The organism is Streptomyces sp. NBC_00285 (assembly GCF_036174265.1).
GTDB lineage: Bacteria > Actinomycetota > Actinomycetes > Streptomycetales > Streptomycetaceae > Streptomyces.
Genome location: NZ_CP108055.1, coordinates 454,528 through 911,803, shown reverse-complemented (window position 1 = coordinate 911,803; position 457,276 = coordinate 454,528). Strand labels below are relative to the sequence as shown.

Genomic DNA, 457,276 nt, shown 5'->3' with positions numbered 1-457,276 from the left:
CAGCCGTACCGTCGCCCATGTGCACAGCGCGAGCAGGGCGACGAACAGGACGATCACCCCGGCCACCGCGAGCACCTCGCCGGTGCGGCCGAACGTCTCCTTGAGCCAGTCCGTCGCGTTGCCCAGCATGATCCAGTCGAAGACCAGGTCGAACGGCCTGGCCAGGGTCTGGTAGAAGCCCATGTCCATGAACTTCAGGACCGCGAACAGTCCGAGGAACAGCCCCGAGCCGACCGCCGCGATCCGGCCTGTTTTCGGCGGCAGTACGAGGAGGACGGCCACGAGGACGATCGCCTCGACGGGGAGACGGAAGAACGACTGCAGGTTCATGTGGTCGAGCCGGTTGGGAAAGAGCAGCACGAGCAGCACCAGCAGACCGGCCAGCACGCTCGCGGCGACGGACATCCCGCGCGCCGTACGGGGGTAGCGGCGACGCCAGCCGAACCAACCGGGGCGCGGGGAGCCGGGCGGGTCCGGTGGGCCGGTCTCGTCACCGGCCTCGGAGATCACCGCGTCCTCGGTGGACTCGGTGGACTCGGCAGACCGGGTCTCCTCCGTGGCCTCCCCTGTCACGCCGTCCCCCGTCGCACCCCCACCTTCCGCTTCGGCCTCGTCCTGAGCGGTGTCCGGCAGTTGACGAGAGCGAGTGAAGAGTGACACCCGGTGGTCCTTCCGTGCGGTCTTGCGGTGGCGTGCGGTCCTGCCACGACGGCATGACGAACAGGGCCCGCTGGCCGAGCCTTCCACCACCACTACGTTCGCACGTCACGTCCCGTTCAGTTGCACGAGGTCGCAAGTAGAGCGTCACTCGTCGGCCGACACCGCCACTTTCTGCGCCCACCGGTAGTCCGCCTTGCCGCTCGGCGACCTGCGGATGGACTCTGCGAGCACCAGCTGGCGCGGGACCTTGTATCCCGCGAGCCGTGGGCGGCAGTGCGTCTGGAGATCGTCCAGGGACATCCGGGCCGCGCCCTCACGCAACTGCACCACCGCCGCCACATGGTGCCCCCACTTCACGTCCGGCACCCCCGCCACGAGCGCGTCGTACACGTCCGGATGTGCCTTGAGGGCCTGTTCGACCTCCTCCGGGTACACCTTCTCGCCGCCCGTGTTGATGCACTGCGAGCCCCGTCCGAGGACGGTGACGACGCCCTCCTCGTCGACGGTGGCCATGTCGCCGAGCAGTACCCACCGCTGACCGTCCTTCTCGAAGAAGGTCTCGGCGGTTTTCCGCGGGTCGTTGTAGTAGCCGAGCGGGACGTGCCCGCACTGCGCGACCCGCCCCACCTCACCCGCGGCAACGGGTTCACGGGTGGCCGGATCGACGACCTGGGTACGGGAGTTGACCCGGACGCGGAAGCCGCGTTCTGGCCCGGAATCGTCCGTCGCCGTGCCGTTGAAGCCGGACTCGGAGGAACCGAAGTTGTTGAGCAGCATGGCGTTCGGGACGAGCGCCCGGAACTGCCTGCTCACCGTGTCCGACATGATCGCGCCCGACGAGGACACGCTGAACACCGACGACATGTCGGTGCCCTTCATCGGGCCGTCCAGCGCGTCGATGAGGGGCCGCAGCATCGCGTCGCCCACCAGCGACATGGCGTTGACCCGCTCCGCCTCGATGGTCCGCAGCACCTCCACGGGCTCGAACTTGCGGTGCAGCACGACCCGCTGGCCGAAGTTGAAGCCGATGAGCGCCGTCAGTGTGGAGGTGCCGTGCATCAGCGGGGGAGTGGGGAAGAAGGTGATGCCCGAGCCGCCCGCGGCGACCCGCTCGGAGAGCTCCCCGGGCCGCTTGACCGGCTCGCCCGTCGGCGCGCCGCCGCCCAACCCCGAGAAGAACAGGTCTTCCTGACGCCACATCACGCCCTTGGGCATCCCCGTGGTGCCGCCGGTGTAGATGATGAACTGGTCGTCGGCCGAGCGCGCCGGGAACCCGCGCTCCGCCGATCCGGCGGCCTGTGCGTCGGCGAAGTCCACCGCCGGTGGCCCACTGGCCTCCGGGTCCCCGACCCGCACCAGGTGCCGCAGCCGCTGCGCGCGTGGCAGCGCGGCCGCGACCCGGCCGGAGAACTCCGTGTCGAAGACGAGCCCGACCAGATCGGCGTCCCGGTAGAGATAGACCAACTCGTCTTCTACGTATCGGTAGTTGACGTTCACGGGGACGATCCGTGCCTTCATGCAGCCCAGCAGCGTCTGTACGTACTCCACACCGTTGTACAGGTGCAGCCCGACGTGCTCGCCGGCCTGGATCCCGCTGTCCAGCAGATGGTGTCCGATGCGATTGGCCGCGGCGTCCAGTTCCGCGTACGTCAGCCGACGCTCCGCACCCGTACCGGGAATGTCGAGGTACGCGAGCGCCTCACGATCCGGCACCACGTCGACGACCGACTCGAACAGGTCGGCAAGGTTGTACTCCACCGTTCCTCCTGTGCTGGCGCGGTCCGGCTCCATGTGGCGGTTCGCCGTCATCAGAGCAAAGGGCGGCGTGACTGGGAAGGGTTCGCGCGAAGAAATCTGACTGACTGTCAGAAAACCCTTGAAGTGCTTCGGCGCCTACTGCAACCTGTTCTCGTTCTGGCAGAGGGGAGACGGGCTATGGGTGGGACCGAACACCTCGACATCCAGCGCGAGGGCGCCACACTGGTGCTCACGCTCAACAGGCCGGAGGCGAAGAACGCGCTCTCGTTGCCGATGCTGGTCGGCCTCTATGACGGCTGGGTGGAGGCGGACGCGGACGACTCGATCCGTTCGATCGTCTTCACCGGCGCCGGCGACTCGTTCTGCGCCGGCATGGACCTCAAGGCCCTCGCGGGCAAGGACACCGGAGGCGAACAGTACCGGGACCGGCTGACCGCCGACCCGGACCTGCACTGGAAGGCGATGCTGCGCCACCACCGGCCCCGCAAGCCGGTGATCGCGGCGGTCGAGGGCTACTGCGTGGCAGGCGGCACGGAGATGCTCCAGGGCACCGACATCCGGGTCGCCGGCGAGTCCGCGACCTTCGGACTCTTCGAGGTCAAGCGCGGCCTCTTCCCGATCGGCGGTTCCACGGTCCGCCTGCAGCGTCAGATCCCGCGGACCCACGCACTGGAGATGCTGCTCACCGGCCGCCCGTACACCGCACGGGAGGCCGCGGGCATCGGCCTGATCGGGCACGTCGTCCCCGACGGCACCGCGCTCGCCAAGGCCCTGGAGATCGCCGAACTCGTCAACGCCTGCGGCCCGTTGGCCGTCGAGGCGGTCAAGGCCTCGGTGTACGAGACGGCCCAGATGACCGAGACCGAAGGGCTCGCCGCCGAACTCGAGCGGGGCTGGCCGGTCTTCGCCACCGCCGACGCGAAGGAGGGTGCCCGCGCGTTCGCGGAGAAGCGTCCGCCCGTCTACAAGCGTGCGTAGCGCTGCGCCGGCCTCGGCCGTTCGGAGCCCGCGGGCCGTGTGCGGCCGGTCGCGCCCACGCGGCGGAGCCGCACATGTCACCGCCCCGCGCCCCTGAAGGGGCGCTCCTGCGCACGCCGACCCCGAAGGAGGCAGGCCCCCGATGTCCGCAGTCCTCAAGGCCCCGCTCGTCGTCGAATTCCCCTTCACCCGCTCCCTCGGCCCCGTCCAGAGCGCCTTCCTCACCGCCCTGCGTCACCGTGTCGTGCTCGGCGTGAAGACCCGTGACGGCCGCACCCTGGTCCCACCCGTCGAGTACGATCCCGTCACCGCCGAGGAGATCAGCGAACTCGTGCATGTCGGCATCACCGGCACCGTCACCACCTGGGCGTGGAACCACGAACCCCGCCGCGGCCAGCCGCTGGACACACCCTTCGCCTGGGTCCTGGTCAAGCTCGACGGCGCCGACACCGCCCTGCTGCACGCCCTCGATGCCCCAGGCCCGGACGCCGTCCGCACCGGCATGCGCGTCCGCATCCGCTGGGCCGAGGAACCCACCGGTGCCATCACCGACATCGCCTGCTTCGAGCCGTACGACGGAGACGAATCCACCGTCACCGTCCACGCCGGCGAGTTCGAGGACCCGGTGACCGGCATCGTCGCCCAGGCCCGCCTCGACTACACCTACTCACCGGGCCGCGCCCAGACCGCCTACATCAAGGCCCTCGCCGAACACCGGGCCGTCGGCGAGCGCTGCCCTTCCTGCCAGAAGGTGTACGTCCCGCCGAGGGGTGCGTGCCCCACATGTGGCGTGGCCACATCGGAACAGGTGGAAGTGGGGCCGGGCGGCACGGTCACCACGTTCTGCATCGTCAACATCAAGGCGAAGAACCTCGACATCGAGGTGCCGTACGTCTATGCCCACATTGCCCTCGACGGCGCCGACCTCGCCCTGCACGGCCGGATCGGAGGCATCCCCTACGACCAGGTGCGCATGGGTCTCAGGGTCGAGCCGGTGTGGAACGAGGGCGGCAGTTACCCGGACCACTACCGGCCGACCGGCGAACCCGACGCGGACTACGAGACGTACAAGGAGCTCCTGTGACCAGCGAAGCAGCCCCGGGGCCCCGCGACATCGCCGTGGTGGCCTTCGCCCAGTCCGACACCCTGCGCACCACCTCGGACGTCTCCGAGGTGGAGATGCTCATGCCGGTCCTGCACGACGTCCGCGCGCAGACCGGCCTCAAGACCGCCGACATCGGCTTCACCTGCTCCGGTTCCTGCGACTACCTCGCGGGGCGTGCCTTCTCCTTCACCCTCGCCCTCGACGGCGTGGGTGCCTGGCCGCCGATCTCCGAGTCGCACGTCGAGATGGACGGGGCCTGGGCCCTGTACGAGGCGTGGACCAAGCTGCTGTCCGGGGACGCCGACACCGCGCTCGTGTACTCCTACGGCAAGTCGTCGCCCGGCTCCCTGCGCGATGTGCTCACCCGCCAGCTCGACCCGTACTACGTCGCCCCCCTGTGGCCCGACTCCGTCGCCCTCGCCGCCCTCCAGGCCCAGGCACTCATCGACGCGGGCGACACGGACGAGCCCGAACTGGCGGCGATCGGCGCCCGCAGCCGTGCGACCGACAACCCGCATGCCCAGCTCAAGGGCCCGGTTCCGCACGGCGACTACCTCGTACGGCCCCTCCGTACCGGCGACTGCCCGCCCATCGGCGACGGGGCCGCCGCCGTGATCCTCGCGGCGGGGGAGCGGGCCAGGCAGCTGTGCGCACGCCCCGCCTGGATCCGCGGGATCGACCACCGCATCGAGGCGCACTCGCTCGGTGTCCGCGACCTCACCGACTCGCCGTCCGCCCGCCTGGCCGCCGAGAAGGCGGGCGCCTTCGAACGGCCCGTGGACACCGCCGAGTTGCACGCGCCGTTCACCTCCCAGGAAGTCGTCCTGCGCAAGGCCCTCAGGCTCGGCGACGAGGTCCTCGTCAACCCGTCCGGCGGGGCCCTCGCGGCCAACCCGATGATGGCTGCGGGTCTCGCTCGCATCGGCGAGGCCGCCGCCCGTATCCACCGGGGCGAGTCCGACCGGGCACTCGCCCACGCCACCTCCGGGCCCTGTCTGCAGCAGAACCTGGTCGCCGTACTCGAAGGGGATCCCCGATGAGCAAGGAGCCCGTGGCCGTCGTAGGAATCGGCCAGACCAAGCACGTCGCGGCGCGCCGGGACGTGTCGATCGCGGGGCTCGTCCGGGAGGCGGCCCGACGGGCGCTCGACGACGCCGAGCTGACCTGGGCGGACGTGGACGCCGTGGTGATCGGCAAGGCGCCCGACTTCTTCGAGGGCGTCATGATGCCGGAGCTGTACCTGGCCGACGCGCTCGGCGCGGTGGGCAAACCGATGCTGCGCGTGCACACGGCGGGCAGCGTCGGCGGGTCCACGGCGCTGGTCGCCGCGAACCTGGTGGCCTCCCGGGCACACGCCACGGTGCTCACCCTCGCCTTCGAGAAGCAGTCCGAGTCCAACGCCATGTGGGGCTTGTCCCTTCCCATCCCCTTCCAGCAACCCCTGCTGGCCGGTGCGGGCGGTTTCTTCGCGCCGCACGTGCGCGCGTACATGCGGCGCACCGGCGCCCCCGACACCGTCGGCTCGCTGGTGGCGTACAAGGACCGCCGCAACGCGCTCAAGAACCCGTACGCGCATCTGCACGAGCACGACATCACTCTGGAGAAGGTCCAGGCCTCACCCATGCTCTGGGACCCGATCCGCTACTCGGAGACCTGCCCGTCCTCCGACGGCGCCTGCGCGATGGTGCTCACCGACCGGGCCGGTGCCTCACGCGCGCCCAGGCCCCCGGCCTGGATGCTGGGCGGGGCAATGCGCAGCGAGCCCACCCTCTTCGCCGGCAAGGACGCGGTGTCGCCGCAGGCCGGCAAGGACTGCGCGGCCGACGTGTACCGGCAGGCCGGGATCTCCGACCCACGCCGGGACATCGACGCCGTCGAGATGTACGTGCCGTTCTCCTGGTACGAGCCCATGTGGCTGGAGAACCTCGGATTCGCCGACGAGGGCGAGGGCTGGAAGCTGACCGAGGCCGGGGTCACCGAGCTGGACGGTGACCTGCCCGTCAACATGTCGGGCGGTGTCCTGTCCACCAACCCGATCGGGGCCTCCGGCATGATCCGCTTCGCGGAGGCCGCACTCCAGGCCCGCGGACAGGCCGGGGAACACCAGGTGGACGGTGCCCGCAGGGTGCTCGGGCACGCCTATGGCGGCGGATCCCAGTTCTTCTCCATGTGGCTCGTGGGGTCTGAACCCCCGGATGCGTGAAATGCCTGCGGAAAGGTCCCCCTCACGTGGCCTGTCGGCAGCCGAAGTGGATCGCTAGGCTGGCCGCGGACGACGCAATCGGGAGGAGCACGGACGTGGCCGAGACCACCATCCAGCAGCAGCCGCTCATGGGCTGGGACAAGCCGGAGCTGGACCTGAGCAACGCCGATTGGCACTCGAGCAGCCGCGGTCGGGGGGATGTCCAGATCGCCTTTGTCGAGGGGTTCATCGCGATGCGCAACAGTGGCCGCCCGGAAAGCCCTTCCTTGATCTTCACCCCGGCGGAGTGGGGCGCGTTCGTGTCAGGGGCGCGGGAAGGGGAGTTCGACCTCACCTGAGAGTGGGCACACGGGGGTGTGCCGCCCGGGACACCACACCCGCCGCGGCCCACCTCCTGCCGGGGCCAGTCACGCCTCGACGACGCCGAACCCGCCGTACTCCGGCAGCCGTTGCCCCGGTGAAGGATCTCCCGCTCCGGCCGGCGACCGCCGCGCGCTTGCCATGCCCCGCTCTGCGTGCGCCACTTCGTGAAGGATCATTCGCGACAGCAGTCGTGCGAGCCGCCCCGCTGCACCTGGGGCCGGAACGGTACGGCATCGCGAACGGCACAGGGCGCAAGGGGAGGGGCCGTGACGTCGAAGGCGGCCAGGCGGCGGTTCAAGAAGGCCGAACGGCTGCGGGCGTTCCGCGGGACACAGCGGAACCGGCGGCCGAAGCAGCGGGGCGAGAAGGTGCGCACGGCCCTCGCGGCCCTGGTGGGAACCGTGTTCGGTGTGGTGCTGACCGGCTACGCGGGCCTGATGCTCGCAGGTGCCGTCGGACTGTCCGGGACCTCGGATTATCTGCATGTCGACTCGTGCGCGGTGGTGCGGCCCGACCACAACAAGCCGGTCACGCAATGCCGAGGCCAACTGCTGTCCCCCGGCGGCCGGTTGATCGACCCCGACGCGGTCATCCAGGCCGACGCCCGTATCGGATCCACTATCGCCGTACGCGACCAGCCACTCGTCGGCCTGGAGACACTGGGCTTCAGAGCCGTCTCCGGCTGGGCGACCCTGACGGTGACGGGCCTGTTGGTCCTGGCCCTCGGGATGATCGCGGGGTTCACCCTGTGCGGCTCGTCCCTCGCCTCGGAAACCGGTGCGCGGACGCTGCTCGTACTCACCGGGGTGATCGCCGTCGGCGGGCTGGCCTACGGGCTCGCCGTGCTGTACGAACACGTCTTCCAGTGAAGGTCCCGAGTGGGCCGACAGGGGTCCGCCCGGCACTGCGGAGGCGTACGCTGAGCTGCCTGTAGGTCACGGTGCGCGCCCGCTCCCCGCGCGGGTCCGCCATCGTGACAGGGGGTGCGCCATGGTGCAGCGCAGTGCGCGCAGCAGAAAGACTCTCCTGGAGCGGGAGAGTGAACTCACCGCCGTCGACGAGGCGTTGGGTGAGCTCACCGGGCTGCGTACGGACGGCGCCGAGCCCCGCACGGGCCCACGCGGCGCCCTGCTCGCCGTCGTCGGCCGGGCCGGCATCGGCAAGACGACCCTGCTCGCCGAGGTCCGTCGCCGTGCCGCCGCACGGGGCTGCACCGTGCTGGCCGCCCGCGGCGGCGAGCAGGAGCAGCGCGTCGCCTTCCATGTGGCCCGGCAACTTCTGCAGCCGCAGTTCGCCGGAGCGGCCGAAGTCGATCTCCGCGCACAGCTGGGCAGTTGGTACGACATCGTCGGTCCCGCACTCGGCTTGTGCGCCCCCACCGACGGAGCGCCGCCCGATCCGCAGGGCCTGCGCGACGGACTCGACTGGGTGCTCACCCATCTCGCCGTCCTGCGCGCCCCCATGGTGCTGGTGCTGGACGACGCCCACTGGGCCGACCCCGAATCGCTGAGCTGGCTGGCCGCGTTCGCACCCCGGGCCGAGCAACTCCCGATCCTGGTCGTCGTCGCCTACCGGCCTGACGAACTCCCCGACCACGCCGAATCGTTCAGGGCCCTGCCCGGCCGGGCAGGCGGACGCCCGCTCGACCTGGAACCGTTCAGCGCACTCGCCGTCGCCCGTCTCATGCGGGAGGCGCTCGGCGCGCACGCCGACGACGCGTTCTGCCGGGAGTGCTGGGCCGTCACCGCGGGCAACCCCTTCGAGACGGTCGAGCTGGCCGCCAAGGTGCGCGACCGCGGGTTCGCCCCGACCGAGGGCGCGGCACACCTGCTGCGTGATCTCGCAGCCGCGGTCAAGGGCAGCGGACTGATCGCACGCATGGAGCGTCTGGGCACCTCGACCGTCCGCTTCGCCTGGGCCTGCGCGGTCCTCGGCACCGAGATCCATCCGCTGCTCGCTGCCGCCGTCGCCGGGCTCGGCCACGAGGAGGCCGCCGACGCGGCCGACGCCCTGCGCGGCGCGCGCGTCCTCACCGGTGTGGAGTCCTTGGAGTTCGTCCACCCGCTCATCGCGACCGCCGTGTACCGGGCCATCCCGGCCGGTTTTCGTGTCGCCCTGCACGGCCAGGCAGCCTGGTGCGTGGTCAACGACGGCCGTGGCTCCGCCGCTGCCGCCCGCCACCTCCTGGAGACCCACCCCGACAGCGACCCCTGGGTCGTCCAGCAACTGCGCGCCGCCGCCGCCGAGACCCTGCGCTCCGGCGCGCCCGACGCCGCCCGCAGCTATCTCGCCCGCGCCCTGCGCGAGCCCCCGGCCTCCGAGGACCGGGCCGCCGTCCTGTACGAACTGGGCAGCGCCTCCCTGCTCACCGAACCGGCCACCACGGTCAACCACCTGCGTGCCGCCCTCGACGAACCCATCGCCGCACCCGAACTGCGCCACCGCATCGTGTACCGGCTCTCACAGGTCCTCGCCCACAGCGACCGTCTCGCCGAAGCAGTCGACACCCTCGCCCGGGAGATCAGGGTCACCGCGGACGCCCGCGTCAAGCTGCGCATGGTCGCCGAGCAGTTCATGTGGGACGCCTTCCGCGCCGACGAACCCGACCACCCCTCGCGCTCCCGCCGCCTCACCAAACTCGCCGACCGCCTCACCGGCCGCGACCTCACCGAGCGGTACATCATCGGCCTGCGCACCTGGGACGCCGTCCTGCGCGGCGAACCCGCGCACGTCGCCCTGCACCACGCAGAGCGCGCCCTCGCCGGGGGCCTGGGCTGGGCCGAGCCCGACGGCGGGTTCGAGGTGCCCGTCCTGGTCGCCCTCGCGTTCATGTACGCCGACCGCCCCGGCCGTACCGAGGAACTCTTCGCCGCCGGGATCGCCGACTTCGAACGGCAGGGCTGGAGAGGCGCCCACCTCTCCTTCGCCTACACCCTCCTCGCGTACGTCCGCTTCCGCCGCGGCCGCCTCGCCGAGGCCGAGGACTTCGTCCGCGCGGGGCTGCGTCTGGCCGAGCGTGTAGGTCCGGGCACCCCGGCCCACTGGTACGCCGTGGGTATCCTCATCGAGGTCCTGCTCGCCCGCGGCCGTCTCGCCGAGGCCGCCCGGACCGCCGAGGACTACTCCTTCGGCGCCCCCTTCCCGGCCGCCGTGGTCTTCCCCGACGCCCAGACCGTGTACGGCGAGCTGCTGCTGGCCCGTGGCCTGCCGAAGGAGGCGGCCGCCGAGCTGGCCGCCGCCGGCAGGCGCCTGGAACGGCGCGGCATGCGCAACCCCGCCTGGTGCCCCTGGCAGCTCCACCTGGCCCGGGCCGAAAGCCACGACGCCCCGGAGCGCGCCGTCGCCACCGCCCTCGAAGCGGTCGCCCGCGCCCGCCAGTTCGGCGCCGCCTCCGCCGTCGGCCAGGCGCTGCGGCTGGCCGCGGAGGTCTCCTCCGGGTCGGCCCGAGTGAAGCTCCTGGAGGAGTCCGTCACCCACCTGGAGCGCTCCCCGGCCGCATACGAGCTCGCCTGCGCGCTGGTGGCCCTCGGCACCGAACTGCGCCGCGCGGGCCGCGCCCGTGAGGCCGCGGAACACCTCTACCGGGGCCTCGACACGGCAGTACAGTGCGGCGCCGACGGTCTGATCGACACCGCCCGCGACGAACTGGCCGCCGCCGGCCTGCGCCCCCGCCGTCTGCACAGCACGGAGACGGACACCCTCACGGCGCGCGAGCGTACGGCGGCGGACCTGACCGCGCAGGGGCGCACAGAGACGGAGACGGCGAAGGAGATGCAGGTGGACGAGGCGACAGTGGTGCGCCTGCTGTCCGCGGTCTACCGCAAACTGGGAACGGACAGGACCGGCCTGAAGGACGTGGCCGATCCCGTCTGAGAGGCGCGGGGCCGCGTCGATCCGGCCTGCGGGGCGAGGTGCTGCTATGGCCGTGAGAGCGATCAACGCCCGCTCACCCGCGGTGGCCCGACCACCTGCGCGCCCCGTTACCATGGGCACATGTCGTTCCTCCGCCGTCGTGCCACTCCCGCCGGGCCAGACTTCGACGTACTGGCCATGGATCCGGGTGACTGGCCCGGCAACCTCGGCGCCGGGCTCCTGCCCGCCCCCGACGGCACCTGCCAGGGCGTCTTCCTGCGCTACGACCTTTTCGGCGGCCGCGGCCCCGCGATGATCATCGGCAACCTCCCCGAGGGCTCCCCGGCCCGCGAGGTCCCCGAGGGTCAGGTCCCCTTCGAGGTGGCCCAGCTGCTGATCGCTCTGGAGAACGACGAGGAGGTGACCGTCGTCAGCGGCGAGGACATGCCCGTGATGCAGGGCGACAACCTCCTGATCGTACGGCGCCTCAAGCTCTCCGAGAGCCGGATCGCCTGCGTCCAGTTCGACCGCAGCGACAACGTCCTGGTGACCATCGCCGCCTGGGACCGCCCCATTACGGACGACCTCTACGCCCTTCTCAAGCCCCTGCCGGCGGAGCTGTTCCAGCAGAGCTGAACCGCCCGGGGCGGACGGGACGCCATCGAGGCGCTGCCGCTGCCCGGCGCGAACTCGCTTTGCGCCACACGTTGTTGGCAGTCGAGCCGACGCAGCCGTGTGCCGACCGGTCAGGTGGCGGCCTCACCCGTGACGAGTGGGGCCGCCACCTGACCGGAGTCCCCTACCGGGGAGCTGTCCCGGTCAGCGCCGGACCGAGGGCGCCACGTCGACGTCCGCCGCCCGCACGAACGCCACCCGGTGGCCGTACTGGATCTCGTAGTACAGATCCTTCCCGACCACGACCCGGTGCGAGTCGGTAGTGAACGTCACCGCGTAGTAGTACTCGCCCGGCACCCTGGCGCCGACCACGTACCTCTGGTCCTTGAGCACCTTGTACGGCAGCGGCGACACCGCCTGCGCGGGCACCCCCGTCGGATACGCGGAGGCCTCGGGGTAGGCGCGGCCGTACACCGGGACGCTGTCGCGTCCTTCCTTCGGTGTCACGACGAGGCCGGAGGCGTTGACCGCGGCCGGGCTCTTCCTCGGGTTCTTGAACCAGGCCTTCTGCCCCAGGTACCAGATCGCCGTCCAGTCACCGGTACGGTCGGCGACCGCGTACTGCTGCCCGGTGGAGACCCGCGACGACAGGTCGTTGACGCCGATCGTGGGGGCCTTGCCGAGACCGATGTCCGAGATGAGGGGGGCGTTCTCGTCGGGCGCCGAGTAGAGCCGCACCTCGCTCGAACCGTGGGACGCGCAGGGCACGCCCTTGGTGACGCAGCCCGTGTACTGCGGCTGGTTGGCCGCATAGTCGGGCCGGATCGTCACCAGGCCTCCCCACCGGCCGGCGGTCGCCTTGAACGGGTGGCCCAGCAACTCGAAGTAGTGCCGCCAGTCCCAGTACGGGCCGGGGTCCGTGTGCATGCCCGCGATGGTCGACGTCGTCGTGCCCGGCACGGTGTCGTGACCGAGGATGTGCTGCCGGTCCAGCGGGATGCGGTACTTCGCGGAGAGGTACTTCACCAGCCGCGCCGAGGACCGGTACATGGCCTCCGTGTACCAGGCATCCGGATTCGCCAGGAAGCCCTCGTGCTCCAGACCGATCGACTTGGCGTTGATGTACCAGTTGCCCGCGTGCCAGGCCACGTCCTTCGCCTTCACGTGCTGGGCGATGTGACCGTCGGTCGAGCGCAGGGTGTAGTTCCACGACACATAGGTCGGGTCCTGCACCAGGTTGAGGACCCCCTCCCAGGAGCCCTCCGTGTCATGGATGACGATGTACTTGATGCTCTGGGAGGCCGGGCGGTCGCCCACGTCGTGGTTGCCGTAGTCGTGGTCCCCGAACTCCTTGTACGGCGCCGGGATCCACTCGCAGGACACGGACTTCGGGCACTCGGTGCTGCCGCTGCCCAGCGTGCGCAGGCCGGCCCGGTCGAGCTGGGCGGTGTCGGGGGCGAGCTTCGGCTGGGCGGCCAGGGCGATTCTCTGGCCGGCGTCGGTGGTGCGCTCCTCGCCGGTGCGGAGCACGTCGTAGACGTCGTTCGCGTACGCCGCCGCCGTCGCGGTGTCGTCCGCGCCGGAGAAACGGGCCACCGCGCCGTACCAGTCCGCCGGGTCCTGGGTCAGCGGCTCGCCCAGCTCCTTCTGGGCGGCGGCCAGCAGCGCGGCACCGCCGGCGACGTTCGCCGCGGGGTCGGCGCGCAGTTCCCCGGCGCTCAGACCGGTCAGGTCGGCTGCCTTCGGCAGGGTCTCCAGCCGGGCCGGGAGATCGGTGGACGCCGGAATCCTCGTCTCGGGGAGCAGGGCCGCGCGGGCGCTGTCACCGCGGGCGTCCTCCGTGCCCTCGCTGTGGTGCGGTGCCGAGGTCAGTGCGGTACGGGCATCGGTGAGGTGCATCGGACCGTAGCCGCCGGTGACGCTCGGCGCCCCGGCGTGGGCATCCCAGCGGGACTGGAGATAGGAGACGCCGAGCAGGACGCTCTGCGGGACGTGGTACTCGGCGGCGGCCGAGGCGAAGGCCCGCTGGAGGCCCGCAGAGGAGCCCGCGGACGCGGACGGGCCCGCCTCGGACGGGGCGGCGCCGAGCAGGGGCAGCAGCAGCGCCGCGCCTGCCAGCGTCCCGACCACTCTCCTGGCGGGTCCGGGGGCTCTGTTGGGGTCGGTCGTGGATCCTCGCAATGCAGCCTCCTGGGACGGTCCGGCTCGATGAGCCGTACGGGGCCGGGCGTGCGTCAGTGCTACCGGCTTGCCGACGATCCGTCAATCATGCCCAGGGGCAGGCGATTTCCCATGTCAATGAGGGTTGGCGGGAGTTTCGTGGCGGAAGCTTCCAGGCCTGCGGGGCGTCAGTGGTGTACACCAATGTCCCGCCCCGCAGCCGAAGGTCCGCGGTGCGCCGTTCCACCGGGCGCCCCGCGGACCTCCGTCCCCGTCAGCGAGTGCCGACCGCCGCACGCACGGCCCGGCGGGCCAGCTGGCAGTCGTCGTGCAGCCGCCTCAGCAGCAGCCGCTGTTCCTCGCCGGACGGCGCGGCACCCGGGTGGGCCGGGCCCGGTGCCACCGGGGTCGAGTCGTGCATCGAACGCTGCACGGCCATCTCGTAGGTGCGGATCTCACGGGTCAGGACGAGCATCAGGTTCACCAGGAACGCGTCCCGCGAGGCGGGGCCCGCGGTCTGGGCGATCTGGCTGATCTGACGGCGGGCCACCGGGGCGTCGCCGAGCACCGACCACAGCGTCGCCAGGTCGTACCCCGGCAGATACCAGCCCGCGTGCTCCCAGTCCACCAGCACTGGACCGGCCGGTGAGAGCAGGATGTTCGAGAGCAGAGCGTCGCCGTGGCAGAACTGACCCATGCCCTGCCGACCCGCCGAGTGCGCGATGCCGTGCAGCAGCTTCTGCAGGTCGCCCATGTCCCGGTCGGTCAGCAGACCCAGTTCGTGGTAGCGGGAGATCCGGGCGGCGTAGTCGAGAGGGGCGTTGAAGGTGCCCGCCGGCGGACGCCAGGCGTTGAGCCTGCACACCGCGCCCAGCGCGGCCCGGATGTCCGCACGCGGCGGAGCCTCCGACGGATGCCGGTGCAGCGCCGCCACCCGGCCGGGCATCCGCTCGATGACCAGGGTGCAGTTCTCCGGATCCGCCGCGATCAGCCGCGGTACGCGCACCGGAGGCCGGTGCCGGACGAACGAGCGGTAGGCGGCTATCTCGTGCCGGATCCGCTCCGTCCATGCGGGGGAGTGGTCGAGTAAACACTTGGCGACGGCCGTGCTGCGTCCCGTCGTGCCGACCAGGAGCACGGAGCGGCCGCTGCGGCGCAGCACCTGCACCGGGGCGAACTCCGGGCAGATCCGGTGCACCGACGCGATCGCCGTGCGCAGCTGGGCGCCCTGGGGGCCGGACAAGTCGAGTCTCCCGCTGAGCGGTTGGGTGCCGAGCCCCGGAAGTCGCCGTGCCCTGCCCGTACCCGGTACGGGGGCCGTCGGCCGCGCGGGGTCGAGATAGGGGCCGCCGCCTGCCGGACGGAGGTGCGGCGACCGGGGCGGGGCGGACACGGAGGACGATGCTGTGTACATGGGAGAGACAGATCCCTTCGTGTGCCTGCTGTGCCTGGAGAAGCAGTGCGCCGCCCGACCCGGTCGCCCGGCTGCATCCTGGGGAATGCGTCCGCCTTGTCAGGACGGCGACCGGGTCGGGGTGGCGCGTTCCTACCTGACACCAGATGTGCAGTGGCACACCATCTGGCGCACCCTGGCGAACCCTGGCGAATAGTCCCGGAGCAACTGACACGGGGCTACTGTCAACTCAGCCGAGAACCTGGGGGCTTGACGTGAGCGGACAACCCAACACCCGACTTTCGGACCTGTTCGGCCTGGCCGGCTGGTCCAAGGGTGAACTCGCGAGGCTGGTCAACCGGCAGGCGGCGGCCATGGGCCACCCCCAGCTCTCGACCGACACCTCCCGGGTGCGGCGTTGGATCGACATGGGAGAGATCCCACGCGATCCGGTGCCTCGGGTGTTGGCGGCTCTGTTCACCGAGCGTCTCGGCCGTGTCGTGACCATGGAGGACCTCGGTCTGGTGCGGCACGGGCGTACGGGGAAACGGCAGGGCGACGGGAGTGCTGAACATCCCGACGGCGTGCCGTGGGCGCCCGAGCGGACCGCCGCGGTCCTCACCGAATTCACGGGAATGGACCTCATGCTCAACCGACGCGGCTTGGTGGGTGCGGGCGTCGCACTCACCGCGGGATCCGCACTCAGCAGCGCCATGCACGACTGGCTGCACACCGACCCGGCCCTCACCGCCGATGCCCCCCGGTTCGACGACCCCCTGCGCGCCGACCCCGCTGGGTTCGACCGTTACGAGGCCGCCCCCATCGGATCACAGGAGATCGAGGAACTGGAGCGCTCGGTCGAGGTTTTCCGGGCCTGGGACGCGGCCCGCGGCGGCGGCCTTCAGCGCAAGGCGGTCGTGGGCCAGCTCAACGAGGTGGGCGGCATGCTCGCCTACCGGCACCCCGACCATCTCCAGCGGCGTCTGTGGGGCGTCGCCGCCAACCTGGCCGTCCTCGCGGGCTGGATGTCGCACGACGTCGGCCTCGAACCCACGGCGCAGAAGTACTTCGTCATCGCCGCCCATGCCGCGCGAGAGGGCGGTGACCGGCCCCGCGCCGGCGAGGCGCTCTCCCGGGCGGCCCGCCAGATGGTGCACCTGGGCCGGCCCGACGACGCACTCGACCTGATGAAGCTCGCCCGCTCCGGCTCCGGCGAGGAGGTGCTGCCCCGCACCAGGGCGATGCTCTACACCATCGAGGCCTGGGCGCAGGCCTCGATGGGCAAGGGCCAGGCCATGCGCCGCACCCTCGGACAGGCGGAGGACCTCTTCGTCTCCGACCGGAGCGACGTCCCGTCGCCGAGCTGGATGCAGACCTTCAAGGAGGAGGACCTGTACGGCATGCAGGCCCTGGCTTACCGCACCCTGGCGGAGCACGAGCCCGGGGCCGCCGTGCACGCCCAGCACTACGCGGAGAAGGCCCTCGCCCTGCGGGTCGACGGCCGTCAGCGGTCGAAGATCTTCGACTTCCTGTCGATGGCCTCGGCCTGCTTCATCGCCGACGACCCCGAACAGGCGGACCGGTACGCGCGGTTGGCGCTGATCTCGATGGGCTCCAACTCCTCCCATCGCACCTGGGACCGGCTGCGCCAGATGTACCGGCTCACCGCCGAGTTCTCCGGCTACCCGAAGATCAACGAGCTGCGCGAGGAGATCAGGCTGGCGCTGCCGAAGCCGAAGGGAAGGGGCGGCAACAGCGCACGGACGTGAGCCAGGTGAGTACGGGCACAGCGTGCCCGTGCCGAGACAGGTCTCGTGTCGGTGCGGGGCTTCGCGGAGCCCGCTCCTGCGCTGCCGTATCCCTCTAAGAGGGCACCTTGGCGATGAGCACGCACGCGCCGTCCGGGCGTTCCGTCTCACCGAACTCCTCCACGACTGTCCGCACACAGTCGTGGGCGGTGCGCGCCCCGCCGAAACGGGGGGCCAGGTCCAGGAGTCGGCGCACCGCAGCGGCGTCGCTGTGCCCGGGCACCAGTCCGTCCGTGTACAGCAGGAGCAGGTCGCCCGGTTCGAGGGTCTGCTCGGCCTGCGCGTAGACGGCTCCGGAGGTGGCGCCGAGGAGTACGCCGGCGGGGGAGTCCAGCCTGCGGCCCGTCCCGCCCCGGAACAGCAGCGGGGCGGGGTGCCCGGCCTGCGCCCAGACCAGGGTGCGGGTCTCGGGCCGGTAGCGGCAGCAAACGGCGCTGCCGAGGGCCGGCTGCACGGTGGCGTCGAGCAACTGGTTGAGCAGGGCCATCAGTTGGCCGGGCTGGGTGCCGGCCATCGCCATGCCGCGGACGGCGCCCAGCAGGGTCGCCATTCCCGAGGCCACGGCGACTCCGTGCCCGGTGAGGTCGCCGACGCTGAGGAGGGTCTCGCCGTCGGCCAGTTCGAGGGCGTCGTACCAGTGGCCACCGATCAGCGCGCTCGTCGACGACGGCAGATGGTGGGCGGCAAGGCCGAGGGTCTCGGGGCCCTGGTGCGGGAGCCGCAGGGAGCCGCGCCACGGCGGCAGCACAGCCTCCTGCAGCTCGACGGCGAGCCGGTGTTCGCTCTGCGCGCGCTGCCTGTGACGTTGTAACGAGTCACGGGTCTCGCCCACCACCCGCTCGCTGCGGCGCAGTTCGCTGACGTCCCGCAGCACGGCCCACATCGAGGCGGTGCTGCCGTCGGGGGCGAGCACGGGCTCGCCCATCATGTGGACGGTGCGCACCTCGCCGTCCGGGCGTACGACACGGAACTCGCCGTCCATGCGCTGGGCGTCGACGAGGCAGCCCGTGACCATGGCCGTCAGCCTCGGCCGGTCCTCGTCGAGCACCAGGGAGGGGAGTTCATCGAGGGTGAGCGGGGGAGCGGTGCGGTCGCGGCCCAGGATCTGGTACAGCTCCCCGGACCAACTCGCCTCGTCCGTCAGCAGGTTCCACTCGGCGCTGCCGACCCGGCTGAGCAACGAGCCGCGCCGGGGAGCGGGCGGCGCGGCTCGCGCGACGGGCTCAGCCGTTGACGGCACGAGTGGCGGGCCGTCCCGCAGCTGGGCCAAGTGCCCGTCCAGGTCGCTCAGTTGATGGAGCGCGAGGTCGTACAGTGCGCGCTGCCAGCGCTCCTGAGGGTCCGAAACGTCACCGGGTGCGTCACGTCGCACGGCGTCCACGTTGCCCTTGAGCCGTCGCGCCTGCGATATGAGCGCGTCGACCGAGCCGCGTCCTGGAGGCGGGGCGGCGGGGCGGTCCGCGGAGAGGTGGGGCGACATGACGCACTCCGATGCGGGGACGGTTCGGCCAAGGCGGGACGGAGGGACCGTTACGACTGTGGCACAGGCCGCGACGCGCTGTAAGGGATTTGGCAGCACACGATACGGTGGTGCTTCTGGCATATGCCACAGTCTTCGCGGAGCGGTCGTACCGGGCATGTCGTCTACGGCGATCGATATCTCAAGTCGTAGGCGGTGTACGCGACTTGGCGGGTTGTCGGGATGGTTGGCCCGGTGTTCATTTATGTGTTCGACGGTCCTGTGTTCTAAGGAGTCTGGCATAGCCGGATCGGGCCGTGCCAGGGGGCGTGGATCGCGGTCGGGGCGGTAAGGGATGGGGTCATGGCGACCGGCGTGGTGGCGGATATTGCGCGGGTTCGTGACCATTGAAGGAGGAGGGTGGTCGCCTCTGTGACGCAGGTCACACAAATTCACCCCCGCTCCGGCGTAATGCAAACGGCACCTGCGAGGTCGTACCTACACATCGGCACAACCGGCCGACCTCTCGTCCGCAGTGGAGACCGATCATGGACACGACCTTCGAGCAGCCGGCCCGCGCCCGTCTGATCACCGCGGAGAACCAGGAACTGCCTGTCCCTGCCACCCTGCGCTACAGCTCCACCGACCCGCTGGCCGTGTGCGTCGACTTCCCGCCCGAAGTCTCCCTGGACGGGCGGGGGGTGACCTGGACCTTCGCCCGAGCCCTGCTGGAGCAGGGGCTGAGCGGCCCGGCGGGCGGCGGCGACGTGCACCTGTGGCCGTACGGTCGGGCCACCACGGTCGTGGAGTTCCACTCGCCCTTCGGCCTCGCCCTCCTCCAGTTCGACACGCCCGCCCTGCGCCGTTTCCTGCTGGGGACCTACGCCGTGGTCGGCGCCGGCGAGGAGGACCTCGAAGAGGCCGTCGAGCAGGGGCTCAGCGCACTCTTCGGAAGTGTCTGAGCGGCGGCCGAGCGGTCGGGTGGCCGAGAGCCGGGGCGGCGTACGGCGCCCCGGTGTTCGCCGTGCCGTCAGTACCGCAGGATCCCCGCGATGCCGTCGGCACCGCCGAGGGTGCCGTCCGGTACGAAGCGGACGTCGGCGCCGGTCTCCAGGCACTGTTCGACGATCTCGTCCACGATGTCCTCGCGGGCGTCGAGGTCGCCGCTGTCGGCCGGCATCAGATGGTCGCCGCCGCCGTCGCGCACGGTCACCCGGTAGTTCTCCTCGACGGCCAGCAGTCGCAGTCGGCCCTCCCGGGCGCTCTGCCAGATCTCGTCGACGCCGGCCGCGAACGCCCGCCGCCCGCGCGCCGATTCGAGCTCCCGGGCCACGGCTTCGGTGCTCTTGCGGGCCTCCTCCGCGACCAGCGGCCGGACCGTCTGCCACACCGCGTCCGGGGTGCCGTGGGCGAGCCCGCCGTGCGGGACGTGCACCGCGTTCCTGGTGGCACCGCCGACATCGTCCAGCGCCGACAGTGCGGCCGTCTCACCGGTGACGTACAGCGGGCGCGGATCCTCGTGCAGGAGCCTGCCCAGCGCGGAGTCGGCCTCACGCAGGAAGTGCCGGGTGCCCTCGTCCCGGAAGGTGCTCGGCAGATCGCCGATCCGCTCCTGGCGCTCGGCGTCGAAGTTCTCACGGCTCCTGGTCAGCGGGAAGCCGCCGCCGCGGTGCTCGGAGACCCGGTCGACGCCGCCGTTCCACAGCGTGATGTGGTCGGCGGAGACCGACAGCACCCAGAACGGCCGCTCCGAGGCCTGCGCGGAGACGAGGTTGCGGGTGAGGAAGGTGTCCGAGAGCACCACCCGCTCCGGCACTTCGCGGGCCAGCGACCACACCTGGTGCTCGCCCGGCGCGGCGAAGATCACCAGTCCGTCCTCGACGTGTGCCAGGTCGATCTCGGCGAGGGCCTGGTCGAGCTGCCGGGAGACGTCGACGCGCCGCTCCCGGGGGACGGCCGGGTCGGCTTCGAGCTGCTTCTTGGCCTCGGCCACCACATTGCGCAGCCGGACCGGATCCTGGGAGTTCTCGGGTTCACGGCGGTGCGTCGGCGTCAGTACGGACACCGCCGGATAGGTGCGCGGGCGGCGCAGTTCGGAGAGGGTCGCAGTGCTGAGTGCGTGCTCCATAGGAGCACGATAGAACTGATTCACCGATCAGGCATTTGCGGCAACTTGATCGGGCGTTCGGAGTACTTCGTCGGTGACGTGATGATCTCAGGACGAAGATCGACACGGAGACCGCGGCCCCGCGACGCTGCCTCGCCCGTTCGCCCAGGAGTCCGGCGTGGTCCTCACCCTGCGACAGCGACACCCGGACCGGCACACCGTTGGGCAGGGCCGGTGCCGAGGTCGTCACCATCGTCGGAGCCGCACCGGGGCGCGGCCGGGGTGGCGGCCACGGCATGACCTGCCCGATCGTGCGGAACCCGGCCCGGTCGACTTCTGACGGTGCAGTCTCACACCGGCCGCGGTTCGAGTACGGCGATCGAACCCTGGGCCACCGCGCACAGGGTCTCGGCGCCGTCCGCGTCCACGGTGCTCAGGTCGCAGCGGCACACCACGCGGGTGCGGCCGGCCCGTACGACCCGGGCGCGGGCCCGCAGGACTTCGCCGTGAGCCGGGCGCAGGAAGTCGATGGAGAAACCGGCGGTGGCCACCGCGGAGCCGGCCGCGGAGCCCGCGGCGAAGGACAGCGCGTTGTCCGCCGCGTAGCCGAGCACCCCGCCGTGCACCGCGCCGTGCTGCTGGAGGAGTTCGCCGCGGATGTCGAACTCGAGCGTGGCCGCGCCCTCCTCGAAGGCCGTCAGCCGGGCGCCGACCAGGGTGCTGAAGGGCTGTGCCGCCAGGACCTTCCGGGCGAGCTCCAAGTCCAGGGTCCGAGTCATCCCCACACCTCATTTCACTAGTGAAGTGAGACTGGCGTGAACCTGTCCCGTCTGTCAACATCGGCCCATGCCCGACCCCGACGACCAGCGCCTCTACTTCCTGCTCCAGCGGGCCGCGCACCGCCTGCGCACCACCGCGGACCGGCGCTGCCTGGACGCCGCCGGAGTCACCACGGCCCAGCTCGGCGCCCTGTTCGCCGTGCACGACGAGCCCGGCATCACCCAGCAGCGGCTCGCCCGCACCCTCGGGCTGCGGGACTCCGCCGTGACGGGACTGGTCGGGCGGCTGACCGCGGCCGGCCTCGTCGCCAAGGAGACACATCCGAACGAACACCGGGCCGTGGTGCTGGAGTTGACCGACGCCGGGACCGACGCCCTGCGGGCCGCCCGGCCGGAGATCGACCGCTTCAACGCCGAACTGCGGGCGATGCTGGGCGACGACGGCTTCACCGCGGCGGCCGCGGCCGTGCACCGGCTGGCGTACTGGGAGGGTTAGCGCCCGGTTCACCGGCCGCTGTCAGTCGTCCCCTTCGGGCCCGCAGGAACTGCCGTTCGGCGGCAGACTGCCGTAGAGCAGGAAGTCGTCGACCTTGCGGTGCACGCACTTGGAGGAGGCGTAACCGGTGTGTCCCTCGCCCTTGTTGTCGAGGACCACGGCCGAGTCACCGAGACGCTTCGCGGTCTCCACGGTCCACCGGTACGGCGTCGCCGGGTCCCCGCGCGTGCCCACGAGAAGCATCTTCGGAGTGCGGACGTCGCGCACCTTCTCGCGGATGTAGTCGGTGCCCTTCGGGCGGCCGTAGCACATCAGGTACTCGGTGAGCCGGTAGCGGCCGAAGACCGGGGACGCCTGCTCGTACGAGGCCCGCAGCCTGGCCAGGTCCTTGCCGATCCGGTCGGCGCCGGGGCGGTCGGGGTCGTCCGCGCAGTTCACCGCCATCAGGGCCGCCACGAGGTTGTCGAGCGGCACGTCCTCCACGTCCGCGAGGGGGTTGTCCGTCGGGTCGCCGGAGGGTGCGCCGGTGCTGCGGGCGGCCGAACGCGTACCGGCGAGGAACCCGGACCCGCCGCCCGCGAAGCCGAGGACGCCCGTCGTGTCGCCCTGCTCCACCAGTTCGGCGAGCGCCCGCTCCAGCGAGGGCCACAGGTCCTCGCTGTAGAGAGCCTGCCCGATGGCGCCCACGAGATCCTGGCCGGTGAAGTCGGGGCCGAACCCCGTCGGCACCGGATCCTCGTCCAGCGAGGCGACGAGTCGTATGACCTGTTCCAGGGCGCCACGCGCGTCGGTGCCGAACGGACAGGCGATGTCCTTCACGCACCAGTCGACGAAGTCCTCCAGTGCCGTCTGCTGTCCGGCGGCGCCCGCCACTCCCTGCTGGGCCAGCGGCTCGGTGAGCGTGTCGACGCCGTCGAGCACCATCCGGCCCACCTTCCCGGGGAACTGGGCCGCGTACACCGCGCCCAGCCGGGTGCCGTAGGAGAACCCGAGGTAGTTGAGCTTCTTGTCGCCCAGGGCCTGGCGCATGATGTCCAGGTCGCGCGAGGCGTTCACCGTGCCGATGTGGGGCAGCACGGGCCCGGAGTGCTTGGCGCACTGGTCGGCCGCCTTCCGCAACCGCCCCAGTACGGTCCGCGGGCTGTCGGTGAGTGCCGTCTCGTCGTCCGTCGCCTCCAGCGCCTCGTCGGTGCCCTCCCCGCAGCTGACCGGGGAGGACCGGCCCACGCCGCGCGGATCGAAGGACACCACGTCGTACTCGTCCGTGAGCCCCATGAACTCGCCGCCTGCGGCCGCGAGTCCGGGTACGCCCGCGCCGCCAGGACCGCCGAAGTTCAGCAGCACCGAGCCCCGCTTGTGCCTGGTCGTCGCCCGGTAGCGGGCGAGCGCCAGGTCGAGGGTGCCCGCGCGGGGCTTCGCGTAGTCGAGGGGGACGGTGACCTTCGCGCACTGCAGGTCGTCGGGGGCCTCCATGCCCACACACTTCGACCAGCTGATCCTCTGCCGGTAGAAGCGCGACAGGTCGGGCCCCGAGCCGTTCGCGGCCATCGCGGGAAGTCCGGCGCCGAGCAGGGCGAGCCCCATGGCTCCGGAGAGGGCGCATTGCCCCCTCGACAGCTTGGCCGGCATGGATGCCTCCAGGGACGCCCCTCGCGGACCGGTTCACCGGCGCCCTCGATCACGATAGGCGGCCCCCTGACGGCACGCCTGCGCACGAGCGGGATCACGGAACGTGCCCTACTCTTTGCCCGCTCGATGCCGATGAGTCTGTTTTGCCGCAAGTTCGACAACCATGTCGCTCGATGGGGTGAAAGGCCGATTAGCCATAACTCCGATGGTTCGCCTGCGTTTTATGCGGTGCGGGCGAGTGCCCGCGTCGATGTCTGGAAGGCAGGGAACCCATGAGAAGGGTTAACCGGAACAGCGTCCTCGCCGTCGCCGCCGCGTCCGGGGCGATGGCCGTGACGATGCCGGTGTCCGCCGCGTTCGCGGTCGGTGGCGGCAGTACGGCGGACGGGGCCGCGGCAGGTTCGCCCGGGGTGATCTCCGGCAACACCGTTCAGCTTCCGGTGCACGTTCCGGTGAACGTGTGCGGGAACACCGTGGACGTGGTGGGGCTCCTCAATCCCGCCGTGGGCAACACCTGCGTCAACGAGGACTCAGGCGGCCACGGCCGGGCGGCTGCCGGTGACGCGCGCACGCGCGGCGACGCGTCGGCGCATGGTGGGCCGGCGCGCGGCGGGTCGAGCGCCGAGGGCGACGGGACGGACTCCCCGGGCCTGCTCGCCGGCAACGGGGTGCGGCTCCCGGTCCACGTGCCCCTCAATGTCAGCGGAAACTCGGTGAACGCGGTCGGTGTCGGCAATCCGTCCGTCGGCAACGACGCCGTGAACACCTCCGGGGACCTCCCCGATGTGCCCGGCACCCCCGACCGCCCGACGAACCCCACGCCCGGCACCCCGCCGAAGCACGGCCCTGGCCCGGAACAGGTCACGTCCCCCGCGCCGGACATCGGGCCCGCCCTCGCCCGCACGGGCGCGGACCCCGTCCTGCCCGCCGCGTTGGGCAGTGCCGCGCTGGTTCTCGGCGGTGCAGCGGTCTACCGCCGCTTCCGCCCACGAGGAACGCGCTGACGGACACCGGAAGGCTCTCCCGGACGCCGGCCGGTGGGGCCTGCGCCTTACGGTGCCCGCATCCCGGGAGACCCGATGTCAGCGCTGGTGGAACCGGTGGTGCAACTGCCTTACGGCGTCCGTCAACTCGGGCACCGGGCCGTCCACGATCACCCCGGGAGCGATCTCGCCGACCGGCAGGGCCCGTACCGGTGGCGCCGGGACACCCAACTCCTTCAGCCACTCAGTCAGTTGCTCGGACGAGGCGACGTACACGATCCGTCCGAGACCCACCCAGGCATGCGCGGCCGCGCACATCGGACAGTGCTCGCCGGAGGTGTACACCGTCGCCGCCGCCCGTTCCGGAGGCGTCATGTGGGCCGCTGACCAGCGGGCCAGCTCGAACTCGGGATGCCGGGTGCGGTCGCCGGAGGCCACGCGGTTGTGGTCCTCGGCGAGGATCTCACCGCCCGCGTCCACCAGGACGGAACCGAACGGTTCGTCCCCGGCCTCCAGCGCCTCGGTCGCCAGCTCCACGCAGCGGCGCAGATACGGCAGTTCGGTGTCCTTTACGACCATGGGGTTCGGCCCTCCTCGCGACGAGCCTAGGCGTTCCGCCTGGAGTGCCGAGCTGTGCCGGCAGCTGTCTGCGCCGTCGCCGAGCTCTCGCGTCGCGCGGGGAACGCGTCCCGGCGGGCGACCGTGACCACGCTCAGGGCGAGCACGAGCAGCGGCAGGGCGATCCAGGGCAGCGCCCCGGCGCCCATGTCCTCCAGGACGACGCCGCCGGTCAGCGAGCCCGCGGCGATCCCCGCGTTGTACACCGTGGTCTGCAACGACGTGGCCACGTCCGCCCGCTCCGGGCCCGAGGCGTCGACCAATGCCGTCTGGATGAGCGTCGGCGCACCCCCGAAGGCGAGCCCCCAGAGGCCGACCGAGATCAGCAGGATCCCGGGCACCTCGGCGGCCAGGCCCAGCGCGAGCATCACGGCCGCGCACAGCCCCAGTGCGCCGAGCAGCGCCGCCCGCAGACGGCCGTCCACCAGGACTCCCGTGATCCAGATCCCCACCACCGTCGCCGCCCCGAACACCAGCAGCACCAGTCCCGTACGGCCGAACCCGGCGTGCGCCGCGAACGGGGCCACGTACGTGTACATCACCTGGTGCCCCACCAGCAGGAACAGTGTGACGGACAGGACGGCCGGGATCCCCGGCAGCGCGGCGACCCGGACGAGCGGAACGCGTGCCTCCGGCGCCTCACCGGGGAAGGCGGGCACCTGCCACCGCACCCAGCCCACCAGCAGCACCGCGAGCCCCGCCAGTACTCCGAACGCCGCCCGCCAGCCCACCGCCCCGGCCAGCACGGTCCCGGCCGGGACGCCCAGGGACAGCGCGAGGGTGATCCCGGCGAGCACGATGGCGATCGCCCGGCCGCGCCGCTCGGCGGGCACCATCCGTGCCGCGTACCCGGCGAGCATCGCCCAGAGCGTCCCGCCCATGCCCCCGGCCACCAGTCGCGCCCCGAACGTCAGCGCGTACGACGAGGACAGCGCCACCACCGCGTTGCTCAGCGCGAAGCCGGACAGGGCGCCGACGAGCACCGTCCGGCGCGGCAGCCCGCGCAGCAACGCGGTGAGGGGTATCGCGGCAGCGAAGGACGCTCCCGCGTAGCCGGTGACGAGGAAGCCCACCCGGGCCTCGGAGACCCCCAGCGCCGGAGCCATCCGGGGCAACAGTCCCGCGGGCAGCAGTTCGGTCAGCACGGCGGTGAAGGCAGCCGTCGACAGGGCGAGGAGGGCGGACCACGGCAGTGGCGCGGGCGTGGGCACGGCTGTGCCCTCGGTCAGGGAAGTGGTGGACATGGGACCATGCTCGGACCTTCACATCAGTGTGAAGGCAAGGGCGACCCGGGAGCGCGTCATGAGGATCGGTGAACTGTCCCACCGCACCGCAGTCCCCACCAGGCTGCTGCGCTACTACGAGGAGCAGGACCTCCTGCACCCCGAGAGGAACCACAACGGGTACCGCGACTACGGCGAGGCGGCGGTCCGGGACGTCCAGCAGATCCGCGGGCTGCTGGACTCGGGCCTGACCACCGAGATGATCCGCGCGATTCTGCCGTACCTGTCCGGGCCGGAGGAGATCTTGCTGTCACCTGAGCACCTGACACCCAGCACAGCCGCCCTCCTGGAGGCCCACGTCGACCGTATCCAGAGCAGGATCGACTGCCTGGCCCGCAACCGCGACCGGCTCAGCGCCTACCTGGCGGCGGTGCGCGCGGAGTCCGGACGGCCGTAAACGCCATTGCCGCGGAGACGTCCGGGTGATGGAGTGAGCGCATGGATCATGTTGCGGTACTCGCTCTGTACGACCGGGACATGCGCGAAGGCGCACAAGCGGACGGTCCCGGTGCCCGTGTCGAGCGCGTCGGCGGGGTGGTCCGCCATATCGGTGCCGAGCACGGCTGGAACGGCGTCGTCTGGTCCGACCTCGACGAGACGAGCGCCGACAAGGCCGTCGCCGAGCAGATCGCGTACTACACGAACCTCGGCCGTGAGTTCGAGTGGAAGCTGTACGGCCATGATCTGCCCATCGATCTGGGGCAGCGGCTCAGGGCGGCCGGGTTCACCCCGGAGCCCGAGGAGACCCTGATGATCGCCGAGGTCGCCGGACTCACCCTGGACGCCGGGGCACCCGAGGGGATCCGCTTTCTTCCGGTCACCGACCGGGCGGCCGTCGACATGGTGGCGGACGTGCACGAGAAGGCGTTCGGCACCGACAGCACCCGGTTGCGGCACCAGCTGCTCGCCCGGCTGCAGGACGACCCCGACACCGTCGTCGCGGTGGTCGCCCTCGCCGGAGACGTGCCGGTCAGCGCGGCCCGCATGGAACTCGTGCCCGGCACCCGCTTCGCCGGCCTGTGGGGCGGCGGCACCGTCGAGGCCTGGCGAGGCCGCGGCATCTACCGTGCCCTGGTCGCGCACCGCGCCCGCGCGGCCGTGGAGCGCGGTTACCGCTACCTCCAGGTCGACGCGATGCCCGCGAGCCGTCCCATCCTGGAACGCCTCGGCTTCGAACCGCTGACGATCACGCAGCCGTACGTGTACCGGCCGTAGAGCTCGGCGGCCGGTCTGGCGCATTCCGGTCGCCCGATCCGTCGCACCCGGTGATCACAGGTCGAGCTGGTACTCCACGGCCGTGTGCGTCGGTACGTATCCGAGGGCGTCGTTGACTGCGCGCATCGGCGCGTTGCCGTCCGCGGTGTCGGTGCGCAACCCGGCGAGCTCCGGGTGCCGTTCACGGGCGTGGCGGATGGCCGCGGCCTTCATCCAGCGGGCCAGGCCGCGGCCGCGGTGCCCGGGCAGTACGGCGGTGCCGTAGTGCTGTCCGTCGCCCGAGCCGTCGCCGGGGAAGACCAGTTCGGAGAATCCGGCCACGCTGCCGTCCGCCTCGTCCACGGCTGCCACGGTGTGCAGCAGCTCACCCCGCCGGGCGACCGCCTCGGCCGCCGCGACCACCCGGTCCAGGTCCCAGACGACCGTGCCGAAGTCCGTGCCGTCCATCGGCATGTCGTCCATCGCGCGCCGCGAGTCGGCGAACGACCGCGCCAACTGCGGTGGCACGGTGCCCTCCCACTCGGTCAACCGGTAGCCGGGGTGCGGCAGTTCGACCATGGCGTCGAGGGCGGCGGGATCGAGGTCGGCCAGCGGGAGCCGGGCGTGGACGAGGGTCAGCACCTGCCGGAAGCCCCGCGCGGCCAGGAACAGGTCGGCGGGGGAGCCCTGTTCGGCCTGGGCGATCACCGACCGTCGGCGCTCCGCCTTCGCCGCGTCCACGGCGGCCTCCAGGAGCCGGGTCCCGACGCCCTGCCGCCGCTCGGCGCCGTGCACGGCGAGCTCCAGTTCGGCCAGGTGCTCCTGGCCCTGCTTGGTGAACAGGCGCAGGAAGGCGGACCCGAGCGGTATGCCGTCGTCCCCGGAGGCCAGCCAGGCAAGGCGGCGGCTGGAGACGGAGGGGCCGGGATCGGCGAGCGGGGTGATGTGGAAGGACAAGCGGGTCTCCGTCATGGGGAGGTGGGTCGGCAGGTGGTTGCAGCCTGCCGTCGCGCTCCGACGCCCGCAACGGGATTTGGGGCCGCGGCCTCAACGCGCGACGGTGCGCCGGAAACTCCGGCGCACCGCCCTCTTCGCCCCTCCCGGGGTCGAGCTGTCTCCCGTAAGGCCGTCAGCGACGTGACTTCGCCCGGTCCAGTGCCGCCACGCCTATCGCAGCGAGGCCGATCTGGATGAGCCACTCGACCCAATCGATGCCCTTGGTGTCGGCCACGTCGAAGGCACTGGCGATCGCCGCACCGATGAGCGCGGCCACGATGCCGACCGCGATGGTCCACAGGATCCCGATCCGCTGACGGCCGGGGACCACCAGCCGACCCAGGACACCGATGATGATGCCGATCACGATGGCACTGATGATGCCCGAGATCTCCATCTCCGCCCCTTCTTCGTTGAGCTCCGATGGAGTGCTTCTGCCCGCTGGAGGCCGGGACAGTCCGGCTCTTGTCTGCAGCCTCGGTCAACACCCGGTCAATCCTCGGCGGGTGGACCGGATCGTTCTGTTCAGCCTTCTCGGTGTCATGTACCGTTCAAACTGGTCGTGTATCTATGCGCGTAGTTCCCGTCCTCGCATCACCCTTCCCCAACTCCTCACGGAGGTATGCCGGATGCTCGGATCTACCGGTCCCCGCTACAGACTCGGCGCGGTACTCGCCGGACTCACCCTGGCCGCCACGGGAGTCGCCGTGCAGTCCGCCGCGACTCCCGCGGCCGCGGCCACCACTCACCGTGTCCTGTTCGACAACGCCCACGCCGAGACGGCCGGCAACGCCGACTGGATCATCTCCACCAGCCAGCCCGACCCCACCGGGCAGAACGCCTCGCCCTCCAAGGAGACCGACTGGACCGGGGCGTTGTCCTCCTGGGGCGTCGCCCTCCAGAAGACCGGCTCCTACAGCCTCAAGACCTCGACCAGCGCCCTGACCTACGGCGGCACCGCGGCCACCGACCTCTCCAACTTCGACACCCTGGTCCTGCCCGAGCCCAACACGCTGTTCACGACCGCCGAGAAGACCGCGATCATGACGTTCGTGAAGAACGGCGGCGGGCTGTTCATGATCTCCGACCACACCGGCGCCGACCGCAACAACGACGGCGAGGACGCGGTCGAGATCCTCAACGACCTGATGACCAACAACAGCGTCGACTCCACCGACCCGTTCGGCTTCTCCATCGACTCGCTCAGCATCAGCTCCGACTACCCGAGCGCGATCAGCGACAGCAGCAACCCGGTGCTGCACGGCTCCTTCGGTGCCGTCACCAAGAGCCTCATCGCCAGCGGCACCACGGCCACCCTCAAGCCCGCCGACAACTCCGGTGTCAAGGGCCTGCTCTACCGCACCGGTTACTCCGGCAACACCGGCGCCTTCTTCGCCACCAGCACCTTCGGCAGCGGCAAGGTCGCCTTCTGGGGCGACAGTTCGCCCATCGACGACGGCACCGGCCAGTCCGGCAACACCCTCTACGACGGCTGGAACGACACCGGCGCCACCAACGCCGCCCTCGCCCTCAACGCCACCGAGTGGCTTGCCGGCGGGAGCGGCGGCGGCGATGACGGCGGCGGCGGTTCCACCTGCACCGCCGCACAGCTCCTCGGCAACAACGGCTTCGAGTCCGGCAGTTCGACCTGGACCGCGACCAGCGGCGTGATCACCAACTCCAGCAGCGAGTCCGCCCGCACCGGCTCCTACTACGCCTGGCTGGACGGCTACGGCTCCGCGCGCACCGACACCCTGTCCCAGCCGGTGACCGTGCCGTCCGGGTGCACCACGGCCACGCTCAGCTTCTACCTGCACGTCGACACCGCCGAGACCACCACCAGCACGGCCTACGACACCCTCAAGGTGCAGGTACTCGACAGTTCGGGCACGGTGCTGGGCACCCTGGCGACGTACTCGAACCTCAACGCGGCCACCGGCTACACCCAGCGCAGCTTCAGCCTGGCGAGCTACGCCGGGCAGACCGTCACCCTCAAGTTCACCGGCACGGAGGGCTCCACCCTCCAGACGTCGTTCGTCATCGACGACACGGCACTGAACGTCAGCTGATCCGCACCGGGACCCACCCGGCCGCGGCCTTCACCCCGTCCGCGATGTCGAACACCGCGCCCGTCGGCCACCACGCGCAGCGTGCCCGGCGGGCGCACGGTCGTCCGGCGTCCGTGCCTCGCGGTTTCTGCTCGACCTCGGAGCCGAATTCCCTTCCGGCCCCCTCGTCGGTCGCGGTGAGCGGCACCCGTACGATCCGGACGTCGGTCCCCCGGCACCCGCCGGAACATGTCCGCCGACTTCTCCCGGACGCTCAGGGTGTCGGCATGGACGAGGCGCGTAGTCGCCCCGCACGGCGGCCAGTTGGCGGCCTCGGCGCGGATCGCCTTCGGGCGCCGGATGCGCCTGCTCGATGAAGTCCCCGTCGACCTCGGCGTGAGCGGTCCGCGCTCGTCCTGCGACTCAGGCCTGTCCGCCGATGAGTAGTGCCTGCGCCTGATCCATACGGAGGTGGTGGCAGCCCAAGTCCTCGCTGCGCCAATGAGTTTCAGGCGCGCAGCTGCCACGTCCGCAGGACGGCCTCCCGGTGCCGCGAAGCCCTCCTGACCGGCGGCTCGTCCGTGGGCCGGAAGCCACACGACCGGGCGACCGCCTCGCTCGCCGCGTTGGCGGCGTCGATGCACAGCACCACACGCCGGGGCCGGATCTCCCGGACCGTGTACTCGGCCGTGAGCCGTACCGCCCTCGCGGCCAGGCCCTGCCCCCGGTGGGCGGAGCCGACACCGTAGGCGAGCTCCAGGTCCCGCTCGTCCGAACCGCTGCGGAACAGCAGGACTTCGCCCCGGGGAAGGACACCGTCGGTGGTGATGGCCAACTGGACCTTGCGCCCCTCGGCCTGTCCCTCCCGCGCACCGGCGAGGTAGCGGCGCGCCGCGTCCAGGTCGAACGGCGAGGCCACCGGGGTCCAACGGGCCATCTCGGGATCGTCGTAGAGCGCCACCAGGCCGGCGAGGTCGGTGTCCGCCCACGCGCGGAGCCGGACGCCGTAGCCTTCGAGGCGTGCGGGCGGGACGAGGGTGAGGGTTCCGTCGATGTCCATGGGGCGATCCTGCCCCGGGGGAGGTGGTCACGTGACGGAGAGGGTGCTCGGCGGCGGCGCGGTCAACGAAGTCGTCCGGATCGGAGCGATCGTGCGGCGCACACCGACGGGGCGGACCGCCTTCGTGGGGGAGCTGCTCGCGCTGTTCGAGAGCGACGGACGGCAGATCGCGCCCCGGTTCCTCGGCACGGACGAACACGGCCGGGAGATCTTCCGCTACATCGAGGGGCAGGCCGCCCTGCTCGCGCACGAGCGTGCCGCTGCCTGTACCGACGAAACGCTGGTGGAGGTCGCCCGACTCGTGCGCGCCTTCCACGACCTGACACACGGAACCCCCCTCGCCGGTGACCAGGACGTCGTCTGCCACAACGACCTCGCGCCGAAGAACACCGTGTACACGGTGGGCGACGACGGGTGGCGGCCCGTGGCCTTCATCGACTGGGACCTGGCAGCGCCGGGCGCGCGGATCCACGACGTCGCCCATGTGTGCTGGCAGTACCTCGGCCTGGGGCCGCACATCACCGATGTACCGCAGGCCGCTCGCCGCATCCGGCTGATCTGCGACGCCTACGGTCTCGACGGCCGCGACGAACTGCTTGACACCGTGCTGTGGTGGCAGGGCCGGTGCTGGAGGGGGATCGAGGCGGGGGCGCTGCGGGGGGAGCCGGCCATGGTCGGACTGCGTGAGCAGGGGGCCGTCGACGAGGTGCGGGCCGCGTGGACGTGGGTCGCCGCGTGGCGGCAGGAGCTGGGCGCCTTCCTGGACTGACCGGGCGGCCACGGCGAGCGTCCCGGCCGCCTCGTGACCACCTGGGCCGCGCCCGAGGACGAGGGGCGTGAAGGCAGGTGCTCCCGGGTCACCTTCGACATCCGGCCGCACGCCGACATCGTGCGCCTCACCGTCACCCATGAGGACCTCGCCGACGGGGGCGAGTTCGCCGACGCCTCGGCCGGTGGCCCGCGGTGCTGTCCCATCTCAAGTCCGTGCTGAAGACCGGCGCTCCGCTGCCGCAGGAGCCCTGGCTGGTACCGAACCGCTGACCCCGCGCGAAGGCCGGTCCGCGCGCGGTGGACCGGCCTTCATGTCTCCGGGTCGAGGGTTCTCCTACGGCTTGGGGGTGCTCTTCGCCGCCGTGGCGGTGCACATCAGCCCCAGGACCAGGGCGAGGGCGCCGATGATGATGTTGTTCAGTGCCACACCGGCGTCGGGGCTTTCGCCGACGACCCAGGGGGCGACGATCATCCAGATCCCGACTGCGCAGAAGGCCCAGCTGAGGCCGTACATGCGCTCCGGTGTCTGGGTGAACCCGAGGGCCAGCAGGCCGATCGCTATGCCCACGATGAGGTTGTGGGTCACGAGGGCGGGCTGGCTCGTCGTGTAGTGGAGTATCCAGGGGGACACCGCGCAGTACAGACCGAGCAGGAACACCGGTCCGTCCACGAGTGCCACATCGCGACCGCCGAGCATGCGGGCGTAGCGTTCCCGCATTTCTGAAGCATCAGGGTGGCTGGTTATGTCACCTCTGGTGGGCGAGACGTTGGCCATGATTCGTCTCCTTTGACCTACAGGCCTGACCGCGTCTGGTGCGGTTTGCGGTAAGCGCCGCCTCTGTACAGTGTGCTCTTATTTTCCCCTTATGTGTAGCGGAGCAGAAGTCCGCCCCCTGGAGAGCGCCGACTCCCTCCAGGGGACGGAAGGGAGCACGGGCTCCCACGGTGCGAGGGGTAGCACCGCTTTCCTTGCTTCCCTTGCCGGCGGCCTCATGGATGCGCTCCGGGCGCGATTTCTCCTGCGTTTCTTCATGCGATGTCCCACGCGATCTCTCATGCGGCTGCGGAACGATCAACGCAGCGTTTCTGCGTCGAAAGCGACTTCGAGGCCGCGTCGCAGTCTGTACAGGCCGCGCCGCGCATGGCTCTTGACCGTACCCAGTGGCCACCCCGTGCGCTCCGCGATCTGGATCTGGCTCAGATCCTCGTAGAACGTCAGGCGCAGCACCCGCTGCTGGGCGGAGGGGAGTTTGGCCAGTTCGGCGCCCACTACGACCTGGTCCAGTGCCGCATCCGTCAGGTCGTCGGTGTGTTCGGTGAGCGCGAGACGGGCGCCCGCCGAGGCGACCAGGTCGGACCGGCGGGTCCGCGCGATCAGGGCATCGGCGATCTTGCGCCGGGTGATGCCCACGATCCACCCGGTGAGAGTGCCGCGCTCGGGCCGGTAACCCCGCCGTCCGCGCCACACGCCGATGAAGACCTGCTGGGTGACGTCCTCGGCCTCCTTCGCATCGCCGAGCGAGCGCCGGGCCAGCGTGTGCACGAGCGGCGACCAGCGGCGGTATGCGGCTGCCAGGCACGCCTCGTCCCCGGCCGACAGGCCCCGCGCCAACTCCGCTTCGGTAGGCGGGTCTTCGGGCGCGGACCACCCGCACACCCCGGCGGCCGCGTCCGACGGCACGGCCGGGAGGGTGCTCGACTGCGCGTTCATGGCGGCGGCTCCTCGCGATGGACGGCCACGATGGACGGCTCCGACGGACGGGCGGTCCGGCGGATGCCCGGCTCCGGCGCGGGCCGGAGCGTGTGACGTGCCGCCATGGTCCGAGCCCCGGGGCAAGGTCATCAACTTGCATCGGTTCTGCGTCGTATAGTCGGCCCATGCGTGACAATCCGGACGGCGAGGACAGAGAGAAACGGTCGGAGACGGCCTCCAGTGACCTCGCGACGAACCTCACCACCGGTGCCCTGGCCCGTCGCCTCGGAGTGTCGCCCACCACGCTGCGCTCCTGGGACCGCCGCTACGGCATCGGCCCCGCCGTCCGCGCCGACGGCCGGCACCGCAGATGGACCCCGAGGGACGTCGCCGTACTGGAGACGATGTGCCGGCTCACGTCCGCGGGGGTACCGCCCGCCGAGGCGGCGCGCGCCGCGAAGGAGTCGGATTCCCCGCAACCGGCAGGCGCCCCGGAACCGTCGGCCCCCCGCGCCCGGTCCCGGGCGGCGGGCATGCTCCCCCTGGGCGACGTGCGCCAGGAGTGCCGCGGTCTCGCCCGAGCCGCCGTACGACTCGACGCGCCCGCCGTGGAGGAGCAGTTGGCCACGGCCGTCGCGACCCACGGCCTCACCGTCGCCTGGCAGGAGGTGATGGTGCCCACACTGCACGCGGTGGGCCGCAAGTGGGCCTCGTCCGGGGACCGTTACGTCGAGGTCGAACACCTGCTGTCCTGGCACATGTCCACCGCGCTGCGCCGCTGCACCCGCCCGCAGAGCCGCCACGGCGAGGCCACCGGCCCCGGCCCGGTGGTGCTGGCGGGTGTCCCCGGCGAGCAGCACACGCTGGCGCTGGAGGCCCTCAACGCCGGGTTGGGCGAACGGCGCCTGCCCACCCGGATGTTCGGGGCCGCCGTACCCGCCGAGGCGCTGATGGCCGCGGTGGACCGGCTCGGCCCGGCCGTCGTCGTCCTGTGGGCGCAGGCCCGCTCCTCGGCCGACCTGCCGCTGGCCCGGCATGTGGCGACCGCCCAGTGGGGGGTGAAGGGTGCGCGCCGGAGGCCCTTGGTGATGCTGGGCGGACCCGGGTGGCTCGGCCGCCCGAGTCAGACGATGCTGCGGCCGACCACCCTCAAGGACGCCCTGGACACCCTGGCCTGTCTGTACACCGCCGAGCCGCCCGAGTAGTCCCGGTCACCGGCGTGAGGCGCGCCGCCCGAGCCGGGCGGCCTCAGTCGCGGCCGCGGGCCCGCTTGAAGCGGGCGAGCCCTTCGGACAGTTCCACGATCGGATCCGGGTAGTCGACGGCGCCCCGGTCCGTGCCCCGAACCTTCCACGGCTCGTGCACCGACGCCCCCTCCAGCACATCCAGTTCGGGCACCCAGCGGCGGACGTAGGCGCCGTCGGGGTCGTACCGCTTGGCCTGGGTGACCGGGTTCAGGACCCGGTTGGGCCGGGAGTCGGTGCCGGTGCCCGCCATCCACTGCCAGTTGAGCTGGTTGTTGGCCACGTCGCCGTCGACCAACAGGTCCAGGAAGTGCCGGGCACCCACGCGCCAGTCCACGTACAGCGTCTTGGCCAGGAAGCTCGCCGTCAGCAGCCGGCCACGGTTGTGCATCCACCCCTCGTGCCGCAGCTGGCGCATCGCCGCGTCGACGACCGGGTAGCCGGTGCGGCCCTCCCGCCACGCCTCGACGTCGGCGCGCGCGGCCCGCTCGGAGCGCCAACTGTCGTGCTGGGTGCGGTAGTCGACGCTTGCCACGGCGGGGCGGGCCGCGAGTACCTGCCGGTGGAAGTCGCGCCACGCGAGCTGCCGTACGAAGGCCTCGGCGCCCGGACCGCCCACCCGGCGCGCCCGGTGGACGAGTTCGACGGGGGAGAGGGTGCCGAAGTGCAGGTGCGGGGAGAGCCGGGAGGTCGCGTCACCGGCCAGGTCGTCATGACGGTCCTCGTACGCGGCCACACCGCCGCGCAGCCAGGCAGTGAACCGTCTGCGGCCCTCTGCCTCGCCGCCCTCGGCGAGGCCTGCCGACAGCCCGGACAGGCCGGTGCGGGACGGCAGTGGTTCGGATCCGACGCCCTCGGGGACCCGCAGGGTCCGCGGGGCCGCGAGCGGGTCCCGCAGCCGCTCCTGCGACCAGTGCCGGAAGTAGGGGGTGAAGACGGCGAAGTGGTCCGAGGAGCCCGGCACCACCGCGCCGGGAGCGACCGCCGTGGTCACCGTGTCGTGCACGTGCAGGCGTACGCCCTCCCCCTCCAGGGCCCGCCGCAGCCGCTCCTCCCGCCGGTGCGCGTGGGCGCTGCCGTCGGACGCCATGTGCACCTCGTCGGCGTCCGCCTCGGCGGCGACCTTGCACACCTGGTCGACGAGATCGCCGTGGCGCACGACCAGGCGGCCGCCCCGCTCGCGCAGACCGGCGTCGAGATCGCGCAGACAGTCCGCGAGGAACGCCAGCCGGTTCGGCACGGCGAACCCGACCCCGTCCACGGCCCGGTCCCGCACGAACAGCGGGACGACCTGCTCGGTGCCGTCGAGAGCCGCGGTGAGCGGTGGATGATCGTGCAGGCGCAGGTCGCAGGTGAACAGGACGACCGAGATGCTCATGAGACGTACTCCGGGAAGTGGGGCGGACCGGCGGGTGGTCCGGGTGATCCGGTGGTGATCGGTTTCCCGTTCCGGCGACCGGCCGGGTGACGGGCGGGAGGCTCAGGCAACGGGAGCGCGATCCGGTGTGGGCGCGGGCGTGCTCGCCGCGGCCCGCGCGATGTTGCGGGCCATGCCGCCGAACACGATCGCGTGGAAGGGGGACACACTCCACCAGTAGGCGTGGCCCAGCAGACCGCGTGGATGGAACAGGGCGCGCTGGAGGTAGCGGGTACGGCCGTCATCGCCGGTGCTCGCCCTCATCTCCAGCCAGGCCAGTCCCGGAAGGCGCATCTCGGCCCGCAGCCGCAGCAGCCGGCCGGGTTCGATCTCCTCGACCCGCCAGAAGTCCAGCGAGTCACCGACCCGCAGCCGCGCCGCGTCCCGGCGCCCCCGGCGCAGCCCGACCCCGCCCGCGAGCCGGTCCAGCCGGCCCCGTACCGCCCACGCGAGCGGGAAGGAGTACCAGCCGTTCTCGCCGCCGATGCCCTCGATGACCCGCCACAACGCCCCGGGCGAGGCGTCGACTTCGAGCTCCCGGTGATCGCTGTAGAGGCTTCCGCCGGCCCAGTCGGGGTCGGTGGGCAGCGGGTCGCTGGGGGCGCCGGGTACCGACGCGGACGACCACCGGGTGGTGACCCGCGCTTCCCGCACGCGTTGCAGAGCCAGTCGTACGGCGTCGTCGAACCCGATCGGTCCGCCGGGTGTTCCGGGGAGGTAGCGGGCGATGTCGTGTTCGTGGCACACCACCTCGTGCCGCAGTGATTCGGTGAGCGGTCGCGCGAGGGACGCCGGCACCGGCGTCACCAGCCCCACCCAGTGGCTGGAGAGCCCGGGGGTGAGGACCGGCAGCGGCAGGACGACCCGGCGCGGCAGTCCGGCGACCGCCGCGTACCTGAGCATCATCTGCCGGTACGTCAGCACCTCGGGTCCGCCGACGTCGAAGGCCCGGCTGACGTCCGGCGGCATACGGGCGCCGGCGGCGAGGGCCCCGAGCACGTCGCGGACCGCCACGGGCTGGATGCGGGTGTGCACCCAGCTGGGCGTGACCATCACGGGGAGGCGTTCGGTCAGGTACCGCAGCATCTCGAAGGAAGCTGATCCCGAGCCGATGACCACAGCCGCCCGCAGCACGGTGGTCGGCACACCGGAGGCCAGCAGGATGCGGGCCACCTCGGCGCGGGAGCGCAGATGCGGGGAGAGCGCCTCCTCGGGCACGCCCGCCGGGGTGAGTCCGCTGAGGTGGACGATCCGGCGCACGCCCGCGGCCCTGGCCCGCTCGGCGAAGATCCGCGCGGCCCTGCGGTCGGTGGCCTCGAAGTCCTTGCCGGAGCTCATCGCGTGCACCAGGTAGTACGCCACGTCCACACCGTCCAGGGCGCGGGCCACGGCCCCGGCGTCGGTCACGTCGCCGCCCACCACCTCGGTGCGGTCGGCCCACGGATGGTCGCGCAGCCGGTCGGGGGAGCGGGCCAGACAGCGCACCCGGTGTCCGGCGGTAAGGAGCTCGGGGACGAGCCGGCCGCCGATGTACCCCGTGGCGCCGGTCACCAGGCAGTGCAGTCCCTCTCGTGTGTCGTCGTGCTCCATCGGCCCTCGGTCCCTCGACTCGGTGCCCCCTTCCTGATCACTTCCGTGCGGTGGTGCGGTTCGGATGCGCCGAGCTGGCGACAGGCGAAACAGACGAAAGGGCGAGCGTGCGGACATGGTCACGCCGGTCGGGGGAAGCCGCACTGACACGAGAGGGAACGGTTCGAGTCGTAGATCGATGCTGGAGGGGTCGGCCACTATGGGCGCGAAGGTGTTGGAGCGGTTTCCTGCGGGATCTCCTCGCGGATCATGGCCGGCGGAGGAGTACGCGGCGGAGCGCCGCGCCAAGGGTGAGCCCGCGACCGTCGTCATGGATCTGAAGGCGGACGCGTTCCTCGTGGTCGTCCCGGGGCGCGACGAGGACTGACACCCGGTGGTGTCCCTTTCGGTGCGAGGCGCGAATACGTGCCTGTTCACGGCGCGTTAAGGGTTTCTCCGCCACACGTTTGTGAGATCAGCGGTCCGCCATACGAGACCGACCGGGTTTCCCTTGACGCCTCTCGCCGACGGCTGTCACGATCGATGCCATGAACACGCGACTGGACCTCACGCGGCGACGCCATGTCGACCTCGCGCGCGTTTCCAGCGCCTCCTGTTGCGCCGCGGCCTGATCAACCCTTCCGGATCCGCCGCGTTTTCCTCTTTCCCCGCCTGAATTCAGCGTGCCCGCGCGTCTGTTGACCGCAGCCCTGAATTCGGCGTGCTCGGAAACATTCCGCAACAGGAGTTCCGCATGCCCGCGCCCGTGAAATTCGCCTACTGGGTCCCCAACGTCAGCGGAGGCCTCGTCACCAGCAAGATCGAGCAGCGTACCGACTGGGGGTACGACTACAACCGCGAACTCGCCGTCCTCGCCGAGAACAACGGCTTCGAGTACGCCCTCAGCCAGGTCCGCTACATGGCCAGCTACGGCGCCGAGTACCAGCACGAGTCGACCAGCTTCAGCCTCGCCCTGCTGCTCGCCACGGAGCGGCTCAAGGTCATCGCCGCCGTCCACCCGGGTCTGTGGCACCCCGGTGTCCTCGCCAAGCTCGGCGCCACGGCCGACCATCTGTCCAAGGGCCGCTTCGCCGTGAACGTCGTATCGGGGTGGTTCAAGGGCGAGTTCACCGCCCTCGGCGAGCCCTGGCTGGAGCACGACGAACGGTACCGCCGCTCCGAGGAGTTCATCACCGCCCTGCGCAGCATCTGGACCGAGGACCACGCCGAACTCGCCGGTGACTTCTACCGGTTGCGTGACTTCTCCCTCAAGCCCAAGCCTCTCAACACCGTGGAGCGACCGCACCCGGAGATCTTCCAGGGCGGCAATTCCAGCGCCGCCCGTGCCATGGCCGGCCGGGTCTCCGACTGGTACTTCTCCAACGGCAAGGACTTCGACGGGGTCGTCGAGCAGCTCAACGACGTCCGCAAGTCCGCCGCCGAAGTCGGGCGCACCGCACCGAAGTTCGGCCTGAACGGCTTCCTCATCGCCCGGGACACCGAGGCCGAGGCCCGCGAGACCCTCCGGGAGATCGTCGCCGAGGCCGACAGCGAGGCCGTCGAGGGGTTCGGCGCGGCCGTGAAACAGGCGGGCCAGTCCACCGCCGACAAGAAGGGCATGTGGCAGGACTCCTCCTTCGAGGACCTCGTCCAGTACAACGACGGCTTCCGCACCGGTCTGATCGGCACGCCCGAGCAGATCGCCGAGCGCATCGTGGCGTACCGGAAACTCGGCGTCGACCTGCTCCTCCTCGGCTTCCTGCACTACCACGAGGAAGTCGAGTACTTCGGCAGGCGGGTGCTGCCGCTGGTGCGCGAGCTGGAGGCCCAGCTCCCGGACACCGAGCCCCTGCCCGTCTCCGCCCACGCCTGAGCCCCCTGCGAGAGAGGTCATCCGTATGAGCACCGTCACGCCCACCCACTGGCAGACCCTCCCCATCCCGGGGACCGCGCAGGACTGGATCGCCCGCGCCGCCGAGGCCGCCGCCGTCCTCGCCACCGACGCCGCCGAGCGCGACCGCGCCGGCGCCACCCCCTACGCCGAGATCCAGCTCCTCAAGGACGCCGGCCTCGTCACCCTGCTGGGTCCCACGGAGCACGGCGGCGGAGGCCAGGACTGGCCCACCGCCTACCGTGTCGTCCGCGAGATCGCCAAGGCCGACGGCTCCATCGGCCAGCTCCTCGGCTACCACTACCTGTGGTTCTGGGCCGCCCGGCTGGTAGGCACCCGGGAACAGTGGGAGCACGTCGAGGCCGAGGCGTCCCGAAACCGCTGGTTCTTCGGCGGCGCGGTCAACCCCCGCGACAAGGACGTCGTCGTGACCGAGGACGGCGACGACCTCGTCTACACCGGCCGCAAGACCTTCTCCACCGGCAGCAAGGTCTCCGACGTCACCGTCCTCGAAGGCGTCCTGGAAGGCACCGACCAGCATGTCTTCGCCATCGTGCCCTCCGACTCCGAGGGCCTGACCTTCCACGACGACTGGGACAACATCGGCCAGCGCCTCACCGAGAGCGGCGGCGTCACCCTCGACGGCGTCCGCACCCCCTGGTCCTCGGCGGCGGGATACGTCGACAAGCAGTTCCAGCCGCGCGTCTACAACACCCTCAACGTCCCCACCATCCAGCTGGTCTTCGTCAACTTCTACCTGGGCATCGCCGGCGGCGCGCTGGAGACGGCAGTCACCTACACCCGCGAGAAGTCCCGTTCCTGGCTGCACGGCGGCCATGAGCGCGCGGTCGACGAGCCGTACGTCATCGACGTCTACGGCGACCTCACCGCCAAGCTCTGGGCGGCCGAGGCACTCGCCGACGCCGTTGCCGCCGAGGGTCAGGAACTGCACGACGACCCCGACGCAGTGACGGAGAAGGCGCGCGGCGACTTCGAGGTCCGGGTGGCCGCCGTCAAGGCCCGCGCCACCGACGTGGCCCTGGAGATTTCGAACCGGATCTTCGAGGTCACCGGCGCCCGGTCCACCGCAGCCTCCGAGGGCCTGGACCGGTTCTGGCGCAACGTCCGCACCCACACCCTCCACGACCCCGTCGCCTACAAGCGGCGCGAGGTCGGCCGCTGGGTGCTCGAAGGCGAACTGCCCGAACCCACCTGGTACTCCTGACCGCTTCCCCAGGGGTGTCCCCTTCGCACGAAGGGGGCACCCCGCCTCCCCGAAAGAGGACCGCATGGCCACCGTCCTGTCCGTCTCCGGCAGCCCCTCCGCCTCCTCCCGCACCAACCGTCTGCTGCGTCACCTCGACGGGCGCCTGACCGCGCAGGGCCACGAGGTGATCCCGCTCGACGTCCGCACCATCCCCGCCGAGGCACTGCTCGGCGCGGACTTCAGGCATCCGGCGATCATCGAGGCGACCGAGCTGTTCGCACGCGCCGACGGGGTCGTCGTCGGCACCCCCGTCTACAAGGCGTCGTACTCCGGAGTCCTCAAGGCCCTCCTGGACCTGCTCCCGCAGTACGCCCTCACCGGCAAGACCGTGCTGCCGCTGGCCACCGGCGGCTCCACCGCCCATGTCCTGGCCATCGACTACGCGCTCCGCCCGGTCCTCAGCTCCATGGGCGCGGCCCACATCGTGCAGGGCTGGTTCACCCTCGACAAGGACATCACCGTGCGGGAGGACGGCTCGCTGACCGTCGCACCTGCCGCGACCGAAGCGCTCACCCAGGTGGTGGACCAGTTCTCGACCGCGCTGGGCCGGCGGCCGCTGCTGGCGGCGGCGGGCTGAGCGCGGTGACCACACCCGCCCCGGCGGCCACGCCGGGCCACGCGCCCACCCATGTGATCGCCGACGACGCGGAGGCGCTCGCGGTCGCCGCGTCCCTGGCCGCGGAGTTCCGCGCGGGCGCCGCCGTCCGGGACGCCGAACGCAGGCTGCCCCGCCGGGAGTTGGACCGCCTCTCGGCCTCCGGGCTGCTCGCCGTCACCGTCCCCGCCGAGCACGGCGGGGCGGACGTGAGCGCCTCGACGCTCGCGGAGGTCTTCCGACTCCTCGCCTCCGCCGACGGAAGCCTCTCCCAGATCCCGCAGAGCCACTTCGCCTACGTGAACGTGATCCGCCGTCAGGGCACCGACGAACAGCGGAAGTTCTTCTTCGCGGAGCTGCTCGCCGGCCGCCGCTTCGGCAACGCGCAGTCCGAGGCCGGCACCAAGCACGTCCAGGACATCCGCACCCGCCTGCACCCGCGGCCGGACGGCTCGTACCGCCTGGACGGCGTCAAGCACTACTCCACCGGCGCCCTGTTCGCCCACTGGATCCCGGTGCTGGCCCGCACCGACGACGACAAACTGCACGTCGCCTACGTGCCCAGCGACGCCCCCGGCCTCACGGTGATCGACGACTGGGACGGACTCGGCCAGCGCACCACGGCCAGTGGCACCGTCCGCCTCGAAGGCATCGAGGTCCCGGCCGACCGGGTCCTGCCCCACCACCTCACCTTCGAGGGCCCCCAACTCCACGGAGCGGTAGCGCAGTTGCTGCACGCCGCCATCGACGCCGGAATCGCCGGGGGAGCGCTCGCCGCGGCGGTCGAGTTCGTCCGGACGAACAGCCGGCCGTGGTTCGAGAGCGGTGTCGGGACGGCTGCCGAGGACCCGTTGCTGATCCAGCGCTTCGGTGAACTCGCCCTCCAGGTCAGGGCGTCCGAGGCGTTGCTGCGCGAGGCCGCCCGCACGGTCGACGCGGCGCAGGCCGCTCTCACCGACGACTCCGCGGCCGAGGCCTCCATCGCCGTGGCCGCCGCCAAGGTGCAGGCGGCCCAGGCGGCGGTGGAGGTGGCGAGCGCGCTCTTCGAGGTGTCCGGCACCCGATCGGCACTCAACTCCCTGAACCTGCACCGGCATTGGCGTGACGCCCGCACCCACACCCTGCACGATCCGACCCGCTGGAAGATCCAGCACATCGGGCGGTACGTGCTCAACGGCACCCGGCCGCCCCGGCACGGCCTGCTCTGATCGGAGACCCCACGTGTCCCTCACCTTCCACTGGTTCCTGCCCACCAACGGCGACAGCCGCCACGTCGTCGGAGGTGGCCACGGCACGCCCGCCACCGTCTCCGGACGGGACCGGCCACCGACGGTCGCCTACCTGAGCCAGATCGGCCGCGCGGCCGAGGACCTGGGCTTCGTCGGGGCGCTCACTCCCACCGGCGCCTGGTGCGAGGACGCGTGGCTGACCACCGCGATGGTCAGCCAGAACACCGAGCGCCTGAAGTTCCTGGTCGCCTTCCGGCCCGGTTTCGTCTCGCCGACCCTCGCCGCGCAGATGGCGTCCACCTTCCAGCGCCAGTCCGGAGGGCGACTGCTGCTCAACGTGGTCACCGGCGGGGAGAGCCACGAGCAGCGGGCCTACGGGGATTTCCTCGACAAGGACGCCCGCTACCGCCGTACCGGAGAATTCCTCGAGATCGTACGGGGGTTGTGGGCGGGCAAGACCGTCGATCTGCACGGTGAGCACCTCCATGTCGAGGACGCGAAACTCGCCCGGGTGCCCGACCCGGTGCCCGAGGTGTACTTCGGCGGGTCGTCGCCGATCGCCGGGGAGGTCGCCGCCAAGTACGTCGACGTGTATCTCACCTGGGGCGAACCGCCCGCCCAGGTCGCCGCGAAGATCGCCCGGATCCGGGAGCTCGCGGCGAAGGAGGGCCGCACCCTGCGCTTCGGGATCCGACTGCACGTCATCACCCGCGACACCTCCGAGCAGGCCTGGGCGGAGGCGGACCGGCTGCTCAAGGGCTTCGACCCGGAGACCGTGAAGTCGGTGCAGGCCGGACTCGCCCGCAGTGAGTCCGAGGGGCAGCAGCGGATGCTCGCCCTGCACGGCGGCGGCGACCGCGGCGGGCTGGAGATCCACCCCAACCTGTGGGCCGGCATCGGCCTGGTGCGCGGCGGTGCGGGCACTGCGCTGGTCGGCAGCCACGACGAGGTCGCCGAGCGGATCAAGGAGTACCACGCCCTCGGCATCGACGAGTTCGTGCTCTCGGGCTACCCGCACCTGGAGGAGGCCTACTGGTTCGGCGAGGGCGTCCTACCCCGCCTCGCCGCACAGGGCCTGTGGCAGCACCCGGCCGGCCGGCAGGCAGTGACCTCGGCGCAGGTGCCGTTCGCGAGCTAGCGCGGAGAGCCGCGTACGCCCACGGGCTCCCTGCCGAAAGGAACATCCCGTGGGCGACGGGCGGCGATCCGCCTCTCCGACTAGCTCTCCGACAGCGAGTCGAGATGCGCGCGCCGCACCTCGGTCGTCTGCCCCTGCACGAGGAGGAACATCCCCTCGCGGAACAGCCGTTGGGCCGTACCGTCGAGGCCCATGGCCCGGCCGCCGCCGGCCACGACAGCCGCGGTCGTGGCGGCGCGCATGAGGTCGTACGACCGGCTCTTGAGCGCCAGCCGTTCGGCGACGCGCTCATGCGGGACAGGGTGCTCGGCGAGGTCGTACACCTGGCGACGCACCTCGTCGAGGCGCCACCGCAGGGCCGCCGAAGTCGTCAACTCCCCGGCCTCCTCGACGACCCTGAGTGCCGCGTACGCCACGCCGAAAACGGCGGGGGAGGCGTTGGTGGCACGGGGCCGGTCAACCAGCGCGAACTTCTCCTGCGACGTGCGCAGTACCACCGACTCCTCGGGCAGCCGCAGTCCGTCCAGCTCCAGGGACACCGTCCGGGCCGCGGACAGCGCCGCGAGCCGCATCGGCGGCGAGGCCCGCAGGCCCGGCTGCTCACGCGCCTCGGCGAACGCGAACACCACCTCGTCCGCCTCGGTCACCCCGGCCAGCAGCATCACGTCGTTCAGCCCCCAGCCGGTGTACCAGGGCACCGTTGCTTTGAGCCTCATCAGCTCTCAGCCTTCCGGGCATTTCTGCCCGGAAGGTCCGTGACGGTGTCACCAAAGGGTGAGTGCTTCGGTGTCCTGACGACGGTCTCCCGTTTCTGTCTGTCGCTGGTGCGGCAGGGTTACGCCACCTGCCCGCTCCGTCCCCACCGTGAGGCGGGGGCGGGTGGTGCGGGTCTTGCGGTCGGCTCCACGGGGCTTCGACACCTTGGCGGTGTCCTGGTCTCCGGCCACTCCGGTACCAGTCATACAGGCCGCCGCGAGTGCGGCGAGGTTGAGTGCGGCGTTGTCGTCCCGGTCGATGACCAGGTGGCAGGCGTCGCATTCGTAGGTCCGGATGTGCAGCGGCAGCTTGGCTTTCACTGTGCCGCACCCGGAGCAGGTCTTGGAGGAGGGGAACCAGCGGTCGGCCGCGATGATGCGGGTGCCGTGGCGCTGGCGGGTCTTGCAGGCGAGCCGGCGGCGGATCTCACCGAACCCGGCGTCGGCGATGTGCCGGGCCAGGCGCCGGTTCTTCACCATGCCGGCCACGTTGAGGTCTTCGACCACGACCGTGCCGTACTCGGCCGCGACCGTGGTGGTGAGCTTGTGCAGGGCGTCCTCGCGGAGGTTCGCGACCTGGTGGTGCACGCGGTTGCGGGCGGTGTTGGCCTTCTCCCACCTGCGGGACGGCTTTTGTCCGGTGCGGCGGTCCGGGCCCCGGCGGCGGGAGACGACGCGAGAGGTCCGGCGCAGCTGCTTGAGCGCGGTGCTCAGGTGTCGGGGGTTGGGCACCTGGCGGATTTCCCCGGTGCTGTCGGCCATGACGGCCAGGGTCTTGATGCCGAGGTCGATGCCGACTGCGACGCCGGGGCGGGTGACGCGGATCAGGTCGCGCTTGACCTCCACCTGGAACGAGACGAACCAGCGCCCGCGTTCGTGCCGGACGGTCACGGACAGGATGCGGGCCGTCCCGGTCTGCACATGGCCGAGGAGTTTCGCGGTCGGTTCGTGGACGCGGATCGTGCCGAGGCGGGGCAGTGTCACATGACGGCCGCCGGTCTCGATACGGATCGTGCCGGTGGTGAACCGGCAGGACAGGCGGGCCTTCCGCTTCGACTTGAAGCGGGGCATCCCGACCTGCTTGCCCTTGCCCTTGCGCTTGCCCTGCTTGGACTTGGCGTAGTTGTCGAACGCCGCCGCGGCGTTGGCCAGGCCGGTGGAGTACGCCTCCTTGGAGTTCTCCTCCCACCAGGAGCAGAACCGCGGATCGGTGTGCTTGGCCTCGTTGAACTGCTTGCGGAGCGACGGGAGCGACCACGGCCGCCAGTCGGTGAGCTCCGCCTCGGGGATGCCGTACGTCTCCTCGGCCTTGCGCTGCCACCACGACGCCTCGACCCAGCCCACAGCCCAGTTGTATGCGGCCCTGGCCGCACCGCAGTGCGAGCGCAACGCGGCTTCCTGGACGGTGTTCGGGTCCAGGGCGAACCGGTAGGCCTGCACCACGAAACCGGGCTGTGCCTGGAACTTCTTCATTCGGCGGCCTCGCCGGTCGCGGCGGCGATTGCGCGGGCGGCGCGGTTCTTCGCCGCGCGCTGTCCGTACAGGCGGGCGCACATCGAGGTCAGGACTTCGGTGATGTCCCGCACCAGGTCATCGGCGGTCTCGGCGGGATCGAGGACGACCAGGCGCCGGCCGGACGCCGACAGTGCGGCGTCCAGGTACTCGACGCCGAACCGGGCGAGGCGGTCACGGTGCTCGACGACGATCACGGCCGTGGCCGGGTCGGCGAGAAGCCGGTGCAGCTTGCGGCGACGCCCGTTCAGCCCCGATCCGACCTCGGTTACGACCTCGGCGACGGCCAGGCCCTGCCGGTTCGCACCAGCCACGACGCGAGCCACCTGCCGGTCCAGGTCGGCTTTCTGGTCGGCCGACGATACGCGGCAGTACGCCACCACGCGTCCGGACGGCTGGACAGCAGGCTCGTCGACCAGCCAAGTCCCGGATGGCGCCTGGCGGACCGGGACGGGCATCTTCCCGCCCTTCACCCACCGCCAGGCCGTCTGGTAGCTCACGCCCTGCTGACGCGCCCACTCCGAAAGCTTCACCAGACCAAGATACGTGAAATAGACGACTTGAGATGACGATGAATGAATAGAAAATCTGTAGCAGCTGCCAGCCCTCCCGTCGAAGCGCAGGCCGCTCCGCTCGACCGTCACCCGCACCGGCACCCGGGGAAACGCACGGACGTGCGCGAACGCGATGCCCGCCAGGAGCTCGCCGGACGCCAGCGGCCCGAGCAGCCGCTCCCGCACCGGCAGAGCGGACTGCGTGAGGAGCCTGACCGGCGAGTGGTGCTGGGTCTGCACGAACCACGTCGAACAGCACGCCCCGGCCAGGATCTCCTGGACCTCCCGTGCCACCGCGTCGGGGGCGCCCGCACCGCCGTACTCCTTCGGCGCGCTCACCCCGAGCAGGCCCGACCGCTTGACCGCCTCGATGTGACTCGCGGGCACTCCCTCCTGGTCGACCCCGGCCGCGTGCGGGGCGAGGAGGCCGTCGGCGAGGGTGCGGGCGGTGGCGAGGAGCGGGTGCGCTGGGGTGGTCATGAGGAAGATTCTCCTGATGCCGTCGCGCGTCACGGCGGTGTCCTCGCCGAAGGCGGCCGAGGCCTTACCGGATGGCCGCCATCCAGGCCGCCAAACAGGCCGTCCACAGCGACACGCCCACCGGCCGGACGCAGGTGCACCGGCTGTATGGCCGGCTCATGGCCTTCGCCCCGAGCCCAGTCGTGGCTCTCAACCGGGCGGTCGCCGAGACCGACGGGCCGACCTGCCGCCGTCTCGGTCGCGACACCGGGGCCGCACAGGTGGACGGCCGTCGGGCTCACCGGGAACCCGGCGGACCGCGCCTGTCTGCGACGCCGGCGCGACTCGTTCGCCGGATGAGCGTTCCGTTGCCGAGGGGGTGACGGAAAGTGGTCGTAGGCGGCGCGGAATTTATCCGGACCGCAAAAGGTTGGTATATACATCTGACTGTCGATATTCAGGCCGCAAGGCCCGCGCACCCCCAGCGAGGCACCGTGAACCAGCCCCTGTCCGAGCAGCCCGCCGACGTCGTGGCCCGGCTGCGCGCCACCTTCCGCACCGGCCGCACCAAGCCCGTCGAGTGGCGCACCACCCAGCTGCGCCGCCTGCGCGAGATGCTTACGGAGAACGGCACGGAGCTGGCCGCCGCCCTCCACACCGACCTGGGCAAGAGCTCCACCGAGGCCTTCCGCACCGAGATCGACTTCGTTATCCGCGAGGTCGACCACACCCTCGACCACCTCGCCGACTGGCTGCGCCCCGAATCAGCCCCCGTCCCCGCGCACCTCGGCACCGACGCCACCGCCTGGACGCAGTACGACCCGCTCGGTGTCGTCCTCGTCATCGCCCCGTGGAACTACCCGGCCCAGCTGCTGCTCGCCCCCCTGGCCGGCGCCCTCGCCGCCGGCAACGCGGTGGTCGTCAAGCCCAGCGAGATGGCCCCGGCCACCTCCGCCACGCTGGCCCGGCTGCTGCCCGCGTACCTGGACACAGAGTCCGTCGCGGTCGTCGAGGGCGGCATCCCGGAGACCACGGCCCTGCTCGCCGAGCCCTTCGACCACATCTTCTACACCGGGAACGGCGCCGTCGGCCGTATCGTCCTGCGCGCCGCCGCCGAGCACCTCACGCCCGTCACCCTCGAACTGGGCGGCAAGTCCCCGGCGTTCGTCGACCGCGACGCCGACCTCACCGTCGTCGCCGACCGGCTCGTCCGCGGGAAGTTCATCAACGCGGGCCAGACCTGCGTCGCCCCCGACTACGTCCTGACCGACCCGGACACCTCGGCCGCCCTGGAGCCGCTCCTCGCAAGCGCCGTCGAGAAGCTGTTCGGCAGCGACCCCGCCGACTCCGGCGACTTCGGCCGCATCGTCAACGAGCGGCACTTCGACCGTCTCACCGGCCTGCTCGACTCGGGACGCACGGTCGTCGGCGGCGCGAGCGACCGTACGACCAAGTACATCGCGCCCACCGTCCTCGCCGACGTGGCGCCCGAGGCGCCGGTCATGCAGGAGGAGATCTTCGGCCCCATCCTGCCGATCGTCACCGTCCCCGGCCTCGACGAGGCCATCGACTTCATCAACGACCGGGACAAGCCCCTCGCGCTGTACGTCTTCACCGACTCCGACACGACCCGGGGCCGCATCGCCGACGAGACCTCCTCCGGCGGCCTCGGCTACGGCCTGCCCCTCGCCCATCTCACCGTCTCCGACCTGCCGTTCGGCGGGGTCGGGGCGAGCGGCATGGGCAACTACCACGGTCGGTACTCCATCGAGACGTTCAGCCACCGCAAGGCGATCCTGGCCAAGCCGCTCGGCTAGGACACCCGCCTGCCGAACAGGTCGGCCGCGTTGTCGTGGCACACGGCCCGCAGCCACTCCTGGCCCAGCTCCAGCCGTTCCAGGGCCTGGAGCTGGTGCAGGTACGGGTAGGGGATGTTGGGGAAGTCGGAGCCGAGCAGGATGCGGTCGCCGAGCGCGGACAGACGGGGCAGGGCGCGGCCCGGGAACGGTATGAACGCCTCGGTGAAGTCGGTGAACGCCATCGTCGTGTCCAGCCGCACCTCGTCGTACCGCTCGGCGAGGTCGAGGAACTCCTCGTACTCGGACATGCCCATGTGCGCGACGATCAGCCGCAGCCTCGGGTGCCGTGCCAGGACCTGCGCGACGGGCCCGGGGCCCGTGTGCTTGCCGGGCGCGGGCCCCGAGCCGCAGTGGATCACCACGGGGGTGCCGGCCTCGGCGAGCACCCCCCACGCCTCCTGGAGACGTTCGTCGGCCGGGTCGTAGGCTCCGACCTGGACGTGGGCCTTGAACACGCGTGCGCCCGCTTCGACGGCCTCGCGGACGTACGCCGCGACATCCGGCTCGGGGTAGAGCGTGGCGGTGTGCAGACAGTCGGGGGTGCGGCGGGCGAAGTCGGCCGCCCAACCGTTCAGCCACCTGGCCATGCCGGGCTTGTGCGGGTACAGCATCGCGGTGAAGGCTCGGACGCCGAACTCCCGCAGCAGGGCCGTTCTCTGCGCCTCTTCCTGCCGGTATGTGATCGGCCATCCCGCCCCGCCGAGCAGCGGCCCGTTGGTGTCGAAGTACTCCCACACCTTGTGCAGCACACGCTCGGGCATGAAATGGGTGTGGACGTCGATCAGCCCCGGCAGACCGAGCCGCTCCCAGAAACGCCGGACCTCGCCGGCCTCCTCACCGACGGATGCCGTGCCGTGATCATTCATGCCGCCCACGATCCGCCCCGGGGAGCAGCGAAGCGACCCCTTCCGAGGGGGCTTGCTGAGGGATCCGTCACAGCGGAGCGGCCCGGGGAGACATTGGGCCATCCGCGCGAGTTCCCCGCCGGGGGCGCCGGCCTGCGCACGGGCTCTTCTAGTCTCGATGCCGGAAGCAGCGTGCCGCACCGGCCGCGCGGAGAGACGGGGGAACGCACCGGATGTACGACTGGGCGATGCCGACGCCACGGGCAGCCTCGATCGCGGCCCGTCGGGGGGACGGCTTCGTCGCCACCCCCTTCTCCGAACACTGCGTGGAACTCGTCGACTCCGGACACCACGTGTTCCTCGGTATCAGCCCCGGCAACGGGTACTTCTCCGAGGACCGGCTCGTGGCACTGCTGCGCTGGGCCGCCGCCCGCTTCACCCGTGTCGAGATCGCCCACCCCGGCACCGACACCGTCGCCTGCACCTACCTCGGCCGCGGATACGAACCCCGGCACGCCCGGGCCCGCGCCCACCGGGACGTACGCCAGACGGCCAACCGCGTCTCCCGGGCCGTGGACAGCGCGCGCATCGACCCGGCCCGGCTCCGGGTCGCCGAGTTCGCCGACTTCTACGACCTCCCCGCCTACCGCGCCGCCCGCGAGCGCCTCGCCCGAGCGCACGACGAGCAGCCCGCGTTCCACACCACCTGCATGCGTATGGTCACCGCTGTCCTGCGCACCACGATGCCCGCCGACTGGACCCCGACCACCGACCAACTGGCTGCGGGCGCCGAGTACTTGGACAGCGAACTTCCGTTCCTCCTCGACACCCCGGCCATCCTCGGGGTACCGGCGTCCGTCTTCGCCTACCGTGCCACCCCGGCCCTCGCGGGCTTCCTCTACGGCCCGGACGCGCTGCTCCCGGCGGCGCAGACGCAGGGATTCGTCACGGTGGAGCCGCTCCCGGCCACGCCGTGAGTCGGACCGGTCGGTGTCGGCGGGCGGGGGAGTGGCCCGTCCACTGTGGGGGCAGCCGCGTGCAGAGCGCGCACGTCGTCGTGAGTTCCGGGCCGCCGGCAGGACGGTGCCCCGAACCCGATGCTCACAGGCCGCCGGGCGTGGCCGGAGGGGCTGATCGGTGCGGCATCCGGCAAGCTCGACGACTGACAGCACGTCCGCACCCCCGCACCCGCCGCAGCAGCAAGCAGCAGAGAGAGATGACCTCATGACCGACAAGCTCACCGTGAGCGTCCTGGGCACCGGCATCATGGGTGCCGCGATGGCCCGCAACCTCGTCCGCGCCGGACACACCGTCCGTGCCTGGAACCGCAGCGCGGCCAAGGCGCAGCCGCTGGCCGCGGACGGCGTGGAGATCGCCGACAGCCCCGCCGAGGCCGTCCGGGGCGCCGATGTCGTCCTGACCATGCTCTACGACGGTCCCGCTGCCCTGGACGTCATGCGGCAGGCCGCCGAGGCCCTGCGTCCGGGCGCCGCATGGGTGCAGTCGACCACTGCCGGTGTCGAGGCGATCGCCGACCTGGCCGCCTTCGCCCGCGCCCATGAACTGGTGTTCTTCGACGCGCCCGTTCTGGGCACCCGCCAGCCCGCCGAGGCCGGTCAGCTGCTGGTCCTCGCCGCCGGACCGACCGTCGGCCGGGACGCCGTGACCCCGGTTCTCGACGCGGTCGGCGCGCGCACCGTGTGGACGGGCGAGGACGGCGGCGAGGGCAGCGCGACCCGGCTGAAACTGGTCGCCAACAGCTGGGTGCTCGCGGTGACCAACGCGGCCGGGGAGGTACTCGCCCTGGCGAAGGCTCTCGACGTGGACCCGCAGAGCTTCTTCGACGCCATCGACGGCGGCCCGCTCGACATGGGCTATCTGCGCGCGAAGTCCGCCATGGTCCTCGAAGGCCGTTTGTCACCGGCCCAGTTCGCGGTGTCCACCGCCGCCAAGGACGCCCGTCTGATCGTCGAGGCCGGCGAGCGCGGCGGCGTCCGCCTGGATGTGGCCGCGGCGAGCGCCGAACGCTTCGAGCGCGCCGCCGCCCAGGGCCACGGCGACGAGGACATGGCGGCCGCCTACTTCGCGAGCTTCGACGAGAACGCCTGACACCGAGACCGCAATGCCTCACACCCGGGAGGATCACTTCGTGTCGAGCAGCGTCCGTGCCGGCGCCCGGATCGAGATCGAGCGCCGGTACGGCCGGGGCGCGGCGAAGGACGGCAACCGGGCCTCCGGGTGAGGAAGCGACCGGGGCGAGGGCGCGACGGCCGACCGGTCGGTCGGCGCCCGCAGCCGGATCTTCGCCCCGGTGAAAGCAGGCACCCCCTGAGGGGCTTGTCGGCTCAGGTGCTGCTGCTCAGCGGGTGGCTGAAGCCCTGCCCGGAGATGAGGCGGGCGCCCTCGGCGAGTTCCGTGGCGAAGCGTTCGACGGCCTCGTAGGGGAAGCGGTGGCTGGGGCCGCTGAGCGAGAGGGAGGCGACGACCTGGCCGGTGCGGCCGGTGACCGGCACCGCCACGGCGGTGAGCCCCTCGTCCCACTCGCTGCTGCTGACGGCGTAACCCCGTTCCGACGCCTCCGCGGCCTGGGTCCGCAGCCGCTCGGCGTGGGGTTCGCCCTGGGGTGAGGCGACGGCGACCCGGCGCAGGAGTGTGTCGGAGGCGTCGCGCAGCAGGATCTTCGAGGAGGCCCCGGCCCACAGGGGCTGCTCGTCACCGACGTCCACGACATGGCGCAGCGGGTGCGGGCTCTCCTCGTGGGCCACGCAGATGCGGTGGACGCCCCGGGCGACGAAGAGGTTGACGGTCTCGCCGAGCCGGTCCGCGAGGTCGCGCATCACCTTGCGGGTCTCCTGGGGGACCTCCCACTGACTGCGGGCGAGATGGGCCCAGCGCCACAGTGCGGGCCCCGCGGTGTAGCCGGACGGGTGCGAGCCCAGCAGTCCGGTCTCCTCCAGGGTCTGCACCAGGCGCAGCGCGGTCGTCTTCGCGAGCCCGGTGGCCTCGGTGATCTCCCGCAGGGTGACCACGGGCCGGTCCTCGCTGAGCAGGGCGAGGATGTCGAAGGCCCGCCGCACACTGCGCACACCCTCTCCCCCCGCTCGCGTCTGTTCCTCGCCCACCCGCTGCCTCCCCGCTGCGTCCGCCTCGGTTCTCCGGAGCGGCAGTCGTCCATGATGCCTCGACCGTAGTCCGCTGTGTGGACCACGGGGCACCGCGGCACCGGGAGGAGTGTTTGTGCCCGTAATGCCCCTCTGTGGGGTTTTTTTAATGCGCGCGGTGGATCTGCGCTGCGGAGATCCGGCCACCCGAGGGAACCGATGGCGGCGACTCTGTGGCCCCTCTTGCTCGCGGACGCCCTTGTCCGGGCAGCCCATGCCTCCTAGGCTGACCGCACAGCGGATCAAGTAAACCACCTAGCGGTCCAGAGTTGGCGTCCCAGGGAGCGAGCATGCGCAAGTCCATCGCCACCGTCTGCCTCAGCGGCACCCTCACGGAGAAGCTGACGGCCGCCTCACGGGCCGGCTTCGACGGCGTGGAGATCTTCGAGAACGACCTCCTCGCGAGCCCCCTCACCCCAGAGGAGATCGCCGCGCGCACGGCCGACCTGGGTCTGGGCATCGACCTGTACCAGCCGATGCGGGACATCGAGGCGGTACCGGAGGAGGTCTTCGCCCGCAACCTGCGGCGCGCCCGGCACAAGTTCGACCTGATGCGCAGGCTCGGCGCCGACACCGTCCTCGTCTGCTCCAGTGTTGCCCCGCAGGCGGTCGACGACGACGCCCTCGCCGCGGAGCAGCTGAGCGGACTCGCCGACCTGGCCCAGGAGTTCGGCATTCGGGTGGCGTACGAGGCGTTGGCGTGGGGGCGGCACGTCAACACCTACGACCACGCCTGGCGGATCGTCGAGGCCGCCGACCATGTGGCCCTCGGCACCTGTCTGGACAGCTTCCACATCCTGTCCCGGGGCGCTGAACCCGAGGACCTCAAGGGCATCGCGGCGATACCCGGTGACAAGATCTTCTTTCTCCAGCTCGCCGACGCCCCGTTGATGGCCATGGACGTCCTCCAGTGGAGCCGCCACTACCGCTGCTTCCCCGGTCAGGGCGGCTTCGACGTCGCAGGGTTCCTCCGGCACGTCCTGAACACGGGATACGTGGGGCCCCTGTCCCTGGAGGTCTTCAACGACGTCTTCCGCCAGGCCGACGCGGGCCGCACCGCCCTGGACGGACTGCGCTCCCTGCTCGCCCTGGAGGAGAACGCCGGAGTCTCCCCGCTGCCGGCCCCCGTGATCCCCTCCGGCGTCGCCTTCGCCGAACTCGCCACCAGCGACCCCGAACCCGTCGGTGAGCTCCTCACGGCAGTCGGCTTCCACCGCACGGCCCGCCACCACGGCAAGCCGGTCGACCTGTGGGAGCAGGGCGAGGCCCGTGTCCTGGTCAACTCGGGCGCTGTCGGCCGTCGTAGCGACACCGCCCTGTCCGCCGTAGGCCTGGAGACGGCGGATCCGGCGGCCTCGGCGCGCCGCGCGGAGGCGCTGCTCGCCCCCGCCCTGCCCAGGCGCCGCACCGCTCAGGACGTCCCGCTGGAGTCGATCGCAGCCCCGGACGGCACCGAGGTCCTCTTCTGCGCCACCGGCCGGCCCGAACTCCCCAGCTGGACCGACGACTTCACGTACACGGCGGCGAGCGGTCCCGCCGACGTCACGGCCATCGACCACCTCGCGCTCACCCAGCCGTGGCACCACTTCGACGAGTCGGTGCTCTTCCACCGCACCGTGCTGGGTCTCAGCCCGCACGACACCGTCGAACTGGCCGACCCCTACGGCCTCTTCCGCAGCCGCGCCCTGTCCGCCTTCTCCGACGGGCCCCGGCTGGTCCTCAACCTCGCACCCGCGCCCGAGGAGGGCGGCGAGACCCCGGCCCGGCATGTGGCGTTCGCCGTCGACGACCTCGTCGCCGCGGTGCGCCGCTTCCGGGCGGCGGGAGCAGGGCTGCTGCGTGTTCCGGCGAACTACTACGACGACCTGGAGGCGCGGTTCACCTTCGCGGAGGGCGAGTTGGAGACCTACCGGGAGCTCGGCATCCTTTACGACCGGGACGAGCGGGGCGGCGAGTTCCGCCACTGCTACACCGACACGGTCGGCCACGTCTTCTTCGAGTTCGTGCAGCGCTCCGGCGGCTACTCGGGGTTCGGCGCGGCCAACGCGCCCATCCGGCTGGCGGCGCAGCGGAGGTGACCCGACGGGGCGGCGCCGGGTTACAGTCGTGCCGGGGCGTGGGAAACGGCTGCGGAAGCGCGCCGGTGGTGTGTCATCATCCGCCGATGACCTCCGAAATGATCACCGCGGACGCGGCAGGCACCTGGACACTCGGCGATCTCACCGTCAACCGCATCGGCTTCGGCGCCATGCGTCTGACAGGCAGCGCGGCCTTCCATCTCGGGACCCCGAGCGACCGGCAACGGTCGATCGCTGTGCTGCGCAGGGCGATCGAGCTCGGTGTCGACCACATCGACACGGCCGCGTTCTACTTCTCCTCGCTGCGCTCCGCCAACGAGATCATCAACAGCGCGCTGTCCCCGTACCCCGACGACCTCGTCATCGCCGCGAAGGTCGGGCCCTTCCGGGACTACGCGGGTGAGTGGGGCACCTTGGCCCGACCGGAAGACCTGCGCGGTCACGTCGAGGAGAACCTCCGTCAGCTCGGCCGCGACCATCTCGACCTGGTGTACCTCCGCCGGATGCGCCAGGACTCGGTCGCCGAGCACTTCGGGGCTCTCGCCGAACTGCGCGACAAGGGCCTGATCCGGCACCTCGGCATCTCCGACGTCGAGCCCCGCCATCTCGCCGAGGCGCAGGCCATCGCGCCGGTGGTGTCCGTGCAGAACCGTTTCGGGCTCGACTCCCGCAATCCGGTCACCGACGAGATGGTGCGGATCTGCGGTGAACAGGGCATCGCCTTCGTGCCGTTCTTCGCGATCGCCGGGGACGCCGGAGCCAAGGGCGCCACCACCGCCCACGACGAGGCGGTGCTCACCATCGCGCGGGCGCACGGCGCGACTCCCGCCCAGATCCGGCTCGCCTGGACCCTCGCCCAGGGCCCGCACGTCCTCGCCATCCCCGGCACCGGCAACCCCGACCACCTCGCCGAGAACATCGCGGCGGGCGCGCTCCGGCTCACCGACGACGAGCTGCACGCGCTCAACTCGCTGCATCAGAAATCCGGTTGAGGGGTCACACGGCCCACACCCCGTCCTTCATGACGTGCCGCCCGCGCATCTCGTGGATGCCGTTGAGGGCCTGCACGGCGTGCGGGCGCACCTGGAAGAAGGCGTAGGACGTGCTGTCTGCGCGCGGATCCCAGCCCGTCTTCGCCATGAAGGCGTCGATCGCGGCGGCCGGCACGTCCTGCCCGCCGTAGGCCCGTACGTCGCCGTCGATGAGCACGACGTCCTGGGTGTCCCCGAACGCCAGGCGGGTGCGTCCGCCGTCGCGCAGATTACGGCCGGTCGGGTTGGTGATCCGGGTCGACAGCCACACGGACTCGCCGTCCCAGACGAACCACAGCGCGACCAGACACGGCAGCCCGTCGGCGTCCGCCGAGGCGACCCAGATGTCCGTCTCCCGCTCCAGACGGGCCAGTACGTCGCGCTTGCGCAGGTCGAGGGTGCGGCTCTCGCTGATCGTCATGACCGGGACGCTACCGGCGGCCCCGCTCCGGCGCCTCGGTCCGAGGCCCTACGGCCCCGGACCGAGACACCGGGGCAGGGGATGCCCGAACTCTGTCGCCGGATCATGTCGGCATCACGGGGTCCGGCCCTCAGGAAGGGGCCCGCCGAGTTGCCGTACCCCGCGGCCGGCTGAGGCGAACGACAGGCCCGCAGACCTTGATCGCGAGCGGTCGCCGGCGGGGAACGCCGGAGCTCGTCCGGCGCCGCAGCCGATGCGGGTTCCCGGACTGGCGCCCCGCACGTTTTACGTATAACCTCTCCCGTCAACCACCTGTCCCGAGAGGTTCCGATGAGACGCGTCGCCCTGGTCACCCTCGTCGTCGACGACTACGACGAGGCGATCCGCTTCTACACCGAAGCCCTCGGCTTCCGGCTGGTCGAGGACGCGCCCCGTCCCGACGGCTCCCGCTGGGTCGTCGTGCGGCCGGACGCCCGCGAGGGCGGCACCGACCTGCTGCTCGCCCGCGCCAAGGACGAGGACCAGCAGGGCCGGGTGGGGAACCAGACCGGCGGGCGCGTCGGCTTCTTCCTGCACACCGACGACTTCGCCCGCGACCACGCCCGGATGCTCGCCGCGGGCGTGACCTTCCTGGAAGAGCCGCGCCATGAGCCCTACGGCTCGGTGGCCGTCTTCCAGGACCTGTACGGAAACCGCTGGGACCTGCTCCAGCCCGCCGCCTGACCCTCCCGCCGCCCTGTTCGAAGAAAGACCCCGCCATGACCGCTACGCGCGTAGACGCCGATCTGATCCGCCGCCTCCCCAAGGCCGTCCTGCACGACCACCTCGACGGCGGCCTGCGCCCCGCCACCGTGATCGAGCTTGCGCGGGAGGTCGGCCACACCCTGCCCACCACCGACCCGGACGAGCTCGCCGCCTGGTACTTCGAGGCCGCGAACTCCGGCGACCTGGTGCGCTACATAGCCACCTTCGAGCACACCCTCGCCGTCATGCAGACCCGTGAGGGCCTGCTGCGCACGGCCGAGGAGTACGTCCTCGACCTGGCCGCCGACGGAGTCGTGTACGGCGAGGTGCGCTACGCCCCCGAGCTGAACACCAACGGCGGACTGACCATGGCCGAGGTGGTCGAGACCGTCCAGGAGGGGCTCGCCGCCGGAATGGCCAGGGCCGCCGCCGCGGGCACCCCGGTACGGGTCGGCACCCTGCTGTGCGGGATGCGGATGTTCGACCGGGTGCGCGAGGCCGCCGACCTCGCGGTCGCCTTCCGGGACGCCGGTGTCGTCGGCTTCGACATCGCCGGCGCCGAGGACGGTTTCCCGCCCGCCGACCACCTCGCTGCCTTCGAGCAACTGCGCCGCGAGAGCGTGCCGTTCACCATCCACGCCGGCGAGGCCCACGGCCTGCCCAGCATCCACCAGGCCCTGCAGGTGTGCGGTGCCCAGCGCATCGGCCACGGTGTGCGGATCACCGAGGACATCGTCGAGGGCAAGCTGGGCCGGCTCGCGGGCTGGGTCCGGGACCGCCGGATCGCCCTGGAGATGTGCCCGACGTCCAACCTGCAGACCGGCGCGGCCACCTCGATCGCCGGGCACCCCATCACGGCCCTGAAGGACCTGGGCTTCCGGGTCACCCTCAACACCGACAACCGGCTGGTCTCGGGCACGACCATGACCCGGGAGATGTCCCTGCTGGTCGACGAGGCGGGCTGGACCGTCGAGGACCTGCGCACCGTCACGGTGAACGCGCTCAAGAGCGCCTTCCTCCCGTTCGACGAGCGCAGGGCCCTCATCGAGGACGTCGTGCTGCCGGGCTACGCCCTCTGAACCAGCCCCCGCAGATAGGAGGCCTGTCCGGCGTGCTGGAGATCGTCGGACAGGACGCTGACCAGCCGTACGCCCAGCGTGACCGGCGGATCCCACCTCTCGTCCACGACCCGCTCCAGGTCCTCGGCGGCCAGGCCGCGCAGGGCTTGCAGACTCTGGGCGTGTACGGCGTCGTAGTAGCCGGTCAGCAGGTCGGCCGAGTCGACCCGCACCAGGGCGACCTGCGCGGACGTGTGGCCGTAGCCGATGTCGCGGGGTTCGAGGTCGAGGCCGAAGCGCTTCTCCCAGTCCTGCGTCAGCCAGACCTGGTCGAGGCCGAAGGCGCCGGCCACGTGGTCGTCCTGGACGCGGGTGAGGTGCCAGACCAGCCAGGCGACGGAGTTGGTGTCGGTGCCGGGGCGATGGTGGAGGTCGTCCGGGGTCAGGCCCTCGACGGCGGCGTGGACCTCTTCCCGGATGCGGCTGAAACCGTCGATGAGGATGTCCTTTGCATGCATGACGTCCACCCTCGCGCATCGCGCCGCCTCGCGCGCCGGAAATTCTCCTCCCGCGTCACGCGCCGGGATTCCGGCTTCCGTGTCACACGCCAGAACCCCGGCCCCGCGTCGTGCGCCGAGCGTCCAGATCCCGTGTCACGCGTCGGCGACCCAGCTCCCGTGGAAGCCCAGCGGCACCCGCCCCGGCAGATGGATCCGGGCGACCGGCTCGGCGGTGAAGTCCTGGGCGGAGAGGATGACCAGGTCCGAGGCGCCGCGATCGGGGTTGTGGACGTACGCGATCGCGTACCCGTCGTCCTCGGCGGCCGTCGCGTCGCAGGGGTCGGACGGCACGAACACGGCCTCGCTCGCCGCCGCGCCCCGGGGCAGCCGGTGTACCTGTGAGGTGCCGCGCAGCAGGTCGTGCTTGATGAGAGCGTTGCTGAACGCCCGGTCGGGCGGCGGGTTGCCGTCGACCGCCTGATAGGCCACCGCCATCTCCGCGGACGCCGCCGAGTAGCCGTAGCGGTGCCGGCGGGACACCAGCGCCTCGTTGACGCGCGGGAACTCCTGCGGGCGGTCGTCCAGGGTCCGGGTCCGCACCCGGCCGTGGCGCAGGTCGACCGTCCAGCGGTCCAGCCGGGGGGTGCCCGCCCCGTAAGGCCCTCCCGAACCGTTGCCGGCCACCAGGAAGGGCGCGTCGAAGTTGGTCATGTCGATGACCAGGTTCGGGCCCTCCTCGTACGCGTTGAGGGTGTGCGAGTAGTACACCGGGTCGACCTCGAACCAGCGGACCGCACCCCCCGCCCGAGGCAGCACACCGACCCGTGCCGGATGCCGGTCGTTCCAGACGTAGGGCACGATGTCGCCGCGCTCGGCGCCCGCCGGGTCGAAGGTGACCGGCATGTCGAGGATCACCACGTGGTTCTCGGTGAGCGCGAAGTCGTGGATCATCGGCGCGTCCGCCACCGGGATCCGGGTACTGCGCGAGACACGGCCCGTCGGGTCCACGACCAGGTGCCGGACGTGGTCCCAGGTCGGGTAGTAGGCGATCGCGTGCAGCTCGCCGGCGTGCGCGTCGAACTTGGTGTGCGCGGTGAACGCGCCCTCCAGGGTGCCCCGGAAGTCGTACGTGCCCACGGTGTTCAGCTCGTCGTCGAGCTCGTACGGCAGCGGCCCGCTCTCCTGCAGCGCCAGGATGCGCCCGCGATAGGGGATCACATGGGTGTTGCACGGGAAGTCGTCCGGCGGCACCGGGCCCGGATACGGCTCGCCGAGCTTCTTCGCCACCTGGGAGGAGCGCACCCAGCGGTTGCGGTACCACTCGGCGCGGCCCTCGCGCAGCCGCACCCCGTGCACCATGCCGTCGCCCAGCATCCAGTGGTGGGCGCGTGGATCCTCCAGGCCCAGCACGTTGGGACCGGTGCGCAGGTAGCGGCCGTTCAGCTCGCGGGGGACCCGTCCGGTGACCGGCAGGTCGAAGGCCGTCAACTCCTCGGTGACCGGCTTGAAGGCGCCCTCCAGGAACGGGAAGTGACGCGTCGGTGTCGAGCGCGGTGCCGCCGAGGCCGGTGCCGCGACCGCTCCGGTGCCGGCCAGTCCGCCCGCGGCCGCGACCGCCGCCGCGCCGCGCAGTACGTTCCGTCGTGTGGGTTTCGTCATCTTCCCTACTCCTGACCGCAGTTGTGCTTCGGGTACGGTCAAGAGTCTGTGGCGTGAGACGGCCGCGGTCAGGAGTGGTGGACCCCGTCCGGGGGGTGGTGTCACACCCCCTGTTTTCCGCGGCGGCCAGGGTCCTAGTCCTCCAGAAGGGCCATCAGCGCCCGCGCCGCCGGACTCGTGGCCTGCGGGGGCGGCAGCAGGGCGACCGTCTCGTACACGGTCTCGCCGGTGCCCTTGACGGGCAGGGCCGTCAGCGACGACCGCTTGTGCCGGAAGTGCTGCGGAACGACGGCCACCCCGAGGTTCTCGTCCACGAGGTCCAGGAGGCTGTGCACGTCGTTGACCTCCAGTGCGACGTTGCGGCGCAGGCCCGCGGCGGCGAACGCGGCGTCGGTGGTCCGGCGCGGGCCCCAGTCCGGATGGAAGTCGACGAAGACCTCACCGGCCAGATCCTCCGGCGTCACGGCCGCACCCGCGTCCGCGAGCCGGTGGCTGGGATGGCAGAGCACGGTCATGGGCTCGCTCGACAGCGGCACGACCCGCAACTGGTCGGTGTCCTCCTGTGCCGCCCGGACGGCGAACGCCAGGTCCAGGCGCCCGGCCGCGACCTCCTCCGCGAGCGCGGCCGACCCCGCCTGGCGCAGACAGATCTCGACGTCCGGATGCTGCCGCCGGAACGCGGCCAGCAGCCCCGCCACGTGCAGCCCGGCGATGCACTGCTCGGACCCGATCGCGAGCATCCCGCGCAGCACCCCCTGCACCGCGGCCACCGCCTCGTGCGCCGACCGCACCTGGGCGAGGATCCGCTGGGCCTCACCGAGCAGCGCACGGCCAGCCGGGGTGAGCGTCACCCGGCGGGTGGTCCGCACGAACAGCGGGGTCTGGAGCTCCCGCTCCAGCGACCTGATGGACGCGGACAGGCCCGACTGGGACACGAGCAGCCGCTCGGCGGCCCGGGTGAAGTGCTGGTCCTCGGCGACCGCGACGAAGTGCTGGAGATGGCGCAGTTCCATGATTGAGAAGCCTAGCCGCTGAATTCCATCGGATTCTTCTGTTGGACCAATGCCCCCAGGTCGCGCGAGAGTGGACACACAATCTCAGGTGACCTCGGTTCGCAGCCGGCCGTGGTTTTTCAGGACAACCGTGCCAACCCCTCTGGAGTCGCGTTGTACACCGCACACCCCGACCGCTACGCGGACATGCCTTACCGGCGCACCGGCCGCAGCGGCCTGAAGCTCCCCGCGATCTCGCTCGGCCTGTGGCACAACTTCGGACCGGCGGACCGCACCGTCGAGACCCAGCGGGCCATCCTGCGCCGTGCCTTCGACCTCGGCGTCACCCACTTCGACCTCGCCAACAACTACGGGCCGCCGCCCGGCGCCGCCGAGTCCGCCTTCGGCGAGGCCCTGCAGGCAGACCTCGCGTCCTACCGGGACGAGCTGATCATCTCCACCAAGGCCGGCTATCTGATGTGGCCCGGCCCGTACGGCGAGTGGGGTTCCCGCAAGTACCTGTTGTCCTCGCTGGACCAGAGCCTCACCCGGATGGGCCTGGACTACGTCGACATCTTCTACTCGCACCGCCCCGACCCGGAGACTCCCCTGGAGGAGACGATGGGCGCCCTGCACACCGCGGTCCAGCAGGGCAAGGCGCTCTACGTCGGCATCTCGAACTACTCGGCCGAGCAGACCCGAGAGGCCGCCCGCATCCTCGGTGAGCTGGGCACCCCGCTCCTCATCCACCAGCCGCGCTACTCGATGCTGGACCGTCGCCCCGAGGACGGCGGCCTCCTGGACGCGCTGGACGAGCTCCAGGTCGGCTCCATCGTCTTCTCACCGCTGGAGCAGGGCCTGCTCACCGGCCGCTACCTCGACGGCATCCCCGAGGACTCCCGCGCGGCGAGCGACAGCCCCTTCCTGAACTCGGACGCGGTCACCGCGGACCTGGTCCAGCGGCTGCGCGAGCTCAACGACATCGCCAAGGGCCGCGGCCAGACCCTTGCCCAGATGGCCCTGGCCTGGGTGCTGCGCGGCGGCCGCGTCACCTCCGCCCTGGTCGGCGCGAGCAGCCCGAAGCAGATCGAGGACAGCGTCGGCACGATCGCCAACCTGGACTTCGACGCCGACGAACTGGCGAGGATCGAAGCGATCGTCAAGGCGTGACGGGCGGAGGTGCGAGCGGCACCGACGGCTGAGCGGACCGGGCACCGGCTTCAGGGCGGTGCCCGGCCCCGTTGACCCTGGCGCCCCCATGGCCACAGGGTGATAGGTGTCCACCGCACCCTCACCCCCCGTGGGAGAGCTGCCGTATGGCCCACTTGTCCGAGCACCTGCGCCAGGCCACCCCCGTCGTCGTCGAACGCGGCGAGGGAGTCCATCTGTTCGGTGCCGACGGCCGCCGCTACCTCGACTTCACCGCGGGAATCGGTGTCACCAGCACCGGACACTGCCACCCCCAGGTCGTGGCGGCAGCGCAGGAACAGGTCGCCACCCTGATCCACGGCCAGTACACGACGGTCATGCACCGCCCGCTGCAACGCCTGACCGAACGACTCGGCGAGGTCCTGCCGCAAGGCCTGGACAGCCTGTTCTTCGCGAACTCCGGCAGCGAGGCGGTCGAGGCCGCACTCCGGCTGGCCCGCCAGGCCACCGGCCGCCCCAACGTCGTCGTGTGCCACGGCGGCTTCCACGGCCGTACCGTCGCCGCCGCCTCGATGACCACCTCCGGCACCAAGGTCCGCACCGGGTTCGGCCCGCTCATGGGCGGGGTCGTCATCACCCCCTTCCCGCACGCCTTCCACTACGGCTGGGACGAGGAGACGGCGACCCGGTTCGCGCTGCGCGAGTTCGACCAGCTGCTCCAGACCGTCTCCGACCCCGACGACACCGCCGCGATCATCGTCGAACCGGTCCTCGGGGAGGGCGGCTACGTCCCCGCCAACACGGCCTTCCTGCAAGGGCTGCGCGAGCGCGCCGACCGGCACGGCATGCTGCTGATCCTCGACGAGATCCAGACCGGCGTCGGCCGCACCGGCCGATTCTGGGGCCACGAGCACTTCGACGTCCGTGCCGACGTCCTCATCACCGCCAAGGGCCTGGCCAGCGGCTTCCCGCTGTCCGGCATCGCCGCGTCATCCGAGCTGATGCACCGCGCGAGGCCCGGTTCGCAAGGCGGCACCTACGGCGGCAACGCCGTCGCCTGCGCGGCCGCCCTCGCCACCCTCGACGTCGTCGAGAGGGAGGGCCTGGTCGCCAACGCCGCTGCCATGGGTGCCCGGCTGCGCACCGGCCTGGAGGAGGTCGCCGCGAAGACCCCGGCGATCGGGGACGTCCGGGGCCTCGGGCTGATGCTGGCGAGCGAGTTCGTCACGGAGACCGGTGAGCCCGACGCCGCGACGGCGTCCCGGGTGCTGGGGGCGGCCGTGGAGGAGGGGCTGCTCCTGCTGCCCTGCGGGCCCTGGGGCAACGTCGTGCGCATGATCCCACCACTGATCGTCGACGCGGCCGGGATCGACGAGGGGCTGCGTGCCTGGTCGGTGGCGGTCGCCGCGGCTACCACGACCGGAGGCACCCCCTCGTGACGAAGGTCGTCGACTCGGTCCCCAAACAGCTCTTCATCCAGGGGAACTGGGAGGACGCCGCCGAAGGCGCCCGCTTCCCCGTGGACGACCCCGCGACAGGCGAGCGGCTGTGCGAGGTCGCCGACGCCTCACCCGGCGACGGACAGCGCGCCCTCGACGCCGCAGTCGCGGCGCAGAACACCTGGGAGGCCACCGCGCCCCGGGAACGCAGCGACATCCTGCGTCGCGCGCACGAGATCCTCCTGGACCGGCGCGAGGACCTCGCCCTCCTGATGACCCTGGAGATGGGCAAACCACTCGCGGAGGCACGCGGCGAGGTCGCCTACGCGGCCGAGTTCTTCCGCTGGTTCTCCGAGGAGGCCGTACGCATCGACGGCGGCCTGACCCGCACCCCCGACGGAGCCAACCGGATCCTGGTCATGCGCCAGCCGGTCGGCCCCTGTCTGCTGATCACCCCGTGGAACTTCCCGCTCGCCATGGGCACCCGCAAGATCGGCCCCGCGGTCGCGGCCGGCTGCACGATGGTCCTCAAGCCCGCCCCGCAGACCCCGCTCTCCAGCCTCGCCCTCGCCGCCGTCCTCAAGGAGGCAGGACTGCCGGACGGTGTGCTCAACGTCGTCACCACCACCGACGCCGCCGCAGTGATCGAGCCGCTGCTGCGCGGCGGGCGGGTGCGCAAGCTGTCCTTCACGGGGTCCACGCAGGTGGGACGGCTACTGCTCGCCCAGTGCGCCGACACGGTCGTGCGGACGTCGATGGAGCTGGGCGGGAACGCGCCCTTCATCGTGTTCGAGGACGCCGACCTTGAGCGGGCGGTCGAGGGGGCGATGGTCGCCAAGATGCGGAACATGGGTGAGGCGTGCACCGCCGCGAACCGCTTCTTCGTCCACCGGTCGGTCGCCGACACGTTCGCCACGCGGCTCGCCGAGCGGATGGCCGGGCTCGCGGTCGGCCCCGGCACCGAACCCGCCAGCCAGGTCGGCCCGTTGATCGACGCCGCCGGGCGTGCCAAGGCCGACGGCCTGGTCCAGGACGCCGTCCGGCGCGGAGCCCAGGTGATCACCGGGGGCGAAGTCCCGGACGGGCCGGGCCACTTCTACCCGCCGACCGTGATCACCGGGGTCAGCCCCGAGTCGCGGCTGATGCGGGCGGAGATCTTCGGACCGGTCGCCGCCGTCCTCACCTTCGACACCGAGGACGAGGCCGTCGACGCCGCCAACGACACCGAATGGGGCCTGGTCGGCTATCTGTTCACCCGGGATCTCGACCGCGCCCTGCGGGTGGGGGAGCGGCTGGAGACCGGCATGGTCGGCATCAACACCGGCCTGGTCTCCAACCCGGCCGCCCCCTTCGGCGGCGTCAAGCAGTCCGGCCTCGGCCGCGAGGGCGGCCGCGTCGGCATCGACGAGTTCCTGGAGTACAAGTACCTCGCCATTCCCGTCGTGGAGGCGTGAGCGTTCCTCGTGGGAGCCGGACCGGCGGGCACAGGTCCGGCTGCCCTTCGCCGGGTGCCTGCTGCGGACCGCGGTCAATCGCGCGTCCATCCTTGCCGGTCGTGGTCATGATGTCCTGCCTCGTCGGTGGCTTCTCCTCGGAGACCACCGACGAGGGGAAAACCCGTCGCGGGCGACCTCACCGGCCGTCGGGGATTCGGTCCAGGAATCCGAGGACGGTCCTGATCCGACCGTCCTCGTCCAGCGTGATCACGTCGGATCCGGCGACGGGCGCCGAACGGTCGGCCTCGCTCACCAGCTCCCAGGAGAACCGCGCGGTGTCGTGGTGCCCCTCGACCGCGCCGGTGAGCCGGAAGGCAAATCCGGGGAACTGTTCGTGGGCCGCCGCGATCACCGCGCCGATCTGCTCGTGGCCGCTCACGTCGGCGAGGGGGTCGGTGTATCCGCCGCCCACGGCCCAGGCGGCCGCCACGGCTTTGGCGCGTGCTTCCGGCTCCCGTGCGTTCCAGGCTTCGAAGTACCGGGCTACGGCATTCTCGTAACGGTCCGTGTTCGCGGACATGGGCGATCAGCCTCCATCGAGGTCGTCTGTGCTGGTGGGACCTGGTGACACCACCTTGCCCGCGCGGCCCGGAACCGTCGATTACATCTCGGGTAATGACGTTTGAGTGTGTACCCGTCAGATTTCGGCCAGGAGGGGCGCCGAATATGCCAGGAGACTGGCCAAAAAGATGTGGTGACAGTGTTTCAGTAGTGAACATACTCGTCTGACAGGGCCTTCACATCGAGCGAGGTGCCCGTCACGTACAGCAGCGAGAGTCGCGAAACGCATAGGAGCCGCACGGAAAGCGAGACCCTGCCCATAGGGGAACGGCAAGCGGGGGAGTGGATCGTGCACGACGAATTCCTGTGTCATGTCACGGGGTACGGCACCTGCGACGGGCGGCGTATCGGCGTGCCTCTCGGAACCTATCGCGCACCCACCCTCGCCCTGGCTCTGTGGTGGTTACGCGACCGGGCCCTGTGGATCGCCGACCGACTGGACCCGCAGCCCGAGGCCGAGCACTTCCCGGCCGGAGCCCTCGCCCCGGTCGGCGGCACGGTGCTCGACGTGCCCGCCGTCATGCGGGCCTGGTGTGCCGACCTCGACCAACAGGATCTGGTCGCCGACGAGTTGGCGGCCGGGCGGCTGATCCGGATCGCCGTCAACGACGACACCACGGAGTACGAACTGCTCGCCGAGTCCGTGGACGCGGTGCGCATGCACCGGACGGCCTCCACGCTCTTCACGCCCGTCGCCTGAGAGCATCGTCCACCGCTCGACACCGCCACCGGGCGCCCAATGGGGTGAATCGGTAGAATTCAGGCATGGCGGAGCGGCCGATCGCACCGACGGCGCCCGAGCTCGTCCTGGAGACCGACACCGGCTCCACGGTGATGAGCCCGGGCCACGACTACCATGTCGGGCGCGACCCGCTGAGCGACATCGTCATCGACGACGCCCGGGTCTCCTGGCACCACGCGGTGCTGCGACCCGAGGCCGACCACTGGACCCTCGAGGACGAGAACAGCACCAACGGCACCTACGCCGACGGCCGCCGCGTCCACGAGTGGGACGTCGGCCCCGGAAGTGTGATCCACTTCGGCAGCCTTGCCGACGGCCCCTGCGCGGTCCTGCTGGGCGTGCCCGCCCCCGAGCGCCCCTCGGCCGTCTCGATGCCGGGCCTGACCGGCACCTTCCGCCGGCCCACCGCCGTACGCCCGTTGCCCACCCGCACGGTCCGCATCGGCCGCGCCGACGACAACGACCTCGTCATCGACGACCTGGTCGTCTCCCGCCACCACGCCGAGCTGCGCGCTCTGCCCGACGGGACGTACGAGATCGCCGACCTCGGCAGCCACAACGGCACCTACCTCAACGGCCGGCCCGTCAGCGGCGCCCCGATCGGCCCCGGTGACATCGTCGGCATCGGCCACTCGGCGTTCTGCCTGGTCGGCGACACGCTCCAGGAGTACGTCGACACCGGCGAGGTCTCCCTCGACGTCCAGGACCTCACGGTCGCCGTCGACCACGGCCGCAAGACCCTGCTCGACCACGTGTCCTTCCCGGTGGGGGAGAAGTGCCTGCTCGCGGTCGTCGGCCCGAGCGGCGCCGGAAAGTCCACGCTCCTCAACGCCCTCACCGGCCAGCGCCCCGCCGACCACGGCACCGTCCTCTACGACGGCCGCGACCTCTACCGCGACTACGCCGAACTGCGTCAGCGTATCGGCCTGGTCCCGCAGGACGACATCCTGCACGCCCAGCTGACCGTCCGCAGCGCCCTGACCTACGCCGCCGAACTGCGCTTCCCGCAGGACACCGCCAAGTCCGAGCGCCGGGACCGGGTCGACGAGGTCATGCGCGAACTGGGCCTGGAACAGCGCGCGGCGCAGCCCGTGCACAGCCTGTCCGGCGGACAGCGCAAGCGGGTGAGCGTCGCCCTGGAGCTGCTGACCAAGCCGTCCCTGCTCTTCCTGGACGAACCGACCTCCGGACTGGACCCCGGCATGGACCGCTCGGTGATGCACATGCTGCGCGGCCTCGCCGACGACGGCCGCACAGTCATCGTCGTCACCCACAGCGTCCTGAGCCTCGACGTCTGCGACCGCCTCCTCGTCCTCGCCCCCGGCGGCAGGATCGCCTACTACGGGCCACCCGAGGACGCCCTCGCCTACTTCGGCTTCGAGCAGTGGCCCGAGGCCTTCGAGGCCTTCGAACGGGACCAGGACCGGGACTGGGCCGGCGACTTCCGTCTCTCGTCCTTCCAGCACCAGTACGTCGCCGAGGCCACCGCACAGCCCCGCATACCCCGCTCCGAGCCGGTCATCATCGCGCCTCCGCCCAGGCCCCGCAGCCGCGGCGCCCAGCTCGGCACCCTGATCCGCCGCTACACCGCGGCCCTCGGCGCCGACCGCACCTTCCTCGCCATCATGATCGCCCTGCCCTTCGTCATGGGAGCCATGGCCCGGGCCCTCGCGGGCAGCCGGCTCACCCAGGAAACCGCGATGAACGCCCTGCTCATCCTGTGCGTCGGCGGCGTCCTCACCGGCGCCGCCAACGCCGTGCGCGAACTCGTGAAGGAACGGGTCATCTACCAGCGGGAGCGAGCGGTCGGCCTGTCCAGATCGGCGTACCTGATGTCGAAGGTGGTCGTTTTGGGCACGATCACGGTCGTGCAGGCGGTGGTTCTCACCCTGGTGGCCCTCCTGGGCGTCGACCTCAACGCCCCGGGCGGCGAAGGCGTGCTGCTGCCGCCCCTCGCCGAGATCACGATCGCCGTGGCCCTGCTGGCGTTCACGGCCATGATGCTCGGCCTGCTGGTGTCCGCGCTGGTGCGCAAGGAAGAGGTGACGATGCCGCTGCTCGTGCTGCTGGCCATCGTCCAGGTCGTCTTCTGCGGCGCCCTGCTGAAGCTCGACGGCGTGCCAGGGCTGGAACAGCTGTCCTGGCTGGTGCCCTCACGGTGGGCGCTCGGCGCGATGGCCGGCACCGTCGGCCTCGCCCGGCTCGTGCCCGGCGACCTCACGGGCGACCCGCTGTTCAAGCACGCGGCAGGCGTGTGGCTGCTGAACATCGGCATGCTCGTCGTCCTGTCCGTGCTCTTCGGCTACGTCGTCTCCCGGCTGCTGCGCCGCCACGAACCCGCGGTCATGCGGAAGTAGGCGCCGATGACGAATCCCGGCTTCCGGCCCACGCATGTCGTCCCCGGGCACGGCATGCCCGCCTGGGAGGCCCCCGACCCCGCCCGGCCCACCGTCCCCCTGGACCCGCTGCTGCCCGTCCAGCTCATGGAGCGGCGCGGCGACTGGGCGTACGTCCTGTGCGCCAACGGCTGGTCGGCGTGGGTCGACGGCCGGCACCTGGTCGACGTCCCGCAGGACCCGCCCGCCCCCGAGGGCCCGCTCACCCGCACCGCGGACCCGCGCCCGCTGCTGGCCCGCGCCGACGAGACCCTCGCCCGCTACCGGGCCGCCGTCGAGGAGTTGGCCGGCGGGGGCCTCGACGGAGAGGCCTTCCGCGGCCGCACGCGGGGACTGCGGATCGGGGTCGTCGTCGACGGGGAGCACGTGTGGCTGTACGACGCCCCGCACGGCCGCTGGGTGTACGCGGACGGGACTCGCCTGAACACCTACGTCACCGACGACGGGCCCCGCGCCGGCACCGAGGCCCCCGGGCACGCCCCCACCCAGGTGGTGACCCCGGATGGCACATGAGACAGGGCTCTTCTCCGGCCGTCCCTCCGAACTGGTCGGCAGACAGGTCGCGAGTTACCGCATCGAGCGCGAGATCGGCCGCGGCGGCATGGCCGTCGTCTACCGCGCCCGGGACCTGCGCCTGGACCGCACGGTGGCCCTGAAACTGCTGGCCCCCGAACTCGTCCGCAACGACACCTTCCGCAACCGCTTCAGCCACGAGTCCCGGGTGGCCGCCGCGATCGACCATCCGCACATCGTCCCCGTCTTCGAGGCGGGCGAGACGGACGGCGTCCTGTACATCGCCATGCGCTACGTCTCCGGCAGCGATCTGCGCCATCTCCTGGACCGGCAGGGACCGTTGGCACTCCCGACCGCCCTGCGGATCGCCGCCCAGATCGCCTCGGCGCTCGACGCGGCCCACGAACACGGACTGGTCCACCGGGATGTGAAGCCCGGCAACATCCTGGTCGCCCGCGGCACCGACAGCGACCATCCCGAGCACACCTACCTCACCGACTTCGGCCTGACGAAGAAGTCCCTGTCACTGACCGGGTTCACGACGGTCGGCCAGTTCGTCGGCACTCTCGACTACGTGGCCCCCGAGCAGATCTCGGGCCGCCCGGTCGACGGCCGCTGCGACGTCTACGGCTTCGCCTGCGTGGTCTACGAGACCTTGGCGGGCCACCCGCCCTTCCGCCGGGACGACGACATGGCCCTGCTCTGGGCCCACCAGTACGACCCCCCGCCCCCGCTCTCCGAGTCCCGGCCCGAGTTCGGCCGGCGACTCGACCCCGTGTTCGCGAAGGCGCTGGCCAAGAGCCCCGACGACCGCCACGACTCCTGCCTCGCCTTCGTCGCGGCCCTCCGTGCGGCGGCGACGGGCGGTCACGCGCCGACGGAGGTCGCCCTGAGAGCCGTAGAAGCAGAACCGGAGGAGAGCCGGCCGAAGTCCCCGCCCCGTTGGGCCGAGCCGGTCGTCAGGGGGCGTTAGGGCCCTGGCCCAGGCCGTTCAGCGGCACCCTGCACGCCACTACCCTGCGGTGGCTGATGCGCCAGCCGGCCGTGCCGACACGGATCACCGTGTCCTCGTAGGTGACCGAGCCGCACGAGCCGTTCGCCATGACGCCCAGCCCCTTGGACCGGGCCCGCACCCGGCCCTCGGACACCTCCTCGACCACCACGTTCGTGACGTGGTGCGCGACCGGGTTGCCCGCGCCCAGTGCGAGCGCCGCCTCCGTCAGCGCGGCGAGCCCGACGACCTCGCCCCGGCCGAAGTCGGACAGGTCGTGGACGACGTCCGCGGTGAAGACCTCGTCCAGCAGGTCCAGCTTCCCGGCGTCCACCAGATGGCCGTGCAGTGCGACCAACTCGGTGACGGCCAGGCGGTCTTCGAGTGCCAACGGCATGCGGAACCCTTTCGTAGGCTCAGGGCACCCTGCCACGCACCCGCTCACACGTCAGCCGGTTTGAACTCCCCTTTGCGGCGGACCGGCAAGGCGAGCAGCGCGCCGAGGAAGCCGGTGACCAGGCCCCAGAGCGCGCCGAGTCCGACGGCGGCCCACAGTTCCGGCTCGAGGAAGAGCTTGCCGCCCAGGCCGCCGCCGAGGTCGCCGATCCCGAGAACCGAAAGGCCGTAGTGGGCGGAGATCCGCCCGACCAGGCAGATCATCAGCACCGTGAGAGCGAGGGCGACCGCCAGATGGACGGCGTGCTGCCAGACGCGGACACGGGCGGGGGAGCGGGCCGCCATCAGGAACGCCACGGACAGCAGCAGGACCGCGTCGACGACCACCAGCCACCACACCCGGCCGTCGTGTTCGGCGAGTGTGTGCAGATTCAGCGCGGTGGTGTCCTTGGAGCGCAGCACCTCGTCCAGGACGTGCGGCATGGGCAGGCCGAAGGGCCCCTCGACGCGGCCGTTCCAGGTGGCGCCGAGGCCCAGGGTCAGGGTGAGCCAGACCAGGTTCGGCAGGCCCAGCAGGATCACCGCGAGCGTCTGCGGGGCGTGCCCCCGCGTCACGGCGACGACCAGGGCGACGAGTGCACCGAGCACGACGTACCCGAGCAGCAGGACGACCATGGCGTGCGCGGCCGGACGCACCGACTGCTGGAAGGGGAGCAGCCGGCCGGGGAGCGGAGCCCGGCGCGACACCAACAGGGCCAGGACCAGCACACCGGCCAGCCACAGCAGGCCGAACAGCACGGTCCGCGGCACGTCCGTGGTGAAGCCGACCTCGGGGGAGGCGCCGAAGAGGTCGCCCAGGTCGCTCAGCGTGTCGTCGCCCAGAGAGACCTTGAACGTCTGGCGGGCCGCAAAGGCCAGCGCGAGGAGTACGAGCAGCCACACCACGGCGATCCTGGCCGCCCAGCCGGCAAGCTCCCGGCCCCCGGCGACCGCCCGGTGCCGCAACGGCCGCAGGAAACCCGCGCCGAGCACCAGGGCACCGGTGAGCGTGACGGAGAGGGGGATCACGGTGAGGCGGGCCTTGCTGTCGGCGAGCGCTCCCGCACTTCCCGACAGCTTGATCGTGCCGCCGACGGCTGTGACGACGGTCGCCGTGACGACCCGGGCAAACGCGTGGTCGGGGAGGTCGGAGGCGCCCGCGGCCCACAGTCCGAGCGCGGCGACCAGACCCATGGCCAGCAGTGCGCCCAGAACCGTGGAGCCGGCCCGCATCCAGCCGTGCCGAGCGATGACTGCCTGGTCAAAGGGGGGTCGCGGACTCACCCTGCCACGCTAATCAGCCCCGGGACAGCTCGCCTGCCGGGAGGTCCGTCCGCGTCCGCTTGCGGTCGGCACCGGACAGGAGCAGACAATAGGTGTGGTAGCGGAAAATGCGGTCTTTTCGGGGCCCACGCAACACGTGCCGCAGGGATCCCGCACCGGGAGGAAGAGCTCGTGAGCGTCGAACCACCGTCATCAGGACGCCCCACAGGACCGCCCTCCGGCCCGCTGTCCGGGCCCTCACAGCCGCCTTCGGGCCCGCCCTCGCAGCCTCCGGGCACCGGCGGCGGGGCAACCCCGCCCGAACCCGGCCGCCCCTGGTGGAGATCGGCGCCCAGGATCGCGATGATCGCCACCGCGGTGGTCGCCGCAGTGGTCCTCGCGGTCGTCTTCACCCGCTCCGGGGGCGGGTCGAAATCGGCGAGCGGCAACGGCGAGGTCTTCCTCCAGTCCGCCGCCAAGACGGGCCCCGACCCCTTCACCGAGTCGACGGCGAAGGACAGCTCGGCCCCACCGGTCGCCGCCTCCCCGACCGGCTCCGACGAGTCCGCGAACGCCGTACGAGGGGTGGACGGCGCCGCTCCCGGCCTCTACGGCGGCACCCGCAACGTCTCCAGCTGCGACGTCGAGAAGCAGATCAAGGCCCTCCGGGCGGCCCCCGCCAAGAACACGGCCTTCGCCTCCGTCGCCGGCGTCCAGCCGTCAGAGGTCCCGGTCTATCTGCGCTCGCTCACACCCGTCCAGCTGCGCATGGACACCCGCGTCACCAACCACGGCTACCGCGACGGCGACGCCACCAGCTACCAGGCCGTTCTCCAGACCGGCACCGCGGTCCTCGTCGACGACCACGGAGTGCCCCGCACGCGCTGCGCCTGCGGCAACCCGCTGACCCCGCCGGTCGCCCAGCAGGCCACGCCGAAGCGCGCCGGCGACACCTGGTCGTCGTACCAGCCCTCGAACGTGGTCGTGGTCGCGCCCTCCACGACGATCATCAACATCTTCGTGATCTACGATCCCGACCGCCACGACTGGATCGCCCGGCACCGTGGCGACACCGGCCACAAGGACCACAAGACCGACCCGCCGGTCCGTCCCTCCCCGTCGGTGAGCACGTCGACACCCACACCCCCGACGACGCCGAGCGCACCGACCTCCCCGAGTTCCCCGGCGCCCTGCGTCTCCACGTCGGCCGGAACCACAGGAACCCCGACCGGTACACCCTCGGGATCGGCGAGCCCGAGCCCGTGTCCACCGACCTCGACCGCCCCGTCCTCGCCGGCCCCGGGCCTCCTGCCCCCCTCCTCGGTGCCACCCAGCAGCGCCTCCTCGGGTGACGAGCCCGCGTCCCCCGACTCCTCGCAGCCGCAGGCACCCCTCGCCTCCGACACCACGCCCGGGGCGACCCGCTCGGCCTCCCTGTACAGCGAGCCGGTGATGTAGGGCTTTTGTGAGGAATCTCCGGGACCGACGGGTGTGACGTGTCTCCGGGACTGCGACGCGAGACTCGGGGTACGAGCACTGATGCAGCAGCGTCCGGCCAGTCCGGCTTCCGAGAGAGACACGCATGATCGATCACCTGGACGGGGCAGTGATACCGACTGGCTTCGACGTGCCCGTGGAACCGCTACGCCAGGCGGCGCACTACACAGGCGAGCCGGGATGTATCGCAGAGGCGCGGTCGTTCGCCGCGGATTTCCTTGGCAGGCTCAGAAACGAGTGGTGCGCCGCGATCGGTGACCGTACCGCGCACGAGGTGCTCCTCGTCGTGAGCGAACTCGTCACCAACGCCGATCGGCACAGCAACGGGCCGTACATCCTTGAGCTGGAAGGCTCCGACGTCGCCGTGGCCGTCACGGTCTACGACAGCAGCGCCGCCCTGCCCCGCAGGTTCCCGCGGGATCCTGAACGCGTCGGCCGGCACGGTCTGGAGATCGTGCACGTCCTGGCACGGGAGGTGGCGGCGGAACGCGTGCCGGTGGGCAAGCGGGTACGTGCCGTGGTGGGGTTCGACGCCGAGGAGTGAGCCGGCCCGGTCGCACAGCGGGTGCCGCCCTGGGACGGCACCCGCTTTCCGTGTGTGCGCTGAAGCGCCCTTGTGCCGCGTTCGGGTCAGGCGCAGCCCAGCTCGCCCAGCATGCCCTCGCGCAACCGCATGATGATGCGCTTGATCAGCCGGGACACATGCATCTGCGAGCAGCCGAGACGCTCACCGATCTCCGACTGGGTGGCCTCCTCCACGAACCGCATGTGGATGATCTCGCGGTCGCGGTCGCTGAGCTCGGCCATCAGCGGGGCGAGCGACTGGAAGTCCTCGACGAGCCGCAGTCCCTCTTCCTCGACGCCGATGAAGTCGGCGAGCACCGCTTCACCGCCCTCGGGGCCGTCGCCGGTCAGGGCGGCGTCCAGGGACGAGGAGTTGTAGCCGTTGGAGGCGATCTGCCCCTCGACGACCTCGCTCTCGGTGATGTTCATCAGGGTGGCGAGTTCGGCGACCGACGGGTCGCGGTCCAGGCGGCTGGCGAGTTCCTCACGCGCCTTGGCCAGCTCGACGCGCAGCTCCTGGAGGCGGCGGGGGACGTGCACCGCCCAGGTGGTGTCGCGGAAGAACCGCTTGATCTCGCCGACGATGTAAGGAAGCGCGAAGGAGGTGAACTCGACCTCGCGCGACACCTCGAACCGGTCGATCGCCTTGATCAGGCCGATCATGCCGGTCTGGACGATGTCCTCCATGTCGTCGCCGCGGCCCCGGAACCTTCCGGCCGCGAACCGCACGAGCGACATGTTCATCTCGATGAGGGTGTTGCGCGCGTACTGGTACTCGTGCGTGCCCTCCTCGAGTTCTGTCAGGCGGCGGAAGAACTGGCGAGAGAGCTGCCTTGCGTCCCGAGGCGCGACGGACCGCGGTTCCGCGACTCCCGGCAGCGGTGTCCCACCGGTCCTGGTTCCGCTTGCGAGCTCGGTGGCTGCTGCCTCCGAGCGGTTCACGGCGGTGACGGCGGTATGCATTGCCTCTCCCACGTAAGTCACGGCTCGACGTCTGCCTCTTCGGCCTGGGTTGTCTCGGGTGCTGCAAATGATGCGCGGTCTGCCGGGTACCCGGAACGCGCTGACATATGCGTCCCCGGCCACCGGCCGACCGATCAGCCCGCAGCTCCCTCACCCTTCGCATACCCGGAGTGTGACGACGCATGTCCGTGACGTTCGCCGACGGCGCAAAATCGCTGGTCCCGGCGGCGGCGAGCTCATGGAGGTGACGCCTGGCGACCCGGCCGTCACGGTGAGGCCCGATTCGGATTCCCAGGACAGCGCACAAAGCCTTCGTGGCGGGCGCGGACGCGTGCCCGATGGCCGGAACACAAGAGGAGCACGTCGATGCCCCCGGCGGCGCTCGAAGTTCGCGGCGTCAGGGCGAACCCCGGACGACGGTCCGCTTCGGCCCGGTAGAAGTGGCCGGATACCACCCTTCGCGGTGGCCCGAGCCCGGCTGAAGAAGTCCACGGGCCGAGCCGCATCCCGGACTCTCACCTCTCCCGGCGACGATTCACCCAGGGCGGAACGCCGACCCCTTCCCAGTTCGGCCTCGGAACCTAGGCTGGGACGGTGAGCAACGAAGCGTTGAACCAAGCCCGCGTGATCCCTCTGCGCCCGCAGTCCGCGCGCCCGAGGACCGCCCGCCCGGTGTCCGAACGCCCCGCCACGACACCGCCGCGTCCCGTCGCACCGCGCAGTCCCGCCGCCACGGAGACGAGGGAGCCCCTGTGGCGTGACCTCGTCGGAGACGTCCTGCGCCGCGAGCGCCTCGCCCAGGAGCGCACGCTCAAGGACGTGTCCGACGCGGCCAGGATCTCGATGCCCTACCTCTCCGAGGTGGAGCGCGGCCGCAAGGAGGCCTCCTCGGAGGTCCTCGCGGCCGCCGCCCACGCCCTGGGCCTGGGCCTCGGCGACCTGCTCTCCCTCGCTCAGAGCGAGCTGACCCGGCACTCCGCCCGCAGCCGCGGCACGGCGCCGGGATCGTCGTACGACGGGATGTGCCTGGCCGCCTGACGCGGGACCGGCGCCTCAGACCCGTACGAGGCGCCGGCTCACCACCTCGTCGGCCAGCCCGTACGCCACCGCTTCCTCGGCGGTGAACACCTTGTCGCGGTCCATGTCGGTGCGCAGGGTCCCGGTGTCCTGGTGGGTGTGCCGGGCCAGCACCTCCTCCACCTGGGAGCGGATCCGGACCATCTCCTTGGCCTGGAGGGCGAGGTCCGAGACCATGCCCCGGCTGCCGCCGCTGGCGGGCTGGCCGAGCAGCACGCGCGCGTGCTCGAGGACGGACCGCCGCCCGGGATCCCCTCCGGCCAGCAGTACGGCGGCCGTGGAGGCCGCCTGCCCGACGCAGAACGTCGAGATCGGCGACTGGACGTAGCTCATCGTGTCGTAGATCGCCATCAGCGAGGTGAACGAGCCGCCGGGCGAGTTGATGTAGACGGCGATCTCGTTCTCCGGAGCCGACGACTCCAGGTGCAGGAGCTGCGCGATGACGACGTTGGCGACGCCGTCGTCGATCTCGGTGCCGAGGAAGATGATCCGCTCCGCCAGCAGCCGGCTGAACACGTCGTAGGACCGTTCGCCCTGCGGGGTCCGCTCGATGACGTTCGGAATCGTGTACGTCCCCATGTCAGAGTCCCATCCGTCGCTTCGAGGCGGCCGGGCGGACGTCCGCGAGGGACTCCACGACCTGGTCCACCATGCCGTACTCCCTGGCCTCCTCCGCCGTGAACCAGCGGTCGCGGTCGCCGTCCCGGGAGATGGTCTCCGGGCTCTGGCCGGTGTGCTCGGCGGTGATCCGCTCGATGGTCCGCTTGGTGTGGTCCAGGTTCTGTGCCTGGATCTCGATGTCCGCGGTGGTGCCGCCGATGCCCGCCGACGGCTGGTGCATCATGATCCGCGCGTTGGGCAGCGAGAAGCGTTTGCCGGCCGTGCCCACGCTGAGCAGGAACTGCCCCATGCTCGCGGCGAAGCCCATGGCGAGCGTCGACACGTCGTTGGGGATGAGCTGCATGGTGTCGTAGATCGCCAGACCCGCGTGCACCGAGCCGCCGGGGCTGTTGACGTAGAGGCTGATGTCGGTGCGCGGGTCCTCCGCGGACAGGATCAGCAGCTGGGAGCAGACCCGGTTGGCGGAGACCTCGTCGACCTGGGTGCCCAGCAGCACGATGCGCTGGGCGAGGAGCTGGGCGGCGAGCTGGTCGTCGAAGCGGGTGGGAGGGGTGTCGCCCTCCTCGGCCCTGATGGAAGTCATGGGCGGTCCTCGTGGTCGTAGGGGTGCTGTCGACTCCACTGTTGACCTCGGACGATGCCCCGATGCTGATTCTCTGCCGGTGGCAGATTCGCCACCGGCAGAGTGCGGGCCCACCGGTGTGCTCAGCCTTTCTCGCGCAGCTGCCGGAAGAACGCCCGCACGTCGTCCACCAGCAGGTCAGGCTCCTCCATCGCCGCGAAGTGTCCGCCCCGGGCGAGCTCGGTCCAGCGCACGAGGTTCTCGGTGCGCTCGGCCTTGTGGCGGAGCGGGAGCTGGATCTCCGCGGGGAACAGGGCGAGGGCGGTCGGCGCGGTCGAGGGCTCGGTGGGCCGGGCCGCCCGCCCGCTCGAGGCGTGGGCCCGCTCGTAGTAGATCCGGGCGGCCGAGCCGGCGGTCCCGGTCAGCCAGTACAGCATCACGTTGGTCAGCATCCGGTCCCGGTCCACGGCCTCCTCCGGCAGTTCCGTGGAGTCCGTCCACGCCTGGAACTTCTCGACGATCCAGGCCAGTTGGCCGACCGGCGAGTCGGTGAGCGCGTAGGCGAGGGTCTGCGGACGGGTGGAGTGCAGGACGGCGTAGCCGGTGCCCTCACGCGACCAGTCGCTCCACCGGCGCCATGATTCGAGGGTGCGCTCCCGTTCCCCCGGGCCGAGCGGGGCGAGTTCCTCCTCGGTCGGTTCGTGGGTCGCCTGCGCACCCGGCAGCAGATTGAGGTGGACGCCGATGACCCGCTCGGGGTGGGCGCGGCCCAGCTCCCGGGAGATCGCCGAGCCCCAGTCGCCGCCCTGCGCGCCGAACCGCTCGTAGCCGAGTCGCGTCATCAGCTCGGCCCACGCGTCGGCGATGCGGCCCGCCTCCCAGCCGGTGTCCGCGGGCGGACCGGACAGCCCGAAGCCGGGAATGCTCGGTAGGACGACATGGAAGGCGTCGGCCCGGTCACCGCCGTGGGCCACGGGATCGGTCAACGGGCCCACCACATCCAGGAACTCGACGATCGAGCCCGGCCAGCCGTGAGTGACGACCAGCGGGGTGGCGTCCGGCTCCGGGGAGCGGACATGGGCGAAGTGGATGGTCGTCCCGTCGATGACGGTCGTGAACTGCGGCCACTCGTTGAGCCAGGCCTCGGCCGCGCGCCAGTCGTAGGAGTGCCGCCAGTGGTCGGCGAGTTCGCGCAGATAGCCGGCCGGTACGCCGTACGCCCACCCGGTGGCCGAGAGGTCGTCGGGCCACCGGGTGCGGTCGAGCCGGTCGTGGAGGTCGTCCAGGTCGCTCTGCGCGATGTCGAGGCGGAAGGGCTGGACGAGGTCCGTGCGCGGTGACGTCATGCCGGGATGCTAGTTCGGGTGGGTGTGTCGGCCACCTGGATTACTTCCCCGGCGACCGATGAGTTTCGTGGCGAGGATCGGTCGACATGGATGACGGGCGTTCCCACGAGGGGCGTTCGCACGACCCGGGAGGTACGCATGGCCACCGAAGGTTTCACCACTTGTCTCTGGTTCGACGGCCAGGCCGAGGAGGCCGCCCACCACTACGTGTCCATCTTCAAGAACTCCAGCATCGGTGCGGTCGCGCGGTACCCGGAGGGCGCACCCCAGGCCGCCGGTTCCGTGATGACCGTCGAGTTCACGGCCAACGGCCACAGGTTCCTCGCGCTGAACGGCGGCCCTCTGTTCAAGTTCACCGAGGCGGCCTCCTTCATGGTGTTCTGCGAGAACCAGGAGGAGATCGACTACTACTGGGCCAAACTCACCGAGGGTGGCGAGCCCGGCCCCTGCGGCTGGCTGAAGGACAGGTTCGGAGTGTCCTGGCAGGTTGTCCCGGACCGGCTCCAGGCCATGATCACAGACTCGGACCCGGCGAAGGCGGCCCGCGTGACCGCGGCGTTCATGGCGATGCACAAGTTCGACATCGCCGCGCTGGACAGGGCCTACGCGGGCGAGTGAGGGCACCTTGAGTACTTCTGAGGGCGGCTCAGGACGACCCGACCACCCGCGAGATCTCCTGGGCCATCCGCAGGATGCCGGGGGAGCGGACCGGACAGGGCTTCGGCGTGGGTGTCGTGGGCGCCAGACAGAAGTGCAGGTAGTCCTTGTCGATGTGCATGGCCGTGCGGTCGCGGTCCGGCTGGGTGCAGTAGTCCGGGTGCTCGTGCTCGTAGGCGGTGCACGGCAGGTACTGCGCCCAGGTGTAGCGGGAGCCGGCCGGGGCCACCGCGGCACCGGCGTCGGCGACGACGTCGCCCGAGGCGGCCGCCTGCGCCTCGTACAGCTCGTTCACGCGCCGGACCCGGTCGGGGGTCATCGGGTCCGGGCCCTGCGCCACCCACACGATCCGTGGGCGCCGTTCGCCGCCCGCCGCCGCGATCTGCTCGGTCAGCCTTCGCAGGTCCGCCCGGTATCTGCTGAAGTACTTCCGCGGCGCGGCGGCATGGCTGATCCCGTCCATGCACCAGGTGTATCCCCACGCGTTGCCCCAGAACTGGAGCACCACGACGTCCGGGTGCAGCGCCCGGACCAGCGCGGCGGCCTTGTCCCGGTCGGGCACCAGCGACTTCTTGCCGGTGCCCTCCAGGTAGTCGCACGGAGTGGTGCCCGAGTAGGGCGCGCTCGTGTACGTCGCCCGCAGGCTCCGGCGCAGCTCCTGGCCGAGGACCTGCTGCGCCTCCGTGGCGATCGAGTCGCCGAGATACAGCACGCGCGGGGCGACGACCGCGGCAGAGGTCCTCGGCGAGGGCTGCGCCCGCTGATGTGTGGTGGCCGCCCGGGAGACGTCCGGAGCGGGCGGTGGCACCTCGGGCCCGTCCGAGGGGTCCGAGCAGGCCCCGAGCAGCAGAAGTCCTGTCAGCACCCCCACGATCCACGCCCTCCGCATGCGTGACTCCCGCCCCGGTCGCCGAAAAACGGTTCCCCAGGCAAGCACAACCCGGCACCGGGGGGAAGACACGCACCGGGTTCAGTCGCCGCAGGGACTTTCCAGGAACTCCGTCAGGTCGGTCGGCAGCAGCGGTTTGGCCAGATTGGCGTCGAAGCCGGCCGAAGGCGGGGGAACGTTCTCCGTGGTGTGCAGCGCGGACACCCGGCGGCTGCTGAGGGCGCACGGCACGCTGGACGTGCTCAACGCGACGACTCCGGGGGAGGGGACCACGAGCGGGTCGCCCGTGCGCTGAGACCGGCCCCTAGCGGAACCGCCGGTTCGACGCGCGGTCGGGCGCACCCGTGGTTAGCGTGAGGAGCGGACCCACCACCGATTCGGGAAGGGCCACGATCATGGCCGTACAACCTGAGGGAACCCCCTGCTGGGCCGACGCGATGTTCAGCGACGTCGAGGGAGCCAAGAGCTTCTACGGCGACGTCCTGGGCTGGACCTTCGGCGAGTCGTCGTCGGAGTACGGCAACTACACGCAGGCCTACGCGGACGGCAAGGCCGTCGCCGCCGTCGTACCGCCGATGCCCGGCCAGGAGGGCCACTCGCAGTGGTGCCTGTACCTCGCGTCGCCGGACGCCGCCGCCACCGCCACCAGGATCCGTGAACACGGCGGCGAAGTGCTCATGGAACCCATGCAGGTCGGCGACTTCGGCACGATGTGCCTGGGCCGCGACCCGAGCGGCGTCGTCTTCGGCGTCTGGCAGGGCGGCACCCACGAAGGCTTCGAGGCACCGCCCGAGCAGCCCGGGGCGTTCTGCTGGGCCGAGATCTACACCCGCGAGCCCGAGAAGTCCGACACGTTCTTCCCCGCCGTCTTCGGTTACAGCAGCCGGCAGATCCAGGACGACGCCATGGACTTCCGGATGTTCAACCTCGGCGACAACACCGTCCTCGGCCGGATGAGGATGATGGACGACTTCCCGCCCGAGGTGCCGGCGTACATCAACGTCTACTTCACCGTCGACAACTGCGACGACGCCGTCGCCCGCGCCACCAAGCTCGGCGCCATCCTGCGCTTCGGACCCATGGACTCACCCTTCGGCCGGTTCGCCGCCCTGAGCGACCCGCAGGGCGCGAGCTTCTCGGTGATCGACGTCACCACGACCCAGGGCGAACTGCCCCAGGTCACCGACGTGCCCTGAGCGACACGTCGAGCACAGATCCCCGTGCTCGGACGGGGGGGCGGGTCCCGGCCACCGGCTACCTGACCTGTCCGGCGACACGCCCGCTGTCTCCGCGCCGGAGTGATCCCGGTTCAGGTCGGGGCACCCGTCGGCTCATGGCATGATCGGGCGCATGCGTGAACGATTGGTGGCCGCGTGCGACGGGGCTTCGAAGGGAAATCCGGGACCCGCGGCCTGGGCCTGGGTCGTCGCCGACGAGACGGAGACGCCGGACCGCTGGGAGGCGGGGCCGCTCGGCAAGGCCACCAACAACGTCGCCGAACTCACCGCGCTGGAGCGGCTGTTGAGCGCCGTCGAACCGGATGTGCCGCTGGAGATCCGGATGGACTCGCAGTACGCGATGAAGGCCGTCACCACCTGGCTGCCCGGCTGGAAGCGCAACGGCTGGAAGACCTCCGCGGGCAAGCCGGTCGCCAACCAGGACCTCGTGGTCCGGATCGACGAACTGCTCGACGGGCGCTCCGTCGAGTTCCGATACGTCCCCGCCCACCAGGTCGACGGCGACAGGCTCAACGACTTCGCCGACCGCGCGGCCAGCCAGGCGGCGATCGTCCAGGAACCCGCGAGCAGCGCCCTCGGCTCCCCGGTGCCGCCACCGTCGCCGGACACCCCCAAAGCCGACCGCCCCGCCCGGGCCAAGTCGCCCAAGCGGAGCGGTGGTTCGTCCTCCCGCACGATCAAGGCCAAGTTCCCCGGCCGGTGCATGTGCGGACGCCCCTACGCGGCGGGCGAGCCCATCGCCAAGAACGCCCAGGGCTGGGGACACCCGGAGTGCCGTACGGAAGAGGCCGGTTAGCCCGCTGCGGATGCGGGCCGACGGCCCGTGAAGGTCAGATGACCGCCCCGCGCCACTCGCCGGTCTCCCGGCCGCGCTCCTCGATGAACGTCTTGAAGCGCTCCAGGTCGCCCTTGGTCTGCCGCTTCACGAACCCGAGCTTGTCGCCGACCTTCTCGGTGATGCTGTCCGGATGGAAGTCCATCTGCAGCATCACCTTGGTGTGGTCCTCGTCGAGCCGGTGGAAGGTGACCGCGCCGGCCTGCTGAGTCTCGCCGGCGATCGTGGTCCAGGCGACCCGCTCGTCCGGGATCTGCTCGGTGATCTCCGCGTCGAACTCCCTGTGGACTCCGTTGACGCTGGTCACCCAGTGCGTGAGTGTGGCGGTGCGCTGCTCGATGCGCTCCACCCCGCTCATGAACTCCGGGAAAGTCTCGAACTGCGTCCACTGGTTGTAGGCGGTGTGCACCGGCACGCCGACCTCGATGGATTCCTCGACCTGCGACATGGATGAATCCCTCCTTCGCGCCCTCGGTGTGTCCGGCGCGGGTACCGCACGACCTGCGGGGCAAACCGCCGCAAGGCAGCGGCGCGTGCGGCGGGGCGCGAGGTGGGCGCCGGGCCGTAGTGGCTGACCAGGCCGACCCAGCTGCCGTCGGGGGTGGTGGCCTTCGGCGGTCGCCTGCGGTGCGGCCGGTGAGCTCCGGCATGCGATGTGCATCCTGAGTTGACGACTCGCATGCGTGTCGGCCCCGGCGAGAGCGGGAGAAATCACCCGCGGCAGGTCGGCTGCGATCCGGACAATTACCTACATGCCATACAGAGTCGAACGAAGATGACCTTGCTGTGGCAAGAGCCCTCCGGTCCCCGGACGGAGGAATTCGTTCCCGTGGTGACCGTGGGTCCGGTGCTCCTTTGCGGGTGAACGCGCAGGCAGAGGGCCACCTTGCCCACAGGAAGCAACGCGATCCGCAGCAGGGGGCCACCCTCCCGGACTGCTACTCTGCGCTGCCAATTGACCGCTCTGAGTAATCCCTAGGGGTGCGCGTGAAGGTCGCCTGCATCGGCGGCGGGCCCGCCGGCCTGTATCTCTCCATCCTGCTGAAACGGCAGGACCCGTCCCACGACATCACTGTCCACGAGCGCGACCTGGAGGGTTCGACCTACGGCTGGGGCGTCACCTACTGGCGCGGACTGCTCGACAAACTCCACGAACACGACCCCGAGTCGGCCCGCGCCGTCGAGGAGGCCTCGGTCACCTGGAACGAGGGCGAAGCCCGGGTACGTGACCTGGTCACCCGGCGCCCCAGCGACGAGGGCTTCGGCATCGGCCGTCACCGCCTGCTGGAGATCCTCGCCGCGCGGGCCCGCGCCCTGGGCGTACAGCTGGAGTTCGAGCACGAGATCACCGGCGACAACGTCCCCGAGGCCGACCTCGTCGTGGCCGGTGACGGCGTGCACAGCGCCCTGCGCACCCGGCACGCCGACCACTTCGGCGCCGAGACCAAGATGGGCCGCAACCGCTACATCTGGCTCGGCACCAGCAAGGTCTTCGACTCCTTCACCTTCGCCTTCGCCGAGACCGACCACGGCTGGATCTGGTGCTACGGCTACGCCTTCAGCCCCGAACGCAGCACCTGCGTCGTCGAATGCGCGCCGGAGACCTGGACCGGCCTCGGCCTGGACCGGGCCGACGAGGCCGACGGGATGGCCCTGCTGGAGAAGCTGTTCGCCGACATCCTCGACGGCCACCCGCTGATCGGCCGCTCCACCGGCTCGGGCGGCGCCCAGTGGCTCAGCTTCCGTACCCTGACCAACCAGACCTGGCAGCGGGACAACGTCGTCCTGCTCGGCGATGCGGCCCACACCACCCACTACTCCGTCGGCGCCGGCACCACCCTCGCCCTGGAGGACGCCATCGCCCTCGCCGACGCCCTGCGCGAGCCCCCGTCGCTGCCGCAGGCACTCGCCCGCTACGAGCGGCAGCGCAGGTCGGAACTGCTCTCCATTCAGAGCGCGGCCCGCTACAGCGCCCAGTGGTACGAGAACCTGCCGCGCTACATCGGCCTCCCGCCGGAGCAGATGTTCGCCCTGCTCGGCCAGCGGCACTCGCCACTGCTGCCCTACGTCCCACCGCAGCTGTACTACCGGATCGACAAGGCCGCCGGGCAGCTGGAGGCGCTGCGCAGGCTCAAGCGCTGGCTCGGCCCCAAGGTCGCGCGGACCGTGCACGCGCGCGAGCTGTCCGTACGGGCCTCGGATGCACGCGCTTCGGACGCCCGCACCTCGGACGCCCGCAAGTAGTCCACCGTTCGGAATCAGTATTGGGTGAATGGCGATTCACCGATAGAGTGAATTGCCATTCACCCACGAATTCCGGAGCGTCGATGGACCAGCAGGGCCCCATATCCCCGCCGCGCGGAGCGAGTCTGCGGAAGCGGCTCACCGTGCCGGTCCTGGCGATGTGCGGCGTCCTCATGGCCGTCATGCAGACCGTGGTCGTCCCCCTGCTTCCGGACCTGCCCCGGCTGACGCATTCCTCGGCCGCCGCCGTGTCCTGGATGGTCACCGCGACCCTGCTGGCCGGAGCCGTCCTCACCCCGGTGCTCGGCCGGGCCGGCGACATGTACGGCAAGCGCAAGGTCCTGACCGGAGCCCTCGCCCTGATGACGGTCGGCTCGGTGATGTGCGCCCTCTCGTCCGACATCACCGTACTCATCGCGGCCCGGGCCCTTCAGGGTGCCGCCGCCGCCGTCGTGCCGTTGTCGATCAGCATCCTGCGCGACGAACTGCCGCCCGAGCGCCGGGGTTCCGCGGTCGCGATGATGAGCTCCACGGTCGGCATCGGCGCCGCCCTGGGCCTGCCGCTGGCCGCGATGGTCGTCCAGTACGCCGACTGGCACACCATGTTCTGGCTCACCAGCGGGCTCGGCGCGCTCGGTGTCGCGGCCGTGTCGTGGGCGGTCCGCGAGTCGCCCGTGCGGCAGCCCGGCCGCTTCGACATCGCAGGCGCCCTGGGGCTGGCCGTCGGACTGATCAGCCTGCTGCTCGGGGTCTCCCAGGGCGGACAGTGGGGCTGGGCCGGCACCCGGGTCCTGGCGCTGTTCCTCACGTCCGTCGTGGTCCTCGCCCTGTGGTGGTGGCGCCAACTGCGCACCGAACAGCCGCTGGTCGACCTGCGGCTCGTCACCCGGCCCCGGGTGGGTCTGTCGCACGTGGCCGCCCTGCTCACCGGCTTCGCCTTCTACGCCAACTCCCTGGTGACGGCCCAGCTGGTGCAGGCTCCGAAGGAGACCGGCTACGGGCTCGGCCTGTCGATCGTGGCCACCGGCCTGTGCCTGCTGCCCGGCGGCGTCACCATGCTGCTGTTCTCGCCCCTCTCCGCACGGATCTCCGCGACCCGCGGTCCGCGCATCACCCTCGCCCTCGGCGCCGCGGTCATCGCATGCGGCTACGCGGTACGCATCGCGGACAGCCGGGACCTGTGGATGATCATCCTGGGCGCCACTGTGGTGGCCACCGGTACCACCCTGGCCTACTCGGCCCTGCCCACCCTGATCCTGCGAGCCGTCCCCGCCGAGCAGACGGCCTCCGCCAACGGCGTCAACGTCCTGATGCGCACCATCGGCCAGGCCGTCTCCAGCGCGGCGGTCGCGGCAGTGCTCGTCCACCATGCCGGCCCGCTCGGCGGTGTCGCGGTGCCCACCCTGCACGGCTACCTGCTGGCCTTCGCCATGGCGGGTACGGTCGCTCTGGCGGCCTGCGCGGCGGCCCTGACCATTCCCGCAGACTCCGCGCCCGAGAAGCCCCGCCGGGCCAAGGACACCACCAGGGAAGCGCGGGACGAGGCGATGGAGGGAATATGAGGGCCGTGAGCACCACACCCACCACCACCACCACACCCACTCGCCGGGACGCCGAGACGACCAAGGCCGCCATCCTGAGGGCGGCACGCTACCTCCTGGCCCGCACCCCCCACGTCGACATCACCCTCAAGGCGGTCGCCGAACGCGCCGGAGTCAGCCCGCCGTTGATCGTGAAGTACTTCGGCAACAAGGACGCCCTGCTCGCCCGTGTCATGTCCTTCGAGTCCGACGCGGCCGACCTCCTCGACGCCCCTTTGGCGGACCTGGGCCGCCACATGGTCCGTCACGTCCTCACGGGCCAGATCGAACGCGGTGCCGACCCTCTCCTGAGGATCGCCTTCGCCCCGGTTCAGGGCGAACACGGCGACATCCTGCGCGTCAACTTCCGCACCCAGGTGGTCGAACGCCTCGCGGAGCGCCTCCAGGGTGCCGACGCCGGCCTGCGGGCCGAACTGGCTGTGGGCACCCTGCTCGGGCTGGGCGTGATGTACGGCATCGCCCGGGGCGCCGACCTGAGGGCGACGGCGGTGGAGGACGTGGTGAACCGCTACGCCCCCACGGTCCAGGCCCACTTGACGCCTTAGGGCCCTAACGGAACAGACGGTCCAGAAAGGCGTTGCCGAAGACGCCGTGCGGATCGAGCCGGTCCAGCACCCCGGCCGCCTGCCCCCACACCGCCTCACCGAACGACCCGGGAACCGTCGTCCCCAGCACCTCGTCGTCGTCCCAGGCGGCGGCGTCCGTGTAGGCCCACCCCTTGGACCACTCGACGCGGGTCCCGTCGTAGCCGTCGAAGAGGAACTGCTCGATCTCCCGCAGGAAGGCCTCCGCGTGCGGCGTGCCCGGCAGCGTCAGGATGTCCAGCCAAACCGCCGTGTCCCGCTCGGGACGGGCCGGATCCGCCCGCAGGGCCGACAGCAGCGGAGCCCGTGCACCCGCCACCTCCACCTCGGCCGGATCGTCGAGCCCGGTCACCCGGATCTCGACGGTCCCGTTGACCGGGAAGCGCCCCTGCGCGGCGTACGCGGTCAGGCGTTGACGGTAGAAGTCCGTGAACTCGGCGAGTACGCGCTGCACTTGATCCCGCTCGGTCAGTACCGCGTACCCGTTCGCGGTCACCCGCAGGGTCGTCGGCCTGATGTACAGCAGCGTGTTCTTGGACGGCCCCCAGATGTCCGCCGACAGCGTCGCCGTGAGCCCCACCGTCGCCACGTCGAGCTGTGCGTTCCCGAGCACCGGCGCCAGGTACCAGGCCGCGTCCGACACCATCCGCCCGGCCAGGTCCGCCACCAGGGTCGGCACGTTGTCGGAGAAGGGATAGTTGTACGGCGAGGTGACCCGCCGTGAGGTCAGCGGCCTGGTCGGCGCCACGCTCCACACCTTCAGCCAGGGGAACTCCGTGAAGGCGAACCAGATCGCCTCGACCCGCCCCGCCTCCTCCAGGAAGCTCGCGAAGGTCCGCCCGTCCCCACCGGGCGCGGCGAACAGCTCGGCCGCCGGGATGTCGACGCGGCTCACGCACCGCACCTTGCTGTCGGCACCCACCCTCAGTACGACCTCGGTGACGAAGGCGCGCCCCAGATGGGTGAGCAGCGCGGCACTGTCGGCCTCGGCACGGCTGAACTCCCGCAGTGCGTACGCCCCGCTGTCCTCGTCCCACACCACCGCCGTCAGCGCCATGATGCGATTGCTCAGCGAGCCGTACGTCTGCCCCGGCAGCCGTTTCTCCCCGTCGGCGGGGACGGCGGTGCCGTGTGCGTCGACCGCCAGCGCCCCGCCCAGGGTGAGGTCGCCGGGTGCGGGCGCGGCGGTGACCCCGAGCCCGTGTTCCTCCAGCCGGGTGAGCAGGGCCTCCAGCGTGACGCCGGTGCCGGCGCGCACCGCCGAGGCGGAGTCCAGGGACAGCCCGGTGAGGTGGGAGGCGGTGTCGACGAGGAGGACGGGTGCGTCCGAGTCCGTGCCCTCGGTGACGGTCAGGGGCGACCAGCCGTGCGAGGAGCCACGGGCGCGGACCCGCCAGCCGTGCCGCCAGGCCCAGTTGACGATCTCGACCACCTGGTCCGGATCTCTCGGCGCGCAGGCCCACAGCCCGTCGGCGGTGATCTCACCCGCCCAGTTCCGGTAGGCCGAGCGGTGGAGGGGAACGTCGGCCGGGAAGCCGGGCAGCTCCTCGGCGCCCGCCGCCGGATCGGCGGGCAGCAGAATCGGTGCGGCGGCCAGGGCGGCGGCACTCATGAGGAAGCCGCGACGGGACCAGGACAAGTCGTCCTGCGGGTGGTTGCTCACGGAACGATCAGTCACGGGGTCACGCTAGGCGCCTGTTGACACGTGCATGCCCCATGCCGAAACGTGTCACCCATGTGAGTGAACAAATCCCCGACGGCGGCCCGGAGCGACCGGTTCCGCGCAGGTCGGCGGCGGATGACAGACTGACGCCATGGACGAGCGCACTTTCGGCAGGTCTCAGCAGCACGCATCCGTCGTCGGACTCGGCACCTGGCAGCTGGGGGCCGACTGGGGAGACGTCGACGACAAGGAAGCCCTCTCGGTACTGGAGGCGGCGGCCGAGTCGGGGGTCACCTTCTTCGACACGGCCGACGTGTACGGCGACGGACGCAGCGAGCAGACCATCGCCACGTTCCTGCGGAGCAGGCCCGACCTTCATGTGCTGGTCGCGACGAAGATGGGCCGCCGCGTCGACCAGATCCCGGAGAACTACGTACTCGACAACTTCCGCGCCTGGAACGACCGTTCGCGCCGCAACCTCGGCGTGGACCGCGTCGATCTGGTCCAGTTGCACTGTCCGCCGACGCCCGTCTACTCCACGGACGAGGTGTTCGACGCCCTGGACACCCTGGTCGAGGAGGAGCGCATCGCCCACTACGGCGTCAGCGTGGAGACCTGCGAGGAGGCACTGACCGCGATCGCCCGGCCGGGCGTGGCGAGCGTGCAGATCATCCTCAACGCCTTCCGGATGAAGCCGCTGCGCGAGGTGCTCCCCGCCGCCCGGGAAGCGGGCGTCGGCATCATCGCCCGCGTCCCGCTTGCCTCGGGCCTGCTGTCCGGCAAGTACACCAAGGACACCGTCTTCCCGGAGAACGACCACCGCGCCTACAACCGGCACGGCGAGTCCTTCGACGTCGGTGAGACCTTCTCCGGCGTCGACTACGCGACCGGCGTGGAAGCCGCGGCCGAGTTCTCCGCCCTCGCCCCCGAGGGCTGCACCCCGGCCCAGCTCGCCCTGCGCTGGATCATCGAGCAGCCCGGCGTCACCACCGTCATCCCCGGCGCCCGCTCACCCGAGCAGGCCCGCGCCAACGCGGCCGCCGGGAAGCTGCCGCCGCTGTCCGGCGAGACCCTCTCGGCGATCCGCGACCTCTACGACCGCCGGATCAAGGACCAGGTCGAGAACCGCTGGTGAGTCCGCGGGGCTCCGGGAGCGGCACAGGGCCGCCCCGGAGCCCTTCTGTTTGAACGATCAGACACCGGTTACACGGACCGCATGGTCGAGACGGTGAGACGAACGGGCCGCGACGAGACTGAGGACGAGCGCGCGGACCGCATGTGGGGCGAACTCATCCAGGAGGTCCGCGTCGCGCAGACAGGCGTGCAGATCCTGTTCGGCTTCCTGCTCACCGTGGTGTTCACACCGAAGTACGCCGGTCTGGCCCACGCGGACCAGGTGATCTACATCGTGACCGTCGTCCTCGGCGCCTGCGCGACCGGCGCCCTCATCGGGCCGGTGTCCCTGCACCGCCTGGTGTCGGGCCGGCGTATCAAGTCGCAGGCCGTGCAGTGGGCCTCCCGGCTGACCTTCGTGGGCCTCGTCCTGCTTCTGGCGACGATGACGGCCGCCCTGCTGCTGGTCCTGCGGGTGGCGACCCACGACGACTGGGTGCCCTGGCTCGTCACGGGAGTCGTCGGCTGGTACCTGCTGTGCTGGTTCGTGCTGCCGCTGTGGACCCGGCGCCGCTATACGACGCGGTGAGGCCCGGCTCGTCCAGCTGCCGGTCGTGCAGGCGTGAGAGCACCAGGACCGAGACCGTGGCGCCGATCAGCGCGCAGAACATGTCCCACTGGGTGTCCCACACGTCCCCCTGCGTGGCCAGGAAGGCGTCCGCCGCCTGACCGCCGATCACCGCGGCCGCCCACTCCAGCATCTCGAAGACGGCGCTGAAGGCCAGACACGCGCACACCGTCAGCGGTGCCAGCCAGCGGCTGCCCCGCAGCGGTGACGTACGGCTGAGCAGCTCCCGCACCAGGACCGCCGGTACGAAGCCCTGCATGAGGTGGCCGAAACGGTCGTACGGATTGCGGTCGAGACCGAAGGTGTCGCGCACCCAGTCACCGAGCGGCACCTGCGCGTAGGTGTAGTGACCGCCCACCATGAGCACGAGCGAGTGGAGTGCCAGCAGACAGCACAGCAGGTCGGTCAGGGGGAAGCGGCGCCAGGTGAGCACGATCAGCGGCAGCCCGACCAGGATCCACACCGTCTCAAGGAACCAGGTGGTGCGATCACGCGGGCCCCATGCGGACAGGGCCAGCGCGGCGACCACGGCACAGGCGAGCAGGACGGGCAGGGGCCGTCGCACAGCGGTCATGAGGTGCTCCTCGTCGTAGGAGTCCTCATCGTCGGGCAGGGGGCCGACCGCGACATGAGTACGGCTACTCACCGCTCCTGCGTATCGGTCCCCGGCCGCCCCCGTACGTAGGTCAGCCGCCGGCGATGACGGAGGCCAGGAAGTCGTCGACGCTGACCTCCTCCTGCCCCGGCGGGACGATCTCACGCGTCTCGCGCAGGAAGGAGGCCAGCGCCGGAGCCCAGGCGAAGACCACGGCGTGCTGGCGGCCCCCGTCGGAGCGGGCGTCGCCGAAGAACTCCATGCGCAGTTCCTCCCAGACGCCGGTCGAGACGGGGTTCAGGCGCACGTCCCCGACCCCGACCGGACCGCACATCCCCTCGGCGAGCATCTCCCGGTCCAGCCGCCACCGCGCCAGCACCCGGCCGTCATGGCTGAACACGGCGGTGACGGCGAACGGGTCCGCAGCGTCGTACCCCAGGTGGGCGAGGACGGGGCAACGGCCCGTGCCGCCGGTCTGGAGTTGCACGACGAGAGTCTTGTGCGCGGTCTTGTGGACGAAGGAGTTCACCTGGAGGCCTCCGGGAAGCACGATGTAGAGCCCTCTAGTACCCCTCCCACGCCCAAGATGCTCAGCCTTCCGGGTGATTCCCCTTCGCGCCGCGCAAAGCGGTCAGGCACGAGGCGATGGCCTGCTGGAGTTCCTCGAGGCGCTGGAGCATGTCGTCCTCGTAGAAGTCCTGCGCGTCGTCGAAGGTCAGCTCCTCGAACGCCCTCGTGGCCTTCTGGAGGCTGCTGTAGAACTTCGTCCGCCGCTCCTGGACCCGGAGTTCGGGATCGGCCTCCACGGCTTCGGCGACGAGGGACTTCATGGTGTCGAACGCCTCGGCCGCCCACTCGCCGGTGTCCTCGTCCTCCTCCAGCTCGTCGAGGAGCGAAAGGTGCCGCTCTGCCTCCTGGCGCAGGTCCACGGGCGCGTCGATGGTCTGCCCGGCCGGGGTCTTGACCTGGCCGGACTCGGCGATCTGGCGGACGTATCCGATCCGGTCGGCCGCCCTGCTCTCGGTGGCCACGGCCTTTTTCAGGTCGTCCGTGCGCACGACGTCCCGGGCCAGTTCGGCCTGGAGTTCCGGGTCCTCCTTGATCCGGTCGAGCAGGGCGCTGCGCGCGGCCCGCGCGGTGGAGGGGTCGGCGAGGATCGCGGCACGCAGCGCGGTCGGGTTCTCGGCCACCTCCAGGGCCTTGGTGGGGCGGATGCCCTCGGCCTCGGCGGCCTCGGTGATCGCCGCGCCGCGCTCGGAGCCGGCGCTGCTGCGGGAGACGTAGTAGCCGAGCCACACGTCCGCGTCCGGCAGTTCCACGTCCTGGCCCGGTGCCAGCGCCTCGAAGTGCGGGACCATGCCGTCGTCGGCGGCCCGGTCCCACGCCTTGTAGTAGCGCATGACGCGCTCGGGCGAGCAGCCGGCGAGCTCGGCGAACTCCTTCGCGGAGACCTTCGGCGTCTGGTCCGCGCTCTGGCCGCCGGGCCGCACACTGCGCGCCACCATCAGGCCGAAGGCCCAGCCGCCGGTCCGGGCGTAGACACCGAACTCGCGGGCGTCGCGGGCGACGAGGTCGTTCAGGGGCGCGGGTGACGGCGCCGCCGGCGTCTCGGCCGACGTTTCCGTGGACGTTTCGGCCGATGTCTCGGACGGGTCGATCGCTAGGGTCACGGGTGCTTCTCCTGGGCAGGTTCGTCGGGGCCGCACGATGTGCGGTTCGGAAGCCTATGGCACCCTCGGGTGCCGCCCGGGCAGCGTGGCCCGCTCAGTCCAGCGCGTCGCGCAGCGCGGGCAGCAGTGTCTTCGCCGACCAGTCGAGGAACTCCGGCTGCGAGTCGCCGCCGATCTGCACCAGGGCGATCTCGGTGAAGCCCGCCTCCGCGTACGGCCGTACGGCCTCGACGAAGGCGTCCGGGTCGTCGCCGCACGGGATGGACGCGGCGACGTCGTCGGGGGTGACGAACTGGGTGGCCGCCTCGAACGCGTCCGGGTGCGGGAGCTCGGAGTTGACCTTCCAGCCGCCGCCGAACCAGCGGAACTGGGAGTGCGCCCGCTTGACGGCCGTCTCCCGGTCGGCGTCGTAGCAGACGGGCAGCTGTCCCACGCGCGGCTTGCCCTCGCCCCCGTGCCGGTCGAACGCCTCGAGCAGCCCCGCTTTGGGCTCCGTGGCGATGACGAGGTCGGCGAGCCGGCCTGCGAGCTTGCAGGACTGCTCGCCGGAGACGGCCAGGCCGATCTGCGGCGGTTCGTCCGGCAGGTCCCACAGCCGGGCCGACTCCACGTCGAAGTGGGTCCCGCGGTGGTTCACGTGACCGCCCTCGAAGAGTGCGCGGATGATCTCCATCGCTTCTTCCAGCATCTCGTGCCGCACGTCGGCCGACGGCCAGCCGCCGCCCACCACATGCTCGTTGAGGTTCTCGCCCGAGCCGAGCCCCAGCCGGAACCGGCCCTCGGAGAGCAGCTGCATCGTGGCCGCCTTCTGCGCCACCACCGCCGGGTGGTAGCGGAAGCTCGGACACGTCACATAGGTCATCAGCGGAATGCGGGAGGTCGCCTGCGCGGCCGCTCCGAGCACGCTCCACGCGTACGGCGAGTGTCCCTGCGACCGCAGCCAGGGGAAGTAGTGGTCCGAGGTCACCGAGAAGTCGTAGCCCGCCTCCTCGGCCTGCACCACATGCCCGACGAGCTCACGCGGGCCGGCCTGCTCGGTCATCATCGTGTATCCGATATGCACCATGGAGCCCGGGTCCCCGGTGACCGGAGGGGAAAACAGGTCTTTCAAAGCCCTCTCGATCAAGGCCCGTGAAGGAGGGAGGATGCCCCCATGAGTTCCCTGCCCACGAGCACCCCCGCAGCCCAGGGCGTCGACGCCGCCGGTGTCCAGGCCTTCCTCGACGCCCTCGAATCCGACCCGGGGATCGAGCCGCACAGCCTGATGCTGCTGCGCCACGGCCAGGTCGTGGCCTCCGGCTGGTGGGCGCCGTACGCCGTCGAGCGCCCGCAGCTCCTCTACTCGCTCAGCAAGAGCTTCACGGCGACGGCCGCCGGGTTCGCCGTCGCCGAGGGGCTGATCCGGCTGGACGACCCGGTGATCTCGTACTTCCCGGAGTTCGACGCCGATGTCACCGACCCGCGCAGCCGCGCGATGCTCGTACGGCATGTGGCGTCGATGGCCAGTGGTCATCTGGAGGAGACGCTGGACCGGGCGCGCGCCCAGGATCCCGGCGAGCTCGTCCGCGGCTTCCTGCTGGTGCCGCCGGAGCGGGACCCGGGCACCGTCTTCGCCTACAACCAGCCCGCCACCTACACGCTCGGCGCGATCGTCCAGCGCGTCACCGGCCGGAAGCTCACGGAGTACCTGCGGCCCCGGCTGTTCGACCCGCTCGGTATCGGTCAGGTGGGGTGGATCCACGACCGGCGGGGCCGTGAGCTGGGCTTCAGCGGACTGCACGCCACCACCGACGCCATCGCCCGGCTCGGTCTGCTGTATCTGCGGGGAGGCATGTGGGAGGGCGAGCGGCTGCTGCCCGAGTCATGGGTGGCCGAGGCGACACGGGTCCAGATCTCGCCCGGGGCACCCGCGGAGGGCGGCTGGACGGACTGGCAGCAGGGCTACGGCTTCCAGTTCTGGATGTCCCGGCACGGTTACCGCGGGGACGGGGCGTACGGGCAGTTCTGCGTGGTCCTGCCCGAGCAGGACGCGGTGCTCGCGATCACCTCGGAGACCGTGGACATGCAGAGGGTCCTGGAACTGGCCTGGGTACACCTGCTCCCCGCCTTCGCGGCCGGCCCGCTGCCCGGACACGAGGCGGCGGACGCGGCCCTCGCCGACCGTCTGACGCACCTCGCGCTGCCGCCCGCCGACGGCAAGGCCGACCCGGCGGGCCGTGCAGAGGAAGGGGAGACCTGCTTCGCTCCCCACGGCGGTTCCTGCACCGACCAGCCGACCCTCACCGCGGTCGAGGTGGGCCCGGGGGGCCGCGTCACCCTGGTCGACGACGGCGACCGGCTGGAGCTGGGGCTCGGAGCGGGGGAGGCGGGCTGGACGGTCGTCGACGAGCCCGTGCCCGTCGCGGTCAGCGGTGGCTGGACCGACGAGGAGACACTCGCCGTCGATGTGGCGTTCCTGGAGACTCCCCACCACCTGCTGGTGACGTGCTCGCTCGCGGACCGGACGTTCACCGCGCGCTGGCGTACCCAGCCCCTGCACGCCGGACCGCTGCGGCGGATGCGGGCGCCGCGCTCCGCTTGAGGTAACGCTCAGTTCGAGGGCACGCGGAGGGTGCTCAGGAAGGTGTCCAGCGCCTTCTGGTTCGCGGCGTCGCTCCAGTCGGCCGCCGGGGTCGTCCAGCGCAGGGAGTAGCCGCGGCCGTCGCCGATGAGGAAACCGCGGCCGAAGGTGCGCACCCGGGTGCCGTCGACCTGCTCGATCCACTGCATGTCGGCGGCCTTGTGGCCCTGGTAGGTCGTCGCGCGGATGTCACCGAGGCGCTCGAAGCCCGGGTGGTCCTTGAGGTCCGGCTCCACGTCGTCACGCCACACGGCCACCGGGTCCGTGCCCACGGCCTTGCTGAAGGTGATGGCGAGCGTGCGCGGGTCGCCGGAGGCGCCGAACGTGACGCGGTAGGCCAGGTCTTCCTGGCGCTGGGTGCCCAGCGGCTTCCAGCCCTTGGGGAGAGCGATCGAGAAACCTTCGGGGGAGTGGTAGACGCTGTATCCGGGCGGCAGGCCCGTGCCCGCGGTGGGGGCGGTCGTCCTGGTCGGGGTGGGTGTGGGTGTGGCGGTTGGGCTCGCGCTCTCGTCGGTGCGGCTGCCGGGCGCGGTGGCCGACGGGGACGGTGACGTCGTTGTCGTGGGAGCGGACACCGACACGGAGGCGGATGCGGAGGGGGCGGGCGCCTCACCGGTCGTCGTGCTGTCGGTGCCGGGCAGCGCGTTGGTGACCGTGAGGACAGTGGCGGCCACCGCGACGACGGCCAGGGCGGTCCCCGCGACGAGGAGGCGGCTGCTGCGGCCGGGGGCCACGCCGTGCAGGGCGCCCGGACGGGACCTGGGCTCCTCCGGGGGGATCCCGTCGGGGTCCTCACTGACGACGCGCAGGAGGGCGGCGCGCACGGACGCGCGGGTCAGCCGCTCCTGGGAGCTTTTGCGCAGCAGCCCCTGCACGGTCTGCGTGAGCGGTCCGGCGCGCACCGGTGCCCGCAGCGGCAACCGGTCCACTCCCTTGAGGGTGGCCGCGGGACGGTCGCGGTCACGGAAGGGGGGCCGGCCTTCGACCATCGTGTAGAGGATCGCGCCGAGCGCCCACAGGTCGGCGGCCGGCCCGATGCGCTCGTCGCGGGCCTGCTCGGGTGAGGCGTACGACGGCGCCGAGACCCTTGGCGCGAGCGTGGCGCCGGCCAGACCGAAGCCGGTGACGACGACGGGGCCCTGGCTGCGCACGAACACCTGGCCCGGGCTGAGCTCACCGTGGGTGATGCCCTCGCCGTGCGCCGCCTCCAGCACCTCCAGCAGTTCCAGGCCGATGCGTGCCGCCCGCACATGGTCGAACGTTCCCTGCTGGGCGAGGAGTTCGCCCAGCAGGACGCCGTCGACGGGCTCGCTGACGGTCCACAGCGAGCCTTCCTGCGCGACGGCGTCGACGACCGGGGCGATCCGGCCGGGGGCGAGCACCCGCATGGTCTTGGACATCCGCACGACGCCCACAGCGGTGCGCTGCGAGGCATCCTCGTCCGTGTCGGCCGGAAGTCCGATCTCGGTGAGCAGGCAGGGGCGTTCCGCCGAGACGTCCTCGCCGTACCAGCACGTCCGGTTGGTCTCACGATGCAGGACGTCCAGTGGCCGGTACCTTCCTGCGACCAACTCGTGTGTGGAGACGTGCGCCTTGACCATGCTCATCCCTCGCCGAAACCATGGGTCTCACCTTTCCCAGTGGTACGGCGGGTGCGGCGGGGTATGTTCAATCAAACCCCCAACCGATGGAATCCCCTTTCCGGCCGTTCACTTTCTGACTCACAAGTCAGAAGAACGGCCAGGTGGGGGATCGAAGTCGAGCATCTCCCTCAGCGCAGCCCGAACCGCTCGGTCCACGCCATGACTTCGGTGGTGGTCGTGTTGCCGCCGCACACCACGAGGCCCAGCCGGCAGCCGTCCCCGATCCGCTCCAGCACCCTCCGGGCGGCGGGCACGAGACAGCCGGCCGCCGGCTCGCCCCACACCTTGGCGTGGTCGGCGAGGTCGAGACAGCCCCGCACGGCCTCCCGGTCCGGGACCACGAGGACCTCGGTCACCAGAGCCGCCACGTGGTCGTACGTGAGCCGCGAGACGGACGGGGCGCTCAGCGTGGACACGATGGAGGACAGCGCGACCGGCACCGGCCCGCCCGCCGTCAGGGCCCGGGACATGGCCTCGGCGCCCTCGGTCTCCACGCCCCACACCCGGACACCCGGACGACGCGCCCGCAGCGCCGCCGCGACCCCGGCGATCAGCCCGCCGCCCCCGACACTGACGAGAACGTCGGTGAGGTCGCCCGCGTCCTCGGCGAACTCCAGTCCCACCGTGCCCTGCCCGGCGATCACCACCGGGTCGTCGAACGGGTGGACCAGCGTGAGTCCTTCGTCCCGCATCCGGTTGACCAGTGAGAACGCGCCGTCCATGTCGTCCGTCAGCCGAAGCGCCGCACCGGCCGCCGCCACGATCTCCACGGACCGGGCCGGTGCCGAACGCGGCATGACCACCGTCGCCTTGATGTCGAGGGCCGCGGCCATGTGGGCGAGGGCGATCCCGTGGTTGCCGCCGCTCACGGCCACGACACCCGCCGCCCGCTCCGCCTCGCTCAGCGAGAGCAGCTTGGCCGTCGCCCCGCGGGCCTTGAAGGATCCGGTGCGCTGGAGCTGTTCGAGCTTGACGGTGACGGGAGCACCGAGCAGCGAGGACAGACCGGGGCTCGGCAGGGTCGGCGTGCGTACGACGTGTCCGGCGATCCGCTCGGCCTGCCGCTCGATGTCCGTGATCCCGATCAAGGCGGTCGTCCTTCCGACGGAGAGAGGTCGTCTCGCACCCTGTCCCCACGGGCGGCGCAGGTCAACTCGGCCTCAGAGGTCGCGTCGCAGGAGGTAGTCCAGCAGCGGCCGCAGCTCGTGTGCCGGCTCGGCGAACGCGAGGTGACGGCGGGCCTCGGCGAGGGCGGCCGATCTGCCGCCGCACTCCTCGATCAGGTCCGCCGTCTCGGAGAGCGGCCCGTCCGACTCCAGCAACCGTGCCAGCCGTGCGGCCGCGGGTGTCGGTGAGTCGAGCGCTGCCAGTATCGGGAACGTCTTCTTGCGTTCCCGCAGGTCGCTGTGCACGGGCTTCCCGGTGACCTGGGGGTCGCCCCAGATGCCCAGGACGTCGTCGACGATCTGGAACGCGATCCCCAGGTGTCGCCCGGTCCGGTCCAGGGCGGCCACCGTGGCCGGGGGCGCCCCGCCGAGCAGGGCGCCCAGCGCCGCCGCGCAGCCCAGCAGCGCCCCGGTCTTGTGCTCGGCCATGGTCCGGTACTCGTCCGGCCGTACCCGCTCCGGTCCCCTCCAGGGACGCGTGGCGAACAGCAGGTCGTCCGCCTGTCCGTGCACCAGGTCGGACAACGCCACGGACAGGCGACGCACGGCGCCGGATCCGGCGCCGGCCAGGGTCCCGACGGCCAGGGCGAACAGGCCGTCGCCCGCGAGGACCGCGGGGCCGGTGCCGTACGCCTTCCACACCGAGGGGCGGCCACGCCGGGCCGCGTCGCCGTCCATGATGTCGTCGTGGAGCAGGGAGAACACGTGCACCAGCTCCACCGCGACCGCCGCGGGCACCCCGGCCCGTCCAGGCGCACCGGACACCTCGGCGCCCAGGACGGCGAGCGCCTGCCGCACCCCCTTGCCGCCGGACGCGGCGGCCGGGGCACCGCCGACCTCGCACCAGCCCATCGAGTACGCGGCCATCTCCGCCACCCAGGGATGCAGCCCGTCGACCGCTTCCCGCAGCGCCGGATCCACCAACTCGCGGCACCGGGCGAGGACATCGGGACCAACGACCGTCGTCACCGTGCCGACTCCGTCCGCGCGCAGAACTCCTCCTGGGCCAGCGCCACCATCTCCCGCGCGTGCCGCAGTCCGGTCCGCTCCAACGTGCGGGCCAGATCGTCCAGTTCGGCCGCGGTCTCGGCCCGGTCGCGGCCCAGCCGGGCCAGGGACTTGGCGAGGCCCAGCCGGGCCAGCGCCTCCCCGCGGGGTTCGCTCATGGCGCGGAACTCAGCGAGCGCCTGCTCGTAGAGCTCGCGGGCCTCGGGGTAGCGACCGGCGCGGTAGTAGACGTTGCCGCGCATCTTGTGGTTGTAGGCCAGCGCGCTGGAGAGGTTCATCGCCCGGCAGGTCGTCTCCGCCTCGGACAGCAGGGCGAGGGCCCGGGCGGTGTCGCCGTCGCGTACGGAGGCGAGGTCGGCGAGTCCGCGCAGCGCCCAGGCGTGACCGCGTCGGTCGTCGGCGCCGGCGGCGATTGACGCGGCCTCCTCGAACATGGCGAACGCGGTGTCGTAGGCCCCGGTGTTGCGGTGCATCTGCGCGATTCCTGACAGCGCCCACACCGTGTGCCGTGCCTCGCCGCGTCGTCGCGCCTCGGCCAGCAGCTGCTCGTGCAGTCGCCCCACGGCCTCGTAGTCGCCCTGGATGCGGCCGGTCTCGGCAAGACCCGCCAGTGAGTAGCCACGGACGACGACGTCGCCGCCCTGCTCGCCCAGCTCGGCGGCGAGCCCCAACAGCCGCCGGGCCAAGGCGAAGCCGCCGCGCTGGCGGGCCAGCGTGCCACCGCTCCACAGTGCCCAGGCCATCGCCGCGGTGTCCCCGGCCTGCCGGGCGGACCGGTAGCTCGCCTTCCAGGCCCGGTCCGCGTCGCCGACCCGGCCGAGCCGGCGCTGCGCCTCGGCGACGGCGAGCCCGGAGCGGGCCGCCTCACCGTGCCGACCCGCCCGCTCGGCCGCGCGCAACTGCTCGGTGCCGGCGGCCAGTACGTCGTCCAGTGAGGAGTTCACGGAGAGCGCGGTGAGGGCGCCCTGGTACTCCGGGGCGAATGCCTTGCCGTACATGCATGCCTTTCCGTCCGTATACACTGCATCTATACATGCTGCGTATACATGGTGTGCATAGTGCCTTGAAAATGAGCCCCGGCCGGGGCCGGGGCATCATCTGTTGCCGGTCAAGACGTGGACGGAGCCGCAGGGGTTGCCTGTGAGGCGCAGATCACTGCGCGGGGCCTCAGTGCTGCTGGGCCTTCTGCGGGGTCGCCTCACTCGGACGGACGACGACAAATCCGGACCCCTGGAGCATCAGCTGCACCGCCTCACCCGAACCGCCGCGCAGCATCGACCCGATGGACTGCGAACGGTGCAGCGAGGTCGCGAGGCCCGCGGTCCAGCCGACCACCGCGTCCGTGTCGACGAACACCGGGGACTGGGCGGACACCGGGATCACCAGCGGGTTGCCCTCGCAGACCAGCCCGAGCCTGCCGTGTCCCGTGAAGACGCTGTTGAACAGACCACCGCCGGCGATACCCGCGCCCTTCACGGTCGCGATCCGGTACGCCAACGAGGCGTCGAAACACAGGACGTTGCGCCCGTTGACCGTGAACTCGTCGCCCGGTTCCACGTCGACGACGAAACAGTTCTGGGCCTCGTGCGCGAACCAGGCCTCCCCCTGACCGCGCACCGCCATCAGCGGCAGGCCCTCACCGGTGACGGCCCGCTTGAGCATGCCGCCGACGCCCTGGCCCTTGCGCTCGAACTGGAGATTGCCCCGGTAGGCGACCATCGCCCCCTGGCGCGCGTGCATCTCGCCGCTCACCGTGTACCGGATGCACTTGGAATTCTCGACCGTCATGCCCGGCGCTGTGGCGGGCTGGACCATGTGCTCGCTGGAAAAGAGATCACCCTTCATGGAGGCATCCTGGCCCGGAGGGATCCCCTCCGCCAAGATCGCGGACCGGCTGTCGTGTCCGGGGCCGCGCTCGTTCACCACTGAGGACTGCTCAGGCACCGAACAGCTGGGTCCAGTACGTGCCCGCCGGACCGCCGCCCGCGAAGCCGATGCCGATGTGGGTGAAGGCCGGTTTGAGGATGTTGGCGCGGTGGCCGGGACTGTTCATCCAGCCCTCGACGACCTCGGCGGCGGAGCGCTGGCCGCACGCGATGTTCTCCCCGATCGAACGGCGGGTGGAGCCCGCGGCGGCGGCCCGGTCCCAGGGCTGGGTGCCCTCCGGCGAGGTGTGGGAGTAGAAGGCGCGGACGGCCATGTCCGCGCTGTACGCCTGCGCGGCGCGAGCGAGGAGGGGGTCGACGGCGAGCGGCGGCAGACCTGCCCCGGTGCGCTCACGGTTGGTGAGGGCGACGACCTCGTCGGTGATCCTGGCCAGGCCGGCGGGCGTGAGGGGCCTCGCCCACAGCGCCGTCCAGTACATCTCGCCGGAGCGGCCTCCGCCGACGTACGCCATGCCGGCTTCGGTGACGGCCGGGTCCTGCAGGATCCGCCGGGGCTGCTCGGTGCGCAGGCAGTACTCGACGAACTCGGCCGGGTCGCGCGGTCCGGAGACGAGGTGCTCGCCGACCGTGATGTAGGCGTACCCGGTGGCGGTGACCCGCTGGAAGACGGAGACGCCGTCGGGGCCCTCGACGCCGAGGCGGCCGGCGGCGGCCATGGCCCGGGCATGAACGCGGGCCGCTTCGGTGAGGCGGGGATCGTGGGACACCGGAGGTGAACCGGCCTGGGCGCGCGCCGAGTTGACCAGGGTGAGGAAGGCGGCGAGGTCGGCGGAGGGTACCGAAGCCGTGGGGGAGCGCGGGCCGGAAGTCGGCGGACGGGGCCCGCCCGACCCCGCGGGGAAAGCCGGGACAGCGGCCGGCCGTGCCCCCGGTGCCGTGAACGGCGAGGGCGGCGCCGCAGCCGCCGGCGTGTCGTCGACCACGTCCACCCCGAAGTCCCGCGCCAGACCCGCCAGTCCGTCCGCATACCCCTGCCCCAGTGCCCGCAGCTTCCAGCCGTCGCCCCGCCGGTAGATCTCCGCGAGCAGCAGCACGGTCTCCTGCCGTGGCCGCGGTGGTGCGAACCGGGCGAGCGGACGGCCCCCCGCACCGGTGACCTGGAGGACCGGGGGAGGCAGCCGGCCCAGGGGAGTGGCGGGGTCGGCCGGACTCACGACCACCGTGACGCGCACGGCCCCCGCGCGCAGCCGCCGGGGATCGACGGTGAGCGTGTCGCCGGAGAGCCGGGTGCCGGGAGCGGACGGCTGGTTGTAGAACACGAAGTCGGCGTCGCCCCCGACCCTGCCGCCCTCGTCCAGGACGAGGGCGGACACGTCGAAGGGGCCGGGAACCCGCACGGTGACAGCCCCGTCGGGCAGGGGCAGATTGCCTCCGGTGACCATCTCGCTCATCGTGCCGCCCTGGTGTCGTCGTCCACTGGCAGGAACGCGCACCAGGTCACACGGGTTCCCGGCCCCGGCGCCGGACTCAGTCCAGCGACAGCGCCGGCGCCACGTCCTCGTGCCGCTCCACCGTCGCCCTGCCGCGCGGAGCCCTGGTCGCCTTGCCGCAGAACGCGGAGTCCAGGGTGCGCAGCATGGTGTTGAGGACCGTGCCGTTGTTGGACGTGTTGGCGACCGCGGCGAGAGCGCGCTTGCCGTCCTTCGAGGCGAACGCGTACGTGTAGAAGCCCTGCACGGCACCTGTGTGGCCGTACACCGAGACACCGCACGACAGATCGCGACGGCGCAGCCCGAGGCCGTACGCCTGACCGGTGCCCGACGGCAGCCAGCGCTCCATCTGCGCCAGTTGCGCGGCCGAGGTCAGCCGGCCGCCCAGCAGGGCGGACAGGAACGTGTTGAGGTCCCGGGTGCTGGAGATGAGCGCGCCCGCGCTCTGCGCCCACGACACGGTCTGCTCCGTGGCGTCGACGAGCGGGGCGCCCGACCGGTCCTGGGTGAGGTAGCCACGGGCGTGAGCGCCGGGGATTTTCATGCCCGGATGCACGTAAAGCGTGTCGCGCAGCTTCAGCGGTTCGATGATCCGGTTCTGGTACTCGGTCCGCACCGGGTTCCCGGTCAGCTTCTCGATCAGCATCCCGGCGACGACGAAGTTGGTGTTGGAGTACGAGTACGCCGCACCCGGCGCGCTCGTGCGCGGTCGCCGCAGCGAGCGGTTCACCAGCTCCGTGGGGGTGAAGACCTTCTTGCGGACCGCCTCGAACCCCGGGACCGACTGGGCGAACATGTCGTTCGTGTAGTCGTACAGACCACTGCGGTGGCCGAGCACGTGCCGGACCGTGATCCGGTCGTCCGGCAGCAGTCCCGGCAGGTAGCGGTCGACCGGCGCGTCGAGCTTCAGCTTCTTCTCGTCGACCAGCTGGAGCAGGACCACGGAGGTGAAGATCTTGGTCACGCTGCCGATGCGGAACCGGTCGGCGTCGTCCATCGCCCGCCCCGTCGTCCGGTCGGCGACACCTACGGCGGCCCGCAGCACCGTGCCCCGGTCGTCGATCCGGGCCATCGCACCCGGCGCGCCGTCCCGCAGCGCCGACCGCAACACACTGCGCACACCTGCCAGATCCGCGTCGGGCCCCCGGGGTGCGGCATGGACGGGAGTCGCGACGAGGGACAGCAGAACCGCCCCCGCCAACGTGCCACCGAGCACTCCTGCTGATGTCATCCGGCTCTTCTCTCCTCGACTGGCCACAGCAATGGCACAGCCAATCCTGCTTCTTTTATTGACGACGGAAAAGAACCCCTCTAAGTTCGCGGCCATGCGCCAGACCTCTCGCGCCGAGACCTTCCCCGTCAACACACCCGCCGCCTCACAGGTGTTCACCACCGTCCTGTCCCAGGGCCCGCTCCCCCGTCTGGAGGTGGCCCGGCGTGTCGGACTGTCACCGGCCGCCGTCACCAAGGCGGTCCGTCCGCTCATCGAGGCCGGATACCTCGTCGAGGGCGCCGACGACGAGGCCCGCCCGGCCCTCGGGCGGCCCGCGAACCTCGTACGCGTCGACGGCGGGCGGGCCCTGTTCATCGGCGTCAAGGTCACCGGCGACGAGATCATCGCGGTCCTCACCGATCTGTGCTGCCGCATCCGCACAGCCCGGCACCTGCCCCTGCCCGACCGCGACCCGAAGACGGTGCTCGCGAGCATCACGGAACTCGTCCAGCGGCTCCTGGCCGAGACGGACGGCTCCACGGCCGCGGTCCTGGGCCTCGGCATCGCCGTCTCCGGCGACGTCGACCGGGGCGAGGGCGCCGTCCGCTACTCGCCCTTCCTGGAGTGGCGCGACGTCCCGCTCGCCGAACTCGCCGCCATGACCACCGGGTTGCCGGTCACCGTCGACAACGACGTACGCGCCCTGACGGTCGCCGAGCAGTGGTTCGGGGCCGGTGTGGGACTGTCCGACTTCGCCGTCGTGACCGTCGGCGCCGGCATCGGATGCGGGCTGGTGGTGCACGGCCGGGTGGTCGCCGGGGCGCACGGAGTGGCGGGCGAGATCGGGCACGTGACCGTCGACCCGGCCGGTCCGCTCTGCCACTGCGGCAACCGCGGCTGCGTCGAGGCGATAGCGGGGGAGGCCGCGATCGTCCGGCAGATCCGCGAGGCCACCGGCGCCGAACTCACCGGCCCCGAGCAGGCCCTGGCCCTGGCCCGGGAAGGCGTCCCCGGAGCCCGGGACGTGTTCGCACGCGCGGGCGAGGCGATCGGCCGGGGCATCGCCACCGTCGCCAACCTCCTCGGCCCCGAACGCGTGATCATCTCCGGCGAGGGACTCGCCGCCTACGACCTGTTCGCCGAACAGATCCGCGACGCCTTCGTCGCGGCCGCCTTCGGCTCAGCCGCCCGGTGCGACGTCCGCACCCGCCCCCTGCCCTTCGAGGAGTGGGCGCGCGGCGCCGCCGCCACCGCCATCCAGTCCTTCATCACCTCGGACACGAGCCGATAAGAATCCCCACCCCATTGGAGGCCCGACCCATGCGGTCATCCTCGTACTTCGCCATGCCCGCGAGAGCCCTGCTGGTGCTCGCCCTCACCACGGTCGCCGTCCCCACGGCCCACGCCGCCGACACCCCCGCTCCCGCCCTCGCCGCCAAGCCCTACATGGGCTGGAGCAGTTGGAGCATGCAGTCGTCCAAGTACCCGGGTCTCAACCCGGACGGCGACTACAGCTACCTCACCGAGGTCAACGTCCTGAAGCAGACCGACGCCCTGGCCGCCAAGCTGAAGAAGTACGGCTACGAGTACGTCAACATTGACGCCGGCTGGTGGATGGACAAGACCTGGAAGTCCGGGTTCGACCAGTACGGCCGCCAGAAGCCCGACCCGGTCCGCTTCCCCAGCGGCATGAAAGCCGTCGCCGACCGCATCCACGCCAAGGGCCTCAAGGCCGGCATCTACCTCCCGGCCGGCCTGGAGAAGGCGGCCTACGGCGACGGGAGGACACCGGTCCGGAACGCCGCAGGCTGCACCACCGCCGACATCGTCTACGGCGACCTGCGCACCACCAACGGTTGGGACAGTTCGTACAAGCTCGACTTCTCCAAGCCGTGCACGGCCAAGTACATAGACTCCCAGGCCCAGTTGATCGCCGACTGGGGCTATGACTTCCTCAAGCTCGACGGCGTCGGCCCCGGCTCGGGCAAGAGCGGCGACCAGTACGACAACGTTGCCGACGTGGCCGCCTGGAACAAGGCGATCGCCGCGACCGGCCGCCCGATCCACCTCGAAGTGTCCTGGTCCCTCGACATCGGGCACGCCGCCGACTGGAAGAAGTACTCCCAGGGCTGGCGCATCGACACCGACGTCGAGTGCTACTGCAACACCCTCGTCAGCTGGGAGAACTCCGTCGACGACCGCTGGGACGACACCCCCGCCTGGACCCGGCACGCCGGACCCGGCGGCTGGAACGACCTCGACTCCCTCGACGTCGGCAACGGCGCCATGGACGGCCTCACCAAGGCCGAGCGGCAGAGCTACGCCACCCTGTGGGCCATAGCCAAGTCCCCCCTCTACACCGGCGACGACCTCACCCGCCTCGACTCCTACGGCCTCGCCCTGCTGACCAACCGCGAGGTCATCGCCCTCGACCAGGGCCCCAACCCGCCCGCACACCCCGTCACCCCGTCCGACCCCCAGCAGGTCTGGGCCGCGAAGAACCCCGACGGCACCTACACCGTCGCCCTGTTCAACCTGGCCGACGCCCCGGCCGCCGTCACCGCCGACTGGTCCACCCTCGGCTTCACCGGCAACGCGTCCGTCCGGGACCTGTGGAACCACGAGAACCTCGGCACCCACAGGAACAAGGTGACCCAGGCCCTGCCCGCCCACGGCTCCCATCTGTTCACGGTCACCCCGCACGGCACCGCACTCACCTTCACCGGCTACGAGGCCGAGTCCTCCGCGAACACCCTCGGCGGCAACGCCTCCGTCGCCGACTGCCCCGCCTGCTCCGACGGAAAGAAGGTCGGCAACTTGTACCTCGGAGGCTCTCTGACCTTCCGTGACGTCGTCGTCGCCAAGGCCGGCACCTACCAGATCAAGATCTCCTACATCAGCGGTGACGCCCGCTCGGTGGACATCTCGGCCAACGGCGGCGGCACCACCCGGCACAAGCTCCCCGCCACCGGCGACTGGGGGACCGTGTCGAGCGTGTACGTACCCGTGACGCTCAAGGCCGGCACCAACACCATCACCTTCGACAGCGGCACCGGCTACGCACCGGACATCGACCGGATCGACATACCGAAGTCCTGACCGAGCCACCAGGAGCCGCCATGACCCCCCACCCGTCCCGACGCAGCGTCCTCGCCGTCACCGCCGCGACAGGCGCCCTCACCGCCATGCCCGACGCCTGGGCCGCCTCCGGCTCCCTCGCGGGAGCGGACGCGCGCGGCGGCTTCGTCGTCGACCTACGCTGGCGGGATGGGAAACCGACCGAAGCACGGATCCGGAGCGTCGGCGGCCGTACCACGACGGTCGCGCACGCCGGAAGCGCCCGCACGGTGACACTGAAGCCGGGTGCCACCGTCACCCTGAAGGGCTTCGACCGATGAGGCGCCGGACAGCCCGCAGGACCCGGCTGATCGCCGTCACAGTCGTGGCCGCCGTGTGCCAGGCCACGCCCGCACCGGCCGCCGTCGGCCCGCCCGACGGGGTGATCACCTGGGGCGCGAGCGCCTACCGCATCGGCGAGTCGGTCGCCGACCGCGGCTACCGCATGGTCGTGCACACCAGCGTCGGCGGCCGGGACCCGCGCATCCGGCTCTCCAACGCCTTCGGGGACCGGCCGGTGACCTTCGACAGCGTCTACGCCGGGCTCCAGCTCAAGGGCGCCCAACTGGCGCGCGGCTCCAACCGGCGGCTCACCTTCGACGGCTCGTCCTCCGTCACCCTGGAGCCGGGCTCCACCGTGTACAGCGACCCGGTGCCCGGCCCGCTGGCCGCCGGGTCGAACCTGGTCGTCAGCCTGCACACCCCGGACGCGGCCGGCCCGGTCACCGGGCACTCGATGGCCCTGCAGACGTCGTACGCCACACAGGGCGACCACACCGCCGAGGAAAGCGGTGCCAACTGGCCCGACACCGTCGGATCGTGGTTCTACCTCGACAACGTCTCGGTGCGCACGGCCGCCGCCACCGGTTCCGTGATCGCGCTCGGCGACTCCATCACCGACGGCTGGCAGTCCACCGGCGACCTCAACCGCCGCTGGCCCGACTACCTGGCCCGCCGCCTCCAGAAGGCGCACATCACGGTCAAGGGCGTGGCCGACGAGGGGATCTCCGGCAACAAGGTGCTGGCCGACGGCGCCGGGCCGAGCGCCCTGAACCGGCTGGACCGGGACGTGCTCTCCCAGCCAGGCGTGCACACCGTCTTCCTCTTCGAGGGAGTCAACGACCTCAAGGCCCACTCCGGCGTCACCGCACAGGACCTGATCCACGGATACGGCGAGATCGTCGACCGGGCCCACGACGCCGGCAGGTGCGTGGTCGTCTCCACCATCGCCCCCTTCAAGGGCTGGCCGGAATGGGACCCGGCCGCCGAGACCGTACGCCAGGAGGTCAACACCTACATCAGGACCCACAGCGACGAGTTCGACGCGGTCACCGACTTCGACCACATCCTCCGCAGCCCCTACGACCACGAACGGATGCTCCCCTTCTTCGACGGCGGGGACCACATCCACCCCAACGACAAGGGAATGCAGGCCATGGCGGACGCCGTCGACGTGAACAGCCTCGACTGCGCACGCAACTGACAGTCTGTCAGCCGTCGGGTGCCGTCTCCGGGGCGATCAGCCCCTTGCGGTAGGCGACGGCCACGGCTTCGGTACGGCTCGCCGCGCCGAGCTTGGCGAGGATGTTGGAGACGTGCACGCTCGCCGTCTTGCCGGTGATGAACAGTTCCTCGCCGATCTGACGGTTGCTGCGCCCCCGGGAAAGCAGTCGCAGCACGTCCTGCTCGCGGGCCGTGAGCAGCGACGCGGGGGCAGGGGCGTCGGCCGGCCGGATGCGTCGGATCAGCTCGTCCGCCTGCTCAAGCAGCACCTTGGCGCCGAGCCCGGCCAACACCTCGCGAGCGCCGCGGGCCTCCGCGGCCGCCTCCTCGCGCCGGTCGGCCGCGAGGAGGGCCTCGGCGTACCGCAGCCGGCAGCGCGCCGGTTCGTACACGTCACCGAAGTCGAACGCGGCGACCGCCCTGGCCCACGCCTGCACGTCCGGCCCGGACACGGCCCGCGTCCACTCCGCCTCGGCCCGGGCCAGCCACGCCTGTCCCTCCGGGCCCTGCGGTATCCCGCCCTCGCCGTGCACGGCGGCGCTCCGTGCCAGCTCCACCAGCTCGGTCGCGGTCCCGGCCCAGCGGGCCGCCCCGGGCTCGTCCCCTTTAAGACGCAGGTCGGCGGAACGGTCGGCAACCGCGGACAGCGCGAGGGTGGCCAGCCGGACGGTGACGTGGGGAGGCGTGCCCGCCTCGTCGGTGAGGGCCGCCACGGTGGACCGCATATGTGCCACGGCAGCCTCCGCATCACCCTGCAGCGCCGCCGCGTCGGTCAGCGCGATGCCCGCGACGAGCGTGGCCATCCAGTCGAACGGCCCCTCCAACAGCACCCGGGCCCGGTCGACGGCCCTGAAGTCCCCCCGCGCGAGAGCCACGTACAGTGCGGGCGCCACCGTGTACCCGCCCGCCGCGGGCAGCACCTCGACGTCGGCGTCCGCCGCCCGGACGCAGTCGTCCCAGCGGCCGAGCGTGTACAGGAGCAGCAGCCGGAGGTAGCGCATCTCCATCGGATACGGCGACGACAGCAGCCCGGCGCGGCGGGCCCGGTCCAGGCCTTCGGTGAGCCAGGGCAGACACTCGTCGAGGTGCCCGGACTCGAAGGAGCCGACGGCGAGATTGAACAGCGCACGCATCTCCACCGGAGTGTTCCCCGCGCTCCGGGCCAGGTCCCGGGCCTGACGCAACCGCTCCCGGCCCGCCACCGTGCGACGGCCGCCGCCTTCGAGAATGGCGAGCGAGATCAGCAGATCAGCCTGGGCGTCCGGCACATCGAGCTGTTCCGCGGTGGCCAGGGCCTGCCGGGCGACCCGCAGCGCGATCTCGTTCTCCGAGACATGCCGGGCCGCCAGCACATGCGTCGCCGCGGCCCACACCCAGGTACGCGACGGGGGATCGGCGGGGATCATGGCCAATGCCTCGCGGCTGTAGGCGAAGGCCGCGGTGAGGTTGTCGACGCTCATCAGTGTCCCGGCGAGCGTGTACCGCACCTGGGCGGCGAGTTCGGGGTCCGTTTCCTGGCCGACACCGGCGAGCGCGGCACGCGTCAGCGAGACCGCCCGGTGCAGCTCCCCGGTGTGCGCGGCGGCAGCCGAGGCCCGCAGCATCAGCCGGACCCGGTCGAGGCCCTCACCCACGGGCCGCGCGGACGGTTCCACCGCCGACCACAGGTCGAGGGCCGCCTCCAGATGCCGTAGCTCCTCGGCGGGCGCTCCCACCAGGTGTGCGTGGTCCGCGGCCTCCAGCGAGGCGGCGAGCGCGGGGGCCAGGTCATGGCTCTCCCGGTAGTGATGGGCCCGCTCCGCGGCGCTCTCGGGCCGACGTCCCGCTCCGTCGAGGAGCCGGGCGAACGCTCCGTGCAGCCGTGACCGCTCGCCCGGCAGCAGATCGGCGTACACGGCCTCCCGGGCGAGGGCGTGCCGGAACGCGTACGTGCCACCGTCACCCGATACCAGCAACTGCCGCCCGATGGCCTCCCGCAGCGCCGTCTCCAACTCGTCCTCGGGCAGCCGTACGGCATCGCGCAACAGGTCGTGCTCGACGCGCCGCCCGGCCACCGCGGCGGTGCGCAGTACCTGCTGAGCGGTGTCGGACAGCTGCTCGAACCGGATCAGCAGCACGTCCGCGAGTCCGCTGGGCACTCCGCCGCCCCCGCTGCCCGTGGCGGCGAGCAGTTCCTCGGCGTAGAAGGCGTTGCCCTCCGCCCGCTCGACGATCCGCCGCAAGGTGGTGTCCGGCAACGGCCCCTCGCGCAGGGCCCGCACCAGCCGGGCGACCTCGCCGTCGGCCAGCGGCCGCAGCTCCAGCCGCTCGACGGCGGGCAGCCGCACGAGCTCGGCGAGCAGCGGACGCAACGGATGACGCCGGTGCAGGTCGTCCGCGCGGTACGAGGCGAGTACGGCCAGCCGGTGCGTGGGCGCCCCGCCCGCCGAGCGCTGCAGGATCCCCCGGCTCAGCAGAAACCGCAGCAGATCCCGCGACGACTGATCGGCCCAGTGCAGGTCCTCCAGGACGAGCAGGAGGGGCGCGATGTCCGCGAGGTCGGCGAGCAGCCCGGCGATCTCCTCGAACAGCCGGAGCCGGCCACCGGAGTCCCCGGGGGACCCGGCTCCCAGCAACCGCTCCACCGCCGGACGGGAGGAGACGACGTCGGTGAACCGCGGATCGGCGGCCAGCACCCCCAGCACCTCGGTGAACGGCAGATAGGGCAGCCCGACGTCGCCGAGGTCGACGCAGTGCCCGGTGAGCACGGTCATCCCACTGCGGGCAGCCTTGCCTGTCACCTCGTTCAGGACCCGGGTCTTGCCCACTCCGGCGTCCCCGGCGACGAGCACGGCCCGGGCCTCCCCGCCCCGGGCCCGCTCCAGCACGCCGGAAAGCCGGGCAACCTCGTCTTCTCGCCCGATGAACGGCGCACTGATGGAGATCTGCGACACGACTACATCCTGGCACTTGCCACTGACAGGGAAGGCGGAGGAGTCACCCCGAGGTCATCCGCGCAGAGTCCGCGCCCAGTCCGCAGGCACCCTGCCCGCCGGTCCCGGCGCGGGCTGCTCCACCGGATGACTCACCGGAGGCGCCAGCTCGGGCCCCGCCTCGAACATCTCGCTGGTCTCGAAGTTCCAGAACCACTCCTCACCCGGTTCGAAACTCTGCACCAGAGGATGGCCCGCCTCACGGAAATGCCCGGTCGCGTGCTGCCCGGGAGAGGAGTCGCAACACCCCACGTGCCCGCACTCCGCGCACCGCCGCAGATGGAACCACCACCCGCCCGCCGCGTTGCACTCCACGCAGCCCTCCCCGCTGGGTGCCACGCTCGGGTCGATCCCCTTGATGTCGGTCACTCGGGCTCCTCGGTCGTGTCGTTGTCCGCGGCGGTGAGCGGAAGCAGCACCTGGAATCGCGTGTCCCCGGGCGACGACTCCACCTGAAGCGATCCGTGGTGCTTGTTGACCACGATCCGCCAGGAGATGTCGAGCCCGAGCCCCGTCCCCTCGCCGACCGGCTTGGTGGTGAAGAACGGATCGAAGATACGCCCGCGGATGTCGGCCGGCACGCCGGGCCCGGTGTCCCGGAACTCCACCAGCAGCCGGTCGTGTTCGAGGGCGGTCCGGACGGTCAACGTGCCTTCCCCGCCCACACCGTTGACGGCCCCCACCGCGTTGTCGATCAGGTTCGTCCAGACCTGGTTGAGCTCGGCGGGATAGGCCGGGATCCTCGGCAGCGTCCGGTCGTAGTCCTTGACCACCTTGATCTGCGGCCCGATCTTCCCGGACAGCATCAGCAGCGTGCTGTCGAGGAGTTCGTGCACGTCGGCCACCTGGTAGGGCGCCCGGTCCAGCTGCGAGTACTGCTTGGCCGCGTCGACGAGATGGGAGATCCGGTTCGTGGAGTCGTTGATCTCGTCCATCAACAGCTCGGTCTCGACGGTGTAGTTGAGCCAGCCGATCGCGTTCGGCAGGATCTCCTCGCCCACGGTCGCCGCGACCTGGTCGAGCCAGTCCACATCGAGGCCGCCCTGTACGAAGGTGGGCGCGATCCGCCAGCCCTCCTGGATGCCGTGGTCGTCGAGCCAGTCACTGAGGGTGTCCTCCCGGTCGGACGCCTCCAGAGGGCTCAACACGGGTGCCTTGGTGACGCGTTCGGCGGTGCGCTCCTGGATGTCGATGAGGTTCGCCATGACCTCGGGGGAGTAGGAACCCTGGGCGATGATGCCGAGCTTGTGCCGCATCTTGCCGACCCGCTCCCGCAGCGTCGCCGTGGCCCGCACGGCCGCCGCGGCGGGATTGTTGAGCTCGTGCGTCAGCCCTGCCGACAACGAGCCCAGCGCCAGCAGCCGTTCGCGCTGCCCGATGGCCCGCTGGGTGTTCTTCGAACCGAGGAAGAGCCCTTCCAGCAGATGGACCGCCATCGGGAACCACTCCTGCATGAACGCCGAGAACTTCTCGGCGGGCAGTACGAAGAACCGCGAGGTCTCCGTGACCCGCATGGAGTTGTTGTAGGTCTGCTGCACCCGGTCCCCGAGGTAGGCCTGCATGGAGCCCGAGTACACCCCTTTCTGGGAGGTGCGGCTGATCTCCACGTCGTCGCCGCCCACCCGGCGCGAGAGCACGACGGTGCCCTCGATCATCACGTAGAAGCAGGTGGCGGGTTCACCCTCGGTGTACACCGGGCCGGGCTCGAACCTCTCCACCCGGCCCGCGGCGCACAACTGACCCAGCTGTTCGGGGGTGAGCTTCTCGAACAGGAACAGCGCCCCGATCTCCCCGGGACTGCACGGCATCAACTGCCCGCTCATGACTGCTCCAGATAGCGGTGGACGAGCATCACGGCCATGGCTCCCTCTCCGACGGCGGACGCGACCCGCTTCGCGGACTCGGCGCGCGCGTCGCCCGCGACGAACACGCCCGGAATGTTGGTCTCCAGGTGGTACGGCGGCCGGTCCAGCTCCCAGTCCGCCGGCGGTCGCCCGTCGGCGGTGAGATCGGGCCCGGCCAGGATGAACCCGCGCTCGTCCCGCAGCACCGTGCCGTCCAGCCAGCCGGTCAGCGGGGCCGCGCCGATGAACACGAACATCCACTGCGCGTCGACGAGTTCGGTCTCCCCGGTCTCGGTGTCGCGCAGGGTGAGCTGCTCCAGGTGGTCGGAGCCGTGCGCGGACTCCACGACGGTGCGCGCGCGTACCGAGATGTTGGGAGCCTCCTCGATCTGCTGGATCAGGTAGTGCGACATCGACGCGTTGAGGTCGGGACCGCGCACCAGCAGGGTCACCGACTTGGCGCCCCGGGACAGGTACATGGCCGCCTGCCCGGCCGAGTTGGCACCGCCGACGATGTACACGTCCTGCCCCTGGCAGGCGGCCGCCTCGGTCAGCGCCGAGCCGTAGAACACCCCGCAGCCGGTCAGGTCCGTGCAGCCGGGCGCCTCCAGCTGCCGGTACGACACACCGGTCGCCAGGATCACGCTGTGCGCGGCCACCGCGGAGCCGTCCGAGAAGCGCACGGTGCGGGCGGCGCCGTTGACCTCCAGGCCCGCCACCTCACGGGCGGTGAGGATCTCCGCGCCGAACTTCGTCGCCTGCCGCCGGGCCCGGTCGGTGAGCTGACCGCCCGACACGCCGTCGGGGAAGCCCAGGTAGTTCTCGATGCGTGAGCTCTGTCCGGCCTGTCCGCCGGTCGCCGACCGTTCCACGAGGACGGTCCGCAGCCCCTCCGAGGCCCCGTACACCGCGGCTCCGAGCCCGGCGGGCCCGCCGCCGATGACGACGAGGTCGTAGAAGTCGGCGGTCGGCGTGGTGGCCAGGCCCACGTGGGCGGCCAGATCCGGCGCCTCCGGCTCGACCAGGGGTGTGCCGTCCGCGGTGATCACCACCGGCAGCCGCTGCCCGTCCTGGCCCGCGGCGGCCAGCAGCCGCTGTCCCTCGGGCTCGTCCGTCGAGTACCAGCGGTAGGGCACCTGGTTGCGGGCCAGGAACTCACGTATGTCCGAGGAGCGCGCCGACCAGCGGTGTCCGATCACCTTGGTGGCGGGCACGGGCCGGAAGTCGCTGCACCGCCACGCCTGAAGGAGGTCGTCCAGGACGGGGTACAGCTTCTCCTCGGGCGGGTCCCACGGCTTGAGGAGATAGTGGTCCAGATCGACGACGTTGATCGCGTCGATCGCCGCGTTGGTGTCCGCGTACGCCGTCAGCAGCACGCGGCGGGCCCCCGGGTACACGTCCAGGGCCTGCTCGAGGAACTCGATGCCGTTCATCTGAGGCATGCGGTAGTCGGCCAGGATCACGGCCACGAGGTCACCGCGCAGCTTCAGCTCCCGCAGCGCCTCCAGCGCGGACTCACCGGACTCGGCGCGCACGATCCGGTACGACTCGCCGTAGCGTCGCCGCAGATCGCGGGCGACGGCGCGGGATACCCCCGGGTCGTCGTCCACGGTCAGGATGACGGTCCGCGCTGATTCGGCGGCCTGTGCCATACGTCTCCCACCCCGAGCGGTCGGCTTCGGAGCACGGTGTCGCCGTCGTCACCGGCCCGGTCCACGCCATCGTATGTTCGATCGACCCGCTGTGCGCAGCTATGGCTGACCCTGCCGGTGGCAGGCTCGGCGCTGCCGGTGGCGTGGTGAAGACTGGGCCCCACCGACGTGACCGTGAACAGGGAGGCCACCGCATGACGCGCCCGATCACCGCAGGCATCGACGGAACCGAGGAGAGCCTCGCGGCACTCGGTTGGGCAGCCCGGGAGGCGGTCCGGCGAGGGACCGCGCTACGGGTGGTGCACGCGTGGCGGTTCGAGTCGTACGAGGGGATCGACGCGGGGGACCGGGACACCCAGGCCGGCTGGGCGGGGGACGCCACGACCGAGGCCGTGCGGGCCGTCGTCGGGCGGCATCCGGAACTCGACGTGTCGACCGACGTCCTGGAGGGCGGCAGCGTCGACGTGCTCGTCGCCGCGGCGGCCGACGCCGAACTGCTGGTGCTGGGCTCCCGTGGGCACGGGCCCGTCGTGGGCTTCCTGCTGGGCTCGGTGGGCCAGCAGGTGATCGCCGAGTCGAGCCGCCCCGTCGTCCTGGTCCGCTCCGGTGACCAGGCCACCGCCGAGGCCGCGGGCCGCGAGATCGTCGTGGGCCAGGAGGGCGACGCGCAGGACAGCGCCGCCGCCCTGCGGTTCGCCTTCGAGACGGCGGCGGCCCGGGGTGCCACGGTGCGCGCCGTACGGGCCTGGACGCTGCCGCCGGTGTTCGCCTACAGCCCCGGCTCGCTCAAGCTCCTCGACGAGGCCGGGGGACTGGAGCCGTACGAGAAGAAGGCCCTCGCGTCGGCGCTGCGGCCGTGGCGGGAGCACTTCCCGGACGTCCCGGTCGTCGAGCACGTGGAGATGGGCAGCGCGGGGCAGGTGCTGCTGTCGGTGACCGCGCGGGCCCAGTTGATGGTCGTCGGCCGCCGGGCCCGCCGTACCGCGGTGGGCGCCCGGATCGGTTCGGTCGCCCATGGTGTGCTGCACCACGCGGACTGCCCGGTGGCCGTGGTGCCGCACGTCTGAGTCAGTCCGCGGTGGCGGGGGTGGGCTGGAGCGTCTCCCGTGCCTTGGGGAGGATGTTGTTGATGTACTCCTCGACGGCTGTGTCCAGCCCGATGTCGTGCTGGGCCCGCTCCGACAGGTACCAGCGGTGCTCCAGCAGCTCGTGGTAGATCTCGGCCGCGTCCATCGAGCCGCGCAGTTCGAGCGGTACGGCCCGCACGGTGGGACGGAAGACGTCGCGTACCCACCGGTGCGCGAGGACCTCGGGACGGGCGCCGAGGGGGTCGCCCGGGGCGTAGTCGTCCTGGGTGGCCATCCAGCTCTCCAGGTCGCTCAGTAGCCGCCGGGCCTGGTTCTCCTCGGTGTCAAGACCCGTCAGGCGCAGCAGTTGGCGCTGGTGGTGGCCGGCGTCCACGACCTTCGGCACGAAGGTGACGGTGTCGCCGTTGGCCGCGTGCTCGATCTGCATCTCGGCCACGTCGAAGCCGAGCTCGTTCAGACGCCGGATCCGGCGCTCGATGAAGTGGTACTTGCCCGCCGGATACACGGACCTGCGGGTCAGCTCCTCCCACAGGCTCGCGTAGCGCGAGCAGATCTCCATGCCGAACTCGATCGCGTCCACGGAGGGGTGCAGTGCCCCGGACGCCTCCAGGTCGAGCAGCTCGCCGCTGATGTTGACGCGGGCAAGATCGAGGTCGTAGTCTCGCTGTCCGTTGCTGAGCTGCGCATGCAGGTCGCCGGTCTCCGCGTCCACCAGGTAGGCCGCGTAGGCGCCCGCGTCGCGCCGGAACAGGGTGTTGGACAGGGAGCAGTCGCCCCAGGCGAACCCGGCCAGGTGCAGGCGGACCAGCAGGACGGCCAGCGCGTCCATCAGGCGGTGCATGGTGGCGGGCCGCATGGTCGTCTCGAACATCGAGCGGTACGGCATCGAGCCGCCCAGGTGCCGGGTGATGAGCACCGGCTCCAGGGGGGCGTCGCCGCTGTCGGTGCGCCCGGTGACCACGGCCAACGGGTCGACCGCGGGGATCCCGAGCCGGTCCAGGTCGCGCAGCAGTTCGTACTCGCGCAGCGCCGGGCGTTCGGCCAGTTCCTTCACGGCGATGACCTCGTCGCCGGCCCGGGCGTAGCGCACCACGTGGCGGGAGATGCCGCGCGGCAGCGGCACCAGGACCTCGTCCGGCCACTCCTCCAGCGGCAGGTGCCACGGCAGTTCCAGCAGGAGCGCGGGATGCTCCGGGTTCGTCGCGCTGATCTGCAGTGCCATGGCTGATCTGTCCTTGTCTCGCCGGTGATCGTCACCTCACCTTAGAGCGCGCGGTCCCTGGCCTGAAGGGCCGCCTCACGGACCGGACCGCGGTGTGCGGGACCGTGGCCGGGCAGCATCAGCTCGCCGTCCAGTTCCGCGTACACGTCCAGGGAGGCCACGGCCCGGGCGCGCTCGTGGTGGAACATGTCGGGCAACAACTGAGGCCCCTTGACCCGCGAGGTGGGGTGACCGCTCACCAGGCCGTCGCCGGAGATCACCACCCCGCGCTCGGGGAGGTGGAAGGCGCAGTGACCGTCGGTGTGGCCCGGTGTGTGCACGGGCACGGGTCGGCCCGGCAGATCGAGGGCGCCCTCCGCCGGGAACGGCTGCGGGGAGGCCACCGGCACATGGGCCGTGCCGCCCGAGCGGATCGCGTGCACCGCCCACGGCAGCACCCCGGGCCGCCAGCCGTTCTTCAGGACCGTCCCCACGGTCACCTGGTGCAGGAACTCCCGCCGGGCGTGCGGTACTTCGGCCTCGTGCAGATACACCGGCGTGCCGTAGCTGCCGCGCAAGTACTCGGCGGAGCCGAGGTGGTCGTTGTGGGCGTGCGTGATGAGTACGGCCGTGACCGCCTCCGGTGAACTGCCCACCTCCGCAAGGGAGGCGAGCACCTGCTCGCGGTCGCCCGGGTAGCCGGTGTCGACCAGCGTGGCGGAGTTCCCCTCGGTCAGGATCACCCAGTTGGTGTTGCTGCCGGTCACCAGATAGGTGCCGTCCGCGACTTGCTGCACGCCCGCGCTCATGATCGCCCCGCCCGATGAGTCCCTGCCCCGACGGCACCCAGCAAAGCAGACGCTCAGGCGAACCGGATTGGCGGGTACCGGTCCTCCAGCCGTCAACTTCCGTGGGACGAGGCTGCCTCCGGCGCCGTCCGCCGGAGGCAGCCCCCGCGCGCGGCCGAAGCAGCCGCCTCTCTGCCTCAGCGCACGCCGTGCGGGCGGAACTGGACGCTGATGCGCGGTCCCGTCGCGCGCGTGGTCTTCGGTACGGCGTGCTCCCAGGTGCGCTGGCAGGAGCCGCCCATCACGATCAGGTCGCCGTGTCCCAGCGGCCGCCGGACCGTGTCCAGGCCGCCGCGGACCGGGCGCAGCAGCAGATCCCGGGGTGCGCCCACGGAGAGGATGGCGACCATCGTGTCCTCCCGGGCGCCCCGCCCGCTCCGGTCGCCGTGCCAGGCGACGCTGTCCCGGCCGTCCCGGTAGTGGCACAGGCCGGCTGTGGCGAACGGCTCACCCAGCTCGTCGGCGTAGTGCGCGGTGAGCGCCTCACGGGCCTCGGTGAGTACGGGATGGGGCAGTGCGTCGTCCGCGCCGTAGAAGGCGAGCAGGCGCGGTACGTCGACGACCTGGTCGTACATCGTGCGGCGTTCCGCCCGCCACGGCACTTCGGAGGCCAGCTGTTCGAAGAGGGCGTCACAGCCGCCGAGCCATCCGGGCAGTACGTCGATCCAGGCGCCGAGACCGAGCACGGTCCGGCGGATCCCGTCGAGGGGGCCGAGCCGGAGCTGGTCGCTCTGGTCGAAGAGGGAGCCCTGGAGGTGCGCGGTCATGGTTCCAGCGTACCCCTGATTCGAATATCTGTTCCCATTAAATCCTCTCGCACGTTCGACTCTTTCGATACATCGCCGTATCGGATACATTCGCGTATCGAACGGAGGGTCGACATGGTGGAGGGCACGGTGGTGGAGGACACGACCAGGCGTGTGACCAGGCGACGGGTCCGCACGCGCGCCAATCTCCTCGACGCGGCCTTCGCGGTCTTCGCCGCCAAGGGCTTCGGGCGCGTGTCGATCGAAGAGGTCTGCGAGGCCGCCGGCTACACCCGGGGCGCCTTCTACTCGAACTTCGACAGCCTCGACGAACTCTTCTTCGCCCTCTACCAGCAGCGCGCCGACCTCATCGCGGAGCAGGTCTCCGGGGCCCTCGCCCTGGACGGCCCCGGCCTCGACGTGACGGCCGCCGCCGACCGGGTCACCGAGGTACTCCTCCTCGACCGGAACTGGCTCCTGGTCAAGACCGACTTCCTGGTGCACGCCGCCCGTGCGCCCGAGGTCGCCCGGACCCTGCTCGAACACCGGGCGCGGCTCAGGCGGGCGATCGCCGACCGGCTGGCACGCGCGCGTGGGCACGCCGAACTGCCCGCCGTACTGGTCGACGTCGAAGGTGCCGCCCACGCCGTGGTCGCCGCCTACGACGGGGTCACCGTCCAACTGCTGCTGGACGCGGACGTGGAGCGGGCCCGCGTCTGGCTCAAGCAACTGCTCACCGCGCTGCTCACCGACGGCAGCGACACCACCGTATGAGGGAAAGGACGGTCGCCATGGACGCCGACGTCATCGTCGTCGGAGCCGGGCTCGCGGGCCTGGTCGCCGCGCACGAGCTCACCAGCCGCGGCAAAAGGGTCGCACTGGTCGACCAGGAGAACGCCGCCAACCTCGGCGGCCAGGCGTTCTGGTCCTTCGGCGGGCTCTTCATCGTCGACTCCCCGGAACAGCGGCGCCTCGGCATCAAGGACTCCTTCGACCTCGCCTGGAACGACTGGCAGGGCAGCGCCAAGTTCGACCGCGTCGACGACGAGGACTCCTGGGCGGTGCGCTGGGCGCGCGCCTACGTCGAGTTCGCGGCGGGGGAGAAGCGGTCCTGGCTGGAAGGGCACGGGATCAAGTTCCTGCCCACCGTCGGCTGGGCCGAGCGCGGCGACCTCACCGCCCACGGACACGGCAACTCCGTACCCCGTTTCCACGTCGCCTGGGGCACCGGCACCGGAGTCGTCGAGCCCTTCGTCGGCTACGCCAAGCAGGCGGCGCGCGACGGACTGCTGACCTTCCACCACCGCCACCAGGTCGACGAACTGGTCGTCGAGGAGGGCACCGCCCGCGGCGTGCGGGGCACCGTCCTCGCCGAGGACACCTCCGCGCGCGGGGTCGCCTCCAACCGTGACCGCGTCGGCGACTTCGAACTCACCGCCCGGGCCGTCGTCGTCACCACCGGCGGCATCGGCGCCAACCACGACATCGTCCGCCGCTACTGGCCCGAGCGGCTCGGCACCCCGCCCGCCGAGATGGTCACCGGCGTCCCCGCCTACGTCGACGGACGGATGCTCGACATCAGCGCGTCCGCCGGCGTCCGCCTGGTCAACCGCGACCGCATGTGGCACTACACCGAGGGCATCCAGAACTGGGACCCGATCTGGCCCGGCCACGGCATCCGCATCCTCCCCGGCCCCTCCTCGATGTGGTTCGACGCCCTGGGCCGGCGACTGCCCGAACCCTGCCTGCCCGGCTACGACACCCTCAGCACCCTCGAGTACCTGCGCACCACCGAGGACATCGCGGAGCACGACCACTCCTGGTTCATCCTCACCCAGAAGATCATCGAGAAGGAGTTCGCGCTCTCGGGCTCCGAGCAGAACCCCGACATCACCGCCAAGGACCGCGCGGGCTTCCTCAAGGAGCGGATCCTCGGCAAGGGCGCGCCGGGACCGGTCGACGCGTTCCTGCGCAAGGGCGCGGACTTCGTCACCGCCCCCAACCTGGAGCAGCTCGTCGAGAAGATGAACGGGCTCACCGACAAGGCACTCCTGGACGCCGACTCGGTCCGCCGTCAGATCGAGGCCCGCGACCTGCAGATCGCCAACTCCTACAGCAAGGACGCCCAGGTACAGGGCATCCGCAATGCCCGCCGCTACATCGGCGACCGCCTCGGCCGGGTCGCCACCCCGCACCGCATCCTCGACCCCGCCGCCGGCCCCCTGATCGGCGTCAAGCTGCACACCCTGACCCGCAAGACCCTCGGCGGCATCCAGACCGACCTCGACTCCCGCGCCCTGGGAACCGACGGCAAGCCCCTCGACGGCCTGTACGCGGCGGGCGAGGTCGCCGGATTCGGCGGTGGCGGTGTCCACGGCTACAACGCGCTGGAGGGCACCTTCCTCGGCGGCTGCCTCTTCTCGGGGCGCGCGGCCGGCCGGGCGGCGGCCGAACAGGTCGGCTAGGACACCGGCGGGCTAGGCCTCCAACAGGCGTACCAGGACGGTGGCGTGGCTCTGCTCCGGCGTCTTCGACGCGGTCAGCAGGGTCACGTCGCCCTCGTCCACCAACTCCCGGAGGCGGTCGAGCGGTCCGGCGGCCCCGGGATCGGCCAGCTCCGCCCCGTACCGCTCGGCGAACTCCTCGTACGAGCCCTCGCCCGCGTGGTACCAGCGGCGCAGCGCGGTCGACGGAGTCAGTGCCTTCGGCCACTCGTCCACCCGGGCCGCGTCCTTGGACAGGCCGCGCGGCCACAGCCGGTCGACCAGGACGCGCACCCCGTCCCCGGGCTCGGGCGGGTCGTAGACACGGCGGACGCGAACGCTCACGGGCGGCCTCTCCGACAAAGGGGGTGATTGTACCCGGGAGCGTACTGCGCGGGGCGGCTCGACTTGACCTGATCAAGGGTGAGTTGCGGGAGGGTCCGCCTTTAGTGTGAAGCCCTTGCCCGCCCCTCACCTTTAGGAGTGCACGTGCCGAAGGCCGTCAGACGCACTTTCGTCCTCGCCACCACCCCGGTCGCCCTCGTGGCGCTGCTCGGGGCCGCCGCGCCCGCGTCGACGGGCTCGTCCGGAGCCGGCGACCCCTACTTCCCGCTCGCCGGCAACGGCGGGTACCACGTCGGCCACTACGACCTGACCCTGCGGTACGACCCGGGCAGCGGTCACCTCGACGGCAGGGCGGTCCTCACGGCCCGCGCCACCCAGCGCCTCAGCAGCTTCGATCTCGACTTCAAGGGACTGACCGTCACCGGCCTGACGGTCGATCACGCCAAGGCCGCCTTCCGCCGCAGTGGACAGGAACTGGTCGTCACCCCGAAGCGCGCCCTGCGCAAGGGGGAACGATTCACCGTCACCGTCGCCTACAAGGGCAAGCCCCGCCCCGTCAGCGACCCGGACGACTCGCTCGACGGCTGGATCCCCACCGACGACGGAGCCTTCGTCGCCGGTGAACCGCAGGGCGCCATGACCTGGTTCCCGGCGAACAACCACCCCACGGACAAGTCGTCGTACGACTTCACGATCACCGTGCCCAAGGGGCGCACCGCGGTCGCCAACGGTGTTCTGCTCTCCGAGCGGACCGCGCACGCGAAGACCACGTTCCGCTGGCGCCAGAGTGAGCCCATGGCCGCCTACCTGGCCACGGCGACCGTCGGAAAGTTCAAGGTGCAGCAGTTCACCACCCGGGACGGCATCCGGGTCTACAACGCCGTCGACCCGCGCGAGGCCGCCGCCGCGGCCCCCGTCCTGAAGAAGCTGCCCTCCGTGCTGGAGTGGGAGAGCAAGCTCTTCGGGCCGTACCCGTTCCGGGCCGCCGGATCGATCGTGGACCACGCCCCGAACGTCGGCTACGCGCTGGAGACCCAGAGCCGCCCGGTCTACGACCGGGCACCCGACCTCAGCACCCTCGTCCACGAGAACGCCCACCAGTGGTTCGGCGACTCCGTCTCCCTGACCTCCTGGAAGGACATCTGGCTCAACGAGGGCTTCGCGACCTACACGGAGTGGCTCTACGCCGAACAGCACGGCGGCGACAGCGCCCAGAAGACCTTCAACGGCCTCTACGCCAAGCCCGCGAGCGACGGGCTGTGGGAGTTCCCGCCGGGAGACCCCGGCAGCGGCGCCAACATCTTCGGCACTCCCGTCTACGACCGCGGCGCCATGACCCTGCACGTCCTGCGCACGACGGTCGGCGACGCGGCGTTCTTCCGGATCCTGCGTGCCTGGGCGGCCGAGCACCGCGACGGCCACGGGACCACCGCGCAGTTCGAGCGGCTTGCGGAACGGGTTTCGGGGAAGAAGCTGGACAGCCTGTTCCGGACCTGGCTCTACACGCAGGGCAAGCCGAACCGGCCGTAGAACCTGACCAGTTCCTTACAAGTGTGGGCCACAGTCATTCCATGATCACACGCAGAGCCCACGTGACCCTGCTCGCCGCATCCCTGCTTCTGACGGGATGCGGCGGCGGGGCCATGGCCAGTACGGCGGGCACGGCCACGCCGCCCGGAAAGACTCCGGCGACCGCTCCCTCCCCGGAGATCTCCGTCGAGGCCGCGCCCCGGCAGATACCTGGCCTCGGACCGAAGACGTGGGCCGAGGTGCCCGCCGACGCGCGGCAGGCGGTGGTGGTCACCGGGCGGGACCGTGACTCCTCGGCATCCACCGTGGTCCTGTACGAGCGCACCGCGGCCGGCTGGCAGGCCGGGGCGAGTTGGCCCGCGCACAACGCCCTCAGGGGCTGGAGCGACCACCACCTGGCGGGCGACCTGCGCTCACCGATCGGCGTCTACACGCTCACCGACGCCGGGGGACTGCTGAAGAACCCCGGCACCAGACTGTCCTACGACCGCGGCCCCGGCTTCACCTCACCCGGCACGGGCTTCGAGGGCGAACCGCTGGCCGGGTCCTTCGACTACGTGATCGCCATCAACTACAACCGGCGGCCCGGCACTTCACCCCTGGACTGGACACGCCCCCTCGGCGCGGGCCGCGGCGGCGGGATATGGCTGCACGTCGACCACGGCGGGCCCACGCACGGCTGTGTGAGCGTCGACGAGGAACACATGAAGGCCCTGCTCCGCGCCCTGGACCCGGATCTGCGTCCCGTGGTCGTCATGGGCGACGCCACCTCGCTGGCCCGCTGAAGCGCCTAGGATCCGCCAGGTGTGCGCACATGTGCTGGTTGCCGAGGACGACGAGATGCAGGCCGAACTCATCCGGCGTTCCCTGCTGGCGGAAGGACACACCGCCACCGTGGTCCACGACGGGCGGGCCGCCCTCGATGCGGCCCGGCGGCTCGCCCCCGACCTCGTCGTCCTCGACCTGATGCTTCCGGTCATCGACGGCTTCGGGGTGTGCCGGGTGCTGCGGCAGGACGACGACAGCTCCTGCATCCCCGTCGTGATGCTCACCGCGCGCTCGGCCGAGAACGACGTACTGCTGGGCCTGGAGCTGGGCGCCGACGACTACATGACCAAGCCGTACAGCCCGCGCGAACTGATGGCGCGCATCCGGACCGTGCTGCGGCGCAGCGGCCGAGGCGCGCTCGGGGACCGGCGCGAGGATCCCGTCATACGCGCCGGCGGCCTGGCGGTCGATCCCGTACGGCACGAAGTGCGCTGCGAGGGCACTCCGGTGGAGTGCACGCCGGCCGAGTTCGAGATCCTCCTGGCCATGGCCGCCGAGCCGGAACGGGTCTTCTCGCGCCGCCAGTTGCTGGAGGTCACCCGGGGCACCGACCGGGCGTCCACCGAACGGGCCGTGGACGTGCACATCATGAATCTGCGCCGCAAGACCGAGGCCGACCCGCGCCGACCGGTCCGGCTGCTGACCGTGTTCGGCGTCGGCTACAAGCTCAGCGGCGGCCGCGGATGAGCGCTCGCATCCCCCTGCACAAGCGGCTGCTGGTGCGGCTGCTGATCACGTCGGGACTCATCGCCGTGTGCTCGGTGGCCGCGACCGCCTGGCTGGCCGTGGCGACCACCACCCAGGCCCTGCGCGAGGAACAGGGGCAGGCGCTCGCCGACGACATGGAGGTCCTCGCCGAGCTCAGCGGCTATGCGGCGACCCATCCCGACTGGACGGGAGCGACCGCCACCGTACGGCGGTTGTCCGCGAAGACCGGCCGGCGCATCGCTCTGACCACCCCCGACCGCAGGACCATCGCCGACTCCGCACCGCGCGGCACCTCGCTGCCGCCCACCGCAGCCGCCACCGTCGACCCACTGCACACAGACACCTACAGCGAACGCGGTGCCCAGATCAGTGGCACCGATCCGCGAGTGGTCGGCCCCTACCGGCTCACGAGGACCGAACGCGCCAAGATCGACGTCATCGTGCGCAAACGCCAGTTGTGCTTCGCCCAGAACGGCATCCAGACCACCGTCGTGCACACCCCCAGCGGCCGCCCGGTCCTCACCGAACCGGACAGCACCGTGCAGCCCTCCTACGTGCCCGAGGCCTGCGGCGACGGGCTGCTCAACTCGCCGACCCGGACGGAGGAGAAGGCCTTGGGCGCACTCCACGCAGGAGCGCGCGCCTGCCTCACCCGCAAGGGCCTGTCCGGCGACACACCCCTGAGCCTCGGCGGCTATGACCTCCGGTCCCCGTCGCTGTCGCCCGTGTACGGCAAACCGAGTGCGAAGCAGACGCGCGAGGCCCAGACCTGCGTCGACGAAGCGCGTCACGCCCAACTCGACCCGTACGTGGCACCGGTGGCCGAACTCTTCCTGGGCACCGGGGACACACCGGCCGTGCTGTTCGACATGTCCCCGGCCAACAAGGCCAAGGTCGTCGGCACCGCCGGACTCGTGCTCGCCGTCACCGTGATCGTGACCGCGCTGGTCGCCACCCGGCTCGTCCGGCCGCTGCGCGCCCTCACCGCGGCTGCCCAGCAGCCACCGGAACTCCACACGCGTGTGCCCGTCACCACCCGGGACGAGACCGGCATCCTCGCCGCCGCCTTCAACGACCTGGCCGAACGCCGCGAACGCCTCGAAACCCAGCGCAGGGCGATGGTCAGCGACATCGCCCACGAACTGCGCAGCCCGCTCACCAACATCCGCGGCTGGCTGGAGGTCACCCGGGACGGCCTCGTCGACCCCGACCCCGCCCTGCTCGGGTCCCTGCACGAGGAGGCCCTCGTCCTGCAACGCGTCATCGACGACCTCCAGGACCTCGCGGACGCCGACGCGGGCACCCTGCGCCTGCACCGGGAGCCCGTCCGCTGCGACGAACTCCTCCAGCAGGTCGCCGCGGCCCACCGGATCGCCGCCGACGCGGCCGGGGTCGGGCTGCGCACCGACGTCGACGGCCTGCCCTGGCTGGACGCCGACCCGGTCCGGATGCGGCAGGTGCTCGGCAACCTCGTCTCCAACGCGGTACGCCACACCCCCGCCGGCGGCACCGTCACCCTGTCCGCCCACCCGGACGGCGACGACGTCGTCCTGGAGGTCTCCGACACCGGCTCAGGCATCGCACCCGACGACCTGCCGCACGTATTCGACCGGTTCTGGCGCGCGGAGAAGTCCCGCAGCCGCCGCACCGGCGGCAGCGGCCTGGGCCTCCCCATCGTCCGCCACCTGGTCGCCGCCCACGGCGGAACGGTCGCAGCCGACAGCGAGCCGGGCAGCGGGAGCGTCTTCAGCCTGCGGCTGCCCGGCGGCCCGACACCGTAGGGGCCGGGGGCCGGACAACGAGCCGCTCCTCTTCGACGTGCGGCCGAGGTGCTGGCTGGACCCCCCGGGTGATCGAGGCGCCGCGGGCCGCGGCGGACCGGCCAGAAAACGCCTGGGGTCCGCCGCGGCCCGCGGCCGCTGAACGGGTCCGGTCAGCCGGACCTTCTCCGCGCGGCCGCGCGCCGGGCCAGCGCACGGCGCTCCGCTTCACTGGTGCCGCCCCAGACGCCGATACCCTGCCCGGTGTCGAGAGCCCACTGCAGACACTGCTCCTGGGAGGGGCAGCGCCGGCAGACGGACTTGGCCTGCTGCGTCTGTACGAGTGCGGGGCCGGTGGTGCCGATCGGGAAGAACAGGTCGGGGTCCTCGCTGCGGCATTCGGCATGGTCTCGCCAGTTGTCCATCAAAGTCACCTGCGATCGAGTCGTACGTGCCCTCGTGGAAGCCTTACCGGCTTTCGGGTCACCTGTCGATACGCGATGAAACAACCGGGCCCCGTGGGACACCCCCGTTCACTGCTCGCGGATGCCCCACGGGGAGCCGTACGCGGTCAGCAGATCCAGGAAGGGGCGGGCCGGGAAGGCCTCCGGGCCAAGGACGCCGGTGCCTGACCAGGCGCCCGTGGCGAGGAGTTCGAGGGCGACGACAGGGTTCACCGCGGTCTGCCACACCACCGCCTGACAGCCGTACTCCGCCATGGACCACTGGTTGTCGACCACGTGGTAGAGGTACACCTCGCGCGGTGCCCCGTCCTTGACGCCCTTGACCCAGGTGCCCGCACAGGTCTTGCCGTGCATCCGCTCGCCCAGCGTCGCCGGATCGGGCAGACAGGCTGCCACGACGTCCCGGGGTGAGACCGCGACCGGCCCGGTGGCGCTCGGCACGGTCACCTGGTCGGTGCGGTCCAGGCCCAGCAGATGCAGTGTCCTGAGCGTCTCGATGAACTCGCGGCCCAGTCCGTACTTGAAGGTGACGCGGCGCGCGCCCACCCAGCGGGGGACGAGCAGCACCTCCTCGTGCTCCACGTTCACGCATTCGACGGGACCGATGCCCTCCGGAAAGTCGAAGACCTCCGGCTCGCTGAAGGGCTCCGTGGTGAACCAGCCGCGGTCGGCCTCGTAGACCACGGGAGGGTTCAGGCACTCCTCGATGGTGGTCCAGATGCTGAAGGAGGGGGCGAAGTCGTAGCCGTCGACGGTGAGGTCGGCACCGTCGCGGACACCGATCTCCTCGATCTCGTCGAACAGTTCGTCGGCCGCGTACCGGGCGAAGACGTCCGACAGACCCGGCTCCACACCCATGCCGACGACGGCCAGCGCGCCCGCCTTCTCCCACTCCTCGGCCTGCGTGAACTGCTCGTCGCCCAGCTTCACCCCGCACTGCTCGTACGGCCGCTCGGGGTGCGGCCGCGACAGGGACATCGCCATGTCGACATACGTCGCCCCGGCGGAGCGCGCCGCCCGGAACAGCGGCATCACGAAGCGCGGGTCGGTGGCGTTGAGGAGCACGTCGCAGGAGTGCCGCTCCAGCAAGGCGGTTACGGCCGACTCGTCACTCGCGTCCACGCGCTCGGCGCGGAACCGGTCGCCCAGCTCGCCGCCGAGCGCGGTCACCGCGGCTTCGGCGCGGCCCGGGTCGTAGTCGGCGACGATCATGGTGTCGAAGAACGGCCGCCGGGCGGCGATCCGGGTGATGGCGGTGCCGACGCCTCCGGCGCCCACGAGCACTACACGCATGACACACACTCCCTCACGGGCCGAAGGCCGCGGATGTGCGGGGGCCCCTGGCGGAGATACAACGCCGTGTCCTCGTTTAAGGTCAATGGCGTTGGCATAAGGAGGCTCAGGATGCCGAAGCCCGTGGTTCGCGAGGAGAACCGCCGTCGGCGCAGACCCACCAGGAACGGCACCGTGCTGTCGGAGGGGCTGATCGTCGAGACCGCCCTGCGCATGCTCCGCGAACACGGCAGTACCGGCCTGACCGCCCGCCGCCTGGGTCTGGCGCTGGACGCCGACCCGAGCACGCTCTACCGCTACTTCCGCGGCATGGACGAGCTGACCCTGGCCATCGGCGACGCCCTGATCGGACAGGCGCTGCGGGGCTGGGAGCCGACGGGGCAATGGCGTCCCGACCTGCGCTCCATGGGCCTGCGTATCCACGCCGCGTACGTGGCCCACCCCCAGGCCGCGCTGCTGACGACGAGCAGGGTCACCGGCCGGGCGAACGAACTGGCCGCGGACGAGGCGGTCCTGGACGTCCTGCGTACGGCGGGCCTGCCGCTTGCGGACACGGTCCGGGTCTACCACGCCTTCATCGACCAGACCCTGGCCTTCGCGGCCCTGGACGCGGCGTCCCTGGCCCTGCCGAGCGAGGCGCTGGACGCGGACGAGGGCAGATGGCAGTCGACGTACGCCCGCCTGCCCACCGACCGCTACCCGCGTATCGCGGAGGCGGCACCCCTGCTGGCGAGACGCATGATCACCAGCGCATACCCGACAGCCCTGGACATGCTCCTGGACAGCGTGGCGAGGCAGATGGACAGCGCCTCGTAGGCGGTGTGAGCTGTATCGGCCTGTGGCGCACGGGTGCGACTCGCCGCGACGACAACGAGGGCACGGGACGTCACGGCGAGGCGCAGGCTCAGGCGCGCAGTGCTGCTTCCGCGGCCAGGACCACCGCCTCCGCCACCGCGGCGAGCGCCGGCGAATCCAGCTTCCACTGCTGCCAGTACAACGGGACATCGACGGGACGGTCCGGCGCCAGCGAGATCAACCGCCCCGCCCGCAGCAGCGAATCCGCCTGGGCTTCCGGCACCATCCCCCACCCCAGTCCCAGCGCGACCGCCTCCACGAACCCCTCCGACGTCGGCACGGCATGCCGCCCCCGGCTCGCCCCGCCGCGGCCCAGCGTGCGCAGGAACCCGTCCTGGATGTCGTCGCTCCGGTCGAAGGTCACCACCGGAGCCTCGGCCAGCGATTCCCGGAGCGGCCCGTCGAGATACCGCGTGACGAACTCCGGACTCGCCGCCGCGAGATACCGCATCCGCCCCAGCACCCGCACGGAACACCCCGCCACCGCATCCGGTGACGACGTCACCGCCGCCATCACCAGCCCCTCCCGCAACAGCTCCGCGGTGTGCGTCTCGTCCTCCCGCCGCAGCTCGAAACAGAGCCGCTCGCGGCCCGGGACGCGCGTGAGGGCCTTAAGGAACCAGGTCGCCAGGGAGTCCGCGTTCACCGCGACGGAGACCCGCGTCCCCTCCCCCTCGCCCGGCATCCCCAGTTCGGCCAGTGCGTCCCGCTCCAGCCGGGCCAGCTGCCGGGCGAACCGCACCACCACCTCGCCCGACTCGGTCGGCCGCACCGGCTTCGTGCGCACCAGCAGCACCCGCCCCGTGCGCTGCTCGAGCGCCTTCACCCGCTGGCTCACCGCGGACGGCGTCACGTGCATGGCCGCCGCCGCGGCGTCGAACGTCCCCTCGTCGACAACCGCGAGCAGAGTCCGTACCTGATCCAGAGGCAGTTCGGTCATCATCACGAAAACTAATGATACGTAAGAATCTTTAGCTGTACGGGCAGTGATCGTCTCCGTACCGTCGAAGCCATGCAAGCCTCACTGTCCGCCGCTGCCGCGGGTTTCGGCACCGGCCTCTCGCTCATCGTCGCCATTGGCGCCCAGAACGCCTTCGTCCTGCGCCAGGGGATCCGCCGCGACGCGGTTCTCGCCGTCGTCGCCATCTGCGCCCTGTCCGACGCCCTGCTCATCGCCCTCGGTGTCGGTGGGGTCGGCGCGGTGGTGGTGGCCTGGCCGGGCGCTCTGACCCTGGTCGGCTGGATCGGCGGTGGATTCCTGCTCTGCTACGGCGTGCTGGCCGCCCGGCGCGTGTTCCGGCCGGGCGTGGCGGGTCTACGGGCCGAGGGCGAGGCGGTGGGCTCCCGGAAGCGGGCGGTGCTGACCTGTCTGGCGATGACCTGGCTCAACCCGCACGTCTATCTCGACACCGTGTTCCTCCTCGGCTCGGTCGCCGCCGACCGCGGTCCGCTGCGCTGGACCTTCGGGCTCGGCGCGGTGCTCGCGAGTCTGTGCTGGTTCGCCGCGCTCGGCTTCGGCGCCCGGCTGCTGAGCCGCTTCCTGGCCAGGCCGGCCGCCTGGCGGGCCCTCGACGGACTGGTCGCCGTCATGATGATCACCCTCGGCGCAGCGCTTGTGGCCGGGGCATGAAGACTCCGCGCGCACGGTCCACACGCTGAGATACCGCGTCCCGAACTCCTGGACGGTGCTGCCATAGTGAACCCTGGATCCGTTAGATGTAACGAGCAACCAGGAAGCGCGTGGACACCGGCGAGAGCAGCACCGAACCCCAGGCACCGGCCGCGGACGAGGCGCCGACACCACGGCGCGGCTGGCGGCGCTGGGCCATGGACACCCGCCCGCTGCGCATCCCGGCCTACCGTCGGCTGTGGAGCTCGACGATCGTCACGGCCGTCGGCAGCCAGCTCACCGCCGTCGCCGTGCCCAAGCAGATCTACGACATCACCGGCTCCTCGGCCTGGGTCGGCGCCGCCAGCATGGCGGGACTGCTGCCGCTCATCGTGTTCGCGCTGTGGGGCGGCGCGGTCGCCGACACCATGGACCGCCGCAAGCTGCTCCTGATCACCAACACCGGCATCGCTGTCACCTCCGTCCTGTTCTGGCTCCAGGCCGTCACCGGGCTCGACTCGGTGGCGGTGCTCATGCTTCTGCTCGCGGTGCAGCAGGCGTTCTGGGGCCTGAACGCCCCCGCCCGCAACGCGTCCATCGCCCGCCTGGTCCCCGAGGACCAGCTGCCCGCGGCCAACGCGCTCGGCTCGACCGTGATGCAGACCGGCCAGGTGGTCGGGCCGCTGCTCGCCGGTGTCCTGATCCCGGTGATCGGCCTTCCGGAGCTGTATCTCATCGACGCCCTGGCGCTGTGCGCCACGGTCTGGGCGGTGTACCGGCTGCCCTCCCTGCCGCCGCTCGCCGCCGCGGTGGCGCGTCGGGCAGGTGTGCGCGAGATCGCGGAGGGCTTCCGGTACATCTCCGCGCACAAGGTGCTGCTGCTGTCCTTCCTCGCCGACATCATCGCGATGGTCTTCGGCATGCCCCGGGCTCTGTTCCCGCAGCTCGCCTCGGAGACCTATGCGCCGTACGGGGAGGGGCTCGCCCTGGGCCTGCTGTTCGCCGCCATCCCGATCGGCGCGGTGGTCGGCGGGCTGTTGTCCGGCACCTTCTCCCGGGCTCGTCGGCACGGCTGGATGGTCATCGGTGCGGTCGTCGCCTGGGGTGTGGCCATCACCGGCTTCGGGCTGAGCGGCAGTCTGTGGCTCGCCGTGGTGTTCCTCGCGGTGGCCGGGGTCGCCGACATGGTCTCGATGGTCTTCCGCGGGGCGATCCTGCTCTCCGCGGCCACCGACGAGATGCGCGGCCGGATGCAGGGCGTCTTCACCGTCGTCGTCGCCGGCGGACCCCGCCTCGCCGACGTCCTGCACGGCACCGCCGGCTCGGTCTTCGGTGCCCGCACCGCGGTCGCCGGCGGCGGACTCCTCGTCGTCGCCGCCATGCTGGGCCTGGCCTTCACGGTGCCGTCGCTGCGCCGCTACCGGATCTGAGGTCCGGGGCCGGCCCGTCGCCGCGCGGTCCGGCGCGTGTGTCGCGGAGGGATGCCTTTGCCTGGCGCGCCGTCGGCGCCGAGGTCTTGGGTGTCGCAGACGTGCCGGGTCCGCCCGTCGCCGCGCGGTCCGGCGCGTGTGTCGCGGAGGCGTGCCCTCGGTGGCGTGAACGGATCGGGCTCCGGGCCGCCGACCGCGTGCCGGCTGCGGCCTCCGGCGCCTCGAAGCGCTGCCCGCCCGCTCCGACAAGGCACGGTTCCTCCCCGCCCGGCCCCGCCCGGCCCAGCCCGGCCGGGCGAGTCCGTCTGCCGGGCCCCTACAGAACGCCTCGCCGGTGTGAGCCGTACTGATCCATGAGCTTGCCCCGTGTCGTCTCCAGCCGGTGGGCGAGGATCTCGGCGACCGTGCGGACCAGGATCATCCCGAGATGCTGTTCCTCCTCGCACAGCCGGAGCACCGCCGCGGCGTCGAACTCGTAGGCACGCACGGGGCTGAAGGCTTCCGCGCCGAAGTCCCACCGGTACGGCGGGAACAGCCAGGACCAGCCGAGCAGATCGCCCGAGCCGAGCCCGGCGACGGTGACCCGTTGCTGGGTGGTCACCTGCTGGGTCAGGGTGACCGCTCCGGAGCGGATCACCCAGAAACGGTCAGCCGTGCCGCCTGCCTCGAAGATGCGGAAGTCCTCGGGGAAGGAGACCTCCTTGGCGAGCGTCATCAGGCTCTGGCGCTGCGGCTGCGGCAGCGCGGTCAGCAGTTTGGTCGCTTTGGTCATGAGGCGGGGCTCCTCGCCGGCGATGGATTCCGGTGTTGTGCCTACGCCCATTTCAGCGGCTGTCGCCGTTCGGGGCACCTCGACGAACGGAGGGATCTGCCCACGGCATGAAAAAGCCCTGGCTGGACGGGGGAGACCAGCCAGGGCAGTCAGAGGTGGTGTCCGGAGGACGGTCTGTCGACCCCGCCACCACGTATGAATGAACCGTAAACCACCCATGGCGATTGTGCGCACTCAAATCCCGGGTGAGTGACCGGTTTCACTCGGCGGACTCGTTTACGACCCTGATCGTCTTCAACTCCGCGTCGCCCAGCACCTCGCGCACCGCGGGGTCGGCCCCGCGGGCCTGTTTGTGGCCCGGTGGTGCGAAGGACAGCCGTCCCCGGCGGTGATAGCCGGCCAGGGCGTCCAGAACCGGTGCTTGGGTGTGATCGACAGCCGTGGGCCCCGGGTGCCCGCCCCGGGCGTCCGTCCATCCGGTACGGATCGGACGGAGCGGGCTCAGCGGCTGCCAGGCCGCAATACCTCGTCCAGCACCCTGGTCACCGCCTCGTAGGCCAGAGTGCGCACGGCGGCGTCCTGGGCGGCCGCCGGATCGGTGGGCCGCATCTCGTCGCCCCGGGCCCGCCAGGACCGCTCCTCCTGGGCAGCGCAGTCCCGGGCGCGCCGGATGCGGCGCAGCAGTTCGTCTGAGTCCACGACATCCGTCATGAGGTTCGCCTACCCAGGGATCGCGATCGAATGGCTGGGCACGCCGTCAGGAACGGGGAGGTTTGGCAGGGAGGGAAGAGGTCAGCCGAGTAAGAGGCCCACGTTGAGCGCACACCGTACAGCAGCGGTCACCGTGCCCATGGGCGGGCCCGCCCGGCTGTTGCTTCACCGACCAGAGAACCAGTCTCCATCGATCAGGAGCTACGTCATGTGCGACGAGCACAGGACCGAAGCCGCCCCCGAAACCTCCGTCGCGGACCGGCACCCACGGACTCGGCCATGCAGGCCGGCCGAGGCGCGCCGGGCAGTGGAACGAGCCGTGTCCGAACGCTGCCGCGCCACGCACACCCCGTTCAAGCCGCAGGCCCTGTCGGATGCGCTGCTCGTCACCTCGGAACTCACCACCAACGCGATCCTGCACGGCGGCGGCATCACCGACTTCCACGTCGTCGTCGAGGGCCGGGGCGTATGCGTCTCGGTCAGCGACCGCAGCGCCGCACTGCCGGTCGCAAAGGACCACACCGACCCGCACGGCAGGTGTCGGCCCGGTGGCCACGGCTGGCCCATCATCTGCCGGCTGGCCCGGGACGTCCGGGTGACCGACCTGCCCTCGGGCGGCAAGCAGATCACCGCCGTGGTGCCTCTGAGCTGATCCGCAGCGCTGTCCAGGACGCCGGAAGTGCAGTGTCCGCAGCGGTGTTTGGACCCCCTACGGCAGGGCAGACGCAATTTCGTGCTTCGGACCGGAGGCGCGCCAGCGGGAGCGGTATCGCTGCTGGGGCCCCTTTTCGGCGGTCCCGCTGCGTCCCTCCCGCGGTCAGTCCCTGAACCCGTTCTTCAGGAGCGAATCCGCATGCTCACCGACACGTCGACCACCCGTTCGACCACCCACGACCGTCCTGCCGGCTCGACCAGGCGGCGCCACGACGACGCCCCTGACACCATGGCCCTGTTCGCCCGGCTCACCGGGCTGCCCGACGGTCCCGAGCGCGATGTTCTGCGCGACGAACTCGTCACCGCCTGGCTGCCCATGGCCCACCGCATCGCGGGCCGGTTCCGCGACCGCGGCGAGTCCCTCGAGGACTTGCGACAGGTCGCCGCACTCGGGCTCGTGAAGGCCATCGACCGTTTCGAACCGGAACGGGGAGCCTTCGAGAGCTACGCCGTGCCCACCATCACCGGAGAGGTCAAGCGACACTTCCGCGACCGCATGTGGGCCCTGAGGGTGCCCCGCCGGGTGCAGGAACTGCGCAACAAGGTGCGGGTGGCCCGGCGCGAGCTCACCCAGAACCCCGGCTCCCCCGAACCGTCGCCCGCCGACCTCGCCGCCCACACCGGGCTGACCGAGGAAGAGGTCACCACCGGCCTGGAGGCCCTCGAAAGCTTCAGCACGCTGTCCCTGGACGCCGAGCTCTCGGCCGGCGACGACGGCTACAGCCTCGCGGACACCCTCGGCGGCCCCGACTCGTCGTACGACACCGTGATCGACCGCGAGTCCGCCAAGGAGGGCCTGCGTCGGCTGCCCGAGCGCGAGCGCGCCATTCTCTACATGCGGTTCTTCGAGGACATGACACAGAGCCGCATCGCCGATCAGCTCGGCATCTCCCAGATGCATGTCTCCCGGCTCATCAGCCGCAGCTGCGCTCGCGTGCGTGACGAGGCGATGGCGGACCGGTCGAGGCGCCACACCGCCGACGGGCAGTCGGCGGCCGGAGCGTACGAGGAGTGAACCAGATGCTGATACCCGACCCCACGTTCCTGCGCCGCCTCGTCGACGAGTACGAGGAACTGCGGGCCGAGCAGGCCACGACGGCGGCCGATCCGAGCCAGCGGGCGAGGGACCTCGCTTACACGCTCTGTGTGTCGACCGGCACCCGGGACGTCCGGGTGGCCCTGGAAACCGCCCACCGTCTGCTCGCGGCCATGCCCGAGCGCGCGCGACTGGGCGACTGACCGCATGCCGCACGAACACCCGTCACCCGGGCATCCGGATTCCAGGAGGTCGACATGAACACGAGCTCCATGGCTCAGACCGGCCGGTCCAACGCCGGCCGCGCGGCACGCGGCTCCGTCACGGAAGGTGCCGCCCGCGCCGGTTTCACCGCCCGCGGTGTGATCTATCTACTGGTCGGCGTGCTGGCGCTGCAGATCGCCTTCGGCGAGGGCGAGCACCAGGCCGACCGCGGAGGCGCTCTCGCCGCGGTCGCCGACAAGCCCTTCGGTTCCGTCATCCTGTGGGCACTGGGCATCGGGCTCGTCGGAATGGCCCTGTGGCGGCTGTCGGAGGTCCTGTTCGGCGCCGTCGGACCTGACGGCCGCAAGGCGGGAAAACGAGCGCTGTCAGCGGTCCGCTGCGTCTTCTACTCGTTCGTCGCCTACTCCGTACTGTCCTTTGCCGTCGGCACCGGCAGCGGTGGATCGAGCGACAAGCAGTCCAAGGACATCACCGCACGGGCCCTCGGGGTGACCGGCGGACAGTGGCTGGTGGGCGCCGCCGGCGTCGGTGTCGCGGCAGCCGGTGTCTGGATCGCCGTGCAGGCGGTGCGCCGGTCCTTCCACGACAAGCTGAAGCTTGCCGAGATGGGCCCGCGGATCAGGAAGCTCGTCGACGTGACGGGGGTGGGCGGCGGAGTGGCGCGCGGCGCGGTGTTCGCCGCGGCGGGTGTTTCTGCCGTCCGCGCCGCAGTCGACTACGAGCCCAAGAAGGTGAAGGGGCTCGACGACACGCTCCGCTCGTTCTCCGACACCCCGCTGGGGCCGTGGCTGCTCGTCTGTGTCGCCGCGGGGTTCGTGTTGTTCGGGGTGTTCTCGTTCGCGATGGCACGCTGGCGGCGGGTCTGACCGGCCGGACGCGGGGAACCCGAAGGGCATGAACCAACCCGAGCTTCCGCCCGACGGTAGGCCCGTGGACGTCTACCTGGACCTGCTACGCATCCGCATGGCCTCGAAGGACTACGAGCTGCTGCTCAGCGTGGTCCGTCCGGTCCTGCAGGCGATCGACGAACATCAACTGCCCGCCCTGGACTTCGCCCTGGAGGACGCCCAGGAGGACGGGCTGCCCCAGGAGATCCGAGACGAGGCCGCCCTGGTCATCGCCACCGCTGTCACCGGCCGCCTGGACAACAAGGTGGTCGAGCTGCACGTCGACGACACCGGCCCCGTCCGGGTGGTCACCGACGCGGACACCGCGGCCGATCCGGAGCGCCTCGGCGAGATCGCCGACTACATCCGTGAGCGCCGGCAGACCGACGAGGAACTGCGCGGCATCGCAGAGGTCAGCAACCTGCCCACGGATCTCTGAGCGCCGTGCCCTATCGTTTCGGCGCTGCGACCGGCACGTTCAGCGGCCGGGCCAGACCCACCAGGGTCTCGTCCAGCCGCTGGACGTGCCGCAGCACGCGGTCGGTGACCCGGCCGTAGCGCGCGATGCCGGGGACGTCGGTGTCCAGGAGGGACGCGATGCTCGGCCCGGTCTCGACCTCGGCGGTGGAGCGCTCGTCGGCGACATGCGCCGCGATCGCCCTGATGTTGTCCCCGATGCGCCGGCCGGCCCGGCGCAGCCGGGGATCCGCCGCGATCGAGGGATGCGTGGGCAGCAGCTCGGCCGTGGCCGCCAGCGAGCGCGCGTGGTACGCGCAGGTCTCCAGCAGCGCCACGACATAGCGTGCCGTGTCGCGCCGGGCCCGCAGCGGCGTGATCGGGTGCGTGAGCGGCTTGGTGGCCGCCCGCAGGTCGGCCAGCGACTGGTCCAGGTCGCGCGCCTGGTCGAGCAGGTCGACGGGGGAACCGCCGCTGAGCTGGTCCACAGCGGCCTCGGTGACCTCGTCGAGCCGCTCCAGGACGGTGACGAGCAGTTCGTTCGTACGGCGGTCCGTGCGCACCGGCAGGACGAACGCCGCCGCGATCACCCCGCAGGCCGCGCCGAGCGCGGTCTCCTCGACGCGCAGCAACAGCACCGAGAGGCTGTAGGTGTGCAGCAGGGTGTAGAGCAGGCCCAGTGCGGCGGTGACGAAGAACGACATGAGTGTGTAGGACAGCGGCGCGGTGTAGAACATCGCGAACACCAGCACCAGCACCAGGGCGAACGCCGTCCAGGTGTGCTGCCCCACCGCCCCCGCCAGCACGATCCCGGCCAGCACGCCGAGGACGGTGCCCACCAGCCGGCGGTAGCCCTTGACCAGGATCTCGCCCGTGGACGCGGTGTTGATGAAGACGATCCAGCAGGTCAGCACCGCCCAGTACCAGCGCTGGCTGGACAGGAACTCGCCGCCGACGATGGCGAGCGAGGACCCCACGGCGACCTGCACCGCGGCCCGGGTCGTGGGCCGCCTGAGCCCGCTGAGCTCCTCCTGCGCCTCGGCTTCCTCCTCACCGGCGTCGATGACGGCGTCCTCGGCGTCCAGTTCCTCGCGTGAGCGGGCCGTCGCGGGGGAGTCGTCCGACTCGTCCTGCGGCCCGTCCAGGGCGATCCTGAGGCCCAGCACCGCACGGGCGGCCTCGCCGATGCCCCGCAGGACGTCCTGGACCGCGGGCGGCGCGGGCGGCAGGTTCTCCTCCTCGCGGTAGCCGAGGAGCCGGTTGCGGACCTGCGACACGGCGGTACCGGTCCGGGCGGCGACGGGGCGCAGTACCAGCAGCCGTAGCGCCTCGAGATCGCGGCGCACCATGCCCATCGCCTCGTCCCGGCCGGGCATCCGACCCGCCCGCGGTGCGGGCGCACCCGGCAGGTGCAGCGTCAGCGTGTCCGCCCGCTCGGCGCTGCGGGCCGTCAGGAGCAGCAGGCCGAGCCGCTCGGCGGCGATCTCGGCGTCCGCGATCCGCCGCTGCACGAGCCGCGCGGTGCCCGCGTCGGAGGTGCCCTCCTCCAGCCGTCCCTGGATCATCAGCGCCGTCTCGTGCAGCCGCGCTGTCCCCTCGCGTACGTCCGACAGCGCCTCGTCGATCTCCCCGGGCCCGGCGTCCAGCAGCTGCAGCTGGGCGGACACCAGTTGGGCCAGCCGGGCCCGGAAGGCCTCTCGCAGGCGTTCGAGGAGGCCCGCGGGAGTCTCCGGTACGAGCAGGAAGCGGGCAGCCGCACTGCACGAGAAGGCGACGCCGAGGACGCCGTACAGCTCGGGCAGGCCGGAGACGGTGGCGCCGACGAACAGGGACACGAAGTAGACCTGGAAGCCGATCAGGCCGAGCGCGGTGCCCCGGTCGCCGAAGCGGCGCCCGTAGACGGCACAGAAGATCAGCACGACGAAGAAGAGGTCACCCGCCAGGACACGGGAGCTCAGCAGGGCGCCGAGCGACATGGAGGCCAGCGCCACCGGGAGGCCCAGGGCGAGCGTCACGGCCTGCGGGCGGCGCTGCTTCTCGCGGATGGCGAAGGTCGCGACCATCGCCGCGATCGCGCCCGCCACCAGATGCGGGACGCTCATCCCCAGCAGAGCGAGCACGACGAGTGTGAGCGCGATCGCGCCCACCGTGCGCAGGCCGGCGGCCAGCCGCAGCAGCCCGGGGTCGGACGCCGCGACCCGATCGCGCAGCCTTGCTGTGTTCACTCCGCCGTACTCACTCCCGTGTCACGTCATGATCCGTTTCCAGCATGGCACGGCGGAGTGACATCACTTCCCTCCGGTCTCCGCGAGCGTGTGGGCGACCAGGGCATTGGCGCGGATGAGGTCCTGCCACTCGGGGATCGGGCGGCCGTACTTCTTCTCGATCGAGGGGAAGTAGCTCGCGGGGCCCTTCACGGTCTCGGCCATGGTGGTGTCCTTTCGCAGGGGCGCTGTGCCGTCCCTCCTGTGACCGTCGACCGGCCGGAAACCGATCGACGATCCTCAGTGGCGTGCGTCACCTCTACTGGTCCAGCTGCTTCGTCCCCTCGACCTGTGCCTTGACCTGTTCCGGCGTCAGATACGCGTCCGTGTACTCGAAGTCCTTCAACTTGGCGGGCTTGCGGGCCTGGAAACCGGTCCGGACGAAGTCGTCCCCCGCGATCGCGTTGAGCAGCCAGTTGGTCATCACGCGCGTCTTGGCGACGTTGGTGCGTAGCGCCGACCAGTGGTAGCCGCGGGCGACGGCCTGAGCGGGCACGCCGCGCAGTTCGATGCCCAGCGGCTTGGACACGGCGTCCTTGCCGCCCAGGTCGACCACGAGACCGAGGTCCTTGTGGACGTACGGCGCGAGCGTGCCGCCCCGCAGCGTGGCGATGACGTTGTCGGCCACGTGCCTGCCCTGCCGCATCGCGTGCTGTGCGGTGGGCGGGCAGATCGCGTCCTGCTGCTCCTTGGCCTTGTCGGGCACCGCGGCGGCGTCGCCGAGCGCGAAGACCCCGTCGTGGCCCGGGAGGTTCATCTCGGCGGCGACCGCGAGCCGGCCCCGGACCGTCTCCGCGCCGAGCGTGGCGATGAGCGGGCTCGCCACCACTCCGGCGGTCCAGATCAGCGTGCGGGTGGGAACGACCCGCCCGTCGGTGAAGGTGACCTCCTCCGGCCCCGCCTTCGCGATGGAGACGCCCAGCGAGATGTCGATACCGCGCTTGCGCAGAACCTCCTGGGCGCTGCTGCCCAGCTTGTCGCCGAGTTCGGGCATCAGCTTCGGGGCGATGTCGATCAGGTGCCACTTGATGAGCGCCGGGTCGAGACGCGGATAGCGCTTGACGGCGGCGTGGGTGAGCTTCTGCAGACAGGCCGCGGTCTCGGTACCGGCGTAACCGCCGCCGACGACCACGAACTGGAGCCGTGAGGCGCGCTCCGCCTCGTCCTGGCTGGCGTCGGCGAGGTCCAGCTGGGAGATGACGTGGTCGCGGACGTAGGCGGCTTCCGCGAGGCTCTTCATGCCGAACGCGTGGTCGGTGAGGCCGGGGATGTCGAAGGTACGGGTGACGCTGCCGGGAGCCAGCACGATGTAGTCGTACGGCTCGTTGACGATCTCGTCGGTGATGGTGCGGATCACGCACACCTTGGACTTGACGTCCACGCCGATCGCGCCGCCCGGAATGATCCGGGTGCGGTACTTCTTGCTGCGGCGCAGGGAAACGGCGATCGACTGCGGCGTCAGCACGCCGGAGGCGACCTGGGGCAGCAACGGGAGGTAGAGCTGGTAGGCGAACGGCGTCACCAGGGTGACGTCGGCTTCGTCCGGGGAGAGCTTCCGCTCCAGTCGGCGAACGCACTCGACACCGGCGAAGCCGGCGCCAACCACCAGGATCCTGGGTCGTGTCACGGTTTTCATCCCTTTCTGCGGCTCCAGGCGGTCTGCCTCGAACGTCCTTCGTCTGCCCGCGGGGGCGTGACGAAACGCGTCGAGGACCACCATGCCCGCCCTGGCCTGAAAGTGCACCGGGAGAAAGGTGAAGGAGGTGCACGGACCGGACGTCAGGACACCGCATGTCAGGGGGCCGTTGCCGAATGCGCGTGCGACAGAAGGGTAATTGGTGCTGTGGGCCCGGACGCAGCGGACCGCCGGGACCCGCACAGCGCTCGAACAGGAAAGGAGCAGCGTGACCACCGACAGAATCTGGTCGTACGCGCAGGACAGCGGATACGTCGAGGGACAGGACCTGGAGGGCTTCAGCGTCGTCGCGAGCGACGGCACGATCGGACGGGTGGGCCGGCAGGCCGCTCCGCACGGGATGGGCCACCTCGTCGTCGACACGGGTGTGTGGGTCTTCGGCAGGAGCGTTCTGGTACCGGTGGGCGTGGTCATCGGCATCGACACCGAAGGCCGGCGGGTCACGCTGGCCTGCACCGGATCCGAGGTGAAGGCGGCACCCCGCTTCGGGACCGACAGCGAGACCAGGGACCGCGAGTACCTCTCGGCGGTCGGTGCCTACTATCTGCGGCTCGCGGCCACGGCCTGACCGGCCCCGGGGCAGGTCACCACGGAAGAAAGACGTGCACGTCCTTGCCGCGCTCGTCCGTCACCACGCTGACCTGGTCGCACAGCGCGTGGATCAGGTGCCAGCCGATGCCCCCGCCACCGGTGCGGGGATCGAAGGAGCGGGGTGCGGGCGGCGTCGTGCTGGTGTCGCGCACGGTCACATGCACGCCGTCGAAGGTCCGGCGCATGCGCAGGGCGAAGGGGCCGGGGGCGTACTGGACGGCGTTGGCGGCGAGTTCGGTGACGACCAGCAGGATGTCGTCCCAGTGCTCGGGGCTCGAAGGAGGCACGCTCTCGCCCAGGTTGTACAGGAATTCCTCGGCAGCGAGCCGCGCACCCGTCACACCTTGCGGTTCGCCCGCGAAACGGGTGGTGCGGCTCGGAATCGCCTCGGAAGTCAGTGTCTCGTCCCTACGCGGCTCGGTTGCCCGGCCGCTCTCGCGGCCCGGCGTCAAACACGGCTGTCTGTCTCGTTCTCTCTGTGTCGCCACTGAGCCGTGTTCCCGATGGCGCGCCGCCCAATCGTCCTGACCTCACCGAACGTGGCCCGCGCGCGACCGGTCACCTGAACACGTCGTCCGAGTCGTCCCAGCTCAGCAGGTCGTCCGCCGGGTAGCGCCGCGCGCCGGCCGAGCGTGCCTGGTACATCGCGTCGATCTCCAACGCGTACCGGCGCACGATCTCGTCCCGACGCAGCTTCATCGACGGCGTCAGCAGACCGTTGGCCAGGTCGAAGGGCTCCGACAGCACCCGGAACACCCGGATCGACTCCGAGCGCGAGACCATGCTGTTGGCGGCGGCCACGGCCCGCCCGATCTCCTCCCGCAGCGCGTTCTCCTCCCTGGCCTCCCGGGCCGAGAGGTCCTGTTGCGCCACCAGCACCCGGCGCCAGTGGGCCAGATACACCGGGTCCAGGGTGAGCAGGGCGCCCACACACGGCCGGTTGTCGCCCACCACCACCGCCTGGTGGATGAGCGGATGCATCCTCAGCCGGTGCTCCAGGGCGGACGGCGCCACGCTCTTGCCGCTGGTGGTGACAAGGATGTCCTTCTTGCGGCCGGTGATCGTCAGATAGCCGTCGGCGTCCAGCTGCCCGAGGTCCCCGGTGGCCAGCCAGCCGCCGTACAGCGAGGCCCGGGTGGCGGCCTCGTCGTTGACGTAGCCCTGGAAGACCGACGGCCCGCGCACCAGGATCTCCCCGTCGTCCGCCACCCGCAGGTCCACACCCGGCAGGGGCCGGCCGACGGTGCCGGACTTCTCCCGGCCCAGCGGCTGCATGGTGATCCCGCCGCTGGTCTCCGTGAGGCCGTATCCGTCGTGCACATAGAGTCCGATGCCCTCGTAGAACAGGGAGAGTTCACGGTTGAGGGTCGAGCCGCCCGACGTGGCACGGCGGGCCCGGCCGCCCATCGCTGCTCGCAGTCTGCGGTACACCGTCCGCTCGTACAGGGCGTGCTGGAGGCGCAGGTCGAGACCAGGACCGGGGCCCTCGCCCAGGCGCTGCCGCTCGCAGGCCAGGGCGAAGTTGCGTGCCGTGTCGGCGGCCCGCTCGAACAGGGCGCCGCGGCCCGCCTGTTGGGCGGTGCGCAGGAAGTTCTTGTAGATCTTCTCGAAGAGCGAGGGGACGGCGTAGAAGTACGTGGGGCGGAAGGACTGCAGGGACGCCGCCAGTGTCTCCTCGCTGAGGTCGGGCTCGTGGGCCATGAGCACACCGCCCCGGATGCACACGCCCTGGATCATGAGGCCGTACACATGGGAGAAGGGCAGGAAGGCGAGGACGGACGGCTGTTGTCCCGGCGACGAAGCGGTGTGGCCCCAGCCCTCCAGGAGAGTGTCGCAGGGGCTCGCGAGGCCGCGGTGACTGAGCGCGCAGCCCAACGGGCGTCCCGTGGTGCCGGAGGTGTAGGCGACGACCGCGGTGGAGTCCGGCAGCACGATGCGGCGCAGCGACTCGACCGTGGCGAGAGGGATCGTCTCGCCCAGCTCCGTCAGGTCCTCCAGCGCGGCCGCGTCCAGCTGCCAGACGTGCCGCAGCCGGGGCAGCGAGGCGCAGACCGAGCCGACCGTCATCACGGCCTGTTCGTCCTCCACCACCACGGCCACACAGCCGGCGTCCCGCAGGATCCACTCGACCTGCTCGCGCGACGACGTCGGATAGATCGGCACGACCTCGGCGCCGAGCGCCCACAGCGCGTAGCTGAGGACCGTCCACTCGTAACGGGTGCGCGCCATGATCGCCACGCGGTGGCCGGGGGAGATCCCGGAGGCCACCATCCCCTTGGCGAGGTCCAGGACCTCGTCCCGCAGTTCCACGGCCGTGACCTCCTGCCAGCCGGCCGAGGAGCCCTCGGGACGGCGGGCGAGCACCGGCAACGTGGGATCGAGCTCCGCCCGCTCGAAGACGCTGTCCGCCAGACCACCACTGAAGCGCGAGAGGGTCCGGGGAGCGAGGGCGAAGTCGCGCATGCGCTGCTCCTGACGTGTACGGGCTGTGACGGTGCCGATGAGCTCGGTCATCGGCGGTGCTCGAATCTAGTGCAGGTCGGACCGGACGGTAACCTGATTACGGAAGTAGGCGGTCAACGGTGATCCTGCTGTGATCGGGGGACTCGGAACGCATGAGTCGTGCGACCCCCGATCCCGAACCCGAGCGCACCAGTGGCCGAAGGCCCAAGCACGTCCGTCCAGTACGAGGGCCTCCGGCCGGCACCCACCGGACGCCGCTCCTCAACGGGCAGACGGTGCCGGTCGCGGCACTACGTCTGGGTCAGGCGCACGCACTCGGTGACCACGTCGCGCAGACTCCCGGTGCGCTCCAGCAACTCCCGCTGTACCCGGGCGCCGTTGCCGTACCGCAGCAGTCGGTCGCAGGCCTCGTGGGCCATGTCCAGGTCGCCGCTCTCGGTGAGGGCGTCCCCGATGTACTCGAGCAGGGCCCGGACCACCGTCTCCGCGGGCATGCGGTGCATCGTCGCGGGGTGCAGCAGCTCCTCCGACAGGCCGGAGCGGGCGGCCCGCCAGGCCGCCAGCCGCAGCAGGCTCACGCTGTGCGTCACCGGCTCCCGCTCCGCCTGCCACTCGCGGGCGGCGGTCTCCACCAGGCCTCGGGCGAGGGTCGCCAGAAGCACGGGGGTGTCCGCGTGCAGACAGACGTCCGAGACCCGGATCTCCACCGTCGGGTAGGTCCGTGACAGCCGGGCATCGAAATAGATCATCCCCTCGTCGAGGATGACGCCGGTCGCCACCATGCTCGCGACCCGTCGGTGATAGCGCTCCGCGGAGCGGAAGGGTTCGGTAGGGCCGGCCGAGGGCCAGCGCTGCCACACTCGGCTGCGGTAACTGCTGTAGCCGGTGTCCGTGCCCTGCCAGAACGGCGAGTTGGCGCTCAGCGCGGCCAGCACGGTCAGCCACGGCTGGATCCGGTCGACGACGGCGACGGCCTCTTCGTCGGATTCGACGGACACATGGACGTGACAGCCCATGACGAGCTGCTCCTGGGTGGCGATGCCGTATTGCTCCGCCATCCACTGGTAGCGGCGCCCGACGCCGACGGAGGGGCTGACGGGCAATGGCGAGGAGGCCAGGGCGGCGACGGCGCAGCCGCTCTCGCCGGCCAGCCGGGCGGCCTCCTTGCGGCAGCGCACGATCTCCGCGCGGAGTTCGTCCATGCCCGACTGCGGGTGGGTGGCGAACTCCAGCATCTGGTTGTGCAGTTCCTCCTCGAAGACGTCCTGGTCCGGCTCGCGCTGCGCGGCCCGCGCGAGTACGGCCGCGGACAGCGCCTGCGGTTCGCCGGTCTCCGGGTCGACCAGGAGGAGTTCCTCCTCCACTCCGACGGTGCGCACGTGATGCAGCCTTTCTGTGGCCCTCGGCGACAACGAGGATGCTCGGTCGAGATCGAGGGTGCTCGATCGTGTACGACCCCGACTGCCCCGTACGGACCGGTCGGACACCTCGAAGTCGCCGGGCGGCCTCAGCCGGGCACCGGGACCAGCCACACCGTCGCGAGGGGCGGCAGGGTGAGCCGCAGTTCTCCGTTCTCCGCCTTGACCGGGTCACGTCGTGAGAGGTCGCCGCCGCCGTACTGCGCGCGGTCGGTGTTGAGGGACTCCTGCCAGAGGGGAAAGCCGTCGGGAACCGTGAGGCGGTAGTCGTCGCGGACCACGGGGGAGAGGTGGGAGACCGCCAGCAGGGGGTTGCCCGCCGCGTCGAACCTCAGGAAGGCGAAGACGTTGTCCTCGGCCGCGTCGCCCACGATCCACTGGAACCCGGCGGGGTCCGTGTCGCGCTGCCACAGCGCCGGGGTGTGGCGGTAGACGACGTTCAGGTCGCGGACCAGGTCGCGGACGCCGCGGTGGTCGGCCTCTGCCCCGTAGGCGGGGTCGAGGAGCCACCAGTCCGGTCCGTGGGCTTCGGACCACTCCGCTCCCTGGGCGAACTCCTGTCCCATGAAGAGGAGTTGCTTGCCTGGGTGGGCCCACATGAAGGCCAGATACGCGCGATGGTTGGCCCGCTGCTGCCACCAGTCGCCCGGCATCTTGGACACCAGGGCCTGCTTGCCGTGGACGACCTCGTCGTGGGAGATGGGCAGGATGTAGTTCTCGCTGTACGCGTAGACCATCGAGAACGTCATCTCGTGGTGGTGGTACTTGCGGTGCACCGGCTCATGGCTGATGTAGCCGAGGGAGTCGTGCATCCAGCCCATGTTCCACTTCAGGCCGAAACCCAGGCCCCCGCTGTCCGTCGGCCGGGTCACACCCTCCCAGGCCGTGGACTCCTCGGCGATCGTGACGACACCCGGCGCCCGGCGGTACACGGTGGCGTTCATCTCCTGGAGGAAGGCCACCGCGTCGAGGTCCTCCCGGCCGCCGAACACGTTCGGGGACCACTGGCCGGAGTCGCGCGAGTAGTCGAGGTAGAGCATGGAGGCGACGGCGTCGACCCGCAGCCCGTCCACATGGAACTCCTGGCACCAGTACACGGCGTTGGCGACCAGGAAGTTGCGCACCTCGACGCGTCCGAGATCGAATTCGTACGTTCCCCAGTCCGGGTGCTCGGCACGCCGCTGGTCTCCCGGCTCGTACAGCGGTTCCCCGTCGAAGCGGGCCAGCGCCCAGTCGTCCTTGGGGAAGTGAGCGGGCACCCAGTCCATGATCACGCCGATGCCTGCCTGGTGGAGGGCGTCGACCAGGTACTTGAAGTCGTCCTGGGTGCCGAGGCGGGCCGTGGGTGCGTAGAAGCCGGTGACCTGGTAGCCCCAGGAGCCGCCGAAGGGGTGCTCGGCGACCGGCATCAGCTCGACGTGGGTGAAGCCCAGGTCCTTGACATACGCGGGCAGCTCCTCGGCGAGCTGACGATACGTCAGGCCCTTGCGCCAGGAGGGCAGATGGATCTCGTAGACGGAGAACGGGGCCTCGTGCACGGGGACTTCGCCACGCCGTGCCATCCACTCCCGGTCGCCCCATTCGTAGTGGGAGGTGGTCACCACCGACGCGGTCGCGGGCGGTACCTCGGTGCCGCGTGCCATCGGGTCGGACTTCAGGAACCGGTCGCCGCAGCGCGAGGTAATCTCGAACTTGTAGCGCGCGCCCTCGCCGATGCCCGGCAGGAACAGTTCCCACACCCCGGACGAACCGAGCGAGCGCATCGGGAAGGCCTGGCCGTCCCAGAAGGTGAACTCCCCGGCGACCCGGACCCCTTGGGCGTTCGGCGCCCACACCGTGAACCGGGTGCCGGTCACCCCCTCGTGGGTCATCGGCTCGGCGCCGAGCGCCTTCCACAACTGCTCGTGGCGTCCCTCGTGGATGAGATGGAGGTCGCCCTCGCCGAGTGCGGGCAGGAAGCGGTACGGGTCGTGCACCTCCTGCTCCCCGTCCGGGTACGACACCAGCAGCGTGTAGGCGGGGATCGCGTCGAGGGGGAGCAGCCCGGAGAAGAGGCCGTCGCCCTCCGAGGCCAGCCGTCTGCGCTCGCCGTCGACGACGACGCTCACCGCGCGGGCGAACGGGCGCAGTGCCCGGAAGGCGATCCCGCCCGTGACCGGGTGGGCGCCGAGCAGCGCGTGCGGGTCGTGATGGGCACCGGCCAGCAGCCGGGACCGCTCGGCGGGGTCGAGCGGAGGGGCCGTGTCGCACCGGGCGGGTCCGGACGGCTCGGGCAGCGAAGTGTCGCGCAGGGCCACGGGTCAGTCTCCTCTCACGGCAAGGCGTTCGATCGCCGCCATCGGCACGGGCAGCCAGTCGGGGCGGTGCCGTGCCTCGTACAGGACCTCGTAGACGGCCCGGTCGGTCTCGTAGGCGCGCAGCAGACCGTGCTTCTTGCGCGGATCCCAGCCTGCGAGGGCGGCGTAGCCCCCGCAGAAGGCCTCACGGCAGCGGCGCGCCCACTCCGGGCGCCAGGGCCGGCGCTGCCGGGCCGCGTAGTCGAAGGAGCGCAGCATGCCGGCGATGTCCCGAACCGGGGACTGGGCGGTCCGGCGTTCGGCGAGCGGGCGGGAGGGTTCGCCCTCGAAGTCGATGACGAACCACTCGCGGCCCGCCCGCAGCACCTGCCCCAGATGGAGATCGCCGTGCACGCGCTGCTCGGGCGGGCCGGCATCGCAGGTGGCCAGGGCGCCGAACGCGTTCCGCAGTCCGGGCACGAACGGTCGCAGTGCCGGCACGCTGTGCGCGGCGGAGTCCAGGCGGTCGGCCATCGCGGCCGCCGTGCGGCCGTTGTCGCCGTGGGTGCCGCAGGGGAAGGCGGCGGCCAGCGAGAGGTGGACCTCGGCCATCGCCCGCCCCAGTTCGTGCGCCTGCACGGTGAAGTCGTCACCGGAGGCCAGCGCGTGCAGGGCCAGCGCCCAGCCGTCGGACGCGTCCCGCAGATACGGCTGCAGGACACCGAGCGTCGCCTCCTGCGGATGCGTGGTCCGCCACCAGGCCACGGGCGCGGGCACCCGGCGGCAGCCCTGCCCGGCCAGCGCGACCGGCACCTCCAGATCGGGATTGACTCCGGGCTGGATGCGGCGAAACACCTTCAGGATGAACCCGTCGCCGTACACCAGCGAGGAGTTCGACTGCTCGGCGTCCAGCAGCCGCGGCGGCAGCCCGGCGGGCACCGGCACCGACGGGTCGCACTCGAAGCGCAGGGGGCCGGCCGTGCCCGGCTGCCTCAGCCGCTCCAGCAGCAGCTGCGCCGAGCGCGGGTCGTGCAGGGCGTCGTAGACCGTGAGGCCGGCCAGTGGGCCCTGTTCCGCGCGGCCGATGAGAGCGCGCCCGAGACGCGGCGAGAGGTGCTTGCGTACACCGAGGAGCAGTTGGTAGCAGTCGCCGTCCGGGGCGCTGCCGCCGGGATCGGTGTGGACCAGCAGATGCAGACACCCCGGGAACAACTCGGTCATCGACAGCAGACCGAGTTCGCTCACGGGCCGGTCCTTGCCCGCGAACCAGCGCTGCCGCGGCAGCCACTGGCGCAGCAGTCCGCCGAGCGAGGCCATGAGATCGGTCCCGAGCGCGGGTCTGGGGCTGAGGGATACGGTCTTCGGCATGGTGACGCGTCCTTTCGTCGGCACGCTCAAAGGCGTCGGCCGATGCGGGATGCGACTCGGGTGAGCCGGAACCAGTAGAAGCCGTGCCCGCCGAGGGTGAGCAGGTACGGCAGCTCACCGACCGCCGGGAAGCGGACCCCGCCGAACAGCTCGACCGGGTGCAGGCCGTCGAACTCACGGAGGTCCAGTTCCGTCGGCTGGGCGAACCGGGAGAAGTTGTGCACGCACAGGACCAGGTCGTCCTCGTACTCCCTCAGGAACGCGAGCACCGCGGGGTTGGAGGACGGCAGTTCGGTGAAGGTCCCGAGCCCGAAGGCCGGGTTCTGCTTGCGGATCTCGATCATCCGGCGGGTCCAGTGCAGCAGCGAGGAGGGCGACGCCATCGACGCCTCGACGTTGGTGACCTGGTGCCCGTACACCGGGTCCATGATGATCGGCAGGTTGAGTCGCCCCGGATCGGCCGTGGAGAAGCCCGCGTTACGGTCCGGTGTCCACTGCATGGGGGTGCGTACGGCGTCGCGGTCGCCGAGCCAGATGTTGTCGCCCATGCCGATCTCGTCGCCGTAGTAGAGGATCGGCGAGCCGGGCAGGGACAGGAGCAGGGCGGTGAAGAGCTCGATCTGGTTGCGGTCGTTGTCGAGCAGGGGGGCCAGCCGCCGGCGGATGCCGATGTTGGCGCGCATCCGCGGGTCCTTGGCGTATTCGGCCCACATGTAGTCGCGTTCCTCGTCGCTGACCATTTCGAGGGTGAGCTCGTCGTGGTTGCGCAGGAAGATGCCCCACTGGCAGTTGGAGGGGATCGCCGGGGTCTTGGCGAGGATCTCCGAGACGGGGTAGCGCGATTCGCGGCGGACGGCCATGAAGATGCGGGGCATGACGGGGAAGTGGAAGGCCATGTGGCATTCGTCGCCGCCGGACTCGTAGTCGCCGAAGTAGTCGACGACGTCCTCCGGCCACTGGTTCGCCTCCGCCAGCAGCACGGTGTCCGGATACATCGCGTCGATCTCCTTGCGGACCCGCTTCAGGAACGCGTGACTGGCGGGCAGGTTCTCGCAGTTGGTGCCCTCTGCCGCGTACAGGTAGGGGACGGCGTCGAGGCGGAAGCCGTCGATACCCAGGTCCAGCCAGAAGCGCAGGGCGGCCAGGATCTCCTCCTGGACGGCCGGGTTCTCGTAGTTGAGGTCCGGCTGGTGGGAGAAGAAGCGGTGGAAGTAGTACTGGCCGCGGACCGGGTCGTGGCTCCAGTTGGAGGCCTCGGTGTCGACGAAGATGATCCGTGCGTCCTGGTACTGCTTGTCGTCGTCGGCCCACATGTAGTAGTCGCCGTAGGGTCCGTCGGGGTTGGCGCGGGACTCCTGGAACCACGGGTGCTGGTCGCTGGTGTGGTTCATGACGAAGTCGATGATCACGCGCATGCCGCGCTGATGGGCGGCGTCGACGAACTCCACGAAGTCGGCGAGGTCACCGAACTCCGGCAGCACGGCGGTGTAGTCGGAGACGTCGTAGCCGCCGTCGCGCAGCGGTGACTTGAAGAACGGCGGCAGCCACAGGCAGTCGACACCGAGCCACTGCAGATAGTCCAGCTTGGCGGTCAGGCCCCTGAGGTCGCCGACCCCGTCGCCGTTGCTGTCCTGAAAGGAACGGACCAGGACCTCGTAGAAGACGGCTCGTTTGAACCAGTCGGGGTCGCGGTCCCTGGCCGGGGTGTCCTCGAAGGTGTCGTGGACGGGCTCGTTGACAGTCACGCTCTGGACTCTCCGATCTGCGGTGTCGGCCTGCGGACCTGGAACACGTGCGCGGGAGCCCGGCCGGGCTCCAGGCGCACATAGTTGCTTCCGCTCCAGTGGTAGGTCCGACCCGTCAGTTCGTCGTGCACGGACAGGGACTCGTGCCAGTCCAGACCGAGTTGCGGCATGTCCAACGAGACCGTCGCCTCCTGGGTGTGGTGCGGGTCGAGGTTCACGACCACCAGAACCGTGTCGTCGCCCGTGCGCTTGCTGTAGGCGATGACCGCGTCGTTGTCGGTCGGGTGGAAGCGGATGTTCCGCACGCGTTGGAGCGCGGGGTGGCGTCGCCTGATGGTGTTGAGCTGGGTGATGAGGGGGGCGAGGGAGTCGTCGCTGTCCCAGTCGCGGGTCTTGAGCTGGTACTTCTCGGAGTCGAGGTATTCCTCGCCGCCCGCGCGCAGCGGGGTGTTCTCGGCGAGTTCGTAGCCGGAGTAGATGCCCCAGGTCGGTGAGAGGGTCGCGGCCAGTACCGCGCGCAGCGCGAACGCGGGCCGGCCGCCGTGCTGCAGGTGCCCGGGCAGGATGTCGGGGGTGTTGGCGAAGAAGTTCGGCCGCATGTAGGAGGCCGCCTCACCCGACAGCTCGGTGAGGTACTCGGTGAGTTCTTCCTTGGTGGTGCGCCAGGTGAAGTAGGTGTAGGACTGCTGGAAGCCGATCTGCGCCAGCGTGTGCATCATCGCCGGCCTGGTGAACGCCTCCGCCAGGAAGATCACGTCGGGACCGGTGGCGTTGATGTCGGCGATCACGCGTTCCCAGAAGACGACCGGCTTGGTGTGCGGGTTGTCCACCCGGAAGATCCGCACCCCGTGGTCCATCCAGTGCCGCAGCACCCGCACGGTCTCGGCGACCAGCCCGTCCAGATCGGGGTCGAAGGCGATCGGATAGATGTCCTGGTACTTCTTCGGCGGGTTCTCCGCATAGGCGATGGTGCCGTCGGCGCGGTGGTGGAACCACTCCGGGTGCTTGTGCACCCACGGATGGTCCGGGGAGCACTGCAGGGCGAAGTCCAGCGCGATCTCCAGGCCCTGCTCGTTCGCCTGCCGGACGAACCGGTCGAAGTCCTCGATCGTGCCCAGGTCCGGGTGGACCGCGTCGTGGCCGCCCTCCGGCGAACCGATCGCCCACGGCACCCCGACATCCTCGGGACCCGCGGACAGGGTGTTGTTGCGGCCCTTGCGGAACGTGGTGCCGATCGGGTGGATCGGCGGCAGATAGACCACGTCGAAGCCCATCGCGGCGATCGCCGGCAGCCGCCTGGCCGCCGTACGGAACGTGCCGTGCGGCTGCTCGGGCGTGCCCTCGGACCGAGGGAAGAACTCGTACCACGAGCCGAACAACGCCCGCTCCCGCTCCACCAGCAGCGGCAACGTCTCCGACGCCGTGATCAACTCCCGCAACGGATACCGCGCCAGCACCGCGTCGACCGCAGGGGTCAGCGCCCCCGCCAGACGGGTGGCGACCGGCAGCGAGTCGTCGGCGAGCGTCTTCGCCGCGGCCAGCAGCACCACGCGCTGCGGGCCCTCCGGGACGCCCGCCGCCGCATGGGCGTACAGCTCGGCGCCCTCCTCCAGGACCAGACCCGTGTCGAGGCCGGCCGGCACCTTGATGCGGGCGGTGTGCCGCCAGGTGCTCACCGGATCGCTCCAGGCCTCGACGCGGTACGTCCAGTGCCCCTCGACGTCCGGAGTGACCTCGGCGCCCCAGCGGTCGGTGCCCGGCGCCTGCTCCCGCATCGGGGTCCACGGGCTGTGCCTGCCCTCGGGGTCGGTGAGGACGACGTTCGCGGCGACCGCGTCGTGGCCTTCGCGGAACACCGTGGCGGTGACCTCGAAGGTCTCTCCCACGACCGCTTTCGCCGGGCGCCTGCCGGACTCGACGGCAGGGCGGACGTCCCGTACCGGGATACGGCCGATGACCGGGGTGGAACTCATGCTCTCGCCTCCGTCGTGCTCGAGGCCGGGCGCTGAGGGCGCCCGGCCGGGGGTCGAAGCTGCGCCGGAAGGGTGTTACCTCCCCGCGGGGGAACGTTCTGCGGCTCGCGGTGGTCCCCGTCTGGCGGCGGCGTCCGAACGCGGGAGGTCACTCTGCTCCTGGAGATACGTCACCACGCTGCTGCGCAGATAGCGCTCGGCCGCGTCGGCGGCCTCGCGGGCGCAGCGCTTGCCCATCAGGACGCACAAGGTGTAGCCCGCGTCCTCGAAGATGCTCCTGACGGTGCGGTCGGCGGGGGAGGCCAGCATCACGCGCTCCTGGGCGCGATACCGCCGCAGTTGCCGGGCGACCTCAACTTTGGCCGGTAGCAGCATGGCGCCGTTCACCTTTCGTGCTCGACAGGATTCGAGAGAGATCCTCACTCATGGTGCATGCACGGACACCCTGCGTCTTGTTGGTGCTTCAACTACCTCGGTGGTCGCTCGTGTTGCACGAATGGCGTAGCACTCGCACTCTGGAGTCACTCTGAAGCGATCAACGCTCACGCTCCGTTGTTCGGGGCCAGGCCTCGAACAACGCAGGCCGGAAGGAGCGGGAGCTTCGCCGTGAGGAGCGACGATGAAGACCGCAGTGCCCTGCTACTACCACCTCGACGTGGAGGTCAGCCCGGAACGGGTCGGGCAGGTCAGGCGCATCCTGGCCGCCCACCTACGGCTCTGGGACCTGGAGACCCTGGTCGAGCCCGTCTGTCGTGGTGCCGTCCTGCTGCTGAAGGCCATCGACGAGCACGCGACGGACAAGAACACCTCGATCGAACTGTGGTGGAACGGCCAGCACCTGATCACCGCCGTCGCCGAGAACGACTGCGACCTGCGCCCGGACCTGGATCTCCGTGCGTGCCTCGGACGCATCGCCGCGATGAGCGACGGCTGGGGATGCTGTGCCACGGAGACCGGCAGCAAGGTCATCTGGTTCTCGCAGCGGGCCCGTTCGGGTGAGCGGGTGCCACGAGTGCCGACGGTTCCAGCGCCCGACCTGAGGGAGGTGCTTCAGGTGCCGCGCGCGATGCCGGTCGCGGCCCTGGCCGTCGGTGCCGCCGACGGCGGGAGCTGAGCGTGCCGGCATCCGGGAAGAAGCCGTCCAGGCGGCGCAAGGGGGTGCCCGCGTGGAGTGGGCGCCCCTACCCGCTGGGCGCCTCCTTCGACGGCGAGGGCACCAACTTCGCGCTGTTCAGCGAGGTCGCCGAGCATGTCGAGCTGGTGCTGGTCGACGAGAAGGGCACCCACGACGGCGTCCCGCTGACCGAGGCCGACGGATTCGTGTGGCACGGCTACCTGCCGGGGGTCGGGCCGGGGCAGCGGTACGGCTATCGGGTGCACGGGCCCTGGCAGCCCGAGCTCGGCCACCGGTGCGATCCGGCGAAGCTGCTCCTCGACCCGTACGCCAAAGCGGTGGACGGCTGCACGGACAACGACCCCTCGCTCCGCACCCCCGAGGCCGACAGCGCCGGGCACACCATGCTCGGCGTGGTCACCGACCCGGCCTTCGACTGGGGGGAGGACCGGCCACCCGGACGGCCGTACGCCGACAGCGTGATCTACGAGGCGCACGTCCGGGGCCTCACTCGCACCCACCCGGGCGTCCCGCCCGAGCTGCGGGGCACCTACGCCGGTCTCGCCCATCCCGCCGTGATCGACCATCTGACCTCGCTCGGCGTGACCGCTGTGGAGCTGATGCCGGTGCACCAGTTCGTGCAGGACGGGGTGCTCCAGGACCGCGGCCTCGCCAACTACTGGGGCTACAACACGATCGGCTTCTTCGCACCCCACAACGACTACGCCGCCCACGGCAGCCGCGGGCAGCAGGTCACCGAGTTCAAGGCCATGGTGAAGGCGCTGCACGCGGCCGGCCTCGAAGTCATCCTCGACGTGGTCTACAACCACACGGCCGAGGGCAACGAGAAGGGCCCCACGCTCTCCTTCCGGGGCATCGACAACGCCTCCTACTACCGGCTGGTGGACGGCGACTGGGGGCACTACTACGACACCACGGGCACCGGGAACAGCCTGCTGATGCGGCACCCCTACGTCCTGCAGCTGATCATGGACTCGCTGCGGTACTGGGTCACGGAGATGCACGTCGACGGTTTCCGTTTCGACCTCGCGGCCACATTGGCCCGGCAGTTCCACGAGGTGGACCGGCTGTCGGCGTTCTTCGACCTCATCCAGCAGGACCCGGTGATCAGCCGCGTCAAGCTGATCGCCGAGCCGTGGGACGTGGGTGAGGGCGGCTACCAGGTCGGCAACTTCCCTCCCCTGTGGTCGGAGTGGAACGGCAAGTACCGGGACGCGGTACGGGACTTCTGGCGCGCCGAGCCGCACACGCTCGGCGAGTTCGCGTCCCGGCTGACGGGCTCCTCCGACCTGTACCAGCACAGCCGGCGCCGTCCGCGCGCCAGCGTCAACTTCGTGACCGCGCACGACGGTTTCACTTTGCGCGACCTCGTCTCGTACAACGACAAGCGCAACGAGGCCAACGGGGAGGGCGGCCGCGACGGCGAGTCCGCCAACCGGTCCTGGAACTGCGGGGCCGAGGGAGACACCGACGACCCGGCCGTGCTCGACCTGCGCGCCCGCCAGCAGCGCAACTTCCTGGCCACCCTGCTGCTCTCGCAGGGCATTCCGATGCTCTGCCACGGCGACGAACTAGGCCGCACCCAGCGCGGCAACAACAACGCCTACTGCCAGGACAACGACATCTCCTGGATCGACTGGAGCCTGACCGGGGAGCAGCGTGAACTCGCCCGGTTCACCGGGCAGGTGATCGCCCTGCGTGCCGCGCACCCCGTCCTGCGCAGGCGCCGCTTCTTCCGCGGCGAGACCGTGACCCACGCGGGGCAGCCCCTGCCCGACCTGGTCTGGCTGCTGCCGGACGCCGGCGAGATGGCCGAGGCGGACTGGCAGCGCTCCGACGCGCACTCGGTCGGCGTCTTCCTCAACGGCGATGCCATCGCCGAACCCGACCCGCGCGGGCGCCGGGTGGTCGACGACTCGTTCCTGCTTCTGCTGAACGGCTACTGGGAACCCGTCGAGTTCCGGCTGCCGGACCGCACCTACGGCGAACGCTGGACGACTCGGCTCGACACGGCCGAGCCGCAGGGCGCCGACGAGTCCGAGCACAAGGCCGGCACCACGATGACCGTCGAGGCGCGCAGTCTGGTCCTGCTGTCCCGTCCCTCTCACGAGGCCGGGTGAGGGGCGGCCCCAGGATTCAGCCCCAGGACCGCGTCCCCGGGCTCAGCGCGCGCGGCGCGAGGTCACCGTGAACCGGGCGCCGTCGGGGTCGTGGAGGACGGCCTCGTCGTCGTTCTGCGACAGCACGCTGCCGCCGTGGGCTTCCGCGGCTTTGGCGCAGGCCGCCACGTCCGTCACCGCGAAGTGGACCTGCCAGTGCGGCCGGATCGTGGGATCGGGGGCCGATCCCAGCGCCCCCGACTCGATGCGGGCCACGATGTCGCCCCCGCTGCGCAGCACCACTTCGCCGCCCTCGTAGTGGACCTCGCAGCAGCCGGGGCGTTCCGTGGCCCAGTCGAGGACCTCCCCGTAGAAGATAGCGGCGTCGAAAGCGTCGCGCGTGTGCAGCCGGACGAAGGCCGGCTGGGCGTGGCGCCACACCTCCCAGCCGGCGAAGAGCTCGCCCTCCCAGACGCCGAAGGTCGCCCCGTCACGGTCGGACAGCAGGGCCGCCCGGCCGGGCGGGAAGGACAGCGGGCCGACCGCCAGGGTGCCGCCGCGCTCCTGCACCCGGGCCGCGGCCTCGTCGGCGCTGGGCACCGCGAAGTACGGCGTCCAGGCCACCGCCATCTGCCACATCGACGCAACCGCCGCGATACCGGCGACCGGCGTACCGTCCACCAGCGCGACCCGGAAGCGTTCGCCCAGCTCGACCGACTGCCACTCCCACCCGAGGACAGCCCCGTAGAAGCTCTCCGTGGCCTGCTGGTCGCGGCTGGTCAGGCTCACCCAGCACGGGGCGCCGAAGACATGGTGCGTGGAGACGGCGTCGGCGGTCGCGGTGGGTCGTCTCGGGGTGTGGTTCATGGCAGTCGTGTCCTGCTCTCGTCGGCCGGCGGCCACCGGGGGCGTTTCACCAGTGTCCGTCCGGAACCGCTGGGGGCGCCTGCCGAGTACCCCGGGTATGACGCCGAAACGGTGGCTCTCGCGACCTGCGGTCAGGTGGCGCGGACCCGCCCGAGTGACAGGATGGAGGGGTGTCAGCCGCACCGAACGAGCCCGCCGACGAGTCGCAGCGGGTCTTCGAGCTTCAGGAGCAGGTCGACCAGATGAAGGAGGCCATCGCCTCCCACGCTGTCGTGGACCAGGCCATCGGCATGGTCGTCGCACTGGGCAGAGTCACTCCGGACCTGGGCTGGGAAGTGCTGAAAGACGTCTCCCAGCACACCAACATCAAGCTGCGCAACGTCTCGGAACTGATCCTCATCTGGGGACGCACGGGAGAGATGCCTCCCGAGGTCCGGGCCCGACTCGAAGAGGCCCTCGACCGCCACGGCCCGACGCAGATCCCGGGGGCACCGTCGGAGTGACGGCGCCCGCGGGGCTCAGCCGGCGTCGGTCAGGACCTCCTCGCGCAGCTGGGCGAAGCACGTGCTGAGCAGCCGGGAGACATGCATCTGCGAGATGCCGAGCGTTTCGGCGATGCCGCTCTGTGTCATGCCGCGGAAGAAACGCAGGTACAGGATGGTCCGCTCGCGCTCCGGAAGGGCTTCCAGAGCGGGTCTGGCGGCCACGCGGTCGACGATCACGTCGTAGCCGGGGTCAGGGCCGCCGAGCGCGTCGGCCAGGGCGTAGCCGTCGGTGCCCGGCATCTCGGCCTCCAGCGACAGCGCCGAGAAGCACTCCAGGGCCTCCGCGCCAGTGCGCACCTCGTCCTCGGTCAGCTGTGCCCGCTCGGCGATCTCGGCGATCGTGGGGGCCCGGCCGGAGATGGTCTGGGAGAGCTCCTTCGAGGCCTGCCGGACCCGGTTGCGCAGATCCTGCACCCGGCGCGGTACGTGCAGCGTCCACATGTGGTCGCGGAAGTGCCGTTTGATCTCACCGGTCACGGTCGGCACCGCGTACGCCTCGAAGGCGCTGCCCCGTGCCGGGTCGTAGTGGTCGACAGCCTTGACGAGGCCGAGGGCGGCCACCTGGTAGAGGTCCTCGAGGGATTCCCCGCGGCCCCGGAACCGGACGGCGATGCGCTCGGCCATGGGGAGCCACAGCTCGATCAGCTCGTCCCGCAGCGCCTTGCGCGCCGGGCCGTCGGGCAGCCGTGCCAGGCGCTCGAAGGCCTCATTCGTGTCGGGGGCGTCGTCGTGGGGATGAGACTTCGTTCTGGTGGCGACCGGCATGTCGCGCACCTCCCTGAGCGGGTGCCGGGTGGACAGACACCGTGGGAGGAGAACGCCTTCGCGGAGACATCCGGGACCCGCTCGGCGGACTCCCACGGACGTGCCTCCTGTCCGAAGCACTTCCTTGCGAATTCCCGCTTTCGAGTGAAATAAAACAGAAAGTACCGGTAGGTCGTTGATGCCCCTGCAGGGGTCCTGCTTGACCTGCCCTTGGTCGAGATAACTCTTATGCAGAGGTAATCTGGCCGTGTGGACGAACAGACCCTCCCGGAAGAGCTGGCCGACGCACTGGTCGGCGTCCAGCGGCTGCTCAGGCGCAGACTGCGCGCCGGACTGACCGCACCGCGGCTGCGCGGCGCCGAGGTCGAGCTGCTGCGCCTTGTCGAGTCGCGGCCGGGAATCGGCGTCTCCGACGCCGCCAAGGAGCTGTACCTCGCCGGAAACTCCGTGTCGACCCTGGTCAACCAGCTGGTCAGGGGGGGACACCTGATCCGTGAGACAGACCCCGCCGACCGGCGCGCCGCCCGTCTGCTGCTCACCGACAAGGCCGAGACGCGACTGCGTGACTGGAAGCAGCGCCGGATCGCACTCGTCGGACGGCAGGTCGCCCGGCTCGACGAGGCCGACCAGGAGGCCCTGCGTGCCGCACTCCCGGCGCTGCGCGCGCTCGCCGTCAATCTGCACGAGGAGGCCGAGGAGTCATGACACCGCACGCCGACGAAGCCGTGAGCTGCACGGGGCTCGCTTACACCTTCGGTGAGACGACGGCCGTGGACGGACTGGACCTGACCGTCGAACAGGGCGAGGTCTTCGGACTGCTCGGCCCCAACGGCGCCGGCAAGACCACCGCCATCCGCTGCATCACCACCCTGCTCCCCGTCCCGGCGGGCATGGTCCGGGTCTTCGGCCGTGACACCGCCCAGGACGCGATGGCTGTACGGCGTCTGCTCGGTTACGTCCCGCAGCAGCTGTCCGCCGACGCCAACCTGACCGGTCGGGAGAACGTCGCCCTGTTCGCCCGCGTCTTCGACGTGGCCCGAAAGGAACGCGCCGAACGCGTCGGTCAGGCCCTCGCCGCGGTCGACCTCACCGACGCTGCCGACCGGCTCGCGGGCACCTACTCCGGCGGCATGGTCCGCCGGCTGGAGCTCGCCCAGGCCCTGGTCAGCGCGCCGCGGCTGCTGATCCTCGACGAACCGACCATCGGCCTCGACCCGATCGCCCGCACCGGCGTGTGGGAGCACATCAACGCCGTACGCGAGGCGACCGGCATGACCGTCCTGGTGACCACCCACTACATGGACGAGGCCGACCAGTACTGCGACCGCGTCGGTCTGATGCACCGGGGCCGCATCCGCGCCCTCGGTACCTCCGCCGAGCTCAGACGCGGACTCGCCGAGAGCCGCGGCACAGACGCCCTGCCGAGCCTGGAGGACGTCTTCCGTGACGTCGCCGGCAGCGGACTCGAGGACGAGGGAGGGGATTTCCGCGATGTCCGAAGCACCCGCCGCACCGCCAACCGTGTCGGCTGACCCGAGCGCCATCCATCTGCTGCTCCGCCCGCCGGAGCCCCGCGCGGGCTGGCGCGTGCTGCCCGCCCGGGTCGTGGCGATGTGCGCCGTCGAACTCCAGAAGCTGCGGCACGACCGCACCGAGCTCTACACCCGCGCGGTCCAGCCCGCCCTGTGGCTGCTGATCTTCGGCCAGACCTTCACCCGCATGAGGGCGATCCCCACCGGCGGCATCCCCTACATCGACTACCTGGCGCCCGGCATCATCGCCCAGTCCGCGATGTTCATCGCGATCTTCTACGGCATCCAGATCATCTGGGAGCGCGACGCGGGCATCCTCAACAAGCTCCTGGTCACTCCGACCCCGCGCTCGGCACTGACCACCGGCAAGGCCTTCGCGGCCGGGGTGAAGTCGCTGATCCAGGCCGTCGTCGTCATCCTCATCGCCGCCCTGCTCGGCGTGTCCCTGACCTGGAACCCGCTCAAACTCCTCGGAGTCGGGGCGATCGTGATCCTCGGCTCGGCGTTCTTCTCCTGCCTGTCGATGACCATCGCCGGCATCGTGCTCAGCAGGGACCGCCTGATGGGCATCGGACAGGCCATCACCATGCCGCTCTTCTTCGGCTCCAACGCCCTGTACCCGCTGTCGATCATGCCGGGCTGGCTCCGGACGATCAGCAAGGTGAACCCCCTCAGCTACGAAGTCGACGCCCTGCGCGGCCTCCTCCTGGGCACGCCCGCCCATCTGGCGCTCGACTTCGGGGTGCTGGCGGTGGCCGCCGCGCTCGGCATCACCGCGGCCTCCTCGCTCCTCGGCCGGCTGGCCCGTTGATCATGCGCGGGGAACGTGATGTGCGGCACGCCCGGGGAAGGGTTTTTCCGGCCACCCGGGGGATTCTTCCTGCGCACGGCTTGATCAGCGATCAAAGGGGGTGAAGTACCTGGCCACAGCGCATTCTGCTCATTTGACAGTGCATTGAGCACACAGATAGGAAGCAGCTCTCTGAGGTCGATGAGGTGCACTGTGTACGAGCCGAACGTGGTCGGGGACTGGCTGGAGTACGACGAGCATGCCGGTCTGCGTGTCCGCGTCCACCGTCTGGAGGCGGCCGAGCCGCCGCGTGGACGCGACGACGCCGCTGAAGGTCTCACCTACTTCAGCGTCCGGGTGACCGTCGAGAACCGCGGCGAGCGGCATCCCACCGTCCACCTGGAGGACGGCCAGATCGACGTGCGGATCGGTTCCGAGGGCGAGAGCGCCTTCATCGACTGGCGCAACTCGCAGTTCGTCGAGGGCTTCGACGTCTATCCGCTGCGCCGCGTCACCGCCGTGCTGTTCGCGGCGGGACCGGAGGCGAGCCTGAACCAGATCGACGTGCAGATCCAGCTGCGGGTCGACGACGAGTGGGCCGACCGGCGGCTGTGGGCGGGCGGCATCGGCCTCGACGAGGGAACCGCTCACCCCGGCGTGGGACGCGAGGGCCTGGCCTGCCAGGTGAGCAACTTCCTGCGGGACCAGGCCGAAGAGGGCACTGCCTGATCCCGCGCCCGCTTCAGTGCGGGATGCCGTCGATGATCTCGCGGGCCCCCTGGCGCAGCAGCGCCACGGCGACCGAGGTGCCCAACGTGGCCGGGTCGAGCCGGCCCGCCCACTCGTGGGCGTTCAGCCGGGTCTTGCCGTCCGGGGTGAACACGCAGGCCCGCAGGGAGAGTTCGCCGCCGAGGTCCATGCGCGCGTACCCGGCGATCGGGCTGTTGCAGTGACCCTGAAGGACATGCAGGAACATGCGCTCCGCGGTCGCCTCCCGGAACGTGTCCGGGTCGCCCAGCGCGCTGACCGCGTCGATCAGCTCGGAGTCGCCCTCCCTGCACTGAAGGGCGAGGATGCCCGCGCCGATCGGGGGCATCATCGTCTCGGGGGAGAGGATCTCGCTGATCACGTCCTGGCGGCCGATGCGTTCCAGCCCGGACACCGCGAGCAGCAGCGCGTCCGCCTCACCGGCCGCCAGCTTCGCGAGGCGCCTGTTGGCGTTGCCGCGGAACGGCACGCACTCCAGGTGCGGATGGGTCGCGGCCAGCTGGGCCACCCGGCGCACCGAGGAGGTGCCGATGCGGGTGCCGTCCGGCAGCTCGTCCAGGGTGAGTCCGCCCGGGTGGATGAGGGCGTCACGGATGTCGTCCCGCTTCAGGAACGCCGCGAACGTCGTGCCCGCCGGGAGCGGCCGGTCGGCGGGTACGTCCTTCACGCAGTGCACCGCGAGATCCGCCTCGCCGGCCAGCAGCGCGGCGTCGACCTCCTTGGTGAACGCGCCCTTGCCCTCGACCGCGGACAGGTCGCCCATCCACTTGTCACCGGTCGTCTTCACCGGCACGACCTCGGTACGCACACCGGGATACAGGGCGGTCAACTCGCCGCGGACACGCTCCACTTGGGCCAGCGCCATCGGCGAGTCACGGGAGACGACGCGAATCAGTTCCGGGAGGGACATGCGGGACACGATAGACCCTGCGGCGGGCCGGTGTTTGACGCTCAGGGAGCAACGGGTAGGAAGTAACGCTCCTTCTGCTCGACGCGTGCGCTGGTCCGGTCGTCATCGGCAGCCCGGCTCCGGGGCGTCCATCGCTTTCGCTTTGAACGGCCGCCTGCGCGGTACGGCGCTGAACGGCCACACCAGCACCACGAGCGCCCCCACCGTGAACAGCCCGCCGGCCAGGAACGCGCCACGCGTCCCGGCCAGGGGCACCAGCCCGCCCCCGAGCAGGGCACCGGCGGCCACGCCCACGTTGAACGCCGCCGAGTTGGCCGCCAGGGCCGTCTCGGTGCGCCCCGGGGCGACACGCAGCACCTGACTCTGCGTCGCCATGAACGTCGGCGCCACCGAGGCCCCCAACAGCATGAGCAGCCCCACGGTCGCCGCCTGGCTCCTCCCGGCCACGCACAGCCCGACCAGGGCCACGGCCTGCCCCGCCACCGGCACGGTCAGCGTCGCCCGCGGAAAGCGGTCCAGCAGGGGCCCCGCCACCGCGACCCCGGCCAGCGCCGCCGCCCCGAACGCCAGCAGTACGGCGCTCACCGCGTCCCGGCCGAACCCGCTCACGTCGTCCAGGAAGGCGACGACGTACGTGAATCCGGTGAACGCCCCCGTCACCGACAGCGCGGTGGTGGCGAGCACGACCGCGAACCGGCGCCGGTCGGGGGCGGCACCGTACGCCCCGTGGCTCTCCCCCGGAGGGGAGGTCGGCAGGAGGACGGCCACCGCGACCAGGGAGACGACGGCGAGCGCCCCGAGCACCGCGAACGGCATCCGCCAGCCGCTGTGCCCACCGAGCCAGGTCCCCGCCGGCACTCCCGCCACCGTGGCCAGCGAACCCCCGACCGAGAGCAGTCCGATGATCCGGCCCCGCCGCTCGGCCGCGAAGAGTCCGACCGCGGCCGGCCCCATCACCGCCCAGAACAGCGCCTGCGCCATCGCGGTCGCCACCCGGGCTGCCAGCAGCAGGCCGTACGACACGGCGGCGAGCGCGGAGATCCAGCACGCCGCCGCGAGCACCACGAGCAGGCCGGTCATCAGATGCCGGCGCGGCACGGACCGGGTGACGTGGGCCAGTGGCAGCGAAGCGACGGCCACCGTCAGTCCGTAGCCGCTGACCAGCGCGCCCACCGCCGTGAGGGAGACCCGCAGATCGTCCGCCATCAGGGGCAGAAGGCCCACCGGGAGGTTCTCGGCGGTGTTGAACGTGAACGCCGCCAGCATCAGCGCCGCGACGACGACGGCCCTGCGCCAGGGGGTCGGACGTGCGCTGTCCATTCAAGTACCTTCCGGGGCAGGGGAGTCGAGGACGGCAAGCGTGCGGCGCCGACGACGGCGGTTCCACTCTTTCGGTCCAGGACGAATCACCGACCGCCGCCAGGGAGCCCGACGTGCCGCTGACCCTGCTTCTTGGGAACGACGACCTCAGACGGTGCCGTTTCGCCGTCTCCCCGCTGTGCCAGACCCACGAGGCGCTGCGCATGCTGCGCCGGTCCGCCCGGCACGGCTACCACCGGGACTGGCTGCGCCGCGCGGCGCCCACCGTGGCGGGGCTCGACCTGACCCCGCTGTGGCTGTTCATCCCTGCGGTCGGCGGGTACACCCCCGACTTCCTGGGGCCGCCGCCCGAGGACCCCTATCCCCGCTTCGAGGACGAGCTGGCCCGCGTCCGCGCCATCGACCCCGCCCTGGCCCACGCGGAGATGGCCCGCTCGCTCGCCTGCACACCGGGGCTCGCCGAGTCGCCGCGCGGGCGGGCCGCCCTGGACGACCCGGCCGCGACCGTACGGCGTCTCGCCGACCTGACCGAACAGGCCTGGCACGTACTGGTCGCACCGGACTGGGCACGCCACCGTGCCGTTCTTGAGGCCGACATCGCCCACCGGTCCCGGCAGGTCGCCGACGCCGGACTCGACGCGCTGTTCACCGGACTGCATCCGGACGTCGACTGGACCGACGGCACCCTCACCCTTCCCGTCCGCGGGGACATGACGGACGCCCAACTGGCCGACGGGCGGGGCGTGCTGCTCATGCCGAGTGTGTTCGTCTGGCCGGACGTGGTGAGCGGCTTCGCCCGGCCCTGGCAGCCGACGGTCATCTATCCCGCCCGCGGCATGGGCGCACTGCGCACCGACGGGGTACCGCGTCCGCCGGAGGCGCTCGCCCGGCTGCTGGGGCGCCAGCGCGCCGCGGTCCTGGCCGGGATCGGGGAGCCGGCCTCGACCACCGACCTGGCCCGCCGCCACGGCCTCGCCCCGTCGACGGTCTCCGCCCATCTGTCGGTCCTGCGCGAGGCGGGCCTGCTCGGCGCGCGGCGGCAGGGCCTTCACGTGCTGTACGAGCGGACGGCGCTGGGCGACGCGGTGGTGACCGGCGCCCGGGCGAGCTCCTAGGAGGCGAGCGGCTCGCTGAGTTCGACCGCGCGCAGGGCGGCCGCGAGGGCCTGCTCGTCACCGACGTCCAGGGCCGTGTCGGTCAGTTTGATGACGTGTTCGTCGCCGTGGGCCAGCGCCCGCTGCAGGACTTCCTCGGGCGACAGGCGGACGGGCGGGACGTGGGCGACGGGTTCCGCGGGCGCGTACATCGCGGTGACCGCCGCCGACGCGGTCCAGGCCGCGCGCAGGCTGGGCGCCCACTGGTCCCGGGGGAGCGAGTCCAGGGCCCGCAGTACGGCGTTGGGGGCCGTCGCCGCGTGGACGAGCATGGTGGGCTCGCCATGGCCGTGGGTGGCGTAGCGGTGGGTCGCGGCGCGGACGAGTTCGGTGAGCCGCTCCCTCGCGGTGTCCGGGTCGGTGACCTCGTCCGCCCAGACGGGCAGTCCCCGCACGGCGGCCAGGCGGTTCCGGAACCCCAGGTGCCCCGGCTCGATCGCGGGTACGGCGTCCAGGGCCGCCGTCGCGGTCCTCGCACCCGGCAGCGCCACGAGAGAGGTCACCGGCTGGTGCCGCGCGGCCCAGTAGCCCAGAGCGTGAGCCAGTTCGGTGACCCGGGGCGCGTTCTCCTCGGCGGCCACGGCGCGGACGGCGTGGCCGACCCGTATGACCGTGTGGGTGGCGCCGCCGTACAGACCGGGCAGCAGGCGCGGCCACCATTGGGCGAGGACGTCCTTCCAGGGGCGTTCGGCGAGCGTGCGGGAGAAATGGTCGGTCCAGTCCGCGACCCGGCGCGGATCCCCCAGTGCCGAGAGCCAGTTGTCGTCCGTGACGGGGGCCGTGCGGTCGGGGAAGTCCTCCAGCCGGTCCCGGTAGAGGTCCAGCCAGCGGTGCACCGAGTCCGACTGCCCGTGCGCGGCGAGCGCCTCGACGACCATGGGGGCGTGATTGGACAGCCAGCCCTCTCGTTCCGGGCCGGACGCGTGGACGCGGTCCAGCGCCTCTTCGAGGTGCCCGCCGGTGTCGCTCGGAACGGGCCGGTCGCTGATGTCCTTCGGTTCGGTGGCGTCTCTCGTGTCCATGCACGGGACGCTATGCCGCACACCGGCGGGGCTGGATCGGGCGCGGGGCGGAGGCCGTGCGGACCTGAGTCCTAGGTCCCGCGCCCGATCGTCAGGCCGGGGTCAGGCGTTGGGGTCGAAGCTGATCCCCGACGGCTTCGCCGACGTCAGGTGGTTGGCGAAGTTGGCGTCCTTGAGGCCGAAGTTGGCGCTGCCGAAGTCGTACGCGCTCAGCTTGTCGCGCAGCCCGGCCGGGTAGCCGTTCCAGCCGACCAGCGGCGGGTACTGCCAGGTGCCCTTGGCGTTCTCCGGCGGCTCGTCGCCCGAGTTGGCCAGGCGGAAGCAGTGCGTGCTGATGCCGTCCTTGTGGTAGACGATCTTCGCGTGCGTGCCGTCGAAGCGGACGCCGGACGCCGCGCTCACCGTGAACGAACCGTGGTTGGACGTCGAGACGTACTGGACCGCGCCGTTCTGCACCCAGATCACGACGTGCTCCCAGTCGTGGCGGTGCCCGCCGATGCTGCTGTTGGCCACGGCCTGGTCCTTCTCGAAGTACAGGCCGTACAGGTAGGCGCACCAGCCGTTGTTGCACTTGTAGCGCGAGTACGTGTTGGTGTTGTCGAGGTCCGAGGCGTCATGGCAGTCGCCGCTGAGTGAACCCGTCGGGTTGAGGCCGCCGTTGATCGTGCCGTCGGGGCCGATGGCCGGGGACGAGTAGCAGCCGTCGGTGTCGTAGTCGAAGGCCGGCTGGTAGGTGTACTCGGCGCTCTCGGCGTTGGCGGGCAGCGCCTTGGGCGGAGCGGCGAACGCGACGGAGGGGAAGGCCACCACGAGCGCGGCGGCGCCGGCCAGGCCGGTGAAAAGCCTCGCGCGGTGCTTCTTGAACGACGGTGACGCCACTGCGTCCTCCTCGGGTCCGGGCGCAGCCCAACGGCTGGGGGTTACTGGGGAGTTCAGCTTCCCTGCTTTTCATGTACGCGCCAAGAGGCTGAACACATCGCTCCGGTTACGGCTCGCCCAACATCCGGATCATGGACGTGCGTCGGGGAGGTCGGCGGCGGACTCCTCCGGCGCGAGATCCGGTCGCAGCCGCAGCCAGGACGGCTGACGCAGCAACCCCGCCCGGGTACGGGTGCTGTAGCGGACCTCGCCGACCAGCCGGGGCAGCACCCAGCGCGCACCGTGGACCGGCGGGGCGGGATCGAAGGGGCACACGTGTGTCGCGGCGGTGGCCAGCAGCGCGGCGAGTTCGGTCCGCTCCGGCTCGCTCCAGCCGGTGCCCACACTCCCGACGTACCGCAGCCGTCCCGCGGCCCGCTGTCCCACCAGCACCGCGCCCGGCAGACCCGTGAGGCGTCCCTTGCCGGGCAGCCAGCCGCCCACGATGACGTCCTCGCTGCGCATGTTGCGAATCTTGACCCAGGCCCGGGAACGCACCCCCGGCTCGTACACCGAGTCCAGCCGCTTGCAGACCAAGCCCTCCAGACCGTGCTCACGCGTGGCACGCAGCGCCTGCTCGCCGTGACCGACGAGGGCGGCGGGCGTCGACCAGTGGGGCCCGGTCAGGCCCAGCGCCTCCAGCCGTGCGCGCCGCTGCACGTAGGGCAGGGGCAGGAGGGACCGGCGCCCCAGGTGCATCACGTCGAACAGCACGAGATGGACAGGGACCTGGGCCGCCCGGCGCGCGGCCCTCCCCGGGGCGTGGGCCAGCCCCATCCGCGACTGCAGCAACTGGAAGTCCGCGCGCCCCTGTTCGTCCAGTGCCAGGACCTCCCCGTCGAGCACGGCCGCCGTCGAGCCGAGGACACCGCCCAGCGGCCGCAGTTCGGGATAGGCGGCGGTGATCTCCTCCCCCGACCGGGCACGCAGCACCACGGAGCCGTCCCCGCCGAGACGGACCACCACCCGCTGGCCGTCCTGTTTGGTCTCGTACGCCCACCGCGCGTCCTGCGACGCGGGCGGCAGGGTGCCGGGTGTGGCCAGCATGGGCGGGATCGTCGGGAGGGTCACGGGTGAGTTGTCGACGCGAGCACCGACCGTCACGCGCCCCGCGCGCCGGTTTCCCCTGAACGGGCGCTGTCCGAGGAGCTGTCAGGCGGCGACGAGGGCGGGGAGGCGGGCCTTCGGGAGTCCGTCACGTGTCCTGGTACAAGGTGGACGACGGTGCCGTCCGGGTCCCGCAGGGACCGGGGGTTCGAGGATCCGGACGCCCTGTGCGGCAAGGCGTGCGTCCACTCCGGCGGAGTCGGGTCAGCGTTCCTCGGGCGGCAGCGCCTGGACCAGCCCCGACTGGTAGGCCATGACGACGAGCTGGGCGCGGTCCCGGGCACCGAGCTTCGTCATCGCACGGTGGACGTGGGTGCGGACCGTCAGAGGGCTGACGAAGAGCTTCTCCGCGATGCCGTCGTTGGAGTGGCCTTCCGCCACCCAGGCCATCACCTCGCGTTCCCGGGTGGTGAGGCCGGTCAGGTCGTCGGCGGCGGCGAGCCGGGTGCCCAGCCCCGGGGCCGAGAGGAAGCGGGTGATCAGGGTGCGGGTGGCGCCGGGGGAGAGCAGGGAGTCGCCGGCCGCCACGGTCCGGATGCCGTCGAGCAGAACCTCGGCGGTGACGTCCTTGCCGAGGAACCCGCTGGCCCCGGCCCGCAGCGACTGCGCGACGTACTCGTCGATCTCGAACGTGGTCAGGATCAGCACCCGCGTGTCGGACAGCGCGGTGTCCGCGCAGATCACCGACGTCGCGGCCAGGCCGTCGGTCCCCGGCATGCGGATGTCCATCAGGATCACGTCGGGCCGGTGGATGCGCGCCAGATCGACCGCCGCGGCGCCGTCGGCGGCTTCCGCGACCACCTCCATGTCGTCGCAGGAGTCGATGAGGATCCGGAAGGTGGCCCGCAGCAGGGCCTGGTCGTCGGCGAGCAGTACGCGGATGGTCATGGGGTCCGTTTCTGACGTTCCGTGACGGCGGGGGACTGGGGGAGCCGAGGGTGACCCGCCACGTCCGGCCGGTCGAGGCCGGGGCGGCTCGCGCCGCCGGAGGGGAACGCGGGGGACCGCGGTGCGGACGTCATGGCGACGACCGCACGGACAGGGTCGTCGGCGTGGCGCCGCAACGGGATGCTCATCCGCTCTCCGGTCGTGTCCTCGAACCATGGTCGCCGATGCCCGCCGGGTGCTGCCGCCGCGAGTGGTCCGGGCGGATGAGCGGCACGCCCCACGACGGCGGTCCGGGCGGCTCCCAGTCTTCCCCGGTCCGGGCCGGCGCGTCGTCGTACCTCCGCCGACAAGCGCACTACTGAGAACGCAGTACGCGCCGGGAGCCGTGTCCTCCCTGGGCAGGACACGCATGCCTGACGGCCGCCCGGACGGCGGCCGTCAGGCGGGCAATGTCAGCGCCCCGACGGCATCCCGGCCGACCTCTCCGCGGCTACCGGTGCCGAGATCTCCGACGGGACCGCCGCGCGCGGGCGCGGGATGAAGGAGGCGAGGGCGAAGGCGAGGAGCGCGGCACCCGCGCCGACCGCCATGACGGTCTTGAAGCCGTTCTCGGACGGCAGCGCGTAGCCGCCGAGGTCGATGGTCATCTGGGCCAGGACCACACCGGCGATGGCGCTCGCGCAGGACGTACCGATGGAACGCATCAGGGTGTTGAGGCTGTTCGCGGCCGCCGTCTCCGAGGCGGGCACGGCGCCCATGATGAGCGCGGGCATCGAACCGTACGTGAATCCGATGCCGGCACCGATGACGCAGGAGACCAGCACCAGGTGCCACACCTGGGACATCAGCACGATATTGATGCCGTACCCGCAGGCCACGATCAGTGCGCCGATCATCAGCGTCACCTTCGGGCCCTTGGCCTTGGAGACCATGGCGGAGACCGGGGCCAGAGCCATCATCACCAGTCCGGAGGGAGCCATCACCAGGCCGGCGGTCAGCAGGGGCCGACCCAGGCCGTAGCCGGTCTGCGTGGGCAGCTGGAGCAGCTGCGGCAGGACCAGAGACATCGCGAACATCGAGAAGCCGATCGCGATCGACGCGAGGTTGGTGAACAGCACCTGGCGACGTGCGGTGGTGCGCAGGTCCACCAGCGGCTGGGTGGTGCGCAGTTCGAAGAAGCCCCAGGCCAGCAGGACGATCACGGCCGCGGCGAACAGGCCGAGCGTGGTGCCGCTGGTCCAGCCCCAGTCGGCGCCCTTGGAGACGGCCAGCAGGAGGGAGACCAGGCCCACGGCCATCCCGACCGCGCCGACCGCGTCGAAGCGGCCGCCGGTGCGCACCCGGGACTCCGGCACGAACGCCAGGACGAGGACGAGGGCGATCGCACCCATTCCGGCCGAGCTCCAGAACAGGAAGTGCCAGTCGAAGTTGTCCGCGATCAGCGCGGCCGTCGGCAGCCCGAGGGCACCGCCGACCCCGAGGGAGGCGCTCATCAGCGCGGTCGCCCCGGCCAGACGCTCCGCGGGCAGTTCGTCGCGCATGATGCTGATGCCGAGCGGGATGACACCGGAGGACAGGCCCTGCAGGGCGCGGCCGACGATCATCGGGACCAAGGCGTCGCTGAGTGCGCAGACGACCGATCCGGCCACCAGCATCACGACGCTGACCAGCAGCATCCGGCGCTTGCCGAACATGTCGCCGAGACGGCCGACCATGGGGGTGGCCACGGCTGCCGCGAGCAGCGTCGCCGTGACCGCCCAGGCGGTGTCCGAGGCCGGGGCGTCGAGCAGCTTGGGCAGTTCCGGCACGATCGGGATGACCAGGGTCTGCATCAGCGACACCACGATGCCGGCGAAGGCCAGGACCGCCACCACCGCGTTGGGCCGGGGCGGGGTCACCACGGCACCCGCGTCGGCGGATCCGGTGGGAGCGTCGGACATGAATGAGCCTCCATGGCAGGGCAGGGGGCCGACAACTCGGCCGAAGTTAAGTCAGGTGCTTGACTTAGCTTACGGGGCCCGGCTGTCCTGTCCGTGCACTGATCGCCGGAGCCGAGGAGGACCTGTGTCCTGGAGTGAGCGCCACTCCCCGGCGTGTCCAGCGCGCTGCGGGTCGGCGCCGGAGCCCGGTCCTGCCTGCGTCGGGCGCTCGCTCGCGCGGTGCTGCGCACCGTCCTGGACGTGCTGTTGCGTAGGCTTTCGGCACTGGAGCCCGCCGCACCGCCGGCGGACCTCGGGCGGCTCGGGGGACTGGCCGTCGGAGGGCTCGGCGAAGTCCCGGTGCGGTGGTGAGCATGGCGGGCAGGACGGTACGCGAGGAACAGGTCAGTGCGACCCGGGAGTTGATCCTGACCGCGGCGGAGCGGCTCTTTGCCGAACGTGGCGTCCTCGCGGTGTCCAACCGTCAGGTCGGCGAGGCCGCGGGGCAGGGCAACAACACCGCCGTCGGATACCACTTCGGCACCAAGGCCGACCTGGTCCGGGCGATCGCCCGCAAGCACCACGTCCGCATCGAGGAGATCCGCGCCAGGCTGCTGGACAGGGCGGGCGACTCCACGGACGTACGCGACTGGGTGGACTGTCTGGTCCGGCCCGTGCCCGAACATCTCGCGGCGCTGGGCAGTCCCACCTGGTTCGCCCGGTTCTGCGCCCAGGTCATGACCGACCCGGTCCTCCAGCAGATCATGGTCGAGGAGTCGATGGCCTCGCCGTCGCTCCGGCGGATCGTCGACGGCCTGCACCGGTGCCTGCCCGAGTTGCCTGCCGACGTCCGTGCCGAGCGGTCCGAGATGGCCCGTCATCTGATCGTGCACATGGCCGCGGACCGTGAACGGGCCCTCGCCGAGAACACCCCGACCCCCCGAGCCACCTGGCACGACGCCGCCACCGGTCTCGGTGATGTCGTGGTCGCCATGTGGACGGCTCCGGTCACGCCCACCCGATGAAGGGCTCCCGTAGGCACCGCAAGGGCTGTTGCTTGAGTTAGGCAAGGGAGCGCTAAGGTGGGAGAGCGTGCCCCCTCACGAACGGTCTTGTGCCATCGCTTGTTCTTCGCAGGGAGTCCCGGCCTTCAGGGCCGGGTGGGAATGCGATCCTCGGTCTGGAGGCGCGTAGTGCCGGAGATCCCTGCTCCTCGGGGTGACGGTCGGTCAGGCTGGGCGTTTCTGGTTCTCGATGTAGTCCTTGACGATGCTCAGGGGTGCGCCGCCGCAGGACCCCGCAAAGTAGGACGGGGACCAGAACACGGATCCGGTGCCGATCTGGTTGATCCGGCTGGTGTACTCCGCGCGCAGATATCGGGAGCTGACGCCCTTGAGGGAGTTGACGAGCTTGGACAGGGCGATTTTCGGCGGGTAGTGCACGAGCAGGTGGACGTGATCGCCTTCGCCGTTGAACTCCCGGATTTCCGCGCCGAAGCTCTCGCACACGTCCCGCATGATCGCTTCGCAGCGCGTCAGCATGTCGTCGTTGAAGATCTCACGCCGGTATTTAGTGACGAACACCAAGTGGGCGTGGAGGTTGTAGATGACGTGGTTACCCCGTCTGATATCGGGATCTGGTTCCCAGCGCGGTGACATGCGCCAAGTATATTAGGATCGAGTGGACTTGACCGGAGGGGGCGGGCTGGATGATCCGTGCGTACAAGTTCCTCATGCGGCCCACCGTCCGCCAGGAGCAGGCGCTGGTCGAGATGCTGCGGGATCACTGCTCTGTCTACAACGGGGCGTTGCAGGAACGCCGTGACGCCTGGCGGCATGCCTCCAAGACCACCGTCAGGTACGGGATGCAGTCCGCGCAGCTCAAGGAGATCCGGGCGTTCGACCCGGAGCGTCAGGGCCGCTGGTCATTCAGTTCGCAGCAGGCAACCCTGCGCCGTCTCGACAAGGCGTTCGCCGCGTTCTTCCGCCGGGTCACGTCCGGCGACACCCCGGGATATCCGCGTTTTCGCGGGGTGAACTGGTTTGACACGGTGGACTTCCCCAAGGACGGGGACGGCTGCCGGTGGGATTCCGCCCCGCACGACCGGGTCACCCGGGTCCGCTTCCAGGGCGTCGGGCATGTGAAGGTCAACCAGCACCGCCCGGTGGTGGGCAAGGTCAAGACCGTGTCGGTAAAGCGCGAGGGGCGAAAGTGGTTCGTCGTACTGACCGCTGAGCAGGACCAGCCCGAACCCCTGCCCGCGACCGGCTCCGTGGTCGGCATCGATCTGGGCATCGCGAACTTCCTCGCCGACTCCAACGGCGATTTCGTACCCAACCCGCGCCACGGCCGCCGTGCAGCCGCGAAACTCCAGGCAGCGCAGCAGGCCCTGTCCCGGTTCCCCCGCTGCAAGGTGAAGGACCGGACCGTCAACCACCAGCGCGCGGTGGACAAGGTTGCCCAGCTGCACGGCAAGGTGCGTCGCCAGCGGCTCGACCACGCACACAAGACGGCGCTCGGCCTGGTCCGCGCACACGACGTCATCGCGCACGAAGACCTCAAGATCCGCAACATGAGCAAGGCCCCCGCACCGAAACCCGACCCCGACCAGCCGGGCACCTTCCTGCCCAACGGGGCCGCCACGAAGGCCGGGCTCAACAAGTCGATCGCCGATGCCGGATGGGGGGTGTTCCTGACGATCCTGCACGCCAAGGCTGAAAGCGCCGGACGGGAAGTGATCGCCGTTAATCCCCGCAACACCTCCCGCACCTGCCCCGAATGCGGGCACACCGCGAAGGAGAATCGGCCCACACAGGAAAAGTTCCACTGCGTCTCGTGCGGCCACACCGCCCACGCCGACACCGTGGCAGCCACCAACGTATTACGGGCCGGGCTGGTCCGTCGCAATGCCAACCCGGCGTAACGAGAAGCCCCCGGCTTCAGGCGAGGGAGGAGTCACGTACGGCAGCTCCAGTGAGAGACCGGCACTCGCCCGCGGTGCCGGCCAGCGCCTCCTGGTCATCGCGGGCGACTCGGAGGTGGCGGAACTCCTCTGTGCCACGCTGGAGTTGGCGGGCTACCGGGTGGTCGGGGCGGCGACCGCCGCCGACGGCCTGGCGCGCCTGGCCCGTGAACGGTTCGATCTGGTGGTCGTCGACGTGGCACTGCCGGACGTGGCGGGACTGGGCCGTACCCGGCCCGCCCTGGTCCGCCGTCCGCCCGTCCTTCTGCTGGTCGACTACGAGTCGCTGGCCCAGATCGTGCCCGAACTCGGCCTGGGGGAACGGGACTACGTCACCAAGCCGTTCCGGGTGGCCGACCTCCTGGCCAGGGTGCAGGTCCTGCTGCGCGGCACGGGAGCGGGACCCGCCCGGGGCGGCGGGCTGTGCTACCGCGAACTCGTCCTGGACGACAGTCTGTGCGAGGCCCGGCGTGGACCGCGCTCCCTCGACCTGACGCCCGCCGAATACCGGCTTCTGCGCCATCTCCTGGTCAACGCCCACCGAGTGCTGTCCAAGGAGCAGATCGGCCGGTACGTCTGGGGCGACCACCGCGGCGACAACGCGATCGAACAGCTCGTCTCCCGGCTGCGGCGCAAGGTGGACCGGGACGCACCCGAACTCATCCACACCCGCCGCGGCTTCGGCTACTGGCTGGGACGCGCCGACGTCGAGACCTGAGGTTCACCGCAGACGGGACGGCGTGGGGGTCGGTGCGTCCGCAGCGGGCGGATCGTCGTGGGGCACCAGCAACTCCCCGAGGGCACCCAGCAGTTGACGGTGCTGTGATCTGGGTCACGTCAGCTTCCCGTCAGGTTGTTGAGGGGATGGCGTCAGCCCTGTCTGTTTGCATGCGCTCATCGAGGCCTCGACCACTTCGCCCCGGCACTCCGCCTCGTCCGGCGGAGCCCCCACCACCGAGGAGAACCATGGCCGTCACTCCGGCCGGTCCCGCGCATGACATGACGGACACCGCCCCCGAGTTCCCCATGTCCCGCGCCGCCCGCTGCCCCTTCGACCCGCCGCCCGCCCTCAGGGAACTCCAGGAGAAGGGGCCCTTGGCGAAGGTCCGCCTGTGGGACGGCAGCGAGCCGTGGCTGGTGACCCGCTACGCCGAGCAGCGGGCGATCCTGGCCGATCCCCGGGTCAGCGCCGACACCGACCGGCCCGGCTATCCGTCCAAGGCCAGTTCCGAGGCCGGTGAGGGCAAGCTCAGCTTCATCATGATGGACGACCCCGAACACGCCCGGCTGCGCCGGATGGTCACGGCACCGTTCGCCATCAAGAGGATCGAAGCCCTCCGGCCCGCCGTGCAGCGGATCGTGGACGGACTGATCGACGACCTGCTGGCCGGCCCCCAGCCCGCCGACCTCGTCGAGGCGTTCGCGCTCCCCCTGCCCTCACTGGTGATCTGCGAACTGCTCGGCGTGCCCTACGACGACCACGCGCTGTTCCAGGAGAACACCAGGACGATGGTCCGCACGACCGCGACTCCCGAGGCGCGCAGCGCGGCCACCCGGGAGATCGCCGGCTATCTGTCGGGCCAACTCGCCGAGCGGTTCACCGAGCCCCGGGACGACCTCCTCACCGGCATCGCCGGACGTGTCACCGCCGGCGAGCTGACGCACGGCCAGGCCGTGGAGATGGCGCTGCTCCTGCTGATCGCGGGACACGAGACCACCGCGAACATGATCGCGCTCGGTACCGCGGCCCTCCTCGAACACCCCGACCAGCTCGCCCTGTTGCGCGACACGGACGACCCCGCACTGATCGCCTCCGCGGTCGAGGAACTGCTGCGCTACCTCCACATCACCCACCAGGGGCGCCGCCGCGCGGTCACCGAGGACATCGAGATCGCCGGGCAGGTCATCAAGGCCGGCGAGGGCGTCATCATGGTCAACGAGACCGGCAACCGCGACCCCCGGGTCTTCGACGACCCCGACCGCCTCGACATCACCCGCGACGCCCGCCGCCACGTCGCCTTCGGCTTCGGCGTCCACCAGTGCCTGGGCCAGCCCCTCGCCCGTATGGAACTCCAGGTCGTCTACGGCACCCTCTACCGGCGCATCCCCACCCTGAAGTTCGCCCGCGCCCTGGAGGACGTGAAGTTCAAGCACGACGCGTTCATCTACGGCATCCACGAACTGCCGGTGACCTGGTGACGGCCTGCCGTCCCGGGTACGAACGACAACCACGAGAGAGGTAGGGGATCCCGTGAAGGTGGAGCTGGAAGCCGACAAGTGCGTCGCCTCGGGGCAGTGCGTGGTCGCCGCCATGGACGTGTTCGACCAGGACGACGACGGCATCGCGGTCCTCCTGACGGAGGAGGTCGGCGACGACCGCCTCGACGACGTGAAGGAAGCCATCGCGGTCTGTCCGGCCGCCGCCATCCGGCTGGCCCGGCCGTGAGGCGGATCGTCGTCGTCGGAGCCTCGGCCGCCGGGCTCGCCGCGGCCGAGACACTGCGCCGCGAAGGACACGACGGGACGATCACCCTCATCGGCGACGAGCCCGAACCCCCCTACGACCGGCCCCCGTTGTCCAAGCAGATCCTGGCCGCGGAGTGGCAGCCCGACCGGCTCGCCCTGCGTGTTCCGGCCGACCTGGCCGCGCTCGACCTCGACCTGCGGCTCGGTGTCGCGGCGACGGGCCTCGACCTCGTCGCCCGCACGGTGCGGTTGGCCGACGGCTGCGAGGTGCCGTACGACGGACTGGTCATCGCCACCGGCGTGCGGCCGCGCCGGCTGCCCGGGGAGGGAGCCCACGTGCTGCGCACCCTCGACGACGCCCTCATGCTGCGGGAGCAGTTGAAGCCGGGCCTGCGACTGGTCGTGGTGGGCGCAGGGTTCCTCGGCGCGGAGGCCGCGGCGGTGGCCCGGCGTCTGGGCGCGCAGGTGACTCTCCTGGAACCCGCCGCCGTGCCACTGGCGCACGCGGTCGGCGTCGAGGTCGGGCAGATGCTGGCCCGTGCCCATGTCGACCAGGGCGTCGAACTGCGCTGTGGAGTCACCGTGACGGAGGTGACCGAGGACGGTGTGCGGCTCGCCGACGGAGAGGTCGTCGAGGCGGACGAGGTGCTCGTGGCCATCGGCTCGCTGCCCAACACCGAGTGGCTCGGCGGCAGCGGGCTCGCAGTGGGCGACGGCGTGGTGTGCGACGCGTACTGCGAGGCCGCGGAGAACGTGTACGCGGCCGGTGACGTGGCCCGTTGGTACAACCCGCTGTTCGGGGCGTCGATGCGGATCGAGCACCGTACCAACGCGGCCGAGCAGGGTATGGCCGCCGCCCGCAACCTGCTCGCCGCCCCGGAGGCGCGCAAGCCGTTCGCGCCGGTCCCCTACTTCTGGTCCGACCAGTACGACATGAAGGTCCAGGCGTACGGGTTCCTGCGCGGACACGACGAGGTCGCCGTCGTGGAGGGTGACGTGGCGGAACGCCGGTTCGTCGCCGTGTACCGCACGGGGGGCCGGGTCGGCGGTGCCCTCGCGGTGGGCATGCCGCCCAAGGCGATCCGCGGGTGGCGCCAGGCCGTCGTGACCGGCGCGGCCTGGCACGAGACCGTGCGGACCGACATCCCGGTGGTCGAGGCCTGAGTATCGCCGAGGGGGCGTCGACGGCCACGGCTGTCGGCGCCCCTTTCCGTGATCGTGGGAGAGGGCCCGTCGTCGTACGTCCGCAGTACCCGCGCTCAACATCCGCCGTAGATTACTTGAGTTACGCAACAAGATGGTAACCTGGTGAGTATGTCCTCACAGCCGCTCCCCGACGTCCCCGCGTCCCCGGACGTCACCGAGATCGAGCGGGCGCTCACCCGGATCACCTACCTGAGCACCCGTGCCCGTCAGCACGACCGGCTGATGGCGCTGGCCGAGGTGCCGCTGGACCGCGCCGCCGTGGCCCTGCTGCGGCAGGTCGCCGACACCGAGCCGATGCGTCCGGGGGAGCTGGCCAATCGCCTGGGAGTGGAGGCCTCCCACGTCACACGCACGGTCCAGCAGCTCCAGAAGTCGGGCTACGTCACCCGCGTCCCCGATCCCGAGGACCGGCGCGCCCAGCGCATCCAGCTCACCGGGACCGGCCAGGAGGCCATCGACCGCATCCGTGACGCCGGTGCCCGGGGCATGCAGCTGGCGCTGTCCGACTGGTCGCCCGAGGAACTGCGGCAGCTCGCCGGACTCTTCCACCGCATGGTCGACGACTTCCTCTCGCACGCCGTCGACGACAGCGAGGAGCCGACACCAGCCGGGACTGCCTGAGAGTCGGGTCGCAGGCGACCGACCTCGGCCAAGCCCCTTTCAGGCCGCCGGGGTCAGACGGCTCAGCCCGCCGGGAGGCGAGAGGCGCGCGTCGGCCGCGCGGATGGAGAGGCGGGTTCGCGTAGTCCCCTGAGCAGCAGGCCGCCCAGTGCAGGCGACCGACCTCGGCCAAGACCCTTTCAGGCCGCCGGGGCCAGACGGCTCAGCCCGCCGGGAGGCGAGGGGCGCGCGTCGGCCGCGCGGACGGAGCGGTGGGTTCGCGAAGTCCCCGCAGCAGCACGCCGCCCAGCGCCGGCAGGACCACCAGGGGGACGAGCGCGGTGCGCAGGGACGTGGTGTCGGCCAGTGCCCCCAGCGTCGGCGCAGCCAGTCCGCCGACGCTCACCGTCAGGCCCAGCGTGACCCCGCTCGCCGTGCCCACCCGCCGGGGCAGGTAGTCCTGACCGAGGGTGACGTGCAGAGAGAACGGCACATACAGGCCGGCCGAGGTCAGGGCGACGAACAGATACACCGCTGGACCCGGAACGAGCACCACTGCGGCCACGGCGAACACCGTCAGCATGTAGGCCCGCCGCACCACCGCGAGGCGCCCGTAGCGGTCGGCGAGCCGGCCCCCGGCGACCGTCCCCACGGCACCGCCCGCGTACAGCACACACAGCGCCGCCGTACCGGCCAGGTCCCCGCCGCCGGTGCGCTCACGGACGTACAGCGAGACGAAGGCGCTCAGCCCGACGAACACGACCGAGCGGCAGACCACCGCGCCCGAGAGCCGCAGGAACGACGGCCAGTCGTCGTCGCCGGTGCTGTTGAACGCAAGGTCCGCCGCCGGGTGTTCCCCCGAGGCGCGCATCGCGGCCGCGCACAGGGCCGCCCCCGCCACGGCCGGAACGGCCAGCAGGGGAGAGGCGGCCAGGCCGCCCGTGGCGATCACGGCGGCGACCAGCAGCGGAGCGAGGGCGAAACCGACGTTGCCGCCGAGTGAGAACCACCCCATCCCACGGTTGCCGGCGGGCGCGACGGCGCGGGCGGCCCTGGCGGCCTCCGGATGGTAGGCGGCGACCCCGATCCCGGTCACGGCGACCGCCGCCAGGGTGAGCGGGTAGGAGCCGAACACCCCGCTGAGCGCGACACCCGCACCGGCGGTCAGAGAGCTCAGCGGCAGCAGCCACGGCATCGCCCACCGGTCGGTGAGCGCGCCGAACAGGGGCTGGACGACCGACGACAGCAGGGACGCGGCAAGGACGACGCCCGACGCGGCGGCATAGGAGTAGGCACGCTCGGCGACGAAGAACGGCACCAGGGCGGCCACGGCCCCCTGATACACGTCCACGCAGGCGTGCCCCAGGGACATCAGCGTGAGGGAACGGTTCCTGGACACGAAACGAGCCTCGCGCGGACAGCGGCCGTCCCGCTTTCGATAATCTGCCCAGTCATGTCGAACATCCGCCACACGCCGATGGCGCCCACCCGCGCCCAGCACCTGGCCGCCGGAGAACGCATCGACGCCCACCGCCACGACGACCACCAGATCGTCTACGCCGGCTCCGGCGTTCTCGCGGTCACCACCGACGCCGGCACCTGGTTCGCGCCCGGCACCCGCGCGATCTGGGTCCCCGCCGGCACCGTCCACGCCCACCGCGCCCACGGTCACCTCGACCTGCATCTGGTCGGGCTGCCCGCCGACGACAACCCGCTCGGCCTGGACGCCCCCACCGTCCTGGCCGTGAGCCCGCTCCTGCGCGAGCTGATCCTCGCCCACACCCGCGATCCCGGCGACGGCAGTCCAGAACGCCAGCGCCTCCTCGCCGTACTGCGCGACCAACTGCGCGCCTCTCCGCAGCAGCCCCTGCGCCTGCCCACCCCGGCCGACCCGCGTCTGGTCGCGGTCTGCGCACTCGTCCACGCCGCTCCCGCCGACCCGCGCACCCTGGCCACCCTCGGCGCCGCCACCGGAGCCTCGCAGCGCACCCTCAGCCGCCTCTTCCGCTCCGAGTTCGGCATGACCTTCCCGCAGTGGCGCACCCAGTCACGCCTCTACCACGCCCTGCGCATGCTCGCCGACGACGTCCCGGTCACGACCGTCGCCCATCGCTGCGGCTGGTCGTCCGCGAGCGCCTTCATCGACGTGTTCCGCCGCTCCTTCGGCTACACCCCGGGCGCCCACAACCGCCGTTCCCCGGTAGTGCCTTCAGGACGGGGGCAGGCCCCTGTCCGACCTGTATGTACCGTCCAGTAATGTGCGCGGCAGCCCCCCGAAGGAGGAACCGTGTCACGGTCCCCACGCTCACCCCTGCTGCTCGCCGGCCTGCTGGCCACCGCGGGCGTCGCCCACTTCGCCTCACCGCGTTCCTTCGACGCGACCATCCCGCAGGCACTGCCGGGCAGGCCCCGGACCTGGACGTACGCCAGCGGCGCCGTGGAACTCGCGCTCGCCGGCGGTCTGGCGTTGCCGCGGACCAGGCGGACCGCCGCCCTGGCCACGGCCGCCTTCTTCGTGGGGGTGTTCCCCGCCAACGTCAAGATGGCCGTCGACTGGCGTCACCGCCCCGCGCCCCTGAAGGCGGCGGCCCTCGGACGGCTGCCGCTGCAACTCCCGCTCGTGCTGTGGGCACGCAGCATCGCTAAGAACACGGAGGGCCAGGCATGAGCAAGGCGATAGAGACCGGCGACACCATCGAGGACTTCGAGCTCCCGGACGAGACCGGCACCCACCGCCGCCTCTCCGAACTGCTCACCGACGGCCCGGTCGTGCTCTTCTTCTACCCCGCCGCCCTGACCGCCGGCTGCACCGCGGAGGCCTGCCACTTCCGTGACCTCGCCGCCGAGTTCGCCGCCGTCGGCGCACAGCCCGTGGGTATCAGCGGCGACACCGTCGAGCGCCAGCAGGAGTTCACCGGCCGCCACTCCCTCGGCATGCCCCTGCTGTCCGACGCCGACGGCGCCGTACGAGAGCTGTTCGGCGTCAAGCGCGGCTTCTCCCTCGCCCCCACCAAGCGGGTCACCTTCGTCATCGCCGAGGACCGCAAGGTACTGGACGTCGTCCGCAGCGAACTGCGCATGAACACCCACGCCGACCGCGCTCTCGACGCCCTGCGCGCCCACCGGAAGTGACGGGCGGGGGCCAGTTGCCCCGTTTCGGTTGATGCGGTCCGGCAAAGGGACCATCCTGGACCATATGGAGCACGTCTCCGCTACGGCGGTCACCGATGCCGCAGGCACTGTGACGGGGTGGAGCGAGGGTGCCCGGCGGCTGACGGGACACACGGCCGAGGAGGTCGTGGGGCGGGCGGCGCGGGAACTGCTCGCCGAGGACCCGCCGGGACCGGCCGTGGCGGCGCTGAAGGGCACCGTCGTACTGCGCCGCAGCGACGGGTCCCCGCTCACGCTCACCCTCGACGCGTGTCCCTTCCTGGGCGGCGACGGCACACCGGCCGGGTACGTGATCACCGCCCGGCCGCCCGGCGACGGCGAACCGACACTGGCCGGGAAGGCCTTCCAACAGGCATCCATGTCCATGTCGGTCTTCGACCCCCGGCAGAACTACCTGCGCCTCAACGACGCGGCCTGCCGGGGCATGGGGGTGCCGGAGGACGCGTTGCTGGGCCGCTACTTCCCGGACACCGTCGAGGACGCCGAGCACAGCCGGGGCTTCCTGGCCCATCTGCGCCAGGTGGCAGAGACGGGCATGCCGGTCCGCTACGAGAGCTTCACGGGAGCCCCTTCGAGCAACAGGGAGCACGCCTGGAGCTTCGACATGTGGCCCGTGCGTGACGACGACACCGGGGAGCTGACCGGGGTCGCCCTCGCGGGATTCGACAGCAGCGATCAGCACCGGGCCCGACAGCGACTGGCGCTGCTGAACGAGGCCGCGGCCAGCATCGGCTCCACCCTGGACGTGGTGCGCACGGCCGAGGAGCTCATCGAACTCATCGTCCCGCGGTACGCCGACTTCGCCAGCGTCGACCTTCTCCAATGGGTCCTCGGCGCCGACGAGCCGCCGACCGTGCTGGAGGGCGACATCGTCCTGCGCCGTGTCGCCCACGGCTCCGCCTTCGAAGGCACCCCGGAGGCCGCCGTCCACCTGGGCGAGACGGACATCTACCCGGCCTTCTCCCCGCCCGCACGGGCACTGCGACAGGGCCGGGCGGCCGTCAGCCAGGCCGGCGAGCCCGACTTCATGCGCTGGGTCGCCGAACGCAACGCCCGCGCCCCCGCCGGCCGCTCCTACCGCAAGGGCGTCCACTCCATGCTCGCGGTGCCGCTCAGGGCCCGGGGCACCACCCTGGGTGTCGTGGTCGCCGTCCGTATCGCGCATCCCGACGACTACGGCGGCGACGACGCCACGGTCGGCGAGGAACTCGCCAGCCGCGCCGCCGTCTGCATCGACAACGCCCGCCGCTTCGCCCGCGAGCGCACCACCGCCCTGGCCCTCCAGAACAGCCTCCTGCCGCGCAGCCTGCCCGGACAGGCGGCGGTCGAGGTCGCCCACCGCTATCTGCCCTGCGGCTCCCTGGCCGGCATCGGCGGCGACTGGTTCGACGTCATCCCGCTCTCCGGCAGCCGCGTCGCCCTCGTGGTCGGCGACGTCGTGGGCCACGGCATCCCCTCCTCGGCCACCATGGGCCGCCTGTGCACGGCCGTGCGCACCCTCGCCGACGTCGACCTGCCACCCGACGAACTCCTCACCCACCTCGACGACCTGGTCACCCATCTCGCATCAGCCGACCGCCCCGACCAGGGGGGCGAGGTCGCCGAACTCGGCGCCACCTGCCTCTACGCCGTCTACGACCCGGTCTCCCGCCTGCTCACCGCGGCCGCCGCCGGACATCCACCGCCCGCCGTCGTCATGCCCGACGGCACCGTGCGGCTCGTCCCCCTGAGCGCGGGACCCCCGCTCGGAGTCGGGGGCCTGCCCTTCGAGGCCACGGAAATCGAACTGCCCGAGGGCGCCGTCATCGCCCTCTACACCGACGGACTCATCGAGGACCGGGACCGCGACGTCGATCACGCCACCGACGAACTGTGCCGCGCGCTGACCGTGAGGACCGACACCCTCGACGACCTGTGCGACACGGTCCTGAAGGCCGTACTCCCCGAGGAGCCCGGCGACGACGTGGCCCTGCTGCTGGCCCGTACCCGAGCCCTCGGCGCCGACCGGGTCGCCACCTGGGACGTCGAGCCGGACCCCGCGCACGTCGCCGCCACCCGGCAGGCCGCCACCGAGCAACTCGCCGTCTGGGGACTGGAGGAGGCCTCCTTCGTCACCGAACTCGTCGTCAGCGAACTCGTCACCAACGCCATCCGCTACGGCGAACCGCCCATCAGACTCCGGCTGATCCGTGATCGCACCCTCATCTGCGAGGTCTCCGACGGCAGTTCCACCTCACCCCACCTGCGGCGCGCCCACGCCTTCGACGAGGGCGGCCGCGGGCTGCTGCTGGTCGCCCAGCTCACCCAGCGGTGGGGGAGCCGGCAGACCGACAGCGGCAAGACGATCTGGGCGGAACAGTCGCTGGAACCACCGGAGTTCTGAGCACCGCGGTCACTGGAAGGAGCAGCCGGGGTTCGGCACGTCCTCCGAGTACGGCGAGCCGTGCGGCAGGACGTACAGCACCTCCAGGACCAACGGCGTGTCTCCCTCGTTGCGGCCGAGGTGGACGTCGCCCGGGCCACCCGGCTCACGCACGACCGTGCCCTGCGGATAGACGCCGTCACTGGCGCAGTCGGCGTGGTAGTGGCTGAGCGTTCCCTGCTTGACGTATCCGTAGACGGGGCCGTCGTGGTAGTGCCAGCCGGTTGCCTGACCCGGCGGAACGGTGATCTCCCTGAGGACGTAGTCGGTGTCGCCCACGGTCTTCAGAGCGATCAGCGTGCCGACCACACCGGGGCCGGGCGGGGTCGCCTGGGCGGTGCCGCCGGTGAGGACGGAAGCGGTGAGGACCGCGCCGGACACAGCGGTACGGAGGGCGATGCGCATACGGATGGTCTCCTGGCTCGAGTGCGTGAGTGCTGACGTGTCGCAGTGGACGTCAGAGTGAACATAGAGGCAGGGAAGGGGAGTTGGGGCCGAATTCGGTGGACCGCGCGTGTCCCGGTCGCCCAAGATGTCGAGGCCGGGCGGCGATGACATCGCCACCCGCCGCGGACGTGACACCCTCCGGCAGCGGCGTCCACCATGGAGGGATGGCACGACTCAAGGACATCGTCTTCGACTGTGCTCGCCCCGCGGCCACGGCCCGCTTCTGGGCCGCCGCCCTGGACGACTACGCCGTCGCCCCCTACGACGCCACGGAACTCGCCCGCCTGCGCTCCCTCGGGATCAGCAGCACCGAGGACGACCCGACCGTGCTGGTCGAGTCGGCGGACGGCGGACCTCGGATGTGGTTCCAACTCGTGCCGGAAGGCAAGAGCGTGAAGAACCGTGTGCACCTGGACCTGCTCACCGCGGACCCGGAGGCGGAGATCGGGCGCCTCACCGCCCTCGGCGCGATGGTCGGTGCCCGGCATCCGCACCACATCGTCCTGACCGATCCCGAGGGAAACGAGTTCTGTCTGGTCCCGACGGACGGATGACCGCGGGGGCTCGAAACCCCTCCCGGGGATCAGAACTCCCCGTGCACCTCCGGATCGCCGCCCGGACGCCGGTGCACCCCGGTCACCCATCGCCGCCACCTCCGCCTCGGTCAGCTCGAAGCCGAAGACGTCGAGGTGCGCGCGTTGGCGGTCCCGGTTGCCGGACTTCGGGATGGGCAGGGCGCCGAGCTGGATGTGCCGGCGCAGGATCGCCTGGCCGGGTGTGACACCGTGCGCCGTGGCGACAGCGGCCACGGCCGGGTCGTTCAGGAGGTCACCGTGCGAGGGCGTGGGCCGTGCCGCCCTCCGCGGCCAGCGCGGCGGCGATCCTTTGGTGGGCCTGTCGACGGTCCTCGTCCGACAGGGGTGGCAGGAGCTCCTCCCAGACCGACAGGAAGGTTCCCCGCAGCTGCGTCAGCCCGGCCGGCCGGGCGAGCAGCCAGAAGTGGAGGTGGGCGGCTCCGTCGCCCCAGCGGTTGACGTGGACGCGAGCGACGCCGTCGAGGGCGAGCACCGCCCGTTCCGCCCGCTGGAGGCGGGGGCCGAGTTCGGCCGCACGCTCGGCGGGCAGGTCGGTCAGGTCGTAGTGGCCGCGCGGCTGCAGTATGACGACCGCCGGCAGCCGGGACTCGGTGCCGACCGCGTCCAGTCGCCAGTGGTCGTCCGCCCACAGTGCCTCCTCCACCGGCTTGTTGCAGGTGCGGCAGCTGTCCGGGCCGTCCTCGCCCTGGCGCCCGGGCTCGGGGAGGACGGGTGGCTGGATCCGCTTGACCCGGAAGTCCCCTTCGAAGGGGAAGGTGTCCCAGTCCGTCACCGAGTCGGCCGGCAGGGGCAGCCGTTCGCCGGTCTGCAGGCGCCGAACGAAGGCGCTGGGTTCGTGGGGAGTTGAGGAAGCGGTCACGATGGGCAGTCAAGCATGGGTGACGCGCCCCGCGGGGAGGGGACCGTCACTCCTGGACAGACACAGGCGCGGCGATCGACGGAGCAGCCATGACGACGGACAAGGGCACGGCGAAGCGGGACGCGGGCATCGAGGTGAACCCGGTCGCCGGGCACATCGGAGCGGAGATCACCGGGGTCGACCTGGCCGACGACCTGGACGACTCGGTGGTCGCCGCGATCCGGGCCGCTGTGCTGCGCTGGAAGGTGGTGTTCTTCCGCGGGCAGAAGCTGGACCACACCGGGCACGTGGCCTTCGCCCGCCGGTTCGGTGAGCCGATCGTGCTGCGCAAGCGCGGCGGCGCCTCGCCCGTGGACTTCCCGGAGGTCGAGACGACCGCCGACCGGCTGGAACTGGGCGGGAAGTTCGGCATGGAGCACGAGGAGTGGCTGCAACGCCGACGGCACACCCTGCTGCGCGGCTGGCACTGCGACCACGGCGCCCGCGTCGACCCGCCGGCCGCGACGATCCTGCGCGCCGAGACCGTACCGCCGTACGGCGGGGACACCACCTGGTCCAACCTCGCGGCCGCCTACGCCGGACTGTCCGGTGCGGTGCGGGAGTTCATCGACGGCCTGCGCGTGGAGCACCGGCTCGGTGTGGGCTACCAGCCCCGGCCCGGTGACGACGCCTATGTCCGGCACCTCCTGGACCACCAGGTCGCCTCGCTGCACCCGCTGGTGCGCGTCCACCCCGAGACGGGGGAGCGGATCCTCTTCGTCAACGGCTACTACGTCGAGCAGATCGCCGACCTCTCCCGTGCCGAGAGCCGGGCGATCCTCGACATGCTCCTCGAACAGGCGGTACGGCCCGAGTACACGGTCCGCTTCCGCTGGGAGCCGGACAGCGTGGCCTTCTGGGACAACCGGGCCACCATTCATCTGGCCCCCGGCGACAACGCCCACCTCGGCTTCCCCAGGATCATGCACCGGGTGATGCTGGCGGGTGACGTCCCGGTGGGGGCGGACGGCAAGCCGTCGGAGCCGATCACGGGGACCGAGGTGGGGCGCTGGTGACCCGGCAGGGCCGGGGCGCCGTGCGGGGAACCGGCCGGGTCGGATCCCCCTGGGGAAGACGCTCCGGGAGTCCCGTGGGTGCCGGGGGCAGCTGAGGCCGATCCGGTTCGCCCGCCCATCTGGTTCCGATCGTCGGGCCGGGAAGCCGCGCCCCCCGGCCCGTCGAGTCAGGCGGCGGGCTGCCAGCCCAGCGCCGGCCCCAGCCTCGTCGCGATGTCGGTGAGGATCTGCACATAGTCCTCGTGCTCGAAGGAGAACGGCAGCGCGAACGCCACCTCGTCCACCTCACGGAACGCGGCGTGCGCGCGCAGCTGTTCGGCGATCTCCGCAGAGGTGCCGACGATGTCCGGTGCGAACATCAGCCGCGCCGGACCCTGCGGGGAAGCGGTACGAGGGGTGCGCTTCGCCGCGTACTCCTCGTACTTCGTACGCTGCTGCGGCGACGCCGAGTCGGTGGGGATGACGACGAGCCCCTGGGACACGCGGGCGTCCTCGCCGTCCGGGTGGGCGGCGCGGAAGGCGCGGATGTGCGAGTGCTGGATCCCGGCGAAGTCGTACGGCCCGTCGGCGGCCTCCGCCTTGACGACGCTGCTGGTCAGGAAGTTCATGCCATGCTCACCGGCCCAGCGTGCCGAGCCCAGACTGCCGCCGCCGTACCACAGACGTCGGCCGAGACCGGGGGAGTGCGGCTGCACCCGGTCGGAGAAGACCTCGAACCCCTGCATTCCGCTGAAGTCGCTGGCCGGCTTGCCGCGTACGAGGTCCAGCAGTCGCCGCACCCGCTCGTAGGAGAAGTCCTCGGCGTCGGCCGTGTCCGGGTACAGCGCTTCCTTGACCCCGTCGAAGTGCATCGGTGGGCCCACACTCACCCCCGGATTCACCCTGCCGCCGGACAGGATGTCCACGGTCGCCAGGTCCTCGGCCAGTCGCAGCGGGTTCTCCCAGCCGAGCGGGATGACCGCGGTGCCGAGCTCGATGCGGCTGGTGCGCTGCGAGGCCGCCGCCATGACGGCGACGGGGGACGAGATGCCGTACTGGAGATGGCGGTGGCGCAGCCACGCGCTGTCGAAGCCCAGCCGCTCGCCCAGTTCGATGATCTCCAGGGTGGATTCGTGGCCGCGCCGCGGATCCGCCTCGTCGAACAGGCCGATGGTCAGGAAGCCCAGCTTGCGCAGGGGGCGTGAGGTCGGCGGCACGGGTTCCTCCGTGGGTGCTTGATGCATCAAGTAGTACGAGGGTGCCAACCCGCCCGCGACCTGTGGTGTTCCCGTTTCGAGGGGCCGTCGGGGCCGGATCAGGCCAGCGGAATGGTCACCTCGTCCTCGACCGGCGGGTCGAGCTCCTGGGCGAGGTTGCCGGTGGCGGCGAAACAGCGCAGACGCACCGCCTCCGGGGTGACGTCCAGCCGGAGGAAGCACTTGAAGAACGGCGGACTGTAGGTCGCCGAGCTCGGCGAGAACAGCTGTGTGTAGATCTTGCGCACCGGGAGCCGGAACCGTGAGGTGCGGTCCGGCCGGCCGCCGGCGCCCAGGAGACTGGCCACCAGGCGGGTGCGGAACGTCACGCGCGCCGCCTCGCCCGGATTGCGGGTCGGCGGGATGCCGAGGCGCTCGGCGATCACCGCGGTGGCCTCGGCCTCGGCGAGGGTGAAGAAGCGGCGCAGGTGCAGCCTGCGCCCGTAGAGCCTGCTGTAGAAGGCCAGGGAGTCGCCGCGCAGCGGGTAGCAGCGGAAGTCCTTCTCGGTGACGTCCGCGATCGAGACGTGCGGGATGGTGTGGGTGGCGTGCATGAACGCCCCGCCGCCGCCCGAGACGACGTACTGGATGGTCCGGCCGTCCACGTCGACCGGGTAGCGCTGGTAGTTGTGGATGTCGCCGCCTATCGACGCGACGAAGTGGTGCTCGGGGTCGCGGACGATGTCGTCGACCGTGCCGCCTCCCTCGATGGCGCAGGGGTGGTGTTCGCCGTCCACGTAGAGGGGCGATCCCGTGATGAGGATCTTGGGGCGAGGTCCCCGGGAGACCTCGCGCAGCCATGCGCCCTGTTCGGCGTCGATGGTTCCGAGCAGCCCTGTGTCTATGCCGATGATGCGCAGCGGGCCCGCGTCCACAGCCCAGTACGGGCCCGGCTGGGCGGCCTGTTGGGCCGGAGCCGCACGCAACTTGCGGGCGCCATCGAGGTGTTGGCCGTCGTCGGTGCGCGGACGGTGCCAGAACAGGGAGCGCAGCCAGGCGCGGGTGAGGGGGCGCGGGCCGGGTTCGGGTGCGAGGGGCGACGTGGCGTCGCAGAAGACGCGCATGAACGCGCCGAGGTCCTCGTACCAGTCGTGGTTGCCGGGTATCGCGTAGATCGGCGCCGGATAGTCCTGGTACGGCCGGTAGAACTTGGTGTCGTAGTCGTCCGCGCTTCCCACCGGGTAGATCACGTCACTGGCGACGACGGCGAACCGGGTGTCCTGACTGATCCTCAGAAACCCGGGCACGACCGCGTACTGGGGGTCGTCGCCCTCCCCGGTGTCGCCGATGACCATGAACGAGAACCGCTCCGGGTCCTCGCGCCGGATCACCTTGTCGGCGGGTGCGCCGGCCGCGGCGCGCTGGGCCACCCAGCGGTTCCGGGTACGGCCCGTGGGGTCCCCGAACCAGGAGGCGACCACGCCGTTGCGGGCGGCCCACAGCGTCTTCGGGTTCAGCCACGAGATCTTCTCGACCTCGGTCGGCATCAGCCGCTTGTACTCGCCGAGTCGGGCGGAGCCCCAGCCGGCGCCTTCGGCGGTATCGCGTGAGGAGTCAGACACCGGTGCACCGTAACAACGATCTAGAACCGGCCGGGAAGGGGGAGGGCCGCTGGGCACCGTCCCTCCCGGAAATCACCGGATCTGTGGGGACTTCCGGGGGATTCCCTGACCTGTGCGGGGCGCGGCCCACTGCGGATCCTGCGGGGCGTGTGCGGAGCCGACCCGGTCCTGCTGGTCCTCGAAGAGGGATTCGGGCCGCGGCACGGTACGCGCCGGTGAGGCGGACTGTCGGTTCCAGTCACCGTCGCCGAGCACCAGCAGCGGGTCGAACATCACGACCACCCCGGCCAGCACGAGGAAGATCACCGGCCCCACGAGCATCGGCAGCAGCAGGGAGGAGGGCGAGTCGCCCGCCCACGAGCCGCCGGTCCTGCCGTGTACATGGACGCTGACCGCGGCCATTCCGGTGTAGTGCATCCCGGAGACGGCGACACCCATGATCAGGCTGGCCCCGAGGCTGGTCAGGAAACCGCGGATCGAGACGGCGGCCCACAGTGCCGCGCTCGCCGCGACGATCGCGATCACCACGGAGAGCGCGACGACGTAAGGGTCGTACTGGATCGTCCCGTTGAGATGCAGTGCCGCCATGCCCAGGTAGTGCATGGCCGCCACGCCGAGCCCGGTGATCACGCCCGCGATGGACAGGTTCAGGGCGCTGGCGCCGCGGTAGCCGACGATGAACACGCCGATGCCCACCACGACGATCGACACGGCGAGACTGAGCACCGTGAGCCCGGCGTCGTAACGGATCCGGGTCTGCACGACCTGGAAGCCGATCATGGCGATGAAGTGCATCGTCCAGATGCCGCAGCCGATCGAGGCCGCGCCGAGCGCCAGCCAACCCCCCTTCCATGACTGGTTGCCGGGCAGGCTGCGCACGATGCAGCGCAGCCCCAGAGCCCCTCCCAGACATGCCATCAGATAGGCGGCGACCGGGGTCACCACCCCGTAGCGAAACCCGTCGACAGTGCCTTCCATAAGCCAACTCCCCCCAGAGTCTTGGCCGGTTGTGATGGAAGAGTTACGGCTGGGGATCAGGTAAATCAAGCCACTACCGCAGGTAACCGCAGAACTCGCGAGCAGCGAGGTTGAACTTTAGTCACTGGAAGGCGAGTTCCGGCCAAGAGGGCCCCTGGAGCTCGCGGATGTGGAAGAGTAGAGCGATTTTCAACAATCGGAGGCCCTCGCTGGACCTGCCGGGATCCAGAAAAAGGGTTGTCGGCCCGTCGCCGTTCCTGAACGATCCCAGCTCGTGACGACACTCATCGAGCACCCCGTCTCCGCCGGCCCCCGCCCACTCGCACTGATCACCGGCGTGGGCCGCACCGTCGGCATCGGAGCCGCCATCGCCGAGCGGCTCGCGGCCTCAGGGTGGGACATCGCCTTCACCTACTTCAACCCGTACGACGCCCGCATGACGTGGGGCGCCGAAGCCGGCGCGACCGAGGCGATCGCCGGGCTCCTGTCCGAGCAGGGCGCGGCCACCACCGCGATCGAGGCGGACCTCGCCGACCCCGACACTCCGGCCCGGGTCTTCGATGAGGCGGAGCGGCGCCTCGGCCCCGTCACCGCGCTCGTCATGAGCCACTGCGAGTCCGTCGACTCCGGTCTGCTCGACACCACCGTCGAGAGCTTCGACCGGCACTTCGCCGTCAACGCGCGCGCAACCTGGCTGCTGATCCGCGAGTTCGGCCGCCGCTTCACCGCGGAACGGGGCACCGGCCGGATCATCAGCCTCACCAGCGACCACACCGTGGGCAATCTGCCGTACGGGGCGAGCAAGGGCGCCATGGACCGCATCACCCTGGCCGCCGCACACGAACTCGCCCACCTCGGCGTGACCGCCAACGCCGTCAACCCCGGCCCCGTCGACACCGGTTGGATGTCCGAGGAGACCAGGGCGCACTGTCTCGACGCCACTCCGCTCGGCCGCCTCGGAACCCCGCAGGACACGGCCCACCTCGTGGACTTCCTGTGCTCACCGCAAGGGCAGTGGATCAACGGGCAACTGCTCAAGAGCAACGGCGGATCGGCCTGAACCCTGTGGCCCCGGCGAGGTCGGCCGGTCCACCCGCGTGCCGTGCCGTGCCGTCGCGTCACGCGGGGAACTCGGCCGGCACGGTCATCACATCCGTTGCGCGGGTGTCGTACGTGAGGAGGCCCCGCGGCGTCGCGGAACCCCTCGCCGGGATGCGAGCGAGGGGACGCCCTCCACCTCCTCGGCCTGCGCCCGCGCCGGCACCTGGCGAACGTCCGGCCTAGAGCGCCACCACCCGCCCGCTGCGACCTTGCAGGCGGACCGAGGCCAGGGTCGCGCAGACCACTGCTACGCCGATGAGCGTGCCGCAGGCCGTCGCCGAGGTACCGGCGTCGCCTGCGAGCGCGGCGCGCAGGCCGTGTGCGGCCCAGTAGCCGGGGGATGCGGGGGCCACGTCCGCGACCCAGGCAGGCAGCACGCTGAGCGGGACGAGCGCCCCGCCGACGCTGCTGAGGAGCATGCCGCCGATGTCGTAGGCGGCCGAGAGCTCGCCCATGCTGCGGACCACGACGCCCAGCAGCGCCCCGAGGCCGAGCAGCGCACAGCTCCAGCTGAGCAGGACGCCCAGCAGCAGGAACGGATGCGGAACGCGCAGCCCGAACACCCACGCCCCGAAGGCGACGATCACGAGTTGCTGGGCGAGCAGGGCGGTGAGGACGGGGACGGCCTTGCCGAGCAGCAGCTCCGCCGGATGCAGCGTCGTGCCGCGCAGTCGGTCCCAGGTGTGGCCGAGCCGTTCGGTGAGGATCGCGTTTCCGGAGATGCTGAGCGCGAGCAGCGAGAAGGTGACCAGCGTGCCGACGACCGCCTGTTCGGTACCGGCCACGCGGCCCTGCGCGGACAGGTAGAGCGGGCGCAGCAGGGTCATGAAGACCAGCGGCAGGATCATCCGGCTCAGCAGCGGGCCGGGTTCGCGCAGCATCAACAGCGCGTTGTGGCGTACGAGGACGCCGAGGCGGGTCGCGGACTCACGCGGCGGCATCACGGGCCTCCATGCTCTCGGTCGCTGCGTTGTCGACCACTGCGGATTCGAGGGATCGGTAGAGGTCGTCCAGGTCCGCACGGCGCACATCGACCGAGGCGGGCGTGCGGCCCGAGTGGAGGAGGGCCGCCAGGTCGGCACCGGGATCCGTCGTCGGTATCCGCAGGTCGGGCTCGGCCGGGTCGGCGAAGGAAACCCTGAGCTCGCCGGGCAGATTTCGGGTGAGCTCCTCCTGGGTGCCGCGCGCGATGACCCGACCGGCCCGGGCGAGCGCCAACGTGGCATCCAGGTCCACGAGTTCGGGCAGATAGTGGGTGGTGTAGACGACGGCGGCGCCGGCCTCGGCGCGGGATCTCACGGCGGCCAGCAGGGCCGAGCGGGTCTCCGGATCGGCCCCGGCGGTCGGCTCGTCCAGCAACAGGAGCGGTGGCGAGCCGACCATCGCCGTGGCCGCCTGGACCCGACGGCGCTGCCCGCCGGACAGGACTCCCACGGGCCGGTCCGCGAGGGCCGACAGATGAAGCTCCTCCAGGACCTGTGTGATCGCGGCGTCCCGCTGCTGCCCGCGCAGTCCCGCCAGCCCGGCGAACAGCCGCAGGTTGTCCCGCACCGGGACGCTGCCGTACAGGGCGGGCTCCTGCGGCGCCACTCCGACGAGCCGCCGCGCGGCCCGCCCGGACCGCAGCGCGTCGTACGCCCCGATGCGGATCCGGCCCGCGTCGGGCCGCACGAGACCGGTGACGATCTCGACGAAGGTCGTCTTCCCGGCCCCGTTGTGGCCGATCAGACCCACGATCTCGCAGGGCTCGACCGTCAGGTCGAAGCCGTCGAGTGCGCGATGTCGGCCATAGGACTTCACCAACCCGTTCGCGACGAGCATCCGTTCCCGCCCCCCTCTTGTCTACGGTGTATACGTCTACACTGTAGACCCATGAGTGGCAGGCGGGAAGAGATCCTGGACGCGGCACTGGCCATCGCCGACGAGCGCGGCCTGGAAGCGGTGTCGATGCGCGCACTGGCCGACCGCGTCGGCGTCACGCCGATGGCGCTGTACCGGCACGTCAAGGACAAGGCGGCGTTGCTGGACGGCATGGTCGGTCGCCTGCTGTCGGCGTTGCTGCCGTCGGACCCGTCGCAGGAGCGAACCTGGGACGAACAGCTCAGCACCCTCGCGCACGCCTGCAGACAGGTGGCCCAACGTCACCCCTGGGCGGCGCACCTGCTCTTCTCACGCCCCGCCGTCACGCCGGACGCCGTGCGCGCGGTGGACATCATCTACCTGGCCCTGATCGAGGCCGGGGTCCCGGAACCGGAAGTGCCCCGCCTGGAGCGGCTGATCAGCACCTTCGTCATCGGCTTCGCCGCCTCCGAGGCATCGGGCCGCTTCACCCCCGGCGCCCTCGATCCGCGCGACCGCCGCGGTCAGCTTAAGGACAGCGAACTACCCGGCCACAGCAGGCTCGGGCCGTATCTGGATCTTCCCGTCGACCTCACCGCCGAGTTCGAGGCCGACCTGGCCGACATCCTGCGACTGGTGGTGGGAGCGGCGCGGGGGGAGGAGTAGTCGGGGGAGGGGCGAGGTGGCGGCCGTGCCGCGGGTGGGACCGCTCGGCCTCATGCGGCCGAGCGGGTGCGGACGGGCGTGCGGCGGCCCGATCCCTTCGGATCCGATGCCTCTGTGGCCCGGTGGACCCCCTGGGCCCCGATGGCCCGGGTGAGAAGTCATGGCGACGTTCCATGGCTGTTTCACCCGGGTCCGACGGGGCCGCTGGGAGAGGGCCGGGGCGCCTCTCCGTCAGGGCTTCCGGGCGAGTCCGCCGTGCTCGGCGACGACCTCCGGGGTGGACGAACCAGGCTCCGGGCGCCATTGCGTGACCGGGACGACGCCGGGCTCCACGAGTTCCAGGCCGTCGAAGTACCGGGTGATCTGGTCGACCGTGCGCAGGATGTACGGGGCGGCGCCACTCTTGTTGTAGGCGTCCTGGGCCTGTTCGAAGACCGGGTCGATGCCGAGCGAACCGTCGTCGACGCACAGGTAGCTGCCCGACGGCAAGGCTTCCATCAGCCGGTTGGCGATCGAGCGGGCCTGATCGTGGTCGGCGACATGGCCCAGGATGTTGTTGAGGACGAGGGCGACCGGGCGGCCGAAGTCCAGCGTCTCGGCGGCGGCCGCGAGGATGCGGTCCGCATCCGTCGCGTCGGCGTCGATGTAGGCGGTCGCACCCTCGGGGGTGGAGTAGAGCAGGGCGCGCGCGTGGGCCAGGACCATCGGGTCGTTGTCGACGTAGACGATCCGGGCCTCGGGGGCGATCCCCTGGGCGACCTCGTGGGTGTTCTGGGCGGTCGGAAGGCCGGTGCCGACGTCCAGGAACTGCCGGATTCCCGCCTCGGAGACCAAATAGGTGATGGTGCGGCGCAGAAAGGCGCGGCTGCCGCGGGCGATGGTGACGATGCCGGGGAAGACGTCGGTGTAGGCGTCGCCGGCCGCCTCGTCCACGGGGTAGTTGTCCTTGCCGCCGAGCCAGTAGTTCCAGATCCTGGCCGAATGCGGCACCGAGGTGTCGATCTTCGGATGTTCCGCTGGTCCGGGTGTCGTCACCGAGTCGGTCATGAGTTTCGTCCTTCAGCCGGGCGCCGGTTGGTCATGGCTCAACCTACGTCCCAACGCCCGTTGCCCGCCCACCGGTTCGCGCTATCCCATCGGGCGGAGTCTTCGCTTCCGTGCGACGACGGCCTCGCCCCGTCCGGCCCGGCGCCGACATGGTCCCGGACTGAGGCCCGTGACGACTGCAGCCCGTGACCACCCAGGCTCTCAACGATCGACGCTCCAACGACCCAGGCTCACGGCGGACAGTGTTGCGGGCTGCCGTCGTGGGCTGCCGTCGTTCGCCTCGGAGGAGGGGCCGGGCCGCCGGCGGGCAGCGGTTCTCTCTCAGCCGCCGCGACGCGTCCGGGCCGCCTTCCGGGCTTCGGCGAGCTTGCGGGCCTCGTCGGCCTTGCGGGACTTGCCACCGGCCCCGCCGGAGGCGTCCTTGCTGGTGCCCAGGCCCCGGAAGGGGGTGTTGGTGTTCTTGGGCCGGGTTGCGGCGGGCCCGCTGTCGAGCGGCCTGCCGGACGGAGCCTTGGCGCCGGTGATGCGGCTCAGCTCCGCCTCGCCCGACCGCACCTTGGTGACGGTCGGCTCGACGCCGGCCTCGGCCATCACCCGGCTCGTCTCGCGACGCTCGCCCGACAGCACCAGGGTGACGACCTTTCCGGACTCACCCGCCCGGGCGGTGCGGCCGGCGCGGTGCAGATAGTCCTTGGGATCGGTGGGCGGGTCGACGTTGACGACGAGATCGAGGTCGTCGATGTGCAGGCCGCGGGCCGCGACGTTGGTCGCCACCAGGACGGTGACCCGGCCGTCCTTGAACTGCGCGAGGGTGCGCGTGCGTTGCGGCTGGGACTTGCCGCTGTGCAGGGCCGCGGCGTGCACCCCGCTGGCCCGCAGATGCCGGGTGAGCTGGTCGACGGCGTGCTTGGTGTCCAGGAACAGCAGGACGCGGCCGTCGCGGGCGGCGATCTCCGTGGTGACGGCGTACCGGTCGGGGCCGTGGACGACCAGGACGTGATGGTCCATCGTCGTGACCGCGCTCGCGGCCGGGTCGACCGAGTGGACGACGGGATCGCGGAGGTAGTGGGCGACGAGGTGGTCGACGTCGCGGTCCAGAGTGGCCGAGAACAGCATCCGCTGACCGTCGGGTCGCACCTGGTCGAGCACCTCGGTGACTTGCGGCAGGAAGCCCAAGTCGCACATCTGGTCGGCCTCGTCGATGACGGCGATCCGTACCCGTCCCAGACGGCAGGCCTTGCGCTCGACGAGGTCGTGCAGTCGGCCCGGGGTGGCGACGACGACCTCGGCCCCGTCGCGCAGCGCGGAGATCTGCCGGCCGATCGACATGCCTCCGACCACCGTCGCCATGCGCAGCCGCAGTGCCTCGGCGTACGGCGCGAGCGCCTCGGCCACCTGCTGCGCCAGCTCCCGGGTGGGCACCAGGACCAGGGCGAGGGGCTGCTTGGATTCAGCGCGCTGCCCGGCCGTCCGCGCGAGCAGCGGCAGACCGAAGGCGAGCGTCTTCCCGGACCCGGTGCGCCCGCGTCCCAGGACGTCGCGTCCCGCGAGAGCGTCGGGCATCGTGGCCGTCTGGATGGGGAACGGCTCGTGCACGCCGAGTGCGGTGAGGGTTCGCAGTACCTCGGCCGGAAGGTTCAGTTCGGCGAAGGAACCGGCGGGTGCCGACTGAGTAACGCTCGCCGGCTGGGCGGGGTCGGGGTGGTCCATGAAGAGCCTTCCGCGTGGGGGACGTACCGAGGAAGGCCCGGCAGGAACGAGCGCCCGCAATGAGCGCGCAAATATCAGATGCTAACACAAAGTAACGGTCCGGTGTCGTCGTACCGGGCCGACCCGACCGCTCCGCCTGGGCTCCCGACGCCAGGGTTGTGTTCGGAAAGTCCCGCCCGCCCGGCGCCGTCCGGCAGGCACTTCCTCAGAGGGGACCCCTCAGTCGCGTCGTCGGGTGCGCCCCCGTACACCTGGTGTCGGGGGCGCCCCTGCGCCTTGCGATCGCACGCACCAGCCGCTGCCGGGCTTCCCGCCCCATGGGCGGACGGCGCTCCTTTCGACACACGTCTCGGCTAGAACGTGCGCTTGAGCAGGTCGAGCAGCGCGACCCAGTGGCGCTCGGCGCCCTCGGCGTCGTACGCGGAGGTGTCGGCCTGGGTGTAACCGTGGCGGGCGCCGGGGTACACCTCGGACCGGTGGCGGACCCCGGCCGCCGACAATGCGGCGTCGAGACGCTCCATCTGCTCGGGAGGCATCGAGGCGTCCTCGTCGGCGTGACCGAAGTACACCTCGGCGGTGATGTGCTCGGACGCCAGGTGCGGGCTGTCCGGTTCGTCGGTCGCCAGGCCGCCGCCGTGGAAACCGGCCATCGCGGCCACCCGGTCCGGATACGCGGCGGCGGTGCGCAGGGCCAGCCGTGCGCCCATGCAGTAGCCCGTTACGGCTGCCGGGCCGTCGGCGACCTCCGGGCGGTCCGCCAGCCAGCGCAGATACGCGTCGGCGTCCCGCATCGCGAGTTCGGGCGTCAGCGACTGCATGATCGGACCGATCTGCCCGAAGATCTCCGGCCGCGCGGCGGGGTCTATGAACTCGGGCAGTTCGATGACCGGCGCGCGCCCATGCCGGTAGAACACGTTGGGCACCAGGACCGTGTAGCCGGCCTCGGCGAGCCGGTCCGCCATCGACCTGAGATGGGGGCGCAGTCCGAACGCGTCCTGGTAGAGCAGAACCGCCGGGCGGGGCACCCCGTCGACGGGGTGGACGAGATAGGCGTCGGCGGTGCCGTCCTCGGTGGAGATGTCGACCGCGGTTCCCTGTACGGAGGTCATGGGGGTGCCTCTCTGCGCAATACGACGGCGAGCAGGTCGCCGGCCCGGCGGAACCGGGCCGGGCACATGGTTGCACGCACCATCCAGCAGGCCGTCCCAGCCCCTGCCCAGTTGGGGGCGGCTTTACTCGAACCGGCTGGTGTCACCCGCCCCGTGCCGCACGATCTCCGCCTCGCCGCCCGAGAAGTCGATCACCGTCGTCGGTTCGGTGCCGCAGTCCCCGGAGTCGACGACCCCGTCCAGGACATGGTCGAGGCGGTCCTTGATCTCCCAGCCCTGGGTCATCGGTTCCTCCTCGTCGGGCAGCAGCAGGGTGCTCGACAGGAGCGGCTCGCCGAGCTCGGCGAGCAGTGCCTGCGTGACGACGTGGTCGGGGATGCGCACGCCGACCGTCTTCTTCTTCGGGTGCTGGAGCATGCGCGGCACCTCCTTCGTCGCCGGGAGGATGAAGGTGTAACTGCCCGGAGTCGACGCCTTGATGGCCCGGAACACGTCCTTGTCGACCCGTACGAACTGGCCGAGCTGCGCGAAGTCCTGGCAGACCAGGGTGAAGTGGTGCCGGTCGTCCAGATTCCGGATGGTCCGGATCCGGTCGATGCCGTCACGGCTGCCCAGCCGGCATCCCAGCGCATAACAGGAGTCCGTCGGATACGCGATCAGCGCTCCCGAACGGACACTCTCGGCGATCTGGGAGATGGTGCGGGGCTGCGGGTTGTCGGGGTGCACGTCGAAGTACTTCGCCATCCGCCGAGCTTATGCCGTCGCCTCAGGGCGATGACGCAGGCCGGGGTGGTGGCGGCGTCGGTGGGCTCCCGGTAGCCCGTCCGGTGGCGCGATCTCGCCGCCGATCCGGCCTTGCAGCCGGGGTGGTTGGCGTCGCCCTCGTCGCCCTTGCTCTCCACCACGGCCGCCCGCGACGCTCCGCGGTTTCCGCTCGGCCGGCACCTCCACACACGCCCTCCACACCTGAGCGCGTCCGGCCCAACGCCCGTCCGCCGCACGTGAGGTAACGTCCCGAGCGGTGTGCCAGGAAGGCGCGAGGGGTGAGGCGAAGGGCGACGTGGCAGGGCGGGCAAGCGGATCCGGAGGGAGCGGGGCGGCGGACGCCGGCTCCCCGGCGTGGGCTCAGGAGCTCCTCGACCATCTGCGGCCGACGGGACGCGACATCCGCCGGATCGTCGCCTGGCTCGCGGAGACGGTGGACGGCACGGCCTCACTCCAGGACGACACAGGAACCCTCGTCGCCGGAACGCGCATGCCGCTGGACGAGGGCCTGGTCGCGGACATCCTCGCGGGGCGCATCGCCTCCGCGGCCTCGGCCGACGAGGACAGTCACCTGCGCCTGGTCAGAGTCGAGCACCCGAACCCGCCGGCCGCCGGAGTGCTCGCGGTGGCCCGCCGGGCCCCGTTCGACCGGCGCGACTCCGACGTCCTCGCACACACCGCCCAGGTCCTCGAACTCCTGCTGCGCGCCCGGGAGACGACCGCGGCCGAGCGCCGGCTGCGGCAGGCCACGTCCGATCTGCGCCTGGCCATACTCCAGTTGCTCATGGTGGAGGACACCGTCTCGGCGCGCCGCGTCGCCGCGGGACTGTGGCCCGGCCTGCTCGACACGGACACGGCGTGCGTCTACGTCCTCGAAGGGGACGCCTCCGAACGCGACCGGCTCGCGCAGGAGTGCCTCGGCGTGACCGGCGAACACGCACTCGTGGTGCGCTGCCCGGCCATGGACGGCCACGTGATCATCGTGACCACCGTGGACGCCGCGGGCGATGACCTGTGCTCACTCGTCGGCCGCAACCCCGGCACCCTGCTCGGCGGCAGCGCCCGCCAGAGCCTCGCCCGGACCGCCACCGCATACGGGCAGGCGGTGAGCGCCCTCGCCGTGGCGCGTGTACGGCCGGACAGGGCGGCCGTCTACGCCGAACGCAACCGCCCCGAGCGCCTCATGGACCCCGTCACGCTGCGCGAGTGGACCGCCGCGGTACTGCGGCCGCTCGACACCCTGGCGCACCACACCCGGGCCGAACTGCTCGTCACCACACGCCTCGGGCTGGAGTTCACCGCAGTCAGCGCCGCGAAGATCCTCGGGGTCAGCCGCAACACCGTCCGTGCCCGGATGGACCGTGTCGAGTCCCTGCTGCGCACCGACTTCACCGATCTCACCGTCCGCGCGACCGTCCATCTGGCCCTGAGCACCCAGGTGAGCCTCGCGGACGGACAGGGCGGCGACGGGCCGCGGCAGGTGTCCGCCCGGCTGGGCGACCTGCTGGCCGGACCCGCGCTGGAGACCTGGGCGCAGGAACTGCTGGGGCGCCTGGACAGCGACGGCCGTGACCTGCGCCGCACCCTGCGCAGCTGGATCGCGGCCGGCGGCAACGCGGAACGGGCCGCGCAGGCGCTGGCCGTCCACGCGCAGACCGTGCGCGAACACGTCCGCAGCGCCGAACCCGTCCTGGAACGCCGGCTGATCGCCTCCGGCAGTGACCTCTACGAGGTCGTCCTGGCCCATCTGGCCACCGGCGCCCTCGATCACCCCGTCCTGCTTCGGGACGATCCGGGTCATCCGGACACACCTGTGCACGGGTGAGTCCTGTGCTCTGCACAGCGGGCATCGCCGCGATTCACAAGTGTCCGCAGGCGACGTAGGTTCGGTGCACCGTGGGGGGAGCGACCGGAACGGGGGACCGGTCGGCCCCCTGCGGGATTTCTCCCGGGACCCGACCCGGACAGCCGGAAGGCGATCAGCAGCGCGACCTCCCACCGGGCAACCCGGATGCCCCGGACGGCCGGGCCCGGTCCTTCGGGGACACATGCGGGGCTTCGACTTTTCCGGCAGGGCGTGGACTGACCCGCGTATGACGGGTACTCGTCCAGCTCCGGAACGACGATCGCCGGAGGAGGCCGGAATGACCGGCAGTACGGAGACCGGCGGCGCGACAGGTACGCCGGACAGGGACTGCAACCTGATCCAGGCCCAGGCGGACAGCCGCAAGGGCGCCGGGATCGGCAAGGGTCTGCTGCGTGCACGACTGACCGGCGGCTGACCCTGCGCGTGCGGATGGGCCGGACGGACGGGCGTCCGGCCCATCCGCACGCGCAGGGTGAGAACGGTGACGCTCTTCCGCGGAGCCGGCGGTGGCGCCCGGGTGGTTCACCACCCGCAAGGCTCCCGGCGACTGAACAGCCGTAGCCGATCTTCCGTACTCCAGGGCGTAGTCCGCCGACTGGATACGGAGAGGCTCGTGCCGCGACGAGGACGCAGTGATCGGATCACCGGGTTGCCACTGGCCGCCCTCGTCGGGAGCCTCGCTCTGGTGACGGGGTGCAGCGGAGGCGAGGACGACACCGCCAAGGGCGCCCAGCCGTCGAGGAGTTCCGCCGCTCCCGCCGCCGGGATCCTGGCCCCGCCCAGGATCGAGGTGATCGCCGGTCTGGCGGGCTGCAAGGCCGAGATCCGTATCGACGCGGACGAACTGCGGGAAGGACTGTGCCACTCCGAGAAGGCCGACTACCGCATCACCACCTTCCCCGCCGAGAAGTACAAGGACGCGTGGCTCGACGCGGCCAGTGTCTACGGGGGCACCTACCTGGTGGGCCCGCGCTGGGTGGTCAGCACCAAGGCCGAACACCTGGACCAGGCCCGCAACAAGCTCGGCGGGACGATACGGCGACTGCGGGGCACCTCGTAGGACCTCTTCCCGTCAGTCCTGTCCCGTCATTCCTGGCAGGCCTCTGTTCGGCGACCGGCACGGCAACAGCCCGCATGCCGAGGCCACTGACGCCGACGCGGTGCTGTTCACCGAGCGCGGGCTGACCGTGCGTGCCGTGTCGGCCGGCATCTGGACCACACGCCTGTCCCAGGGCCGCACCGTCACCACGCGGACCCCCGCTGTGCCCGCACCGATCACACCGGCCCGCTGGGAACCGGCCGTCGAGGACTGGTACCCGGGCCCGGATGCCGCCCGGACCGACCGCGTCCGGCGCAGTGTCACACTCGACACGCTGAAGCCCTGGTCACAGATTCCCGAGCCGGCCGACTCCGCGGGCATCGGCTGCTACTGCACCACCGTCACCCTGCCCGCCGGCTGGTCGCAGTCGCACGGCGCCTAGGGAGCTTGGCCAGGTCGGCGATACGTTCCGGGTGAGCGTCAACGGCAGGCGCCTGCCCCCGGCCGACCGTCTCCATCCCGTCGTCGACCTCGGCCCCTGACTGCGGCGCGGCGACAACACGATCGAGGTCGAGGTGGCGACACCGCTCATCAACCGGCACAGGGTCGAAGAGCCCACGGTGTTCGGCGGGGTCGCCCGCCAGGATCACGGTCTGACGGGACCGGTGCGGCTGGTGCCGTACGTGCAGACAGCCGTGGCTGACGGCCGGCGGTCAGGCAGGAAGCGTGCAGTACAGGAACACGTGCGGCTCGGTGGCGCCGTCGGGGTGGTCCGGGGTGAACTCCAGGTGCTGCTCGGACTCCACCGTGAGACCCGCGGCGCGCGCCACGGCCACGACGTCCTCGGCGGCGAAGCTGGTGGCTCGGACGGGTCGGCCCATGAACTCGATCGCGAAGTCCTCCACGTCCGCGGGCACGGTCGCGAGCACCAGACTGCCTCCCGGCCGCACGGCCCGCGCCAGCCGCGTCAGCACCTCAGACTGGTCCGCGCGGTCCATCTGGAGCAGCGAGAAGTACACGCACACCGCGTCGAACGACCCGTCCTCCAGCGGCACTTCGCGGATGTCGGCGTTGCGGAACGTGGCCCCCGGAACCTGGCGGGTCGCCAGGTCCACCATGACGGGGGAGACGTCCACTCCCAGTACTTCGTGGCCCGCGCCCGCCAGTGTCGACGCGGTGGGCCGGCCGGTGCCGCTGCCGACGTCCAGGACACGGCTGCCGGGCGCGAGCCGGCCGAGCAGCCAGTCCAGCGACTCCCGGTGCGCCTCGGAATGCGCGAACGCCTTCTCGTACGTGAGCCCCAGTGCGTCGAACACCGCCGCCGCCGGCTGCCCGTGCTCCTCGTCTGCCACGTCTGCTCCCCCCTCGTGGTGTCCGTGAATCCTAGCCCGGCACCGTCCGGCCACGGTGTGGCTTGCGGACGAAAGCCGAGGCAGGCAGGGTTCGAGCGTGGCCACCTTGCTGATCGTCCATCACACGCCCTCGCCCAACTGCCAGGCGATGTTCGAGGCCGTCGTCTCCGGTGCGACGGCACCGGAGATCGAGGACGTCCGCGTCGTGCGTCGTGCGGCCCTGTCCGCCAGCGCCTCGGACGTCCTGGAGGCGGACGGCTACCTGCTCGGCACCCCGGCCAACCTCGGCTACATGTCCGGCGCGCTCAAGCACTTCTTCGACCAGGTCTACTATCCCTGCCTCGACGAGACGCGCGGCCGGCCGTTCGGCATCTACCTGCACGGTGGGAACGACGTCACCGGCGCCCTGCGGGGCGTCGAGACGATCGCCACCGGCCTCGGATGGCGCCGCGCGGCCGAACCGGTGACGGTCACCGGCGAACCGGCCAAGGCCGACATCGAGGCGTGCTGGGAGCTGGGGGCGACGGTTGCGGCCGGGCTGATGTCCTAGGTGTCCCGGAGGGTGTCGTCCGCGGTACCGCCCGGCGTGATCAGCCCGCTCTCGTAGGCGAGGACGACCGCCTGGACGCGGTCGCGCAGGTCCAGCTTCGACAGGATCCGCCCGATGTGCGTCTTGACCGTCGTCGGACTGAGGACGAGCCGCTGTGCGAGCTCCGCGTTGCTGAGTCCGGTCGCCAGCAGCCGCAGTACCTCCAGCTCACGTGGCGTCAGACCGGACAGGTCGTGGTGCGAGCCGGCCGAGGACAGGGACTCCTCACGGCGGGCGAAACGCTCGATCAGCCGACGCGTGATCGAGGGCGCCAGCAGGGCGTCGCCGGACCGCACCAACCGTATGGCGGACACCAGGTGCTCGGGGGTGACGTCCTTGAGGAGGAAGCCGCTGGCCCCCGTGGTGAGGGCGGCGTAGACGTAGTGGTCGAGGTCGTACGTGGTCAGGATGATCACGCGGGTCTCGCCCGCGGTGTCGGCGGCGAGGATCCGCCGGGTGGCCTCGATGCCGTCCATGACCGGCATCCGGATGTCCATGAGGACGACGTCCGGGCGGGTCCGCCGGACCGCGGCGACCGCCTCCGCGCCGTCGGCCGCCTCCGCGGTCACCTCGATGCCGTCCGCGGCCAGGATCATCCCGAACCCGGTCCGCACCAGGGCCTGGTCGTCGGCGATGACGACCCGCAACACGTCCTCTCCCACCCCGTCGTCCCCCAACCCGCTCGCCCCACCGATCTGCGTCCCGCTCACCCTGTCCCCCAACCCGGCCTCCCCGCCGACCGGTTCCCCGCTCACCCCGTCCGCCACGGCACCTGTGCCCGGATCCGGAAGCCGCCGGCGAGTGTGGAACCGGCCGTGAGTTCGCCGCCGTAGACCGCGAGGCGCTCGCGCAGGCCGATCAGACCGCGGCCGTTTCCGTCCGCCGGGACGCCGTCGCGGACTGCGCCGGTGTCCATGACCTCGATCTCCAGCAGGTCACCAGTCCAGCCGACGGTGACGACGGCCTCGGCACCGGGCGCGTGCTTGATGGTGTTGGTCAAAGCCTCCTGGACCACGCGGTACGCCGTGAGGTCCACGCCGGGCGGCAGCGGTTCCGGGGGCAGCGACACCGAGATCCCCACCGGTGTCCCGGCGGCCCGCACCCGGTCGATCAGGGCGCCCAACTGACCGAGACCCGGCTGCGGTTCGAGGCCGTCGGCGGGGGAGTCCGCGCGGCCGGTGTCCGGAGCGGCCAACAGGCCCATCACGTGCCGGAGTTCGGCCATCGCGGCCCGCCCCCCGGCCTCGACCGCGAGGAGTGCCTCCTTGGACCGCTGCGGCGACGCGTCCATGACCTTGCGTGCGGCGCCCGCCTGGATGACCATCACGCTCACATTGTGGGTCACGACGTCGTGCAACTCGGCGGCGATCCGGGCCCGTTCCTCTTCCACGGCCCTGCGTGTCTCCTCTTCGTGCGTTCGCTCCAGCGCCGCGAACCGGTCCCGGCTGACCGCGAGCCGCCGCCGTCCGTACCGGACCACGCCGGCCAGCAGCCCGGCCAGCAGCAGCACCACCCCGGGGCTCGACCAGCCGGGCAGTACCGGTTCCGTCGACCGGAAGGCCACCCCGGTCAGCACGGCCGCGACGACGAGGCCGGCCATCGCCCCCGCTCGGTGCCGGCTGTGCACGACCGCGCTGTACGCGCCGATGACGCAGGTCAGCACGGTGATCCAGGAGGCGTCGTCGCCGATGCCGATGGCCGCGCCGAGCACCACCGCGAACACGGTCAGCGGAAACCGCCGCCGCGCCGCCAGCGGAAGCGCCGACAGTATGACCAGCCCCCAGGGAGGGGTGGGGACTGGCGGCTCGATCCGCCCGCCGGGAAGAACCGGAGGCAGGGGCGGCACCGGCGGCCCGTACGCGGTCCTCGACACCTGTACCGGACCGTCGCCGGGATAGCGCGACGCCACCACCAGCGCGACCACCGCCAACAGCACGGCCAGCAGGACGTCGAACCACACCGACCGCCGCGACAGCGCGGCATCCCTCGCCTCCGGCCGCAGCGCGGCACGCACCTGCCGACTCCATCCCCGCAGGTACCTCGTCTCCATGCGTACATTGTCGCGGCCCCGGGTCCTGCCGCGCGTCCGTCTGTGCGACCAACACCCCGTCCGGCGGGCGTACTTCGCAGGGATGACCCCGCCACCGTGTCCTCCGCGCGGATGTCCGCTTCTCGCCGTCCCGGCGGACGCGCCCCGGCCCCGCGCTTCCGTACCTTCGCCACGCCGGCAAGGACACGACCCGACAACCGTGAGGACGGGCACCTCCCATGACCCAAGTGATCGAACTGCAGGGCGTGGCCAAGCGCTACGACAATGCCGGCGCACCCGCGCTGGGACCCCTCGACCTGTCCGTCGCCCAGGGCGAGGCCCTCGCCGTGACCGGCCCCTCCGGCAGCGGCAAGTCCACGCTGCTCAACCTCGTCGCGGGCCTCGACAAGCCGACCGAGGGCACCGTGACCGTCGCCGGGCAGCGGGTGGACCGGCTCGGCGAGCACGCCCTGGCCCGGTTCCGCCGCGAACAGATCGGCATGGTCTTCCAGTTCTTCAACCTGCTCGACGACCTCACCGTCTTCGACAACATCCAGCTTCCCGCCCAGCTCAGGGGAACCTCCCGGAGCAGGACGCAGTCCCGGGCGCAGGAGCTCATGGAGGTCCTCGGCATCCAGAAGCACGCCCGCGCCTACCCCGGCCGTCTCTCCGGCGGGGAACGCCAACGTGTCGCCGTCGCCCGGGCGTTGGTGAACCGGCCCGCCCTGCTGCTCGCCGACGAACCGACCGGCGCCCTCGACAGCGCCTCGGGTCAGGACGTGCGGGAACTTCTGGTCGAGCTGCACCGAGGCGGACAGACCATCGTGCTCGTCACGCACGACCGGGCCCTGGCCGAGGCCTGCGCGAGCCGTACCGTCCATCTCGTCGACGGTCATGTCGCCCTCGACTCCCGCGCGGAGGCCGTGCGATGACCGGACCGCTCGTCCGGGTCATCCGTTCCGGGATCGGCCGGCGCCGCGTGCAGACCGTGGTCATCACCATCGCCACGATGATGGCCGTGGCGGCGGCCGTGGTCGCGGGCTCCCTCATGGTCGTCTCGAACGCTCCCTTCGACCACGCCTTCGCCCAGCAGAAGGGCGCGCACATCACCGCGGAGTTCGATCCGGCCAAGGCCGGGGCGGCGCAGCTCGCGGCCACCGGGCAGCTGGACGGAGTCACCGCGAGCGCGGGACCGTACCCCACCACGATCATCGAGGCGACGGACTCGACGGGCCGTCGCCCCCCGGCCATGACCCTGGTCGGACGCACCGCACCGCAGGCCGCCGTGGACGACCTGGACCTCACGGCCGGCCGGTGGGCGAGGACAACGGGCGAGATCGTGCTGAACTCCGCCTACCAGGGTGCCGCCTTCAAGGTGGGCGACACCCTGACCGCCTCCGACACGACTCTCACGGTCGTCGGCTTCGCCACGTCGGCCAGCAAGACCGCCGACGTGTGGGCAACTCCCTCGCAGGTCAGGGCCCTTGCCTCCAAAGAACACCCTGTCACCAGCCAGATGCTCTACCGCTTCGGCTCGGCCGGCTCGAAAGGCGACATCGCCTCGGACCGCAAGCAGCTCCTCGCCGCGGTCCCGTCCGGAGCCCTTCTCGGCGCCCGGTCCTACCTCGACACCAAGCGCGCCGCCGACCAGGGCGCCGCCCCGACCATCCCGTTCCTGGTCGCCTTCGGGGTGCTCGGCATCGTCATGTCGGTGATCATCGTGAGCAGCGTCATCAGCGGCGCGGTCGGCACGAGTCTGCGCAGGATCGGCATCCTCAAGGCCATCGGCTTCACCCCGCGCGAGGTCGTCCGCGCCTATGTGGCCCAGGCGCTCATCCCCGCAGCCGCGGGCATCGCGCTCGGCGTCGTCCTCGGCAACCTGCTGGCCCTGCCACTTCTCGACGACACGGAGCAGGCCTACGGCACCGCCACCCTGTCGGTCGCCTGGTGGGTGGACGTGGTCGTCCCCGCCGGCGCCCTGCTGGTCGTCGGGATCGCGGCCTTCGTCCCCGCGCTGCGGGCGGGACGGCTGCGCACGGTGGAGGCCATCGCCCTCGGCCGGGCCCCGCGCACCGGACGCGGTCAGTGGGCGCACCGCATGGCGGGGCGGCTTCCGCTGCCCCGGGCGGTGACCTACGGCCTCGCCAGCCCCTTCGCCCATCCGGTCCGTACGCTCGCGATGCTGCTCGCCGTCGCCTTCGGCACCATCGCGGCGACCTTCGCCGTCGGCCTCACCTCCTCACTGAACGAGGTCACCGCGCTTCAGGATCCCGAGAGCCGCTCCGCGGTCTCCGTCTTCGCCGGCGGCCCGAGCATCGTGGGCGGCGAACACGTCCCCGCACCGGGCACCCAGGAGCCGGAGCCGGCCGACCCGGCGCAGGTGATCGCCGCCATCGAGGCGCAGGCGGGCACTGCCTCGTACTACGGCATGGGCCAGCAGGACGGCGCCGTGGCCGGGGTCTCCGGAACGGTCCGGGCGACCCTCTACCAGGGTGACTCCAGCGCCGTCGGCCACGCGGTGGTCTCCGGGCACTGGCTCACCGGCGCGGGCCAGGTCGTCGTGCCCGGCCAGTTCCTGGAGAGCACCGGCACCGAGATCGGCGACACCGTACGCGTGACCGTCGGCAAGGAGACGGCCATGCTGCGGATCGTCGGCGAGGCCTTCGGCAGCTCGGACGACGAAATGGAGATCCAGGCGAACACCGCGGACTTCCCGGCGACCAAGCCCCGGGTGTTCCTGATCGACGTGAAACCGGGCGTCTCCGCGGTCACCTACGCCGAGAAACTCGGCGCGAGCATCAAGTCCCTCGGAGCCGACGTCCGCGCCAACCCCCCTTCCACGCAGGACAACTTCGTCCTGATCCTGAACACGATGGCCGCGCTCCTCACCCTGATGCTCGTGTCCGTCGCCGGACTCGGCGTGCTCAACTCCGTCGTCCTGGACACCCGGGAGCGCGTCCACGACCTCGGCGTGTGCAAGGCGCTCGGCATGTCACCCCGGCAGACCGTGAGCCTCGTCCTCGCCTCGGTGGCCGGCATCGGCGTCCTCGGCGGCCTCATCGGTGTCCCCGCCGGATACGCGCTGCACGGCTACGTGCTTCCGGTGATGGGACACGCGGCGGGCACCGGCCTGCCCAGGTCCGTCCTCGACGTGTACGACTCCCCGCAACTGCTCCTGCTGGGCCTGGCCGGCCTGGTCATCGCGCTGCTGGGCGCGATGCTCCCGGCGGGCTGGGCGGCGAAGGCCCGTACGGCCACGGCCCTGCGCACGGAGTAGGGAGCCGGAAACGGTCATCCTTTCCCGCGCAGTCCGACCACCAGGTCGCGGGGGAGACCGTGGGTGTCGTGGAGGTACTCGTAGTCCTCCTCGCTCAGCGGTCCCCGGTACCGCGGCCCCGACAGCAGGCGGCGACCGCGCTCCAGCAGCCGGTCGAAGCGGCGTTCCTCCTCCAGCAGCACGTCCCGGACGAGATCCGTCCCGGACGTCGAACCGAAGTGGTCCAGCGTGTGCTGGAGGAGCTCCACGGGCAGGTCGGACAGGGTGCGGGACGGGTCGTCGCGCCGCAGGGTGGTGAGCAGCCGGCGCACGATGCGGCGCAGGACGTATCCGCGACCGGTGTTGGACGGCCGTACCCCGTCGCCGATGACGACGACACCGGAGCGCAGATGGTCGCAGACCAGCCGCAGCGACGGTTCGTCGAGCTCCCAGAGTGGCGGCAGCAGTCGCATCCATGGCTCGAACAGGTCGGTGTCGTAGACCGAGGAACGGCCCTGCAGGACGGTGACCAGGCGCTCCAGCCCCATGCCGGTGTCGATTCCGGGACGCTCAAGAGGCTGGAGCGAGCCGTCGTCGAGGCGGCGGTAGCGCATGACGACGTGGTTCCAGATCTCCACCCAGCGCGGATCGGTGGTGGGGGTGCCCCGGGGCGGGGTTCCACCGGTCCACACGAAGATCTCCGAGTCGGGGCCGCACGGGCCGACCGGTCCGTTGGACCACCAGTTGTCGTCCCGGGTGAGTTCCACCGGGACGCCCGTCTCCTGCCAGGTGCGCAGCGATTCGAGGTCGGGGCCCACCTGTCCGTCGCCGCCGAACACCGTGACGTGCAGTCTCTCGTGGGGGATGCCGAAACCTTCGCGGAGCAGCTCGTAGCCCCAGCGAAGGCTCTGCGAGTGCCCGTAGTCGCCGAGCGACCATGAGCCGAGCATGTCGAACACGGTGAGGTGTGTGGAGTCGCCGATCTCGTCGAGGTCGGTCGTCCGCAGGCAGCGCTGCACATTGACCAGCCGGCGACCCCGGGGATGGGGGCGGCCCTCCAGGTAGGGCGTGAGCGGGTGCATGCCCGAGGTGGTGAAGAGCACCGGGTCCCCGGGCGGTGGCAGCAGTGTGCCGCCCGTGATCAGGTGGTGTCCGCGTTCGCGGTAGAAGTCGGTGAAGACGCCTACGGTGCGGTCCGTGTCCATGGCAGTGGTCCTTCGGTCTGGTGGGACCGGAAACGACCGCGGGAACAGAGGGGCGAGCAGAGGTCCTGCACCGGCGGTCCGTTTCCGGCCGCCGGGGGAGTGGATGAGGTCAGGCGTCGGCAGCCGGCGAGCTGGTCGCTCGCGCGGCTGCGGTGTGGGTACAGCTGGTGACCTTCACAGAAGTGACGGTATCCGCGGAACCGCGGACCGTCACTGGGTTTTACCGGAGAGGACACCGCCGTACCTGCGGCACAGCTCATCCGATCCCACCAGTGCCCGCCCCCCGTACATCGCGTGCGCCTCGGCCAGCGCGATGCGCAGGGCCGGGCGGATCTCCGCGGGCAGGCTGCCGACGTCGGGCCAGTGCACGACATGCAGGGCGACGTCGCGCAGCTTGGTGTTGGTGCGCTGGGACACGGTCCTCAGTACTTCCCAGCCCTGCTCGGAGCGCAGACCGCTCACGGTCATGACCACGCCTATCGCCTGATCGACGACGGCATGCGAGACAAGGGCCTGCCTGAGCTGGGCGACTTCCTCCTGGAGTTCTTCGATCTTCTCAACCAACTCTTCGCGTTGCGTCATGCGCAGCCCCGTCGCCCTCTCCCCCTGCCGCACGGCGACTCCATCGGCCGCCTCCCCTCCAGCCTGCGCGTCGCCGGCCATCCGGCGCGAGCCAGTGGGCGCACACTTCGCGGCCTGCCAGGACAGAAAACGAAACACGCACCGGCAGCATCTCGGCATTCGAGGGTACGAGGCCAGGGAGGAGCCGCGCTGCGAGTGGAAGGACCTGGCCGCCATGGAAAAGCTGATGTTCGACAGCGACGACCTGGACCGCACCGAGGAGTTCCTCAGCCACGCCTACGCGAAGATGAACATCGGCAACGGCACCCCGGACAGCAGCCGTGCGCGGGTCCGGCGCACCGCCGTCGACTCGGTCAGCGTCGACGAGCTCCACCTCGACTTCGACATGAGCTACGCCGTCGCCCCGCTCGGCCGGATCTGCCTGTGCGTCGTCCACGACGGCACCATCGAGGACCACGTCTACCAGGGCGTCTCGGACTCCTTCGGCCCCGGCGACGTGGTGTCCCTGGCCCCGCCGGAGCTGTCCTACGCGGGCCGGGTCCGCGCGGCCCGCTACAACATCACCATGCTGGACCCCGCGTTGCTCACGCAGGTCGCGGGGACCGCGGACGGACGGCGCCCCGAACCGGTCCGGCTCACCGGGCACCGGCCGGTCAGCGCCGCGGCGGGCGACCGGCTGCGGGCGACGATCCGCTATGTGCGGGACCACGTCCTGGCGGATCCCGCCGTCGCCGACCAGCCCCTGGTCATCTCCACCGCGGCCCAGCACCTGGCCGCGACGGTCCTTGCGACCTTCCCCAACACCGCGGTCGCCGATCCCACGGGTGCCGACCGCCAGGACGCCCACCCCGACGCCCTGCGCCGCGCCCTCGCGTACATCGACGACCACGCGGACCAGCCCCTGACCGTCGCCGGCATCGCGGAGGCGGCCCATGTCAGCGTGCGCGCGCTGCAGTACGCCTTCCGCCGGCACCTGGGCAGCACCCCGCTGGAACACCTCCGCACGGTCCGTCTGTCCCACGCCCACGACGCGTTGACGGCCGCCGATCCCGAGGACGGCGCCACCGTCACGGACATCGCCGCCCGCTGGGGCTTCCACCATCCGGGCCGCTTCGCCACCCTCTACCAGCACTCCTACGCCCGCCCGCCGCGCCGTACCCTGCACGGCGGCTGACGTCCCCTCTGCGGCTGGTGACAAAGCGGCGGGGAGGCCCTGCGTTCTTGTGAGCAACCAGCCGGAGCAGGGCTCGCGCCGCTCTACGGTCCCAGCATGAATTCGAGTCGCAGCAGAGGAAGCACGTGGCGCACCGCAGCGCTGGCGGTGCTGCTGACCACCGGGGCGTTCACCGTGGCGTCCCCGGACGCCCAGGCAGGCGGCGCGCGCACTGAAACAGCCGTGACGACGAGCGACGGCGTGACCGAGACGGTCGTACGGGTGAAGGCACCGCTGCCGGCGTCGTTCGGGACGCGGCCGGCGGCGTGCGACTGGCTGTCGTACCTGCGCTACCGGTCCTCGGCGGGCCCGGCGGCATCGGCCGACGCCGACCGGGTCCTCGTCGCCCAGCCAGGGATCCTGGAAGGTGCCGGAGCCTTCGACAGCGTCGCCCGCAACACCGTGACCCGCGCCGCCGAACAGGGCCGGCACATCGAGTTCTGGGCCCTGGACCGGCGCTCCAACTGCCTTGAGGATCCCACCGGAATCGCCTCCGGCGACCAGCACACCGCCGTCGACTACTACTACCGCGGCAAGCAGGTCGCGGGCCGCACCTTCGCCGGGTTCGTCGGCAACGACCGGCTCGGGTGGATGGCGAAACTCGGCATCGAGCAGACCGTCCGCGACGAATACGACCTCCTCGCAGCCGAGTTGCCCGACCAGGGCGTCCGCAAGGACAAGGTGCTGTGCGGCGGCCACTCGCTCGGCGGTGTCATCACCGGATACTTCGCGGCCGCCGACTTCGACGGCAACCCCGCCACCACCACCGACGCCGGCCACAACCAGTGCGCCGGCTACTTCGCCCTCGACACCACCGTCTCCACATCGCTGGGCGACCTGAGCGGCAGCATCCCCGGCGACACCAACCTGCCCGACGTGGGCCTCGGTTACGGAGTCGTGCAGGCCGGACTCGACAGCGGAGTGCTGCCGCGCTCGCTGTCCGCGCCCGTCCTGCTCAACCCCGAGACCATGACCCTGCTCGCCATCGCGGGCGTGGGCGCCGTGCAGAACCCGGGCGGCGAGGCCGACCTGCCGAGCTATCTGCCGGCCAACACCAACATCGAGACCACCAACCGCTTCCTGTTCTCCAAGGACACCGCGACCTTCCTGGCCGGGTCACCCGCGGTGAAGGACTTCCGGCTCACCAACGAGGCGGTACTGGGCTCGCTGATGGACGACCAGTCCGTCCCGCTCGCCTTCCTCCAGAGCAGCGTGGGCTTCTTCGACGGAGGGCCGATCACCGACAAGAACTTCCCTGCCCCCAACGGGAGTTCGCAACAACCCGGGCTCTTCGGCACCGAGTACAAGGCCATCCCGGCCGTGCCCCACGGGCCGCTGTACACATGGCGCGATTACGACCGTGTGGGCGATGCCGACGACCCCGGATACCGCTCGTCTGACGGAACGCCCTTCACCGCGGCGGGCAAGGAGGTCACCGACATCCAGGAGCTGGCGCGCAGCATGGCGGGGCAGCCGCTGGACTTCACCGAGCAGTACTTCCCGACCAAGCTGGTCACCGACCTGGAACTGGCTACCTCCCCGCAGGTGAAGCGGCTCGTCGTGCACCCCGACGGGCTCACCGCGAACCCGACGTTGACGGTCCTGGCGGGCGACGGACTGCTCGCCGGCCGGGTCCCCGCCGATCTGCATCCCGTGGTCGCCGACGGCTACCAGCACCTCGACGTGCTGACGGCGGCGCCGGTCCAGAACAACGGCCGGCCCGAGCCGGTGTCCACCGCGCTCACCGAGTTCGCCCGCGCGCCCCGGTAGCCGCACAGGAGGAAGGGCCCGGGAGGAAATCCTCCCGGGCCCTTCTGCGTGCGGCTCGTTCAGATCCTGCCCGCGGCGAAGGTGGCCGCCGCGTCGGCGTCGGCCGTGTAGCCGAGGTGCGCCAGCACGTCGCCCCCGCCGTTCTCGCAGACGGGGTCGCCCGTGGCGCAGAAGTCGATGGTGCGGCTCTGGTAGGTGCCGGTGACGCTCTTGCCAAGGGCGCGGATCGGGTTGCCGAACAGCAGCACCGCGGCGACCCTCGGCTCCAGCGCGGCCGGAATGCTCGCCACGATGGGACTGCCGACCACCGCGCCGGCGCTGCTGATGCCGATGGAGTTGTCGACGACGTTCGCGCCCTGCGAATAGCCGACGAGAACGAAACGCTGACCGGGACAGGCGGCAGCCTGGCTGTTCACGTGATTCACCAGGTCCGAGTTTCCCTGCGCGGCCGACGTGAGGGAAAGGTCGGCGGGATAGTTCACCTTGTAGCTGGTGAGGTTCCGGCCCGTCAGTTTCTTCTGGAGGGCGGAGAACACCGGGTCGCCGACGATCGCGCCGAGCGTGCCCGGCTCGAACGTGCCGCGAGCGGCGACGACGTCGATGTCCGAGCAGGTCGCGGCGTTCGCGGCCGGTGCGGTGACGGTGGCCACCGTGGCCCCGCCGGCCAGTGAGAGTGCGGCGAGGCACAAGCGAATTCGCATGGGGATCCTTTGAAGGTGGGGCGTGTGAAACGCCTGTGGAAAGGATGACCCGAACGTATTCGCTTGGCCGTTCCCGGTGTTATGGACGGGAATTCAGGAATTCTTCGTTCTTTTGTGCGGTGGTGAGTGCCAGAATGAGATCCAGGCGGGAACCCGGATCGTGCAGGGCATCGCCGAAGACCTTCTCCAGCTGACGCAACCGATACCGCACGGTCTGCGGATGGACATGGAGACGGGCGGCCACGTCGGGGACGTTGCTGCCGTTGAGCAGCCATCCCAGCAGTGTCTCGGCGAGACGCTCGCGCTGCCCCTCCGACACGGACTCGAGCGGGGCGAGGGCCCGCGTGCGCAGGTGGTCGAGCATCGGTTCGTCGCTGTGCAGCAGCAGGGTCGACAGGTGGTCGGCGCAGCGCACCACGCCCTGCCGGGGGAGAATCCCGCGCCCCATCAGCCCCAGGGCCCGGCCGGCCCAGTGCAGCGACCGGGCGGCCTCCGTGAGCGGCACCGTCGGCCCGATCGCCGCCGGCCGCCCGCGCAGCGCGAGACTGAACGCCCGGCCCCCGAGGTGCCCGGAGCCCTCCGGGTCCGGGATGAGCATCCGCGGTGGCCGGGACTCCATGTCCACGAGCGCGCCCGCGGCGACCAGCGGCCGGTCCTCCTCCCGCTGCTCCGGGGTGGCGGCCAGCGCGACGACCGCGACCTGCCCCGGTACCTGCCACCGGGCGCCGTGCGCCAGATCCTGCACCGTCGCCTGCGCCACCGGTCCCTCGCCGAGCAGCAGGTCCAGCAGACGTCTGCGCCGCCGCTCCAGCTCGTCCGTGTTGTGGGACCGGGCCTCGGCGTATCCGGCGGCGGCCGCTTCCGCGACCTCGTGCACGGTACGGAAGGCGAGCTCGCCCAGTGCCGTGACCACCGCCGAGTCCAGGCCGAGTTCCTCCGCGGTACGGCCCATCAGCCGCCAGGCGTGCAGCCCGCCGACCCGCAGCGCGGACTGCAGGGCGTCCAGGCTGCGTCCCTCCAGGGCCTCGCCGCGGCCGAGTTCGTAGTACGTCGCCGCGATCGCCTCCCCGCGGCCGCGCGGGTCGGCGATGTGGTCGACGAACAGGGTCAGCGCCTGCACCACACCGGCTCTGAGGTGCTTGCGGTAGGTTCCGTCGGCCGGCCGGGCGTACTCGGGAACCTGTCTGCGGACCTCCTCCTCGACCTCGTCGGCGACCTCCTCGAGCTGGGAACGCAACAGATCGGCCAGGTCGGGCGGCACCGGGGCGGCGCCGAAGCCCTTCGGGGGCCCGTGCGGGGCGGGGGTGGCCAAGGGGGGCCCTCCTTTCACCCGGAAGCGGCTCACCCGCGGGCTGTTGCCCGTGGGACGCGGGGTGAGTCCCGTGTTGGACGGACGACCCCTGCGTTGCGTTCCGTGCCCCGACGGGACCGACATCACTCCGACACCCCCAGCCCACGGGCGAGCATCGGCCATGACGCGGTGAACTCCGGCTTCCAGTAGGCCCAGCTGTGTCCGCCTCCCGAGTAGAAGTGGGCGGTGACCGGAACGCGCAGCAGCGCGAGCATGTCGGTGAAACTGTGCGCGGAGGGCCACAGGGCGCTCTCCAGCGCCTCGGGCAGCCAGTCGCCGGTGCCGCCCGCGAGTCCGCTGCCGCTGGAGACGTACAGGGCGGTGCCCCGAAGTCCCTGGGCACGGTCGCGCGGGTTGAAGTCGCGCCAGGTGAGCAGGTTCAGGAACGGATTGCCCCACAGTGAGGCGGGGGCCAGGTTCTCGCGGGCCACGATGGCGTCGACCAGGGTGGGGACACCGGGGGCCATGGTGTCGAGGATCCCGCTGTAGGAGGCCGCCGCGGCGAACATGCCCGGATGCCGTGCCGCGTGTGCCATGGCGCCGTAGCCCCCGGTGGACACTCCCGCGACGACCCGTACGCCGGAGGCCCGGTAGCTGCGGGCGAGCAGCGCCGGGACCTCCGACAGCTGGAAGGTCTCGTAGTCGGGTCCGCCGCGCCAGGCGGTCGGAATCCCGGTGGGTCCCCCGTCGGGCATCGCCACGATCAGGTCACGGTCCGCGGTGAAGGCCTCGATGTCCGTCTCGCGGGTCCAGGACGTGTAGTCGTCGTGGGCCCCGTGCAGCAGATAGAGCACGGGGTAGGTGCGCGAGGGTTGGCTGTCGAACCCCGTCGGCAGGATCAGCCGTACCGGCGCGCTGCGGCCCAGGGCGGCGGAGGGCACGGACACGTCGATGGTGCGGGCCCCGAGCGCCGAGGCGGTCCGGGCGCCGAACAGGGCGGCGAGGCCGGCACCTGCCGCGGCCTTGGTGACGGTACGTCGGGACACTCCGGTGGTGCGACGGTGCATGGCGGCTCTCCTCGGATCACGTTCAGCGGGTCCCTTCGGCGAGCCGGCGCCCCAGATGGGCGGCGATCTCGTCGACGTGTGGCGGGTCGAGCAGCGACAGGTGGTGTCCCGTGACCGGCACGACGGTCAGGCGCGGGCACACCTCGTCCCAGCCCAGTGCCTCGTCGTCGCGTTCGTAGGCGGGATCACGCACGGTGTGCGGGGCGGGCTCCGTGGCCCGGTACAGGACCACCGGCCCGTCGTACCGGCCCGGCGGGTGAGTCTCACCGATCCTCAGGTCCAGGTAGGAGGCGCGCTGGTGCTGCAGGGCGGCGGGCGGCACGTCGGCGGTCGTGCGCAGGATCCGCAGCACGGTGTCGATGCGCTCGGCGTCGTCGTCCATCGCGACGAGTTCGTCGTACGGCAGCTCCAGCCGGACCCCGTAGGCGTCGTGGACGTGGTGGGCGAAGCCCTCGAAGTGGGCGCGGGTTCGGTCGGCCGGTGTGAGGTCGGGCCGGGGGAGCGGCCGTACGGAGTCGATCAGCACGACGAGCTGCACGTCCCGTCCCGCGGCGGTCAGGTGCCGTGCCGTCTCCTGGGCGACGAAGCCGCCGAAGGACCAGCCTCCCAGCAGGCAGGGCCCGTCGGGGTGGACGGCGGTGACGGCCTCGGCGTAGCGGCGGGCCTTCTCGGTCACCGTGCGGGCGTCTTCGAGGCGTTCGAGACCGTGCACGGGCCGGTCGCCGCCCAGACGTTCGGTGAGCGCGCGGTAGACGTCCGTCGTTCCGCCGGCGGCGTGCACGAGGAACAGGGGCGGCAGGGAGCCGGTGGCGCGGAGAGGGCGTGTCGGGGCCGTGGGCGGAGCCGGCCGGAGGCGGCCGGCCACGTCCTCGACGGTGGTGGCGCCGAGCAGGTCGCGCAGGGGCAGCTCGACGGCGAACTCGCATTCCAGGGCGGAGCGGATCCGGACCGCCATCAGGGAGTCCAGACCGAGGTCGGCCAGCGCGGTGCCGGGAGTGACACGGCCGGTGGGATGACCGGTGACGGCGGTGATGTGGCGGCACACAAGGGCGGCGACCGAGGTGTCTGCACCCGCCTGCACCTCACCGGCCCGCGCTCGCTCACCCGGAGCCTTGGCGGGCACCGCGGCCCGCCCGTCCGTCCACCAGTGGCGCACGTGCTTCCAGCGAGGCGCGGGCAGATCGATGACCCGCCCGGGCGGGAGCGGCAGCCGGCCGCCCGCGCAGTACAGCGCCCCCACCCGGGCGAGGAAGTCGGCGCCGGTGTCGGCGTCCCGCCCGAGCGTGCCGATCGCGACGGCGCCGGGTGCGGTGTCGGTGATGGCCCGGGCCAGGACCGGGTGGGGCGAGATCTCGACGAAGACGTTGTGGCCGTCGGCGGCGGCCGCGGCGACGGCCCGGTCCAGCCGTACGGGCCGCCGTAGGTTCGCGGCCCAGTGCGCGGCGTCGAAGACACTGTCGGCGCGCGGGTCGTCCAGGACGGTGGAGTAGACGGGCACGTGCGGCGCTCTGCCTGCGACGTCGGCCAGGGAAGCGGTCAACTCCGGCAGCAGCGGCTCGACCTGGGGCGAGTGCCCGGCGCCGACGACCCGCATGGACCGAGCCGCCCGCCCTTCCCGCTCCAGCCACCGCACGAGCCGCGCCACCGCGCCCTCCTCACCGGTGACGACCTTCTGGCCGGGCGAGGAGTGTACGGCGACGTGCACACCGGGGAAGTCCCGTGCCAGAGCGTCGAGTTCACCGTCGTCGAGGTCGACGACCGCCATGGCCCCGCCCTGCAGTCCACTGAGCAGCCGGGCCCGTACGGCGACGATCCGGGCGCCGTCCGACACGTCCAGGGCGCCCGCGCACACCGCGGCGGCCACCTCGCCCAGGGAGTGGCCGATCACGGCGGCGGGCTCGACACCGTAGGACCGCCACAACTCGGCGAGCGCCACCTGGAGTCCGAACAGCACGGGCTGGGACACCTCCAGCCGGTCGAGATCGCTCCCGGACACGAGGTGGTCGTACAGGGACAGCCCGCACTCCGCGTCGAGTTTCTCCACAGCGGCGGCGAACGCGGGCTCGTCGGCCAGCAGCCGGCGTCCCATCCCGGCCCACTGGCTGCCGTACCCGGAGAACACCCACACCGGCCCGCGCCCGGCCCGATCACGCTCTCCGGTCACCACCCGCGTGTGCGGGCGGCCCTGCGCCAACGCGTCCAGCCCGTCCGCGAGTTCCGCCCGGTTCCGCGCGACCACCGCGGCCCGCACACTCCCGCGGCCGACCCGGCCGGCCAGCGTGCGCGCCACGTCGTCGGGATGTGCGGCGGCTGCGCGGACCCAGTCGGCGAGCCGGGCCGCGGTGTCCCGCAGCCGCTCCTCGTCCAGGTCGGACAGGAGGTGAAGCCGGGCGCCGGGCTCCTCGGCCGGACGCGCGGGCAGCACCTCGGGCCGCCATTCCTCCAGCACCGCATGGGCGTTGGTGCCGCCGAACCCGAACCCGGAGACCCCGGCGGTGGCGGAACCGCTGTAGCGCGGCCACGGCTCGGCCTCGGACACCACCCGCAGCCGTGCGTCGTCCAGGACACTTCCCTCGGAGCAGTGCAGGGACGGCGGGATGACGTCATGGTGCAGGGCGAGCACCGTCTTCACGAGCCCGGCGATGCCCGCGGCGGACTCCAGGTGCCCCAGGTTCGACTTCACCGAGCCGAGCAGCAGCGGCTGGTCGGGGTCGCGGCCCGCACCGAGTACCGCGCCGAGGGCGCCCGCCTCGATCGGGTCGCCGAGCGGGGTGCCGGTGCCGTGCGCCTCGACGTAGTCGATGTGGGCGGGGATGAGTCCGGCCCGCGCGCAGGCGGTGCTCAACAGGGCCTGCTGGGCGGCGGGGTTGGGCGCCAGGAGGCCGTTGGAGCGGCCGTCGGAGTTGACGGCGGTGGCCCGGATGACCGCGAGGACACGGTCACCGTCCCGCTCGGCGTCGGACAGCCGTTTCAGCAGCACGGCGGCGCAGCCCTCGCCGCGTCCGATGCCGTCGGCGTCCGGCGAGAATGGCTTGCACCGTCCGTCCGGCGCGAGGGCGCCCGCACGCCCGAACGCCACGGTGACGGTGGGGGAGAGCAGCAGGTTGACGCCCGCGGCGATCGCCGCGTCGCTCTCGCCGGTGCGCAGGCTCACACAGGCGTGGTGCACGGCGACCAGCGAGGACGAGCAGGCGGTGTCCACGGCCATGCTCGGCCCACGGGTGTCCAGCACGTAACTCAGCCGGCCCGCCGTCACGCTCAGCGCCCCGCCCGCCGGTGCCCAGGGGTCGACGGCGGCCGGGTCGGCGCCGGTGAGCGAGCCGTACTCCGGGGCGCAGACCCCGACGAAGACACCGGTGGCGGTGCCCGCGAGGGAGGCGGCCGGGACGGCGGCGTGGGCGAGCGTCTCGTGGACGACCTCCAGGAGGATCCGCTGCTGCGGGTCCATCACGGCCGCCTCGCGGGGGCTGATCCGGAAGAAGTCCGCGTCGAACCCGGCGATGTCGTCGAGATAGCCGCCGTACGCGAGCGCGTCCTTTGGCGGAAACGCGGTGAAGTCGCGCCACCGGTCCTCGGGGACCCGGCGGATCGCGTCGACGCCGTCGGTCAGCAGCCGCCAGTAGTCGGACGGGCCGTGGACGCCGCCTGGGAGGCGGCAGCCGAGGCCTATGACGGCGACGGGCTCACCGGCAGCCGCCGGTCCGGGCGCCTCCCGGACCGGTGCCGGGACGGTCCGAGGCGGCGTCCGGCACAGGAGAGCCACCAGTGCGTCCGCGGTGGGCGCCTCCCACAGCAACGTCGCGGGCAGTTCCCGGCCCGTCAGCCGGGACAGCTCACCCGCCAGGACGACGGCCTCCCGCGAGGACATGCCGAGATCCGCCAACGGCCGGTCCGTCGGCACCTCCTCGGCGGTCGTACCGGTCCAGGCGGCGACCCGCTCCACGACCAGCCGGCGCACCGCACCCGCGTCCACAGGCCTCACGCGGCACCGCCCACCGCGTAGGCGCCCGCCAGATACCGCTCCCGTGTCAGCGCCCGGGCCACCTTGCCGCTCGATGTGCGCGGCACGGTGCCCGGCGCGACGACGACGACATCGGCGAGCCGCACCCCGTGCCGCCCCGAAACGGCCGAGCGCACGCCCCGCACCAGAGCCGGTACGTCGATCTCGGCGAGGCTCGTCGTCCGCGCGTGCTCGGCCACCACGACCACCCGCTCACTGGCCCCGCCCGCCACGCCGAACGCGGCGAGCCGGTCGCGCCGCACCGCCGGATGCGCTTCCTGGACGGTGGCCTCCAGGTCCTGCGGATAGTGGTTGCGGCCGTCGATGACGATGAGGTCCTTGAGCCGCCCGGTGACGATCAGCTGTCCCTCCAGGACCGTCCCCAGATCGCCGGTGCGCAGCCAGCCGCCGGGAGTCCCGGCGAGGGTGGCCCCGAAGACGCGCCGGGACTGCTCCTCCCGGTTCCAGTAGCCGCGCCCCACGTTGGGGCCCTGCACGCAGATCTCGCCGACCTCCCCCTCGGACAGGACGGCACGGGACACGGGATCGGCGATCCGCACCCGCTGCCCCGCCGGGGCACCGCAGCCGGCCAGCAGCACGGCCCGGGGGTCGTCGGGCCGCGCGGGCAGCGCCTTGCCCTCGGTGAGGGCGTCCCGGTCCAGCGTGAACCGGCGAGGCGGCTTTCCGGGCGGGGCGGCGCTGACGAAGACCGTCGCCTCGGCGAGCCCGTACGACGGACAGTGCGTCTCGGCGACCAGCCCCTGTCCGGCGAACGCGGCCTGGAACCGGTCGGCCGTGGTGGGGCGGACCGGCTCGCTGCCGTTGATCAGCGCAAGGACCTTGTCCAGTCGCAGATCCGCCTTCTGCGCGTCGGTCACCACCGAGGCGCAGTAGTCGTAGGCGAAGTTGGGCGCCGCACTCAGCGCTCCCGGGTGTGCGCTCAACAGGCGCAGCCAGCGCGCGGGTTCGTGCAGGAAGGCCACCGGGTCCATGAGCACCGACAGCAGCCCCCGCACGACCGGGGCGGCGACACTCAGGACGAGCCCCATGTCGTGGTAGAGCGGCAGCCAGCCCACACAGGTCGCCGGACGGACGTCGGCCCCGTAGGCGCCCAGCGCCTGGCGGGCGTTGGCGACGACGTTGGCGTGTCCTATCTCCACGCCCGCCGGGGTGCGCGTGGACCCCGAGGTGTACTGGAGGTAGGCGATCTCGCCGTCGACCGGGGGCAGTTCCCGGGCGGCGCTGTCGGGCACCTGGTCCACGGCGACGAACCGCGCGGAGCTGCCGGCGCACACATCCTCGACCTCGTGCAGGAGATGACCGGTCGTCACGACAACGGCTGGACGGGCGTCGGCCAGGACGGCCGACAGCCGGTCGCCGTGTCCGGTCAGACCGGGCGGATACATCGGTACGGCGACCAGGCCGGCGGCGAGCGCGCCGAGGAACCCGGTGACGTAGTCGAGACCCTGGGGGCACAGCAGCGCGACCCGCGACCCGGGCTCGGCCTCCTCGGCCAGCCGTGCGGCCACCGCCTTTACCCGCACGTCCAGTCGGCGCCAGGTCAGCGTGCGGTGGACACCGCGCGAGTGCGGGGCGGGATGGTCGACGAAGGTGAACGCCCGGCGTTCGGGAGTGCTTTCGGCCCAGTGCCGCACGTACTGCGGCAGGCTGCGGAACGCGGGGGCGAGCGGGGGGCGGCGGCTCTGCATCGGGTACGGCTCCTCACATCGCGGGATTCGGCTGGCCGGGGTGCGGGTCAGAGCGGGATGTTGCCGTGCCGGCGCTCCGGCATCGGGGCACGCTTGCCGCGCAGCGCGCGCAGGGCACGGCAGATGTGGTCGCGGGTGTCGTGCGGGGCGATGACGGCGTCGACGTACCCGCGTTCGGCGGCGAGATAGGGCGTGCCGTAGGTGCTCTCGTACGCGTCGACGAGACGGGCCCGCAGTGCCTCCGGGTCGTCGGCGGCGGCCAGTTCACGCCGGTGCAGGACGCCCACCGCCCCCTCGGCGCCCATCACCGCGATCCGTGCGGTGGGCCAGGCGAGGTTGATGTCGGCGCCCAGGTGCTTGGAGCCCATCACCGCGTATCCGCCGCCGTACGCCTTGCGCACCACCACCGTCACTTTCGGCACGGTCGCCTCGGCGTACGCGTACAGCAGCTTGGCGCCGCGCCGGATGATCCCGGCCTGCTCCTGACGGACCCCGGAGAGATACCCCGGCACATCGGCGAAGGTCAGCAGGGGAATGCCGAACGCGTCGCAGAACCGTACGAACCGCGCGGCCTTCTCGGAGGCGTCGATGTCCAGCACCCCGGCCGCGTGCAGCGGCTGGTTGGCGACGACCCCGACGGGCGCGCCCTCGACCAGCGCCAGCGCGCAGATGATGTTCGGCGCGAACAGCTCCTGGATCTCCATGAGATCACCGCCGTCGACGACCGCCCGCAGGATGTCCCGCATGTCGTAGGCCTGCCCGAGCCGGTCCGGCACGATCTCGTCCAGCCCCGCGTCGGCCGGCGGCGGTACGGGGGCGTACTGCGGGGGTCGCTCCAGGTTGTTGACGGGCAGGTAGGACAGCAGGTCCCGAACGGTGTCCAGGGCCTCCGCCTCGTCGGCGGCGAGGAAGTGGGCGTTGCCGTTGACGGTGTTGCTGGTGCGGGCGCCGCCCAGGTCCTCGGCGCTGGTGCGCTCCCCGGTGACCGCCGCGATGACGTCGGGCCCGGTGACGAACATGTGCGAAGCGCCGTCCACCATCACGGTGAAGTCGGTGATGGCGGGGGAGTAGGCGGCGCCGCCCGCGCAGGGGCCGAGGATGACGGAGATCTGCGGGATCACCCCGGACGCCTGGACGTTGCGGCGCACCAGTTCGGCGTAGAGAGCGAGGGAGACGACGCCCTCCTGGATGCGGGCGCCGCCACCGTCGTTGAGCCCGATGACCGGGCACCCCGTCCGGATGGCGAGGTCCATGAGGGCCACGGTCTTCTCACCGAAGGCCTCGCCCATGCTGCCGCCGAAGACCGTGGAGTCCTGGGCGAACACGCACACGGGACGGCCGTCGACCGTGCCGTACCCGGTGATCACGCCGTCCCCGTAGGGGCGGCGGGCACCGTCCCCGGTCGGGCGGGCCCGCACGAACAGGCCGGTCTCGGTGAACGATCCGGTGTCCAGCAGCAGTTCGATCCGCTCGCGGGCGCCGAACGTGCCCCGTCTCCTCGGCCCGTTCCCGGCCAGGGCCTGGGCCCGGCGGGCTTCGAGCGCGAGGACGCGGTCGGCGGTGCGGTCGGGCAGACGCGTCGAGGTCACCTCAAGTGTCACAACCACCTCCGAAGTGGCCTTCGAATATGGCAGCGCCCCGAGGTGTGTCGAGCAGAACACGGTTCTGTTTGCGTGAGGTGAGTCCCGAGGGGCCGGCCTTGCTCCGTGGGTGACAAGAGCCCGGATACGGCCAAGGCGTCGCCTGTGCGCTGCATTTGAGACAACCTGGCCGGAGAGAAGGTGCAGACCTAATCCGCAGGTCGGCCTTTTCGCAGGCTGTGCGATGGCGAGTACATGTATCGAAGCATGTGAATGAGTCAGGCCGTCGATTCGGTTCGACCGGCCGGTTGATAGTTCAACGGGGGCGCTGCAACAATCCCGGTCCTGACCTCGTCGTCCCTCTCGACCTACCGGCCGGCCGCCCTGCGGGGCTCGTCGTCGAGCACGAAGTGCGAATCACGCGAATTCCGGATTGGCGCCCCCCACAAGTCCGCTCCGTGCATGACTCCGGCGTGCCTTTGTGGCGACGACCGGCGCGGCAGTAAAGAAGGTGCATGTGTCACGGCACTCCACGGGACTCGGCGGATCGCGGCCCCCCTACCCACCAGGCACCGAACCGGTGGACCGGCAGACGGTGTCCCGGGAACCGGCCTATCAGTCGCTCCGCCGCACCCACCGCCGGTTCGGCGTCCGGGCCACCGTCCTGGCCGTCGGCGGATTCCTGCTCTACGTCCGGCTTCCTGCCCGGCCTGATGAACACCTCCCTGAGCGGCCACCTCACGATCGGCCTGGCCCTGGGACTTGGGCAGTTCGTGCTGATGGGCGTCATCGTGTGGCGGTACCTCGTGCACATGCGCACCCACGTCACCCCGGTGGTCCGCGGGCTGCGCGGCCTGGTCCGCCACCAAGAGAGCGCGGAACACCAACGCGCGGCATTCGAGGCGCGCAGGGCCCCCCGCGGTGAGGGGTTCCGCCCGTGGTGACGCTCGGCGCGTCCGTCACGGACCGCCTCAGCCTGCAGCTGACGTTCGTGCTTTTCCTGTCGGTCGTCGTCGTGACCCTGTTCACCGCGTTGCTGACCGCGCCCCAACGCGACGAGATCGGCGAGTTCTACCTCGGCGACCGCACCATGTCCCCGCTGCGCAACGGGCTGGCGATGTGCGGCGACTACCTGTCGGCCGCGACCCTCCTGGGCAGCACCGGCCTGGTCGCCCTGACCGGCTACGACGGACTGCTCTACCTGTGTGGCACCGCGGTCGCCTGGATGATGGTCCTGCTGCTGATCGCCGAACCCCTGCGCAACACCGGCAAGTTCACCCTCGGTGACACCCTGGCGGTCCGCCTGTCGCGGATGCAGCGGCCGGTCCGGCTCGCCCTGGCGCTGTGCACCCTGGTCATCACCACCCTCTATCTGGTCGCCCAACTCGTCGGCAGCGTCGCTTTGTTGACGCAGTTCACCGGTGAGCCCAGCGTCGCCACCCGCACCCTGTGCGTCATTGTCATCGGCACCGTCGTCATCGTCTACGCGGCCATCGGAGGGATGCCGGGAGCCACCTTCATCCAGGTCATCAAGGCGGTCATGCTCATCTTCGGCGTCACCGTGACCGCGGTGATGGTGCTCCACCGCTTCGACTGGAACTTCGAGAACCTGCTCGCCGCCGCCGCGGACAACAGCGGGCACGGGGCGCGGTTTTTGGAGCCCGGGCTGCGCTACGGCGCCAGCGCCACCAGCAAACTCGACTTCTTCAGCCTCCAGTTGGCCATCGTGCTGGGCCTCGCCGCTCTTCCGCACGTGATGATGAGGCTGCTCGCCCCGAAGTCGGTCGATGTCCTGCGTACCTCGGTGGTGTGGGCCATGGGCCTGGTCAGCCTCGTCTGCCTGGCCGCGGGCATCCTCGGGCTCGGCGCGGCCGCCGCCCTGGGCGGCGACACCATCGCGCAGAAGGACCGTACGGGCAACGCCGCCGTGCTCCTGCTGGCGCACGAGCTGGGCGGCGCCGTCCTGACCGCCCTGCTGTCCTGCCTCGCCTTCGTCACCCTGCTGGCGGTCGCCGCGGGCCTCACCCTGGCCGCCGCCTCCTCACTCGCCCACGACCTCTACGGCGAGGTGATCCGCAAGGGCAGGGCCACCGAGACGGAAGAGCTGGCCGTGGCCCGCCTCGCCGCTGTGATCATCGGCGTGCTCGGCATGCTGCTCGCCCTGATCTCCTGGGGCGCCAACTCCGCCACCCTCGCCTTCCTCGCCTTCGCCATCGCCGCGTCCGCGATCCTCCCCACCCTCGTCTACAGCCTGTTCTGGCGGCGCTTCACCGCACAGGGCGCCCTTCTCAGCCTCTGCGGGGGACTGCTCTGTTCCGTCCTGCTCGTCGTCCTCTCCCCGGTCGTCTCCTCGGCGCCCGCCTCGTTCTACCCGGACGCCGATTTCGCCTGGTTTCCCTTGCAGAATCCCGGAATCGTCTCCATCCCGGCCGGGTTCGCCCTCGGCTGGCTCGGTTCGATACTCAGCCGTCCCGAAACAAAGGAGACATACGAGGACTTCGAAGTGCGTGCCCTTGTAGGGGCCGACCAGCCGATTTCCTCGCGTCTTCAGGAAAACGTGTGACGAATGCGTGGATATTTCGTCGACGGCGGATCATGGCTTGCGGGGACAACTCCCGTGCAGTAATTAGGTGATGCATGAACTTGTTCAACCGTGGCACCCCGTTCCGTCGCGCCGACCGCACGGAACCCGCCGCCGGCGCCCAGCCCCCCACCGGGTCGTCGGCCACTGCCACAGCCGTCCTTCCGGACCCCGGAATGGCGGCCCTGACCGGGGAATGGGCCATCGACCCCGCCCACAGCAGGATCGGATTCTCCGTACGCCATGCCATGGTGACCACCGTGCGCGGGGCGTTCCTGGAGTACCAGAGCCGTCTGTACTTCGACGGCCGCGACCCGTCCCGCTCGAAGGCGGAGATCATCATCTCCACCGGCAGCGTCGACACCGGCGTGGAACAGCGGGACGGCCACCTCGTGGGCCGTGACTTCCTGAACGCCGCGGCCTATCCGCGCATGCGGTTCGCCAGCACCGCCGTCGAGGTCGCCGGGCCCGACGTGTACCGCATGACCGGCGACCTCACCATCAAATCGACCACGCGCCCCGTCGTGCTGGAACTCACCTACATAGGCCATGTCACCGACCCCTTCGGCTACCAACGGGCCGGCTTCGACGGCACCACCACCATCAACCGCTCCGACTGGGGCCTGACCTACAGCACCAAGCTCGCCGAGGGCGGTGCCATGGTCAGCGAGAAAGTACGCCTCCAGTTCGACATCGCCGCGATCCGCACGCCCCCGGCGGGCTGACCGGCCCCACCGTCGCACCGAGCGGGCCACGAACTCGTCCGAGGCCGTGGCCCGCTCCGGCGTTTCCGGATCACGTTCCCGGACCGTGTCACCGCCCGCGCACCAGCCCCGCCAGGTAACGCCACAGCGACGAACGCGGCCGTACCGCGCTCTCGTGGGCCGGGACGGAACCGGCGGCCGTGTCGGGGCGGGGGTGGGGAGGGGACACCGGCAGGGCCGGCGCGTCCGAGAGCGTGTACCGCACCGGCAGCGACCGCAGCCCCCGCATGAAGGGCGAGGATCGCCACGGCAGTTGGTCCACGGGCAGCGACAACTCCATGCCGGACAGCCGCTCGAAGAGTCTGCTCACCCCGATCGCCGCCGCACCACCGGCCAATTCCCGGGCCGGACACTGCCGCGGACCGGCACCCCAGGACAGATGCGCCCGCGTGCTGATGGCCGACTCGGGACAGACCTTCTCGGCGAACGCCGGGTCCGCGTGCGCGGCACCGACCGACACCCACACCGGATCGCCCGCCGCGACGGTGTACCCACCGAGCCGCATGTCGGCCACCGGGAACCGCGGGACGAAGTTGATCAGCGGCGGCTTCTGCATCACCACCCGGTTCATGGTCTCCCTGATCAGCCCCGCCGACAGGCTGGCGCTCGCGGGGATGTTCCCGGTGATGACCTCGACGACGGTGTTGGAGATCAGGATGCCCACGTGGTCCGACGTCATCCCCAGCAGCATCATCAGCTCGCGCGACAACTCCTCGACGCTCAGGCAGGGATGGGAGGCGAGCAGATAGGAGGGGAAGTCGTCGCCGGGCTCCTTCATCTTCAGTTCGCCCAACTCCGACAGCGTGGCCAGCAGCCGCTCCAGGGCGGGCCCCGCGTCCGGTCCCGCGTCCAGCACCCGCCACATGTCCATCAGCGCGTCGTCGTGCTGCGAGCCAGGGAAGCCGAGCAGATGACTGGCGACCATCAGCGGCAGCGGCCGCGAGAACTGCGCCGACAGATCCGCCCACCCGGTGCGCCCGCCCTGGGTGAACAGGGTGATCAGCTCGTCGGCGTCACGGGTGATGCGCGCCTTGAGCTGCTTGGCCACGGGGTGCCGGGGGTCCTGGAACGGCCGCAGCGCGGTGTCCCAGGCCACCTTCAGCCCGCGGTACCCCTCACCGCCCTGGATCAGGATGTGGTTGACGTCCAGCGACGGCGCCAGCGGCCAGTCCGCAGGCAGCCTGCCCTCCCTGCGCGCCCGCCAGTTCTGAAGACCCTTCGGCCACGCGTGGTCGTCGCGGAGAACCTCCAGTGCCTCCTCGTAGCCCAGCACGAGCCAGACGGGCACGCCCAGCAGGTCGACCGGCGCGACCGGACCGTGGGTCCGCCGCAGACGCTCGTACACGATCGCCGGATCTCGTTCGTAGTCGCGGGTCATGAGCGGCTCGAGGCTCATCGACTCCAGCGACCCGTGATCGGCTGTCGCCCCGCTGTTCAGTTGAACCCCCATGGCTTCCTTCCCTCGGTCAGGCGAACCACAGGGTAATGTCACCCGCTGCGGTGCCCCCATGGCGGGGGGTGATTGCCGATCCGATCCTCCGGAACGTCACAGGAGCGGCGAACGGCACCGCCCGGGGACGGTGCCGTTCTGGTTCAAGTCGCCCGTTATGGGGTCCACTTGATGTTCGGGTTCACATTGCCGGTCCAGTTGAAGACGGCCATGTTGTCCCAGCCGTTGCCGCTGTTGCTGATGTCTGCCGGGTCCCACCCGTTGCCGGTCACCGCGTACCAGGTCGGCTCCCAGTAGAAGACCCCGATCGCGCCGTTGCTGCGCGCGGCGTTCTGCACGGCGGTGAAGTTGTCCGCCTGGCCCTGCCACGAGAGCGGATAGCCCGAGCAGCCGGTCGTGATGGAGTTGGCGGTGCTGTCCGCGTTGGCCGAGGTGAACGGGTAGGCCGTCTCGGCGATGATCACGTCCTTGCCGTAGCGGGACTTCACGTCGGCCACCACGCTGCCCATGTTGGCGATCGTGCCGTGCCAGGGGCAGTAGTAGGACAGCCCGGTGATGTCCCAGTTGACGCCCTTGGCCTTGATGCCGTCGTAGAACCAGCGTGCGTTCGCGTCGCTGTCGGCGTCGGCGGTGTGGATGATCACCTGGGTGCCGCTGTTGCATGCCTTGGTCGCGTTGTAGCCCGACTTGAGCAGCAGGCTGAGATTGGTGAAGTCGTTGTTGACGACCTTGCCTTCGTTCCACAGCATGCCGACGTTGATCTCGTTGCCGATCTGGACGCTGTCCGGGGTGGTGCCCTGCGACTTGAGGCTGTTGCAGACGTCGTACGTGTAGTTGTAGACGTCGGTCTGCAGCTGGCTGATGTTGTGGCCGGCCCACGCCGCGGGCTTGTTCTGGTTGCCGGGGTCCGCCCAGGTGTCGGAGTAGTGGAAGTCGACGAGCAGCTTCAGCCCCTTGGCCTTCACCTGCTTCGCGTACGACAGCACCTTGGCCTTGTTGTTGTAGCCGCTGGCCGGGTTGTTCCACACCCGCAGGCGGACGTAGTTGACGCCGAGCCCCTTGAGGATGTCCAGCGGGTCCTTGGCCGTGCCGCTCGCGTCGTAGTACTTGGCACCGAGGTCGAGGGCGCGCTGGGCGGTCGACACGTCGGCACCGCGCATGGTGAGCGAACCGGCCGCGGACGCGGTGGTGGGCGTGGTGAGCAGGGATGCGGGCAGAGCGAGTGCGGCCAACAGCATGGCGGCCTTCACGATGCGGCGCGGACCGTTCACGGTCATCCCGAACTCCTTTGATCGAGACGGCGCTACGTCGGGACTGGCCTGACATGCGCATGTGGGGATGGGTCTGTGAACGATCACAGTAGGAGAGGTGCCAGTCACTGTAAATACGTGTGTCAGCTGTATTTCGTCGAGGTTAGAAGCTTGAATGGTGTGCAGGATGGTTGTGTACGTACACAGAATTCGGCGATGAGGCCGGCTGCCGGCAGCCCCCGCCTCGTCATGCACGCTATGCGTGTAACGCATAGCAGGTGCGTTTGGAGTGGTAACTTCCACGCCATGCGGACGACGCTTGACGAGCGGGTGCGATCGGCGGTGGCCGCCCTCCTGCACGCGACCGGGGAGTCGCAGACGGAATTGGCCGGCGCCCTGGGCGTGAGCCAGGCTCAGGTGAGCCGCCGTCAGTCCGGCACCGCCGTCTGGAGCCTGGCGTACTGCGACGCCGTCGCCGTGCACTACGGCATCGATCCGCTCGACCTCCTGGCCGGACCCACCCGGGCCATCGAGACGCTGCCCGCGCGGCGCCGCCGGGTCCCCGGCAGCCCTGCCGACGCCGCAGGCCCCGCCGCCGTCCAGGACGGCGGAGCCTGACCGGCTTCGACGCGATCGACGCCCTGCCCGCCGGTTCCGGGCCGCGCTCGACGAGGCGTGGGTCGACGAGGTCGTGGTGGTTCTCGGCAGCCGGTGCGGAGAGTACGCGTTCGTGACCGCGATCGGGTTCGCCGCCTGGATCACCACGGGCAGGATGACCACCATGGTCGACAACCCGAGCACCTTCCACCACCGCCTCATCGAGCAACCGCGCCTGACCGGACTGACCCTCGCGCCCGACGGGACCCGTCTGGTCGCGTCCGTGCAGCGGCTCGGCCACGAGGGCAGCCGGTATGTGTCGGAGTTGTGGGAGGTGGACCCGGCCGGGGAGCGGGAGTCCCGCCCCGTGGCCGGGTCCGTCCAGGGCGACCGGGCCCCGGAGTTCGCCGGCACCCTGTTGTTGCTCTCCGACCGGGAGAGCCATGACTCGCCGGGAGCCTCGGTGTGGGCCCTTTCCGAGAACGGTGAGGCCGAGCGGATCGCCCACCACCCCGGCGGTGTCACCGCGTTCACCGCAGCCGCCCGCTCCGCCACACTCGCCTACTCGGCCGCTCTGCTCCCGGGCACCGTTGACGCCCGGACACACGGCGACCTCCTCCAGCAGCGTCGCCGGTCCGCCGTCAGCGCGGTCCTGCACGAGACGACTCCCACCCGCGCCGACGGCGTGGACCTCGGCCCCGGCGAACCGCACACCTTCCTCCTCCACCCGGACGCCCCGCCGGTCGACGCCGGCGGCCAAGGCCTCGCAGGCGGCGGGGACATGGCCCTCTCGCCGGACGCGACGGTGGTCGCCTACACCCGGGCCCCGACCGGTAGCGCCCCGGACACGAACACCGTCGTGATCGCCGACGCGGCCACCGGCGGGGAGCGCCACGCCCTGTCCCGACCGGGCCACCAGTACTACCGCCCGGTGTTCACCGCCGACGGCACCCGCCTGATCTGCCAACGCCAACGAGAGGAGACCTACGACAGCGAGTGGCGGGTCACCCTCGTCGCCTTCGACCCCGTGACCGGCGAGGAGACCGACCTCCTGCCGGACTTCGACAACTGGCCCTGGCCGGGAAGGGCGATTCCCTCGCCGATACCCGGGGACGCCACGGTGTGGTTCACCGGCGACGAACGGGGCCATTGCCCCATCTTCCGCCTCGACCCGGACGGCACGGTCACCCGTCTCACCGCCTCCGGCGCCTACACCTCCCTCTGCGTGACGCCCGACGCAGCCACGCTCTACGCGCTGCGCAGCACCCTCGACAGCCCACCGCAGGCGGTCCGCCTGGACGCTGCCACCGCCGACCAACACCCCGTTTCCCTCAGGCCACTCGGCGACCTCGGCACCCTTCCCGGCACCCTGACCGAGGTGCACACGACCGGGGACGACGGCTTCGCACTGCGCGGCTGGCTCGTCCTGCCCGAGGGCGCCAGGGCCGAACACCCGGCACCGCTCCTCGTCGCGGTGCACGGCGGCCCCCAGGGGTCCTGGAGCGGCTGGCCCTGGCAGTGGAACCCGTGGCCGTTCGCGGCCCGCGGCTACGCCGTACTGCTGCCCGACCCGGCCCTGTCCAGCGGATACGGCCAACGCATGCAGGAACGGGGCCGGGGCCGGTACGGTGGCCGGCCTTACAGCGACGTCATCGCGCTGACCGACGCCGCACTGGACCGTGCCGACCTCGATGCGACCCGGACGGCCCTGGCCGGCTTCTCCTTCGGCGGCTATCTCGCCAACCGCACCGCGACCCTCACCGACCGCTTCCGGGCCCTCGTCTCGCACGCCGGGATGTGGAACCTGGAGGCCTTCCAGGGCGACACCGACATGCACTCGTACTTCCGGAAGATCTACGGCGACCCGCGCACTATGCGTGAACGCTACGACGCCGACTCACCCCACCTCGGCGTGGCGAACCTGACGACACCGACGCTGATCGTGCACGGCGGCAAGGACTACCGGGTGCCCGTCGGTCAGTCCCTGGCCCTGCACCACGACCTCCAACGCCAGGGCGTGCCCGCCAAGTTCCTGTACTTCCCGGAGGAGAGCCACGGTGTCGAGGCCCCGCACCACCTGGGCCTCCTGTACGAGACGGCACTGAACTTCCTCGACCACCATGTCCTGGGTGCGCAGTGGCGGCGACCACCGCTCCTGTGACCTCGGCCGGCCGGGTTCACCAGCTGATGCCGGCCGCCACCGGACGATGGTCGCTGCCGGTGGCCGGCAGGACCCACGAGCTCTCCGGCCGTACTCCGCGGACCAGGATCTGGTCGATCCGCGCCACCGGGAACGTCGCCGGCCAGCTGAAGCCGAAACCGTCCCCGGCAGCGTCCTGGGCCGAGCGCAGCCGCGAGGTGATGCCGGCGAGGGCGCGGTCGTCGGTGGTGCCGTTCAGGTCGCCGAGCAGCACCACCCGCTGGTTCCGCTCGGCGGCCAGGGCTTTGCCGAGGTCGTCGGCGCCGGCGTCGCGCTGACTGGTCCAGAAGCCGTTCCTCGGCATGACCCGCACGGACCCCAGATGGGCCACGTACACGGCCAGCGGCCCCTTGTCCGTGGTCACCGTGGTGCGCAGCGCGCGGGGCGTGGCGGCCCTCTCGTCGGCCGACAGGTCCTGCGCCAGTGGCCCGGCCATGCCCAGCATCGCGACGTCCACCGTCCGGGTGTCCGACAACGGCAGCTTGCTCCACAGTCCGACCGTGCCCCTGACCGCGTGGTACCGGTACGCCTTCGCCAGCTCCTTCTCGTAGGTGAGCGCGGCCTGCGGGGTGATCTCCTCCAGGGCCAGCAGGTCCGCCCCGGAGGCGGCGAGGTCGCGGGCCGTGCCGGCCGGGTCGGGGTTGTCGGCGCCGACGTTGTGGCTGACCACGACGAGGTCGCCGCCCGAGTGGGACTTGTCGACGAGGAGCCCGCCGAAGAGGTTCAGCCACACCAGGAGCGGCAGCAGCAGCGCGGCCACAGCGGAGGCGGAGCGGCGCCACAGGGCCCCGGCGAGGAGCACCGGGACGAACAGGCCGAACCACGGCAGGAAGGTCTCCACCAGGCTGCCGAGGCCTCCGACGTCCGTGATCCTCGCGTGCAGCAGCATGAGCAGGCCCAGCAGCAGTGCCAGCGCCGCGAGCACCGGGCCGCGCTGCCACGGCCCCGGCCGGGAGGCGTTGCGGATCACCCGGCGGATGTCCGCGTCCCAGGTCCTGGAGCCGGTGTCCGGGTGGCCGACGTCGTGCTGTCCGGGCTCCGCCGTGTCCACCTGCGTCAGCGTGGGTCCTCGTTCACCGCTGGGCACTGTCGCACCCCGGGGTCCTGGGTGGGGTCGCCATACAGGCGCGGGTAGCCGTGAAAGACGGCTTCTGGGCGCAGTCCGCAGTGCCGGTGGGAACGAGGACCAGGGGCCGGCGGATCCGGCGGGGCGTTGCCCGTGCTGAGGGTGGGGTCTGAGGCATACCGCCAGTCGACGCGGTGTGGTGTTGCCGGTGCGTATGCGGTTTTCGATATGTCGACGATATGTGCCGGCTCGTAGCATCGACGGCATGCGTGTGCTGATCGTCGAGGACGAGCCCTATCTGGCGGAAGCCATCCGCGACGGCCTGCGCCTGGAAGCCATCGCGGCCGACCTCGCGGGCGACGGCGACACCGCTCTGGAGCTGCTGAGCATCAACGCCTACGACATCGCCGTCCTCGACCGTGACGTGCCCGGACCCTCCGGTGACGAGATCGCCGAACGCATCGTCGCCTCCGGCAGCGGTATGCCGATCCTCATGCTCACCGCGGCCGACCGTCTCGACGACAAGGCCTCCGGGTTCGCACTCGGCGCCGACGACTACCTCACGAAACCCTTCGAACTGCGGGAACTCGCGCTGCGGCTCAGGGCGCTCGACCGCAGACGTGCCCATAACCGGCCGCCGGTGCGGGAGATCGCCGGTCTGCGTCTGGACCCGTTCCGCAGAGAGGTCTACCGGGACGGCCGCTACGTCGCACTGACCAGGAAGCAGTTCGCCGTCCTGGAGGTCCTCGTCGCCGCCGAGGGTGGTGTCGTCAGCGCCGAAGTCCTCCTGGAACGCGCATGGGACGAGAACGCCGACCCGTTCACCAACGCCGTGCGCATCACCGTCTCGGCACTGCGCAAACGCCTCGGCGAACCCTGGGTCATCACCACGGTGCCGGGCGTCGGCTACCGCATCGGCACGCACCCGGAGGCCGAACACGAAGGAGGGGACCGTGGATAGAACGCCCGGGCTGAGCGTTCGCCTCAAGCTCACTCTCAGTTACGCCGGATTCCTGATGCTCGCCGGCGCCCTGCTGCTCGCAGCCGTATGGATTTTCCTCCTCCGGTACGTCCCCGACCGCGCGATGCTCATCAACCCCGACGACAGACCGACGGGTGGTGTCTTCCCCATCCGGTCCGCCCTCCTGGAGGTCTTCGCGCCGAGGGCAGCCGTGGTGATGGCGTTCCTGCTGGTGTTCGGCCTCGTGGGAGGGTGGATCCTCGCCGGCCGCATGCTCGCTCCCCTGACCCGCATCAAGGACGCCACCCGCACCGCCGCGGGCGGATCACTCTCCCACCGGATTCGGCTGCGGGGCCGCAACGACGAGTTCCGCGAACTCGCCGACGCCTTCGACGCGATGCTCGCCCGGCTCGAAGCCCACGTCGCCGAACAGCGGAGATTCGCCGCCAACGCCTCGCACGAGCTGCGCACCCCGCTGGCGGTCTCGAAGTCGCTCCTCGACGTGGCCCGCGCCGATCCGCACCACGACACCGGCGAACTCGTCGAGCGCCTCCACGTCGTCAACTCCCGCGCGATCGACCTCACCGAGGCACTGCTCCTGGTCGGCCGAGCCGAACAACGGTCCTTCACCCGGGAACACGTCGACCTGTCCCTCATGGCGGAAGAAGCCGCCGAAACCCTTCTCCCCCTCGCGGAGAAGCACGGCGTCACCCTGGAGACCCGCGGCGACATCACTGCAACGACCGGATCGCCGGCGCTCCTGCAACAGCTGACCACGAACCTCGTGCACAACGCGATCGTCCACAACCTGCCCGGACAGGGCACCGTGTGGATCACCACCGGTGTCCGCCCCGGGGTCGCGGTGCTCACGGTGGAGAACACCGGCGAGCAACTCACCCCGGCCCTGGTCTCGACCCTCACCGAGCCTTTCCGGCGCGGCACGGAACGCGTACGCACCGACCACGCGGGCGTCGGCCTCGGCCTGGCCATCGTCAAAACCATCACGCACGCACACGACGGAACACTCACCCTCACCCCGCGCTCCGCCGGCGGGATCCGCATCACCGTGGAACTTCCCGTGATGCCTGCGGAAACCGACGCGCCCGCATTCCGCTGACTCGTCGCAGCCGACCCGGGTCAGCCGGCCGTCTCGACGTACGCGGCCAGGTTGGCCAGCGAGGAGGCGATCCCGGCCTCGTGGGCCGCGTGATCGATGCCGGGCGGCACGTCACTGGCGGTGACGGTTACCTCGGTCCCGTCATCGACGGCGGCGAACTGCCAGGTCATCGTCATGGTGCCCGCGAACGACGGGTCGTCGGCCTCGAACACGGCCCGCTGCACCACGCGCTCCGGGGGCACCAGATCGACGAACCCGACGTCGACGACATCCGTCGCGTCCGAGGTCTTGCCAGGGCCACCGGTGGGGTCGAGGTAGGTGAGGACCATCCTGAAGCCGCCACCCGGCCGGGGATCCCACCGCTCGATCCGCCCGCGCATACCGTCCGGCGGCAGCCAGGCCTCAAGGGCGTCCCGGTCCAGGAGGGCGCTGTAGACGGCCGCCGGTGGTGCCGCGATCACCCGGGCGGCGCGGTCGGTCCTGTCCATGGCCCGATCCTAGGACCGGCCGGTCTCCGACACGGGGTTTCGAGGGGCGCACGCCTCAAAGCCCTTGGCCCTCCTCGACGCGGGGTGTCGCCGGCGGGCCCTGCGCGGACGCCGGAGCGTCGAAGGGGTGACCTGGGTCGGTGCGCGCGTTCGCTCACCGGCGTTCCGAGGTGTCCGACGCAGGGTGCAGCCGCAGGGTGAGGATCTGGAACGGCCGTAGCGTCAACCGGACTTCCCCGCCCACCTGCCGGTGGCTCGACGGATCGTCCAGCGGGCGCTCCAGCAGATCGGTCACGATGGCCGAGGCCAGGGGGAACCCGGGAGTGAGAGTGGCTGCGGCGCGGGTGCCGCGGGACTCGTAGAGGCGCACGATCACGTCCCCGCTGCGGTCGTCGGCGAGCTTGACCGCCTCCACGACGACCCCGGCGTGGTCCACGGAGAGGAGCGGGGCGACCGTCGCGCTGCCGGGCACCGTCCGCTCGGGCAGGTTGAAGCGGTATCCCTCGCGCCGTGCGTCGGACACGTCGGCGCCGATCACCAGCGCGTAACCGAGCCGGTGGGTGCCCTGGTCCTGGTCCGGGTCGGGGAAGCGGGCGGCGCGCAGCAGGGAGAGGCGGACCGTGGTGGTCGTACCGCCGTCGGGCCGGACGTCGCGGGTGACGTCGTGACCGTAGGAGGAGTCGTTGACCAGGGCGGCTCCCCAGTCGGGCTCGCCGACATGCAGGAAGCGGTGGGCGCATGTCTCGAACTTGGCCGCGTCCCAGCTGGTGTTGGTGTGCGTGGGCCGCTCGACGTGTCCGAAGGGGATCTCGGCGGTCGAGTGGGCCGCCCGGACGTCCAGCGGGAAGGCGGCCTTGAGGAACTTCTCCTGCTCCCGCCAGTCGACGACGGTGTCGATCTCCAGCCGGCGTGAACCGGCCCGGAGCGACAGTGTCTGCTCGATCCTCGACGCGCCGAACACCCGGACCACACGCACGGCGTCGCCGGTCGCCGTGACGGACTCGGTGTCGGTGAGATCGCGGACCGTGTTGCGGTAGAAGACGTCGACGTCCCAGGCGTCCCACTGGTTCGGGAAGTCCTGGTGGAGCTGGAGCAGGTTGCCGACCGCCCCGGGTGCCAGGGCCTCCCGGTCGGCCGCGTGGTCGTAGGCGGAGGTGATCAGCCCGTCGGCGTCCACCACCACCCGCACCAGACCGTTGTCGAGGACGAAGCCGTCCCCGTCCGGTACCGGCGCCGCCGGGGCGTCGACGGTCTCCGCGCGCGGGCCCGCACCGAACGCCGGGACACCGCCCCGGACATGGGGCGCCGAGTTGAAGACGACCGTGCCGTCGGGCCGCCCCGCCAGCGTCCTCTGTGCCGCGCCGATCAGCTCCTCCAGCTCCCGTGCCACGGCCGCGTACGTCTCCTCTGCCTCCCGGTGCACCCACGCGATGGACGTCCCGGGCAGGATGTCGTGGAACTGGTGCAGCAGCACCGTCTTCCACAGCCGGTCCAACGCCTCGTACGGGTACGGGGACCCGTGCCGTACGGCGGCGGTCGCCGCCCACAACTCGGCCTCGCGCAGCAGGTGTTCACTGCGCCTGTTGCCCTGCTTGGTGGCGAGCTGGCTGGTGAGGGTGCCGCGGTGGAACTCCAGATAGAGCTCACCGGACCACACGGGTGCGCCGCCGTTCGCCTCGTACTCGTCGTGCGCGCGCCGGAAGAAGTCCGCGGGCCCCTCGATGTCGACGCGCGCCGAGCCCTCCAGGTCCCTGAACCGTTCGGCGCGGGCGAGCATCTCCCGGGTGGGGCCGCCACCGCCGTCGCCGTAGCCGAAGGGGATCAGCGAGTGGTTGGCGCCGGCCTTGTCCTGGAAGTTCCTCACACTGTGGGCGATGTCGGCGCCGGACAGCTCGCCGTTGTAGCTGTCGACAGGCGGGAAGTGGCTGAAGATCCGGGTGCCGTCGATGCCCTCCCACCAGAACGTGTGGTGCGGGAACTTGTTGGTGGTGTTCCAGGACATCTTCTGCGTCAGGAACCACCGCACCCCGGCGAGCTTCATCAGCTGCGGCAGGGCCGCGTTGTAGCCGAAGGTGTCCGGCAGCCACATCTCCTCGGTCTCGACGCCGAACTCCTCCAGGAAGAACCGCTTCCCGTGGACGAACTGGCGCACCAGTGCCTCGCCGCCGCTGATGTTGGTGTCGGGCTCCACCCACAGGCTGCCGGCCGGCAGGAACTGCCCGGTCTTCGCCTTCTCCTGCGCCCGCGCGTACACCTCGGGCCGGTGTTCCTTCAGCCAGGCGAGCTGCTGTGCCTGGGACATGACGAACCTGAACTCCGGGTGGTCGTCCATGAGTTGGGTGACGTTGGAGACGGTTCGGGCCACTTTGCGGACGGTCTCGCGCAGCGGCCACAGCCAGGCGGTGTCGATGTGCGCGTGCCCCACCGCCGAGATCCGGTGCGCGCTCGCGTGCGCGGGCGACGCCAGTACCGGAGCGAGAGCGGCCCGGGCGGCCGCCGCGCTGCCGCTGACGTCCTGCAGGTCGATCGCGTCGAGGGCCGACTCGACGGCCCGCAGGATCTGCCAGCGGCGCGGATCGTCGACGGACAGCTCGGGCATCAGCTGTCCCGACACCTCCAGGTCCTGCACGAGTTCGTGGACCTCCCGGTCGAACACGGCGAGGTCCAGGCGCCGCAGCCGGTACAGGGGCTCCCCGGGGTCCGCGGCGGGGTCGCCCAGCCACGGTGCCCGTCCGCCCACCGACGTGGGCCCGAAGACGAGTTCGCCGGGAGCGGTGTGCATCACGACCGGGTTGGCGGCTGCCTCGATGAAGGCGACGAACTCCTCACCGCCCACGGCCCGTTCGGCCACCGGCAGCCAGGTGTTGCGCGGGTTGAGCGCCTTCACGGCGGTGCCGTCGGCCCGGTAGACCAGCCCCTCGGCGGAGAAGCCCGCGGAGTGGGTGGCGAACCCGAGATCCAGCACCGCCTCCACGGTCGCACCGGCCCACCGCTCCGGAACGGTCCCGCTGACCTTGAACCAGCTCGTCGACCAGGCGGGCCCCCACCACTCGCCGACCCCGGCCGGCCGGTAGGGAGCGGCCAGACCCTCACGGACCGGCACGGGCTCGCCGGGAACGTTCCAGATCTCCACGTCGAGGGGAACGGACCGGGCGTGGACGGCGGGCCGTACCCGCTCCTCGAGCACGCGGGCCAGCCGCTGTTCGGTGACTTCACGGTCGTTGTGCATCAGGTGTCTTTCTCCGTGGGACGTACGAGGTGGGGGAGTTCGGCCCTGCGACGCCGGCGGTCAGCCCTTCAGGGCCCCGCCGAGTGCGAACCCGCCGCCCAGCTTGCGAGCCAGCAGCAGATACAGCAGGACGACGGGCATGGAGTACAGGAGAGAGAACGCCGACAACTGTCCGTACTGCGTCTGGTCATGGGCGCTGAGGAACGTGAACACGCTGACGGACGCGGGAAGTTTCTCCGGTGAGAGCAACAGGATGAAGGGGACGAAGAAGTTCCCCCACATGCCGATGAACGTGAAGATGGTGACCACGACGACACCGGGACGCATCAGCGGCAGCACCACCCGCCACAGCACCTGCATGGTGTTGGCGCCGTCGATCCGGGCGGCCTCTTCCAGGACGATCGGAACGCCGTCCATGAAGTTCTTCATCAGCCAGATCCCGAAGGGCAGCGCGGACGCGGCCAGGAACAGGGTCGTGCCGGGCATCGAGTCGATCAGGTTCACCTGCACGAACATGCTGTAGACCGGGATCATCACGGCGGTGATGGGCAGACCGGTGGAGAACAGGATCGTGTACAGGAACGGCCGCCGCAGCCGGGACCGGTAGCGGGACAGCGGGTAGGCGGCGAGCACCGACGCCACCACGGTCACCGCCGTGCCGAAGCCGCACAGCAGCAGGCTGTTGAGCATGGGCCGGTAGGTGGTGTCGACGTTGAGGACCGCGTCGAAATTGTCGAGGGTCAGCGACGAAGGCCACGTGAGCCGGAAGGAGTTGGTGTCGCTCACCGAGGCGAGCGCCATCCACAGCAGCGGCAGGACGTACAGCACGGACACGGCGAGCAGGACGACGTTGACCGTGACGCGCCCCGGACGGATCCGGCGCCCCCGTGGACGGCTGGACGCCGCAGGGACCTTGGTGACGGTCTCGGGGGGAGTCGTGGCGACGGCGGCCATCAGTCGTCCTCCAGTTTCAGCAGCCGGATGTACACGACGGAGAACAGGGCGCCGACCACCAGCAGCACGAGGGCGATGGCGGTGCCGTAGCCGATCAGGCTGTTCTGGAAGGCCTGTTGGTACATGAAGATCGGCAGGGTCTCGCTCTTGTTGCCGGGGCCGCCGCGGGTCATGGTGTAGATCAGCCCGAAGACGGAGAGCGTCTGCAGCGTGATCAGCATCAGGTTGGTCAGGATCGAGGGCCTGATGACCGGCAGGACGACCCGCCACAGTCGCTGCCAGGGGTTCGCGCCGTCCATCTCAGCGGCCTCCACGAGCTCCTGGGGGACATCGTTGATGGCCGCGGTGAAGACCATCAGGGAGAACGCGGTGCCCCGCCACACGTTGGCCAGGCACACCGCGAGGATCGGCATCGTGTACAGCCAGTTCTGGTCCGGCAGATGCAGCGCGCCCAGCAGCGAGTTGAGCGAGCCCTGGTCGTAGAAGAAGGCGTACATCAGATATCCGGCGACCACCTCGGGCAGCACCCAGGCGGCGATGACCACGCCGTTGACCAGGGACCGTACCGGCTTGGTGGCCTTCTGCATCAGGACGGCCAGCGCGAGCCCGAGGGTGTTCTGGCCGATCACGGCGGAGCCGACCACGAAGACCAGGGTCAGCCACATCGCGTTGAGGAAGTCGGTGTCCTTGAACGCCCTGGTGAAGTTGTCGACGCCGACGAAGTGGGTGCCGGAGGCTCCGGTGAGCTGCATGTCGGTGAACGCGTAGTACACGCAGTACGCGATCGGACCGGCCAGGAACACGGCCAGCAGGATCACGGCCGGGACCGTGGGCAGGCCGCGCAGCAGCGCGCGGACGGCCGGGGCGGGCACCCCACGGGACCGACGGTGGTGACCACCGGTCCCGTGAGGTGCCGGAGCGAGAACGGTCACGAAGAGCCCTCCACGGTCTTGTCGCCGCCCACCGCCGCCTTGACATCGTTATCGAAGGTCGAGGCGGCCTTGTCGACGGAGGCCTGACCGGTCGTCACGGACTCCATCGCCTTCTGGATCGCGGTCGAGACCTGGTTGTAGGCGGGCAGCCCGGGACGGTAGTGGGTGTCGGCGACCAGCTCGGTGAAGAACTCGTTGGTCGGCACGGACTTGAGGTACGTCGGGTCCGAGGCGACGTCCGTGCGCACCGCGATGTTGGCGTTGGTGGCGTTCCACCGGGCGGCGTTGGTCTTCGTCTGGAGTGTGGTCGACAGGAACTTCCACGCGAGATCGGGGTTGCCCGCCTTCGCGGGGATCGACCAGGCCCACCCGCCGGACATGCTGGTACGACCCGGTGCCTGGCCGTTCTGCGTCGGCATGGCCGCGGTGCCCATCACCGACTGCCACTCGGCCCACGGCTTGGCCGCCGACGAACTCCAGTTGTTGGGCATCCAGGAGCCGTCGATGTCGATCGCCAGCTTGCCCTCGGGGATCAGCTCCGTGCCCACGGCGGTGCCGAAGTTGGCGCCGAGCGCCTGCTCCTTGGACGGGCCCAGCCCCTGGCCGTACACGGTGTGGACGAAGTCCAGCGCGTCCTTGAAGCCCTGGCTGCCCACGACCCACTTCTTCTGCGAGGCGTCGTAGAGCGACTTGTCGCCGGCCGGGGTGCCGTACAGCAGCATCTCGAAGCCCTGCATGGAGGACGCCTCGCCGCCCGCCTGGCCGGTGTACAGGTTGAGCGGGGTCACCCCGGGCAGCTTCGCCTTGATCTTCTTGGCGACGGCGATCACGTCGGCCCAGGTCTTCGGCTGCCAGGGCACGGCGACCCCGGCCTTCTGCAGAAGCTGCTTGTTGTACCAGATCCCGCGGGTGTCGGTGTCGTCCGGGACGGCGTAGACCTTGCCGTCGGAGGCTCCGGTCACCGCGCCCTTGGCGGCCTTGGCGTACTGCGACCAGTCGGCCCACTTCGCGGTGTAGGTGTCCAGCGGCTTGAGGTAGCCGCCCGCGATGTCGGAGTTGATGAGCGCGGTGTCCTCGTATACCAGGTCGGGTGCCGTCGCGGGGGAGCGCATCATGAGCTGGATCTTGGTGTAGTAGTCGTTCTCGGAGGCGGTCACCGGCACCAGCTTGACCTTGGTGCCCGGGTTGGCCTTGGTGAACTCCTTCACCATCGTGTCGAGGAAGTTGGCCTGGAGCTTGTTCGTGCTGTCCAGGTTCTGCCAGTAGACGACCTTGATGGACTTGGACGAGCTGCCTGACGAGCCCGAACCGCAGCCGGTCAGGGCCAGGGCGGTGGCGGCGGTGAAGGCCGCGGCGGTGATGATTCTCGAGCGCACAGTGGTTCCTCCGGGACGCGAAACCTGAGGGAAAGCCGCGAGTTCTTGGGGCCGGGAGACCAGGTCGGACGGCGGTTCCACGCTCGGCGCCGCACTGCGCTGACTGGCCAGGTGGCCGGATTTTATGGGCGTAGCTAAATCCATTTGATGGATGAAGTCAATGCTTCGAGTATGTAAACTTTCGTCCGTCGGAGGACTCGTCGAGGCCCTCCGAGGGGGGATCGGGGTAGACGTGAGGGGATCAGGTGACCGACAGGTGACGATGCTCAGCGGGACGAACCTGCCGCGGGTGGGCGGCTACAACCAGGCCGTCGTCCTGGACGCCATCCGCACCACGGGACAGGTGAGCCGGGTCGAACTGGCCACCCTCACCGGCCTGACCAACCAGACCGTCTCCAACGTCGTCCGCAAACTCCTCGACGCCGGCCTGGTGGCGGAATCCGGCCAGGCCCCGTCCAGCGGCGGCAAGCGCCGCACCCTGCTGACCATCCGGGCCGACGGGGCCTGCGCCGTTGGCGTCCACCTGGACCCCGACGCCGCGGTCATCGTGGTGGTCGACCTGGCCGGCGAGGTGATCGGCAGCCGCCGCCTCCGGCTCACCGACCCCGGCGACCCGGCCGACGTCGTGGACCGGATCGCCCGCGCGACCGGCCGGCTCCTGGACCGCAGCGCCGTGGACCGCACCCGCCTGCTCGGCCTCGGCATCGCCGCGCCCGGCCCGCTCGACGGCACCACCGGGGCCGTGGTCTCCCCGCCGAACTTCCCCGGCTGGGGCCGCGTCCCCCTCGCGGACATGTTCGCCGAGGCCACCGGCCTGCCCGTCGCCCTCGACAACGACGCCACCGCCGCCGCCATCGGCGAGCGCTGGATCGGCGGCGCCGACCGGGCGGGCAGCTTCCTGTTCATCTATTACGGCACGGGCGTTGGCGCCGGCATCGTCCTCAACAACACCGTCCTGCACGGCGATTCGGGCAACGCCGGCGAGTTCGGCCACATGGCCGTGGAGCCCGGCGACCGCGTCTGCCAATGCGGCGCCATGGACTGCCTCGGCCCCTACGTCAGCCCGGCCGCGATCATCGACGACCTGCTGCGCCTGCACGGCCGGACCGCCGCTGACCGCATCGGCCTCACCGGCGCCCCCGACTCGGTCCACGACGACTGGAAGGTCCTGCGCCGCGCCGTCCGCGCGGGCGACCCCGACGCCGGCGACGTCGTACGACGTGCCGCGCGCCGTATCGGTGAGGCGGCCCGGGGCGCGGCCAGCCTCCTCGACGTCAGCCGGGTCGTCCTCGGCGGCGAGGCGCTGCGCGGCATCGAGCCGATCATCCGCGAGGAGGTCGAGGCCGCCGTCAACCGCACCTCCGTCGCCCGTACGATCCGTGCGGTCACCGTCGAACAGAGCGTGATGGGCGAGACGGTGGGCGCGGTCGGGGCGGCCTCGCTGGTGCTGCACGGGAACTACGCGCCGGGGTGGCGGATGTTGACGGAGGTGCCGGCCTGACCTCGGCCGGGCCGCTGGCGCTCTCAACGCTTTTGCTCTCAGGTCAAGTTGAGCCCGCCGTCGAGGACGATGACCTCACCGGTCAGATAGCTGCTGCCGAGCACCGAAGCCACCAGGTCGGCCACGTCGGCGGGCCGGGCCGGACGGTGCATGGGCGCGCGGTTCCGCCACAACTCGTGCGCCTGGATCCAGTCCTTCGTCATCGGCGTGTCCACCAGGCCCGGGGCCACCGCGTTCACCCGCACGTCAGGCCCCAGCGCGGCCGCGAGAAGCCGGGTCACATGGTTCAGCGCGGCCTTGCTCGCCGCGTACGGCACCGAGGACCCCTTGGGCCGTACCCCGGCGTGGCTCGTGATGTTCACGATGCTGCCGCCCCCGGGGGACTGCCGTAGCGCCGGAAGGGCCGCCGTGCACAGCACCCAGGGCGCGATGAGGTTGACCTCCAGCAGCTGCCGCCAGTCCGCCGGTGTCGCCGCGGCCAGGTCCGCGTGCGGGATCGGCCGGCTGATACCCGCGTTGTTCACGAGCACGTCCAGCCGCCCGAAGTGACCGAGCGCGGCCTCGACCAGCCCCCGGGCCTCTTCCTCCACCTCCAGATCGGCCCGCACATACGCCCCGCCGAGTTCTGCCGCCAGCGCCCGGCCGGCCTCCGTGCTGCGCCGCGAGTGCACGACGACCCGCATCCCGTCCGCCGCCAGCCGCCGTGCGACCGCCTCCCCGATCCCCGACGTGGACCCGGTGACCAGGGCGACGGGGCGATCCCCTTGCTCGATGCTCATGACCATGATCGTGCCACGAGCGGTCCACGACCGATCCGGAGGTCGAGCGCTCCATCGGACGGAGGGGGACCTCCCGGGACAGCTGTGCCGCTCACTCCCGCAGGGGGTATCGCCGGGGGGCGTGTGGGGAGACGGAGCAGGCTGGACCGACGTTGCCGCTGTCGCTCACTTACATGATGGGAAAGTCGAAATAGGTGTCCGGATACGGTTCGTCCGTGAGCGTGTAATGCCACCACTCGCAGTCGTACGCACGGAAACCGCTGGCCTCCATGAGGGTACGGAGATGTTGACGGCTTCTCGCTTCGGCTTGTGTGATTCCTTGTGCTCCATGGTGCGAGATGGAATCCATCAGGTCATGGGCTCCGCCCATGGGGAGGATCTCTTGGGAAGCCAGGTCGTAGAGCGTGAGGTCAATGGTGCTGCCCCGACTGTGACCCGACCTGGCAGCCACATATCCCTGCTCGAACATCTCGGCTCGGTCGATGTTCGGATAGTGTCGCGCCTTCGTGCGGCCGTCCTCCGGCTGCTTCGACCAGCGTACGAAGCAGTCGACGGCGCGCTGCGGGCGATAACCGTCCCAGAGGAGCAGGCCGAAGCCCAGGGATTCGGACTTCTCACGCGCTCGTTCCAGCCCTTCGCACAGCGCCCTCGTGCCGACGATCCGGTTGGCCAGATACCCGTCCACGGGCTTTCCGGTGAAGTTGTCCCAGGTGGCGTACTTTGCGTCCCAGCGCATGCCGGCCTTACCGGACGCAAGCTCGTCCGCGAAGACGAAGTCGTCCTTCATCGGCTCTTCCCTGTCAATGCCAAGGACAGGATGCGGTCGATCACATCACCGAGCGGAAAACCTGCTGCTGCCATCATGCGCGGATAGCGGCTGTACGAGGTCATGCCGGGGAATGTGTTGACCTCGTTGAGGACCACTGCTCCGTCCTCCTTGAGGAACAGGTCCACCCGCGCGAGACCGCTGCACCCCAAGGCGCGGTATACGGCCATGGCGGTCTCCTGGACGAGCAGGCGGGAGTCAGCGGGAATGTCGGCGGGAACGATCGCCGTCGAGTTGTCGGAACCGGCCTCCGGCGTATCCTCCTGGTGGATTCGGAAGAACCCGTGCGAGAGAGCGATCCGGTCCACCTCGCCCACCACGAGATCGAGTTCGTTCCCCAGGATGGCGCAGCCGATCTCGCTGCCGACGACGGCCTCTTCGATCAGAACCTTCGCGTCGTACTGCCGTGCGGTCTCCACCGCCCTGTGCACTTCTTCTGCCCGGGACACCTTGGTGACGCCAAAGGACGAGCCCGAACGGGCCGGCTTCACGAAGACTGGAAAGGTGAGCAGGTCGAGATCGATGTTCCGGTCTGCCGCAACCGTCCAGAATTTCGGCGTGGCGATTCCCGCGCTCGCGGCGACCGTATAGGCAAGTGATTTGTCCATGCATACTGCGGAACTCTGCACATCGCAGCCCGCATAGGGAATGCCGGAGAGCTCAAGCAGCCCCTGTATCGCACCGTCCTCGCCGCGCTTGCCGTGCAGCACGGGCAGCACGACCTCCAGAGGGATCGTCTCGTACCGCCCCTGCTCCTGCCCCTGTTCCTGGACGAGTAGTCCGTGCACGGTGCTGTCCGGCGACAACGCGGCCGGACGGCAGTTTCCGCTCTCCCAGTCCGCGTGGGGGCCGTCACAGAGCTTCCAGGCGCCGTCCTTGGTGATGCCGATGTAGAACGGTTCGTACTTCTCGGCATCGAGGTTCCGGGCGACCTCTTGTGCGGACTTGACGGAGATGTGGTGCTCTTCGGAACGTCCGCCGAATATGATGCCGACCTTCAGCTTATCCATGCTGGTTCCCGCTTTCGAATTTCAGGCAGTTGGTGAGGGAGTTCTCGACCGTGTCACGCAGGGCGTGGTCCGTGTAGTACGCGGTGTGCGGGCTGATGAGCACATTCGAAAGCTCCTGCAGCCGCAGCAGTGACTTGCTTTTCATGGGTCTGGTTCGGCAGTCGGTGTAGAAAATTCCTTCCTCACCCTCGACGACATCCAGTGCCGCACCGGCGACCCTGCCGCATTCCAGTGCCGATATCAGCGCCTCGGTGTCGATGAGCGCTCCCCGTCCGGTATTGACGATCAGCGTTCCGTGTTTCATGCGCTCGATACTCTGACGATTCAGCAGATGATGCGTATCCGCATTGAGCGGTGCATGGAGTGTGACCAGGTCGCTCTGCTGCAGCAGTTCGTCCAGGGGAATGTATTCTGCGGTCGTTTTGGGATGGCTGTCGTGGGCGAGTATGCGGCAACCGAAACCCTGCAACCGGTCGATGACCGCAGCGCCGATGCGGCCTGTACCGATGACGCCCACGGTCAGATCGCGCAGTTCTCTGCCGCGCACTTCGTTCAGCCGGAAATCGCGGGCATCCGAGCGGCGGAGGAGGGACTTTGCGTCGCGCACCGCCATCAGCATCAGCATCAGCGTGAAGTCGGCCACGCTGTCCGGCGAGTAACTGACGTTTTCCACCGTGATGCCGATGCTGTCCGCGTAATCCACATCGATGTGGTTGCACCCGATGCTCCGCGTGGATATATACGTCACGCCGGCCAGGCCAAGCGCAAGGAGCGTGGCGTTGGCGATGCGGGCCTTATGGCCGACGCTGATACATCGGCTTCCGGCTGCCATTTCGATATTCGCTTCGGATACCGGTGCGTCCGTAATGGTCGGCGTCACGCCGTAGCGTGGCGCCAGCTCTCGGAACAGGACAGCCTCATCGGGGCCGCATCCATAGACGGTGACGCGGGGCGGTTCGCTGTAGGTCATACGTACAGTCAAGGCCGTGTGGTGTTGCCGGAACGTATGTGGTTTTCGATATGCCGGCGATACACTGTGGGGCATTTACTGGGGGCATGGCTTACAAGGAATCAGCGTGACCCCCCTCAGCCTCGGCGAGATCGCCGAAATCGTCGGCGGGACGGTCGAGGGCGATGCAGCCGTGACGGTGACCGCACCGGCCGTGCTCGACGGTCGGCGCGCCGAACCGGGCGGTCTCTTCGTGGCCTTCGCCGGTGAGCATGTCGACGGCCACGCATACGTCGGCCAGGCCGGCCGGGCCGGTGCGGTGGCCGTGCTCGGCTCCCGGCCCACGCCGCTGCCCACCGTCGTCGTCGAGGACACCCAGGCCGCGTTGCAGGCGCTCGCCGCGCACGTCGTGGCCCGGCTGCGCGACGGCCTCACCGTGGTCGGGGTGACCGGTTCGCAGGGCAAGACCAGCACCAAGGACATGCTGGCGGCCGTGCTGTCGAGCGCGGGGCCGACGGTCGCCACGATCGGCTCGCTCAACAACGAACTCGGCGTGCCGCTGACCATGCTGCGTGCGGACGCCGCCACCCGGTTCCTCGTTCTGGAGATGGGAGCCCGCCACATCGGCGACATCGCCGCGCTCACCGGTCTGGTCGCGCCCGACATCGGCGTTGTCCTCAACGTCGGCCAGGCCCACCTCGGCGAGTTCGGGTCCCGCGCGGCCATCGCCGAAACCAAGGGCGAGCTCGTGCGGGGGCTCGCGCCCGGAGGCACCGCCGTCCTCAACGCCGACGATCCCCGCGTGGACACGATGCGGGCGCTCACCGACGGGCCCGTGCTGACCTTCGGACAAGCGGAGCACGCCGACGTGGCGATGCTCGATCTGAATCTCGACGGGCTCGGCCGGCCGTCCTGCACCCTGCGGACCGCCGACGCCTGCGCCCCCGTCGCGCTGCCGCACGTGGGCGCCCACCAGGCGCTCAATGCGTCGGCCGCAGCTGCAGCGGGTCTGGCGGCCGGAGTGAGCCTCGACATGGCCGCGGCAGCGCTGGCCACCGCTTCCTTGTCCCCGTGGCGGATGGAACCGCGCGTCCTCGCCGGCGGCGCGATGCTGCTCAACGACTCCTACAACGCCAACCCCGACTCGACCCGCGCCGCCCTGGACGCGCTGGCGGCGATCGAGGGCGGGCGCCGAATCGCCGTACTCGGCGAGATGCTCGAACTCGGCGACGACAGCGCGGCCGAACACCGCGCCATCGGGGAGTACGCCGTCGCCCGGGCCGACGTGGTGGTCGTGGTCGGCGAGGCCGCACGGGCGATCGCCGACGGAGCGGGGGAGCGGGCGGTACCGCTCGACGGCAACGGCGCGGCGGTCACCTGGCTGCACGGCCACCTCGCCGCCGACGACGTGGTGCTCGTCAAGGCTTCCCGCGGGGCACGCCTCGACGAAGTGGCCGCCCAGCTCGCGTAGTCGGCCTCTGTGGCCCTCGGCGTCATGTACACAGGGCCTACCGCCCACGGCGTCTCATGTAGAGGTCGAAGGCCCGGTAGACCATAGGCCGCAGGGGCAGGTCCCACTCGCCCACGTACCGCACCACCTGACCGCCGGTGCCGACCTTGAACCGGATCAGCCCGACGTGCGGGTCGTCGGCGTCGAGGGTGGGGGTGATGCCGCGCAGGTCGTAGACGTCGCAACCGGCCGCGAGCGAGTCGCGGATCATCGCCCACTGGCAGGCGTTGGAACCGCGCACCTCGCGCTTCCTGGTGGAGGAGGCGCCGTAGGCGTACACCGCGTGGGCACCGACGCGGACCAGGATGGTGGCGGCGACCAAGTCGCCCTGATGGCGCGCCAGACAGAGTTTGATCCGCTCGGGATCCTCCGCACGCAGCGCGGCGAACATGGTCTCGAAGTAACCCAGCGGCCGGGGCGTGAAGCGGTCCCGCTCGGCGGTCTGGACGTAGAGGTCGTGAAACGCCCTCAGGTCCGATGTGACCGCCCCTTCCGCGCCGACCGTGACCTCGACTCCCTCCCTGGCCGCCTTCTTGATGTTGCGGCGCCATTGTTGACTCATGCCTTTGAGTAGCTGGTCCTCGGTCCTGCCGGCCAGCGGAAGCTCGTACTTGAACTGCGGATGCCCGACCCCGAAGCCGTCCTGAGGGCTCTGCGGCAGCCAGCCCGCACCCCTGAGCCACCTGGCCACCTGGGCGCCGACCGGGTCCGACCACGGGCCCGGTACGTCGGTGAGCCGCTTGCGGCCCGGGTCGGCGACACCCTCCTTGACCTGTTCGGCGCTCCACGTGTCCGTGCGGACCGGCGGGCCGAGCCGGAGCGCGAACGCGCCGTGCGCCTTGAGATGGGCCGCCAGCGGGTCGAGCCACACGCCGAGGTTGCCGGTCCAGTCGATGACCGGGCCTTCGGGCAGATAGGCCAGCGTGAACCGTTCGAGCTTCGGCACCGGGCGGTGCAGGACGAGCCCGGCGCCGACCAGGTGCCCGCCGTCGAACCAGCCGAGGGACTCGCTGCGCCACTCGGCTTTCACACTGCCCCAGGCCGGTGTCTGCAGGAAGCTGGCCGACCGCTGCGATCGTACGTACGCCAAGTGCTCAGGGGCGCTGATCGGCCTGACGGTCAGAGGCCCGCCCGAGGCGCTTGTCTCCGAGTACCTTCGGGGCTCGGCTGCTGCTTGCACCGGTTCGCTGTAGGACATGCCGCCAGTCAAGGCAATGCGGTGTTGCAGGCGCGTATGCGGTTTTCGATACGCCGACGATATGCTCCGGATTCTCCGGTGCAGCGCCCCAACGGGATGTGGTCACCATCTGACGCGGGCCGCCACCGGCCGGCGGTCGCTTCCGGTGGACGGCAGCAGCCACGAGCTCTGCGGCTCCACGCCCCGCGTGAGGATCTGGTAGATCCGCACCATCGGGAGCTTCGCCGGCGCGTTGCCGGGACGGGCCGTGCGGAGTCGCCCGGACCCGCACGGCGCGCCTGCGGTCACGGCTTGATGCCCACCCCGGCCCATGCGCTGACCTCGGCGTCCGTGAGCTCCGGGCCCGGGCCCTGCGGGTCGTCGGGGCGCCAGCGGTGGGTCAGGGAGACGCCGGGTTCGAGCAGGTCGAGTCCCTTGAAGAAGCGGGCGACCTCCTCCCGGCTGCGGACCTGGGCCCGGGTGCCCGCGGCGGCGTAGATGCCGACGAGCTTCTCCCAGAGCGCCGGAGCGAAGTCGCCCGTGCAGTGGCTCACGGCCAAAGCGCTGCCCGAGGGCAGGGCGTCCATGAGGCGGGCGACGGTGCCGTACGGGTCCCAGTCGTCCGGCACGAAGTGCAGGATGGCGTTGAGGGACAGGGCCACCGGCCGGTTCAGGTCGAGGGTCTTGGCCAGTTCGGGGGAGCCGAGGATCGCCTCGGGGCCGGTGAAGTCGCCCTGGACGTACGCCGTCCGGCCCTCGGGTGTGTTGCGCATCAGGCGCTCGGCGTACTTGAGGACCAGAGGGTCGTTGTCGGCGTACACCACCCGTGCCTCGGGGGCCACGGACTGGGCCACCTGATGCAGGTTCGGCTCGGTGGGGATGCCGGTGCCGATGTCCAGCCACTGCCGGATGCCGTACTCCTGCGCGAGGACGCGGGTCGCACGGTGCATGAAGGAGCGGATCTCGCGGGCGCACGTGAAGATGCCGGGGTAGGTGGCCGCGACGGTCTCGGCCGCCTGCTTGTCGACGTCGAAGTGGTCCTTGCCGCCGAGGTAGTAGTCGTACATCCGGGCGGAGTGGGGCCGGCTGGTGTCGATCTCCCGCGCGGCGTGCGAGTTGCTCATCCTGTCCCTTTCAAGTGGTGTGCGTGGGGTGTCGGGCGGGTCGCTGCCGGGGCAGGTCCGGCTCGGGTCGTGGATCAGCCGGCCGTCAGATGGTCGGCGAGGCCCCGCTTGACGCCCGCGACGAACGCGGCGATCTCCTGCGGGGTGTAGATCAGCGCGGGTCCGGCCGGATCGGTCGACTGCCGCATGGCGACCCGGCCGTCGGCCAGGAGCTTCGTCTGCACGCACTGCCCCCCGTTGGGGCCGCTCCACGGGGACTCCCAGCCCTGGTCACCGAGTTCGGCGGCGGGCATCCCGTTGTAGACGTGGCAGTCGGTGCCGGTCATGAGTACTCCTTGCGCATGCGGTTCAGGAGTGCCTTGCTGTCCGCGTCCGAGGTCAGCAGGGACATGCGGTTGTGCGCCTCCAGGTGCGCCGACACGTCGGAGCGCTGATCCAGGTACATCGCGCCGGAGAGAACCTCCGTGTAGACGATGTCCGGCAGTTCCGGTTCCTCGAAGCGGAAGTAGGTGAACGGCGCGCACGCCCCCACGTGGGCGCCGGCGGCGAACGGCACGACGTCGACGCTGACGTGCTCCAGTTCCGAGGCCTCCAGGAGCCGATCGATCTGCTCCCGCATGACCTCGGCACCGCCGACCACCCGGTGCAGTACGGCCTCTTCCATCACGACCCACAGCGTGGGCGCGTCGGATCTCTCCAGCAGGCTCTGGCGGCGCAGCCGCAGGTCCACGCGGTGTCCGAGGTCCTGGTCGCCCTCGTTGGGGAAGCCGCCGCGCAGCACTCCGCGCGCGTAGGCGTGGGTCTGCAGCAGGCCCGTGACGTAGTGGGGCTCGTAGGTGCGCAGCGTCCTGGCGCCGGCCTCCAGGCTGACGTAGGCGCTGAACCAGTTCGGCAGCACATTGCGGTACATGTGCCACCAGCCGGGCTCGTTGGCCCGCTCGGCGAGGGCGATGAACTCGTCGATCTCCTGCTGGTCGGCCCCGTAGGTCTCCAGCAGCTTCTCCACGTACAGCGGCTTGAGGGAGACTTCCGCCTTCTCCAGGCGGCGGATGGTCAGCGACGTCACCCGCAGTGCCCTGGCCGCGTCCTCCAGGGAGGCCCCCGCGTCCTGCCGCCGCTCCTGAAGACGGCGGCCCAGGATCATGCGCAGAACGGTGGGAGCACTGGTGCCACCCGTGCCCGTACGGCCTTCGCTCATGTCCTGACCTCCTGAGGGACTGTCACCGGCCCGAGTCTGACAGTGGCTTGGTGACGCCGCCAGACCGATACCGGCTTTCTGAAATTATCAGGCAGCTGGTTGCAGGTTGAACTTGGGTGCGAGCATAGTTACTTGTGTGACCCGTGCCGCCGAACGCGACCACGGTGACGCCAACCGCTATTACCCTCCCGTGTGTTGGCACCGTCCCGATTCCCGATGCGTCTCGCCCGGCCGCGCCGCCGCCCCCACGGAAGGCCAACACCGTGTCCCCCCTCATGACTTCGTCCCGTCAGCTGTTAGACGCCGCGGACCCGGAGCGAACACACTGGATCGAACTCCCCGCGCAGCGCTCCAGCGTCGGCGTGGCCCGGCGCTCTGTCGGTACCCGGCTCAAGTCCTGGAGCCTGCCGGGCGACGTGTGCGCCGACGCGGTACTGCTGCTGTCCGAGCTGGCCACCAACGCCGTGTGCCACACCCTCAGCGTGCGCATCCTGTGCGGCATCGGACTGGTCACCGAGGGGGTGTTGAGGCTGGAGGTGCACGACCACGACCATTCGGGACCCACGCTCCGTCAGTGCCGGGCGGGCCTCGACGACGAGGGCGGGCGCGGACTTTTCCTCGTGGAGCAGCTTGCGGACTCCTGGGGGGTGGTCCGCTCCAGGCTGACCGGAGGCAACGCCGTATGGGCGAACCTGACGGCCTGAACTAGCGCACGGCGGGCGTGAGTTCGGCGAGCAGCAGCGTGCGGTCGTCGGCGCCGGCCGGGTCGGAGGGGGCGTGCAGCAGCCGTCGGCACAGGGCGGGCAGCGAGTCCTGGCTCTCGGCGGGCTCGGCGGCGGCCGTGTCCAGGGAGCGGGCGAGACGGGCGATCTCGTGGTCTATGTCGGCGTCCCGGGACTCGACCAGGCCGTCGCTGTAGAGGACGAGGAGGGCCGGGGCGTCGATCGTCAGCACGGTCGGTTCGTAGGTGCCCGCGCCGAGTCCGAGCGGCAGGCCCGCGCTGACCAGCGTGACCGGAGCGGTCCGGCCGTCCGGCCCGCGCAGCAGCGGGGGAGGGTGACCGGCGCCCACGAGGGTGCAGGTGCGGCGCCGGGCGTCCCACTCGGCGTAGATGCAGGTCGCGAAGGAGGCGCCCGGGGTGTCGCTGGCGAGCGCGTCGAGCCGACGTACGAGATCGGCGGCGGGGATGTCCAGGCTCGCCAGGGTGCGGACGGCGGTGCGCAGCTGGATCATCGCCACGGCGGACTCCGGACCGTGCCCCATGGCGTCCCCGACGATGAGGCTGACCCGGTCGTCGGGCCGTCTCAGTACGTCGAACCAGTCACCGCCTATGATCGAGCCCTGCCCGGCGGGGAGGGAGCCGTGGGCGATGCGGCAGCCCTCGACCTCCTGGATCGTGCCCGGCAGCAGACTGCCCCGGATGGCCAGCGCGGTACGGCGCTCGTGTTCGTAGCGGCGCGCGTTGTCCAGTGCGACCGAGGCGCGCGCGGCCAGCGACTCCACGGCCGCGACCTCCGCGGTCACGAAGGGCTCCCGGTCCGGTCCGCGCGTGCAGGCGACGAAGCCGATCGCGCCGCCCCGCAGCCGCAGCGGCACCACCAGGAACGAACGCGCCTTCAGGAGCTCGCCGAGCCGCGCATCCTGGCCGGCGGAGGCGGCGAGCCGCTCGGCCGTGTGGTCGTCGACCGCGTCGAGCAACTGCGCGTGCCCGTCGACCAGCGCGCGGGCGTGCGGCGTCTCACGGGGGAAGACGATCACCTCACCGACCGGCAGGACACCGTCCCAGGACTCCGGCGCGTCCGTCCCCACGCGCAACGCCAGGCGCCGCGCCTCGATCTGGGCGGGATCCGCACCCGCGTACGTCGTCTCCTCGCGCCGCCACCGCTCCAGCAGATACAGGGACGCCGCGTCGCAGAAGCCGGGCGTCAGCGCGTGCACGACATGGCTGCCGGTCAGCCCCAGGTCCAGCTCCGAGCCGATGACGTCGGCCGCGGGGGAGAAGGCCGACCGGCGGGGCGGGGGCACGGCGGCGGGGGTGTCGTCGGAGCGGCTGCGCGGTTCGTTCCGCAGGGTCGTGGTGCCTTTCCGGGTGGGGGTCCGGGTGCCCGGCGGGGGCAACTGATCGCCAGGCGTCGACGGCAACTATATGATGAGGCGTCAAGTACCTTGGTGGGGAAGGACGTTCTGGTGACCGACACGGATGCTCTGCCGCCAGGTGCCGAACCCGACAAGGCGAGCGTAGCCCGGATGTACGACGCGCTGCTGGGCGGGGAGCACAACTTCGCCATCGACCGGGAGGCCGTGGCCGCCGTCACGGCCATCGACCCCCAGGTGCGCATGCTGGCCCGTGCCAACCGCGCCTTCCTCGGACGTGCCGTGCGCTTTCTGGCCGGGCAGGGGATCCGGCAGTTCATCGACCTCGGCTCGGGGATCCCGACACAGGGCAACGTCCACGAGGTGGCGCAGACGGCGAGCCCGGGCGCCAGGGTGGTCTACGTCGACAAGGACCCGGTGGCCGTCGCCCACAGCACCTCCCTGCTCGCCGATAACCCGCACGCGGACATCGTCGACGCCGACATCCGGCGTCCGGACGACGTCCTGTCCTCACCGCAGGTGCGCAAGCTGATCGACTTCGATCAGCCGGTCGCCGTGCTCATGGTCGCGATCCTGCACTTCGTCACGCCCGAGGAGAACCCGGCCGGCGTCGTCGCCGCGTTCCGGGACGCCCTGCCCGACGGCAGCTGGCTGGCCCTGTCCCACGCCACCAACGAGGACCGCCCGGACACCGCCGCCGCCGTGACCCAGCTGTACCGCTCCCGGGCCACCTCCCCGGTCACCGCCCGCTCCCACGACGAGATCCGGGACCTCTTCACCGGCTTTGACCTCACGGAACCGGGCCTGGTGCACGTGCCCCTGTGGCACCCGGACGAGGACATCCCGGAGAACCCGTCGGAGTACTGGGTGTACGCGGGGGTCGGCCGCAGGAGCGGGTGAACGGCGCGTGGCCTCCTGCGGGTACTGCATCGGCAGGAGGCTCACGCCCCGCGGGGACCTTCACCCCGCGATGGAGTCCAGCTGTTCCGCCGCCGGGCGCAGGGCCCACAGGTCGCCGCCGGGCGGTGCCGCCAGCTTCGGGACCGCTCTCCGGGCCCGCGCGTCACCCGCGTCGGCTGCCGCGTGCACGACGTCGGTCGCCGCGTACCGGAGGAACTCCAGCTCGGGATGGGGCCAGGCGGCGGACCCGGTCGCGGCGGGCAACAGGTAGTCCACCGCCTTGAACAGGCTCTGACCGTCCGGACCGCGGTACGCCCACAGGTCGACGCCGACGTGCCGGCCGATGGCCGCGAGCCGCGTGTAGGCGACCAGGTCGAACGTCGAGTAGTGCCAGCTCCGGGTGCGGGCCAGTTCCTGCGGCTGGCTCCCGTCGGGTGCGATCTGCGGCGCGACGCGCTTGCTGCGGGCGTCCAGGACCGTCCGGCGGGCCAGGGCCGTGTCCCCGGTAGCGCAGGCGAGGCCGGCGAGCAGCATGTCGTAGAAGGTGCCGTGGTTGTTGGCGGCGGCGCCCTCCTGCTTGCCGAAGTCGCTGTCCTTGAGCCAGCCGAGGAAGTCGGAGTTCCAACGGGCCATGCCGGTACGGTCCTTCCGGCTCCAGCCCGGCGCACCCGTGTCCAGCAGCGCGAGCGCGTCGACGATGCCGGTGTACGACTGCGAGAAGTCGATGATGCCGATGGCGCGGCCGTCGTACCTGCAGGGGATGAACTGGGCGTGGTCGAGATTGGGGTTCATCCGCGTGGCCGGGTCGAGGAACCAGGCGCGCAGCACCTGCCCGGCCTTCTCGGCGTACCGCTTCTCGCCGGTGTAGTACCAGGCGAGGGAGAGGTCGTAGGCGGAGTCGAAGGTCTTCTCGACGTCCTGACGGTCGGTGCCGGAGTCGACTTCGGGGTTGCGTTCGCCGTCGCGCTGCACGTAGGGACAGCCCCAGGGGTTGTCCGCGGCAGGGGGCTGGGAGGGCCACCAGTAGGGGGCCTGGCTGAGATAGTCGTGGACGTCGCCGCCGGGGGCGGGCCTCGGCTTGTCGACGACGGTCCAGGGGCCCTGGTCCAGCCACTTGTCGGCACGGGACGTCAACGCCCGCACCGCGCGCCGGAGTTGCGGGTCGCCGTGATCGAGTCGGACTTTCGTCCGCTGCAGACGTGTGCCGTCCAGGACCACGGTGTGCGGGGCCACGGTCTGCGCGGACACGGGTGCGGAGAGGCCTGTGGTGAAGGCGGCCAGGGCCGTCAGGAGGACGCACAGCCGGGATCGCGCGCTCATCGGGCGACCCCGTTCAGCCGGCGCTGGGCCTCGTACAGGTTCCGTGGCCGCACGGCGCCCGGACTGCCGTACAGCTCCAGGCGGCTGTGCAGATCGCCGGTGAAGTCGGGTGTGTCGATCTGGTCGAACTCCCTGACCTCGTCGATGCCGACGGTCGCGGAGCAGGGTGCCAGGCCGTCGATCCTCACCAGCCCCGCGCGGCCGTTGGTGACCCGGACGTTCCAGTGCGTGAACCGGGCGCCGAACAGGGGACCCGCGCTCGCGTCACCGCCGTGACGGCCGTCGTTGTTCACGGTGATGTCGGTGCGGACGTCGGCGAAGGGCAGGCCGCGATGACTGTCGAAGGTGCCCATCCGCATGTCTCCGCGCGACCAGACGTTGTACGACGACAGGCCCTCGACGTTGATCCCGTGCAACTGGGTACCCGCGGGCGCGGGGATGGTGCGTTGCTCGATCGTGAAGTCCTCGACGAGGTTGTCGTGCGAGCCCTCGCGGCAGAAGTAGGGGTGATGCGAGCCGCGGCCCGCCACGCGCGTCCGGCGCAGGGTGCACGCGGAGGCGGCCACCAGGCCGAATCCGTTGTCGACATGACGGACCGTCACGTCGTCCACCCAGCAGTCGTACGCGCACTGGAGCACGACGCCGTTGTGCCCTTTGTCCAGCAGGTGCGGCTGCTGGGGTGTCTGTACCGCCTCCAGGGTCAGCCCCTCGACTCCGGCGCCGGTCAACTCCGGGACGTGCGTGGTCAGTTGTGGAGTCCACTCCGGGCGTATGTCGAGCGGGAGGGGGCGTTCGAGGGTGACCTTGCGGCCGTGGAGGCGGGCGATGCGGACGGGCCACTCGTAGGGGACGTACGAGGTCAGTTTCGTCTTGTCGTCCCAGGTGTAGGCCTCGGGTCCGGGGCCGCCGCCGCACATGTGCTCGAGGAGGGTGTGGTCCGCGTCGTCGCGGAGCCGCAGCAGGACCAGGGCGCCCGGACGCAGCGACGACGCGTCGGTGACCGTCACCGTCCAGGAGCCCTGCCGCGCCGGGGCGACCGTCGTGAGGGGCCGCCACTCGTCGCGCCGGTTGCCCGTCCAGCCCTCGAAGGGCCATGCCCTGGACCGGATCGCGGCGACGAGCGACTCCCAACGGGCCCGGGGTGCCAGCCAGATGAGACCGCCGGCCCAGGACCAGGACGACTTGTCCCCGCCGTAGCGGGAGCCGTACACCCCGATCAGCTCGGTGAGGTTCTTCGTCGCGTACAACGTGGTGCGAGCGCTGCCGGCGCCCTTCAGGACCACGTTCGAGCGGTCCAGGCGTATGACGTCGTCGATGCGGAATGTGCCCGGCGGGACGATGACCGTGCCGCCGCCGGCCTTTCCGGCGGCGGCGATGGCACAGTTGATCGCGGGAGTGCAGTCGGTCGAGCCGTCCGCCACGGCGCCGAAGCGGCGTATGTCGGCGACGACGGGGCGGCGGGGGAAGTGCGCCGCCCCGCCGCGGCAGCCGGCTCTGCCGACGTAGGGGATCTGTGGGTGGGTGAAGGGGGTGCGGTTGAACTCCCGCCACAGTGAGGGGACTTCGCTCGCGTGGGCGGCCGGTGAGGCGACGGTGGCGGCTGCCACGGCGGCAGTGCTTCCCAGCAGCGTTCGCCTCGTCATGCCCATGACATTCGGTTGCCCCTGGGGGTCCGTGTGCGCATTGCTCATGTCCGTTCGCCCTTCCCATGTGCTTTTCATGGATGTGAACGACGTTCAGAAGTGCGTTGGCCGGTGAGCATGCCACGAGGCTCTTCCGGACGAAAGAGGTTGCGCAGAGGTTAATTGGCCACGTCTGTGAACGGACCACAACGGCGAGCCCCGCCGACAGAGAGTCTGTCGGCGGGGCTCGCCGTGTGGGTGGCGCCCGGAGCTACCGTCGGCTCTTGCCGAATGCGATGACGCCGGTGACCTTCGAGCCGGTGAGGTTGTCGTAGACGACCTCACCGCCGGACTTCTTCCAGATCTTGATACGGAAGGTGTCCGGGCCGTCGGTGGCGGTGACGCGGAAGGCGTACCCGCTCTTGCCGTTGACGGTGCCGGATCCCTGGTAGACGGCCTGGGAGCCGGTGACCACGAGCCAGTCGGCGCCGGTCGAGCGGAACGCCAGCCGGGCCGGGCCGAAGTCGAAGGAGACCTTGCCGAGCGGCGCGACGGCTCCTCTCGTGTAGGCCGCCGCGAGGGAGAAGGTGGCCTTGCCCGTCAGGCCCGGCTTGGCCGGGTAGGCGCCGGCTCGGGAACCGACGACGCCGGCGCCGAACACGGGCCCGGCCGAGCGGTCGTAGACGATCAGCTCGGGCAGTGTCCTGCTGTCCGAGGCGCCGTCGTCGTCGGTGATGGTGATCACCGGACGGCGGATCCCGGCCTTGGTGTAGGTGTGCTCGGCCCGGCAGCCCAGCGCGGCGACCTTGCCGGACTGCGGCTTGCTCCCGTCCTTCCAGTCGACCACGCAGGTGTGGGTGTCACTCCTTCCCGGGTCGGTGAACGAGGCCGTGACGGCCGTGCGCTTCCCGACCGGTACCGGGGACTTCGGACCCGTGGCCGAGACGACGGCCGGCGCCGCGTTGGTCACCTTGACCGTCGCGGTGTCGCTGCTGCGGCCTCCGGTCAGGGTGAGCGTGAAGGTGCCGTTGTCGGTGCAGGTGACCGTCGTGGCCGCCGCCCCGGGGGCGGCGACGGTGCAGGGCGCTCCCGCTGCGACGGTCCACTTCGGGCTGCCCGCACCGGAGATCGTGCCCTTCAGCGCGATCGCGTCGCCTTCCTTGCCGGTGACGTCGGCACCGGCGTGCACGATGGTCACCGGGTCGACTCCGGTCAGGGTGGGCACGACCTTCTTGATCAGGCCGTCGGAGCCGAACTCCATCTTGTCGATGGTCGTTTCGCGGTGCATGCCGTCACCGCCGGGGATGGCGAACCGGTGATAGGCGATGTACCAGTCGTCGGTGCCCGGCACATGGACGACCGAGTGGTGGCCGGGGCCCTTGATGCCGAGGGAGAGGTCCTTCTCCAGGATCACGCCCTGCTTGGTCCAGGGGCCGGTGGGGGAGGCACCGGTGGCGTAGGCCACGCGGTAGTTCTCGTCGCGGGTGTCGTTCTCCGACCACATGAGGTAGTAGGTGCTGTTCCGCTTGATGACGAAGGTGCCCTCGTTGTAGCCGCTGGGCGTGATGTCCTTCATCTTCGTGAGGTCGAGCGAGGTCATGTCGGCGTTCAGCGGGGCCACGTAGGCATGGCCGTTGCCCCAGTAGAGGTACGACTGCCCGTCGTCGTCCGTGAACACGGCCGGGTCGATCATCTGGCCGCTGAACTGGCCCGCCTTGAGCAGCGGTTGACCCAGCGCGTCCTTGAACGGTCCGGTCGGCGAGTCGGACACCGCGACACCGATGTTGGCGTCGGCGCAGAAGTAGAAGTAGTACTTCCCGTTCTTCTCGGCGATCGTCGGCGCCCAGGCCCTGCTGTCGGCCCACGAGATGTCGGGGCCGAGGTCGAGGATGACGCCGTGGTCCTTCCAGTGGACCAGGTCGGTGGAGGAGTAGGCCTTGAACTGCGTGCCGCTCCAGCCCTCGAAGCCGTCGGTGGTCGGGTAGATGTAGAAGGTGTCGCCGAAGCGGACGATGTTCGGGTCGGCGTTGAGACCCGGCAGGACCGGGCTCCTCATGACGAGCGCCGACACGGTCCAGGTGCGCTTCTTGCCGTCGGACCCCGTCACCTCGTACGTCACCGGCTTGCTGAAGTCCTGCACGCTGCCGGAAGCGGGGCTGATCGCCGCGCCGTGCGCGAGGGTGAACTCCGGTGCCAGCGCGGTGAGATCGGTGCCCTCCTTCATCGGCAAGGTGACCTTGCTGTCCGCGTTGTCGACGATCGCGTCGACCTTGAGCGACGGGTGCGTGGCCTTGGCGATGCCCGCGGTGTTGCCGCTGAGCTCCATCACCTCCGCGGCCGTCAGGGCACGGTCGTAGATGCGGAAGTCGTCGACCTCGCCGCCGAAGGCCGGGTCGCCGTCGTACAGGGACCTGCCGATGTAGCCGCTGTAGTCCTTGTTCGCGTCGTACAGCTCGGACGGCTTGATGGTGGTGGTCGTACGGGCCGCCTCGACGCCCTCGACGTACAGGACCATCGTGCCGGTCGCCCCGTCGAGGGTGACGGTGACGTGCCGCCACTGGCCCGGCGTGAGCTGCGAGCCGGCCGTCAGCTTCGACTCCGCCGACCAACTCGCCTTGGTGATCGCCGAGTAGAGGCTGTTGCCGCCGTTGGAGGGCGTGGCGAACAGGTACTTGTTGCTGTCCGGGCCGAGCCCGAACAGCCACTGGAAGCTGCTGCCGCCCTTCCACTTGGCGTACGTCGACACGGTCACGCTGTCGGCGTTCTTCAGCACACCGTTGGGGATCTTCACATACGGCGAGCCTGAGTCGCCGGACATCTTGAACGAGCCGCCGTCCACACCGGTGCCGAAGTCGGGCGTGCCGACGTAGGTCCCGTGGTAGCCGTGTCCGCTGGAGTCACGGGCGATGTTGCCGCCGCTCTCGTCGAAGCCGTAGTGCAGCAGCAGGTCGGCCGGTACGTCGGCGCCTTCCTGCGACACGGTGACCTCGGCCTGGACCGGGAGTGCCGCCCCGTTGGGCAGGCTTCCGGTGACCGTGAACGTGCCGGCCTGTGCGTACTTCGACGCCGGGACCTCGTCCCAGGTGACGGCGACGGGCCGCTTGACGCCGTCGGCGTAGGTGGCGACGACGGTGGCCGGCAGCACGGGGGCCGTACCGATCCGGGTCTTCACCGACACGGTCTCGACGCTCTCGACGAGCTGGTCCGGCTGATAGGCGCCCAGGAGACGGTCGTACTCGGCCTGGGTGACCGGCAGGACGGTGCCGTGGCGCGGCTTGGCCGGCAGGTCGTAGTCGGCGACCGGGGTCCAGTTGCCGGAGTCGAGGTCGGTCGTCTCGAACGGTATGTAGCCGCGGCCACCGAACTCGTCGAGGAACGCGTACCACTTCTCCTCGGTGTTCGACTTGAAGACCAACGGCCCCTCGGCGGCGTTCATCGCGCCCTTGCCGATGCCCTCCGCGACAGCGGTCCAGTTCGGGTTGAGGATCGAGTCGCTCTTCTCCTCGAAGATGAACTTGCTGTTGGGCGTGGAGGAGGTGTTGTTCCGCTCGTCCTTGGAGAGGCGGTAGTAGGTGCCGTTGTTCTGGATCATCGTGGAGTCGATGACCGAGTAGCCGCGGTCGACCCAGACCTTGGGCTCGCTGAACGCGTAGAAGTCGCGGGTGGTCGCGTACATCATGCGGTTGTACGTGTCGCCGGAGTGCGCCGCGTTGTCGTACAGCTTCGACGCCCAGAAGACGACGTACTCGCCGAGCTTCGCGTCGTAGAACGCCTCGGGAGCCCAGGTGTTGCCCGCGCTGTCGGGGGAGATCTTCACCAGCCGCTGGTTCGTCCAGTGGACGAGGTCGGTGGACTCCCAGACCATGATGGACTTGCTGCCGGTGCGCTGGGAGGCGTCCCAGTCGCCGTTGCCGTAGATCCTCAGGTCGGTGGCGATCTGGTAGAACTTGTCGCCCTCGGGGGAGCGGATGATGAACGGGTCGCGCAGGCCCTTCTCACCGAGGGTGGAGGTCAGGACCGGCTTGCCGTCGTTCAGCTCCCGCCACTTCAGCGGGTCGTCGCCCTTGCTCAGGGCGGAGTACAGCTGCTCGCCGTCCGAGGTGCCCTCGCCGGTGAAGTAGCTGAACATGTAGCCCTTGAGGGCCTGCTTCGCGGGGAGTTCGGGGACCTTCGCGGTGAAGGTGCGGGTCGCCGTCGCCTCGCCCTTGGTGACGGTGGCGGTCAGGTCCACGGTGGTGGCGCCTGCGCCGTGTGCGGGGCGGTGGACGACGCCGTCGGCGGAGACGACGTCAGGGGTCGCGGAGGACCAGGTGACGTCCGTGCCGTAGTCGCCCGTGGCGGGGAGGGTGAGGTTGCCGCGGACGTCGTCGAGGTTCTTGACGCCGAGGGCCTGCGCGGCCCGCTCGGTGGCCGTGCGGTCGTCGAAGTCGGGCAGGACCGTGACGTCGAAGCTCTTGGTGTCGGTGACGGTGCCCTTCTTGAGGGTCGCCGTGAGGGTGGCGTGTCCGTCAGGCTCGCCGGCGGTCGGCCGCGTCACCTTCCCGGTGTCGGTCACCACCTGCGTGTTGTCGCTGGCCCAGCTGATGTTCGAGCCGCCGGCCGTGCCGGTCTTCGGCAGGTCCAGGTCGGCCGTGACCGCGCCGGTGTCGCCGAGGCTCAGTGCTGCCTTGTCGTCGGTGACGCCCTGCGTGGCGATGGGGAGGGAGAGCTGCTCGACCTCCGAGGTGTTCAGGGCGCGGTCGTAGACGCGGAAGTCGCGGATCCGGCCCTTGAGGAGCTTGTCACCGGAGTAGACGGACTTGCCGATGTAGTTGGCGGTGGTGGAGCCGGAGCCGATGGCGCCCGGCGTGATGGTGACCGCCGTGTTGCGGCCGACCTCGACACCGTCCTCGTACAGCACTCCCGTGCTGCCGGTCTGGGTGTAGGTGAGCTGCTTCCACACCGCGCGGGTGAGGTTGTGCCCGTCGGAGGGCTTGGTGGTCTGCTCGGTCGACCAGTTGCCGGTCGCGATCGAGGTGCGCAGGGAGTTGCCGGTCGTGAACAGGTACCCGTTGCCGTTGCCCCCGCTGGAGTTGCCGAAGCCGTAGACGAAGTACGGCGTGCTCTGTGCGGAGTCGATCAGCACGTCCGTGGAGACGGTGATCGAGTTCATGCCCTTCATGACGTCGTCCGGCACCTTGACGTAGGTGTCGGAACCGTTGAACGCGAGCCCCTGCCCGGAGCCCGACCAGTCGGCGGTCCCGTTCACCGTGCCGTCGCGGCCGTTGCCGGAGGCGTCGGTGACGGTGCTGCCGGAGCCGCCGTCGAACTTGTACCAGAGAGCCAGGCCGCCGGTGACATCCGCCGGGTCTGCCGCCTGGGCGGTGACCACGGGGGCGGCGAGGCCCAGGAGAAGTGACGCGGCGGTCAGACCGGCGAGGCGGCCCGCCCGGCGTCTCGCGCGGGTGCGCGGACGTGCGAAGTACGTCATATGGGTTTTCCCTGCTGAGGCGTGGCGGGGCCTCGGCTGTGGGCACCCTGCCGTTTCGGCTGTGTGACGTTGTGTTGCGAGAGTGTCAATCGCGTTCTACTGGCACGTCAAGAGGTTTCGAACGATGTCCGACCAGTCGAACGGATTGCTTCCCGGTGTCAATGATCCGAGTTCCACGCGGTGTTGAACCGGTCGCCCTGCATGTGTTGACGAGTTACGGGCATTCGGGTCGTGCGCAGCGTGAACGATCCCAGTGGTTCGAACCAGTCCAGGACTCATCCGAGTCGTCCGAGTCATCCGAAATCATTCGAAGGGATGGGCACCATGCTGGCCATCATCTCCGCGGTCCTGTTCTTCATCTCGTTCCTGATCAACGCTGCGGACATCTCGACCAACGACACCTTCAGCTCGACGAACATCATGCTGCTGGGTCTCATGGTCCTCGCCCTTCACCTGGCGGGCATCGGCAGCGGCTGGTCCGCGCGCGGCCGCCGGTAAGGGCAGGGCCGACCGTGTTCAGGAGACGGGGCGCCCCCGGCGCGGGGCGTCTTCGACAGCGAGTACAGGCGCGACGGTCAGGTGGGGGCAGTAGCCCTCGGCTTTGATCCGCGCCGACCGGCCCTCGTACGGGGCGATGTGGAGGTTCCGCCGCCGGCGTCCGTGTGACGCGGGCGGCGGACCCGCCCGTCCATACGTCGACAGGGCGCCCCCGCGGCGCTGACCAGCCGTACCCAGCTGGTGTCACCCGTCCCGCATCCAGGCCCGCGTCCCGAACGACGCGCACGCCCGTGAAGCCACCGCTGCCGCATCCCGCAGGGCCTCGACGAACCGTTCCGAGGTCAGCGGGCCCCGGTCCGCGAGGTGGCACGCGAGAGCCCCGTGCAGCACATCGCCTGCGCCCAGGGTGTCCGCCACGCGCACGGCGGGAACGTCCACCGTGCCACCGCCGTCGGGACCCGTCCACACGAGGGAGCGGCCGCCCCGGCTGACCGCCGACCAGAGGACTCCGTGCTTCTGCAGAAACCGCAGGGTGTCCGTCGGCGTACTCGTCCCGGGAGGCCGGAAGTCGTCGGAGCAGACGGCCAGTTCGACCGACGGCAGCAGCTCCTCCGTACCGGCCTTCCAGCTGCCCCCGTCGAGGACGGTGCGCCGACCCGCGGACCGCGCTGCGCGGGCGGTCGCCAGGGCCAGTTCCATGTGATGGCCGTCGAACTCGACGATGTCGCAGGCGGCCACCAGCGCGTCGAGACCGGCGGGTGGCGCGAGGCGGAGCCCGGTGGCGTTGGTCGATGCGACGGCACGGTCCCCGCTCGACGCGGTCACCAGGATGGACGACACCGCAGGAGGCTCCACCGAATCGACGGCAAGATCCGACACGGTCACACCCAGCCGGGCCAGATCCGCGGTGACCGCGACACCCAGAGGGTGGGAGCCGATCCCCGTGAGCAGCCTGGCCGTACCACCCAGGTGGCTGAACGTCACGGCCGCGTTCGCCGCCGGACCGCCCGCCGCCACGACCTGCTCACGAGCCGTCAGTTTCTCGTTGGACCCCGGCACCCGGTCCACGAGCTGAACGACGTCCAACGTGCACAGGCCGACGAACAGCCCCGCAGGACGTCGGCCCTTCGTCGGCTCCACCTGCTGACACCTCCTCCTGCTCGCAGTTCCTCGCCTCAGGCCGCCGCCTGCTTCACGAGTTCACCGATGCGCGCCTCGTCGGCGGCGGTCAGCCGCGTGAGCGCGAAGGCGGTCGGCCACATGGTGCCCTCGTCGAGCTCCGCCCTGTCGTTGAAACCGAAGGTCGCGTACCGCGCGTTGAACTTCTGCGCGCTCTGGAAGAAACAGACGACCTTGCCGTCCTTGGCGTACGCGGGCATGCCGTACCAGAGCTTCGGCGCCAGATCCGGTGCACTCGCCCTGACGACGGTGTGGATGCGTTCGGCCATGGCCCGGTCCGCATCCTCCATCTCGGCGATCTTCGCGACCACGGCTGCCTCGTCCTGCGCCACCTTGTCGGCCTGCGAGCCGCTGCGCGCGGCCGCCTTGACCTCCCGGGCGCGCTCCTTCATCGCTGCCCGCTCCTCGGCTGTGAAGGTCTGGGTCCTCTCGACGGCCGCGATCGTACGCCCGGCGGTCCCCTGCGTGTCCTTCAAGGCGGTTCCTCCTGCTCTACGGATGGGTGGGTGCATCGTCAGGCGTCTGTCGGGGCACGGCAGCCTCCTGCCGGCCGGTCGCGGTCCCGGGCCGCGGTGTGGAGTGCGCGGCCCGGGACCGGCGCGGTTCACCCCCACGCACCGGCGATCTGACGGGTCGTGGCGTTGAGCCGGTTGAACAGGTTGGTCAGGCCGATCATCAGGACGATCGCGGCCAGTTGCTTCTCGTCGAAGTAGGTCGCGGCCACGTCCCAGACCTCGTCGCTCACCGCGTCGGGACGGTCGGCCAGTCGCGTCGCGGCCTCGGCCAGCGCGAGCGCCGCCCGCTCCTCCTCGCTGAAGTAGGGGGCCTCCCGCCACACGGCGGCCGTGGCCAGCCGTTCGTCGCTCACACCGGCCTTGCGGGCCGTTTTGGCGCCACCGTCGACACAGGCGCTGCACCCGTTGATCTGGCTGACCCGCAGATGCACCAGCTCCAGGGTCTGCGCGTCCACCCCACCGGAGTGGACGGCCTTGAAGAGCTGCTGGATGGGCTGCATTGCGTCGGACAGGACGACGGCGGGGTTCTGCATACGAGACTGCATCTGGCATCTCTCCTGTGTCGGGCTGTGCCCCGTTCGGGCTGTTCCGGCGGGGTGTGATGCCATCTCAGCCCACAGGACTTGTCAGGACGACGGCCGTGGGACACCGTGGGACAGCTGAAACGGCCTTGAACAGGCACGATCCGGCCCGGACGAATTCCGCCGGGGCGGGACAGGGGGACGGGGAACAGTGGTCGAGTACGACAGCACGGCGGGCGGCGACCCGCAGGAGGAGCTGGCCGCCCGGCTCCGCCTGCTCCAGGAACTGTCCAAGCTGGGCGTACGGGCCCTCGCACGGGACGCCGGCCTCAGCTCGTCATCGCTGTCCCGCTACCTCAGCGGCCGCACGGTCGCGCCCTGGCCCGCGGTGATCGCCCTGTGCCGCCTCGTCCAGCGCGACCCCCGCCCGCTGCGCCCCCTGTGGGAACGGGCCGCCAACCCCCTTCCGGCACCGCCGAGGACCAGCCGCCAGGTCCAGCCCCCCTCGCCGCCCGCCGGAGCACCGAGCCCGCCCCGCAACGACCTGCCGCGTGACGTGCCCGACTTCACCGGCCGCGAGGCCCAGCTCGCGGCCGTGCTCGACGGAGTCACCGGCAGCCGGGTGATCGCCCTCGACGGCATGGCGGGCGTCGGCAAGACCTGCCTCGCGGTGCACGCGGCGCATCACCTCGCCGCCGACTACCCGGACGCCCAGCTCTACCTGGACCTGCACGGCTTCACCGAGGGTCGGCGGCCCCTCGACGCCGACCGCGCCCTGCGAACCCTGCTCGCGGCCCTCGACGTGCCCTCGGAGAAGGTCCCGCAGGAAGGCGGCGTCGAGGAACTGTCCGCCTGCTGGCGGTCCGAACTGGCCCACCGGCGCGCCGTCCTGGTCCTCGACAACGCCGCCGACGCCGACCAGGTCCGCCCGTTGCTGCCCGGCGCCGGCCCCTCCGTCGCCCTGATCACCAGCCGCAATCGGCTGCTCGGCCTGGACGAGGTCCCGCCGGTGTCCCTGGACGTGCTGACCGAGCAGGAGAGCGCCGAACTCCTGGCCCGCGCCAGCGGCGAGACCGACGGCGCCCGGGGGCGCCTGGCCCGGGACCCCGAGTCCACGGCCGAGGTGCTGCGCCTGTGCGGGCATCTGCCGCTGGCCCTGCGGCTGGCCGCGGCCCGGCTGCGGCACCGGCCGGGCTGGACCGTGGGCATCCTCGTCGAGCGGATGGCGGAGGGGCCGAGCGAGTTCGACACCGCTTTCGCCATGTCCGTACGGCAGTTGGACCGTGGCACGTCCCGCCTGTTCCGCCTGCTCGGACTGCTGCCCGGGTCGACGTTCGACGAGCATGTGGCGGCAGCGCTCGCGGACGTACCCCTGCGCGCTGCCCGCGCGACGCTGGAGGACCTGCTGGACGCGCATCTCGTCCAGCAGCCGGCGGCCGGCCGCTACCGGCTCCACGACCTGGTCCACCAGCACGCGCGCCGCGCCACCACGGAGCACGACTCCCCGGCCGAACGGGACCGGGCCCTCACCCGGGTCCTCGACTACTACGTCCACGCGGCCGCCGCAGCGGATGCAGCGATGCCCTTCCCGTCGCTGAGCCGTGAGGCTTCCGTGACTCCGCCCGCGGCCGAACTGCCCTGCTTCGCCGACAAGATCACCGCCCTCGTCTGGTTCGGCACCGAGTACCTGAACCTGCTGGCCGCCTTCGAGGCGGCGGAGAGCGCCGGGGCCGACCGGCACATGTGCGAACTGCCGCGTTTCATGCGGACCTACTTCGCCCGGCGCTGCGGCACCACGATGCTCAACGGACTCTTCGAACGCTCGCTCACCGCCGCGCAACGCCTGGGTGATCCCCTGCAACTGGCCGAGGCGCACAGCGACTTGGGCTTCGCCCGCTACAACGCGGGCCGCATGGCGGAGGCGAGCGCGGCCTACGAGGCCGCGGCACCGTTGGTGTCCCGGGCGGCGGACCTGCGAACGGAGGCCGAACTGGCCATGCGCCGTGGCTACTTGCGATGGGACGAGGGCTACGTCGAGGAGCCGCTGGCACTGTTCCGGCTGGCGGGGAAGCTGTACGCGGACGCGGGCTGCCCCATGGGCACCGTGCACGCGACCGCCTACGAGGCCTGGGCACTGCTCCAGCTGGGCCACCGCGAGGAGGCGGCGCAGCTGGCCCGCACCGCGCTGGACGTCCCGCACGCCGACGGGGCGTGGCCGCCCGCGCTCCCGGCCCTGATCACTCTGGGCGTGGCCATCGCCCGCGAGGACCCCGACGAGGCCGCCGCGCACCTGCGCCGAGCGCTCGCGTCGGCCCGCGAGGACGGTCACAAGCACAACGAGGCATGGTGCCTGAACTGCCTGGGCGTCGCTCTGCGCCGGATGGGCCGCCACGAGGAGGCCCTGGCCGCCCACGAACAGGCCTTCGCCCTGCTGGACGAGCTGTTCGAGGACCACTGGAAGATCCACTTCCTCGACGCCTACGGCGAGACCTGCCGTCTGGCGGGCCTGCCGGAGCGGGCTCTGCGCCTCCACCGCCAGGCCCTGGAGCTGGCCCCGAGGCTCGGCCACCGGCACGCCGAGGCCCTGGCCCACGAGGGAATCGCGGCGATCCTCGACGGGACCGACCCCACCGCGGCGGCCGAACACCGGGCGGCCGGACGGGCGGTACTGCCGGAGCCCGCACCGGGCGACTGAACCCGGTTGCTCCGAGGCGCCCCGCGGCAGGCCGCCCGGGACTGCTCAGCGAACGAGCGAGGCACCTCAGCCCGCCGCGGTGTCGTGCCGCTGTCCCGACGGGCGCGTACGACAGCCGCGTGCCGGTGACGGCCCCCGACCCGGAACAAGGCCGGACTGGACGCGCCCGGCTTCCATGTCGCGCCCGACCCGTCGGCGGAGCCGCTCCCGGTCCCGCCGCGCATCACTGCGGCACGCGCAGTCCCGCGATGAGGAGCCTCACCAGTCGGCGCGGGTCGTAGTCGGGGTCGTTGTCCGCGCCGATGCAGAGGTTGCCGACTCCGCGCATCAACTCGATGGCCTCGATGTCGGTGTGGATCTCGTCGGCGCGGGCCGCGGCATCGAGGAGTCGCGTGCATACGGGCACGAGGCGGTCGATGAAGTACGCGTGCAGTGTTTCGAAGCCGGAGTTGTCCGACTGGAGCGCTCCTGCGAGCCCGTGCTTGGTGACCAGGAAGTCGACAAAGAGGTAGATCCACTGCTCCAGTGCCGCGTGCGCGGTCTCGCTGCTCTCCAGCAGGGCGGGCCCGGCCTCGGCGCAGGCGTCGACCTGGTGGCGGAACACGGCGATGATCAGGTCCGCCCGGGTCGGGAAGTGGCGGTAGATCGTGCCCAGTCCGACACCGGCCTCGGCGGCGATGTCGCGTACCGGGGCTTCCACGCCCTTGGCGACGAACACCGCGGCGGCCGCGTCGAGCAGGGTCTCCTTGTTGCGGCGGGCGTCCTTGCGCCGTGGAGTCGCGCGCTCCGTGCCGTCGTCGCTGTCGTTCACCGCGCCGCTTCCTCCGCCGTCGACCTTGCCAAAGCGGAACACTGTTCCGTATTGTTTCCGGAACGAGGTTCCGTTTGCCCATGATGGCAGACCGGGCCCCGGCGACCAAGCCATGCCGTGCCGTGCCGTGCCTTCAAGCCATGCCATGCCATGGCACGCACCGTCACGCATGCCGCACGACTTTCACCCGCTATGGAGGAACTCCCCATGCAGTACCGCACCCTGGGCCGTACCGGTGTACAGGTCAGCTCCCTCGCGCTCGGCGCGATGAACTTCGGCCACATCGGCAGCACCACGCAGGCCGAGGCCACCGCGATCGTCGATGCCGCTCTGGAGGCCGGCGTCAACGTCATCGACACCGCCGACATGTACGGCGACGGCGAGTCGGAGGAAATGGTCGGCAAGGCCATCGCCGGCCGCCGGGACGACATCGTCCTCGCCACGAAGGCGGGCATGCCCATCGGCACCGAACGCAACCATCGGGGCAGCTCGCGCCGCTGGCTGGTCACCGCACTGGAAGCCAGCCTGCGTCGCCTCGGAGTCGACCACGTCGACCTCTACCAGATCCACCGCTGGGACCCGAACACCAGCGACGAGGAGACCCTCTCGGCCCTTACCGACCTCCAACGCGCCGGAAAGATCCGCCACTTCGGCTCCTCCACCTTCCCCGCCCACCGCATCGTGCAGGCCCAGTGGGCCGCGCGCGAGCACCAGCTGAGCCGCTACACCACCGAACAGCCCAGCTACTCCGTCCTCCAGCGCGGCATCGAGACCCACGTCCTGCCGGTCACCCAGGAGTACGGCCTCGGCGTGCTGGTGTGGAGCCCGCTCGCCTCGGGCTGGCTGTCGGGCGCGATCCGTGAGGGCCGCGACATCGCCACCCACCGCTCGGCGCTGATGCCCGCACGGTTCGACACCACCCTTCCCTCCAACAGGGCCAGGCTCGACGCCGTGGAGCGACTGGCCGCGATCGCCGACGAGGCCGGCCTCACCCTCATCCAGCTCGCACTCGGCTTCGTGACCGCACACCCCGGTGTGACCAGCGCCCTCATCGGCCCTCGCACGACGGACCACCTGCACGCCCAACTCGCCGCAGCGGACACCGTCCTGACCGCCGACGTGCTCGACGCGATCGACGAGATCGTCGTCCCCGGCACGGACCTGGCCGCGCACGAGAAGTACGACACCCCGCCGGCCCTCCTCGACCCGTCACTGCGCCGACGCTGACCGACGCGAACACGCAGAGAAACCGCCGGGGGAGACCCCTTGCAGAACGGGACCCACAGCCCATGCCGAACCCATCCCCACCCAGCTTCGGGATCATGACCGCCCCGATGCAGGTCGGTTACGACGACATCCTGCGAGTCTGGAGCGAGGCGGACGCTGTCCCCGCCATCGAGCACGCCTGGCTCTTCGACCACCTCATGCCGATCGGAGGAGACCCCGACGGACCGGCCTACGAAGGCTGGACGCTCCTGGCGGCGCTGGCCGCCCGGACGCGACGGCTGCGGCTCGGCGTGATGGTGACCAGCAACCGCTTCCGGCCACCCGCGCTGCTCGCGAAGATCGCCACGACCGTGGACATCGTCTCCGAGGGCCGACTCGACTTCGGTATCGGCGTCGGCTCACGTCCCGACCACCCCCTGGCCAGGCGCGAGTACGAGGCCCACGGTCTGCCCTTCCATGACACCGCGCACGCGGTGGGCAGCCTCGACGAAGCCTGCACGCTGATACGACGCCTGTGGACCGAGGAGAAACCCTTCGACGCCCACGGCCCCTACCACCCCGTCTCCAAGGCCTTCGGCAACCCCAAACCCATCCAGCGCCCCCACCCGCCGATCCTCATCGGAGGCCGCTCGTCCACGACCCTGCGCACCGCCGCCCGGCACGCCGACCTGTGGAACATCCCCGGCGGCGACATCCACGACGTCATCCGCCGCAGCGCCCTGCTGGACCGTTACTGCCGGGACATCGGGCGGGATCCAGCCGAGATCACCCGCTCGATCCACCTGGCGGTCTCCTACGACAGCCCCGGCACCACCCGTGACGCGATCACCGAAGCAATCGACGCGGGCTTCGGCCACATCGTGCTGGGCCTGCCGGCGCCCTATCCCGCGGCCGTCGCCCAATGGGTCGCCGACGAACTCGTCAGCCCTTCGGCCTGAGGCGCCGCAGGTCACTTCCAGCCGTACGCGTACGCCGCGACCCAGGTGACGTCGAGCTGGGCACTGCTGCCGGGCGCGGCCCCGGGTCCCTCCAGAGCGCTCTCGTTCTGAAGCACCCACGAAAGGGGCTCGTCCGGCACGTCACGGGTGTCGTGACCGGTCTGTCGGCCGTCGACGAAGAACCGGACATGGCCCGGTGTCCACTCGGTGGAGACGGTGTGCCACTGCGTCCAGTCGTCGCTTCCGGGGAAGGAGCCCTGCTCGCCGCCACCGCACGGATGGTGAAAGGCGCTGAGGGTGCCGGTCCACTCTCCTTCGGGGTGGTCCATCTCGCAGCCGCCTCCGTAGTGCAGCCACGCGGACTTGTACCCGGGAGCGAGTTTTGTGACCTTGATCCGTGCGCTGTACTTGCCGTACTTCATCTGCATCACCGCACGCGGCACCAGCGCGGCGGCATGCACGGGGCCCCCGTCGGTGGGCCGCCACATCCGGATGGACATTCTGCCGTCGCCGTTCGCCGCGGGGCCGACGCTCACGGTGTCCTCCGGGTGGTAGACCCCCACCACGTCGCGCCCCCGGCTCTCGGCGGTGTCGGGCCAACCGGTCGGATACGCCCACCAGTTGTCACGGTATTTCCCTTTCAGGCCCCCGCAGTACGCAGCGGACGTATCGACGTCGTGGGCGCAGTCGCTGAAGGAGCCCAGCGGCACCCGGTCCCCGTTGAAATCCTCGGCGAGGACCTGCCAGAACGGTCCGCAGTCACCGCGCGGCAGGTGGGCCGCGGTGGTGTGGCAGGCGTCGGTCGACGGGGGTGCCGCGTCGGCTCGTGGGAGGCCCAGCAGGCCGCCTCCCACGAGCAGGAGACTCGCGGTCGTCACCAGAAATCGCCTGTGGTGGTGCGGCGCTGCGTGTGAACCCATTCCGGGGCTCCTTCAGGACCGGCGGCCGACGTCGTCCGACCCTGCCGCGCGGGACGCCGGAAAGGCCGTGCACCGCGCCGGGCGGACTGCGTTTCGCGAAGGAACATCCTCGCCCGTCCGGCTCCGGGGCGCCATCCCCCGTACGCGCCGTGAACCGGACGGTCCGCCCCGCCGGCCGTGTCGGACCGCGCCGTCCGCTTCAGAACTCGCTGTCGATGCCGGTCACGACCGCCGCGCCCAACGGTGCCTCGTCCTCGGCCAGGCCGCTGTCCCGCAGGGCCTGGGACACCAGCCGTACCGCCTCGGTCTCGGCCAGCGCCCGGTCGGCGGCCTCGACCTCGATGCGGGCGGCGAACATCCCGCCCTCCTCCACGCTCAGCAGGCTCAACTCCTCGTTCTCTCCCAGATCCGTGTTCCTGGGGTCCTGAGGCCGAAGCCTGCGCGCGATGCCCGAGCGGACGCTGTCGGGGACCGTTCGCAGGAACGTGCCGGGGACGGTGATGACGTAGGTGGTCACAGGGGACTCCTTTCTGACCTCCTGTCCGGTTCCCCGTGACGGCGATCGGAATCGGGGCAGGGAGGAAGGTTCCAGATGTGGAGGAAACGTGGTGTGGAGGGTGGTTCTCAGGAGTCGTCCCTGCATGGGCACGCCGGTCGCGGGTAGGCGCGCCCAGGACCACGGGAATCTTGGGATGGGCGGACGATGACGACGTCGGTGACGGCGGACACAGGCACGACACCTCCGGTAACGAGGTACCCCGCACGGGACGCCAGGCAGCTGCCGCGGTCCGGCCCGGGCCGGATTGCCGTACGGGAGGAACGCGGCGCCGAGTCACCTGCCGACCGTCCGGCCCGAGCCACCGGGCGGCGCCCGCCCGCCACCCCGGCCCTCGTCGGAGAACCGACCATGCGGTGAAGACCGCCGGCCCCCAGGGGGCCGACGCCCATGGGCGGACACCGTGTCCACCGATGGTGCGCGACTGTTGACGATCGGATCGTCGCTCTGCCCGAGCTCCGGACCTTGCCTCCGGCAATCTCCTACGGCGGACGACATGTATGAGGTGGGGAGGACGGGACCGTAGTGATCTCAGGGACTGGGGCTGCCGAGTTGGCGCCGGAGAGCGGCGTCGGCGTCGAAGCGGCCTGGGCGCACTGGGAACCGTCGGTTCTCCTCGTGGAGGACGATCCCGGCGATGCGATGCTCGTCGAGGAGCTGGTCGCCGACGGCGCCGTGAAGATGCGGCTGCGATGGGTACGGTCCATGACCGAGGCCGTCGAGGTGCTCACCACCGAGACACCCGACTGCGTCCTGCTCGATCTGCACTTGCCGGACGCCCACGGCCTGGAGGCGGTCTCCCTGGTCCAGGCACAGGCGGAGCGGGTCGCCATCGTGGTCCTCACCGGACTCGCCGAGGAACAGACCGGCCTCGCGGCCGTCGCGACCGGCGCACAGGATTACCTGGTCAAGGGCAGGGTGGAGCCCGAACTGTTCGGGCGCGCGGTGCGCTACGCGATCCAGCGCAAACAGACCGAACAGGCTGCGGTGGCCCTCCAGGCCGGCGCTCTCCAGGCCCAGGAGAACGCCCGTCTGGAGCGGGGACTGCTGCCCCGCCCCCTGCTGCGCGCCGAGGGCGTTCAGGTCGTGGCCCGGTACCGGCCCGGCCGTGCGCACACGCTGCTGGGCGGCGACTTCTACGACATCGTGCAGAGCGCCGACGGCACCCTGCACGCACTTATCGGCGACGTCTCCGGGCACGGCCCCGACGAGGCGGCTCTCGGCGTCGCCCTGCGGATCGCCTGGCGCACCCTGGTACTCAGCGGAATCACCGGCGGTGAGCAGATGGCCCGGCTGGAGGAGCTGCTGATGGCCGAACGGGCCGGTGACGAGGTCTTCGCCACGCTGGTGAGTCTGGCGGCCGTCCCGGGAGAGCAGCAGGCCCTCATCGTGCGAGCCGGCCACCACGGCCTGTTCCATCGCACCGGAACGGACGTGACGTGGGTGGAGGTGCCCGGCGGCCCGGCCCTGGGCATGGTCCCCGGCGGCGCGTGCTGGCCGACCGCGGAGCTGCCGGTGCCGACGGGAACGTCGGTGGTGCTCTTCACGGACGGACTGTTCGAGGGGCATGTGAGCCGGGGCCCGGAACGCCTCGGTGAGGAAGGGCTGCTGGCCCTCGCCCGGGAAGGCGCCGGTCTGGAGCCGGAGGCTTTCGTGGACCGGCTGATCGAGAAGGCCGAGAGCCTGGCCGAGGCGCGGGGCGGCCTGGCCGACGATGTGGCCGTCATCCATCTGAACTGGAACTGAGCAAGCAGGAGTGTGGTGTCGGAGCACAGGGTGAGGCACATGACGCGCACGGCGTGGATCGGACGCCGACTGACGGTGCAGGGCTGGTTCTATCTGACGCTGGCGGCCATGACGCTGCTGGTGGTGGTCGGCAGTGTGGTCGGCGCGAGCCTGCTGGGCCGGACGGCAGAGGTGAGCGATCAGCTTCTGCGGCGCGTCCAGCCCGCCCAGACGGAGGCGTACCGGCTGCAGGCGGCGCTGGTCAACCAGGAGACCGGCATCCGCGGCTACGCGATCACCGCCGACCGGCAGTTCCTCGACCCGTACACCCAGGGCAAGCGGAGCGAGGCCACGTCGGCCGGCCGGCTGCGCGCGTACATCGGTGAGCGGCCCGAACTGCTGGTGGACCTCAGGGCTATCGAAGGCCAGGCGGCCGAGTGGCGCCGCACCTACGCCGAACCCCTCGCGGTCTCGGTCACCCCGGGCACGCCCGAGCCGCTCGACCAGCGCAAGGCCGACCAGGGCAAGAGGGAGTTCGACCGGCTGCGCGGGCTGTGGAGCACACAGAACAGGAACCTGGCGAAGGCGGTGCAGGACGGCCGGTCCCACCTTGCCCATGAACGCACGGTGCGCGACTCGGTCCTGGGCGGCATGGTGGCCGTCTTCCTGCTCGCCGGAGTCGCCTGCGCCGTCCTGGTCCGGATCCTGGTGACGCGCCCCCTGGAGGCGCTCCGTACGGCGTCGAGGAGGGTGGCGGGCGGCGACTTCGCGTACGTCATCACCGGGGGCGGTCCGGCCGATCTGATCGCCGTGGCCCGCGACGTCGAAGGCATGCGCAAGCGGGTCGTGGCGGATCTGCGCGCCTCGCAGGAACAGGAGGAGGAACTGACCCGGCAGGCCGCCGATCTGGACGCCCAGGCCGTGGAGTTGCGCCGGTCCAACGCGGAACTGGAGCAGTTCGCCTACGTCGCCTCACATGATCTGCAGGAGCCGCTGCGCAAGGTCGCCTCCTTCTGCCAGCTGCTGGAGAAGCGCTACGGAGACCTCCTCGACGACCGGGGCCGGCAGTACGTCGACTTCGCCGTCGACGGTGCCCGCCGTATGCAGGTCCTCATCAACGACCTGCTGACCTTCTCCCGGGTCGGACGCGTCAACGACGCCCGGGTGCCCATCGGTCTCGACCATGCGCTGGACAAGGCGCTCGCCAACCTCGGTACGGCCGTCGAGGAGTCCGGCGCCCGTGTCGAGCGCCCCGAGCAGCTGCCCGAGGTCGTCGGGGACCCCACCCTGCTGGCCATGCTCTGGCAGAACCTGATCGGCAACGCGCTCAAGTTCCGTCACCCCGACCGTACTTCGCAGGTGTCCGTCACCTGCGGCCCGGACCCCGACGAGACCGACAGCCTGCTCATGACCGTCACGGACAACGGCATCGGCATTCCCGAGCAGTTCACGGAGAAGGTCTTCATCATCTTCCAGCGGCTGCACAGCCGGGACGACTACGGCGGCACCGGCATCGGCCTGGCGCTGTGCAAGAAGATCGTGGAACAGCACGGCGGCAGGATCTGGATCGACACCGCTCACACGGACGGCACGCGCCTGTGCTTCACCCTCCCGTCCCTCCCCGAGACCCCGGAGGCGTCCGGCATCGACACCGAGCAGAAGGTTCTTCTATGAGCACCCCGGCCGCCAGCCCCATCGACGTACTCCTGGTCGAGGACGACCCCGGCGACGAGCTGATGACCCGTGAGGCGTTCGAGGACAACAAGATCGGCAACACGCTCCATGTGGTGCGGGACGGCGAGGAGGCACTGGACTTCCTCTACCGACGGGGCGAGCACACCGACGCGCCGGAGCCCGATCTCATCCTGCTCGACCTCAACCTCCCCAAGTACGACGGCCGTCAGGTCCTGGAGAAGATCAAGTCCGACCCGGAGCTGTCCCACATCCCCGTCGTCGTCCTCACTACCTCCGCGGCCGAGGAGGACATCCTGCGCAGCTACCGGCTCCATGCCAACGCCTATGTCACCAAGCCGGTCGACCTGGACCAGTTCATCGCCGCGGTCCGCCAGATCGACGACTTCTTCGTCCAGGTCGTCCGTCTGCCACGCCACTTCTGACGTCGCCGCCCGATCCGACGGGCAGGACGAAACCGGGCCCCGCCGCGACCGGCGCAGGCCCGGGACCCCGTCGGCATCGGCCGACGGGGCACACGCGATCCGGTTGCCGGTGACTCCTGCCCTGCGCGGCCGGGAGTCGCCGTCCCGCTCGCGCTCGCGAGGGTAAGCCTGCAGCTCCGCGACCGGGCCGGGCATTCCGCGGGGCACGACTGGAGCCAGTGAGTCGAACTCCAGTTCCCTTGAAACTCCTTTGTTCGAACCTACGAACTTCTGCGTGCCGGGTTACTGATGTCGCCGTGCACTGGTAGGAAACGTTCCTAACAATCAGGTCTGGACCAACTCTCCACCCCCCACCCCCACTTGGAGTCCCCGTGGAACCTGACACAGCGCCCCCGGCCGCCCGCACCTCCCGCCGCACCGTCCTCGCGCTGATGGGCGCGGCGACCTGCGCCGGCATGTTCAGTTTGCCGCGCGCCGCAGCGGCCTCCGCGGCCGCACCGGGCCTCGACGACCCCGCGAAGAAGGAGATCGCCATGAAGCTGGTGTCGAGCGCGGAGAACTCCTCGCTCGACTGGAAGGCGCAGTACCAGTACATCGAGGACATAGGTGACGGCCGCGGCTACACCGCCGGCATCATCGGCTTCTGCTCCGGCACCGGAGACATGCTCGACCTCGTCGAGCTGTACAACGTCCGCAAGCCCGGCAACGTCCTCGCCAAGTACCTTCCGGCACTGCGCCGCGTCGACGGCACCGACTCGCACACCGGCCTCGACCCGCACTTCACCGAGGACTGGCGCAAGGCCGCGCGGGACGCTGTGTTCCAGCAGGCGCAGAACGACGAACGCGACCGCGTCTACTTCAACCCCGCCGTCAAGCAGGGCAAGGCGGACGGCGTGCGCGCACTCGGCCAGTTCGCCTACTACGACGCCATCGTCATGCACGGCGACGGCGGCGACGCGACCAGTTTCAGCAGCATCCGTCGACGCGCCCTGCGCCAGGCCAAGCCCCCGGCCCAGGGCGGTGACGAGACGGCGTACCTGAACGCCTTCCTCGACGCCCGCGTGTGGGCGATGAAGCAGGAGGAGGCACACAGTGACACCAGCCGCGTCGACACCGCCCAGCGCGTCTTCCTGCGCCGGGGCAATTTCGACCTGAACCCGCCGCTGGACTGGAAGGTCTACGGCGACAGCTACCACATCGGCTGACCGGGAACCGGCACGGCGAGGGGGGTGCCCCCTCGCCGTGCCGTCGCGGTATGGCGAAAACGCTCCCGGTGAAGCGTTTGCCGTCGGAGCGAGCGGTTACGCGATGTCCATGAGTGAATCGAACGAGCAGACGAACCAAGATTCCGCGCGGGCCGCGGCATCGAAGGCCCGGCGGACCACGGCCAAGGCCACCGCCCCGGCGTCGAAGGCGGCGGGCGCGGCGGCCACCAAGACGGATGACGTCGCGTCAGCGGGCAAGAAGGTGACGGAGCGTACCGCAAGGACCGCCAGTGAGGCCGCGCACAGTGCGGCCAAGAGCGTCGAGGCCGGCCGTCAGACCGTCGTCGCCGCCTCGGGGCAGGCCGCAGCCGTCGCCAAGACGGCCTGGACCGTGGTCGCCCAGCGCAAGCTCATCGCCGCAGGCGTCGGTGCGGGCCTGACAGTGCTGAGTGCGACGTCCTACGCGGTGGGCCGCCGTGCGGGACGTCACACACACGGTCCGCTCACCCGCTGGACGAACGGGCGGATCTGAGGGAGCAGGAGCGACCCCGGAGGCGTTCCGTCGCGTAGCGGGGACATTGACGGCCCGTCACCATCCCTGCGACAGAAGGTCGTTGAGACGCACGCCCGCCGCCCAGCGGCGGAGAGCGGAACCGTCGAGCAGGCGGATCGTCCGCTCCCTCCGGGCCCAGCGGATGTCGCGGGCGGTGAAGACACCGCGATGCACGACCAGGCGCAGCTGCGATTCCCGGCTCCCGCGGTGCGGGTGGGGATGCGGCAGGTCCTCGTCGGGAAGGGGCTCCGCAACCGGCCGGAAAGCGACGTGGAGCCGGCGGCCCGCCGCGTCCCGGGCGCACAGACGCGGCCGGTCCGGCGCCGGTACCAGCCGCACCCGCCACCCGTCCCGGCGCAGCATCCGGGCCACCGCCAACGCGAGTCCCTGAGTGTCGAGTTCGAGGAGCTCGTCCGCGGTGTAGTAGCCGAGACGGCGTCGGGCGCCGGGGCGCCCGCGGCGGATGCCGGCCAGGGCGACCAAGGCCGGCAGCACCACCCCGAGGGCCGGGACGACGACCCCGGCGGCGCGGTATCCCGCGGTGAGCGCGGCGACCGCCGCGCACACGACCGCCACCAGACCGGCGAAGGCGGGCAGCACGTCGCGGAACCTGGGCCCGTAACGCCCCTCGGCGCGCAGCCGGCGCACCAGGTGCCGCTTGCGCGATCGGCGCGACGGGAGAGGTCCGGACGTCCGCGACAGACGTGCCACAGCCCCGGCCCTCCCCATGTCGCCTGCGTCCACCCGTCACTGCACGGATACCCAGCGCGCGTCCAAGTGCTGTGGAATCAGAGGGAATTCGGCCACGCGCCCCCAGCGCACGGAAGCGTCAGGGGCGCGCTTGAAGATGCCGTGGCTCCCTCTCGCGCGGGAGCGCTGCCACGACCCACCCAGCTGGCCGCGTGGCGCGGGTGCGCCACCTGCAGGGCCGAGGATCTTGACGGTGACGGTCGGTTTCGTCGACGCCCGCGAGGGCGAGGCTGGAATCACCGCTGTCGGGGCACCCGAACAGGACAGAACCGCCGAACGAAGGTGCCGCATACCGACAGGGACCGCGGCCGACCAGCGAGGAGAGGACGACATGGCAGGGTCCAAGGACACGGGGACCGCGGGGACAGGATCCCCGGCGACACCCGCCACGGGGCTGACCAGGGCGCTGGAAGCCGTCGGGACCGCTGCCTACGTCGTGGACGAGGAGGGCCGCATCATCGCGGTCAACGCCCACGCCGAACAGCTGCTGGCCCGGACCGCCGAAAGCCTTCTGGGCCGCGACGCGCACGACCTGCTGCACCGCGACGCCCACGGCCACCCCCTGTCGCGGAGCCGGTGCGGCATGCGCCGGCCCTTCCACGCCGGACGCACCGCCCAGGGCGAGGGGGAGTACTTCGAGTGCGGGGACGGCACACTGCTGCTGGTCTCGTGGCTGATCACCCCGTACGGCATCGGCGGCGAGGAAAGCGGCACCCTCGTGCTCGTCCACGCCCAGGGACCGCCTGAGGCCGGCCGGCCCACGGCGACCGCGGCGGCGACGGCAGGAACCCTGACCGAGCTCGAACGGCTCGCGCTGCTCGCCGAGACCACCACGCGGCTGACGTCCACGCTCGACGTGGAGGAGGCGCTGCGCCGGCTGGTGGCCCTGGTGGTGCCCCGGCTGGCGGACTGGGCCGTCATCGACCTGATCACCGAACGGGACGAGGTGTGGCGTACCGCCGTCGTCCACGCGGAGGGCGACGGCGTGGTGCACCGCGAGGATCTGCAGGGACCGATGCCGCCGGTCCCCGAGGACTCGCAGATGCCCCTGTCCAGGGCCCTGCGCGGGGTCGCCTCCGCCCTGGCCGGCCCGCAGACCTACCAGCCCGAGCCGGATTCCGGCATCGCGGTCGAACAGCGCCGGCTGTTCGAGGCCACCGGTATCCGCTCCGCCGCCATCGCTCCCATCCGCAGCACCCGCGAAGTCCTGGGAGCGCTGACCCTCGGCCGCGCCAAGGAACCGGCGGACTTCACTCCCGACGACCTGCCGCTGATCGAGGACATCGCCCGCCGGGCCGGCCTGGCCCTGGACAACGCGCGCCTCTACCAGCGTCAGCGCAAGGTCGCCGAAACCATGCAGAACCACCTGCTGCCCCAGATGCCGCGGGTGCCCGGACTGCAGATGACGGCCCGCTACCTGCCCGCCCCCGACGCCTCACAGGTCGGCGGCGACTGGTACGACGCCTTCTCCCTGTCGGACGGCGCCACCGCACTGGCGGTCGGAGACGTCGTCGGCCACGACCTGGAGGCTGCGGCCGGCATGGCCCAGCTGCGCAACATGCTCCGCGCCTACGCCTGGGCCCACCAGGAGCCGCCGAGCCGGATCGTCGAGCGGCTCGACGAGGCGGTCATGCACATCACCGACGTCACCATGGCCACCATGATCTTCGCCCGCGTCGAGGAGCGGCCCGACGGCCATCGGGCACTGACCTGGACGAACGCCGGTCACCCGCCACCGCTGCTGATCAGTCACGACGGTCTGGCCCACTATCTGACCGACGGTCACGGCATCCTCCTGGGAACCGGAGTCCGCACCCCCCGCACCGACGCGACCGTACTGCTGCCGCCCGGATCCACCCTGCTGCTGTACACCGACGGTCTGATCGAGGCACCCGGCCACACCCTCGACGAAGGCCTGGATCGTCTGCTCAGACACGCGGCCGCCCTCGCCCACCGGCCGCTGACGTCCTTCACCGACCAGCTGCTGCGCCGGGTCCGGCAGGCCGCCAACGACGACGACGTGGCTCTTCTCACCGTGCGGGTACCCAGCGCGACGTGACCGGGACAGCCGGCCCGGGGACCGTACGTCCGCGTCGGCACCCCGCGGCCACCTCGGTGACCGACAACCGTGATAGACAACGCCCGTGATGCCATGGGCCGCCTGAGCCCTCCCCGGCCACCGCTCGACAACAGGACTTGGTGCCAGTGATTCTGAAGACCTTCCGCTGGGCGTTCGCGATCACCGCGCTCGGCCTGGCAGCAGCAGTGCTGTACGACGGCTGGGCCGCGTTCGGAATCGTGGCGATCCTGGCCGTGCTGGAGATCTCCCTGTCGTTCGACAACGCGGTGGTCAACGCCGGGGTCCTGAAGAAGATGAATGCCTTCTGGCAGAAGATCTTCCTCACCGTCGGTGTCCTGATCGCCGTCTTCGGCATGCGGCTGGTCTTCCCCGTCGTGATCGTCGCGGTCACCGCGAAGATGGGGCCCATCGAGGCGGTCGACCTCGCCCTCAACAACAAGGACCACTACCAGCAGCTGGTCACCGACGCGCACCCGGCGATCGCCGCGTTCGGTGGCATGTTCCTGCTGATGATCTTCCTGGACTTCATCTTCGAGGACCGTGACATCCAGTGGCTGCGCTGGATCGAGCGGCCGCTGGCCAAGCTCGGCAAGGTCGACATGCTGTCGGTGTGCATCGCGCTGGTCGTCCTGCTGGTCACCGCGTTCACCTTCGCGACCAACGCCCACCAGCATGGCGGCGCGCATGTCGACAAGGCACAGACCGTCCTGATCTCCGGTATCGCGGGTCTGATCACCTACATGATCGTCGGCGGTCTCTCCGGCTACTTCGAGGACCGGCTCGACGACGAGGAGGAGCGCGAGGAAGAGGCCGAGCGCTCGGGCACGGCCGGTTCGGGGGTCAAGCTGGCCGGCCAGGCCGCGTTCTTCATGTTCCTGTACCTGGAGGTGCTGGACGCCTCGTTCTCCTTCGACGGTGTGATCGGCGCGTTCGCGATCACCAACGACATCGTGCTGATGGCGCTGGGCCTGGGCATCGGCGCGATGTACGTGCGGTCGCTGACCGTGTACCTGGTCCGCCAGGGCACCCTCGACGACTACGTCTACCTGGAGCACGGCGCCCACTACGCGATCGGCGCGCTCGCGGTGATCCTCATGGTCACCATCCAGTACCAGATCAACGAGATCATCACCGGCCTCGTGGGTGTCATCCTGATCGGCTGGTCCTTCTGGTCGTCCGTGCGCCGCAACAAGGCGCTCGCGGCCGCCGAGGGCGCGAGGACGACGTCCGAGTCGGTCCCGATCCCCTAGCCGGGACACGGCCGGGCGGACCGTGCGGTGCGCCCGGCCCGGGAGTCGGACACGAACCCGGTCACGGCTGTCATGACTGGGACAGGGCGGGGCATTCGACGGGGCATGAAGGCGATGCCGACACGGCGCCTCGTGCGCCTGATGACTGTGCTGACGCTGCTGCCCCTCGCCGGGGCGTGCAGCGGCGATCACCAAGGCCGATCCGGCACCCCGCAGGAGGCGGGAGCACTCCGCGCTGAGCCCTCCGGTGAACACCTGCTGATCGCCACCGACAACGGCCTGCGGCTGCGTCCTGCCGACGGCCGCCGCGTCACCGTCGACGACCGCGTCGAGGGACACTGGTCCCACCGCGGCACCATCCGAACGCTCGACCTGTCGTGCGACGACCGGACCGACGGCGGCCACGACTGCCCCCGGATGCCCTACGTGGAAGTCCCCGACGGCCTGAGCATCACGGTCACCGCACGCAACGCCGGCGTCGACGTGGCGGGCGTGTCCGGCGCCCTGGACGTGACGACCGTCAACGGGGATGTGACGGTCACCCGCTCCGGGAACCGCCACACCGCGGTACGGCTGGCCACCCGCAACGGCTCGGTGCGCGCGACGGCCCTCGGAGCGCAACGGCTGCATGCCGAGACGACCAACGGGGACGTGACGCTGGGGTGCGCCGCAGCGCCCTCGCGCGTCACCGCGACGACCGTCAACGGCTCGGTCGACGTCACGGTCCCGTCCGACAGCCCCGCCTACCGGATCGCCGCGGCGACCGACAACGGCCGTGTCACGACCTCCGTCCCCACGAGCCGTCCGGACGGGAACCGCGCCATGACGCTGACCACGGTCAACGGTGACGTCGACGCCCGTCGGGACTGACCCCGCACCCAGCGGCCCCTGGCTACTGTCCGGGCGTGAGGACGTAGGTGTTGAGGGTGCCCACCGCGGCGAGCGGGGTGGGGGAGCCGAGGTCGTAGCGGTCGACGGAGAGGTAGGTGGGCTTCTTGCGGGCGGCGGGCGTGCAGAAGTTCTGCGCGCGGTTGAGGAGCTTGCCGTTGTCGGTCCCGGCGGTGGAACCGATGGTGTAGTCCCGGAAGTGGTTCATCACGAACAGCGGGTGGAAGGCTGACGAGTCCGTGGTGAGCGGTCTGGCGGTGCCCCAGCGGCTGTAGCAGGACCAGTCGGAGTCGCCGATGCCGCCGCCCATGGACCAGTAGTTCTCCACGGTCCACTCGCGCTGGTACATCACCCCGAAGGTGTCACGGGTGCTCCAGCCGTTCGCCGTGTCGCTCGCCCGCGTCCGGTCGCTGAAGATCAGCAGCTGCTTGCCGCGGGCGGCGAGGTCGGCCATGGTGGGCCAGCCCGTGGTGGCCACGCCTTCCTGGTCGGGCCGGTAGAGCACGTCGGAGAGGCCGCTGACGGAGGCGAGAGAGGACTTCAGGACGTCGGAGGAGGCGTAGTCCTCCAGGAAGACGGTGACGAACTGGCCGGGGTTCGCCTTGAGGAAGTCGACCATGCGCTGGAGGTCGGTGGCGAGCGGGACGGGGCTGCTGACACCGTCGCAGCTGTTGTGGCAGAGCACCGCCCGGCCGGAGACGGTGTAGTCGTCGAGCATGAAGCCGCGTACTCCGTCGGCCAGTTGACGGCTGATGCCGTAGTTCTGGTTGGGGAACAGACTGACCGGGAACGAGGCGAAGTTGCCGTCGACGCCGTTGGCGAAGGCGTTGTGCGTCGTCAGGAAGGTGACCTGGTCGAGGGTGCGGGTGTCGGCGGAGGGCATCGCCGAGGTGGCGTAGGCGGCCGGGGTGAGGTACCAGCGGGCGAGATCGCCTGCGGAGCCCAGCTGCACGGCGGCGGAGTCCGAGGAGGAAGCGGTGAGGTACTGCTCGGTGCCGGGAACGGCGACGGTGTACGTGCCGTTGGCGCCGGCGGCGATCGTCCAGGTGGTGCCGTCCGCACTGCAGGTGGCGGTGACCGCGGAGGTGCCGCTGCGGCCCAGGCAGGTGCCGGACTCGTCGGCGTTCCGCAGCTGATAGCCGCTGCCGACCGGGACGGGGGTCCACTGCTGGTGGTCCTCGTTGCCTCGGGGGTTGTGCGCGGTGACGCTGCCGCCGCTGTCGGCCGCGTTGAGACCGGTGACGTAGTTCTGGAGGTAGACCTCGGAGACGGGGACCGCCGCCGAGGCCGTGCCCGGCAGCAGGGCGGGTGCGGACAGAGCGAGCACGGCGGAGCAGCACAGGACGCGCAGGGGGCGCAGGCGCACGGGGATTCCCTTCACTACGGCACGGAAGTGCCGATGACGACAGAGGCAGGAAATACCCGGTGAGGCAGGTGGTGCGCCAGTCCTCGTGCGTGAATTCCTCGCGCCCGCCCGAGATTTGACTGACTGCCAGGTCCTTGTCTGCCCCTATGCCCGATTCGTCGGCCGCCTGGGAACGTGCCCTGGTTCCCGGGGTGTCGTCACTCCGAGCTGCGCAGTGCGGTCCAGGTGGCGTGATTCACGATCCCCTTGACGGCCAGCCCGCGGTCGCTCTGGAAGGCCTCGACGGCGGTCTCCGTGCCGGCCGCGAAGTCACCGTCCACACCGGTGCTTCCCACGCTGTACCCGCGCTTCGTCAGCATGCACTGAACCTGCTGCACACGCTTGCCGGTGTCGCCGAGCTGTGTGCGTTTCTTGCCGGCGTAGTACGTGCACTCGGAGAGCCAGGGGGCGGTGTCGGTCACGGCGGACGGGCTGTCGGCGGACGGTGTGGGTGTGGGGGTGGGGGAGGTGTCCGGTGTCGTGCCGGGAGCAGAGGGGTCCGCCGCCTGGGCTGCGTCGGAGCCCGTTGCCTTGGATCCCGGGGCGGCAGTGGCGGTCTTGTCGGCGCGGCTCTCGTTCACGGCGCCGTCGACGTCCGTGCGGCTCTGCCCGCTCGTCGTCGGGGACGCATGCGCGGAAGAGGCGTCTCCCGGCGCGCTTTTGACGGCCTGTGTGCCACCGCTGTCCGGAGAGGCGGTGGCGGGGGAGTCCTCACGGCTGAGCACGAACGCCGTCGCGAGTACGGCACAGGCCGCGATGCCCGCCGCTGTCACCAGCAGCGGCTTCCTCCGGGACCGGACGGAGACTGCCGCCGTGTCCGGTGGTACCGACGGGGTCGGTGCCGGGTCGCCTGCTGCCTCCGGCGACGGCTCCACGACGGGCGGAGCGGGCTGGGACACCGGGGCGGCCGGTGCCGGCGGCAGGACATCTAGGGGGCGTGGGCCGACCAGGTCCGCGACAGGCAGGTGGTACAGCACCTCGTACGCCCGCTGCCGGGCCGGCACCATCTCGCCCAGCGGCTGCGGCCAGGCGGACGACACGGCGGGTGTCCCGGCCGCGTCGATCAGGTCCTGCGGGGTCGGCCGCCGGGCCGGATCCTTGTCCAGGCAGGCGGTCAGCAGGTAACCGAGGTCCGCGTCCGCCGCCGAGATCTCGGCGATCACCTCGGGGTTCGGTTCCTCGAACGCCACCCGGTGCATGACGTCGACACCGGTGCCGTCGCCGAACGGCGCACGTCCTGTCGTCGCGTAGACCAGCGTCCCGCCCAGCGAGAACACATCCGACGCGGTGTCGGACCGGCCCTCCCTCAGGTGTTCCGGCGACATGTAGGCAGGGGTCCCCACCCGGTTGCCGGTGCCGGTGATCGCGCTCGCGTCGGCCGCCTTGGAAATACCGAAGTCGATCACATGCGCGCCCCGGACGGACAGGAGCACGTTGGACGGCTTCAGGTCCCGGTGCACGATCCCCGCGACGGCGAGGGCCGCGAGAGCCTGCCCCAACTCCGCCGCCAGCCGCCATACCGCGGCCGGCTCCAGGGCGCCGTGCTCCTGCACGGCTTCCGCGAGATCGAAGCCGGGAAGGTACTCCGTGGCCATCCACAGCACTTCGTCCTCGAAGCCCGTGCCGCACAGCCGCGGTGCGTGCGGTGTCCGAAGCCGGGCGTGCACCGCAGCCTCCCGTTCGAAACGGCGCCGGAACCCCGGATCCTCCGCGTACTCCGGCCGGATCACCTTCACCGCGACCAGGCCGGGACGGTCGTCCGTGAGACGTCCCAGGTAGACCCGCCCCATACCACCACTGCCGAGCAGCGCCACCGGCGCATAGGGGCCGACATTCCTCGGATCGCCGGGCCGTAGGGGTGAGGCGCCGGTCTGCCGCAGCGCCGCGGCCGCGTCCCCCACCGGCATCGGCCGCTGTCCCGACAAGAAATCCCCCGAAGTCACTTTCGACGCATACCAGTTCGCCCCCCAGGCGGAAGACGAGATTAACCCAGCCCGCGCATGGGTTCAGGAGATCGGTCACTTCCGTCACGCCGGGCACGGGGGATGGCTGATTCTGGTTCCTCCGACCGAACCCTTCGGGCGGGGCCGGTGCGGGGTGCACAGAGGGGCCAGGGCAGTGGCGGTCTCCGTCGAGTGGGTAGTCGGCTGGGGGTGGGCTCACGGTGTGGTCGGCCTGCTCTGCGGTGGAGGAGAGCCCTGTCCGGCTCCGTCGTCCTCGCTCTTTTCGACCAGCCTCGCGATCCTCGCCCTCTTCGCCCTGATCCCGCGTTCGATGAGCCGCAGATGCGTCGTCGACTCGGGCACAGCGGCCTCGAACTCCGCCAACCGTCTCCGCTCGGCGGCGAGTTCGGCCCTGCGGCGCGCCGCACGGTCGGGGGGCGGCGGCGGTATCGAGCCGTTGAAGACCACGTTGTACCTGGGGCGCTCCGCCTGGACGGCCACCCGCTCGGCCGCCTCCGCGTCCTGCGGGTAGTCGACCTGGATCCCGATGACCCACGCCCCCCAGGGCTGATCGCGCAGATGCGTGCGCACCCGCGTGAGCGGACAGGTCGATATGCCGACATACAGCAGACCCTCAAGGCCGTACAGCCGGTACAGCGCGGTGCGGCCCGCAGCGTGCAGGCTGCCCTCCTCGTCGAACAGGCCACGCAGGAACTGCGAGTCGACGTCGGTCATGACGCGGCCTCCTTCGGACCGGCGGCGTCCGCGTCGCACCGGTCCCTTCTCACGCTCCCACGCGGGTCTGACATCGCCCCCGGGGCCACCGGTCACGCGATCGGACGGCCCGCGGGTGAGTGACATGACCTGGCCGGGTACTCGGGTGATCCGCCACACCGGCCGGAGGCCGCTCGCTGAGCCGGGGCCCGCCTCCGGCCACGAGCCGAAGGAGCCCTCGATCATGACGGACGTGTCCGGCACCGGTCCCGCCCACGGCGACGACCGCAAGGTACTCACCAACCGCCAGGGCCACCCGGTCCACGACAACCAGAACCAGCGCACCATCGGCGCCCGCGGCCCCGCCACGCTGGAGAACTACCAGTTCCTGGAGAAGATCAGCCACTTCGACCGGGAACGCGTCCCCGAGCGTGTCGTCCACGCACGTGGAGTGACCGCCTACGGCCATTTCGAGGCCTACGGCGCCTGGGGCGACGAGCCGATCAGCCGCTACACCAGGGCCAAGCTGTTCCAGGAGCGCGGCAAGCGCACCGACCTGGCCGTCCGGTTCTCCACCGTCATCGGGGGCCGCGACTCCTCCGAGGCCGCCCGGGACCCGCGCGGTTTCGCGGTGAAGTTCTACACCGAGGACGGCAACTGGGACCTGGTGGGCAACAACCTGGGCGTCTTCTTCATCCGGGACGCGATCAAGTTCCCGGACGTCATCCACGCCCTCAAACCCGACCCGGTCACCTTCGAGCAGCAGCCGCGCCGCATCTTCGACTTCATGTCGCAGACGCCGGAAGCGATGCACATGCTGGTCAACCTGTTCAGCCCGCGCGGCATCCCCGCCGACTACCGCCACATGCAGGGCTTCGGCGTCAACACCTACAAGTGGGTCAACGCCGAGGGAGACACCGTCCTGGTCAAGTACCACTGGATGCCCAAGCAGGGCGTACGCAGCATGACCGAGGAGGACGCCGCCAACGTCCAGGCGGCCGGCCTGGGGCACGCCACCAAGGACCTGTACGAGGCGGTCGCCCGCGGCGACCACCCCGAGTGGGAACTGCTCGTTCAGATCATGGAGGACCACGACCACCCCGAGCTGGACTTCGACCCGCTCGACGACACCAAGACGTGGCCCGAGCAGCAATTCCCGCCGAAGCCGGTGGGCCGCATGGTGCTCGACCGGATGCCCGAGAACTTCTTCGCCGAGAACGAGCAGATCTCCTTCGGCACCGGCGTCCTCGTCGACGGCCTCGACTTCTCCGACGACAAGATGCTCGTCGGCCGGACCTTCTCCTACAGCGACACCCAGCGCTACCGAGTCGGGCCCAACTACCTCCAGCTCTCCGTCAACCAGGCGAAGAACGCCGAGGTGCGCACCAACCAGCGCGACGGCCAGATGACGTACCACGTGGACGGCGGAGGCGAGAACCCCCACGTCAACTACGAACCGTCCATCACCGGAGGCCTGCGCGAGGCGCAGTATCCGACACTCGACGAGCAGGGCCCGGAGATCCGCGGCCGCCTCACCCGCAGTCGCATCCCCCGCACCAACGACTACCTGCAGGCCGGCCAGCGCTACCTGCTCCTGGAGGAGTGGGAGCGCGACGACCTCGTGAAGAACTTCACCGACCTGCTCTCCCAGTGCGACCGGCCCGTGCAGGAGCGCATGGTCTGGCACTTCCTGCTCGTCGAGAACGATCTGGGCCTACGGGTCGGCGAGGGCCTCGGCATCAGCCCCGACGACGTCGCCGGACTCGAACCACTGGCGTCCCAGGACCTCACCGACGAGGACGGCGACCGGCTGTCCAACCTCGGCAAGAACCCGCCCCGTGACGTCGAGGGACTCACCATGACCCACTGCGTCCCCGACGAACGCCACGTCGTGACCAGGTGAGGCATCCGTCCCCTCGATGTGACGGCACCGCCCGGGGCCCGTCCGGCGTGACGGACGGCATCCCGGGTGTGCCGCGAGGTGTGTCGACCCGGCGTGAGATCGTTGGGCCACCGTCCCGCAGGGGCGAGACCCCGTGCGCCGTCGGCCCGGAGACGAGCCCCAGGACGCCGGAGTGGCGGGACGCAGTCAGCACCGAGGGGAGCAGCAGGCCAGTGCCCGGAACGGGGGCGTCGCCGTCACGCCCGCGGGACGCGGACCCCCGGGGGACCGGCCGAGCATCATGAACGCGACGAGAGCGAAGGACCAAGCGGTGCGGGCCGGCACCGAGGCGCGGAATCTGGCCCGGCTCGCCCTGCTCTGTCTGGCGGGTGTGGTCGTGGCGGTGGTGGCGGCGGGCCAGTTGCTGCTGCTGTTGCTGGGCCTCGCCGGTCTCGGTCTTGCCGGTGCGGGCATCTGGTGGGCGGTGGCGCACCGGGGAGTGGCGCGCGTCTGCGGAGCCCTGCTGGCGCTGGCCGCACCGATCGCCGTCCTGGTCCTGTACGCGGTCTCCGGTCTGTGGCCGTACGCTGCGGCGGCACTGGGGCTGTGGGGCGCGGCGCTGGCCAGCGCCAGGAGCGCCTTGCGTCACTTGCGCGCGCCGCGGGGCGGGCGTTCCCGCTCGGTCCGGCCACCGCGCAGGCCGGTACTGATCATGAACCCGCGGTCGGGCGGTGGGAAGGTCGGTGCGCACGGGCTGGTGGAGCGGGCCGAGGCCCTGGGCGCCCGGGTGATTCTGCTCGACCTCGACAACGACCCCGATCCGGCGGCACTGGCCCGCAAGGCTCTCGCGGACGGCGCTGACCTCCTCGGCGTGGCGGGCGGCGACGGCACCCAGGCCCTGGTGGCGGGGGTGGCCGCCGAGCACGGGGTGCCGTTCATGGTGCTGTCCGCCGGGACCCGCAACCACTTCGCGATGGACTTGGGCCTGGACCGCGACAACCCGGTGAGCGGCCTCGACGCTCTGAAGGACGGCGTGGAGATCCGGGTAGACCTGGGCGACGTGGCCGGGCGGCCCTTCGTCAACACGGTCTCCTTCGGGACGTACGCGGAGATCGTGCAGAGCCCCGAGTACCGGGACGCCAAAACGTTCACCGCGCTCGACCGGCTGCCCGACCTGCTGGCCGGCGGAGCCGGCGCCCGGCTGACGGCGACGGCGGACGGACAGCAGCTGGAGGCCCCGCAGGCGCTGCTGGTGAGCAACAACCCCTACATCCTGGCCGACCCGCTGGGCGTGGGGCGCAGAAGCCGCCTCGACGGAGGCGAACTCGGCGTGATCGCCGTGCGGATAGAGGGCGCGGCCCAGGCCGCCGAACTGGCGTTGCGCGGTGAACGAGCCAGCGGCATCACCGCGTTGGCCTCGCGGCGCGTGATCGTCGAGGCCGACACGGAGTCCATCCCCGTGGCCGTGGACGGCGAGGCTTTGATGCTGCCCCAGCCCGTCGTGTGCACCGTGCGGCCGGAAGCACTGCGGATGCGGGTGCCGAAACACCGTCCCGGCGCGCCGTACACCGCCCCCTCGGTGGACTGGCGCCGTGTCGTCCGGCTCGCCCTCGGCCGGGCCCCCCTTTCGACCGACAAGAACCAGGAGCAGAGCGATGCTTGACCAACCGCAGTGGGAAGAGCCGGGCGCCCGGGACCTGTTGCGCGATCTCGCCGCCCTCGACCAGGCGCTGTACGAGGCGGTGACGGTCACCCGGACACCGGCCCTGGACCACGCCCTACGGCAACTGTCCGCGGCGGCGGACCACTCCAAGATCTCGTTCGCGGTCGCCGGGCTGCTGGCGCTGTTGCCCGGCCGGCCGCGTCGCGCCGCCGCCCTCGGGGTCGCCGCGATCGGTGTCGCCTCGGCGAGTGCGAACCTGCTCGGCAAGCGCCTGGTGCGACGGCCGCGGCCGCACCGGGCGGTGGACTCGCCGTTTCCCGGACGGCATGTACCCATGCCGGAGTCCGCGTCCTTTCCCTCGGGTCACACGGCGTCCGCCGTCGCCTTCGCCGCGGCGGTCGGGCCCGCGCTGCCCGCTGTGACGGTTCCCCTCGGCCTGCTGGCCTGCGCGGTGGGCTACTCCCGCATCCACACCGGGGTGCACTATCCGGGCGATGTGGTCGCCGGCGCCGTACTGGGCACCGGCGCGGCGGCCGTCGTACTCGCCGCGGCCGGCCGACTCGGGCCGGCCAGGAGCAAGAGCTGACTGCTGACTCTTCATGGTGCGTTGCGGTGTGTCGCCACTCTGCGTACGGCATCGTGGATCCAGGATCCCCGAGCGGTCGGCCGAGGAGATGACGCGTGAGGATCGTGGTGACGGGTGCGTCCGGATTTCTCGGACGGCTGCTTGCCGGGACGCTGTCGCGGGCGGGTTCGTTCGGAGGCAGGCCGATCGACCGGCTGGTGCTGGTCGATCGGGTCGCGCCGTCCGGAGCGCCGAAGACCGACGACGCGCGGACGGAGACGGTTCGCGGCGATCTGGTGGAGCACCTCGGCGGGGTGTTCGCCGAGCCCGTGGACGTCCTGTTCCATCTCGCCGCCGCGGTGTCGGCGGAGTGCGAGGCCGACTTCGATCTGGGGATGCGCGCCAACGTGGATGTCACGCGCGCCCTGTTGGAGGCGGCCCGCGCGCAGTCGGCGGCCGGCGGGCCGGTGACTCGGGTGGTGTTCGCCAGCAGTCTCGCCGTCTACGGTGCCCACCCGGGGCTGCCGCTGCCGCCCGTGGTCAGCGAGACGACTGTTCCGGTGCCACGGTCGAGTTACGGCACGCAGAAACTGATGTGCGAGCAGCTGATCGCGGACTGCACCCGTCGCGGCTTCGTCGACGGCCGCGTCGCGCGTCTGATGACCGTCACGGTACGGCCGGGCCGGCCGACGCCGCCGCCTCCGGCTTCCTGTCCGGCATCATCCGTGAGCCACTGGCGGGGCTGCAGGCCGTCTGCCCGGTGGACCCGGGCCTTGAAGTCGCCCTCGCCTCGCCGCGCCGTACCATCGAGGGAATCCTCCGCGTCGCCGAAGCCGAGCGCGGTAGCGGTCCGGGCCGACTGAACGGCCCCTTGCCCGTCAACCTTCCAGCGCTGACCGTCTCGGTGGCAGAGATGCTCACGACGCTGCGGCAGACGGCCGGCAGCACGGTCGCCGACCGGGTCACCATGGCCCCCGACCCGACGGTCGAGGCCATCGTGGGCTCGTGGCCCGCCGTGCTCGACCACAGCCGGGCCGCCGCCCTCGGACTGCGGCCCGACATGAGCTTCCTGTCGGTGCTCCAGGACTATGCCGCCGACCACCCGGACGCTGTCACCGTCTCACTGCGCTGAATGCCGGACCGCTCGGACGGCGGCCGCCGGAACACGTTCGAGGACTCCGCCCGCGAAGACGTCGTAGAGCGGCAGGGTCTCCAGATGGACATAGCCGATGTGGCAGTCGCAGACGGCCAGCGGACACGGCCTCGGGCGCAGAGCCGTGCGGTAGGAACCGTCGTAGAGGTTGCCGAGTTCGGCGCGGACGAAGTGGCAGCGGCGCACGGTGCCCGCGCCGTCGACCGAGATCACCGACTCGCCCGTACGGCAGGGCAGGCCGGCGCTGGCGTGCGGGTGGCGGCTGTACGGGAAGAGGGGGTCGAGCGCGGTCCACTCGTCGGCCTCGGCGTCCTCGTAGCCGTACCCTTCGGCCGCGTTGATCCACAGGTAGACGTGCGCCGGCAGGTCGGCGCGCAGACGGCGGGCCGACTCCAGGTGTCCGGGCAGGCCGACGACGCCGACGCTGAAGCGGACGCCCCGCTCCGCCAGTTCCGCGCATTTGCTGAGGAAGCGGTCGTAGGGGGTCTGGCCGGGGTGGTAGGTGCACCACAGGGCGAGGGTGTTGAGGTCGGCCTCGGCGAGCCAGTCGGTACGGCAGCTGAGGTTGGTCTGTATGGCGACGCGGCCGATGTGCGGCAGGTGGGACAGCTCGGCGAGCGTGCGGCGGTACCAGGAGCGCACCAGGCCTTCGCCCCACGGCGTGAACAACAGTGAGAGGCGGTCCTCGTGCTGGGCGCCGGCCCAGCGCGCGAAGCGTTCCAGGGACTCCCGGTCCGAGCGGAGCTGTGCCGGAGAGTCGCGGCGCTTGGCGAAGGGGCAGTAGGGACAGTCGTAGTCGCAGGAAGCGAGGGGGCCGCGGTAGAGCACGGTCAGATCCACGGGCCCGCTCACTTCCTCTCGTAGGCGGCCATGGCGGCCCGTACGGCGGGGGAGAACAGGTCCGGTCCGATCGCGTCGGAGTGGGCGAGTCCGTCCGGCGTGAGCCGCAGCCGCACGCCGGTGCTGTCGTCGAGCCAGCCGCGACCCGCGAGGACGTCGAGCTCCGCGCCGAAGTCGTCGGCGGGACCGGCGCCGAAGCGGGCTCGGTAGTCGTCGCCGTCCAGGCCCTCGGCCTGGAGGAGGGACTGCAGGAGGTGCCGTCGGCGCGTCTCGCCGGCGTCCATGCGGTGACCGACCTCGGCGCGGGCGAAGTCCGTCGAGGCGACGTAGTCATCGATGATCCCGCGGATCTCGTGCATGCCGACCGCGTAGTCGAACGAGTAGTGCAGGCGGGAGGTGTAGGAGCGGGCACCGCAGCCGAGACCGATCATGCCGTCGCTCTGGCAGGCGTAGTCGTCGGCCCCCTGCGACGGGGCGTCGGCCCGCCGGAACATGCGCATGGACTGCTGGACATAGCCCTGCGCGAGGAGGTGGTCGCGGCCCGCCCGGTACAGGCGCAGCCGCTGTTCGTCCCAGGCCGGGTCCGCTCCGGTGTCGCGGCGGTGGCGGTCGAGGCCGGTCAGGGGCCGGACGTACAGCGGATACAGGTACAGCTCCTCGGGCCGCCATGCCAGGGCGGCGTCCAGGGAGTGGAGCCAGGTGCGCTCGGTCTGGCCGTCGATGCCGTAGATCAGGTCGATGTTGAGAACGGGTATGCCGGCCTCCCGGACGCGGGCGAGGGCCTCCTCGACGTCGGAACGGCGTTGGGGGCGTACGGCGGCCCGGGCCTCGGAGTCGACGAAGCTCTGCACCCCCAGGCTGAGCCGGGTGGTGCCGCGCTCCGCGAGGACGGCGAGGCGGTCGGCGGTGGCCGTGGCGGGGGAGGCCTCGACGGACAGGGGGATCGCGCGCAGGTCGGCGCCCATGCGGTGCTCGGCGAGGTCGCAGAGCCTGGCCAGTTCCGGCGCGGTGAGGAAGGTGGGGGTGCCGCCGCCGAAGGCCGCGGTGGCGAACCGGACGCCGTCCGTGTCCCCGAGAGCCTCGCGTACGGCGTCGGCCTGACGTTCCAACGCGTCCAGGTAGGCGCCCGTCAGGCCGTCGGGGGCGCCGATGCGGGTGAAGAGGTTGCAGAAGCCGCAGCGGATCTCGCAGAACGGGATGTGCAGGTACAGGGAGAGGGCGCTCTTGTCCTCCGCCGCCCACAGCGACGTCAGCGCGGGACGCTCGGGGAGCGGGCGGTAGGCGGTCTTGTGGGGGTAGGCGTAGACGTAGTGCTGGTAGGGGCCGGTGCGCTGGTCGGTGGTCATCGGGCGGCCTCGGCGGGGTCTGTGGGGTCGGTGGTGTCCGTGGTGGTACCTGCGGGATCGAGGAAGAAGTGGGCGTACGGCACGGTCCACACGGACTCGTGGCCTAGGCGGTGGCCGGTGTATCCGCCGTCGCCATAGGCGGTGCCGTGGTCGGAGCAGACGATCGCGAAGCAGCGGCGCCGGGAGCCCGCGGCGGCGAACAGGCGGCCGATGTGCCGGTCCACGTACTCCAGCGCGGCGGCGTGCGTCTCGCGGCTGTCACCTGTCTCCCGGGTCGCGCCGGACAGGTGGAACCAGTTGGGCTGGTGCAGCGCGGAGACGTTCACAAAGAGGAACAGCCGCTGTTCGGCGGGGAGTTCGGCGACGACCTTCTCGGCGCGGGCGACCTGGTTCTCGAAGGAGTGCGGCGAGGTGACGCCGAACTCCGGTTCCCAGTGCGCCTCGTGGAACAGTCCGGGCAGCACCGAACCGAGCGGGCCCCGCTTGTTGAAGAAGCCGACACCGCCGATGCACACCGTGCGGTAACCGGCCTTGGCCAGTCCGGAGACCAGCTCCGGGGTGTCGTACACGAAGGTGTCCTGGGCGGTGCTCTCACTGCCCGCGAAACTCGCCGCGAACAGTCGCGGATGCGGTCCCGGGGAGGCCGGGGTCGGCAGGAAGCCCGCGAAGATCGCCTGGTGGGAGGCGTAGGTGAAGCTGCCCGGCGCGTGGCGCTGCTCCCACCGGCCGTCGGGGAGGTGGCGTGCGAGGTGGGGGATGCGGCCCGCGGCGGCCAGTTCGACCGCCACGTCGTACCGCAGGGTGTCGAGGGTGACGAGGAGGATGTCGTGCCGGCCGACCACCTCGTTCATGTCGGGCTCAGGCATGGAGTGTTCCTGTTCTGTGCGGGGAGAGCGGGCCGGGCCGGGCGTGGGCGCGCAGGGCGGCCGTCACCTGTGCGCCGTAGGTGTCCTGGGTCTCGGCGCCGCTTCCGGGCAGGCCGAGAAGCCCAGGCAGCAGATCGCCGAAGGCGTTGACCTCGCCGACGAAGGCCCGGCGCCAGCCGACGGCAGGCAGCAGATCCACGCCGACGCACAGGGTGCCCGGGAAGCAGGACGCGGCCCGTTCGCACACCTCGAGCAGGTCGGTCCAGCGGGCACCGGCCGTCTCCACGGCTTGCCGCGCCCCGTCGAGGTCACCGCGACTGCCCCCGAGGTGGAGGTTGGTCAGGGGCGAGCGGCTGGTGCGGACCACCGCGTGGGTGGCACGGCCGGCCACCACGACCACCCTCAGATCGGCGGCGCGGCCCTGCTGGGAGGCCTTGGGCACCCAGCGTTCCAGGTGCAGCCCGTCGGGCGCGAGCGCGTCCACGATGACGGCGACGTCCCGTTCGCGTGTGTAGCGGCGCACCTTGAGCGAGTTGTGCAGTCGCCCGTCCGGGGTGAGCTCCACGGAGGTGGTGGCCCGGAGCCGGCCACCGCCGCTCTCGACGGCGAGAACGCCCGAAGCGGACGAGCCGTGGGCGGGCTTGACGAAGAGCCGGGCCATCCGGTGCTCCCGCATCAACAGGCGTACGTCGTCCCAGCCGCGCACCGGCGCACCGCCCGGACCCGAGGTGGGCGAGACGGGGACGGGCACGCCGGCGGCGTCGAGCACGGCGTGGCACCTGCGCTTGTCGAACAGCACGGCGAGGTCGTCGGGGTCGTCCAGACGGATGCCGCCCCGCAGCCCGCGCACGGCGGCGATGAACCCGGCATACCAACGGGCCGAACCCTCCACCCGTGTGGGATCCGCGGCACCCCGCAGCAGACGGTCCACCTCGGAGTTCTCACCGGGGGAGTCGACCCGGACGATCTCGTCGTCGGCGAAGTCCGCTCCCCGGTCGCGCAGGACGTCGGTCCAGGGCACGACGCGCGGGCCGGGCAGTCCGGCCGCGCGGACGCCGTCGGCGAAGAGGGTCACCCTCCGGTTCTCGGGGTTGCCGACCACCGCGAATCGCGCCCGGACGGGGGAGTGGATGCTCACTCGCCCACGGCGACGTAACGCCACACCGTGCCGTCGTCCTCCGCGTTCTCCTCCGCGTCCCCGCGGTCGAGATCAACCTCCACGCCCTCGGTCTCCAGGGTCTGCCGTACGCGGTCCTCGACGGGCTTGCTGAGGTAGTGGTGATGGAGATCGAGCTTCTTGAGGTGGGTGAGGGACCCGCCGTCCAGGAGCGCGATGGCTCCCTCGTCGGTCAGCACGCCCATGGACAGGTCCAGGACCTCCAGGCGGGCCAGCACGGGAGCGGCGGCGACGGCGGCGGCCACGGCGTCCTGCAGCTCACTGTTGCGCAGGCCCAGATGGCGCAGACGCGGCAGCCGGGCGCCGGACAGGATGGGCTCCAGGTCGGCGGCCTCGCTGTCGCCGCCGTAGTCGGAAGTACCGAGCCACAGGTCCAGCTCCTCCAGTGCGGGCAGGTCACCGGCGCCGATCCCGCGCACCACCGCGGCGGGCAGGCCGCCCGTCTCCACCACCAGCCTGCGCAGTGCGGGGTGGTTCAGGGCGGTGAACCCCAGCCCCGAACCCCCGCGCACACCGAACTCCTCAAGTGCGGGGAAACCGGCCAGCAGCGGCGTGACATCGGTCTGGTTGATCCAGGAGATCTCGCACTCCTCCATCACCATGTCGCCGAGGAACAGCGCGCGCAGTGCCGGGAAGTCGTCCCGTGCGGCGAGCAGCGCCTCGATCACGGCGGACGGGTCCGTGTCGTAGGCCTCCTGCCAGGCGCCCACGATCAGGGCGCGCACCCGCGTGGTGTCGACGGTCGCGCAGAAGCGTGCGAAGGCGTCGGGCCAGTCCTCGTCGGCGTCGTACACATCGCTGGTGATCCGCCAGGCGACGGAGTCGGCCTCCGGCAGGACGTCCGGCTTCGCATCGGGGCCCGGGAAGGTGTGGGCGGGCAGCCGGTACAGCGTGTCGAGGTGGTCACCGATGGTCATACGGCTGCTCCTGAGGAGAAGAGGTGTGCAAGCTGTGACGTCCGCAGTTCTACCAACCGGCACTGACAACTCCCCTGGGCGGGGCCGCACTCCGCCCTCGCGCGGGACGGCGCAGGAGGGATCGACCGGCGGTTGGGCCGACAGCCGGCGTGCGGGCTCGTGCGGGCGCCGGCAGGGCGTGAGGAGCGGGGTGCGGTCCCCGCGTGCTCCCGCACGCTCTTCGGTGGCGGGGCATCCGCCGGGGACGATGCCCACGTCACCAACGGGTGCGCGTCCGTCGCCCTGAACGCGCGGAGGGCAGCAGCCGGAGAGCCTGGTGGCACACACCGAACGGGAAGCAAGGGGCGGGACATGACAGTAGTGATGTCGATGAGTTGGGCCGGGGTCACCCCCGAGCAGTACGACACGGTGCGGGAGGCGGTCGGCTGGGAGGAGGTCGCCCCGGCGGGGAGCGAGGTCCACGTGGCGTGGTTCGACGCACGGGGACTGCACGTCATCGACGTCTGGGAGTCGGAGCAGGCCTTCGAGGCCTTCTTGGCGGAACGGCTGGCCCCCGCGGTCGAGAAGGCGGGCATCGCCGGAGCTCCCGAGACTCGCTTCAGCCCGCTCCACCGGCGTCACATCGCTCCCGGAGTCACCGGCGCCGCATGAGAAACACCCGTCGGCCGGTTCCGCGGGACGGCCGCATCCGGATCGGTCGGCGGGGCGGGCGTGGACGCAGCACGACTCCGTGCGGCGTCTACACGGCGTCCACGAGTCCCTCCGGGTTCTGTCCCTCCAACTGCCGCAGTGCGTCGCCCAGTCCACGGGGCCGGAGCAGACCGGGACCCTGCGGGGCACGTCCCCAGCCGGGCCCCGCGAGGAGCACCCGGCTGTGCGTGCGCGCACCGCGGACACCCCAGCGGGTCGCCGCGATGTGCCGGGCCAGCGGCATGCTCGCGGTGGCGCGGGACTGCGACCAGAGGACCACGGCTCCCGGGCCGACGCGTTGCGTGGCCGCGAAGAGGGCTTCCGCGGGGACGGAGCCGCCGAGTACGAGTGTCGGCACGCCGCGTTCCGCCAGTGCCGCGCTCAACGCCTCGATCGGCAGGGTGTGCTGCTCGCCAGGCAGACATGCCAGCAGCACGGGAGCGGACGCGGGCTCGCGGCGCATCGGTGCGGCACACACGTACACATGGCGGAGCGTGGCCGAAATATGCCAGGACAGCAGGTGTTCCACCTCCAGGTAGCGCTCTCCGGCCGACTCCCATTTACGCCCGACGGCCTGGAGGCTCGGGGCGAGGATCTCCTCCCAGGCGGTGACGAGCCCATGTGTGCGGATCGCCAGGGTGAGCTGTTCCTGGACGGCCGCGGCGTCCAGCCGTACGGCGGCGCGGGCCAGCCCTCGGCACTCGTGCCGCACGTTTCCCAGCGGCAGGCCGCTGGGGGAGCGCGAGGCGGGGGCCGTCGCGGGCGCCGCGGTCTGTGCCACCGGCGTGACACCGGGCACGGGGACGTCAGGAGTGGATGCCGTACTGGGCGCCGCGGCCTGTCTTTTCGCGGCCCGCGCTGCCTCGGCCGGTGCGATGCCGGCGGCTGTCAGCCGGCACATCTCGAAGACCATGGCGATGTCGCCCGGCGACCATCTGCGGTGCCTTCCGTCCTCCCTCACTGCCGGGCCGAGGCCGTATCTGCGGTCCCAGGAACGCAGGGTGGTGGGTGACACGCCAAGCCGTTTGGCGAGGAGGCCGGTGGTGACGCCGGCGTCCGGGACCAGGCTCCTGTCCGGTTCGCTCACGTGCATGGCGAGGATGAGGGTCGTTCCCCTGTGTCGACGCGCAAGGCGTCGGCGCAAGGTGCCGGTCCCTTCGGGTGCCGGGCACGTTCGACTGCGATCAGGATCGCCTCCTTGTCGCGTACCCGGTGGCCGCCTGCCGGCCTCCTGCTTCTGGCTTCTTGTTCCGTACATGTAGGGCCGACGGATGCACGGACGTCGGCCGAACGGATCCCGGGGACGATTCCGGGTCCGGGTCGGGCCGCCGTCCGTCGGCCGGTCAGCCCGGGAACCGCCCGGTGGAGCGCAGCGCCCACCGCCGTTCCGCGTACGCCAGGTCGTCACGCCACAGCCGCCCCGCTGCCGCTGCCATGATCCTGCGCAGGACAGGGGCCGCCGTACGGGCCGCGGCGAAGCCGGGGCGGTCGGAACAGGCCAGGACGGCCTCGACCACCGCCGTGCGGGGCCTGCCCTGCGAGTCCGGCCCGAGCGGGGTGGCATGCGTCTCGACGACCGACCCCCGGCCCTCGCCCTCCGTGATGCGCATGACGACCGTCCGGGGCCCCGGGGCCGTGAAGACCGCCCGGACCGGCACCACGAGCCGCCCGGCGACCTTGAAGGACACATCCACGGTGAAGCCGTCCTCACCCGGCCCCTCGGCGCCTGAACCGTCCGCACCCGGCCCGTCCGCACCCGGCCCGTCCGCACCCGGCCCGTCCGCACCCGGCCCGTCGACGTCCGGCGTCGAGACGACGGTCAGGTCGACGAAGGAGTACGGATGGAACCAGGCCCCGTGCCACGGATCCAGCCGGTTGGCCACCACGTCCTCGGGCTCGCAGACCCCCACCGCCCGGTAGACGGCGGCCACGGAACGCGACAGCTGCGGGCGCTCCGGGACGACGGGCACCTCCAGCGGTGGCTCGCCGCCCGCCGGGTCCAGTCGCACCCACACCAGTACTCCGTCGTCGTGCACGGGCAGCGGCTCCCAGCCGGCGAACGGCGTGCCGTTCAGGGCCAGTCCGTGCCAGTGGCACACGAGGGTTCCGCAGCGCACCGGGCTGTCGGCGAGCGGCGCGCCCAGGTGGGGGCACACGCCCGGACCGGCCACGAGCCGTCCGTCGGCGCTGCGCCAGACGACGATCTCGTGGCCGGACACGGTGCCGGACAGCGGCCGGTCACCGCGCACGTCACGGCTCGCGCCGACGACGTACCAGTTGCCGGTCGGGCGCATCTGAGCCCGCTTCAGTGCCTCGGCGATCACACCGGGCCGGGCCTGCCGCCAGGTCGGCAGCTGGCGCTCCCAGCGCACCGGGTGCCGTCGCAGCGACAGGGGATAGCGGCCGGGGCCCGCCGGTCGACGCGGTTTCATACGACTCCCTCGTGAACGGGCCGGACGTCGGTCGGGGGCGGACTGGTGGGCGGTGGGGTGGGGACGGGCGCTGCTTGCCGCCCCGCTGTGCGGGCGCGCAGCCTGGCCGTGGTCACCCGGGCGAGTCCGTCGAGGGCCACGGCGGCACGGCGGCGCCGGGACACGACGGCACGTCGGCGCAGCGAGCGGTAGCCGTCCTGGGCGACGGCGTCCAGGATCGCGCCGTAGAGGACGAACGCGGTACGGATACACGGGCGTGCCACCGGGTCGAGCATGGCGATTCCGGGGGCCGCCTCGCGGTAGAGCTCGCGTGTCAGCGCCTCGAACTCCCGGAGTGCGGCGGTGATCCGGCGGTCGGGCCGTCCTGTGTCCCGGCCCCAGTGCAGCAGTTGCCGGTCCACGCCGTGTGCGGCCAGCAGGTCGGCCGGCAGATAGACGCGGTCGCGGTCGAGGTCCTCACCGACGTCCCGCAGGAAGTTCGTCAGCTGGAAGGCCACGCCCAGTGCCGCCGCGTAGGGTGCCGCCTCCTCGCGCGGGACGACCGTGCCCAGCACGGGCAGCATCTGCAGGCCGATGACCTCGGCCGAGCCGTAGGTGTAGGCCCGCAGGTCGGTGTAGGTGGCGTAGTCGGTGATGTCGAGGTCGGCGCGCATGGCGGTCATGAAGTCGGCGAAGTGCCGGTGCTCGATGGCGTAGCGGCGGGCGGTGTCGGCGAGGGCGACGACGACGGGTTCCGAGCTGTCCCCGTTGCCCAGTCCTGTGGTCAGGTCCCGCTGGAGCAGGGTCAGCCGGGCTGAGCGGGCCTCGGTGGCCGTGGTGTCGTCGAGGCTGTCGACGATGTCGTCGGCCCAGCGGGCGAACCCGTAGAGGGCGTGCACGGCCGGCCTTCGTGCCACCGGCAGGAGGCGGGTGGCGAGGAAGTACGTCTTGCCGTGCCGGGCGTTGAGCCGCTTGCAGTGCGCGTACGCCTGCCGCAGTTCGGGACCGGCGATGCCGGCCGCGTCGAGTTCACGCTCGCTCATGCCGCCCTCCTCTCGCGGGACGGCCGTGCGGTGGGGCGCGGGTGCCGGTCGCGGCCGGTGATCCGGGCCGCGGCCAGCTTGCCGGACAGCAGGACGGTCGGCACGCCGACGCCCGGGGTGGTGCCGCAGCCGGCGAGGACGGCGTTGACGGTCCCGCGGACCAGGTTGCGGGGCCGGAACGGTCCGGTCTGCGCGAAGGTGTGGGCGGCGGAGAACGGGGAGCCCGCCGCGTGTCCACTGTCCTGCCAGTCGGCGGGCGTGACCAGGCACTCCTCCTCGATGGCGGAGGCGATGCCGTCGAGGCCGCGCCGGTCCAGTTCCGTGAGCAGGCTGTGGCGGTATCCGGCGGCCAGCTCGCCCCAGTCGGCCGCGCCGGGGCCGACGGCGGTGTTGGGGCAGGGGGCCAGGATGTAGTGCAGATGCCGGCCGGGCGGGGCGAGGGCCGGGTCGGTGGCGGTGGGGCGGGTGATCAGCAGCGAGGGGTCGCTCATCAGGCGGCCGGTGTCGGTGAGTTCGGTGAAGGTCCGCTGCCATGCCGCACCGAAGGAGATGGTGTGGTGGGCGAGCTGCGGCCAGGTGCGGTCCGTGCCCGCGTGCAGGATCACGGCGGAGGGGGAGAAGCGCAGGCCGGTGGGGCGCTTGGGGGCGCGGCCGAGGAGACCGTAGGCGACCGGCAGGTCGGGCGTGAGCACCACGGCGTCGCAGGCGATGCGGTCCTGTTCCGTGACGACGGCGGTGACCCGGTCACCGGAGCGTTCCAGCCGGGTGACCGTTTCCCCGAAGCGCAGGTCGGCCCCGGCCTCGGCGGCCGCGTCGGCCATGGCTCTGGGCAGGGCGTGCATGCCGCCGCGCGGGAAGTACACGCCGGCCACGGTGTCCATGTAGGCGATGACGGCGTACGCGGCCAGCGCGCGGGCCGGGGCGACGCCCGCGTACAGGGACTGGAAGGAGAAGACCCGGCGCAGGCGTTCGTCGTGCAGGAAGCGCCCGATGCGCGCGTCCAGCCGGCCGAATCCGCCGAGCGCCGCCAGACGGGCGAGGTCGGGGGTCAGCAGACCGAAGGGAGAGTCGAAGTTGACGTCGATGAAGCGGCGCATCTGGACCCGGTAGAGGCGTTCGAGCCAGCCACGCAGCTGCCGGTAACCGGCCGCCTCCCGGGCCCCGGCGAAGCGTTCGACCTCCGCTTCCATCGCGTCGGCGCCGGTGTGGACGTCCAGGCTGCTGCCGTCGGCGAACTGCGCCCGGTAGGCCGGGTGGAGCGGCACGAGGTCGACACGCCGGCTCAGGCTGTCGCCGACGGCGGCGAAGGCCTCGTCGGCGAGGTGCGGCATCGTCAGCACGGTGGGACCCGTGTCGATGCGGTAGCCGCCGCGCTCCAGCAGCCCGGCGCGCCCGCCCGGCGCCGGGTCCCGCTCGACCACGGTGACCCTGCGGCCGGCGCCCAGGAGGTGCAGGGCGGCGGCCAGTCCGGACAGACCGGCACCGACGACCACGACGTGGTCGGTGCGCCCGGGAACGGTGCGGGTCATCGGCGTGCCCCCTCGTCCACGGCGGCCGACGGCAGGGACGACGTGACCGCCTCGGCCGACGGGTCGTCGCTGCGCCCGGCTGCCGCGGTGCACAGCATCGCGCGCAGCCGGCTGCGGCCCTGCGGTTCGAGCACGGCGGTGTCGAGGTGGCGCAGCCCCTGGGCCACCAGCCGGCTGATCTTCGACTCCACGGTGTCCCGTGCTCCGGTGGCCGTGAACACCTGTCGCACGGCGTCGAGTTCGGCTTCGGCGGCGTCGTCCCTGCCGAGGGTGTCGCGCAGGACGGCGAGGGCGTCCCGGTCGCCGGCGCTCTCGGCCCGTGCCTGTGCGACGGCGGCCAGGTAGGTGGGCTTGCCGCTGCGGATGTCCCCGCCGGAGGGCTTGCCGGTGTCGCCGGGTTCGCCGAAGGCGTCGAGGAGGTCGTCACGCAGTTGGAAGGCGAACCCGACACAGCGGCCGGCCGAGCACAGGGCCCGGGTCGTGTCGTGGTCCGCGCCGGCCAGTGCGGCTCCCAGGGCGATCGGGCGCTCCACGGAGTACAGGGCGCTCTTGAGGCAGGCGGCCCGGACCGCGCGGACCAGGGAGCGCACCGAGGTGGCCTCGCCGTGCACGTCCAGGTACTGCCCGGCCACCATCTCCATGCGCATACTGCGCCACAGGTCCCGCACGCGGGAGGCGCTCTCCGGTGTCATCGCGGTGTCGGCGACCACGTCGTCCGCCCAGACCAGGGCGAGGTCACCGGCGAGGATCGCCGCCGCCTGGCCCAGCCGGGCGCCGCGGGCGTGGGAGGTGTCGCCGGCGTACTGGGCGGCGACATCGACGTGCAGGGCGGGGCGGCCTCGGCGCAGCCGTGCGCCGTCCATCACGTCGTCGTGGACCAGGGCGCAGGTCTGGATGAGTTCCAGGGCCGCCCCGATCCGGAGGGCGGCCTGTGCCTGCGCGGGTTCGGTGCCGCCACAGGCCCGCAGGGCCCACCACAGGAAGCGGGAGCGGTTGAACTTGCCGCCGTTCTGCGTGAAGTGCGCGACGCGTGCCGCCAGGTCATGGGCGAAGAGCGGATCGACGGCCTCGGCCGCCGCCGTCCGGCGCGCGAGCAGGTCGGCGAGGACGCCGCGCACCGCTTTGGTGACGTCCGCGTCGACGGTACGGGGGGCCGGGGCGGGGTGGGCGGCGGACCGCGGCGTCGGGGCGGGGGAGCCCTGCTCGGAAGGCAGATGTCCGCGGGGCCGCAGGTCCACGCGGTGGTCCTTTGCCGTGGTGGGGTTCATGCCGGTTCCCTCATCGAGATCCTCGCGATCACAGCTGGTTCTGTCGTCCAACGGTTCGGCCCGGGTGGTGCGGACGGATGCGGCGCGAGAGGGAAAGCAGGCCCGGGCTGCTCACGTCGGTGTTTTTCGATGCAAAGACGATGCGAGTTGTTCGGCTTGCATCGATTCCGCACGGTGGTGGGGCGACGGTCGCTCCCAGCGGCCACTCGGTCCGTCGGAGGAGTAGCCATGACGACCGCCCGGCAAACCAGCGCGGACATCGACACCACCCATAAAGTCAGCAATGCGGACAATAAAGACAGCGGTGATGCCGACCTCATCGAGGGATTCCTGGCCGGCGACGAGAGGTACCTCGCAGCCGTCCACCACCGGTGGGGCGCTCTCGTGCACGCCCTCGCCCGGCGCTCCCTGGGCGACGACAGGGAAGCGGAGGACATCACTCAGGTGGTGTTCCTGGCCGCATGGCGCGGCCGGGCCGGATTCACACCCGAGCGCGGCAACCTGCCCGCCTGGCTCGTGGGCATCGCCCGCCGGAAGATCGCGGACGCACTGTCGGCCCGCACCCGGCGCAACGAACTCGTCGCCGCCGCGGGCGCCCGACTGCTCCTGGTGGCCCAAGCCCAGGACGCGAGGCCGGAGACGGTTCTCGACCGTGTCGTCCTGGCCGACGAACTCTCCCGGCTTCCCCCGGCGCAACGCCGCGTGCTGAACCTCGCCTTCTACGACGACCTGACCCAGACCCAGATCGCCGAACTCACCGGCTGGCCCCTCGGCACCGTCAAGAGCCACGCCCGGCGCGGACTGCACCGCCTCGCTCGCCGACTGGAGGAGGACGACGCCGTGCAGTGCGCCGCGTAGGAACACCGCACAGCGGCGTGAGCAGGATGCACGGGCGATGCGTGCCGGCCCACCGCGGAGCCGGCAGGAGCCTCTGCCTCGCGCCTGCCCGTCGCCGCACGCGCGTGATGATCCGCATCCGGACGGGTACCGGAGACGGAATGGTGCGGACAGAACGCGACAGCGGCACGGAAGGGGTGGCATCGGTCGTGCTGGAGGCAGACGTCGCCATCATCGGAGCGGGAGCCGCGGGACTGTCCCTGGCCCACCGTCTGACCTGCCCCGCCCCCGGCTCCCGCCGCCTGTCCGTCGTCCTGTTGGAAGCCCCGCCCGGCCCCCTTCGGCCGCCCCCTCGCACCTGGTGCTTCTGGGAGGCGGCGGGAGCAGGACGCTTCGACGCGGCCGTCTCCGCCTCCTGGCGCCGACTGCGCGTGCACCGGCCCACGGGGCCGCCGATCGAGGACGACATCTCCCCCCTGCGGTACAAGATGATCCGCTCGGACGACTTCACCCGTCTGATCACCCAGGATCTCGCCCGCCACACCGGCACACGGCACCTGGAAGCGACGGTCGACACCGTGGACGGCCTCCCGGAGGGCGCCCGCATCCAGGCCCGCACCGCGGGCGGCGAAGCGCTCTCCGTGCAGGCCCGCTGGGTGTTCGACTCCCGTCCGCTCGGCAGCCTGCCCGCCGCCCGGACCACCCTGCTGCAGCACTTCCGAGGCTGGTTCGTACGGACGGACCGCCCCGTCTTCGACCCGGCCCGTGCCGAACTCATGGACTTCCGCACCCCCCAGCCCCCCACCGGACTCTCGTTCGGATACGTCCTGCCCACCGGCCCGCACCAGGCCCTGGTGGAGTACACGGAGTTCTCCCCGACGACCCTGACCGGCGACCAGTACGACGCAGCCCTGCGCCACTACACCGGCACCGTGCTCGGCCTGGACGACTTCGAGATCACCGGCACCGAGACCGGTGTCATCCCCATGACCGACGCGCCTTTCGCCCGGCAGACAGGGCCCTGCGTCTTCCGCATCGGCGCGGCGGGAGGAGCCACCCGGCCTGCCACCGGCTACACCTTCACGGGCGTACAGCGGCAGACCGCGGCCGTCGCGGAGGCCCTGCGCCAGGGACGCAGGCCGCTGCCGCCGCAGCCGCACCCGGCCCGCTCACGCGCCATGGACGCCGTGCTGCTGCACGCCCTCGACAGTGGCCTCGTGGACGGTGCCGCCTTCTTCTCCCGCCTGTTCACCCGGGTCCCCATGGCCCGGCTGCTGCGCTTCCTGGACGGCGAGACCCGGCTGCACGAGGACCTCGGCATCGGCCTGCACACCCCGGTGCGGCCCATGCTCCGCGCCGCCGCAGAAGTCCCCAGGCTGCCCCGACGCCCCTTTCCCGGCCCCTGAACCGCCGTGCTCCCGCGACGCGTTCCGACCGGACCTCCCCCCGACCCGCATTCAGGAGTGAGCAATGACCGTGCTGCGTGACGCGGATCTGGCGACCGCTTTCGACCATGCGGCGCACAGCTACGACGCCTTGGTGGCCGCCAACCCCGGCTACCACGCCCACCTGCGCCGCTCCGCCCGCCGACTCAGGCTGCCGCACCCCGGCACCGGACTGCGCGTACTGGATCTCGGCTGCGGCACGGGCGCGTCCACCGCGGCACTGTGCGCTGTCCTGCCCGACGCCGACATCACGGCCGTCGACGCCTCCGGCGGCATGCTGGAACGCGCCCGGGCCAAACCCTGGCCGGCCGGCGTCAGGTTCGTGCACGCCCCGGCGGAAGACCTCACCGAGGCGGGTGTGGAAGGGCCTTTCGACGCGGTCTTCGCCGCCTACCTCTTCCGCAACGTGGCCGATCCCGACGCCGTCCTCGCCACCGCCCACGGCCTGCTCGCCCCGCACGGCCGGCTCGCTGTGCACGAGTACACCCTGAGCGGGCGCCCCGGCCACCGCGCGGTGTGGACAGCCGTGTGCCGCGGTCTGGTGCTGCCCGTCGCCACCGCGCTCGGCGACGGTGACCTGTACCGCCATCTGTGGCGCAGCGTCGTGGACTTCGACACGGTCGGACAGTTCACGGACCGCGTCCGCACGGCCGGGTTCGACCAGGTGCGGGCGCTGCCGCTGCCCGGCTGGCAGACCGGCATCACCCACACGGTCGTGGGCCGCCGCACGGACACCACCGCGGGGGCGGGGCGATGACCGGCGCCGTCGGCCCGCACCGCGACCGCCGCGCCGTCTTCCTGCCCCCGCCGCCGGGGGCGGCACGCCTCGGCGGACGCGCGCGCAGCACGGCGGTCGTGGGCGCCGGTATCGCGGGCCTCGCCGCCGCCACGGCCCTGGCCGAACGAGGCGTCCACGTCACGCTCCACGAACGCGAGCCCTACCTGGGCGGCCGCGTGGGCGGCTGGCCGATCACCCTGTACGACGGCTCCACCGCGACCATGAGCCGAGGCTTCCACGCCTTCTTCCGCCAGTACTACAACCTCCGCAGCCTGCTGCGCCGCACCGACCGCCACCTCGACCGCCTCACCGCCCTGCCCGACTACCCGCTGCGGCACGCCGACGGACTCCACGACAGCTTCCGCCGGGTCCCGCGCACCCCACCGCTGAGCGCACTGGGCTTCGTGGCCCTCAGCCCCTCCTTCCGCTCGCGCGACCTGCTCCGGATGAACCCCGCCGCCGCCCTGGCCCTGCTCGACGTACGGGTCCCCGAGATCTACACGCGGTTCGACGACGTCAGCGCCCACGACTTCCTGGACACGCTGCGCTTCCCGAAGGCCGCACGCCATCTGGCCTTCGAGGTGTTCTCCCGCAGCTTCTTCGCCGACCCCCGGCAGCTGTCGGCCGCCGAGATGGTCCTGATGTTCCACATCTACTTCCTCGGTTCCGCCGAGGGCCTGCTCTTCGACGTCCCCGGCGACCCGTTCTCGACGGCCCTGTGGGACCCCCTCGCCTCCCACCTGCAGCGACACGGCGTCACCATCCGCACGGCCACCACGGTCGACACCGTCTCGCCCACCGCGGACGGCGGCTTCACGGTCGCGGCGAACGGCGAGGAGAAGCGGTACGACACGGTCGTACTCGCCCTCGACACCCTCGGACTGGGCACGCTGGTCGCCCGCTCGCCCGACCTGGGCGATGCCGCATGGCGTGCCCGCATCGGAGGGCTCCGCACGGCCCCGCCCTTCCTGGTTTCCCGCCTGTGGCTCGACCGACCCGTGGCCCGTGACCGGCCCGGCTTCCTCGGCACGGCCGGATACGGCTCGCTGGACAACATCAGCGTCCTCGAACGCTGGGAGCGAGAAGCCGCCCGCTGGGCCGCGCGCACCGGCGGATCCGTGGTCGAGCTGCACGGATACGCCCTGCCCGAGGACGCCGCTCCCGACGCGGAGGCGAGCCGCCTGATCGAGCAGCTCCGGCGCGTCTACCCGGAGACCCGCGGCGCGCGCATCCTCGACGCCCGCCACGAGTGGCGCCGGGACTGCCCTCTGTTCCCACCCGGCGGCCACGTCGACCGCCCCGGCGTACGAACCCCGCACCCCGGTCTGCTGCTCGCCGGCGACCTGGTCCGCACCGACCTGCCCGTGGCGCTGATGGAGCGGGCCGCCACCAGCGGATTCCTCGCCGCCAACGCGCTGTTGCAGTCCTGGGGAGTACGCGGCCACCCCCTGTGGACCGTGCCCGACCGCGGCCGCACCCGTGTGCTGAGGGGCCTGGCCCGCCTTCACCGAGCCTGATCCGGTCCCGGAGGGTGCTGGTTGGACCGGTCAGCCTCGGGCACTCGGGGCACGGCCGACGGGCAACCCGGTCCAGGCAGTCCTTTGGAGGTATCCGTGGCCGTTCGCCATCGTCTGATCAAAGTCAGCCCGAGCGCCGTGTGGGACGTCCTCGCCGACGGCCACCGCTACGCGGAGTGGGTGGTGGGAACCTCCGAGTCCGAGCCGGTCCGCGGGCAGTGGCCGCACAAGGACGCGGCGATCCGCTTCCAGGTCGCGATCGGCCCGCTGAAGCTGGTCAACGAGACGGTCGTACGCCGCTGCGAGGAAGGCGTGGACCTGGAACTGGAGGCCCACGCCGGACCGCTGGGCACCGCGCGCATCGCGATCGAACTGCGGCCGTGGGGCGAGCACTGCCTGGTGATCGTGGACGAGCACCCCCTTCAGGGCGCGGGCGGCCGACTGCACAACGTCGGCTTCGACGCGCTGATCCAGCTGCGCCACCGCACCATGCTGGCCCGTCTCGCCCGGCTGTGCGAGAACGAGGTACGTGAGGCTCCCCGACAGGCGTCGGCGCGAGGCGTGGCGGGAGTCGGGCATGCCTGATGCCGTGGTGATCGGAGCGGGCCCCAACGGCCTGGTCGCCGCCAACCTGCTCGCGGACGCCGGGTGGAGTGTCGAGGTACTGGAGGAGCAGCCGGAGTCGGGTGGCGCGGTCCGCCACGACCACGGAGTGGATCCGGCCTACGTCAGCGACCTCTTCAGCGCCTTCTACCCGCTCGCGGCCGCCTCCCCGATCCTGGCCGGGCTGCGCCTGGACCGGTACGGGCTGCGGTGGAGCCACGCACCCAGCGTGCTCGCGCACCCGCTCACCGACGGCAGCTGCGCCCTCCTGGACCGCGACATCGACACGACCGCCGCGTCCCTCGACGCCTTCGCATGGGGCGACGGGGCGGCCTGGCGGCGACTGCACGACGTATGGGAGTCCCTGCGCCCCGACATCGTGGACGCCCTGTTCACCCCCTTCCCGCCGGTCCGCGCGACGGCCCGGCTGGCGAGGCGGCTGCGGGCCGCGGGCGGACTGCGCATGGCCCGCACCCTGGTCCTGCCGGTCCGGCGCATGGGCGAGGAGGAGTTCCACGGCCAGGGCGGCCGACTGCTGCTGGCCGGAAACGCCCTGCACGCCGACCTCGCCCCCGAGTCGGCGGGCAGCGGCGGCTTCGGCTGGCTGATGGCCATGCTGGGACAGACGTACGGCTTCCCCGTCCCCGTCGGCGGCTCCGGCGCCCTGACCGACGCCCTGACCCGACGCCTGGAGGCCAAGGGCGGTCTGATCCGCTGCGGGCAGCGCGTCGAGCGGATCGTCGTCCGCGGCGGGCGGGCCGTCGGCGTGCGCACGGCCGCCGGTGACGCGGTGGTGGCGCGCCGCGCGGTGCTGGCGGACGTGTCGGTGCCCGCCCTGTACGGCGACCTCCTCGACCCCGAGCATCTGCCCGCCCAGCTCCAGGAGGACCTGCGCCGGTTCCAGTGGGACTTCGCCACCTTCAAGGTGGACTGGGCGCTGGACGGCCCCGTGCCGTGGCAGGCGGAACCGGCGTCCCGGGCGGGCACCGTGCACCTGGCCGACGGAGTGGACGAGCTCACCCGCTTCGCCGCACAGATCGCCATGCGGGAGGTCCCCGACCGGCCCTTCCTGCTGTTCGGCCAGATGACCACCGCCGACGCCACCCGCTCCCCCCGGGGCACCGAATCGACCTGGGCCTACACCCACGTCCCCCACGAGATCGGCGCCGACGCCGGCGACGAGGGCATCACCGGCCGCTGGGACACGAAGGACCAGGAACTCATGGCCGACCGGGTCGAACGCCAGGTGGAACGCTTCGCGCCCGGCTTCCGCTCCCTGGTCCGCGCCCGCCGCATCCTGGCGCCCCCGACGCTGGAGTCCCTCGACGCCAATCTGCACGGCGGCGCCATCAACGGGGGTACCACCGCGATACACCAGCAGCTCGTCTTCCGCCCGGCCCCCGGCACCGGCCGCCCCGAGACCGCCGTCCCCGGCCTCTTCCTGGCCTCCGCCGGGGCCCACCCGGGCGGCGGCGTCCACGGCGCACCAGGCGCCAACGCCGCCCGGGCCGTACTGCACCGCCACCGGCCACCGGGCCTGGCCCGCGCCCAACGGCTGCTGACCCGCCGCGACCGCGCCGGAACCAGCCGCTGACGTCAAGGAGCACCCGTGAACCACCTCCAGGAAGCCCACGACAGCCCAGAGGGCCCCGACCGTGACCACCGGCGACCGCCCGGCGTCGACGACAAGACCGTCGAGGCCCTCGGTGCGCTGTCCAAGGCCCTGGAGACGACCGAGCGGGCCCGAGGAAGTCTGTACGCGTTCCACCAGCTGACCGGAGGCGCCGACCTGGAGCTGGACCGAGCCGTCCGGTTGCTGCGCGAGGCCGGTCACCCCGAATGGGCCGAGAAGGTCCGCGCGGAGATCCTCGGACGCAACGTCATCCCCGGGCACTGGACGTTCCAGATCATCGAGGCGTACAACGCCACCTACTACCGGCCCTTCCAGCAGTTGGAGACCAGTGCGGTGGAGGCTCTCGCGCAGGGCCGCGACCACCTGTACGAGGCGGAAATGAAGGAAGAGCGCCGCACCCCCGGCCACCCCGACCACACCGCGCGCCCGCCGGCCCCCAGGACCTGAGGCGCATCCGAACACCACGTCCGCACGGAAGTCCCCGACAGGACGCGCGTTCCGACGGAAAGGAAATGCCCCTCGTGAGCAGCAGCAGCCCGCTCGCCGACCGGACGGTCGCCGTCACCGGAGCCGCCCGCGGCCTGGGCGCTGCCATGGCCCGCGAGATCGCCCGCCGCGGCGCCCGGGTCGCGCTGCTCGGCCACGAGAAGGCCGCCCGCGCAGGAGGCCTCGCCGACCGTGCGGCCCGCGCACCGCACGAGTAGTGAGCAGGTCAGCCATGCAGACCTTCCTGCCCCACCCCGACTTCCGGGAGACGGCCCTGCTGCTGGACCGGCGACGGCTGGGCAAACAGCGGGTCGAGGCCTTGCAGGTGCTGCGCGGCCTGACCGTCCCCGGATACGGCTGGCGCCGACACCCGGCCGTACGGATGTGGACGGGGTACGAGGAGGCGCTCGTACGGTACGGCCTGGAGATCTGCCGGGTCTGGCGCGAACAGGGACACCAGGACAGCTGCGCCGCCTCCCTCGTCGCCGGCCTGGCCGAACACCGGCCCGGCGCCCCGGTGCGCGACCAGCCGGAACTGGCCGCCGCCGGCGAACTGCCGCCCTGGCTCGGCGACGAAGCCTTCCACGAGAGCCACCGCTCGGCACTGGTCCGCAAGGAACCGGAGGCGTACGCCGCTGTGTTCCCCGACGCACCCGAGGACCTGCCCTACGTGTGGCCGGCCTCGGACCGTGATCCGCAGCATGCGCCCACCGGCCGGTGACCCACGACGCCGGCGGGCGGACACTGGAAAGCAGCAGGAGAGGGGAGGCCGCTCATGCTGACGACCGTCCACGAACAGTTGGGCCTGGCCCTGTTCCGCCGCGTCGCGGGCCCCGACGGAGCGGCGAACCACGCCCGCATCCACAACACCCCCGGCCCGCGCTGGTTCGCACGAGGCCACCCGATCCGCACGGTCCACGGCGACGCCTCGATGTTCATCGGCGGGATCGGCGCACTTCTCCTGCAGTCCCTGCACCCGCTCGCCATGGCGGCGGTGGCCGGCCACTCGGGCTACCGCGGCGACCCGTGGGGCCGCCTCCAGCGCACCAGCACCTTCCTCGCCGTGACGACCTACGGCACCGCGCAGGACGCCCAGCGGGCCGTCGACCACGTCCGCGCCATCCACGAACGCATCCGCGGGACGACCACCGACGGAACGCCGTACCACGCGGCCGACCCGCACCTGCTCGCCTGGGTCCACGCCGCCGAGACGGACAGCTTCCTGCGCGCCCACGAACGCTACGGAGCCCGGCCGCTGGACCCTGCCGGCTACGACGCCTACGTCGCCGACACCGCGCGCGTCGCCGAGGCGCTGGGGGTCATCGAGCCACCCCGCAACCGCCGCGAACTGTCGCAACTCCTGACCGCCTACCGCCCCGAACTGCACGCCACCCCGGAGGCCAGAGCCGCCGCCCGTTTCCTCCTCCTCCGGCCTCCACTGCCCCTCGCGGTACGCCCGTTCTACGGCGGTCTCGCCGCCGGCGCCGTGGCTCTCCTGCCCTCCTGGGCCCGCGGCATGCTGTGGCTGCCGCGACTGCCCCTCGTGGACGACCTCGCCGTACGCCCCGCCGGCCGGGCCCTGACCCGCACCATTCGCTGGGCCATGACTTCTGGCCCGCGCGGCGGGGCTGGAAGCCGTCAGCCGTGAACCCCCATGCTGTCCACGGCCGTTCTGCAGCCGGCTTCCCCGACGTTCGCCGTCACCACCTGCCTGCTCGCCCTGCTGCTCCCCGCCTCGCGGCGGGCGCGATGGCGACAGGAGTGGCACGCCGAACTGGCCAACCTTCCCACCAGGCACACCCGCGCACGGTTCACCTTCCGGGTCCTGCTCGGCGTACTCAGCTTGTCCGTCACGGTGCGCCGTGCGGAGGGCGGGGCGAAGGCGCGCTCGTCCGGGTGAAGGGGCCCGGACGCATGGGGCGGATTGCCCCCGGGCGCGCCGCGGTCGCCGAGCCTGTGCGGGAAGACGGCGACGCCTCAGCGCACGTCTGCCGCGTCGAGCAGGATGACGACGGTGGGGATGATGAGTCCGGTCAGGGTGTCGGCGTGGATGCCTGCGCGAGCGCTGGCGCCGTCGAAGACCAGGATGAGCTGTCGGGCCAGCAGGTCCGGGTCGCTCGCGCCGCCCTGTTCGGCCTCGGAGCGGAAGAAGGCCGTCAGGTTGGCCTTGATCCCGTGCGCCACCTGGCTGGCGGGGTGGCCCTGGTTCTTGAGCTCAATCTGCACCGCGAGATATCGGCAGCCATGGAAATCGGGCTCTCCCGCCTGGAGTTCCACCTGCTCGAAGACGTGCAGGATGCGCTCGCGTGGTGAGCGGCCGTCGTCCGCCGCAGGAAGGAGCGTGGCTGTGTAGGCGGCGGAACGCTCCTTGAGGCTTGTCGCGAGCAGTTCGTCCTTGCTCTCGAACAACTGGTACATGGAGCGCTTCGACACTCCCGCCGCTTTGCACAGCGCCTCGATGCCGATGCCGACACCTTCGCGGTAGGTGAGTGTGGCCGCTGCCTCCAGCAGGCGCTCTCTGGAGCTTGGCTTCACTTGGGTGGTCATACCGTGAGGATAACGCGAAGCGGACGAATCAGAAACCGATCGGTTTTAGCGGGCCGGGGGCAGGTGGTCGGGAAGGGGGCAGGAATGGTGTCCGCCGCCCAGTCCGCACGGCTGCACGACCGTCACCACCCGCCGTAGAGACGCGGCCCTGGCCGGTGAGGGCAGACGCCTGATCGACGTCGGCCTGTTCCGTCAGGGCGAGGCGCTGGCCTATCTCACGCAGGCGCTGGCCGTCCATCGCCGCAGCGAGCCGACGCACCAACTCGCCGCGCTCGCCGACAGTTTGGGCCGCCTGCCACTGACCCTGTCCCAGGCGGCCGCCTACATGGTGGACTCGGGCCGCAAGGCCGCCGCCTACCGCGACATGCCGACGGACACGGACCACCGGCTCGCCGACATGAGCCCCGAGTTCCTGCCGGACGACCAGAGGGCGACGGTCGCCGCCACCTGGGCCCGACGAACGGATAGGTCCTCATTCCGCGCTGCGAGCGTCGGGGCCCTACGGTCGAAGGCGGGCACCTGGTCCCAGTCGGGCGGTGACGTCTGCGGGTGTGAGGGCGGTGTGGTCCTCGGAGCACTCGACGACGACGCGGACCGGGGCGTCGCAGTCGGCGTGGCGGACGTCCAGTACGGGACCCTCGGGGCCGACCGCGTAGAGCTCGCCCCACTGGCTCAGCGCCATGAGGACCGGCCACAGGTCCCAGCCCTTGCGGGTCAGGCGGTACTCGTTTCGGGAGCGGCTGCCCGGCTCCTGGTAGGGGACCGCCTTCAGGATGCCGGCCGCGGTCAGTTTCCTCAGGCGATCGCTGAGCACGGCCTCGGACAGGCCGATGTGGCGGTGGAGGTCGTCGAAGCGGCGGACTCCGTTGACGGCGTCGCGCAGGATCAGCAACGTCCACTTCTCTCCGACCACATCGAGCGTGCGCTGGACGGGGCAGTTCTCCGTGCTCGCCTCAAGCCACTTCATGCCGCCATGGTAGGGGCCTGGCTTCACCATTGACAGTGAGCTGACCTCGCGGCTAGCTTCACTTGTAAAAGCCAGACGGGAAGGCACTCGCTCGTGGGACGAACGCGTACGTATCAATGGGACGATCCCGCGATTCTGGCGGAAGCGGCCGGACGCATGGCCGGCATCGACTTCCTGCGCGAACTGCAGGCGGGGCGTCTGCCGAGGCCGCCCATCAACCACGCCGTCGACTTCGCCCTGGACGAGGTGGAGCCGGGCAGGGCGGTCTTCTCCCTGACCCCGGGGGAGGAGCACTACAACCCCATCGGCAGTGTCCACGGCGGCATCTTCGCCACCCTGCTCGACTCGGCCGCGGGATGCGCTGTCCAGTCCACCCTCCCGCAGGGCATGGCGTACACCTCACTCGACCTGACCGTGAAGTTCCTGCGACGGATCACCGTGGACACGGGCACGGTCCGTGCGATCGGCACGATTGTCAACAAGGGCCGCCAAACCGCGCTCGCTGAAGCGCGGTTGGTCGACGGGACGGACCGGCTGCTTGCCCACGCCACCAGTAGCTGCCTGCTCTTCCCGGTGCCTCCCTCGCAAGGGTGAGCCTCAACGGCGCGCGGTGCGACCGGCGTTGATCCCTCTCACGGGGTCCGGGTGTCCTTCCCGTCACGATCCTGTACTGCAGGTGGCGAAACTCGAGTTCGCCCGGATCGCCGACAGGCTCGTCGAGACGCTTCACGCCCTGTGCGAGGATCTTTGGGTGCCCACCACCAGGCACCCGGCATCGACACGGACGAGTGGATCCGCCTGCCGCCGCGTTCGGCCTCGCATGCGCTCGCGTCCGGATCCTCCGTGAACAGTGCCGCCGTACCCGCCGCGGACGAGATCCAGGATCTCCACGCGCGATCTGCGCCGGACAACACCCGGCAGAATGAGGAACATGATGGGCCACCACAGCCAGGGCCGCGCGGACGGCGCGACGACCCTTGACTGACGCCGCTGCGGTCGAGATCGTCACCGGCGTCCACCGGGGCGTCGGCCGCATCCTGCTGAACCGGCCCAAGGCGCTCAACGCCCTGACGACAGACATGGTCGCCGCCATCGACGGTGTGCTCGCCGCGTGGGAGGACACACCTCTGTCCGCTGTGCTGATCGCCAGCACCAGCGCGAAGGCGTTCTGCGCCGGTGGGGACATCCGTACGATCCGCGAGCACAGCCTCGCCGGGGACGCCAAGGCCAGTGAGAGGTTCTTCGCCTCCGAGTACCGGCTCAACGCCCGGATCGCCGAGTACCCCGTGCCGGTCGTCTCGCTCATCGACGGTCTGTGCATGGGCGGCGGCCTCGGCCTGTCCGTACACGGCGCCTTCCGCGTCGTCACCGAACGCGCGGTACTGGCGATGCCCGAGACCGGGATCGGGTTCTTCCCGGACATCGGGGCCAGCTACTTCCTGCCGAGGCTGCCCGGCGCGATCGGCATGTACCTGGGACTGACCGGGCACCGGATCGACGCGGCCGACGCCCTGTACACGGGACTGGCCACGCATTTCGTCCCCGCGGACGGGCCCGACGCGGTCGCAGAGTCCCTGGCCGACCACCCCGGCGACCCGGTGGACGTCGTCCTGAACCGCCTTGCCGGCCGTTCCCCGGTGGCGGAGAGCAGGCTGGCGGAGGTGCGCGGGGACGTGGACCGGGCGTTCGGCGCGCCGACCCTCGGCGAGATCGACAAACGCCTGCGCCACCTCGACACCCCTTGGGCGGCAACCGCACTGGCCGCCTTGGAGTCCGCTTCGCCGCAGAGCCTGGAGATCACCCACGCCCTGCTGGCCCGGGGCAGACAGCGCACGTTGCGCCAGTGCCTGGACGCCGAACTCTCCCTCGCGCGCACGACCATCCGTACCCCGGATTTCCTGGAGGGTGTCCGCGCGGCCCTGGTCGACAAGGACCGCGCTCCCCACTGGCAACGCGCCCCACTCGACGTCCGGACACCGCCGGCCTGAGCTCTTCCGCCGTGATCGCGAGTTCGCCTGGTGCGGGGGACCGGCCGTGCGGGAGCGGGGCACGCGTGAACAGGACGGGAGCGTCCAGGAATGCCGTCGCTCCGATCTTCATCGGGCCGCGGCCACGCAGGTGGCACCTTTCCGGACCGTGCGCACGACGCCGGGACGGAAGTGGCGTTGACGGCACGGGGCCGCAGACGGCAGGGTTCCGTAACGAGCCCGAGGCCACGGCCTCGTTCCGGACATCGCGCTCGGCCAGGCCCGGCCATCGAGGGACGGCGCCGACTGACGCGTGACCTGCCGGTCTGTGGTCGTCTCGTGACCTCTCCGGTGTCCCGTCGCGCAGTCTCGACACCCGCAGGCTTCCCGCAGCCCGGGCCAGGCCACTTCGCTGGCATCTGAACCAGGACGCCCCGATCCTCGTCGAAGAGGCATGCTGGTGTCCGTGCATGAACCGGGAGGTGCCGGAATGCGGTGGTGGGCTGGAGTGTGGGCGGTCGCCGGGGTGGCCGTCCTGGTGGCGTGCGGTACGTCGGCGGGAGGGCCGCCGGGGTCTTCGGGCAGGAGCAGCGGCACGGCAGGGCAGTCGGGTGGTGCGCCGGCCCGCACGTCCGCGGTCGCGACCCCGCTCCCTTCCATGAGCCCGACCGGGGAAAGCCCGTCCCGGAACCCGTCCGGACCGGCCACCGCGCCGCCTTCGAAGGCGAGCTGTGTGTCCGGGCGCGCGGAGGTCACCGTCGGTCCCGGTGACGCGGTCGTCCAACGGCTGTGCGCCCGGCCGGGAGCCGTCGTGTCCCTCGTCCTGGAACCCCGGGCGGACGACAGACGGTGGACGGCCGCACTGAGTTCCGCGCCGGTCTTCGTCCAGGTGTCCGGCTGGCAGGTGGACGGGGACGGCACGGCCCGCGCCGCGCTGCGATGCGCGGGCACCCGGGGCGGCACGGCCGAGATCACCGTGCGGGCCAAGGCGCCGGACGTGGCAGGCGCGGCACGGGTCGCCTTCACGCTGCACGTGGATGTGCTGCCGCACACGACGCAGGGGTGACCCCGGAAACCGGGGCCACCCCTGTCACGTGACCGTCAGCCGCAGTCGCGCACCTTGATGGAGTAGATGCCACGGCCGTGGGTGGCCGCGTACAGCGTGCTGCCGTCGGGGCTCAGCTTCAGCTGGAGCACGGCGACCGCCGGGAGGCTGCCGACACGCTGCCAGGCCGTACGGCCCGCGGCCCGGTAGACGACACCCAGGTCGGTTCCGACGGCGAGGCCGCCGTTCGGTGTGATGACCGCGGAGTCGGCGGGCACGTCGGGGAAGTTCTTGGAGATGTCCTTCCAGGTGGTTCCGCCGTCCTTGGACTCGAAGACGTGTCCCACGCCCGCACCCGGTCCCTCGGTCCACTGCCGGGAGAAGCCGTTGACCGTGAGGTAGACGTGGTCGGCGTTCTTCGGGTCGATGGCGAAGCCGCTGAGGTAGCGGTTGGGCACGGTGCCGTCCACGGGCAGGGTGATGTCGTGCCAGCCGGTGCCGTCCGCGTTGCCGACGGCGATACCGCGGGTGAAGCCCTGGTTGTTGCAGGGTCCGCACCAGGCCGCGTACACCTTGCCGCCGGAGGCTGCGACGGCGGTGGCGGTGTGGCCGGAGCCGAGGTCGTACACGCTCTTCCACTCCGAACCGCTGCGGATGGCGTAGCCGTGGGTCTGCACCCAGATGTGCCGGCCGCCCGCGATCCACGTCGAGGAGTTCTTCGTGTCGGCCGCGAGCGGGGCGATGAAGCGGGCCTCGCTGGTCGCGTTGTCGGCCGGAGCGACGCTGTACGAGGTGGCCTTGCTGGGGTCGTCGATCCAACTGCCGTCGTTGACGGCACAGTTCTGGGTCACCTGGATGGACAGGTAGACGTACTCCTCGGCGATGTTGCACCCGTTGGCCGGGTCGGTGAGTGTGTCGCCGCCGTCACCGCCGAAGTTGGAGCCCATCACCTGGTCGTTGCTGCGCAGGACGGACTGGCCGTTGTCCTGCAGGCCGCCGGTGACGGAGACGCCGCCGTGGTCCAGGTCCTTGCCGATGCCCACCGAGTAGTACTGCAGGGTGTCGATGGTGCCGTCGTTCAGCGAGGTCCAGTCAGTGGCGTGCCCGGAGGCATCCTGGGAGCCGTGGACCGGGCGCTTGTAGACGCCGCCGTCGTTGCCGACGTACACGAAGCTCTTGCCGTGGTAGCGGCCGATCGCGACACCGTGCTGGTCGGAGTGGGTGGTCGGGCTGCAGTCACCGGTCTGCTTGGCCGGATCGATGTTCCAGCAGGGGAAGGAGAAGTTCCAGTACGGGCCCACCGTGGACCAGGTGCTGCCGCCGTCGTCGGTCTCGTAGACCTCCTCCAGACCCGCGTAGACGTGCTCCGCGTCCGCCGGGTCCACGGTCAGGAACTGGTTGTACCAGGCCTGTACGCCCGGCATGTAGCCGCTGGTGGTCAGTGCGGAGCCGTCGGCTGCCAGGCCCTGGTAGTCGGCGATCTTCGTCCAGGGGCCGGTGGGGGAGCCGGACTTGGAGACGTAGATGCCCTCCAGGCCGCTGTCCGGGTTGGTGTTCAGCTGCTCCGGCGACTGGTCGATGGCGTAGTAGCGGGAGCCGTCGGCGGAGCGGGCGAAGGTGACGCTGCCGACGTCGTCCGCGTCGGCGGGCAGGTCGCCGAGGCCGCTGGTGATCCGCGTCCAGGTGCCGCCCGCGCCCTTGGTGTAGAAGCCGTTGTAGTCGTCACCGCTGCGCCAGCCCACCGCGAGAACGACCTTGCTCGGGTTCTTCGGGTCGATCGCGATGTCGTTGGCGATGTTCTTGTACGGGGCGCTGGGGTCGTGGGCATCCGAACGGCCCGGCAGATACGAGGGGTTGGGCGCGAACTCCAGCTTCCAGGTGCCCTTCAGCGTCTTCGTGGAGTGGCTCCACACGCCCTCGCTGGTCGCAGCCCACACCTTGCTGCCGCCGAACCGCAGTTCGTGGATGCTGGTGGACTCCAGTTCGTCGCCGCCGACCCGGCTGCGGGTGGAGAAGGTGCCGTTGTGCGGGTGGGACAGGACGTAGACACCGCTGCCGAGGTAGGCGTCCGCGTTGGTCGTCGCCTCGCCGGTGCCCAGCCACAGCCGGCCGCCCCCGTCGAGCGCGAGCGCGCCGGTGGACTGTGCCGGCAGCCGGTCGCTGATCGGCTGCCAGTGCCCGCCGCCGGACCTGGAACGCCACACACCGCCGCCCGCGCTGCCCGCGTACACGTACCCGTCGTCGTCGGCCGCGATCGCCGCCATCCGGCCGGTGACGTTGCCGGAGCCGCCGCTGGAGTTGGAGTCGATGTCGCGGTAGCGCGAGTCGTCGGAGTTGTACGGCAGGTCGGTGACGTTGCGCCAGGTGCCGCCGGTGCTCTTCAGACCGGTCAGGTCGTTCCACGCCGCGCCGTAGGCGCCCGGTGCGACGATGCCGGGCGAGGTGCGCGCCTCGGCGTACTGGTCGGCGCCCTCGGCTATCTCGTCGGCCTCGTTGCCGTCATCGCCGTCACCGTCCTCGGCCTTGAGGCTGGGGCTCATGGCGCCCACCGAGTGTGCGCGTGCGGCGGCGAGCTGGTCGAGCGTGCGGGCGCCGAAGGGGCTCCCGCTCTGGCCGGACGCGGCGCTTGCGGGTATCGCGACGAGTGCGGCGGATGCGGTGATGGCCCAGGTCGCGAGCCATCGTCTCTTGCGGGTCGGTGCTGACACGAGGTCCTCCCAAACAGGCATACGTACGGCCGTCGTTGGGACCCGACCACGGACGGGTGGGGATGTCCGACACTTGGAAATCCTTTGACCAGAGCCTGTCACTTCGTGTACAGGACGCCGATCGGCCGTTGACGTCCCGCGACTTGACCCGGCCACCGACCGTACAAAAATCGTCCTTGTCGCCGACACGGACGGTGCTGCCTGTGGCCACCGGTGTTCGCGTCGGGGCGCAGCCAGTGCGCCACACAGACGGCCAGGACGATGCCGTCGCCCGGATCGGGCGGGAGGTCACGCAACTCGAAGAACCGGTTCAGGCGCTCGAAGTCGATTCTCGCGTAGTTAATGGCGCCTTGCACCGAGCAGCAGGCGCGGGTGTGCTCGGCTGCGAGGCGGAGGTCGGCCAGATGGCGCACCGGATCGGCGCCGCACAGCACCGCATCGGCGATGTCGAAAAGGTCGTCGCCCCAATGCGTCGGACAGGCGCGGAAGGCGACGTGGAACGCCTTGAGTTCCCTCAAGGCGGCGTCGCGGGCGTCACGATCGGGCTCAGTGACAGCGGTGGTCGTGCCGGTTCTCGTCGGTGGAGGACTCGCACACCTGTCGCCGTGCAGCATGGGGTTTTGTCTCAAGCTGAATTGGGCCGGCGGCCGCACCGACCGAATGGTCGGCGCGCCGGCCCATGTCATGCGTCGATCGTGTCGGCCTTCTTCTCGGCCTGCGGTGCCGCTGCCTGCTTCGGGGCGTCGGGGGCGGTGTAGTAGACGGAGGAACCCTGCTTGGAGCGTTGCGCCTGGGTGCGGGCGACCAGTCCTTCGAGGGTGGTGCGCACTACGGTCGTCTTGACGCCGCGGTCGGGGTGAGCCTTGCCGAGAGCTGTGGTGATCTCGGCCGCCGACCGCGGTTCGCGCTGGTCGGCGAGGTGGCGGCGGACCAACTCGACCAGCGTCGGCTGTGTCGGTGTGGCTGCCTCGGACTTACCTGTCGGCTTCTGAGCGGTCTGCTTGGCGGACGAGGTGCGATCGGCTTCGGAAGAGGTCTTCTTCGTCCGCGTCTGCTTGTCTGCGCCGGACTTGGCGGCTGCCTTCTTGCGGGGGGTGCGGGCGGTGGGAGCCACGACACTGTCCGACGGGGCTGCGGTCTCGGGGGAGGCCGGTGCCGTTTCGATCGCTCGCTGAATGCTGACCAGTACCTGGTGGTCACGCTGGAGGGCTGCCAACTGCTCCTGCAGGAGGGTGACTTCCTCGCTGAGTCGTTCCTGCTCCTTGGAGTTGCTTGCGAGGTCGGCATTGACTTGAGCGCTGTACTGCGAGGTCAGTTCGGTGGTGGAGGTGTTCTCGGGCATGGGACAACCTTTCCTCGGTCTGAGGCCGAAGTGGACGGCCTGCCAGGTTCGGTGCCGTCCCGGACTGATGTGTGCGGGTGGCAGCCGTACTCCTGCGCAATGCTCTGTCGTAGCGATAGTACGGACAACCGGACGTGGGGTGTCCCGCTTGAACGCTCTGAGTCGTGCCGCTGCCGTGGTGGGGAGCGGCGATCGGGCAAGGGCGACCTGCTTGCGCATGTCGATGGCGAAGGTTCGATCACATGCCGACAGCATCTGTGGTGAGCATGTGGTGAGGCACCTGTGTCGGCTGTGTCGGCTGTGTCGGCACGAACCGGTCCGCGGAGCCGCGCGGTGGACCACGTCAGTGTTCGCAATGGTCGGGTGTGAGCGACAGCGTGTACCAGACGGTTTTGCCGGGCGGGTGTGGGTGTGTGCCCCACTTGTGGGCGAGGGCGGTGATGAGGGCGAGGCCGCGGCCTGATTCGTCCGTTGCGGCGGCCTGTCGGGGGCAGGGTGGGTCGGAACTGGTGTCGGTCACCTCGACGGTGAGTTCGGTTGCCGAGCGGATCACGCTGACAGTGAGGGGGCCGGGGGCGTGGACGAGCGCGTTGGTCAGGAGTTCAGAGGTGAGGAGGCGGGCTGTGTCGATCAGGTCGCTGGGCAGCTGCCAGGTGGAGAGGGTGGTGGTGAGGAAGCGGCGGCCCGTGGAGACTGCGCGTGGGCCTGGTTGAAGGTCCATGTGTGCGTGGTGTGGGGGAGTCATGCGGATGAGCAGCAGGGTCACGTCGTCGTCGTGTCCGTCGTCGTCCGGCAGGAGCGTCGCGAGGATGTGGTCGGCCGCCGGCTCCAGCGCGGCGGGGGATGCGCCGTGGGTGTGCAGGGCGGTGTCGAGGGTGTCGGCCAGACAGTTGATCTGGTCTTCGATGTCGGTGTGGGGGCGTTCGATGAGTCCGTCGGTGTACAGGGCGAGGGTCGCACCGGCGGTTAGAGGCCGACTCGTCTGCTGGTGCGGGAAGCCGCCGATGCCCAACGGCACGCCGACGGGCAGGTCCAGTGAGTGTGTCCGCTCGTTCGGTGCGGCGAGCAGAACGGGTGGGTGGCCGGCCGAACACGCGGTCATCTCCGCCGTGTCGTGGTCGATGATCAGGTAGCAGCAGGTCACCATCTGGTCGGGCAGATCGCACACGAAGGCGTCCAGCGCGCTGATCAGCTGGTCCGGGGGCAGGCCGGCCTGGGCCAGGGCGTGGGCGGCGGCGCGCAGTTGACCCATCACTGCTGCGGCCTCCAGCCCCCGGCCCATCACGTCGCCGATGACGATGCCGGTACGGTTCGGGCCCAGGGGAATGAAGTCGAACCAGTCGCCGCCCACCCCGGCGCCCTGCACGGAGGCCCGGTAGCGGCGCGCACTGGGCAACTCCTCGACTACGGGCGGGCTGCCCATGAGACTGCGTTGGAGGGTGTAGGCGATGTGGTGCTGCTGCTCGTAGCGGGCCGCGCGTTCGGCTTCGGCCCGCTTGCGGTCGCTGATGTCGCGGACGGCCACGGAGACCAGCAGTCCGTCCTCCGTCTCCAACGGGCCGAGACTCACCTCGATGGGGAACTCGTGCCCGCGGCTGTCGCAGGCGGTCAGATCCACGTCCGCGCTCATCGCGCGGGCCTGCGGCCGGGCCAGGTATGCGCGCAGCAGTGCGCTGTGGCGGCGGCGCACACGGGCGGGGGCCAGGTCGTGCACGCTGGAGCCGATCATCAGGGTCCGTGGAAGTCCGAAGAGGGCTTCGGCCTGGGCGTTCGCCATCACCACGGTGCCTCGCCCGTCGGCGATGAGTGTGGCGTCCGGGGCGCACTCCAGCAGGGCGCTGAAGCGCTGCCGGGTCCGTTCGCTGTCCTGCTGGGCCAGGATGCGGTCGGTGGCGTCGGTGGCGATCCCGCACACCGCGTACGGCGCGCCGGAGGCGTCGGTCAGCGGGAAGAGGGTGGTGAGGAAGTGGTGCGGGCCGTCGGTGAGGCCCAGGGTGTCCTGACGCTGCAGGCTGTGGCCGGTGCGCTGGACCTCGACCTCGGCCGCGCGCAGGGGTCCCGCGCCCACCGGGGAGGGGAGGTCCTCGATGCGGCGTCCGAGGATGTCCGTGCGTCCGGTGTCGGCCAGCCGCTCGAATCCGGCGTTGACGGCCAGGTACCGGCCGGCGCAGTCCTTGATGAAGATGGCCGCCGGGGTGTGGTCCATGAACCGTTGCAGCCAGGCGTATTCGCGGATGCGGTGCTGGATGCGGTCGTGCGCGAGCTCCGCGTGCCGGCCCACGGCAAGCGCGGTGAAGCTGACCACGGTGAGGACCACCACGTGGGCGCAGGCCACCAGCGCCGAGCCCATCCGGGTCTCGTACCAGCCGGCGTCCTGTCCCATCAGTCGCAGCCAGCCCAGAACCGGAGGCACCACCACCGCCGTGGCGGCCATCCACCGGCCCAGCAGCCCGGTAGGGCCTGGGATCATGAGCAGCGCCGCCAGCCCGACGTCCGGGCGGGCCAGAAACGTTGCCGCGCCCAGCAGCACCAGGGCGAGCGCGGTGTGCAGGGCCATCCTGGTGTAGTCGTCGATCTGGCCCAGCTGTGGCACCCCGTAGGCAAACCCGTAGACCCGCAGCAGCCCGAGCACCAGCACGACCAGCCCGCACACCTGTCCCAGCTGCACGGCCCAGGTACGCCGCCGGCTCAGCGCCAGCTGGGCCAGACCCGCGAGCACCAGGGCCAGAGCGGTGTTCGGTGACATCCTGCCCGGAGACGAGCCGCCCAGGGCCGTGTCGTCGTGGAACAGGAACTGGTCGATGCCGGGACCGGCACGCACGACGTACTCGGCCAGGGTCACCATGCCGATGCCGACCCCCACCCCGATGCCGATGCGGCTGAAACGGACCGGACCCGTTTCGCCCGGTCCGCGCAGTGCCAGCAGCAGGGACCCGGACAGGGCGAGCATCGCGATCGCGGAGTTCGGTTTCATCGATGTCTGTCCCGGTATGACGCTCTTCAGTGCCTCGATCCCCAGGACCCATCCCGTCAGACCTCCGCACGCGAGCAGGGCGCAGGTGAGGGCCGCGACACGGGTGACCCGCCGAACGCCTTCCTCGCCTGCCGTGTGGCGTCGCGGCCGTACGTCCGGCGCCGGCCGCTTCTGCTCCTCCGGCTGCCACAGTGGCTTGCTGCCCCGTTGCTCTGTCGCGTCAAGCACTGCCCACTACCCCTGCCGATCAACACTCCCGCATGTCTGCCCCTCGGCTCCCCGGTGGGCCGTGCCCCTGCATCGGGTCCCTCGCCTCGGCGCAGGCGTACAGATACTTCGGGCCAACGTAGGCCCTGCCAGGGAGGGCAGGCGGCAGGCTCACCCCAACTGGTCGGATACCGCAGTGAAGTTGCCGAAACCGGACCTGAGATGAAGCCTTGTGCGGAGGTGGTGATCGAATCGGGCCGCAGGAACGTTCACTGCGTGAATCCGGGCATCCTCTAATCTCGTCCATGAGACGTCGGACGCCTGTGCGTCCGCAAGGAGGAGGCGATGGTGTTCGGTAGGGGCACGTGGCTGCTCGTGGGCGCCGTGGTCATGCTCTGCCTGGTGCTCGTCGGCCCGAGCGCACCAGGCAGCACCCATTCCGGCAGCTCGACGCCTAGCGTTGCGACCAGGGACGTGGTGCCGAACCGGGTGATGACGTGGAACATCTGCAACCCCTGCGGGAAGAGCAACGCCGACCAGGCGGGGGAGATCGCCGCATACGCGCCCCAGGTCGTCGGTCTGCAAGAGGCCTGTGTGCGAGACGTCGACAGGATCCGGGAGTACCTTCAGAGCCTTTACGGGCTGGTCTACCACGTCGAGTACGGGTCGGTGCTGCAGAATTGGGGCCGGTGCGGGGGGCTGCCGTGGAATCCCGGCGGCTTCGGCGAGGCACTCCTGACGGCGGCACCGATGACGGACGTCGTCAAAGTGGAGTACCCCGACGGGGGTTCAGAGGACCGCGGGTACATGGCCGTCACCACCACGGTGGGTGACCGGCGCGTCCGGGTCTACAACACACACCTGGCGGAACGACGTCAGGAATCGGTCCGGGCGGACCAGGTCCGCGTCCTGGCCACAGAGGTCGCCCGTCACGAGCGCGCCGTCGTGCTCGGTGACTTCAACGCCGTGCCGGACGCTCCCGAACTGAGCCGGATGTGGTCCCTGGCCGCGGATGCGGACCCCCGGTGTACTCCCTCGACCGCGGGCGTGTGCGAGCCGACCACCGACTGGCACAGCAGGTTCGACTACGTCTTCCTGCGGGGCATCACGCCGCTCAGGCACCGTGTGCAGCCCACCTCGTACTCGGACCATCACCTGCTGTACGCCGATCTGTCATCGACGTAGGACGCTCTGCCGGCACACCGTCGGCGCGGGGATGTCACACGGCGGCTCGGGGCTCGATCCCCGTTTCGGGCAGCGCCGCCGCGGGTTCGACAAGGCGGCCGGGACCGACGTCGAGTTCTTGGGTCGGACCAGGGTCAGGGGGCGAGCAACGACGGGTTCCGTCGGCCTGTCCGATGCGGTGACTGCCGCGTCGACGACGGCGTCATGGGCGGGGCGGCCGTCTTCAGGGGGCGGCCGGTGTCAGGCACTGGACGGCGTTGTCGATCTCCAGGTCGATCAGCCGCTGCGCCTCGATCGTCTGGTTGTCGAACACGCCGGTGAGTTCGAGGCTCACGATCCCGTGGACCCGCGTCCAGATCAGGATGGCGGCGCGGGCCACGTCCGGTGCGATGTCCGGCCGCTCCTGCGTCCGCGCCCACAGGCGCAGTTGTCCGTCCAGGGTGCGGTCGCCGCTGGTACTGCGGGCCGGGGCGGTGCCCTGGACGGCCGCCAGCATGTCGATGAGCAGTGCCATCGCCTGATCCAGCGGAGTCCGCGTGGTGACCTCGCCGGGCAGGTCACCGGCCCGCTCGCCGAACAGCATCCCGTAGCGACGCCGGTGGGCCAGTGCCCAGTCGCGGTAGGCGGTGACCACGAGTCGCACCCGCGTGCGCGGCGCTTTCCGGCCCCCCTCCACGGCTTGGCTCATCGCCGCCGCGAGGTGCTGGTAGGACAGCGTCACCAGATGCGCCACCAGGGCGTCTCGTGACGGGAAGTAGCGGTAGACCGCCGGCGCGGACATCGCCATGCTGCGGGCGAGCGCTGCGACCGACAACGCCTGTACGCCATCCGCGTCGATGATCGCGAACGACTCGTCCTCGATCTCCTGGAGCGTCTGGGCTCGCAGCCGTTCACGCCTGCTCACCGACTGCGTTTCGTTAGTCATCGTCACACTGTAACGGAGCATCCGGATACTGATGGGCTCTGATTGGCGCTATGAGCAGTAACGCAGCGGTCGGGCCTGCCGTGGAGGCCTCGAACGCGGTGCGATGTCGGCTCGGCGCGATGTGCCGGCCGGGGTGAGGTGCCCGTCAAGGGCCTGGCGCGGCTCTCGGCGAACGGCATTGCCTCCGTCCCGGTCCGGTGCAGCTGCGTTCCGAGCCCCTGCTTGCCTGCGGCGGGCCACATCCCCTCCCTTGAGTGGTTGACGCGGCATGACAGGGCGGCGCATAGTTACGACCATTAACAAAGCGACGACCAGTTGCAGACATTTGAGGGGATCCGATCATGGCCGACGCCGGCGCCACCCACGAGGACACCGTCACCGCAACCGAGGTAGTGCTGCCGGGAAAGGTCGCACCGTCCGGTCTGCAACTGGTCCGGCGCGCCCTGGCGACACCCGCCGCCGGCCAGGCCCTGGTACGCGTCGAGTCGACCGCCGTGTCCTTCGCCGAGAGCGCGATGCGCCGCGGCCGCTACTACGGCCAGCCCGCGTTCCCGTTCGTGCCCGGCTACGACCTTGTCGGCGTCGTCGAGGCCGTCGGCGCCGGAGTTGATCCCGCGCTGGTCGGCCGACGGGTTGCCGCGCTGACCAAGACCGGCGGCTGGGCCACCGCGGTCCTGCTGACGGCTGCCGACCTGGTGGAGGTGCCTGACGGGATCGGCCCCGACGAGGCGGAGACGCTGATCGTCAACGGGCTGACCGCCTACCAGATGCTGCACCGCAGCGCGAAGGTCCGGGCGGGGCAGACCGTACTCGTGACGGGCGCCGCCGGCGGAGTCGGCTCGGTCCTGGTGCAACTCGCCCGTCATGCCGGCGCCCGCGTGATCGGCACGGCGAGTCCGCGCCACCACGAGGCGTTGCGCACCCTGGGCGTGGAGCCCGTCGACTACCGGGACCCCGATCTGGCCGCCCGCATCAGGGAACTCGCCCCCGACGGCGTGGACGCCGTGTTCGACCACCTCGGCGGCGCCAGCGTCAGCCTCTCCTACCGACTGCTCAACCGCACCGGCACGCTGGTCTCCTACAGCATCGCGGCAGCTCTCGACGACACCAAGCCCATCCTTCTCGACTTCCTGCCGCTGCTGGCCAAGCTGGCGTTCTGGAACTACCTGCCCACCAGCAGGCACGCGAGTTTCTACGACATCTGGGCGGGCGCCGGCAAGCCCGACTCGGCCAAGCGCGAGGCGTTCCGGGCCCGGCTGCGCACCGACCTCACCCACGTCTTCGGCCTGCTGCGCGACGACGTACTCACCGCGAAGATCGCAGCCCGCTTCCCGCTCACCGAGGCCGCCGAGGCCATCGAACTGGCGGAATCCTCCGGTCGGACCGCCGTCGGCAAGATCATCCTTGTTCCCTGACCGTGCGACGGGGGAGGGGGACCGGCGAGAGGGGTGCCCGGTTGTCGATGTTCGGGTACGTCGGGCTCCCGGTGAAGTCAACTGGTCATGCCTTGCAGCAGGGTGTGACCTGGGCCGTACGTCGATGACGTGGCCAGTCTGTCGGTGCTGATCGGCACGACCTGGCGGCACCGCTGAGCGGGGCGATCCAGGACGTCGCCGTCGTTCCGTAGGTGGTGATCCGCTCCACCGGCTGACAGGTGATCACGAATGGGGCGCCAAGTGGCTGCGGTGTGGTGCAGGTCAGCCGGACTGCGTGCACGGGGGCCGGGGCGGGTGTTGACGGAGATCGGTGAACCGTGTCCTTGGGGTCCGCAAGCCGTGGCGCGGGCTGGTGGTGCGAGCCCGTGACGCGGGGCTTAGCCGCGTCCCCGCCGCGGATGTCATCCGCTCGCGGCGTCCTCCGCCTCCCAGCGCAGCAGGTCGCCCGGCTGGCACTTGAGTACCTCGCAGAGCGCCGCGAGCGTCGCGAAGCGTACCGCTTTGGCGCGGCCGTTCTTGAGCACCGCCAGATTCGCGGGCGTGATCCCCACGCGGTCCGCGAGTTCGCCCACGGACATCTTCCGCCTGGCCAGCATGACGTCGATGTCGACGGCGATCGGCATCAGATCACCTCGTTCAACTCGGCCTGCATCTGCGCCGCTTCGACATCGCGCGCGACGGCCTGGGCGAGCAGCATCCGCAGGACGAACACGATGAGCGCGATCCCCAGGATGCCCACGCCGATCCCGCCCATGATGAGGGTGACGCCCGGGTCGTCCCGCTGACCCGGCGCGTTGATGGCCGTGACCGCGAACCACAGCAGGGCGGCCGCCGCGATCGCGCCGATCACGGCGTCCACGTACCGGAAGGCGGCTAGGGAGAACACGGTTCCGCGCCGCACCATCGTCACCAGGCGCCCCACGCAGACCAGGACGACCTGGACCGCGACCATGCCCAGGATCGTGACCACGCGCAGTGGGGTCAGCGGGAGGGACCCGTCCTCCGGGTCGCTCCCGCTGACCAGCACCCACACCATCGACGCCTGTACGAACACGGTGCCGACGAGCATCACCACACCGACGGCCCGCAGCGCACCCACGGTCAGCTTTCCCATGGCCCCTCCTTCCATCGAGTTACGATGGGAATCTATCGAATATCGATACGCTGAGCAAGGGTGTCCTCGGAGAGGTCGGCTTCCTGCGAGCGTGCATCCCCCAGGGCCTGGCCCAGAGCCTCAGTAGGGTGATCGCCATGATGGTGGGCTCCGACGAAACCCGGCTGGTCGTACTGCGCGGCAACAGCGCCTCGGGGAAGTCGTCCGTCGCGGCCGGTCTCCGTGAGGCCTTCGGCCGTGGGCTGGCGCTGGTCGGCCAGGACAACCTGCGCCGTGTCGTGCTGCGTGAGCGGGACCGGCCCGGAGCGCCGAACATCGGGCTGATCGACCTGACGGCCCGTTACGCCCTGGACGCCGGCTATCACGTCGTCGTCGAGGGGCTCCTGTACGCCGACCGTTACGGCGAGATGCTCACCCGGCTGTGTGCCGAGCACCGCGGCCCCACCCACGCCTACTACCTGGACGTGCCGTTCGAGCAGACCCTCGTGCGGCACGCCACCAAGCCGATCGCGGACGAGTTCGGTGAGCCGGAGCTGCGGGACTGGTACCGGCCCCTCGATCTCCTGCCGGGCCCTATCGAGACCGTCATCGGTGCCGACAGCACCCTGAAGGCCACCATCGACCGCATCCTGCTCGACACAGGTCTGCCCGGCCTGCCCGTCAGGGAGCTCTGACAGCCGGGGCGGCATCCGTGGACGACAGGGTGGCCGGGCTCGCCGTTGGCACTCGGCTCGCCCGGCCGAAACGTTCTCGACGTCCTATCGGACAGACCGTTCGGGGATCGCCGGGAGGACCTTCTCCGCAATCCCGAGGAGAACACTGTCCTGCGGGAGTGCTCCGGACGTGCTCCACACCGTGAAGTCGTAGGAGCCGCCCCGGTCATCGGGAGCGAGGGCCACGGTCAAAGTCCTTGCGAGGGGGCCTTGTTCGACGGGCCCGCTGGATCCGGTACTCCCGAGATCGATCTCCAGTTTCATGGTGTGGTCCGAGGAGTAGACCGCGGGCCGACCGAGCACCTTGAGTGTCTTGACGCCTGTCTCGTTCCCGTACTGCATCAGCTTCACGTACTGGGCGGTGGTCAGCTTGTCGTACGTGGCCGAGACATGCACGGTGTACGTGTCGAACCTGACCTCGGCCTCCGGCTGGGCGACCTTCTTGTCAGTCAGGGGAGCGGTGCTGTTGGTGCCGAAAGCAGTGGATGCGGTCTCTCCGGGTGTTCCGAGGAGCTGGGCCAGGTCCGGCCGGTTGAGCACTTCGCACAGCTCGTCACCGGTCACGGGACGGGGCGTCTTCTTGTAGGCCTTCGGCAGCTCCTCCCGTTCTCCGCTCGAACAGGAGGCGGGCTGCGGGGTGTTGTCATCGGCCGCCGGCATCACGTGTGGGGCCACCCACAAGGCACCCCCGAGTGCTCCGAACAATGCCAAAGCTGCGAAGGCCTGGCCCCACGCATTGGGCTCCTTCTGCACGGGGGCTGGACCGGGAGGCGGAACGACTTTGGCCTGGATCGGAGCCGGAGCCGGAGCCGGAGCCGGAGACGGTGCCTGAGCCGGGACCAGTGCCGGTGCCTTGGCGGCGCCCTCGACCGCTCCTCCGTCCGCGGGGGCAGCCGGACTCGGGTTCCGGCGTTCGCGCAGGGCCCGGATCACCCCGTGGACGCGTATGGCGGTGAACACGAGGAACACCACGCCGAGACCGGCCGCGACCAGATCGTGATCGTGAACGCCGAGATAGAAGATGCGTACGCCCAGGACGGACCCGATCGCGATGAGCAGGGGTTCGCGGACCCAGAAAGGCAGGAGACGGATGAGGAAACCGAGCATTCGGTGATCTCACCAGTACAAGACCACATCCGCTGTGGTGGAAGCCATAGTTCCGGGCACATGCAGGGCCTGGCGAGACAAAGGCCGCCGCGGCGACCGGCACGCCATGCCGAGCGGCCGGTGCTGTGGTTCACACCGGTGACGCGGTGAGCGTTCGTTCCGGAGCTGCAGGTGGTACCGGTGTCCGGCGTCCGACAATCACGGCCGACGACTCAGGACAGTGGCTGCGACGCGGACAGGTGCTGGTCGGCGGCCCAGGAGGCGAGGATGCGCAGGCGTTCATGGGTGGGGGAGCCGGGAGCGGCCGTCCAGACGGTCAGGTGCTGGTCGGGGTCGGTGTTGGCGGTGAGGGTGTCCCAGTCCAGGACGAGTTCGCCGACGACCGGGTGGCTGAGGGTCTTGGTCCCCACCGTGCGGGCGGCGACCCTGTGGGCGCCCCACCACTGGGCGAACTGCTGTTCACGGGTGGAGAGTTCACCGACCAGTTCGATCAGGCGGGGGTCCTCCGGATACTTCGCGGCCTCCATCCGCAGCTGCGCCACTGCGATCCGAGCGGACGTCTCCCAGTCGGCGTACAGGTTGCGCATGGCCGGGTCCGTGAAGATGATCCGCGGGTAGTTGCGGTGCTTCTCCGGGACGCGGGAGAAGTCCGTGACCAGGGCCGCGGCCAGGGCGTTCCAGGCCAGGATGTCCCCGCGCCGGCCCTGCACGATGGCGGGGGTGGCGGTGAGGTCGTCCAGGACGCGTTGCAGTTGCGGCTGGACCTTCTGCCTGCCGCGGCGCCGGGTGCGGGTGGTGGTCTTGCCGGCGAGCTGGAACAGATAGCCGCGCTCGTCGTCGTCGAGGTGGAGGACGCGGGCCAGGGTGTCCAGAACGGGAGCGGACGCCTCCATACGGCCCTGCTCGAGTCGGGTGTAGTAGTCGGTGCTGATCGAGGCGAGCTGGGCGACCTCCTCACGGCGTAGCCCGGCCACCCGGCGGGGCCCGCCTGTCTCCGGCAGTCCGACCGTGCGCGGGCTCAGCTCCGAGCGGCGCGTTTTGAGAAATTCCCCCAGCTCATTGAGGGGTACGTTGCTGCTCATGCTGCCCAGCATGGCACTGATGGCACTCCGGGAAAGGGGGAGAATTCTCTCCCAGGATGTTCCCCTCCCAGGATGAATCCCTCCGCTTTTGCTGCGAGCCGCCGCGTGTGAGTGTCGATGGTGACCAGATTTCCCCCATCGCAGGAGGCACCATCATGCGCGGAGCAGTCATCCACTCTCCCGGCGATGTGCGTTTCGAGGAACTCGCCGACCCCAAGATTCTCCAGTCGACCGATGCGGTGATCCGTACGGTCGCCACGTGCGTGTGCGGGTCGGACCTGTGGCCCTATCGCGGGGCGGAGCCGGTCGACGAACCTCACCCGATGGGTCACGAGTACGTCGGTGTGGTGGAGGAGGTCGGCAGCGAGGTCACCGATGTAAGGCCGGGACAGTTCGTGGTCGGCTCGTTCGCGACCTCGGACAACACCTGTGCGAACTGCCGCAACGGCTGGCAGTCCAACTGCGTGCGCCGCGAGTTCATGAGTACCTGTCAGGCCGAGTACGTCCGTATCCCCAACGCCCAGGGAACCCTGGTCGCCACCGACGAGCACCCGGACGACGAGTCCGTGCCCAGCCTGCTCGCCGTCTCCGATGTGATGGGCACCGGCTGGTACGCGGCCGTTGCCGCCGAGGTCAAGCCGGGCTCGACTGCCGTTGTCGTCGGCGACGGCGCGGTAGGGCTCTGCGGAGTCATCGCCGCCAGGGAACTGGGCGCCGAGCGGATCATCGCGATGAGCCGCCACGCCTCCCGCCAGAAGCTCGCCCTGGAGTTCGGCGCGACCGACATCGTCGGCGAACGCGGTGACGAAGGCATCGCCCGCGTCAAGGACCTCACCGGTGGCATCGGCGCCGACTCCGTCCTGGAGTGCGTCGGCACCCCCGAGTCCATGCGGCAGGCCCTGCACTCCACCCGGCCCGGCGGCAACGTCGGCTTCGTAGGTGTGCCCCACGACGTCGCCGTGGACGGCCAGGAGCTGTTCTTCTCGCACGTCGGCCTGCGTGGCGGTCCCGCGCCCGTACGCGCCTACCTGCCCGACCTGATCGACCGCGTCCTGACGGGCCGCATCAACCCGGGCAGGGTCTTCGACCTCACCCTCCCCCTGGAGCAGGTCGCCGAGGGTTACAAGGCGATGGACGAGCGACGCGCCATCAAAACCCTCCTCACACCCTGACCGCACCTCACACCGTCCACTCTCCGACGCCGGACACCATGCCCGGTACGGAACCGCCCGCCTGCCAAGGAGTCGACTGACCGTGACCACCTTCGCCCTCATCGGCGCCGGCCCGGGCCTCGGGCTGGCAACCGCCCGCCGTTTCGGATCCGCCGGCCACACCGTCGCCCTCATCTCCCGCGGCGCGGAACACCTGGACGGCCTCGTGGCTGAACTGGCCCGCGACGGCGTCCAGGCCGGCGGCTTCACCGCCGACGTCCTCGACATCGAGTCCCTGACCACGGCCCTGCACGCGGCCGCGGCCACCCTGGGGCCCATCGAGATTCTCCAGTTCAGCCCCGTGCCGCGCGCCGACTTCATGAAGCCGGTCCTCGACACCGGGGCCGACGACCTCGACGCCCCCCTCTCCTTCTCCGTCAAGGCACCCGTCGCCGCGGTGAACGCCGTTTTGCCCGGCATGCGCGCCCTCGGCCGCGGCACCCTGCTGTTCGTCAACGGAGCCAGCGCCGTGCGTCCCAACCCGAACGTCGCCGGGACCTCCGTCGCCTTCGCCGCCGAGAGCGCCTACGCCCGCATGCTGCACGACACACTCGCGGCCGAGAACATCCACGCCGCCCAGCTGATCATCCCCGGAGCGATCCGGCCCGATGCCGAACACAGCAGCCCCACCGTCCTGGCCGAGCGTCTGTACACCCTCCACACCGAGCGTGACGGCTTCCGCCACTACGCCGAGCCCCTGCCCAACTGAACCCCGGGACGATCCCATGACCCCGGCCGCCCGCTCCGCCCTGGGCCGCGCCGTCACGGCCACCGCGCTGCTGCTGACCGTTGCCGCCTGCGCCCACGACACCCCGCAGTCCTCCGCACCCCCGAAGTCCCCGGCGCGGACAACGACGTCAGCCCCGGCACCCCCCAATCCCGGCAGGACCACCTCCATGAACATCCGCCTCACCGTCGACGGCCGCCAGACCGACGCCACCTTGAACGGCAGCGCCACCGCGCGCGACTTCGCCACCCTCCTCCCGCTCACCCTGAACCTGAGCGACTTCCACCGCACGGAGCGGATCGCCGACCTGCCCCGGGGGCTGTCCACGTCCGGCGCGCCGGAGGCCGCCGCAGGCAGGGCCGGAGACCTCGCCTACTACGCCCCCTGGGGCAACCTGGCCGTCTTCTACCGCGACGGCGCCCCCGAACCCGCCGCCGGCCTGGTCATCCTCGGCCGGGTGGCGGAAACCGGCATCGCACGTCTCGCCACCGCCGACAAGGTCACGATCGAAACAGCCTCCTGACCCGAACCCGAACCCGATACCGCTCGCCCGACCCGCACCGCTCAAGGAGCCAGAACACGCATGCCCTCCGCATCCGGGACCACCCTCCCCAAGCTCCCCACCGTCGTCTGGGTGCTCGCGGCCGGCACGTTCCTGATGGGAACCACCGAGTTCGTCATCGCCGGACTGCTGCCGGAGCTGTCCACCGACCTCGGCGTCAGTACCTCCCGAGCCGGCCTGCTGATCACCGCTTTCGCCATCGGCATGATCATCGGATCGCCGACCATGGCCCTGGCCACTCTGCGCCTGCCCCAGCGCCGGACACTGACCCTGGCCCTGGCCGTGTTCTCCCTCGGACACGTCGTGGCCGCCCTCAGCACCTCCTTCACCGTCGTCCTGGCCGCCCGGGTCATCACCGCCCTGGCCACAGGCGCGTTCTGGTCCGTCGGCGCGGTCATCGCCACCGCCGCCGCGGGCCCCGCGGCCTCCGCCCGCGCCATGGGCCTCATGATCGGCGGCCTGACCCTCGCCAACGTCATCGGAGTGCCCGTCGGCTCCTTCGTCGGCCAGTTCATCGGCTGGCGCGGCCCCTTCTGGGCCCTGGCCGTGCTCTCAGCCCTCGCCGCCGTCTTCATCGGCCGTTTCATCCCCGCACGGGACCAGCGCCCCCACGTCTCCCCGCGCGCCGAACTCAGGGCCCTGCGCCAAGGCCGGCTGTGGCTGGCGCTGAGCGCCGCCATGCTGATCATGGGCGGCGTCCTGGCGACCTACAGCTACATCACCCCGCTGCTGACCGACCGCGCCGGCATCCCCGAGGGCGCTGTACCGCTGGTCCTCATCGCCTTCGGGGTCGGCGCCCTGGGCGGCACCACCATCGGCGGCCGCCTGGGCGACCGACACCCCATGGCCACCACCCTCACCGCCGCCGCGGCCACGGCACTGGTGCTTCTCCTGATGATCCCGCTGTCCGCCAACCCGGTTGCCGTCATTGCGCTGGTCTTCCTCATGGGGCTGACCGGATTCACGGTCAACCCGATCGTCACCGCGCTCGCCGTCCGCTTCGCCGGCCACGCCCCCACGCTGACCTCCTCCTTGACCACCTCAGCGTTCAACACCGGGATCGCCGCCGGGTCCGCGCTCGCGGGTACCGCCCTGAACTCCTCGCTCGGCCTGACCGGGCCACCCCTGGTGGGAACCGTGATCGCGGCCCTCACCCTGCTCCCGCTGGCCGCCCTGGTGGTCCGCGGCCCTGCGCGGAAGCCGCGGATCGTGGCGCAGCGCACAACCGCCGTCCGCTCACCGGCCGACGAGCCGTCCGAAACGCCCGCTCCTCGCTGACGGCACAGCCCGAACACCTTCCGAGAGGAATGCCCCGACATGAACCCCCGCTACGACTTCACCGGCCAGGTCGCCCTCGTCACCGGAGCCGGCTCCGGCATGGGCCTGGCGACCGCACGGGCCTTCGCCGCCTCGGGTGCCGCCGTCGCCCTCACCGACGTCGACGAAGCCGCCCTGAACACAGCCGCGAAGGAGCTCACCGAGGCAGGCCACCGCGTCCTCGCCCTCACCTGCGACGTCACCGACGAGGACCAGGTCGCCGCCGCGGTCGACGGAACGGTCGCGACCCTCGGCCGTCTCGACATGGCCTACAACAACGCGGGCATACAGATCCCGGCCAGCGACGCGGCCGACGAACCCGCCGACCGGTTCGACCGGGTCAACGCCATCAACCTGCGGGGCGTGTGGGCCTGCATGAAGCACGAGCTGCGGCACATGCGGGCCCAGGGCAGCGGAGCCATCGTCAACTGCTCCTCCCTGGGCGGACTCGTCGGCCTCCCCGGCCGCGCCTCCTACCATGCCTCCAAGCACGGCGTGATCGGCCTGACCACGAGCGCGGCCCTCGAGTACGCCCCACGCGGCATCCGCGTCAACGCCGTCTGCCCCGGCACCATTGACACCCCCATGGTCAGCGACATGATCGCCAAGGGAGAACTCGACCGTGCCGAGGCCGAGGCCAACCAGCCCATCAACCGCCTCGGCACCGCCGAGGAGATCGCCCAGGCGGTCGTGTGGCTGTGCAGTCCCGGCGCAAGCTTCGTCGTCGGTGTGGCCCTCCCCGTCGACGGCGGCTACGTCGCCCGCTAAAGACACACGAAACGAGAGGGAGCAGCGCCCATGGAGTTCATCGAGCAGCAGCCCAGCAGCAAGGCGCCCGCGGACTGGTTCACCGGCGACGTGTGGTGGGACGTCATCGTGGCCGGCCAGGAGCCGTCCCGGATACGCGCCAACATGGTCCGCTTCGCACCGGGCGCCCACACCAACTGGCACTCCCACGCCCTGGGCCAGACCCTGCACGTCGTCTCCGGGACAGCTCTGATCGGCACCCGCGAAGGCACGATCCTCGAAGCCCACCCCGGCCAGACCGTCGCCTGCCCGCCCGGCGAGGAACACTGGCACGGCGCCACCCCCGACCGGTTCATGGAGCACCTCGCCATGTGGGAGGGCACGGGCGACGGCACCGCCGAGACCACCTGGGCCGAGCCGGTCACCGCGCAGCAGTACAACGGTCCTCGCACGGCTCAGCGTTGAACCCGGTTCGCAGGCCCATGGTGCGGCTTTCCACGATGTGACCGAAGCCGTCTTCGCACCGGCCTGCATTCGAGGGGGCCCTTGCGTGGATCGTCACTCGGACATGGGGGTCGGGTCGCAAGACGGAGACCCCGTCGGCGGGAGGCATGCACCCGGCCGTACGGGGTCCGTCATCGGTTCACCACGTGGTCGTGTGAACGCCTACGCAAGACGGTCAGGAAGGCGCGTTGCCTGATGCGGTATCAGCAATAGGCGTACTCGACGGCGCCGTCGCCGTCGTCGTCATAGGCGACGGTGTTGAAGTTGTCCAACGACGTCCAGCCGTAGTGCGAGCCCACGTCGGTCCGGAGGTACACCCACCAGTGCGAGGTGGCGCTGTTCCACTTGAGACAGCGGACCCATACCCACTCGCCGGCCGAGATCGAGGCGAGGTTGTCGCATCCGGAGTAGTCGCTGTTCTTGAGGTGGGTGGATATGGTGATGCTTCCGGCCCCCTCGCCGTTCGCGCTGGGGTTCCAGGTGGTACAGGCTGCCGCTGAGGCCGACGGTGCGACGGCCACGGTCATGCCGAACATCATCAGGCCGGTGGTCAGGACGGACACGAACAGCCGCAGCGGACGGCGGTGTGAAACGTTGCGCAACACGCAGGTCCCCTCTCACTCACGAACAGTCGAACGGTCGTTTGCCGGGCTGACGTTATGGCGTGGCGGTGCGTGGGGGCGTTATCAGCCAGCGACGGCTGGTTGGCACTGCGCGCCAGGCCGGAATGTGCCTCACCACAAGGTCGAACAGAGGGCCAGAATGTCGGCCCACGGGGGTGCTGCACGTGTTCGAAACGGTGTACAGCAGTGACGAGTGGCCGCCGGGCGAGAGATTCGACCGCTGGCGCGAGATGATCACCCAGTCGTATCTGCCGTCGGTGGTCAGCAGCGATCAAGCCGCCGACTTCCACGGCGTGGCCAGGGTGTTGCAGGCCGGACCGGTGCATGTGGCGACGCTGAGGCTTCCGGCGCTGCGGGTGCTGCGCACGCCGGTGCATGTGCGCAGGCTCGATCCGGATCAGTACCAGCTGGCCGTGACACTGCAGGGACAGCGGACCATGGCGCAAGGCGGGCTCGAGGTCGCACCGGAGGTGGGGGACCTCGTGCTGAACGACTCCTCGCACCCGTACGAGTCCTGGATGCTGCCTGACAGGGGCGCGGTCGAGACGATCACCGTGGGCATACCGAGAACCGCGCTGCCCCTGCCACGGGCGAAGGTCGACCGGCTGCTTGCGGCGCCGATGGCCGGGGATTCGGGGCTCGGGGGGCTCCTTGCGCAGTTGTTGGTACGCATGGTCGCCGAGTCGGAGTCATACCGCCCGCAGGACACCGTACGGCTGGGCACGGTGGTCCTGGACCTTGCCACGGCGGTGCTGGCTCATCGCACGGAGACAGGTAACGCGGTCCCGCCCGAGAGCCGTCAGCGCGCGCTGCTGGTCAGTATCAATGCCTTCATCGAACGCCGGCTCGGCACCGCGCAGCTGTCACCCTCCCTCGTCGCCGCCGCACACCACATTTCCGTACGCCAGTTGCACCGGCTCTTTCTGCCCCAGGGGACGACGGTGAGCGAGTGGATCCGGCACCGCAGACTGGAGCGTTGCCGCCGCGATCTCCTGGACCCCCGCCTCGCCGAGCTGCCCGTCCACGCGGTGGGGGCACGGTGGGGCTTCACGTGTGCGGCGGACTTCAGCCGGGCCTTCAAGACCGCGTACGGCACCCCACCGGGCGACTACCGGCGGCGGAACCAGCAGGGCCCGGCCAGGCGGCGGGGCTGAAGGCGGGTGTGCGCCGGTCTTCAGCCGGCCCACCACCACATCGACCAGCTCGCCGTTCAACATGGAGCCCGGCCGGTGGACTTGACGGCGCGGGTCCGACGGCGAGGAGGCGACCCGGACGCCGTGCGCGGGCAACCTTCGGGAGGGCTCGCGCATCGAAACGTGCATGACTTCCCACCACACGGCGTTCGGGGCGGCGCTCGCCGCCGTGCTGCTCGTCCTGGCGTCCGGCGCGACCGCCGTGGCCGTCGATCCGTCTCCCCTTCCCACGAAGGGCCGCACGACGATCGAGGCTGACAAGCAGCTCAACGTGGGATCGGCCGCCCAGACGGTCCACGTAGTCTGGGGTTTCTCCGACCCCGCGGTGGATCTGCCCGCGCCCGCGGACCTGACGCTCGTCATCGATGCCCGAGGCCTGGCAGGCATCGCACGCGTGGTGGTCGCCGACCCGAGGTGCACGGCCCACGGGCGGGTCTTCTCCTGCGCCAACCAGGACACCTCCCAGCCGACGAACCTGGACTTCACCGTGCAGGCGAAGACGGGCGCAGCCCTCGGTGCCACCGGCACGATTCTGTACACCGCCTCCGCCGGCCGCGGGACCCACGCAACCGCGCGGGCGAAGGTGATCGTCGGCATCCCCGAGCTGGTCGTCGGCAAAGTGCCCGCCATGACGCACGTCAGTCCCGGGTCCCGGATCCGCCTACCGCTCCGGCTCCGCAACACCGGCGACCTGGCCACCGACCGGCGCGTCGTGCTGCGCTGGGAGTCGGCGGGCGGTCTGGCCTTCGACCGGAAGTTCTCCAACTGCGGCTACAGCGTCGGCTCCGACCTCGTCGCGCCCGACGGCCGGACGTCCGTCACCTGCGTGTTCAAGGCCCCCGTGGCGGCGGGCGCCACAGTGGAGCTGAGCAGTCCACTGACCGCCACGGTCGGCGAGCACGTCATGACCAGCGTGACCCACTACTGGGTCGAGTTCCTGAAGCCCGGCGAGCGGCCCGGCACGGGCCCCGAGCCGGGCACCGGTCCGGCGCTCACGCTGGTGCCCGCGTCCGGGGCCGGAGACGGGTTCGAGCGTGGCACGCAGGGCCAAGTCGGTGTCTCGGCCGACAACTCCGCGGATCTGGCGGCCACGGCCACCGCGAAGCGCGCCGCCGGGGCGGGTGAATGGACGCTGGCCCTCGACGCCGTGAACCACGGCCCGGCCTCCGTGTACGGGACCGACCACGAGTCCGTCGCCGTGGTCGACGTCGTCCTGCCGAAGCACACGGTCGCGACCGACTACAGACACGCGGAGTCGGAGGACAGCGTGTACGGCCCCTGCCTCCTCCGGAACGGCGACACCGGAACGGCGCCTTTCGAGGCGGGACACCGGCGTTACGTGTGCACCGTGCCGTACGGCATCGCGGTCGGCGGGAGTCAGGAGTTCGGGCTGTCGGTGAAGACGGACAAGGACTACGACGGCGCCAAGGGCACGGTGACCGTACGCCCTGGCCCGGCCGGCATCCCCCTCCACGACCCGCACACCTCGAACGACACCGTCACCTTCACCTTCGGCACACAGCCCGCCACCGGCACGGATCACACGGCACTCGTCACCACCGCGGCGATCGGGGCCGCCCTGCTGGCCGGCACGATCCTCGTCCTGCGGCGCCGCAGGCGTTCCCGCTAGGTCGCGTCCGCAGGGTCCCGTCGATCGGTGCGGCCGTGTTCTTGTCACAGCGCGGTGAAGGTCCACAGCAGGTTGGTGCTGCTGCCGTAGGTCCACTGTTTGGTGATGGAGCCGGAGTTGACGTTGCCGCCGCCGTCGAGGACCAGGCCGGTGGTGCGGTTGGCGATCGAACAGCGGTCGCCGTCCCGGTGGGTGATGGTCCACTGCTGGTTGGTGCCGCCGTTCCAGGGCGCCTGTCTGGCGGCGGAACCGTCGGCGGTGTCGCCCCAGCCGTCGGCGACCATGCCGTTCGTGCGGTTGACCAGCCTGTAGTAGCCGCCCGCGACGGCCTCCGCATGCCACTGGAGGTTGGAACTGCCGTCCCAGGACCACTGCTTGAGGTTGGATCCGGAGGCGACGTCGCCGCCACCGTCCAGGGCGAGGCCGTTGGTGGCGTTGGTGATCCGGAAGTAGGTGGCGGGGTTGAACTGGACCCTGAGCGAGGCGATCTGGTCGTTGTTGCCGGTGACTCTGAGGTCGGGGTTGTCGGCGGTGAAGGTCCAGGAGGTGCCGGTGAAGTTGTCGCCGGAGTAGCCGACCACCTGGTAGCCGGGGGCCGGCCGGAGGGAGGAGAGGGTGCGGGGGCCCGGTCCGGCCGCGGTGAGGTCGGCCGAGGTGTAGTCGCCGAGGGTGAACACGGCCGCCTTGCCGGTGTAGTTGACGTCCGTGAAGGCGACGGCTCCGGCGAGCGGCCGCAGGTCCGGGATCGCGCCGGAGAAGGCGAGCTTCAGCACGTAGGCGTTGGCGTTGTACGGCGCCGACGACGGCAGGGCGATGGTGAGGCCGGAGGAGTTCTGAGCCGGAGTGGGCAGATCGATGTAGGTGCCGGCGGTGGTGCCGAGGAGCTTGACCGAGGTCAGCGAGGAGAGGTTGATCCGGTCCGAGCCGAGGGTCTTGATGGTCAGGGAACTGCCGGGCCAGCCCAGGACGGTGGCGTACAGAACGTCACCGGTTTTGCTGCGGGTGAAGCGGATGTCCTGGGGAGTCCCGGCGGTCGGGTTGGTGAAGGCGCCGCCGCCCATCTTCGTCGGGCCCTCGCCGTACGCCGTCCAGGCGCGCGTCGAGTACACCGACTCGCCGAAGCGCTTCAGATGGTCGCCCATGCCGAGCAGGACGTCCTTCTGCGCCTGGGGGATGGTGCCGTCGGCCATCGGCGCGATGTTCAGCAGCATGTTGCCGTTCTTGCTGACCCGGTCGATGAACGAGTGCAGCATCTGCTGGATGGTGTAGTAGCCGATGCCCTGGGTGTAGCACCAGCTGCTGCTGGAGATGCTGTCGTCGGTCAGCCAGTACGGGGTGGTGAGATCGGCCGGGCCGCCCCGTTCGTAGTCGAAGACCTCGCCCTTGCCGTTCAGGCCGTCCTTGTAGGTGGAGACGACCTCACGGCCCCAACTGTTGGCCTGGTTGTAGTAGTACGAAAGGAAGTTGAGGCGCTGCGTCTCGTCGACGGCGACCAGATTGAAGTCCTGCCACAGGATGTCGGGCTGAGCGCGGTCGATGACTTCCTTGAGCTTGTCGAACCAGAGCTGGTTCTGCGCGGCCGAACCCAGTTGTCCGTAGAGCTTCTTGAGGCTGGGGTCGCTCTGAGCGGGGGCGAACTCGTAGAACCCGGTGAAGTTGTACGCGTGGTGCATGGCCACCAGCAGTTTCAGGCCCTTGGCGCGGATGGCCGTGGAGAACAGCCGCAGCAGGTCGAGGCCGGGGCCCTTCTTCACCGAGTTCCACTCGTTGACCTGGCTGTCCCACATGGAGAATCCGTCATGGTGCTCGGCCACCGGGCCGGCGAACCTGGCGCCGGCGTCGACGAACAGCTGCACCCACTCGTCGGGGTCGAACTTCCCGCCTGCCGACTTCAGTTTCGGGGCGAACTTGACGGTGTTGCCCGCCAGGTCCTGCGCCCCGTTGATGAAGTTGTGGTACGGCCACGCCGACGGCTGGCCGTAGGTCGCGATGTGGTGCTGGTTGGCGGTGTCGCCGACCCGGTACATGTTGCGCGGGTACCACTCGTTGCCGAAGGCGGGGACGCTGAAGACACCCCAGTGGAAGTAGATCCCGAACTTGGCGTCCTGGAACCACTCCGGAGTCGGCGGGTGCTGGTCGACCGAGTTCCAGTCGGGCGTGTACGTGCTGGGCGCCGCCTGGGCAATCCCGGCGCCGAACACACCGCCGGCGACGGCTGCGGCGGCCACGTAGGTGGCACCGGCCAGGAAGTGGCGTCTGCTGATCGAACTCGACATGGAGACATCCCAGGTGCGTGGGGGCAGGGGATCACGAACAGCACGGGCGGGCTTGGCTGCCGTGCGTGATGTGTCGCTTGTTACGCATGAAGGTCTGTCATGTCTCCCTGCGATGTCAACCAGCGTGCAGGGATGAAAGTGGTTTCGCTGGAGGGTAGTTGACCCGATTGGCTATGGTTTCTTGTGGATCTGGACCTGCTAAACATGGAATGTCTCGCCGTTCTGGGTGGCCGATCACGCCCTCCGGCGAAGAGGCTTCAGGGGGATGGGTTCCTCTTCCGTCGAGCCCTCGCTCAATCGGTCAGGACCGACTGTCTTGGCCGGATCGGACGGTGGATCCGGCCGGTGATCCGGGCCAGGGGACGGCCCGTGCCCTGGTTGGCCTGGGCGATGATCTCCGCGGCGATGGAGACGGCCGTCTCCTCGGGGGTGCGGGCGCCGAGATCGAGGCCGATCGGGGAGCGCAACCGGGCCAGTTGTCCGGCGGACGTGCCGGATTCGCGCAGGAGGCGCAGGCGCTCGTCGTGCGTACGCCGGGAGCCCATCGCGCCCACGTAGGCGACGGGCAGGCCGAGGGCAAGGCGCAGCAGAGGGATGTCGAACTTGGCGTCGTGGGTGAGGACGCATACGGCGGTACGCGCGTCCACCTCGGTGTGTTCCAGGTACCGGTGGGGCCAGTCGACGACCACTTCGTCCGCGTGCGGGAAGCGTGCGGGCGTGGCGAAGACGGGACGGGCGTCGCAGACCGTGACCCGGTAGCCCAGGAACCGGCCGGCCCGGCTGAGCGCGGCCGCGAAGTCGATCGCGCCGAAGATGAGCATGCGGGGGCGGGCGGCTGACACATGGACGAGCACGGACAACCGCTCGGGGCAGCCGTCGCCGGCCCCGCCGATGTCCACACGGGTGGTCCGGCCGGCCCGCAGCTGGGCTTTGGCCCGGTCGGCCACCACCCGGTCCACGGGGCCGCTGCTCACACTTCCGTAGGTCGCGTGGCCATCGCCGAGCACGCTCAACGTGGAGCCGATGAGGCACTCCGGGCCGTCCACGACCTGCGCCACCGCGACCGGACGCCCCTGGACGATGTCGCGCAGGGCTGCGGCGAGGTGCGGCTGGGCCGCCGGGTCGATGCGCTGGACAAGGACGTCCAGTTCGCCGCCGCAGGTGAGGCCGACGGCGAAGGCGTCGTCGTCCGAGTAGCCGAACCAGGCCCGCTGTGCGGCTCCCCGGTCATGCAGCACCTGGCGGCACAGTTCGTAGACGGCGCCCTCCACGCAGCCGCCGGAGATGCTGCCGACCGCGTTGCCGTCGGCGTCCACCGCCACCGAGGTGCCGATCGGCAGGGGCGCGCTGCCGTGCACGCCGACAACGGTGGCCAGGGCGAAGGGGCGGGCTTCGCCGCACCAGAGGTGCAGGGTGTCCGCGATGTTCAGCATGGGCGGCTCTCCACAGGGTGACCAGGATCGGCAGGGGTGCGGGCCGCCGCCGCGACGCCGGGGAAACGTCGAGCGGCGGCGGCCCTGGGAAGCCCGGCGGCGGGACGGGGCCGCCGCCGGACGTGGTATGCACTCCACCGGCCCGAAGCACTCGGGATCAGAGCAATGCCTCGGCGGTGATGGGCAGTTCGCGGACACGTCGGCCGGTGGCGTTGAACACCGCGTTGGCGATGGCGGGCGCCACACCGATCATCACGAGTTCACCGAGGCCCTTGACGCCGAGCGGGTCGGCCTCGCGGTCCTCACCGTCGAGGTAGATCGCCTTGAGGTCGGGAACATCGGCGTTGACGGGTACGAGGTAGTCGGCGAGGTTGGCGTTGACGATCCGCCCGTCGCGGTGGTCGGTGACGGTGTGCTCCAGCAGGGCCGTTCCGATGCCGCCGACCATGCCGCCGAGTGCCTGGCTGTCGGCGAGCTTGGGGCTGATGATGCGCCCCGCGTCGTACACACCCAGGATTCGCCGCACCCGGATCAGGCCGAGGGCCGCGTCCACCGCCACTTCGGCGAAGGTCGCGTTGTAACCGTAGAAGGAGTGCCGTTCGGGTCCGGACGGCGGGGCGAACGAGCCGTCCGCCGCGAGGTGGGTGCGGTCATTGCGGGTGAGCAGGCGCCGGTACGTCTCCCCGCGCGTGGGGTCGTCCTTCACGTGCAGTCGGCCGCCCCGGACCACCACGTCGTGGGCAGGCACCCCGTGCAGTGGCGAGGCACGGTCCTCCACGGCCAGCTTGATCGCCTGACGGCGAACCTGGTTGCAGGCGTCGAGAGTGGCGGAACCGACGCTGGCCATGGTCATGGAGCCGCCGTGCGGTGGGGTCGGCGGGTAGAGGGAGTCCCCGAGCCGGAACGTCACCGTGCGCACGGTCAGTCCGAGCGCGTCCGCGGCGACCTGGGTCTGGGAGGTGTAGGTGCCCGGCCCCATGTCGGTGGCGGCGGCCTCGACCACCGCTGTGCCGTCCGCGTCCAGGCGGGCCCGGGCCCGGGCCGGCATGCGCGCGGTGTCGTAGACGCCCGCGGCCATGCCCCTGCCGATCAGCCAGTCCCCCTCGCGCGTCGAGCGGGGTTCGGGGCTGCGGCGGTGCCAGCCGAACTCGCGGGCGCCCACGGCGTAGCACTCATGCAGCCGACGGGTGGAGAAAGGCAGGCCCGTCGACTCGTCCCCGGCCGGCTCGTTGCGGCGGCGCAGCTCGATCGGATCGACGCCGAGCCGGTGCGCGAGCTCGTCCATGGCCGACTCGATGACGAAGGAGGCGGTCTGAAAGCCGGGGCCGCGCATGTACAGCGGGGTGGGCAGGTCCAGGGGCACCGTCCGGTACGCCTGGCTCACGTTGGGCATGCTGTAGAGCATCTGCCCGGCCGCGAGAACGCCTTCGGTGAACGTCTCGTACGACGACGTCTCGGCGTCCAGCTCGTGGACCGCGGCCGACAGCCGGCCACGCCGGTCGCTGCCCAGTCGCAGGCGGTACTCGTACGAGGGCCGGAATCCGGTGCCGAGGTACATCTGCTTACGGCTGAGCACGAGCTTGACCGGCCGCTCCGTCTCGCGGGCGGCCAGCGCGGCCACCACCACGTGCGGCCAGCAGCGCAGTGCCGTGCCGAAACCGCCCCCGACGAACGGGGAGATGACGCGCACCGCGTCCGACTCCAGACCGAACACCGCCGCGAGTTCCGTCTGCGTGCCCACCACCCACTGGGTCTTGTCCCACACGGTGAGCGCGTTGCCATCCCAGCGGGCGATGGTGGCGTGCGGCTCCATCGGGTTGTGGTGGTTGCGCGCCGTGCGGTAGGTCAGGTCCAGGCGTACGGCGGCGTCGCGCAGGCCGGCCTCGGCGTCGCCGCGGGCGTAGCGGGTCGCCTCGTCGGGCTGGGCCTCGGAGAGGTCGGTGGAGGGCTGCTCGGCGTCGTAGCCGACCTCGACCAGGCTCGCGCCGTGCTGTGCGGCCTCCAGGGTGGTGGCGATCACGACGGCGACCGGCTGGCCGTGGAAGCGCACCTGGTCGTCCTGGAAGACCCGCAGCCGCCGCCCGGCCGGGTTGTTGGACCCGGCGTTGTCGCGGTACGGCAACTTCGGTGCGTTGCGGTGGTGGACCACCCGCAGTACGCCCGGCTGGGACTCGGCGTCGCGGGTGTCGATGGACGTGATGCGTCCGCGGCCGACGCTCGCGTCGACGATGACGGCGTGCACGGCACCGTCGATGTCGTGCTCGGCGGCGTACACGGCCCTGCCGGTGACCTTCAGCCGGCCGTCCACCCGGGACAGCGGCGCGCCCACGGCTGCCTGCGGCTGGGGGCTCACTTGGTACCTCCTACGATGCGCAGCTGGCGCTCGACGGTTCGCCTCAGCAGCTCGACCTTGAAGCGGTTGTGCCGCAGGGGCCGGGCGTGGTCGGTGGCGCGCGCCGCTGCCGCTGCCCACAGGGACGTCGAAGGGCGCTCACCGATGAGGTGCTGCTCGACTGCAGGCAGCCTCCACGGCACGGTGCCCACACCGCCCGCCGCGACCTTCGCCTCGCGGATCACCCCGCCGCGCACATGCATCGCCACAGCGGCCGAGGTCAGGGCGAACTCGTAGGACTGCCGGTCGCGCACCTTCAGATAGCCGGACTTGAGCGGACGCGGAAAGGCCGCTGTCTCCACCGCCGTGATCAACTCGCCCTGTCGCAGAGCCTGTTCGCGGCTGGGGGTGGTGCCCGGTCGCAGCAGGAAATCCGCGAAGGGAACGCGCCGCTCCCCGTCCGGGCCCAGCAGGTGTACGCGCGCCTCCAGTGCCGCGAAGGCCACGGCGACGTCGGAGGGGTGGGTGGCCGCGCAGTGGTCGGAGGTGCCGAGGATTGCGTGGCTGCGGTTGTAGCCGTGCAGTGCGGCGCACCCGGAGCCGGGCTCACGCTTGTTGCAGGGGGCGCTCACGTCCCGGAAGTAGGTGCAGCGGGTGCGCTGCATGATGTTGCCGCCGATGGTCGCCATGTTCCGCAGCTGGGCCGAGGCACTCAGCTCCAGCGCCTCGGCGACGACGGGGTACAGGGCGCGCACCTTCGGGTGGGCGGCGGCCCCGGACATGGTCACCAGGGCGCCGATGCGCAGTCCGCCGCGCTCGGTGACGGTGACCTCACGCAGTGGCAGACCGGTGATGTCGACGAGGGCGTCGGGTCGTTCGACGGTCTCCCGCATCAGGTCGACCAGGGTGGTGCCCCCGGCGATGTAGCGACCACCGTGCCTGCCCGCATCGACGGCCTCACGGGTGTCGGAGACGCGGGTGTAGGTGAAGGGATGCATGGTGGCCGCTCCTTACTTCCGGCCCGTGGTCTGCTCGACCGCGCGCACGATCTTGACGTAGCAGCCGCACCGGCAGATGTTGCCGCTCATCGACTCCCGGATCTCCTTCGGGGAACCGGTGTGGCCCTCCCGGATGCAGCCGACACCGGAGACGATCTGCCCCGGCGTGCAGTAACCGCACTGGAAGGCGTCCTGGTCGATGAACGCCTGCTGCAGCGGGTGGAGTTCGTCGCCGTCGGCCAGGCCCTCGATCGTGGTGACCTCGGCGCCCTCCAGCCGCACCGCAAGCGTCAGGCAGGCGTTGACACGGTGGCCGCTGACCAGCACGGTGCACGCGCCGCAGGCCCCGGCGTTGCAGCCCTTCTTGGAGCCCGTCAGCCCCAGGTGCTCACGCAACAGGTCCAGCAGCGAGGTGCGGTTGTCGACCGTCACCGTCCGCCGCGTGCCGTTGACCGTCAGGGAGACCCTGCTGGAGGGCGGCCCTTCGGCGGCCCTCGCCTCGTGCGGGCCGACCAGGGAGGGCCCTGCGATCACGCCCCCTGCGACGACCGCGCCACCGACCGCGGTACTGGTGGCGATGAAGGTGCGCCGACTGGGCGCCGGAGAGGACTCGCTGGATCCGGTGGGGGAGGGAACGACAGACTCAGGGAGTTCAGTGGACATGCGTACGCCTTTGTAGTGCGGACGGATCGGCCCTGCTCAAACAACGGGGCGGGAGACTGGCTCGTCGTCACCGCGGGGAACCGGACAACCGTGCGCCCTGGCAACGGGCGACTGGCCACACGGGAAGTCTTGCACCATCGGCAACGCCCATGGCAGGGAGACTTTCCTCCCCCTTTAACGTCTGCCGCTTCGACGTCTGCCGCTTCGACGTCTGCCGCTTCAAAGCGGGACTGAGTCACGCCTCCCCGGATTGCCGGTCACTCCTGGAGGCCCGGCGCGTACGCCACGAAGGGCGGCTGTCCGGCCCGGGGACGGTGCTCACTGCTGTTCGCAGCGGCTCCAACTCACCTGGGCGGGCGCCGTGTCGATGCACCTCTGCGTGCGTGGGGACTGCTGCCGACGGATGCCTTGTGTCGCAGCCGGTCGACGATGTGGATGCGCTCTGCCTCGCTCCGGTAGCGAGGGGGCGCGGGAGGCGTTGACTCAGCAGGCAGCGGCACCACCGAGTTGATCGGTGGTGCCGCTTTGTCACTGCCCGAGGCGACGCGTCCCTTTCGCTATCGCTTGCCCGTACGGGATCGGCCCGTGCCGGTCAGCAGGTCGAGTTGGTCTGGGTGAGCAGTCCGAGCCGCCACGGCAGACTGTTGTAGTCGCCGGTCGCATTGGGGTTCAGACCCTGATACAGGTACTGCAGACGGCAGTTGGGGATGGTCAGTGTCTGGTCGTACCCCGCGCGGATCATCTCACCGTGGCTGATGTCCTTGGTCCAGGCGCCGGAGGGGAAGGACACCTTGTTCGCCCGCGCGAACGGGTTGCTCTCGGTCGCGGCGAGGGGCGTCCAGGAACCGGCGAGGCTGCCCGAGGTCCAGGAGCGGAAGTAGCGCCTGCCGTCCGAGCCGATCGCCTCGACGATCAGGAGGTACTGGTTGGCGCCCTGCACCTTGTAGACATTGCTCGCCTCGAACAGGTTGTACTTGGTGTCCTGTGCCGCGATGACGGTGTTGGTGAACCCGCCCGGGAACTGGCCGACGGTCGTCTGCGAGCGGTACAGGTGTCCGTTGTCGTCGGAGGAGAACAGATAACAGTTGGCGCTGTCGCAGATCACCCACATGTCGACCCAGTAGCCGTTGCCGATGTTCTGCTTGATGATGTCCGGCATCGACGAGTAGAAGTTGCGCGGTGCGCTCCACCCGTTCGGGTTGCTGATGTCGGCGTTGGTCGAGTACGACGCGTTGCCTGTCTGGTAGACGAGGTACCACAGGCGCTGCTGGGTGTTGTAGAAGACCTGCGGCGCTGCCCGGTACCCGGTCCCGATGGCGGTGCGGTCCAGGTAGTGATGCGTGGCCGAACCCGCCTGCGACCAGTCGGAGAAGTTCAGGTACACGAGGTTGTACCCGGCGGCGCTCGCGGTGCTCGCGAACACGTGGTACTTGCCGTTGTAGTAGACGACCGTCGGATCCTTGAGGCCCGCGATGTTGTGCGTCGAGTCCGGCTTCGGCGCGATCAGGGCCCCGCTGGAACTCCAGGAGAAACTGGAGGGCAGGGCGGCGGCGGACGGTGCAGCGGTCGCGCTCCGTGCCGCGGGTGTGCCGCCCAGCGCGGTCAGCGCGGACGCGTAGGCGGCCTTCTTGTTGCCGTTGCGGTCGAACAGCAACGGGTTCTCCCCGGAGCGCCAGGAGTCGCTGTCACGGATGCCCCACACGGTGATGCCGGTGCAGCGCGCCACGTTCATGCAGGCCCGCACCGTGTTCGCGTACGCCGCCGTCGGCGCCTGTGCGATGTCCAGCTCGGTGATCTGGACGTCCACGCCGAGGGCCGCGAAGTTCGACAGCGTGCTCTGGAAGCTCGACGGCGGGCCCCCGGTGCCGAAGTGGGACTGGAAGCCGACACAGTCGATGGGCACACCGCGCGCCTTGAAGTCGCGCACCATGCGGTAGACGCCCTGCGTTTTGGCGTCGCTCCAGTTCTCGATGTTGTAGTCGTTGTAGCAGAGCTTGGCCGACGCGTCGGCCGACCGTGCGGTGCGGAAGGCCTGCTCGATGAAGCCGTCGCCGAGCAGGTTCTGGAACACCGAGGACCGGTGCTGGCCGCTGCCGCCGTCCGCGAAGGCCTCGTTGACCACGTCCCAGGCGAAGACCTTGCCCTTGTAGTGGTTCATCACGGTCGTGATGTGGTTGTTCATCACGCTGCGCAGGGTGTTGGCGTCCCCGATGGAGCTGACCCAGGAGGGCAGTTGGGAGTGCCAGACCAGGGTGTGGCCGCGTACCCGCTGACCGCGCGCCGTCGCACGGTTGACGATCTGGTCGGCGGGGCCGAAGTTGAACGAGCCGCGAGACCGCTCGGTGGTGTCCCACTTCATCTCGTTCTCGGGGGTGACCGAGTTGAACTCGCGGTCCAGGATCGCGGAGTACGTGCCGTCGCCGAGCCTTCCGGCGGCCACAGCGGCCCCGAAGTACCGTCCCGACTGGGCGGCTTGGGCGCCCAGGGTGGAGGCGCGTACGGCGTCGGGCGCGGCGGTCGCAGCGGCGGGTGTCACCAGCGCGGCCGCGATCAGCAGAGGTAACACGGAGGCTCGGCGACGGCCGAGCCGTTTCAGCGGGTTCATGGTTCTCCTCGTACGGCGGGGTGGGGGGTTGCGCTGTTCGATCGGTCGGATGGGATCAGGACGTCGACAGCTCGAACCGCAGGCAGCGGACCGCGCCGCCGACCGCCGGCGCGGGAGCACCCCGGGCCGAGGCGAAGGGTGCGGCGGTGGCGCGGGAGGCTGCGCTCAGAGGAAGGAACTTGGCGTTCACCGGGTCGGTCGTGGCGGCCAGTGCGTCGCGACCGGGGAGTGATTGATGAGGGCATGACAGATCCATGACTGTGGTCCTCCCTGTGCGGTCCGGTGTTCATGTGGTCGTTCGTGCGGCGGGAAGTGACTGGATGAATCCATGTTCGTCACTTCGAACGCGGATTGACAGGTCGAGCTTTTTGGATGATAGGAGGTTGGTTGACATCGTCAACCCTTCTCGCATGATTCGCTTGATGGTTCGAAACATTCGGACGGGTCGATGGCGGATCGCCCCTGGCCGGTTGGCCGACTGTCCGAGGTGGGCGTGATTTGTCGCCGCCCAGGAAGGCGAGAAGTGGTTCGCGGGGTGGATGGTGTTGACATGCCTGGGCAGTTCCCTAGTATCCGTGAAGCCCGCAGTTTCCGAATGGTGCTGGAAATTTCGAACATCCGACAGATGCTTTCGGCATGGACTTGATATCCATCGACATCCCATGTTTTGTGTCCCGTACACCTGTCCACGGCAAGGGCCTGAAGGCAGCATCTGCCGGATGCCGGGGGAACGCACCTGCGCGCAGGCCGACGGCGCCAGTCAGGGATCGACGAGCGGCCGGGGGCACGAAGCCCAGGGTGCCGCCGTGTTCGCCCGTGGGGTGCCGGCTGCCGCACGTGCGACTGGTGCTCCGCCGGCGGAACTTGAGACGAGCAGGTCGCGTGGGCCACGCTGACGCGTAACGCCCTGCGTGCGACCGCGGGCGCAGGCGAGTTCGCCGTTCGTGCTCGTCAACGCCCGTGCGGGGGCGGCCGTTTCCTCGGCATCGGCTGTCGCGGGCGGGGGAGCGGCGAAGTCCCAGGGCCTTCGTCCTCGCCTCCCCGACCTCGTCGTGGCGGCCCGTGTCGACACCGGCCGGGCCCTCAATCGCCCCTGCCGCCTCGATCGTGTGCTTCCGCCCCATTGTGTTGAGCCAAGTGCGCCCCTACTGTTCGACTTTGCCTGAGTCTGTTTGATGCTGATTGCTCAGGCCGTAGGGAGGCCGCTGTGCGGGGTAATCAGTTCGTTTCGGAGACTGCGAGACCCGGTCGTCGGGGGTGGTGGAGGGCCGTTCTCGCGACGGCCGCGACCGTCGCCCTCGCCGCGGGCATGATCGCGCCCGCCGCGGCGGGGGAGGCGGCAGGGCCGGCACCGGGCGCCGCGCCCACCGCCGCGACACAGGCGCACACGGTGACTCTCGACGGCTACTCGTTCCTCGTCGACGGCAAGCGCACCTACCTCTGGTCCGGCGAGTTCCACTCCTTCCGGCTGCCGAGCCCGGACCTGTGGCGCGACATCTTCCAGAAGATGAAGGCGGCCGGCTTCAACTCCACCTCGTTGTACTTCGACTGGGGGTACCACTCGCCGAAGCCGGGTGTGTACGACTTCAGCGGGGTGCGCGACGTCGACAAGCTCCTCGACATGGCCGAGGAAGCCGGGCTGTACGTCATCGCGCGCCCGGCGCCGTACATCAACGCGGAGGTCGACAGCGGCGGCCTGCCCGGCTGGCTGACCACGAAGGCGGAGAACAACCGCAGTGACGACCCGCGGTTCCTCAAGTACGCCGACGAGTGGCTGACCCAGATCGACCGGATCATCGCCCGGCACCAACTCACCAACGGCACCGGGTCGGTCATCGCCTACCAGGTCGAGAACGAGTACTACAACGGCTCCGCGGCCTCCCGCTCCTACATGCAGCACCTGGAGGACAAGGCCCGCGCCGACGGCATCACCGTGCCGCTGACCGGCAACAACAACGGCACCTTCAACTCCGGTGCGGGCGCCCTGGACGTGGACGGCCCGGACTCCTACCCACAGGGCTTCGACTGCTCGAACCCCACCAAGTGGAACGGTGTCCCCGACATCAGCTACGACCACCCGGCGGGTAAGCCGCTGTACACCCCGGAGTTCCAGGGCGGCGCCTTCGACCCGTGGGGCGGTCCCGGTTACGACAAGTGCGCCCAGCTGATCAACGACCAGTTCGCCAACGTGTTCTACAAGCAGAACATCGCGGTCGGCGCGACGGCGCAGAGCTTCTACATGACCTACGGCGGCACCAACTGGGGCTGGCTGAGCATGCCCCAGAACTACACGTCGTACGACTACGGAGCCGCCATCCGCGAGACCCGTCAGCTCGACCCGAAGTACGACGAGGACAAGCTGATCGGGTACTTCACGCAGTCGGTGGCCCCGCTGACCAAGACCGACGCGATCAGGACCACACCACCGGACGACTCCGCGGTCATTGACACCGCCCGCATGAACCCCGACACCAAAACCCAGTTCCATGTGCTGCGGCACGGGAACTCGACGTCCACGGCGGTCGACAAGACCCATATCGCGCTGGACTTCAACGCCCAGCCGGCCGCGGACACCACTTACACCTGGGACGACCCCGACTCCACGCTGCAGTACACGGGTTCGTGGTCGCACGTGGCCGACCAGAGCTACACCGGCGGCGACTACAAGCACACCGAGTCGTTCTCCAACAAGGCCGGTGACTCGGTCACCGTCCCCTTCGACGGCACCGCGATCCGCTGGATCGGCTCGAAGACGAACAACCACGGCAACGCCGACGTCTACCTCGACGGCACCAAGGTGGCGACGGTCGACGACTCCGGCGCCGAGAGCCAGGCGGTCGTCTTCCAGAAGACCGGCCTGACGCCCGGGGCGCACACGCTGAAGATCGTCGTCGCCGGGAACCACAGCTCGGGGTCCACGGACAACTACGTGGCCATCGACGCCATCGACGTGCCCACGGGTGACGCCGCCACGGAGTCGACCTACCCCGTCGTGCCTCAGCAGCCGGGCACCGCGATCACCCTCGACGGACGCGACTCCCACGTGATCGTGGCGAACTACCGGCTCGGGAACGCACAGTTGCAGTACTCGACCTCGGAGATCATGACCGACGCCACCATCGGCGACCGCGATGTCGCCGTGCTCTACGGCGACCCGGACAGCGACGGGGAAACGGTCCTGCGCTACGCCTCCAAGCCGACCGTGACCGCCACCGGCGGCACGGTCACGACCACCTGGGACCCGGCGACCGGTGACCTGCGGCTGAACTACACCCACAAGGGCCTGATCCGGATCAGTGTCAGCGGCGGCGGCCAGCGCCCGCTGCTGCTGCTCGTGGGCGACAAGGCCACGGCGAAGACCTTCTGGCGTCAGGACACCGCGACCGGTCCGGTCCTGGTGCGGGGCACGCACCTGTTGCGCACGGCGACCAGCTTGAACGGCGGCCGTACCGTGGCGCTCACCGGTGACAACGCCGACGACAAGAACATCGAGGTGTTCAGCGCCGCGGCCCGCGTCACCTGGAACGGCCAGAAGGTGGACACCCGGGCCACCGACACCCGCAGTCTCATCGGAAAGATCCCGACGGCCGCCGCCATTCACCTGCCGGCCCTGACCAACTGGAAGCAGGCACAGGAGTCCCCCGAAGCGGCCCCCGGTTTCGACGACACCACTTGGCAGGTGGCCGACAAGGCGACCACCAACAGCGTCTCCGGCATCAACGCGCTGCCGGTGCTCTACGCCGACGACTACGGCTTCCACACCGGCAACACCTGGTACCGCGGCCGCTTCCACACCACCGGCAAGGAGACCGGCATCCACCTGGTCTCGGACTCCGGCGGCGGCGCACAGGCCTTCTCCGCCTGGCTCAACGGCACCTTCCTGGGCAGCTCCACCACGAGCAGCGCCGACTTCACCTTCCCTGCCGGTGCGGTCAAGTCCACGGGCGACAACGTCCTTTCCGTACTCACCGTGAACATGGGGCACGAGGAGGACTACAACTCGACCAACGGCAACAAGACGGCGCGCGGACTGACCAGCGCCTCCCTCGTGGGAGCACCGCTGACCTCCGTCACCTGGCGCCTCCAGGGCGTACGCGGAGGCGAGGACCTGCAGGACACGGTGCGCGGCCCGCTCTCGACGGGCGGCCTGTACGGCGAGCGGGCCGGCTGGTCCCTGCCGGGCTACCCGGACGGCAAGTGGGACCGCGTGTCCCTGCCGACGTCCGACACCCGCCCCGGGGTCTCCTGGTACCGCACCGATGCCACTCTGGACCTGCCGCGCGGCCAGGACACCTCACTCGGCCTGACGTTCACCGACGACCCGTCCCGCAAGTACCGTGCCACGATCTTCGTGAACGGCTGGCAGGTCGGCAACTACGTCAACTACCTCGGCCCGCAGCACACCTTCCCTGTCCCCAACGGAATCCTGAACCCGAACGGCCGCAACAGCATCGCCATCGCCGTGTGGAACCTGGACGGCAGCACCGGAGGCCTCGGCAAGGTCTCGCTGACCGACTACGGCAGCTACGCCTCGTCCCTGCGCGTCACGCAGAACGACAGCCCGCGCTACGACGCCCGGAAGTACGCGATGCCCAAGCGCCCGGGAGCAGATGTCACCCTGGACGTGCCCGACACCGCTCAGCCGGCAGAGGCCTTCACCGCCCGGACCACGGTGCGGGTACCGAAGGGCGCGCCGGCCGCGTCCAGGCTGACGGCCTCGCTGTCCGCACCGGACGGCTGGAGCGTCAGCGCCACGAGCCCCCAGTCGCTCAAGCGTCTGCAGTCGGGCGCATCGGCGACCTTCACCTGGAAGGTCCAGCCACCGACCGGTGAACTGCCCTCCGCCTCGGCACTCACCACCACGGTGCGCTACGTACAGAACGGACGGCAGGCCGACGGCACCGACGAGCGCATCATCGGCGGGATCCCCCCGGCTCCTCCGGCCGGGAAGAGCGCCGTGAGCGATCTGCCCTTCCTGTCCTCCACCAACGGGTGGGGTCCGGTGGAGCGTGACAGCAGTGTCGGCGAGCAGGCGGCCGGGGACGGCCGTGCGATCAGCATCGCCGGCGTGGGGTACGCCAAGGGCCTCGGCACCAACGCGCTCAGCGACGTCCAGCTCTATCTGGGCGGAAACTGTTCGCGGTTGACGGCGCAGGTGGGCGTCGACGACGAGACCAACGGTGCCGGAACGGTGACGTTCTCAGTGATCGCCGACGGTAAAACCCTGGTGACCACGGCGAAGCTCAGTGGCCGGCAGGCCGCGGTGCCGATCGACGTCGATGTCAGCGGCGCCCAGGTGGTCGACCTCAAGGTCGGTGACGCCGGAGACGGCAACGGCAACGACCACGGCGACTGGGGGGCACCGACACTGACGTGCGGCTGACGGCCGTACCGGGAAAGTGATGTCCTGATGGTGGTCCCCATGCCTTGCGAGGCATGGGGACCACCCATGTCGGCCCGCGTCGCTCAGGCACGCTGACGTTCCTCCCGCTGCCGGACCAGCTCCTCGACCGCGCTCGGCAGCGTCGTCTCGAAGTCGATCAGCTTCGCCCAGGTCGGGGTGACGACGATCCGGACCATGCCGTCGTGGTAGAGCGAACGCACCTCCGCCTCCCATTCGACCCGTTGCTCGGGGGTCATCGCGTAGCTGTTGGTCGGCTGGAGATACTCGTCGGGGATGCCGTCGACGAAGTCCAGCTCGGCCCGGCCGCGGATGAGCAGGATCCTGGGCGGGTGCACCTCGGTGTCGATCGTCAGGGCGACGGCCGGGTTCTCGCGCAGGGACGCGAGCTTCGGGGCGTTCTTCGTGGTGCACATGACGATCTCCGTGCCGTTCCAAGCGAACGCGATCGGGACGTTGCGGGGTGTGCCGTCCTTGGCGACGTAGGCCAGGCGGGTCACGTCCCGGGCCAGCAGCTCCTGACTGATCGGCCGGTCGAGAATCTCGCTGATCTCGTTCGCTTGCATGATGGGATCCTCCCGCGTCGTTCCCGGTCCCCCAGCGCATCGACGGGGGCCTCTGTCGTACCGGGGACGGAGCCCGCGCCGGATTCTCGACACCTGGCAGCACCCTGATTTCTCGGGACGAGCTTCACGGGCCGTCCGGGCTCCAGCTCGGGCGGCGCCGCGGGGGGCCGGCGAGGATCAACTGCTCGATTCCGGCGTACCGTTCGCGGGCACGCCGGGCGCTGCGGCGCCCGCTCAGGACGGTGCCCAGCAAGCCGCAGGCGAAGCCCACCGGTACGGAGACCAGAGCGGTCGTGGTGAAGGGGAACCAGTTCAGGTCGGCCTCCGGGAAGGCCGATGCCGGTGTCCCGGAGACGAGCCGGGTGCCCGACATCAGGACCAGGACGGCGACAGAACCGCCGATCAGTGTGCCGAGCAGCCCGGCCTTGGTGAAGCGCCGCCAGAACAGCGAGTAGACCAGCGCGGGCGCGATCGCGGAGGCTCCCATGCAGAAGGACAGGGTGGCCAGCGGCTGGAGGCTGCGGTGCTGTGCCATGGCGGCCAGCAGCACCACCGGTATGCCGACGATCAGCGCGCCGGCCCGCGCCACGGTCATCTCCCGCAGAGCCGGTATTCCCCTGTGCCGGGAGGCGACGACGTCGTGCGCCAGGGAGTTGGCGCAGGCGAGCGTCATCCCGGCGACGGACGCCAGAAGGGTCAGGAAGATGGCCGTCGTGACGGTGCTGAACACGAGGCTCTCGGCGCGGGAGACGTCGGAGCCGAACACGGCGCGCGCCCCCAGCAGGTAGGCGGTGCTGCCGTGCGGGTCGGCGGCGGTGATCCGCTCGCGGCCCACCAGCGCCGTGGCACCGAGGCCGATGACGGTGATCAGCAGCATGAACAGGGCGACCGAGGACACGGCCCAGGACATCGTGCGCCGTACCTGGCGGGCGTTGCCCGCGGTGTACATCCGCATGGTGACGTGCGGCAGGCAGGCGCCGCCCAGCACGATGGCGACCTGGGTGCTGATCATGTCCAGTGCGGGGTGCGGTCCGTCCGCGAACTGCAGGCCGTACTGAAGGAACGCCTGGCCGGCCCCGCTGCGCTGGGCGGCGGTGTCCACCATCGTTCCCGGGTGCCAGCCGAAGGTGGCGAGGACGAGTACGGCGATCACGAGGCCGGATCCGAGGAGCATCACGGTCTTGATGATCTGGATCAGCGCGGTCCCCTTCATCCCTCCCAGGGCGGCGTAACTGATCATCAGGATGCCGGCGCCGATGATGCAGCCGGTCTGCATGGCACGGTCGGAGAAGCCCAGGATGAACGCCAACAGCTGTCCTACGGCGGCCAGTTGCACGATCATCATCGGAATCAGCGCCAGCAGGGTCACGGCACACGCGGTGATGCGTACGGCCCGTCCGGGCACGCGTCGGCTCAGGGCGTCCCCCATGGTGAACCGGCCGGTGTTGTGCAGGGGTTCGGCGAGCAGGAACATCAGCAGGAGCAAGGACAGCAGGGTGCTCAGGGCCAGGACCACGCCGTCGTAGCCGCACAGGGCGATGACCCCGCCGATGGTGAGCACGGTCGCGGCGGAGATGTAGTCGCCGGCGACCGCAAGGCCGTTGCGCAGCGGGGACAGCGAGCGATAGCCGGTGTAGAACTCCTCCAGGTCGTCGCGGTCGGGGCCGGTCAGCACGCACAGCAGCAGCGTGAGAGTGACGACACTGCAGAAGGCGACGAGGGACCAGGACTGCGCGGAGCCGCCGAGACCGGTCATGTCCGTGCCCGCCCCTCGCCGTCGGCCGGGTCTGCGTACCGGCTGACTCTGCGGGCCAGGGGGTCGACGTACCGTCGTGCCGTGTACTCGAACAGCACGACGGCCAGCCAGGTGACGGGGATCTGTACGACGGCGAGCAACAGGCCCGTGGGGAGCCCGCCGGGGGCCGGGCGGGCCATGAAGGCGGGGGCCTCGACGGTGAGGGTGAGGAAGGCGGCGAAGTAGCCGAGGGCGACGAGGGTGGCCACGCGCCGTTGCCATCGGCAGGCGCGGCGCAGGATGCGCAGGGCGCGGTGATAGCCGGACCACGAGCGCTGGCGGGTCCCGATGCTCGGGCGCTCTCCGGCCGGCGCGAGGTACGGCAACCGGTGCGCGGTGGGGGAGGGGGCCCGCCCGTTCTTGCGGTGCGGCAGGGATAACTCCGAGCGGTCGTAGGACATCCCAGGACTCCTAGCGGGGTGGGGGCCCGGAAGTCACGGACCGCAGGAAGGTGGGGGCGAGGCGGTTCGGGTTACCGCACGTTATGCGGGTGCCAGGGCAGTGGATGTGTGTTCCGTTGAACTTTCTGGCGGGAGCCCGGAACGCGAGCCGACGCCGATCGGTGCCCGAGGGGAGGGTGTGGCGCGAGTGCCACAGGCGCCCCTGGATTCCCTCCCGTTCGAATTCGGTCACCCATCCGTCGTACATCAGTCCCCGTCCGTGCCGGCTGTTCCGGTGGAGGGTGACCGGCCGGGGGAGGGATGGGCGGTACGCCGAATGCCGGAGTCACGTGCCGTCCATCAAGGCGGTGGTACTGCTGGCATATGCCTGCCGAGTTTTCGCGTCGCCTGAACACGCCCCGGTGCGCGAACAGGCGCACGGGCGAATTCTGGCCTTGCCCACCCGAGGCCCCCGGCGGCCCACATCCCGGGCCGGGTCAGCTCGGGCGGCCCGGACGGCCCCGGTTTCATGACGCTCGAACCGGTCGCGAGCCGGGACACGTCCTTGCACCCCGCCGGATCCAGGCCCCGCGGGCTTGAAACGGCGTCCTGAACGGACGCGCAGGCCGGACCCGCCGCGCGTCGCCACAGCGGCGCGCCGCCGCATGGGCCACCTCCGTCGGGGCGGCGGCCCGGACGATCGGCCCTGGGGCGGCGACCGGGACGGCCACCACGCCTGTGAGCGAGGGGACCAGCCCCCTCCCTTCGTGATCCGGCCGGCGCGGTCCGAAAGGTGATGGGTCGTCAAATTGGCGTCCGGCGAACGGACTTCAGGTCGCCGTGGAGCCATGGGGCCATAGGGAACTCAGGGCAGGAGTTCGACCACGTCGTACGCCACCCCGGGGCTGAGATAGGCGCTGCTGCCGGAGCCGCTGACGATGTCGAGGGTCAACTCCTGGTAGGCGTCCGGCGACTTGGTCCAGGCGCTTGCCGGAATGGCGTAGCGGTAGGTGTGGTTGTTGCCCCGGTAGGAGCCCACGGTCAGTGACCGGGTCGTCGGCTCACCTGCCGACGTGGGGACGGCCGAGAGCCAGTCGTTGACCCTGATCCGGGGCCTGCCGTTCGCGAACGCCGTGGTGACACCGATGTTGAGGGTGTGTCCGGAGGTCAGTTGCTGGGCGGTGAGCTTGAAGCGGATCCTCAGCCCCTTGTTGATGTCCGCCCACTGGTAGCAGGGGAAGTCGTCGACCCGTGAGGCGCTCACGGTGAAGGCGGTGCCGGTCCAGGGCCGGGCCCGGGCGTCGGAAGGGTGCATCGTGGTCATCAGTGAGGCGTTCTTGAAGCCACGCGGAGTGCCGCTCCAGGCGCCGATCCGCCAGATCGCGGCGCTTCTGCTCGGGTCCGCGCCGATCGCCAGCGTGTGCAGCGGGGTCGTCCGCCCGGCGGTGACAGTGACCCGGGTGGTGTGCACCGCCAGTTCTTCCTTGTGGACGGTGAGCGTGTAGGTGCCCGGCAGCATGTACGGGGACACGAAACGGCCGGTGGCCGGGTCCGCCTCGGTCCAGTACTGCGCGTCGGCACTGGCGAGACCGACGGTGTAGGCGTACGCCGTGTCCCGCCCGGCGATGCCGACCCCCGCCACCCGGCCGCGACCACTGCGGCCGACCCAGCCGACCAGGCCCAGGCCGTCGGCCCACGAGGTGTCGATACGGTCATGGCGCAGCGCGGGCGAGGGCGCCGAGCCGTCGGTGAAGGACAGGACGTACGGGCCCTGGAGGCCGAACCGCATCGGCTCGGTCTGGTTCTCGCCGTAGTAGAGGATCTCGTAGAGGCCGGCGCCGTCCTCGTAGTGGTGGCGCATGAGGGAGCGGTAGAACGGTCCGCCGGACGCCTTCTCGTGATTGCTCCGCACCATCCACATGCCGACCTTGCCGGTGCTCCAGCCGACGTGGTCATAGTCGATGACACGCTGGTTGGAGTAGTGCTTGGAGCGGGTGGTGCCGTCCGGCTTGCGGCGGACGTCCTGCGCCTCGATCACGGTGTCGGTGCGGGAGTCCCAGGAGTCGGGACCGTTGTCGGGGAACAGGCCGGGCTTCACGCGGACGATGTAGCGGGTCGCGGTGATGGAGGCATCCGCCTTGTTCGTCCACATGTAGACGTTGTTCTCGCCGCGCCGAGCCGCGTAGTAGTGGTGCATCGTGCCGTGCACGACCGTGACCAGGACCGTGCCGCCGGCCTTGCGGATGCTCACGGACGACCTCCCCAGACCCGTCTCGACCTGTGAGTTCCGGTTTCCGTAGCCCTGGTACTCGGTGCCCCTGTACACCAGCGAGCTCAGGTCGCCGTTGCCGTGGTCGACCTTGAAGACCAGGCCGGCGCCCGTGTCGACCACGTATGCGCGGCCGTCGTCGCGGTAGCCGAAGACCGGCGCGGCCGCGTCGGCGCTCTCGGTGAGCGGGCCGGCGATCGCGGTGCCCCCGGCGAGGGCGAGACCGCCGACGGCGGCTCTGCTCAGGACAGTGCGGCGGGTGAGGCGGCGGCGGGCGTGCTGGGGCATGAGCGTTCCGTTCGTGGTGTACGGGGATGAGGGTGGCGCGGGGTTCAGAGGGTGGCGCGCAGGTGGCTGACGGTGACGAAGTGGTAGCCGCGGGCGGTGAGCGTGCGCAGGATCTGCGGGACGGCCGCCACGGAGGTGGGGTGGATGTCGTGCATGAGGACGACACTGTTGCGCTGCGCCTTGTCGATGACGGTCTGGGCGACCCTGGCGGAGTCGCGGTACTTCCAGTCCTCGGTGTCGACGTCCCACAGCACGGGGGAGAGCTTGGTGGCGGACCGGACCGTGGCGTTGATCGCGCCGTAGGGCGGGCGGAAGAGCACGGGCTCCTTGCCGGTGGCGGCCTTGATCGCGGCGCTGGTGCGGCCCAGTTGGTAGGCGATCTGCTCGGGGCTGAGCTTGGTCAGGTCGGGGTGGCTCCAGGAGTGGTTGCCGACCTCGTGTCCGCCGGCCGCCTCGGCGTGGACGAGTTCGGGGTGGGAGGCGACGTTCTGGCCGACGGTGAAGAAGGTGGCGCGTGCCTTGTACTGGGCCAGGTAGGTCAACAGGGTGGCGGTCTCCGGTGCCGCCGGTCCGTCGTCGAAGGTCAGCGCGATGCAGGTGACCTTCTGGCAGTCGGTGTCGTCGTCGCCCGAGGCGGTGTGCGTGGGGACGACCGGTGCGGGGGTCTGCGTGGCGCCCAGGTCGAGCGAACTGGTGGGCGTCACGGTCTGCCGCTGGGCGCGCTTGCCGAACGCGGAGAGCCAGGGGGTGACCGTCTTCTTGGAGAGGATCACCACGTAGTTCCCGGCGGCCGGAGGTCCCACCACCCCGCGGTCGAAGCTCACCCGCAGTCCGCCGTCGGTGGTGAAAGCCATGTCGCCCAGGGCACTGGTGACAGAGGCCGGGGCGGAGAACGTGTCGTCGAGGGAGACGGAGTCCACGCCCTCGCGTCCCTTGAGCCGCTCCTTGAGACCTGCGACGAAGGCGTTCCGCGCTCCTCCGGCGATGAGATCGACGGCGGTGCGGTAGGCGCCGGCCTTGCCGTCGTACCAGTACGTCCTGGTGGACAGACCGCCCGAGGCGGCACTGCCGTCCTGCGTGGTGAGCCGTACGCCGAGCACGTCGCCTGACGCGACGAGGAACTGGTGGCTGATGTTCAGCTCACCGCCCGAGCCGTTCCCGCACGAGCCTTCACGGAAGGTGGCAAGGCGCCCCTCCACGTCCTTCTTCATCGCGGCCGTCATCGCCTCCGCGCCGGGCACGTCGGGGTAGCTCGTCGCGAAGGGACAGGACCGCTGCTCGCTGCTGTCGTTGACGATCTCCAGGCCCTTGAGCCGTGCCGGGTCGACGGTGCGGACGGGCGAGGGGGAGCCGCTGGTGGCGCGCGGGCCTGCGGAGGCCGGCTCCGCGGAACCGGACGAGCAGGCCGTCGTGAGGGACAGCGCGCCGATCAGCAGAAGCGAGGGAAGCAGGGTGTGAGTACGCATGTGATCCAGAACCTGGGGTGGGAGAGGGCGGACGCCGTCGGCGGGCGCCGCGGGTCGTTCTGGTCACGAGCTTCCAGGTCACAGGCGTTTTTCAGCGACCTGCGGCGGCCCCTTGAAAAATGATTTCGTCCCGCGCCCACGTGCCCTGGGGCGTCAGCCGCTGGTCGCGCAGACGTTCTCGTACGGCGCGTCCGGCACATAGGTCCGCCACTGTGCCTCGGTCAGTCCACCGCCGGTGCGTGCGCAGATGGTGCGGACCGCCCGGTCCGGGGCGATGGACAGACGCCCGAGCGGTACGTAGGGGCTGCTGGTGTAGACCGTGCCGCCGTCCTCGGCGAAGGCGAGGGAGCCGATCTCGTCGCCGGGTGTCGGCAGGTCCGTGCCGAGCAGCTGTTGCGTGGCGGTGTCCCACAGCCGGAGCGTCCCGTTCGCACCTCCGACGGCCAGGGTGCCGCCGTCGGAGGAGAAGGCGATCGCCTCCACCGCCTCAGGCTCGCCTGCGGAGACCGTGTCCGAGGTACCGGCCACGGCCCCCGTGCGGCGACGGACGTCGCCGTCCCACAGCGTGACGTGCCCGCGGGCGTCGCCGACGGCGAGCCGGGTGCCGTCGGGGCTGAACGCCAGCGCGGTGACCTCGCGCCCGTCGGCGAGCGCCCGTCCGGAGACCTTGCCGGTGCCCGGATCGGCGTACTGGTCGCCCGAGGACACGAGCAGATCTCCGTCCGGCCGGGAGGCCAGAGCCTCGCCGGAGAGACCGCGCAGGGTCCGTGACCGCCGCCGGTCGCCGGTGTTCCAGACCTCCGTCACGGTGCTGTCGGCGGTCATCCGGACGGCGAGCAGCGTGTGGCCGCCGGGCCCGAGGGCGACGGCGGTGGCAGGTCTGTCCGCCGCGCCGGCCGAGTCGAAGGACGTACGGACCCGGTGCGTCCGTACGTCCCACACGGTGAAGCGCAGCCGCAGGGTGCCGTGCGAGGACACGGTGTCGGCGACGCCCAGTTCGCTGCTGTCCGGGCTGTAGGCCAGCAGTGGCGCTTCCTCGTCGGACGCGCTCGGCAGAGCACCGAGACGCGCGTGGGCGACGACCTTGTCTGTCCGCGTCGTACGCAGCTCGAAGCGGTAGCCGCTGCCGGACCGGGTGACGGTGGCCAGCGCCTGACCGTTGGGACTGAGCGCGCTCGCGTCGACCGGGGTGTTCTGCCAGCGAGGGCTGAGCCGGCCGGTCAGGTCGAGGGTGTGGACGGTGGCGCCGTCCAGATAGCGCAGGAGGCGGGACGTGCCCCGGTCCCAGGCGAGCCAGGTGGCCTCGTCCTGGGAGATCGGTCGGCCGAAGACAAGCGTTCCGCCGGTGGCGAGTCTCCATACGGCGAGTTCGTGGTCGTCCGCCGTGGCCAGGAACCGGCCGTCGGGTGAGAGAGCCGCCTGGGTGAAGCCGGTGATTCCGTCACTGGTGAAGTCGGCGACCGCCTGTCCGGCACTGACGTCCCAGACCTGTGCGCTGGTGCCGTAGACGGCGGCCAGCCGGCTGCCGTCCGCGCTGAACCGCAGCATGCGCGAGCCACCGTCCGCGCCGGTGCCGGTGCCGCACACGGTCTTGTCCGCCTTCTCCCATGCCCCCGGCAGCCGCTTGCGGTCGCGGGTGTCCCAGAGCTGAATCGGCCCTTCGGCGGGACAGACCGCGAGCAGCCGCCCGCCGGGGCCGACGGCCGCAGAGGTGAGGGGGCGCGGGAGATCGGTGGCGAAGAGGGTCTCGCCGTTGTCCGTCCGGTGCAGCCGGATCGTGCCCGGGCTGTCCGTCGGCCCGGTGAGGTACGTGGTCCCGTCGGGGGAGCTGTCCCAGAGCAGTGTCTGCCCCAGTTCGGCGGCACTTCTGCCCGCAGGCAGGTTCCACAGCCTTTCGTCCCCGTCCGGGCCGATGACGTCGAGGAACCTGGAGTCGGGCCCGACGTTGCCCACCTGGGTGCCGCTCGGCAGGTGGTAGGTGGCGCTGATCCTGTGGTCGGCGACATGGCGGGCGATCACGGTGGTGCCGTCGATGCTGAGCAGGGTCCGGCCGCCGTCGGAGAGGAAGCGCCGCACATCCTTCCCGGACCGGGGGTCGGTGAAGGCATCGCGTTCCGGCTGGGCCAGGGCGCCCAGCAGGGCCGAGCGGGACTCGGTGAGCGGGGCGGTCTTCCAGGCGGCGACGCCGAGCAGGGCCGCGGTGCGGGGATCGGTGGATTGCAGACTCTCGGCCACGGTGGCCAGGCGGCGGGCGGCGGCCTTGGCGGACTCCTTCTGGCTCACCTCGTTGCGCTGCCAGGCGATCAGGCCGGCGGCCAGCGCGAGGACGAGGAACACGGACAGACCGATGGTCAGGGAACGGGTCCGGCGTGCGGTGCGGGTCTCGGCCTCGCCCTCGGCGTCCCTGGCTGCGAGGGAGGCGGCGAGGAAGGAACGCTCCCGCACGGTGAGATCGTCGTACGACCGCGCCGGATCGCTCGACCGCGCCGGCTCTTCAACGTTGCCCTGCCGGACGAACAGCTCCTCCGCCCGGGCCAGCCGCGTGCCCCGGTACAGCGTGCCGGGATCGCGTGCCAGCTCCTCCCAGCCGCGGGCCGCCTCATCGAGCCGACGCTGCTCGCGCAGCCGTTCCCGGTCCACCTCGATCCAGCCGGCCAGGCGCGGCCAGCCGGTGATCAGGGCCTCGTGCGCGAGTTCCACCGTGTCGCCGTCGAGCGTGACCAGACGGGCGGCCACCAGGTGTTCCAGCACCTCCTGCACGCCACTCCCGAGTTCGGTGCGGGAGGCTGGGCGACGGGTGTCGGCGGTGCCGTCACCAGGGGCGATCAGCCTCAGCAGGACGCTCCGGGCGGCACGGCCCTGCTCGGCGGACAGTCCGCCGTACACCTCTTCGGCGGTGGCGGCGATCGCGCCCTGAACACCGCCGGTGTCCTCGTACGCCGCCAGGGTGAGCAGTTGGCCACGACGGCGGGCCCAGGTCTGCAGCAGGGCGTGGGACAGCATGGGCAGGGCGCCCGGCCGGTCGGCGATCTCGTCGATGATCCGGGCGGTGAGGGCGCGTTCGACGTTCAGTCCCGCGGCAGCGGCCGGCCCGGTGATCACCTCGCGCAGCTCGTCCCGGCTCATCGGTCCGACCAGGAGGTTGGCCTGACCGACGGCTGCGGCGAGCCCACGGTGCTCGGCGCAGTGGCCGTAGAAATCGCCCCGCACCGCGAGCACCACGCGCAGTCGGCTGTCCGGCGCCCGGGCGGCGAGCAGCAGGTCGAGGAACCGGTCGCGTTCCGCGCGGTCGTGGCAGAGGGTGAACAGTTCCTCGAACTGATCGACGATCACCCAGGTGTCCCCGTCGAGTTCGTGCGGGACGAGGACCTGCTCGTGCGTGTGCGCCGGCCGCTCGCCTGGAGTGAGTACACGGATCACAGCGGGCCGTTCGGCACCCTCCGCCCGGCGGAGCAGGGGGATCAGACCCGCCCGCAGAAGGGAGGACTTGCCGCTGCCGGACGCCCCGAACACCGCCGCGAACCGGTGGTCACGCGTCAGCTCCGCCAGCTCGGCGACGAGCGTCTCCCGTCCGAAGAACAGGTCGCTGTCAGCCGGCTCGAACCGGGCCAGCCCGCGGTACGGGGGCCGCTCGTCGGGAGCGGGCGCACGGACCGCGGCCTCCGCCTCCCGCCAGCGCCGCTCCCACTCGTTCGGATCGGCGTCGAGCGCCTCGGCGTACGCCCGCACCACCGCCAGGGACGGCAGCTGATCACCGGCCGCCGCCTGGGACATGGCGGTGATCGAGTAGCCCGCCTCCTTCGCCATCTCCCGGTACGGCGGCTTCCCGGCCTTCTCCCGGAGGCTCCGCAGCTCATGGGCGAGCCGCTGTACGGGACCGGCGTCGGGATCGACCGGCTTCTCGCGTCGTCCCACCGGGGACACCTTTCACCTGCATAAATCAGAACAGAAGGGCTTCAAGCTACGGTTTTCGCGTGGTTGTCCGCAATCTTGGCCGGCTTGTGAGACCGCCCACGGGGACGGTCGGTCACTATGTGCGCCCGACTTTCTGGCCGGCGCTGCGGGAGTGGCGCGTGGACAGGGGTGGCGGTGCCGGCATTCGGTGGGGGCGCCTCACCTATTTCCGACCAGGGTGCCTCACGCCCGCCCTCGCGACCCTGGTCAAGGTGGGGAGCCTCTTGGCGCGCGTGGATAATTAATATTTAATGTTGCTGTCGTTGCTGTTATTGCTGCCTCAGTCACAGGAGTCGTCTCCATGCTTCCCGCACGGGTATCCCTCTCGGAACGCCTCAGCGACCGGTGCGCGCTCGTCACCGGAGCGGCCTCCGGCATCGGGGCCGCCACGGCACGCCGCCTCGCCGCCGAGGGCGCCCGCGTGGTGCTCGCCGACATCGACACCGAGGCCGGGGAGGCCGTGGCCGCCGGCATCCGGAAGGACGGCGGCCAGGCGCTGTTCCAGTACTGCGACGTCGCCGACGAGTCCTCCTGGGAGCGGACGGCGCAGGCCGCCCGCCAGGCGTTCGGTCCGGTTCGGGCGCTGGTGAGCAACGCCTACAGCGTCCGGGTCGCGGCAGCCCACGAGACCAGCGCCGAGCAGTGGAACCAGCAACTCGCCGTGACCCTGAGCGGATCGTTCCTCGGCGTGCGGGCCTGCCTCGACGACCTGCGGGCCACGGACGGAAGCATCGTGCTGGTGTCCTCGGTGCACGCCCTGATCGGCCTGCCCGGACGGCCCGCCTACGCGGCTGCGAAGGCCGGCCTGACCGGCCTGGCCCGGCAGCTGGCCGTCGAGTACGGCGGGCAGGTCCGCGTCAACAGCGTGCTGCCCGGCCCGGTTCTCACCCAGGCATGGGATGCCATCGGCGAGGACGACCGGCGGGCCAGCGCCGCCGAGACCGCCACGCGCCGCCTGGGCCGGCCCGAGGAGGTCGCCGCCGCCGTCGCCTTCCTCGTCAGCGACGACGCGTCGTTCGTGACGGGGGCGTCCCTGGTCGTCGATGGTGGATGGAGCGTGCTGAAGAACTCCTCGTGAGCAGCCCGCGCCCCCCTTCCTCCATCAGTTCCCTGCCTTGGAGCCATCTCCTTTGAAAATCACCCGGGTTGAGACCTTCGCCGTACCGCCCCGCTGGCTGTTCTGCCGCATCGAGACCGACGACGGTGTGGTGGGCTGGGGCGAGCCGGTGGTGGAAGGCCGGGCTGCCACCGTACGCACGGCCGTGCACGAGCTCGCCGAGTATCTCGTCGGCCAGGACCCGATGCGTATCGAGGACCACTGGCAGGCCATGACCAAGGGCACCTTCTACCGGGGCGGCCCGATCCTCTCGAGCGCCGTCGCCGGGATCGACCAGGCCCTGTGGGACATCGCGGGAAAGACCCTGGGCGTCCCGGTCCACGTGCTGCTGGGCGGTCCGGTGCGTGAACGGGTGCGTGCCTACAGCTGGGTGGGCGGCGACGAACCCGGCGAGATCGCCGAAGCCGTCCAGGCCCAGGTCGAGGCCGGTTTCACGGCGGTCAAGATGAACGCCAGCGGGCGGATCGGGAAGATGGCCACCGCCGCGGAGGTCCATGCCGTGGTCGAACGGGCCCGCACCGCCCGCGAAGTACTGGGGCCCGACCGGGACTTCGCGATCGACTTCCACGGCCGGTTCACCACCGCCAACGCCCGCCGCGTGCTGCCCGAACTCGCCGCGCTGCACCCGCTGTTCGTCGAGGAACCCGTCCTGCCGGAGTACGCCCACCGCCTCCACGAGGTCGTCGCGGCCTCGCCCGTGCCCATCGCCACCGGAGAGCGTCTCTTCTCCCGCACCGACGCCCTGCCCGCACTGCAGGCCGGCATCGCCGTACTGCAGCCGGACCTCTCGCACGCGGGCGGCATCTCCGAGGTGCGGCGCATGGCATCGCTGGCGGAGACCTTCGACGTGCTGCTGGCCCCGCACTGCCCACTGGGCCCGATCTCCCTCGCCTCCAGCCTCCAAGTCGCCTTCAGCACACCGAACTTCCTCATCCAGGAACAGAGCATCGGCATCCACTACAACGCCGGCGCCGATGTCCTGGACTACCTGGTCGACCCCGCGGTCTTCCGCTTCGACCAGGGCCACCTCAACCGGCCCCTGGGCCCGGGCCTGGGCATCGAGGTCGACGAACAGGCCGTACGCCGCGCAAACGACAGCGCACCGGACTGGCACGGCCCCCTGTGGCGCCACGACGACGGTTCGTTCGCCGAATGGTGACCCCGCCCCCGACCGAGTACGACGGAGAACACCGCACACCGAGTACGACGGAGAGCACCACATGCTGAACCACACCGACTTCACCCACGAACTGCACCGCAGCCGGCTGGTGGCCATCGTGCGCGGCAGCGACCCCAAGGCCGCGCTGGCCAGCGTCCTGGCCCTCGCCCAGGAGGGCGTGCGCCTGATCGAGATCTCGTTGACGACACCCGACGCCGAAACCGTCATCACCCAGGCCGTCAAGGAGGTGGGCACCGACGCCGTCATCGGAGCGGGCACCGTCGTCACCCGACAGGACGCCGAGCGGGCCCGGGACGCGGGAGCCCGGTGGATGGTGACGCCCGCCCTGGACACGGGCTTCGAGCACGCCGTCACCCTCGGCGTGCCCGTCCTGGCCGGCGCCCTCACGCCGACGGAAGCGGTGACCGCGATGCGGTCCGGCGCCAGCGCGGTCAAGCTGTTCCCCGCCTCCCTGGGCGGCCCCGGCTATCTGCGCGCGCTGCGCGACCCGCTGCCCGACCTGCCGTTCGTGCCGGTGGGAGGAGTGGACGCCGAAGCCGCCCGGGCCTACTTCGCCGCGGGCGCCGTCGCCGTGGGCGTGGGCTCACCCCTGCTCGGTGATGCCCCGCAGGGCGGGGACCTGGCCCGGTTGCGGGTCCGGGCCCGGGAGTTCCTGACCGTGTGCGCGCCGGGAACCACCGCGTGAGCGCCGCCCCGCTCCAGGCACTGACGTTCGGCGAGACGATGCTCTCGCTCCAGGTGGACGGTCCGCTGACCGCGGGCGGCGCGGCCCGCACGGCGGTCGCCGGCGCGGAGTCCAACGTGGCGGTGGGCCTCGCCCGGCTGGGGCACACGGTCGGCTGGGCCGGCCGCCTCGGTGCCGACGAACCCGGTCGGATGATCCTGCGGACGCTGCGCGGCGAAGGCGTACACGTGGACCGTGCCACCGTCGACCCCGGCGCCCCCACGGGAGCCCTCATGCGCGAGCGCCGGGTCGCCGATGTGGCCCGCGTGCACTACTGGCGCACCGGATCCGCCGCGTCCCACATGCGGCCACCACACCTACAGGGCGCCCTGAGCGACGGAGCCCGCCTCCTGCACCTGACCGGCATCACCTGCGCCCTGGGCCCCGGCCCGCTGGACACCGTACGGGCCGCGGCCGAACACGCCGCCGAGCACGGCTGGACCGTGTCCTTCGACGTGAACCACCGCACCCGCCTGTGGGACGCGGCGGCCGCCTCGGCCGCCCTGCGGCCGCTGCTCGGACTGATCGACATCGTCATCGCCTCCGACGACGAGCTGCCCGTGATCGCCGGAGAGCCCGGCACGTCAGAGGCCGACCGGGTGGCCGAGCTGCTCGCCCAGGGCGTGCGGGAGGTCGTGGTCAAGCGGGGCGCCCAGGGGGCGGACCTGTATCTCCGTGCCGATCAGGTCGTGCACGCCCCGGCCCATCCCGTGCCCGTGGCCGACACGGTGGGCGCGGGCGACGCGTTCTGCGCCGGATACCTCTCCGGCGTACTGGACGAACTGCCGCCCGGACAAAGGCTGCACCGGGCCACCCGCACCGCCGCGTTCGCCGTCGCCAGCTCCGGCGACTGGGAAGGACTGCCCCACCGCGACGAACTTCCCCTCCTGGACGCGGCGCCCGGCGCGGCGGTGCGCTGAGCCCGCCCGACACCCGGTGAGCGGGTCTCTCCTCTTTCTCCCCGCCACGAAAGGCCGCCACATGTCTGTGCCCGCGCACCAGCCGGTCGGCGCGTTCGCCCCCGTCACATCCGACCGGCTGGAACTCGGCGAAGGGCCACGCCTGCTGTCCGACGGCAGCGTGATCCTCGTCGACATCCTCACCGGGAGACTCCTGCGGCTGCCCCAGGACGAGACCGGTCCCCTGGTGGAACTGGCCCGCCTGGCACAGCCGTTGGGCGCGGTCGCCCCGCTGGGCGCCGCTGGCCGGAGCCCTGGTGGCTGGGCCGTGGCCACCGGTATGGACTTCGCCGTTCTGGACGAGGCCGGGAAGACCGTCCGTACGGTCGCGGTGGCCCCCCAGGCCGGAAGCCCGCAGCGCATGAACGACGCGGTCTGTGATCCCGCCGGACGGATGTGGGCCGGCACCATGGCCTACGACGCCACACCCGGCGCCGGCGCGCTGCACCGGTGGAACACCGACGGCTCGGTGACCCGCGTCCTGGACGGGCTGACCGTTCCCAACGGGCCGGTCTTCAGCCCGGACGGCCACACCCTCTACCTCGCCGACTCCGCCGCGGGCACGGTGGAGGCCTTCCGGGTCGACCCCGGCACCGCCGAACTGTCCGACCGCCGCCCGGTGTTCCGCGTCGCACCCGAGGACGGCAGCCCGGACGGCATGGCAGTCGACTCCGACGGCTCTGTCTGGTCGGCGATCTGGGGCGGCGGCCAGATCCGCCGCTACAGCCCGCGGGGACAACTGCTGCAGACCGTGGACGTGCCCGCCCTCCAGCCCACGGCGGTCTGCCTGACCGGACAGCACCTCATCGTGACGACGGCCGCGTACGGACTGGCCGACCCGGGCCCCTGGGACGGAGCCGTACTCCGCGCCACCTGCACGGCCACCGCTGCGGCCACCCCCAGCGCGAGTGCCTCCCTGGCCGAACGGAGCGTCTGATCGCGCGAGCGGCGAAGCGCACTCCCGCCGGTACGGTGACCGGCCGCTCGGGCAGCGAGACGGCGAGGCCGCCCTCCAGCTGGACGCGGAACTGGACATCCGCATGGTCGGGGAGCGTGGTGTACGGGTCGCGGTTGTCGACGAACAGAAAACCCTGTTGCGCAGTGCGGGAACTGCCCATCGGCAGACGCCCGGTCAGAACCGGGGGCGCTCCTGGGGCATGCAGAGATAACAAGACAATTGGCTCCTACAGCAGCGGCTGAGTGAAGGTGCGTTCATCGTGGGTGGGGCCCATACCCCTGTCAAGATTTATTCATAATTAATGCTTAGGACTAGGATGGGGCCCGTGCCAGCACGGCAACCGCTTCCCAGCGCGAGGAGAACACCGCATGGCGTCCTATGCCGGCCGAGGCGTACATGGGCAGATCGTGCACACCTTGGGCACTCGCATCGTCGGCGGTGACCTGCCCGAAGGTGCGATTCTCGACGTCCGCGCACTCGGTGAGGAACTGGACGTCAGCCTGACCGTCATGCGCGAGTCCATGAAGGTCCTCGCCGGCAAGGGACTCATCGACGCCCGCCAGAAACGCGGCACCTTCGTCCGGGAGCGCAAGCACTGGAATCTCCTCGACGCGGACCTCATCCGCTGGCAGGTGGAGAGCGGCGGTGGCCAGCGCCTGATGCGGGACCTGGCCGACGTGCGCTCCATCGTGGAACCCGCCGCGGCACACCGGGCCGCACTGCATCGCACCGACGACGACATCGAGGCGATGCAGAGCGCCCTCGACGCCATGGCCGAAGCTCAGGCGCACTCTCCCGCAAGCGCCGCCGAAGCGGACGCCGCCTTCCACCGCGCCCTGCTCAACGCCACGGGCAACGAAATGCTGGCCCGCATGGACCTCCTCCTGGAGCCGGGACTGCGCGAGCGCGACCGGGTGGTGCACTCCCACAGCCAGGCATCCGACCCCGTGCCCAGCCACCAGGCCGTGTTCGACGCCGTTCGCGACCAGGACGCGGCCCGGGCGGAGCTGGCCATGCTCGACCTGCTGGCCCAGGCCACGCACGACTTCGACCAGGTCAGCGGCGACCAGCACGCGGCTCCCCGCTGATATCGCCCACTTCTGGACTCCACCTCGTACGGGTGGCCGAACATGCCCTACTGTGCCGGACACCGTGCCCAGTCACATCGGATGCCGCGACACACATCCACCGACGGCGGCCACAGCAGCGACGCCACCTACCGGTTCGGGTCCCGGGAGACCAGCTAGAACCGCGAGTAGTGCAACCACAACGGCGTGCGCGCGAACCTCCGCGTCACACCCTGCCGGGCGCGGACTTGGAGCGGATCGACAACGGCGGCGCGTACAACCCGTTCGCCGTCTTCTCCCGCCGTCCTCGGGCAACGGCGGCCGGCCGCAGGTGGTCGACAACTACCGGCGGCTCAGCTGCGACATGATCCGCCACCGCAGATCAACGTGCCCGCCTTGACGGGCAGCCGAGGCGATCGGGCGACGTGGCCGTGCTGTCGGCGCCTTGTCGGTGGTGTCGGGGGCTGTCGGCCCGATGTCGGCGGTCCGTCGGTGAGGGCTGACACCTTTCCAGAGATCCGGCCGGGTGCCCATCCGGCTGCTTGACCTCGGAAAGAGGAACTCTCATGCATGACGTGATGATCGTGGGCGCGGGCCCAGTCGGTCTGTTCCTTGCCTGCGAGCTTGGCCTCGCGGGCTGTTCTGTCCTGGTGCTCGAGCGGGAACCGGAGCTCGGCTCCCCGTGGAAGTCGATCCCGCTCGGGATGCGAGGCCTGTCCGCCGCGTCGGTCGAGGCGTTCTACCGGCGCGGGATGCTGCCCACTCTGCTGACAGCATCGGGCAGCAGCGACGATCCCGGCGTGAACCCCGACTCGGACGAACCGGTGCCCCCTCGTGTCGCGGGCCACTTCGCCGGCATGATGCTCGATCCGGCGAAGGTCGACGTAGCCGCCCTGCCGTTCCGGCTCCCGAGCCCGGCACTGGAAGGAGTGTTCACAAGCCTCGACGCGGTCGAGACGGTGCTGGCCGAGCGGGCATCCAAGCTCGGCGTGGAGATCAGGCGCGGCGTCACCGTCTCAGGCGTCGTACAGAACGACGAAAGCGTGATCGCACAGGCCGGTGAGGACGAATACGTGGCGCGCTGGCTCGTCGGCTGCGACGGCGGACGCAGCACGGTGCGGGGGCTCGCGGGCTTCGAATTCGTCGGCACCGAGCCCCAGTTCACCGGTTACACCATGCACGCCACCATCGCCGATCCCGAGAAGCTGCGATCTGGATTCGGATTCAACCTGACGCCCATGGGCGTGTACCTCCAGACGCCCGTGGCGGGACACATCAGCATGATGGACTTCGACGGCGGCGCCTTCGATCGCTCACAGCAGCCGACCCGGGACCACCTGCAGGCGGTTCTGCGCCGAGTGTCCGGCACCGACGTGACACTGGACGACGTCCATCTCGCCTCCACCTTCACCGACCGGGCGATGCAGACGACGACCTACCGGCAGGGACGCGTCCTGCTCGCGGGCGACGCCGCGCACATCCACTCGCCCCTCGGTGGGCAGGGGCTCAACACCGGTATCGGCGACGCCGTGAACCTGGGATGGAAACTCGCAGCGACCGTGCGCGGGGACGCGCCGGACGGACTTCTCGACACCTACACCCACGAGCGTCATCCGACGGGTGCGAAGGTACTCGACTGGTCGCGCGCCCAGGTGGCGGTCATGAAGCCGGACCCGCATGCCCATGCGATGCAAAAAGTGATCCGCGACCTGATCGGGACCCGTGACGGGACGACCTACGTGTTCGAGAAGGCGTCGGGCTCGTCGAACCGCTACGACCTCGGCGGTGAGCACCCGCTGGTCGGCCGCAGCGCCCCGGACTTTCGTCTCGACAACGGCACTTCTCTCGGCGACCTGATGCAGGACGGACGCGGCCTCGCGCTCGATTTCAGCATCGACCGACGGCTGCACGGTCCGACGGCGGGCTGTGAGAGCCGGATCCGGTATGTGGCCGGTCGGGCGAGGAACGACCTCGGATTCGGAGCCGTGCTTGTCCGCCCCGACGGCATAGTCGCCTGGACAGGCGACCGCGCCCCTGACCGCGAAGGGTTTGCACGGGCCGCCCGTCAGTGGTTCGGCAGTCCGGCCGGCTGAGCAGCTGTCGACTCCTCGCCCTTGAGCGACGGCAGCCGAACACGGATTCCCGGTCGGGCGGGCGGCCGGGGCCAGGGCATGAAGACGGGAACTCCTGAACTGCTCGCGGGTGTCGAAGCCGTGGAGCAACAGGAGGCCCGTGCCGCGGTCCGATGCGGCTGACCGGATCCACTGTCTCGGGGCCACCGGAATCAAGTGGCGCGCGATGCCCGCCGACCCGACGCCGGCCGCGTCCGCCCCATGCCGCCTTGTGACCGCCCCGTCATTGCTGTGTCCGGACGCGCAGAGCCTGGACGGACCAATCGAGCACTGCAGCCAGACTCTCCGGAGCCGGCCAGCCGTTGACCACTGCGAGCAGCTGAAGGTATCGCTCCCTGCGTGGGTCGTTGACACTCTGCAGCCGAGACACCAGCCCGCGGCGAAGCTCGACGTCGTCGGGGCGACCGAGGAGGTGCGCGTAGTGCGCAGTGAACTCCGCAACGATCGGATCGGCCTGGGGGGAGGCCGGGTCGATGCCTGCGCTCAGGGCCGGCCCGGCCCGGTCACGGACGGCTGCCGCGATGTCGCGGCGCGGGCCCACCATGTCGCTTCGGATCTGCTCGGCTGCCAGGTCCTCGGCCATCCGCCGCACGACGGCGCGGAAACCCCGGTCCTGGGACATCTCGGCCAGCTCCACCCACGCCTGGACCTGCTCCGCCTCCGGGTTGTCGGGCAACTCGGGGGTCATCGAGCGCATGACCCCCGCGAATGCGGGGACGGCGTCAAGACCGCCGAAGACGGCGTCGAGGAAATTGCCGATCAGACGTCTGCGTTCGTCCTCGGAAAGATGGGCCAGCCTGTGCATGAGTTCCGTCTCCTCAGGTGTGGACCCGCGCTCGGCCACCGCCGTCAGCACCGCGCGCCGCAGGCGCAGGACGCGGATCTGGACTGCCAGCGCTTCGGCGTGCGCTGCGGCGACCTCGGGAAGCGAGAGTTCGCGATCCACGACCTTGCGGATCGTGGGAAGGTCCAGTCCCAGCTCGCGCAAGGTTCGCACGAGGTCCAGGCGTGCGACAGCGTCGATGCTGTAGAGGCGGTAGCCGGCCGGGTTGCGGTCGGTCGGCGCCACGATTCCGCGATCGGAGTAGAACCGAATGGTCTTGACCGTGAGACCGGTCCGTCGAGAGAGTTCGCCGATCGAGTAGCGCGTGTCGCCGTCCATGCCCCCACCTTTGCGTCTCCCCTTACTGGAGACTCAAGTCCCTTCGCCTGCGAGCAGACAACCACTCCTCATCCACAGGTTTGACGATTCCTCCCCGGGCGGCGGGGCCAGTGCGTGGTCCATGGGCGAGAACGACCGTCGACAGGGCTCTTAGTCGACAGGGCTCTTACAGGAGGCGTTGATCCTGTCCTGTCTCGGCCGAGTCTGTTCCCGTTGGCACTGTTGTCGGTGGGGGCGGGAAGCGATCGTCTCTGTCACGGCCCACGAGCGGGGCGGCATCACTCCGTCGACTCCAGAATGCGGTCGAGTGTCCGGCGCCCCATTCTGCTCATCGGCGGGTTGGTCTCGACGTAGTACCAGATGACACCCATCGCCTGTTCGAACGCCCATGCCTTGCCGCGCTCCCACTCCAGCTCGTCACAGACCAGTGTCCGCCGGAGCACTTCCCGAGGGCCTGGCTGCAACAAGTGCCAGGCGCTGACCAGGTCCAGCGCGGGGTCGGCCGGGCCGAATCCGCCGGTGTCGAGTACTCCGCCGAGCCTGTCTCCCGCGACCAGTACATTGCCGGGAATCAAGTCACCATGGCTCATCACATCGGCACCGCTGCGTGGCAACTCCCGAAAACGGCTCCACATCGGGCGCAGCCGGGGCACGTCGAGCAGACACTTACTCTCCTCGAAGCACTTCGCCATCCAGTCGTCGTGGTCAGCGAGAACGCCGCCACGATTGTCGCCACTGAAAAGCCGCCCCCGCGTATCGGCGTTCCGCAGGGCCGCGATGAAGGCCGCAAGGTCCTCGGCGAAGGCGTCCGACCCACTCGGGTCGGCATCAGAGGCGATCGTTCCCGGCAGCCATGTCTGGATCGACCACGGCATGGGGTAACCCGCTCCGGGCTTTCCCAGGGCGACGGGTTCCGGGGCGGGGAAGCAAGACACCTGCGCCAGCTCCGCGCTTGCCTGCGCCTCCTGTTCCAGAACCGCCAACGCGTCGGCAGCATCGGCCAGCCGCAGTGGGAAACGCGCAGCGAGGTCGTCACCGATGCGGAAGATGGCATTGACCGTCCCGGTCGACGACAGGGGCTGGATCGCCTTGCCGCTCCACTGCGGAAATTGTTCTCGGATCAAGTTCGCAACGATTTCGTCCGTTACGTCCACCTGGTCGTCGTGCATGGTCATTCTCGCAGGCCCCCCATTGGTCAAACAGGTCACATTGAAGAGGCCGGAAGCAGACCAGATCAACTGAGACGAAAGTCAGTATTCATGCGCCGGGGTCCAGATCAACTGAAATTTTCGGCAACTCAGGTGTCTCCACCGCGCCGGTCTCCCCAGGTCCCAGCCGGGGTTCCGGCCGGACCACTGGAGGCGTGAGCACGCCGGGGCGCCGGAGGCGGTGCTGCCGGCGTAGCCGTGCCCGTACACCCGGCGTCGTCGTAAACCAGGCGACCCCATCCCGAAGAAGGCATGGACGCCGGCCTATTCGCGACGCAGCGCAGTGATCAACTTGCTGAACTGACGCGGACTCAGCCCGGTGAACGGGGCTATCCAGGACGGCTCCGACGCCGTGATCACACCAGCCACATCAAAATCATCCCAGCCCGTGGCCAGCCGTTACGAGACAGTCCCCGCCCGTCAGAGCCCCGGGACGCCATGACAGATCCCTCCGGGCCTTGTCGAGTTCAGCCGACGGTGTTCTGCGTCGTGTCGACCACACGCTTGTTGCCGATCAGAACCCGGTAGCGCTCCCGCGCCGCGAACTCTGTCGTCTCCCAGACTGCCGGGCGTCCTATCTCTGCGCACAGATGCAGCACTCGTCCCTCGTTCACCCAGACTCCTACGTGGGCGCCATAAGCATCCTCGGTGGCGTTGAACAGCACCAGGTCAAGTGGCTGGGCAACCAACACGCGGGCTGTGGTCTGCGTATCGGCCCATAGTTCGCTCGACCGCAGAGCGGGCGCAGCCAGGCCGAAGTGCCGAAGCACCTCGTAGGCGAACAGTTGGCAGTTCGCACCCTCCTCCAGGTTGGGAAGGTCAGTCACCTCCGACGCCCCCGGAAACCGGGAGCTCACGTACGGAACGGTCCAGAAAGCGGTCGGTAGTTGGTACAGGACTCCATCCATGAACCCATCGTCCCTGCACCAGGCCCCGGACAGGGTGCTCCACCCGCGCCCGCCAACCTCAACCGCCATGGCAGCTACGGGACTTCCCAATGCTTATGTCAAGCCGCTTCTGTGGTGGGAAGTGAGGAGTGATAGCACTCGCTGTCGCGGATCATCGCCCACAGAACGTTGATGCGTCGACGTGCGAGGGCGAGGAGAGCCTGCTTGTGCCCCTTTCCTTCGCTCCGCTTTCGCTGGTAGTACGTCTTGGAGGCGGGGCAGGACTTGAGGCTGGCCATCGCCGACAAGTACATGGCCCGCAGCAGGCCGCGGTGGTAGCGGCGGGGTCTGCGCAGGTTGCCGCTTACGCGGCCGGAGTCGCGGGGCTGCGGGGCCAGGCCGGCGAAGCCGGCCAGGCGGTCGGCACTGCCGAAGGCATCCATGTCGCCACCCGTCGCGGCGATGAACTCGGCGCCGAGCCTGGGCCCCATACCGGGCAGGCTGCGGATCACCTCGGCGTGGGGATGTTCGCAAAACCGGGCCTCGACCAGGGCGTCGAGTTCCGCGACCTCCTCGTCGAGGGCCAGCACCGCCTTCGCGAGGCGGGCCACCATCGCGGCGGCCAGTTTCTCGCCGGGCAGCGTGGTGTGCTGGGCCCGGGCGGCTTCCACGGCGATGTGAGCGAGTGCGGCGGCACCTTTGACCTTGCGGTTCTTCAGCCAGGTCTCGATCCGCTTCGCGCCTGCGCGGCGGATCGCTGACGGCGTCTGGTAGCCGGTCAGAAGGATCGCAGGACCCTTGTTGGTCAAGTCCAGCGCCCGTTCCAACGCAGGGAATATCTCCAGCAGTTGGGCCCGGAGGCGGTTGATCTGCCGGGTGCGGTCGAAGACCACGTCAAGGCGCCGGGTGGTCAGGGTGCGCAGGTCGACAGCGATCTCTTCCCCGGGCCTGAGCAGTCCCAGGTCCCGGCGGACGCGGGCCTGGTCGGCGATGACGAAGGCGTCTTTCGCGTCGGTCTTCCCCTCGCCCCGATAGGTGGCCGAGGCTCGGTGAACCGCCAGGCCGGTGAGGTAGGCGACTGGCTGGTCGTGGGCGATGAGCAGGCCGATCAGCAGGGCGGCGCCCCCGTGGTTGAGATCGACGGCCCAAAGCGCATCGTCGGATATCGCCAGCACTTCGCCGATCAGCGCCAGCAGCTCACTCTCGTCGTTCAGGGTCCGGCGGGACAGCAACCGCTCGCCCTCTGCATTGATCACCACGGTGTGATGATGCGTCTTGCCGATGTCCACCCCGGCCCAGATCTCGGACATATGCCCCTCCGCCAGTTCGTCTGACATTGATCCCGCAGACGACCTCGCCGACGTTGTCCTACAGCAGCGATCGAGTCGCGTCTCCCAATCAGCGGTCGAGTCGTCGCGGGGCTCTGGGCGGCCAAGTCCCGTAAGCCATCTGTCGGCTCAGCCTTTACAGCCATACCCGGAGCCCCCGGGCCCCTCTGATCCTACGAACGATCAGATCAGACCCACGCCTTGAAAGGTAGGACGGCCCTTAGGGTCAGTTCATGACTCCCGAGATGCGGAACACGTTAAGTCCCTTCCGTGACAAGGCGATTGCGCAGGGCATTCCGGCCGACGAGGTGGAGCGGTGGCTGGACACCGCTCGCCCTTGCGTGACGTTGTCGCAGGGCGGTGACGGGCCGGTCGTGGGCATGTTCGGCGGCCCCTTGATGCTGCCCGCCGACACCCCGACCCCCGTTTTCCCCTTCGTCGCCTCCGTCGACCTCACGGCGCTGCCCGCCGACGCGACGGATCTCCCGCTGCCTCCCGACGGTCACCTGTTGCTGTTCGCCTTCCCCGACGACGACGGTGACCTCGTCAACATCGGGGAGGTCGTGTACGTCCCCGCCGACGCGGCCACGGAGGAACGGGACAGGAACTCAGGGTTCTGGTCCGAGGTCGACGAGTTCCGGAAGATGGTCGAGGCGTTTCCGCAGGGCCGGCTGCGGGCGACGACCACCCCCTCCCTGCCCTGCCACTACGCGGTCCAGATCCCCGGAAGCACCCACACCGCGCCACTCCCCGGACATCCCCACTCCAGGGAACTGGCCGAGCTGTGGGAGGCGACACGCGGCGACATCGCCACCGGGGGGCCTCTCCAACTCGGCGGATTCGCCTCGGAGGAGGCCGTCCATCTCGACCCGGTCAACAGCGTCGTGGAGTGCGCGGTGAAGACGGCGGAGGCGCGCGGCTGGGGAGAAGCGGTCTCGGGCGCCGTCGAGGACTGGGTGCTGCTCGCCGACTGGAACCCCAGAATCGAGGGAATGGAGGGCGCCGTCGTCCACTGGGCGATCCAACACGAGGACCTGACCGCACGACGCTTCGACCGCACGATCGCCACCGTCTTCTGGAACCCCTGACAGCTGCTCCCCCTCGCGTCGGCTGCCAGGCCATGAGCTGATCGGCGCGATGGCAGCCGCCACTGGGCACGAGGCCGACAAGTTCGGCCGCTGGCCGCTGGCCGCTGGCATTGGAGGCAGCCACAGATGCAGGCGCTGCACCGGAGCTTGTGCCCAGTAGCGCGGGACGCCGTCGGCATCGGCGTGGGTGGCGGGGAACTTGTAGGTGCACCGCTCGCTGTCGCCCCCCGACGGCTTGTAGACGGCCGACTCGACACCGGCCATGCCCTTGACCGTCGGCACCTTCTTCGCCAAGGACGAGCCCGCCGGCCACGCCGGCACCTTCACGCTCCTGACGTCGGAGGACGCCGTGACATCGGCCGTGAACGGGCAACCGAGCCACCGCGGAGACAACCAGGAGCTGTTCCCCGGTTTCGTCGATGCCGTCCCATGCGGTGATGCCGGACGGTAGCGACGCCTGTGACCCAGGTCTCAGTGCAGCCGTGCAGCAGATGAGGCGGTGTTCACGTCGAGGGGGGTGACAGGAAGGGAGGAGCGTATGGAGACGGACTTTCAGGCTTTCGTCGCCGCGAGGTCGACCGCGCTGTTCCGGGGAGCCTTCGTCCTGACGGGCGACCGTGAAGCCGCGGAGGACCTGGTCCAGGAGACCCTGGAGCGGGCTTGCCGCAAATGGCGCACCATCGCCGGGAAGGACGCTCCGGATCTCTACGTTCGGCGGATCATGGTGAACCTGGCCAACGACCGCTGGCGCAGGTTTCGCCGCCTGGTCACGACCTCCGATTCGCAGAGCGGCGACAGAGCCGCTCCGGGAGACGAGTTCGGACAGGTGGACAACCGCGACCAGTTGATGCGTGCCATGCAACAACTGCCCATGCGGATGCGCACGGTCGTGGTGCTGAGGTACTTCCACGACCTCTCCGACGCAGAGATCGCAGCCGACCTGGACATATCGCCCAGCACGGTGCGTTCCCAGCTCGCTCGCGGGATCGAGAAGCTCAGAGGCGAGATCCCCGTACTCTCCGCCCCTTCACCACGGCAGCACACGGAGGGAATCCGATGACCTCGTACGACGACGCACGGACTTCCGGCTGCACACCATTCGAAGAGGAACTGACGAACGCCATGAACCGATTCGCGAACTCCACCGAGGCACCCGACTTCGACGCGCCCCAGATCCAGCGCCGCACCCGGCGCAGGCGCACCATCGGCATCGCCGCTGTCGCCGCCGCCCTCATCGCCGCGGGCGGGGGCACGGCTCTGGCCACCTCGGTCGCCGGCAGCAACAGCTCGACCCCGGCGGCTACCCGTACGGTCACCAACAGCGACGCCACCACCGTGCTGTACCTCCACTCCGAGGGCCTGACCATCCCGATCGACTTCGCGGGTTGGAGCCTGGACGGGGCCAAGGCGTACATGGAGAAGATGCAGACCAAGCTCGGCACCGTCACCAAGAAGTCCGTCAAGGGCTGCAAGCCGGGCTCGGTGATCGGCGTGTCCCCGCACGCCCCGAAGTCCGTCAAGCCGGGGGACACCGTCAACTTCACCGTCTGCGCCGGCTGACGAGACTCTGAGCTGACAAGGCGCCCGCCCCTGCGTCAATCAGGGGCGGGCGCCCGTCACAGCATCACACCACACTGGGCCCGCGCACCGTAATCGGCTGGAGAAGGCATGCCGGCCGGTGAGCGCGCATGCTTCCAGGCTGCCCTGTCATCACCCCGAAGCCGTCGGCCGTCCGAGGCAGATCTGCACGACCGACGTCATGGCATGTCCCGAGCGGGCCAACAGCATTGCGCAGCGTGCGGCGCCGTTCGCAGGCCGACGAGGCGAACAGCGGCGTGCGCCGGGTTGAGGCCGAGGCGGGGCACTGGGGTCGACGGCCCGATCCGGTGGCCCGACCCACCGGGCCCGGCCACCGGATCGGGGTGTGCTCAGGACCAGTTGCCCGGTTCGGCGAGTGCGTAGGACGAGGCGATCCGGTGGTTGTCGTGGTGGATCGTCAGGACGTCGGGGCCGCTGGGCGTGCCGTCGCGCCACGCCGTGCAGTAGATCCCGTTCGACCAGCGGATGGTCCCCGAGGTCGACGGAAGGGCAGCGATGCCGGTCATGCTGACGGTCTTCCTGCCGTTGAGCCAGACCTCGAAGGCGCCCGCGCCCGCGCCGGCCAGCTTGAGGCGGGCGACCACGCGCGCCCACGCACCGCGCAGGGCAGTGACGGTGCCCACCGTGCCCTTGATGCCGCCGGAGCCGCCGAAGCGGATCTCGTCGCCGATGACGAACATCAGGAGCCAGGGCCCTTCGGGATCCTCGGGTGACCACTGCTGGAAGGTGACGTTCTGGTCGTGGAACGTCCAGTCCGGGGCGAGGCGGACGGCCTGGCCGTAGTACCTGTCCTCGCCGACGCTCTGCGCGCCGCGCTTGATGACCTCCGAGTGGTAGCCGCCGGTCTCGCCGATGTACGTCTGGGTGGCCGCCAGTGAGTGGGCGCCCTTGTACACCGGGGAGTCGACGGTCGCGATCATGCCGTCCTTCTGCGTGTAGGCGTGGTCCCAGCCCTCGACGCTGCCACGGTTCTGGAAGTACACCTCGTCCGCGGCGTATGCGCGTCCCGCGGTACCTGTCGTGCCGACCGTGCCTGCCAGGGCGGCGCCGCCGAGTACGGCGAGAGCCTGTCGTCTGCGCACGGCCCGCTCACCTCGTCCAGTAGTGGATGTTGCGGAAGCGCGCCTCTGCACGGCCGGAACCGTGGTCGTACACGCCGTTCTTGAAGTAGCGGGTGGCGGGGCCCCGGTCGTCGACCGTCAGGACGAGGGAGTCGTCGAAGTAGACCTTGACGGTCCCCGTCCCGCTGCCCGCCTGGTGGGCGATCTTCACGTTGAACCAGGTGTCGTACGCGCCCGTCTTGAGCACCGTGCCGTCGTAGCGCCGTACCGTTCCACCGCCCGTGTCGTAGACGTTGAGCATGATGTCGGTGGCGGGGGTGCCTGAGGGGTGGACGCTGCGCAGGATCTGGACGAAGGAGGCGCCGTCGGTGCCGGAGGGGAGGTAGACGTCGGCATCCCACATGTGGTTGCCCGTGGTGTAGTCGACCTTCCAGCGCATCTCGGTGCGCGGGTCGGTGGAACTACCTTCCTGGAACGGCTCGTCGTCGGCGTACACCCACATGCGGTGGACGCCGCCGCTGTAGCTGTGCCGCTCACTGAGGTCGAGGTTCCAGGGCTTTTGCCAGCTGTACGTGAACGAGGTCTGTGTCCAGCCGTCGGTCGGGTCCGCGGCCGGCGCCGCTCCCGCGAGCGTGGCGGGAGGCAGGGCGAGCGCGGCACCGCCGGCCAGCAGGCCGGTCCCGGCCCGTAGGAGTGTTCTTCTGTGCATCGTGAGTCCTTTCCGGTGGGGGAGCGGGGGGCGATCGCGTCGGCCGTCGTCTGCAGGCCGACGTCATGGAAGTGGGCGTGGTCACCGCTCGACGGCGCCGCCGTGCCGGGTCAGGTCGCGGGGGCCGCCGTAGCGGATCTGATGGTCAGCCAGTCCACGTCGGCCACGCGGCCGTTGCCCTTCGCCACGAGGTAGAGGTCGTGTGATCCGGTGAGCGTCTGCTTGAGGGGCACGGACCGTTCCTGCCAGTCGCCGGTGCCGTTCAGGGGCACCTCGGCTGCCACGCGGCCGTCCGGCCTGTCCAGGCGCAGCTGAAGGGAGCAGCCGCGTTCGCAGTGCGGGGCGACGCGCACGGTGAGGTGTGTGCCGTCGATGTTCGTTGCGCGCATGCCCAACCGGTCACCGGCTCCGAGGGAGACCGCTGCGGTGCCGCGGTCCGTTCCGCGGACCTCCGTGGCCTGTTCCGCCTGGAGTGTCGAGGCGGCGTCGGGGCCCTCGCCGTACAGCCGGATGTCGTTGACGACCCAGGGCGCGGGGCCGCTCGCGGTGAGCGTGATCCGCAGGTAGCGGGCGGTGGTCCGGTGGCGGAGGGACGCGTCCTGGGTGAAGGAGCGGCCGTGGACTTCGGCGAGTGGTTCGCCCCAGTGCGTGCCGTCACGGCTGACGGAGAGGGCGAAGCCGTACGGCTGGCCGCTGGTGTCGCGGCCCGCGTCGAGGGTGAACCGGTCGAAGGTCTTGCTCTCGCCGAGGTCGACGGTCAGGAACTGGCCGGCCGCCTGCGGGGTGCTGTCCGCCCAGCGGGTGTTGATGTCGCCGTCGACGGCGGCGGATGCGTTGCTGCCGTCGCTGGAGGTGGCGCTCCACCTGCCGTGCCGCACCCGCTGCTGGCAGCCGGGCAGGTCGCAGCCGGTCGACCAGAGAGGTGCGCCGTACTCGTACGCGCCCTGGTCGGGAGCCGTGCCCAGGATGTCGGTGGTGACGCCGTCCACCTTTTCGCCCGCGTCGATGGCGGGCGAGCCCGGCGTCAGCCACAGCTCACCGTTGACGGCGTCGGTGTAGCCGGGCGTGGCGCTGATGAGGTTGGAGCGGACGACCGGCAGCGGGTTGCCGGTCTGTGTCGCGGTGACCGGCTTGGGTCCGATGATGTTGCTGAAGTAGGAGCCGGACGCGTCGGTGGCGCCGCCGAGGGCGGACGAGGCGACGTTGATGCCCACGCCGTAGCTGGAGTTGTGGTCCTCGTTGGCGATGCTGGGGCCGGTGTGGCCGTTGAAGTAGACGCCCCGGCTGCCGGTGTTCCAGGCGACGTTGTGGTGCAGGCGGAAGTGGCCGGAGTAGTTGTCGACGTAGTAGCCGTTCTGGCCGTCGGCGTCGTGCGCGGTGTTGTGGTCGATGGAGGTGCCGGATCCGTTGAGGCTGCAGCAGACATAGAAGGGCGAGCCGTCGCGGGATGTGCGCATCGCCTCGGAGATGTCGTTGTAGGCGATGCGGTTGTCGTGGAACTCGGTGCCGTTGAGCTGCCAGGCGGTGTCGATGGCTGCCCGTCCGGTGCGCCGGACCGTGTTGTGGGTGACGGTGTGGCCGTTGCCGTTGATCTCGATGCCGGGGGTGTAGCTGCCCATCCAGCCCACGTCGTGGATGTAGTTGTCGGTGACGGTGTTTCCGGTGCCGCGGACCAGGACCCCGTCACCGGCCGACTGTGCGATCTCGCTGTTCTTCAGGGTGTTGCCGGTGCCGAGGATCTGCACGCCGGAGTCGAGGATGCGGGAGGCGACGATGTTGCCCTCGAACGGCTCGACCGCGAGATCGCTGTCCGGTGGCATGGGCAGGGTGGAGAACTCGGATATGTACCTGGCGTGCAGTCCGTCGACCACGACTCCCGTACTTGAGCGGCCGGTTCGCAGGGAAGTGCCCCACAGGTCAAGGCCCCGTACGGTGACGTACGAGCTGCCGGTGAGGTCGACGCCCCACAGTCGGTGCTTGGCCGTCACCGTGTGCCCGGCGATGCCGCCCTTCGGGGGGACCATGAAGAGGCGGTGCGTGGCCTTGTCGTAGAACCACTCCCCGGGCTGGTCGAGGGCGGCCTTCGAGCCGACGAGGTAGTAGTTGCGGTAGGTCTGGTTGCCCATGCACAGGGGCGGGCAGCGGTAGTTGCCGCCCTTGAAGTCCAGTGCTGCGGACGCGGTCGCGGTGACCGTGCCGGTCTGCTGGGCCCAGGGGTTGGAGCCCGCCCACAGGTGCACGGTCGCACCTGTCCAGTTCGCGTCGGGCAGGTCGCTGTCGTCGATGTGCTGGTCGGTCGAGGTCGCGTCGGCCTCGGCCCAGGTGGCGTTCAGCGGATCGGCTCCGGAATTGGGCCAACGGCCCTCCATCGCGCGGGTGTTGTCCAGGAAGACGGCGTTGAAGTCCAGGGCGGGGGGCAGGTCGGTGTCGGCGGCGATCAGTGCGCCGCCGGCGTCCTTCCAGCCGGTGACGCGGTCGGTTCCGTCGACGGTCACCGGCCCGTCGCCGTAGGAGGCGATCGTGATGGGGGAGTTCTTGGTGCCGGAGGGCGGGGTGAGCTGTTCGCGGTAGGTGCCGTGGTGGATCAGACAGGTGTCGCCGGGGCGGACGCGTTCGAGGCAGGCGCCGATGGTGCGCAGCGGGCTTGTCCGTGAGCCGTGCGCCTGGTCACTGCCCTGGGGGGACACCTGGTAGGTGTGGCCGGAGGGTGCCGCCTGCGCCTGGACCGGGAAGGTCAGCAGCGCGGTCACGGCGCCCAGTACGGACAGGTGTCTGAGTCTCATGTCCGGTCTCCAGTCGTCGGATGTGCGGTGGTCGGGGGGTTCCGCCAGGCCGTCTCGGCTTCGCTTCCGCCGGGAGCACCGAGTACGGCACATCGCAACCAGTGCTCGCCGGGCGGGAGTTGGCCGACGAGCATGGGCAGGGCGGTGCGTCGCGCCAGGACGTTCGTGCCGGGCAGGCAGTCGATGACCTCGCCCTCCCGTCGGCCGTCGAGGTCGTGCAGTGCGGTGAGTCCCGCGGGGGCCGACACCCTCGCGTACGCCGGGCCGGTCTCGCGGTCCGTGCCCGCGTCCCGGTCGACGGCGAAGCCGCCCTCGGCGGTGTGCAGGGCGCGAGCGCTGCGGATGCGGTGGGTGCGCAGGTGCCAGGGCGCGGCGGCCGTCAGCCAGGTGGTGATCTCCACGTCGGGCCAGGGGTGCCAGGTGCTGAGGACCGTGGCGGCGGTGACGTAGTGCGCGGCCGGCTCCTCGCGCACCCGGTAGTGCGCCCCGCCGTCGTCACTCAGCGCCAGCATGGAGTCGTGGGCACCCTGTTCGAGTCCGAGGGTGCCGCCCGGCAGGCTGAAACCGAAACGGGTCGAGTAGGCGAACTTGGCGTATTTCTCGGCTCCGTGGCGCACCCACCGGTGGTGCTGTCGTCCGGCGAGCAGGGTGACGTCGCCGGAAGCCCGCATGAGGACTGCCCCGGCATGTGGCTGGGTGCTGACGGCGGGCAGTGCGGGAGCCCGCTCTTCCTTCGCGGTCCAGAAGGCGTGCCGTGCCGGAAGGGCGAGCGGCAGATACGCCTTGAGTGACCAGTAGGGGGAGCCGGGCGCGTTGTACTGCTCGGCCAGCGCCGGCTGCGGATAGCCGTACCCGATGGACAGCAGCCCGTCGGGGCCGGCCACCGGCCGCCCTTGCCACCAGCGCAGATGCCGCAGCAGGAAGCCCTTGACCTGGCCCCACGGCAGTACGTCGACGCCCGCGAACGGCAGCGCGCCCCAGAAGGCGGCCTGTGCCCAGCGGTAGGTGAGGCTGCGGCCGTAGGGAACGGCGGCCCCGTCGTCGGCGAACCAGTGCCGGAAGTCACCGGCGAACCGGGCCGCCCGTTCCTTGAAGCGGTCACCGCCCGTGAGGGTGTCGTGGAGCAGTCCGTAGAAGTGCATGGCCCATGGGACGTAGTAGTCGCGCCGTTCGGTGGGTCCGTCGGCGTACCAGCCGTCGCCGAGCCAGAAGGTCTCCAGGCGATCGAGGCGCGAGGTGATCAGCGAGCGGTCGTAGGGCACGCCGACCCGGTCGAGGCCGAGGCCGACCAGCACCGGGAAGAAGAGCCAGTTGTTGTCGGAGGTCTCTCGGTGCAGCGCGCTGAGCAGCCAGCGTGCGAGCCGGTCGCGTTGGGGGCCGCTCAGCGGGTCCCACCACTGCTGTGGGGCGAGGGCCAGTGCGAAGCCGATGGCGGCCATCTCGACGATGCGCTGGTCACGGTCGGCCGGCTCGCCCCAGTACTCGGGGTGCGCGGGATCACTGCCGTGGGCGAGCCCTTCGACCCACAACTCGGCGTGCGGGACGGCCTGTCCGCCCGCCGCGAGGGGCGCGAGCCCCCACAACGGGCGGGCGAACGCCTCCAGTTCGGCCGCCGTGTCGTCGTGGATCGCGGTGTTCACACCGAGCCGTACGCGCGCCCGGCCCGCGCTGAAGCGGGACGCGAGGGGTGCGGTCAACTCCTCTAGTTGGCTGGCGAGTTCGGTACGTGTGTCGTCCATCAGCCCTTCTCCGCCCCGGCCAGCAGCCCGGTGCGCAGGAAGCGCTGGGCGAGGACGAATCCGATCAGCAGCGGTGCGCAGGCCACGAGTCCGGCAAGGGCCGCCTCCGGCTGGTGGATGTCGAGGTCGGCGAAGCCGCTGGAGTTGTTGACGGCGCCGGTGGACTGCAGCAGGGACATCAGGCCGAGTTGGAGGGTGAAGGTGCGGTCGTCCGAGAGCATCACGAAGGGCAGGAAGAAGTCGGTCCAGCAGCGGACGAAGCCGAAGAAGGCGATCAGGGCGACGGCGGGGCGGGCCAGCGGCAGGGCGACCGACCAGAACAGCCGTAGTTCACTCGCCCCGTCGACGCGCCCGGCGTCCAGCAGGCTGTCGGGAAGGTTCGCCTGGAAGTGCAGGAAGGCCAGGTAGACGCCGAAGGGGTAGAAGGACAGCGGCAGGATCACCGACCAGACCGTGCCGGTGAGGTTGATCGCCGACATCTCCAGGTAGAGCGGGAGGACCAGCGCGGCCGGGGGCAGGATCATCGTCACGATCGACAGGGTGAGCACGGCCCGGCGGCCGGCGAAGGCGTGTTTGGCGAGCGCGTAGCCCGCGGGCACGCACAGAGCCAGGGCAAGGGCCACGCTGGCCGCCGCGTAGAGGATCGAGTTGCCGATCCACAGGGTGATCTCACCGTCGTTGTACGACGTCAGGTGCGACCAGGCGTCGCCCACGTTGCCCAGTGAGCCGAAGCCGAGCGGTGAACCGGTGGTGAGGTCGTCGGCGGTGCGGGTGGGGGCCAACAGCAGCCACAGCAGGGGCAGTCCGAAGAAGACGGCCGCGCCGAGCAGGAACAGGGCGCGGGCGCCGCGCGACAGTGCGGTCATCGCCTCATCACCGGGAGTCGGAGGGGTGGGTGGCGTACATGTGCGTACGGGTGATCACGATCCAGGCGGCCAGCACTCCGACGGCGAGCATGGCCAGGGACAGGGCTGCGGCCTTGCCGAAGTCGCCGTCCTGGGTGGCGTAGACGTAGGCGAGCTGGTTGACGGACCAGGTGGGGCTGATCTGGCCGGGGGCGCTGGTCGACAGCACGGTGGGTTCGACGAACACCTGGCTGCCGGAGGCGAAACTGGAGATCAGTACGAAGGCGACGTAGGTACGCACCATCGGCAGCTTGACGTGCCACATGGTCCGCCAGGCGGAGGCGCCGTCGACCTGTGCGGCCTCCAGGACGTCCTTGGGCAGGGCGTTGAGTGCCCCGTACAGGACCACGATCCAGCCGCCGGCGTGCACCGCGACGCCCATCACCGTGAGGACGGCGATGAGGTTGCCGCCGGACAGCGCGTCCGTGGCGCTCTCGATGTCCATCAGCCTGAGCAGCGGGGAGAACGGGCTGGTGTCCGGGCTGACCATGAACAGCCACAGCAGGGCTGCGGCCGAGCCGGTGACCGCGCCGGGCAGGTAGTAGACGAGCTGGAGCGTGCTCGTCGTGCGGCCGGGGCGGGCATGCAGGGTGAAGGCGAGGGACAGCACCATCAGCAGCAGGATCGGCAGCCACAGCAGCAGATACGTCGTCACGTGGGCGGCCGCGTCGCCGAGCCGGTAGTCGTGGAAGACGGCCGCCCAGTCCCGCCCGCCGGAGAAGGAACCGTTGTCGACGAAGGAGGTCCACAGGGCGTATCCGGCGGGCGCGAGCCCGAAGAGCGCGAGGAACAGCGTGTAGGGGCCGACGAGGATCCAGACGGCGGTGGCTCGGGCGGGACGGCGTCCGCGGCGGGACGGCGGCGGCGCCGCGTTGGTGAGCGCGGGCGGGCGGGATGTCGTGAGGGTCTTCATCCGAGGGTGTACCCGCCGGTCTTGGCCGCCGCCTCCAGTTTGTCCTGCCAACTCGCGAGGGAACTGCGGAGGTTGCTGCTGGAGTCGACCGCCTTGACGAACGTGTCGTTGAAACTGCTCTGCCAGTCGGCCTCGAAGCGGACCGCGCCGAAACCCGGTCGCAGCGCGTTCGCCGCCGCTGACAGGGCGGGCATCGGGTCCGACGCGTAGTACGGGTCCTTCGACTTGGCCTCGCCCCACTTCTTCGCGGCTGCCGTGAAGGCGGGGTAAGTGGGCTGCTTCGCCTGGAGGTTCACGTCGGTGGTCATCCAGCGCACCAGGTCCGCGGCCTGCTTCGTACGGTCGCCGGCGTGTGAGGAGACGACGAAGGCGCCACCGCCGACCTGTCCGGCATACGGCTTGCTCTCGCCGGGCCAGGTCGGCATCGGGGCGGCGGTGATCCGGCCCTTGGGCACCTTGAAGGCGGGCGCGAACATGAAGTCGCCGAACCAGGCGGGGGCCGGCAGCATGAGGATCTTGTCGCCCTTGCCGAACTTCGCGAAGCCCGGGTCGATGGGCACGACGGTGGTGACGGCCTTGTGGCGGGCGAGCGGTTGGAGCAGATCGGCGACCCGGGTGCACTCCGGCCGGCTGAGGTCGATGTGGACTTCGGTGAGGCTGAGAGTGTCCCGGGTGGGGCAGCCGCTGCTGCCGAAGTAGATGCCGGCGCCGTACTTGCCGTTGACGGCTCCGACGATGGTGCCGGGGTGTTCGGCGGCCGCCTTCAGGCCGGTCTGGCGGTACTCGGCCCAGGTCGAGGGGACGTGGTAGCCGTAGCGCTCCATCAGCTCGGCGTCGTACCACAGGACGGTGGGGGCGATGTCGTTGCGCAGGCAGTACGTCCGGCCGCCGAAGGTGCAGGTGTCGAGGGAGCCGGGGGCGAAACCGTCGCGGACGGTCCTCGGGACCAGGTCGTCGAGCGGGGCCGCGTAGCCGAACTTCTCGCCGGCGAGCGTCGCCGTCTCGGCCGGGTTGGCCAAAAAGACGACATCGGGCCAGCCGCTCTTCGTGCGGTTGGCGAGCGAGACCTTGGTGGGCACGTAGCCGGCGTCGGGCGGGATGGTGACGATGCGCATCCGCACGTCCGGGTGGGCCTTCTTGTACTGCTGGGCCGCGGGCATACGGGTGTTGTCCACCCAGACCAGTAACTCGCCCTTCCCGCCGCCCGACCGGGCACCGTCCCCGCCGCCGGTACCTCCGCAGCCGGACAGCACCAGAGCCACGGCTGCGGCCAGGGGAGCCACGCGCCATCTCTTCATGTAGACCACCAGTTCGCCGAGGATCCGTACTCCGAAAACCAGAATTGCGATACCTTTCGCAAAACTCGATCGCCCGGCAACGTAGGAGATTCATCCGATGACGTCAACGGTTCGGACGGGATCCAGTGACGGAAGGAGACGCACGCTGGCCCAAATCGCCGACAGCGCAGGCGTATCGGTGTCCACGGTCTCCAAGGTGCTGCACAACAGATCCGATGTATCGGCGGAGACGCGGGCCAAAGTGCAGCGGCTGCTGGAACAGCACGGCTACCTCGCGAAACACCACCCGGCAGCCACCGCGGCCCCGCCCGGAGGGCTGATCGACTTCGTCATCAACGAACTGGACAGCCCCTGGGCGGTCGAACTCATCCGCGGTGCGGAAGACGTCCTGCACGACGCGGGCATGGGCCTGGTGGTCTCCGCCACTCACGGCCGGACCAGGCGCGCCCGCCAATGGCTGGACTCGCTCGCCACCCGCCCCACCCGCGGAGCGATTCTCGTGGTGCCCGAACTGACACCCGGGCAGCACGAGGAACTGAGCCGGCTCGGCATCCCCTACGCGCTGGTCATGCCGATCGACGAACCCGCCCCGGGCACACCGTGGGTGGGCGCGACCAACTGGCCCGGCGGACTGGCGGCGACCCGGCACCTCATCGAACTGGGCCACCAACGCATCGCGATCATCAGCGGCCCCGAGCGCCGGCTCACCTCCCGGGCACGGGTCGACGGCTACCGCTCGGCCCTGGCGGAGGCGGAACTGCCCTTCGACCCCGAGTTGGTGCGCTACGGCGACTTCACCCACCCCCTGGCACACCAACACGCCCTGGAACTCCTGGCGTTGCCCGACCGTCCGACAGCGATCTTCGCCGGCAGCGATCACCAGGCGCTGGGCACCTACCGGGCCGCCGCCGAACTGGGCCTGCGCATTCCGGCCGACGTCAGCGTGGTCGGCTTCGACGACCTGCCCTTCGCGGACTGGGTCACCCCACGCCTGACGACGATCCGCACCCCCCTGGCCGACATGACCGCACTCGCGGCCCGGATGGTGCTGCGGCTGCTGTCCGGGGAACAGCCGGAGACGACCCGGGTGGAGGTGGCGACGGAACTGGTGGTCAGGGAGAGCAGCGGACCTCGGCGCCGATGAAGCCCGCCGGGGATGGTCGGCTCAGGCGCGCCGGAGCGCGGTCTGCGTGGTGGTGGTACGGGTGGAGGAAGAGGTTCGCTGGACAGCCAACCGCCGCGGGGCTCTCCAGTCGCCCGATCGCCCGGGCACCCGGCCGCGTCTGAAACCGACCCCGTCAGTGCGGTGTCGGACACCCCGCCGCCCGGCCCGCGGGCGGCGGGGCATACCGTCCGGCTGTGCGGTCGAGTCGACTCGTCACGAGGCGGGCGGAGGAGGAAGATCCGGATGATTGGCTACGTGGTGACCGATCTGTCGGCCGGTCGGCTCGCCGAGCTGACGGCTGGACGTCTGTTGTCCACGTGGCGCTTGGACGTCCCCGCGCTCCTGCTGGCCCTGGTTCTGGGCGCGCTCTACGGCTGGGGCGTGGCGAGACTCCGTCGGCGCGGTGTGCCCTGGTCGCCCGCCAGGGTCGTCGCCTTCACGTTCCTCGGACTGGGCGGGCTGGTCGTGGCGACGATGTCCGGGCTCGCCGTCTACGACCGGGTGCTGTTCTGGCCCGCCGCCGTGCAGAACGTCCTGCTCGACCTGGTGGTGCCGCTGGGTCTGGCGCTCGGCGATCCGCTGCGGCTGGCAGTCGAGGCGTTGCCGGAGAGAGCGGGCGCACGGGTTCGGCGGGCCGTGACCGGACGGGTCGTACGGGCGCTGGCCTTCCCCCTGGTCAGCACGGCGCTGGTGCTGGCCACCGAGCTGACGGTGTATTTCACGCCGTACTTCGCCACCGCCCTGCGGGTGGGCTGGCTGCACGAGCTGATGTATCTGCACCTGCTGGTGGCCGGCTGTCTGTTCGTCGTGCCGGTGCTGACCCGCGAGGAGACGCTGCCGTCCTGGTGCACGCATCCGGTGCGGGCGGCACTGGTCTTCCTGGACGGCATCGTCGACGCGGTCCCCGGAATCGTCGTCATGACGCACGGCACCCTGATCGCGGGCGCGTGGTATCTGCACCACGCCCCGTCCTGGTCACCCGACGTCCACCACGACCAGCAGGTCGGCGGCGGCGCGATGCTCGGCATCGCCGAGCTGGTCGCCCTTCCCTTCCTGCTGGCGATCCTGTTCCAGTGGGCCCGCGCCGAACGCGTCCAGACTGCGGCCCTGGACCGCCGCCTGGACGCCGAACTCGCCGCCGCAACCCCACCGGAAACCGGCACGACACCCACTGCCGACGGTGTACGCCCGTGGTGGGAGACCGAACACAACGAGGTCGCCGACAGGATCCGCCGCCAGACCCGGCGTGACTGACCGGCCACGGACGAGGGCCGTCGCGGCCCGTGAACGTCACGAACCACCGGCGCCGCACGGCAACGATCGGCCCGACGCGGGAGTGCGACACGTCGCTGCCCGGAGCTCGCAGCCGTACCGGGCTCCGGTCGGGCGCGGCCTGTTTGTGCCATGACCGATGATGCCGTGACGGCAGCTTCGCCCCAGGCCGTTGTCGGGGGCCGCCCTCACGGTCGGCCGGATCCCTTCAGCTCCGGGGCGAAACTGCCGTCTGCCTCACCGCGTGGCGGTGCCGGCGGCGGTCCTGGTCAGGAGCGCCGCGTGCGACGGGTGGCGTAGAGGGCGGCGGCACCGAGGGCGATCACCGCGGCTGCGCCGCCGGCTATGGGGCCGACTGGTGCGCTGGAACCGGTCTCGGCCAGCGGCGGGGTGCTGTCGCTGGGCGAGGGCGCCGGGGTGGTGGGAGGCACCGACTCCAGTGGCGGGACATCGGGGGTGGTGGGCGGAGTGGTGGAGGTGGCGGGCGGAGTCGAGGGGGTGGCCGGGGGAGTGGTCTGGTCCGCGGGCGGCGTGCTCGCGGGCGGGCTGGCCGGGGTGGACGGCGAGGCAGGGGGAGTGGAGGGGCTCGGCTGGTCGGGGGTGCACGGCTTGTCGCCGCCGTTCCACGCCGAGATCAGGTGGTAGGGCGTGACGACGTTGTCGGGCTGGTAGGGCGCGGGCCCGTGGCCGTCCTGGGACTTGCCGTCGTAGATGACGTCGTCGCCGTACAGGTCGATCTGCCCGTAGCAGTCAGGCGCCTTCACCGTGAGCTTCTGCCAGGTCTGCTTGGTGTCGTCTGCGCCGGGAAGGTCCGAGGCGCCGAGGTAGACCGTGGCGTGGTCGACAAGCGTCTGCAAGCCGGAGGTGTACCAGTTGGGGCCTTCGGTGGTGTACTCGGCCAGCGAGACCGGGTACTTGCAGTTTTCACCGACGGTCTGTCCCGGAGCCAGGCGCACCTCTACGGTGCCCGGCGCGGCGTCCCACTGGTGGAAGCCGCCCTGTGAGGTCCAGTCGGCACCGGCCGGCTTTCCGGCGGCGTCGACGAGGCGGTACTGAATGGTGGCCGTCTGGCAGCCACTCGCGGGGGTTGCGCTCGCGGCGGCGGCCCCGAACAGGGGAGTGGCGGCGGCGACGAAGGCGGTTGCGGCGATGGTGGCCGACGTTCTGGAGCGTGAAAGGCGCGTCAAGATATGCCCTAGCGGATTCGAGAGTGTGGGAGGTGGCAGGACGCGAGCAGCCGCTGTCGGCAGGGCATCAAATGCGAGCCGCGCGATAGCCACTCGCGTCACTTCGCTCACTTGAGTCACAGTGAACGAAGCGCAATCTTGTCGCTCTTCACAACTCCCGTCAACATTTCACGAGTTCGCCACATGTTGGGGTGTCGGGGTAGTGCGTTCTGCCCTGGTATTCGCAGGTCCGACGGCCTGCCCGGGCCCACTTCATCGCCACCGCAACCGGCCCGCGAACGGCGCCCCGGGAGGGCGGCATCACACGCGGGGGAGACCGGCCGTCTGCTTGAACGAAGCCGGCCCTCTCGTCCGTTCCATGGGATGGCTCGGGACAAACAGACCGGCCCGGGCGCCGACGGCCGAATCGAGCACCCCGGGCGCGAACGCCGGGCCGCGAACTCGCTGTGGCGCACGGAGTGTTCGGCGCCCCGTCAGCCGCTGCCCATCACTGCGACCCCGCGGCCACCAGTTTCGCGGTGATGGGTTCGAGCTCGGCGAACAGCTCGTCGAGCTCGACGGCGGACAGGGCGTCGTACGGCGGGGCCGCGAGCTCGTCGGTCAGGGTTTCGATGCGTTGTCCGGTCTCACGGCCGGCGTCGGTGAACCGGCCCTCGGCGTCGACGAGCCCACGCTCGCGCAGGCCGTTCATGACCGCCGCGAGTCGCTCCTTCGGCAGGTGATGGATGCGCCCGAACGACTCCGGTGGGTGAATGCCCTGCCCCAGGGCGGAGAGCACGTGCGCCTCGGTGCCGCCGATGCGCGCGCCGACGAGAGCGGCGACGTGCCCGTCACCGCGGTGCTCACGCAGCATGGTCGCGGAATGCCACAGCCGGGCGACCGGTTCGCTCGGCACCGCGACGGTACGCATCCCGGCGTACATCACCCGCCCTTCGGTGGGCGCGCTCGTCGCGGCTTTGGCGGTGAGATCGGCCGCGCGCGCCAGGCCCGGGGAGTCGGCCAGCTCCTCGCCGAGGATGCGCCGCAGGGAGGCCGCGCTGCCCCGCTCCCGCGCGGCGAGGGATGCCTCGGGCGGGATCGTCTGCCACGCGCTCGGGATGTGCCGTGCGGCCTCCCCGTCGGCGAAGTTGTAGAAGGCCGCGTGCACGACCTGCGCCGGCACTCGCCCCAGTGGCGCGGCCCGGCTGGCGAAGTAGCCGTCCCAGTAGGTGCGGTGGCCGAGCGCGGCCAACTCCTCGTTGCACTCGTCGGCGAAGAAAGTGACCAGGCAGATCGGCTCAAGGAGCTCGAACATGCGGCGGGCGGTATGCGTCATGGTGGACATCATGACCGCGCTCACGCCGCGTGGAGCAGTAACGGGCCACTGGATCGCCGGGGCGGTTGAAGCGACGCAGCCGACGCGGCACCGTCTTCCGCCCACCGGCGGCTTCGGCCGCGGTCGGGGCAGCCGCATGCCGGTCAGCTCAGGTGAGCTCTGCTGGACGGAACGTGCCGGCGTCAGTGAAGCCGGAGGCGTCGTGCGGGCCCATGGCAGCCGGCCTACGACGGTCTGCGGATCCTGATCCTGATCCTGATCACGGGCTCGGCCGTGCCCGTGACACCGCCCCCCCAGCACCCTCTGTCGCGCACCGAGCCGCCCCACCACCCAGCGCCGGCGTGCTGTCCGGATACAGACGGCGGCAAGGCCCGGCGACCTCGAAGAGGCATGCCGAGCCTTGCCGCATCAGGCAGATCAGACCGGGCGGATGTTCTCCGCCTGGGGGCCCTTCTGGCCCTGAGTGACGTCGAACTCGACCTTCTGGCCTTCCAGCAGCTCGCGGAAGCCCTGGGCGGCGATGTTGGAGTAGTGGGCGAACACGTCAGGACCGCCGCCCTCCTGCTCGATGAAGCCGAAGCCCTTTTCGCTGTTGAACCACTTGACGGTGCCCTTGGCCATGACTGTCTCCTTAGAGGGAAACCGGGCCCGCACCCTGCGTGCCCGGGAGGTGATCGCCCTGGTCCGGAGAGGCGTTGCAACGCAAGAACGCCCGTGATGGCGATCACGGGCGAACGGGACTTCGGAACCACGACTGCTGGATCACGACGCTACACCCGCGGGGCGGTCGCCGCTACCGAGAAGGCGCCAACATCAGGCACAAGATCTTCGGTGCACAAGCCGTGATCATCGCCTACGGCCTTGTACTCACGCGTCCGGGTGCCGAGCCCCGGGTTCACGGTGAGCGGACGGTGGAGATCGGTGTGTCGGCTCTGAGGCATCACCGAGCCGGCAGGGCCGTCGTCATGGCGGGCTCTGACCGAGGAGTTTCCTCAGCGCCCGCGACTCCTCCGTGGTCAGCCCGGTCACGAAGTGCTGGAGCGCGGCGATCGGATCCGCTCCCCGGTCCAGGGCCTCGTGCATGGCCTGCGCGGTCATCTCGGCCTCGTCCCGCGCTGGCCGGTATGCGCCGCGCCGCCCGTCGACATCCCGCAGCACCAGCCCCTTGCCGTAGAGGCGCCTGAGAATCGTGTGCACTGTGTTGTAGGCGAGCCGTCCGCCCAGCTCCACCTGGATCTCCGCCGGGGTTCGGGGATGCTCCACCGCCCAGAGGGCGGCCAGGACCGCAGCCTCCAGCTCGCCCGCACTACGCCGTCCGGGTCTTTCGTGTGGGCCGCTGCTGTGCATGGCGGTCACCTTGCAGACGTGGGAAGTCAGCTTCTCACCCCCATATAACCCTACAAGTCGTAGGGTGTGTTGCGGCCCTGTGGGTTGTAGGGAACCGATCCCTAGAAGAGTCCCGACGAGAGGTGTCACATGGCCGACGGCCCGAACGCCACGACGACCGGCGTTCGTCGCACCGCCCCCTCCCCGCAGACTGCCAGACCACGACGCCCCTGGGGCGAGCCCTGGCTCGCGGCGGTCGCAGCCGCCTTCACGCTCGCCCAACTCTGCCTCGTCCGGCCGGGTCTGGGTCTCGGCTGGGACGAGACGGTCTACGTCAGCCAGATCAGCGGCCACGTTCCAGCCGCCTACTTCAGCGCGCCGCGCGCCCGCGGCATCTCGCTCCTCGTCGCCCCGATCACGTCCTGGTCCGCCTCCACCGCCCTCCTCGGGGTCTACCTCGCCGTCCTTTCCGGCCTGGCCCTCTACTTCGCCCTGCGTGTCTGGCGGGCTCACGTCATGCCACGCGTCCTGGCTCTGGCAGGCGCCCTGTTCGCCTCGCTGTGGGTGACGGTGTTCTACGGCCCCCAGGCCATGCCCAACTACTGGGTCGCCGTCGGCGCCCTGATCTGCGTGGGCTGCTTCCTGCGCGTCCACGTGAACGCACGGGACCGGGCAGCCTGGTGGGGCCTGTTCGCGGGGACAGCTCTGATGGCATGGATGCGCCCGACGGACGCGGTCTATGTGGTGCTGCCCCTGCTGATCCTCTCCCTGCGCCGCCCGCGCCTGCTCCTCGTAGTGGTCGCCGGCCTCCTGGCGGGCGCGGGCGAGTGGGTGATCGAGGCATACGTGAGCTACGGCGGTCTCGCGCAGCGCCTCTCCGACGCCTCCCGTATCCAGGGCGGCCTCGGATGGCACCTGGCGGTCGTCGACCAGCTCCGCAGTCTCGGCGGGCGCACGCTGTGCCGGCCCTGCACCGGCGCTCTCCCCAACCCGGTGGTGAGCCTGTGGTGGTTCGCGCTGCCCCTGCTGGCCGCCCTCGGCACCGTCGTCGCGCTCCGCGCCCGGCGCACGCTGCCCGCCCTGCTCCCCTTGGTCTGCGCCGCCACAGCCGCCGTCCCCTACCTGTTCCTCATCGGCTACGCGGCCCCCCGCTTCCTGCTGCCGGCCTACGCCCTGCTCGCCCTGCCCGTCGCCCAGGGCCTCGCCCACCTGCTCACCGCACCGGCCCCGGGGAGGGCCCGCACACTTGCCGTCAGCCTGGCGGCCGTCGCACTTGCGGGGCATGTGGCCGTGCAGTACCTGGTCCTGGAGCGCACCCTGCACAACTCCGCCGCCAACCGCGCGGACTGGTCCCGCACCGCGGCCGCCCTCCACACACTCGGCGTACGCCCTCCGTGCCTGCTCAGCGGCTATGAGGCCGTCCCGATCGCCTACTACACCGGATGCGGCTCCGCACAGAGCGCAGGCCACGACACCAGCACCACCCGGGCCGAACTTGCCCGGGCCGCCCGCCAGAGGCCCTTCGCCGTACTCGCCCTGCCGGACGCCCACCCGCCCGCTTTCGCACGCGGCTGGCCCGTGGAGCGGGTCGGCGATCTCAAGGCGTATGTAGCTCCCGGAGTACGGCAGGAGCGGTAAACGTGGTGACGGCACCAACTCCGGGCAGCCGCCTGCACTTTCAGCTACGGCGACGGGAAGCCCGTACCGGCGAGCACGACGCTGTTGCGAGGGACCGGGACGGGTTCGGCCTACGTCGAAGCGGCCGGCCGTTCGTGATCAGTATCCGCGTCGTCGGCACCCGGGGGCCGACGACCCCCGGGCCGGTTTGTTGCTTGTCGGCATCGCGCAGGGAGCTGGTGCCGTGCTGTTCGTGGCCGCACTGCGGCCGAAAGGGGGCCGGCGCGGACGGGCGTCAGGGGCGGTGGCCGGATCCGGGAGGGGGCGGGGGCAGCTCGGTGTGCCGCGGCGGGGCCGGCCAGACGAGGAGGACGGGGCAGGGGGCGTGGTCGACGACGAAGCGGGTGGCGCGCCCGAGGCTGTGCGGGCCGGGGCGGGTGGGATCGCCGTCGCGGGCACAGATCAGCAGATCCGCGCCTTGAGCTGCGGTGATGACCTCGCGTTCGACGCGGCCACCGCGTTCCGTGCGGGTGCACGCACGGTCCAGGCGGTCGGCGGCGGTCTGCAGGAGTCGCCTGGCCGAGTCCGCGGTGAGGTGTGCCAGACGGGTGCCGGGGTCGCGTTCGGGGTGGCCGCGGCCCAGGAGGCCGGCGTAGGCGCCGTGCGCGGTTTCACTGATCGTGTGGTCGTGCACGTACAGCAGCACGACCTCCTCGCCCGGTGCCGTACGGGTGAGGGCGGCATCCACACAGGAGGGCCAGGTCCCCTCGGTGATCCAGACGATGACGCTCATGGGGCGCCTCCGGCGCTGCGAACGGGACGGGTCAGATGCCGTGTGTGCCAGCATCCCCCACAGTGCCAGGGTGGAGGCAAGAAGCGCGGCCGGTACGGTCGCCGGGCCGGACCGGGTGCCGTACTCGGGACTGGGGGTCTGGGCGCCCGGTCCGATGATGGCGAGCGGTTCCCCAGCCGTGTTCACGACCGTGAACCGCTCGCACAGCAGGCACTGACGCGCGTCACAGGCTGGCGGTTGTCCCCTCGCCGGACGCGCTGCCCGCGAGCCACTGGTCCCAACCCAGGTTGAAGTCGGCGTAGCCGTTGTCGGCCGGGGCCTTGCCACGGGGCGAGCCGGTGATGGTGATGGGGTCGCCCTGCTTCACCTGACCGTAGAACCACTTGGCGTCCGACAGAGACAGGTGGACGCAGCCGTGCGAGCCGCGCGCGCTGCCGCTGCCCGGGTTCGGGTCGCCGGTCGAGTAGTGGACGTAGGTGCCGGACTGGGTGAGGTGGATGTCCCAGGGCAGTGTCAGGTCGTAGAAGTTGGGACTGCCCTTGTCGCAGCTGATGCCGACGCTGCAGGAGGTCATGTGGACCTTCTCCTGCTTGTCGATGACGGCCATCGTGCCGTCCCACGTCGGATACTCGGCGCTGCCCGCGTTGATCGAAAGAGTGCGCACCGGCCCGCCGTTCCGGGTCACCTTCATGGTGTGGCCGGTCACCGAGACGTCCGCGCGCACGTCGTCACCGATCTTGAAGGTGTGCGTGTAGTTGTGTACGCCATAGCGTCCGTTGCCGTTGCTGACGCCCGTCATGTCGGCGTCGATCTTCACCGTCGTACCGGAGGGCCAGTACGCCTTCGGGCGCCAGTCGGCACGCTTGTCGCCCATCCAGTGCCAGGCGCCGGCCACCGACTGCGAGGCACTCACCTTCATGTGCTTTTCCACTGAGGCCCGCGCCTTGGCCGCCACCGGGTTCGTGAAGATCACCGAGATCGGCATGGCCACGCCGACCGTGGTTCCCGTCTGCGGGGTGATCGTCTCCAGCAGCATCGGCGGTCCTGCAGGCTTCGTCGGTGACGGAGAGGCGCTCGCACTCGGCTTCCCCGACGCCTTCGCATCGTCTCCGCTTGCCTTGTCACTGCCGCCCCCGCCGCAGGCGCTCGCGCCCACCAGCACCACACCCGTGACGAATGCGATCCATATGCTGCCCTTGCGCCGTCCCACGAACTGCCCCGGTCTACTCGTCCTTCGGCCCTGACGGACCCGTCTCCCTATCAGACAGAAAGGGAGCAGGCCGCAGTTGCATACGTCGCGTAAAACGTGTCCCAAGACTTGCTGTCACCGCAGGACGGGGGACGAGGAGGGACCAGGCGTCCCGTCCGCACCCCCACCGGGGGAACGTCGGCAACTCGGCCCTGGCCGTCACCGAGGCCATGACAGGGTCGCGATCCGCCTGTCAGAACGGACCCGAGGCGGTTCGGCGTCGACAAACCGACAGCCTCGAACCTTGTCCGTACCCCGGGGGCCATACCCTGGCCTCGGACTTTTGATCACGCATGCGGAGACGGTCTTCTGCCGTCATCTCCGCCGGGCATTCCCCGACCTGTACGGCGTTCCTGGCGTGGCGACTGGCGCTGGTCCGGATCCGATGGAGCCCCGGACCAGCGACCGTCATGCCCTGCGGACCCGGCGCCGCGCCGGTGTGCGGGTCACGCGTACGGGTCGAACGGGATCTCGCCCGGCTTGGCCTTGTTGAGCGTGTCGTTGAACTTGGAGTCCTGGAGCGGGAGATTGGCGTTGCCCCAGTCGGAGGCGTTCAGGATGGTGCGCAGGTTGGGTGCGAGGTTGTCCCAGGTGAGCAGGTTCTCCTGGTGCCAGGCGCCGGTGTCGTTCTCCGCGGCCTCGCCCCACTTGGCGAAGCGGAATGCGTGAGTGCTGGCGCCGTCCTTGTGGTAGACGGCCATGACCCGCTGGCCGCTCATCGGAACGTCGGCAATGGGGTGGGTGCTGAAGCCGCCGTGCCGGGAGGCGGACAGGTAGGACGGCGTGTCCGCCCCTTGCTGGACCCACACGACCATGCACTCCCAGTCGTGGCGGTGGCCGATGCCCGGGGAAGCCTCGTCCTTCTCGAAGTAGCTGGCGTAGATGATCCCGCACCAGCCGTTGTTGCACTTGGCTCGCGAGTAGGTGTTGGCGTGGTCGAGGTGGCCGCTGCGGCACTGGCCGGTGATGGATCCGGTTGGCTTCAGACCGCCGTTGAGGGTCCCGTTCGGGTCGATGGCGGCGGCCGGGTAGCAGGAGTCCGAGTCGTAGTCGTACACGGGCTCGAAGTACTTCTGGAACGTGGTGGCGTTCTCCGGCAGGTTCTGCAGCACGCCCGCGGAGGCGCTGCCGGCCAGAGTGACGGCGAGAGCCGCGCCGCTGCCCGTGACGGCGGCGGCTCTGACAAGCCGGAAGGTCCTGCTGACGGTTCGAGGCATGGGTGTCTCCATGACGGTGGGGCGAGGTGTACGCGGACATGACATCCCGCGTGTGCAGACAGAGACTGGCAAGTCGAGCGACCGATGGAAGGGCTTTCCGTCAAACTGATGGCGGCATTTTGCCGAACTGATCGACATCCGTCGGGTGATGCGCCGGATGCAGGCGGTCAGGTGGCAGGCCCGCAGGCAGTGCCACACACGCCCCCTGCGAGCCGGCCGACGGAGAGACCCCAGTCCTGCCTCGCGCGACCTTCGACAAGCCCGGCCAGGCAACCCCAGCGCCGCGTACGTCCATGGCCAGGTCGTGCGGTTCGCCAGTTACCTGCACCGCACCCCCGTTGCGCCACCTGGGCCAGGCACGGACATCGAGCGGGGCAACGGGGTTCTGCGCCCCACCCCGGGAGGCCGGCCCACGGCTCCCGCCTGTACACGGCCCCACGCACCACATCCGGGACCCACGGATAAATCCCTGCCCGCCCCTTCCACCTCACGTATGCTGAAACCACACCGACGCGCGGTGGAGCAGCTCGGTAGCTCGCTGGGCTCATAACCCAGAGGTCGCTGGTTCAAATCCGGCCCGCGCTACGAGAACCGGCCCCTCAACACCATGTTGAGGGGCCGGAGTTGTGAGACGGCAACTTCTGTACGGCGGACGTGGTTACGGCATCTGAGCCCGGGTCGGCATACCTCCGTGCGGGCTGTTGACCACCAAGGGCAATGATCCTGGCACCAAGTAGGGATGCTCGGGAAAGTAGTCGATGTGGAGGTGACCGCCGTCCTCGGCGGTGACCAAAGCATGCAGATTTTCGGCCAGGACAGCCCTGGCATGGAGATCGCCGCTGATCACAAGGATCTGCCGCCGGGCGTCAAGTCCGATACGGACACCGGAGTCGAGCGCATTCCTGACTTCGATCCCCGCCAGGGTGCTGCCGTCAGGGGGAGACGCGGACGCGGCGCTGATGAAGCCGTCACCCTCGGCTACCGCCCTTGCCAAGCAAGCCAGTTCTGTCGCCGTCGCGGTGAGATCCACCTCGCCGTAAACGGGGTCGGACACGAGTCTCACGAGAGTCGCTCCTTCAAGGTCGGCCTCCATGATGCCTGCGCAGATCTCTCATCACTCACCCAGGCACGTCGGAGCAACTCGTCCACGTGAGCGGTGGTCGTGCCGTGGCGCCGAGGGGCCAGGCGACGACTGGTGCGGGGGCGAGGAGGACCAGACGGCGGATCGCTGAGGGCGGACGGGTGCGGCGAAAGTGAGCGCGGCACGGGGAACAGCACCCGCCGAGAGTGGCCCGGCACCGTGAAGCAACGGGGGAGGCGCGATGATCAAGCGCGCACGCTGTGCATCGTCGAGGAAACATGGAAAGCGGGTACGGCACACTGCGGCTGATCGTCTTGGCGGGAGCGGTCGTATGTGCCGCACTCACCGTCGGTGCCGGCGCGTACCGTGCGGGTCCGCTGTGGCTACGGCGAGGCGCGAGCCGTTCTTTGAGTTCAACGGTCCGCGGATGTCGAGAACGTGTCACCGGCTCCGTCCCAGGGACATCAGCGGCCACCACCGGCCGCACGAGGAAGAAGGAGAAGCCAGCATGGCGATTCAGCGGATGGACAATGTCGGCATCGTCGTCGAGGACCTGGATGCCGCCATCGGGTTCTTCGTGGAACTCGGTATGGAGCTGGAAGGCAGGGCCCAGGTCGAGGGCCTCGTCGCCGACCAGTGCACCGGCCTCGACGGCGTCCGCTGCGACATCGCGATGGTCCGGACCCCGGACGGTCACAGCCGCCTCGAGCTGGCGAAGTACCGCAGTCCCGCGGTGATCAGTGCCGGGCCGCGCAACAAGCCGCACAACATTGTGGGCACGCACCGCGTCATGTTCGCCGTCGACGACATCGAGGACACCGTTGCCCGCCTGCGCCCTCACGGTGCCGAACTCGTCGGTGAGATCGCCCGGTTCGAGGACAGCTATCTGCTCTGCTACGTCCGCGGCCCGGAAGGCATCATCGTCGGACTGGCCGAGCAACTGGGCTGAGAAGCAAGAACCGGGCCATGCAGCCGAACGGCATCACCGAGAGCGGTGAACCCGTCCGACCGCCAGGAGTTGTAAGCCCGCGACGCGTCCGCCCGGCCTTGTGCGGAACGCCGAACTCGCAAAGGACGGCACCGCCCTGCGCGAGGCTCTCCGCCGCTTCGACGGCACTGGGGCCTGCTCCCGTGTGACGTCCTGACAGCTCCCCGATGCGAGAACACGTTCGCGTCAACTCCCCCTGGGTCGGGGCCCCGTCGGCCAGGTGTGCCTTTGCGTGGTTTCCCTGATGCCGGCGATCCAGGGATTGCGGCAGCCTGGTCCTGGGTGCTGCCCTCAATTCCGGGCCGACCCCCACGGCGGAGCGTGCGGCGCGAGGGAGAAGGAGGACATCAAGGTGAATTGGAGGCCGGCCCGGCGTTCTGCGGATACGGCGTCTTCGGCAGTCTGGGGGCATACCACGGGGAGGGCTCTTTGGTGCGGGTGCTGCGCAGTCGCCGGATCCACGGCGAACCGCTGCTGGTGCGGGGGGACAGTTGATGAAGGCCGGCGTCAGGAGTATCGGCGTGGCTTCCTTGAACGTCTGTTGCGGACTGTCCAATCCGCTTCCGCCGGTGAGGCAGCGGGCGGTCGAGTTCTGTCGCCGCCTGGAGCAGGCGGACGTGGACGTCGTGAATTTCCAGGAGGTGTGGACACCAGGGCTGTTGAGGCTCCTGGGTCGGCACCTGCCGTCCTTCCCGTTCGTCGCCCGCGGCACGGGAATGCTCGGTCAGCCGGCCGGAGGGCTGGCCTCCTTTTCCAGGACGCCCCTGACGGCGGCCCGGTACCACTCGTTCCGTGGTACCCGACCGTCGACGGGAAGCTGGTTGTTTCGCAGCGCGCTGGCGCTCAGCAGCCGTCTCCAGGGGGTACTGACCTTTGGAGTGTCCGGCCACCGGACGGTGGTGGGCAATGTGCATCTGACCGCGAACCGGGACGGGGACTGGTCGACGGGCAACCGGCACGAGGCCCTGCAGGCGGGGCAGTTGAGGAGGGTGCGACAGGTACTGGACGAAGCGCGAGGTGATGACACGGAGCTGGTGATCGCCGGCGGTGACTTCAATCTGCCGAGCGGGTCCGCCCTGTACGAGGCGATGATGGACGCCGACATGTGGCGGGACCCCTTCGCCGCGGCGGACCTGCCGACCTTCCACGCCGAGCTGCTGCCTGCCGGTGCGACGGCCTACCGGGTCGACTATCTGCTCGTCCACGGTGACCCCGGTCGCTGTCCGGTCATCGGAATCGACCGGCTCTTCACGGAGCCGGTTGCGGTGCCGGCGGCGGGCTCGACCTTTCTCTCGGACCACGTGGCGCAGGTGGTCAGGATCGCAATCTCCTGAGCTTGCCGCTCATGGTCCGCAAGGCCGCAACGTCGAGCCGTGCGCCACCCGGATACGCACCGGCGGACGCCCGTCTTGGCGACGACGCCCCACCCGCGTGGGCGGCCTGGGTTCGGCCCGGGGAGTGGCCCTCGTCCGGTGCGTTGTCCCTCGGGCACACGCTGCGGTAGCCGGCATCGGGGATGAGGGTGTGCCATTGGGTGGGGGAGAGGCTGCCTGCGGTGCGCGCGCAGATTTGCGCGACCGCGTAGGACGGGGTGACGGGGTACGTCCGCAGGGGTACGTGAGTGCCGGCGCTGTACAGGGCGCTGCCGTCGGGGTTGAAGGCGAGGGCGGTGATGCCCTCGCCGGGGGTGGTGACGGTGCTGAGGGCCTGGTGGCTCGCGGTGTCCCAGAGTTGGAGCGAGCCAAGGTCGCCGGCCACCGCGAGGGTGTTGCCGTCGGGGCTGAAGGCCAGGGCGCTGACGGTCTCCGGGGTGCCGCCCGCCAGGGGGGCGGGGAAGGTGTTCGGCAGGACGGCGAGCCGATGGCTGAGACCGGCGTCCCAGAGGGTGACGCGGCCGGAGGCGTCACCGGCCGCGGCCCGGGAGCCGTCCGTGGTGAAGGCCAGCGCCTCCACTTCGTCGCCCCGGCTCAGCGCTTGCTCTCTGCTCGGGCCGGTGGGCAGGGCGGTGACGTTGTTGCCGACGACGAGCAGGCGGCCGTCGGGGCGCAGAGCCAGTGTGGTGTTGTGCAGGTCGTGCAGTACTGACGTCCGGCGGTGTCGTTCGGTGTTCCAGACTTCGGCGTTCTCGTCGGTGGTCTGGGGTCGGACGGCTACCAGGGTGCGTGCTCCTGGGCCCAGGGCCATCGCGTCCACCGCTGTGTCGGGGGCGGATGCGGCGAGGTCCAGCGTGGTCCGTGTGCGGTCGCCGGACAGGTCCCGGATTCGGACGAGCTGGCGGGTCGTCACGCGTCCCGGTGCGGAGATCCCGTAGGCGAAGGTGGTGCCGTCCGGGGCGAAGGCCATCAGGGTCTGGGCGTAGTCCGTGATGATCGGGCCGCTGCTGTCGGCGGGGGTGGGGAGCGGCACGGTCGGGAGGGTGCGGAGCAGACGTCCGTCGCTGGTCGTCCGCAGCCGGAAGACATAGCCCCCGTCGGACTGTTCGGCGGTGGCGAGGGTATGGCCGTCCGGGCTCAGCAGCGCGTTGTTCAGGGGGTTGCCGTGCCAGGCGGGGGTGACGGCCGCCCCCAGGTCCAGGGCGTGCACCGAGCCTGCTTCGAGGTAGCGCAGGACCGGCTTGGCGGGGTCCCAGGCGAGGGCGCTGGATGGCTGGCGGCCGTTGAGGTCGTGACGGAAGACGGGCGAGTCCGGTGCGGACAGCCGCCACACCGCCAGCCGGCTGGAGTCCGTGGTGGCCAGGAACTTTCCGTCCTGGCTGAAGGAGGCGGAGGAGGCGTCGGCGGAGGAGATGTCGGCGATGAGCCGTCCGGAGGCGGTGTCCCAGACCCGTATGCCGGTACGGGAGACCACTGCGAGCCGGTCGCCTGCCGAGTCGAACGCAAGGAGTGAGTTGGCGTCGCCGCAGTGGTTCTCACCGGCGCCCGTCCAGCCGCCCGTGAGGTCGCTTCGGCGGCCTGTGTCCAGGATTTGGAGCGGGCCGCTGACGGGGCAGACGGCGACCAGTCGGCCGTCGGGGGTTTCGGCGATGCCGGCGTCGCTGGGGGTCTGCGCGTGGAGGAGGACATGGCCGTCTGTCACCGAGCGCAGGTCGAGCCGCGGTTCGTCGATTTCACTCGCGAGGTAGGTGTGCGGGTCGCTCGCGAAGGAGGGCAGGTACCGGTCCGGCACGGGATGTGGTCCTCCGGTCCAGTGGCCCGCCGGCAGGTCCCACAGCCGCCAGCCGGCGCCGTCCGGCAGGTCGAGGGCGAGGACGCGGCCGTCCGGGCTGCTCGCCAGGGCCGGACTCGACGGCAACCGCCCGGAGTCGATCTTCCGGTGCGTGACCGTGTCCCAGGTGTGCCACGTACGGCCGGTGGCGCTGAGCAGGACACGGCCGGAGTCGGTGAGGAAGCGTGCGTCGGCACCCGGCCCGGGATCGGTGTAGACATCGTCCTCGGGCATCGTCATGGCCCCGAGTAGCGCGGCTCGGGTCTCCGGGAGGGCGGCGATCCGCCAGGCGGCCACGCTGAGCAGCATGGCGGTACGCGGGTCGGTGGTGTGCATCGTCAGGGCCGTCTCGGCGACCCGGCGGGCTGCGGTGTCCTCGCTGTCCCGCACCTCGGTGCCGTGCTGCCGCCAGGCGACCAGGCCGGTCACCAGTGCCACAGCCAGCAGGGCGGAGAGTGCCGCGAACAGCCGGCGGGTCCGTTTCCTCGTGCGGGCCGCCGACCGGTGTTCCTGGTCCCGGACGTCCAGGGCTGTCGTCAGGAACGCCCGTTCGGCGGGCGTGAGGTCGTCGTGCTGTGGCTGTTCCTGCCCTCGTGCCTGCCCCTGTCCTGGGAAGAGTTCGACTGCGCGGTCCAGGCGGGCTCCCCGGTAGAGGGCTCCGTGGTCGTGGCCGAGTTCGTGCCAGGTGCGGGTGGCATCCGTGAGGTCGCGGTGGCGGCGCAGCCGTTCACGGTCCTCGTCGATCCAGCCGCTCAGCCGCGGCCAGCAGCTGATCAGCGCCTCGTGCGCCAGGTCCACCGCCGAGCCGTCGAGGCAGAGCAGCCGTGCTGCGGCCAGCCGTTCCACGACCGTGGGAAGTTCGGGGTCGGACCACTGGTCCAACTCGGCACGGGTGGCCGAGCGCCGGGTGTCCGGGGTGCCCTCACCGGGGACGACCAATCGCAGGAGAAGCCGACGGGTGGTGCGAGCCTGGGCCGGTGTCAGCGCGCCGTACATCCGTTCCGCGCTGGCGGCGATGGCGCCGTGGACGCCGCCGACCTCCTCGTACCCGGCGAGTGTCAGGATGCGGCCCCGCCGTCGTCGCCAGGTCTCCAGCAGGGCGTGGGAGAGCATGGGCAGCCCGCCGGGCTGGTCGACCACCTCCTCCACGATCCTGGCGGTCAGCTCCCGCTCGACGACCAGACCGGCCGCGGCGGCAGGCCCGGTGACTGCCTCCCGTAGCTCGGACGGGCTCATCGGCCCCACCAAAAGGCTGCTGTGCCGCAGCGCGTCGGCAAGTTCGGGCACCTCGGCGCACCGGCCGTAGAAGTCGGCACGCATCGCGATCACCACGCTCAGCCGGGAGGCAGGGTCCCTGGCGGTGAGGAGCAGGTCGATGAAACGGCTGCGTTCGGCGCGGTCCCGGCAGAGGGTGAAGACCTCCTCGAACTGGTCGACGATCACCCAGCTGTCCGGGTCGCCGTCCCGCGGTGCCAGCAGGTGGCCGTACGTGGCCGCCGGGCGCTCCCCGGGCGTGAGGATGCGCAGCGCCACCGGGCGGCCCGTACGCCGTGCGGTCTCCTGGGCGGCCGGGACGAGTCCCGCCCGCAGCAGGGAGGACTTGCCGCTTCCGGAGGGTCCGAACACCGCTCCGAACCGGCGCTCGCTCACGAGGTCGAGCAGGTCGCTCACCAGGCGCCCGCGGCCGAAGAACAGGGCCCGGTCGCCCGGTTCGAAGCGGGCCAGCCCCCGGTACGGCGACTTCTCGGCGCCGTCGGCCTCCGCGTTGTCGCGGGCGGCCGTCTCCTCGGCGGCGACCTCCTCCGTCGCGGTTTTCCAGCGCAGTTCCCACTCGGCCGGGTCGGCATCGCAGGCCTGCGCGTATGCCCGCACCACCGCCGACGACGGCAGCCGTTCTCCGGCCGCCGCTCGTGCCAGCGTCGTCACCGACGCGCCCGTTCGCTGTGCCATCACGCGGTACGAGGGGCTGCCCGCGCTCTGCCGCAGCTCACGCAACTCGTGTGCGAACCGCTGTGTCGGACCGGCGGCAGGGTCCACCGGGCGTTCAGGACGACCCAATCCAGCTCTCCGAAACAAACAGGAAACATCAGAAAGCGGCAAAAAGCCGCACGGTTCCCGCACTATGACTGAGCCGGCCGGGCACACGCAACGGCCGGGCCGGTGACATGGATCACCGGCCCGGCCGTCAGCAGATCAGAGGAACCGACGTCTCACGCGTGCTCGTAGACGGAGATGTGGCTCCTCCAGTGGGCGACGGTGTCGGGGATGTAGGTGCCGCCGGGAGGAGTGATCAGGAACTGGTCGTCCTTGTTCTCCGGGTTGGCCGCGTAGGTGAGTCCGTCGCAGGAGACCGCCCACCGCTGCACGTGGGTGGCGTCCTCGTCGAGGCACTTGCCGTTGGAGGCCATGAGCTCGTCGCCGTCGGCGAACCACCACTGGCGGGAGTCGCTGTAGTTGCACGGAGTGAGGGCGACGTTGTAGCTGGTGTTGGTCAGGCATTTGCTGCCCTGGCCGATCAGATAGCCGATGGCGCCGTCACTGTTGGTGTGCGGGGTCTCGGCGACGTCCCAGTTGTAGTACGGGCTGTTGTAACTGCCGGAGTACAGGTCGTCGTGCACATCGCTTCCGGCAGCATGGGCGGGGATGCGGAACTGCACGCCGCCGGCGATCGGCTGGCCCCGCTTCTCGGCGATGGCGGGCTCGATGGAGCCGCCCCCGGTGTAGGCCGTGGGGAAGGCCCACGCCGTGGTGTGCGTGAGGATGTACTCCGCGGCGTTGTTGATGCTGCCCACCATGGTCGGGCCCACGCTGCCGATACGCTTGCCGACGGACTTCAGGGCCGGGCCGATGCTCTTGAAGGTCGCCCGGACACCTCTGCCGACGTAGGCCTCGTCCAGCTTGTCGAGGCCGGAGAAGGCGAGCATGGAGGCCGTCGCGTCGAAGAAGGCACCGCCGACGCTCTTCCAGTCGAGGTAGCCGTCGGTGAGGTACTGGAAGGCCAGGGCGCCGGTGAACCCGCCGACGAACGAGGCGAAGCGCACGCCCCACTTGCAGCCGACCGGACCGGTGAGCGAGCAGATCAGCGTGGAGGCGAGGATGGTGATCGCCGCGTCCACGGCGATCTCCACCCCCCGGGCGGAGATGTAGGACCAGCCGGCCTGCGCCGCCTTGTGCAGCTTGCTCGCGCAGCCGGCGGTGGCCTCCTTCTTCTTCGCGGTGACGACCTCCGCCTGCCGGCCGGTCAGCGTGTAGGACGCGGCGGACACGACGACCGGCCCGTTCGTCGTGGGGCGGGCCTGCTTGCCGTAGGCGGCCTCGATCGCGTTGACCGAGTCGTCACAGATCTGCGAGACCGACACCCGGGGTGCCGCTGCCATGCGCGAGGGCGCTGTGAAATCCATGACGGTGGTGATCACTGCAGCGACCAGGACCGCGATGAGCAGCGTTCGTATCGGCACCCGTCCTAGCGGGCGTCTGGAAACCCAGGTCAGCATTGGAGAGCTCCTTGGAGGCGGGGACTGCGGGAACAGACCTGATCCTTTGCCGGCCGCAGTTGTTCCAAAAGCCCCCCGCCGGGCCCGAAACAACTCCACGACCTGGGCAAAGTCTCTTCACCTCAGCCCGTGAGCACCCCCGCGCGGACTCGCACTTCCCGTGGACGCCGGCGATTCCACCGCTCGCTGGAATCTGCTGCGCGCGATCGGGATCACGCTTCTCGGTATGCCCTGGGCGTGATGGAGCCGCGTTGCCGGCCCATGGCGGATCGAGCAGCGGTCGGCCGGCGCAGGTGGCCTGAACACGGCCATCCGCACCGTGCGACCCGGATACGCTGTCGGCTCGGTTTCGGGGATGGGGGCAGCGGTGACCGGTGGCTACGACGCAATCCGTGAGTTGGCGGTGCCGCCGGGCCTGGGAGCAGTCGTGGATCTGGCCCCGGCGCACCATGGCGAGCGACCCTTGTGGCTGGTCCTGGACGAGGACGGGGCGATCAGCCGGTGGGACGCAGCAACTGGTGATCACGAGGTTGCCGGGGCGACAACCGTTCCGGCGGAACCCGACCACGAGCCATGGAACGGCCGTCTGCTTCGCCGGCGGCTGCACGCCTCCCACGACGGCATGTTCGCCGCGGTGGTCAACGACTACGGTCGGTTCGGTGAGGTGATCGACCTGCGGACCGGCGAGGTCACGCTGGCCCTGGACAACCAGGGCTATCACGAAGAGACCGTGCCGTTCTCACTGGAGTTCGGCCACAGCCGTGGGCGTTGCGTCGTGATCCACCGCACGGACTGGAACCGCCTGGACGTGTCGGACGCCCGAACGGGCATGCTGCTGACTGACCGGCCGTCCCCTGAGCCCGCAGCCGAAGATGCCCCGCCGGAGCATTACCTCGACTACTTCCACGGCGCACTGTCTGTAAGCCCCGACGGCAGGCGGATCCTGGACGACGGCTGGATTTGGCATCCCATCGGCGCCCCCATTGTGTGGGACCTTGACCCATGGACCCAGGGCAACGTGTGGGAGTCCGAGGACGGTCCGAGCCGAGTCGACGTGTGCAGCCGGGCGTACTACTGGGATCACGCCATGACCTGGATCGACTCTGTGCGGTTGGCCGTAGAGGGAATCGGCGATGACGGCCTCCACATGCGGCCCGGAGCAAGGATCTTCGACACGAGTCGAACGGGTCGCGACGCAATGGCCGTGGAACTTCTGTCGTTCGAGGGTCCCACCGGCCCTTTCTTCAGCGATGGCACCCGCCTGTTCAGTCACGGCGACATCGGTCTGTCGATATGGGACCCGGTCGAGGGAAAGCTCCTGGGCGCGGTTCCCGGCGTCTTTCCCACACACCACCACCCGGACGCCCGGCAGTTCCTGCAACTCGCTGACGGTGTGGTCCGTCTGTGGACCGCGTGATCGGTCGCGTCCCCTCTGTAGGTCGGGATGCCGTTCTTATCTGCGCAGGTTCCTCCGAGAGCTCCACGCGGCTGTACCGGATCGCCGCACGGAAGGACGGCCCTCGCAGTCCAAGGTGCAGTGCGGTGCCCTGCGCCGTGAGGTCACGTATGGCTCCCGGCTTCGGTGCGGTGGCAGCCGTGGTTGTCTCGATGCCGGTGGCCTCGCACAGTCGGCACTGCTCCTGGCTGGAGTCCAGATCACGAAGGCGGTGCGACGCTGCGAAGCCGGGTCGTGTGAGACCGATCGACGGGCGTAGCGGACGGCCGCCCGAGGACCGTTGCGCAGGCAGGCCGTCTCTTCCACCCTCGGGTTGCACCGCGCCGAGGCGTTCACCGATCCGGAGAGTCTGCCGGCGCAGCGGGTACTGCGCCTCAACGGGTTCAGCCCGTACGGCGTCGCGCACTCCTCGATCTTTCTCGACGGGCGCCGGCAGCAGAGGCGGCTGTGGGAGCGGCTCCTCGGTGACCAGATGGTGCGGATCAGGACGTTGGTGACGGCGCATAGTGATGGGCAAGATCGGTGGCGAGGTCGCGAAGGTGAGCCCTGGCTTCGGTGGGGCCGTGCACAGTGATGGCGCTCCCGAACGGCAGCAGTGCTCGCACGTCCTCCAAATGCAGGAAGCTGATTGTCACCTTGTGGCCGGTGGCGGATTCTTCATGGTCGTCCCGGACGAGCCGTAGGCCGAAGATCCGTTGCGCCCGCTCGAGCTGGCTCCGGTCGATGGTGGCGCTGACCTCTGTCGCGTGGTTGTGTTCCCACCGATCCATGAGCGCTGCGGTGACGGTGGCCAGGGTCTGGCTCTCGCGGATCCGTCGTGGCTGGTCGACTTCTTTCCACGTCGTGATCCGTTCGAGTCGGTACATCCGTGGCACTCGGGCACAGTCGGCGACGAGGTACCAGGTGCCGGCCTTGGCGAGCAGCCCGTAGGGATCCACGACCAGGTCGCGTGGACATGGCTCGCGTGGGCTGTCGTACTCGATCCGTAGCCGGCGCCCTCGCCGCACTGCGCCGATCAGCGAAGCCGGAGTCGTGCCGGAAGCTCGTGCCTGACGCCAGGGGCGGCTGTCAACGTGCACCACGTCGGTGAGCGGCAGGAGCTCATGATCTCGACGTGGCTGTGCAGCGGCGATCTTGGCGAGAGCGCGCCGGCTTTCGACCGAGGCGTTGAGCTCCGCACGTTGCTTCTCATCCAGCCCGGTGAGCGACAGATGATCACGCTCGCCCGGTGTGAGTCGCGTGAGGTCGACTCCGGATCCGGGCAGCATGGTCACGCCTCCGAGGCGGCCCCGGTGTGCGGTCACCGGCAGACCGGCGTCGCGGAGCCAGTTCAGATCTCGGGTGACGGTTCGAAGGGACACCCCGAGCGCCGAGGCGAGTTCCTGTGTGGTCACGGCTTCCCTCGAATCGAGGAGCAGCATCAGGGTGAAGAAGCGGTCCGGGGTCACACACCAATTCTTTCTGGAATTGCGCCATGATGCGGCGCATATCCTGGTCAGGCTGGTGGATGCGTACCTGTCACCTGCGAGAAAGAACAGCCATGACCACATCTGTCGTGTCCATCGTCTACGTGAACGACGCTCCCACCGCAGCTCGTTTCTACGGCGACCTCCTCGGCATGAGCCCCTCGTTCGAGACGTCGGGATACATCACCTTCGACCTCGGGCCGGGCGCTGACCTCGGTGTGTGGTCCGGCCAGTTGGAGGATCTGTCACCGGACGTCCCGCGCACCAGTGAGGTGTGCCTGGCCGTCGACGGTGGATCCGACGAGGTCAACGCGATCTTTGAACAATGGAACTCCAAGGGGGTCATGATCCTGCGCGAGCCTCATGATGCTGGGTTCGGGCTGACCTTCCTCGCCGCCGACCCGGACGGGAACCGTATCCGCGTCGCACCGCAGGGCTGAAAGGCCGCAATGCGGCAGGCGCGCACGATGGGTGGCGCGCCTGCCCTCGTCCGACGTCGAGAGGGCGACGAGTGCCCCACGCGCATGCGCCCCTGAGTATCGAGGGCCGTGGGCGGCTCGTGAAGCGGTGCCGGACACGTCCCATTGCCCACGTCGCCGCTGAGATGGGTATCTCTCGCGCATGCGCCGGCTTCATCCGGCGGCCGACCGTCGCTGCCGCCCCCGGCGTTCCCCCTTCAGCCGGTCCTGCCGCCGCGGACCTCGCTTTCGTGGTGCTCCTGGCCGTCATGTCCTCTGGGCGGCCCGGTGCACGAAGGCGGGCGGGAGGTTCGCCCACACCGCCTTCGAACGCTCCAGCCGGCCGAAGCGGCAGGCAAGTTCGGCGGTGAATCGGCGCGCGGGCGGAGTCCAGGCGGCGTGCAGATAGGCGAAGGTGGTGAACTGGCCGCCGGGTGCCAGGACTTCGGTCACGGCGTCCAGGATGTGCCCACGCCGGTCGTGAGGCATGACCGTCCACGGCAGCCCGGAGACCACCGCGTCGACGGGTCCGCCCACCGCGGCGGCCAGGTCGGCGGCCGAGCCGTGGACCACGGTCAGTCGGCTGTCGCGCCGGGTGACCGACAGCCGGGCCGCGAGCACCGGGTTGAGCTCGACGGCGACGAGCCGTGCCTCGGGTGCGAGCCGGGCCAGGATCGCGTCGGTGAACACCCCGGTCCCCGGACCGAGTTCGGCGACGAGCCGGGCTCCCTCCAGGCCGATGCCCTCGGTCATCGCGTACGCCAGCCGCCGTGAACTGGCCGCCACGGCACCGGTCATGAGGGGCCGTCTGAGGAACTCGGTGGTGATCGACATGGCGGCCATGGTGGAAGTGCCCCGGGTGGCCGCACGTCGTATCCCCGGCCGCTGTCCGTACGACTGCGGGAGGACCCGGTGACGCCCTCCAGGACGATGCCGGGGAGCGGGTCCCGGCCGTAGCGTGAGGCGGTGCAACGGTTGATGGAGACCCTGCCCCGCCTGCGGCGCGAACATCCGTGGCTGACCGACGTCCTGCTGCTCGTGCTGGTGGCCGTGCCCCCGGTGATCCGCCCGCAGCCGGGCTGGCAACCGGTCTGGGTACAGGCGGGGGTCTACGCCGCGCTGGTGCTGCCCCTGCTGTGGCGCCGCCGCCGGCCGGTCCTCGTCGCGGCCCTGGTGACGGCCGCGTTCTGGGCGCAGTACCTCGGCCAGGTGTGGGGCCAGGAACCGGGACGCGGCGCCGTCGCCCTGGCCGCGGTCCTGGCCACCCTCACGGTGCGCGGCCTGCGTAGGGCCGCAGCGGCGACGGTGGTCTGTGCCGCAGGCTGCGTTGTGCTGTGGGTTCCCGCCTGGCAACGGGACTACGGGGGTCCGGGCGCCCGCGGTGCCTGGCTCACCCCGCTCGCCGTGGGGCTCCTGCTGGCCGGGGGCTGGATGTTCGGCGAGTACGTCCGTGCCCGCCGCGCCTACATCGCCGAGTTCGAGCAACGGGCCGCGCTCGCCCAGTCGGAGCGCGTCGCCCTGGCCCGGGTCGCCGTCGCCGAGGAGCGGGCCCGCATCGCCCGCGAGATCCACGACGTCCTCGCGCACAGCGTGAGCGTGATGGTGCTGAACGCCGAGGGTGGCAGGCTGATGCGGCACGCCGACCCCACGGTCGTCGACCGCACTCTCGGCGTCATCAGCTCGACCGGCCGTGAGGCCTTGGACGAACTGCGTCGGCTGCTTGAGGTGCTGCGCACCCCCGGCACGGACGGCCCAGCCGGCGACCCCGGACCCGGCCCCGGCCCCGGAAACGGTGGTGCCGGCGAGTCCCTCTCGGCCGATCTTCGGCGGCTGGTGGGCCGCCTCAACACGAGCGGCACGCGCGCCCGGCTGGACCTTCGCGGAGAGTGTGGTGACCTTCCGGCGGATCTCACCACGCAGACCTACCGCATCGTGCAGGAGGCGCTGACCAACGTCGTCAAGCACGCGCCACCGGACGCCACGATCCGCGTACGGGTCGACACCGGCACCCAGGGGCCGGGCCGGCTGGTCCGCGTCCGGGTGGAGAACTCGGCCGGAGCCGGAAGGAAAGCAGCCCCCGAGCACCCCACTCCGCTGCTCCTCTCCGGTCACGGGCTCACCGGCATGCGCGAGCGAACCGCCCTGTACGGAGGGAGCGTCGCCGCCGGGCCCGCACCCGGCGGCGGCTACCAGGTCACCGCGACCCTTCGCCCCACCGAACCCGAGTCCGCCCCGGTGGCCCCATGACCGACGCGACCCCGGCCCCGGCTCCCGCTCCGCCTTCGTCACGGGTGCTGATCTGCGACGACCAGGAGCTGATCCGGATGGGACTGCGCATGGTCGTCGACAGCCAGCCCGACCTCACCGTGGTGGGCGAGGCCGCCGACGGGGATGCGGCGATCGCGGGCGTGGCCGCCCTGGAGCCGGACCTCGTCCTGATGGACGTACGCATGCCCGGCCTGGACGGGCTCGCCGCGACCGAACACCTCTGTGCACAGCCCCATGGACCGAGGATCCTCGTCGTCACGACCTTCGACCTTGACGAGTACGCCTACGCCGCCCTGCGTGCCGGCGCGAACGGTTTCCTCGTCAAGGACGCCCCCGCCGAGGAGATCCTGGTGACCGTCCGGGCGGTGCTGCGGGGCGACGTCATGGTGGCGCCGTCACTCACCCGGCGCCTGGTCGACCGCTTCGTCCTGCAGACCCCCGCGTCCGTGCCCGCCCAGCGCAGCCGTCTGGCCGCGCTCACCGAGCGGGAACAGGAAGTCCTTGCCCTGGTCGCGCGGGGGTTGACCAATCGTGAGATCGCCGCGCGTCTCTTCGTCGGAGAAACGACCGTCAAGACCCACCTCGGCCGCATCCTGACCAAACTCGGTCTCCGCGACCGTATCCACGCGGTGATCTTCGCCTACGAGAGCGGTCTGATCAGCACCGGGGACTGAACGGCGGCGGGCACATCGCCAGGCCGCCCCCATCGCCGTGCACTGCATACGGTGGATCCCGCGCGCCTGCCCCCGATGAGTCCAGCATCCGGCGGATGCGCTCGTACTGGGCGACCGCGGCCCGCGCCGAGGCGCTCAAAGCCCTGCCTGCCCGCGCTCTTCGAACTCCAGGACCCCGGCAGATCCTGGGGACCGACAGGCGCCGACGGCCCGCACGAAGCTCCCCCCGACTCGAGCGCCCGCTCCGGACTCAGCCGGTACCCGCCGGCAGCCGTTGGTCCAGGAGGAAGGCCCGCAGCAGTGCGGTGTAGCGGCCGGGCTGTTCGCCCGAGATGGAGTGTCCGGCTCCCTTGACGGTCACCAACTCGGAGCCCGTGAGGGTGTGTTGGTACTCGGCGGTCACGGCGGGCTTGATGAAGTCGCACTCCCCTCGCATGATCAGGGAGGGGACGCGCTGGGTGCGGAGACGGGGCCGAGGGTCGGGAAGCTGCTCGAAGTCCTTGACGGTCAGCTGGTTGCTGTAGAAGCCCTGAGGGTTGTCGTGTGCTTTGGCGGGCGGAGCGTCCTTGCACGAGGTGCTGTCCTTTCCCTGGAGGGCGACTTCGTGCATCCAGTGGTCTACCTCGCGGTCGCCGACCAGTGCGTGTGCGGCGCCGGGGTTGATCTGGAGGAGCAGGCTCGCCGCGATGATGCGGGGCGCGCTGTCCAGTCGGTCGAGCCGGGCCTTCTGCGTGGGGGAGAGGCGCTGCCAGGGTTCCCCGGCCTCGGAGCCGGGGTACTGACGGCCCCACAGCGCGCCCGGTGAGGTGAAGACCGCTTTGGCGACGTGCTCGCCGTGGGTGGCCAGGTACTGGGCGGTGAGTGATCCGCCCCAGGACTGGCCGACGAGGATGATCCGGTCGGCGCCGAGTGTGCGCCGGATCGCCTCCAGGTCGGCGACCTGGCGGGCGACGGTGTATCCGGTGACGTCTCGCAGCCGGGTGGAGCGGCCGGCGCCCAACTGGTCGTAGGAGTAGACGTCGAAGCCGTCCGCCGCGAGTTCACGGCCCCCGGTGGGGACGCCCTCACCGGGGGTGCCGGGACCGCCGTGCAGGAAGATCACCGGGGTCGGTCTGGCCCCGCCTGTCGCGGGGGCGTGGACGTAGGCGATGCGTGAACCGGTCGGCAGATTCCAGAACCGCACGCCGGGCGGGGCGGGGGCGGCCGTCGTGGTGGGCATCGGACGCAGGACGGTGACGGCAGCGAGGACGGCGACGGCCGCGGTCAGACCGACCGTGAGGAGCGCGGACGCCCGCAGGGCCGGGCGGCGGTCGAGACCGAACAGGGCGAACCCCGCCCGGCCCAGCAGTCCGCCGGTCAGAGCGCCGCAGACCAGACCGACGACGACCAGGACCGGCACGCTCGCGGTGACGAACGCCGCGGCGAGGAAACCGGCCACCGCTACGGCCGGGGTCAGCGAGAGCGCCAGGAACAGCAGGACACCGCCGGCGACCCGGCGGAGAAGTATGCGTGACATGCCTTCGAGGCTAGGAAGCCGACGCGGGCGATCCGTCCGGCTGAGGGACGGTTTCGCCGCGTGTGAGGGCCGCCCCGCGGCGGGGTGTCACCCCCACCTCACGGCGGGGTGCCCACTCACGGCTTGCTGCCGGGGCGGATCAGCCCCGTCTCGTACGCGGCGATCGTCGCCTGCACCCGGTCGCGTACGCCGAGCTTGCCGAGGAGGACGGAGACGTGGTCCTTCACGGTGGGCGCACTCACCCCCAGCACCGCTGCGATCTCCGCGTTGGACAGTCCCCGCGCGACCTGCCGCAGCACCTCCGTCTCGCGCGGGGTGAGCAGGTCGAGCCGGGCCGAGTCGAGCGGATCGGGCCCGTCCGTGAACCGGTCGAACAGCCTGCGGGTCACCGCGGGATCGAGCAGCGCGGCGCCCCCGTGGACCACCCGTACCGCGTCGATCACCCGCTCCGGCTCGGCGTCCTTGAGCAGGAAACCGGCGGCCCCGGCGCGCAGCGCGGCGAACAGGTACTCGTCGAGCCCGAAGGTGGTGAGCACCAGAACACGGGTCGCGGGGCTGCGTTCGGTGATCGCGGCGGTCGCCGCGAGACCGCCGATCCCCGGCATGCGGACATCCATCAGCGCGACGTCCGGCCGCGCCGACAGGGCGAGTTCGACCGCCGTGTCGCCGTCCGCCGCCTGCCCGACGACGCACAGGTCGGGTTCCGCGTCGAGGATGGCCGCGATCCCGGCCCGTACGACGGCCTGGTCGTCCGCGACGGTCACTCTGATCGCCATGGGAACGCCTCCGGGAGCCATACGCGTACCGCACCGCGGTCGGTCGTCGAGAGGGTACCGCCGGCGGCGTCCGCGAGGGCGTGCAGCCGCCGCTCCACCAGGGGAACGGCGGGTGCCGGGCCGGAGACCTCCACGCCGTCGGGGAGCGTGCGCACGGTGATGGTGACTCCTACGGCCATGAGCGCGGAGGCGGTCCGGTACGCGAAGACCTCCACGGCGGCGGGCAGCGGACGGCGTGCTCCGACGTACCGGACGACGGCGCCGTAGCGCGCGGCCAGCGCGGTGATCCCGGAGACGGTGGGCGGAGGGGCGTCGTCGGCGGTGTCCCCCGCGCGCAGCCCGGCCAACAGGTCACGCAGAGCGGTCAGTCCGGCGCGGGCCTCTTCCCGCACGCCCCGCAGGTCCCCGTCCTCCGCCGCGGCGACGACCGCCCGCGCGTGCCGGAGCGCCGTGTCCCGCAGCCCGGTGGCGAACAGCAGACGCTGCGCGGACACCGCCGCGTCGGCGTCCCCGTCGAGCAGGACCCGCCGCCGGGCGTCGGCGGCCCGCAGCCGCTCATGCCGCCGGGCGGTCCGGCGCCCCCACGACCAGACGGCGAGGGCGGGGAGGGCCAGCACGCCCGCCAGTACGGCCCAGCCCGCCGTACGGCTGCCGGTGATGCCGCTGCCGCTGGCCAGCGCGAGCCCGCCCACGGCGGCCACGGCGAGCGGCGCGAACAGGCCCCGGCGCCACGGCAGACGTACTCCGACGCTGTGGACGAGCGTCAGCTCGACCCACCCGTACACCAGGAAGATGTCGCTCACCGGCGGCTGGGTCCAGCCCGTCCGGTCGCAGGCCCACCACAGCAGCAGCGCCGACAGCACCGCCGCGAGTGCGCGGCCGGGCGCCCGTGAGCGCCAGGCCAGCGGCACGGCGTGCAGGCCCGACAGCACGACGGTCACCAGCGCGGGCAGCGGGCCGCCGAAGGGGGCCTCGGCCGTCAGGAGGCTCGCACCGAGCGACAGCGCGATCGCCAGGGCCACCAGCGCGTAGTCGAGCGCGGCCGTCCCACGCCACAGGGGCCACCGGCGGAGGGGAGGAACCGTCGCCGCGGGCAGCGCGGCCCGTACACGCCAGCCCGCTCTCTCACCATGAGGTCCCGCGCGGAACGTCCCACCCCTCGCGGTGACCGTGGCCGCCAGCCCCGCGAGACCCCGCCCGGTCCCGAGGCCCGGCTCGACGGCTCTGCCGCCGTCGTCCGTGACGGTGACGACGAACAGGTGATCGTCGTCGGCCCGTACGGGCTCGTCCCTGCCGTCCGTCGGCTCGATCCGGACGCGCACCGTCGCGCCCTCGGCGTACCGGGCCGCGTTGGTCAACGCCTCCCGGACGACCCGGTACGCCGCGTCCGTACTGCCCGCCGGCGCTGTGTCGACCGTGCGCCCGTAGTCCACCGAGTGCGCGGCGGCCAGCGCGTCGACCTCGGTGAAGCCGGCCGCGGTCGCGTCCAGTTCGGTGAGGCGCTCCAGTTCGCGGACTGCTTCCCGGCCCGCCTCGTCGGCGTGGCGCAGTGCGTCACCGGTCCGTTCCCGGTCGGCGAGCCTGAGCGCGGCGCCCGCGGCCACCACGATGCCGGTCAGCCGGTGCGCGGCCACGTCGTGCAACTCCGCTGCCAGCCGGTCCCGTTCGGCCAGCGCCGCGAACAGCGGGACCGCCGCCGTGCCGGCCTCGTAGTCCGCCAGCGCGGACCGGCGGGCCGACCGGTGCCGGCGTGAGCGGCCCGTCGCCCAGACGACCGCCACCACCCCACCGGCCGTCAGCGCGACCCCCGCCACATAGTGCGGCGGTTCACCGCGTACGGCGGGGATCGCGGCGACGGCCAGCGTGAGCACGACGGCTCCCGCGAGGGAGGAACCGGCGGTCCTGCGCACGGCCAGCAGATGGACCAAGACCAACGCGCAGACCGCCGCGACGAGGAAGAGGACCCACACCTGCCCCGCGAAGCCGTTCACTGCCCCACGCCGACGGCGGCCGACCGCTCGACGATCTCCATTGCCGCAGACTAACCCGGCTGTTTCGGTGGGGGTGTTGAGACGTCGTTGGTCGTCGAGCGGCGCGTGGTCGGGGTGTTGTCACCGCTTGGGCACGGCGGCGTCGCGGCGCGGTGCTGGGGTTCCCCAAGATCTCTCGGGCCGTGGGCGGGCTTGGGGCCTGCCGGTCAGCCGGCGGGACGGTGCAGTGCGGTGAGGCGGTGCAGTGCGGCGAGGGGGTGGAAGTGATCGGGCGACGCGCCCTCGGGCACCGCGTCGGTGTGGCCGTGGCTCGCGAGGCGGCCGAGGTGCACGGCGTCGCTTCTCCGGCCGAAGCCGGTAGCCGGGCGCCTTGCCCTCGGCCGTGCCGGGCAGGATCTCCGGCACGGCCGTCTCGGAGGGCTCACTACGTGTGTGCTTTGCCCTTCGTCAGCAGCCACTCCTTGTGCAGGGCGCCGAGGGGGATCTTCGTCTGGAAGATGGGTGTGCCGAATATGGAGAGCTGGAGATTCAGTGTGCCGGTGAGGTCTATGCCGCCGTACAGGGCCCAGGAGCCGGAGGCGGAGCCTGCACCGTCCGCAGAGCCCCCGGCAGTCGCGTCGGCTTCGGCGCGCAGGTACGGGGCCATGTCGGCGGTGACACCCACCATGCCGTAGAGGCCGACCGTCGCTTCGGCGCCCATCGCGGCTTTGACGTCGCCGGTGGCGGTGACCGTCGTCTTCAAGGGTTCGCCGGTCATGTGGGACTCGCTGACGCCGGTCCAGCCCTTGGCCCAGGTGAAGTTGCCGCCGACGCGGAAGTCGCCCTTGAGGTCCTGTTCGACGTCGACGGTGAGGCGGCCGTCGGCGTCCACCTGGAAGTAGCAGACGAGGTCGAGGTTGACGACGATCGGGACCGGGCCGACCTGGATCACGGGGTCGGCGTGCAGTGCGGCGAAGGGAATGCGGATCGGCGTGCCGTTGGTCGCCCCGGCCGCGCGGCTCTTCAGCTGCCACTGGGAGGCCCACTCGCCGGTCAGGCCCAGGAACGCGCCGCCGGGCGAGGAGCCGGTGCCGGAGCCGTCGTACGAGAAGGCGACCTCGGGGGCGAGCTGGACGAAGCCCTCGACCGACGCGGCGGCCGAAGCGGGGGCGCCCGGCGCGGTCTCCACGGCGGCGCCCACGTCGATGCGCAGGCTGCCGAGCGGGAGCTTCGCACCCTCGGGGCCGAAGCTGAGGTCGCCGGTTTTGGCCCAGGAGACCTTCACGCCCTGGACGAGCGGGTCGACCTTCAGGGTGGACGGGTCGACGGGGACCGTACCGTCCGCTTCGCTCTTGCCCAGGACGGAGTTGAGCTTGGCGGGTTCCGTCTCGACCGTCGTACCGCCGTCCGCCGCGGTGTCGACGATCTCCGTCACCTTGGCCAGCACGCCGTCGGGGGCGCCGGGGGCCGGGGCGCTGGCGATGACGTCGCCGACGGCCACGGCGGCCTTGGGCTTCACGGCTCCGGAGCTTGTGCCCTGGGGCGTGGCGGTGTCGTCCGGAGCGGGGCTGGTCGTCTCTGACGGGGTAGCCGACGGTTCGGCGCGGGAGCCGGACGGCGGTGCCGCTATGACGGCCCGGCCGCTCTTCTTGTCGTAGGAGGCGACCTTCAGGGCGGATTTCTTTGCCTTGCCCTGGCCGACGGTGTTCGTGTCGGCCACCGCGGTGGGGGTGGCGCCGCCGGTCGGGGCGGAGGCGACCGCGAGGTGTTCCTCGGCCGCGCCGGGCGCGGGGGTCTCGGCCGTCGAGGCGGCTGCCTTGTCGGCGGTTGCGGGGGAGTGGGTGGAGCAGCCGGTGGCCAGCAGGGTCGCGACGGTGATCGTCGAGAGTGCCGATATCAGGGCATGTCTTCTGAGCTTGTGCACGCGTGAGTCCTCGGGAGGGGTGATCAGGAGGGTGCGCTTCAGGAAGGGATGGCAGAGCGTGTTGGAGTGGGCGCCATGACGACATGCAGGGAGCAGGCGCGCGTCGTGAGGTGGCACCTGGTGGTGGGGGTTGGCCGGACGGCACAGCTGTCCTCATGACAGCGCGCACATGGAAGCTACTTCCCAGTAGCCATGCATGAGCATGCCAGGCCTGGCCCGCGCCATGGACCACTTCACGCGCGACTGCATGGTGACGTGGATCACATTCGATGATGTGGCAACTCTCTTTCAGGGAAAGGGAGTTGGGGACTCGTCCACGCCAGGTGCAAGCGCTGTGACCGGACCGGGCGGACGTCGTGGCCCGTGTCCTCGACAGCGGCCCTGGTGCCCGCGGCTCAGGCGGTCGACCTCCTGGCGGCGCCTGGGGCCGTCACGGTCGGGTCTGTGCACTCTCCGGCCTGCTTTCGTGGCCGCAGGTCATCTTCCTCGGCCGGTGACGCTGGACGGCTGACAGTGTCACGGACACGGCAGGACAGCCAGGCGTCGCGGCCGGGGCGGCTGAATCCGGGTGGGTATGCAGTGATGGGGCTCTGTGCGTGTGAAGCCGCAGAGGGCTCAGGCGACGGGCGGGACGGTCGCGTGGCGCGTCTGCTGGACCAGTACGGTGGTGGCCCTCTCCAGGAGTTCGCAGAGTGCGGCGTGTTCGGAGGGGGTGAACGCGTCGGTGAGTGTGCGCTCAAGGATGACCACCTCCTGGTAGGCGCGGTCCAGGAGTGCCCGGCCCTGGTCCGTGAGGGTGGCGATCTGCACCTTGGCATGCACCGGGGACGTCTGGCGGTGGATGAGTTCCTTGGTCTCCACGTTGGTGAGCACGCTGCTCATGCTCTGCTGGGTCACCCCGCAGGAGCGGGCCAGTTGGGAGCCGGACATGCCGCCCTCGCGCGAGAGGGCCAGCAGCACCGTGTACTGGGTCATGGTCAGGCCGTAGGTGCGCAACACCGCCTCGTGGTGCGCCATCAGCGCCTGTTCGGACCGCCTGATCCGCGTGCAGAGGTCATGTTCGACCGGGGCTTCCGCCATGTACCACCACTCCATTGACAGGACTATGGGTTGACTCAGGGACCTTATATACCTACCGTCTCGACAGTAAGGATACTGAGTCAACGCAAGGGGCTGTAACTGTGAGGGCTGTCCTTCTCGACGCCGAAAACCACTACCGCATCACAGAACTCGACGAGCCCTCGCCCGGTCCCGGTCAGGTGGCGATCCGCGTCGCCTACGCGGGGGTCCAGTGGGGCGACACCATGGTCCGGGACGGCCACTTCCCCGTGCCGCGTCCCTTCGTGCCCGGCTTCGAGGCAGCCGGACACATCGTCGCGGTCGGCGATGACATCGACCCGAGCCGTATCGGTGAACCCGTCGCCGGGCTGACCACCGCAGGCGCCTTCGCCGAAGTGGTCGTGGCACCCGCCGCACTCACGCCGGCCATCGGCGACGTGCCGCTACGGACGGCAGCAGGCCTCGGCTGGGGCGCGCCGACCGCCTACGACCTGATCAACACCGCCTCGCGTGTACGACCCGGCGAGAGCGTGCTGGTCCACGCCGCCGCCGGGTCGGTGGGCACCCTGGCCGCCCAGTTCGCCCGGCTGGCCGGCGCCGGTCGAGTCGTCGGAGTGGCAGGCAGCACCGCCAGGGCCGACTACGCCGCCCAGTTCGGATACGACCGGGTCCTGCTGCGCGAGGAGTTCGTGGCAGAACTCGGCGACGAGAAGTTCGACGTGATCCTCGACCCGGTCGGCGGCTCGACCCGGCACGCCGGCCTTGAACAGCTCGCAGCACACGGCCGACTGGTGGCGTACGGCAACCTCAGCACCTACGAACCAGTCCTGGCCAACACCAACGACCTCCTCATGCAGGGGAAATCCCTCATGACCTACAACGGCAACCTGCTCAGCCGGACCCGTCCAGAGCAACTCGCCGACAGCGCCCGCCGCGCACTCGACCTTGTCGCCGACGGCCACGTGCGCGTGGACATCACCGCCGAATACGACCTCACAGACCTGGCCGGAGCCGTACAACGGCTCGCCGACGGTTCCACGCACGGCAAGAGCATCCTCCGGGTCGCCTGAAACACACAGAGCCTCGACCACGAGGCAGCCCCGACCTCTCACACATCCCGCCAGAGGGGGACTACGCCCAACGCGGGAGCGACCCCCTACGGCCTTCCACCAGCACTGGACACGGGCCAAGGGCACTGCCCCGGCTGCAAGTGCCCGGCGCAGCCACCTCCATCACGCCGACCCCCGAAGGACTTACGGCCCCTCAGCCTCGGGCTCAGGCGTGGCCCTCAGATAGCGACCCCAGATCTGAGCCCTGCGATAGGGGCCGTCCCCGTCGCTGTCGCGCTGCGGTGTGTCGAAGGCGACCCAGTACAGCAACTCGCCCTGGAACGCCCGGGCATGCCTGTTGGGCTCGGGTGCGCTCATCGCGTCGATCGTTCCAGCGAACTCGACCTGCCAAGGACCGTCCCAGTCTTGAGCGCGAACGACTGTGACCCGACTGCCCGGTGCCAGTGCTCCTGGCCGCCATCTCTGGCTCAAGGGACGGCCGAGGATGTGCTCGACCGCCTGGCGGTCGTCCACGTCTGCGGGAACAGGGCCAGAACTGTCTGTCATGCCGCTCACCATGCCCCACCCGCCTCGGGGACCGCCAAAGACAAAGAAGGGAAGGCTTACGGCGAGGTGGACCGGTGCGGGGAGCGAAGGACGAGCAGGGTGATCTCGCTGGGGGCGAAGACGCGGAACGGCGGGCCCCAGAAGCCGGTGCCGCGGCTGGTGTACAGGAGGGTGCGGGGGCCGTGGTGGCTGAGGCCGGCGACGGCGGGTTGGTCGAGGCGGACCAGGTGGTGGAAGGGCCAGATCTGGCCGCCGTGGGTGTGGCCGGAGAGCTGGAGGTCGATGCCGGCGGCTGCCGCCCGATCGACGAACTTGGGCTGGTGGGCCAGGAGCAGAACAGGCAGGTCGGGGTCAGCGCCGTCCAGGGCTCCGGCGAGGTGGGCGCGGTGGCCCGCCAGGCCGGAGGACTCGGCGGTGACGTCGTCCACCCCGGCGACGACGAGGGTGTCGCCGCCGCGTTCGAGCAGCAGATGGCGGTTGCGCAGCGGCTCCCAGCCCAGCTCGTCCATCAGGTCGACCCAGCCCTGGGCCTCGCTGTAGTACTCGTGGTTGCCGGTGACGTATACACGGGCCCGGCTGGCCTGCACGGTGGCGAGCGGGGCGGCCTGGGCGCGGCGGCGTTCGGCCGTGCCGTCCGCGATGTCACCGGTGTGGCAGACCAGGTCGGCTTCCAGAGCGTTCACCGTCTCGCACACCCGCGCCGACCAGCGAGCGCGATCGAGTGGGCCGTAGTGGGTGTCGGTGATGAGGGCGACGCGGAGGCCGTCCAAGCCGGCACCCAGTCGCGGGAGGTGCACGTCGAGTCGGCGCACGCGGGGCACGCGGCGGGCCTCGGCGTACCCCCAGGCGAGCAGTACGGCGGTGACGCCGAGGACGGCCCAGGTGACGACGCGGGCCCGGTCCTGGTCGTCACCGGCGCCGGCCACGGTCAGGGCTACCCGCAAGAGGACGCCGATCAGAACGGACCACGTGAAGAGAATCCAGCCGGCGCCCAGCAGAGTGTCACCGATGATCGCCGCCCGGTCCTGCTGGCGCCGGCCGTGGCCGCGCATCATCGCCAACGGCATACCGACCAGACCGAGGGCGAACAGCGCGGTACCGACCAGCGTGACGGGAAGCGGCCAGTGCTGGCCGGTGTGCAGGAGCACCACGTAGGGCACGACCCACAGGAGAACGGGGGCGATCAAGGGGAGGTAGCGCATCAAGCGGTGCAGCCGGCTCGGCCGCGGTGCTGCCGCCTCACCCTCGGCGGGCCGGGTGTTGTTGGTGTCGGTCACGCTTGCCCTCCCTGACCAGGCTGCCGTCTCGCGCACTGTATCCGGTCCCTCTCGGGGCAGCCGGACGGGCGTTCACAAGCGCGGCCCCGGATTGGCGCCGCAGAGCCCCCGCCGGCTCTGGAACGAAGCGGCTGACCCCGGGCCCTCGCCGTAAGCCCGGCCGATGCCGCGACGGCGAAAAACTTGGTGTGCGGCGCCGACGGAACCGGGTAACGTCTTGGGCATGTTCTTCCAGACGCCGATTTACGAGTGAGAGCGTGACGGGTCCCCGCTGACGTCCTTGGATGTCGCCGCGCCCGTCCCCCATCGATGAATCCGTAGATCACTTCACATCATTCCGGGAGAACCCGTGAGCAAGAACATCAACAACCCCGTGGGCATGGGCGGCGGCCAGCGCAAGAAGCTGTCCCGCGCCGAACGGCAGAACAACGGTCCGCACCGCAACCTCGACCGCCAGAGCGCCGCCGATCAGAAGGCGGAGCTGGTACGCAAGATGCGCGAGAAGACGGGCGCGGCCGAGGATGCCGAGCCGCAGACGGGCGACGACACCGCACAGAGCTGACGCGCCGCCGCCGCAGGGCGGCACCGCACGGAGCAGGGCCCGGACCGCGACGCGACGACGCGAGGTCCGGGCCCTGCTGCCGTAGCGGGTGCGGCCGGCCCCGACCGACTGCCGGCTGAGCACCCGCGTCTCAGCCGACCGCCGCCCAATGAAGACCTGGCGTATATCCCGCAGATCCCCGTGCATCCCGTATCGGGTGAGATCGATCGCTGGTGCCGTCCTCACCCGGGAGCAGCAACGCCGAGAGGGCTCCCTCCCTCAGCGCCCCTCGCTGGTCCTGGCGCGTGCCGAGCAGATCGGCGACTCACCTTGGCCCGCGGGTCGCCTGTCGTCCGGTGGTGGCCGTCTTCCAATGGCTTCCCCGGAGGTACGCCGTGGTTCCTCCAGGTAACTGACGTCCATGCGCGCGGTGTTGCGCGTGTCGCCGACGACGGTGAGCTGGAGTTCGTTGGAGTCTGGCAGCATGACCGACCCGACTCAGGACCCCCGCTTCCTCCAGGACCCGTACCCCACCTTTGCGGCCATGCGGTCCATATGCCCGGTGCAGTCCATGCCCACGGAGTCGGGCGGGCGCCCCAGCTACCTGGTCACCGGCTACGCGGAAGCCAGGGAAGCCCTCTGCGACCCTCGGCTCTCCAAGGACACGGCCGTCTTTTTCGCGGGCAAGGAGTCACGGCGTCGTCTGCACCCCGCGGTGGCGCGCACCATGCTGGCCAGCGACCCGCCCCGGCATACCCGGCTGCGCAAGCTGGTGACCAAGGCGTTCACGACCGGGGCCGTTGCGCAGCTGCGTCCGTTCATCTCGCAGGTCACCGAGGACCTGCTGGACCGATGGCCGGTCGGTGAGCGGTTCGACTTCGTGGCAGCCCTGGCGGTACCGCTGCCGGTCATCGTGATCTGTCAGCTGCTCGGAGTCCCGCAGGGAGATCGCCCCGACGTCCAGCGCTGGTCCGCAGAATTGTTCGCGGCGGGCAGGCCCGGCATCATCGACGCGGCCTCGCATTCCATGGCCGACTACATGGCGGGCCTCGTCGCCGCCAAGCGTCTGGACCCCGGTGACAGTCTCCTCGACCGGCTCATCGCGGCTCGCGACGGAGCAGAGTGTCTGAGCGAGGAGGAACTGGTCTCCCTGGCGGTGCTGCTGCTCGTGGCCGGACACGAGACCACCACCAACTTCCTCGGCAACGCCGTCCTGGCATTGCTGCAGCGCCCTGCCGAGCTCGATCGCCTTCGGGAAAATCCGGACGACGTCCCGGGCGCGCTGGACGAGTTGCTCCGGTTCGATTCCCCCGTCAGTACAGCCACCTTCCGGTTCACGACGGAGGCGGTCACGCTCGGCGGCGTCGGCATTCCCGCCGGGGCCCCGGTACTGGTCGCTCTTGGCGCGGCCAACCGTGACCCTGCGCGGTTTCCGGCGCCGGACCTGCTCGACCTCGACAGGGACGCCGCTGCTCATCTCGCTTTCGGCCACGGCATCCACCGCTGTGTCGGCGCACCTCTGGCCAGGGCCGAGGCGGAGATCGCCCTGCGAGCGGTACTGACTCGGTTCCCTGGCATCCGGCTTGCCGCACCGTCTGATCGACTGGACTGGCGGCGCACCCGGCTGGTTCGCGGCCTGGCGGCGCTGCCTGTGACGGTGTAGCTGTTCGGTGCACGGGAGTTGCGTCTCTGCACGCCTGGCGAGCAGGACTCCGCCTGGCGCGGGATCTTGGGGGGTGTCCGCGGTTGTGGCGCCGATATTCGGGCGCCATTCGTACATCGTGCAGTTCGCGCGCCCACAGCCGGCTGGAGACGCAACGTCCGCACCTCCCGGACCAGCCCTGGGAGGTGACGGGTTCACGAGTGGGCTCTGTCTGCTTCCCACCGGTTTCAGCGGCACCATGTGCCTGTGATCCCAGATGCGTGGCCCGTTCCGGACCGCCAGGCGCCGCGAGCGGGTCGCGCCGGATCGGGGCCCACTTCTGCCGCGACTCCGGTCGCACGACCACACCCGCGATCAGCGGGCCGACAGCCACATGATCGACAGTCTTTGCAGGAGCCGGTCAGACCGACAGCCGGGGGAGGCCCGTCTTCGGTCCCCAGGGGCTCTGTTGTTTGCCGGTTCGGCAACTTTGCGTGCGGATCGGGACAGGTCCGAGCACCATCGACAACGCGCCCAACGAGGCGGCGCGGCGCAGCATCACGAGCAGCGGGAGGCATCCGGTGTCAGGACACCACGAGCATGGCCGAAGCGGCGAGCACGACGAGCAGGCGGCCGCCGCGATGTTCGAGCCGGCGGCTTGGGACGAGCGGTACGCGGGGCAGGAGCGGTTCTGGAGCGGCGAGCCCAATCCGCAACTTGTCGCCGCCGCCGGGAAAGTCGCCCCTGGCACGGCGCTGGACGTCGGTTGCGGCGAGGGGGGCGACGTGGCCTGGCTGGCCGGGCAGGGCTGGCGCGTGACCGGCGCCGATTTCTCGGCCGAGGGTCTGGCCCGTGCCGCCCGCCATACCGAGCAGGCAGGCTTGGCCGACCTGGTCGACTGGTGGCAGGTCGACGCCAGGACCTTCGATGCCGGCGACCGGTCCTACGAGCTGGTCACCAGCCACTATCTGCACGCCCCGGACGGCGGCATGGTCGACGTGACCCGCCGCCTGGCCGCGGCCGTTGCCCCCGGCGGGTTGCTCCTGGTGGTCGGGCATGCGCCGTCCCACGAGTTCACGCAACTCTCCGAGAGCCACCGCAAGGCGATGTTCCTGGCCGCGGAACTCCTTCCCGGCCTGCCGGACGACTTCGAGCCCGTCCTCGTGGAGCAGCGCACTCGCACGCTCACACGGGACACCGGGCCGGTCGAGGCCGAGGATTCGGTCCTGCTGGCCCGCCGGGCGGAGCGCTGATCACTCACTGAGGCATTGCGGCGCGGTCATTGATCGAGTGCCGTCGGGGGAGGTGTTCGGGGCTTCAACTCAAAGGTTCAGAACCGGCGTTGACGCGGTGTTCCGGCGGGTTCGGTCGCCGGTGGCCGCCAAGTGGGAGGAGGGAACGCGGGACAGGGAGCGTGCCGTTGAGGCCCAGGCGGCAGTCTGCCACTCTGGCCCTCCTGGCCCTCCTGGCCCTCCTGGCCCTCCTGGTCCTCCTGGTCCGTCGGTCAGAAGCCCGGCCGGGGACTGTCGTACGACTTCTCTGCGCGCCCGCCGAAGCGGTCGGCGGTGCCGGAGTCCTGGGGAGGTCGCTGTGCGCGAGCTCGGCCTGCCGAGGACCCCGGCGGTTCGGCTCAGCGGACGCGGATGAAGACCACGTCGTAACCGCTGTTCGTGGCACGGGACTTGACGTAGACGCCGTCGCTGCCGCCGTTGGGATTGCTCGTGTTGCCCTCGACGGTGGTGAAGGACGACCCCCCGGACACCGTCCGCACGATGCCTATGTGCTCGTGGCCGCCGGTGAAGTCGCTTCCACCGTCCCAGTCGAAGGCCACGATGTCACCCGGCTGGGGGGCGGTGGTCACGGAGAGGTGGTAGTTGCCGGCCCGCGCCTGCTTGACCCAGCCGGAGACATAGGTGTTGCGGTAGGACGTGGCTCCGGTCTGCTTGGCCACCCAGCTCACGAAGGTCGCGCACCAGGCGTAGTTGCTGGTGGACAGCGAGAGACCCACGGCCGAGCCGTAGCTGTTCGCGCGGGCGCTGCCCTCGACCGTGCCGGCCTCGGCCGCCGCCACGTCGAGGATCTTGGCGTAACCGCCGCCGGGCGGCGGCGACGACGGCGGGGTGACCGCTCCGTACAGGGCGGCCTTCGTGTTCGGCCCCGCATGGCCGTCGACCGAGAGGCCCTTCTCCGACTGGAAGTCCCTGACGGCACTGTCGGTGAGCGCACCGAAGTCGCCGTCGACGGCGAGATCGGCACCATGGTGGTTGAGCAGGCTCTGCAACTCGGTGACACAGCCGCTGCGTTGGCCCTGCACGATCTCGTTCGGGCAGGAGGCGGAGTTCAGGTTGATCGGCGCGGGCGCGCCGTTGCCGCCGCCACCGCCGATGTTCGAGTACAGGGCGGCCTTGGTGTTCGGACCGACCTCGCCGTCGGCGGAGAGGCCGCTCGCGGACTGGAACGCCTTCACGGCCGCCAGGGTCTGCGGGCCGAAACTGCCGTCGACGTCGAGGCTGTGCCCCTTGCCGTTCAGCAGGGACTGCAGCGTGGCGACGCAACCCCCGCTCTGCCCCTCCACGATGTTCGCCGGGCAGGACGCCGACCGCAGGTCCAGGCCCGTCGACGGCGACTCGTCGGTGTCGTACAGCTCCCGCTTGGTGTTCGAGCCGACCTGCCCGTCGACCGTGAGGCCGTGGGCGGACTGGAAGCTGCGGACGGCACTCGCGGTCCCGGCGCCGAAGTCGCCGTCCACGTCGACCGTGTAGCCGTGGTGGATGAGCAGCCGCTGGAGTTCGGTGACGCATCCGCCCTTGGCGCCCTGGACGATGTTCGCGGGGCACGAGGAGGAGTTGAGATTGACGGGGGCGGGCGCCGAGCCGCCGGTCGCGTACAGCTTGCTCTTGGTCGCGGGGCCCACCCGCCCGTCGACCGCGATCGCTGTGGCGGCCTGGTACTCACGCACCGCGTAGAGCGTGGCCGACCCGAACTGTCCGTCCACCGAAAGACCGGCGCCGTGCGCGTTGAGCAAGTTCTGCAACTCGGTGACACAGCCGCTCGCCTGGCCCTGCACGATCTCGCCGGGGCAGGACGCGGACGTCAGCTTGATCGGGGCCGGTGCCGCCGACGCCGGGCCGGCACCGAGCATGATGCCGGCCGAGACCATCGCTGCGGTGGCGGCGAATGTCCCGACGCGGATCCGCCAGCCCGTCCCGGGGCGGTGCGCGGTCCCGTGCGGTGGGTTTTCGTCTTGGGCGCGAACGAGCAATGCGAGTCTTCCCATGGCGGCGAGGTTCTCCTTCTCGAGATGAGCGTGGGGCGTGGCAGGGGGAGACGCCGAGGAACCGCGACTCTCGGCACGCCGCTGTGCAACAGGTGCTGGGAACCGGTGCGCACCGGGGAGCCGGACACACATCCGCGGCCCGTCCTTGCCGGGCAAGGACGGGCCGCGGTCGGTCACCCGGCGAGCAGCCCGGTCGTTCGGCGAGCAGCGCGGACAGACAGGTCGTACCGGGCAGGCAGCGCGTACCGGTCGGGCAGCGCGTACCGGTCAGGCGGCTCCACCGTCTTGACCGGGCTGACCGTCTTGATCGGGTTGATCGGGTTGATCGGGTTGATCGAGTCATTCGTTGGGCTGGGTCGCCCGGTGGTGCTGGGTGTGGCTGTCAGGCGGCGAAGCGCTTGAACGCCGCCCGGGTGCCCGGACCCGCGATGCCGTCGATGTCGCCGGTGTAGCCGTAGTCGTCCTTCAGCAGACGCTGCAGCGCCTTGATGGTGTTGGGGCCCGGGTCTCCGTCGATGTCACCGGTGTAGCCCCAGTACTTCGCGAGGCAGCGCTGGAAGGCCTTCCAGCTGTTGGTGCCCAGCTGACCGTCGTTGGCGCCCGTGTAGCCCCAGTAGTCCGCGAGGAAGTCCTGGACGTTCTTGGCCTCGGCCGTGGTCAGACCGAAGTTCTGCGTCGCGGCCACGGCGGCGGGCTGGGCGACCGCCGCCGTCTGCGCGGTGCTCGCGGTCGCCGCGAAACTGGTGCCCGCGGTCGCCACACTGCCGGCGGCGAGGCCGACGCCGGCGATGACGCCGGCGATGGTCCTGCCCAGAGCGTTCGGTCGCATGTGTTCCTCTTTCGTTCGTGGGATCGGCACCTGGTACGCCGAGCGGGCCAGGTGGCGAGACCAAGGTGCAGGGTGCGTGGGCACCGAGGCCACGGGCGCGGCCCAAGTGGCGGTCTTACGGGACGACCATGCTGCTGACCTGCGACGACAGCTGGTGGTGGGACGGCCATGTGGGACAGCTGTGACAGATGTGGCGGGCTCGTGCAGAATGCGCAGCAGCGGAGGGGGCCGCTGTTCACGCACACGACCATGCTGACGACCGCTTTGGGGGAAACATGCCGCGTTCCAAGATGCTGCCCGCGGAACTCGACCCCAGCGCACGGCAGTTGGTGACCCGCTTACGCCGGATGAAGGATCACAGCGAGCTGACGATGCGACAGCTCGCGACCAAGACCGGCTACAGCGCCAAGTCGTGGGAGCGTTACCTGGGAGGGACATCGCTGCCACCGCGGGAGGCGGTGGAGGCCCTGGCCAGGATCACCGGCACCGACCCCGTCCCCCTGCTCGCGCTGCACGAGATCGCCGCCGACTGCCGGGGCGGCCGTCAAGCAAGGTCCGCCGTGCAGCAGCAGGATGAGCTGGATGACCAGGACGAGCGGGATGAAAAGGGTGAGCAGGGTGAGCGGGATCGGGATCAAACGGCCAGTTGGGTAACTTCGCATCCCGGGCCACCGGCCGTACCCGCCGCACTCACGCCACCCGGAGGCCCCGAACCGGCCTCCGGCCGCTTCCCGCACGTCGCTCTCATCGCGGGCATCGCCGCCCTGGCCGTAGCCCTTTCGGCGGTGTTGCTGCTCGTGCTGCGCCTCGACGACGGAGCGAGCCAGGCAACCGTCACCGCTTCGCCCCGCACCACCGCGGCCTCCCCACCGCCCTCCTACACCTGTCGCATCACACGGCTCGACGGCCGCTGGTCGGCGGGCATTAACAAGGGCCGCAACACCGAGATCGGATACGGCGCCACAGGCGCCGACGTCGCCGAGGCGCAGTGCCTGCTGCGCCGGGCAGGCATCTCACCCGGCGGGATCGACGGCATGTTCGGCCCGCTCACGCTGCGGGCGGTCAGGACGTTCCAGGGTCGCGCCGGTCTTGCCGTCGACGGCATGCTGGGGCCGCACTCGTGGAAGGCGTTGCGCGGATGACACCCGGCGCACCCTCACCGCCGGGCGCGCGACTGGCAGCCGTACTGCAGCAGTTGCGGCAGCGCACCGGACTGAGTCTCGCGCAGCTCGCGAACGCGACCACGTTCAGCAAGTCGTCCTGGGAGCGCTACCTCAACGGCAAGAGCCTGCCACCGCGCAGCGCGGTCAAAGAGCTGTGCCGTCTCGCTGACGAACCAGCCGACCATGCGCTGGCACTCCTGGACATCGCTCGCGCGCTCCGGAGCGAAGACACCGGGCCGACACGGGGGACCCCGGTCCGACAGGGCACGGTCGCGAGGACGGAGACACCGGCCGAAGACCTCACCGCTGTCCCGCCCAGCACCGACAGCGACACCGGTACCTGTACCGGTACCGGTACAGGCATCGGCGAGACAGCGCCGAGCGAATCCGTTCCGGCCCGCACACTCCCGCCTGCCACCGGCCCGAGTGAGGCGGACCAGAGCGGCGCCGACCGTACGCACACCATCCCGACCGGCCACCGGCGCGCGAACATCGTCACCGCCCTCCTGTCGACCTGCGCTGTCGTCCTCGTGGCGCTGGTACTCACCCACCTTCCCCCAACGCGCCGCGAGGAGGCCGCACCGTCCCCCACGCCCTCCTCGGCCACGGGAGCGCTCTGTCGGCACACGGCCTGCCAGAACAAGGACCCGATTGCGATGCGATGCGGTGCCCAGCCGCTGACCCTGGCCGAACACGAAACCGCCACCGGTGCCTGGATCCAGATCCGCTACAGCCAGGAATGCGGGACGGCCTGGGCCCGGATGTGGGGCGCTGTCGTGAAGGACCGCGTCCAGATGCGGGTGGAGGGCTGGCACGGTGCCCTTAACAGCGCCCAGGTCACCACCCGCGACGAGGCGGACACCTACGTCCACACGCTCATGAGCGTGATCAGCCCCGGAGCGCCCCTGCGAGCCTGCTTCAGCCCTGCGGTCGGCGGCGAAAAGGAGTGCTTCAAGGCCCACTTGACGGACGAGACCGTCTCCGCTCCGGTCCTGGCCCGCCCCTGGATGCGCAGCACATCGTCACTAGTGGATGACTGTTCGGCATCAGCTCCGACACTGCGATGCGGTACGTCACCGCGGCTCATCCCGAGCGCACTGCGAAGCTCCCGCGACGGTCCGGCGGCCGCCGGACGGTGACGTGCGCCGGGTGCCGTCGACGGCTCAACGCCGGCCGCAGATGGAGACCGTGGACGTGCGGTAGCCCTGTGCGGTCACCTCCAGGTCGCCGCGGTCGTGGCTGCCGAGGGGACAGGACACCGTGATGTCGCGCCCCTCGCCGGGCAGCAGCCACAGGTAGTTGTCGCAGTAGCGTGCGGGCAGCACCCGTTTCCCCGAGCGGTGGTCGCGCAGCGCGAGGCGCACCATGGGCGCGACGACACGACCTCTGTTGCGCACCGTGACGGAGAGGCTGAGCCGGCCGTCACGGCGGACTGTGCGGGCTCCGGAGATCTGCAGCCGGGATCGAGCGCCCGCGAACCTCAATCCAAATGGGCTGGAATCCCCCTCTTTTAAGACTCCGTTGGGTCTTTTAAGAGGGGGTGGATGTCAACGGGTCTACTCGGTCCAGGCGCGCTCCAGCCGGGTGCGGAAGGTGGCGGGCTCTCGACCGACCAATCCGGCCAGGGTCGGGTCTACGGCGGCGAACTCCCCCTTTCGCGCCGCCGCGAAGATGCTCAGCAGCAGGTCGGCGATCGGGGCGGGGGCACCGTGCGCCAGGGCTTGCTCGCGAAAGGCGTCGTCGGGGACGACGGTGCGGGTGAAAGGCCGCCCGGTGACCTGGGCCGCTATCTCGGCGACGGTGTCGAAGTCGAGCGCCGCCGGACCAGTGAGCGGCGGGGTGGGCCCCTCGAAGCGGCCTTCGTCGGTAAGGATCGCCGCGGCAGCCTCGGCGAGATCGTCATGGCTGGTCCAGGCGATGGGACCGTCGGCAGGGAGGGCGATGTCGCCGGTGTGCCGGGCGGACTCCAGGAAGTGCAGGGCGCTGGCAGCGTAGAAGCCGTTGCGCAGCGCGGTCCAGGGCAGGCCGGTGGCGCGCAGCAGGTCCTCGGTCTGGGCGTGGTCACGGCATGCCTGGAAGAGGGAGTCGTGGGCGGCGCCCATCTGGCTGGTGTACAGGATGCGGCCGACTCCGGCCTTCACGGCGGCGTCGATCGCGGCGCGGTGGCCGGTGACGCAGTCCTCGCCCGTGCGGTCGAGGGAGACGAGCAGCAGTTGCTCGGCGCCCTCGAAGGCGTGGACGAGTGAGGCGGGGTCGTCGAAGTTGCCCTGCCGGACGCGGACGCCGCGGTCGGCGAGGTCCTGGGCTTTGGAGGGGTCACGGACGCTGACGCCGATGCGGTCGGCGGGGAGGCGCTCCAGGAGTCTCTCGACGGTGCGGCGGCCGAGGCTTCCGGTGGATCCGGTCACGATGATCACGAGGTTCCCCAAACGGTGTTTCCAGTGGAATCACTTCAACGATAACACTGGAACTAACGTTGGAAGCAAGCAGTCGATATCATCGATACATGTCTATCCGTGACACCGCAGACAGCCCCCGCCGACGCATCATCGAGGCGGCCCTCGAGCTGCTGGAGGGCGGAGGCTCCGACGCGGTGAGTACCCGCGCGGTCGCCGCCGCGGCCGGCATGCAGCCGCCGGCCATCTACCGCCACTTCGGCGACAAGGACGGGCTGCTGGAGGCGGTCGCCGAACACGGCTATGCGCAGTTCCTGGAGACCAAGCGCGCGCAGCTCGACCTCTCGCCGAAGGACCCGGTGGAGGAGCTGCGCCGCGGCTGGGACATGGTGGTGGAGTTCGGGATCTCACGCCCCGAACTGTTCGCCGTGATGAACAGGGCCACCGGCTCGGGGACGGACGCGGCGCACCAGGCGGGCCTGGAGATCCTTCACGGCCGGGTGCGTCGGCTGGCGGCCGCGGGATGGCTGCGGGTCGACGAGGAACTGGCCGCCCAGATCATCCAGGCCACCGGCCGAGGCGGAGTCATCACCTGGCACTCCACCCCCGCAGAACGCCGCAATCCGGCGCTGCTGACCGTCCTTCGCGAGTCCATGGTCGCCGCCGTCACCCGCGCCGAACCGACGGTCCCCGCCACGGAGTCCGGCCCCGCCCCAGCAGCCCGCGCACTGCGCGCCGCCCTCCCTGACGACACCGACGTCTTGAGCGACGCCGAACAGCGCCTGCTGCGCGAGTGGCTCACCCGCCTGGCGGCGGACGGTGGCATGCCGCAGGCCTGATCCTCCGGCGGCCGACCTCGCGCAGGTCGAAGGCAGCGAACAGAGCTCATTCACCAAGCGGCGACCGCCGACAGGGGAGCCGTACGACGCTCCGATGCCGGGAACCCGTCAGCCCTGAGGCCGGTCGACCTCCCGGTTCCGGAGGAGTCACTGCGTCCAAGGCCCGGCGGACAGCCCTGTCTTCAGCCGCCCCGGATGCGGTCCGCGTTCAGTCGGAACACCTGCGGCGCGACCTGCGGATCACGCTGACCGTGCTCGACGGCAACGGCTGCCGCACTCATGCCACGCGTACTCGGACCACCGTCCGGAGGATCGAGGCCGAGCGCTCGCACGGCTGGGGCGCGACGAAGGACAGCAAGGACGCCCACCTGAGAACGCGACGCCTGCGACAGAAAGCCCGCGACGGATGCTCGATTCACCTGACCTCGCCGCTCCCGTCAGGCGGTACGTCGCCATAGGGCGGCGGGGCTTCACCGGCGGTCGTCACCTCGAAGGTGTTGAGGAAGTTGCAGATCAGTTGGTAGAAGCCGACCGTGATGACGAGATCGGCGAGCTGGTTCACGGTCAGGAACGCCAGAAGTTCCTTGCGGGCGGCGTCGTCGAGGGAGTGCCGGGTGAGCAGTCGGTCGGTTGCGGTGAGGACGGCTGCCTCGGCCGCGGACAGACCCTCGAGGGAACCGGTGGAGGCGGCGGCGATCGCCTCCTCGCCCAGGCCGACGAGACGGGCGATGTTCTCGTGATGGTGGATCTCGTACGCCGCCCGGTAGGCGTGGCCCACCCGGACGATGGCGAGTTCGCGCAAGGGGTCCGGCAGCGAGTTCCGCCGCAGGACCGCGTCCCCCAGCGCCAGCACACCGGGTGCCAGCGCGGGGGAGTGCATCATCATCCGGAAGACGTTGAGCGAACCGCGATCGGTCACTTCCTGCTGCAGCTCGGCGGGCAGTGCGGAAAGGTCCGGGTAGTCCATGTCGGCTCCGTTCGCTGGGCGTTGGAGTGCACAGGACGGGAATCCCCACGGAGCCCGCGTCGAACACCACGCGATGCAAAGTGATGTCCTGGCGCTGCGGCGGTGTCGGTCAGGCGCTCCACTTCACCTTGAAAACCCACACATGCTGTCCCGCCTTGCGGGCTGCCGCGGGGACGTCGATCACCAACGCACCCTTGCTGACGGTCCAGGTCAGTGGCCGGTCGTGGCCCAGCATGGTCACCGTGTCCCCGCTGCGGATCGGAACCGGCGCCTCGACGGTGAGCCGTGAGCCCGGCTGTGCCATCGAGTGAATGTAGAAGGCCTGGTTCGGGCGGACGGTGAAGCGGATGTCGTCACCCAGTTCCGCCATCTTCGACCAGTACGTGGTGTCGTAGACGGCCTCGCCGTTCGTCCGCAGCCACCGACCCGTCTCACGCAGTCGCTTCTGCATGATCTCCGGGATGGTGCCGTCGGCGCGCGGCCCGATGTCGAGCAGGAAGTTGCCGTTCTTGGAGACGATGTCCACCAGGCTGTGCACGACCTGTTCCGTCGTCATGTAGGAACCGTCGGGGGTGGCCTGGTTGTAGCCGTAGCTGAAGGGGTCCAGGCCGCGGCTGGACTCCCACTTGGCGATCACGGTGTTGTCGTACGTCGTGTACTCGGGCGTCGTGAAGTCGTGGAAGGAGATGCCCGAGCGGTTGTTGACGGTGACGTCGATGGGACGGGACCGGTTCTTGGCGTGGTTGAAGTACTCGGCGAGCACGTGCACGCTGTCGTTGGCGCCGCCGATGTCGCACCAGATCAGTTCCGGGTCGTATCCGTGGATCAGCTCCAGCATCTGCGGGGCCTGATAGTCCTTCACGAAGTCCTTGCCCGCGCGGTAGCCGGAGTAGGGCACGGGGTCGAGGGTGTACGGATTGCGCGGGGCGTGGCCCATCCACGGGTTGTCCGGGTTGAACCACTCGGGCATCGAGAAGTAGAGGCCGCGGTGGAGCTCGGGCGTGTAGCGCCGGGACGCCTCGAACAGTTCCTTGACCAGGTCCCGCTTCGGGCCCATCTTCACGGCGTTGCGGTCGGAGACCTTGGTGTCCCAGAGGGCGAATCCCTCGTGGTGCTTGGAGGTCAGCACGTGGTACTGGGCACCGGCGTCCCGGAACAGCTCGACCCAGGATCGCGGGTCGAACTTCTCCGCCGTGAAGTGCGGGATGAAGTCGTCGTAGGCGAAGTTCTCACCGTAGGTGTCCCGGTGGTGGGCGTAGGTGGGGTTGTTCGGGTCCTGCATCTGGTCCCAGTACCACTCGGCGTACTGCGTGCCGACCGGCGCCCAGGCGGGCACCGAGTACACGCCCCAGTGGATGAAGATGCCGAACTTGGCGCGGTGGAACCAGTACGGCGCCTGGTGGCCTGAGAGGGAGGCCTCGGTCGGCTGGTAGTCGGCGACGCCGAGGGACAGGCGGCTGCGCTGCGTGGCGGCCGTGGCGCCACGGCCGGTGACCGTCACCACGCCGTCCCGGGACGTGCCCGGTGCCGTCCCCGCGCGATTGCGGATGCCGATACGGACGCGAGCCTGCTCACCGGGGTCGAGGCGGCGGACGGCGGCGGGCTCCACGGTCCGGGCGCCCGGCACGTCCACGTGCACCGACACGTGATCGCCGGCCAACACGGCGGCGGTGCCCGCGTTGACGACGGTGGCCTCGATGCTCTGCGCGCCGGTGGACGTCAGGAGCGAGTTCGTGGAGTGGGCGTCGCGCAGAACCAGCGCGCGTCCCTGCGCGACCGGCTGGAGGGAGAGCGCGAAGACGTGCAGCGAGGTCTGGTTCGGCTTGGGTGCGTTGGTGACCGGCAAGGTGATGGCGATCGCCTCGCGCTGCGGATCGACCCACACCTCCGATGTGCCGATGCCGACGCTGTGTTGGTCCTTCGCGCCGCCGGGACCGTAGCGGTACGGCGTCGACAGTGAGCCGCCTGCCGCGTACCAGTCGGCTCCGGTGAGACCGGCGGTCGTGGTCGAACCGTCCGCGTAGTGCACCGTTGCCTTGCCTGATGCGTTGCCGTAACTGCCCGAGGTGAGGAAGTAGGCAGCCATGTAGCGGCCCTTGGGCAGGTCGATGCTTTGGCCGAGCGCGACGACGTTGTTTTTCGCGCCGGCGGCCGAGGACGCCAGGACGAAGGGAACGCCGTCCACCTCCACCTGGCCCGCAGGGAGTTCCTCGCCCGGGAACGTGTAGCCGGAGCCGTCGAAGTCGCCGCCTCGCGCGGAAGCGGTGTCGATGCCGTCGTTGTCGTAGAGGCTGTCGAGCGGGACGGGGACAGGAACGGGCACAGCCGCCCATGTTCCGCGCTGCTGTTCGGCTTCCTGAGCAGCTTGGGCGTCGGTCGAGGAGGCGAAGGAAAGGGCGGCCGAGGCAGCAACACCCGCCGTGACGCCGAGGACATGACGTCTTGGATACGTACTCATGGCGGCTCCCAATCATCGGATGTCTTGATGATTGGGGAGGTGTGAGGGGGTGTCAATGGGGAGTGCGCGCAAAAAAGTTGGATCAGAGGTCGGATGGCTGGAGGGTTGTTGGGTGAGGGCAGCTGATGGGATGTCTCAGCCGTCTGCGCGATTCGGAGAGCGGTACGTCGGGATGCCTTCGCGGTTTGCATCAGGACGACCACGCCGTCATCTACGGCCGCCGCAAACCGGGTCACCTCGGCGCAGCGCACGACCGAGCCCACAAGAAGCGGTCGCAGGGGTCCGACGTGTTCGGCCCCGTCGCGTCGCCTGCGCCGGCGGACAGCCTGAGGGGCAGCCGGAGGCGACTGCACGGCGTCCGTGCGGTCATTGGAACTGACGTGACGAAGGGGGCCGTTGGCGGGCCTGGCGCGCGATGCCGACAACCAAGCCAGGGCCATGACCTGCTCTCCGTCGACCCCGCCGTAATCAAACATTCAACAAAGGAATCTCCGTGAACGGCAAACGGCTCTACCCGCATAGATGTTCCCGGTGTTGTCATGCTCGCGACCGCCCGGAATTCCTGCCGGGCACCGCTCCGGGAGAGCCCCCATGCCCCGAATATCCCGCTCGCTGGTCACCGCTTTTTCCTCCCTCGCCCTCGCTGCCGCCGGCCTCACCGTCGCAGCCGGCACCGCGCACGCGCAGGGCTGCAGCCAGGACTACCTCCCCCTCCCCGATCCCAGCTGCCAGCCCGGCGACTTCAACCCGGACGTCACGCAGTCCACCATCGGCTCCACCATCTGCGTCTCCGGATGGACCGCGACTGTCCGTCCCTCCAGCTCGTACACCACCGCGCTGAAAAAGAAGCAGATCGTCGCATACGGCTACACGGACACCAGCACCTCGGACTACGAGGAGGACCACTTCGTCCCCCTCGAACTCGGCGGTGCCCCCAAGAGCGAACTCAACCTCTGGCCCGAACCGGAGTACGGCACCAAGACCGCCGCCAACAAGGACACCGTCGAGAACAAGCTCAAGAAGGCCGTCTGCGCCGGCACCGTCACCCTCGCCGACGCTCAGGACGCGATCGTCACGGACTGGACGACCGCACTGTCGAACCTCGGCCTGAGCTGATCCCTGATCCCGTCCGCTCGGCGTAGGGGGCCGGTCTTCTCCTCCGGGAGAAGACCAGCCCTCTGTAGCTCCACAGGTATCTGCATGCCGAAATCCTCTTCCAGAGCGGCGACGACCCGGTGCGGGTGGCCCGGCCTCGTCACTGATGGTGCGAGCGAGGGCCTTGGCTGTCCCGGGGTGCCATCCAGGATCAGCCGGCGAACGCTTCGGTGAGGCGCACCCGGTAGCCGTCCTCTTCCATCAGCACGACGGTGACGCCGAACGGGGAAGGGTGGTCCAACTCAAGCGGGATGAAGGAGAAGTTCACCGCGGCCTGGATCGGCGGCATCAGTTCGCCGCCGGGCTGTGGCGCGGAGGCCGGACTCCAGTCGGGGGTGACCGATGCCCGGCCCTCGGGGCCATGCTGCTGGAGCTGCTCGGTGTAGGGGAACTGGTGCAGAACGTGCCCGTCACGCGTCGCGAGCACCATGTTCAGGCACGGCGCCGGGCCGACAACAGGCAGCTCGCAGGCGGTGGCGACGTCGTAGGTCTCCCAGACGAGGACGACCTCGTCCGCGTCGGCGGCCGAGGCGATGTTCGCGAGTTCCACGATCCCCGTGAGCGCGTCCTGGCCGACCTTCAGCGGGCGAGCCCAGATCATCCCGACCAACTCGCCACGCACCAGCGGCATGATGAGCGGGCGCGGCACCTCGCCCTCGCCCAGCCCGGCGGCATACGCGCTCTTCGCCACGTTGACCAGCGCGTCCCACACCTGTGCTTCCACAGAAGACCCCTCCGTCCATCCACATTCGATCACCGCACCCTGCCACGGGGGGTGAGGCCGTGTCAGCGGTATGGTCAGCCGGCTCCGGGCGGCATCCATGGGGAGGACGGGGTGAGCGGCGCCACGCCGGACCGTATCCGACCAGAGGGCATCGGCGTGATCGTGCTGCTGCGTGTCCCACTCCCAAGGGGCGCGTCCGGACGGGCGGCGACATCGGAGTCGGAGCCCCGCGTCAACGCAGGGGTGGGTCAGGTTGTGTCGCGGACCTGCAGGGTGGGTGTCAGGACGATAGGGGGTGGCAGCTCGCCTGCGAGGAGTTGGCCGACCTGGTGGATGGCCAATTCGCCCAGACGGCGCTTGTCGAGGTGGAGGGTGGTCAGCGGGGGGTCGATGAGATCGACGATGCTCAGCCCGTCGTAGCCGACCAGTGCGCAGTCTCCCGGCACCTCGACGCCGATCCGGCGGGCGGCCCGCAAAGCGCCGATCGCGACCAGGTCATTGAAGGCGATCACTGCGGTGAGGTCCGGGCGCGCCGCGTGCAGAGCCTCGAATGCTGCGGCGCCGCCGGCCGGTGACTGCTCACCCATGACGATCCAGCCCTCATCGACGGGCAGCGCATGGTCGCCGGCGACTTCGAGGAAGGTACGGCGACGGACCAGCGGAGCGCTCAGGCACTCGCAGTCGATCAGGCCGATCCGGCGGTGCCCGCGGTCGATGAGGTGCTGCATCCCGGCCCGGATTCCGGCCTCGGTGTCGATGTGGACCAATGCGTGGTTCGACGATTCCAGGCCCCGGTCGACCACGACGAGCGGCATGGTTTCCACGTACGGCTCGAGTTCCGCATCGGGATGGCTGATGTAGCCGACAAGAGCGTCGACCTGCTGGCCGAGTGAGCGGACCAGAGCCAGTTCCCGGGACCGGTCGTTCTCGGCGCTGGCCACGAGGACCTGCCAGTCGCGTTCGTCCGCCGCGGCGATCACTCCTGCCACGAATTCCGGGAAGAAGGGGTTGACCACGTCGGGCACGATGAGGCCGACAGATACGACGTCCGGACGGTTCAGACCCCGGCCGAACCTGCTGGGCCGGTACCGCAGCTGCTTTGCCACATCGAGCACGCGGCGCTGCGTCGCCGGATCGATCTCCCCCTTGCCGTTGATTGCCCGGGAGACGGTCTGGTGGGACACGCCTGCCGCCTGAGCCACGTCTCGGAGCGTGACGCGCTTGACGGCCCGCGCGCCTGGTACCGGCTGGTCTTCCGTTGCCCGCTGTCCGGCCACTTGCCCACTCACTTCTGTTTCTGTGCCGCCCTGTGCCCAAGTCAACCAGGTTCGCAGGCCAGTCGCCCCACCGCCCGCCCGATAGGGCAGCCCTGGGGTGCCGGCGGCGCATCGTGAGCCGTCCGGCCGGGGGCGTTGACCTCGTCCAGGTCCATGAGCCACAATCTCGTTAACGGTCACGTTAACGGTAACGGGACAGGCTGAGGAGAACGAAATGACCTCTTCGAGGGGCCCCGCGCCGCACGATCCCCATCCGATGTTGCGTGCCGTGTTCGGTGGTTGGCACGCAAAGGCCGGAGCCTTCTCGGCGCTGCCAAATGCGCCGGTGGAGCCGGATGATCCGCAACGGCAGCACTGGTGGCGCCAACTGAGTGCTAGGTGGCAGAAGCCGGCCGGCGGGGGTGGATCTTCGCTCAGTCGGTCCGCGGCGCGTCCCCAGGGCTGTCCTGCTCCCAGCGGGGATGGCCGATGCTGAGGCGAACCTCTGGCCGTGTGTGCCGTCAGAACTGGAGGCGTATCGCCCTGCCCTCGCTGACGGATTCAAGCCGCGGACGTTGCGCGATCACGCCACCGGAGGCACCGACCCTGTCGCTGGTGTCGGTGTCGGTGTCCTCGGCAGTCGGTCGAGGCCGGGTCGGGTTGCCACTTGGCCTGCGCCAAAGAGCCTGACTCCAGGCACCGGGCGGTGGGACAGCGCAGCCGTACGCCGGGCGCACCTGCCTCATTGTCGTACGGCCTGATGGCGCGCACATCACGGCAAGCAGTTCTGAACTGCGAAGGCCGTCTTGTCATCGGTGGCAGCGACCTTCACCACGGCCGGGCCGGGCACGGCCACCTGCGCGTCATGGATCTGACGCACGCCTGGGACCACGCGCCGGCTCCCGCAGAGGTTCTCTGATCTCGGCGTCTTCACCCGACCGGGTAGGCCCGGTCCGGGTGGACGACGTCCTGGATCTGGTCGTGCGTGCCGACCGGTCAGTGTCAGGAAGCTGGTCGGTCGCGCGGAGTCCTTACGAGTAGCTGTCGTAGCTGGGCTTGCCGCTCGTCCGGTAGACGCCGACGACGGTGCCGCCCTTCGTCGTCGAGACGCTGACCGGCTCCAGCGCTGTGGGGATCGCTCCGTCGGCGAACAGTCGCTTGCCGGTGCCGATGATCACCGGATGGATGGTCAGCCGGTACTCGTCGACGAGGCCGTGCCGCATGAGGGTCTGGGCGAGGTCGCCGCTGCCGACGACGTTGATGTTGCCGCCGTCGGACGCCTTCAGCTCGCGTACGGCATCGGCGACGTCGCCCTCCAACAGAGTGGAGTTCTCCCACTCGACGGACGTCAGAGTCCGGGACGCCACGTACTTGTCCATGCTGTTCATCCGCCCGGTGAACGGGTTGCCGGGATCGGCGGTCGGCCAGTACGACGCGAAGATGTCGTACGTCTTGCGGCCGAGCAGCATGGCGTCGGAGTCCTCGTACCAGCCGGCGATGGCCGCGCCGACCTCGTCGTCGTCCACCGGTTTCTGCCAGCCGCCGTGCTCGAAGCCGCTCTGGGCGTCCTCGTCCGGGCCGCCCGGTGCCTGCATGACGCCGTCCAGCGTGAGGAACGTACAAACGATGATCTTGCGCATGGTGCGCTCCCTTCGTCGACGGGTAGACGGCACGATCGCCGAAAACTCATCGGTCAAGCTCTGCGGCGCTGCCCTGGATCAGCCCGGCTGTGAGGTGGGGTCCCTCGTGGCCGACCGGAGCGGGCTCCGGTGTGTGGCAGGTGCGGGGCTGAGGAGGGCGTCCATGCGGACCAGCGGCAACCAGACGGCAACGCCGCAGATGTGTGCGCCGGACCCCGCGCCACCGGGATGGCCCGAACGGCAGGTTCCAGCCGGAGGCGCCGCCCTTGGACGGACCCGACAGCGGCCCCGGCACCAGAAGTGAGCTCGCACCGCTGCCCGTCGACGCTCTGCACTCGATCGGTCCGCGGCAGGCGGCGCCGCTCCGGGACCGGCGTGCATTGCGTGGACCTGCTCGCCGCGATGCCGCCCGTGACACCGCCCGCGAGCGTCCAACGCCTTCGGGTCGGGAAGGCCGGGCGACCGACCCCGCGGCATCGACCTGGCCCCGCCTTCACGGCGAGCGTGCACCGTCAAGCCGAGCAGCACACCTTGGACGGCGCAGTCGTGACCCTCGCCCTGATCGTCCAGCTCGGCACCTGGCTGCGCGCCCGCGCAAGCCCGCCTGCGGTGCCCCTGGGGGGTTGTGCGTGATCAGTCGGCGTTCTGTTCGATGCTCTGTTCCGCCCAGATCGTCTTGCCTGTATCCGTGGGGCGCGTACCCCAGCGTTGGGTGAGCTGAGCGACCAGGAGCAGCCCGCGGCCGCCTTCGTCGTAGGTGCGGGCACGGCGCATGTGGGGTGCCGTGTTGCTGGCGTCCGAGACCTCGCAGATGAGGTTCCGGTCGTGGATGAGACGCAGTTGGACGGGCGGCTCTCCGTACCGGATGGCATTGGTGACCAGTTCAGAGACGATCAACTCGGTGACGAACGCGGCATCCGTCAGACCCCATGCCTCCAGCTGGCCGAGGGCGTTCTTGCGGGCCCCGGCGACAGCGGCCGGATCGGGTGCCACGTCCCAGGCGGCAACCCGGTCGGCCTTGAGCGCGCGGGTACGGGCGACGAGCAGGGCCACGTCGTCGGCGGGCCGTTCGGAAAGCAGATCACGGAGAACCGTGTCGCACAGCGCGTCCAGGGAGACCGCCGGTGCGGCAAGGGCCCGGCACAAACGGGAGATGCCGACGTCGATATCCTGGCCACGACTCTCGATCAGACCGTCGGTGTAGAGGACGAGCAGACCGCCTTCCGGCAGTTCGATCTCCATCGATTCGAAGGGCAGTCCGCCCAGGCCCAGTGGAGGTCCCGTCGGCAGGTCGAGCAGTTCCACGGTGCCGTCCGGGCTCACGACGGCCGGCAGTGGATGCCCGGCCCGGGCGAGTGTGCAGCGGCGGGAGACGGGATCGTACACGGCGTACAGACAGGTCGCCCCGACGTCTCCCGCGGTCTCTCCGTCTCCCGTGGCCGGGCCCGTGCCTTCGGCCTCCGTGGCCAGGCGGCCCACCAAATCATCGAGGTGGGTGAGGAGTTCGTCGGGAGGCAGGTCCATGTCGGCGAGGGTCCGTACGGCCGTACGCAGTCGTCCCATGGTCGCGGAGGCGTGGATGCCGTGGCCCACGACGTCGCCCACGACCAGCGCCACCCTGGCACCGGACAGCGGGATCACGTCGAACCAGTCCCCACCCACCCCGGCCCGGCCACCGGCCGGGAGGTAGCGGGAGGCGAACTCCACCGCGGCCTGCTCGGGCAGCCGCTGCGGCAGCAGGCTGCGCTGCAGGGTGACCGCCGTATCTCGTTCCTGGGTGTAGCGACGGGCGTTGTCGATACAGACTGCCGCCCGGGCCGCCAGTTCCTCGGCCAGCACCAGGTCGTCCTCCCGGAACGGGTCCGGGTGCTGGTGACGGGCGAAGACGACGACACCCAAGGTGGCCCCGCGTGCAGACAGGGGCACGGTCATCGCCGAGTGGAAACCGAAGTCGCGGACCCGGGAAGACCGGATCGGGTCCTTGGCGACCCAGTCGGCGATCAAGGGGTCGGCCACCTGGTACAGCACGGAGCGTCCTGACTGCACGCTCTGCGCCGGCGGGGAGCCCTCCGGATAGTCGTCCACCTCACCCGGTGCGATGACCGCCTCGGGGGTTCCCGGCAGCACGGACTGGTGGGCGATGCGGCGCAGGGCGAGCGAGCCACCCGCCGCCAGCCCTCCCCAGGGCTGCTCGGGCACGTCGTCCAGGGACACCAGCAGGTCGACGCTGAGGAAGTCGGCGAGTTCCGGGACCGCCACGTCCGCCAGTTCCTGCGCCGTTCGGGCCACGTCGAGCGTGCTGCCGATCCGGGTGCTGGCCTCAGCGATCAGCTGGAGGCGCTTACGGGCCCAGTACTGCTCCGTGATGTCGTGCCCGGTGGCGGCCACACCCAGGACGCGACCGTCCGGGGCCTCCACCCGGTACATGTGGACCGACCAGGCGTGCTCACGGGTCTCGCCGGGGGCCCGCGCGTGGTTCTCCACGTACTGCGGCTCACCGGTCTCCAGGGCCACCCGCATCCGCCGCTCGACATCCTCCGACAGGGGTGTGGGGAGCACGTCCGTCATCCGCAGCCCGCGCAGTTCGTCCTCACTCAGCCCCAGTGCACTCTCTGCGGTCCAGTTGGACCCGCGGTAGCGCAGATCGGTGTCGTACACCGAGGTGGCGCAGGACGGGGACTGCAGCAGGCACTGCCGCATGAGCAGGTCGTCCTCGGGCCGGGGCTCGGTCCCCGGCCCGGCGGAGACAAGGAGCCAGTCGCCGGCCCCGTCGTCCGTCATCCGCCGATGCGCGAGGACCGTGACCTTGAAGGAGTGGCCATCCCGGTGCCGGAGCGCGAGCGGGCCGTGCCACCTCGGCAACTCCAGGAAGGACGGGGGACCGCTTGTCGTGGGCACCTCGGCGAGCAACGAAGTCGCCGGACGGCCCAGGATCTGTGCTGACGTGTACCCGAGCAGGTGTTCGGCACCGGTGCTCCACCCGGTCACCGTGCCGCTGTCGTCGATGGTGGCGCGTGGAGTCAGCGCCTCGCCTGCGACGACTCGGGTGGAATGCCCACCCCGGTTGTCGACGGCACGCCGCTCCATGCTCTCTCATCTCGCTCTCGTCGCGTTCTTCGCCGCCCTGGAGCTCTTCACAGCCCAGGGCAACGTGGACATGCGTCGCGCGGCACTCGGGAAGCATGCAATCTCTATGTTCAACCCGTTTTGTTAATATTATCTATATCTGCAGCATTGGGCGCGGTCCGCGAGAGGGTCTGGCCCAGCTTCCGTGAAGCGCGCACCCTCCTGAGTTCGATCTTTCCCAGCCGGTGATCAGGAGCAGACTTTCGGGCAGCGCGTCGACGTCCCGCGGATCCTGTGACGGGCTGGAAAACCCTTGGCGACGGGCCTGTTGGCCATGTCAAGCTGTCACCCATCGAAGGGGTGTAGCTCAGACGGCCAGAGCGCCGGTCTCCAAAACCGGATGCCACAGGTTCGACTCCTGTCACCCCTGCCACATCCTCATGCGGGCCGTGCGCCACTGGGCGCACAGCGGTCAGGGCGTCGTATGAGTCGCTGTCGTAGGAGTCGTCAGGGAAGCCGATTTCCCTCCGTGAGTTGCTGGTGGCGGCCGATGCGATGAGCGTTGCGCTTGAGGCACCCACGTCAGCGGGTGAGGTGCTGTCCGGGTGACGTGACGGATGTGGAGTGGGCCGAGGTCAGTCGCCGGACGAGCACGTCGTGGCACCTGGGCCTGCTGCGGAGCCATCGGGCTCTCTCATCGAGTGCAACTGGGCGAACTCGTCGGCGAGCACGCCCATCATGATGAGATCGTGGTGTCGGCCGGCAAGAAACACGTGATCGCGGAGGCGGCCCTCCTCGACGAAACCGAGCCGACGGTGAAGTGTCAGCGATGCCTCATTGTGAGCGAAGATCCGCGCTTGGCACTTGTGATAGCGCCGCTCGGCGAACATGAAGCGCAGCAGCATCACCGCGGCCTCTGCCGCATAGCCTTTGCGCCGATGATCAGCTCCGATCGTGACGCCGTACTCGAACCAGCCCGCGCGCGGGTCAGCCTGGTGTGAGCCGACAGTACCGACGATTTCCCCCGTGTCGACTGCTTCGATCGCCAACCCGAAGCAGTCTCCATCGGACTTGGCGGCGGCCTGTTCTTTCGCCCAGATGCGAAAGCTCTCGGCGGAACGCGGTGGGTTCAGCAGGTCTCCCGTCCGTTCCTCGTCCACGGCGAAGCGCATGAACGCGGCCCAGTCGTCAGGCTCGATACCGCGCAGGCGTATCTGCTTGCCGCTCCAGAAGGATGTCATCCCCTATTCGATCACGCTGCAGCGCGCGAAGTACATACTCTTCGCCGACGTCAGAACAGCCTGTGACCTGGCGCTTCAAAGGTGTCGAACGCTCACTGCGGGGCGGTCAGGTCCCACTGAGGAAACCTCTCGAACCAGCGGCATTCGGATTGCAGCTGTTCCCCGGCGCGCGCGGTTCGGTGTGGGAGCTACGGGCCGACATGCGGCTCGCGTCGGTGGCGGCGACGCAGCTTCTGGCGGCGTGGCAGCGTGCCGTGCTGGTGCTGCGCGAGGTACTTCAGTTCACCGTTGCCGAGGTCGCCGGGCAGTTGGGTGCCACGACCGCGGCGGTCAACAGCGCGTTCAAGCGAGCGCGTGCCGCACTCGACGAAGCGTGTGGCGTGGAGGAGGTCCCGGAGCCGGACGATCCGGAGGCAGGGGGAGTGCTTCGGCGGCTTGTGCAGGCGTTCGAGGCTGCGGACGTCTCCGCGCTCGCGTCAACGTCCTGCGCGCGGCGGACCACGCCGGTATCGCCGCCAGGATCTGCGAGATGCCCTACGAACTTTCCATCGTCCGCGCGACCTCCGCGAACCGTCCTGACCAGCAGCGATTCAAGATCGTCAGACTTCGCGACAGCCCTGATGTCGCCCCGGCTCGAGCTCACCTTCCCGTGCGGTGAGGGTCAGGCCAGCGCTTGAACTTGCACTTGGAAACCGATCGGTTTACGGTTGGTGAAACCGGACGGTTTCTCATCTGTGGAGGCAGAGTCATGACCGCACTCAAGGGCGCCCACGTCATCGTCACCGGCGGCAGCCGCGGCCTGGGCAAGGCCCTGGTGGAGGAGTTGTACACACGCGGTGCCGGCAAGGTCTACGCCACCGCCCGCGACCCGCGCACCGTGACCCACCCCGACGCGGTCCCCCTCGCGCTGGAGGTCACCGACCCCGCCTCCGTGGCAGCGGCCGCCGCGCAGGCACCGGACGTCACCGTACTGATCAACAACGCCGGCGCCTCGGTCGGCGCGTCCTTCCTGGATTCCCCCGTCGAGGACGTGCGCCGCGAGTTCGAGACCAACTTCTACGGCCCGCTCCTGCTCGCCCGGGCCTTCACACCCGTCATCGAACGCAACGGCGGCGGCCACCTCCTCAACGTGCACTCCGTGCTCTCCTGGATCGCCCTCGGTGGCTCCTACAGCGCCTCCAAGGCCGCCCTGTGGTCACAGACCAACTCCCTGCGCCTGGAACTCCAGCCCCGCGGCATCGCCGTCACCGGACTGCACGTCGGCTACGTCGACACCGACCTCACCGCCGGCGTCGACGCACCCAAGTCCGACCCCCGACACATCGCCCAACTCGCCCTCGACGGCGTCGAAGCCGGAGCCCACGAAGTCCTCGCCGACGACATCACACGCCAGGTCAAAGCAGGCCTCGCCGCAGACCTCACCCAGCTCTACCCCCAACTCGCCCAGTAAGCAGCGCACCAGCCCTGGCACGCGCCACGGGCGCCGCCGCCTTGGTGTCACACACCCTCAGACCACCCATCCGCAGTTCACGCAGAAGGAGACAACGAGATGTCCGACCGCGAACCCCGTCCCACGATCCACATCCCCGGCACCACCAGCCACACCATCACCCCGCGCACAGGCCGCCACAGCCGCGAGGGAACCCTGCGCTACCTCAAGGCGGGCACCGGCGCTCCCCTCGTCCTGCTGCACACCGTGCGCACCCAGGCCGAGCACTATCGCCGCCTCATCCCCCTGATCGCCGGCCACTACACCGTCTACGCCCTCGACCTGCCGGGTATGGGCTACTCCGAGATCGTGCCCGGCGCCTCCTACGACGAGCCGGCCATGCGTGCGGGCGTCAAGCGGCTCCTGACCGAACTCGACCTCCACGACGTCACACTGGTCGGCGAGTCCATGGGGGCAGTCCTCGCCCTGACCACCGCGGCCGACCTGCCCGAGCGCGTCCGACGCGTTGTCGCGGACAACACGTACGACTTCCGTGGCGGGATCGCCCGCTCCAGCCTTCTCGCCCGCGTAGTGGTCAGCGGTGTCCTCGCGCCGGGAATGGGGCCGGTGATCGCGACCCAGGAGCCCAAGCCTGTACTCCGCAGAATCCTGCAGGGCGGCCTGGGCGACAAGAGCGCACTGCGGGACGACTACCTGGACGAACTCCTCCAGGTGGGCGGCCGCCCCGGCTACCCGACCGTGGCGCGGGCCGTGTACCAGGCACTGCCCAGTCTCATCGCTGCCCGCTCCCGTTACTCCGAGGTCAAGGCCCCCGTCCACCTCGTCTACGGCGAGAAGGACTGGTCGAGGCACTCCGACCGGGAAGCCAACAAGAGGCTGCTGCCCGCCGCCGACTTCACCCAGGTGCCGGGAGCGGGGCACTTCATCGCGCTGGAAAGGCCCGACGTACTGGCCGACCTGTTGAACGCGGTGGCGTGACGCCCGCGAGCGCCGAGGGGCACCTGCGACGCGTTCGGGGGTGCCGTGGATGGGGTGCCGTGGAGGGGGGCGTGATGCCGCTGGGCGGCTTCCTGGACGGGGCCGATCCGGGGGAGGAACCGGCACAGGCGACTGCGGCGAGGGCGGGCCGCCCAGCGTGCGGCCTCCCCGCATCGTAAGCCGCTCGGTTCCGTCGCCGGTTGTCGTGCGGACGGCCATACCCGAGACGGCGACCAGGCCCGTCCGTCCGGCGTCGGCCCATGTGAAACACGTAGGAAACGGCAGTTTTCTACACTCCGGCGGATGCGCCAGCTGACCGCACTTGAGGCCCCCACCGAGTGGAGCCGCCTCGCCGAAGGTTCCATAGAACGCCGCATGCTGCTCGCCCTCGGCGACCGGCTCGGCGTTTCTCTGCGCCCGAAGCCACTGATGCTGCCGGACGGCAACCGCGTCGAGGTCGAGGGGATGGACATCGAGGGCCGGATGCTCGTCCAACTCGTCGGAAACCAGGGTGCCTACAAGCCCGCCTACCGCAACAAGGTCATGGCGGACATGTTCAAGCTGCTGTGGTTGCGCGACGCGGTGCCGACCGCCGAGCGCGCGGTGCTCGTGGTCACCGAGCT

Annotated in this window: 403 protein-coding genes, 2 tRNA genes and 9 pseudogenes (2 of these 414 running past the window's edge); 194 read left to right on the top strand and 220 right to left on the bottom strand. The window is 70.8% G+C overall.

Features of this window, described 5'->3' with window-relative positions:
• Both OHT57_RS04345 and OHT57_RS04340 read right to left on the bottom strand, forming a co-directional pair.
• Positions 1-660, bottom strand: the 5' portion of a protein-coding gene (locus OHT57_RS04345; RefSeq protein WP_328744579.1) for a sulfatase. It extends 1,191 nt beyond the left edge of the window; 660 of the gene's 1,851 nt are visible here — the first part of the coding sequence; its start codon is at positions 658-660; the stop codon falls past the left edge of the window.
• Between the two features lie 144 nt (positions 661-804).
• Positions 805-2,418 carry an acyl-CoA synthetase gene (locus tag OHT57_RS04340; protein WP_328744578.1) on the bottom strand — a complete coding sequence of 538 codons (1,614 nt, stop codon included), beginning with the start codon at positions 2,416-2,418 and terminating at the stop codon, positions 805-807.
• Between the two features lie 177 nt (positions 2,419-2,595).
• Between OHT57_RS04340 and OHT57_RS04335 the strand changes: the two genes are divergently transcribed.
• From OHT57_RS04335 to OHT57_RS04300, 8 genes are all read left to right on the top strand, one after another.
• Positions 2,596-3,396, top strand: coding sequence for a crotonase/enoyl-CoA hydratase family protein (locus OHT57_RS04335; RefSeq protein ID WP_328744577.1), 801 nt, complete (start codon positions 2,596-2,598; stop codon positions 3,394-3,396).
• 142 nt (positions 3,397-3,538) lie between these two features.
• The gene (locus OHT57_RS04330; protein WP_328744576.1) at positions 3,539-4,480 is read left to right on the top strand and encodes a Zn-ribbon domain-containing OB-fold protein; all 942 of its coding nucleotides are present in this window, start codon (positions 3,539-3,541) and stop codon (positions 4,478-4,480) included.
• The gene (locus OHT57_RS04325; protein WP_328744575.1) at positions 4,477-5,541 is read left to right on the top strand and encodes a thiolase domain-containing protein; all 1,065 of its coding nucleotides are present in this window, start codon (positions 4,477-4,479) and stop codon (positions 5,539-5,541) included. Before OHT57_RS04330 ends, OHT57_RS04325 begins: the two co-directional genes overlap by 4 nt.
• Entirely contained in the window at positions 5,538-6,704 is a 1,167-nt protein-coding gene (locus OHT57_RS04320; protein WP_328744574.1) for a thiolase domain-containing protein, read from the top strand. Before OHT57_RS04325 ends, OHT57_RS04320 begins: the two co-directional genes overlap by 4 nt.
• Positions 6,705-6,799: 95 nt before the next feature.
• The gene (locus OHT57_RS04315) at positions 6,800-7,042 is read left to right on the top strand and encodes a DUF397 domain-containing protein (protein ID WP_328744573.1); all 243 of its coding nucleotides are present in this window, start codon (positions 6,800-6,802) and stop codon (positions 7,040-7,042) included.
• Positions 7,043-7,333: 291 nt separating this feature from the next.
• The gene (locus tag OHT57_RS04310; protein ID WP_328744571.1) at positions 7,334-7,936 is read left to right on the top strand and encodes a hypothetical protein; all 603 of its coding nucleotides are present in this window, start codon (positions 7,334-7,336) and stop codon (positions 7,934-7,936) included.
• A 121-nt stretch (positions 7,937-8,057) separates the two neighbouring features.
• Complete coding sequence (locus OHT57_RS04305; RefSeq protein WP_328744569.1) at positions 8,058-10,940, top strand: helix-turn-helix transcriptional regulator; 2,883 nt, start codon at positions 8,058-8,060, stop codon at positions 10,938-10,940.
• Positions 10,941-11,060: 120 nt separating this feature from the next.
• Complete coding sequence (locus OHT57_RS04300; protein WP_328744568.1) at positions 11,061-11,555, top strand: hypothetical protein; 495 nt, start codon at positions 11,061-11,063, stop codon at positions 11,553-11,555.
• 183 nt (positions 11,556-11,738) lie between these two features.
• Here the strand turns inward: OHT57_RS04300 and OHT57_RS04295 are convergent, their stop codons facing one another.
• Entirely contained in the window at positions 11,739-13,715 is a 1,977-nt protein-coding gene (locus OHT57_RS04295; protein ID WP_328744567.1) for an N-acetylmuramoyl-L-alanine amidase, read from the bottom strand.
• 253 nt (positions 13,716-13,968) lie between these two features.
• A complete protein-coding gene (locus tag OHT57_RS04290; protein ID WP_328744566.1) occupies positions 13,969-15,108 on the bottom strand; it encodes an aminoglycoside phosphotransferase family protein in 1,140 nt (379 codons plus the stop codon).
• A 254-nt stretch (positions 15,109-15,362) separates the two neighbouring features.
• Between OHT57_RS04290 and OHT57_RS04285 the strand changes: the two genes are divergently transcribed.
• Positions 15,363-16,856 (top strand): DNA-binding protein NsdB, encoded by a 1,494-nt coding sequence (locus tag OHT57_RS04285; RefSeq protein ID WP_328744564.1) that lies wholly within the window; start codon positions 15,363-15,365, stop codon positions 16,854-16,856.
• A gap of 94 nt (positions 16,857-16,950) precedes the next feature.
• Here the strand turns inward: OHT57_RS04285 and OHT57_RS04280 are convergent, their stop codons facing one another.
• Positions 16,951-18,375 carry a PP2C family protein-serine/threonine phosphatase gene (locus OHT57_RS04280; protein WP_328744563.1) on the bottom strand — a complete coding sequence of 475 codons (1,425 nt, stop codon included), beginning with the start codon at positions 18,373-18,375 and terminating at the stop codon, positions 16,951-16,953.
• A gap of 527 nt (positions 18,376-18,902) precedes the next feature.
• On the opposite strand from OHT57_RS04280, the gene OHT57_RS04275 reads away from it, so the two are divergent.
• Positions 18,903-19,316 carry an SsgA family sporulation/cell division regulator gene (locus OHT57_RS04275; RefSeq protein ID WP_328744562.1) on the top strand — a complete coding sequence of 138 codons (414 nt, stop codon included), beginning with the start codon at positions 18,903-18,905 and terminating at the stop codon, positions 19,314-19,316.
• Between the two features lie 68 nt (positions 19,317-19,384).
• Here OHT57_RS04275 and OHT57_RS04270 read toward each other — a convergent pair whose 3' ends face one another.
• The gene (locus OHT57_RS04270) at positions 19,385-20,482 is read right to left on the bottom strand and encodes a baeRF3 domain-containing protein (protein WP_328744561.1); all 1,098 of its coding nucleotides are present in this window, start codon (positions 20,480-20,482) and stop codon (positions 19,385-19,387) included.
• A 200-nt stretch (positions 20,483-20,682) separates the two neighbouring features.
• Here OHT57_RS04270 and OHT57_RS47365 point away from each other — a divergent pair.
• Positions 20,683-20,727 (top strand): annotated as a pseudogene (locus OHT57_RS47365) (hypothetical protein); the annotation flags it as partial.
• Positions 20,728-20,811: 84 nt separating this feature from the next.
• On the opposite strand, the gene OHT57_RS04260 reads toward OHT57_RS47365, so the two are convergent.
• A complete protein-coding gene (locus OHT57_RS04260) occupies positions 20,812-21,240 on the bottom strand; it encodes a PaaI family thioesterase (protein WP_328744560.1) in 429 nt (142 codons plus the stop codon).
• A 67-nt stretch (positions 21,241-21,307) separates the two neighbouring features.
• On the opposite strand from OHT57_RS04260, the gene OHT57_RS04255 reads away from it, so the two are divergent.
• Complete coding sequence (locus OHT57_RS04255) at positions 21,308-21,736, top strand: MarR family winged helix-turn-helix transcriptional regulator (RefSeq protein WP_328744559.1); 429 nt, start codon at positions 21,308-21,310, stop codon at positions 21,734-21,736.
• A gap of 21 nt (positions 21,737-21,757) precedes the next feature.
• Here the strand turns inward: OHT57_RS04255 and OHT57_RS04250 are convergent, their stop codons facing one another.
• Positions 21,758-23,365 carry an alpha/beta hydrolase gene (locus OHT57_RS04250; protein WP_328744558.1) on the bottom strand — a complete coding sequence of 536 codons (1,608 nt, stop codon included), beginning with the start codon at positions 23,363-23,365 and terminating at the stop codon, positions 21,758-21,760.
• 272 nt (positions 23,366-23,637) lie between these two features.
• Here OHT57_RS04250 and OHT57_RS04245 point away from each other — a divergent pair, with 272 nt between their 5' ends.
• A complete protein-coding gene (locus OHT57_RS04245) occupies positions 23,638-24,369 on the top strand; it encodes a chaplin (RefSeq protein WP_328744557.1) in 732 nt (243 codons plus the stop codon).
• A gap of 78 nt (positions 24,370-24,447) precedes the next feature.
• Here the strand turns inward: OHT57_RS04245 and OHT57_RS04240 are convergent, their stop codons facing one another.
• Together OHT57_RS04240 and OHT57_RS04235 are read right to left on the bottom strand one after the other, a co-directional pair.
• The gene (locus OHT57_RS04240) at positions 24,448-24,927 is read right to left on the bottom strand and encodes a nucleoside deaminase (protein ID WP_328744556.1); all 480 of its coding nucleotides are present in this window, start codon (positions 24,925-24,927) and stop codon (positions 24,448-24,450) included.
• A 26-nt stretch (positions 24,928-24,953) separates the two neighbouring features.
• Positions 24,954-26,210, bottom strand: a complete 1,257-nt coding sequence (locus OHT57_RS04235) for an MFS transporter (protein WP_328744555.1) — start codon at positions 26,208-26,210, stop codon at positions 24,954-24,956.
• 58 nt (positions 26,211-26,268) lie between these two features.
• Here OHT57_RS04235 and OHT57_RS04230 point away from each other — a divergent pair, with 58 nt between their 5' ends.
• Together OHT57_RS04230 and OHT57_RS04225 are read left to right on the top strand one after the other, a co-directional pair.
• A complete protein-coding gene (locus tag OHT57_RS04230) occupies positions 26,269-26,646 on the top strand; it encodes a MerR family transcriptional regulator (RefSeq protein ID WP_328744554.1) in 378 nt (125 codons plus the stop codon).
• A gap of 41 nt (positions 26,647-26,687) precedes the next feature.
• Positions 26,688-27,464 carry a GNAT family N-acetyltransferase gene (locus OHT57_RS04225; protein WP_328744553.1) on the top strand — a complete coding sequence of 259 codons (777 nt, stop codon included), beginning with the start codon at positions 26,688-26,690 and terminating at the stop codon, positions 27,462-27,464.
• Positions 27,465-27,518: 54 nt separating this feature from the next.
• On the opposite strand, the gene OHT57_RS04220 is transcribed toward OHT57_RS04225, so the two are convergent.
• Together OHT57_RS04220 and OHT57_RS04215 are read right to left on the bottom strand one after the other, a co-directional pair.
• Positions 27,519-28,400: a GNAT family N-acetyltransferase gene (locus OHT57_RS04220; RefSeq protein ID WP_328753115.1), complete on the bottom strand. Its 882-nt coding sequence runs from the start codon at positions 28,398-28,400 to the stop codon at positions 27,519-27,521.
• Positions 28,401-28,572: 172 nt separating this feature from the next.
• Positions 28,573-28,836, bottom strand: coding sequence for a GlsB/YeaQ/YmgE family stress response membrane protein (locus tag OHT57_RS04215; protein ID WP_328744552.1), 264 nt, complete (start codon positions 28,834-28,836; stop codon positions 28,573-28,575).
• A gap of 232 nt (positions 28,837-29,068) precedes the next feature.
• On the opposite strand from OHT57_RS04215, the gene OHT57_RS04210 reads away from it, so the two are divergent.
• Positions 29,069-30,508 carry a hydrolase gene (locus OHT57_RS04210; protein WP_328744550.1) on the top strand — a complete coding sequence of 480 codons (1,440 nt, stop codon included), beginning with the start codon at positions 29,069-29,071 and terminating at the stop codon, positions 30,506-30,508.
• Here OHT57_RS04210 and OHT57_RS04205 read toward each other — a convergent pair.
• The gene (locus OHT57_RS04205) at positions 30,501-30,695 is read right to left on the bottom strand and encodes a hypothetical protein (protein ID WP_328744548.1); all 195 of its coding nucleotides are present in this window, start codon (positions 30,693-30,695) and stop codon (positions 30,501-30,503) included. The genes OHT57_RS04210 and OHT57_RS04205 overlap by 8 nt on opposite strands.
• 41 nt (positions 30,696-30,736) lie before the next feature.
• Between OHT57_RS04205 and OHT57_RS04200 the strand changes: the two genes are divergently transcribed.
• Positions 30,737-30,934 (top strand): hypothetical protein, encoded by a 198-nt coding sequence (locus OHT57_RS04200; protein ID WP_328744547.1) that lies wholly within the window; start codon positions 30,737-30,739, stop codon positions 30,932-30,934.
• Positions 30,935-30,995: 61 nt separating this feature from the next.
• Here OHT57_RS04200 and OHT57_RS04195 read toward each other — a convergent pair whose 3' ends face one another.
• A complete protein-coding gene (locus OHT57_RS04195) occupies positions 30,996-31,547 on the bottom strand; it encodes a GNAT family N-acetyltransferase (RefSeq protein ID WP_328744546.1) in 552 nt (183 codons plus the stop codon).
• A gap of 31 nt (positions 31,548-31,578) precedes the next feature.
• Here OHT57_RS04195 and OHT57_RS04190 point away from each other — a divergent pair, with 31 nt between their 5' ends.
• On the top strand, positions 31,579-32,316 hold the full coding sequence (locus tag OHT57_RS04190) for a phosphotransferase (RefSeq protein WP_328744545.1): 738 nt from the start codon (positions 31,579-31,581) through the stop codon (positions 32,314-32,316).
• Positions 32,317-32,349: 33 nt separating this feature from the next.
• Positions 32,350-32,538 carry a hypothetical protein gene (locus tag OHT57_RS04185; protein ID WP_328744543.1) on the top strand — a complete coding sequence of 63 codons (189 nt, stop codon included), beginning with the start codon at positions 32,350-32,352 and terminating at the stop codon, positions 32,536-32,538.
• A 114-nt stretch (positions 32,539-32,652) separates the two neighbouring features.
• Here OHT57_RS04185 and OHT57_RS04180 read toward each other — a convergent pair whose 3' ends face one another.
• Together OHT57_RS04180 and OHT57_RS04175 are read right to left on the bottom strand one after the other, a co-directional pair.
• Entirely contained in the window at positions 32,653-33,093 is a 441-nt protein-coding gene (locus OHT57_RS04180; protein WP_328744542.1) for an SPW repeat protein, read from the bottom strand.
• A gap of 297 nt (positions 33,094-33,390) precedes the next feature.
• Complete coding sequence (locus tag OHT57_RS04175) at positions 33,391-34,029, bottom strand: sigma-70 family RNA polymerase sigma factor (protein ID WP_328744541.1); 639 nt, start codon at positions 34,027-34,029, stop codon at positions 33,391-33,393.
• A 167-nt stretch (positions 34,030-34,196) separates the two neighbouring features.
• Here OHT57_RS04175 and OHT57_RS04170 point away from each other — a divergent pair, with 167 nt between their 5' ends.
• Positions 34,197-35,216 carry a MerR family transcriptional regulator gene (locus OHT57_RS04170; RefSeq protein ID WP_328744539.1) on the top strand — a complete coding sequence of 340 codons (1,020 nt, stop codon included), beginning with the start codon at positions 34,197-34,199 and terminating at the stop codon, positions 35,214-35,216.
• Between the two features lie 43 nt (positions 35,217-35,259).
• On the opposite strand, the gene OHT57_RS04165 is transcribed toward OHT57_RS04170, so the two are convergent.
• Both OHT57_RS04165 and OHT57_RS04160 read right to left on the bottom strand, forming a co-directional pair.
• Positions 35,260-36,633: a cryptochrome/photolyase family protein gene (locus OHT57_RS04165; RefSeq protein ID WP_328744537.1), complete on the bottom strand. Its 1,374-nt coding sequence runs from the start codon at positions 36,631-36,633 to the stop codon at positions 35,260-35,262.
• Positions 36,634-36,735: 102 nt separating this feature from the next.
• Positions 36,736-38,262, bottom strand: a complete 1,527-nt coding sequence (locus tag OHT57_RS04160; protein WP_328744535.1) for an SDR family oxidoreductase — start codon at positions 38,260-38,262, stop codon at positions 36,736-36,738.
• A 178-nt stretch (positions 38,263-38,440) separates the two neighbouring features.
• Between OHT57_RS04160 and OHT57_RS04155 the strand changes: the two genes are divergently transcribed.
• The 7 genes from OHT57_RS04155 to OHT57_RS04130 all read left to right on the top strand — a co-directional run bounded on the left by OHT57_RS04155 (position 38,441) and on the right by OHT57_RS04130 (position 44,361).
• Complete coding sequence (locus OHT57_RS04155) at positions 38,441-38,629, top strand: hypothetical protein (protein ID WP_328744534.1); 189 nt, start codon at positions 38,441-38,443, stop codon at positions 38,627-38,629.
• A gap of 160 nt (positions 38,630-38,789) precedes the next feature.
• Positions 38,790-38,873, top strand: a complete 84-nt coding sequence (locus OHT57_RS47360) for a putative leader peptide (protein WP_360339492.1) — start codon at positions 38,790-38,792, stop codon at positions 38,871-38,873.
• Positions 38,874-38,995: 122 nt separating this feature from the next.
• Positions 38,996-40,114: a dimethylsulfone monooxygenase SfnG gene (gene sfnG, locus OHT57_RS04150; protein WP_328744533.1), complete on the top strand. Its 1,119-nt coding sequence runs from the start codon at positions 38,996-38,998 to the stop codon at positions 40,112-40,114.
• A 25-nt stretch (positions 40,115-40,139) separates the two neighbouring features.
• Positions 40,140-41,357 (top strand): acyl-CoA dehydrogenase family protein, encoded by a 1,218-nt coding sequence (locus tag OHT57_RS04145; protein WP_328744531.1) that lies wholly within the window; start codon positions 40,140-40,142, stop codon positions 41,355-41,357.
• Positions 41,358-41,421: 64 nt separating this feature from the next.
• Entirely contained in the window at positions 41,422-41,976 is a 555-nt protein-coding gene (gene ssuE, locus OHT57_RS04140) for an NADPH-dependent FMN reductase (protein ID WP_328744530.1), read from the top strand.
• Between the two features lie 5 nt (positions 41,977-41,981).
• Positions 41,982-43,202 (top strand): SfnB family sulfur acquisition oxidoreductase, encoded by a 1,221-nt coding sequence (locus OHT57_RS04135; RefSeq protein ID WP_328744529.1) that lies wholly within the window; start codon positions 41,982-41,984, stop codon positions 43,200-43,202.
• A gap of 13 nt (positions 43,203-43,215) precedes the next feature.
• The gene (locus tag OHT57_RS04130) at positions 43,216-44,361 is read left to right on the top strand and encodes an LLM class flavin-dependent oxidoreductase (RefSeq protein ID WP_328744528.1); all 1,146 of its coding nucleotides are present in this window, start codon (positions 43,216-43,218) and stop codon (positions 44,359-44,361) included.
• 80 nt (positions 44,362-44,441) lie between these two features.
• Here the strand turns inward: OHT57_RS04130 and OHT57_RS04125 are convergent.
• From OHT57_RS04125 to OHT57_RS04110, 4 genes and pseudogenes are all read right to left on the bottom strand, one after another.
• Positions 44,442-45,074, bottom strand: a pseudogene (locus OHT57_RS04125) (acyl-CoA dehydrogenase); the annotation flags it as partial.
• 51 nt (positions 45,075-45,125) lie between these two features.
• The gene (tnpB, locus tag OHT57_RS04120; protein WP_328744527.1) at positions 45,126-46,589 is read right to left on the bottom strand and encodes an IS607 family element RNA-guided endonuclease TnpB; all 1,464 of its coding nucleotides are present in this window, start codon (positions 46,587-46,589) and stop codon (positions 45,126-45,128) included.
• Complete coding sequence (locus OHT57_RS04115; protein WP_328753114.1) at positions 46,586-47,161, bottom strand: IS607 family transposase; 576 nt, start codon at positions 47,159-47,161, stop codon at positions 46,586-46,588. Before OHT57_RS04115 ends, tnpB begins: the two co-directional genes overlap by 4 nt.
• Before the next feature lie 180 nt (positions 47,162-47,341).
• Positions 47,342-47,662 (bottom strand): annotated as a pseudogene (locus OHT57_RS04110) (acyl-CoA dehydrogenase family protein); the annotation flags it as partial.
• A gap of 473 nt (positions 47,663-48,135) precedes the next feature.
• Here OHT57_RS04110 and OHT57_RS04100 point away from each other — a divergent pair.
• Positions 48,136-49,458, top strand: coding sequence for an aldehyde dehydrogenase family protein (locus tag OHT57_RS04100; protein WP_328744526.1), 1,323 nt, complete (start codon positions 48,136-48,138; stop codon positions 49,456-49,458).
• Here the strand turns inward: OHT57_RS04100 and OHT57_RS04095 are convergent.
• On the bottom strand, positions 49,455-50,366 hold the full coding sequence (locus OHT57_RS04095; RefSeq protein ID WP_328744525.1) for an amidohydrolase family protein: 912 nt from the start codon (positions 50,364-50,366) through the stop codon (positions 49,455-49,457). The genes OHT57_RS04100 and OHT57_RS04095 overlap by 4 nt on opposite strands.
• A gap of 227 nt (positions 50,367-50,593) precedes the next feature.
• Here OHT57_RS04095 and OHT57_RS04090 point away from each other — a divergent pair, with 227 nt between their 5' ends.
• Positions 50,594-51,322, top strand: a complete 729-nt coding sequence (locus tag OHT57_RS04090) for a tRNA-dependent cyclodipeptide synthase (RefSeq protein WP_328744524.1) — start codon at positions 50,594-50,596, stop codon at positions 51,320-51,322.
• 247 nt (positions 51,323-51,569) lie between these two features.
• The gene (locus OHT57_RS04085; protein WP_328744523.1) at positions 51,570-52,454 is read left to right on the top strand and encodes an NAD(P)-dependent oxidoreductase; all 885 of its coding nucleotides are present in this window, start codon (positions 51,570-51,572) and stop codon (positions 52,452-52,454) included.
• Between the two features lie 236 nt (positions 52,455-52,690).
• On the opposite strand, the gene OHT57_RS04080 is transcribed toward OHT57_RS04085, so the two are convergent.
• A complete protein-coding gene (locus OHT57_RS04080; RefSeq protein ID WP_328744522.1) occupies positions 52,691-53,431 on the bottom strand; it encodes an IclR family transcriptional regulator in 741 nt (246 codons plus the stop codon).
• Between the two features lie 365 nt (positions 53,432-53,796).
• On the opposite strand from OHT57_RS04080, the gene OHT57_RS04075 reads away from it, so the two are divergent.
• Both OHT57_RS04075 and OHT57_RS04070 read left to right on the top strand, forming a co-directional pair.
• Positions 53,797-55,584, top strand: a complete 1,788-nt coding sequence (locus OHT57_RS04075) for a bifunctional sugar phosphate isomerase/epimerase/4-hydroxyphenylpyruvate dioxygenase family protein (protein ID WP_328744521.1) — start codon at positions 53,797-53,799, stop codon at positions 55,582-55,584.
• Positions 55,585-55,670: 86 nt separating this feature from the next.
• The gene (locus tag OHT57_RS04070; protein ID WP_328744520.1) at positions 55,671-56,576 is read left to right on the top strand and encodes an aldo/keto reductase; all 906 of its coding nucleotides are present in this window, start codon (positions 55,671-55,673) and stop codon (positions 56,574-56,576) included.
• A 4-nt stretch (positions 56,577-56,580) separates the two neighbouring features.
• Here the strand turns inward: OHT57_RS04070 and OHT57_RS04065 are convergent, their stop codons facing one another.
• Positions 56,581-57,036 carry a pyridoxamine 5'-phosphate oxidase family protein gene (locus OHT57_RS04065; protein ID WP_328744519.1) on the bottom strand — a complete coding sequence of 152 codons (456 nt, stop codon included), beginning with the start codon at positions 57,034-57,036 and terminating at the stop codon, positions 56,581-56,583.
• A 330-nt stretch (positions 57,037-57,366) separates the two neighbouring features.
• On the opposite strand from OHT57_RS04065, the gene OHT57_RS04060 reads away from it, so the two are divergent.
• Entirely contained in the window at positions 57,367-57,759 is a 393-nt protein-coding gene (locus OHT57_RS04060; RefSeq protein ID WP_328744518.1) for a VOC family protein, read from the top strand.
• A 35-nt stretch (positions 57,760-57,794) separates the two neighbouring features.
• A complete protein-coding gene (locus OHT57_RS04055; protein ID WP_328744517.1) occupies positions 57,795-58,859 on the top strand; it encodes an adenosine deaminase in 1,065 nt (354 codons plus the stop codon).
• Here OHT57_RS04055 and OHT57_RS04050 read toward each other — a convergent pair.
• The 3 genes from OHT57_RS04050 to OHT57_RS04040 form a co-directional block, all read right to left on the bottom strand.
• Positions 58,847-59,356 carry a mycothiol transferase gene (locus tag OHT57_RS04050; protein ID WP_328744516.1) on the bottom strand — a complete coding sequence of 170 codons (510 nt, stop codon included), beginning with the start codon at positions 59,354-59,356 and terminating at the stop codon, positions 58,847-58,849. The genes OHT57_RS04055 and OHT57_RS04050 overlap by 13 nt on opposite strands.
• Positions 59,357-59,491: 135 nt before the next feature.
• The gene (locus OHT57_RS04045; RefSeq protein ID WP_328744515.1) at positions 59,492-60,997 is read right to left on the bottom strand and encodes a carotenoid oxygenase family protein; all 1,506 of its coding nucleotides are present in this window, start codon (positions 60,995-60,997) and stop codon (positions 59,492-59,494) included.
• Positions 60,998-61,131: 134 nt separating this feature from the next.
• Positions 61,132-62,010: a LysR family transcriptional regulator gene (locus OHT57_RS04040; protein ID WP_328744514.1), complete on the bottom strand. Its 879-nt coding sequence runs from the start codon at positions 62,008-62,010 to the stop codon at positions 61,132-61,134.
• Between the two features lie 153 nt (positions 62,011-62,163).
• Here OHT57_RS04040 and mgrA point away from each other — a divergent pair, with 153 nt between their 5' ends.
• The 3 genes from mgrA to OHT57_RS04025 all read left to right on the top strand — a co-directional run bounded on the left by mgrA (position 62,164) and on the right by OHT57_RS04025 (position 66,031).
• Positions 62,164-63,159: an L-glyceraldehyde 3-phosphate reductase gene (gene mgrA / locus OHT57_RS04035; RefSeq protein ID WP_328744512.1), complete on the top strand. Its 996-nt coding sequence runs from the start codon at positions 62,164-62,166 to the stop codon at positions 63,157-63,159.
• Between the two features lie 146 nt (positions 63,160-63,305).
• A complete protein-coding gene (locus tag OHT57_RS04030) occupies positions 63,306-64,577 on the top strand; it encodes an aspartate aminotransferase family protein (protein ID WP_328744511.1) in 1,272 nt (423 codons plus the stop codon).
• A complete protein-coding gene (locus OHT57_RS04025; protein ID WP_328744510.1) occupies positions 64,574-66,031 on the top strand; it encodes an NAD-dependent succinate-semialdehyde dehydrogenase in 1,458 nt (485 codons plus the stop codon). The genes OHT57_RS04030 and OHT57_RS04025 overlap by 4 nt, the downstream gene beginning before the upstream one ends.
• A 178-nt stretch (positions 66,032-66,209) precedes the next feature.
• On the opposite strand, the gene OHT57_RS04020 is transcribed toward OHT57_RS04025, so the two are convergent.
• Entirely contained in the window at positions 66,210-66,593 is a 384-nt protein-coding gene (locus tag OHT57_RS04020; protein ID WP_328744509.1) for a nuclear transport factor 2 family protein, read from the bottom strand.
• Positions 66,594-66,923: 330 nt separating this feature from the next.
• On the opposite strand from OHT57_RS04020, the gene OHT57_RS04015 reads away from it, so the two are divergent.
• The 4 genes from OHT57_RS04015 to OHT57_RS04000 all read left to right on the top strand — a co-directional run bounded on the left by OHT57_RS04015 (position 66,924) and on the right by OHT57_RS04000 (position 71,258).
• Positions 66,924-67,334 (top strand): hypothetical protein, encoded by a 411-nt coding sequence (locus OHT57_RS04015; RefSeq protein WP_328744508.1) that lies wholly within the window; start codon positions 66,924-66,926, stop codon positions 67,332-67,334.
• Positions 67,335-67,399: 65 nt separating this feature from the next.
• Positions 67,400-69,733: an ABC transporter ATP-binding protein/permease gene (locus OHT57_RS04010; RefSeq protein WP_328744507.1), complete on the top strand. Its 2,334-nt coding sequence runs from the start codon at positions 67,400-67,402 to the stop codon at positions 69,731-69,733.
• A 6-nt stretch (positions 69,734-69,739) separates the two neighbouring features.
• A complete protein-coding gene (locus OHT57_RS04005; RefSeq protein ID WP_328744506.1) occupies positions 69,740-70,285 on the top strand; it encodes a hypothetical protein in 546 nt (181 codons plus the stop codon).
• Positions 70,275-71,258 carry a serine/threonine-protein kinase gene (locus OHT57_RS04000; protein WP_328744505.1) on the top strand — a complete coding sequence of 328 codons (984 nt, stop codon included), beginning with the start codon at positions 70,275-70,277 and terminating at the stop codon, positions 71,256-71,258. Before OHT57_RS04005 ends, OHT57_RS04000 begins: the two co-directional genes overlap by 11 nt.
• On the opposite strand, the gene OHT57_RS03995 is transcribed toward OHT57_RS04000, so the two are convergent.
• Positions 71,245-71,673: a nuclear transport factor 2 family protein gene (locus tag OHT57_RS03995; protein WP_328744504.1), complete on the bottom strand. Its 429-nt coding sequence runs from the start codon at positions 71,671-71,673 to the stop codon at positions 71,245-71,247. The two genes, OHT57_RS04000 and OHT57_RS03995, sit on opposite strands and share 14 nt — an antisense overlap.
• 44 nt (positions 71,674-71,717) lie before the next feature.
• Entirely contained in the window at positions 71,718-72,944 is a 1,227-nt protein-coding gene (locus OHT57_RS03990) for a streptophobe family protein (protein ID WP_443053590.1), read from the bottom strand.
• Positions 72,945-73,166: 222 nt separating this feature from the next.
• Here OHT57_RS03990 and OHT57_RS03985 point away from each other — a divergent pair, with 222 nt between their 5' ends.
• Complete coding sequence (locus tag OHT57_RS03985) at positions 73,167-74,432, top strand: DUF6777 domain-containing protein (protein ID WP_328744501.1); 1,266 nt, start codon at positions 73,167-73,169, stop codon at positions 74,430-74,432.
• 124 nt (positions 74,433-74,556) lie between these two features.
• Positions 74,557-75,015, top strand: a complete 459-nt coding sequence (locus OHT57_RS03980; protein WP_328744500.1) for an ATP-binding protein — start codon at positions 74,557-74,559, stop codon at positions 75,013-75,015.
• Between the two features lie 86 nt (positions 75,016-75,101).
• Here the strand turns inward: OHT57_RS03980 and OHT57_RS03975 are convergent, their stop codons facing one another.
• Entirely contained in the window at positions 75,102-75,998 is an 897-nt protein-coding gene (locus tag OHT57_RS03975) for an RNA polymerase sigma factor SigF (protein WP_328744498.1), read from the bottom strand.
• Between the two features lie 594 nt (positions 75,999-76,592).
• On the opposite strand from OHT57_RS03975, the gene OHT57_RS03970 reads away from it, so the two are divergent.
• Positions 76,593-77,036, top strand: a complete 444-nt coding sequence (locus OHT57_RS03970) for a helix-turn-helix domain-containing protein (protein WP_328744497.1) — start codon at positions 76,593-76,595, stop codon at positions 77,034-77,036.
• A 15-nt stretch (positions 77,037-77,051) separates the two neighbouring features.
• On the opposite strand, the gene OHT57_RS03965 is transcribed toward OHT57_RS03970, so the two are convergent.
• The 3 genes from OHT57_RS03965 to OHT57_RS03955 form a co-directional block, all read right to left on the bottom strand.
• Positions 77,052-77,654 carry a ClpP family protease gene (locus OHT57_RS03965; RefSeq protein ID WP_328744496.1) on the bottom strand — a complete coding sequence of 201 codons (603 nt, stop codon included), beginning with the start codon at positions 77,652-77,654 and terminating at the stop codon, positions 77,052-77,054.
• A 1-nt stretch (position 77,655) separates the two neighbouring features.
• Entirely contained in the window at positions 77,656-78,279 is a 624-nt protein-coding gene (locus OHT57_RS03960; protein WP_328744495.1) for an ATP-dependent Clp protease proteolytic subunit, read from the bottom strand.
• Between the two features lie 122 nt (positions 78,280-78,401).
• On the bottom strand, positions 78,402-79,604 hold the full coding sequence (locus OHT57_RS03955) for an epoxide hydrolase family protein (RefSeq protein WP_328744494.1): 1,203 nt from the start codon (positions 79,602-79,604) through the stop codon (positions 78,402-78,404).
• A gap of 138 nt (positions 79,605-79,742) precedes the next feature.
• Between OHT57_RS03955 and OHT57_RS03950 the strand changes: the two genes are divergently transcribed.
• Positions 79,743-80,222 (top strand): VOC family protein, encoded by a 480-nt coding sequence (locus OHT57_RS03950; RefSeq protein WP_328744492.1) that lies wholly within the window; start codon positions 79,743-79,745, stop codon positions 80,220-80,222.
• Between the two features lie 28 nt (positions 80,223-80,250).
• On the opposite strand, the gene OHT57_RS03945 is transcribed toward OHT57_RS03950, so the two are convergent.
• Both OHT57_RS03945 and OHT57_RS03940 read right to left on the bottom strand, forming a co-directional pair.
• A complete protein-coding gene (locus tag OHT57_RS03945) occupies positions 80,251-81,150 on the bottom strand; it encodes an SGNH/GDSL hydrolase family protein (RefSeq protein WP_328744490.1) in 900 nt (299 codons plus the stop codon).
• 81 nt (positions 81,151-81,231) lie between these two features.
• Positions 81,232-81,396 carry a hypothetical protein gene (locus OHT57_RS03940; RefSeq protein WP_328744489.1) on the bottom strand — a complete coding sequence of 55 codons (165 nt, stop codon included), beginning with the start codon at positions 81,394-81,396 and terminating at the stop codon, positions 81,232-81,234.
• A 149-nt stretch (positions 81,397-81,545) separates the two neighbouring features.
• On the opposite strand from OHT57_RS03940, the gene OHT57_RS03935 reads away from it, so the two are divergent.
• Entirely contained in the window at positions 81,546-82,346 is an 801-nt protein-coding gene (locus tag OHT57_RS03935; RefSeq protein ID WP_328744488.1) for a VOC family protein, read from the top strand.
• 142 nt (positions 82,347-82,488) lie between these two features.
• Positions 82,489-83,184: a ribonuclease H family protein gene (locus tag OHT57_RS03930; RefSeq protein ID WP_328744487.1), complete on the top strand. Its 696-nt coding sequence runs from the start codon at positions 82,489-82,491 to the stop codon at positions 83,182-83,184.
• A gap of 34 nt (positions 83,185-83,218) precedes the next feature.
• Here OHT57_RS03930 and OHT57_RS03925 read toward each other — a convergent pair whose 3' ends face one another.
• Positions 83,219-83,671, bottom strand: a complete 453-nt coding sequence (locus OHT57_RS03925) for an SRPBCC family protein (RefSeq protein ID WP_328744486.1) — start codon at positions 83,669-83,671, stop codon at positions 83,219-83,221.
• A gap of 533 nt (positions 83,672-84,204) precedes the next feature.
• On the opposite strand from OHT57_RS03925, the gene OHT57_RS03920 reads away from it, so the two are divergent.
• From OHT57_RS03920 to OHT57_RS03910, 3 genes are all read left to right on the top strand, one after another.
• Positions 84,205-85,467: an FAD-dependent monooxygenase gene (locus OHT57_RS03920; protein WP_328744485.1), complete on the top strand. Its 1,263-nt coding sequence runs from the start codon at positions 84,205-84,207 to the stop codon at positions 85,465-85,467.
• 83 nt (positions 85,468-85,550) lie between these two features.
• Positions 85,551-87,029 (top strand): MFS transporter, encoded by a 1,479-nt coding sequence (locus OHT57_RS03915; RefSeq protein WP_328744484.1) that lies wholly within the window; start codon positions 85,551-85,553, stop codon positions 87,027-87,029.
• Entirely contained in the window at positions 87,026-87,613 is a 588-nt protein-coding gene (locus OHT57_RS03910) for a TetR/AcrR family transcriptional regulator (protein WP_328744483.1), read from the top strand. The genes OHT57_RS03915 and OHT57_RS03910 overlap by 4 nt, the downstream gene beginning before the upstream one ends.
• Before the next feature lie 4 nt (positions 87,614-87,617).
• Here OHT57_RS03910 and OHT57_RS03905 read toward each other — a convergent pair whose 3' ends face one another.
• Positions 87,618-89,264 (bottom strand): cholesterol oxidase substrate-binding domain-containing protein, encoded by a 1,647-nt coding sequence (locus OHT57_RS03905; protein WP_328753113.1) that lies wholly within the window; start codon positions 89,262-89,264, stop codon positions 87,618-87,620.
• Between the two features lie 202 nt (positions 89,265-89,466).
• On the opposite strand from OHT57_RS03905, the gene OHT57_RS03900 reads away from it, so the two are divergent.
• Together OHT57_RS03900 and OHT57_RS03895 are read left to right on the top strand one after the other, a co-directional pair.
• Positions 89,467-90,450 carry an aldo/keto reductase gene (locus OHT57_RS03900; RefSeq protein ID WP_328744482.1) on the top strand — a complete coding sequence of 328 codons (984 nt, stop codon included), beginning with the start codon at positions 89,467-89,469 and terminating at the stop codon, positions 90,448-90,450.
• Positions 90,451-90,531: 81 nt separating this feature from the next.
• On the top strand, positions 90,532-91,017 hold the full coding sequence (locus tag OHT57_RS03895) for a DUF6328 family protein (protein ID WP_328744481.1): 486 nt from the start codon (positions 90,532-90,534) through the stop codon (positions 91,015-91,017).
• Here OHT57_RS03895 and OHT57_RS03890 read toward each other — a convergent pair.
• The 4 genes from OHT57_RS03890 to OHT57_RS03875 form a co-directional block, all read right to left on the bottom strand.
• Positions 90,938-91,630 (bottom strand): DUF2238 domain-containing protein, encoded by a 693-nt coding sequence (locus OHT57_RS03890; RefSeq protein ID WP_328753112.1) that lies wholly within the window; start codon positions 91,628-91,630, stop codon positions 90,938-90,940. The genes OHT57_RS03895 and OHT57_RS03890 overlap by 80 nt on opposite strands.
• Before the next feature lie 112 nt (positions 91,631-91,742).
• Entirely contained in the window at positions 91,743-92,180 is a 438-nt protein-coding gene (locus tag OHT57_RS03885) for an SsgA family sporulation/cell division regulator (RefSeq protein WP_328744480.1), read from the bottom strand.
• Positions 92,181-92,241: 61 nt separating this feature from the next.
• Entirely contained in the window at positions 92,242-93,321 is a 1,080-nt protein-coding gene (locus tag OHT57_RS03880; protein WP_328744479.1) for a hypothetical protein, read from the bottom strand.
• Positions 93,322-93,415: 94 nt separating this feature from the next.
• Positions 93,416-94,387: an LLM class F420-dependent oxidoreductase gene (locus tag OHT57_RS03875; RefSeq protein WP_328744477.1), complete on the bottom strand. Its 972-nt coding sequence runs from the start codon at positions 94,385-94,387 to the stop codon at positions 93,416-93,418.
• An 87-nt stretch (positions 94,388-94,474) separates the two neighbouring features.
• On the opposite strand from OHT57_RS03875, the gene OHT57_RS03870 reads away from it, so the two are divergent.
• On the top strand, positions 94,475-95,902 hold the full coding sequence (locus OHT57_RS03870) for a serine hydrolase domain-containing protein (RefSeq protein ID WP_328744476.1): 1,428 nt from the start codon (positions 94,475-94,477) through the stop codon (positions 95,900-95,902).
• An 8-nt stretch (positions 95,903-95,910) separates the two neighbouring features.
• On the opposite strand, the gene OHT57_RS03865 is transcribed toward OHT57_RS03870, so the two are convergent.
• The 7 genes from OHT57_RS03865 to OHT57_RS03835 form a co-directional block, all read right to left on the bottom strand.
• Positions 95,911-97,548 (bottom strand): serine/threonine protein kinase, encoded by a 1,638-nt coding sequence (locus OHT57_RS03865; RefSeq protein WP_328744475.1) that lies wholly within the window; start codon positions 97,546-97,548, stop codon positions 95,911-95,913.
• A gap of 164 nt (positions 97,549-97,712) precedes the next feature.
• A complete protein-coding gene (locus tag OHT57_RS03860; RefSeq protein ID WP_328744474.1) occupies positions 97,713-98,672 on the bottom strand; it encodes a threonine/serine dehydratase in 960 nt (319 codons plus the stop codon).
• A 72-nt stretch (positions 98,673-98,744) separates the two neighbouring features.
• Positions 98,745-99,719, bottom strand: coding sequence for a polyprenyl synthetase family protein (locus OHT57_RS03855; protein WP_328744473.1), 975 nt, complete (start codon positions 99,717-99,719; stop codon positions 98,745-98,747).
• A complete protein-coding gene (locus OHT57_RS03850) occupies positions 99,716-100,756 on the bottom strand; it encodes a tetratricopeptide repeat protein (protein ID WP_328744472.1) in 1,041 nt (346 codons plus the stop codon). The genes OHT57_RS03855 and OHT57_RS03850 overlap by 4 nt, the downstream gene beginning before the upstream one ends.
• A gap of 169 nt (positions 100,757-100,925) precedes the next feature.
• Positions 100,926-101,603 (bottom strand): AIM24 family protein, encoded by a 678-nt coding sequence (locus OHT57_RS03845; protein ID WP_328744471.1) that lies wholly within the window; start codon positions 101,601-101,603, stop codon positions 100,926-100,928.
• 91 nt (positions 101,604-101,694) lie between these two features.
• Complete coding sequence (locus OHT57_RS03840; protein ID WP_328744470.1) at positions 101,695-103,095, bottom strand: CAP domain-containing protein; 1,401 nt, start codon at positions 103,093-103,095, stop codon at positions 101,695-101,697.
• A gap of 76 nt (positions 103,096-103,171) precedes the next feature.
• Entirely contained in the window at positions 103,172-104,365 is a 1,194-nt protein-coding gene (locus OHT57_RS03835) for a serine hydrolase domain-containing protein (protein ID WP_328744469.1), read from the bottom strand.
• A 94-nt stretch (positions 104,366-104,459) separates the two neighbouring features.
• Between OHT57_RS03835 and OHT57_RS03830 the strand changes: the two genes are divergently transcribed.
• The 4 genes and pseudogenes from OHT57_RS03830 to OHT57_RS03815 all read left to right on the top strand — a co-directional run bounded on the left by OHT57_RS03830 (position 104,460) and on the right by OHT57_RS03815 (position 108,947).
• The gene (locus OHT57_RS03830; protein WP_328744468.1) at positions 104,460-105,638 is read left to right on the top strand and encodes an ROK family transcriptional regulator; all 1,179 of its coding nucleotides are present in this window, start codon (positions 104,460-104,462) and stop codon (positions 105,636-105,638) included.
• A 29-nt stretch (positions 105,639-105,667) separates the two neighbouring features.
• The gene (locus OHT57_RS03825) at positions 105,668-107,446 is read left to right on the top strand and encodes an alpha-galactosidase D (RefSeq protein WP_328744467.1); all 1,779 of its coding nucleotides are present in this window, start codon (positions 105,668-105,670) and stop codon (positions 107,444-107,446) included.
• Between the two features lie 77 nt (positions 107,447-107,523).
• Positions 107,524-107,745, top strand: a pseudogene (locus OHT57_RS03820) (glycoside hydrolase family 95-like protein); the annotation flags it as partial.
• A complete protein-coding gene (locus OHT57_RS03815; RefSeq protein ID WP_328744465.1) occupies positions 107,742-108,947 on the top strand; it encodes an SGNH/GDSL hydrolase family protein in 1,206 nt (401 codons plus the stop codon). The pseudogene OHT57_RS03820 and the gene OHT57_RS03815, both read left to right, overlap by 4 nt.
• Positions 108,948-108,954: 7 nt before the next feature.
• On the opposite strand, the gene OHT57_RS03810 is transcribed toward OHT57_RS03815, so the two are convergent.
• From OHT57_RS03810 to OHT57_RS03795, 4 genes are read right to left on the bottom strand one after another with little or no spacing between them, the layout of a single operon-like run.
• Positions 108,955-111,900, bottom strand: a complete 2,946-nt coding sequence (locus OHT57_RS03810; protein ID WP_328744464.1) for a helix-turn-helix transcriptional regulator — start codon at positions 111,898-111,900, stop codon at positions 108,955-108,957.
• Between the two features lie 54 nt (positions 111,901-111,954).
• On the bottom strand, positions 111,955-112,308 hold the full coding sequence (locus OHT57_RS03805) for a UBP-type zinc finger domain-containing protein (protein ID WP_328744463.1): 354 nt from the start codon (positions 112,306-112,308) through the stop codon (positions 111,955-111,957).
• A complete protein-coding gene (locus OHT57_RS03800) occupies positions 112,305-113,762 on the bottom strand; it encodes an ATP-binding protein (protein WP_328744462.1) in 1,458 nt (485 codons plus the stop codon). Before OHT57_RS03800 ends, OHT57_RS03805 begins: the two co-directional genes overlap by 4 nt.
• Positions 113,759-115,435 (bottom strand): FAD-dependent oxidoreductase, encoded by a 1,677-nt coding sequence (locus tag OHT57_RS03795; RefSeq protein ID WP_328744461.1) that lies wholly within the window; start codon positions 115,433-115,435, stop codon positions 113,759-113,761. Before OHT57_RS03795 ends, OHT57_RS03800 begins: the two co-directional genes overlap by 4 nt.
• 194 nt (positions 115,436-115,629) lie before the next feature.
• On the opposite strand from OHT57_RS03795, the gene OHT57_RS03790 reads away from it, so the two are divergent.
• Positions 115,630-116,502, top strand: coding sequence for a universal stress protein (locus OHT57_RS03790; protein ID WP_328744460.1), 873 nt, complete (start codon positions 115,630-115,632; stop codon positions 116,500-116,502).
• A 1-nt stretch (position 116,503) separates the two neighbouring features.
• Here OHT57_RS03790 and OHT57_RS03785 read toward each other — a convergent pair whose 3' ends face one another.
• From OHT57_RS03785 to OHT57_RS03775, 3 genes are all read right to left on the bottom strand, one after another.
• The gene (locus OHT57_RS03785) at positions 116,504-117,745 is read right to left on the bottom strand and encodes a DUF4032 domain-containing protein (RefSeq protein ID WP_328744459.1); all 1,242 of its coding nucleotides are present in this window, start codon (positions 117,743-117,745) and stop codon (positions 116,504-116,506) included.
• 41 nt (positions 117,746-117,786) lie between these two features.
• Positions 117,787-118,533 carry an MBL fold metallo-hydrolase gene (locus OHT57_RS03780; protein WP_328744458.1) on the bottom strand — a complete coding sequence of 249 codons (747 nt, stop codon included), beginning with the start codon at positions 118,531-118,533 and terminating at the stop codon, positions 117,787-117,789.
• 176 nt (positions 118,534-118,709) lie between these two features.
• Positions 118,710-119,339 carry an alpha-ketoglutarate-dependent dioxygenase AlkB gene (locus OHT57_RS03775; RefSeq protein WP_328744457.1) on the bottom strand — a complete coding sequence of 210 codons (630 nt, stop codon included), beginning with the start codon at positions 119,337-119,339 and terminating at the stop codon, positions 118,710-118,712.
• A 114-nt stretch (positions 119,340-119,453) separates the two neighbouring features.
• Here OHT57_RS03775 and OHT57_RS03770 point away from each other — a divergent pair, with 114 nt between their 5' ends.
• Both OHT57_RS03770 and OHT57_RS03765 read left to right on the top strand, forming a co-directional pair.
• The gene (locus OHT57_RS03770; protein WP_328744456.1) at positions 119,454-120,092 is read left to right on the top strand and encodes a TetR/AcrR family transcriptional regulator; all 639 of its coding nucleotides are present in this window, start codon (positions 119,454-119,456) and stop codon (positions 120,090-120,092) included.
• A 17-nt stretch (positions 120,093-120,109) separates the two neighbouring features.
• Entirely contained in the window at positions 120,110-121,783 is a 1,674-nt protein-coding gene (locus OHT57_RS03765; protein ID WP_328744454.1) for an FAD-binding dehydrogenase, read from the top strand.
• Between the two features lie 12 nt (positions 121,784-121,795).
• On the opposite strand, the gene OHT57_RS03760 is transcribed toward OHT57_RS03765, so the two are convergent.
• On the bottom strand, positions 121,796-122,146 hold the full coding sequence (locus OHT57_RS03760; protein WP_328744452.1) for a DUF488 domain-containing protein: 351 nt from the start codon (positions 122,144-122,146) through the stop codon (positions 121,796-121,798).
• Positions 122,147-122,290: 144 nt separating this feature from the next.
• On the opposite strand from OHT57_RS03760, the gene OHT57_RS03755 reads away from it, so the two are divergent.
• Genes OHT57_RS03755 through OHT57_RS03740 form a run of 4 tightly spaced genes read left to right on the top strand, consistent with a single transcriptional unit; the run spans position 122,291 to position 126,993 of the window.
• Complete coding sequence (locus OHT57_RS03755; RefSeq protein WP_328744451.1) at positions 122,291-123,676, top strand: M1 family metallopeptidase; 1,386 nt, start codon at positions 122,291-122,293, stop codon at positions 123,674-123,676.
• Between the two features lie 41 nt (positions 123,677-123,717).
• Positions 123,718-124,461, top strand: coding sequence for a L,D-transpeptidase family protein (locus tag OHT57_RS03750; RefSeq protein ID WP_328744450.1), 744 nt, complete (start codon positions 123,718-123,720; stop codon positions 124,459-124,461).
• A 19-nt stretch (positions 124,462-124,480) separates the two neighbouring features.
• Positions 124,481-125,191 (top strand): response regulator transcription factor, encoded by a 711-nt coding sequence (locus OHT57_RS03745; protein ID WP_328744449.1) that lies wholly within the window; start codon positions 124,481-124,483, stop codon positions 125,189-125,191.
• Entirely contained in the window at positions 125,188-126,993 is a 1,806-nt protein-coding gene (locus OHT57_RS03740) for a sensor histidine kinase (protein WP_328744448.1), read from the top strand. The genes OHT57_RS03745 and OHT57_RS03740 overlap by 4 nt, the downstream gene beginning before the upstream one ends.
• A gap of 152 nt (positions 126,994-127,145) precedes the next feature.
• On the opposite strand, the gene OHT57_RS03735 is transcribed toward OHT57_RS03740, so the two are convergent.
• Together OHT57_RS03735 and OHT57_RS03730 are read right to left on the bottom strand one after the other, a co-directional pair.
• Positions 127,146-127,397 (bottom strand): WhiB family transcriptional regulator, encoded by a 252-nt coding sequence (locus tag OHT57_RS03735; protein ID WP_328744447.1) that lies wholly within the window; start codon positions 127,395-127,397, stop codon positions 127,146-127,148.
• Between the two features lie 108 nt (positions 127,398-127,505).
• A complete protein-coding gene (locus OHT57_RS03730; protein WP_328744446.1) occupies positions 127,506-128,729 on the bottom strand; it encodes a saccharopine dehydrogenase family protein in 1,224 nt (407 codons plus the stop codon).
• Between the two features lie 111 nt (positions 128,730-128,840).
• On the opposite strand from OHT57_RS03730, the gene OHT57_RS03725 reads away from it, so the two are divergent.
• Positions 128,841-129,545, top strand: a complete 705-nt coding sequence (locus tag OHT57_RS03725) for a TetR/AcrR family transcriptional regulator (RefSeq protein ID WP_328744445.1) — start codon at positions 128,841-128,843, stop codon at positions 129,543-129,545.
• Between the two features lie 88 nt (positions 129,546-129,633).
• On the opposite strand, the gene OHT57_RS03720 is transcribed toward OHT57_RS03725, so the two are convergent.
• Positions 129,634-130,527 carry a LysR family transcriptional regulator ArgP gene (locus OHT57_RS03720; protein WP_328753111.1) on the bottom strand — a complete coding sequence of 298 codons (894 nt, stop codon included), beginning with the start codon at positions 130,525-130,527 and terminating at the stop codon, positions 129,634-129,636.
• A 69-nt stretch (positions 130,528-130,596) separates the two neighbouring features.
• Between OHT57_RS03720 and OHT57_RS03715 the strand changes: the two genes are divergently transcribed.
• Together OHT57_RS03715 and OHT57_RS03710 are read left to right on the top strand one after the other, a co-directional pair.
• Positions 130,597-131,214: a LysE/ArgO family amino acid transporter gene (locus tag OHT57_RS03715; RefSeq protein ID WP_328744444.1), complete on the top strand. Its 618-nt coding sequence runs from the start codon at positions 130,597-130,599 to the stop codon at positions 131,212-131,214.
• 110 nt (positions 131,215-131,324) lie between these two features.
• Entirely contained in the window at positions 131,325-132,623 is a 1,299-nt protein-coding gene (locus OHT57_RS03710; RefSeq protein ID WP_328744443.1) for an MFS transporter, read from the top strand.
• Positions 132,624-132,939: 316 nt separating this feature from the next.
• Here OHT57_RS03710 and OHT57_RS03705 read toward each other — a convergent pair whose 3' ends face one another.
• The 3 genes and pseudogenes from OHT57_RS03705 to OHT57_RS03695 all read right to left on the bottom strand — a co-directional run bounded on the left by OHT57_RS03705 (position 132,940) and on the right by OHT57_RS03695 (position 134,106).
• Complete coding sequence (locus OHT57_RS03705; protein WP_328744442.1) at positions 132,940-133,395, bottom strand: cyclic nucleotide-binding domain-containing protein; 456 nt, start codon at positions 133,393-133,395, stop codon at positions 132,940-132,942.
• A 301-nt stretch (positions 133,396-133,696) separates the two neighbouring features.
• Positions 133,697-133,882: pseudogene (locus OHT57_RS03700) on the bottom strand (hypothetical protein); the annotation flags it as partial.
• A gap of 14 nt (positions 133,883-133,896) precedes the next feature.
• Entirely contained in the window at positions 133,897-134,106 is a 210-nt protein-coding gene (locus OHT57_RS03695; protein WP_328744441.1) for a hypothetical protein, read from the bottom strand.
• Positions 134,107-134,314: 208 nt separating this feature from the next.
• Between OHT57_RS03695 and OHT57_RS03690 the strand changes: the two genes are divergently transcribed.
• From OHT57_RS03690 to OHT57_RS03670, 5 genes are all read left to right on the top strand, one after another.
• Positions 134,315-134,758 carry an ATP-binding protein gene (locus OHT57_RS03690; protein ID WP_328744440.1) on the top strand — a complete coding sequence of 148 codons (444 nt, stop codon included), beginning with the start codon at positions 134,315-134,317 and terminating at the stop codon, positions 134,756-134,758.
• Positions 134,759-134,959: 201 nt separating this feature from the next.
• Positions 134,960-135,835 carry a SigB/SigF/SigG family RNA polymerase sigma factor gene (locus tag OHT57_RS03685; protein WP_328744439.1) on the top strand — a complete coding sequence of 292 codons (876 nt, stop codon included), beginning with the start codon at positions 134,960-134,962 and terminating at the stop codon, positions 135,833-135,835.
• 5 nt (positions 135,836-135,840) lie between these two features.
• Positions 135,841-136,059 carry a DUF5133 domain-containing protein gene (locus OHT57_RS03680; protein WP_328744438.1) on the top strand — a complete coding sequence of 73 codons (219 nt, stop codon included), beginning with the start codon at positions 135,841-135,843 and terminating at the stop codon, positions 136,057-136,059.
• Positions 136,060-136,113: 54 nt separating this feature from the next.
• Positions 136,114-136,947 carry a DUF1206 domain-containing protein gene (locus OHT57_RS03675; RefSeq protein WP_328744437.1) on the top strand — a complete coding sequence of 278 codons (834 nt, stop codon included), beginning with the start codon at positions 136,114-136,116 and terminating at the stop codon, positions 136,945-136,947.
• 28 nt (positions 136,948-136,975) lie between these two features.
• Entirely contained in the window at positions 136,976-137,407 is a 432-nt protein-coding gene (locus OHT57_RS03670) for a hypothetical protein (protein WP_328744436.1), read from the top strand.
• A 10-nt stretch (positions 137,408-137,417) separates the two neighbouring features.
• Here the strand turns inward: OHT57_RS03670 and OHT57_RS03665 are convergent, their stop codons facing one another.
• The 3 genes from OHT57_RS03665 to OHT57_RS03655 form a co-directional block, all read right to left on the bottom strand.
• Positions 137,418-139,649, bottom strand: a complete 2,232-nt coding sequence (locus OHT57_RS03665; protein WP_328744434.1) for an FUSC family protein — start codon at positions 139,647-139,649, stop codon at positions 137,418-137,420.
• 63 nt (positions 139,650-139,712) lie between these two features.
• A complete protein-coding gene (locus tag OHT57_RS03660) occupies positions 139,713-139,853 on the bottom strand; it encodes a DUF4287 domain-containing protein (RefSeq protein ID WP_328744433.1) in 141 nt (46 codons plus the stop codon).
• A 94-nt stretch (positions 139,854-139,947) separates the two neighbouring features.
• Complete coding sequence (locus OHT57_RS03655; protein WP_328744431.1) at positions 139,948-141,324, bottom strand: NAD(P)/FAD-dependent oxidoreductase; 1,377 nt, start codon at positions 141,322-141,324, stop codon at positions 139,948-139,950.
• Between the two features lie 268 nt (positions 141,325-141,592).
• Here OHT57_RS03655 and OHT57_RS03650 point away from each other — a divergent pair, with 268 nt between their 5' ends.
• Entirely contained in the window at positions 141,593-141,952 is a 360-nt protein-coding gene (locus OHT57_RS03650) for a PRC-barrel domain containing protein (protein ID WP_328744430.1), read from the top strand.
• A gap of 16 nt (positions 141,953-141,968) precedes the next feature.
• Here OHT57_RS03650 and OHT57_RS03645 read toward each other — a convergent pair whose 3' ends face one another.
• From OHT57_RS03645 to OHT57_RS03610, 8 genes are all read right to left on the bottom strand, one after another.
• Entirely contained in the window at positions 141,969-142,427 is a 459-nt protein-coding gene (locus tag OHT57_RS03645; protein ID WP_328744429.1) for an ATP-binding protein, read from the bottom strand.
• A gap of 106 nt (positions 142,428-142,533) precedes the next feature.
• Positions 142,534-144,438 (bottom strand): AMP-dependent synthetase/ligase, encoded by a 1,905-nt coding sequence (locus OHT57_RS03640; RefSeq protein ID WP_328753110.1) that lies wholly within the window; start codon positions 144,436-144,438, stop codon positions 142,534-142,536.
• A gap of 290 nt (positions 144,439-144,728) precedes the next feature.
• Positions 144,729-145,817 (bottom strand): glutamate--cysteine ligase 2, encoded by a 1,089-nt coding sequence (locus OHT57_RS03635; RefSeq protein ID WP_328744428.1) that lies wholly within the window; start codon positions 145,815-145,817, stop codon positions 144,729-144,731.
• Positions 145,818-145,945: 128 nt separating this feature from the next.
• Positions 145,946-148,153, bottom strand: a complete 2,208-nt coding sequence (glgB, locus tag OHT57_RS03630; protein ID WP_328744427.1) for a 1,4-alpha-glucan branching enzyme — start codon at positions 148,151-148,153, stop codon at positions 145,946-145,948.
• A 3-nt stretch (positions 148,154-148,156) separates the two neighbouring features.
• Positions 148,157-149,500, bottom strand: coding sequence for a maltokinase N-terminal cap-like domain-containing protein (locus OHT57_RS03625; RefSeq protein ID WP_328744426.1), 1,344 nt, complete (start codon positions 149,498-149,500; stop codon positions 148,157-148,159).
• 26 nt (positions 149,501-149,526) lie between these two features.
• Complete coding sequence (gene treS / locus OHT57_RS03620) at positions 149,527-151,245, bottom strand: maltose alpha-D-glucosyltransferase (protein WP_328744425.1); 1,719 nt, start codon at positions 151,243-151,245, stop codon at positions 149,527-149,529.
• A complete protein-coding gene (locus tag OHT57_RS03615) occupies positions 151,242-153,218 on the bottom strand; it encodes an alpha-1,4-glucan--maltose-1-phosphate maltosyltransferase (RefSeq protein ID WP_328744424.1) in 1,977 nt (658 codons plus the stop codon). Before OHT57_RS03615 ends, treS begins: the two co-directional genes overlap by 4 nt.
• Positions 153,219-153,293: 75 nt before the next feature.
• Positions 153,294-153,593 carry a DUF5133 domain-containing protein gene (locus OHT57_RS03610; RefSeq protein WP_328744423.1) on the bottom strand — a complete coding sequence of 100 codons (300 nt, stop codon included), beginning with the start codon at positions 153,591-153,593 and terminating at the stop codon, positions 153,294-153,296.
• 244 nt (positions 153,594-153,837) lie between these two features.
• On the opposite strand from OHT57_RS03610, the gene OHT57_RS03605 reads away from it, so the two are divergent.
• Positions 153,838-154,332: a pep a2 gene (locus tag OHT57_RS03605; protein ID WP_328744422.1), complete on the top strand. Its 495-nt coding sequence runs from the start codon at positions 153,838-153,840 to the stop codon at positions 154,330-154,332.
• Positions 154,333-154,376: 44 nt separating this feature from the next.
• Positions 154,377-156,473: a glycogen debranching protein GlgX gene (glgX, locus tag OHT57_RS03600; protein WP_328753108.1), complete on the top strand. Its 2,097-nt coding sequence runs from the start codon at positions 154,377-154,379 to the stop codon at positions 156,471-156,473.
• 42 nt (positions 156,474-156,515) lie between these two features.
• Here the strand turns inward: glgX and OHT57_RS03595 are convergent, their stop codons facing one another.
• Positions 156,516-157,319 carry a VOC family protein gene (locus OHT57_RS03595; RefSeq protein ID WP_328744421.1) on the bottom strand — a complete coding sequence of 268 codons (804 nt, stop codon included), beginning with the start codon at positions 157,317-157,319 and terminating at the stop codon, positions 156,516-156,518.
• 170 nt (positions 157,320-157,489) lie between these two features.
• Between OHT57_RS03595 and OHT57_RS03590 the strand changes: the two genes are divergently transcribed.
• Entirely contained in the window at positions 157,490-157,822 is a 333-nt protein-coding gene (locus OHT57_RS03590; RefSeq protein WP_328744420.1) for an ANTAR domain-containing protein, read from the top strand.
• Between the two features lie 15 nt (positions 157,823-157,837).
• Here the strand turns inward: OHT57_RS03590 and OHT57_RS03585 are convergent, their stop codons facing one another.
• On the bottom strand, positions 157,838-158,629 hold the full coding sequence (locus OHT57_RS03585; RefSeq protein WP_328744419.1) for an RNA polymerase sigma factor SigF: 792 nt from the start codon (positions 158,627-158,629) through the stop codon (positions 157,838-157,840).
• A gap of 249 nt (positions 158,630-158,878) precedes the next feature.
• Here OHT57_RS03585 and OHT57_RS03580 point away from each other — a divergent pair, with 249 nt between their 5' ends.
• The 4 genes from OHT57_RS03580 (at position 158,879) to OHT57_RS03565 (ending at position 161,680) form a co-directional block, all read left to right on the top strand.
• Positions 158,879-159,334: a MarR family winged helix-turn-helix transcriptional regulator gene (locus OHT57_RS03580; protein WP_328744418.1), complete on the top strand. Its 456-nt coding sequence runs from the start codon at positions 158,879-158,881 to the stop codon at positions 159,332-159,334.
• Positions 159,331-160,161: an ABC transporter ATP-binding protein gene (locus OHT57_RS03575; RefSeq protein WP_328744416.1), complete on the top strand. Its 831-nt coding sequence runs from the start codon at positions 159,331-159,333 to the stop codon at positions 160,159-160,161. Before OHT57_RS03580 ends, OHT57_RS03575 begins: the two co-directional genes overlap by 4 nt.
• Positions 160,121-160,972 carry an ABC transporter permease gene (locus OHT57_RS03570; protein ID WP_328744414.1) on the top strand — a complete coding sequence of 284 codons (852 nt, stop codon included), beginning with the start codon at positions 160,121-160,123 and terminating at the stop codon, positions 160,970-160,972. The genes OHT57_RS03575 and OHT57_RS03570 overlap by 41 nt, the downstream gene beginning before the upstream one ends.
• A 192-nt stretch (positions 160,973-161,164) precedes the next feature.
• The gene (locus OHT57_RS03565; RefSeq protein WP_328744413.1) at positions 161,165-161,680 is read left to right on the top strand and encodes a hypothetical protein; all 516 of its coding nucleotides are present in this window, start codon (positions 161,165-161,167) and stop codon (positions 161,678-161,680) included.
• A gap of 13 nt (positions 161,681-161,693) precedes the next feature.
• On the opposite strand, the gene hemC is transcribed toward OHT57_RS03565, so the two are convergent.
• Together hemC and OHT57_RS03555 are read right to left on the bottom strand one after the other, a co-directional pair.
• A complete protein-coding gene (hemC, locus tag OHT57_RS03560; RefSeq protein WP_328744412.1) occupies positions 161,694-162,629 on the bottom strand; it encodes a hydroxymethylbilane synthase in 936 nt (311 codons plus the stop codon).
• Between the two features lie 102 nt (positions 162,630-162,731).
• On the bottom strand, positions 162,732-163,949 hold the full coding sequence (locus OHT57_RS03555) for an MFS transporter (protein ID WP_328744411.1): 1,218 nt from the start codon (positions 163,947-163,949) through the stop codon (positions 162,732-162,734).
• A gap of 113 nt (positions 163,950-164,062) precedes the next feature.
• Between OHT57_RS03555 and OHT57_RS03550 the strand changes: the two genes are divergently transcribed.
• The gene (locus OHT57_RS03550; protein WP_328744410.1) at positions 164,063-165,064 is read left to right on the top strand and encodes a DUF5937 family protein; all 1,002 of its coding nucleotides are present in this window, start codon (positions 164,063-164,065) and stop codon (positions 165,062-165,064) included.
• Here the strand turns inward: OHT57_RS03550 and OHT57_RS03545 are convergent.
• From OHT57_RS03545 to OHT57_RS03525, 5 genes are all read right to left on the bottom strand, one after another.
• Positions 165,061-166,125 (bottom strand): questin oxidase family protein, encoded by a 1,065-nt coding sequence (locus OHT57_RS03545; RefSeq protein WP_328744409.1) that lies wholly within the window; start codon positions 166,123-166,125, stop codon positions 165,061-165,063. The two genes, OHT57_RS03550 and OHT57_RS03545, sit on opposite strands and share 4 nt — an antisense overlap.
• Before the next feature lie 102 nt (positions 166,126-166,227).
• Positions 166,228-167,004, bottom strand: coding sequence for an NPP1 family protein (locus OHT57_RS03540; RefSeq protein ID WP_328744408.1), 777 nt, complete (start codon positions 167,002-167,004; stop codon positions 166,228-166,230).
• A gap of 129 nt (positions 167,005-167,133) precedes the next feature.
• The gene (locus OHT57_RS03535) at positions 167,134-168,114 is read right to left on the bottom strand and encodes an ATP-dependent DNA ligase (RefSeq protein WP_328744407.1); all 981 of its coding nucleotides are present in this window, start codon (positions 168,112-168,114) and stop codon (positions 167,134-167,136) included.
• A gap of 240 nt (positions 168,115-168,354) precedes the next feature.
• On the bottom strand, positions 168,355-169,038 hold the full coding sequence (locus tag OHT57_RS03530; protein WP_328744405.1) for a response regulator transcription factor: 684 nt from the start codon (positions 169,036-169,038) through the stop codon (positions 168,355-168,357).
• 452 nt (positions 169,039-169,490) lie between these two features.
• Positions 169,491-170,978, bottom strand: a complete 1,488-nt coding sequence (locus OHT57_RS03525; protein WP_328744404.1) for an MFS transporter — start codon at positions 170,976-170,978, stop codon at positions 169,491-169,493.
• Between the two features lie 153 nt (positions 170,979-171,131).
• Here OHT57_RS03525 and OHT57_RS03520 point away from each other — a divergent pair, with 153 nt between their 5' ends.
• Both OHT57_RS03520 and OHT57_RS03515 read left to right on the top strand, forming a co-directional pair.
• Complete coding sequence (locus OHT57_RS03520; RefSeq protein ID WP_328744403.1) at positions 171,132-171,329, top strand: hypothetical protein; 198 nt, start codon at positions 171,132-171,134, stop codon at positions 171,327-171,329.
• A 2-nt stretch (positions 171,330-171,331) separates the two neighbouring features.
• Positions 171,332-171,982, top strand: coding sequence for a TetR/AcrR family transcriptional regulator (locus OHT57_RS03515; RefSeq protein ID WP_328744401.1), 651 nt, complete (start codon positions 171,332-171,334; stop codon positions 171,980-171,982).
• Positions 171,983-172,186: 204 nt separating this feature from the next.
• On the opposite strand, the gene tnpA is transcribed toward OHT57_RS03515, so the two are convergent.
• Positions 172,187-172,615: an IS200/IS605 family transposase gene (gene tnpA, locus OHT57_RS03510; protein WP_328744400.1), complete on the bottom strand. Its 429-nt coding sequence runs from the start codon at positions 172,613-172,615 to the stop codon at positions 172,187-172,189.
• A 50-nt stretch (positions 172,616-172,665) separates the two neighbouring features.
• Between tnpA and OHT57_RS03505 the strand changes: the two genes are divergently transcribed.
• From OHT57_RS03505 to OHT57_RS03480, 6 genes are all read left to right on the top strand, one after another.
• Positions 172,666-173,880 (top strand): RNA-guided endonuclease InsQ/TnpB family protein, encoded by a 1,215-nt coding sequence (locus OHT57_RS03505; protein ID WP_328744399.1) that lies wholly within the window; start codon positions 172,666-172,668, stop codon positions 173,878-173,880.
• Positions 173,864-174,637, top strand: coding sequence for a response regulator transcription factor (locus tag OHT57_RS03500; RefSeq protein ID WP_328744398.1), 774 nt, complete (start codon positions 173,864-173,866; stop codon positions 174,635-174,637). Before OHT57_RS03505 ends, OHT57_RS03500 begins: the two co-directional genes overlap by 17 nt.
• Before the next feature lie 248 nt (positions 174,638-174,885).
• Positions 174,886-176,118, top strand: a complete 1,233-nt coding sequence (locus OHT57_RS03495; RefSeq protein WP_328744397.1) for a cytochrome P450 — start codon at positions 174,886-174,888, stop codon at positions 176,116-176,118.
• A gap of 52 nt (positions 176,119-176,170) precedes the next feature.
• On the top strand, positions 176,171-176,365 hold the full coding sequence (locus OHT57_RS03490) for a ferredoxin (protein ID WP_328744396.1): 195 nt from the start codon (positions 176,171-176,173) through the stop codon (positions 176,363-176,365).
• Entirely contained in the window at positions 176,362-177,549 is a 1,188-nt protein-coding gene (locus OHT57_RS03485; protein WP_328744395.1) for an NAD(P)/FAD-dependent oxidoreductase, read from the top strand. Before OHT57_RS03490 ends, OHT57_RS03485 begins: the two co-directional genes overlap by 4 nt.
• A gap of 150 nt (positions 177,550-177,699) precedes the next feature.
• Positions 177,700-178,212, top strand: a complete 513-nt coding sequence (locus OHT57_RS03480; protein ID WP_328744394.1) for a MarR family winged helix-turn-helix transcriptional regulator — start codon at positions 177,700-177,702, stop codon at positions 178,210-178,212.
• A gap of 202 nt (positions 178,213-178,414) precedes the next feature.
• On the opposite strand, the gene OHT57_RS03475 is transcribed toward OHT57_RS03480, so the two are convergent.
• Positions 178,415-179,563: an MFS transporter gene (locus OHT57_RS03475; RefSeq protein WP_328753107.1), complete on the bottom strand. Its 1,149-nt coding sequence runs from the start codon at positions 179,561-179,563 to the stop codon at positions 178,415-178,417.
• Positions 179,564-179,644: 81 nt separating this feature from the next.
• Here OHT57_RS03475 and OHT57_RS03470 point away from each other — a divergent pair, with 81 nt between their 5' ends.
• The 4 genes from OHT57_RS03470 to OHT57_RS03455 all read left to right on the top strand — a co-directional run bounded on the left by OHT57_RS03470 (position 179,645) and on the right by OHT57_RS03455 (position 183,745).
• Positions 179,645-180,448: an AraC family transcriptional regulator gene (locus tag OHT57_RS03470; protein ID WP_328744393.1), complete on the top strand. Its 804-nt coding sequence runs from the start codon at positions 179,645-179,647 to the stop codon at positions 180,446-180,448.
• A gap of 30 nt (positions 180,449-180,478) precedes the next feature.
• A complete protein-coding gene (locus OHT57_RS03465; RefSeq protein WP_328744392.1) occupies positions 180,479-180,859 on the top strand; it encodes a DoxX family protein in 381 nt (126 codons plus the stop codon).
• Positions 180,856-181,323 (top strand): peroxiredoxin, encoded by a 468-nt coding sequence (locus tag OHT57_RS03460; protein ID WP_328744391.1) that lies wholly within the window; start codon positions 180,856-180,858, stop codon positions 181,321-181,323. Before OHT57_RS03465 ends, OHT57_RS03460 begins: the two co-directional genes overlap by 4 nt.
• A gap of 64 nt (positions 181,324-181,387) precedes the next feature.
• Positions 181,388-183,745, top strand: a complete 2,358-nt coding sequence (locus tag OHT57_RS03455; RefSeq protein ID WP_328744389.1) for a SpoIIE family protein phosphatase — start codon at positions 181,388-181,390, stop codon at positions 183,743-183,745.
• A gap of 9 nt (positions 183,746-183,754) precedes the next feature.
• Here OHT57_RS03455 and OHT57_RS03450 read toward each other — a convergent pair whose 3' ends face one another.
• The gene (locus OHT57_RS03450) at positions 183,755-184,189 is read right to left on the bottom strand and encodes a cupin domain-containing protein (RefSeq protein WP_328744388.1); all 435 of its coding nucleotides are present in this window, start codon (positions 184,187-184,189) and stop codon (positions 183,755-183,757) included.
• Between the two features lie 206 nt (positions 184,190-184,395).
• Between OHT57_RS03450 and OHT57_RS03445 the strand changes: the two genes are divergently transcribed.
• On the top strand, positions 184,396-184,785 hold the full coding sequence (locus OHT57_RS03445; RefSeq protein WP_328744387.1) for a VOC family protein: 390 nt from the start codon (positions 184,396-184,398) through the stop codon (positions 184,783-184,785).
• Positions 184,786-184,814: 29 nt separating this feature from the next.
• On the opposite strand, the pseudogene OHT57_RS03440 reads toward OHT57_RS03445, so the two are convergent.
• Both OHT57_RS03440 and OHT57_RS03435 read right to left on the bottom strand, forming a co-directional pair.
• Positions 184,815-185,064 (bottom strand): annotated as a pseudogene (locus tag OHT57_RS03440) (aldo/keto reductase); the annotation flags it as partial.
• A complete protein-coding gene (locus OHT57_RS03435; protein ID WP_328744386.1) occupies positions 185,060-185,686 on the bottom strand; it encodes a hypothetical protein in 627 nt (208 codons plus the stop codon). The gene OHT57_RS03435 and the pseudogene OHT57_RS03440, both read right to left, overlap by 5 nt.
• Positions 185,687-185,775: 89 nt before the next feature.
• Here OHT57_RS03435 and OHT57_RS03430 point away from each other — a divergent pair, with 89 nt between their 5' ends.
• Positions 185,776-186,741: a TauD/TfdA dioxygenase family protein gene (locus tag OHT57_RS03430; RefSeq protein ID WP_328744385.1), complete on the top strand. Its 966-nt coding sequence runs from the start codon at positions 185,776-185,778 to the stop codon at positions 186,739-186,741.
• Between the two features lie 167 nt (positions 186,742-186,908).
• Here OHT57_RS03430 and OHT57_RS03425 read toward each other — a convergent pair whose 3' ends face one another.
• The 3 genes from OHT57_RS03425 to OHT57_RS03415 all read right to left on the bottom strand — a co-directional run bounded on the left by OHT57_RS03425 (position 186,909) and on the right by OHT57_RS03415 (position 190,516).
• Positions 186,909-187,937 (bottom strand): LLM class flavin-dependent oxidoreductase, encoded by a 1,029-nt coding sequence (locus OHT57_RS03425; RefSeq protein WP_328744384.1) that lies wholly within the window; start codon positions 187,935-187,937, stop codon positions 186,909-186,911.
• Positions 187,938-188,035: 98 nt separating this feature from the next.
• Positions 188,036-189,538 carry a metallophosphoesterase family protein gene (locus OHT57_RS03420; RefSeq protein ID WP_328744383.1) on the bottom strand — a complete coding sequence of 501 codons (1,503 nt, stop codon included), beginning with the start codon at positions 189,536-189,538 and terminating at the stop codon, positions 188,036-188,038.
• A 72-nt stretch (positions 189,539-189,610) separates the two neighbouring features.
• Complete coding sequence (locus OHT57_RS03415; protein WP_328744382.1) at positions 189,611-190,516, bottom strand: MHYT domain-containing protein; 906 nt, start codon at positions 190,514-190,516, stop codon at positions 189,611-189,613.
• Positions 190,517-190,790: 274 nt separating this feature from the next.
• Here OHT57_RS03415 and OHT57_RS03410 point away from each other — a divergent pair, with 274 nt between their 5' ends.
• Positions 190,791-191,576, top strand: a complete 786-nt coding sequence (locus OHT57_RS03410; RefSeq protein WP_328744381.1) for an SDR family oxidoreductase — start codon at positions 190,791-190,793, stop codon at positions 191,574-191,576.
• A gap of 220 nt (positions 191,577-191,796) precedes the next feature.
• Here OHT57_RS03410 and OHT57_RS03405 read toward each other — a convergent pair whose 3' ends face one another.
• Positions 191,797-192,558: an ABC transporter permease gene (locus OHT57_RS03405; protein ID WP_328744380.1), complete on the bottom strand. Its 762-nt coding sequence runs from the start codon at positions 192,556-192,558 to the stop codon at positions 191,797-191,799.
• Entirely contained in the window at positions 192,545-193,438 is an 894-nt protein-coding gene (locus OHT57_RS03400; protein ID WP_328744379.1) for an ABC transporter ATP-binding protein, read from the bottom strand. Before OHT57_RS03400 ends, OHT57_RS03405 begins: the two co-directional genes overlap by 14 nt.
• A 51-nt stretch (positions 193,439-193,489) precedes the next feature.
• Here OHT57_RS03400 and OHT57_RS03395 point away from each other — a divergent pair, with 51 nt between their 5' ends.
• Positions 193,490-194,122, top strand: coding sequence for a TetR/AcrR family transcriptional regulator (locus tag OHT57_RS03395; protein WP_328744378.1), 633 nt, complete (start codon positions 193,490-193,492; stop codon positions 194,120-194,122).
• Between the two features lie 231 nt (positions 194,123-194,353).
• Here the strand turns inward: OHT57_RS03395 and OHT57_RS03390 are convergent, their stop codons facing one another.
• The 4 genes from OHT57_RS03390 to OHT57_RS03375 form a co-directional block, all read right to left on the bottom strand.
• Positions 194,354-195,169, bottom strand: coding sequence for an SAM-dependent methyltransferase (locus tag OHT57_RS03390; RefSeq protein ID WP_328744377.1), 816 nt, complete (start codon positions 195,167-195,169; stop codon positions 194,354-194,356).
• Positions 195,170-195,490: 321 nt separating this feature from the next.
• On the bottom strand, positions 195,491-196,879 hold the full coding sequence (locus OHT57_RS03385; protein WP_328744375.1) for a DEAD/DEAH box helicase: 1,389 nt from the start codon (positions 196,877-196,879) through the stop codon (positions 195,491-195,493).
• 353 nt (positions 196,880-197,232) lie between these two features.
• Positions 197,233-197,988: a dienelactone hydrolase family protein gene (locus OHT57_RS03380; RefSeq protein ID WP_328744374.1), complete on the bottom strand. Its 756-nt coding sequence runs from the start codon at positions 197,986-197,988 to the stop codon at positions 197,233-197,235.
• A 123-nt stretch (positions 197,989-198,111) separates the two neighbouring features.
• Positions 198,112-198,732, bottom strand: coding sequence for an L-threonylcarbamoyladenylate synthase (locus OHT57_RS03375; RefSeq protein ID WP_328744373.1), 621 nt, complete (start codon positions 198,730-198,732; stop codon positions 198,112-198,114).
• A gap of 316 nt (positions 198,733-199,048) precedes the next feature.
• On the opposite strand from OHT57_RS03375, the gene OHT57_RS03370 reads away from it, so the two are divergent.
• The 4 genes from OHT57_RS03370 (at position 199,049) to OHT57_RS03355 (ending at position 202,101) form a co-directional block, all read left to right on the top strand.
• A complete protein-coding gene (locus tag OHT57_RS03370; protein ID WP_328744372.1) occupies positions 199,049-200,578 on the top strand; it encodes a helix-turn-helix domain-containing protein in 1,530 nt (509 codons plus the stop codon).
• Positions 200,579-200,897: 319 nt separating this feature from the next.
• Complete coding sequence (locus OHT57_RS03365) at positions 200,898-201,035, top strand: hypothetical protein (RefSeq protein ID WP_328744371.1); 138 nt, start codon at positions 200,898-200,900, stop codon at positions 201,033-201,035.
• A gap of 198 nt (positions 201,036-201,233) precedes the next feature.
• Positions 201,234-201,680, top strand: coding sequence for a hypothetical protein (locus tag OHT57_RS03360; RefSeq protein WP_328744369.1), 447 nt, complete (start codon positions 201,234-201,236; stop codon positions 201,678-201,680).
• Positions 201,681-201,780: 100 nt separating this feature from the next.
• Positions 201,781-202,101, top strand: coding sequence for a hypothetical protein (locus OHT57_RS03355; RefSeq protein ID WP_328744366.1), 321 nt, complete (start codon positions 201,781-201,783; stop codon positions 202,099-202,101).
• A 271-nt stretch (positions 202,102-202,372) separates the two neighbouring features.
• Here OHT57_RS03355 and OHT57_RS03350 read toward each other — a convergent pair whose 3' ends face one another.
• Positions 202,373-203,011, bottom strand: coding sequence for a class I SAM-dependent methyltransferase (locus OHT57_RS03350; protein ID WP_328744365.1), 639 nt, complete (start codon positions 203,009-203,011; stop codon positions 202,373-202,375).
• Between the two features lie 97 nt (positions 203,012-203,108).
• Here OHT57_RS03350 and OHT57_RS03345 point away from each other — a divergent pair, with 97 nt between their 5' ends.
• Positions 203,109-203,561: a flavodoxin family protein gene (locus OHT57_RS03345; RefSeq protein ID WP_328744363.1), complete on the top strand. Its 453-nt coding sequence runs from the start codon at positions 203,109-203,111 to the stop codon at positions 203,559-203,561.
• Here OHT57_RS03345 and OHT57_RS03340 read toward each other — a convergent pair.
• Positions 203,558-204,277: a response regulator gene (locus OHT57_RS03340; RefSeq protein ID WP_443053589.1), complete on the bottom strand. Its 720-nt coding sequence runs from the start codon at positions 204,275-204,277 to the stop codon at positions 203,558-203,560. The genes OHT57_RS03345 and OHT57_RS03340 overlap by 4 nt on opposite strands.
• Positions 204,278-204,351: 74 nt before the next feature.
• Positions 204,352-205,650, bottom strand: coding sequence for a sensor histidine kinase (locus OHT57_RS03335; protein WP_328744361.1), 1,299 nt, complete (start codon positions 205,648-205,650; stop codon positions 204,352-204,354).
• 218 nt (positions 205,651-205,868) lie between these two features.
• Between OHT57_RS03335 and OHT57_RS03330 the strand changes: the two genes are divergently transcribed.
• Both OHT57_RS03330 and OHT57_RS03325 read left to right on the top strand, forming a co-directional pair.
• Positions 205,869-206,561 (top strand): ABC transporter ATP-binding protein, encoded by a 693-nt coding sequence (locus OHT57_RS03330; protein WP_328744360.1) that lies wholly within the window; start codon positions 205,869-205,871, stop codon positions 206,559-206,561.
• Positions 206,558-208,906, top strand: a complete 2,349-nt coding sequence (locus OHT57_RS03325; protein WP_328744358.1) for an ABC transporter permease — start codon at positions 206,558-206,560, stop codon at positions 208,904-208,906. The genes OHT57_RS03330 and OHT57_RS03325 overlap by 4 nt, the downstream gene beginning before the upstream one ends.
• A gap of 14 nt (positions 208,907-208,920) precedes the next feature.
• Here OHT57_RS03325 and OHT57_RS03320 read toward each other — a convergent pair whose 3' ends face one another.
• Both OHT57_RS03320 and OHT57_RS03315 read right to left on the bottom strand, forming a co-directional pair.
• On the bottom strand, positions 208,921-210,090 hold the full coding sequence (locus OHT57_RS03320; RefSeq protein ID WP_328744356.1) for an alanine--tRNA ligase-related protein: 1,170 nt from the start codon (positions 210,088-210,090) through the stop codon (positions 208,921-208,923).
• Between the two features lie 210 nt (positions 210,091-210,300).
• A complete protein-coding gene (locus OHT57_RS03315) occupies positions 210,301-210,672 on the bottom strand; it encodes an ANTAR domain-containing protein (protein ID WP_328744353.1) in 372 nt (123 codons plus the stop codon).
• A gap of 214 nt (positions 210,673-210,886) precedes the next feature.
• On the opposite strand from OHT57_RS03315, the gene OHT57_RS03310 reads away from it, so the two are divergent.
• A complete protein-coding gene (locus OHT57_RS03310) occupies positions 210,887-211,846 on the top strand; it encodes a helix-turn-helix transcriptional regulator (RefSeq protein WP_328744352.1) in 960 nt (319 codons plus the stop codon).
• A gap of 96 nt (positions 211,847-211,942) precedes the next feature.
• A complete protein-coding gene (locus OHT57_RS03305) occupies positions 211,943-213,655 on the top strand; it encodes a hypothetical protein (RefSeq protein WP_328744351.1) in 1,713 nt (570 codons plus the stop codon).
• 59 nt (positions 213,656-213,714) lie between these two features.
• Here OHT57_RS03305 and OHT57_RS03300 read toward each other — a convergent pair whose 3' ends face one another.
• The 6 genes from OHT57_RS03300 to OHT57_RS03275 all read right to left on the bottom strand — a co-directional run bounded on the left by OHT57_RS03300 (position 213,715) and on the right by OHT57_RS03275 (position 224,012).
• On the bottom strand, positions 213,715-214,356 hold the full coding sequence (locus OHT57_RS03300) for a cutinase family protein (RefSeq protein WP_328744349.1): 642 nt from the start codon (positions 214,354-214,356) through the stop codon (positions 213,715-213,717).
• 79 nt (positions 214,357-214,435) lie between these two features.
• Positions 214,436-215,668 carry a helix-turn-helix domain-containing protein gene (locus tag OHT57_RS03295; protein WP_328744348.1) on the bottom strand — a complete coding sequence of 411 codons (1,233 nt, stop codon included), beginning with the start codon at positions 215,666-215,668 and terminating at the stop codon, positions 214,436-214,438.
• Between the two features lie 122 nt (positions 215,669-215,790).
• Positions 215,791-216,714: an alpha/beta hydrolase gene (locus OHT57_RS03290; RefSeq protein WP_328744347.1), complete on the bottom strand. Its 924-nt coding sequence runs from the start codon at positions 216,712-216,714 to the stop codon at positions 215,791-215,793.
• Between the two features lie 22 nt (positions 216,715-216,736).
• Positions 216,737-220,696 (bottom strand): type I polyketide synthase, encoded by a 3,960-nt coding sequence (locus OHT57_RS03285; RefSeq protein ID WP_328744346.1) that lies wholly within the window; start codon positions 220,694-220,696, stop codon positions 216,737-216,739.
• Complete coding sequence (locus tag OHT57_RS03280) at positions 220,693-222,423, bottom strand: fatty acyl-AMP ligase (RefSeq protein ID WP_328744344.1); 1,731 nt, start codon at positions 222,421-222,423, stop codon at positions 220,693-220,695. Before OHT57_RS03280 ends, OHT57_RS03285 begins: the two co-directional genes overlap by 4 nt.
• A 47-nt stretch (positions 222,424-222,470) precedes the next feature.
• Positions 222,471-224,012 carry an acyl-CoA carboxylase subunit beta gene (locus tag OHT57_RS03275; protein ID WP_328744343.1) on the bottom strand — a complete coding sequence of 514 codons (1,542 nt, stop codon included), beginning with the start codon at positions 224,010-224,012 and terminating at the stop codon, positions 222,471-222,473.
• Positions 224,013-224,716: 704 nt separating this feature from the next.
• Here OHT57_RS03275 and OHT57_RS03270 point away from each other — a divergent pair.
• The 3 genes from OHT57_RS03270 to OHT57_RS03260 all read left to right on the top strand — a co-directional run bounded on the left by OHT57_RS03270 (position 224,717) and on the right by OHT57_RS03260 (position 227,309).
• On the top strand, positions 224,717-224,947 hold the full coding sequence (locus tag OHT57_RS03270; protein ID WP_328744342.1) for a DUF485 domain-containing protein: 231 nt from the start codon (positions 224,717-224,719) through the stop codon (positions 224,945-224,947).
• Entirely contained in the window at positions 224,941-226,566 is a 1,626-nt protein-coding gene (locus tag OHT57_RS03265; RefSeq protein ID WP_328744341.1) for a solute symporter family protein, read from the top strand. Before OHT57_RS03270 ends, OHT57_RS03265 begins: the two co-directional genes overlap by 7 nt.
• Before the next feature lie 74 nt (positions 226,567-226,640).
• A complete protein-coding gene (locus OHT57_RS03260; RefSeq protein WP_328744340.1) occupies positions 226,641-227,309 on the top strand; it encodes a YceI family protein in 669 nt (222 codons plus the stop codon).
• Between the two features lie 88 nt (positions 227,310-227,397).
• Here the strand turns inward: OHT57_RS03260 and OHT57_RS03255 are convergent, their stop codons facing one another.
• Positions 227,398-228,798, bottom strand: a complete 1,401-nt coding sequence (locus OHT57_RS03255) for a cytochrome (RefSeq protein WP_328744338.1) — start codon at positions 228,796-228,798, stop codon at positions 227,398-227,400.
• 155 nt (positions 228,799-228,953) lie between these two features.
• Positions 228,954-230,075: a glycoside hydrolase family 53 protein gene (locus OHT57_RS03250; protein ID WP_328744337.1), complete on the bottom strand. Its 1,122-nt coding sequence runs from the start codon at positions 230,073-230,075 to the stop codon at positions 228,954-228,956.
• A gap of 279 nt (positions 230,076-230,354) precedes the next feature.
• Here OHT57_RS03250 and OHT57_RS03245 point away from each other — a divergent pair, with 279 nt between their 5' ends.
• Entirely contained in the window at positions 230,355-230,666 is a 312-nt protein-coding gene (locus tag OHT57_RS03245) for a helix-turn-helix domain-containing protein (protein WP_328744336.1), read from the top strand.
• Between the two features lie 112 nt (positions 230,667-230,778).
• Entirely contained in the window at positions 230,779-232,806 is a 2,028-nt protein-coding gene (locus OHT57_RS03240; RefSeq protein WP_328744335.1) for a S9 family peptidase, read from the top strand.
• A 16-nt stretch (positions 232,807-232,822) separates the two neighbouring features.
• Here OHT57_RS03240 and OHT57_RS03235 read toward each other — a convergent pair whose 3' ends face one another.
• Positions 232,823-233,815, bottom strand: a complete 993-nt coding sequence (locus OHT57_RS03235; RefSeq protein ID WP_443053587.1) for an endonuclease/exonuclease/phosphatase family protein — start codon at positions 233,813-233,815, stop codon at positions 232,823-232,825.
• A gap of 361 nt (positions 233,816-234,176) precedes the next feature.
• Between OHT57_RS03235 and OHT57_RS03230 the strand changes: the two genes are divergently transcribed.
• The gene (locus tag OHT57_RS03230) at positions 234,177-234,872 is read left to right on the top strand and encodes a response regulator transcription factor (RefSeq protein ID WP_328744333.1); all 696 of its coding nucleotides are present in this window, start codon (positions 234,177-234,179) and stop codon (positions 234,870-234,872) included.
• Complete coding sequence (locus OHT57_RS03225; RefSeq protein ID WP_328744332.1) at positions 234,865-235,989, top strand: sensor histidine kinase; 1,125 nt, start codon at positions 234,865-234,867, stop codon at positions 235,987-235,989. Before OHT57_RS03230 ends, OHT57_RS03225 begins: the two co-directional genes overlap by 8 nt.
• Positions 235,990-236,009: 20 nt before the next feature.
• On the opposite strand, the gene OHT57_RS03220 is transcribed toward OHT57_RS03225, so the two are convergent.
• The 5 genes from OHT57_RS03220 to OHT57_RS03200 form a co-directional block, all read right to left on the bottom strand.
• Positions 236,010-236,477 (bottom strand): SRPBCC family protein, encoded by a 468-nt coding sequence (locus tag OHT57_RS03220; RefSeq protein WP_328744331.1) that lies wholly within the window; start codon positions 236,475-236,477, stop codon positions 236,010-236,012.
• A 154-nt stretch (positions 236,478-236,631) separates the two neighbouring features.
• Positions 236,632-239,706: an alpha-mannosidase gene (locus OHT57_RS03215; RefSeq protein ID WP_328744330.1), complete on the bottom strand. Its 3,075-nt coding sequence runs from the start codon at positions 239,704-239,706 to the stop codon at positions 236,632-236,634.
• 60 nt (positions 239,707-239,766) lie between these two features.
• On the bottom strand, positions 239,767-240,660 hold the full coding sequence (locus OHT57_RS03210; RefSeq protein ID WP_328744328.1) for a carbohydrate ABC transporter permease: 894 nt from the start codon (positions 240,658-240,660) through the stop codon (positions 239,767-239,769).
• A complete protein-coding gene (locus tag OHT57_RS03205) occupies positions 240,660-241,532 on the bottom strand; it encodes a carbohydrate ABC transporter permease (protein WP_328744327.1) in 873 nt (290 codons plus the stop codon). Before OHT57_RS03205 ends, OHT57_RS03210 begins: the two co-directional genes overlap by 1 nt.
• Before the next feature lie 56 nt (positions 241,533-241,588).
• Positions 241,589-242,968: an extracellular solute-binding protein gene (locus tag OHT57_RS03200; RefSeq protein ID WP_328744326.1), complete on the bottom strand. Its 1,380-nt coding sequence runs from the start codon at positions 242,966-242,968 to the stop codon at positions 241,589-241,591.
• Between the two features lie 262 nt (positions 242,969-243,230).
• Here OHT57_RS03200 and OHT57_RS03195 point away from each other — a divergent pair, with 262 nt between their 5' ends.
• Positions 243,231-244,469, top strand: a complete 1,239-nt coding sequence (locus OHT57_RS03195) for an ROK family transcriptional regulator (protein WP_328753104.1) — start codon at positions 243,231-243,233, stop codon at positions 244,467-244,469.
• A 38-nt stretch (positions 244,470-244,507) separates the two neighbouring features.
• Here OHT57_RS03195 and OHT57_RS03190 read toward each other — a convergent pair whose 3' ends face one another.
• From OHT57_RS03190 to OHT57_RS03175, 4 genes are all read right to left on the bottom strand, one after another.
• The gene (locus OHT57_RS03190) at positions 244,508-245,248 is read right to left on the bottom strand and encodes an SDR family NAD(P)-dependent oxidoreductase (RefSeq protein ID WP_328744325.1); all 741 of its coding nucleotides are present in this window, start codon (positions 245,246-245,248) and stop codon (positions 244,508-244,510) included.
• A gap of 169 nt (positions 245,249-245,417) precedes the next feature.
• Complete coding sequence (gene vanX / locus OHT57_RS03185; RefSeq protein WP_328744324.1) at positions 245,418-246,035, bottom strand: D-Ala-D-Ala dipeptidase VanX; 618 nt, start codon at positions 246,033-246,035, stop codon at positions 245,418-245,420.
• Entirely contained in the window at positions 246,032-247,084 is a 1,053-nt protein-coding gene (gene vanA, locus OHT57_RS03180) for a D-alanine--(R)-lactate ligase (RefSeq protein ID WP_328744323.1), read from the bottom strand. Before vanA ends, vanX begins: the two co-directional genes overlap by 4 nt.
• Positions 247,077-248,054 carry a D-isomer specific 2-hydroxyacid dehydrogenase family protein gene (locus OHT57_RS03175; RefSeq protein WP_328744322.1) on the bottom strand — a complete coding sequence of 326 codons (978 nt, stop codon included), beginning with the start codon at positions 248,052-248,054 and terminating at the stop codon, positions 247,077-247,079. The genes vanA and OHT57_RS03175 overlap by 8 nt, the downstream gene beginning before the upstream one ends.
• A gap of 106 nt (positions 248,055-248,160) precedes the next feature.
• Between OHT57_RS03175 and OHT57_RS03170 the strand changes: the two genes are divergently transcribed.
• Positions 248,161-249,504 (top strand): UDP-N-acetylmuramoyl-tripeptide--D-alanyl-D-alanine ligase, encoded by a 1,344-nt coding sequence (locus OHT57_RS03170; RefSeq protein WP_328744320.1) that lies wholly within the window; start codon positions 248,161-248,163, stop codon positions 249,502-249,504.
• Positions 249,505-249,541: 37 nt separating this feature from the next.
• Here the strand turns inward: OHT57_RS03170 and OHT57_RS03165 are convergent, their stop codons facing one another.
• The 5 genes from OHT57_RS03165 to OHT57_RS03145 form a co-directional block, all read right to left on the bottom strand.
• Positions 249,542-250,741 carry a lipid II:glycine glycyltransferase FemX gene (locus tag OHT57_RS03165; protein ID WP_328744318.1) on the bottom strand — a complete coding sequence of 400 codons (1,200 nt, stop codon included), beginning with the start codon at positions 250,739-250,741 and terminating at the stop codon, positions 249,542-249,544.
• Positions 250,742-250,843: 102 nt separating this feature from the next.
• Positions 250,844-251,029: a hypothetical protein gene (locus tag OHT57_RS03160; RefSeq protein ID WP_328744317.1), complete on the bottom strand. Its 186-nt coding sequence runs from the start codon at positions 251,027-251,029 to the stop codon at positions 250,844-250,846.
• Complete coding sequence (locus tag OHT57_RS03155) at positions 251,026-251,844, bottom strand: SAM-dependent methyltransferase (protein WP_328744316.1); 819 nt, start codon at positions 251,842-251,844, stop codon at positions 251,026-251,028. Before OHT57_RS03155 ends, OHT57_RS03160 begins: the two co-directional genes overlap by 4 nt.
• 74 nt (positions 251,845-251,918) lie before the next feature.
• Entirely contained in the window at positions 251,919-252,170 is a 252-nt protein-coding gene (locus tag OHT57_RS03150) for a DUF397 domain-containing protein (RefSeq protein ID WP_328744315.1), read from the bottom strand.
• On the bottom strand, positions 252,167-253,042 hold the full coding sequence (locus OHT57_RS03145; RefSeq protein ID WP_328744313.1) for a helix-turn-helix domain-containing protein: 876 nt from the start codon (positions 253,040-253,042) through the stop codon (positions 252,167-252,169). The genes OHT57_RS03150 and OHT57_RS03145 overlap by 4 nt, the downstream gene beginning before the upstream one ends.
• Positions 253,043-253,317: 275 nt before the next feature.
• Here OHT57_RS03145 and OHT57_RS03140 point away from each other — a divergent pair, with 275 nt between their 5' ends.
• Complete coding sequence (locus OHT57_RS03140; protein WP_328744312.1) at positions 253,318-253,746, top strand: ATP-binding protein; 429 nt, start codon at positions 253,318-253,320, stop codon at positions 253,744-253,746.
• Between the two features lies 1 nt (position 253,747).
• On the opposite strand, the gene OHT57_RS03135 is transcribed toward OHT57_RS03140, so the two are convergent.
• Positions 253,748-255,184, bottom strand: coding sequence for a PP2C family protein-serine/threonine phosphatase (locus OHT57_RS03135; protein ID WP_443053418.1), 1,437 nt, complete (start codon positions 255,182-255,184; stop codon positions 253,748-253,750).
• A 45-nt stretch (positions 255,185-255,229) separates the two neighbouring features.
• Between OHT57_RS03135 and OHT57_RS03130 the strand changes: the two genes are divergently transcribed.
• A complete protein-coding gene (locus OHT57_RS03130) occupies positions 255,230-256,036 on the top strand; it encodes an SAM-dependent methyltransferase (protein WP_328744311.1) in 807 nt (268 codons plus the stop codon).
• Positions 256,037-256,096: 60 nt separating this feature from the next.
• On the opposite strand, the gene OHT57_RS03125 is transcribed toward OHT57_RS03130, so the two are convergent.
• From OHT57_RS03125 to OHT57_RS03115, 3 genes are all read right to left on the bottom strand, one after another.
• Positions 256,097-257,356 (bottom strand): alginate lyase family protein, encoded by a 1,260-nt coding sequence (locus OHT57_RS03125; RefSeq protein WP_328744310.1) that lies wholly within the window; start codon positions 257,354-257,356, stop codon positions 256,097-256,099.
• Positions 257,353-259,005 carry a glycosyl hydrolase family 28-related protein gene (locus OHT57_RS03120; RefSeq protein WP_328753102.1) on the bottom strand — a complete coding sequence of 551 codons (1,653 nt, stop codon included), beginning with the start codon at positions 259,003-259,005 and terminating at the stop codon, positions 257,353-257,355. The genes OHT57_RS03125 and OHT57_RS03120 overlap by 4 nt, the downstream gene beginning before the upstream one ends.
• Before the next feature lie 244 nt (positions 259,006-259,249).
• A complete protein-coding gene (locus OHT57_RS03115) occupies positions 259,250-264,448 on the bottom strand; it encodes a family 43 glycosylhydrolase (RefSeq protein WP_328744309.1) in 5,199 nt (1,732 codons plus the stop codon).
• A 324-nt stretch (positions 264,449-264,772) separates the two neighbouring features.
• On the opposite strand from OHT57_RS03115, the gene OHT57_RS03110 reads away from it, so the two are divergent.
• Entirely contained in the window at positions 264,773-264,946 is a 174-nt protein-coding gene (locus OHT57_RS03110; RefSeq protein WP_328744308.1) for a hypothetical protein, read from the top strand.
• Between the two features lie 243 nt (positions 264,947-265,189).
• On the opposite strand, the gene OHT57_RS03105 is transcribed toward OHT57_RS03110, so the two are convergent.
• The 3 genes from OHT57_RS03105 to OHT57_RS03095 all read right to left on the bottom strand — a co-directional run bounded on the left by OHT57_RS03105 (position 265,190) and on the right by OHT57_RS03095 (position 267,185).
• The gene (locus OHT57_RS03105; RefSeq protein ID WP_328744307.1) at positions 265,190-266,086 is read right to left on the bottom strand and encodes a PfkB family carbohydrate kinase; all 897 of its coding nucleotides are present in this window, start codon (positions 266,084-266,086) and stop codon (positions 265,190-265,192) included.
• Positions 266,087-266,121: 35 nt separating this feature from the next.
• A complete protein-coding gene (locus OHT57_RS03100) occupies positions 266,122-266,517 on the bottom strand; it encodes an iron chaperone (protein ID WP_328753101.1) in 396 nt (131 codons plus the stop codon).
• Between the two features lie 212 nt (positions 266,518-266,729).
• A complete protein-coding gene (locus tag OHT57_RS03095; protein ID WP_328744306.1) occupies positions 266,730-267,185 on the bottom strand; it encodes a carboxymuconolactone decarboxylase family protein in 456 nt (151 codons plus the stop codon).
• 187 nt (positions 267,186-267,372) lie between these two features.
• Here OHT57_RS03095 and OHT57_RS03090 point away from each other — a divergent pair, with 187 nt between their 5' ends.
• Positions 267,373-269,856 carry a tetratricopeptide repeat protein gene (locus tag OHT57_RS03090; RefSeq protein WP_328744305.1) on the top strand — a complete coding sequence of 828 codons (2,484 nt, stop codon included), beginning with the start codon at positions 267,373-267,375 and terminating at the stop codon, positions 269,854-269,856.
• 223 nt (positions 269,857-270,079) lie between these two features.
• Here the strand turns inward: OHT57_RS03090 and OHT57_RS03085 are convergent, their stop codons facing one another.
• A complete protein-coding gene (locus OHT57_RS03085; protein ID WP_328744304.1) occupies positions 270,080-270,667 on the bottom strand; it encodes a TetR/AcrR family transcriptional regulator in 588 nt (195 codons plus the stop codon).
• A 207-nt stretch (positions 270,668-270,874) separates the two neighbouring features.
• Here OHT57_RS03085 and OHT57_RS03080 point away from each other — a divergent pair, with 207 nt between their 5' ends.
• Positions 270,875-271,894, top strand: a complete 1,020-nt coding sequence (locus tag OHT57_RS03080) for an aldo/keto reductase (protein ID WP_328744302.1) — start codon at positions 270,875-270,877, stop codon at positions 271,892-271,894.
• A gap of 95 nt (positions 271,895-271,989) precedes the next feature.
• Positions 271,990-272,832, top strand: coding sequence for an LLM class flavin-dependent oxidoreductase (locus OHT57_RS03075; protein ID WP_443053417.1), 843 nt, complete (start codon positions 271,990-271,992; stop codon positions 272,830-272,832).
• Between the two features lie 11 nt (positions 272,833-272,843).
• Here OHT57_RS03075 and OHT57_RS03070 read toward each other — a convergent pair whose 3' ends face one another.
• Together OHT57_RS03070 and OHT57_RS03065 are read right to left on the bottom strand one after the other, a co-directional pair.
• Entirely contained in the window at positions 272,844-273,752 is a 909-nt protein-coding gene (locus OHT57_RS03070; protein WP_328744299.1) for a glycoside hydrolase family 16 protein, read from the bottom strand.
• A gap of 199 nt (positions 273,753-273,951) precedes the next feature.
• On the bottom strand, positions 273,952-274,269 hold the full coding sequence (locus tag OHT57_RS03065; protein ID WP_328744298.1) for a hypothetical protein: 318 nt from the start codon (positions 274,267-274,269) through the stop codon (positions 273,952-273,954).
• A gap of 564 nt (positions 274,270-274,833) precedes the next feature.
• Between OHT57_RS03065 and OHT57_RS03060 the strand changes: the two genes are divergently transcribed.
• The 5 genes from OHT57_RS03060 to OHT57_RS03040 all read left to right on the top strand — a co-directional run bounded on the left by OHT57_RS03060 (position 274,834) and on the right by OHT57_RS03040 (position 279,887).
• Complete coding sequence (locus OHT57_RS03060) at positions 274,834-276,054, top strand: PP2C family protein-serine/threonine phosphatase (protein ID WP_443053416.1); 1,221 nt, start codon at positions 274,834-274,836, stop codon at positions 276,052-276,054.
• Between the two features lie 39 nt (positions 276,055-276,093).
• Positions 276,094-277,707 carry a sensor histidine kinase gene (locus OHT57_RS03055; protein ID WP_328744297.1) on the top strand — a complete coding sequence of 538 codons (1,614 nt, stop codon included), beginning with the start codon at positions 276,094-276,096 and terminating at the stop codon, positions 277,705-277,707.
• Entirely contained in the window at positions 277,704-278,150 is a 447-nt protein-coding gene (locus OHT57_RS03050; protein ID WP_328744296.1) for a response regulator, read from the top strand. Before OHT57_RS03055 ends, OHT57_RS03050 begins: the two co-directional genes overlap by 4 nt.
• Before the next feature lie 431 nt (positions 278,151-278,581).
• Positions 278,582-279,355: a chitosanase gene (locus tag OHT57_RS03045; protein ID WP_328753099.1), complete on the top strand. Its 774-nt coding sequence runs from the start codon at positions 278,582-278,584 to the stop codon at positions 279,353-279,355.
• Positions 279,356-279,458: 103 nt separating this feature from the next.
• Complete coding sequence (locus OHT57_RS03040) at positions 279,459-279,887, top strand: hypothetical protein (RefSeq protein WP_328744294.1); 429 nt, start codon at positions 279,459-279,461, stop codon at positions 279,885-279,887.
• A 57-nt stretch (positions 279,888-279,944) separates the two neighbouring features.
• Here OHT57_RS03040 and OHT57_RS03035 read toward each other — a convergent pair whose 3' ends face one another.
• Positions 279,945-280,619 carry a hypothetical protein gene (locus tag OHT57_RS03035; RefSeq protein WP_328744293.1) on the bottom strand — a complete coding sequence of 225 codons (675 nt, stop codon included), beginning with the start codon at positions 280,617-280,619 and terminating at the stop codon, positions 279,945-279,947.
• Between the two features lie 370 nt (positions 280,620-280,989).
• On the opposite strand from OHT57_RS03035, the gene OHT57_RS03030 reads away from it, so the two are divergent.
• From OHT57_RS03030 to OHT57_RS03020, 3 genes are all read left to right on the top strand, one after another.
• The gene (locus tag OHT57_RS03030) at positions 280,990-282,717 is read left to right on the top strand and encodes a SpoIIE family protein phosphatase (RefSeq protein WP_328744292.1); all 1,728 of its coding nucleotides are present in this window, start codon (positions 280,990-280,992) and stop codon (positions 282,715-282,717) included.
• 146 nt (positions 282,718-282,863) lie between these two features.
• A complete protein-coding gene (locus OHT57_RS03025; protein WP_328744291.1) occupies positions 282,864-283,988 on the top strand; it encodes a DUF475 domain-containing protein in 1,125 nt (374 codons plus the stop codon).
• Positions 283,989-284,129: 141 nt separating this feature from the next.
• Positions 284,130-284,858 carry a DUF4097 family beta strand repeat-containing protein gene (locus OHT57_RS03020; RefSeq protein WP_328744290.1) on the top strand — a complete coding sequence of 243 codons (729 nt, stop codon included), beginning with the start codon at positions 284,130-284,132 and terminating at the stop codon, positions 284,856-284,858.
• A gap of 22 nt (positions 284,859-284,880) precedes the next feature.
• On the opposite strand, the gene OHT57_RS03015 is transcribed toward OHT57_RS03020, so the two are convergent.
• From OHT57_RS03015 to OHT57_RS03005, 3 genes are all read right to left on the bottom strand, one after another.
• The gene (locus OHT57_RS03015) at positions 284,881-286,248 is read right to left on the bottom strand and encodes an RICIN domain-containing protein (RefSeq protein ID WP_443053586.1); all 1,368 of its coding nucleotides are present in this window, start codon (positions 286,246-286,248) and stop codon (positions 284,881-284,883) included.
• 191 nt (positions 286,249-286,439) lie between these two features.
• The gene (locus OHT57_RS03010) at positions 286,440-288,188 is read right to left on the bottom strand and encodes a protein kinase domain-containing protein (RefSeq protein ID WP_328744289.1); all 1,749 of its coding nucleotides are present in this window, start codon (positions 288,186-288,188) and stop codon (positions 286,440-286,442) included.
• 252 nt (positions 288,189-288,440) lie between these two features.
• Positions 288,441-288,959: a GIY-YIG nuclease family protein gene (locus OHT57_RS03005; RefSeq protein ID WP_328744288.1), complete on the bottom strand. Its 519-nt coding sequence runs from the start codon at positions 288,957-288,959 to the stop codon at positions 288,441-288,443.
• A gap of 223 nt (positions 288,960-289,182) precedes the next feature.
• On the opposite strand from OHT57_RS03005, the gene OHT57_RS03000 reads away from it, so the two are divergent.
• From OHT57_RS03000 to denD, 4 genes and pseudogenes are all read left to right on the top strand, one after another.
• The gene (locus tag OHT57_RS03000; RefSeq protein WP_328744287.1) at positions 289,183-290,841 is read left to right on the top strand and encodes a catalase; all 1,659 of its coding nucleotides are present in this window, start codon (positions 289,183-289,185) and stop codon (positions 290,839-290,841) included.
• A 280-nt stretch (positions 290,842-291,121) separates the two neighbouring features.
• Complete coding sequence (locus OHT57_RS02995; RefSeq protein ID WP_328744286.1) at positions 291,122-292,483, top strand: diacylglycerol/lipid kinase family protein; 1,362 nt, start codon at positions 291,122-291,124, stop codon at positions 292,481-292,483.
• Entirely contained in the window at positions 292,476-293,069 is a 594-nt protein-coding gene (locus OHT57_RS02990; RefSeq protein ID WP_328744285.1) for a phosphatase PAP2 family protein, read from the top strand. The genes OHT57_RS02995 and OHT57_RS02990 overlap by 8 nt, the downstream gene beginning before the upstream one ends.
• 95 nt (positions 293,070-293,164) lie before the next feature.
• A pseudogene (denD, locus tag OHT57_RS02985) lies at positions 293,165-294,180 on the top strand (D-erythronate dehydrogenase).
• Here the strand turns inward: denD and OHT57_RS02980 are convergent.
• Genes OHT57_RS02980 through OHT57_RS02960 form a run of 5 tightly spaced genes read right to left on the bottom strand, consistent with a single transcriptional unit; the run spans position 294,169 to position 299,347 of the window.
• Complete coding sequence (locus OHT57_RS02980) at positions 294,169-295,041, bottom strand: STM4011 family radical SAM protein (RefSeq protein WP_328744284.1); 873 nt, start codon at positions 295,039-295,041, stop codon at positions 294,169-294,171. The pseudogene denD and the gene OHT57_RS02980 overlap by 12 nt on opposite strands.
• A gap of 8 nt (positions 295,042-295,049) precedes the next feature.
• On the bottom strand, positions 295,050-296,387 hold the full coding sequence (locus OHT57_RS02975) for an STM4012 family radical SAM protein (RefSeq protein ID WP_328744283.1): 1,338 nt from the start codon (positions 296,385-296,387) through the stop codon (positions 295,050-295,052).
• Positions 296,384-297,238 carry an STM4013/SEN3800 family hydrolase gene (locus OHT57_RS02970; protein ID WP_328753097.1) on the bottom strand — a complete coding sequence of 285 codons (855 nt, stop codon included), beginning with the start codon at positions 297,236-297,238 and terminating at the stop codon, positions 296,384-296,386. The genes OHT57_RS02975 and OHT57_RS02970 overlap by 4 nt, the downstream gene beginning before the upstream one ends.
• 7 nt (positions 297,239-297,245) lie before the next feature.
• Entirely contained in the window at positions 297,246-298,391 is a 1,146-nt protein-coding gene (locus OHT57_RS02965; protein ID WP_328744282.1) for an STM4014 family protein, read from the bottom strand.
• On the bottom strand, positions 298,388-299,347 hold the full coding sequence (locus OHT57_RS02960) for an STM4015 family protein (RefSeq protein WP_328744280.1): 960 nt from the start codon (positions 299,345-299,347) through the stop codon (positions 298,388-298,390). The genes OHT57_RS02965 and OHT57_RS02960 overlap by 4 nt, the downstream gene beginning before the upstream one ends.
• A gap of 351 nt (positions 299,348-299,698) precedes the next feature.
• Here OHT57_RS02960 and OHT57_RS02955 point away from each other — a divergent pair, with 351 nt between their 5' ends.
• Entirely contained in the window at positions 299,699-299,998 is a 300-nt protein-coding gene (locus OHT57_RS02955; protein ID WP_328744279.1) for a hypothetical protein, read from the top strand.
• Between the two features lie 88 nt (positions 299,999-300,086).
• On the opposite strand, the gene OHT57_RS02950 is transcribed toward OHT57_RS02955, so the two are convergent.
• From OHT57_RS02950 to OHT57_RS02930, 5 genes are all read right to left on the bottom strand, one after another.
• Positions 300,087-301,124: a MerR family DNA-binding transcriptional regulator gene (locus OHT57_RS02950; protein WP_328744277.1), complete on the bottom strand. Its 1,038-nt coding sequence runs from the start codon at positions 301,122-301,124 to the stop codon at positions 300,087-300,089.
• Between the two features lie 256 nt (positions 301,125-301,380).
• The gene (locus OHT57_RS02945; protein ID WP_328744276.1) at positions 301,381-302,469 is read right to left on the bottom strand and encodes a DUF5914 domain-containing protein; all 1,089 of its coding nucleotides are present in this window, start codon (positions 302,467-302,469) and stop codon (positions 301,381-301,383) included.
• Positions 302,466-303,491 (bottom strand): phytoene/squalene synthase family protein, encoded by a 1,026-nt coding sequence (locus OHT57_RS02940; RefSeq protein ID WP_328744275.1) that lies wholly within the window; start codon positions 303,489-303,491, stop codon positions 302,466-302,468. Before OHT57_RS02940 ends, OHT57_RS02945 begins: the two co-directional genes overlap by 4 nt.
• Complete coding sequence (crtI, locus tag OHT57_RS02935) at positions 303,488-305,020, bottom strand: phytoene desaturase family protein (protein ID WP_328744273.1); 1,533 nt, start codon at positions 305,018-305,020, stop codon at positions 303,488-303,490. Before crtI ends, OHT57_RS02940 begins: the two co-directional genes overlap by 4 nt.
• Entirely contained in the window at positions 305,017-306,288 is a 1,272-nt protein-coding gene (locus tag OHT57_RS02930; RefSeq protein WP_328744272.1) for a polyprenyl synthetase family protein, read from the bottom strand. The genes crtI and OHT57_RS02930 overlap by 4 nt, the downstream gene beginning before the upstream one ends.
• A gap of 228 nt (positions 306,289-306,516) precedes the next feature.
• On the opposite strand from OHT57_RS02930, the gene OHT57_RS02925 reads away from it, so the two are divergent.
• The 11 genes from OHT57_RS02925 (at position 306,517) to OHT57_RS02875 (ending at position 315,487) form a co-directional block, all read left to right on the top strand.
• The gene (locus OHT57_RS02925; RefSeq protein WP_328744271.1) at positions 306,517-307,146 is read left to right on the top strand and encodes a sigma-70 family RNA polymerase sigma factor; all 630 of its coding nucleotides are present in this window, start codon (positions 306,517-306,519) and stop codon (positions 307,144-307,146) included.
• 188 nt (positions 307,147-307,334) lie between these two features.
• Positions 307,335-308,531: a lycopene cyclase family protein gene (locus OHT57_RS02920; protein ID WP_328744270.1), complete on the top strand. Its 1,197-nt coding sequence runs from the start codon at positions 307,335-307,337 to the stop codon at positions 308,529-308,531.
• Between the two features lie 64 nt (positions 308,532-308,595).
• Complete coding sequence (locus OHT57_RS02915) at positions 308,596-309,327, top strand: class I SAM-dependent methyltransferase (RefSeq protein ID WP_328744268.1); 732 nt, start codon at positions 308,596-308,598, stop codon at positions 309,325-309,327.
• Positions 309,324-310,865 (top strand): FAD-dependent oxidoreductase, encoded by a 1,542-nt coding sequence (locus OHT57_RS02910; protein WP_328744266.1) that lies wholly within the window; start codon positions 309,324-309,326, stop codon positions 310,863-310,865. The genes OHT57_RS02915 and OHT57_RS02910 overlap by 4 nt, the downstream gene beginning before the upstream one ends.
• 96 nt (positions 310,866-310,961) lie before the next feature.
• A complete protein-coding gene (locus tag OHT57_RS02905; RefSeq protein WP_328744265.1) occupies positions 310,962-311,450 on the top strand; it encodes an SRPBCC family protein in 489 nt (162 codons plus the stop codon).
• On the top strand, positions 311,443-313,062 hold the full coding sequence (locus tag OHT57_RS02900; protein ID WP_328744264.1) for a phytoene desaturase family protein: 1,620 nt from the start codon (positions 311,443-311,445) through the stop codon (positions 313,060-313,062). Before OHT57_RS02905 ends, OHT57_RS02900 begins: the two co-directional genes overlap by 8 nt.
• A gap of 15 nt (positions 313,063-313,077) precedes the next feature.
• Positions 313,078-313,548 (top strand): hypothetical protein, encoded by a 471-nt coding sequence (locus OHT57_RS02895; RefSeq protein ID WP_328744263.1) that lies wholly within the window; start codon positions 313,078-313,080, stop codon positions 313,546-313,548.
• A 74-nt stretch (positions 313,549-313,622) separates the two neighbouring features.
• On the top strand, positions 313,623-313,805 hold the full coding sequence (locus OHT57_RS02890) for an SDR family NAD(P)-dependent oxidoreductase (protein WP_328744262.1): 183 nt from the start codon (positions 313,623-313,625) through the stop codon (positions 313,803-313,805).
• A gap of 14 nt (positions 313,806-313,819) precedes the next feature.
• Complete coding sequence (locus OHT57_RS02885) at positions 313,820-314,308, top strand: MSMEG_6728 family protein (RefSeq protein ID WP_328744260.1); 489 nt, start codon at positions 313,820-313,822, stop codon at positions 314,306-314,308.
• 54 nt (positions 314,309-314,362) lie between these two features.
• Positions 314,363-315,235 carry an oxygenase MpaB family protein gene (locus OHT57_RS02880; RefSeq protein ID WP_328744259.1) on the top strand — a complete coding sequence of 291 codons (873 nt, stop codon included), beginning with the start codon at positions 314,363-314,365 and terminating at the stop codon, positions 315,233-315,235.
• Between the two features lie 6 nt (positions 315,236-315,241).
• Positions 315,242-315,487: a hypothetical protein gene (locus tag OHT57_RS02875; protein ID WP_328744258.1), complete on the top strand. Its 246-nt coding sequence runs from the start codon at positions 315,242-315,244 to the stop codon at positions 315,485-315,487.
• 77 nt (positions 315,488-315,564) lie between these two features.
• Here OHT57_RS02875 and OHT57_RS02870 read toward each other — a convergent pair whose 3' ends face one another.
• Positions 315,565-316,134 (bottom strand): TetR/AcrR family transcriptional regulator, encoded by a 570-nt coding sequence (locus OHT57_RS02870; protein WP_328744257.1) that lies wholly within the window; start codon positions 316,132-316,134, stop codon positions 315,565-315,567.
• 499 nt (positions 316,135-316,633) lie between these two features.
• On the bottom strand, positions 316,634-317,101 hold the full coding sequence (locus OHT57_RS02865) for a winged helix-turn-helix transcriptional regulator (protein ID WP_328744256.1): 468 nt from the start codon (positions 317,099-317,101) through the stop codon (positions 316,634-316,636).
• A 93-nt stretch (positions 317,102-317,194) separates the two neighbouring features.
• Between OHT57_RS02865 and OHT57_RS02860 the strand changes: the two genes are divergently transcribed.
• The 3 genes from OHT57_RS02860 (at position 317,195) to OHT57_RS02850 (ending at position 320,134) form a co-directional block, all read left to right on the top strand.
• Positions 317,195-317,695, top strand: a complete 501-nt coding sequence (locus OHT57_RS02860; RefSeq protein WP_328744255.1) for a PaaI family thioesterase — start codon at positions 317,195-317,197, stop codon at positions 317,693-317,695.
• 383 nt (positions 317,696-318,078) lie between these two features.
• Positions 318,079-319,089 (top strand): enoyl-CoA hydratase/isomerase family protein, encoded by a 1,011-nt coding sequence (locus OHT57_RS02855; protein ID WP_328744254.1) that lies wholly within the window; start codon positions 318,079-318,081, stop codon positions 319,087-319,089.
• A gap of 712 nt (positions 319,090-319,801) precedes the next feature.
• Complete coding sequence (locus tag OHT57_RS02850; RefSeq protein ID WP_328744253.1) at positions 319,802-320,134, top strand: acetyl-CoA synthetase; 333 nt, start codon at positions 319,802-319,804, stop codon at positions 320,132-320,134.
• 35 nt (positions 320,135-320,169) lie between these two features.
• On the opposite strand, the gene OHT57_RS02845 is transcribed toward OHT57_RS02850, so the two are convergent.
• The 4 genes from OHT57_RS02845 to OHT57_RS02830 all read right to left on the bottom strand — a co-directional run bounded on the left by OHT57_RS02845 (position 320,170) and on the right by OHT57_RS02830 (position 327,365).
• Positions 320,170-322,821 (bottom strand): glycosyl hydrolase, encoded by a 2,652-nt coding sequence (locus OHT57_RS02845; RefSeq protein ID WP_328744252.1) that lies wholly within the window; start codon positions 322,819-322,821, stop codon positions 320,170-320,172.
• A 98-nt stretch (positions 322,822-322,919) separates the two neighbouring features.
• Positions 322,920-323,507: a hypothetical protein gene (locus OHT57_RS02840; RefSeq protein WP_328744251.1), complete on the bottom strand. Its 588-nt coding sequence runs from the start codon at positions 323,505-323,507 to the stop codon at positions 322,920-322,922.
• Positions 323,504-324,163 carry a hypothetical protein gene (locus OHT57_RS02835; protein WP_328744249.1) on the bottom strand — a complete coding sequence of 220 codons (660 nt, stop codon included), beginning with the start codon at positions 324,161-324,163 and terminating at the stop codon, positions 323,504-323,506. Before OHT57_RS02835 ends, OHT57_RS02840 begins: the two co-directional genes overlap by 4 nt.
• A gap of 343 nt (positions 324,164-324,506) precedes the next feature.
• On the bottom strand, positions 324,507-327,365 hold the full coding sequence (locus OHT57_RS02830) for an ATP-binding SpoIIE family protein phosphatase (protein WP_328744248.1): 2,859 nt from the start codon (positions 327,363-327,365) through the stop codon (positions 324,507-324,509).
• Positions 327,366-327,689: 324 nt separating this feature from the next.
• On the opposite strand from OHT57_RS02830, the gene OHT57_RS02825 reads away from it, so the two are divergent.
• Positions 327,690-328,529: an endonuclease/exonuclease/phosphatase family protein gene (locus OHT57_RS02825; protein WP_328744247.1), complete on the top strand. Its 840-nt coding sequence runs from the start codon at positions 327,690-327,692 to the stop codon at positions 328,527-328,529.
• A 223-nt stretch (positions 328,530-328,752) separates the two neighbouring features.
• Here OHT57_RS02825 and OHT57_RS02820 read toward each other — a convergent pair whose 3' ends face one another.
• A complete protein-coding gene (locus OHT57_RS02820) occupies positions 328,753-329,454 on the bottom strand; it encodes a TetR/AcrR family transcriptional regulator (protein WP_328744246.1) in 702 nt (233 codons plus the stop codon).
• A gap of 341 nt (positions 329,455-329,795) precedes the next feature.
• Here OHT57_RS02820 and OHT57_RS02815 point away from each other — a divergent pair, with 341 nt between their 5' ends.
• Positions 329,796-330,869: a medium chain dehydrogenase/reductase family protein gene (locus OHT57_RS02815; protein ID WP_328744245.1), complete on the top strand. Its 1,074-nt coding sequence runs from the start codon at positions 329,796-329,798 to the stop codon at positions 330,867-330,869.
• Positions 330,870-331,291: 422 nt separating this feature from the next.
• On the opposite strand, the gene OHT57_RS02810 is transcribed toward OHT57_RS02815, so the two are convergent.
• Both OHT57_RS02810 and OHT57_RS02805 read right to left on the bottom strand, forming a co-directional pair.
• Positions 331,292-331,513 carry a helix-turn-helix domain-containing protein gene (locus OHT57_RS02810; RefSeq protein WP_267007426.1) on the bottom strand — a complete coding sequence of 74 codons (222 nt, stop codon included), beginning with the start codon at positions 331,511-331,513 and terminating at the stop codon, positions 331,292-331,294.
• Positions 331,513-332,004 (bottom strand): DUF2975 domain-containing protein, encoded by a 492-nt coding sequence (locus OHT57_RS02805; protein WP_328744243.1) that lies wholly within the window; start codon positions 332,002-332,004, stop codon positions 331,513-331,515. The genes OHT57_RS02810 and OHT57_RS02805 overlap by 1 nt, the downstream gene beginning before the upstream one ends.
• A gap of 140 nt (positions 332,005-332,144) precedes the next feature.
• Here OHT57_RS02805 and OHT57_RS02800 point away from each other — a divergent pair, with 140 nt between their 5' ends.
• Positions 332,145-332,678, top strand: coding sequence for an AAA family ATPase (locus OHT57_RS02800; protein ID WP_328753096.1), 534 nt, complete (start codon positions 332,145-332,147; stop codon positions 332,676-332,678).
• An 84-nt stretch (positions 332,679-332,762) separates the two neighbouring features.
• Here OHT57_RS02800 and OHT57_RS02795 read toward each other — a convergent pair whose 3' ends face one another.
• Complete coding sequence (locus OHT57_RS02795; RefSeq protein ID WP_328744242.1) at positions 332,763-333,824, bottom strand: DUF6215 domain-containing protein; 1,062 nt, start codon at positions 333,822-333,824, stop codon at positions 332,763-332,765.
• A gap of 212 nt (positions 333,825-334,036) precedes the next feature.
• On the bottom strand, positions 334,037-334,906 hold the full coding sequence (locus tag OHT57_RS02790) for a helix-turn-helix domain-containing protein (protein WP_443053415.1): 870 nt from the start codon (positions 334,904-334,906) through the stop codon (positions 334,037-334,039).
• A gap of 155 nt (positions 334,907-335,061) precedes the next feature.
• On the opposite strand from OHT57_RS02790, the gene OHT57_RS02785 reads away from it, so the two are divergent.
• The 6 genes from OHT57_RS02785 to OHT57_RS02760 all read left to right on the top strand — a co-directional run bounded on the left by OHT57_RS02785 (position 335,062) and on the right by OHT57_RS02760 (position 339,935).
• Positions 335,062-336,078: a zinc-dependent alcohol dehydrogenase family protein gene (locus OHT57_RS02785; protein WP_328744239.1), complete on the top strand. Its 1,017-nt coding sequence runs from the start codon at positions 335,062-335,064 to the stop codon at positions 336,076-336,078.
• 82 nt (positions 336,079-336,160) lie between these two features.
• Positions 336,161-336,826 (top strand): SDR family NAD(P)-dependent oxidoreductase, encoded by a 666-nt coding sequence (locus OHT57_RS02780; protein WP_328744238.1) that lies wholly within the window; start codon positions 336,161-336,163, stop codon positions 336,824-336,826.
• A 16-nt stretch (positions 336,827-336,842) separates the two neighbouring features.
• Positions 336,843-337,367 carry a cyclophilin-like fold protein gene (locus OHT57_RS02775; RefSeq protein WP_328744237.1) on the top strand — a complete coding sequence of 175 codons (525 nt, stop codon included), beginning with the start codon at positions 336,843-336,845 and terminating at the stop codon, positions 337,365-337,367.
• Positions 337,368-337,427: 60 nt separating this feature from the next.
• A complete protein-coding gene (locus OHT57_RS02770; protein WP_328744236.1) occupies positions 337,428-338,684 on the top strand; it encodes an MFS transporter in 1,257 nt (418 codons plus the stop codon).
• 39 nt (positions 338,685-338,723) lie between these two features.
• The gene (locus tag OHT57_RS02765) at positions 338,724-339,491 is read left to right on the top strand and encodes a glucose 1-dehydrogenase (protein ID WP_328744235.1); all 768 of its coding nucleotides are present in this window, start codon (positions 338,724-338,726) and stop codon (positions 339,489-339,491) included.
• Between the two features lie 30 nt (positions 339,492-339,521).
• Positions 339,522-339,935 (top strand): (R)-mandelonitrile lyase, encoded by a 414-nt coding sequence (locus tag OHT57_RS02760; protein ID WP_328744234.1) that lies wholly within the window; start codon positions 339,522-339,524, stop codon positions 339,933-339,935.
• 242 nt (positions 339,936-340,177) lie between these two features.
• Here OHT57_RS02760 and OHT57_RS02755 read toward each other — a convergent pair whose 3' ends face one another.
• Complete coding sequence (locus OHT57_RS02755; RefSeq protein ID WP_328744233.1) at positions 340,178-340,579, bottom strand: hypothetical protein; 402 nt, start codon at positions 340,577-340,579, stop codon at positions 340,178-340,180.
• Positions 340,580-340,761: 182 nt separating this feature from the next.
• On the opposite strand from OHT57_RS02755, the gene OHT57_RS02750 reads away from it, so the two are divergent.
• Together OHT57_RS02750 and OHT57_RS02745 are read left to right on the top strand one after the other, a co-directional pair.
• Positions 340,762-341,751 carry a helix-turn-helix domain-containing protein gene (locus tag OHT57_RS02750; protein WP_328744232.1) on the top strand — a complete coding sequence of 330 codons (990 nt, stop codon included), beginning with the start codon at positions 340,762-340,764 and terminating at the stop codon, positions 341,749-341,751.
• 166 nt (positions 341,752-341,917) lie between these two features.
• A complete protein-coding gene (locus OHT57_RS02745) occupies positions 341,918-343,420 on the top strand; it encodes an LPXTG cell wall anchor domain-containing protein (protein ID WP_328744231.1) in 1,503 nt (500 codons plus the stop codon).
• Between the two features lie 44 nt (positions 343,421-343,464).
• Here OHT57_RS02745 and OHT57_RS02740 read toward each other — a convergent pair whose 3' ends face one another.
• The 7 genes from OHT57_RS02740 to OHT57_RS02710 all read right to left on the bottom strand — a co-directional run bounded on the left by OHT57_RS02740 (position 343,465) and on the right by OHT57_RS02710 (position 353,917).
• Complete coding sequence (locus OHT57_RS02740) at positions 343,465-345,696, bottom strand: alpha-L-fucosidase (RefSeq protein WP_328744229.1); 2,232 nt, start codon at positions 345,694-345,696, stop codon at positions 343,465-343,467.
• Between the two features lie 293 nt (positions 345,697-345,989).
• Positions 345,990-347,129 (bottom strand): XdhC/CoxI family protein, encoded by a 1,140-nt coding sequence (locus tag OHT57_RS02735; RefSeq protein WP_328744228.1) that lies wholly within the window; start codon positions 347,127-347,129, stop codon positions 345,990-345,992.
• Positions 347,130-347,286: 157 nt separating this feature from the next.
• On the bottom strand, positions 347,287-349,482 hold the full coding sequence (locus OHT57_RS02730; protein ID WP_328744227.1) for a xanthine dehydrogenase family protein molybdopterin-binding subunit: 2,196 nt from the start codon (positions 349,480-349,482) through the stop codon (positions 347,287-347,289).
• Complete coding sequence (locus OHT57_RS02725) at positions 349,479-350,459, bottom strand: FAD binding domain-containing protein (RefSeq protein WP_328744226.1); 981 nt, start codon at positions 350,457-350,459, stop codon at positions 349,479-349,481. Before OHT57_RS02725 ends, OHT57_RS02730 begins: the two co-directional genes overlap by 4 nt.
• A 12-nt stretch (positions 350,460-350,471) precedes the next feature.
• Complete coding sequence (locus tag OHT57_RS02720) at positions 350,472-351,122, bottom strand: (2Fe-2S)-binding protein (RefSeq protein WP_328744225.1); 651 nt, start codon at positions 351,120-351,122, stop codon at positions 350,472-350,474.
• A 592-nt stretch (positions 351,123-351,714) separates the two neighbouring features.
• Positions 351,715-353,727 (bottom strand): non-reducing end alpha-L-arabinofuranosidase family hydrolase, encoded by a 2,013-nt coding sequence (locus OHT57_RS02715; RefSeq protein ID WP_328744224.1) that lies wholly within the window; start codon positions 353,725-353,727, stop codon positions 351,715-351,717.
• Between the two features lie 55 nt (positions 353,728-353,782).
• Positions 353,783-353,917: a hypothetical protein gene (locus tag OHT57_RS02710; protein WP_328744223.1), complete on the bottom strand. Its 135-nt coding sequence runs from the start codon at positions 353,915-353,917 to the stop codon at positions 353,783-353,785.
• Between the two features lie 1,119 nt (positions 353,918-355,036).
• Between OHT57_RS02710 and OHT57_RS02705 the strand changes: the two genes are divergently transcribed.
• The gene (locus tag OHT57_RS02705) at positions 355,037-359,110 is read left to right on the top strand and encodes a beta-galactosidase (RefSeq protein ID WP_443053414.1); all 4,074 of its coding nucleotides are present in this window, start codon (positions 355,037-355,039) and stop codon (positions 359,108-359,110) included.
• An 83-nt stretch (positions 359,111-359,193) separates the two neighbouring features.
• On the opposite strand, the gene OHT57_RS02700 is transcribed toward OHT57_RS02705, so the two are convergent.
• The 6 genes from OHT57_RS02700 to OHT57_RS02675 all read right to left on the bottom strand — a co-directional run bounded on the left by OHT57_RS02700 (position 359,194) and on the right by OHT57_RS02675 (position 369,807).
• Positions 359,194-359,694 (bottom strand): pyridoxamine 5'-phosphate oxidase family protein, encoded by a 501-nt coding sequence (locus OHT57_RS02700; RefSeq protein WP_328744220.1) that lies wholly within the window; start codon positions 359,692-359,694, stop codon positions 359,194-359,196.
• Positions 359,695-359,818: 124 nt separating this feature from the next.
• Positions 359,819-361,450 carry a sodium/solute symporter gene (locus OHT57_RS02695; RefSeq protein ID WP_328744219.1) on the bottom strand — a complete coding sequence of 544 codons (1,632 nt, stop codon included), beginning with the start codon at positions 361,448-361,450 and terminating at the stop codon, positions 359,819-359,821.
• Positions 361,447-361,890, bottom strand: coding sequence for a DUF485 domain-containing protein (locus OHT57_RS02690; protein ID WP_328744218.1), 444 nt, complete (start codon positions 361,888-361,890; stop codon positions 361,447-361,449). Before OHT57_RS02690 ends, OHT57_RS02695 begins: the two co-directional genes overlap by 4 nt.
• 844 nt (positions 361,891-362,734) lie before the next feature.
• Positions 362,735-364,426 (bottom strand): rhamnogalacturonan lyase B N-terminal domain-containing protein, encoded by a 1,692-nt coding sequence (locus OHT57_RS02685; protein ID WP_328744216.1) that lies wholly within the window; start codon positions 364,424-364,426, stop codon positions 362,735-362,737.
• 44 nt (positions 364,427-364,470) lie between these two features.
• Entirely contained in the window at positions 364,471-365,892 is a 1,422-nt protein-coding gene (locus OHT57_RS02680; RefSeq protein ID WP_328744214.1) for a polysaccharide deacetylase family protein, read from the bottom strand.
• A 153-nt stretch (positions 365,893-366,045) separates the two neighbouring features.
• Entirely contained in the window at positions 366,046-369,807 is a 3,762-nt protein-coding gene (locus tag OHT57_RS02675; RefSeq protein ID WP_328744213.1) for an nSTAND1 domain-containing NTPase, read from the bottom strand.
• Positions 369,808-370,147: 340 nt separating this feature from the next.
• Here OHT57_RS02675 and OHT57_RS02670 point away from each other — a divergent pair, with 340 nt between their 5' ends.
• The 7 genes from OHT57_RS02670 to OHT57_RS02640 all read left to right on the top strand — a co-directional run bounded on the left by OHT57_RS02670 (position 370,148) and on the right by OHT57_RS02640 (position 377,944).
• A complete protein-coding gene (locus tag OHT57_RS02670) occupies positions 370,148-370,924 on the top strand; it encodes an SDR family NAD(P)-dependent oxidoreductase (protein WP_328744212.1) in 777 nt (258 codons plus the stop codon).
• A 52-nt stretch (positions 370,925-370,976) separates the two neighbouring features.
• Entirely contained in the window at positions 370,977-372,122 is a 1,146-nt protein-coding gene (gene dgoD, locus OHT57_RS02665; RefSeq protein WP_328744211.1) for a galactonate dehydratase, read from the top strand.
• Positions 372,123-372,183: 61 nt separating this feature from the next.
• Complete coding sequence (locus OHT57_RS02660; RefSeq protein ID WP_328744210.1) at positions 372,184-372,828, top strand: bifunctional 4-hydroxy-2-oxoglutarate aldolase/2-dehydro-3-deoxy-phosphogluconate aldolase; 645 nt, start codon at positions 372,184-372,186, stop codon at positions 372,826-372,828.
• Positions 372,829-372,866: 38 nt separating this feature from the next.
• On the top strand, positions 372,867-373,787 hold the full coding sequence (locus OHT57_RS02655) for a sugar kinase (protein ID WP_443053585.1): 921 nt from the start codon (positions 372,867-372,869) through the stop codon (positions 373,785-373,787).
• 61 nt (positions 373,788-373,848) lie between these two features.
• Entirely contained in the window at positions 373,849-374,763 is a 915-nt protein-coding gene (locus OHT57_RS02650; protein ID WP_328744208.1) for an SMP-30/gluconolactonase/LRE family protein, read from the top strand.
• Positions 374,764-375,152: 389 nt separating this feature from the next.
• Positions 375,153-375,872: a FadR/GntR family transcriptional regulator gene (locus OHT57_RS02645; RefSeq protein WP_328744207.1), complete on the top strand. Its 720-nt coding sequence runs from the start codon at positions 375,153-375,155 to the stop codon at positions 375,870-375,872.
• Between the two features lie 545 nt (positions 375,873-376,417).
• Positions 376,418-377,944, top strand: a complete 1,527-nt coding sequence (locus tag OHT57_RS02640; protein ID WP_328744206.1) for an FAD-dependent monooxygenase — start codon at positions 376,418-376,420, stop codon at positions 377,942-377,944.
• A 262-nt stretch (positions 377,945-378,206) separates the two neighbouring features.
• On the opposite strand, the gene OHT57_RS02635 is transcribed toward OHT57_RS02640, so the two are convergent.
• From OHT57_RS02635 to OHT57_RS02615, 5 genes and pseudogenes are all read right to left on the bottom strand, one after another.
• Positions 378,207-379,145, bottom strand: a complete 939-nt coding sequence (locus OHT57_RS02635; RefSeq protein WP_328744205.1) for a MerR family transcriptional regulator — start codon at positions 379,143-379,145, stop codon at positions 378,207-378,209.
• 278 nt (positions 379,146-379,423) lie between these two features.
• Entirely contained in the window at positions 379,424-380,320 is an 897-nt protein-coding gene (locus tag OHT57_RS02630; RefSeq protein WP_328744204.1) for an aminoglycoside phosphotransferase family protein, read from the bottom strand.
• 300 nt (positions 380,321-380,620) lie between these two features.
• Positions 380,621-380,722 (bottom strand): annotated as a pseudogene (locus OHT57_RS02625) (IS5/IS1182 family transposase); the annotation flags it as partial.
• A 98-nt stretch (positions 380,723-380,820) separates the two neighbouring features.
• Positions 380,821-381,261: a hydrolase gene (locus OHT57_RS02620; protein WP_328744202.1), complete on the bottom strand. Its 441-nt coding sequence runs from the start codon at positions 381,259-381,261 to the stop codon at positions 380,821-380,823.
• A 98-nt stretch (positions 381,262-381,359) separates the two neighbouring features.
• Positions 381,360-382,550: an IS110 family transposase gene (locus OHT57_RS02615; protein WP_328743927.1), complete on the bottom strand. Its 1,191-nt coding sequence runs from the start codon at positions 382,548-382,550 to the stop codon at positions 381,360-381,362.
• 251 nt (positions 382,551-382,801) lie between these two features.
• Here OHT57_RS02615 and OHT57_RS02610 point away from each other — a divergent pair, with 251 nt between their 5' ends.
• Complete coding sequence (locus tag OHT57_RS02610) at positions 382,802-383,656, top strand: DUF1963 domain-containing protein (RefSeq protein WP_328744201.1); 855 nt, start codon at positions 382,802-382,804, stop codon at positions 383,654-383,656.
• Between the two features lie 219 nt (positions 383,657-383,875).
• On the opposite strand, the pseudogene OHT57_RS02605 reads toward OHT57_RS02610, so the two are convergent.
• Positions 383,876-383,977 (bottom strand): annotated as a pseudogene (locus tag OHT57_RS02605) (DUF5707 domain-containing protein); the annotation flags it as partial.
• Between the two features lie 217 nt (positions 383,978-384,194).
• Between OHT57_RS02605 and OHT57_RS02600 the strand changes: the two are divergent.
• Positions 384,195-384,716 carry a SigE family RNA polymerase sigma factor gene (locus OHT57_RS02600; RefSeq protein WP_328744200.1) on the top strand — a complete coding sequence of 174 codons (522 nt, stop codon included), beginning with the start codon at positions 384,195-384,197 and terminating at the stop codon, positions 384,714-384,716.
• A 62-nt stretch (positions 384,717-384,778) separates the two neighbouring features.
• Complete coding sequence (locus tag OHT57_RS02595; RefSeq protein ID WP_328744199.1) at positions 384,779-385,216, top strand: PASTA domain-containing protein; 438 nt, start codon at positions 384,779-384,781, stop codon at positions 385,214-385,216.
• A gap of 368 nt (positions 385,217-385,584) precedes the next feature.
• Here the strand turns inward: OHT57_RS02595 and OHT57_RS02590 are convergent, their stop codons facing one another.
• The 7 genes from OHT57_RS02590 to OHT57_RS02560 all read right to left on the bottom strand — a co-directional run bounded on the left by OHT57_RS02590 (position 385,585) and on the right by OHT57_RS02560 (position 394,663).
• Positions 385,585-386,337 carry a polysaccharide lyase gene (locus OHT57_RS02590; RefSeq protein WP_328744198.1) on the bottom strand — a complete coding sequence of 251 codons (753 nt, stop codon included), beginning with the start codon at positions 386,335-386,337 and terminating at the stop codon, positions 385,585-385,587.
• A gap of 7 nt (positions 386,338-386,344) precedes the next feature.
• The gene (locus OHT57_RS02585) at positions 386,345-387,025 is read right to left on the bottom strand and encodes a polysaccharide lyase family 7 protein (protein WP_328744197.1); all 681 of its coding nucleotides are present in this window, start codon (positions 387,023-387,025) and stop codon (positions 386,345-386,347) included.
• Between the two features lie 110 nt (positions 387,026-387,135).
• A complete protein-coding gene (locus tag OHT57_RS02580; RefSeq protein ID WP_328744196.1) occupies positions 387,136-389,808 on the bottom strand; it encodes a discoidin domain-containing protein in 2,673 nt (890 codons plus the stop codon).
• Positions 389,805-391,547, bottom strand: a complete 1,743-nt coding sequence (locus tag OHT57_RS02575; RefSeq protein ID WP_328744195.1) for a DUF2264 domain-containing protein — start codon at positions 391,545-391,547, stop codon at positions 389,805-389,807. The genes OHT57_RS02580 and OHT57_RS02575 overlap by 4 nt, the downstream gene beginning before the upstream one ends.
• Positions 391,547-392,413: a carbohydrate ABC transporter permease gene (locus tag OHT57_RS02570; RefSeq protein WP_328744194.1), complete on the bottom strand. Its 867-nt coding sequence runs from the start codon at positions 392,411-392,413 to the stop codon at positions 391,547-391,549. The genes OHT57_RS02575 and OHT57_RS02570 overlap by 1 nt, the downstream gene beginning before the upstream one ends.
• A gap of 7 nt (positions 392,414-392,420) precedes the next feature.
• Complete coding sequence (locus tag OHT57_RS02565) at positions 392,421-393,365, bottom strand: carbohydrate ABC transporter permease (RefSeq protein WP_328744193.1); 945 nt, start codon at positions 393,363-393,365, stop codon at positions 392,421-392,423.
• On the bottom strand, positions 393,362-394,663 hold the full coding sequence (locus OHT57_RS02560; RefSeq protein ID WP_328744192.1) for an ABC transporter substrate-binding protein: 1,302 nt from the start codon (positions 394,661-394,663) through the stop codon (positions 393,362-393,364). Before OHT57_RS02560 ends, OHT57_RS02565 begins: the two co-directional genes overlap by 4 nt.
• A 97-nt stretch (positions 394,664-394,760) precedes the next feature.
• Between OHT57_RS02560 and OHT57_RS02555 the strand changes: the two genes are divergently transcribed.
• The gene (locus tag OHT57_RS02555; RefSeq protein ID WP_328744191.1) at positions 394,761-395,807 is read left to right on the top strand and encodes a LacI family DNA-binding transcriptional regulator; all 1,047 of its coding nucleotides are present in this window, start codon (positions 394,761-394,763) and stop codon (positions 395,805-395,807) included.
• Between the two features lie 264 nt (positions 395,808-396,071).
• Positions 396,072-397,082, top strand: a complete 1,011-nt coding sequence (locus tag OHT57_RS02550; protein WP_328744190.1) for a cytochrome c oxidase assembly protein — start codon at positions 396,072-396,074, stop codon at positions 397,080-397,082.
• Between the two features lie 287 nt (positions 397,083-397,369).
• Here the strand turns inward: OHT57_RS02550 and OHT57_RS02545 are convergent, their stop codons facing one another.
• The 4 genes from OHT57_RS02545 to OHT57_RS02530 form a co-directional block, all read right to left on the bottom strand.
• Positions 397,370-398,287, bottom strand: coding sequence for a hypothetical protein (locus OHT57_RS02545; RefSeq protein WP_328744189.1), 918 nt, complete (start codon positions 398,285-398,287; stop codon positions 397,370-397,372).
• Between the two features lie 487 nt (positions 398,288-398,774).
• Entirely contained in the window at positions 398,775-399,602 is an 828-nt protein-coding gene (locus OHT57_RS02540; RefSeq protein WP_328744187.1) for an SCO6745 family protein, read from the bottom strand.
• Between the two features lie 417 nt (positions 399,603-400,019).
• A complete protein-coding gene (locus tag OHT57_RS02535) occupies positions 400,020-400,223 on the bottom strand; it encodes a cold-shock protein (protein WP_328744186.1) in 204 nt (67 codons plus the stop codon).
• Positions 400,224-400,565: 342 nt separating this feature from the next.
• Entirely contained in the window at positions 400,566-400,949 is a 384-nt protein-coding gene (locus tag OHT57_RS02530) for a BlaI/MecI/CopY family transcriptional regulator (RefSeq protein WP_328744185.1), read from the bottom strand.
• A 129-nt stretch (positions 400,950-401,078) separates the two neighbouring features.
• Here OHT57_RS02530 and OHT57_RS02525 point away from each other — a divergent pair, with 129 nt between their 5' ends.
• Complete coding sequence (locus tag OHT57_RS02525; RefSeq protein ID WP_328744184.1) at positions 401,079-402,566, top strand: hypothetical protein; 1,488 nt, start codon at positions 401,079-401,081, stop codon at positions 402,564-402,566.
• Between the two features lie 274 nt (positions 402,567-402,840).
• On the opposite strand, the gene OHT57_RS02520 is transcribed toward OHT57_RS02525, so the two are convergent.
• On the bottom strand, positions 402,841-403,338 hold the full coding sequence (locus OHT57_RS02520; RefSeq protein ID WP_328744182.1) for a universal stress protein: 498 nt from the start codon (positions 403,336-403,338) through the stop codon (positions 402,841-402,843).
• A gap of 70 nt (positions 403,339-403,408) precedes the next feature.
• Between OHT57_RS02520 and OHT57_RS02515 the strand changes: the two genes are divergently transcribed.
• Positions 403,409-403,555 carry a hypothetical protein gene (locus tag OHT57_RS02515; RefSeq protein ID WP_328744181.1) on the top strand — a complete coding sequence of 49 codons (147 nt, stop codon included), beginning with the start codon at positions 403,409-403,411 and terminating at the stop codon, positions 403,553-403,555.
• A gap of 6 nt (positions 403,556-403,561) precedes the next feature.
• Here OHT57_RS02515 and OHT57_RS02510 read toward each other — a convergent pair whose 3' ends face one another.
• Together OHT57_RS02510 and OHT57_RS02505 are read right to left on the bottom strand one after the other, a co-directional pair.
• Positions 403,562-404,548: a L,D-transpeptidase gene (locus OHT57_RS02510; protein WP_328744180.1), complete on the bottom strand. Its 987-nt coding sequence runs from the start codon at positions 404,546-404,548 to the stop codon at positions 403,562-403,564.
• Positions 404,549-405,033: 485 nt separating this feature from the next.
• On the bottom strand, positions 405,034-405,804 hold the full coding sequence (locus OHT57_RS02505) for an NPP1 family protein (RefSeq protein ID WP_328744179.1): 771 nt from the start codon (positions 405,802-405,804) through the stop codon (positions 405,034-405,036).
• Between the two features lie 511 nt (positions 405,805-406,315).
• On the opposite strand from OHT57_RS02505, the gene OHT57_RS02500 reads away from it, so the two are divergent.
• A tRNA-Met gene (locus OHT57_RS02500) sits at positions 406,316-406,389 on the top strand.
• Between the two features lie 73 nt (positions 406,390-406,462).
• Here the strand turns inward: OHT57_RS02500 and OHT57_RS02495 are convergent.
• Complete coding sequence (locus tag OHT57_RS02495; protein ID WP_328744178.1) at positions 406,463-406,867, bottom strand: Imm32 family immunity protein; 405 nt, start codon at positions 406,865-406,867, stop codon at positions 406,463-406,465.
• 526 nt (positions 406,868-407,393) lie between these two features.
• Between OHT57_RS02495 and OHT57_RS02490 the strand changes: the two genes are divergently transcribed.
• Positions 407,394-407,834 carry a VOC family protein gene (locus OHT57_RS02490; protein WP_328744177.1) on the top strand — a complete coding sequence of 147 codons (441 nt, stop codon included), beginning with the start codon at positions 407,394-407,396 and terminating at the stop codon, positions 407,832-407,834.
• A gap of 560 nt (positions 407,835-408,394) precedes the next feature.
• Complete coding sequence (locus OHT57_RS02485; RefSeq protein ID WP_328744176.1) at positions 408,395-409,207, top strand: endonuclease/exonuclease/phosphatase family protein; 813 nt, start codon at positions 408,395-408,397, stop codon at positions 409,205-409,207.
• On the opposite strand, the gene OHT57_RS02480 is transcribed toward OHT57_RS02485, so the two are convergent.
• Positions 409,188-413,114 (bottom strand): nSTAND1 domain-containing NTPase, encoded by a 3,927-nt coding sequence (locus tag OHT57_RS02480; RefSeq protein WP_328744175.1) that lies wholly within the window; start codon positions 413,112-413,114, stop codon positions 409,188-409,190. The genes OHT57_RS02485 and OHT57_RS02480 overlap by 20 nt on opposite strands.
• Positions 413,115-413,287: 173 nt before the next feature.
• The gene (locus tag OHT57_RS02475; RefSeq protein WP_328744173.1) at positions 413,288-414,535 is read right to left on the bottom strand and encodes a hypothetical protein; all 1,248 of its coding nucleotides are present in this window, start codon (positions 414,533-414,535) and stop codon (positions 413,288-413,290) included.
• 658 nt (positions 414,536-415,193) lie between these two features.
• Here OHT57_RS02475 and OHT57_RS02470 point away from each other — a divergent pair.
• The gene (locus OHT57_RS02470; RefSeq protein WP_328744172.1) at positions 415,194-415,988 is read left to right on the top strand and encodes a hypothetical protein; all 795 of its coding nucleotides are present in this window, start codon (positions 415,194-415,196) and stop codon (positions 415,986-415,988) included.
• Between the two features lie 521 nt (positions 415,989-416,509).
• On the opposite strand, the gene OHT57_RS02465 is transcribed toward OHT57_RS02470, so the two are convergent.
• A complete protein-coding gene (locus tag OHT57_RS02465) occupies positions 416,510-417,475 on the bottom strand; it encodes a helix-turn-helix transcriptional regulator (RefSeq protein WP_328744171.1) in 966 nt (321 codons plus the stop codon).
• Between the two features lie 92 nt (positions 417,476-417,567).
• Between OHT57_RS02465 and OHT57_RS02460 the strand changes: the two genes are divergently transcribed.
• Positions 417,568-417,933 (top strand): VOC family protein, encoded by a 366-nt coding sequence (locus tag OHT57_RS02460; RefSeq protein ID WP_328744170.1) that lies wholly within the window; start codon positions 417,568-417,570, stop codon positions 417,931-417,933.
• Positions 417,934-418,218: 285 nt separating this feature from the next.
• Here OHT57_RS02460 and OHT57_RS02450 read toward each other — a convergent pair whose 3' ends face one another.
• The gene (locus OHT57_RS02450; RefSeq protein ID WP_328744169.1) at positions 418,219-418,785 is read right to left on the bottom strand and encodes a class I SAM-dependent methyltransferase; all 567 of its coding nucleotides are present in this window, start codon (positions 418,783-418,785) and stop codon (positions 418,219-418,221) included.
• 132 nt (positions 418,786-418,917) lie between these two features.
• On the opposite strand from OHT57_RS02450, the gene OHT57_RS02445 reads away from it, so the two are divergent.
• Both OHT57_RS02445 and OHT57_RS02440 read left to right on the top strand, forming a co-directional pair.
• Positions 418,918-420,198 (top strand): sensor histidine kinase, encoded by a 1,281-nt coding sequence (locus tag OHT57_RS02445; RefSeq protein WP_328744168.1) that lies wholly within the window; start codon positions 418,918-418,920, stop codon positions 420,196-420,198.
• A complete protein-coding gene (locus OHT57_RS02440; protein WP_328744167.1) occupies positions 420,195-420,893 on the top strand; it encodes a response regulator transcription factor in 699 nt (232 codons plus the stop codon). The genes OHT57_RS02445 and OHT57_RS02440 overlap by 4 nt, the downstream gene beginning before the upstream one ends.
• A 250-nt stretch (positions 420,894-421,143) precedes the next feature.
• Here OHT57_RS02440 and OHT57_RS02435 read toward each other — a convergent pair whose 3' ends face one another.
• The 6 genes from OHT57_RS02435 to OHT57_RS02410 form a co-directional block, all read right to left on the bottom strand.
• Complete coding sequence (locus OHT57_RS02435; protein ID WP_328744166.1) at positions 421,144-422,409, bottom strand: alpha/beta fold hydrolase; 1,266 nt, start codon at positions 422,407-422,409, stop codon at positions 421,144-421,146.
• Between the two features lie 116 nt (positions 422,410-422,525).
• Positions 422,526-423,185 (bottom strand): response regulator transcription factor, encoded by a 660-nt coding sequence (locus OHT57_RS02430; protein ID WP_328744165.1) that lies wholly within the window; start codon positions 423,183-423,185, stop codon positions 422,526-422,528.
• Positions 423,170-425,176 (bottom strand): ATP-binding protein, encoded by a 2,007-nt coding sequence (locus OHT57_RS02425; protein WP_328744164.1) that lies wholly within the window; start codon positions 425,174-425,176, stop codon positions 423,170-423,172. The genes OHT57_RS02430 and OHT57_RS02425 overlap by 16 nt, the downstream gene beginning before the upstream one ends.
• A 206-nt stretch (positions 425,177-425,382) precedes the next feature.
• The gene (locus OHT57_RS02420; RefSeq protein ID WP_328744163.1) at positions 425,383-425,508 is read right to left on the bottom strand and encodes a hypothetical protein; all 126 of its coding nucleotides are present in this window, start codon (positions 425,506-425,508) and stop codon (positions 425,383-425,385) included.
• 92 nt (positions 425,509-425,600) lie between these two features.
• Positions 425,601-427,079 carry a hypothetical protein gene (locus OHT57_RS02415; protein WP_328744162.1) on the bottom strand — a complete coding sequence of 493 codons (1,479 nt, stop codon included), beginning with the start codon at positions 427,077-427,079 and terminating at the stop codon, positions 425,601-425,603.
• 615 nt (positions 427,080-427,694) lie between these two features.
• A complete protein-coding gene (locus OHT57_RS02410) occupies positions 427,695-428,159 on the bottom strand; it encodes a MarR family winged helix-turn-helix transcriptional regulator (protein ID WP_328744161.1) in 465 nt (154 codons plus the stop codon).
• Between the two features lie 101 nt (positions 428,160-428,260).
• Here OHT57_RS02410 and OHT57_RS02405 point away from each other — a divergent pair, with 101 nt between their 5' ends.
• On the top strand, positions 428,261-429,208 hold the full coding sequence (locus OHT57_RS02405; protein ID WP_328744160.1) for a quinone oxidoreductase family protein: 948 nt from the start codon (positions 428,261-428,263) through the stop codon (positions 429,206-429,208).
• Between the two features lie 183 nt (positions 429,209-429,391).
• Here the strand turns inward: OHT57_RS02405 and OHT57_RS02400 are convergent, their stop codons facing one another.
• Both OHT57_RS02400 and OHT57_RS02395 read right to left on the bottom strand, forming a co-directional pair.
• Entirely contained in the window at positions 429,392-429,565 is a 174-nt protein-coding gene (locus tag OHT57_RS02400) for a hypothetical protein (RefSeq protein ID WP_328744159.1), read from the bottom strand.
• Positions 429,566-429,810: 245 nt separating this feature from the next.
• Positions 429,811-431,031, bottom strand: a complete 1,221-nt coding sequence (locus OHT57_RS02395; RefSeq protein WP_328744158.1) for a metallophosphoesterase — start codon at positions 431,029-431,031, stop codon at positions 429,811-429,813.
• A gap of 349 nt (positions 431,032-431,380) precedes the next feature.
• Here OHT57_RS02395 and OHT57_RS02390 point away from each other — a divergent pair, with 349 nt between their 5' ends.
• From OHT57_RS02390 to OHT57_RS02380, 3 genes are all read left to right on the top strand, one after another.
• Positions 431,381-431,593 carry a DUF6243 family protein gene (locus OHT57_RS02390; RefSeq protein WP_328744157.1) on the top strand — a complete coding sequence of 71 codons (213 nt, stop codon included), beginning with the start codon at positions 431,381-431,383 and terminating at the stop codon, positions 431,591-431,593.
• A gap of 463 nt (positions 431,594-432,056) precedes the next feature.
• Positions 432,057-433,235: a cytochrome P450 family protein gene (locus tag OHT57_RS02385; protein ID WP_328744156.1), complete on the top strand. Its 1,179-nt coding sequence runs from the start codon at positions 432,057-432,059 to the stop codon at positions 433,233-433,235.
• 560 nt (positions 433,236-433,795) lie between these two features.
• Positions 433,796-434,467: a class I SAM-dependent methyltransferase gene (locus tag OHT57_RS02380; RefSeq protein WP_328744155.1), complete on the top strand. Its 672-nt coding sequence runs from the start codon at positions 433,796-433,798 to the stop codon at positions 434,465-434,467.
• Between the two features lie 377 nt (positions 434,468-434,844).
• Here OHT57_RS02380 and OHT57_RS02375 read toward each other — a convergent pair whose 3' ends face one another.
• Both OHT57_RS02375 and OHT57_RS02370 read right to left on the bottom strand, forming a co-directional pair.
• Positions 434,845-436,491, bottom strand: a complete 1,647-nt coding sequence (locus OHT57_RS02375; RefSeq protein WP_328744154.1) for a peptidoglycan-binding protein — start codon at positions 436,489-436,491, stop codon at positions 434,845-434,847.
• A 382-nt stretch (positions 436,492-436,873) separates the two neighbouring features.
• Complete coding sequence (locus OHT57_RS02370; RefSeq protein ID WP_328744153.1) at positions 436,874-437,320, bottom strand: peptidoglycan-binding domain-containing protein; 447 nt, start codon at positions 437,318-437,320, stop codon at positions 436,874-436,876.
• Positions 437,321-437,595: 275 nt separating this feature from the next.
• Here OHT57_RS02370 and OHT57_RS02365 point away from each other — a divergent pair, with 275 nt between their 5' ends.
• Entirely contained in the window at positions 437,596-438,462 is an 867-nt protein-coding gene (locus OHT57_RS02365; protein ID WP_328744152.1) for a peptidoglycan-binding protein, read from the top strand.
• A complete protein-coding gene (locus tag OHT57_RS02360; protein WP_328744151.1) occupies positions 438,459-439,622 on the top strand; it encodes a helix-turn-helix domain-containing protein in 1,164 nt (387 codons plus the stop codon). Before OHT57_RS02365 ends, OHT57_RS02360 begins: the two co-directional genes overlap by 4 nt.
• 24 nt (positions 439,623-439,646) lie before the next feature.
• On the opposite strand, the gene OHT57_RS02355 is transcribed toward OHT57_RS02360, so the two are convergent.
• Positions 439,647-439,967, bottom strand: a complete 321-nt coding sequence (locus OHT57_RS02355) for a hypothetical protein (RefSeq protein WP_328744150.1) — start codon at positions 439,965-439,967, stop codon at positions 439,647-439,649.
• A gap of 72 nt (positions 439,968-440,039) precedes the next feature.
• The gene (locus OHT57_RS02350; RefSeq protein ID WP_328744149.1) at positions 440,040-440,900 is read right to left on the bottom strand and encodes an SDR family oxidoreductase; all 861 of its coding nucleotides are present in this window, start codon (positions 440,898-440,900) and stop codon (positions 440,040-440,042) included.
• A gap of 89 nt (positions 440,901-440,989) precedes the next feature.
• On the opposite strand from OHT57_RS02350, the gene OHT57_RS02345 reads away from it, so the two are divergent.
• The gene (locus tag OHT57_RS02345; protein WP_328744148.1) at positions 440,990-441,718 is read left to right on the top strand and encodes a TetR/AcrR family transcriptional regulator; all 729 of its coding nucleotides are present in this window, start codon (positions 440,990-440,992) and stop codon (positions 441,716-441,718) included.
• A gap of 415 nt (positions 441,719-442,133) precedes the next feature.
• On the opposite strand, the gene OHT57_RS02340 is transcribed toward OHT57_RS02345, so the two are convergent.
• Both OHT57_RS02340 and OHT57_RS02335 read right to left on the bottom strand, forming a co-directional pair.
• On the bottom strand, positions 442,134-442,685 hold the full coding sequence (locus OHT57_RS02340; protein ID WP_328744147.1) for a carboxymuconolactone decarboxylase family protein: 552 nt from the start codon (positions 442,683-442,685) through the stop codon (positions 442,134-442,136).
• A gap of 109 nt (positions 442,686-442,794) precedes the next feature.
• Positions 442,795-445,143 carry an alpha-L-fucosidase gene (locus OHT57_RS02335; RefSeq protein ID WP_328744146.1) on the bottom strand — a complete coding sequence of 783 codons (2,349 nt, stop codon included), beginning with the start codon at positions 445,141-445,143 and terminating at the stop codon, positions 442,795-442,797.
• 591 nt (positions 445,144-445,734) lie between these two features.
• On the opposite strand from OHT57_RS02335, the gene OHT57_RS02330 reads away from it, so the two are divergent.
• Complete coding sequence (locus OHT57_RS02330; RefSeq protein WP_328744145.1) at positions 445,735-446,259, top strand: hypothetical protein; 525 nt, start codon at positions 445,735-445,737, stop codon at positions 446,257-446,259.
• A 190-nt stretch (positions 446,260-446,449) separates the two neighbouring features.
• Here the strand turns inward: OHT57_RS02330 and OHT57_RS02325 are convergent, their stop codons facing one another.
• From OHT57_RS02325 to OHT57_RS02305, 5 genes are all read right to left on the bottom strand, one after another.
• On the bottom strand, positions 446,450-447,022 hold the full coding sequence (locus tag OHT57_RS02325; protein ID WP_328744144.1) for a hypothetical protein: 573 nt from the start codon (positions 447,020-447,022) through the stop codon (positions 446,450-446,452).
• Positions 447,023-447,270: 248 nt separating this feature from the next.
• A complete protein-coding gene (locus OHT57_RS02320) occupies positions 447,271-448,299 on the bottom strand; it encodes a LacI family DNA-binding transcriptional regulator (RefSeq protein ID WP_328744143.1) in 1,029 nt (342 codons plus the stop codon).
• A 751-nt stretch (positions 448,300-449,050) separates the two neighbouring features.
• Positions 449,051-449,158, bottom strand: coding sequence for a DUF6207 family protein (locus OHT57_RS47355; RefSeq protein WP_443053413.1), 108 nt, complete (start codon positions 449,156-449,158; stop codon positions 449,051-449,053).
• A gap of 151 nt (positions 449,159-449,309) precedes the next feature.
• Positions 449,310-449,918 carry a dihydrofolate reductase family protein gene (locus tag OHT57_RS02310; protein ID WP_328744142.1) on the bottom strand — a complete coding sequence of 203 codons (609 nt, stop codon included), beginning with the start codon at positions 449,916-449,918 and terminating at the stop codon, positions 449,310-449,312.
• A 633-nt stretch (positions 449,919-450,551) separates the two neighbouring features.
• Complete coding sequence (locus OHT57_RS02305; protein WP_328744141.1) at positions 450,552-453,005, bottom strand: SpoIIE family protein phosphatase; 2,454 nt, start codon at positions 453,003-453,005, stop codon at positions 450,552-450,554.
• Between the two features lie 335 nt (positions 453,006-453,340).
• On the opposite strand from OHT57_RS02305, the gene OHT57_RS02300 reads away from it, so the two are divergent.
• Positions 453,341-453,417 (top strand) — tRNA-Trp (locus OHT57_RS02300).
• 202 nt (positions 453,418-453,619) lie between these two features.
• On the opposite strand, the gene OHT57_RS02295 is transcribed toward OHT57_RS02300, so the two are convergent.
• A complete protein-coding gene (locus tag OHT57_RS02295; RefSeq protein ID WP_328744140.1) occupies positions 453,620-454,225 on the bottom strand; it encodes a GNAT family N-acetyltransferase in 606 nt (201 codons plus the stop codon).
• A gap of 62 nt (positions 454,226-454,287) precedes the next feature.
• Here OHT57_RS02295 and OHT57_RS02290 point away from each other — a divergent pair, with 62 nt between their 5' ends.
• From OHT57_RS02290 to OHT57_RS02275, 4 genes are all read left to right on the top strand, one after another.
• A complete protein-coding gene (locus OHT57_RS02290) occupies positions 454,288-454,902 on the top strand; it encodes a sigma factor-like helix-turn-helix DNA-binding protein (RefSeq protein WP_328744139.1) in 615 nt (204 codons plus the stop codon).
• A gap of 71 nt (positions 454,903-454,973) precedes the next feature.
• A complete protein-coding gene (locus OHT57_RS02285; RefSeq protein WP_328744136.1) occupies positions 454,974-455,675 on the top strand; it encodes an SDR family oxidoreductase in 702 nt (233 codons plus the stop codon).
• Positions 455,676-455,774: 99 nt separating this feature from the next.
• Positions 455,775-456,653 (top strand): alpha/beta fold hydrolase, encoded by an 879-nt coding sequence (locus OHT57_RS02280; RefSeq protein ID WP_328744135.1) that lies wholly within the window; start codon positions 455,775-455,777, stop codon positions 456,651-456,653.
• Between the two features lie 303 nt (positions 456,654-456,956).
• Positions 456,957-457,276, top strand: the 5' portion of a protein-coding gene (locus tag OHT57_RS02275) for a hypothetical protein (RefSeq protein WP_328744134.1). 109 nt of this gene lie beyond the right edge of the window; only the first 320 of its 429 coding nucleotides appear in the window; the start codon lies at positions 456,957-456,959; its stop codon lies off the right edge, out of view.

Excerpts from the sequence above, each read along its gene's own strand:
- OHT57_RS04335 (WP_328744577.1), top strand. The coding sequence starts at position 2,596 with ATGGGTGGGACCGAACACCTCGACATCCAGCGCGAGGGCGCCACACTG.
- OHT57_RS04330 (WP_328744576.1), top strand. The coding sequence starts at position 3,539 with ATGTCCGCAGTCCTCAAGGCCCCGCTCGTCGTCGAATTCCCCTTCACC.
- OHT57_RS04320 (WP_328744574.1), top strand. The coding sequence starts at position 5,538 with ATGAGCAAGGAGCCCGTGGCCGTCGTAGGAATCGGCCAGACCAAGCAC.
- OHT57_RS04305 (WP_328744569.1), top strand. The coding sequence starts at position 8,058 with ATGGTGCAGCGCAGTGCGCGCAGCAGAAAGACTCTCCTGGAGCGGGAG.
- OHT57_RS04300 (WP_328744568.1), top strand. The coding sequence starts at position 11,061 with ATGTCGTTCCTCCGCCGTCGTGCCACTCCCGCCGGGCCAGACTTCGAC.
- OHT57_RS04290 (WP_328744566.1), bottom strand. The coding sequence starts at position 15,108 with ATGTACACAGCATCGTCCTCCGTGTCCGCCCCGCCCCGGTCGCCGCAC.
- OHT57_RS04280 (WP_328744563.1), bottom strand. The coding sequence starts at position 18,375 with ATGTCGCCCCACCTCTCCGCGGACCGCCCCGCCGCCCCGCCTCCAGGA.
- OHT57_RS04275 (WP_328744562.1), top strand. The coding sequence starts at position 18,903 with ATGGACACGACCTTCGAGCAGCCGGCCCGCGCCCGTCTGATCACCGCG.
- OHT57_RS04270 (WP_328744561.1), bottom strand. The coding sequence starts at position 20,482 with ATGGAGCACGCACTCAGCACTGCGACCCTCTCCGAACTGCGCCGCCCG.
- OHT57_RS04260 (WP_328744560.1), bottom strand. The coding sequence starts at position 21,240 with ATGACTCGGACCCTGGACTTGGAGCTCGCCCGGAAGGTCCTGGCGGCA.
- OHT57_RS04255 (WP_328744559.1), top strand. The coding sequence starts at position 21,308 with ATGCCCGACCCCGACGACCAGCGCCTCTACTTCCTGCTCCAGCGGGCC.
- OHT57_RS04250 (WP_328744558.1), bottom strand. The coding sequence starts at position 23,365 with ATGCCGGCCAAGCTGTCGAGGGGGCAATGCGCCCTCTCCGGAGCCATG.
- OHT57_RS04245 (WP_328744557.1), top strand. The coding sequence starts at position 23,638 with ATGAGAAGGGTTAACCGGAACAGCGTCCTCGCCGTCGCCGCCGCGTCC.
- OHT57_RS04240 (WP_328744556.1), bottom strand. The coding sequence starts at position 24,927 with ATGGTCGTAAAGGACACCGAACTGCCGTATCTGCGCCGCTGCGTGGAG.
- OHT57_RS04235 (WP_328744555.1), bottom strand. The coding sequence starts at position 26,210 with ATGTCCACCACTTCCCTGACCGAGGGCACAGCCGTGCCCACGCCCGCG.
- OHT57_RS04230 (WP_328744554.1), top strand. The coding sequence starts at position 26,269 with ATGAGGATCGGTGAACTGTCCCACCGCACCGCAGTCCCCACCAGGCTG.
- OHT57_RS04225 (WP_328744553.1), top strand. The coding sequence starts at position 26,688 with ATGGATCATGTTGCGGTACTCGCTCTGTACGACCGGGACATGCGCGAA.
- OHT57_RS04215 (WP_328744552.1), bottom strand. The coding sequence starts at position 28,836 with ATGGAGATCTCGGGCATCATCAGTGCCATCGTGATCGGCATCATCATC.
- OHT57_RS04210 (WP_328744550.1), top strand. The coding sequence starts at position 29,069 with ATGCTCGGATCTACCGGTCCCCGCTACAGACTCGGCGCGGTACTCGCC.
- OHT57_RS04200 (WP_328744547.1), top strand. The coding sequence starts at position 30,737 with ATGTCCGCCGACTTCTCCCGGACGCTCAGGGTGTCGGCATGGACGAGG.
- OHT57_RS04195 (WP_328744546.1), bottom strand. The coding sequence starts at position 31,547 with ATGGACATCGACGGAACCCTCACCCTCGTCCCGCCCGCACGCCTCGAA.
- OHT57_RS04180 (WP_328744542.1), bottom strand. The coding sequence starts at position 33,093 with ATGGCCAACGTCTCGCCCACCAGAGGTGACATAACCAGCCACCCTGAT.
- OHT57_RS04175 (WP_328744541.1), bottom strand. The coding sequence starts at position 34,029 with ATGAACGCGCAGTCGAGCACCCTCCCGGCCGTGCCGTCGGACGCGGCC.
- OHT57_RS04170 (WP_328744539.1), top strand. The coding sequence starts at position 34,197 with ATGCGTGACAATCCGGACGGCGAGGACAGAGAGAAACGGTCGGAGACG.
- OHT57_RS04165 (WP_328744537.1), bottom strand. The coding sequence starts at position 36,633 with ATGAGCATCTCGGTCGTCCTGTTCACCTGCGACCTGCGCCTGCACGAT.
- OHT57_RS04160 (WP_328744535.1), bottom strand. The coding sequence starts at position 38,262 with ATGGAGCACGACGACACACGAGAGGGACTGCACTGCCTGGTGACCGGC.
- OHT57_RS04155 (WP_328744534.1), top strand. The coding sequence starts at position 38,441 with ATGCTGGAGGGGTCGGCCACTATGGGCGCGAAGGTGTTGGAGCGGTTT.
- OHT57_RS47360 (WP_360339492.1), top strand. The coding sequence starts at position 38,790 with ATGAACACGCGACTGGACCTCACGCGGCGACGCCATGTCGACCTCGCG.
- sfnG (WP_328744533.1), top strand. The coding sequence starts at position 38,996 with ATGCCCGCGCCCGTGAAATTCGCCTACTGGGTCCCCAACGTCAGCGGA.
- OHT57_RS04145 (WP_328744531.1), top strand. The coding sequence starts at position 40,140 with ATGAGCACCGTCACGCCCACCCACTGGCAGACCCTCCCCATCCCGGGG.
- ssuE (WP_328744530.1), top strand. The coding sequence starts at position 41,422 with ATGGCCACCGTCCTGTCCGTCTCCGGCAGCCCCTCCGCCTCCTCCCGC.
- tnpB (WP_328744527.1), bottom strand. The coding sequence starts at position 46,589 with ATGAAGAAGTTCCAGGCACAGCCCGGTTTCGTGGTGCAGGCCTACCGG.
- OHT57_RS04095 (WP_328744525.1), bottom strand. The coding sequence starts at position 50,366 with ATGAATGATCACGGCACGGCATCCGTCGGTGAGGAGGCCGGCGAGGTC.
- OHT57_RS04090 (WP_328744524.1), top strand. The coding sequence starts at position 50,594 with ATGCCGACGCCACGGGCAGCCTCGATCGCGGCCCGTCGGGGGGACGGC.
- OHT57_RS04085 (WP_328744523.1), top strand. The coding sequence starts at position 51,570 with ATGACCGACAAGCTCACCGTGAGCGTCCTGGGCACCGGCATCATGGGT.
- OHT57_RS04075 (WP_328744521.1), top strand. The coding sequence starts at position 53,797 with ATGCGCAAGTCCATCGCCACCGTCTGCCTCAGCGGCACCCTCACGGAG.
- OHT57_RS04070 (WP_328744520.1), top strand. The coding sequence starts at position 55,671 with ATGACCTCCGAAATGATCACCGCGGACGCGGCAGGCACCTGGACACTC.
- OHT57_RS04065 (WP_328744519.1), bottom strand. The coding sequence starts at position 57,036 with ATGACGATCAGCGAGAGCCGCACCCTCGACCTGCGCAAGCGCGACGTA.
- OHT57_RS04060 (WP_328744518.1), top strand. The coding sequence starts at position 57,367 with ATGAGACGCGTCGCCCTGGTCACCCTCGTCGTCGACGACTACGACGAG.
- OHT57_RS04055 (WP_328744517.1), top strand. The coding sequence starts at position 57,795 with ATGACCGCTACGCGCGTAGACGCCGATCTGATCCGCCGCCTCCCCAAG.
- OHT57_RS04050 (WP_328744516.1), bottom strand. The coding sequence starts at position 59,356 with ATGCATGCAAAGGACATCCTCATCGACGGTTTCAGCCGCATCCGGGAA.
- OHT57_RS04045 (WP_328744515.1), bottom strand. The coding sequence starts at position 60,997 with ATGACGAAACCCACACGACGGAACGTACTGCGCGGCGCGGCGGCGGTC.
- OHT57_RS04040 (WP_328744514.1), bottom strand. The coding sequence starts at position 62,010 with ATGGAACTGCGCCATCTCCAGCACTTCGTCGCGGTCGCCGAGGACCAG.
- OHT57_RS04030 (WP_328744511.1), top strand. The coding sequence starts at position 63,306 with ATGGCCCACTTGTCCGAGCACCTGCGCCAGGCCACCCCCGTCGTCGTC.
- OHT57_RS04020 (WP_328744509.1), bottom strand. The coding sequence starts at position 66,593 with ATGTCCGCGAACACGGACCGTTACGAGAATGCCGTAGCCCGGTACTTC.
- OHT57_RS04010 (WP_328744507.1), top strand. The coding sequence starts at position 67,400 with ATGGCGGAGCGGCCGATCGCACCGACGGCGCCCGAGCTCGTCCTGGAG.
- OHT57_RS04005 (WP_328744506.1), top strand. The coding sequence starts at position 69,740 with ATGACGAATCCCGGCTTCCGGCCCACGCATGTCGTCCCCGGGCACGGC.
- OHT57_RS04000 (WP_328744505.1), top strand. The coding sequence starts at position 70,275 with ATGGCACATGAGACAGGGCTCTTCTCCGGCCGTCCCTCCGAACTGGTC.
- OHT57_RS03995 (WP_328744504.1), bottom strand. The coding sequence starts at position 71,673 with ATGCCGTTGGCACTCGAAGACCGCCTGGCCGTCACCGAGTTGGTCGCA.
- OHT57_RS03990 (WP_443053590.1), bottom strand. The coding sequence starts at position 72,944 with ATGCGGGCCGGCTCCACGGTTCTGGGCGCACTGCTGGCCATGGGTCTG.
- OHT57_RS03980 (WP_328744500.1), top strand. The coding sequence starts at position 74,557 with ATGATCGATCACCTGGACGGGGCAGTGATACCGACTGGCTTCGACGTG.
- OHT57_RS03975 (WP_328744498.1), bottom strand. The coding sequence starts at position 75,998 with ATGCATACCGCCGTCACCGCCGTGAACCGCTCGGAGGCAGCAGCCACC.
- OHT57_RS03965 (WP_328744496.1), bottom strand. The coding sequence starts at position 77,654 with ATGGGGACGTACACGATTCCGAACGTCATCGAGCGGACCCCGCAGGGC.
- OHT57_RS03960 (WP_328744495.1), bottom strand. The coding sequence starts at position 78,279 with ATGACTTCCATCAGGGCCGAGGAGGGCGACACCCCTCCCACCCGCTTC.
- OHT57_RS03955 (WP_328744494.1), bottom strand. The coding sequence starts at position 79,604 with ATGACGTCACCGCGCACGGACCTCGTCCAGCCCTTCCGCCTCGACATC.
- OHT57_RS03950 (WP_328744492.1), top strand. The coding sequence starts at position 79,743 with ATGGCCACCGAAGGTTTCACCACTTGTCTCTGGTTCGACGGCCAGGCC.
- OHT57_RS03945 (WP_328744490.1), bottom strand. The coding sequence starts at position 81,150 with ATGCGGAGGGCGTGGATCGTGGGGGTGCTGACAGGACTTCTGCTGCTC.
- OHT57_RS03935 (WP_328744488.1), top strand. The coding sequence starts at position 81,546 with ATGGCCGTACAACCTGAGGGAACCCCCTGCTGGGCCGACGCGATGTTC.
- OHT57_RS03930 (WP_328744487.1), top strand. The coding sequence starts at position 82,489 with ATGATCGGGCGCATGCGTGAACGATTGGTGGCCGCGTGCGACGGGGCT.
- OHT57_RS03925 (WP_328744486.1), bottom strand. The coding sequence starts at position 83,671 with ATGTCGCAGGTCGAGGAATCCATCGAGGTCGGCGTGCCGGTGCACACC.
- OHT57_RS03915 (WP_328744484.1), top strand. The coding sequence starts at position 85,551 with ATGGACCAGCAGGGCCCCATATCCCCGCCGCGCGGAGCGAGTCTGCGG.
- OHT57_RS03910 (WP_328744483.1), top strand. The coding sequence starts at position 87,026 with ATGAGGGCCGTGAGCACCACACCCACCACCACCACCACACCCACTCGC.
- OHT57_RS03905 (WP_328753113.1), bottom strand. The coding sequence starts at position 89,264 with ATGAGTGCCGCCGCCCTGGCCGCCGCACCGATTCTGCTGCCCGCCGAT.
- OHT57_RS03900 (WP_328744482.1), top strand. The coding sequence starts at position 89,467 with ATGGACGAGCGCACTTTCGGCAGGTCTCAGCAGCACGCATCCGTCGTC.
- OHT57_RS03895 (WP_328744481.1), top strand. The coding sequence starts at position 90,532 with ATGGTCGAGACGGTGAGACGAACGGGCCGCGACGAGACTGAGGACGAG.
- OHT57_RS03890 (WP_328753112.1), bottom strand. The coding sequence starts at position 91,630 with ATGACCGCTGTGCGACGGCCCCTGCCCGTCCTGCTCGCCTGTGCCGTG.
- OHT57_RS03875 (WP_328744477.1), bottom strand. The coding sequence starts at position 94,387 with ATGGTGCATATCGGATACACGATGATGACCGAGCAGGCCGGCCCGCGT.
- OHT57_RS03870 (WP_328744476.1), top strand. The coding sequence starts at position 94,475 with ATGAGTTCCCTGCCCACGAGCACCCCCGCAGCCCAGGGCGTCGACGCC.
- OHT57_RS03865 (WP_328744475.1), bottom strand. The coding sequence starts at position 97,548 with ATGAGCATGGTCAAGGCGCACGTCTCCACACACGAGTTGGTCGCAGGA.
- OHT57_RS03850 (WP_328744472.1), bottom strand. The coding sequence starts at position 100,756 with ATGTACGGCAAGGCATTCGCCCCGGAGTACCAGGGCGCCCTCACCGCG.
- OHT57_RS03845 (WP_328744471.1), bottom strand. The coding sequence starts at position 101,603 with ATGAAGGGTGATCTCTTTTCCAGCGAGCACATGGTCCAGCCCGCCACA.
- OHT57_RS03840 (WP_328744470.1), bottom strand. The coding sequence starts at position 103,095 with ATGAGCGAGATGGTCACCGGAGGCAATCTGCCCCTGCCCGACGGGGCT.
- OHT57_RS03835 (WP_328744469.1), bottom strand. The coding sequence starts at position 104,365 with ATGACATCAGCAGGAGTGCTCGGTGGCACGTTGGCGGGGGCGGTTCTG.
- OHT57_RS03830 (WP_328744468.1), top strand. The coding sequence starts at position 104,460 with ATGCGCCAGACCTCTCGCGCCGAGACCTTCCCCGTCAACACACCCGCC.
- OHT57_RS03825 (WP_328744467.1), top strand. The coding sequence starts at position 105,668 with ATGCGGTCATCCTCGTACTTCGCCATGCCCGCGAGAGCCCTGCTGGTG.
- OHT57_RS03815 (WP_328744465.1), top strand. The coding sequence starts at position 107,742 with ATGAGGCGCCGGACAGCCCGCAGGACCCGGCTGATCGCCGTCACAGTC.
- OHT57_RS03800 (WP_328744462.1), bottom strand. The coding sequence starts at position 113,762 with ATGAGCGGGCAGTTGATGCCGTGCAGTCCCGGGGAGATCGGGGCGCTG.
- OHT57_RS03795 (WP_328744461.1), bottom strand. The coding sequence starts at position 115,435 with ATGGCACAGGCCGCCGAATCAGCGCGGACCGTCATCCTGACCGTGGAC.
- OHT57_RS03790 (WP_328744460.1), top strand. The coding sequence starts at position 115,630 with ATGACGCGCCCGATCACCGCAGGCATCGACGGAACCGAGGAGAGCCTC.
- OHT57_RS03785 (WP_328744459.1), bottom strand. The coding sequence starts at position 117,745 with ATGGCACTGCAGATCAGCGCGACGAACCCGGAGCATCCCGCGCTCCTG.
- OHT57_RS03780 (WP_328744458.1), bottom strand. The coding sequence starts at position 118,533 with ATGAGCGCGGGCGTGCAGCAAGTCGCGGACGGCACCTATCTGGTGACC.
- OHT57_RS03775 (WP_328744457.1), bottom strand. The coding sequence starts at position 119,339 with ATGACCGCGCACCTCCAGGGCTCCCTCTTCGACCAGAGCGACCAGCTC.
- OHT57_RS03770 (WP_328744456.1), top strand. The coding sequence starts at position 119,454 with ATGGTGGAGGGCACGGTGGTGGAGGACACGACCAGGCGTGTGACCAGG.
- OHT57_RS03765 (WP_328744454.1), top strand. The coding sequence starts at position 120,110 with ATGGACGCCGACGTCATCGTCGTCGGAGCCGGGCTCGCGGGCCTGGTC.
- OHT57_RS03750 (WP_328744450.1), top strand. The coding sequence starts at position 123,718 with ATGATCACACGCAGAGCCCACGTGACCCTGCTCGCCGCATCCCTGCTT.
- OHT57_RS03740 (WP_328744448.1), top strand. The coding sequence starts at position 125,188 with ATGAGCGCTCGCATCCCCCTGCACAAGCGGCTGCTGGTGCGGCTGCTG.
- OHT57_RS03735 (WP_328744447.1), bottom strand. The coding sequence starts at position 127,397 with ATGGACAACTGGCGAGACCATGCCGAATGCCGCAGCGAGGACCCCGAC.
- OHT57_RS03730 (WP_328744446.1), bottom strand. The coding sequence starts at position 128,729 with ATGCGTGTAGTGCTCGTGGGCGCCGGAGGCGTCGGCACCGCCATCACC.
- OHT57_RS03725 (WP_328744445.1), top strand. The coding sequence starts at position 128,841 with ATGCCGAAGCCCGTGGTTCGCGAGGAGAACCGCCGTCGGCGCAGACCC.
- OHT57_RS03720 (WP_328753111.1), bottom strand. The coding sequence starts at position 130,527 with ATGATGACCGAACTGCCTCTGGATCAGGTACGGACTCTGCTCGCGGTT.
- OHT57_RS03715 (WP_328744444.1), top strand. The coding sequence starts at position 130,597 with ATGCAAGCCTCACTGTCCGCCGCTGCCGCGGGTTTCGGCACCGGCCTC.
- OHT57_RS03705 (WP_328744442.1), bottom strand. The coding sequence starts at position 133,395 with ATGACCAAAGCGACCAAACTGCTGACCGCGCTGCCGCAGCCGCAGCGC.
- OHT57_RS03695 (WP_328744441.1), bottom strand. The coding sequence starts at position 134,106 with ATGACGGATGTCGTGGACTCAGACGAACTGCTGCGCCGCATCCGGCGC.
- OHT57_RS03690 (WP_328744440.1), top strand. The coding sequence starts at position 134,315 with ATGTGCGACGAGCACAGGACCGAAGCCGCCCCCGAAACCTCCGTCGCG.
- OHT57_RS03685 (WP_328744439.1), top strand. The coding sequence starts at position 134,960 with ATGCTCACCGACACGTCGACCACCCGTTCGACCACCCACGACCGTCCT.
- OHT57_RS03680 (WP_328744438.1), top strand. The coding sequence starts at position 135,841 with ATGCTGATACCCGACCCCACGTTCCTGCGCCGCCTCGTCGACGAGTAC.
- OHT57_RS03675 (WP_328744437.1), top strand. The coding sequence starts at position 136,114 with ATGAACACGAGCTCCATGGCTCAGACCGGCCGGTCCAACGCCGGCCGC.
- OHT57_RS03670 (WP_328744436.1), top strand. The coding sequence starts at position 136,976 with ATGAACCAACCCGAGCTTCCGCCCGACGGTAGGCCCGTGGACGTCTAC.
- OHT57_RS03660 (WP_328744433.1), bottom strand. The coding sequence starts at position 139,853 with ATGGCCGAGACCGTGAAGGGCCCCGCGAGCTACTTCCCCTCGATCGAG.
- OHT57_RS03655 (WP_328744431.1), bottom strand. The coding sequence starts at position 141,324 with ATGAAAACCGTGACACGACCCAGGATCCTGGTGGTTGGCGCCGGCTTC.
- OHT57_RS03640 (WP_328753110.1), bottom strand. The coding sequence starts at position 144,438 with ATGCGCGACTTCGCCCTCGCTCCCCGGACCCTCTCGCGCTTCAGTGGT.
- OHT57_RS03625 (WP_328744426.1), bottom strand. The coding sequence starts at position 149,500 with ATGCCGAAGACCGTATCCCTCAGCCCCAGACCCGCGCTCGGGACCGAT.
- OHT57_RS03615 (WP_328744424.1), bottom strand. The coding sequence starts at position 153,218 with ATGAGTTCCACCCCGGTCATCGGCCGTATCCCGGTACGGGACGTCCGC.
- OHT57_RS03610 (WP_328744423.1), bottom strand. The coding sequence starts at position 153,593 with ATGCTGCTACCGGCCAAAGTTGAGGTCGCCCGGCAACTGCGGCGGTAT.
- OHT57_RS03605 (WP_328744422.1), top strand. The coding sequence starts at position 153,838 with ATGAAGACCGCAGTGCCCTGCTACTACCACCTCGACGTGGAGGTCAGC.
- OHT57_RS03595 (WP_328744421.1), bottom strand. The coding sequence starts at position 157,319 with ATGAACCACACCCCGAGACGACCCACCGCGACCGCCGACGCCGTCTCC.
- OHT57_RS03585 (WP_328744419.1), bottom strand. The coding sequence starts at position 158,629 with ATGCCGGTCGCCACCAGAACGAAGTCTCATCCCCACGACGACGCCCCC.
- OHT57_RS03575 (WP_328744416.1), top strand. The coding sequence starts at position 159,331 with ATGACACCGCACGCCGACGAAGCCGTGAGCTGCACGGGGCTCGCTTAC.
- OHT57_RS03570 (WP_328744414.1), top strand. The coding sequence starts at position 160,121 with ATGTCCGAAGCACCCGCCGCACCGCCAACCGTGTCGGCTGACCCGAGC.
- hemC (WP_328744412.1), bottom strand. The coding sequence starts at position 162,629 with ATGTCCCTCCCGGAACTGATTCGCGTCGTCTCCCGTGACTCGCCGATG.
- OHT57_RS03555 (WP_328744411.1), bottom strand. The coding sequence starts at position 163,949 with ATGGACAGCGCACGTCCGACCCCCTGGCGCAGGGCCGTCGTCGTCGCG.
- OHT57_RS03545 (WP_328744409.1), bottom strand. The coding sequence starts at position 166,125 with ATGGACACGAGAGACGCCACCGAACCGAAGGACATCAGCGACCGGCCC.
- OHT57_RS03530 (WP_328744405.1), bottom strand. The coding sequence starts at position 169,038 with ATGACCATCCGCGTACTGCTCGCCGACGACCAGGCCCTGCTGCGGGCC.
- OHT57_RS03525 (WP_328744404.1), bottom strand. The coding sequence starts at position 170,978 with ATGTCCGACGCTCCCACCGGATCCGCCGACGCGGGTGCCGTGGTGACC.
- OHT57_RS03515 (WP_328744401.1), top strand. The coding sequence starts at position 171,332 with ATGGCGGGCAGGACGGTACGCGAGGAACAGGTCAGTGCGACCCGGGAG.
- tnpA (WP_328744400.1), bottom strand. The coding sequence starts at position 172,615 with ATGTCACCGCGCTGGGAACCAGATCCCGATATCAGACGGGGTAACCAC.
- OHT57_RS03505 (WP_328744399.1), top strand. The coding sequence starts at position 172,666 with ATGATCCGTGCGTACAAGTTCCTCATGCGGCCCACCGTCCGCCAGGAG.
- OHT57_RS03500 (WP_328744398.1), top strand. The coding sequence starts at position 173,864 with ATGCCAACCCGGCGTAACGAGAAGCCCCCGGCTTCAGGCGAGGGAGGA.
- OHT57_RS03495 (WP_328744397.1), top strand. The coding sequence starts at position 174,886 with ATGGCCGTCACTCCGGCCGGTCCCGCGCATGACATGACGGACACCGCC.
- OHT57_RS03480 (WP_328744394.1), top strand. The coding sequence starts at position 177,700 with ATGTCCTCACAGCCGCTCCCCGACGTCCCCGCGTCCCCGGACGTCACC.
- OHT57_RS03475 (WP_328753107.1), bottom strand. The coding sequence starts at position 179,563 with ATGTCCCTGGGGCACGCCTGCGTGGACGTGTATCAGGGGGCCGTGGCC.
- OHT57_RS03470 (WP_328744393.1), top strand. The coding sequence starts at position 179,645 with ATGTCGAACATCCGCCACACGCCGATGGCGCCCACCCGCGCCCAGCAC.
- OHT57_RS03460 (WP_328744391.1), top strand. The coding sequence starts at position 180,856 with ATGAGCAAGGCGATAGAGACCGGCGACACCATCGAGGACTTCGAGCTC.
- OHT57_RS03455 (WP_328744389.1), top strand. The coding sequence starts at position 181,388 with ATGGAGCACGTCTCCGCTACGGCGGTCACCGATGCCGCAGGCACTGTG.
- OHT57_RS03450 (WP_328744388.1), bottom strand. The coding sequence starts at position 184,189 with ATGCGCATCGCCCTCCGTACCGCTGTGTCCGGCGCGGTCCTCACCGCT.
- OHT57_RS03445 (WP_328744387.1), top strand. The coding sequence starts at position 184,396 with ATGGCACGACTCAAGGACATCGTCTTCGACTGTGCTCGCCCCGCGGCC.
- OHT57_RS03430 (WP_328744385.1), top strand. The coding sequence starts at position 185,776 with ATGACGACGGACAAGGGCACGGCGAAGCGGGACGCGGGCATCGAGGTG.
- OHT57_RS03415 (WP_328744382.1), bottom strand. The coding sequence starts at position 190,516 with ATGGAAGGCACTGTCGACGGGTTTCGCTACGGGGTGGTGACCCCGGTC.
- OHT57_RS03405 (WP_328744380.1), bottom strand. The coding sequence starts at position 192,558 with ATGCCGCCGCGTGAGTCCGCGACCCGCCTCGGCGTCCTCGTACGCCAC.
- OHT57_RS03400 (WP_328744379.1), bottom strand. The coding sequence starts at position 193,438 with ATGCTCGTCGCGAACGGGTTGGTGAAGTCCTATGGCCGACATCGCGCA.
- OHT57_RS03395 (WP_328744378.1), top strand. The coding sequence starts at position 193,490 with ATGAGTGGCAGGCGGGAAGAGATCCTGGACGCGGCACTGGCCATCGCC.
- OHT57_RS03390 (WP_328744377.1), bottom strand. The coding sequence starts at position 195,169 with ATGACCGACTCGGTGACGACACCCGGACCAGCGGAACATCCGAAGATC.
- OHT57_RS03385 (WP_328744375.1), bottom strand. The coding sequence starts at position 196,879 with ATGGACCACCCCGACCCCGCCCAGCCGGCGAGCGTTACTCAGTCGGCA.
- OHT57_RS03380 (WP_328744374.1), bottom strand. The coding sequence starts at position 197,988 with ATGACCTCCGTACAGGGAACCGCGGTCGACATCTCCACCGAGGACGGC.
- OHT57_RS03375 (WP_328744373.1), bottom strand. The coding sequence starts at position 198,732 with ATGGCGAAGTACTTCGACGTGCACCCCGACAACCCGCAGCCCCGCACC.
- OHT57_RS03365 (WP_328744371.1), top strand. The coding sequence starts at position 200,898 with ATGACCGGCAGTACGGAGACCGGCGGCGCGACAGGTACGCCGGACAGG.
- OHT57_RS03335 (WP_328744361.1), bottom strand. The coding sequence starts at position 205,650 with ATGGAGACGAGGTACCTGCGGGGATGGAGTCGGCAGGTGCGTGCCGCG.
- OHT57_RS03330 (WP_328744360.1), top strand. The coding sequence starts at position 205,869 with ATGACCCAAGTGATCGAACTGCAGGGCGTGGCCAAGCGCTACGACAAT.
- OHT57_RS03325 (WP_328744358.1), top strand. The coding sequence starts at position 206,558 with ATGACCGGACCGCTCGTCCGGGTCATCCGTTCCGGGATCGGCCGGCGC.
- OHT57_RS03320 (WP_328744356.1), bottom strand. The coding sequence starts at position 210,090 with ATGGACACGGACCGCACCGTAGGCGTCTTCACCGACTTCTACCGCGAA.
- OHT57_RS03315 (WP_328744353.1), bottom strand. The coding sequence starts at position 210,672 with ATGACGCAACGCGAAGAGTTGGTTGAGAAGATCGAAGAACTCCAGGAG.
- OHT57_RS03310 (WP_328744352.1), top strand. The coding sequence starts at position 210,887 with ATGGAAAAGCTGATGTTCGACAGCGACGACCTGGACCGCACCGAGGAG.
- OHT57_RS03305 (WP_328744351.1), top strand. The coding sequence starts at position 211,943 with ATGAATTCGAGTCGCAGCAGAGGAAGCACGTGGCGCACCGCAGCGCTG.
- OHT57_RS03300 (WP_328744349.1), bottom strand. The coding sequence starts at position 214,356 with ATGCGAATTCGCTTGTGCCTCGCCGCACTCTCACTGGCCGGCGGGGCC.
- OHT57_RS03290 (WP_328744347.1), bottom strand. The coding sequence starts at position 216,714 with ATGCACCGTCGCACCACCGGAGTGTCCCGACGTACCGTCACCAAGGCC.
- OHT57_RS03280 (WP_328744344.1), bottom strand. The coding sequence starts at position 222,423 with ATGCAGAGCCGCCGCCCCCCGCTCGCCCCCGCGTTCCGCAGCCTGCCG.
- OHT57_RS03270 (WP_328744342.1), top strand. The coding sequence starts at position 224,717 with ATGAACACCTCCCTGAGCGGCCACCTCACGATCGGCCTGGCCCTGGGA.
- OHT57_RS03260 (WP_328744340.1), top strand. The coding sequence starts at position 226,641 with ATGAACTTGTTCAACCGTGGCACCCCGTTCCGTCGCGCCGACCGCACG.
- OHT57_RS03255 (WP_328744338.1), bottom strand. The coding sequence starts at position 228,798 with ATGGGGGTTCAACTGAACAGCGGGGCGACAGCCGATCACGGGTCGCTG.
- OHT57_RS03250 (WP_328744337.1), bottom strand. The coding sequence starts at position 230,075 with ATGACCGTGAACGGTCCGCGCCGCATCGTGAAGGCCGCCATGCTGTTG.
- OHT57_RS03245 (WP_328744336.1), top strand. The coding sequence starts at position 230,355 with ATGCGGACGACGCTTGACGAGCGGGTGCGATCGGCGGTGGCCGCCCTC.
- OHT57_RS03230 (WP_328744333.1), top strand. The coding sequence starts at position 234,177 with ATGCGTGTGCTGATCGTCGAGGACGAGCCCTATCTGGCGGAAGCCATC.
- OHT57_RS03220 (WP_328744331.1), bottom strand. The coding sequence starts at position 236,477 with ATGGACAGGACCGACCGCGCCGCCCGGGTGATCGCGGCACCACCGGCG.
- OHT57_RS03215 (WP_328744330.1), bottom strand. The coding sequence starts at position 239,706 with ATGCACAACGACCGTGAAGTCACCGAACAGCGGCTGGCCCGCGTGCTC.
- OHT57_RS03210 (WP_328744328.1), bottom strand. The coding sequence starts at position 240,660 with ATGGCCGCCGTCGCCACGACTCCCCCCGAGACCGTCACCAAGGTCCCT.
- OHT57_RS03195 (WP_328753104.1), top strand. The coding sequence starts at position 243,231 with ATGCTCAGCGGGACGAACCTGCCGCGGGTGGGCGGCTACAACCAGGCC.
- OHT57_RS03190 (WP_328744325.1), bottom strand. The coding sequence starts at position 245,248 with ATGAGCATCGAGCAAGGGGATCGCCCCGTCGCCCTGGTCACCGGGTCC.
- vanX (WP_328744324.1), bottom strand. The coding sequence starts at position 246,035 with ATGAAGGACGACTTCGTCTTCGCGGACGAGCTTGCGTCCGGTAAGGCC.
- vanA (WP_328744323.1), bottom strand. The coding sequence starts at position 247,084 with ATGGATAAGCTGAAGGTCGGCATCATATTCGGCGGACGTTCCGAAGAG.
- OHT57_RS03175 (WP_328744322.1), bottom strand. The coding sequence starts at position 248,054 with ATGACCTACAGCGAACCGCCCCGCGTCACCGTCTATGGATGCGGCCCC.
- OHT57_RS03165 (WP_328744318.1), bottom strand. The coding sequence starts at position 250,741 with ATGTCCTACAGCGAACCGGTGCAAGCAGCAGCCGAGCCCCGAAGGTAC.
- OHT57_RS03155 (WP_328744316.1), bottom strand. The coding sequence starts at position 251,844 with ATGAGCAACTCGCACGCCGCGCGGGAGATCGACACCAGCCGGCCCCAC.
- OHT57_RS03150 (WP_328744315.1), bottom strand. The coding sequence starts at position 252,170 with ATGACCGGCACCGACTGCCACGTCTACAACGGGATGCCCGCCGCCGAA.
- OHT57_RS03145 (WP_328744313.1), bottom strand. The coding sequence starts at position 253,042 with ATGAGCGAAGGCCGTACGGGCACGGGTGGCACCAGTGCTCCCACCGTT.
- OHT57_RS03140 (WP_328744312.1), top strand. The coding sequence starts at position 253,318 with ATGACTTCGTCCCGTCAGCTGTTAGACGCCGCGGACCCGGAGCGAACA.
- OHT57_RS03125 (WP_328744310.1), bottom strand. The coding sequence starts at position 257,356 with ATGAGCGCGCGATCCCGGCTGTGCGTCCTCCTGACGGCCCTGGCCGCC.
- OHT57_RS03120 (WP_328753102.1), bottom strand. The coding sequence starts at position 259,005 with ATGGGCATGACGAGGCGAACGCTGCTGGGAAGCACTGCCGCCGTGGCA.
- OHT57_RS03115 (WP_328744309.1), bottom strand. The coding sequence starts at position 264,448 with ATGACGTACTTCGCACGTCCGCGCACCCGCGCGAGACGCCGGGCGGGC.
- OHT57_RS03110 (WP_328744308.1), top strand. The coding sequence starts at position 264,773 with ATGCTGGCCATCATCTCCGCGGTCCTGTTCTTCATCTCGTTCCTGATC.
- OHT57_RS03100 (WP_328753101.1), bottom strand. The coding sequence starts at position 266,517 with ATGAAGGAGCGCGCCCGGGAGGTCAAGGCGGCCGCGCGCAGCGGCTCG.
- OHT57_RS03095 (WP_328744306.1), bottom strand. The coding sequence starts at position 267,185 with ATGCAGTCTCGTATGCAGAACCCCGCCGTCGTCCTGTCCGACGCAATG.
- OHT57_RS03080 (WP_328744302.1), top strand. The coding sequence starts at position 270,875 with ATGCAGTACCGCACCCTGGGCCGTACCGGTGTACAGGTCAGCTCCCTC.
- OHT57_RS03075 (WP_443053417.1), top strand. The coding sequence starts at position 271,990 with ATGACCGCCCCGATGCAGGTCGGTTACGACGACATCCTGCGAGTCTGG.
- OHT57_RS03070 (WP_328744299.1), bottom strand. The coding sequence starts at position 273,752 with ATGGGTTCACACGCAGCGCCGCACCACCACAGGCGATTTCTGGTGACG.
- OHT57_RS03055 (WP_328744297.1), top strand. The coding sequence starts at position 276,094 with ATGACGCGCACGGCGTGGATCGGACGCCGACTGACGGTGCAGGGCTGG.
- OHT57_RS03050 (WP_328744296.1), top strand. The coding sequence starts at position 277,704 with ATGAGCACCCCGGCCGCCAGCCCCATCGACGTACTCCTGGTCGAGGAC.
- OHT57_RS03045 (WP_328753099.1), top strand. The coding sequence starts at position 278,582 with ATGGGCGCGGCGACCTGCGCCGGCATGTTCAGTTTGCCGCGCGCCGCA.
- OHT57_RS03040 (WP_328744294.1), top strand. The coding sequence starts at position 279,459 with ATGTCCATGAGTGAATCGAACGAGCAGACGAACCAAGATTCCGCGCGG.
- OHT57_RS03030 (WP_328744292.1), top strand. The coding sequence starts at position 280,990 with ATGGCAGGGTCCAAGGACACGGGGACCGCGGGGACAGGATCCCCGGCG.
- OHT57_RS03020 (WP_328744290.1), top strand. The coding sequence starts at position 284,130 with ATGACTGTGCTGACGCTGCTGCCCCTCGCCGGGGCGTGCAGCGGCGAT.
- OHT57_RS03010 (WP_328744289.1), bottom strand. The coding sequence starts at position 288,188 with ATGCCGGTGGGGGACGCGGCCGCGGCGCTGCGGCAGACCGGCGCCTCA.
- OHT57_RS03005 (WP_328744288.1), bottom strand. The coding sequence starts at position 288,959 with ATGACCGACGTCGACTCGCAGTTCCTGCGTGGCCTGTTCGACGAGGAG.
- OHT57_RS03000 (WP_328744287.1), top strand. The coding sequence starts at position 289,183 with ATGACGGACGTGTCCGGCACCGGTCCCGCCCACGGCGACGACCGCAAG.
- OHT57_RS02995 (WP_328744286.1), top strand. The coding sequence starts at position 291,122 with ATGAACGCGACGAGAGCGAAGGACCAAGCGGTGCGGGCCGGCACCGAG.
- OHT57_RS02990 (WP_328744285.1), top strand. The coding sequence starts at position 292,476 with ATGCTTGACCAACCGCAGTGGGAAGAGCCGGGCGCCCGGGACCTGTTG.
- OHT57_RS02975 (WP_328744283.1), bottom strand. The coding sequence starts at position 296,387 with ATGACCACCGACCAGCGCACCGGCCCCTACCAGCACTACGTCTACGCC.
- OHT57_RS02970 (WP_328753097.1), bottom strand. The coding sequence starts at position 297,238 with ATGAACGAGGTGGTCGGCCGGCACGACATCCTCCTCGTCACCCTCGAC.
- OHT57_RS02960 (WP_328744280.1), bottom strand. The coding sequence starts at position 299,347 with ATGACCATCGGTGACCACCTCGACACGCTGTACCGGCTGCCCGCCCAC.
- OHT57_RS02955 (WP_328744279.1), top strand. The coding sequence starts at position 299,699 with ATGACAGTAGTGATGTCGATGAGTTGGGCCGGGGTCACCCCCGAGCAG.
- OHT57_RS02945 (WP_328744276.1), bottom strand. The coding sequence starts at position 302,469 with ATGAAACCGCGTCGACCGGCGGGCCCCGGCCGCTATCCCCTGTCGCTG.
- OHT57_RS02940 (WP_328744275.1), bottom strand. The coding sequence starts at position 303,491 with ATGAGCGAGCGTGAACTCGACGCGGCCGGCATCGCCGGTCCCGAACTG.
- crtI (WP_328744273.1), bottom strand. The coding sequence starts at position 305,020 with ATGACCCGCACCGTTCCCGGGCGCACCGACCACGTCGTGGTCGTCGGT.
- OHT57_RS02930 (WP_328744272.1), bottom strand. The coding sequence starts at position 306,288 with ATGAACCCCACCACGGCAAAGGACCACCGCGTGGACCTGCGGCCCCGC.
- OHT57_RS02925 (WP_328744271.1), top strand. The coding sequence starts at position 306,517 with ATGACGACCGCCCGGCAAACCAGCGCGGACATCGACACCACCCATAAA.
- OHT57_RS02915 (WP_328744268.1), top strand. The coding sequence starts at position 308,596 with ATGACCGTGCTGCGTGACGCGGATCTGGCGACCGCTTTCGACCATGCG.
- OHT57_RS02910 (WP_328744266.1), top strand. The coding sequence starts at position 309,324 with ATGACCGGCGCCGTCGGCCCGCACCGCGACCGCCGCGCCGTCTTCCTG.
- OHT57_RS02900 (WP_328744264.1), top strand. The coding sequence starts at position 311,443 with ATGCCTGATGCCGTGGTGATCGGAGCGGGCCCCAACGGCCTGGTCGCC.
- OHT57_RS02885 (WP_328744260.1), top strand. The coding sequence starts at position 313,820 with ATGCAGACCTTCCTGCCCCACCCCGACTTCCGGGAGACGGCCCTGCTG.
- OHT57_RS02880 (WP_328744259.1), top strand. The coding sequence starts at position 314,363 with ATGCTGACGACCGTCCACGAACAGTTGGGCCTGGCCCTGTTCCGCCGC.
- OHT57_RS02875 (WP_328744258.1), top strand. The coding sequence starts at position 315,242 with ATGCTGTCCACGGCCGTTCTGCAGCCGGCTTCCCCGACGTTCGCCGTC.
- OHT57_RS02870 (WP_328744257.1), bottom strand. The coding sequence starts at position 316,134 with ATGACCACCCAAGTGAAGCCAAGCTCCAGAGAGCGCCTGCTGGAGGCA.
- OHT57_RS02865 (WP_328744256.1), bottom strand. The coding sequence starts at position 317,101 with ATGAAGTGGCTTGAGGCGAGCACGGAGAACTGCCCCGTCCAGCGCACG.
- OHT57_RS02840 (WP_328744251.1), bottom strand. The coding sequence starts at position 323,507 with ATGACATGGGCCGGCGCGCCGACCATTCGGTCGGTGCGGCCGCCGGCC.
- OHT57_RS02835 (WP_328744249.1), bottom strand. The coding sequence starts at position 324,163 with ATGCCCGAGAACACCTCCACCACCGAACTGACCTCGCAGTACAGCGCT.
- OHT57_RS02825 (WP_328744247.1), top strand. The coding sequence starts at position 327,690 with ATGGTGTTCGGTAGGGGCACGTGGCTGCTCGTGGGCGCCGTGGTCATG.
- OHT57_RS02820 (WP_328744246.1), bottom strand. The coding sequence starts at position 329,454 with ATGACTAACGAAACGCAGTCGGTGAGCAGGCGTGAACGGCTGCGAGCC.
- OHT57_RS02815 (WP_328744245.1), top strand. The coding sequence starts at position 329,796 with ATGGCCGACGCCGGCGCCACCCACGAGGACACCGTCACCGCAACCGAG.
- OHT57_RS02810 (WP_267007426.1), bottom strand. The coding sequence starts at position 331,513 with ATGCCGATCGCCGTCGACATCGACGTCATGCTGGCCAGGCGGAAGATG.
- OHT57_RS02805 (WP_328744243.1), bottom strand. The coding sequence starts at position 332,004 with ATGGGAAAGCTGACCGTGGGTGCGCTGCGGGCCGTCGGTGTGGTGATG.
- OHT57_RS02800 (WP_328753096.1), top strand. The coding sequence starts at position 332,145 with ATGGTGGGCTCCGACGAAACCCGGCTGGTCGTACTGCGCGGCAACAGC.
- OHT57_RS02795 (WP_328744242.1), bottom strand. The coding sequence starts at position 333,824 with ATGCTCGGTTTCCTCATCCGTCTCCTGCCTTTCTGGGTCCGCGAACCC.
- OHT57_RS02790 (WP_443053415.1), bottom strand. The coding sequence starts at position 334,906 with ATGAGCAGCAACGTACCCCTCAATGAGCTGGGGGAATTTCTCAAAACG.
- OHT57_RS02785 (WP_328744239.1), top strand. The coding sequence starts at position 335,062 with ATGCGCGGAGCAGTCATCCACTCTCCCGGCGATGTGCGTTTCGAGGAA.
- OHT57_RS02775 (WP_328744237.1), top strand. The coding sequence starts at position 336,843 with ATGACCCCGGCCGCCCGCTCCGCCCTGGGCCGCGCCGTCACGGCCACC.
- OHT57_RS02770 (WP_328744236.1), top strand. The coding sequence starts at position 337,428 with ATGCCCTCCGCATCCGGGACCACCCTCCCCAAGCTCCCCACCGTCGTC.
- OHT57_RS02765 (WP_328744235.1), top strand. The coding sequence starts at position 338,724 with ATGAACCCCCGCTACGACTTCACCGGCCAGGTCGCCCTCGTCACCGGA.
- OHT57_RS02760 (WP_328744234.1), top strand. The coding sequence starts at position 339,522 with ATGGAGTTCATCGAGCAGCAGCCCAGCAGCAAGGCGCCCGCGGACTGG.
- OHT57_RS02745 (WP_328744231.1), top strand. The coding sequence starts at position 341,918 with ATGACTTCCCACCACACGGCGTTCGGGGCGGCGCTCGCCGCCGTGCTG.
- OHT57_RS02740 (WP_328744229.1), bottom strand. The coding sequence starts at position 345,696 with ATGTCGAGTTCGATCAGCAGACGCCACTTCCTGGCCGGTGCCACCTAC.
- OHT57_RS02735 (WP_328744228.1), bottom strand. The coding sequence starts at position 347,129 with ATGCTGAACATCGCGGACACCCTGCACCTCTGGTGCGGCGAAGCCCGC.
- OHT57_RS02725 (WP_328744226.1), bottom strand. The coding sequence starts at position 350,459 with ATGCATCCCTTCACCTACACCCGCGTCTCCGACACCCGTGAGGCCGTC.
- OHT57_RS02720 (WP_328744225.1), bottom strand. The coding sequence starts at position 351,122 with ATGTCCACTGAACTCCCTGAGTCTGTCGTTCCCTCCCCCACCGGATCC.
- OHT57_RS02715 (WP_328744224.1), bottom strand. The coding sequence starts at position 353,727 with ATGAACCCGCTGAAACGGCTCGGCCGTCGCCGAGCCTCCGTGTTACCT.
- OHT57_RS02705 (WP_443053414.1), top strand. The coding sequence starts at position 355,037 with ATGATCGCGCCCGCCGCGGCGGGGGAGGCGGCAGGGCCGGCACCGGGC.
- OHT57_RS02700 (WP_328744220.1), bottom strand. The coding sequence starts at position 359,694 with ATGCAAGCGAACGAGATCAGCGAGATTCTCGACCGGCCGATCAGTCAG.
- OHT57_RS02695 (WP_328744219.1), bottom strand. The coding sequence starts at position 361,450 with ATGACCGGTCTCGGCGGCTCCGCGCAGTCCTGGTCCCTCGTCGCCTTC.
- OHT57_RS02690 (WP_328744218.1), bottom strand. The coding sequence starts at position 361,890 with ATGTCCTACGACCGCTCGGAGTTATCCCTGCCGCACCGCAAGAACGGG.
- OHT57_RS02685 (WP_328744216.1), bottom strand. The coding sequence starts at position 364,426 with ATGCCCCAGCACGCCCGCCGCCGCCTCACCCGCCGCACTGTCCTGAGC.
- OHT57_RS02680 (WP_328744214.1), bottom strand. The coding sequence starts at position 365,892 with ATGCGTACTCACACCCTGCTTCCCTCGCTTCTGCTGATCGGCGCGCTG.
- OHT57_RS02670 (WP_328744212.1), top strand. The coding sequence starts at position 370,148 with ATGCTTCCCGCACGGGTATCCCTCTCGGAACGCCTCAGCGACCGGTGC.
- OHT57_RS02660 (WP_328744210.1), top strand. The coding sequence starts at position 372,184 with ATGCTGAACCACACCGACTTCACCCACGAACTGCACCGCAGCCGGCTG.
- OHT57_RS02655 (WP_443053585.1), top strand. The coding sequence starts at position 372,867 with ATGCTCTCGCTCCAGGTGGACGGTCCGCTGACCGCGGGCGGCGCGGCC.
- OHT57_RS02650 (WP_328744208.1), top strand. The coding sequence starts at position 373,849 with ATGTCTGTGCCCGCGCACCAGCCGGTCGGCGCGTTCGCCCCCGTCACA.
- OHT57_RS02645 (WP_328744207.1), top strand. The coding sequence starts at position 375,153 with ATGGCGTCCTATGCCGGCCGAGGCGTACATGGGCAGATCGTGCACACC.
- OHT57_RS02640 (WP_328744206.1), top strand. The coding sequence starts at position 376,418 with ATGCATGACGTGATGATCGTGGGCGCGGGCCCAGTCGGTCTGTTCCTT.
- OHT57_RS02635 (WP_328744205.1), bottom strand. The coding sequence starts at position 379,145 with ATGGACGGCGACACGCGCTACTCGATCGGCGAACTCTCTCGACGGACC.
- OHT57_RS02630 (WP_328744204.1), bottom strand. The coding sequence starts at position 380,320 with ATGACCATGCACGACGACCAGGTGGACGTAACGGACGAAATCGTTGCG.
- OHT57_RS02620 (WP_328744202.1), bottom strand. The coding sequence starts at position 381,261 with ATGGATGGAGTCCTGTACCAACTACCGACCGCTTTCTGGACCGTTCCG.
- OHT57_RS02615 (WP_328743927.1), bottom strand. The coding sequence starts at position 382,550 with ATGTCCGAGATCTGGGCCGGGGTGGACATCGGCAAGACGCATCATCAC.
- OHT57_RS02610 (WP_328744201.1), top strand. The coding sequence starts at position 382,802 with ATGACTCCCGAGATGCGGAACACGTTAAGTCCCTTCCGTGACAAGGCG.
- OHT57_RS02600 (WP_328744200.1), top strand. The coding sequence starts at position 384,195 with ATGGAGACGGACTTTCAGGCTTTCGTCGCCGCGAGGTCGACCGCGCTG.
- OHT57_RS02595 (WP_328744199.1), top strand. The coding sequence starts at position 384,779 with ATGAACCGATTCGCGAACTCCACCGAGGCACCCGACTTCGACGCGCCC.
- OHT57_RS02585 (WP_328744197.1), bottom strand. The coding sequence starts at position 387,025 with ATGCACAGAAGAACACTCCTACGGGCCGGGACCGGCCTGCTGGCCGGC.
- OHT57_RS02580 (WP_328744196.1), bottom strand. The coding sequence starts at position 389,808 with ATGAGACTCAGACACCTGTCCGTACTGGGCGCCGTGACCGCGCTGCTG.
- OHT57_RS02575 (WP_328744195.1), bottom strand. The coding sequence starts at position 391,547 with ATGGACGACACACGTACCGAACTCGCCAGCCAACTAGAGGAGTTGACC.
- OHT57_RS02570 (WP_328744194.1), bottom strand. The coding sequence starts at position 392,413 with ATGACCGCACTGTCGCGCGGCGCCCGCGCCCTGTTCCTGCTCGGCGCG.
- OHT57_RS02565 (WP_328744193.1), bottom strand. The coding sequence starts at position 393,365 with ATGAAGACCCTCACGACATCCCGCCCGCCCGCGCTCACCAACGCGGCG.
- OHT57_RS02560 (WP_328744192.1), bottom strand. The coding sequence starts at position 394,663 with ATGAAGAGATGGCGCGTGGCTCCCCTGGCCGCAGCCGTGGCTCTGGTG.
- OHT57_RS02555 (WP_328744191.1), top strand. The coding sequence starts at position 394,761 with ATGACGTCAACGGTTCGGACGGGATCCAGTGACGGAAGGAGACGCACG.
- OHT57_RS02550 (WP_328744190.1), top strand. The coding sequence starts at position 396,072 with ATGATTGGCTACGTGGTGACCGATCTGTCGGCCGGTCGGCTCGCCGAG.
- OHT57_RS02540 (WP_328744187.1), bottom strand. The coding sequence starts at position 399,602 with ATGACGCATACCGCCCGCCGCATGTTCGAGCTCCTTGAGCCGATCTGC.
- OHT57_RS02535 (WP_328744186.1), bottom strand. The coding sequence starts at position 400,223 with ATGGCCAAGGGCACCGTCAAGTGGTTCAACAGCGAAAAGGGCTTCGGC.
- OHT57_RS02530 (WP_328744185.1), bottom strand. The coding sequence starts at position 400,949 with ATGCACAGCAGCGGCCCACACGAAAGACCCGGACGGCGTAGTGCGGGC.
- OHT57_RS02525 (WP_328744184.1), top strand. The coding sequence starts at position 401,079 with ATGGCCGACGGCCCGAACGCCACGACGACCGGCGTTCGTCGCACCGCC.
- OHT57_RS02520 (WP_328744182.1), bottom strand. The coding sequence starts at position 403,338 with ATGAGCGTCATCGTCTGGATCACCGAGGGGACCTGGCCCTCCTGTGTG.
- OHT57_RS02505 (WP_328744179.1), bottom strand. The coding sequence starts at position 405,804 with ATGCCTCGAACCGTCAGCAGGACCTTCCGGCTTGTCAGAGCCGCCGCC.
- OHT57_RS02490 (WP_328744177.1), top strand. The coding sequence starts at position 407,394 with ATGGCGATTCAGCGGATGGACAATGTCGGCATCGTCGTCGAGGACCTG.
- OHT57_RS02470 (WP_328744172.1), top strand. The coding sequence starts at position 415,194 with ATGTTCGCCGCGGTGGTCAACGACTACGGTCGGTTCGGTGAGGTGATC.
- OHT57_RS02460 (WP_328744170.1), top strand. The coding sequence starts at position 417,568 with ATGACCACATCTGTCGTGTCCATCGTCTACGTGAACGACGCTCCCACC.
- OHT57_RS02450 (WP_328744169.1), bottom strand. The coding sequence starts at position 418,785 with ATGTCGATCACCACCGAGTTCCTCAGACGGCCCCTCATGACCGGTGCC.
- OHT57_RS02440 (WP_328744167.1), top strand. The coding sequence starts at position 420,195 with ATGACCGACGCGACCCCGGCCCCGGCTCCCGCTCCGCCTTCGTCACGG.
- OHT57_RS02435 (WP_328744166.1), bottom strand. The coding sequence starts at position 422,409 with ATGTCACGCATACTTCTCCGCCGGGTCGCCGGCGGTGTCCTGCTGTTC.
- OHT57_RS02430 (WP_328744165.1), bottom strand. The coding sequence starts at position 423,185 with ATGGCGATCAGAGTGACCGTCGCGGACGACCAGGCCGTCGTACGGGCC.
- OHT57_RS02410 (WP_328744161.1), bottom strand. The coding sequence starts at position 428,159 with ATGGCGGAAGCCCCGGTCGAACATGACCTCTGCACGCGGATCAGGCGG.
- OHT57_RS02400 (WP_328744159.1), bottom strand. The coding sequence starts at position 429,565 with ATGAGCGCACCCGAGCCCAACAGGCATGCCCGGGCGTTCCAGGGCGAG.
- OHT57_RS02385 (WP_328744156.1), top strand. The coding sequence starts at position 432,057 with ATGACCGACCCGACTCAGGACCCCCGCTTCCTCCAGGACCCGTACCCC.
- OHT57_RS02375 (WP_328744154.1), bottom strand. The coding sequence starts at position 436,491 with ATGGGAAGACTCGCATTGCTCGTTCGCGCCCAAGACGAAAACCCACCG.
- OHT57_RS02370 (WP_328744153.1), bottom strand. The coding sequence starts at position 437,320 with ATGCGACCGAACGCTCTGGGCAGGACCATCGCCGGCGTCATCGCCGGC.
- OHT57_RS02365 (WP_328744152.1), top strand. The coding sequence starts at position 437,596 with ATGCCGCGTTCCAAGATGCTGCCCGCGGAACTCGACCCCAGCGCACGG.
- OHT57_RS02360 (WP_328744151.1), top strand. The coding sequence starts at position 438,459 with ATGACACCCGGCGCACCCTCACCGCCGGGCGCGCGACTGGCAGCCGTA.
- OHT57_RS02345 (WP_328744148.1), top strand. The coding sequence starts at position 440,990 with ATGTCTATCCGTGACACCGCAGACAGCCCCCGCCGACGCATCATCGAG.
- OHT57_RS02340 (WP_328744147.1), bottom strand. The coding sequence starts at position 442,685 with ATGGACTACCCGGACCTTTCCGCACTGCCCGCCGAGCTGCAGCAGGAA.
- OHT57_RS02335 (WP_328744146.1), bottom strand. The coding sequence starts at position 445,143 with ATGAGTACGTATCCAAGACGTCATGTCCTCGGCGTCACGGCGGGTGTT.
- OHT57_RS02330 (WP_328744145.1), top strand. The coding sequence starts at position 445,735 with ATGCCCCGAATATCCCGCTCGCTGGTCACCGCTTTTTCCTCCCTCGCC.
- OHT57_RS02310 (WP_328744142.1), bottom strand. The coding sequence starts at position 449,918 with ATGCGCAAGATCATCGTTTGTACGTTCCTCACGCTGGACGGCGTCATG.
- OHT57_RS02305 (WP_328744141.1), bottom strand. The coding sequence starts at position 453,005 with ATGGAGCGGCGTGCCGTCGACAACCGGGGTGGGCATTCCACCCGAGTC.
- OHT57_RS02295 (WP_328744140.1), bottom strand. The coding sequence starts at position 454,225 with ATGACATCCTTCTGGAGCGGCAAGCAGATACGCCTGCGCGGTATCGAG.
- OHT57_RS02285 (WP_328744136.1), top strand. The coding sequence starts at position 454,974 with ATGACCGCACTCAAGGGCGCCCACGTCATCGTCACCGGCGGCAGCCGC.
- OHT57_RS02280 (WP_328744135.1), top strand. The coding sequence starts at position 455,775 with ATGTCCGACCGCGAACCCCGTCCCACGATCCACATCCCCGGCACCACC.